At 67.6% G+C, this 384488-nt stretch carries 345 protein-coding genes, 7 tRNA genes and 2 pseudogenes; 113 read left to right on the plus strand and 241 right to left on the minus strand.

Annotated elements, in window-relative coordinates:
- The 4 genes and pseudogenes from U9J39_RS07810 to U9J39_RS07825 all read left to right on the plus strand — a co-directional run.
- A pseudogene (locus U9J39_RS07810) lies at positions 1 to 120 on the plus strand (2-methylcitrate synthase); the annotation flags it as partial.
- A 131-nt stretch (positions 121 to 251) separates the two neighbouring features.
- Positions 252 to 2864, plus strand: a complete 2613-nt coding sequence (gene acnD, locus U9J39_RS07815; protein WP_326346865.1) for a Fe/S-dependent 2-methylisocitrate dehydratase AcnD — start codon at positions 252 to 254, stop codon at positions 2862 to 2864.
- A 112-nt stretch (positions 2865 to 2976) separates the two neighbouring features.
- Positions 2977 to 4167, plus strand: a complete 1191-nt coding sequence (prpF, locus tag U9J39_RS07820; RefSeq protein WP_326346965.1) for a 2-methylaconitate cis-trans isomerase PrpF — start codon at positions 2977 to 2979, stop codon at positions 4165 to 4167.
- 294 nt (positions 4168 to 4461) lie between these two features.
- Positions 4462 to 5586, plus strand: a complete 1125-nt coding sequence (locus U9J39_RS07825) for an asparaginase (RefSeq protein ID WP_116312593.1) — start codon at positions 4462 to 4464, stop codon at positions 5584 to 5586.
- Positions 5587 to 5687: 101 nt separating this feature from the next.
- Here the strand turns inward: U9J39_RS07825 and U9J39_RS07830 are convergent, their stop codons facing one another.
- The 3 genes from U9J39_RS07830 to U9J39_RS07840 form a co-directional block, all read right to left on the minus strand.
- Positions 5688 to 7502, minus strand: coding sequence for a galactose oxidase-like domain-containing protein (locus U9J39_RS07830; protein ID WP_326346866.1), 1815 nt, complete (start codon positions 7500 to 7502; stop codon positions 5688 to 5690).
- A gap of 6 nt (positions 7503 to 7508) precedes the next feature.
- Positions 7509 to 7715 carry a hypothetical protein gene (locus U9J39_RS07835; RefSeq protein ID WP_326346867.1) on the minus strand — a complete coding sequence of 69 codons (207 nt, stop codon included), beginning with the start codon at positions 7713 to 7715 and terminating at the stop codon, positions 7509 to 7511.
- 494 nt (positions 7716 to 8209) lie between these two features.
- The gene (locus tag U9J39_RS07840; RefSeq protein WP_326346868.1) at positions 8210 to 8683 is read right to left on the minus strand and encodes a PaaI family thioesterase; all 474 of its coding nucleotides are present in this window, start codon (positions 8681 to 8683) and stop codon (positions 8210 to 8212) included.
- Positions 8684 to 8851: 168 nt separating this feature from the next.
- Here U9J39_RS07840 and U9J39_RS07845 point away from each other — a divergent pair, with 168 nt between their 5' ends.
- A complete protein-coding gene (locus tag U9J39_RS07845) occupies positions 8852 to 9103 on the plus strand; it encodes a DUF1289 domain-containing protein (protein WP_326346869.1) in 252 nt (83 codons plus the stop codon).
- Between the two features lie 21 nt (positions 9104 to 9124).
- Here U9J39_RS07845 and U9J39_RS07850 read toward each other — a convergent pair whose 3' ends face one another.
- From U9J39_RS07850 to U9J39_RS07865, 4 genes are all read right to left on the minus strand, one after another.
- Positions 9125 to 9844, minus strand: a complete 720-nt coding sequence (locus U9J39_RS07850) for an MOSC domain-containing protein (protein ID WP_326346870.1) — start codon at positions 9842 to 9844, stop codon at positions 9125 to 9127.
- Positions 9841 to 10548 (minus strand): glutamine amidotransferase, encoded by a 708-nt coding sequence (locus U9J39_RS07855; protein WP_326346871.1) that lies wholly within the window; start codon positions 10546 to 10548, stop codon positions 9841 to 9843. The genes U9J39_RS07850 and U9J39_RS07855 overlap by 4 nt, the downstream gene beginning before the upstream one ends.
- 132 nt (positions 10549 to 10680) lie before the next feature.
- The gene (locus U9J39_RS07860; RefSeq protein WP_326346872.1) at positions 10681 to 13140 is read right to left on the minus strand and encodes a penicillin acylase family protein; all 2460 of its coding nucleotides are present in this window, start codon (positions 13138 to 13140) and stop codon (positions 10681 to 10683) included.
- Positions 13141 to 13284: 144 nt separating this feature from the next.
- Complete coding sequence (locus U9J39_RS07865) at positions 13285 to 14718, minus strand: aldehyde dehydrogenase family protein (RefSeq protein WP_326346873.1); 1434 nt, start codon at positions 14716 to 14718, stop codon at positions 13285 to 13287.
- A 222-nt stretch (positions 14719 to 14940) separates the two neighbouring features.
- Here U9J39_RS07865 and U9J39_RS07870 point away from each other — a divergent pair, with 222 nt between their 5' ends.
- A complete protein-coding gene (locus U9J39_RS07870; protein ID WP_115709553.1) occupies positions 14941 to 15543 on the plus strand; it encodes a hypothetical protein in 603 nt (200 codons plus the stop codon).
- Positions 15544 to 15607: 64 nt separating this feature from the next.
- On the opposite strand, the gene U9J39_RS07875 is transcribed toward U9J39_RS07870, so the two are convergent.
- The 6 genes from U9J39_RS07875 to U9J39_RS07900 all read right to left on the minus strand — a co-directional run bounded on the left by U9J39_RS07875 (position 15608) and on the right by U9J39_RS07900 (position 21123).
- On the minus strand, positions 15608 to 17230 hold the full coding sequence (locus U9J39_RS07875) for an ABC-F family ATPase (protein ID WP_115709555.1): 1623 nt from the start codon (positions 17228 to 17230) through the stop codon (positions 15608 to 15610).
- 191 nt (positions 17231 to 17421) lie between these two features.
- Positions 17422 to 18378, minus strand: coding sequence for a muramoyltetrapeptide carboxypeptidase (ldcA, locus tag U9J39_RS07880; RefSeq protein WP_326346874.1), 957 nt, complete (start codon positions 18376 to 18378; stop codon positions 17422 to 17424).
- Positions 18375 to 18896: a tRNA adenosine(34) deaminase TadA gene (gene tadA / locus U9J39_RS07885; RefSeq protein ID WP_240991289.1), complete on the minus strand. Its 522-nt coding sequence runs from the start codon at positions 18894 to 18896 to the stop codon at positions 18375 to 18377. The genes ldcA and tadA overlap by 4 nt, the downstream gene beginning before the upstream one ends.
- A gap of 110 nt (positions 18897 to 19006) precedes the next feature.
- Positions 19007 to 19483, minus strand: a complete 477-nt coding sequence (locus U9J39_RS07890) for a 6-pyruvoyl trahydropterin synthase family protein (protein WP_115709560.1) — start codon at positions 19481 to 19483, stop codon at positions 19007 to 19009.
- 147 nt (positions 19484 to 19630) lie between these two features.
- A complete protein-coding gene (gene queE, locus U9J39_RS07895; protein ID WP_115709561.1) occupies positions 19631 to 20266 on the minus strand; it encodes a 7-carboxy-7-deazaguanine synthase in 636 nt (211 codons plus the stop codon).
- A gap of 350 nt (positions 20267 to 20616) precedes the next feature.
- Positions 20617 to 21123, minus strand: a complete 507-nt coding sequence (locus tag U9J39_RS07900) for a DUF1993 domain-containing protein (RefSeq protein ID WP_326346875.1) — start codon at positions 21121 to 21123, stop codon at positions 20617 to 20619.
- Between the two features lie 193 nt (positions 21124 to 21316).
- Here U9J39_RS07900 and U9J39_RS07905 point away from each other — a divergent pair, with 193 nt between their 5' ends.
- Positions 21317 to 21718, plus strand: coding sequence for a hypothetical protein (locus U9J39_RS07905; RefSeq protein WP_326346876.1), 402 nt, complete (start codon positions 21317 to 21319; stop codon positions 21716 to 21718).
- Between the two features lie 9 nt (positions 21719 to 21727).
- On the opposite strand, the gene U9J39_RS07910 is transcribed toward U9J39_RS07905, so the two are convergent.
- Positions 21728 to 22348 carry a DUF2239 family protein gene (locus tag U9J39_RS07910; RefSeq protein WP_115709564.1) on the minus strand — a complete coding sequence of 207 codons (621 nt, stop codon included), beginning with the start codon at positions 22346 to 22348 and terminating at the stop codon, positions 21728 to 21730.
- 182 nt (positions 22349 to 22530) lie between these two features.
- On the opposite strand from U9J39_RS07910, the gene U9J39_RS07915 reads away from it, so the two are divergent.
- Positions 22531 to 24060 carry an FAD-dependent oxidoreductase gene (locus U9J39_RS07915; protein WP_326346877.1) on the plus strand — a complete coding sequence of 510 codons (1530 nt, stop codon included), beginning with the start codon at positions 22531 to 22533 and terminating at the stop codon, positions 24058 to 24060.
- 94 nt (positions 24061 to 24154) lie between these two features.
- Positions 24155 to 24595, plus strand: a complete 441-nt coding sequence (locus tag U9J39_RS07920; RefSeq protein WP_115709565.1) for a DUF2231 domain-containing protein — start codon at positions 24155 to 24157, stop codon at positions 24593 to 24595.
- 12 nt (positions 24596 to 24607) lie between these two features.
- Here the strand turns inward: U9J39_RS07920 and U9J39_RS07925 are convergent, their stop codons facing one another.
- Complete coding sequence (locus U9J39_RS07925; RefSeq protein ID WP_116312605.1) at positions 24608 to 25918, minus strand: NAD(P)/FAD-dependent oxidoreductase; 1311 nt, start codon at positions 25916 to 25918, stop codon at positions 24608 to 24610.
- Positions 25919 to 25950: 32 nt separating this feature from the next.
- Positions 25951 to 27378, minus strand: coding sequence for a homospermidine synthase (locus U9J39_RS07930; protein ID WP_326346878.1), 1428 nt, complete (start codon positions 27376 to 27378; stop codon positions 25951 to 25953).
- Between the two features lie 251 nt (positions 27379 to 27629).
- On the opposite strand from U9J39_RS07930, the gene U9J39_RS07935 reads away from it, so the two are divergent.
- Positions 27630 to 28097, plus strand: coding sequence for a hypothetical protein (locus U9J39_RS07935; protein WP_240987671.1), 468 nt, complete (start codon positions 27630 to 27632; stop codon positions 28095 to 28097).
- A gap of 47 nt (positions 28098 to 28144) precedes the next feature.
- Here U9J39_RS07935 and U9J39_RS07940 read toward each other — a convergent pair whose 3' ends face one another.
- Complete coding sequence (locus U9J39_RS07940) at positions 28145 to 32302, minus strand: putative Ig domain-containing protein (RefSeq protein ID WP_442784892.1); 4158 nt, start codon at positions 32300 to 32302, stop codon at positions 28145 to 28147.
- A 413-nt stretch (positions 32303 to 32715) separates the two neighbouring features.
- Between U9J39_RS07940 and U9J39_RS07945 the strand changes: the two genes are divergently transcribed.
- The 5 genes from U9J39_RS07945 (at position 32716) to U9J39_RS07965 (ending at position 36424) form a co-directional block, all read left to right on the plus strand.
- Positions 32716 to 33264 carry a phage tail protein gene (locus U9J39_RS07945; protein ID WP_115709570.1) on the plus strand — a complete coding sequence of 183 codons (549 nt, stop codon included), beginning with the start codon at positions 32716 to 32718 and terminating at the stop codon, positions 33262 to 33264.
- Positions 33265 to 33273: 9 nt separating this feature from the next.
- Positions 33274 to 33810 (plus strand): phage tail protein, encoded by a 537-nt coding sequence (locus U9J39_RS07950; protein WP_115709572.1) that lies wholly within the window; start codon positions 33274 to 33276, stop codon positions 33808 to 33810.
- A gap of 37 nt (positions 33811 to 33847) precedes the next feature.
- Positions 33848 to 34369 carry a phage tail protein gene (locus U9J39_RS07955; protein ID WP_326346879.1) on the plus strand — a complete coding sequence of 174 codons (522 nt, stop codon included), beginning with the start codon at positions 33848 to 33850 and terminating at the stop codon, positions 34367 to 34369.
- A gap of 7 nt (positions 34370 to 34376) precedes the next feature.
- Positions 34377 to 34889 carry a GNAT family N-acetyltransferase gene (locus U9J39_RS07960; protein WP_116312609.1) on the plus strand — a complete coding sequence of 171 codons (513 nt, stop codon included), beginning with the start codon at positions 34377 to 34379 and terminating at the stop codon, positions 34887 to 34889.
- 305 nt (positions 34890 to 35194) lie between these two features.
- Positions 35195 to 36424, plus strand: a complete 1230-nt coding sequence (locus tag U9J39_RS07965; protein WP_115709578.1) for a hypothetical protein — start codon at positions 35195 to 35197, stop codon at positions 36422 to 36424.
- Positions 36425 to 36448: 24 nt separating this feature from the next.
- Here U9J39_RS07965 and U9J39_RS07970 read toward each other — a convergent pair whose 3' ends face one another.
- The gene (locus tag U9J39_RS07970) at positions 36449 to 37300 is read right to left on the minus strand and encodes a helix-turn-helix transcriptional regulator (protein ID WP_115709585.1); all 852 of its coding nucleotides are present in this window, start codon (positions 37298 to 37300) and stop codon (positions 36449 to 36451) included.
- A gap of 218 nt (positions 37301 to 37518) precedes the next feature.
- On the opposite strand from U9J39_RS07970, the gene U9J39_RS07975 reads away from it, so the two are divergent.
- The 3 genes from U9J39_RS07975 to U9J39_RS07985 all read left to right on the plus strand — a co-directional run bounded on the left by U9J39_RS07975 (position 37519) and on the right by U9J39_RS07985 (position 40110).
- On the plus strand, positions 37519 to 38232 hold the full coding sequence (locus U9J39_RS07975; RefSeq protein ID WP_240987672.1) for a VTT domain-containing protein: 714 nt from the start codon (positions 37519 to 37521) through the stop codon (positions 38230 to 38232).
- Between the two features lie 193 nt (positions 38233 to 38425).
- The gene (locus U9J39_RS07980) at positions 38426 to 38761 is read left to right on the plus strand and encodes a helix-turn-helix transcriptional regulator (RefSeq protein ID WP_326346880.1); all 336 of its coding nucleotides are present in this window, start codon (positions 38426 to 38428) and stop codon (positions 38759 to 38761) included.
- A gap of 2 nt (positions 38762 to 38763) precedes the next feature.
- Positions 38764 to 40110: a type II toxin-antitoxin system HipA family toxin gene (locus U9J39_RS07985; protein WP_326346881.1), complete on the plus strand. Its 1347-nt coding sequence runs from the start codon at positions 38764 to 38766 to the stop codon at positions 40108 to 40110.
- A 48-nt stretch (positions 40111 to 40158) separates the two neighbouring features.
- Here the strand turns inward: U9J39_RS07985 and U9J39_RS07990 are convergent.
- From U9J39_RS07990 to U9J39_RS08025, 8 genes are all read right to left on the minus strand, one after another.
- Positions 40159 to 40233: transfer RNA gene (locus tag U9J39_RS07990), tRNA-Thr, on the minus strand.
- Positions 40234 to 40266: 33 nt separating this feature from the next.
- Positions 40267 to 40342, minus strand: a tRNA-Gly gene (locus U9J39_RS07995).
- Between the two features lie 6 nt (positions 40343 to 40348).
- Positions 40349 to 40424: transfer RNA gene (locus U9J39_RS08000), tRNA-Asn, on the minus strand.
- Positions 40425 to 40531: 107 nt separating this feature from the next.
- Positions 40532 to 41614: an alpha/beta fold hydrolase gene (locus U9J39_RS08005; protein ID WP_326346882.1), complete on the minus strand. Its 1083-nt coding sequence runs from the start codon at positions 41612 to 41614 to the stop codon at positions 40532 to 40534.
- Positions 41615 to 41810: 196 nt separating this feature from the next.
- Positions 41811 to 42728: a transcriptional regulator gene (locus tag U9J39_RS08010; protein WP_326346883.1), complete on the minus strand. Its 918-nt coding sequence runs from the start codon at positions 42726 to 42728 to the stop codon at positions 41811 to 41813.
- 664 nt (positions 42729 to 43392) lie between these two features.
- Positions 43393 to 44514 carry a hypothetical protein gene (locus U9J39_RS08015; RefSeq protein ID WP_116312624.1) on the minus strand — a complete coding sequence of 374 codons (1122 nt, stop codon included), beginning with the start codon at positions 44512 to 44514 and terminating at the stop codon, positions 43393 to 43395.
- A gap of 186 nt (positions 44515 to 44700) precedes the next feature.
- Positions 44701 to 46410: a hypothetical protein gene (locus U9J39_RS08020; RefSeq protein ID WP_181461169.1), complete on the minus strand. Its 1710-nt coding sequence runs from the start codon at positions 46408 to 46410 to the stop codon at positions 44701 to 44703.
- Between the two features lie 74 nt (positions 46411 to 46484).
- Positions 46485 to 47306, minus strand: coding sequence for a transcriptional regulator (locus tag U9J39_RS08025; RefSeq protein ID WP_115709606.1), 822 nt, complete (start codon positions 47304 to 47306; stop codon positions 46485 to 46487).
- 660 nt (positions 47307 to 47966) lie between these two features.
- Here U9J39_RS08025 and U9J39_RS08030 point away from each other — a divergent pair.
- A complete protein-coding gene (locus U9J39_RS08030) occupies positions 47967 to 49346 on the plus strand; it encodes an undecaprenyl-phosphate glucose phosphotransferase (RefSeq protein ID WP_115680317.1) in 1380 nt (459 codons plus the stop codon).
- A gap of 44 nt (positions 49347 to 49390) precedes the next feature.
- On the plus strand, positions 49391 to 50503 hold the full coding sequence (locus tag U9J39_RS08035) for a glycosyltransferase (protein ID WP_116312626.1): 1113 nt from the start codon (positions 49391 to 49393) through the stop codon (positions 50501 to 50503).
- A gap of 20 nt (positions 50504 to 50523) precedes the next feature.
- On the opposite strand, the gene U9J39_RS08040 is transcribed toward U9J39_RS08035, so the two are convergent.
- Genes U9J39_RS08040 through U9J39_RS08070 form a run of 7 tightly spaced genes read right to left on the minus strand, consistent with a single transcriptional unit; the run spans position 50524 to position 59121 of the window.
- The gene (locus U9J39_RS08040) at positions 50524 to 51831 is read right to left on the minus strand and encodes a hypothetical protein (protein ID WP_326346884.1); all 1308 of its coding nucleotides are present in this window, start codon (positions 51829 to 51831) and stop codon (positions 50524 to 50526) included.
- Positions 51818 to 53020, minus strand: coding sequence for a lipopolysaccharide biosynthesis protein (locus tag U9J39_RS08045; RefSeq protein WP_115680320.1), 1203 nt, complete (start codon positions 53018 to 53020; stop codon positions 51818 to 51820). Before U9J39_RS08045 ends, U9J39_RS08040 begins: the two co-directional genes overlap by 14 nt.
- The gene (locus U9J39_RS08050) at positions 53017 to 54246 is read right to left on the minus strand and encodes a polysaccharide pyruvyl transferase family protein (RefSeq protein WP_326346885.1); all 1230 of its coding nucleotides are present in this window, start codon (positions 54244 to 54246) and stop codon (positions 53017 to 53019) included. The genes U9J39_RS08045 and U9J39_RS08050 overlap by 4 nt, the downstream gene beginning before the upstream one ends.
- Positions 54209 to 55288: a hypothetical protein gene (locus tag U9J39_RS08055; protein WP_115680322.1), complete on the minus strand. Its 1080-nt coding sequence runs from the start codon at positions 55286 to 55288 to the stop codon at positions 54209 to 54211. Before U9J39_RS08055 ends, U9J39_RS08050 begins: the two co-directional genes overlap by 38 nt.
- Positions 55289 to 55291: 3 nt before the next feature.
- Positions 55292 to 57526 carry a polysaccharide biosynthesis tyrosine autokinase gene (locus U9J39_RS08060; RefSeq protein WP_115709613.1) on the minus strand — a complete coding sequence of 745 codons (2235 nt, stop codon included), beginning with the start codon at positions 57524 to 57526 and terminating at the stop codon, positions 55292 to 55294.
- 21 nt (positions 57527 to 57547) lie between these two features.
- Positions 57548 to 57985, minus strand: coding sequence for a low molecular weight protein-tyrosine-phosphatase (locus tag U9J39_RS08065; RefSeq protein ID WP_115709615.1), 438 nt, complete (start codon positions 57983 to 57985; stop codon positions 57548 to 57550).
- Positions 57982 to 59121 carry a polysaccharide biosynthesis/export family protein gene (locus tag U9J39_RS08070; RefSeq protein WP_018005665.1) on the minus strand — a complete coding sequence of 380 codons (1140 nt, stop codon included), beginning with the start codon at positions 59119 to 59121 and terminating at the stop codon, positions 57982 to 57984. The genes U9J39_RS08065 and U9J39_RS08070 overlap by 4 nt, the downstream gene beginning before the upstream one ends.
- A gap of 494 nt (positions 59122 to 59615) precedes the next feature.
- Here U9J39_RS08070 and galU point away from each other — a divergent pair, with 494 nt between their 5' ends.
- From galU to U9J39_RS08085, 3 genes are all read left to right on the plus strand, one after another.
- Positions 59616 to 60512 (plus strand): UTP--glucose-1-phosphate uridylyltransferase GalU, encoded by an 897-nt coding sequence (gene galU, locus U9J39_RS08075; protein ID WP_115703274.1) that lies wholly within the window; start codon positions 59616 to 59618, stop codon positions 60510 to 60512.
- Positions 60513 to 60569: 57 nt separating this feature from the next.
- Entirely contained in the window at positions 60570 to 61385 is an 816-nt protein-coding gene (locus U9J39_RS08080) for an undecaprenyl-diphosphate phosphatase (RefSeq protein WP_115709619.1), read from the plus strand.
- 195 nt (positions 61386 to 61580) lie between these two features.
- Complete coding sequence (locus U9J39_RS08085) at positions 61581 to 62507, plus strand: transcriptional regulator GcvA (RefSeq protein ID WP_115709621.1); 927 nt, start codon at positions 61581 to 61583, stop codon at positions 62505 to 62507.
- Between the two features lie 52 nt (positions 62508 to 62559).
- Here the strand turns inward: U9J39_RS08085 and U9J39_RS08090 are convergent, their stop codons facing one another.
- The 5 genes from U9J39_RS08090 to U9J39_RS08110 form a co-directional block, all read right to left on the minus strand.
- Positions 62560 to 62970 (minus strand): thioesterase family protein, encoded by a 411-nt coding sequence (locus U9J39_RS08090; protein WP_115680327.1) that lies wholly within the window; start codon positions 62968 to 62970, stop codon positions 62560 to 62562.
- Positions 62971 to 62986: 16 nt separating this feature from the next.
- A complete protein-coding gene (locus U9J39_RS08095; protein ID WP_326346886.1) occupies positions 62987 to 63913 on the minus strand; it encodes an amidohydrolase family protein in 927 nt (308 codons plus the stop codon).
- A 4-nt stretch (positions 63914 to 63917) separates the two neighbouring features.
- Positions 63918 to 64892: a Bug family tripartite tricarboxylate transporter substrate binding protein gene (locus tag U9J39_RS08100; RefSeq protein WP_115711662.1), complete on the minus strand. Its 975-nt coding sequence runs from the start codon at positions 64890 to 64892 to the stop codon at positions 63918 to 63920.
- A gap of 53 nt (positions 64893 to 64945) precedes the next feature.
- Entirely contained in the window at positions 64946 to 66178 is a 1233-nt protein-coding gene (locus U9J39_RS08105; protein WP_326346887.1) for a CaiB/BaiF CoA transferase family protein, read from the minus strand.
- Between the two features lie 69 nt (positions 66179 to 66247).
- Complete coding sequence (locus tag U9J39_RS08110) at positions 66248 to 67027, minus strand: enoyl-CoA hydratase-related protein (RefSeq protein ID WP_115680331.1); 780 nt, start codon at positions 67025 to 67027, stop codon at positions 66248 to 66250.
- A gap of 277 nt (positions 67028 to 67304) precedes the next feature.
- Between U9J39_RS08110 and U9J39_RS08115 the strand changes: the two genes are divergently transcribed.
- The 9 genes from U9J39_RS08115 (at position 67305) to U9J39_RS08155 (ending at position 76353) form a co-directional block, all read left to right on the plus strand.
- Positions 67305 to 68444, plus strand: coding sequence for an iron-containing alcohol dehydrogenase (locus U9J39_RS08115; RefSeq protein WP_326346888.1), 1140 nt, complete (start codon positions 67305 to 67307; stop codon positions 68442 to 68444).
- 46 nt (positions 68445 to 68490) lie between these two features.
- Positions 68491 to 69456: a Bug family tripartite tricarboxylate transporter substrate binding protein gene (locus U9J39_RS08120; RefSeq protein ID WP_326346889.1), complete on the plus strand. Its 966-nt coding sequence runs from the start codon at positions 68491 to 68493 to the stop codon at positions 69454 to 69456.
- 1 nt (position 69457) lies between these two features.
- Positions 69458 to 70648, plus strand: a complete 1191-nt coding sequence (locus U9J39_RS08125; RefSeq protein WP_326346890.1) for a fumarylacetoacetate hydrolase family protein — start codon at positions 69458 to 69460, stop codon at positions 70646 to 70648.
- Between the two features lie 73 nt (positions 70649 to 70721).
- The gene (locus tag U9J39_RS08130; RefSeq protein WP_326346891.1) at positions 70722 to 71714 is read left to right on the plus strand and encodes a DctP family TRAP transporter solute-binding subunit; all 993 of its coding nucleotides are present in this window, start codon (positions 70722 to 70724) and stop codon (positions 71712 to 71714) included.
- A gap of 10 nt (positions 71715 to 71724) precedes the next feature.
- The gene (locus tag U9J39_RS08135) at positions 71725 to 72666 is read left to right on the plus strand and encodes an amidohydrolase family protein (RefSeq protein WP_116312638.1); all 942 of its coding nucleotides are present in this window, start codon (positions 71725 to 71727) and stop codon (positions 72664 to 72666) included.
- A 27-nt stretch (positions 72667 to 72693) separates the two neighbouring features.
- The gene (locus U9J39_RS08140; RefSeq protein WP_116312639.1) at positions 72694 to 73194 is read left to right on the plus strand and encodes a TRAP transporter small permease; all 501 of its coding nucleotides are present in this window, start codon (positions 72694 to 72696) and stop codon (positions 73192 to 73194) included.
- 16 nt (positions 73195 to 73210) lie between these two features.
- Positions 73211 to 74488: a TRAP transporter large permease gene (locus U9J39_RS08145; RefSeq protein ID WP_116312640.1), complete on the plus strand. Its 1278-nt coding sequence runs from the start codon at positions 73211 to 73213 to the stop codon at positions 74486 to 74488.
- Between the two features lie 40 nt (positions 74489 to 74528).
- Positions 74529 to 75686: an alpha-hydroxy acid oxidase gene (locus U9J39_RS08150; protein WP_326346892.1), complete on the plus strand. Its 1158-nt coding sequence runs from the start codon at positions 74529 to 74531 to the stop codon at positions 75684 to 75686.
- A gap of 55 nt (positions 75687 to 75741) precedes the next feature.
- Complete coding sequence (locus U9J39_RS08155; RefSeq protein ID WP_326346893.1) at positions 75742 to 76353, plus strand: PPC domain-containing DNA-binding protein; 612 nt, start codon at positions 75742 to 75744, stop codon at positions 76351 to 76353.
- Between the two features lie 108 nt (positions 76354 to 76461).
- Here the strand turns inward: U9J39_RS08155 and U9J39_RS08160 are convergent, their stop codons facing one another.
- The 6 genes from U9J39_RS08160 to U9J39_RS08185 form a co-directional block, all read right to left on the minus strand.
- Positions 76462 to 77403 (minus strand): cyclase family protein, encoded by a 942-nt coding sequence (locus U9J39_RS08160; RefSeq protein WP_326346894.1) that lies wholly within the window; start codon positions 77401 to 77403, stop codon positions 76462 to 76464.
- Positions 77404 to 77423: 20 nt separating this feature from the next.
- Positions 77424 to 78539: an alkene reductase gene (locus U9J39_RS08165; protein WP_115709649.1), complete on the minus strand. Its 1116-nt coding sequence runs from the start codon at positions 78537 to 78539 to the stop codon at positions 77424 to 77426.
- Between the two features lie 96 nt (positions 78540 to 78635).
- Positions 78636 to 79442 carry a 2,5-didehydrogluconate reductase DkgB gene (dkgB, locus tag U9J39_RS08170; protein WP_115709651.1) on the minus strand — a complete coding sequence of 269 codons (807 nt, stop codon included), beginning with the start codon at positions 79440 to 79442 and terminating at the stop codon, positions 78636 to 78638.
- Between the two features lie 152 nt (positions 79443 to 79594).
- Positions 79595 to 79918, minus strand: coding sequence for a MoaF-related domain-containing protein (locus U9J39_RS08175; RefSeq protein WP_116312643.1), 324 nt, complete (start codon positions 79916 to 79918; stop codon positions 79595 to 79597).
- Between the two features lie 198 nt (positions 79919 to 80116).
- Positions 80117 to 80992, minus strand: coding sequence for a glycine betaine ABC transporter substrate-binding protein (locus U9J39_RS08180; protein WP_115709674.1), 876 nt, complete (start codon positions 80990 to 80992; stop codon positions 80117 to 80119).
- Between the two features lie 202 nt (positions 80993 to 81194).
- Positions 81195 to 82097: a LysR family transcriptional regulator gene (locus U9J39_RS08185; protein ID WP_326346895.1), complete on the minus strand. Its 903-nt coding sequence runs from the start codon at positions 82095 to 82097 to the stop codon at positions 81195 to 81197.
- Positions 82098 to 82368: 271 nt separating this feature from the next.
- Here U9J39_RS08185 and U9J39_RS08190 point away from each other — a divergent pair, with 271 nt between their 5' ends.
- The 10 genes from U9J39_RS08190 (at position 82369) to U9J39_RS08235 (ending at position 95021) form a co-directional block, all read left to right on the plus strand.
- Entirely contained in the window at positions 82369 to 85401 is a 3033-nt protein-coding gene (locus tag U9J39_RS08190) for a xanthine dehydrogenase family protein molybdopterin-binding subunit (RefSeq protein ID WP_326346896.1), read from the plus strand.
- Positions 85398 to 86213: an FAD binding domain-containing protein gene (locus U9J39_RS08195; protein WP_326346897.1), complete on the plus strand. Its 816-nt coding sequence runs from the start codon at positions 85398 to 85400 to the stop codon at positions 86211 to 86213. Before U9J39_RS08190 ends, U9J39_RS08195 begins: the two co-directional genes overlap by 4 nt.
- Complete coding sequence (locus tag U9J39_RS08200) at positions 86210 to 86782, plus strand: (2Fe-2S)-binding protein (protein ID WP_115703314.1); 573 nt, start codon at positions 86210 to 86212, stop codon at positions 86780 to 86782. Before U9J39_RS08195 ends, U9J39_RS08200 begins: the two co-directional genes overlap by 4 nt.
- Entirely contained in the window at positions 86775 to 88328 is a 1554-nt protein-coding gene (locus U9J39_RS08205; RefSeq protein WP_326346898.1) for an AMP-binding protein, read from the plus strand. The genes U9J39_RS08200 and U9J39_RS08205 overlap by 8 nt, the downstream gene beginning before the upstream one ends.
- A 4-nt stretch (positions 88329 to 88332) precedes the next feature.
- Positions 88333 to 89148 (plus strand): enoyl-CoA hydratase/isomerase family protein, encoded by an 816-nt coding sequence (locus U9J39_RS08210; RefSeq protein WP_326346899.1) that lies wholly within the window; start codon positions 88333 to 88335, stop codon positions 89146 to 89148.
- A gap of 124 nt (positions 89149 to 89272) precedes the next feature.
- A complete protein-coding gene (locus tag U9J39_RS08215; RefSeq protein ID WP_115709685.1) occupies positions 89273 to 90634 on the plus strand; it encodes an MFS transporter in 1362 nt (453 codons plus the stop codon).
- Positions 90635 to 90983: 349 nt separating this feature from the next.
- The gene (locus U9J39_RS08220) at positions 90984 to 91445 is read left to right on the plus strand and encodes a copper resistance protein CopQ (RefSeq protein ID WP_326346900.1); all 462 of its coding nucleotides are present in this window, start codon (positions 90984 to 90986) and stop codon (positions 91443 to 91445) included.
- Between the two features lie 229 nt (positions 91446 to 91674).
- A complete protein-coding gene (locus tag U9J39_RS08225; RefSeq protein ID WP_115709689.1) occupies positions 91675 to 92784 on the plus strand; it encodes an alkene reductase in 1110 nt (369 codons plus the stop codon).
- 23 nt (positions 92785 to 92807) lie between these two features.
- Positions 92808 to 93968, plus strand: a complete 1161-nt coding sequence (locus tag U9J39_RS08230) for an MFS transporter (RefSeq protein WP_115709691.1) — start codon at positions 92808 to 92810, stop codon at positions 93966 to 93968.
- Positions 93969 to 94082: 114 nt separating this feature from the next.
- A complete protein-coding gene (locus tag U9J39_RS08235; RefSeq protein WP_115703325.1) occupies positions 94083 to 95021 on the plus strand; it encodes a LysR family transcriptional regulator in 939 nt (312 codons plus the stop codon).
- On the opposite strand, the gene U9J39_RS08240 is transcribed toward U9J39_RS08235, so the two are convergent.
- Positions 95014 to 95328 carry an NIPSNAP family protein gene (locus U9J39_RS08240; RefSeq protein WP_115680348.1) on the minus strand — a complete coding sequence of 105 codons (315 nt, stop codon included), beginning with the start codon at positions 95326 to 95328 and terminating at the stop codon, positions 95014 to 95016. The genes U9J39_RS08235 and U9J39_RS08240 overlap by 8 nt on opposite strands.
- 55 nt (positions 95329 to 95383) lie before the next feature.
- The gene (locus U9J39_RS08245; protein ID WP_115709693.1) at positions 95384 to 96547 is read right to left on the minus strand and encodes an iron-containing alcohol dehydrogenase; all 1164 of its coding nucleotides are present in this window, start codon (positions 96545 to 96547) and stop codon (positions 95384 to 95386) included.
- 266 nt (positions 96548 to 96813) lie between these two features.
- Here U9J39_RS08245 and U9J39_RS08250 point away from each other — a divergent pair, with 266 nt between their 5' ends.
- Together U9J39_RS08250 and U9J39_RS08255 are read left to right on the plus strand one after the other, a co-directional pair.
- Positions 96814 to 98121, plus strand: coding sequence for an MFS transporter (locus tag U9J39_RS08250; RefSeq protein WP_115709695.1), 1308 nt, complete (start codon positions 96814 to 96816; stop codon positions 98119 to 98121).
- Positions 98122 to 98178: 57 nt separating this feature from the next.
- Complete coding sequence (locus U9J39_RS08255) at positions 98179 to 98967, plus strand: SDR family oxidoreductase (RefSeq protein ID WP_326346901.1); 789 nt, start codon at positions 98179 to 98181, stop codon at positions 98965 to 98967.
- Between the two features lie 179 nt (positions 98968 to 99146).
- On the opposite strand, the gene guaA is transcribed toward U9J39_RS08255, so the two are convergent.
- The 3 genes from guaA to guaB all read right to left on the minus strand — a co-directional run bounded on the left by guaA (position 99147) and on the right by guaB (position 102994).
- Positions 99147 to 100766 (minus strand): glutamine-hydrolyzing GMP synthase, encoded by a 1620-nt coding sequence (gene guaA, locus U9J39_RS08260; protein ID WP_326346902.1) that lies wholly within the window; start codon positions 100764 to 100766, stop codon positions 99147 to 99149.
- Positions 100741 to 101352: a hypothetical protein gene (locus tag U9J39_RS08265; protein WP_115662005.1), complete on the minus strand. Its 612-nt coding sequence runs from the start codon at positions 101350 to 101352 to the stop codon at positions 100741 to 100743. Before U9J39_RS08265 ends, guaA begins: the two co-directional genes overlap by 26 nt.
- Positions 101353 to 101530: 178 nt before the next feature.
- Positions 101531 to 102994, minus strand: coding sequence for an IMP dehydrogenase (guaB, locus tag U9J39_RS08270; protein ID WP_115680354.1), 1464 nt, complete (start codon positions 102992 to 102994; stop codon positions 101531 to 101533).
- Between the two features lie 123 nt (positions 102995 to 103117).
- On the opposite strand from guaB, the gene U9J39_RS08275 reads away from it, so the two are divergent.
- On the plus strand, positions 103118 to 104077 hold the full coding sequence (locus U9J39_RS08275) for a DMT family transporter (protein WP_116312654.1): 960 nt from the start codon (positions 103118 to 103120) through the stop codon (positions 104075 to 104077).
- A gap of 189 nt (positions 104078 to 104266) precedes the next feature.
- Positions 104267 to 104788, plus strand: coding sequence for a DUF4124 domain-containing protein (locus tag U9J39_RS08280; RefSeq protein ID WP_326346903.1), 522 nt, complete (start codon positions 104267 to 104269; stop codon positions 104786 to 104788).
- A gap of 54 nt (positions 104789 to 104842) precedes the next feature.
- Here the strand turns inward: U9J39_RS08280 and U9J39_RS08285 are convergent, their stop codons facing one another.
- Complete coding sequence (locus U9J39_RS08285; protein WP_116312655.1) at positions 104843 to 105190, minus strand: RnfH family protein; 348 nt, start codon at positions 105188 to 105190, stop codon at positions 104843 to 104845.
- Positions 105177 to 105614 (minus strand): type II toxin-antitoxin system RatA family toxin, encoded by a 438-nt coding sequence (locus U9J39_RS08290; RefSeq protein ID WP_062800100.1) that lies wholly within the window; start codon positions 105612 to 105614, stop codon positions 105177 to 105179. The genes U9J39_RS08285 and U9J39_RS08290 overlap by 14 nt, the downstream gene beginning before the upstream one ends.
- Positions 105615 to 105793: 179 nt before the next feature.
- Here U9J39_RS08290 and smpB point away from each other — a divergent pair, with 179 nt between their 5' ends.
- A complete protein-coding gene (smpB, locus tag U9J39_RS08295) occupies positions 105794 to 106246 on the plus strand; it encodes an SsrA-binding protein SmpB (RefSeq protein ID WP_062800102.1) in 453 nt (150 codons plus the stop codon).
- A gap of 50 nt (positions 106247 to 106296) precedes the next feature.
- On the opposite strand, the gene U9J39_RS08300 is transcribed toward smpB, so the two are convergent.
- From U9J39_RS08300 to ppsA, 3 genes are all read right to left on the minus strand, one after another.
- The gene (locus U9J39_RS08300) at positions 106297 to 107229 is read right to left on the minus strand and encodes an SPFH domain-containing protein (RefSeq protein WP_115680358.1); all 933 of its coding nucleotides are present in this window, start codon (positions 107227 to 107229) and stop codon (positions 106297 to 106299) included.
- 108 nt (positions 107230 to 107337) lie between these two features.
- On the minus strand, positions 107338 to 107772 hold the full coding sequence (locus tag U9J39_RS08305; RefSeq protein ID WP_115680359.1) for an NfeD family protein: 435 nt from the start codon (positions 107770 to 107772) through the stop codon (positions 107338 to 107340).
- Positions 107773 to 107924: 152 nt separating this feature from the next.
- Positions 107925 to 110309, minus strand: coding sequence for a phosphoenolpyruvate synthase (gene ppsA / locus U9J39_RS08310; protein WP_115709707.1), 2385 nt, complete (start codon positions 110307 to 110309; stop codon positions 107925 to 107927).
- A 406-nt stretch (positions 110310 to 110715) separates the two neighbouring features.
- Between ppsA and ppsR the strand changes: the two genes are divergently transcribed.
- Entirely contained in the window at positions 110716 to 111519 is an 804-nt protein-coding gene (ppsR, locus tag U9J39_RS08315; protein ID WP_172581740.1) for a posphoenolpyruvate synthetase regulatory kinase/phosphorylase PpsR, read from the plus strand.
- Between the two features lie 57 nt (positions 111520 to 111576).
- Here the strand turns inward: ppsR and U9J39_RS08320 are convergent, their stop codons facing one another.
- The 16 genes from U9J39_RS08320 to rpsB form a co-directional block, all read right to left on the minus strand.
- A complete protein-coding gene (locus U9J39_RS08320) occupies positions 111577 to 112359 on the minus strand; it encodes a TrmH family RNA methyltransferase (protein ID WP_115709712.1) in 783 nt (260 codons plus the stop codon).
- A complete protein-coding gene (gene rnhB / locus U9J39_RS08325; protein WP_115680362.1) occupies positions 112356 to 113129 on the minus strand; it encodes a ribonuclease HII in 774 nt (257 codons plus the stop codon). Before rnhB ends, U9J39_RS08320 begins: the two co-directional genes overlap by 4 nt.
- Positions 113129 to 114271, minus strand: a complete 1143-nt coding sequence (gene lpxB / locus U9J39_RS08330) for a lipid-A-disaccharide synthase (RefSeq protein ID WP_373429540.1) — start codon at positions 114269 to 114271, stop codon at positions 113129 to 113131. The genes rnhB and lpxB overlap by 1 nt, the downstream gene beginning before the upstream one ends.
- A gap of 87 nt (positions 114272 to 114358) precedes the next feature.
- Entirely contained in the window at positions 114359 to 115162 is an 804-nt protein-coding gene (gene lpxA, locus U9J39_RS08335) for an acyl-ACP--UDP-N-acetylglucosamine O-acyltransferase (RefSeq protein ID WP_111517880.1), read from the minus strand.
- 145 nt (positions 115163 to 115307) lie between these two features.
- Entirely contained in the window at positions 115308 to 115757 is a 450-nt protein-coding gene (gene fabZ, locus U9J39_RS08340; RefSeq protein WP_010809590.1) for a 3-hydroxyacyl-ACP dehydratase FabZ, read from the minus strand.
- Positions 115758 to 115769: 12 nt separating this feature from the next.
- The gene (lpxD, locus tag U9J39_RS08345; RefSeq protein WP_116312657.1) at positions 115770 to 116861 is read right to left on the minus strand and encodes a UDP-3-O-(3-hydroxymyristoyl)glucosamine N-acyltransferase; all 1092 of its coding nucleotides are present in this window, start codon (positions 116859 to 116861) and stop codon (positions 115770 to 115772) included.
- A gap of 53 nt (positions 116862 to 116914) precedes the next feature.
- Positions 116915 to 117442, minus strand: coding sequence for an OmpH family outer membrane protein (locus U9J39_RS08350; protein WP_115680365.1), 528 nt, complete (start codon positions 117440 to 117442; stop codon positions 116915 to 116917).
- Positions 117443 to 117464: 22 nt separating this feature from the next.
- A complete protein-coding gene (bamA, locus tag U9J39_RS08355) occupies positions 117465 to 119798 on the minus strand; it encodes an outer membrane protein assembly factor BamA (protein WP_172581741.1) in 2334 nt (777 codons plus the stop codon).
- A 99-nt stretch (positions 119799 to 119897) separates the two neighbouring features.
- Positions 119898 to 121301, minus strand: coding sequence for an RIP metalloprotease RseP (rseP, locus tag U9J39_RS08360; protein WP_326346904.1), 1404 nt, complete (start codon positions 121299 to 121301; stop codon positions 119898 to 119900).
- Between the two features lie 105 nt (positions 121302 to 121406).
- A complete protein-coding gene (gene ispC / locus U9J39_RS08365; protein WP_326346905.1) occupies positions 121407 to 122588 on the minus strand; it encodes a 1-deoxy-D-xylulose-5-phosphate reductoisomerase in 1182 nt (393 codons plus the stop codon).
- A gap of 11 nt (positions 122589 to 122599) precedes the next feature.
- A complete protein-coding gene (locus tag U9J39_RS08370) occupies positions 122600 to 123421 on the minus strand; it encodes a phosphatidate cytidylyltransferase (protein ID WP_115680369.1) in 822 nt (273 codons plus the stop codon).
- A 36-nt stretch (positions 123422 to 123457) separates the two neighbouring features.
- A complete protein-coding gene (locus U9J39_RS08375) occupies positions 123458 to 124228 on the minus strand; it encodes an isoprenyl transferase (RefSeq protein ID WP_012352950.1) in 771 nt (256 codons plus the stop codon).
- A gap of 46 nt (positions 124229 to 124274) precedes the next feature.
- Positions 124275 to 124835 carry a ribosome recycling factor gene (gene frr, locus U9J39_RS08380; protein ID WP_115709719.1) on the minus strand — a complete coding sequence of 187 codons (561 nt, stop codon included), beginning with the start codon at positions 124833 to 124835 and terminating at the stop codon, positions 124275 to 124277.
- Positions 124836 to 124976: 141 nt separating this feature from the next.
- Complete coding sequence (pyrH, locus tag U9J39_RS08385; protein WP_012352952.1) at positions 124977 to 125687, minus strand: UMP kinase; 711 nt, start codon at positions 125685 to 125687, stop codon at positions 124977 to 124979.
- Between the two features lie 298 nt (positions 125688 to 125985).
- Positions 125986 to 126864 (minus strand): translation elongation factor Ts, encoded by an 879-nt coding sequence (tsf, locus tag U9J39_RS08390; RefSeq protein WP_115709721.1) that lies wholly within the window; start codon positions 126862 to 126864, stop codon positions 125986 to 125988.
- Positions 126865 to 127147: 283 nt separating this feature from the next.
- Entirely contained in the window at positions 127148 to 127891 is a 744-nt protein-coding gene (gene rpsB / locus U9J39_RS08395) for a 30S ribosomal protein S2 (protein WP_012352954.1), read from the minus strand.
- Between the two features lie 338 nt (positions 127892 to 128229).
- On the opposite strand from rpsB, the gene map reads away from it, so the two are divergent.
- The 3 genes from map to U9J39_RS08410 all read left to right on the plus strand — a co-directional run bounded on the left by map (position 128230) and on the right by U9J39_RS08410 (position 133494).
- Positions 128230 to 129048, plus strand: coding sequence for a type I methionyl aminopeptidase (gene map / locus U9J39_RS08400; RefSeq protein WP_111517873.1), 819 nt, complete (start codon positions 128230 to 128232; stop codon positions 129046 to 129048).
- Between the two features lie 77 nt (positions 129049 to 129125).
- Entirely contained in the window at positions 129126 to 131708 is a 2583-nt protein-coding gene (locus U9J39_RS08405) for a [protein-PII] uridylyltransferase (RefSeq protein ID WP_115709723.1), read from the plus strand.
- 22 nt (positions 131709 to 131730) lie between these two features.
- On the plus strand, positions 131731 to 133494 hold the full coding sequence (locus U9J39_RS08410; protein ID WP_326346906.1) for a pseudouridine synthase: 1764 nt from the start codon (positions 131731 to 131733) through the stop codon (positions 133492 to 133494).
- Between the two features lie 145 nt (positions 133495 to 133639).
- Here the strand turns inward: U9J39_RS08410 and def are convergent, their stop codons facing one another.
- The 4 genes from def to smc are packed head-to-tail and all read right to left on the minus strand — an operon-like array spanning position 133640 to position 141183.
- Positions 133640 to 134173 carry a peptide deformylase gene (gene def / locus U9J39_RS08415; RefSeq protein WP_115680374.1) on the minus strand — a complete coding sequence of 178 codons (534 nt, stop codon included), beginning with the start codon at positions 134171 to 134173 and terminating at the stop codon, positions 133640 to 133642.
- 15 nt (positions 134174 to 134188) lie between these two features.
- A complete protein-coding gene (ligA, locus tag U9J39_RS08420; protein ID WP_326346907.1) occupies positions 134189 to 136318 on the minus strand; it encodes an NAD-dependent DNA ligase LigA in 2130 nt (709 codons plus the stop codon).
- A gap of 12 nt (positions 136319 to 136330) precedes the next feature.
- Positions 136331 to 137671: a cell division protein ZipA C-terminal FtsZ-binding domain-containing protein gene (locus tag U9J39_RS08425; RefSeq protein ID WP_116312661.1), complete on the minus strand. Its 1341-nt coding sequence runs from the start codon at positions 137669 to 137671 to the stop codon at positions 136331 to 136333.
- A complete protein-coding gene (smc, locus tag U9J39_RS08430) occupies positions 137668 to 141183 on the minus strand; it encodes a chromosome segregation protein SMC (protein ID WP_116312662.1) in 3516 nt (1171 codons plus the stop codon). The genes U9J39_RS08425 and smc overlap by 4 nt, the downstream gene beginning before the upstream one ends.
- Positions 141184 to 141622: 439 nt before the next feature.
- Here smc and U9J39_RS08435 point away from each other — a divergent pair, with 439 nt between their 5' ends.
- Positions 141623 to 142450 (plus strand): ferritin-like domain-containing protein, encoded by an 828-nt coding sequence (locus tag U9J39_RS08435; RefSeq protein WP_326346908.1) that lies wholly within the window; start codon positions 141623 to 141625, stop codon positions 142448 to 142450.
- 12 nt (positions 142451 to 142462) lie between these two features.
- Here U9J39_RS08435 and U9J39_RS08440 read toward each other — a convergent pair whose 3' ends face one another.
- Positions 142463 to 143431, minus strand: a complete 969-nt coding sequence (locus U9J39_RS08440; RefSeq protein WP_326346909.1) for a DMT family transporter — start codon at positions 143429 to 143431, stop codon at positions 142463 to 142465.
- Between the two features lie 207 nt (positions 143432 to 143638).
- Here U9J39_RS08440 and dapC point away from each other — a divergent pair, with 207 nt between their 5' ends.
- The 10 genes from dapC to U9J39_RS08490 all read left to right on the plus strand — a co-directional run bounded on the left by dapC (position 143639) and on the right by U9J39_RS08490 (position 153197).
- Entirely contained in the window at positions 143639 to 144853 is a 1215-nt protein-coding gene (dapC, locus tag U9J39_RS08445; protein ID WP_326346910.1) for a succinyldiaminopimelate transaminase, read from the plus strand.
- 202 nt (positions 144854 to 145055) lie between these two features.
- Positions 145056 to 145883 (plus strand): 2,3,4,5-tetrahydropyridine-2,6-dicarboxylate N-succinyltransferase, encoded by an 828-nt coding sequence (gene dapD / locus U9J39_RS08450; RefSeq protein WP_012352965.1) that lies wholly within the window; start codon positions 145056 to 145058, stop codon positions 145881 to 145883.
- A gap of 89 nt (positions 145884 to 145972) precedes the next feature.
- Complete coding sequence (locus U9J39_RS08455; RefSeq protein ID WP_115680381.1) at positions 145973 to 146356, plus strand: hypothetical protein; 384 nt, start codon at positions 145973 to 145975, stop codon at positions 146354 to 146356.
- Positions 146357 to 146395: 39 nt separating this feature from the next.
- Positions 146396 to 146743, plus strand: coding sequence for an ArsC family reductase (locus tag U9J39_RS08460; RefSeq protein WP_115709737.1), 348 nt, complete (start codon positions 146396 to 146398; stop codon positions 146741 to 146743).
- 19 nt (positions 146744 to 146762) lie between these two features.
- Positions 146763 to 147914, plus strand: coding sequence for a succinyl-diaminopimelate desuccinylase (gene dapE, locus U9J39_RS08465; protein WP_115709738.1), 1152 nt, complete (start codon positions 146763 to 146765; stop codon positions 147912 to 147914).
- 25 nt (positions 147915 to 147939) lie between these two features.
- Complete coding sequence (gene prmB / locus U9J39_RS08470; RefSeq protein ID WP_115680384.1) at positions 147940 to 148833, plus strand: 50S ribosomal protein L3 N(5)-glutamine methyltransferase; 894 nt, start codon at positions 147940 to 147942, stop codon at positions 148831 to 148833.
- A gap of 169 nt (positions 148834 to 149002) precedes the next feature.
- Complete coding sequence (locus U9J39_RS08475; RefSeq protein ID WP_115709740.1) at positions 149003 to 150274, plus strand: MFS transporter; 1272 nt, start codon at positions 149003 to 149005, stop codon at positions 150272 to 150274.
- Between the two features lie 182 nt (positions 150275 to 150456).
- Positions 150457 to 151455, plus strand: coding sequence for a tripartite tricarboxylate transporter substrate binding protein (locus U9J39_RS08480; protein ID WP_326346911.1), 999 nt, complete (start codon positions 150457 to 150459; stop codon positions 151453 to 151455).
- A 30-nt stretch (positions 151456 to 151485) separates the two neighbouring features.
- Positions 151486 to 153036: a class I adenylate-forming enzyme family protein gene (locus tag U9J39_RS08485; RefSeq protein ID WP_326346912.1), complete on the plus strand. Its 1551-nt coding sequence runs from the start codon at positions 151486 to 151488 to the stop codon at positions 153034 to 153036.
- An 84-nt stretch (positions 153037 to 153120) separates the two neighbouring features.
- Positions 153121 to 153197, plus strand: a tRNA-Val gene (locus U9J39_RS08490).
- A gap of 63 nt (positions 153198 to 153260) precedes the next feature.
- On the opposite strand, the gene U9J39_RS08495 is transcribed toward U9J39_RS08490, so the two are convergent.
- The 3 genes from U9J39_RS08495 to U9J39_RS08505 are packed head-to-tail and all read right to left on the minus strand — an operon-like array spanning position 153261 to position 156457.
- Positions 153261 to 154412 (minus strand): CaiB/BaiF CoA transferase family protein, encoded by a 1152-nt coding sequence (locus U9J39_RS08495; RefSeq protein ID WP_326346913.1) that lies wholly within the window; start codon positions 154410 to 154412, stop codon positions 153261 to 153263.
- A gap of 13 nt (positions 154413 to 154425) precedes the next feature.
- Positions 154426 to 155439: an NADPH:quinone oxidoreductase family protein gene (locus tag U9J39_RS08500; RefSeq protein WP_326346914.1), complete on the minus strand. Its 1014-nt coding sequence runs from the start codon at positions 155437 to 155439 to the stop codon at positions 154426 to 154428.
- 10 nt (positions 155440 to 155449) lie between these two features.
- Entirely contained in the window at positions 155450 to 156457 is a 1008-nt protein-coding gene (locus tag U9J39_RS08505) for a tripartite tricarboxylate transporter substrate binding protein (protein ID WP_326346915.1), read from the minus strand.
- A 183-nt stretch (positions 156458 to 156640) separates the two neighbouring features.
- Between U9J39_RS08505 and U9J39_RS08510 the strand changes: the two genes are divergently transcribed.
- Entirely contained in the window at positions 156641 to 157540 is a 900-nt protein-coding gene (locus tag U9J39_RS08510; protein WP_115711666.1) for a LysR family transcriptional regulator, read from the plus strand.
- 25 nt (positions 157541 to 157565) lie between these two features.
- Here U9J39_RS08510 and U9J39_RS08515 read toward each other — a convergent pair whose 3' ends face one another.
- The 16 genes from U9J39_RS08515 to U9J39_RS08590 all read right to left on the minus strand — a co-directional run bounded on the left by U9J39_RS08515 (position 157566) and on the right by U9J39_RS08590 (position 174881).
- On the minus strand, positions 157566 to 158528 hold the full coding sequence (locus U9J39_RS08515; protein WP_018005716.1) for a phosphatidate cytidylyltransferase: 963 nt from the start codon (positions 158526 to 158528) through the stop codon (positions 157566 to 157568).
- On the minus strand, positions 158525 to 159151 hold the full coding sequence (locus U9J39_RS08520) for a lysophospholipid acyltransferase family protein (protein WP_115680389.1): 627 nt from the start codon (positions 159149 to 159151) through the stop codon (positions 158525 to 158527). Before U9J39_RS08520 ends, U9J39_RS08515 begins: the two co-directional genes overlap by 4 nt.
- A 6-nt stretch (positions 159152 to 159157) precedes the next feature.
- On the minus strand, positions 159158 to 159601 hold the full coding sequence (locus U9J39_RS08525; protein WP_115709748.1) for a hypothetical protein: 444 nt from the start codon (positions 159599 to 159601) through the stop codon (positions 159158 to 159160).
- Positions 159591 to 160961, minus strand: coding sequence for a phosphatase PAP2/dual specificity phosphatase family protein (locus U9J39_RS08530; RefSeq protein WP_326346916.1), 1371 nt, complete (start codon positions 160959 to 160961; stop codon positions 159591 to 159593). Before U9J39_RS08530 ends, U9J39_RS08525 begins: the two co-directional genes overlap by 11 nt.
- Complete coding sequence (locus U9J39_RS08535) at positions 160958 to 162727, minus strand: bifunctional alpha/beta hydrolase/class I SAM-dependent methyltransferase (protein WP_326346917.1); 1770 nt, start codon at positions 162725 to 162727, stop codon at positions 160958 to 160960. The genes U9J39_RS08530 and U9J39_RS08535 overlap by 4 nt, the downstream gene beginning before the upstream one ends.
- Before the next feature lie 6 nt (positions 162728 to 162733).
- The gene (locus tag U9J39_RS08540; RefSeq protein ID WP_116312670.1) at positions 162734 to 163360 is read right to left on the minus strand and encodes a CDP-alcohol phosphatidyltransferase family protein; all 627 of its coding nucleotides are present in this window, start codon (positions 163358 to 163360) and stop codon (positions 162734 to 162736) included.
- A gap of 196 nt (positions 163361 to 163556) precedes the next feature.
- On the minus strand, positions 163557 to 164627 hold the full coding sequence (locus U9J39_RS08545) for a M14 family metallopeptidase (RefSeq protein WP_115709754.1): 1071 nt from the start codon (positions 164625 to 164627) through the stop codon (positions 163557 to 163559).
- Between the two features lie 63 nt (positions 164628 to 164690).
- On the minus strand, positions 164691 to 165455 hold the full coding sequence (locus U9J39_RS08550) for a hypothetical protein (RefSeq protein WP_115680395.1): 765 nt from the start codon (positions 165453 to 165455) through the stop codon (positions 164691 to 164693).
- A gap of 76 nt (positions 165456 to 165531) precedes the next feature.
- On the minus strand, positions 165532 to 166350 hold the full coding sequence (locus tag U9J39_RS08555) for a M55 family metallopeptidase (RefSeq protein ID WP_116312672.1): 819 nt from the start codon (positions 166348 to 166350) through the stop codon (positions 165532 to 165534).
- A gap of 1 nt (position 166351) precedes the next feature.
- A complete protein-coding gene (locus U9J39_RS08560; RefSeq protein ID WP_326346918.1) occupies positions 166352 to 167395 on the minus strand; it encodes a DmpA family aminopeptidase in 1044 nt (347 codons plus the stop codon).
- Between the two features lie 2 nt (positions 167396 to 167397).
- Positions 167398 to 168312 carry a glutathione ABC transporter permease GsiD gene (gene gsiD, locus U9J39_RS08565; RefSeq protein WP_116312674.1) on the minus strand — a complete coding sequence of 305 codons (915 nt, stop codon included), beginning with the start codon at positions 168310 to 168312 and terminating at the stop codon, positions 167398 to 167400.
- A 7-nt stretch (positions 168313 to 168319) separates the two neighbouring features.
- Positions 168320 to 169240 carry a glutathione ABC transporter permease GsiC gene (gsiC, locus tag U9J39_RS08570; protein WP_115709763.1) on the minus strand — a complete coding sequence of 307 codons (921 nt, stop codon included), beginning with the start codon at positions 169238 to 169240 and terminating at the stop codon, positions 168320 to 168322.
- 154 nt (positions 169241 to 169394) lie between these two features.
- Positions 169395 to 170951 carry a glutathione ABC transporter substrate-binding protein GsiB gene (gene gsiB, locus U9J39_RS08575; protein WP_116312675.1) on the minus strand — a complete coding sequence of 519 codons (1557 nt, stop codon included), beginning with the start codon at positions 170949 to 170951 and terminating at the stop codon, positions 169395 to 169397.
- Positions 170952 to 170979: 28 nt separating this feature from the next.
- On the minus strand, positions 170980 to 172884 hold the full coding sequence (locus U9J39_RS08580; RefSeq protein ID WP_326346919.1) for a dipeptide ABC transporter ATP-binding protein: 1905 nt from the start codon (positions 172882 to 172884) through the stop codon (positions 170980 to 170982).
- 48 nt (positions 172885 to 172932) lie between these two features.
- Positions 172933 to 173904 (minus strand): isoaspartyl peptidase/L-asparaginase family protein, encoded by a 972-nt coding sequence (locus U9J39_RS08585; RefSeq protein ID WP_115709768.1) that lies wholly within the window; start codon positions 173902 to 173904, stop codon positions 172933 to 172935.
- A gap of 14 nt (positions 173905 to 173918) precedes the next feature.
- Complete coding sequence (locus U9J39_RS08590; RefSeq protein ID WP_326346920.1) at positions 173919 to 174881, minus strand: MurR/RpiR family transcriptional regulator; 963 nt, start codon at positions 174879 to 174881, stop codon at positions 173919 to 173921.
- 302 nt (positions 174882 to 175183) lie between these two features.
- Between U9J39_RS08590 and U9J39_RS08595 the strand changes: the two genes are divergently transcribed.
- Entirely contained in the window at positions 175184 to 177118 is a 1935-nt protein-coding gene (locus tag U9J39_RS08595) for an ATP-binding cassette domain-containing protein (RefSeq protein WP_116312678.1), read from the plus strand.
- A gap of 96 nt (positions 177119 to 177214) precedes the next feature.
- On the opposite strand, the gene U9J39_RS08600 is transcribed toward U9J39_RS08595, so the two are convergent.
- The 4 genes from U9J39_RS08600 to alr form a co-directional block, all read right to left on the minus strand.
- On the minus strand, positions 177215 to 177700 hold the full coding sequence (locus U9J39_RS08600) for a disulfide bond formation protein B (protein WP_115681454.1): 486 nt from the start codon (positions 177698 to 177700) through the stop codon (positions 177215 to 177217).
- 170 nt (positions 177701 to 177870) lie between these two features.
- Entirely contained in the window at positions 177871 to 178434 is a 564-nt protein-coding gene (locus tag U9J39_RS08605; RefSeq protein ID WP_116312679.1) for a GNAT family N-acetyltransferase, read from the minus strand.
- A gap of 3 nt (positions 178435 to 178437) precedes the next feature.
- Positions 178438 to 179799 carry a DNA repair protein RadA gene (gene radA, locus U9J39_RS08610; protein WP_012352996.1) on the minus strand — a complete coding sequence of 454 codons (1362 nt, stop codon included), beginning with the start codon at positions 179797 to 179799 and terminating at the stop codon, positions 178438 to 178440.
- 153 nt (positions 179800 to 179952) lie between these two features.
- Complete coding sequence (gene alr, locus U9J39_RS08615; RefSeq protein WP_115709776.1) at positions 179953 to 181074, minus strand: alanine racemase; 1122 nt, start codon at positions 181072 to 181074, stop codon at positions 179953 to 179955.
- 602 nt (positions 181075 to 181676) lie between these two features.
- On the opposite strand from alr, the gene lplT reads away from it, so the two are divergent.
- Positions 181677 to 182996, plus strand: coding sequence for a lysophospholipid transporter LplT (gene lplT, locus U9J39_RS08620; RefSeq protein ID WP_115680407.1), 1320 nt, complete (start codon positions 181677 to 181679; stop codon positions 182994 to 182996).
- Between the two features lie 42 nt (positions 182997 to 183038).
- Here lplT and U9J39_RS08625 read toward each other — a convergent pair whose 3' ends face one another.
- From U9J39_RS08625 to tsaB, 4 genes are read right to left on the minus strand one after another with little or no spacing between them, the layout of a single operon-like run.
- Positions 183039 to 184181 carry a DUF1853 family protein gene (locus tag U9J39_RS08625; protein WP_116312682.1) on the minus strand — a complete coding sequence of 381 codons (1143 nt, stop codon included), beginning with the start codon at positions 184179 to 184181 and terminating at the stop codon, positions 183039 to 183041.
- On the minus strand, positions 184147 to 185013 hold the full coding sequence (locus tag U9J39_RS08630) for a uracil-DNA glycosylase (RefSeq protein WP_326346921.1): 867 nt from the start codon (positions 185011 to 185013) through the stop codon (positions 184147 to 184149). The genes U9J39_RS08625 and U9J39_RS08630 overlap by 35 nt, the downstream gene beginning before the upstream one ends.
- The gene (gene rimI / locus U9J39_RS08635; protein WP_115709782.1) at positions 185010 to 185570 is read right to left on the minus strand and encodes a ribosomal protein S18-alanine N-acetyltransferase; all 561 of its coding nucleotides are present in this window, start codon (positions 185568 to 185570) and stop codon (positions 185010 to 185012) included. Before rimI ends, U9J39_RS08630 begins: the two co-directional genes overlap by 4 nt.
- The gene (tsaB, locus tag U9J39_RS08640; protein WP_326346922.1) at positions 185567 to 186322 is read right to left on the minus strand and encodes a tRNA (adenosine(37)-N6)-threonylcarbamoyltransferase complex dimerization subunit type 1 TsaB; all 756 of its coding nucleotides are present in this window, start codon (positions 186320 to 186322) and stop codon (positions 185567 to 185569) included. Before tsaB ends, rimI begins: the two co-directional genes overlap by 4 nt.
- Before the next feature lie 131 nt (positions 186323 to 186453).
- On the opposite strand from tsaB, the gene U9J39_RS08645 reads away from it, so the two are divergent.
- On the plus strand, positions 186454 to 186723 hold the full coding sequence (locus tag U9J39_RS08645) for an acyl-CoA-binding protein (RefSeq protein ID WP_012353003.1): 270 nt from the start codon (positions 186454 to 186456) through the stop codon (positions 186721 to 186723).
- A 21-nt stretch (positions 186724 to 186744) separates the two neighbouring features.
- On the opposite strand, the gene U9J39_RS08650 is transcribed toward U9J39_RS08645, so the two are convergent.
- Positions 186745 to 188226 carry a DHA2 family efflux MFS transporter permease subunit gene (locus U9J39_RS08650; protein ID WP_326346923.1) on the minus strand — a complete coding sequence of 494 codons (1482 nt, stop codon included), beginning with the start codon at positions 188224 to 188226 and terminating at the stop codon, positions 186745 to 186747.
- Positions 188223 to 188693 (minus strand): SRPBCC family protein, encoded by a 471-nt coding sequence (locus U9J39_RS08655; RefSeq protein WP_115661942.1) that lies wholly within the window; start codon positions 188691 to 188693, stop codon positions 188223 to 188225. Before U9J39_RS08655 ends, U9J39_RS08650 begins: the two co-directional genes overlap by 4 nt.
- A gap of 242 nt (positions 188694 to 188935) precedes the next feature.
- Between U9J39_RS08655 and U9J39_RS08660 the strand changes: the two genes are divergently transcribed.
- From U9J39_RS08660 to U9J39_RS08690, 7 genes are all read left to right on the plus strand, one after another.
- Entirely contained in the window at positions 188936 to 189343 is a 408-nt protein-coding gene (locus U9J39_RS08660; protein ID WP_115709786.1) for a VOC family protein, read from the plus strand.
- A gap of 167 nt (positions 189344 to 189510) precedes the next feature.
- On the plus strand, positions 189511 to 189759 hold the full coding sequence (locus U9J39_RS08665; protein WP_025584520.1) for an AbrB/MazE/SpoVT family DNA-binding domain-containing protein: 249 nt from the start codon (positions 189511 to 189513) through the stop codon (positions 189757 to 189759).
- Positions 189753 to 190073 (plus strand): type II toxin-antitoxin system PemK/MazF family toxin, encoded by a 321-nt coding sequence (locus U9J39_RS08670; RefSeq protein ID WP_115680413.1) that lies wholly within the window; start codon positions 189753 to 189755, stop codon positions 190071 to 190073. The genes U9J39_RS08665 and U9J39_RS08670 overlap by 7 nt, the downstream gene beginning before the upstream one ends.
- Before the next feature lie 204 nt (positions 190074 to 190277).
- Entirely contained in the window at positions 190278 to 191087 is an 810-nt protein-coding gene (locus U9J39_RS08675; RefSeq protein ID WP_115709788.1) for a MetQ/NlpA family ABC transporter substrate-binding protein, read from the plus strand.
- Positions 191088 to 191203: 116 nt separating this feature from the next.
- Positions 191204 to 191290, plus strand: a tRNA-Leu gene (locus U9J39_RS08680).
- A 308-nt stretch (positions 191291 to 191598) separates the two neighbouring features.
- Positions 191599 to 193155, plus strand: a complete 1557-nt coding sequence (locus tag U9J39_RS08685; RefSeq protein WP_115709790.1) for a serine hydrolase — start codon at positions 191599 to 191601, stop codon at positions 193153 to 193155.
- A 62-nt stretch (positions 193156 to 193217) separates the two neighbouring features.
- On the plus strand, positions 193218 to 194096 hold the full coding sequence (locus U9J39_RS08690) for a metal-dependent hydrolase (protein WP_326346924.1): 879 nt from the start codon (positions 193218 to 193220) through the stop codon (positions 194094 to 194096).
- Positions 194097 to 194105: 9 nt separating this feature from the next.
- On the opposite strand, the gene U9J39_RS08695 is transcribed toward U9J39_RS08690, so the two are convergent.
- Entirely contained in the window at positions 194106 to 195209 is a 1104-nt protein-coding gene (locus U9J39_RS08695; RefSeq protein WP_326346967.1) for a mandelate racemase/muconate lactonizing enzyme family protein, read from the minus strand.
- Positions 195210 to 195513: 304 nt separating this feature from the next.
- Between U9J39_RS08695 and U9J39_RS08700 the strand changes: the two genes are divergently transcribed.
- A complete protein-coding gene (locus U9J39_RS08700) occupies positions 195514 to 196959 on the plus strand; it encodes a hypothetical protein (protein WP_326346925.1) in 1446 nt (481 codons plus the stop codon).
- A 98-nt stretch (positions 196960 to 197057) separates the two neighbouring features.
- On the opposite strand, the gene U9J39_RS08705 is transcribed toward U9J39_RS08700, so the two are convergent.
- A complete protein-coding gene (locus U9J39_RS08705) occupies positions 197058 to 197813 on the minus strand; it encodes a helix-turn-helix transcriptional regulator (protein WP_326346926.1) in 756 nt (251 codons plus the stop codon).
- Positions 197814 to 197981: 168 nt separating this feature from the next.
- Positions 197982 to 198464, minus strand: a complete 483-nt coding sequence (locus U9J39_RS08710) for a DUF1801 domain-containing protein (RefSeq protein ID WP_115709800.1) — start codon at positions 198462 to 198464, stop codon at positions 197982 to 197984.
- A 91-nt stretch (positions 198465 to 198555) separates the two neighbouring features.
- Between U9J39_RS08710 and U9J39_RS08715 the strand changes: the two genes are divergently transcribed.
- A complete protein-coding gene (locus U9J39_RS08715; RefSeq protein ID WP_116313274.1) occupies positions 198556 to 198975 on the plus strand; it encodes a DUF1801 domain-containing protein in 420 nt (139 codons plus the stop codon).
- Between the two features lie 12 nt (positions 198976 to 198987).
- Here the strand turns inward: U9J39_RS08715 and U9J39_RS08720 are convergent, their stop codons facing one another.
- Complete coding sequence (locus U9J39_RS08720; RefSeq protein WP_116312690.1) at positions 198988 to 199974, minus strand: Bug family tripartite tricarboxylate transporter substrate binding protein; 987 nt, start codon at positions 199972 to 199974, stop codon at positions 198988 to 198990.
- Between the two features lie 290 nt (positions 199975 to 200264).
- Between U9J39_RS08720 and U9J39_RS08725 the strand changes: the two genes are divergently transcribed.
- Together U9J39_RS08725 and U9J39_RS08730 are read left to right on the plus strand one after the other, a co-directional pair.
- Positions 200265 to 202028 (plus strand): ABC transporter ATP-binding protein/permease, encoded by a 1764-nt coding sequence (locus tag U9J39_RS08725; RefSeq protein WP_116312691.1) that lies wholly within the window; start codon positions 200265 to 200267, stop codon positions 202026 to 202028.
- Positions 202029 to 202119: 91 nt separating this feature from the next.
- Positions 202120 to 202638, plus strand: coding sequence for a hypothetical protein (locus U9J39_RS08730; RefSeq protein ID WP_115709807.1), 519 nt, complete (start codon positions 202120 to 202122; stop codon positions 202636 to 202638).
- A 35-nt stretch (positions 202639 to 202673) separates the two neighbouring features.
- Here U9J39_RS08730 and U9J39_RS08735 read toward each other — a convergent pair whose 3' ends face one another.
- The 6 genes from U9J39_RS08735 to U9J39_RS08760 form a co-directional block, all read right to left on the minus strand.
- Positions 202674 to 203150 carry a ferritin-like domain-containing protein gene (locus U9J39_RS08735; RefSeq protein WP_115680425.1) on the minus strand — a complete coding sequence of 159 codons (477 nt, stop codon included), beginning with the start codon at positions 203148 to 203150 and terminating at the stop codon, positions 202674 to 202676.
- 71 nt (positions 203151 to 203221) lie between these two features.
- Positions 203222 to 203653: a universal stress protein gene (locus U9J39_RS08740; protein ID WP_115709809.1), complete on the minus strand. Its 432-nt coding sequence runs from the start codon at positions 203651 to 203653 to the stop codon at positions 203222 to 203224.
- 194 nt (positions 203654 to 203847) lie between these two features.
- Positions 203848 to 204591, minus strand: coding sequence for an acetoacetyl-CoA reductase (gene phbB, locus U9J39_RS08745; RefSeq protein ID WP_115709811.1), 744 nt, complete (start codon positions 204589 to 204591; stop codon positions 203848 to 203850).
- Positions 204592 to 204867: 276 nt separating this feature from the next.
- Positions 204868 to 205425 carry a TIGR01841 family phasin PhaP3 gene (gene phaP3, locus U9J39_RS08750; RefSeq protein WP_115709813.1) on the minus strand — a complete coding sequence of 186 codons (558 nt, stop codon included), beginning with the start codon at positions 205423 to 205425 and terminating at the stop codon, positions 204868 to 204870.
- Positions 205426 to 205769: 344 nt separating this feature from the next.
- The gene (gene aceB / locus U9J39_RS08755) at positions 205770 to 207356 is read right to left on the minus strand and encodes a malate synthase A (RefSeq protein ID WP_115709815.1); all 1587 of its coding nucleotides are present in this window, start codon (positions 207354 to 207356) and stop codon (positions 205770 to 205772) included.
- A gap of 51 nt (positions 207357 to 207407) precedes the next feature.
- A complete protein-coding gene (locus U9J39_RS08760) occupies positions 207408 to 208109 on the minus strand; it encodes a haloacid dehalogenase type II (RefSeq protein ID WP_115709816.1) in 702 nt (233 codons plus the stop codon).
- Between the two features lie 292 nt (positions 208110 to 208401).
- Between U9J39_RS08760 and U9J39_RS08765 the strand changes: the two genes are divergently transcribed.
- Together U9J39_RS08765 and U9J39_RS08770 are read left to right on the plus strand one after the other, a co-directional pair.
- Complete coding sequence (locus U9J39_RS08765) at positions 208402 to 209352, plus strand: LysR family transcriptional regulator (protein WP_115709818.1); 951 nt, start codon at positions 208402 to 208404, stop codon at positions 209350 to 209352.
- A gap of 179 nt (positions 209353 to 209531) precedes the next feature.
- Positions 209532 to 209966 carry a universal stress protein gene (locus U9J39_RS08770; protein WP_012353026.1) on the plus strand — a complete coding sequence of 145 codons (435 nt, stop codon included), beginning with the start codon at positions 209532 to 209534 and terminating at the stop codon, positions 209964 to 209966.
- A gap of 79 nt (positions 209967 to 210045) precedes the next feature.
- Here U9J39_RS08770 and U9J39_RS08775 read toward each other — a convergent pair whose 3' ends face one another.
- Together U9J39_RS08775 and aceA are read right to left on the minus strand one after the other, a co-directional pair.
- Positions 210046 to 210807 (minus strand): M48 family metalloprotease, encoded by a 762-nt coding sequence (locus U9J39_RS08775; RefSeq protein ID WP_326346927.1) that lies wholly within the window; start codon positions 210805 to 210807, stop codon positions 210046 to 210048.
- A 621-nt stretch (positions 210808 to 211428) separates the two neighbouring features.
- Complete coding sequence (aceA, locus tag U9J39_RS08780; protein WP_115680433.1) at positions 211429 to 212724, minus strand: isocitrate lyase; 1296 nt, start codon at positions 212722 to 212724, stop codon at positions 211429 to 211431.
- Between the two features lie 574 nt (positions 212725 to 213298).
- Here aceA and U9J39_RS08785 point away from each other — a divergent pair.
- On the plus strand, positions 213299 to 214339 hold the full coding sequence (locus U9J39_RS08785) for an isocitrate/isopropylmalate dehydrogenase family protein (RefSeq protein ID WP_116312692.1): 1041 nt from the start codon (positions 213299 to 213301) through the stop codon (positions 214337 to 214339).
- 71 nt (positions 214340 to 214410) lie between these two features.
- Entirely contained in the window at positions 214411 to 215733 is a 1323-nt protein-coding gene (locus U9J39_RS08790) for a CitMHS family transporter (RefSeq protein ID WP_326346928.1), read from the plus strand.
- A 46-nt stretch (positions 215734 to 215779) separates the two neighbouring features.
- On the opposite strand, the gene U9J39_RS08795 is transcribed toward U9J39_RS08790, so the two are convergent.
- The 30 genes from U9J39_RS08795 to U9J39_RS08940 form a co-directional block, all read right to left on the minus strand.
- The gene (locus tag U9J39_RS08795; RefSeq protein WP_326346929.1) at positions 215780 to 216196 is read right to left on the minus strand and encodes a gamma-glutamylcyclotransferase family protein; all 417 of its coding nucleotides are present in this window, start codon (positions 216194 to 216196) and stop codon (positions 215780 to 215782) included.
- Positions 216197 to 216198: 2 nt separating this feature from the next.
- A complete protein-coding gene (gene rraA, locus U9J39_RS08800; RefSeq protein ID WP_115709826.1) occupies positions 216199 to 216696 on the minus strand; it encodes a ribonuclease E activity regulator RraA in 498 nt (165 codons plus the stop codon).
- 48 nt (positions 216697 to 216744) lie between these two features.
- Positions 216745 to 218484, minus strand: coding sequence for a thiamine pyrophosphate-binding protein (locus U9J39_RS08805; protein WP_442784893.1), 1740 nt, complete (start codon positions 218482 to 218484; stop codon positions 216745 to 216747).
- 57 nt (positions 218485 to 218541) lie between these two features.
- Complete coding sequence (locus U9J39_RS08810) at positions 218542 to 219804, minus strand: MFS transporter (protein WP_115681456.1); 1263 nt, start codon at positions 219802 to 219804, stop codon at positions 218542 to 218544.
- A gap of 153 nt (positions 219805 to 219957) precedes the next feature.
- The gene (locus U9J39_RS08815) at positions 219958 to 220782 is read right to left on the minus strand and encodes a LytR/AlgR family response regulator transcription factor (protein ID WP_012353034.1); all 825 of its coding nucleotides are present in this window, start codon (positions 220780 to 220782) and stop codon (positions 219958 to 219960) included.
- A 110-nt stretch (positions 220783 to 220892) separates the two neighbouring features.
- Positions 220893 to 222068 (minus strand): sensor histidine kinase, encoded by a 1176-nt coding sequence (locus U9J39_RS08820; protein WP_115709832.1) that lies wholly within the window; start codon positions 222066 to 222068, stop codon positions 220893 to 220895.
- Between the two features lie 60 nt (positions 222069 to 222128).
- Positions 222129 to 222548 carry a terminase gene (locus U9J39_RS08825; RefSeq protein ID WP_115709834.1) on the minus strand — a complete coding sequence of 140 codons (420 nt, stop codon included), beginning with the start codon at positions 222546 to 222548 and terminating at the stop codon, positions 222129 to 222131.
- A gap of 245 nt (positions 222549 to 222793) precedes the next feature.
- Positions 222794 to 223738, minus strand: a complete 945-nt coding sequence (locus U9J39_RS08830) for a CysB family HTH-type transcriptional regulator (protein ID WP_111517800.1) — start codon at positions 223736 to 223738, stop codon at positions 222794 to 222796.
- On the minus strand, positions 223735 to 224847 hold the full coding sequence (locus tag U9J39_RS08835) for a sulfate/molybdate ABC transporter ATP-binding protein (RefSeq protein WP_115709836.1): 1113 nt from the start codon (positions 224845 to 224847) through the stop codon (positions 223735 to 223737). Before U9J39_RS08835 ends, U9J39_RS08830 begins: the two co-directional genes overlap by 4 nt.
- Positions 224844 to 225785: a sulfate ABC transporter permease subunit CysW gene (cysW, locus tag U9J39_RS08840; RefSeq protein WP_115680441.1), complete on the minus strand. Its 942-nt coding sequence runs from the start codon at positions 225783 to 225785 to the stop codon at positions 224844 to 224846. The genes U9J39_RS08835 and cysW overlap by 4 nt, the downstream gene beginning before the upstream one ends.
- A gap of 1 nt (position 225786) precedes the next feature.
- On the minus strand, positions 225787 to 226758 hold the full coding sequence (gene cysT / locus U9J39_RS08845; RefSeq protein ID WP_116312696.1) for a sulfate ABC transporter permease subunit CysT: 972 nt from the start codon (positions 226756 to 226758) through the stop codon (positions 225787 to 225789).
- Positions 226759 to 226914: 156 nt separating this feature from the next.
- The gene (locus U9J39_RS08850; protein ID WP_326346930.1) at positions 226915 to 227586 is read right to left on the minus strand and encodes an RBBP9/YdeN family alpha/beta hydrolase; all 672 of its coding nucleotides are present in this window, start codon (positions 227584 to 227586) and stop codon (positions 226915 to 226917) included.
- Positions 227583 to 228455, minus strand: a complete 873-nt coding sequence (locus tag U9J39_RS08855) for an EAL domain-containing protein (RefSeq protein WP_326346931.1) — start codon at positions 228453 to 228455, stop codon at positions 227583 to 227585. The genes U9J39_RS08850 and U9J39_RS08855 overlap by 4 nt, the downstream gene beginning before the upstream one ends.
- Before the next feature lie 198 nt (positions 228456 to 228653).
- A complete protein-coding gene (locus U9J39_RS08860; RefSeq protein WP_116312699.1) occupies positions 228654 to 229571 on the minus strand; it encodes an ATP-binding cassette domain-containing protein in 918 nt (305 codons plus the stop codon).
- Between the two features lie 36 nt (positions 229572 to 229607).
- On the minus strand, positions 229608 to 230411 hold the full coding sequence (ssuC, locus tag U9J39_RS08865; RefSeq protein WP_326346932.1) for an aliphatic sulfonate ABC transporter permease SsuC: 804 nt from the start codon (positions 230409 to 230411) through the stop codon (positions 229608 to 229610).
- 14 nt (positions 230412 to 230425) lie between these two features.
- On the minus strand, positions 230426 to 231598 hold the full coding sequence (gene ssuD, locus U9J39_RS08870) for an FMNH2-dependent alkanesulfonate monooxygenase (RefSeq protein WP_326346933.1): 1173 nt from the start codon (positions 231596 to 231598) through the stop codon (positions 230426 to 230428).
- 30 nt (positions 231599 to 231628) lie between these two features.
- Positions 231629 to 232657, minus strand: coding sequence for a sulfonate ABC transporter substrate-binding protein (locus U9J39_RS08875; protein ID WP_326346934.1), 1029 nt, complete (start codon positions 232655 to 232657; stop codon positions 231629 to 231631).
- A 158-nt stretch (positions 232658 to 232815) separates the two neighbouring features.
- Positions 232816 to 233439 carry an NADPH-dependent FMN reductase gene (gene ssuE, locus U9J39_RS08880; RefSeq protein WP_326346935.1) on the minus strand — a complete coding sequence of 208 codons (624 nt, stop codon included), beginning with the start codon at positions 233437 to 233439 and terminating at the stop codon, positions 232816 to 232818.
- Between the two features lie 73 nt (positions 233440 to 233512).
- Positions 233513 to 234517, minus strand: coding sequence for a sulfate ABC transporter substrate-binding protein (locus U9J39_RS08885; protein ID WP_115709856.1), 1005 nt, complete (start codon positions 234515 to 234517; stop codon positions 233513 to 233515).
- Positions 234518 to 234918: 401 nt separating this feature from the next.
- Positions 234919 to 235458 (minus strand): ferritin-like domain-containing protein, encoded by a 540-nt coding sequence (locus U9J39_RS08890; protein WP_115709858.1) that lies wholly within the window; start codon positions 235456 to 235458, stop codon positions 234919 to 234921.
- A gap of 268 nt (positions 235459 to 235726) precedes the next feature.
- Positions 235727 to 238315: an ATP-dependent chaperone ClpB gene (gene clpB / locus U9J39_RS08895; RefSeq protein WP_115709859.1), complete on the minus strand. Its 2589-nt coding sequence runs from the start codon at positions 238313 to 238315 to the stop codon at positions 235727 to 235729.
- A gap of 224 nt (positions 238316 to 238539) precedes the next feature.
- Positions 238540 to 239421, minus strand: a complete 882-nt coding sequence (locus U9J39_RS08900; protein WP_326346936.1) for a MaoC/PaaZ C-terminal domain-containing protein — start codon at positions 239419 to 239421, stop codon at positions 238540 to 238542.
- The gene (locus U9J39_RS08905; RefSeq protein ID WP_326346937.1) at positions 239421 to 241565 is read right to left on the minus strand and encodes a D-(-)-3-hydroxybutyrate oligomer hydrolase; all 2145 of its coding nucleotides are present in this window, start codon (positions 241563 to 241565) and stop codon (positions 239421 to 239423) included. Before U9J39_RS08905 ends, U9J39_RS08900 begins: the two co-directional genes overlap by 1 nt.
- Positions 241566 to 241684: 119 nt before the next feature.
- Positions 241685 to 243238, minus strand: coding sequence for an acyl-CoA synthetase (locus U9J39_RS08910; protein ID WP_326346938.1), 1554 nt, complete (start codon positions 243236 to 243238; stop codon positions 241685 to 241687).
- A 14-nt stretch (positions 243239 to 243252) separates the two neighbouring features.
- Positions 243253 to 244329: a branched-chain amino acid ABC transporter permease gene (locus tag U9J39_RS08915; protein WP_326346939.1), complete on the minus strand. Its 1077-nt coding sequence runs from the start codon at positions 244327 to 244329 to the stop codon at positions 243253 to 243255.
- Between the two features lie 11 nt (positions 244330 to 244340).
- Positions 244341 to 245369 (minus strand): branched-chain amino acid ABC transporter permease, encoded by a 1029-nt coding sequence (locus U9J39_RS08920; protein ID WP_115709869.1) that lies wholly within the window; start codon positions 245367 to 245369, stop codon positions 244341 to 244343.
- Between the two features lie 49 nt (positions 245370 to 245418).
- Positions 245419 to 246159 (minus strand): ABC transporter ATP-binding protein, encoded by a 741-nt coding sequence (locus tag U9J39_RS08925; RefSeq protein WP_326346940.1) that lies wholly within the window; start codon positions 246157 to 246159, stop codon positions 245419 to 245421.
- Complete coding sequence (locus tag U9J39_RS08930) at positions 246152 to 246913, minus strand: ABC transporter ATP-binding protein (protein ID WP_116313275.1); 762 nt, start codon at positions 246911 to 246913, stop codon at positions 246152 to 246154. The genes U9J39_RS08925 and U9J39_RS08930 overlap by 8 nt, the downstream gene beginning before the upstream one ends.
- Positions 246914 to 247005: 92 nt before the next feature.
- Positions 247006 to 248196 (minus strand): substrate-binding domain-containing protein, encoded by a 1191-nt coding sequence (locus U9J39_RS08935; protein WP_115709872.1) that lies wholly within the window; start codon positions 248194 to 248196, stop codon positions 247006 to 247008.
- Positions 248197 to 248304: 108 nt separating this feature from the next.
- Entirely contained in the window at positions 248305 to 248964 is a 660-nt protein-coding gene (locus U9J39_RS08940) for a TetR/AcrR family transcriptional regulator (protein WP_115709874.1), read from the minus strand.
- Positions 248965 to 249226: 262 nt separating this feature from the next.
- On the opposite strand from U9J39_RS08940, the gene U9J39_RS08945 reads away from it, so the two are divergent.
- Positions 249227 to 250102, plus strand: coding sequence for an alpha/beta fold hydrolase (locus U9J39_RS08945; RefSeq protein WP_326346941.1), 876 nt, complete (start codon positions 249227 to 249229; stop codon positions 250100 to 250102).
- Here U9J39_RS08945 and crcB read toward each other — a convergent pair.
- The 7 genes from crcB to U9J39_RS08980 all read right to left on the minus strand — a co-directional run bounded on the left by crcB (position 250084) and on the right by U9J39_RS08980 (position 256729).
- Positions 250084 to 250464 carry a fluoride efflux transporter CrcB gene (crcB, locus tag U9J39_RS08950; RefSeq protein WP_012353067.1) on the minus strand — a complete coding sequence of 127 codons (381 nt, stop codon included), beginning with the start codon at positions 250462 to 250464 and terminating at the stop codon, positions 250084 to 250086. The genes U9J39_RS08945 and crcB overlap by 19 nt on opposite strands.
- Complete coding sequence (gene moaE, locus U9J39_RS08955; protein WP_116312708.1) at positions 250464 to 250949, minus strand: molybdopterin synthase catalytic subunit MoaE; 486 nt, start codon at positions 250947 to 250949, stop codon at positions 250464 to 250466. Before moaE ends, crcB begins: the two co-directional genes overlap by 1 nt.
- 1 nt (position 250950) lies before the next feature.
- Positions 250951 to 251208 carry a molybdopterin converting factor subunit 1 gene (gene moaD, locus U9J39_RS08960; protein ID WP_115711674.1) on the minus strand — a complete coding sequence of 86 codons (258 nt, stop codon included), beginning with the start codon at positions 251206 to 251208 and terminating at the stop codon, positions 250951 to 250953.
- 31 nt (positions 251209 to 251239) lie between these two features.
- Positions 251240 to 252478 carry a molybdopterin molybdotransferase MoeA gene (locus U9J39_RS08965; protein ID WP_115709878.1) on the minus strand — a complete coding sequence of 413 codons (1239 nt, stop codon included), beginning with the start codon at positions 252476 to 252478 and terminating at the stop codon, positions 251240 to 251242.
- A gap of 177 nt (positions 252479 to 252655) precedes the next feature.
- On the minus strand, positions 252656 to 254101 hold the full coding sequence (thrC, locus tag U9J39_RS08970; RefSeq protein ID WP_116312710.1) for a threonine synthase: 1446 nt from the start codon (positions 254099 to 254101) through the stop codon (positions 252656 to 252658).
- Between the two features lie 32 nt (positions 254102 to 254133).
- Complete coding sequence (locus U9J39_RS08975; RefSeq protein WP_115709881.1) at positions 254134 to 255444, minus strand: homoserine dehydrogenase; 1311 nt, start codon at positions 255442 to 255444, stop codon at positions 254134 to 254136.
- Positions 255445 to 255493: 49 nt separating this feature from the next.
- A complete protein-coding gene (locus U9J39_RS08980) occupies positions 255494 to 256729 on the minus strand; it encodes a pyridoxal phosphate-dependent aminotransferase (RefSeq protein WP_326346942.1) in 1236 nt (411 codons plus the stop codon).
- A 330-nt stretch (positions 256730 to 257059) separates the two neighbouring features.
- Between U9J39_RS08980 and U9J39_RS08985 the strand changes: the two genes are divergently transcribed.
- From U9J39_RS08985 to U9J39_RS09005, 5 genes are all read left to right on the plus strand, one after another.
- The gene (locus tag U9J39_RS08985) at positions 257060 to 257443 is read left to right on the plus strand and encodes an Mth938-like domain-containing protein (RefSeq protein ID WP_326346943.1); all 384 of its coding nucleotides are present in this window, start codon (positions 257060 to 257062) and stop codon (positions 257441 to 257443) included.
- Positions 257444 to 257586: 143 nt separating this feature from the next.
- Positions 257587 to 258051, plus strand: a complete 465-nt coding sequence (locus tag U9J39_RS08990) for a peroxiredoxin (protein WP_115680469.1) — start codon at positions 257587 to 257589, stop codon at positions 258049 to 258051.
- 431 nt (positions 258052 to 258482) lie between these two features.
- Positions 258483 to 260186: a PhoH family protein gene (locus tag U9J39_RS08995; protein WP_115680470.1), complete on the plus strand. Its 1704-nt coding sequence runs from the start codon at positions 258483 to 258485 to the stop codon at positions 260184 to 260186.
- A gap of 128 nt (positions 260187 to 260314) precedes the next feature.
- Entirely contained in the window at positions 260315 to 260722 is a 408-nt protein-coding gene (locus U9J39_RS09000; protein ID WP_115709885.1) for a hypothetical protein, read from the plus strand.
- Between the two features lie 47 nt (positions 260723 to 260769).
- Entirely contained in the window at positions 260770 to 261450 is a 681-nt protein-coding gene (locus tag U9J39_RS09005) for a C40 family peptidase (protein WP_115709887.1), read from the plus strand.
- Between the two features lie 69 nt (positions 261451 to 261519).
- On the opposite strand, the gene U9J39_RS09010 is transcribed toward U9J39_RS09005, so the two are convergent.
- The 8 genes from U9J39_RS09010 to U9J39_RS09045 all read right to left on the minus strand — a co-directional run bounded on the left by U9J39_RS09010 (position 261520) and on the right by U9J39_RS09045 (position 267564).
- Positions 261520 to 262527 (minus strand): inorganic phosphate transporter, encoded by a 1008-nt coding sequence (locus U9J39_RS09010; protein ID WP_012353079.1) that lies wholly within the window; start codon positions 262525 to 262527, stop codon positions 261520 to 261522.
- Between the two features lie 13 nt (positions 262528 to 262540).
- Entirely contained in the window at positions 262541 to 263167 is a 627-nt protein-coding gene (locus U9J39_RS09015; RefSeq protein WP_010809517.1) for a DUF47 domain-containing protein, read from the minus strand.
- Between the two features lie 190 nt (positions 263168 to 263357).
- Positions 263358 to 264749, minus strand: a complete 1392-nt coding sequence (locus tag U9J39_RS09020; protein ID WP_018007703.1) for a replicative DNA helicase — start codon at positions 264747 to 264749, stop codon at positions 263358 to 263360.
- A gap of 172 nt (positions 264750 to 264921) precedes the next feature.
- Positions 264922 to 265374: a 50S ribosomal protein L9 gene (gene rplI / locus U9J39_RS09025; protein ID WP_062800470.1), complete on the minus strand. Its 453-nt coding sequence runs from the start codon at positions 265372 to 265374 to the stop codon at positions 264922 to 264924.
- Between the two features lie 32 nt (positions 265375 to 265406).
- Positions 265407 to 265685, minus strand: a complete 279-nt coding sequence (gene rpsR, locus U9J39_RS09030; RefSeq protein ID WP_006163606.1) for a 30S ribosomal protein S18 — start codon at positions 265683 to 265685, stop codon at positions 265407 to 265409.
- Between the two features lie 3 nt (positions 265686 to 265688).
- Positions 265689 to 265988, minus strand: a complete 300-nt coding sequence (priB, locus tag U9J39_RS09035) for a primosomal replication protein N (RefSeq protein WP_012353082.1) — start codon at positions 265986 to 265988, stop codon at positions 265689 to 265691.
- Between the two features lie 89 nt (positions 265989 to 266077).
- Positions 266078 to 266452, minus strand: coding sequence for a 30S ribosomal protein S6 (gene rpsF, locus U9J39_RS09040; protein WP_010809513.1), 375 nt, complete (start codon positions 266450 to 266452; stop codon positions 266078 to 266080).
- Between the two features lie 119 nt (positions 266453 to 266571).
- Entirely contained in the window at positions 266572 to 267564 is a 993-nt protein-coding gene (locus U9J39_RS09045; protein WP_326346944.1) for an asparaginase, read from the minus strand.
- Between the two features lie 256 nt (positions 267565 to 267820).
- On the opposite strand from U9J39_RS09045, the gene lexA reads away from it, so the two are divergent.
- Positions 267821 to 268474 (plus strand): transcriptional repressor LexA, encoded by a 654-nt coding sequence (lexA, locus tag U9J39_RS09050; protein ID WP_012353084.1) that lies wholly within the window; start codon positions 267821 to 267823, stop codon positions 268472 to 268474.
- A gap of 114 nt (positions 268475 to 268588) precedes the next feature.
- Positions 268589 to 268759, plus strand: a complete 171-nt coding sequence (locus U9J39_RS09055; RefSeq protein ID WP_012353085.1) for a hypothetical protein — start codon at positions 268589 to 268591, stop codon at positions 268757 to 268759.
- 45 nt (positions 268760 to 268804) lie between these two features.
- On the opposite strand, the gene U9J39_RS09060 is transcribed toward U9J39_RS09055, so the two are convergent.
- The gene (locus tag U9J39_RS09060) at positions 268805 to 269149 is read right to left on the minus strand and encodes a hypothetical protein (protein ID WP_240987675.1); all 345 of its coding nucleotides are present in this window, start codon (positions 269147 to 269149) and stop codon (positions 268805 to 268807) included.
- A gap of 478 nt (positions 269150 to 269627) precedes the next feature.
- Here U9J39_RS09060 and U9J39_RS09065 point away from each other — a divergent pair, with 478 nt between their 5' ends.
- Together U9J39_RS09065 and U9J39_RS09070 are read left to right on the plus strand one after the other, a co-directional pair.
- Positions 269628 to 270737, plus strand: coding sequence for an acyltransferase family protein (locus U9J39_RS09065; protein ID WP_115709895.1), 1110 nt, complete (start codon positions 269628 to 269630; stop codon positions 270735 to 270737).
- Between the two features lie 355 nt (positions 270738 to 271092).
- Positions 271093 to 271248 carry a DUF2188 domain-containing protein gene (locus U9J39_RS09070; RefSeq protein WP_240991267.1) on the plus strand — a complete coding sequence of 52 codons (156 nt, stop codon included), beginning with the start codon at positions 271093 to 271095 and terminating at the stop codon, positions 271246 to 271248.
- A gap of 280 nt (positions 271249 to 271528) precedes the next feature.
- Here the strand turns inward: U9J39_RS09070 and U9J39_RS09075 are convergent.
- The 6 genes from U9J39_RS09075 to U9J39_RS09100 form a co-directional block, all read right to left on the minus strand.
- A tRNA-His gene (locus U9J39_RS09075) sits at positions 271529 to 271604 on the minus strand.
- 103 nt (positions 271605 to 271707) lie between these two features.
- Positions 271708 to 271986 (minus strand): hypothetical protein, encoded by a 279-nt coding sequence (locus U9J39_RS09080; protein ID WP_172581744.1) that lies wholly within the window; start codon positions 271984 to 271986, stop codon positions 271708 to 271710.
- A gap of 981 nt (positions 271987 to 272967) precedes the next feature.
- A complete protein-coding gene (gene dusA, locus U9J39_RS09085; RefSeq protein ID WP_116312714.1) occupies positions 272968 to 273981 on the minus strand; it encodes a tRNA dihydrouridine(20/20a) synthase DusA in 1014 nt (337 codons plus the stop codon).
- Between the two features lie 186 nt (positions 273982 to 274167).
- Positions 274168 to 274728, minus strand: coding sequence for an NADPH-dependent FMN reductase (locus U9J39_RS09090; RefSeq protein WP_115709902.1), 561 nt, complete (start codon positions 274726 to 274728; stop codon positions 274168 to 274170).
- 128 nt (positions 274729 to 274856) lie between these two features.
- A complete protein-coding gene (locus U9J39_RS09095) occupies positions 274857 to 275945 on the minus strand; it encodes an enoyl-CoA hydratase/isomerase family protein (RefSeq protein WP_115709904.1) in 1089 nt (362 codons plus the stop codon).
- 105 nt (positions 275946 to 276050) lie between these two features.
- Positions 276051 to 277628: a methyl-accepting chemotaxis protein gene (locus tag U9J39_RS09100; RefSeq protein ID WP_116312716.1), complete on the minus strand. Its 1578-nt coding sequence runs from the start codon at positions 277626 to 277628 to the stop codon at positions 276051 to 276053.
- A 242-nt stretch (positions 277629 to 277870) separates the two neighbouring features.
- Between U9J39_RS09100 and U9J39_RS09105 the strand changes: the two genes are divergently transcribed.
- Entirely contained in the window at positions 277871 to 278734 is an 864-nt protein-coding gene (locus U9J39_RS09105; RefSeq protein ID WP_116312717.1) for a sterol desaturase family protein, read from the plus strand.
- Between the two features lie 54 nt (positions 278735 to 278788).
- Here U9J39_RS09105 and typA read toward each other — a convergent pair whose 3' ends face one another.
- Positions 278789 to 280609 carry a translational GTPase TypA gene (gene typA, locus U9J39_RS09110; protein WP_092309077.1) on the minus strand — a complete coding sequence of 607 codons (1821 nt, stop codon included), beginning with the start codon at positions 280607 to 280609 and terminating at the stop codon, positions 278789 to 278791.
- Positions 280610 to 280822: 213 nt separating this feature from the next.
- Between typA and U9J39_RS09115 the strand changes: the two genes are divergently transcribed.
- The 9 genes from U9J39_RS09115 (at position 280823) to U9J39_RS09155 (ending at position 290360) form a co-directional block, all read left to right on the plus strand.
- Positions 280823 to 281305 (plus strand): MarR family winged helix-turn-helix transcriptional regulator, encoded by a 483-nt coding sequence (locus U9J39_RS09115; protein WP_115709910.1) that lies wholly within the window; start codon positions 280823 to 280825, stop codon positions 281303 to 281305.
- 109 nt (positions 281306 to 281414) lie between these two features.
- Positions 281415 to 282971, plus strand: coding sequence for an efflux transporter outer membrane subunit (locus U9J39_RS09120; RefSeq protein WP_116312718.1), 1557 nt, complete (start codon positions 281415 to 281417; stop codon positions 282969 to 282971).
- Positions 282972 to 283015: 44 nt separating this feature from the next.
- A complete protein-coding gene (locus U9J39_RS09125) occupies positions 283016 to 284275 on the plus strand; it encodes an HlyD family secretion protein (protein ID WP_115709914.1) in 1260 nt (419 codons plus the stop codon).
- Between the two features lie 2 nt (positions 284276 to 284277).
- Positions 284278 to 285900: a DHA2 family efflux MFS transporter permease subunit gene (locus U9J39_RS09130; RefSeq protein WP_116312719.1), complete on the plus strand. Its 1623-nt coding sequence runs from the start codon at positions 284278 to 284280 to the stop codon at positions 285898 to 285900.
- A 183-nt stretch (positions 285901 to 286083) separates the two neighbouring features.
- Positions 286084 to 286872 (plus strand): IclR family transcriptional regulator, encoded by a 789-nt coding sequence (locus U9J39_RS09135; protein WP_115709917.1) that lies wholly within the window; start codon positions 286084 to 286086, stop codon positions 286870 to 286872.
- Positions 286873 to 286893: 21 nt separating this feature from the next.
- A complete protein-coding gene (gene pepE / locus U9J39_RS09140) occupies positions 286894 to 287604 on the plus strand; it encodes a dipeptidase PepE (protein WP_116312720.1) in 711 nt (236 codons plus the stop codon).
- Positions 287605 to 287645: 41 nt separating this feature from the next.
- Entirely contained in the window at positions 287646 to 288569 is a 924-nt protein-coding gene (locus tag U9J39_RS09145; protein WP_115709921.1) for a DUF1177 domain-containing protein, read from the plus strand.
- A complete protein-coding gene (locus tag U9J39_RS09150) occupies positions 288566 to 289273 on the plus strand; it encodes an AroM family protein (protein WP_326346945.1) in 708 nt (235 codons plus the stop codon). The genes U9J39_RS09145 and U9J39_RS09150 overlap by 4 nt, the downstream gene beginning before the upstream one ends.
- A 94-nt stretch (positions 289274 to 289367) precedes the next feature.
- On the plus strand, positions 289368 to 290360 hold the full coding sequence (locus U9J39_RS09155; RefSeq protein WP_326346969.1) for a Bug family tripartite tricarboxylate transporter substrate binding protein: 993 nt from the start codon (positions 289368 to 289370) through the stop codon (positions 290358 to 290360).
- A 41-nt stretch (positions 290361 to 290401) separates the two neighbouring features.
- On the opposite strand, the gene truB is transcribed toward U9J39_RS09155, so the two are convergent.
- The 8 genes from truB to U9J39_RS09195 form a co-directional block, all read right to left on the minus strand.
- Positions 290402 to 291349 (minus strand): tRNA pseudouridine(55) synthase TruB, encoded by a 948-nt coding sequence (gene truB, locus U9J39_RS09160; RefSeq protein WP_116312722.1) that lies wholly within the window; start codon positions 291347 to 291349, stop codon positions 290402 to 290404.
- 82 nt (positions 291350 to 291431) lie between these two features.
- Positions 291432 to 291803 (minus strand): 30S ribosome-binding factor RbfA, encoded by a 372-nt coding sequence (rbfA, locus tag U9J39_RS09165; RefSeq protein WP_115709927.1) that lies wholly within the window; start codon positions 291801 to 291803, stop codon positions 291432 to 291434.
- Between the two features lie 60 nt (positions 291804 to 291863).
- Positions 291864 to 294755, minus strand: a complete 2892-nt coding sequence (gene infB, locus U9J39_RS09170; RefSeq protein ID WP_115709929.1) for a translation initiation factor IF-2 — start codon at positions 294753 to 294755, stop codon at positions 291864 to 291866.
- A gap of 89 nt (positions 294756 to 294844) precedes the next feature.
- Entirely contained in the window at positions 294845 to 296320 is a 1476-nt protein-coding gene (gene nusA / locus U9J39_RS09175) for a transcription termination factor NusA (protein ID WP_012353109.1), read from the minus strand.
- Complete coding sequence (rimP, locus tag U9J39_RS09180) at positions 296317 to 296805, minus strand: ribosome maturation factor RimP (protein ID WP_018007726.1); 489 nt, start codon at positions 296803 to 296805, stop codon at positions 296317 to 296319. Before rimP ends, nusA begins: the two co-directional genes overlap by 4 nt.
- 302 nt (positions 296806 to 297107) lie before the next feature.
- Entirely contained in the window at positions 297108 to 298988 is a 1881-nt protein-coding gene (gene rluB / locus U9J39_RS09185; RefSeq protein WP_326346946.1) for a 23S rRNA pseudouridine(2605) synthase RluB, read from the minus strand.
- A 5-nt stretch (positions 298989 to 298993) separates the two neighbouring features.
- Positions 298994 to 299830: an SMC-Scp complex subunit ScpB gene (scpB, locus tag U9J39_RS09190; RefSeq protein ID WP_326346947.1), complete on the minus strand. Its 837-nt coding sequence runs from the start codon at positions 299828 to 299830 to the stop codon at positions 298994 to 298996.
- A 586-nt stretch (positions 299831 to 300416) separates the two neighbouring features.
- Positions 300417 to 301175 (minus strand): sulfite exporter TauE/SafE family protein, encoded by a 759-nt coding sequence (locus U9J39_RS09195; RefSeq protein ID WP_115709935.1) that lies wholly within the window; start codon positions 301173 to 301175, stop codon positions 300417 to 300419.
- A 77-nt stretch (positions 301176 to 301252) separates the two neighbouring features.
- On the opposite strand from U9J39_RS09195, the gene fnr reads away from it, so the two are divergent.
- Positions 301253 to 301978 (plus strand): fumarate/nitrate reduction transcriptional regulator Fnr, encoded by a 726-nt coding sequence (fnr, locus tag U9J39_RS09200; protein WP_018007730.1) that lies wholly within the window; start codon positions 301253 to 301255, stop codon positions 301976 to 301978.
- Between the two features lie 54 nt (positions 301979 to 302032).
- Here the strand turns inward: fnr and U9J39_RS09205 are convergent, their stop codons facing one another.
- From U9J39_RS09205 to ugpB, 18 genes are all read right to left on the minus strand, one after another.
- Positions 302033 to 302278: a hypothetical protein gene (locus U9J39_RS09205; RefSeq protein ID WP_326346948.1), complete on the minus strand. Its 246-nt coding sequence runs from the start codon at positions 302276 to 302278 to the stop codon at positions 302033 to 302035.
- The gene (locus U9J39_RS09210) at positions 302275 to 302484 is read right to left on the minus strand and encodes a FixH family protein (protein WP_115709938.1); all 210 of its coding nucleotides are present in this window, start codon (positions 302482 to 302484) and stop codon (positions 302275 to 302277) included. Before U9J39_RS09210 ends, U9J39_RS09205 begins: the two co-directional genes overlap by 4 nt.
- Positions 302485 to 302527: 43 nt before the next feature.
- Positions 302528 to 304000 (minus strand): cytochrome c oxidase accessory protein CcoG, encoded by a 1473-nt coding sequence (gene ccoG, locus U9J39_RS09215; RefSeq protein WP_326346949.1) that lies wholly within the window; start codon positions 303998 to 304000, stop codon positions 302528 to 302530.
- 49 nt (positions 304001 to 304049) lie between these two features.
- Positions 304050 to 304967 (minus strand): cytochrome-c oxidase, cbb3-type subunit III, encoded by a 918-nt coding sequence (gene ccoP, locus U9J39_RS09220; RefSeq protein ID WP_111517746.1) that lies wholly within the window; start codon positions 304965 to 304967, stop codon positions 304050 to 304052.
- A 2-nt stretch (positions 304968 to 304969) separates the two neighbouring features.
- Positions 304970 to 305134, minus strand: coding sequence for a cbb3-type cytochrome oxidase subunit 3 (locus U9J39_RS09225; protein WP_010809472.1), 165 nt, complete (start codon positions 305132 to 305134; stop codon positions 304970 to 304972).
- Positions 305135 to 305137: 3 nt separating this feature from the next.
- A complete protein-coding gene (gene ccoO / locus U9J39_RS09230) occupies positions 305138 to 305797 on the minus strand; it encodes a cytochrome-c oxidase, cbb3-type subunit II (RefSeq protein ID WP_115709942.1) in 660 nt (219 codons plus the stop codon).
- 18 nt (positions 305798 to 305815) lie between these two features.
- The gene (ccoN, locus tag U9J39_RS09235) at positions 305816 to 307264 is read right to left on the minus strand and encodes a cytochrome-c oxidase, cbb3-type subunit I (RefSeq protein WP_326346950.1); all 1449 of its coding nucleotides are present in this window, start codon (positions 307262 to 307264) and stop codon (positions 305816 to 305818) included.
- Between the two features lie 151 nt (positions 307265 to 307415).
- On the minus strand, positions 307416 to 307562 hold the full coding sequence (ccoS, locus tag U9J39_RS09240; RefSeq protein ID WP_010809469.1) for a cbb3-type cytochrome oxidase assembly protein CcoS: 147 nt from the start codon (positions 307560 to 307562) through the stop codon (positions 307416 to 307418).
- A gap of 2 nt (positions 307563 to 307564) precedes the next feature.
- Positions 307565 to 310156 carry a heavy metal translocating P-type ATPase gene (locus U9J39_RS09245; RefSeq protein WP_326346951.1) on the minus strand — a complete coding sequence of 864 codons (2592 nt, stop codon included), beginning with the start codon at positions 310154 to 310156 and terminating at the stop codon, positions 307565 to 307567.
- Between the two features lie 102 nt (positions 310157 to 310258).
- The gene (zapE, locus tag U9J39_RS09250; protein WP_115680496.1) at positions 310259 to 311356 is read right to left on the minus strand and encodes a cell division protein ZapE; all 1098 of its coding nucleotides are present in this window, start codon (positions 311354 to 311356) and stop codon (positions 310259 to 310261) included.
- Positions 311357 to 311444: 88 nt separating this feature from the next.
- Positions 311445 to 312869, minus strand: a complete 1425-nt coding sequence (gene lpdA, locus U9J39_RS09255; RefSeq protein ID WP_115709947.1) for a dihydrolipoyl dehydrogenase — start codon at positions 312867 to 312869, stop codon at positions 311445 to 311447.
- A 102-nt stretch (positions 312870 to 312971) separates the two neighbouring features.
- Entirely contained in the window at positions 312972 to 314219 is a 1248-nt protein-coding gene (odhB, locus tag U9J39_RS09260; RefSeq protein WP_326346952.1) for a 2-oxoglutarate dehydrogenase complex dihydrolipoyllysine-residue succinyltransferase, read from the minus strand.
- Between the two features lie 87 nt (positions 314220 to 314306).
- Positions 314307 to 317159 carry a 2-oxoglutarate dehydrogenase E1 component gene (locus U9J39_RS09265; protein WP_115709951.1) on the minus strand — a complete coding sequence of 951 codons (2853 nt, stop codon included), beginning with the start codon at positions 317157 to 317159 and terminating at the stop codon, positions 314307 to 314309.
- A gap of 328 nt (positions 317160 to 317487) precedes the next feature.
- Complete coding sequence (gene ugpQ / locus U9J39_RS09270) at positions 317488 to 318234, minus strand: glycerophosphodiester phosphodiesterase (protein WP_326346953.1); 747 nt, start codon at positions 318232 to 318234, stop codon at positions 317488 to 317490.
- A 1-nt stretch (position 318235) separates the two neighbouring features.
- Complete coding sequence (locus tag U9J39_RS09275; protein WP_326346954.1) at positions 318236 to 319336, minus strand: sn-glycerol-3-phosphate import ATP-binding protein UgpC; 1101 nt, start codon at positions 319334 to 319336, stop codon at positions 318236 to 318238.
- A gap of 10 nt (positions 319337 to 319346) precedes the next feature.
- Positions 319347 to 320195, minus strand: a complete 849-nt coding sequence (gene ugpE / locus U9J39_RS09280; protein WP_092309164.1) for a sn-glycerol-3-phosphate ABC transporter permease UgpE — start codon at positions 320193 to 320195, stop codon at positions 319347 to 319349.
- Positions 320196 to 320207: 12 nt separating this feature from the next.
- Positions 320208 to 321089 (minus strand): sn-glycerol-3-phosphate ABC transporter permease UgpA, encoded by an 882-nt coding sequence (gene ugpA, locus U9J39_RS09285; RefSeq protein ID WP_062800547.1) that lies wholly within the window; start codon positions 321087 to 321089, stop codon positions 320208 to 320210.
- Between the two features lie 158 nt (positions 321090 to 321247).
- The gene (gene ugpB / locus U9J39_RS09290; protein WP_115703631.1) at positions 321248 to 322564 is read right to left on the minus strand and encodes a sn-glycerol-3-phosphate ABC transporter substrate-binding protein UgpB; all 1317 of its coding nucleotides are present in this window, start codon (positions 322562 to 322564) and stop codon (positions 321248 to 321250) included.
- 192 nt (positions 322565 to 322756) lie between these two features.
- On the opposite strand from ugpB, the gene U9J39_RS09295 reads away from it, so the two are divergent.
- Positions 322757 to 323548: an HAD-IIB family hydrolase gene (locus U9J39_RS09295; RefSeq protein WP_326346955.1), complete on the plus strand. Its 792-nt coding sequence runs from the start codon at positions 322757 to 322759 to the stop codon at positions 323546 to 323548.
- 78 nt (positions 323549 to 323626) lie between these two features.
- On the opposite strand, the gene ntrC is transcribed toward U9J39_RS09295, so the two are convergent.
- The 4 genes from ntrC to U9J39_RS09315 all read right to left on the minus strand — a co-directional run bounded on the left by ntrC (position 323627) and on the right by U9J39_RS09315 (position 328593).
- On the minus strand, positions 323627 to 325186 hold the full coding sequence (ntrC, locus tag U9J39_RS09300; protein WP_116312730.1) for a nitrogen regulation protein NR(I): 1560 nt from the start codon (positions 325184 to 325186) through the stop codon (positions 323627 to 323629).
- 85 nt (positions 325187 to 325271) lie between these two features.
- Positions 325272 to 326450, minus strand: a complete 1179-nt coding sequence (gene glnL / locus U9J39_RS09305) for a nitrogen regulation protein NR(II) (RefSeq protein ID WP_115709961.1) — start codon at positions 326448 to 326450, stop codon at positions 325272 to 325274.
- A 4-nt stretch (positions 326451 to 326454) separates the two neighbouring features.
- The gene (locus U9J39_RS09310) at positions 326455 to 327027 is read right to left on the minus strand and encodes a DUF4124 domain-containing protein (RefSeq protein ID WP_115680506.1); all 573 of its coding nucleotides are present in this window, start codon (positions 327025 to 327027) and stop codon (positions 326455 to 326457) included.
- A 150-nt stretch (positions 327028 to 327177) separates the two neighbouring features.
- Entirely contained in the window at positions 327178 to 328593 is a 1416-nt protein-coding gene (locus tag U9J39_RS09315; protein ID WP_115709963.1) for a 3-hydroxylaminophenol mutase, read from the minus strand.
- 482 nt (positions 328594 to 329075) lie between these two features.
- Here U9J39_RS09315 and U9J39_RS09320 point away from each other — a divergent pair, with 482 nt between their 5' ends.
- Complete coding sequence (locus tag U9J39_RS09320) at positions 329076 to 329540, plus strand: rhodanese-like domain-containing protein (RefSeq protein ID WP_115709965.1); 465 nt, start codon at positions 329076 to 329078, stop codon at positions 329538 to 329540.
- A 66-nt stretch (positions 329541 to 329606) separates the two neighbouring features.
- Here U9J39_RS09320 and U9J39_RS09325 read toward each other — a convergent pair whose 3' ends face one another.
- The 6 genes from U9J39_RS09325 to hrpA form a co-directional block, all read right to left on the minus strand.
- Positions 329607 to 330431: a competence/damage-inducible protein A gene (locus U9J39_RS09325; RefSeq protein ID WP_115680509.1), complete on the minus strand. Its 825-nt coding sequence runs from the start codon at positions 330429 to 330431 to the stop codon at positions 329607 to 329609.
- A gap of 12 nt (positions 330432 to 330443) precedes the next feature.
- Positions 330444 to 331331 carry an EI24 domain-containing protein gene (locus tag U9J39_RS09330; protein ID WP_115680510.1) on the minus strand — a complete coding sequence of 296 codons (888 nt, stop codon included), beginning with the start codon at positions 331329 to 331331 and terminating at the stop codon, positions 330444 to 330446.
- Between the two features lie 173 nt (positions 331332 to 331504).
- Positions 331505 to 332479, minus strand: coding sequence for a sterol desaturase family protein (locus tag U9J39_RS09335; protein WP_115709967.1), 975 nt, complete (start codon positions 332477 to 332479; stop codon positions 331505 to 331507).
- A complete protein-coding gene (locus U9J39_RS09340) occupies positions 332479 to 333327 on the minus strand; it encodes a polysaccharide deacetylase family protein (protein ID WP_115709969.1) in 849 nt (282 codons plus the stop codon). The genes U9J39_RS09335 and U9J39_RS09340 overlap by 1 nt, the downstream gene beginning before the upstream one ends.
- A gap of 24 nt (positions 333328 to 333351) precedes the next feature.
- Positions 333352 to 334338, minus strand: a complete 987-nt coding sequence (locus U9J39_RS09345; protein ID WP_115709970.1) for a YVTN family beta-propeller repeat protein — start codon at positions 334336 to 334338, stop codon at positions 333352 to 333354.
- A 142-nt stretch (positions 334339 to 334480) separates the two neighbouring features.
- Positions 334481 to 338530, minus strand: coding sequence for an ATP-dependent RNA helicase HrpA (gene hrpA, locus U9J39_RS09350; RefSeq protein WP_326346956.1), 4050 nt, complete (start codon positions 338528 to 338530; stop codon positions 334481 to 334483).
- A 23-nt stretch (positions 338531 to 338553) separates the two neighbouring features.
- Between hrpA and argA the strand changes: the two genes are divergently transcribed.
- Complete coding sequence (argA, locus tag U9J39_RS09355; protein WP_116312734.1) at positions 338554 to 340026, plus strand: amino-acid N-acetyltransferase; 1473 nt, start codon at positions 338554 to 338556, stop codon at positions 340024 to 340026.
- Between the two features lie 98 nt (positions 340027 to 340124).
- Positions 340125 to 340397, plus strand: a complete 273-nt coding sequence (locus tag U9J39_RS09360; RefSeq protein WP_018007757.1) for an oxidative damage protection protein — start codon at positions 340125 to 340127, stop codon at positions 340395 to 340397.
- An 82-nt stretch (positions 340398 to 340479) separates the two neighbouring features.
- Here the strand turns inward: U9J39_RS09360 and rpiA are convergent, their stop codons facing one another.
- Complete coding sequence (gene rpiA / locus U9J39_RS09365; protein ID WP_115680516.1) at positions 340480 to 341166, minus strand: ribose-5-phosphate isomerase RpiA; 687 nt, start codon at positions 341164 to 341166, stop codon at positions 340480 to 340482.
- A gap of 171 nt (positions 341167 to 341337) precedes the next feature.
- Here rpiA and tal point away from each other — a divergent pair, with 171 nt between their 5' ends.
- On the plus strand, positions 341338 to 342297 hold the full coding sequence (gene tal / locus U9J39_RS09370) for a transaldolase (protein ID WP_116378857.1): 960 nt from the start codon (positions 341338 to 341340) through the stop codon (positions 342295 to 342297).
- A gap of 33 nt (positions 342298 to 342330) precedes the next feature.
- On the opposite strand, the gene U9J39_RS09375 is transcribed toward tal, so the two are convergent.
- From U9J39_RS09375 to rnr, 3 genes are all read right to left on the minus strand, one after another.
- Positions 342331 to 343098 carry an SIR2 family NAD-dependent protein deacylase gene (locus tag U9J39_RS09375; protein WP_116312736.1) on the minus strand — a complete coding sequence of 256 codons (768 nt, stop codon included), beginning with the start codon at positions 343096 to 343098 and terminating at the stop codon, positions 342331 to 342333.
- 4 nt (positions 343099 to 343102) lie between these two features.
- Complete coding sequence (rlmB, locus tag U9J39_RS09380; protein ID WP_012353149.1) at positions 343103 to 343846, minus strand: 23S rRNA (guanosine(2251)-2'-O)-methyltransferase RlmB; 744 nt, start codon at positions 343844 to 343846, stop codon at positions 343103 to 343105.
- 78 nt (positions 343847 to 343924) lie between these two features.
- Positions 343925 to 346519 (minus strand): ribonuclease R, encoded by a 2595-nt coding sequence (rnr, locus tag U9J39_RS09385; protein ID WP_326346957.1) that lies wholly within the window; start codon positions 346517 to 346519, stop codon positions 343925 to 343927.
- 70 nt (positions 346520 to 346589) lie between these two features.
- Here rnr and U9J39_RS09390 point away from each other — a divergent pair.
- The 3 genes from U9J39_RS09390 to U9J39_RS09400 all read left to right on the plus strand — a co-directional run bounded on the left by U9J39_RS09390 (position 346590) and on the right by U9J39_RS09400 (position 348131).
- A tRNA-Leu gene (locus U9J39_RS09390) sits at positions 346590 to 346676 on the plus strand.
- A gap of 344 nt (positions 346677 to 347020) precedes the next feature.
- Positions 347021 to 347455, plus strand: a complete 435-nt coding sequence (locus tag U9J39_RS09395) for an Rrf2 family transcriptional regulator (protein ID WP_326346958.1) — start codon at positions 347021 to 347023, stop codon at positions 347453 to 347455.
- Positions 347456 to 347519: 64 nt separating this feature from the next.
- Complete coding sequence (locus U9J39_RS09400) at positions 347520 to 348131, plus strand: NAD(P)-dependent oxidoreductase (protein WP_326346959.1); 612 nt, start codon at positions 347520 to 347522, stop codon at positions 348129 to 348131.
- A gap of 12 nt (positions 348132 to 348143) precedes the next feature.
- On the opposite strand, the gene U9J39_RS09405 is transcribed toward U9J39_RS09400, so the two are convergent.
- The 16 genes from U9J39_RS09405 to ndk all read right to left on the minus strand — a co-directional run bounded on the left by U9J39_RS09405 (position 348144) and on the right by ndk (position 365622).
- Complete coding sequence (locus tag U9J39_RS09405) at positions 348144 to 348713, minus strand: phosphoribosyltransferase (RefSeq protein ID WP_115709988.1); 570 nt, start codon at positions 348711 to 348713, stop codon at positions 348144 to 348146.
- A 125-nt stretch (positions 348714 to 348838) separates the two neighbouring features.
- On the minus strand, positions 348839 to 350179 hold the full coding sequence (locus U9J39_RS09410; protein WP_115680523.1) for an adenylosuccinate synthase: 1341 nt from the start codon (positions 350177 to 350179) through the stop codon (positions 348839 to 348841).
- Positions 350180 to 350264: 85 nt separating this feature from the next.
- Positions 350265 to 351416 carry an ATP phosphoribosyltransferase regulatory subunit gene (locus tag U9J39_RS09415; protein WP_116309329.1) on the minus strand — a complete coding sequence of 384 codons (1152 nt, stop codon included), beginning with the start codon at positions 351414 to 351416 and terminating at the stop codon, positions 350265 to 350267.
- A gap of 188 nt (positions 351417 to 351604) precedes the next feature.
- On the minus strand, positions 351605 to 352513 hold the full coding sequence (hflC, locus tag U9J39_RS09420; protein ID WP_115709992.1) for a protease modulator HflC: 909 nt from the start codon (positions 352511 to 352513) through the stop codon (positions 351605 to 351607).
- A gap of 10 nt (positions 352514 to 352523) precedes the next feature.
- Entirely contained in the window at positions 352524 to 353882 is a 1359-nt protein-coding gene (hflK, locus tag U9J39_RS09425) for an FtsH protease activity modulator HflK (protein WP_326346960.1), read from the minus strand.
- A 165-nt stretch (positions 353883 to 354047) separates the two neighbouring features.
- Positions 354048 to 355313: a GTPase HflX gene (hflX, locus tag U9J39_RS09430; RefSeq protein ID WP_115709994.1), complete on the minus strand. Its 1266-nt coding sequence runs from the start codon at positions 355311 to 355313 to the stop codon at positions 354048 to 354050.
- Positions 355314 to 355541: 228 nt separating this feature from the next.
- Positions 355542 to 355781: an RNA chaperone Hfq gene (hfq, locus tag U9J39_RS09435; protein ID WP_012353158.1), complete on the minus strand. Its 240-nt coding sequence runs from the start codon at positions 355779 to 355781 to the stop codon at positions 355542 to 355544.
- Between the two features lie 209 nt (positions 355782 to 355990).
- Positions 355991 to 357334, minus strand: coding sequence for a ribosome biogenesis GTPase Der (der, locus tag U9J39_RS09440; RefSeq protein ID WP_116312741.1), 1344 nt, complete (start codon positions 357332 to 357334; stop codon positions 355991 to 355993).
- 218 nt (positions 357335 to 357552) lie between these two features.
- A complete protein-coding gene (gene bamB, locus U9J39_RS09445) occupies positions 357553 to 358728 on the minus strand; it encodes an outer membrane protein assembly factor BamB (protein WP_115709997.1) in 1176 nt (391 codons plus the stop codon).
- 76 nt (positions 358729 to 358804) lie between these two features.
- Complete coding sequence (locus tag U9J39_RS09450; protein ID WP_115680528.1) at positions 358805 to 359437, minus strand: YfgM family protein; 633 nt, start codon at positions 359435 to 359437, stop codon at positions 358805 to 358807.
- A gap of 57 nt (positions 359438 to 359494) precedes the next feature.
- Positions 359495 to 360865 (minus strand): histidine--tRNA ligase, encoded by a 1371-nt coding sequence (hisS, locus tag U9J39_RS09455; protein WP_115709999.1) that lies wholly within the window; start codon positions 360863 to 360865, stop codon positions 359495 to 359497.
- A 38-nt stretch (positions 360866 to 360903) separates the two neighbouring features.
- Positions 360904 to 362196, minus strand: a complete 1293-nt coding sequence (gene ispG / locus U9J39_RS09460) for a flavodoxin-dependent (E)-4-hydroxy-3-methylbut-2-enyl-diphosphate synthase (protein WP_018007774.1) — start codon at positions 362194 to 362196, stop codon at positions 360904 to 360906.
- Positions 362197 to 362244: 48 nt separating this feature from the next.
- The gene (locus tag U9J39_RS09465) at positions 362245 to 363237 is read right to left on the minus strand and encodes a RodZ domain-containing protein (RefSeq protein ID WP_115680530.1); all 993 of its coding nucleotides are present in this window, start codon (positions 363235 to 363237) and stop codon (positions 362245 to 362247) included.
- A complete protein-coding gene (pilW, locus tag U9J39_RS09470) occupies positions 363230 to 364009 on the minus strand; it encodes a type IV pilus biogenesis/stability protein PilW (protein ID WP_116312742.1) in 780 nt (259 codons plus the stop codon). The genes U9J39_RS09465 and pilW overlap by 8 nt, the downstream gene beginning before the upstream one ends.
- A complete protein-coding gene (gene rlmN / locus U9J39_RS09475) occupies positions 364006 to 365160 on the minus strand; it encodes a 23S rRNA (adenine(2503)-C(2))-methyltransferase RlmN (RefSeq protein WP_115710005.1) in 1155 nt (384 codons plus the stop codon). The genes pilW and rlmN overlap by 4 nt, the downstream gene beginning before the upstream one ends.
- A gap of 36 nt (positions 365161 to 365196) precedes the next feature.
- Complete coding sequence (gene ndk / locus U9J39_RS09480; RefSeq protein WP_012353167.1) at positions 365197 to 365622, minus strand: nucleoside-diphosphate kinase; 426 nt, start codon at positions 365620 to 365622, stop codon at positions 365197 to 365199.
- Between the two features lie 373 nt (positions 365623 to 365995).
- Between ndk and U9J39_RS09485 the strand changes: the two genes are divergently transcribed.
- Entirely contained in the window at positions 365996 to 366700 is a 705-nt protein-coding gene (locus tag U9J39_RS09485) for a Bax inhibitor-1/YccA family protein (RefSeq protein ID WP_326346961.1), read from the plus strand.
- Between the two features lie 63 nt (positions 366701 to 366763).
- Here U9J39_RS09485 and rlmD read toward each other — a convergent pair whose 3' ends face one another.
- A complete protein-coding gene (rlmD, locus tag U9J39_RS09490; RefSeq protein ID WP_115710007.1) occupies positions 366764 to 368092 on the minus strand; it encodes a 23S rRNA (uracil(1939)-C(5))-methyltransferase RlmD in 1329 nt (442 codons plus the stop codon).
- A 233-nt stretch (positions 368093 to 368325) separates the two neighbouring features.
- On the opposite strand from rlmD, the gene U9J39_RS09495 reads away from it, so the two are divergent.
- Positions 368326 to 369180: an endonuclease/exonuclease/phosphatase family protein gene (locus U9J39_RS09495; RefSeq protein ID WP_326346962.1), complete on the plus strand. Its 855-nt coding sequence runs from the start codon at positions 368326 to 368328 to the stop codon at positions 369178 to 369180.
- Between the two features lie 42 nt (positions 369181 to 369222).
- Here the strand turns inward: U9J39_RS09495 and U9J39_RS09500 are convergent, their stop codons facing one another.
- The 5 genes from U9J39_RS09500 to surE all read right to left on the minus strand — a co-directional run bounded on the left by U9J39_RS09500 (position 369223) and on the right by surE (position 373868).
- Complete coding sequence (locus U9J39_RS09500; protein WP_018007781.1) at positions 369223 to 370062, minus strand: 3'-5' exonuclease; 840 nt, start codon at positions 370060 to 370062, stop codon at positions 369223 to 369225.
- On the minus strand, positions 370059 to 371246 hold the full coding sequence (gene rpoS, locus U9J39_RS09505; protein WP_115680535.1) for an RNA polymerase sigma factor RpoS: 1188 nt from the start codon (positions 371244 to 371246) through the stop codon (positions 370059 to 370061). Before rpoS ends, U9J39_RS09500 begins: the two co-directional genes overlap by 4 nt.
- 6 nt (positions 371247 to 371252) lie before the next feature.
- A complete protein-coding gene (locus U9J39_RS09510) occupies positions 371253 to 372125 on the minus strand; it encodes a peptidoglycan DD-metalloendopeptidase family protein (protein ID WP_115680536.1) in 873 nt (290 codons plus the stop codon).
- 8 nt (positions 372126 to 372133) lie between these two features.
- The gene (locus tag U9J39_RS09515; protein ID WP_115680537.1) at positions 372134 to 373054 is read right to left on the minus strand and encodes a protein-L-isoaspartate(D-aspartate) O-methyltransferase; all 921 of its coding nucleotides are present in this window, start codon (positions 373052 to 373054) and stop codon (positions 372134 to 372136) included.
- 61 nt (positions 373055 to 373115) lie between these two features.
- Positions 373116 to 373868: a 5'/3'-nucleotidase SurE gene (gene surE / locus U9J39_RS09520; RefSeq protein WP_326346963.1), complete on the minus strand. Its 753-nt coding sequence runs from the start codon at positions 373866 to 373868 to the stop codon at positions 373116 to 373118.
- A gap of 219 nt (positions 373869 to 374087) precedes the next feature.
- Here surE and U9J39_RS09525 point away from each other — a divergent pair, with 219 nt between their 5' ends.
- Positions 374088 to 375062: an NADPH:quinone oxidoreductase family protein gene (locus tag U9J39_RS09525; RefSeq protein ID WP_111517704.1), complete on the plus strand. Its 975-nt coding sequence runs from the start codon at positions 374088 to 374090 to the stop codon at positions 375060 to 375062.
- Positions 375063 to 375178: 116 nt separating this feature from the next.
- Here the strand turns inward: U9J39_RS09525 and U9J39_RS09530 are convergent, their stop codons facing one another.
- From U9J39_RS09530 to U9J39_RS09575, 10 genes and pseudogenes are all read right to left on the minus strand, one after another.
- Positions 375179 to 375970 (minus strand): ABC transporter permease, encoded by a 792-nt coding sequence (locus U9J39_RS09530; RefSeq protein ID WP_115680539.1) that lies wholly within the window; start codon positions 375968 to 375970, stop codon positions 375179 to 375181.
- A gap of 40 nt (positions 375971 to 376010) precedes the next feature.
- Complete coding sequence (locus U9J39_RS09535) at positions 376011 to 376823, minus strand: ABC transporter ATP-binding protein (RefSeq protein WP_018007788.1); 813 nt, start codon at positions 376821 to 376823, stop codon at positions 376011 to 376013.
- 129 nt (positions 376824 to 376952) lie between these two features.
- The gene (locus tag U9J39_RS09540) at positions 376953 to 377996 is read right to left on the minus strand and encodes an ABC transporter substrate-binding protein (protein WP_115710014.1); all 1044 of its coding nucleotides are present in this window, start codon (positions 377994 to 377996) and stop codon (positions 376953 to 376955) included.
- A 179-nt stretch (positions 377997 to 378175) separates the two neighbouring features.
- Entirely contained in the window at positions 378176 to 379192 is a 1017-nt protein-coding gene (locus tag U9J39_RS09545) for a Bug family tripartite tricarboxylate transporter substrate binding protein (protein WP_115710016.1), read from the minus strand.
- Between the two features lie 51 nt (positions 379193 to 379243).
- Complete coding sequence (locus tag U9J39_RS09550) at positions 379244 to 380215, minus strand: hydroxymethylglutaryl-CoA lyase (protein WP_326346964.1); 972 nt, start codon at positions 380213 to 380215, stop codon at positions 379244 to 379246.
- Positions 380212 to 381408, minus strand: coding sequence for a CaiB/BaiF CoA transferase family protein (locus U9J39_RS09555; protein ID WP_115710020.1), 1197 nt, complete (start codon positions 381406 to 381408; stop codon positions 380212 to 380214). Before U9J39_RS09555 ends, U9J39_RS09550 begins: the two co-directional genes overlap by 4 nt.
- Before the next feature lie 177 nt (positions 381409 to 381585).
- The gene (locus U9J39_RS09560) at positions 381586 to 382491 is read right to left on the minus strand and encodes a LysR substrate-binding domain-containing protein (RefSeq protein ID WP_115680544.1); all 906 of its coding nucleotides are present in this window, start codon (positions 382489 to 382491) and stop codon (positions 381586 to 381588) included.
- A 76-nt stretch (positions 382492 to 382567) separates the two neighbouring features.
- On the minus strand, positions 382568 to 383182 hold the full coding sequence (recR, locus tag U9J39_RS09565) for a recombination mediator RecR (RefSeq protein ID WP_115680545.1): 615 nt from the start codon (positions 383180 to 383182) through the stop codon (positions 382568 to 382570).
- A gap of 7 nt (positions 383183 to 383189) precedes the next feature.
- Positions 383190 to 383522 carry a YbaB/EbfC family nucleoid-associated protein gene (locus U9J39_RS09570; protein ID WP_062800650.1) on the minus strand — a complete coding sequence of 111 codons (333 nt, stop codon included), beginning with the start codon at positions 383520 to 383522 and terminating at the stop codon, positions 383190 to 383192.
- A gap of 63 nt (positions 383523 to 383585) precedes the next feature.
- A pseudogene (locus U9J39_RS09575) lies at positions 383586 to 384488 on the minus strand (DNA polymerase III subunit gamma/tau); the annotation flags it as partial.

Raw genomic sequence — 384488 nt, forward strand, 5'->3', positions numbered from 1 at the left:
ACCTCGGGCTGGGCCGCGCACATCATCGAGCAGCGCATCGACAACAAGATCATCCGCCCCAGCGCCAACTACACCGGACCGGAGAACCTGAAGTTCGTGCCGATCAAGGATCGCAAGTAAGACCGGCTGCCGGATTGCCCGCGGGTTGCATTGATCCGAGCCTGCGGGCAAAGGGGGTAGTTGGTCGCTCATCATCGAACGATGGGGGGCCCACTACCCCTTTTTCATACTTATATAGATTTCCCTACACCATGAATTCTGCAAACCGCAAACCGCTACCGGGCACCAAGCTGGATTACTTCGACGCGCGCGCCGCGGTCGAGGCCATCCAGCCGGGTGCCTACGACAAGCTGCCGTACACGTCGCGCGTGCTGGCAGAAAACCTGGTGCGCCGCTGCGACCCCGCCACGCTGACGGATTCGCTGAAGCAACTGATCGAGCGCAAGCGCGACCTCGACTTCCCGTGGTTCCCCGCGCGCGTGGTGTGCCACGACATCCTGGGCCAGACTGCGCTGGTGGACCTGGCCGGCCTGCGCGACGCCATTGCCGACCAGGGCGGCGACCCCGCCAAGGTCAACCCGGTGGTGCCGGTGCAGCTGATCGTCGACCACTCGCTGGCGGTGGAGTGCGGCGGCTTCGATCCCGATGCCTTCGCCAAGAACCGCGCGATCGAGGACCGCCGCAACGAAGACCGTTTCCATTTCATCGACTGGACCAAGAAGGCGTTCAAGAACGTCGACGTGATCCCGCCGGGCAACGGCATCATGCACCAGATCAACCTGGAGAAGATGTCGCCGGTGATCCATGCTGACAACGGCGTGGCCTATCCCGACACCTGCGTCGGCACCGACAGCCACACGCCGCACGTCGATGCGCTGGGCGTGATCGCCATCGGCGTCGGCGGCCTGGAAGCCGAGAACGTGATGCTCGGCCGCGCCTCGTGGATGCGCCTGCCGGATATCGTCGGCGTCGAGCTGACCGGCAAGCGCCAGCCCGGCATCACCGCCACCGACATCGTGCTGGCCCTGACCGAATTCCTGCGCAAGGAAAAAGTGGTTGGCGCCTACCTGGAGTTCCGCGGCGAAGGCGCCTCGAGCCTGACGCTCGGCGACCGCGCCACCATCTCCAACATGGCCCCGGAATACGGCGCCACCGCGGCGATGTTCTTCATCGACGAGCAGACCATTGAGTACCTGCGCCTGACCGGCCGCACCGACGAACAACTCAAGCTGGTCGAGACGTACGCCAAGGCCGCGGGCCTGTGGGCGGATTCGCTGCAGAACGCCGAATACGAGCGCGTGCTGAAGTTCGACCTGTCGAGCGTGGTGCGTAACATGGCCGGCCCGTCCAACCCGCACAAGCGCCTGCCGACCTCGGCGCTGGCCGAGCGCGGCATCGCCGTGGACCTGGACCAGGCCCGCGCGCAGGAAGCCGAAGGCCTGATGCCCGATGGCGCGGTCATCATCGCCGCCATCACCAGCTGCACCAACACCAGCAACCCGCGCAACGTGATTGCCGCCGCGCTGCTGGCACGCAACGCCAATGCGCGCGGCCTGGCGCGCAAGCCGTGGGTCAAGTCGTCGCTGGCGCCTGGCTCGAAGGCGGTCGAGCTGTACCTGGAAGAAGCCAACCTGCTGCCCGACCTGGAAAAGCTCGGCTTCGGCATCGTCGCCTTTGCCTGCACCACCTGCAACGGCATGTCCGGCGCGCTCGATCCGAAGATCCAGCAGGAAATCTTCGACCGCGACCTGTACGCGACCGCCGTGCTGTCCGGCAACCGCAACTTCGACGGCCGCATCCACCCGTACGCCAAGCAGGCCTTCCTGGCCTCGCCGCCGCTGGTGGTTGCCTATGCCATCGCCGGCACCATCCGCTTCGATATCGAGAAGGATGTGCTGGGCACCGACCAGGACGGCAAGCCGGTGTACCTGAAGGACATCTGGCCGAGCGACGAAGAGATCGACGCGATCGTCAAACAGAGCGTGAAGCCCGAGCAGTTCCGCAAGGTCTACGAGCCGATGTTCGCGCTGACCGCGGACACCGGCGAGAGCGCCGCGCCGCTGTACGACTGGCGCCCCCAGAGCACCTATATCCGCCGCCCGCCGTACTGGGAAGGCGCGCTGGCCGGCGAGCGCACGCTGCAGGGCCTGCGCCCGCTGGCGGTGCTGGGCGACAACATCACCACCGACCACCTGTCGCCGTCCAACGCCATCCTGCTGAACAGCGCGGCGGGCGAGTACCTGGCCAGGATGGGCCTGCCGGAAGAGGACTTCAACTCGTACGCGACCCACCGCGGCGACCACCTGACCGCGCAACGCGCCACCTTCGCCAACCCCACGCTGATCAATGAAATGGCCGTGGTCGACGGCCAGGTCAAGAAGGGTTCGTTGGCGCGCATCGAGCCGGAAGGCAAGGTGGTGCGCATGTGGGAAGCGATCGAGACCTACATGGACCGCAAGCAGCCGCTGATCATCATCGCCGGCGCGGACTATGGCCAGGGCTCGTCGCGCGACTGGGCCGCCAAGGGCGTGCGCCTGGCCGGCGTGGAAGCCATCGTCGCCGAGGGCTTCGAGCGCATCCACCGCACCAACCTGATCGGCATGGGCGTGCTGCCGCTGGAGTTCAAGCCGGGTGTGAACCGCCTGACCCTGGGGCTGGATGGCACCGAGACCTATGACGTGATCGGCGCACGCCAGCCGCGCGCCACGCTGACGCTGGTGGTGCATCGCAAGAACGGCGAGCGCGTGGAAGTGCCGGTGACCTGCCGCCTCGACAGCGACGAGGAAGTGTCGATCTACGAGGCCGGCGGCGTGCTGCAGCGGTTTGCGCAGGACTTCCTGGAGTCGAACAAGGCGGCGGCTTAACTCGTTGCCGAGTGTTTGCGCCCCTCTCCCGCGTGCGGGAGAGGGGCGCGTCCGCAAGGGGTGCCGGTTGCGATCGGCTTCCTTCGCATACCTAACCATGACATTCATTCCCATGGCCCACGTACCCCAGATCAAGATCCCCGCCACCTACATCCGTGGCGGCACCAGCAAGGGCGTGTTCTTTCGCCTGCAGGACCTGCCCGAGACCGCGCAGGTTCCCGGTCCGGCCCGCGACGCGCTGCTGCTGCGCGTGATCGGCAGCCCCGACCCGTACGGCAAGCAGATCGACGGCATGGGCGCGGCCACCTCCAGCACCAGCAAGACCGTGATCCTGTCGAAGAGCACGCGTCCGGACCACGATGTCGACTACCTGTTCGGCCAGGTCTCGATCGACCAGCCCTTTGTCGACTGGAGCGGCAACTGCGGCAACCTGTCGGCCGCGGTCGGTCCGTTCGCGATCAGCGCCGGCCTGGTCGACCCGAGCCGCATTCCGCAAAACGGCGTGGCCGTGGTGCGCATCTGGCAGGCCAATATCGGCAAGACCATTATCGGCCACGTGCCCATCACCAATGGCGAAGTGCAGGAAACCGGTGACTTCGAACTCGATGGCGTGACCTTCCCCGCCGCCGAAGTCCAGCTCGAATTCATGGACCCCGCGGCCGAGGAAGAAGGCGCCGGCGGGGCGATGTTCCCGACCGGCAACGTGGTCGATGACCTGGAAGTGCCGGGCGTCGGCACGCTCAAGGCCACCATGATCAACGCCGGCATCCCGACCATCTTCGTCAATGCCGAGAGCATCGGCTACACCGGCACCGAGCTGCAGGACGCCATCAACAGCGACACCAAGGCGCTGGCGATGTTCGAGACCATCCGCGCCTACGGCGCGCTGCGCATGGGCCTGATCAAGAACGTCGACGAGGCGGCCAAGCGCCAGCACACGCCCAAGGTGGCGTTCGTGGCCCGGCCGGTGGACTACACCGCCTCCAGCGGCAAGAAGGTGGCCGCGGCCGATGTTGACCTGCTGGTGCGCGCGCTCTCCATGGGCAAGCTGCACCACGCCATGATGGGCACGGCCGCGGTGGCGATCGGCACTGCGGCGGCCATCCCCGGCACGCTGGTCAACCTTGCCGCGGGCGGCGGCGAGCGCAATGCGGTGCGTTTCGGGCATCCGTCCGGCACCCTGCGGGTCGGCGCCGAGGCGCAGCAGGTCGACGGCGAATGGGTGGTCAGGAAGGCCATCATGAGCCGCAGCGCGCGCGTGCTGATGGAAGGCTGGGTGCGCGTGCCGGGCGACGCGTTCTGAGCTGGTTGCAAGAGAAAACGCCGATGCCGGCAAGCCTCGGCCGGCCCGGCGATGTATGCGCCCGAAGTTATGGGAAAGGCGATTTTATGCCGAATCGGCATAACCCTTGCGCCGCCCTTCCACCGCGAATTTCTCCTCACGTATAGTCTCTGCCGCTGCCTGAACCGGACCCTGCACCACAGGCCCGGCCGCGGGCAGCCACCGACTGAACACGGACGGCACCATTCCACCCATAAGGTATGTCGTGCCGCTTCCAGTACGGGCCACACGTTCGTATAGATACCGAGGAGAACCATGAAACATTCCGCCCGCGTCACCACGCTGGCCGCTGCCCTGCTGTCGGCGAGCCTGATCACCGGCGCCGCCCACGCCCAGCTCGCGCCCGCGGCCCAGCCTGCCGCCGCCGCTGCCACGGCCCCGGCCGAAGCGCGCAAGGCCAACATCGTCATCATTGGCACCGGCGGCACCATTGCCGGCGCCGGCGCGGCGGCGACCAACACCGCCGCCTACCAGTCCGCCGTGGTCCCGGTCGACAAGATCATCGCCTCGGTGCCGGAAATCTCCAAGGTCGCCAACGTCAAGGGCGAGCAAATCTTCCAGATCGGCTCGGAGAGCTTCAACAATGAACGCCTGCTCAAGCTGGCCAAGCGCGTGTCGGAACTGCTCAAGCAGCCTGATGTCGACGGCATCGTGATCACGCACGGCACCGACACCATCGAGGAAACCGCGTATTTCCTCAACCTGACGCTGAAGAGCGACAAGCCGGTGGTGGTGGTCGGCTCGATGCGCCCGGGCACCGCACTGGGTGCCGACGGCGCGCTGAACCTCTATGACGCCGTGCTGGTCGCCTCCAACCCGGCGTCCAAGGGCAAGGGCACGCTGGCGGTGCTGAACGACGAGATCCACACCGGCCGCGACGTTTCCAAGACCAACACCTTCAAGACCGAGACCTTCCGCTCGCCGTTCGGCCCGCTCGGCTACGTGGTGGAAGGCCGCACGCTGTTCTACCGCCTGCCGGCACGGCCGCACACGGTGCAGACGCAGTGGGACATCGACAAGATCGACAAGCTGCCCGAGGTGGCGGTGGTCTATGCCTACGGCAACGCCAACCCGGCCGCGGTCGATGCCGCGGTGAAGAGCGGCGCCAAGGCCATCGTCTACGCCGCCACCGGCAACGGCAGCGTCGGCGACTACATGGTCGAGCCGCTCAAGGCCGCGCGCGCCAAGGGCGTGCACATCGTGCGCGCGTCGCGCACCGGCAGCGGCGTGGTGGTTCGCAACGCCGAGCAGCCGGACGACAAGTACGACTGGATCGTCACCGACGACCAGCTGCCGCAGAAGGCGCGCATCCTGATGGCGCTGGCGCTGACGCAGACCAACGACAGCAAGGCGCTGCAGCAGGTGTTCTGGAAGTACTGATCCAGGGCAGCACCGGGGTCGTCCAGCGGCCATCTCCTGGTCGATCCCGGAACTCAGGCGCTTCCCGACCCGCGGCCGGGCCGGAAAACCGAGGGGCGCCATCAATCCGGCTCAGGGTCGCTCGTGAGCTTGAGCACCAGATGCCGGCCGTCGCTGACCGCACCGTTGCTGCCGACGACGTACAGCAGGTAATCGCCGGCGATCGCCAGCCCCGGCAGCGGCGGCGCGGTGACTTCGAGCTTGCCGCCTTGCTGCGCGAACGGCAGCTTCACGTACCGGTTGCCCCAGGTCCAGTTGTGCGTGACCGGACCGGTGCGGATCATCGCTACCGATGCCACCTCCGTGCCGGAGACCTCCAGCTTGAACTTGTTGCCGTGGCGGATGCTGGGCGGCGCATTGTCGATGACCGGCTTCGCACCCTTGAAGAAGTAAGGCGGCTTGTACTGCTCGAGCACCGGGACGGCGGCATCCCGCTGTGCCTGCGTCTGCGGCGATCCCGGAATCAGGTTGACGCGGTTGCCGCCCATGACCCACACCACCCCATTGGGCATCAGCAGCGCGGTGGAGTGATCGTGCCTTGGTACGGGAGACGACACGAGATCGGTCCGGCTGCCATCCGCCGGATTGAACATCTGATAGCGCAGGCTGTTCGTGCTTCCGCTGGCGCCTCCAACCACCAGCAGTTTCCCGTCCGGCAGCGCCACCACATTGTTCTGCGTGGCCGGCTGGATGAGACTGGCGAGGGGCTTCCATTTCGGCGTCGCGCTGGAAAAATCGATCGTTTCCGCGACTGCCGAGTCGGGCGTGTTGCCCCCGCTCGATCCGCCAAACAGAAAGACCTCCTGCGACCAGCTGCCATCCGCGCGAATCGTCACCATCAGCACGCCGGCGCCGCTGTCGTGGCCATTCTGGGCGGTGTCGACGAAGGTCCAGTGATTCTGCGCGCGCGTGGCGATCAGCGGATCGGCAAGCGCGCCCTGGACGTCGAGCAGATAGGTATTGCCGCTGTAGAAGAACGGATCGTATCCACCGATATTGAGGCCGCCCGGCTGGCCCGGCAGCGGCGGCACCACCTCGGCCGTGACCGCGACCTTCCAGTCCTTCTCGTTCGGGCCGGTCTGGACAACAAAGGCGCGCGGATACATCGGCAACTGCTTCCACGCGTTTTCCAGCGCGACCGTCGTGTCGGTCTTGGGGTCGTAGACTTCCGGCACGCCCTGGCGCACCTTGGTGCTGCCGGCGTTGGCCGGCCCCACGCTGGTGTCCTGGTCGGAGCCGGACAGCACCAGGATCCTGCCGTCCGGCAAGGTCACCGCGGTCGGGTACCAGCGCTGGTATTTCAGGTCTGACGACGCCGGCGGATCGGTGTTGTTTTCGTTGAGCGGATCGCAGTGAGACAGCACGCCGGTCGGGTCCATTTCATAGCCGATTCTGACGCAGGGCATCGGCCTTGGTACCCAGGCCCCGGTTTTCGGGTCGAATATGTTGACCTTCCTGCCGCCGTTGTTGCCGCCCTTGTCATGCAGCCCCACCACGTAGATCCGGCCATCCGCGCCGGACACATGCCCATTGCAAAACAGGTTATAGCCCAGGCCCCTGGAAAATCCGGCATCCGTGAAGAACCGGTCGGTGCTGCTGATCTCCGCGCTGGTCAGGTCGGCGATGGCGTTCTTGGTGAACACGCCGGTATCGATCATCGACTGCAGTCCGCACACATCTAGCATCTGCGCGTTTTCGCGCTCCAGATCCGGGCCGTAGCGCGACCAGCCGCTCTCGTCGAGCTGGCCAAGGCCGAAGCCGCCCTGTACCAGCTCGATGTATTTCTGATTGAATCCCGGAAATACATTGCTGCCGGGAACCGGCGGATTGAGATAATGTTTTGGCTTATATTCCGACGGCCGCATCCAGACCAGCATGTTGGGTCAGGTCGAATATTTCTTGTTCCATATCAGCGTGGCATGGATAAAATCCTTGTGCGCCGGAACCAGGCCGCTCTTTTCTCCACATACCGCCGGACCGGCTTCGGGACAATCAACGGTCGCCCGCGCAGGGCCTGCCGGCACGACGAGCAGCCATAGCGAGCACGTGCCCGCCGCTGCCGCCGCGAGAGTTTTTTGCACGGTCTTCATGCCACACCTCCTTCGAGACTATTGCCCCAAAGACCCGGATTTTTTCAATTTTTTTAGCTTTTCTTTAAATGCATAAATGTTGTTGGCGCGCAGCATTGCACCGCCTTTTTTTGCGCATCCGGTGGTGAGCATAAAATCAGTTTAGGCAGCGTTGTGGCGCGCTGATACATGACCGATGCACACATGGGCGTGCGCGTATGTGGCCCGCCGCACAGACGCGACGCGGTATATCTGCCTTGCTTGGGTGCTGGTCAAGCCGGCCGGATCGACGCAGCTGACCGGCTCATGATGGCCCGTAGTGTTCTGTGGTTCAGGCGGGATATGTCTATAGGCCGAACGCTGGCCCGCGTTCCAACCGAACACAAGCGAAATCGAAGCCCCCCAACTGGGGGCAGATCGCGCCAGTGCAGCTGGCGCGGCCAGGCGTGGAGGGGGCACTCTTGGCGGTTAATTGCGTTAATAAGTTCTGGGCATACGGATCCCAGCCCCCCGGCTCAGAACATGGCACTGCTCATCAAGGCCCTGGCAACCAGCACGCCTTCGTCGGGCACTTCGGCGTACACCGAGACATCCGTCACAACCTGCCGGCGGCCGCGCCGGGCCACCGATGCCACCGCCCGCAGCGCGGCACCTTGCGCCGGCGCCAGGTACTGGATCGACAGCGAACCGGTCGCCCCGCCCTTCACCTCGTCGGCACTGGCACCGGACGCAGCCGCGGCCGCGCCGGCAATGTCGATCAATGTCGCGATGACGCCGCCGTGCACGATGCTGCCGTGGGTCACGTTGGTCGGCAGGAACGGCATCTCCAGCTCGACATGGTCCGGCGCCAGGCTGGCCAGCCGCACGCCGAGGGCACGCGCCACGGGAGATCCCAGCAGCACGTTGTCGACCATGGCGCGCATGCGCGGGTCGACGCCGGCCGGGCGGCGGTCTTGTGACAGGGACACGGCGGCGATGGTATGGGGCATGGCTGGACTCCTGAAAAGGCGCAATTCCTGTCGCAGCGTAATGGCGCCTGCCGTATGGCTCAATGACGTCCGAGGTAATCCCCGCCCCCACGGCACGGCCTTTGGCCGGGCTGCCGCTGCGGTCCCGATATAATGGGCGGCCGTTTTACCTTCCGCCCTGCCGCCACCATGCCGTCACCTTACGAATCCGCCCCGCTCCGCCCCGAACCGGACCACGGCAGCACGGATTCCACGCTGTCCGAGCGCCCGGACAGCCCCTGCATCGGCATCTGCTCGACCTTGTTCGACGAGGTGTGCCAGGGCTGCGGTCGCACCGCGGCCGAGGTCAGCAACTGGGTATTTTTCAGCGACGAGGAAAAGCAGCTGGTGTGGGAACGGATCACACGCGAAGGCACCGGCAAGCGTTTCCGCCAGGGCTGAGCCGCGCTCACCCGTAGCCCGTCATTCGCCGGACAGGCGCCGCTCCATCGCTTCGACTTCGCGCCGCTCCAGGCGCTGCCGTGCCAGCTTGCGCCAGCTTTCGGCCAGCGGTGCCAGCGCGGCCATTTCCTCCAGCGCGGCATAGTCTAGCCGCTCGACATACAGCACCTGCAGCAGACGGTGCAGCGGCCATCCGGGACAGGGCCGCGCCACCAGTTCCAGCATATCGCCCGCGGCCACGTCGCCGGTTTCCAGCACGCGGTAGTACCAGCCGGTGCGCAGGCTCTGCTGCACGGCGCGCGACATGCCCGCATAGCCGAAGCGGTGGTTGAGCTTCCAGCACGGCTGGCGCGCCTGCGACACCTCGACCCGCGCCGTGCCCAGGCGGAATTGGTCGCCGATGCAGACGTCCGCTTCGGTCAGGCCCGTGGTGCTCAGGTTCTCGCCGAAGGCGCCAGGCGTGTCGAGGACGCCGTCGGCTGACGCGCCCTGTTCCCGCAGCGTCAGGCGCCACGCGGGGTAGTGGTCGAAGGCATAGTGGTGCAGCGCCTTTTCCGGGCCGCCGTGGTGGCGCGGATCTCCCTGCCCGTCGCCCTCGAGCCCGGTCGCGGTCAGGCGCAGCCGCGCGCGCGTTGCGGCCTTGGCAATGCCGCTGGGTACGCCCTTGGGTCCGAACGGGCGCACGGCGCCGGTCAGCACCGCATCGACCGGCACGCGGATGGCGGATAGCGGCTGGCTCATAGTCCGGCTTGCTCCAGCCAGCGCGCGAACATGCGTTCCCCCGCCGCCGCCACGGTGGCGCCGACCTGCGCGGTGCGCGCGCGGATAGTGCGCGGGTCGATGCCGGCCTTGCCCAGTTCGACGGTATGGCCGATCAGCCAGGCCTCGATATCCCGCGGCATGACCTCGGGATGGAACTGCAGCGCCAGCACCTGGTTGCCGATGGCATAGGCCTGGTTCGGCACCGCCGCGGTCGAGGCCAGCAGCTGCGCGCCGGCGGGCAGGTCGAAGGTGTCGCCGTGCCAGTGCAGGACTTCCCATTGCGCCGCGGCCAGCTCGGCCAGCGCCGAATTCTGCCCGGCCGGCGTCGGCGAGATCGGCGCCCAGCCGATCTCGCGCGGGCCGGGGTAGACCCTGGCGCCGGCGGCGCGCGCGATCAGCTGCGCGCCCAGGCAGACGCCGATGAGCTTGCCGCCGGCACCCAGGCGCTGGCGGATCAGCGCGATTTCCGCTTCCAGCCACGGATAGGCATCGGTCTCGTAGACGCCGATGGGGCCGCCGAGCACCAGCAGCAGGTCGGCCGGCTCGCTGGCGATGGGGCCAAGTTCGTCGACGCCGGCCTGGAACACCCGCAGCGTGTGTCCGCGCGCGCGCAGGGCGTTGCCGATCACGCCCGCATGCTCGAAGGCGACGTGCTGGATCACATGGGTGGTACGCGTTGTCATCAGGGACTCCTTGCCGGGCGTGAGGGAGATAAAGGCCCTCATGTTAGCGTCTGTCGCCAACTGCCGGCGGACGACCCGGGCACGACCTCGCCAGTTTGAGAACCTTCCCGGCGAGGCATGCCGCGGTCCGCGCTATTTTGTCGCAGGCGCCAGCACCAGGGCGTCCGCCGCGCCCTGCCGACCGTGGGCTGCCGCCGGCGGCATGGTGATGTACTCCACCGCCGCCCACTTGCCGATCCAGTCGCGGTAGCGCGGCAGCAGCGCATTTCCGGACTGCCCGGTGGAGTCCATGAAGCGCGACGCCGCCAGGTCGGACAGGTCATAGAGCGCGCGCACGCTGGCCGCGTGGGTGTTTTCGAACGGCGCCTTGTCGTCGCGCAGGTTGTGCCGGCCGACGTTGACCGTGTAGGTGTCGCCGCCGGTCGGCACGCGCAGGTTGAACAGCGGCGCCAGGTAGCCGACCTTGCCGAACGGCCGGTGCTCCAGCCGCGCCGCATGGGCCTCGCCCCAGCGCCAGCGCGCGGGGTCGTCACCATAGCGGCGCGACAGGTCCGCCATGGCCTGGGCCCAGGCGTCGGCCACGGCATCGTCGCAGCTCTCGGCCGGGCCGGTATGGGGCCGGTCGCACCAGAACGCGCCCAGCTTGCGCGGATCGCGCAGGATGTTGAGCATGGGCTGCTGCACGTTGCGCTGGTCCCACAGGCGCACGAAGATCGCCTCGCCGGTCTTCTCCTCGAACAGCCTGCGCGACAGCTCGCGCAGCCATGCGGTGACCACCAGCGGCTCGGCGCGCGCGGGGTCCATGGTGCCGTCCCACTGGCGCAAGGCCTGCAGCAAGGCGCGTTCGCGCGCCGGGCGCGCGGCGTCGTTGCTGACCGGCGCGGCCAGCAGCAGCGGCAGGGCATCGCGCACCGCCAGCGAGACCACGTCCTTCTGGATCGCGGCAAAGCTGTCGAAGCTGTGCTTCGGCGTGGCCGCCAGCAGCGTGCGGATGCGGTCGAAGCGATACGGCACCGTCCATTCGCTGGTGATGAAGTACGGATAGTCGGGCGCGACGATGCGCTGGTTGGCCGTCACGATCACGCCCCCGGCGGGGTTGTACTGGTGCGGCAGCGCCTCGAACGGGATAAAGCCGGTCCAGTCGTAGCGCGCATCCCAGCCGGGTGCCGGCGCCAGGCCCTTGAGGTCGTTGTCGGCGCGGCGCAGCGGCACGCGGCCCGGCGCGTAGAAGCCGATATTGCCGTCGACGTCGGCATAGACGATGTTCTGCTGCGGCGAGTGGAAGTCGCGCAGCGCGTCGGTAAAGCTGTTCCAGTCGCGCGCCTGGTTCAGCCGCAGCCCGGCGAGGAAGGTACGGTCATCCGCGCGCAGCGCGGTCCACTGGAATGCCACCACGTATTGCGCGCCCAGCGGCGCGGCGGCGCTGGTAAGCGACTCGGCCACGTCGGAAATCACCGGCCCGTGGCGCGTGCTGCGGACCTTCAGCGTCACGTCGGCGGCGCCCTTGACGCGGATGGTTTCGGTGCGGGTCTCGAACGCGGCCCAGCCCTGCGGCGTCTGGTACTGGGTGTCGTTGCCCGGACGCACGCGCTCGATATACAGGTCCTGCACATCCGGCGCGGTATTGGTCAGCCCCCAGGCGATGCGGTCATTGTGGCCCAGCACCACCAGCGGCATGCCGGGCAGCGTGGCGCCGGCCACCTCGAGCCCGGGCGCGCTCAGGCGCGCGAAGTACCACAGCGCCGGCGCCTGCAGCCCCAGGTGCGGATCGTTGGCCAGCATCGGCTTGCCCGATTGCGTGTGCGCGCCCGACACCACCCAGTTGTTCGAGCCCATGCCCTCGACATAGCCCGGCGGGCCCTTGTCGCCGACGCTGGCCATCGCGCTCGCCAGCGGCGCCAGCTGCCGGTACAGATGGCCATAATCCATGGTGCGTACCGGCTGCTCGCCCGGATACGGCGCCAGCAGTTCGCTGATGCGGGCCACCGGCAGCACCTGCGCCAGCCGCATGCGCAGCGTCTCCTGGGTCCAGTTGCCGCCCAGGTCCCATGCCATCATGGTCTGCCAGCCCAGCGTGTCGGCCGGTTCCCAGCGCTCGGGCCGGGTGCGCAGCAGCAGGAACTCCGGCGGCAGCGGGCCCTGGCGCCGGTCGAGCCATGCATTGACGCCGTCGGCATAGGCCTGCAGCGCCGCGCGCGCCTCGGGCGACGCCTGCGCGAAGATGGCCTCGGCGTTGCGCCGCACGCCCAGCGTGCGCAGGAACTTGTCGTTATCGACGGCGGACGGGCCCAGGATCTCCGCGAGGCGGCCGGCGACGATGCGCTTGTTCATCTGCATCTGCCACAGGCGGTCTTGCGCGTGGACGTAGCCCAGCGCGAACCACGCATCGACCTTGCTGGCGGCGCGGATATGCGGCACGCCCTGGCTGTCGCGCACCACCGTGACCGGTTCGCGCAATCCGGCCAGCACCTCGTTGCCCGACACCGGCGGCTGCGCCGCGTGGCGATACCAGGCCAGCGCGCCCGCGGCGCCGGCCACCGCCAGCCCCAGCAGCACTGCCAGCCATCTGGTCAGCCGACCGAACCCGCGCATCGTTGCTCCCCCTTTTCTCGTTGTCATGGCTTTCCGCGCACTGTCGCGCATTATCCGCGCATTTTCCACGTACGCCGCGCACGAAAAAATGCCCGGACCGGCCGGGCATTTTCCACGCTGCTGTGCTGCTTGCCCGCGCGCCCGTCAGGCGGCGGACTTCTTCAGCTGCAGCGACTTGTACTCGAGGAATTCCTCCAGCCCATACTTGCCGGCTTCGCGCCCGTTGCCGGACTGCTTGTAGCCGCCGAACGGCGCCTGCATGTTGAACGGTCCGCCGTTGATATCGACCTGGCCGGTGCGGATGCGGCGCGCCACGCGGATCGCGCGCGCCTCGTCGCCGGACCAGACGCCGCCGCCAAGGCCATAGATGCTGTCGTTGGCGATGCGCACCGCATCTTCCTCGGTGTCATAGCAGATGATCGACAGCACCGGCCCGAAGATCTCTTCCTGCGCCACCGTCGCGCGCGGCTCGACGTTGCCGAGCACGGTCGGCTTGACGTAAAAGCCCTGGTCCAGCCCTTCCGGGGTCTCGGGGCCGCCGGCCACCAGTTCGGCGCCCTCTTCCAGGCCGCGGCGGATATAGCCGGTCACGCGGTCCTTCTGCACCGCGGAGATCAGCGGGCCCAGCTTGCTGGTTTCCTGCAGCGGATCGCCCACGGTAAAGCCGGCCACCACCTTCTGCGCGATCGCCTTGACTTCGTCGTAGCGTGCGCGCGGCACCAGCATGCGGGTGTGCGCCGAGCAGGTCTGGCCGGAGTTGAGGAAGCAGGCATTGATGGTGCCCTTGACCGCCGCCGGCAGGTCGGCATCGTCCAGGATCACCGAGGCCGACTTGCCGCCCAGCTCCAGCGCGACGCGCTTGACGGTCTGCGCCGCCAGCTCGGACACGCGCTTGCCGGCGCGGGTGGAGCCGGTGAACGACACCATGTCGACTTCCGGATGGCTGGCCAGCACCTCGCCCACCACCGGGCCGTAGCCGGTCACCAGGTTGAACACGCCCGGCGGCAGCCCCGCGGCCTCGATCACCTCGGCCAGCACGAAGGCATTGAGCGGCGCCACCTCGGACGGCTTGAGCACCACGGTGCAGCCCGCGGCCAGCGCCGGCGCCACCTTCAGCGTGATCTGGTTGAGCGGGTAGTTCCACGGCGTGATCGCGCCGACCACGCCCACCGGCTCGCGCACCACCAGCGAGTTGCCGACTTCTTCCTCGAAGTGGAAGCCTTCCAGCAGCCTGGCGGCCTGGCCCCAGTTGTAGACCGGGCCGCCCACCTGGATCGCGCGCGCCAGCTTGATCGGCATGCCGACTTCGCCGGCGATCAGCTGGGCCAGTTCTTCGCTGCGCGCCTTCAGTCCTTCGGCGATCCTGGCGATATAGCCGGCCCGCACTGCCGGCGGCGTTGCCGACCAGCCGTCGAAGGCCGCGCGCGCGGCCTGGATGGCGTCTTCGGCGTCGCGCGCCGAGCCTTCGGGAATCGTCCCCATCACCGCCTCGGTGGCGGAATGGATGACATCGATCTTGCCGGTGCCGTGGGGCGCAACCCACTTGCCGTTAATGAAGAGTTTGTCTCGTTGTTGCATGGCCACAGTTCTCGGTTTGGTGAATTGGCGATTGCAATTTTTTGTTACTTTTATGGTGCACGCACATTGTAGAGCGGATTCCGGCCCATGTTATGGCGCTGCGGAAAACGGCGCCGGCCGTGCCAGCCGCTGCGCACAAGAACATGGCGATAATCGGCCGCGGGTGACAGGCGGGAGACTCGCCACGGCGCGCGCACATAACAAGACTAAGGGGACAAAGGCATGGTCGATCCGATCTACCGAAAGACGGAGGCGGGGCAGGACGAAATCCGCAGCCGCGCGCGCAAGCTGGACCACAAGCTGCGCGCGCTGCTGCTGATGGTCAACGGCGAGCGCCGCGAGCAGGCATTGCTGGCGCAGGTGGCAGGCATGGGGATCGGCCCCGAGGCCATGGCATCGCTGCTGGCCCAGGGGCTGGTCGAAGCCGTCGCCGAGCCGGCACAGCCGCGCGCCGCCGCGCCGCAAGAACTCGCGCGTGTCGCGCCGCCGGCTGCCGACACCAACCTGTTCTCGGTCTACGCGATGCGCCATGCACCGCCGGCCGAGGTAGCGGCGCCGCCGCACACCAGTGAAGCCGCGGCCCACTCGCCCGCCGAGATCCAGGCATACCAGCGCCTTTACCATTTCTATACCGACGTGATCGGGCAGCATCTCGGGCTGCGCGGCTACATGCTGCAGGTGAAGGTGGAGAAGGCCGCCGACCTGCCCGCGCTGATGGCGCTGCGCGAACCGCTGCACGCGGCGCTGCTCAAGGCGCGGGGCGACATCACCGCCCGCGCCATCATGGCGCAGCTGGACCAGGTCCGCGACGGCAGCGCCGCCTGACCCGCCGGCCCGGACAACAAAAAGGCCGCCCGGAGGCGGCCTTCCACATGAAGCGGGATGACGCTCAGCCGTCGATGCCCTGCGACTGCAGGTACTCGTCGTACGTGCCCAGGTAGTCGGTCAGCGTGCCGTCGGTGCGCACTTCAATGATGCGCGTGGCCAGGCCGCTGACGAACTCGCGGTCGTGCGAGACGAAGATCAGCGTGCCCTGGAACTTGTCGAGCGCGATCTGCATCGACTCGATCGATTCCATGTCCATGTGGTTGGTCGGCTCGTCCAGTGCCAGCACGTTGTGGCGGCCCAGCATCAGCTTGCCCCAGATCATGCGGCCCTTCTCGCCGCCGGACAGCACCTTGACGTTCTTCTTGATGTCGTCGGCCGAGAACAGCAGGCGGCCCAGCGTGCCGCGCAGCGAGGTCTCGTCATCACCGGCCTGGGTCCACTGGCTCATCCAGTCCATCACGTCGCGGTCTACCGGGAACTCCTCGTAGGTGTCCTGCGGCATGTAGCCGACGTTGGCGTTCTCGGCCCACTTGACCGTGCCGCGGTCCACCTCGACGCCGCGCTGCACGCCGGTCTGCACCGCGCCGTTCAGCAGGCTGCGCAGCAGCGTGGTCTTGCCCGCGCCGTTCTCGCCGATGATCGCCACGCGCTCGCCGGCCTGGATCGCCAGCGACAGGTTATTGATGATCTTGCGGTCGTAGCTCTTGGTGATGCCTTCGACCTCGACCGCCAGGTTGTGCAGCTTCTTCTCGAACTCGAAGCGGATGAACGGGTTCTGGCGCGACGACGGCTTGATGTCCTCGACCTTGATCTTCTCGATCTGCTTGGCGCGCGAGGTCGCCTGGCGGGCCTTGGACTTGTTGGCCGAGAAGCGGCGCACGAAGTCCTGCAGCTCGCTGATGCGCTCCTTGGCGCGCGCGTTGGCGGCCATCTGGCGCTCGCGGGCCTGCATCGACGCTTCCATGTAGTCGTCGTAGTTGCCCGGATAGACCTTGAGCGTGCCGTAATCCATGTCGGCCATGTGGGTGCAGACCGAGTTCAGGAAGTGGCGATCGTGCGAGATGATGATCATGGTGGAGTTGCGCTCGTTGAGCACGGTCTCCAGCCAGCGGATGGTGTTGATATCCAGGTTGTTGGTCGGCTCGTCCAGCAGCAGCACGTCCGGGTTCGAGAACAGTGCCTGCGCCAGCAGCACGCGCAGCTTCCAGCCCGGCGCCACGTCGCTCATCGGGCCCTGGTGCTGCGCGGTGGGGATGCCCACGCCCAGCAGCAGTTCGCCGGCGCGCGCCTCGGCGGTGTAGCCGTCGTATTCGGCGTACTTGGCCTCCAGCTCGGCGGCCTTCATGTAGTCTTCGTCGGTCGCTTCCGGGTTGGCGTAGATGGCGTCGCGCTCCTGCGCGGCGGCCCACATCTCGGTGTGGCCCATCATCACCACGTCCAGCACGCGCATGTCTTCATAGGCGAACTGGTCCTGGCGCAGCTTGCCCAGGCGGATGCCCGGCTCCAGCATGACGTTGCCCGACGACGGCTCGAGGTCGCCGCCAAGGATCTTCATGAAGGTGGACTTGCCGCAGCCGTTCGCGCCGATCAGGCCGTAGCGGTTGCCCTCGCCGAACTTGACCGAGATATTCTCGAACAACGGCTTGGGGCCGAACTGCATGGTGATGTTTGCGGTAGAAAGCACGTCTGGAACCTTGTCTGGAGATTGTGGCGCCGCGGCGCGGGCCGGAAGGATTCCGGCAGCCATGGCCGGCGTTGCGGCACGGGCCACGCCGGGTTCATGCGAGAACCCGGCAGGAAATCAGGAAATAACCGCGCATTCTATCATCCGGACGCATTCCTTGCGACCGGCGCGCGCGGCGGCGAGCCGCGGGCTCAGGCCAGCGGCGGCAGCACCGGATAGCCCGAGAACGCCATGCTGAAGCCGTCGGCACGTGCGGACAGCCGCACCTGTGCGCCGACCGGCAGCGTCAGCTTGCGGGCGCAATGTCCGAACGGCAGGCCGGTCAGCACCGGCACCGGCAGCTGCTCGCGCAGGTAGGCCACCACGGCGTCCATGTCATAGCCGTTGTCGTAGTCGGTGACGCGGTAGTTGGAGAAATCGCCCAGCACGATGGCCCGCTGCGCGCCCAGCACGCCGGCCTGCTGCAGCTGGAGCAGCATGCGCTCGACCCGGTAAGGGGGCTCGTTGATGTCTTCCAGAAACAGCACCCCGCCCTGCACTTGCGGCATGAACGGCGTGCCCAGCAGGCTGCACAGCATCGCCAGGTTGCCGCCCCACAGCGTGCCCTCGACGCTGCCGGAGAACGGCTGGCCGCCCGACTGCGGCGCGGCGATGTCGACGCGGTAGGCCGGATTCCGCAGGATGCCCTCGAAGTGCTCCCACATATAGGCGTCGACGCCCTCGGCGCCAAAGTCCGCCAAGAGCATCGGCCCGGCAAAGGTGACGCCGCCGGTGGCCGCCAGGTAGGCCAGCTGGAACGCGGTGAAGTCGCTGTGGCCGACGATGGGCGTGCCGCTGGCGCGCGCCTGCGTGGCAATGCGGGCAAAGTCGACTTGTGCCAGCAGGCGCGCGATGCCGTAGCCCCCGCGCACCGCCAGCGTCAGTTCATGCGGCACGCCGGTGCCGATCGCGTGCAGGTCGGCCAGCCGCTCCGCGTCGGTGCCGCCGAAGCGCAGGTAGCGCCGCGCCAGCACGTCCGGGTTGGTCATGTGGTAGCCATGGTGCTTGAGCCAGGCGCAGCCCCGCGCGGCGATGGCGACATCGTGCGGATACCCGGACGAGGCGATCAGTCGGACTTCGGTATGCGGCCTGCTGTTCGGCATGCTCATGCTTCAGTGTCGTGGTTCTGGTCAGGTGCGGCGGCCGGCGCCGGCTGGCGTGCCGCCTTCTGTGCCGCCTTCTGTGCCGCCTTCTGCGCGCGGCGCCGGGCGCCGAAGAAATCCTTCAGCATCTGGCCGCATGGGTCGGCCAGCACGCCGCCGGCGATGGTGGTCTGGTGGTTGAGCTGCGCCTGTTCGAACAGGTTGACCACGCTGCCGGCGGCGCCGGTCTTGGGATCGCTGGCCCCGAACACCACATGGCGCAGCCGTGCGTGCAGGATCGCGCCGCTGCACATGGCGCACGGCTCCAGCGTCACGTACAGCTCGCACTCGGGCATGCGGTAGTTGCCGATGACCTGGGCGGCGGCGCGCAACGCCTGCATTTCGGCGTGCGCCGACGGATCGACCGAGCGGATCGGCAGGTTGTGGCCGCGCGCGATGATGGTGTCGTTCCAGACCACCACCGCACCCACCGGCACTTCGCCCGCGGCTTCGGCCAGGCGGGCCTCTTCGAGCGCGGCGCGCATGTAGCGCGCGTCGCGCTCGGCGGCTTGCGCCGGATCGTCCGGCAGCGCGGGCGGCGCGCGCAGCGGCAGGGGTGGTGGCAGCGGCGGCGGCTGGGTCATTCGTCGCCCGCTCAGTCCTGCGCGGGCAGCACCGCCGGCGCGCTGACCTCGGCCCAGCAGTTGGGCGTTTCGAACAGCACCAGCCTGGTCAGCTGCAGCTGGTGGCCGAAGCAGTCCTTGAACACCGGCGCCAGGATGTCGAAGGCCACCTGGGCCAGGTTCTCGACCGTCGGAATAGCGTCCAGCACCACGGTCTTGTGCCCTTCCATCGATTGCAGGAAGTTCAGCAGCGCGGTGTCGCCGCGGTAGATCAGGAAGGCGTGGTCCCACTTGCTGACCAGGTGCTCGTTGGCGAGCGCCTTGATGTCGCCGAAATCCAGGATCATGCCGTCATCCGAGGCGCCCTCGCGGTGCAGCACCTCGCCCGACAGCGTCAGGTCCAGCCGATAGCGGTGGCCGTGGATATTGCGGCACTGCCCGCAGTGGTTGGGGATGCGGTGGCCGGAGTCGAACTCCAGCCGGCGGGTGATGGAAACTTGTTTGCTCATGTGTACCGGCGCCGGTGCCGGCGGCCTGCGTTGAAGCGGACGCCGCGCGTGCGTCCGAAGCCTCTATTGTGGACTGAATTGCCTGCTTGATGCTGGCCTAATGGCTGGCCAAGCGGCTCGCGCGCAGCTGGCCAGCGGCACTGCCGCTCAGCGGATCCCCAGCAGCTTGTGGGTCTGCAGCGACAGCCGCCAGCGCGGGTGGCGCTGGCAGAAGGCCACCGCGGCGGCGGTATTTTCGCGCGCCAGCGGACCGTCCATGGCCTGCACCAGGAAATGGCGGAAATCAAGCTTCTCGTATGCGGCAAAGTCCTGCCCTTCCTGCGGGATCACCACCTTCAGCTCGTCGCCGCGCGTGACCACCAACTCCGAACCCATCTTGGGGCTGACGCAGACCCAGTCGATGCCCGGCGGCACGGCGATGGTGCCGTTGGTCTCGATCGCGATCTCGAAGCCCTGCGCGTGCAGCGCGTCGATCAGCGGCGCGTCGAGCTGCAACAGCGGCTCGCCCCCGGTGCAGACCACCAGCGGCTTGCCGCCGGCGCCCTGCGGCCACTCCGACGCGACCACCGCGGCCAGTTCCCCGGCGCTGCGGTACTTGCCGCCGCGCGTGCCATCGGTGCCGACGAAATCCGTATCGCAGAACTGGCACACCGCGCTGGCGCGGTCTTCCTCGCGGCCGCTCCACAGGTTGCAGCCGGCAAAACGGCAGAACACCGCGGCGCGACCGGCGTTGGCGCCTTCGCCCTGCAGCGTATAGAAGATTTCCTTGACGGCGTAAGTCATGCGTGGGGTCTCTCTTGGACCGTAAACAGCGGTTCGGCAGCGTCTTGCTGGCCGGGGTTCAGTAAAGGATGGGCAGGGCCGGAGCCGGACCTCGCGCCGCGTGGTCACATTGGCGCGTGGTCGCGCCCTCGATGTGGACCGGAACGTATCGATCGGGGCGGCTGTGCTGGCAGCGCGGGGCTGCCGGGTGGGGCTGTCCTGGCCTGTCGCAGGCTGCGCCCGGCATGGGGCCGGACGTGCTGAAAGTATACCAGAGGCCCCAGGGGTTCCGCTTGGCCGCCGCAACCCGGTCCGCCCCGGCAAAGGTGATGTACAGCGCTCGCGCCGGGCCCGCGCCGGCCCGTTGCGTGCTACTTCAGCCCGAGGTAGTCGCGCTTGCCGATCTGCACGCCCTGGTGGCGCAGGATGTCGTAGGCGGTGGTCACGTGGAAATAGAAATTGGGCAAGGCAAAGCCGAGCAGGTAGGACTTGCCGTCGAAGCGCAGCGGGCCCTGCGGCAGCTTCAGTTCGACCACGCGCTGTTCGCTGCCTTCCAGCTGCGCCGGCGTAATCTGCTCCAGGAACACGATGGTGCGGCCGATGCGGTCCTGCAGTTCCGCAAAGGTGGTTTCGGTATCGGCAAACGACGGCACCTCGATCCCGGCCAGCCGCGCGGCGCAGCCCTTGGCGGCATCGCTGGCACGCTGCACCTGCGCCGGCAGCGGGTCCATGTCGGCAATCAGGCGGGTCTGGATCAGGTCGGCCGGGTCCATCCCCTGCGCTTGCGCATGCGCCGCGCCCTTGGCGAGGATCGCGTCGAGGTTGCCGAGCGCGCGGATAAACGGAGGGATCGAAACGTCGTACATCGAAAGTGCCATGGAGGGTCTCCTGTGCAGGGGGCGGGTTTCTTGTCTTGCGGCCCCTTGGGCATGCGGACCGCAGCCGCGAGCATAGACCGGATCGGCCTTCGCTGCCGGACTGTGCGCCGCTGGCCGGCAACCTGCATTAACATAGCCAGCCACCGCCCCCGCAATCTTGCAATCCAGCCGCCCTGCCCAGCCCGCGCCCGACATGAACGCGCCGTTCCCTCTCCGCACGGAATGCCCGCCCGGTGCCTGCATCTGCGGGCGCGAAGCGCTGCTGAGCGACCCCGATGCCGACCTGCGCGTGCTGCGCCTGACGCGCGCCGAGGAAAAGCGGCTGGTCGAACGGCTCGAGAGCCTGACCAGCCTGGACGAGCTGCAACGGATGGAGGGCCTGATGCAGGCCCAGCTCGGCATCGTGCTGAGCATCACGCCCAGCGCGCGCGGCGTGCGCACCGTGCGCGGCATCAGCATCCAGGTGCTGGAGCAGCCCGGCCTGTGCCGCAAGATCCGCCAGTCGATCCCGTCGGCGATCCGGCGCAGCATGGAGGCGCACCCCGAGATCGCCTACGCGATCGTCGATGCGCACGACCTGCTGGGCGGGGCCTGAGCGCGCCGCTCAGCCGTTGCTGTCCGCCAGCCCCAGCGCGTGTTCGCGCACATCCGCCGGCCAGTCCGCGATCTGCCGGGCGAACCCTTCCAGGTCGTTGGCGAACAGCGCGCGGCTCGCCTCCTCGAAGCCGGCCAGGTCGCCGGCAATCGCCACCATGAAGTGATAGGCGCGCTCGCTGGCGGCGCGGCTGCGGTCCTTGCCGGCGTGATCGCGGCGCGCCTGCTCGACCAGCTTGCGCAGCGCCACCGACGCGCCGCCGGGCTGCGCGGCCAGCCATTCCCAGTGGCGCGGCAGCAGCGTCACCTCGCGCGACACCACCCCCAGCTTTGGCCGGCCCCGGCCGCGCGGTTCGGCCGCTTCCGGGGCATCGGCGCCCTCGCCGGCCGCCGGCTGCGGCGCGGCCAGCTGCGCCGCGCGCACTGCCGACCGTTCAACAATCTCGTCGTCGGTGCCGCTGGTATCCAGGTCGATCGAGCGGCCGGTGCTGTCGTCGAATACCAGCACCGGCCCGGCCGCGCCGTTGTCCAGGGCCCGTCTTAGCGCCAGCGCGTTGTCCGGCAGCGGACCCGAGGCGATGCGGCGGTGACCGTCGAAGGTGGTGAAGTGGTAAGGCGCGGGTGCGGTCATGGCAGGTCTGCGAAAGAGAAACAGGAACATCGCCAAATATTACCCGGATAAAATAAGAAGTCAATATTACCCGGGTAATTTTATGTCGCTCCGGGCCATCTGGCTGTAGGACCGCGCCGGATACCTGCGCCGGCATCGCTGACCTATCACTGAGACATAGGCAGAACAGGAGGCCGGGCGGCATGACGATTTCATACTGGGCAGCCGGGACAACCCTTTCCAGCCCGCCGCTGGACGGCGACGCGACCTGCGACGCCTGCGTGATCGGCGCGGGCATCGCCGGGCTGTCGGTCGCCTATGAACTTGCCGCCGCCGGACAGGCCGTGATCGTGATCGATGCGGACGGGCCTGGCGCGGGCGAAACCGGCCGCACCACCGCGCACCTGATGACGGCCTTCGACGATTACTTTTTCTACATCGAGCGCCATCTCGGCCATCAGGCGGCACGGCAGGTGGCGCAGAGCCACGCGGCGGCGGTGGCGCGGATAGAGTCGATCTGCGCAGCGGAGGCCATCGACTGCGACTTCCGCCGCGTCGATGGCTTCCTCTTTGCCGAATCGTCCGATGGCGAGGACCTGCTCTCCCGGGAACTGGATGCCGCGCACCGGGCCGGGCTCGACGAGGTCGAGCGGGTCAGCGACGTGCCGACCGGCAAGGTGGCGCTGCGCTCGGCGCTGCGGTTCCCGCGGCAAGGGCAGCTCCACCCGCTGCAGTACCTGGGCGGCCTGGTCGACGCAATCCAGCGCCGCGGCGGCAAGGTCTACGGCAAGACCCGCGCCGTGGAAGTCGACGACGGCCGGCCCGCTAACGTGCGCACCGACAGCGGCGCGCGCATCGAGGCCGGCAATGTCATCGTTGCCACCAATACGCCGTTCATCGACCGCTTTGCCATCCATACCAAGCAGGCCGCGTACCGGACCTTCGTGGTGGGCATGAAGGTGCCGCGCGGCAGCATGCCGCCGTGCCAGTTCTGGGACACGCTCGATCCCTACCATTACGTGCGCATCGCCGGCGACCTCGATGCCGGCTACCAGCTGCTGATCAGCGGCGGCGAGGATCACAAGGTCGGCCAGGCGGACGATGCCGGGCAGCGCTTCGGCAGGCTGGTCGACTGGACCCGCCAGCGCTTTCCGGTGGTCGACGAACCCGTGTTCGCGTGGTCGGGCCAGGTGATGGAGCCCGTCGACGGGGTCGCCTTTATCGGCCGCAACCCCGGCGATACCAATGTCTATGTCGTCACCGGCGATTCCGGTAATGGCATGACCCACGGCGCCATTGCCGGCATGCTGATCCGCGACCAGATCACCGACCGCACCAATGACTGGGCCGATCTTTACGATCCCTCGCGCAAGTCGGTGACGGCCGTGGTCGAGTATGCGCGCGAGAACGCCAACGTGGTGGCCCAGTACGCCGACTGGCTCGGCAAGGACGACGGCGTCGCGCTCGATGCCATCGCCCCGGGCGACGGGCATGTGGTCAAGGCCGGCGGCCGCCACGTGGCCGCATTCCGCGATGCGGATGGCGGCCTGCACACCTTCGACGCCGCCTGCCCGCACCTGAAATGCCTGGTCCAGTGGAACAGCCTGGAGCAGTCCTTCGATTGCCCCTGCCATGGCTCGCGCTTCGACGTCGATGGCACGGTGCTGCATGGTCCGGCGAAGGGTGGACTGGAACCCGTCGACGTGACACGGGACGACCAGCGCCATCATTGAACGGGGAGGCACGCCGCGCCGGCATTGCGCTGGCATTGCGATGGCGCGGCGAACGCACGGGCCCGTGCGCGCCCGCAACGTCAAAGGAGTCGCCATGCTCACTCCCGCCAGCATTGCCAAGCACCCGATCCATCCGATGCTGATCACCATTCCCATCGGCTTGTGGATCTTTTCCTTTGCCTGCGACCTGATCCGCTATTTCGGCGGCGACAGTCCCAACTGGCCGGTGGTGGCGCTCTATGCCATGGTCGGCGGCATCATTGGCGCGCTGATCGCGGCCGTGCCCGGCCTGATCGACCTGCTGTCGCTGCCCAGCGGCATCCGCCGCATTGCGCTGCTGCACATGGGTATCAACCTGACGGTGGTCGCGCTCTATGTGGTCAACGCCTGGTGGCGCATGCGCGGGGCCGGGGTTGGCGCCATCATGCTGTCGGCGATCGCCATCGGCCTGCTGGTGGTGTCCGGCTGGCTGGGCGGAAAGATGGTGCATGTCCATGGCGTGGGCGTGCAGACCCCGCCGGCACCGCTGCGGTGACAAGGCTGGCCCTTACAGCAGGTCGCGCAGCTTGTAGTACCACATGCCCAGCACCAGCGCGGGGGTCCTGAACAGCGCGCCGCCCGGGAAGCGGTGATGCCGGATGCGGGTAAACACATCGAATCTCGACGCATCGCCGCACATCGCCTCGGCGATCAGCTTGCCGGCCATGCCGGCAAACGACAGCCCGTGGCCGGAGAATCCCTGCGCATAGTAAAGGTTGGTGCCGATGCGGCCCAGGTCGGGCGCCCGGTTCATGGTGATATCGACGAAGCCGCCCCAGGAATAATCGATATTCAAATCCGCCGTTTGTGGAAAGACCTGCAGCATGCGCGCGCGGATGCGCTGCACCAGGTTGCCGGGCGGGCGCGCGCTGAAGGTCTCGCCGGCGCCGAACAGCAGGCGGTTGTCGGCACTGAGACGGAAATAGTCGACGATCAGGTTGTTGTCGGATACCGCAACCCGGCTCGGCATCAGCGCGGCGGCACGTTGCGCGTCCATCGGCTCGGTGGCGATCATGTACGTTCCCACCGGCATGATGCGCGCCGCGATTTCCGGCGCGAGATGGTCGCCGAATTCGCCCAGGTAGACGTTGCCGGCCAGCACCACGTGCCGGCAGCGCACTTCGCCCTCGGCGGTCTTCACCACCGGCGCCTGGTCGCGCTCGACGCGATACGCGGCCGAATTCTCGAAGACCTCGACACCCTGCCGGCGCGCCGCATCGCCCAGCCCCAGGCAGTACTTGAGCGGATGCAGGTGGCCCGAGTGCGGGTCATACGCCCCGGCGACAAAGCGGTCGCTGGCGACATGGCGGCCAAGGTGCGGACGTTCGACCCATTCGAGCGGATAGTCATAGCGCTCGCGCATATGGCGCACCCAGCGGCGCAGGCCGTCGACCTTGTGCGCCCTTGGCGCCAGCGTCATGTAGCCGCGCACGTGGTCGCAGTCGATGGCGTAGGTGGCGATGCGCTGCTCCAGCAGGCGCATGCCCTCGACCGATGCATTCCAGGCCGCCTGCGCGACCTCGGCCGGGCACTGGCGCTCGATCGCGCCCTCCCCCTCGGCGCCGAAGCCGACGATGGCCTGGCCGCCATTGCGCCCGGAAGCGCCCCAGCCGATCCGGTGCGCCTCGAGCAGCGCCACATGAAAGCCGCGCGCGGCCAGTTCCAGCGCGCAGGACAGGCCGGCGTAGCCGCCGCCCACCACGCACACCTCGGCCTCCGTGCGTCCCTGCAGCGGCGGGCTCGGCGCCGGCCGCGCGACGCTCGCCTCGTAGTACGAGTTTTCGATGACGCCCAGTTCTTTTTGCAGCAGCCCCGACATCGCCTTCGGCTCCGGTTGCGCCTGGCGTGCGCCTACGGCACGCGCACGTTGACGAACTGCCAGGGGTCTTCGTCGCCCGCTTCCGGATACAGCTGCGAGTGCTGCGCCAGCGGCGTCCAGTCGGCATAGACGCCGACCAGCTCGCCCAGGTAGGGACGCGCGATGCGCAGCACGGTTTCGTAATCCAGGTCATCGGGCTCGACCACGCCCGCGCGCGGATGCTCCAGCGCCCAGACCACGCCGCCCAGGATGCCGGCAACCACTTGCAGGCTGGTGGCGGTGTTGTGATCCACCAACTGCCGGGCCTGGTCCGTGGCCAGCCTGGAGCCGTACCAGTAGGCGCCGCGCGCATTGCCCATCAGCAAGACCCCGAGCTCATCCCTGCCGGCGACGATGTCGTCGCGCAGGATGCGCTGGTGGTCCTGCTTGCGCCCGCCGTTGCCCATCAGTTCGTCGATCGACAGCAGCGCGTCGTCGCAAGGATGGTAGGCGTAGTGCACCGTCGGCCGGTAGACGACTTCGCCGTTGTCGCGCAGGGTCAGGTGATCGGCAATCGAGATCGACTCGCCGTGCGTGATCAGAAAGCCGTGGTAAGGGCCACCGAGCGGCGTCCAGCTGCGCACGCGCGTGCCGAATCCCGGGCGCGTCAGGTACACCGCCGCATCCGAGCCGAACCCGTGCCGCCGCGCGTCCGCGGGCCAGTGCCGCTCGTGCGTGCCCCAGCCCAGTTCCGCCGGCTGCAGCCCTTCCTCGATGAAGGCGTCGACCGACCACGTATTGATGAACTCGTTGGCTACCTTGCGCCGGTCGCCCACCTGGGTGTCATGCTCGGCGATGTGGATGGCGCGGATATCGAGCTGGCGGGCCAGTGCCGCCCAGTCCTCGAAACTGGCCGGCCGCTCATGGTCGACGTCGTTGTCCGCAGCGATATTGACCAGCGCCTGCTTGACCAGCGCCGACACCAGGCCGGGGTTGGCGCCCTGCGTCAGGACCGCGGTGGGGCCGTCGCGCTTGTCGAGGCGGAACGCCAGCAGGCCTTCGCGCAGGGCATAGTTGCTGCGGCGTGACAGCGGCGCGTCCGGGTCCGTGGCCGCGCCTGCCCACGGCTCGATCGAGGTATCCAGGTACAGCGCGCCGTGCTCCCAGCAATAGCGCACCAGCGCCTCGCTCGAGACATTGACCGACAGGTTCAGCAGGAAGTCACCGTCGCCGACGAGGTCCTGCAGCACCTGCTTGTGGTTCTCCTCGGTCAGCGCCTTGGTCACCACGCGGATGCCATAACCCTGCGCAACCGAGAGATCGTTGCCAGCCGGACAGATCACGGTGATCTGCGCCGGCGTGATGTCGAGATGGCGCAGCAGCACCGGCAACACGGAACGCGCGATGCTGCCGAAACCAACGATCAGCATGCGGCCGTCCAGTCGGCCGAATTTCTTGAAAGTGGTTGCCGGCGCGTCCATCGCGTGCTCCCGAGATACCGCTGCCGCGGAGATGACTTTTATTTCTCATAAGCAATCCGCATGCCGGTCGCCGGGGTTGCGCCATGCGCAGCGATATGCCGCTGCCTGCTGCCGCGCACACCAACCGATGTGGCCTCAGGTAACTCTTGCCGCCTGACACCGGCAAACCTTGCAACGGTGTGCGCGGCAGCATGCGCGCCGGGCTGGAACGCCCCTTGCGGCTACCGTGCTTCCAACGCAAGGAGACGACGATGAAAGCTCGGACATGGATGATGGCATGGCTTGCCTGCACGGCGCTGGCAAGCGGTGCGGCACTGGCGCAGGGCGCCGGTGGCGCCGGTGGTGGCGGTGGCTCGGGCGGCAGCTCGGGCGGCGGCAGCGCCGGCACGGGCCCGTCAGGAACGACCGGCACGCCGGGCAGCCCGGGCACGCCCGGCACCGGCACCAGCATGACCGACGGCGGCGGCAAGGCCACCAGCGGCGACACGCACGGCAGCTCGCGCTCTTCGGCCGGCAAGCGGCATGGCACCGACGCCGGCGCGGGCCGCGCGGCGGGGGCATCGGGCGTGGCCGCGCCCTCCGGCTCGACCGGTTCGCCGTCCGTGACCGGCTCGGGAACCACGCGTAGCGGCGGACTGGACGCGCCCAGCACGGGCAGCGGCGGTACCGGCACCACCGGACCGTCGGGCGGCGCGCCTGGAACCGGCATGGGGCGCTGAGCGCGCTACCTGAGCGCGGACAGCAGCACGGGCGCGTGGCCTACCGTCTAGAACGGCGCCGCGAACGTCAGCCGCACGCCCTGCTGCAGCCCGCCCATGCCAACCATCACGTTGTAGTCGAGCCCAAACGTCATCGAGCGCCTGCGCAGCTTGCCGCCCAGTCCCAGTTGCAGGCGGTCGCGCCCGTATGGCGCGTTGCCCACCGTGTAGGCGGGGCCGGTGCCGGCAAGGTCAGCGTATGCCAGCCCGGCCGCGCTCTGGCCGCTGAAATCATGCTGGTACTCCAGCCGCGCGAACGGCAGGAACAGCCCCCATCGCGTCGACGTGGCGTATTCCGTGCGCAGCCCGAGCGTGCCGGACACCGTGGTCACGGTCTGGCCGAAATACTTCAGCGCGCTGAAGCCGGCGCCGGTCTCGGTGAACGGGTCGAGCGTGCTGTCGGAGACCGACAGCCGTCCGTACGGCGAGACCAGCCACGCCTCGCTCCGATACTCGTATCCCGCCGACAGCGAGGCAAAGATCTGGTGCCCGTCGCGCTTGCCGTAGGCGAACGCGCTTTCGTCACCGACCCAGCGGCGCGAGTCGAAGCTGAGCGAGCCATAGCCGGCGACGCCGTCGACAAACAGCGATGGCTGCGGCCGGTAGCTGCCATACAGCGCGGCACTGAAACTGTCCGCGGTACTGCGCGTGCCGGCCGAACCCACCTCGGTGCTGTCGCGGCCATAGCCGAAGCCGATGCCGAGCGTGAGCTGGTCGGAGAAGCGATAGTCGACCCCGGCGGTCACGCCACCCGTGGTGAAGCGAAAGCCCGAGCGCTGCGTCCCCGCGTTGGCGAAGCCGAAGTCGACGGTGCCCGCGGTCCAGAATGCCAGGCGCGCGTCGTCGGTGTCGTCCGCGCCAGCCGCGTCGGCGTCGCTGCCGGGATCAGCGCCGCCGGGAAGGTCCGGGGCGTTGCCGGCGCCAGCGCTGGCCTCGGCGGTCGCGCGCGCGGCACGGGAGTTGGTCGCGGGGTCGGGCCCGCGTCCGCGCTGGCCGGTCGAGGCCGTGCCGCGCAGGCAGGCATCGCGCGCGGCGAAGCCTTCGACCGCCTGGCAGCGTTCCGGATCGGCCTGGGCGCGCGGCATCACCACCGAGATCTGGTTGCCTGACGGCGCCCTGCCCTTGCCGTGCAGCGCCTCCAGGCGCTGGTTGTAGTTGGCGATCTGCGCGGTGGCGAAGCGCCGCGCCGCCTGGATCTGCGCGTTGACCAGCCCGACCACGTCGGGATCGGTGGACGGATCCCGGCGCGCCGCCACGGCCACCTGGATCAGCGCCGGCGACGACGTCGCCACGGCATTGCTGAGCGTATAGGTCACCACCGCGGTGCCGGCGAAAGCAGCCGCCGGCACGAAGTTGACGGTGTAAGCGGTGGCGGCGAGCTGCCTGCCGTCGGCGGCCGGCGTCTTCGGCGCGGCGCTGGCGACGGTGGCGGTGCCGGCCTCGGCAGGCACCACCGACACGATCGCGGCACCGGTAAACGGCCCGCCGCTGGCGCCCTCGGTCACGTCGATGTCGACGGGCCGGCCCGCCAGCGTCGACACCTGCTTCTGCGCCACCGGCACCGGCACCGCATTGACCGTGACGGTCACCGGCACCGGCGCCGAGGTCCCCGCGCTGTTGACCAGCGCATACGTGAACGTGATCGGGCCCGACGCGGTCGGCACCGGCGTATAGACGATGTCCAGTCCGTTCACCACGGCGCTGCCGCTGCTCGGTGGCGTGACGATGCTGACGCCGGAGAAAGGCCCGTTGGCGGCGTTGGCGGCTGCATGGATCGTCACCGACGCATTCGACAGCGTGGTCACCGCCACCGGCGGTGCCGAAGGCATGCCCTGCCCCGTCGCCAACGTATAGACGCGGCTGATGCTGTACGGGGCGCCGGTGCCGGTGCTGCTGTCGGTCACGCGCACCGTGAACGTATGGCTGCCGGCCGCCGACGGCGTACCGCTCAGCACACCGGTGGACGGGTTCAACGACAGCCCGGCGGGCAGCGATCCGGCCGCGACGGCAAAGGTGTACGGCGCGGTGCCGCCGCCGGCGGCAAACGCCTGGCTGTACGAAGCCCCTGCGACAGGCGCAGGCAGCGTCGCGGGCGACAGGCTCAGCGCCGGGGCGCTCACCGTCAGCGTATAGGCGCGGCTGCCGGTATAGGGGCCGGTGCCGGTGCTGCTGTCGGTGGCGCTCACGGTGACATTGTACGTGCCGCCTGCGCTCGGCGTGCCCGACAGCACGCCGCCGGCCGACAGCGACATGCCGGCGGGCAAGGTGCCCGCCGTGATCGCGAACGTGTACGGCGCCGTGCCGCCGCTGGCCGTGAAGACCTGGCTGTAGGCCGCGGCGACGGCGGCCTGCGGCAGCGTGGCCGGCTGGATGGCAATGGTCGGCGCGCCGATCGCGACGCTGTACGCGCGGCTTCCCGAAAAGCCCAGGCTGTCGGTCGCGCGGATCGCGAAGTTGTAGTTGCCCCCGGCCACCGTGGTGCCGGCAATGGCGCCGGTACTGCCATTGAGCGTCAGCCCGGGCGGCAAGGCGCCCGCGACCACGCTGTACGTGTAGGGCGCGGTGCCGCCGCTCGCGCTCACGCTCTGGCTATACACGATGCCCAGCGCGGGATTGGCCAGCGTGGCCGGCGTCAGCGTGACCGTCGGCGCCGCGATGGTCAGCGCATAGGCGCCGGCCACGCTGTAGGGCCCCGTCCCGCCGCTGCTGTCGTTTGCCTGGATCGTGAACGACACGGTCCCCGCCGTGGCCGGCGTACCCGACAACACGCCCGTCGCGGTGTTGAACGCGATCCCTGCCGGCATGGTGCCGCTATTGACCGTGATCGCGTAGGTATAGGGTGCGGTACCGCCGCTCGCGACGAAGGCCTGGCTGAACGGCGTGCCCGCCGCCGCGCCAAGCGGCCCCGGCGCCGGCGACAGGCTCATCGCCGCGCCGCCCACCACCATCGACAGCGTGCCGCTGGTGACGCTGAAAGGCCCCGTCCCCGTGCTGCTGTCCGTGGCCCGCACCGTGAAGTTGAAGGTGCCGCCCGCGATGGGCGTCCCCGCAAGCACACCCGCACTCGACAGCGCCATGCCGGGCGGCAACGCGCCCGAGGCCAATGCATAGGTGTACGGCCCGGTGCCACCGGTGGCCCCCGCCAGCGACTGGCTGTAGGCGCCTCCCACCGAGCCTGGAGGCGGCGATGACGGCGTGTAGATCAGCGTCGGGCTCGCCACGGTGATGGTCACGGTAGCGGGCGCCGAGGTCCCGGACGCATTGGTGGCCGTATAGATGAAACTGTCCGGTCCCGCGTAGGACGCGGTGGGCGTATAGGTGATCGAGGTACCGGTGGCGATCGCCGTGCCGTGGGCGGGCGGCGACACCACGCCGACGCTGGCGGCCGCGCCGCCGGTAAGGTTCAGCGTGATGGGGTTGCCGGCGCTGCCATACGCCACCGTGGCGCTGACGTTGTTGGCCACCGGGGGCGCCGAGACATAGGTGAACCGGTCGGCGGCGCTGATGGCGCTGGTGCCGGCGGCCGTGGTCACGGTCACGTCGACGGTGCCGGCCGTGCCAAGGGGCGCCGTGGCGCTCAGCGAGGTGGCGCTGTTGACCACGAACGATGCGGCCGCGGCGCCGAACCTGACCGCGGTCACGCCGACAAAGTTGGTGCCGGTAACGGTCACGGCGGTGCCGCCGCTGGCCGGGCCGGACGAAGGCGTAACCGCGGTCACGGTCGGCGGGCCGGCCACGACATTGAAGTGCACCGTGCCGGCGGGCGACCAGGTCGCGCCGTTGTCGCTGGTATAGAAGACTGCGGTGTCGGTGCCGACGAAACCGGCGGGCGGCGTGTAGACAAAGCCGTTTTCGTTCTGGCCGTTCGGCAGGTTGCCGTTGTAGACGTACAGCGTGCCGCCCTGCACAGTGGGCGTGGCCTGCGTCGATGCGCCGAAGTTGCCGTTGCCGAACGCGTCGTAGGCAATGCCGAACTGGTTCGGATCGCAGGCGGAGTAGTCCGCCACGGTGAAGGCATAGACCCTTTGCTGGTTGGACGTGGCGGCGATGTTCAGCGTGCACGAGACCGCAAAGGCCGGCGCGGGAGACCCCAGCAGCAAACCCAGCCACAGCGCCACCAGTAGCGACCACAGCCGGCAACGCCAGCCCTGCCAACTGCGATGCACACGTGCGACGGCCCCCGCCGTCCGCCCGGCACGCTCAGCGCCGGCGCAACCCCTGGCTTGTCTTGACACCCGATTTCTCCCGACACCCGCGGCTTGCGGCGGGTTGCCATTGCCGTCGTCGAGCGCGGCGCGCCGAGGCTTGGCCGGGCGCGGCTCGGGACGGCGTTGTTATTTTTGTTGACTTTCCGCTGGCATCGCCAACACTTCGGTCTGTCCGTGAATCGCGCGGGATGGGCTGCGGAACGGGCCGCAGTAGTGATGCGGCCCGGTGCAGAAAATACGTCAAATCGATCAATACGTAATTGATCAAATTTGATATCAGATATCAAATTTAATTAAATCGATGTTGGCGCGACGCCGTTGGCAGGCAGGCGCCGCGTCTTTTGGGTGTTGTTCAACCGGGGAGGCAGATCTTGGACCAGTATCTGGGGGAAATCCGGCTGTGCGCGTTCGCGTTTGCGCCGAAGGGCTGGGCGCTGTGCGACGGCGCCTTGTTGTCCATCGCGCAGAACCAGGCGCTGTTCAGCCTGCTCGGCACGCAATACGGCGGCAACGGCACCACCAATTTCGCCTTGCCCGACCTGCGCGGCCGCACGCCGCTGCACCGCGATCCCGACGGCATCGCACAGGGCCGGATGGCCGGGGTCGAGGCGGTCACGCTGACCACCGCGCAGGTGCCAGCCCATACCCATCCGTTCAACGTCTCTTCCAGCCCGGCGACGGCGCTGAACGTCGGCGTGTCGCAAGACCGCGTGCTGGCGGCCAGCAACCTGTACAACCCCAACGATCCGTCGATCTCCGGCCCCGGTGAGCTGCTGTACGGCACGCCCGACTCGCTCACGCCATGGCTGGACGAAGCCTGCGGCAGCACCGGCGGCGGGCAACCGCACGACAACATGCAGCCGTCGCTGGTGCTGAACTACATCATTTCGCTGGCCGGCATCTACCCGAGCCGGGGTTGAGGAGACATCATGGCGCAACCTTTCGTGGGTGAGATCCGCATGTTTGCCGGCAACTTTGCACCGGCGGGATGGCAATTCTGCGCTGGCCAGACGCTCAGCATTGCCCAGTACGAGATGCTGTTCTCGCTGCTGGGCACTATCTACGGCGGCGACGGCACCACCACCTTCAGGCTGCCGGATCTGCGCGGCAACCTGCCGCTGGGCCAGGGCGCGGGTCCGGGACTGAGCGAACGCACCATCGGCCAGGCCTTCGGCAGCCCGAACATAACGCTGCTGCCGGGCCAGATCCCCGGGCACACCCATCCGATCCAGGCGACCAACACCATGGCCTCGACGGTGACGCCGGGACCGGGCGTACTGCCCGGCACCACGCCGTCGCCCAACGCGTTCTACGACGCCGGCACCGCCAACCCGCCCGGCAAGAACGCCTTTGCAGCCGGCACGCTCGGCATGAGCGGCGGCACGCAGCCGCACAGCAACCAGATGCCGACGCTGTCGCTGAACTACATCATCGCCACGGATGGCATCTATCCGTCGCAAAGCTGAGCACCGGGCGCAAGCCAACCTGGACCACGGAGGCCATATGTCAGACCAGTACCTGGGAGAAATCCGCATCTTCGGCTGCGCCTACCCGCCGGCCGGCTGGGCCGCGTGCGACGGCCAGCTGCTGGCGATCCAGCAGAACACGGCGCTGTTCTCGCTGCTCGGCACCCAGTACGGCGGCAACGGCACCACCAACTTCGCCCTGCCCGACCTGCGCGGCCGCGCGGTGACCGGGCCGCTCGACAACCAGCCGGGCAATCCGCAGGGCGCGGCCACGGTCACGCTCACCGCGGCGGAAATGCCCGCGCACAACCACGCGGTTTACGGCGATACCGCGCGCGCGGTGTCCACCGAGGCCAGCGCCAGGCTGCCCGCCCGCTTCATGCTGCCCAACAACCAGGGCTGCATCCCCGTCAACGCCTCGCCGGCACCGGTCATGACCACGTTGTCGCCGCAGGCCGTGGGCACGGCCGGCGCCAGCCAGCCGCACGAAAACATGCAGCCCTGCACCGCGCTGATGTACTGCATCGCGCTGACCGGCGCCTATCCGCCGCGTCCGTAGGCCGCCGATGAACGCCATCGCCGTGCCCGGCATCGCGCTGCGGCCGGTCACCGCGACCGACGACGCCTTCCTGGCACGCCTGTACGCCAGCACCCGGGATGCGGAAATGCACCGCACCGGGTGGAGCGAGACGCAGCGCGCTGGCTTCCTTGCCATGCAGTTCAGCGCCCAGCAGCGCGCCTACCGGGCCTACCCGGATGCCGAGTTCCTGCTGATGCTGCGTCACGGCGAGACCATCGGGCGCCTCTATCTGCAGCACAACGCCCGCGCGTTGCGCGTGATCGACCTGTCCTTGCTGCCCGAACACCAGAACCAGGGCATCGGCGGCAGCGTGCTGGCGGCGGTGCAGGCGCTGGCCGGCAGCGTGGGCAAGACCGTCGACCTGCATGTGGAACGGCACAACCGCGCGCAGGCGCTGTACCGGCGGCTCGGTTTCCGGACGGTGCAGGACAACGGCATCTATCGACGGATGGTCTGGGACGGTCCACGCTCCGTTGCCGAAGGGCCCGCGCAGGCCTGAGTCAAACGCCGCTTACTGCCAGCGACCCTCATCCCGCCCTGCCTGCCCGCCCTGCCCGCTCGCCCTAATCCCGATGAGTAATGGCGAGCGGCATGGCGCGATCCTATATTGCCCCAGCAGCATCCATGTCCGGCGCAACGCGCAACGCACAGCGACATCGCTGCACGGAGCGCGGGCCACAGCAACTACTCAGCCGCCAGCCGCGCTTCCGTTCCGCATCCCGATCAATAAGGCGGCACATTGTTGCGGGGGTGAATGCCGTTCCCGTTGCTTGATGACCGATTCGAGATCCGAGGGGTAACACCATGAACGCTCCAACCGTCAGTGCATTCGATTTCTCATCGCCCGGCGCCGTGCAGTTCAATGCCGGCGCCCCAGCCATCATCCTGGAGGCAAGCACCGTGCACGTGCTGGCCTGGATCTACGTGGACAGCGCGGGACTGCCCGCCGACCAGAAAGTATTTTCGCTCAGCCAATCGCTGATCCTGGGCGTCGGCACCGGCGATGGCGACGTGCCGATGCTCTATCCGGAGGTATGGGACAACGCCGGCAACCGCTACACCTTCCAGGCCGGGCAGATCCCGACCGACCAGTGGAGCCTGGTGGAAATGATCTGGACCCAGGGCCAGAGCCTGGTGGGACTGGTCAACGGGGTGCAGGTGCAATCGGTGCCGGTGTCCGGCAATCCGCTGCAGCCACCGGTGGCCGACGGCACCAGCTATGTGGGCGCGTTCTGGGACAGCTACTCGTATCCGTTCTGCGGCATGGTGCAGTCGGTGCTGCTGACCAACGGCGCCGACCAGACCGCCACCCAGGGCTTTGCGCTGCAGCCGTCGGGCGCTATCAGCAACTGGGGACCGAGCGGCCCGGTGTTCATCGGCGGCGCCAGCACCGTGACGCTCGACACGCCGCCGGCGACGCCCTACGGCGCGCCGGACCAGCCGCCCGCGCCAACCTACGTCGGCGAGCAAATGCCGGGCACCGTCACTGCCAGCACGCCGTTCGCCATGCTGGTACCGGGCACCGACAGCAGCACCTACACCATCCTCGGCATCAGCCAGGTGTGGCAGCAGCTGGTGGAGCTGACCGGACAGCCCGGCCTGGACACCGGCTACGAGGTCGACGTGACCACCGGCGTCAGCATCACCGACAGCGAAACCCAAACCCTTGGCGTCAGCCTGGGGCTGGAGTCGGGTTTCGATATCGGCGTGTTCAGCGCCAAGATCAACCTGACGCTGTCCTATTCGGTGTCGTTCACCGAGGAATTGTCGATCACCGAAGCCACCACCATCGCCAAGCGGTTCGACATCGACAAGCCCGACGTGACCACGACCGGAGTCTGGTGGCAAGCCGTGCCGACCCTCACCACGTTCCAGGTGGTCAACAACATGAACACGGTCGGCGCCAGCGTGCAGGACCCGCTGCCTGAGATCACCGCCACGGTCTATCCGCCGCAAAGCCAGCGCACGCTGAAGACCGGGACCAGCCCGCTGGCCGGCAAGGCGAGCGCGGCGCGGCCGTCGCTCAGGTTGTAGCGTTCCGGCCAGCCAGCGCCACGCTCAGGCGGCCGTCCCTTGCGCGGGGGCGGCCGCCTGCAAGGTCCACAGCGGCGGCCATTGCGAAAACGGCGGGACGGTGTGGGCGATCGCCACTACGCCGTGCCGCCCGCCCGCGCCGACCTTGTCGTAGATCACGCGCGCATGCACCTTCACGGTGTCGACGCTGACGCCGAGGATGGTCGCGATGTCCTCGTTCGACTTGCCTTGCGCCAGCCATCCGCACACCTCGAGCTGGCGCGGCGTCAGGGTCGGAAATGCCAGCCGCAGGCGTTCGGCCGGCCCCAGCCTGGCGACGGTGCGCTGCTGCGCCTGGCGATAGCAGCGCAGCAAATGCGGGCGCAGCGCCTGCAGGCGGTCGCGGTCGCCGTCGCTGAACGGCGGGCTGCCGCTGACGCGAAGGCTCACCACGGTGACCACATAGCCCTCGTGCTCGAACACGATCGCCAGCAGCCGCCGCGCATTCGACGGCAGCAAGGCTTCCCGCGCCATCGGCAGCGCCATGAATTCGTCATCGCTGAAGAAATCCGATTCGCGCAAGGCGCGTTCGCCATAGAACGCGGGGTCGTACTGCCAGAACGGATGGGTGTGGCGGTGCCTGGCGAAGGCCTGCATGCCGCGCGCCCGCGCGCCGGGGTCGTCGTCCATCGAGACCAGCGCGCGGAACTCCTGGCTGCGATGGTGGAATTCGGCATAGGCGACGACGTCGCCGTCGGTAAGCCTGGCCACGCTGGGGAACAGCACTTCCGGCAGCGCGCGCAGGTCGGATTCGTGCTCGTACAGGGAGATCACTTCATCCCGGAATGCCTGCAGCTTCTTGTCCTCTGACGTCAGGGCGGTCGGTGAGGGGCGCATGCTTGCCTTTCGCCTGCGGCGGCACAAGGGTAACGACAAGAAGGGTAACGACAAGAATGATGAAAATGCCAGACCGTCGGATTGTAGCGTGCCGCACGCGGAGGCGACATGCGGCGGCGCCACGCGAGTGCGCCGCAACCCGCCCGGCCTGTCGCGGCCACCCGGCGACTGCTCCGGTGCCGAAACTTTGCCCCCGGCCCCGCGTTCTAAATTTTCATATGCTGAGCAAATTGTCTGCCACATTGTCTGGGAAGCGGCACACCCTCCGGCACGCGCTCTGGTTCTGGCTGGCAGTCGGCACCTTGGCCGTGCTGGTGGTCGCGGTCGCGATGTCGCCCGCGTTCAAGGAACTGGTCGAACAGGCGGTTGGCTGGGCGCGCGAGATCATGGCACAGCACCCCGTCGCGGGGGCGCTGGTGTTCTTCGTGTTCTCGGCCGTTTCGGCGATGCTGGCCTTTGCCTCGAGCGTAGTGCTGGTGCCGGTGGCGAGCGAAGTATGGGGCAAGCCGCTGACGGTGCTGCTGCTGTGGGGCGGCTGGCTGGTGGGCGCGTGCGCGGCCTTCGGCATCGGCCGCCTGGCCGGTCCGCTGCTCGCCCGTATCGGCTACGCGGACAAGCTGGAGAAATACCGGGGCTATGTGTCGAAGCGGATGAAGTTCTGGGCGGTGCTGCTGTTCTGCATCGCGGTGCCTTCTGAGATCCCCGGCTACCTGTTCGGCACCATGCGCTACCCCTTCCTGAATTTCCTCGCGGCCATGGCCCTCGCCGAAGCCGGCTATGCGTTCGGCATCGTGGTCGCGGGCGAAAGCCTTGCCATCGACCAGCCCCTGCACTTCCTTGTCGCCGTCGGTGTCCTCGCAGTGGTGGCGGTCGCGGCCGGCCTGGCGCTGCGAGCGCGCAGGCAACGCTCACGCCGCCTGCCCCAGCGCTGACATGACTGGTATGCGGGGCGTTTGCGCCACCGCGGCCGCTTGGCTGCGCCCGGACCTCTCACAGGTTTTGCCCGGTAATCCACTAATACAGGTAATAGCCTGTTTTCAAAAATAACAGGTCAAAGCTTGTAAATACAGGAAACAGGCAATATCCTGTATCTGTCCGGCCGCCGGCCGGCTCCGGGACCGCGCCATGCCCTACGCCATCAAGACCGTCCACCAGTTGCGTCCGATTCTTCAGGGCTTCCGCAAGTCGCGCGGCATGACCCAGGCCGTGATGGCAGAGCACCTCGGGGTCACGCAGCAGACCTATGCCGAACTGGAAGCCAACCCCGCCGCCGTCAGCGTCGAACGCCTGCTGCGGGTGCTGCGCGTGCTCGGCGTCGAACTCGTGCTGTCGCAGGCGGACGCCGGCGCCACCGCGCAGCCCGCACCAGTCCGAGCCCAGGCCAAGCCCAGGGCGCCGGCAAACAAGACCGAGCAGCCGCCCCGCCCCGCGACTGGCCGGCGCGCGCGCGAGGACTGGTGACCATGGCGCGCGCGCGGCAAGGCAACCGCCTCGACCTGTGGATGAACGGCATCCCGGTCGGCCATTGGGAAACCGGGACCGGTGGTGACCGGCTGGCCTATCGCGAAGACTGGATCGCCGACCCGCAAGGACGCCCGCTGTCGCTGTCGCTGCCGTTCACACCTGGCAACCAGCCGCACCGCGGCCCCGCGGTGGCCAACTATTTCGACAACCTGCTGCCCGACAGCGATGTCATCCGGCGCCGCATCGCGGCGCGCTACCGGGCCGGCGGCACCGACGCCTTCGCGCTGCTGGACAAGGTGGGGCGCGACTGCGTCGGCGCCATCCAGATGCTGCCGCCCGGCGAAGCGCCCGAGGCACTGCAGACGGTCAGCGGCCGCGCGCTCACGGAAGACGAGATCGCGACGCTACTGCACGAAACCACGTCGGCGCCCGTGCTCGGCCATCGCGAGCCCATCGACGACCTGCGGCTGTCGATCGCCGGCGCGCAGGAGAAGACCGCGCTGCTGCGCTGGCGCGGACAATGGCAGCTGCCCCAGGGCAGCACGCCGACCACGCACATCTTCAAGCTGCCGCTCGGACTGGTGGGCAATATGCGCGCCGACATGCGCACCTCGGTCGAAAACGAATGGCTGTGCGCGCAGATCGTGGCTGCTTATGGCCTGCCGGTGGCGCAGTGCGAGATCGCCCGCTTTGCCGGCACCAAGGCGCTGGTGGTCGAACGCTTCGACCGCAGGCCGTCGAGTCGCGGCACCTGGCTGCTGCGCCTGCCGCAGGAAGACATGTGCCAGGCCACCGGGACCTCGGCCTTGCAGAAATACGAGTCCGACGGCGGACCCGGCATCCGGCAGATTGCCGAGATCCTGTCCGGCTCGCGCGCTGCGGCCGCCGACCGCCGGCATTTCTTCATGGCGCAGGTGGTGTTCTGGCTGCTGGCCGCAACCGACGGCCATGCCAAGAACTTCAGCATCAGCCACCTGCCGGGCAGCCAGTATGAGGCGACGCCGCTGTACGACGTGCTGTCGGCGCACCCGGTGATCGGCCGCGGCCGCAACCAGCTGGCGCCGCAGAAGGCGCGGCTGGCGATGGCGCTGCATGGCCGGAATACCCACTACGCCATCCATGAGATCCGCGCGCGCCACTGGTTTGCACAGGGACAGCGCATCGGCTTTTCTCCGGCCGAGGTGGAGGCCATCCTGGACCACGTGACCGGGCAGACCGCGCAGGTCATCGACACAGTGGCCTCCGCATTGCCGGCGGACTTTCCGCTGGATGTGGCCGACGCGATCTTCGACGGCATGCGCCGGCACAACCGCAAGCTGTCGGCGCGGGCCGAGACGGACCTGTGAGCGCGGGCGGACGCCAGCGCAGGCATCGGGAACGAAACCGGAAGGAAGTGGTGCCCATGGGCAGGATCGAACTGCCGACCTCTCCCTTACCAAGGGAGTGCTCTACCACTGAGCCACATGGGCGGGTATTCCGGCGTGGGACCACGCGGAATCATCTGGAGCGGGAGACGAGTCTCGAACTCGCGACCTCAACCTTGGCAAGGTTGCGCTCTACCAACTGAGCTACTCCCGCGTACTTTGGCTCCCCGACCTGGGCTCGAACCAGGGACCTGCGGATTAACAGTCCGTCGCTCTACCGACTGAGCTATCGGGGAACATATCGCGTTTTCGGCGAAGCGCGAATTCTACAACATCATCGCGCCGAATTGAAAGCCCCGTTTTGAAAGCTTTTGCACCGTTGCGTTTGGACTCGCGCCAGCGGTCACGCCGCGCCGCGCAAGCCACGCCCTGGCGCCTGCCGGTCGACGTGGATCACCGCCTGCGCGAACGCCGTGGGCGCTTCCTGCGGCGGATTGTGGCCCACCCCGCCGTTCAGGGTCCGGTGCTCGTACCAGCCGGTGAACTTGCCGGCATAGGCGCTCGGCTTCGGATGCGGCGCGCCGTTGGCATCGCCCTCGATGGTGATGGTGGGTACGCCGATGGCAGGCGCCGTGGCCAGCCGCTGCTCGATCGCGTCGAACCGGGCCTCGCCGGCGGCCAGGCCCTGGCGCCAGCGGTAATTGTGGATGGTGATGGCGACGTGGTCGGGGTTGTCGAGCGCCGCGGCGCTGCGCGCGAAGGTGGCGTCATCGAAGTCCCACTTCGGCGACGCCAGTTTCCAGATCAGTTTGGCGAACTGGTGGGTGTATTGCCGGTAGCCAGCCTGTCCGCGATCGGTGGCGAAATAGAACTGGTACCACCACTGCAACTCGGCTTCCGGTGCCAGCGGCTGCCGGCCGGCGGCCTGGCTGCCGATCAGGTAGCCGCTGACCGACACCAGTGCCCGCACCCGCTGCGGCCACAGCGCGGCCATGATGTCGGCGGTACGCGCGCCCCAGTCGAAGCCCGCCACCACGGCGTTCTGGATCTTGAGCGCATCCATCAGCGCGATCATGTCGGTGGCGATCGCAGAAGGCTGGCCGTTGCGCAGGGTGTCGGCCGACAGGAAGGTGGTCGAGCCATAGCCGCGCAGGTAAGGCACGATCACCCGATAGCCGCGCGCCGCCAGCAGCGGTGCCACGTCCGCGAAACTGTGGATGTCATAGGGCCAGCCGTGCAGCAGCAGGGCCACCGGCCCGTCGGCCGGGCCGGCCTCGGCGTAGCCGACGTTGAGCACGCCGGCGTCGACCTGCCGGATCGAAGCAAAGCGCGTATGCGTGCCCGGCGTGATGGCGGGCAAGGCGCCGGCCCTCGACACGCCGGCCTGTGCGCGCGCCGCGCGCGGCAGGCCCAGCGAACCGGCCGCCAGCGTCACCGCGGCAGCACCCAGAAAGCCCCGACGGGGCAGGTTGATGGCGTTCGACATGTTGTTCTCCTGTATGCGTGGTGTGAGTCCGGACGCAAGTCTAGGAGGCCGACGCAAGCGGCATGTGTCTGAAACCGGGGCCTTGTGTATCGCCGTGTATCCGGACCGGGAAGGTCCTGTACGGCGATACAAAAAGGCGATGCCCAACGGGCGCTATCCAGCGGCGATACAAAGCGCCGGCCGCTGCCGGGCAGCGCTAGGCGTAGCTCTCGAACTTCCCCGTCGTGGCGGGTTCGCTCCAGCCAAGGCCCGGGCGGATGCGATGCCCCAGATCGTGACCGGCGACCTCGACAGGCAGCACGGCATACCGCTCCGGCTGGCGCTCCGGCCGGGCCGGTGCCTGCTGCGCCTCCAGTTCGAGACAGTGCTTGAAGTCGCTTGCTGCCAGGCGCGCGCCGATGAACTTGCCGAACGCATCGAGCTGGACCTGCGAGGTCATGCCGGCGCTGCCGCCGATGGCCGGACAGATGATCCACGTCGTTTCGCCGCGGGTGAACAGGTGCAGCCGCCTGGCCTGGTCCGCCGGCCGCAGCGCATGCTCTTCGCCCGCGATGCCCTCCAGCGAGAACGCTTCGAGGTATTCGTCGGTATGGCGGTGGCTCAGGCAGATGACCACCTTCGGCCGCCAGCGCTCGCAGGTCCTGGCGATGAAGCGGAAGCGTTCACCCTGCCGGCACAACGTGACATAGCGCTTCTGCGGAATCAGTTCCGGCTGGCCGCGGAACGCCTTGGACCACGTGGTTCTGCCGTCGACATGGGCAGGCAGCGGAAACAGGCTCAGCCTGAATTCTGCGCCGGCCGGCGAGTAGAGATGGCTCCAGTAGTAATGTTCCCAGTCGTTGTCGCCGAGCCGCACCCCAAGCGCCTCGGCCCGCGCGGCGGCCATGATGCGCGCCACGCACTGGTGGCCGAACCACCTGGCCATGTCTTGTCGATGTTGTTGGCGGTACACGGCGTCCCAGGCCGGTGGTGCCAGCTGCGGATTAAGCGGCGCGACGATAGGCTCCGACCACGCCGGGCTTCGGTCGCATATCCAGACCGCAGCCCTTGGATTGCCGCCCTCCATTCCGACGTAGGAGGCAAAATACCGGTCCAGTTCCTGACGCGTGAACATCCGTGAATGCTGCATGTTATCCCTTGCTGCTTAGTGGGACCCCCAATATTTAATGCCGCAACATGCCGCCGCCGCGACGGGCGTACGTACTGCCGTGGTCATAAGCAAATTCTTTTTAGGCTGGGAAATAGACGGACGCGCGATGCCCCTCCCCCGAGCGGCATGCATCCATCGGTTTTTATAATGTCCTGAACTGCCCGCTTGCGTGATGGGAACAGGCGTGTCCCGGCGCGCGGCCGCCGTGGCAGGCGGTCCGGTGGCGGGAATCTCGGGAGCCACTGCTGGCCCCCGACTAGACGCATTACGTCCGTGCGGATTTAAACAGGCCGAAGCATATTCATTATTTTACTTCCCCCAGAAAATACAAAAAATTACAAATGTTTCAAACCTGGCCGAGGTGTTGCGCACCGGATAAACCACCCGCCGCTCACCAAACGCACCATGCCGGTGCCGGCTCGACTGATATTGGACTCTATGGCCCTTTCTCGATTGAGATGATTTTATCCAATGACCCTGGATATAGGAATTTCAATCTTCTAAGGTCTGAAATAAGCGATCTGCTGCGGCGCAATATATTTTGGGTGCGATTTTCCATCCCCTCGACGGAGGGGATAAAAAACAGCTGACGGATTAACGGAACCGGGCGGTGCCGCCCGGGTGCGGGTCAGAACCCGGAAAACCGGATGCCGATCGAGCCGTAACCGTAGTAGCGGTCCAGCTTGCCGGCAGTGGTCGCGTTGTAGAGGAACGGGATGGTGCCGACGAAGTTGTACAGGGAGGCCTGCCCGCGCAGGAACACCTCCACGTTCTTGGCCACCCCGTACGACAGTTCAAGCCCCAGCGTATGGTTGGACTTGATCGGCGCGTTGCCATAGGTCTCGGCGCGGCTGTCGACATTGCTGCGCAGCAGGTACTGGAACTGGTAGCCCAGGCGCGCCGCGAAGCGGTCGTATTTCCAGCGCCAGGATGCGCCCAGGTTCAGGTAGCCGGCGGTGTAGTTGAAATCGTCGTTGAAATCCAGCCCGAACTGGCTGGCGTTGACGGAGAACGAGGCCGACTGCAGCGTGACGTTGCCCACGTTGCAGGGCGCCGCCAGCTGGCCGTTGGCGAGATTGTCCGAGCCGATGGCAACATTGAAATTGCAGTTGCCGCGCTGCAGCCGGGTATTGAGGCTGCCGACCGTGACGCGGCTGATGCCAAGCCCGACAAAGCCGGTGAGCTGGTTGCGCTCGCTCAGCTCGCCGGAGAAGATCACGTCGGCCTGGGCCTGGACATCATTGGCGTTGTTCACGGTGAGGCTGTTGAACGTGGTGTTGCGCACCATCACCGGCGACGAGCGGTTCAGGCTGCCGGCGTGGTCGCCCCACAGCGAGAAACGCAGCATGATGCGATCGCGCGCGCCGGCCTCGGCCAGCGGGTCATAGTGCATCGCCACCATCCAGGTATCGATGTGGTTGCGGTCCTGCCCGTACTCGATGCCGCGGCGCCAGTAGGTGGCCGATCCCGACCAGTGCGGCGAGAACTTGTAGCCCAGCATCAGCTTGCCGCCGCGGTAGTCGCCCGCGTTGTCCGACACCGGGCCCTGGCGCCCGCGCAGGTTGAACACATCGACGCTGCGGTTGACCATGTCGTAGCTGGCCTCCACCCGCACCGAGCTGAACTCGCCGGTGGCTGGCTCGGCTTGCATGAACACATCGTCCGGGGCGGCGCTGGCGGTACCGACGGCACCCAGCCCCAGCATCAGGGCGCAGGCCTGGTCCAGCCGGCGCTTTCGAAGCAGCTGCATAGGAAACTCCGAGGCCACTGGGCGAGCCTCATGCGCGGCGCGTTCCGCGGAAGCGGCCGGCGCAGACACAACATGACCCGGTCATCGTGGGCGCGACGCATGCCACACGCACCGCGCGTCCGGATGACCGGGAGCCTGGCCTTCCCCGTGCGGGCGGAAGGCCTTTGCTGCGGCGCTACGCGCCGGTCACGGGTTGAGCGTGACCGTGGTCTTGAGGCCGTCGCCGACCACCATCTCGGCGTCGGTCTTGACCAGCGCCGTCTTGGCGAAGGCGACGTCGTTGTTGACCAGCATGCCCACGCGCACGTCCCGGCCGGGGCGGCCGGTGGTGGTGGCGAAAGTCACCGGGAAGGTGCTGGTCGCCCTGGGGGTGAGCGCGTCGACCTGCGCCTGGCTGAGCGCGCCGGAAGAGCGCAGCTTGCCGAGGAAGGTGGTGAACGGCAGGTTGAGCGAGCCGCCGTTGGCGCTGGAGAACAGGCTGTCGGCAGCAGCGTTGGTCAGGCTTGCGGCGACCGACAGGTTGCCGCTGACACGGAACGAATACGCGGTGTTGGCCGGCACCACTGCGTCGACCAGTTGCGAGCCGTTGAAGGTCAGCGTCACGTTCTCGATGATGACATCGACCTGGTTGCCGTTGTAGGTGTAGCTCAGCCCGGCGCGCACCTGCGTCGGCCCGCCGTTGAAGGCGTCGCCATTCTGCGCCACGCCGACCTGGATCGCATTAAGCGAGCCGCCGGTGGCGGTGATGGTGTCGGTGATCGGCTGCGTCACACCGTTGATGGTCAGGTTCGACAGCACCAGCGAGTTCTTCAGCCGGACCGCATCGGCCACGCTGTTGATGGCGCCGGCGTCGACCACGCCGCCGAGATTCGCGGCGACCTGCTGGATCTGTGCGGCACTGCCGCTCGATACCGCGTCGCCGAGCTGTGCCAGCCCCGCCGCGTTTGCCGCGTTGGCCAGTGCGCCAGCCGGCACCGCCTGCACCAGCGCCGTGGTCGTGGCCGTCTGGGCGCTCTGCGTGACGATGTTGATCGAACCGCCCTCGATCAGGGCCGACAGCGTTTCGGTGGGGCTGCTGCTGACGTCGATCGCTTCCAGCGCGGTGCTGACGCTATCCACTTCGCTGGCGATCACCGGCGCGGCCAGTGCGGCCACATTGGTGGCCACGGCGCCGATGTTCGACTGCAGGCTGGTGGGCAGCCCCGCTTGCGCGTTCTGCACGGCGCTGGACACCACGCCCGCCACCAGCGCACCGCTGCTCAGGTCCGCCGTGCCCTGCGCGCTCGCCACCGCAGTGGCAACTGCCTTCGACGCCGCCGCGGCCGAATCCGCCGGCGTCAGCGTGCCGCCCGCGCCCAGGCCGGTCAGGGTCTTGGAGACGTGGTCGACCAGTTGCTGCACCACGACCGCCGCGCGCAGCGCCTGCGCATCCTGCATCGGGTCAAGCGTGGCCAGGTCCTTGCCTGCCAGGCCCAGTCCCGTCGCCAGCGGCGCGACCTGGCCTGCGCCCAGCTGCACCGCCAGCGTGGTCAGCGGCGAGACCACCTGGGTCACGCCCTCCCGGTAATCGATCGCCGGGGCCTGCAGCACGCCGGCGAACGGCAGGTTGGTGCCGACATCGGTGCCGCCGGTCAGCTTCAGCGCGCTCTTGGTGCAGCCTGCCGGGAAGGTGAAGTCGCCGGTGGCATTGGTGACCGCGGTCTTGTTCTCGCAATCGAGGAAGGTCACGGTCGAGCCCGACAGGTAGAAGTCCACCGCCTTGCCGCTTACCGTGGCAGAGGGCTGGGACGGCTGGGAAGGCGCTGGCGAATCGTCGCCGCCGCCGCAAGCCACGAGCGTTGCCGCCGCGCCTGCCATGATGCCAAGCATGAAGATGTTCCGGGTTTTAGTTTGCACGCTGCTCTCCTGAGATCAATACATCGCTACGACGAAACATGGTGAGGGCGTCCATGACGCTCGCTGGCGAGGGTTCATGGCTGGCTCACCGGCTCCTGCGCCATGCCGATGACGGGTCCGGAGAAATCGTCCGGGCGCAGCCAGCGCGACAGGTACTGCCCCATCGCGTCGAGCAGCACGTCGGACATCATTCCCCCGGCTCCGGCCAGCGGCGGACAGATCAGCCACGTGGTGCCGTCGCGTTCCAGCACGCGCAGCGTCTTGGGCTGGTCGGCGGGCTGCAGCACGTGGTCGGTGGCGTGCGCCTGCGCCAGGCCGAAGGCCTGCGCGAAGTCGTCGGCATGGCGCTCGCCCAGGCATATCACCACCTTCGGCTTCCACAACCGGCGAATTCCGTCGATAAAGGCAAAGCGCCGGCCTGCGCGGCACAGGTCGAGATAGCGCTGCCGCGGAAACAGTTCCGGCTGGCCGCGGAACGCCTTCGACCACGGGATCTCTTCGGTCACCCGCGCCGGCAGCGGAAACAGGCTGAGCTTGAACTCGGCGCCCTGCGGGCCGTACAGGTGATGGTCGAAGTAATGCTTCCAGTCCTGCTCGCCCATGGTGGTCTTGAACACCCTGGCGCGCGCGGCGGCCATGATGCGCGCGATCCTCTGGTGCGATTGCCAGCGCTCCATGTGGTGCCGGTACTTGTAGCGGTAGGCGGCATCCCAGGCGGTGGGCCGCGCATGCGGAACCAGCGGGCCCGCCAGCGGCGCCACGCCGGGCAGCGGAGAGCTGTCGCAGAACCAGACCGCAGCGCCTGGATTGCCGCCTTCCATCCCTACGTACGACGCGAAATACGAATCCAGCTGTTCGCGCGTGAAGACCGTCAGTGGCTCTGTGTTCTTTCTCATTCCTCTACCGCGGTGGAGTGAAGGATGCCCGGACGCTGCACCGCATCCGCCGTGCCGGTGCCTCGCACCAGGGCGGCGGTTCCGGACCCGCTCGTCATCGCTTTTTATTCTCACCCCCGCAGCGAGGGGTGCGCTGCCCTGTCGTTTCCCTCCTTGCGCGGGGTAACGCGCAAGCGCGAATGGCGGCATTTTCGCGCGCGAAAAAACGCGCGAAAGTCGATTACATCCGCCACGATTTGCGCTGCAGGCACCGGCGCGAGGCCGCTTCACACGCGTCCGGAGTTTCCCTTCCGATGAAGGGTACCGACGCTTTTGGCCGCATCGCACTATTCGCTCCTGAAAACACGGAGCACGCCGGGGCCTTCAGCGCACCGGCAGAACGAGAGCGTTGCAGTTGCATGGACGGCCCTCACCGATGCGGCCCGTGGCAGGTCATGCGCTGACCGCCGCCACACCATGGAACCGCTGCCGCAAGGCAGTCCCGCACGACTCTGCTTGATCACGCCATGAGCATGCACGGTCAGATGCATGCCATGCGACGAGCCTGGCCGCCACTTCGCGCGGACCGGGAGTTCGGAGGAGACAACAAGGGCGTGGGCACTCGCATGAGCGCCCATTACTCAACGCTTCTGGGAGAAGCAATTGGGTATCTATCGCGATATGTTTGCCAGGCACCACGATCAGCTCGCGCTGATGGCTCGCCTGCTCGACGCCGGCGCCATCTGGGTGGCGGCAATCCTGGCCAGTGAAGTGCGGTTCGACACCGCGCAGGCCCCAATCCACCAGTTCATCCAGTACTTTGCCTGTGCCATTGCCTTCATCGTGCTGCCAGGCTTCGACGTGTACACGTCGTGGCGCGGACGCAGCCTGTTCTCGCTCGCCGCGCGGCTGCTGTCGGCTTGGAGCCTGGTCTGGCTGGTGAGCCTGCTGCTGACCTACCTGCTGCACCAGACCGACTCGCTGTCGCGCCTGTGGATGGTGTACTGGTACCTGTTCGCGCTGGCGGCACTGGTGGCGCTGCGCGTGGTCAGCCGGGCCGTGCTCAACCTGCTGCGCGTTGCCGGCGCCAACAACAAGCGCGTCGTCATCGTCGGCTTCGGCCGCACCGGCCAGGAGATGTACCGCCGCGCCACCGCCAGCCACACCACCGGCTACAAGATCAGCGGCATCTATGCCGCCGAAGGCGAGCCCACGCCGGAAGGACGCCGCCGCATCAACGACAGCGCCGACATCGCCGCGTTCGCGCGCGAGCACGGCATTGCCGAGATCTGGCTGACGCTGCCGATGAGCGAGCACCGGCTGATGCAGGAGATCGCCTTCTCGCTGCGCAATGACTTCATCGACATCAAGTGGATGCCGAGCGTGCTCGACTTCGACCTGCTCAACCACAACGTCGGCAACTTCCTCGGCATGCCCGCCGTGGAGATGAACAAGCCGCCTTCGCTTGGCGTGCGCGGCACCATCAAGGCCCTCTTCGACCGCACCTTCGCCGCGCTGGTGCTGGTGGCGCTGTCGCCGCTGTTCCTGCTGATCGCGGTGCTGATCAAGCGCGACTCGCCCGGGCCGGTGTTCTTCAAGCAGGAACGGCTGGGCCTGGACGGGCGCGTCATCCACGTCTACAAGTTCCGCAGCATGAAGGTGCATGCCGAGCACGGTGTGGTCACGCAGGCCACCAAGGGCGACAGCCGCATCACGCCGATCGGCGCCTTCCTGCGCCGCACCAGCCTGGACGAGCTGCCGCAGTTCATCAACGTGCTGAAGGGCGAGATGAGCGTGGTAGGCCCGCGCCCGCATGCGATGGCGCACAACAACATGTACAAGGAGCAGCTCGACTTCTACATGCTGCGCCACCGCGTCAAGCCGGGCATCACCGGGTGGGCGCAGATCAACGGCTACCGCGGCGAGACCGACACCCTGGACAAGATGGCCAAGCGGGTCGAGCACGACATCTTCTATATCCGCAACTGGTCGTTCTGGCTCGACCTGCGCATCATTTTCTGGACCGCCTTCCGCGGCTGGATGGGCAGCAACGCCTACTGAGCCACAGCCATCCGCTTCCCGTGACGCCATCTAACCGCAAGCCAATGATCAAAGTCCTGCATGTCACAGAGTGCCTGGGAGGTGTCGAGACCTACCTGCACCTGCTGGCCTCCCATATCAACGACGAGCGCATCAGCTTCCACTTCGCGCTGCCGAAGCAATGCTCGGTGTCGGCGGTTGCCGATGCCCGCAATTTCGGCGTCAGCTACCTGCCGATTCCGCGCAAGCTCGATCCGCTCAACGACCTGAAGGCGGCACTGAACCTGCGCGCGCTGGTAAAGCGCGTGGCGCCGCAGATCGTCCACCTGCACAGCTCCAAGGCGGGGCTGGTGGGACGGCTGGCCTGCATCGGCCTGAACGTGCGCGTGGTCTACACCCCGCATGCCTACTATTACCTGGGGCTGCGCGGCATCAAGCGGCGCGTGTTCCTGATGGCTGAGCGCTTCCTGCACCGGCTGACCGACGCGGTGCTGGCAACCTCGCCGTCGGAACGCGACCGCGCCATCCATGAGGTGGGCCTGCCGCGCGAGCGCGCGCATTCCATCCTGAATGCCGTCGAGCCCCGCTCCGTACCGGTGGAACGGCAGCTGGGCGCCGGCGTCAAGCGCGTGATCATGGTGGCGCGGATCAGCCCGCAGAAGAACATCCCCATGTTCCTGGACGTGGCAAAGCTGTTCCAGGGCCGTCCCGACATCGAGTTCATGCTGGTTGGCTACGGCCATTATGAGAACGACCGCGCCACGCTCGATGCCATGCTGCAGGAACGCGGGCTGACCGAGGGCAAGGACATTACCGCGATCGCGTGGATGAGCCGCTCCGAGCTGCTGGAACTGCTGGCGCATGCCGCGGTGGTGGTGCTGACCTCGCACTACGAGAGCTTCGGCTACGTGCTGGCGGAAGCCAATGCGCTGGCGATCCCGGTGGTCGGCACCGACGTCGACGGAATCAAGGACATCATCGTCGACGGCAGCAACGGCTTTATCGTGCCGGTGGACGACGCCGCCTCGATGGCGAGTTCGATCGAAGCCATCGTCGGCGATGCCACGCTGTGGCAAACCATGTCCGAGCAAGCGGTGACGCGCGCCAAGTCCGAGTTCAATATCGTGACCCAGGCCAGGAAGTTCGAGTCCTTCTACTCACGCGCGCTGCTTGCCTAGCACCGCACCGACGGCGCTGGTCAGGGCGGCGCAGTGCCGCCGGGCCAGCTGGCCAGCAGCATCTCCGCGTCGGCAAGCACGGTGCCGTCCTGTAGCGCCGCGCACGGGCGCGCGCCTGCGGCGGTGCCCAGCGCCCTCACCTTGCAGCCGTCCGACCCCGCCTGCGCCAGCGCCTCGCGCAACAGCGCCCGGGCTTGCGGCCCCCAATAGATGCGATGCACCGCGCCGTCCTTGCGCAGCGACAGCACGAAGCTGTCCTGGCGCTGGCGCCATTGCGCGTCCTGCGCCCCGGACAACAGGCCCAGCAGGTCGCGCAGCATGGCGATGACCGGCTTCTCCGAGCCATCGTTTCTGAGCAGACCGAAGTTCGCCTCGCGGTCCCATCTCGCCTGGCCGCGGTCGCGCCACGCGTAGATGCCGAGCATGGGCGCTTGCGCCATGACGCCGGCCAGCACCTGCCTGGCGATCAGCGTCGCCTGCGTGGCTTCGCTGCGCACCGGCAGGTACGAGGCATAGCCCCATTCGCTGACGATCAGCTGCGCGCCCGGACGCGGCGAATTGCGGATGCGGCCGCCCAGCTGCCGATAGTCGCGCAGCAGCGTCTCGGGCGTGGCGCGGTACGGATGGACGCTCAGCCCCTTGATGCAGGCCAGGCGCGGATCGGTCAGCAGGCGCGACAAGGACTGTTCCGCCACCGGATTTGCCGGCCCGGGCATGCGCGCCAGGCCGAACAGGTAAACGGCGGGGGGCGGCGCCGTGCCGGCCTGCGCCAGCGCGTCGCAGATCTTGCCGGCGGTGGAGATCAGCCGGGAAATGGGTACCGACGGATGCAGGAAGGTCTTGTTGTCGGGCTCGTTCCAGATCTCGTACGACAGGTCCGGCCCCGCGTTGCGCTGCATGAACTGGCTGGCGAACGCGGCGAACCTGGCCTCGCTGGCATCGCTGCCACCCTCCTCGCCCTGGTCGCCCCAGATATACCGCCCGCCATACAGTGTAACCAGCATCTGCAGGCCGGCCTGGCGTGCCTGGGCGATGACCTGCGCGTAGCGCTGCGGCGCCAGGTGCCCGCGCACCACCTCGGGCCGCACGCCGAAGCGCACATGGGTAAAGCCCAGGCGCCGGATCTCGGCGAAGTCGCGCGCCGACACCGTGGCCGGATCGACCTGCACGGCAAAGGCCGGCATCGACGCAATCCGGCCCGAAGCCTGCCCGTTCTCGGCATGCGCAGGCCGGGCGGGCCACCAGCCCGAGACCGCGATCAGCGCCACCAGCGCCAGCGCGCGCGTCTGCGCCCCGCGGCGCGGCGATGCGGCGCTACGCGGCGGCATGCCTGCGCAGTACGCCCATGGCGAGCGCACCGGTCTGGAACAGCGCGATGACGAGGAACGACACCAGCATGATCTGCGCCGCTACGAGATAGTCGAGCTGCGGATAACGCCAGGCGCCCAGCGCGATGCCCGCCAGCAGGCCGATGCCCGCTGCCAGGAAGATCGCCCGCGCCATGCCGAACGACTTCAGCAAGGTACGCAGGCACATCACCACCGCAAACACGATCGGAAACAGCGAAAAGAAGCGCACGTCGAGATCCCCATAGGCCGCGCCGAACAGCATGACCACGAGCTGGTCGCCAAACAGCAGCAGCAGCACGCTCAGCGCGCCGGACAGCATCACCCCGCCCAGCACGAAGCCGGCCGCGTTCCTGGCCAGCGTCCGCGTGTCGTCCTGCCGGAACGACGCCGCGAATCTCGGCATCAGGTGGTAGCCCAGCGCCATCAGGACATACTGGGCCGGCAGCAGCACCGTCAGCAGGATGCGGAACTTGGCCGAGTCGGCAAAGTGTCCCAGCGAGCCTAGCAGCACCACCAGGCCCGGCCCGACCAGCCAGCTCATCAGCTGCGCGCTGGCCGAGCTGGCACCGAACCCCAGCCACTGGCGCGGCGACTCCGGCCGGCCCGGGATCAATTCGAGGCGGCCGCGGCGGCGCAGCGTGGCGGCCGCGACCACGGTCGGCAACAGGATCGCGGCCGCGAGCATCAGCATTGCCGCGGGCGCTGGCTGCGTGCCGGAGGCCAGGCCGATCATGGCCACGCCGCCGCCGATCAGCGTGTGGCAGATCAGCAGCCCGGCATAGCCGCGCGTCTTCGCGCCCACGGTCCTGAGCACCCAGTACGCGGTGTAGCTGGCGAACAGCACCGCCGCCGCCGCACAGGCCGAGGTGCTCAGGCCATGCCCGTACAGGTACAGGATGGACCCGGCCGCGACCGGAAACACCGTCAGCACCGCGACCTCGGCCGAGAAGCGCACGCGCAGCTTGATCCCCTCGATCAGCGCCGGCTCGTGCAGGAACGAAACATAGAAGATGTTGATGAACACCACCAGCGACAGCACCACCGCCACCAGCCCATAGCCCGCCACATCCATCGAGCGGGCCAGCGCCACGTTGATGCCGAACTGCACCGCCGTATACGCGGCCTGCTCGAACACCGCGCCCAGCGCCGGCAGCATGCGGCGCATCATGGCGCCCCCTCGAGCGAAGGCGCCGCCCGGAGCGGCGCCGGCGCGGCCGGCACGGCCAGCTTCTGGTCGAACAGCAGCGCCAGCCCCTGCCTGATGTCGCGGCCCAGCCGCGCCGAGCGCTTGAACTGCGCCGCCCCCAGCGAGCGCGCGTAGGCCAGCCGTTCGAGCACGTCGTCGGCGCCGGCGCTCTGCCGCACCGCGAAATCGCCGCGCCCGCTCAGCTTGAAGAACGACGCGACCTTGGTGTCCCAGACAATGCCGACGGACGGCACGCCGAAGCTGAAGGCAATGATGTTGGCGTGCATCCGGTGCCCGACCATGCTGTGGCAGCCCGCGATGATCGCTGCCAGCTCCGCTGGCGACTTCGGCAGCATGTAATCCATGCCGTCAGCGACCTCCGCACCCAGCCGGCTCCTGACCGTGGCCGCGGCGAGATTGTCTTCCTCCGCGCCATTGGTGAACAGCACCACGCGCTGCCCGCCCTGCCGCAACTTGTGCACCAGTTCCACGAACATGCCCAGCCCCGCGCCCTGCTCCGATACCGCGACCAGGTCCGCGTTGTAGTGCAGCGACTCGACGTCCGAGACGCAGATGCCCACGTCCCAGCGCTTCGCCAGCCCGTGCTCCGCATACAGCGACGCACTCAGGATGGCGGGATCGGGAATGATGGCGACGTCGCACGGCTCGCCCGCGCCAAGGCCGACGATATTGCGGCGCGAGCTTTCATCGCGCACCGAGACGAATTGCGGCGCCGCCAGCGCAAAGAAGCGCGACACCAGGTAGCGCCCCAGCCGCGACCAGCCGGCCGCCACGCCCACCGACACCAGCGCAACCTTGGCGTCCTTGCCGAGGCACCGGGCCAGCAGGTAGAGCTTGAGCGGAAAGTTCAGGTCCACGTCGCACAGCAGCTGGCCGCCGCCGACCACCACCATATCGGCATCGGCCAGCTGCTGCTGCCAGCGGGTGCGCCATTGCCGCCGGTATTTCAGCCAGATGGCGGCGGTTAGCACCGGCACCCGGGCCCAGCCCGGCAGCCGCGAGAAGATCCGCATCAGGCGGCCCTTCTTCAGCGAGTTTTCTCCCAGCCGGGTGCGCCCGGCGATGTCCAGGTAGCTGACCCGGCAATCCGGCACGGCCTGGCGGATCAGGTGGCCCAGCGTTTCGGCGATCACCGCATCGCCGAGGTTGTCACTGTATGGCACCGCGCATATGACGACGTGCTTCATCTTGTTTGGCCGGCAAGGCTGTTAGCAAAGGGATGAGGAACAGGCTGACCGAGGTTAGGTGACGAACATAGCTGCCCAGGTCAGGCTCGAAGATAAACTGCACCAGGATATGCGCAACGACCAGCGTGGCAAACCAGCGGCGCTTGCGCTCGGCGTCGGTCGCCGCCGGCGTGCCGGACAAGCCGCGCAGCGCCACGCGCAGGATTGCCGCATGCATCAGCATCATGGCCAGGTCGACCGGCGCGCGGAAGCTGATCACCGGCAACACGAACATGACCGCCGCGTACAGGTAGTTGACGATGAAATTGACACCGGATGTGGGCGGATACAGGTTCCAGATCATGGTGCGGTTGTCGCTGCCGATGCTCAGCGCATAGTTGTTCGAGATGTCCCGCGGCGACTGCAGGATATACAGGATCTCGGACGGCGCCACCAGGATCGCGCCCACCACGCAGGCCAGCACGATGGCCTTCCATGCCGGGCTCAGCCGCGCCGTTGCGCGGATGCCGAGCGCCAGCACCAGGATCATCGCGTAGTAATTGCGGATAAAGAGCGCGTAGCAACCGTACAGCACCATGGTCATGACCACCAGCGCGCGGAACGACACACCGCGCGACATTCCGCCCATGACCAGCACGATCGACATCGCGATCACCACGGTTTCCTTGCCCGGCGACAGCAGGTTCAGCAGCATGCAGGGCAGCACGAACAGCCAGCGCGTGGCCAGGTCACGCAGGCTCGCCACCCGGCTCGACGCCATCGCCAGATAGGCCACGCCGACGGTGGCGGTGACGACATTCACATATTCCGCGCCGAACACCGAGAACACCTTGGCGGTGGCGGCGAACGAATCGTCGAGGTCGGTCGAGCCGCTGACCAGGAATTCCAGCATCTTGTTGGAATCGGTGACCCATTTTTCCGGCAGCGCGTCGCGGCCGAAGAAATAGATCACCAGGTAGAGCAGGCTCAGCACCAGGCTCGCCACCGTGGCCAGCCCGCGCTCGGCCAGCACCCAGTCGCGGTCCAGTCGCGCGGCTTGCATGGCTTACGCCTTCTCGCTCTGCGAGTAGCCGTAGTAGGCATAGCGATAGCGCCCGTACTTGGAGCCATAGCCATAGCGGAAGGCGTTGGGGTCGAGGCCGTTGAAGATCACCCCCTTCACGCTTACGTTGACCTGCGCCAGCTGCTTGGCGCACTCCGAGATCTCGCCGATCGAGCTCTTGCCGAAGCGCGTGACCAGGAACACCGTGCCGCAACGCTCGGCCAGGATCGCGGCATCGGCGACGGCCAGCACCGGCGGGGTGTCGACCATCAGCATGTCGTAGCGCGCGCTGAGCTCCTCGAGCAGCCTGACCATGCGTTCGTTCAGCATCAGCTCGGCGGGATTCGGCGGAATCGTCCCCGTGCCGATGAAGTCCAGTCCCTGCACCACGTCGCGGTGGATCACGTCTTCCAGCGCCAGCTTGCCGGCCAGCACGTCGGACAAACCCGGCTCGCGATCCTTGCCGAAATACTGGTTCAGGTAGCCCTTGCGCATGTCGGCGTCGACCAGCAGCACGCGCTTGCCGCCCGAGGCCATCAACGCGGCCAGGTTGACCGAGACGAAGGACTTGCCCACGCCGGCGGTGGCACCGGTCAGCAGCACGCGGTTGTTGGGCGCATCCAGCATCGCGAACTGCAGCGACGTGCGCAGGCTGCGCAGGCTTTCCACCGAGGGCTCGTTGGGGAAGCGGTCGGCCAGCAGGTAGTGGCCGCGCTTGCGCGCCTGGATGTCCTTGCTGATGGTGAGCTGGTGTTCGGACTGGGGCACGGTCGCATAGACGCTGAGTCCGGTGTGTTCCTCGATGTCCTTGGGATCGGTGATGCCGCCATACAGGGCATTGCGGACAAAGGCCACCACCGCCCCGGCCAGCAGGCCAAGCACCGCCGCCAGCACGATCACCAGCGCCTTCTTCGGCTTGACCGGCTCCTCGGGCACCGGCGAGGTGTCGACCAGGCGCACGCTGCCGACCTTGCCGGCCTTCACCAGCTTGAGCTGCTGCATATTGTTCAGCATGCCGACATAGAGGTCATTGTTGACCTGCACGTCGCGCATCAGGCGCACGGTGTCCTGCTCCAGGTTCGGCAGGGTCTTGACCCGGCCGGCGACCGCCCCCGCCTTGGCGGCCAGCGCGGCAATCTGCTTGTCGACCGCCTGCATCGACGGATGGCCGGGGGCAAAGCGGGTCACCAGCTCGGCGCGCTTCTGCTTGAGTTCCAGCAGCGAGGTTTCGGCGGTCACGCTCTCCTGCAGGAAGGCCTTGCCCTCTTCGCTGAGGTTGAAGGTGCCGCGCTCGTTGCGCATGGCGTTGTACTTCACTTCGGCGCGCTCGAGCTCGCCCTTCAGCTGCGGCAGCAGGTTGTTGAGGAACAGCAGCGATTTTTCCGCCTCCGCGGCCTTGCGGTTGATGTTCTGCGCCACGTACTCGTCGCCGATCTCGTTGAGGATCGCCGCCGTCAGCCTGGCGTCATTGCCTTCCAGCGAGGCCCCGATCACGCCGCTCTGCTTGCCCTTCTCCGCGATGTTCAGCTGCTGCTGCAGCTGCTCCAGCGTCTTCAGCCGCGACTGGCGCACCAGGTTGAAGGCAATGCCCGGCTTGGCCTTCAGCGCCGTCACCAGCAGCCGGATCTCGCCGACCGCATGGCTGGCCTCGACCGCTTCGCCGACGCGGCCGACGATGGGCTGGTCCAGGCTGCTCTGCTCGAGCCGGTAGCGGCCATCGCCCAGGCTCACCAGCAGGAAGTTCTCGCCTTGCAGCGCCTCGGGCACGTCGAAGGTCGGCACCTCGATCGATTCCCCGCCCCAGGCATAGCCGCCCATGCCGAACAGGCCGGGTTCGGACAGCCCCTTCGACTGGCTGGCGATCCAGGGCCCGACCAGCGGAAAATACTTCGGCTTGGCATCGATATAGAGCCGCAGGTTGTCGACCGCCTTGCCGACCACCATGCGCGAGCGCAGGATCTCGATTTCCGCGGTCGCCTGCGTCTTGACGTCGAACAGCGACGAGACGTCGCCCAGCAGGCCGTTGGGACTGTTCTGGCTGTCCTCGACCTGCACCAGGATATTGGCCTCGTACACCGGGCGCGCCAGGAACGCGTAGGCAACCCCTAGCGTCAGGATGGCAAAGGCAATGGCCGCGATCAGCCAGCGGTTTGCCACCAGCACGTCCAGGTAGCGGACGACGGCAATCTCGTCCGACTGGGCCGGCGCCGCGACGGGAATATAAGTGGACTGGTTCATGGCAGGCAGGACGGTATCGGTTTAACCCAGGGCCCGGATGCGCGGCACCCAGGACTGCACGCCGCGCTGGATCAGCTGCAGCGCGCTCTCGAATGCCGCACGGGGCTGGCGGTAGGGATCGGGCACATCGAACTTCTCCAGCTCGCCCAGGCGGAACACGCGCCCGGTGGTGGCCGGGTGCAGGCGCTGGATCTCCTGCCGCTGCGCGCCGTCCATCACCAGGATCAGGTCCGCGCGCCGGATCAGCACGTGATTGAGTTGCTGCGCCCGGTGCCCGGAAATATCCACACCCTGGCGGCTCATCAGGTCCACCGCATGCGGATCCGCCGCATGCCCGGACAGCGCGCCCAGGCCGGCGGAGACCACCTCTCCGTCGGGCAGCGCCTGCCCGAGCAGGCCCTGTGCCATCGGGCTGCGGCAGATATTGCCGATGCAGACCACGAGTACGGTCTTGATCATTTGACTGCGTTCGCGGTGGAGGTGAAGAAGTTGCCGCTCGGCACCAGCTGGTTGATCACGCGGCTCCAGCGCACCACGCCCGCGGCATCGACATAGACCACGTCGCGCGGCTTCAGCTCGAAGGCCTCGGCCAGGGCGAAGGCGACCGGCGACTTGCCGTCGAGGTGGAACACCTCGGCCTCGCCGTCGGCGGCCTTGCGGATCACGTAGAGTTCCTTGGCGTTGGCCGAATTGGGATTCAGGCCGCCGGCCTCACCGATCGCTTCGCTGAGCGTGAGCCGGCCGTTGCGCGGCATCACCGGCGTCGGCTTGACGACTTCGCCGGTCACGAAGACCTTGCTGTCCTCGCGCTGCTCCACGCGCACGATGTCGCCGTTGCGCAGCAGGATGCGCGCCGGATCGATGCCCTGCTGCAGCAGCGCCGGCAGGCTGACGTAGTAGATCTTGCCCTCGCGCGAGATGCGGATGCGGCTGTTGTCGCCGGTCAGCACGTTGATGCCGCCGGCGCGGTTGAGCGCCTCGACCAGCGTCATCGGCACGTCGTCGATATTCTGCGGGCCCGGCGTCTTCACTTCGCCGTCGAGGTAGACACGCTTGCTGCGAAACGCCAGCACGCGCACCGTGACCTGCGGCATCGTCACCACCGGCTTGAGCTGGGTGCTCAGCTGCCCGCGGATCTGGTCCGGGGTCTGGCCGAGCACCTTGAGCACGCCGGCATAGGGAAACTGGATGGTGCCCGCCGGACTGACCACATAGCCGGGAATGTTGGCCGCGCCGCTGTAGCTGGGGATCTCGTAGGCGGCGCCGATCGAGTAGGTCTGCGTGGGGAACACCAGCTCCGGATGGTCCCACACCACGATCGAGAGAATGTCGCCGACGCCTACGGTATATGGTCCGGGCTCGCCGAACAAGGCCTCGACGCCGGCGTTCGCCGGCGGCGTGGCGGCCTTCAGCGTGCGCACCAGCGCCGGCGTGATCTGCGTGACCTTGGGCACCGACTGCGGGTCCTCCGGATCCAGCGGGCGCTGCGGATCGAAGCGCATGCCCGGCGCCAGCGCGCACGATGCCAGCAACGGAACGATCCCCAGGCACATGACGGCCCTGCCAAACCTCAAGCTGCTTGAAAGCTTTAGCACTCTCGATGATTCCCTTGTTTGCAAGAAGACCCGCATGGCCCGCCGCCACCCTGTCGTAACGCACAGCGGTGACCCCGCTGGTTCGGCATGGCACCGGGGGTGCCCGTCCGCTTGTTGGCACGGCTGCGGAACTGAACCTGGCGGTGTTGACTGGTTGTGCCCGGCGCGCTGGGCGCGCTCTTTTCTGCACTGCGTCATCCGTAAATGACCGGCGAAGTTTATGGCTCGCGGGACTACATCTTCAAGGCGCGGCCGGCGTTTTTACCAAGTTTCCGATCCCCCCATCGGAGTGGAAACGAATTCCGTCCCAACGCCTGAGGGGTACCGCGGGTGGTGCGACGCAGCACAATCGCGGGTGGCACCCCGTGCCGACTTAAGGGTGTAGGCGATTGATTCCCTGTTGCGCCTACACCCTCTTTCTTTGCCGGCGGATGAAGGCAGGCCTCGCCGCCCTCGCACCGAGCATTGCCGAACCTTTGAAGGGAACCACTGAAATGACAAGTCGCGTTAGCAAGGCCGTCTTCCCGGTCGCAGGCCTGGGCACCCGCTTCCTGCCGGCCACCAAGGCCAGCCCCAAGGAAATGCTGCCGGTGGTGGACAAGCCGCTGATCCAGTACGCCGTGGAAGAAGCCATGGCCGCCGGCATCACCGAGATGATCTTCGTCACCGGCCGTTCCAAGCGCGCCATCGAAGACCACTTCGACAAGGCCTTCGAACTGGAGGTCGAGCTGGAGGCCAAGAACAAGCAGGCGCTGCTGGACGTGGTGCGCTCGATCAAGCCGGCCAACGTCGAATGCTTCTACGTGCGCCAGTCCGAAGCACTGGGCCTGGGCCACGCGGTGCTGTGCGCGGCCAAGCTGGTGGGCGACGCCCCGTTCGCCGTGATGCTGGCCGACGACCTGATCGACGGCCACCCGCCGGTGATGAAGCAGATGGTGGATGCGTACGACCACTACAACTGCTCGGTGCTGGGCGTCGAAGAGATCCTGCCGGAGCAGAGCCGCTCCTACGGCGTGGTCGAGGGCCGCGAGTGGGCCGAAGGCGTGATCAAGGTCTCGGGCATCGTCGAGAAGCCCGCGCCGGAAGAGGCGCCGTCCAACCTGGGCGTGGTCGGCCGCTACATCCTGACGCCGCGCATCTTCGACCACCTGCGCGCGCTCAAGCCCGGCGCCGGCGGCGAGTTCCAGCTGACCGACGCGATCCAGTCGCTGCTGAGCCAGGAACAGGTGCTGGCCTATCGCTATCACGGCACGCGCTATGACTGCGGCAGCAAGCTGGGCTACCTCAAGGCGACCGTCGAGTTTGCGCTGAAGCACCATGAAACCGGCGCGCAGTTCCGCCGCTACCTGGAGCAGCGCGAGCCCCAGCTGCTGCACAGCCTGGCGGCCTGACGGTCTCCTGCCCCACGCCCCTTCCGAACCGCACAGCAACCACGAGGCCGCCGCCAAATGATCGACTGGATCCACCTGGGCAAGGCATTCCTTCTCGGCCTGCTCGAGGGCCTGACGGAATTCCTGCCCATTTCGAGCACCGGGCACCTGATCCTGGTCGGCGACTGGATCGACTTCGCCTCGCACGAGGCGCGCGTGTTCGACGTGGTGATCCAATTGGGCGCGATCCTGGCCGTGTGCTGGCTGTACCGTGCCAAGATCACCGACCTGTGCGAAGGCGTGGTGCGGCGCGATCCCGACGCGCTGCGCTTCGCCACCGCGGTGCTGGTCGCCTTCCTGCCGGCCGCGGTCATCGGCGCGCTGCTCATCGGCCCGATCAAGCACCATCTGTTCGATCCGGCCGTGGTCGCCGCCGCACTGATCGCGGGCGGGCTGGTCATCCTGTGGGTAGAGCGGCGCAGCACCGTGCCGCGCATCCACGCCATCGAAGACTTCGGCTGGAAACAGGCCATCGGCATCGGCTTCGCGCAGTGCGTGGCGATGATTCCCGGCACGTCCCGCTCCGGCGCCACCATCATCGGCGGCATGCTGTCGGGCGTGTCGCGGCAGGCGGCGACCGAGTTTTCCTTCTTCCTGGCCATCCCCACCATGCTCGGCGCCGCCACTTACGACGCCATGCGGCACTACCACCTGCTCAGCCTGCAGGACATCTGGTCCATTGCCGCCGGCTTCACCGCCGCGTTCCTCTCCGCGCTCTTTGTGGTCAATGCCCTGGTGCGGCTGGTGGCGCGGCATTCGCTGCGGGTGTTTGCGTGGTATCGGATCGGGTTGGGGCTGGTAATCGGGGTGGTGAGCCTGGGCTGGTCGGTTTGACCCGAGTGCCGTCGCGACGCATGGCGGCACCCCTGTCTACCGGTGCTGCCCAGGGTTGGTGGTGCACCAAGTGAAGTCACTACATCGGGATAGGCCCTATTCCCCCGCCCCGGCGTGAATGCTATCGTGCAGCGGCTTGCCGGTCCCGCCGCACCTCACGTCGGCAAGGCGTCAATAGGATTGCGTACCACCGCTATGTCGAGACAGATTCCCCCACTGAACCCGCTCAGGGCGTTCGAAGTGGCTGCCCGGCATCTGAGCTTCACGCGGGCCGCGGAGGAACTGTTCGTCACACCGTCGGCGGTCAGCCACCAGATCAAGGCACTGGAAGAAAGCCTGGGCGTGCAGTTGTTTATCCGCGACGCCAAGGCGCTGGTCCTGACCCCGGCCGGCACCGCCTACCTGCCCAGCGTGCAGCTGGCCTTCAAGCAGCTCGCCGATGCCACGCACCGCCTGCACAGCAAGGACCGCCCCGCGCTGAAGGTCAACATGCCGCCCACGTTCGCGGTCAAATGGCTGATCCCGCGCATGGACCGCTTCATGAAGGCGCACCCGGACATCGACCTGAAGGTATCCACCTCGAACCATCGCATCGACTTCGAGCGCGACGATTTCGACATGGCGATCCGCTATGGCCGCGGCGACTACCCCGGCCTGCACTGCGAGCTGTGCATGGCGGTCGAAGTCATCCCCGTGTGCAGCCCGGCGCTGCTGCGAGGCCCGCAGCCGCTCGAAACACCGTCCGACCTGAAGCACCATACGCTGCTGCACGACGACAGCACCTATACGGACGTGAGCAACCCCGACTGGGCGATGTGGCTGGAGCATGCGGGCGTGACCGATGTCGACGCCAGCCGCGGGCCGTCGTTCTGGCCGAGCCACCTGGTCATCAACGCCGCGCTCAATGGCCTGGGCGTGGCGCTGGTGAAGAAGAACTGGATCGAGCAGGACCTGGCTGAAGGCCGCCTGGTGCGCCTGTTCGAATCGATCCGGCTGCCGGTCGAATTCTCTTACTTCGTGGTGTTCCCGAAGGAGCGGCTGGAGGATCGCCGCATCCGCAGCTTCACTGACTGGATCCGCGCTGAAGTGTCGGCGGAACAGCAGCAGCCGTCCCCCGTCTGAGCACAGCTTGCGGGGCGCGTCCCGCAAGCTGCACGCGCCTGGCCGCGCGAAGTCAGGCCGCGGCGGGCATCGATGCCGTCTTTTTCTGCACGCGTGCGCGCAAGCGCTCGACATCGACCACGAAGCGGCGATGCGTGCCGCTGCAAACCCGCTCCACCGCATCGTCGGCCGTCACGCTGAAGGTGACACTGCGGCCATCGATGGCCGTGACCTCGGCGTGGATGCGCACCTCGCCGCCCAGCGGCGTGGCACCGGTGTGTTGCACCGACACCTCAGCGCCCACCGAGCTTTCGCCATCCTCGAGAAAGCCCTGCAGGAAATCGAGGCAGGTCTGTTCGATATCGCGTACCAGCTCGGGCGTGGCGTAGATGCGCAGGCTCTCGCCAAGAAAATCGATGGTGCGCTGGCGGTCCACCGTCAGCGTGCGTGCGCAGGTTGCGCCAGGTTGCAATCCGTTATTCATCAGGGTTCCTTTCAGGCTACAGGCGATAAAAGCGAGCGGCGTTGTCGTGCCACAGCGCGCGCTGCTGTTCGGGCGGATAGATGGCAATGGCGGCGCGGAAGCCTGCCACGATGGTGCCGTAGCTCGCCACCAGGCTGTCCACCGGATAGTTGCTGGCGAACATGCAGCGTTCCGTGCCGAAAATGGCGATGGCGTCGCGGATCACGGGCACGTTGTCAGCCTGCGTCCACGGCTTGCCCGGCAATCCCAGGCCCGAGATCTTCACGGCGACATTGGGCTGCCCGGCCAGCTCGGCCATCGCGGCGCGCCAGCCCGCCAGGCCGGCTTCACTGCGATCGGCCGGCAGCCCGGTATGGTTCAGGATCAGCTGCGTGCCCGGGAAATCCCGTGCCAGCGCGGCCGCCTGATCCAGGTTCCACCACGGCGCCTGCAGGTCGAAGGACATGCCGTGCCGGGCCAGCAAGGCATAGCCACGCCGCCAGCGCGCATCGTCCATCGATCCCGGCACGCCGCGCCGCGCATCCTCGCGCCGCGCGGCGGTCACCGGCTTGTTGCGAATGCCGCGCATCATGGCGCAGGCGGCATGGCCCGCAAGCACTTCCTCGACATCGCCGCGGTCAAGCTGGGCATGGCCGACGATCACCGTTGGCCGTCCCGTCCGTGCGGCGAGCTGCGCCAGCCAGGCGGTCTCGTCGACGGGATTGGCGCGCGCCCATTCGGCCTCGACATGCACCGTCTTCACCGGCGCGCAGCCAGCCGTATCGCGGGCGAGATCCTCGGGCAGATAGCTCCTGCGCAGCGCCGAGTAATCGCCATAGCGGAAGTTCGGCACCGTCTCGTCCTGCAGCCACGGGTACGGGTTGCGCTGCAGGTCCCAGAAATGCTGGTGCGCGTCGATATAGGGCCCGACGGACGCCGCGCCCTCCGCGGGTGTGTCGCGCATGGGCCTACTCCTTGACGCTGATGCGGCTGGCAAGCTGCCTGAACTGCGCTGACTCCTTCACCATGGCGGCCTGCAGCGTCACGTCATCGGCATAGGTATCGGTGCTGAAATGCAGCTTCTCCAGCGTCTGGCGCATCACCGGCTCCTGCACGGATTTCGCGATCGCCGTCTTCAGCACCGCGATCACCTCCGGCGGCGTGCCCTTCGGTGCCGAAATACCGCGCCAGATGCCCATCGACAGGTCGATATTGCGCTCCTTCAGCGTGGGCACGTTGTCGAAGCCGCTGACCCGCTTGTCGGCCATCACCGCCAGCACCTTGAGCTTGCCCGCGGCCACGTGCGTAAAGACCTCCGCCGTGCTGACCGTGACCGCATCGATATGCCCGCCCAGCAGCGCGAGCGTGGCGGGAGCGCCGCCGGCATAGGGGATATGGTTGAACTTCGCGCCAGTCTTGTCGGCCAGCGCGGCGGCCGCCATATGCCACGCGGAGCCCTGCCCCGCGTTACCCACGCGAATATTGGCATCCGGCTTGCGCGCATCGGCGACAAACTGCTCGATCGTGGTCCACGGTGCATCGGCCCGCACCGCCACGGCGGCCGGGTCCGCGTTCAGGCGTGCGATGGGAACCAGGTCCTGGTAGGTGAACTTGGCCAGCCCGAGGTAATTCAGGAAGGTCAGCTCGCTGGACGACAGCACCAGCTTGTACCCGTCCGGCTTCGCGTTGACCACTTCGCCCAGGCCTACCGAGCCAGTGGCACCCGGCTTGTTTATCACGACGATCGGCTGTGGCAGGTGTTTCGCGGCCGCGGCAGCCAGCGCGCGCGCCACCACGTCCGCCCCGCCGCCTGCCTGCCACGGCACGATCAGTTCGATGCGCCGGCTGGGGTAGGTTTCCGCACTCGCCGTGGCCGTACCACCCAGCAGTCCCAGCACCACGGCCGCCGGCATCGCCCAGCGCCGCATCCGCGAACATGACATCGTCATGGTTGTCTCCTGTCTCTTATCGGTATAGATGATGACCGCGGCTGCGCTCAGGCGGCGCCGCTTTCCAGTTCCGGTGCGCGGGCCGGTGCGCCGAACGCCCCCTGCGCACGCAACCGCGTGACGGTGGCCGCGTCCAGGCCAAACTCGCCCAGCACCTCGTCGGTATGCTGGCCAAGCAGCGGCGCCGGATAGCGCACCTGCTGCGGCGTGCCGCTCAGCTTGACCGGGAACCCGAGCGCCTTGACCCGTCCTTCGACCGGGTGATCGATCTCCAGCACCATGTCCCGCGCCACCGCCTGCTCGCTGGCCAGCGCTTCGTCGTAGGTGAAGATCGGCGCCGCCGGCACACCGGCCGCCAGCAGCGCATCGACCCACTGCGCCGCCGGCTTGCGCGCGAATTCTGCCTCAATTTCAGGGATCAGCGCGGCGCGGTTGCGGATGCGGGCGGCGTTGTCGGTAAAGCGCGGGTCGGCCAGCAGGTCGGGCCGCCCGATCACCTCGCACAGCGCGGCCCACAGCTTGGGGTTGGCCGCGCCGATGACAAAGTGCCGGTCGGCGGCGCGCACCGCCTGGTACGGCGCGCTCATGCGGTTGGCGCTGCCGATCGGCACCGGCACGTCGCCGGTGCCCCAGAACTCGGCCGACTCCCACACCGACAGCCCCAGCGCCGTCTCGAACAGCGACGCATCCACGTATTGCCCCTGCCCCGTATGCTCGCGCCCCATCAGTGCGCTCAGGACGCCATAGGCGGTGAACAGCCCCGCCCCCAGGTCGGCGATCGGCACGCTGGCCTTGACCGGCGGCGCGTCCGGATGGCCCATCACGCTCATCACGCCCGACATGGCCTGCGCGATCAGGTCCAGCCCAGGGCGCCGCGACCACGGCCCGGTCTGGCCGAAGCCGGAGATGCTGGCATAGACCAGGCGCGGGTTGATCTCGCGCAGCACCGCATAGTCGATCTTCAGGCGGGCAGCCACGCCTGGACGGTTGTTTTCCACCAGCACGTCGGCACCGCGCACCAGTTCATAGAAGGCCTCGAGGCCCGCCGGGTTCTTCAGGTCGATCTCGACACTGCGCTTGTTGCGGTTCAGCGCCAGGAAGCCGCCGCTGTCTTCGCCCTTGAGCCGGAAGCCCATCGACTTGCGGGTCTGGTCGCCGGCACCCGGCGCCTCGACCTTGATGACGTCGGCGCCCATGTCGCCCAGCAGCATGCAGCAGAACGGACCCGCCATGATCTGGCTGACGTCCAGGACCTTGATTTTCGATAACGGCAAATTCATGGATACCACCTGAGGTTGAGGCGGCCGCATGGGAATGGCGGCGCCGCGGTGTCTGGAAAAAAGGTGCTGTCAACGGCCCACGAACTGCGGCCGGGTCTTGTCGATAAAGGCGCGGTGCCCGATGCGGAAATCCTCGGTATCGAAGCAGGCATAGGACTCGGCATGCTCTTCCGGACGCAGCGGCGCGGGATCGAGCAGCCGGCGCACGAACTGCTTGTGCCAGCGCGCCACCAGCGGCGCGCCGGCGGCAATGCGCCGTGCCGCCGCGTAGGCTTCGTCCGGCACGGCCTCGTCCGCCACCACGCGGTTGACCAGGCGCTTGTGCAAGGCCTCGTCGGCGTCGAACACGCGGCCTTCCAGCACAATCTCGAGCGCGGTCGCGGGTCCCGCCAGCGCCACCAGCCCGCCGAGTTCGCCATACGACATCACCAGCCCAAGCCGGTTGACCGGCACGCCGAAGCGGCTCGACCTGCCGCAGATGCGCAGGTCGCACATCGACGCGATCTCCAGCCCGCCGCCGACGCAGGCGCCCTGGATCAGCGCGACGGTCGGGTGCCGGCATTCGGCGATGGCGCGCATGGTGGCGTTGGTGATCTCGCCATATTGCTGCGCCTGCGCGGCGTTGGCGCGCATGGTGTCGAACTCGGCGATGTCGGCGCCGGCGGCGAAGGCCTTGTCGCCGGCGCCGCGCAGCACCACGCAGCGCAGCGTGTCGTCGGCCGACAGGCCCTGGATGGCTTCGGTCAGGCCCTGCCACATGGACAGGTCCATGGCATTGAGCTTGTCCGGGTTGTTCAGCGTGATGGTGGCGACCTGCGCGTCGCGTTCGATCAGAATCGGTTGTCTCATGGTTGTCGTTGGTGTGGAGGAGGCCCGGATGGTGCGGGCGATGGTCCGGAGTCCGGCTGGTCTGCGCCAGTCTAGGGCCCGCGCCGCGCGCCGCAAAACGAGAAAATCTCAGCGCCGTTTCAAGAAAAACTAGGCGTCCGCTGCTGTGAGTTTTTCTTGGGCTGCCTTCAAGTAAATCCACGTTGTGACCCGCGGGCCTTGTTCCTAGACTTCGTCACCAATGCAGCCGGCCCGCCCTCCGGGGCACACGGCGCACCCCACACAGCATGGAGACAAGATGGCCCTGATCAACTACATCACCCAGATCCAGATCGACTTCGGCGCGATCGGGCTGCTGGCCCAGGAATGCGAGCGCATCGGCATCACGCGCCCGCTGGTGGTCACCGACGCCGGCGTCAAGGCCGCCGGCATCGTGCAGCGCGTGCTGGAGCAGCTGCGCCCCGGCTGCGAGGCGGTGATCTACGACGGCACGCCGTCCAACCCGACCGAAGCCGCCATGCGCGAGGCCATGCGCCTCTATGGCGAGTACCGTTGCGACGGCATCATCGCGGTGGGCGGCGGCTCGCCGATCGACCTGGCCAAGGGGGTGGCGGTCTGCGCCACCCACGACGGCCCGCTGCGCCAGTTCGCCGCGATCGAGGGCGGCGTGGCACGCATCACGGCTGCCACCGCTCCGGTGATCGCGATCCCCACCACCGCCGGCACCGGCAGCGAAGTCGGCCGCGGCGCCGTGCTGATCCTCGACGACGGCCGCAAGGTCGGCGTGCTGTCGCCGTACCTGGTGCCGCGCGTGGCAATCTGCGATCCGGAGTTGACACTGGGCCTGCCGCCGATGCTGACGGCGGCCACCGGCATGGATGCCATCGCGCATTGCCTGGAAACCTTCATGGCCCCGGCCTTCAACCCGCCCGCCGACGGCATCGCGCTCGATGGCCTGCGCCGCGCCTGGCTGCATATCGAGCGCGCGCGCCGGGATCCGCAGGACCGTGCCGCACGCCTGGCCATGATGAGCGCATCGATGCAGGGCGCGCTCGCGTTCCAAAAGGGGCTGGGCTGCGTGCACAGCCTGAGCCACGCGCTCGGCGGACTGATGCCCACGCTGCACCACGGCACCCTGAACGCCGTGCTGCTGCCGGCGGTGATCCGCTTCAACGCCGACGCACCGTCGATGCGCGCCGACGACAAGCTGGCCCGCATCGCGCAGGCCATGGGACTGCCCGATGCCAGCGCCGTCGGCCCGGCCATCACCGATATGAACCGGCGCCTGGACCTGCCCTCGGGCCTGCGCGAAATGGGCGTCGATCCGGCGCTGTTCCCGCGCGTCATCGACTACGCGCTGGCCGACCACTGCCACAAGACCAACCCGCGCGAGGCCAGCGCCCAGGACTACCTGGCGCTGCTGCAGGCGTCCTTGTAAGGCGCCGCCGTTTCCCTACACCAACAACAACCTCAGGAGACTACGCATGCGACGTCGCACCTTCCTTTGCGCGGGCGCGGCCACATTGGCCACGCCGCTGGCAGCCCGGTCCCAGGCACTGCCGACCAGTCCGATCCGCATCATCGTCGGCTTCCCGCCCGGCGGCGGCACCGACGTGATGGCGCGCGTGCTCGCGCAGCAACTGTCGGCGCTGTGGCGCGTGTCGGTCATCGTCGAGAACCGGCCGGGCGCCGCCGGCGTGGTCGCCGCCGAGTACACCGCGCGCCAGGCGCCGGACGGCACCACGCTGCTGATGACCAATATCAGCAACCATGCCATCGCGCCCAGCCTGTACCCCAAGCTGGGCTACTCGGTGGAAAAGGACTTCACCCCGATCATGCTGGTCGGCGTCACGCCCAACCTGCTGATCTGCCCTACCGGCGGGCGCGCGCGCTCGGTGGCCGACGTGGTCGCGCTGTGCCGCGGCCAGCCGGGCAAGATCACCTTCGGCTCGTCCGGCGCCGGCGCGGCGCAGCACCTGGCGCTGGAAATGTTCAAGCTCCGTGCCGGCGTGGATGCGCTGCATGTGCCGTATCGCGGCTCGGCGCCGATGCTGACCGACCTGATCGGCGGCCAGATCGACTTCAGCTTCGAGACCATGACCTCCGCCACGCCGCAGATCCAGGGCGGCAAGGTGGTGGCGATCGCGCAGACCCGCTCGCGCCGCGCGGCCAGCTATCCCAACGTGCCCACGCTGGCCGAATCGGGTTTTCCCGGCTTCGATGCCGGCACCTGGTACGGGCTGGTCGGCCCCGCCGGGCTGCCCACGCCCATGGTCCAGCGCATGAACGCCGACCTGAACAAGGTGCTGGCGCTGCCCGACGTGGCGGGCAAGCTGGCCGGCTTCGGTGCCGAGGACGGCGGCGGCAGCGCGGCGCGCTTCGCGCAGTTCATCGCCACGGAGCGCGCCAAGTGGGCGCGCGTGGTCAAGGACGCCAACGTCAAGGTGTGACATGACACGACGCATCTCGGTTGAGGAAACCCTGCCGCGCGACGCGGACCGCGCCTTGCTGGTGGGACGCGCGTGGCTGCCCGGCCCGCACGGCGGCCCCGTGACGGTAGTCGTGCGCGGCGCGGAGCTGTTCGATATCACGGCCACCGCGCCCACGATTGCCGGCCTGCTCGCACTCCCTGAGTGCGCCGAACGCGTGCGGCAGGCCGTCGGGCCTTCGCTGGGCCCGCTGCAGGACTGGCTCGACGCGACCTGCGCGCACGGGCCGGACCCCGAGCATCGCCACCTGCTGGCGCCGAACGACCTGCAGGTGGTCAAGGCCGCCGGCGTGACCTTCGCCGCCAGCCTGGTCGAGCGCGTGATCGAGGAGCGCGCGCGCGGCGACGCGGCCAGCGCCGCCGCGGTGCGCGAGAGCGTCAGCGCCATCATCGGCACGGGCCTTGCCGCCATTCGCCCGGGTTCGCCCGAAGCCATGCGCATCAAGGATGTGCTGGTCGCGCAAGGGTTGTGGTCGCAGTACCTGGAAGTCGGCATCGGCCCGGACGCGGAGATCTTCACCAAGGCCGCGCCGCTGTCATCGGTGGGCACTGGCGTGGATGTCGGCCTGCATCCGGCATCGACCTGGAACAACCCCGAGCCGGAGGTGGTGCTGGCGGTCTCGCCGCGCGCCGAGATCGTCGGCGCGGCGCTGGGCAACGACGTCAACCTGCGCGACTTCGAGGGGCGCAGCGCGCTGCTGCTGGGCAAGGCCAAGGACAACAACGCGTCCTGCGGCATCGGCCCGTGGATCCGGCTGTGCGATGCGCATTTCGGCATCGACGAGATCGCGCGTACCGAGATCGACCTGACCATCGAGGGCGAGGATGGCTTCGTGCTGCATGGCGCCAGCGCGATGACGCAGATCAGCCGTTCGCCGCAGGAACTGGTGGCGCATGCAATGGGCGCGCACCACCAGTACCCCGACGGCATGATGCTGTTCTGCGGCACGCTGTTCGCGCCGGTGCAGGATCGCGACGCAGCTGGCGCCGGCTTTACCCATCACCTCGGCGACCGCGTCAGCGTCTCCGCGCCGCGCCTCGGCGGTCTGGTGAACTGGGTCGGCACCAGCGACGCGCTGCCGCCGTGGACCTTCGGCATCGGCGCACTGATGGACAGTCTGGCCCGGCGTGCCCTGCTGCATCCGCCGCCCTGATATCCGCCCCCGCACGGGGCACCGAGAGCCCGGCGCACATCGACCGGGCCGCATGACAAACCCAGGAGACACCATGAAACACGTTATCCCGCATATCGTGCTGGCAGCGCTATTGTCCGTTGCCGGCGTGGCACAGGCACACGCGCAGACACCGGCACCGGTAAAGCTGCGCTTTGCCCATACCGTTCCGGAAACCGATTCGCAGCACCTGGCCGCGCTCGCCTTCAGCAAGAAGGTCAGGGAGCGCACCCAGGGCGGCGTCGAGATCCAGGTCTTTGCCAACAGCCAGCTCGGCAACGACACCACGCTGGTGACCGGCGTGCGCAGCGGCACCATCGATATCGGCGCCACCGGCAATCCCTTTGTCACGGGCCTGGCGCCACGCCTGAACGTGCTCGACCTGCCCTACCAGTTCGAGGACGGCCCGTCGGCCTACAAGGTACTGGACGGCGCGATCGGCCGCTCGCTGCTGGACGAGCTGGGCGCCCACCGCATCAAGGGACTGGCCTTCTGGGAGATCGGCTTCCGCAGCCTTGGCAACAACAAGCGCCCGGTCAACAAGGCCGAGGACATCCGCGGCCTGAAGATCCGCACCACGCCCAACCCGTCGCATATCAAGGCCTTCCAGTTGCTGGGCGCGAGCCCGCAGCCGATGCCGTTCGCGGAAGTCTTCGGCGCGCTGGAATCCGGCGCCGTCGATGGCCAGGAGAATCCGCCCACGCTGATGGTCTCGGCCAAGATGTACGAGGTGCAGAAGTACGTGTCGATGACGCGCCATGCCTATACCGCGCTGGTGGTGCTGATGAACAAGGCGAAGTTCGACGCGCTCAGGCCCGAGTACCAGAAAGTGCTGCTGGAAGAGGCCGCTGCCGCCGCCACCTACCAGCGCAAGCTGAACGCTGACAACGAGGCCACGGCGATTGCCACGCTGCGCGCCAGGGGCGTGCAGGTCAACGAGCATCCCGACAACGCCGGCATCCGCAAGGTGGTGCGCGAGGAGACGCGCCAGCTGTTCGTGCAGAAGAACGGCGACGCCGTGCTGCGCGCCATGGACGCGCAGCGCTAGGAGGCCGGCCATGTCCGCATCGTCCACATTGCCAGCTGCCATCGTCGATGCCCACCACCACCTGTGGCGGCTTGGCCCGGCACGCTATCCCTGGCTGCAGGAGCGGTATGACGCCGCAGCGTTTTTTCTTGGCGACTACACCGCGCTGCGGCAGGACTTCGATCCGGCCGACTACCTGCGCCAGTGGGACGGCCTGCCGCTGGCCGCCAGCGTCCACGTGGAAGCCGAGCGGCATGCCGACGAATCGGTGGCCGAGACCGCGTGGCTGCATCAGGTCTACGCGCGCCACGGTTTTCCCAATGCGGTGGTCGCGCATGCCGACTTCAACAGCGAGACCCTGGCGGAACAGCTGCGCGCGCACCAGGCCTTCCCGCTGGTGCGGGGCGTGCGGTGCAAGCCGCGCACCAGCCAGGCGGCGGATGGCAGCGTGCGCGGCCAGCGCGGCACGCTGCAGGATCCGCGCTGGCTGTCCGGGTTGCAGCGGCTGGCGGAGCACGGCTTGGCGTGGGACCTGCGGGTGCCGTGGTGGCACCTGGAGGAAGCCGCCGAGGCGATCGCGGCGGTGCCGGGGCTTGCCGTGGTGGTGGAACACACCGGCCTGCCCTGGGACCGCACCGAAACGGGCCTGTCCGGCTGGCGCCGCGGGCTGGCGGCCCTGGCCAGCCTGCCCGGCGTGCACCTGAAGCTGTCCGAGTTCGGCTTGCCGGGCGCGGCATGGGATCGCGCCGGCAATGTCGCCGTCATCCGCCAGGCGCTGGAGATCTTCGGCTGGCAGCGCTGCATGTTCGCCAGCAACCTGCCCGTGTCGGGGCTGCGCGCATCGCTGCATGAAATCGTCAATACCGTCGCCGCCGCGCTGGAAGGCCTGCCCGACGCCGCCGCGCAGGCGGTGTGGCACGACAACGCCATGCGCTTTTACCGGATCGGGACGCCCGGGGCGAGCCTGCGCTGAACCCCGTCCACCCAGGAGTCCTCAATCATGAACCGAATTACGCTGCGCCTGATCCAGGGCGCGATGGTCGCCATGATGGCCGCCATGATCGTGCTGGTCTTTGGCAACGTGGTGCTGCGCTACGTCTTCAATTCCGGCATTGCCTTTTCCGAGGAAGCCTCGCGCTTCATCTTCATGTGGCTGACGCTGACCGGCGCCCTGCTGGTGATGCATGACAAGGCCCATCTTGGGATGTCCACCGTGGTATCGCGGCTGGGCGAGACCGGGCAGCGTGCCTGCCGCCTGCTCGCCGACGCGGGCGCGCTGGGCTGCTGCCTGCTGCTGGCCCACGGCGCCTGGCAGCTGGTGGCGATCGGCATGGACGACCGCGCTCCCGTCACCGGCGTGCCGCTGGGCGTGGTCTATGCCTGCCTGCTGGTGTGCAGCGTGGGCATGGCGGCGATGCTGCTGCACGGGCTGTGGCGCCTCGCCAGCGGACGCATGGCGCAGCATGAACTGGTGCCGCAGTCCGGCGCCTCCGGCGAATAAGCGCAAGGAGCCTGTCATGACCATCTTTGTCTTTGTCGGCTCGCTGCTGGGCGCGATGTCGCTCGGCATGCCCATCGCCTTTGCGCTGCTCGCATCCGGGGTTGCGCTGATGCTGCACCTGGGCAACTTCGATACGCAGATCCTCGCGCAGAACATGCTCGAGGGCGTCAACAACTATCCGCTGATGGCCGTGCCGTTCTTCATGCTGGCGGGCGAACTGATGAATGCCGGCGGCCTGTCACGGCGCATCGTGGGCGTCGCCGACGCGGCGGTCGGGCACGTCCGCGGCGGCCTGGGCTACGTGGCGATCATCGCGGCGACGGTGGTGGCCAGCATCTCCGGCTCGGCCGTGGCCGATACCGCCGCGGTCGCCGCGCTGCTGATCCCGATGATGCGCAACGCCGGCTACAACGTGCCGCGCGCGGCGGGACTGATCGCGGCGGGCGGCATCATCGCGCCGGTGATCCCGCCGTCGATCGCCATCGTGGTGTTTGGCGTGGTCGCGCAGGTGTCGATCACCAAGCTGTTCCTCGCGGGCATCGCACCCGGCGCGATGATGGCGCTGACGCTCGCCGTCACCTGGCACTTCTGTGCACGCAAGGAAAAGCTGGCGCCCACCGAACCCTTCGATGCCCGCCGCCTGGCCAGGGCCGCGCTCGACGGCATCTGGGCCCTGGTGCTGCCGGTGGTGATCATCGGCGGCATGAAGATCGGCGCGTTCACGCCGACCGAGGCGGCGGTGGTGGCCGTGGTCTACGCCATGGTGGTCGGCCGCTTCGTCTACGGCGAACTGAAGCTGCGCGCGCTGCCGCAGCTGATCGTCACCGCGGCCAAGACCTCCGCCACGGTGCTGTTCCTGGTGGCCTGCGCGCTGGTGTCGGCCTGGCTGATCACCATCGCCAATATCCCGGCGCAGGTGACCGACCTGCTCGAGCCGTTCATCGACAACAAGATCCTGCTGATGTTCGTCATCATGGTCCTGGTGATCGTGGTGGGCACCGCGCTCGACCTGATGCCGACGGTGCTGATCATGACCCCGATCCTGATGCCGGTGATCACCAAGGCAGGCATCGACCCGGTGTACTTCGGCGTGATGTTCGTGCTCAACAACGCCATCGGCCTGCTGACGCCGCCGGTGGGCACGGTGCTCAACGTGGTGGCGGGCACGTCGCGCTGCAGCCTGGACAGCGTGATCGGCGGCGTCTGGCCGTTCCTGCTGAGCCTGACCGCGCTGATGTTCCTGTTCGTGCTGTTCCCGCAGCTGATCCTGGTGCCGGCCGCATGGCTGCACTGAGGCCGGGCGCGCTCCATCTTCCTTCCTTGCAGGACACAAGATGCCATCCATCAACGAGATCGAGGACCTGCGCCGGCTCGCCCGGCAGCGGGTGCCGCGCATGTTCTATGAATACGCCGACTCCGGTTCGTGGACCGAGTCCACGTACCGCGCCAACCAGCGCGAGTTCGGCCGCATCCTGCTGCGCCAGCGCGTGGCCGTGGATATCGGCGAGCGCCGCGTCGCCACGCGCATGCTGGGCCAGGACGTCGCCATGCCGGTGGCGATCGCCCCGACCGGGCTGGCCGGCATGCAGCACGCCGACGGCGAGATCCTGGCCGCCCGCGCCGCGCGCGATTTCGGCGTGCCGTTCACGCTGTCCACGGTCAGCATCTGCTCGATCGAGGACGTGGCCGAGGCCACCGGCGGCCATCCGTTCTGGTTCCAGCTCTATGTGATGCGCGACCGCGCCTTCGTCGAACGCCTGATGGACCGCGCGCGCGCCGCGGGCTGCCCGGCGCTGGTGCTGACGCTGGACCTGCCGGTCAGCGCGCAGCGCCACAAGGACCTGCGCAACGGCCTGTCGGCGCCGCCGCGCCTGACGCCGTGGAACCTGCTCAACATGATGGGCAAGCCGCGCTGGTGCCTGGGCATGCTGGGCACGCGCCGCCGCACCTTCGGCAACATCATCGGCCATGTGCAGGGGGTCGACGACATGACCTCGCTGGCCGACTGGTCGAGCCGCCAGTACGACCCGACGCTGGACTGGAACGACGTGGCATGGATCCGCCGCCGCTGGCCCGGCAAGCTGGTGCTCAAGGGTATCCAGGATGTCGAGGATGCGCGGCTGGCATGCCGGTCGGGCGCGGATGCGCTGATCGTGTCAAACCACGGCGGCCGCCAGCTCGACGGCGCGCCGGCATCGATCCGCGCCCTGCCCGCCATCGCGCAAGCCGTGGGCGAGCGCATCGAAGTCCATATGGACGGTGGCATCCGCTCCGGGCAGGACGTGCTGAAGGCGGTCGCGCTCGGCGCCCGGGGCGTCTATATCGGCCGGCCAATGCTGTATGGGCTGGGCGCCATGGGACAGGCCGGCGTGACGCGGGCGCTGGAGATCATCCGCAAGGAACTCGACCTGACCATGGCCTTCTGCGGCCACACCGACATCCGCGCGGTCGGCACGGACATCCTGCTGCCGCCGCATCCGCCCGCCTCGTAGTTTTCTTGCCGTAGCCACCCACCCAACCGCAAACAAACCAGACCGGAGACAACAGATGACCATCGTTCGCCAAACCCTGCGCGCCAGCCGGGCGCTCGCCAGCCTCGCAGCGGCCACCGCCGTCGGCGCCATCGCCCTGATGCCCGCCCCAGCCGCGGCGCAGCCGGCGCCTTCCGCCGAATGCAAGGCGGCCCTGGACGCCCGTGCCCAGAACCCGAACTATCCGCGCGAGCGCGTGCCGCGCTACATCAAGACGCCCACCGGCTACCTGCTAGTGCTGCGCATGGGCGACAACGTGTTCGAGCAGATCGAAGCCTTTGCCATCTGCGAGAAGGTGCCCAGCGCGAGCCTGTCCGCGATCGGCTTCGCCAACGTCACGTTCGGCTTCTGGGATGCCGCGAAGAAGCAGTTCAACCCGCGCACCTTCCGCAACGTGGAGATGGCCAGCATCGTCGGCAGCCTGGCGTGGAAGGAAGGCAAGCCGTCGATCCATGCGCATGGCGTGGCCGGCGACAGCAGCTTCGACACGTACGGCGGCCATATCCTGTCGATGGAGGTCGGCACCGGATCACTGGAGGTGACGGTCATCACGCATCCACAGCTACTGGAACGTGCGACCGATCCGCGTATCGGTGCCAATGTGCTTGGATTGCACGATACGCACTAAGGACTCTCCTGTACGGCTTGGCAAATGCAAAGGGCAAGCCTGACTTCCACCGCAGTGCGGCGCGTCCTCAGGACTCGCCGCAGTGGCTTCTGGAAGCCGTATTCGTGGTCATCGGATGGCGACCGGATTGACGTTGACTTGCGTGGAACCCACGTACAGCGGCTGACCCAGCACAAAGAGGAACTCCCACGCCTTGTCACGCACGAGTGCGCGGCTGTCGATCAATTCCAGGTTGTAGATGCCGCGCTTGGCGAGCATGTACTGGTTTACCGGGAACTCCTCATTGCCGCGCGGGTTCGGATAGACTTCGGACGCCCATGTGTCGCCGCCGAACGCAACGATGCCCTGGTCGGCCAGCCACTGCGCGGCTTCCATGCCGATCCCGGGTTCCACTTCCAGGAACTGCTTGTTGTCCTTGCCGATCAGCTCCAGCCACCCCGTGTTGAACAGCACCACATCCCCTTTGCGCAGGGTCAGGCCCTCTTTCCTGAGAACCGCCTGGATGTCGGCGACGGTGAACTCGGTACCGCCGGGGACGATCGCCTTGCCATAGTGCGCGGTCATGTCGAGCACGACGCCGCGGGTGACGATCGGCGGCACCTTCTCGACACCGAGCTTCTTCACGCCATCGACGCCGACAAAGTCGGCCGCCTTGTTGCCGTTGTAATAGACGTTGTCGATGCCGATGTGGCCGATGCCGTTGAGCTGCGTGCCGACACCCGTCCACGCGTTCACGAGTTCGTCGTTGAAGGTGAACTTGTTGGGCCCCAGCGACTTGCCAGCCTGCTGGCCCACCTGCACGTTGTAGAGCCGGAAGCTGCGGTGGCGGAATGCGGGCAGGTCCTTGTCCACCGGTACGGCCAGCGGGTAGGTCTTGCCGGTCTTCACCAGCGTGACGGCCTGCCTGACCACATCCGGGGTCAGCAGGTTCGCCGCGCCGATTTCATCCTTCTGCCCGTAGGCGGACGGATGCCAGTCCGCCGCGGAGGCAGCGTGCATGGCAAGCGGCAGCATGGCAGCCAACGCGAGTTTCGCGAACGTCGTCTTCATCATCGATCTCCGGGTTCCGTTCAGGCTGCGGCTTCGGCCAGCGTAGGGTAGTCGGTCAGGCCTTGTGCACCGCCGCCGAAGAGCGTGCCGCGGTCATGCTGCGCGAGCGGCGCGCCAACGCGCAGGCGCTCGGGCAGATCCGGGTTCGCAACGAACGGACGGCCGAAGGCAATCAGGTCGGCCCAGCCCGCGGCGATCGCTTCGCGCGCGCGTTCCGCGGTGTACTTGCCCGCATAGATCAGCACGCCGGGGAACGCTTCACGCAGCTTGCGCTTGAATGCCGCCGGCATCAGCGGCGCATCGTCCCAGTCCGCTTCCGCGATATGGAGGTAGCCGACGCCGAGCTCACCGAGCAGCCTGGCCGCGGCAAGGTATGTCGTTTCGGGATCATCGTCGACGCAGCCGTTCAGCGTGGTCAGCGGCGCCAGGCGGATCCCTACGCGCGACGCGTCGCCCGTGCCTTCGACCAGCGCCTGCGCGACTTCGCCCAGGAAACGCAGGCGGTTCTCCAGCGACCCGCCGTAGGCGTCGGTGCGCGTGTTCGCGTTCGAGTCGATGAACTGGTTCACCAGGTAGCCGTTGGCGCCGTGCAGCTCGACGCCGTCAAAACCCGCCTCGATCGCGTTGCGCGCGGCGGCGCGGTACTGGTCCACGACTTCGCGGATCTCGTCGACGGTCAGCGCGCGCGGCGCGGAGGCCTGGACGAAGCCGGGCGTGCTGCCGTCCTCGCCGGCGATGAACACGTTTACGCCCTGCGCCTGGATCGGCGACGACGACACGGGTTGTTGCCCGCCGAGCAGGCTCTCGTGGCTCAGCCGGCCCACATGCCAGAGCTGCGCGAAGATGTGGCCGCCGGCGGCGTGCACGGCCTCGGTCACCTTGCGCCATCCGGCCACCTGCGCGGGCGTGTGGATGCCGGGCGTCCAGGCATAGCCCTTGCCGAGCGGCGCGATGTAGGTGCCTTCGCTGACGATCAGGCCTGCGCCCGCGCGCTGCGCGTAGTACGCGGCCATCAGTGCATTGGCCTCGTCGCCGGGCTGGCTGGCGCGCGAGCGCGTCATCGGCGGCATCACGATGCGGTTCGGCAGCATCAGCCCGCCGAGTTGAAGCGATTGGAACAGCGGATCCTGGGTCATGGTGCGTGTGCTATCGGAGCCGCGGCCTGCGGGCCGCGGAGGGATCGATGAAAGACGGGTCGAAGAAAGACGGAACGAAAAAGGGGCGCTGCGGGTTCAGTCCCATTGCGGCGCGAGGCCGTCGGGGCTGACTTCGCGGCCGTTGCGCTCGAGCGCGGCGATCTGCGCCATGTCCTCGTCGCTCAGGCGCAGCGTCTGCGCGAGCAGGTTGCTGGCCAGGTTCTCGCGCTTGGTGGACGACGGGATCACCGAGTAGCCGAGCTGCAGCGCCCAGGCCAGCACCACCTGGGCCGGCGTTGCCTGGTGTCGCTGCGCGATCGCGCCGATCACCGGGTCGCCCAGCACCTTGCCGTATGCCAGCGTCATGTACGACGTGACGTGGATCCCCTCTTTCTGCAGGAAATCCACCAGCTTGCGGCCCTGCAGATAGGGGCTCAGCTCGATCTGGTTGGTCGCGATCGCGTCCTTGCCGACCGCGGCGATCGCCTGCCTGGTCAGGTCGATGTTGAAGTTCGAGATGCCGATCTGCCGCGTCAGGCCTTTTTCCTTCGCCTCGGCGAGTGCGGTCATGTAGGCCTCGAGCGGCACGCCGTTGCCGGGCGCGGGCCAGTGGATCAGGGTCAGGTCGACGTAGTCCGTGCGCAGCTTCGCCAGGCTTTGCTCGAGACTGGGCACGAGCTTGTCGCGGGCGTAGTTGTCGACCCAGATCTTCGTGGTCAGGAACAGGTCGTCGCGGCGCACGCCGGAAGCGGCGATCGCCTCGCCCACGTCCGCTTCGTTGCCGTAGATCTGGGCGGTGTCGATCGCGCGGTAGCCGAGCTCGAGGCCGTTGCGGACCGAGTCGATGACAACCTGGCCTTGCAGGCGGAACGTGCCGAGGCCGAAGGCGGGGATATTGCGCATGGTGTGCTCCTTGATGGGGACCGGTTTGATCTGGAGGAGATTCTGCCGGCAGAAACTGATGAAATAAACGCCGTTACTGGACAAAAATATTTGATCCAAAATCAAGTATTGATGCCGACCGCAACGGGTTCGAACCCGTTCGATGGCGCCGTTCAGAGGGCGCGCAGGCTGCCTTCGAGCCGGTAGAAGTCCAGCGACGGCGCGGTGAAGAACGAACGCGAAGTGCCGCCGGCAAAGTCGTCGAGGTGGACGACCGTGGCACGATCGGCTTCCTGCCATGAGATCGCATAGATCTCGCCGGCTACGTGCCGCCACGTGTAGGCGACCTCGCCGGTGGCACCGGCGAAGTCGCCTTCGGTGATCTCGTAGCGCATGTGGATGCCGTCTTCGGCATAGGCGTTGATTGCGGTCAGCCCGGCGTAGCGGACTTCGAACGTCTTGCCGGCAAACGGCGGGCGACGGGTCGGTTCGTGCATGGATGGTTTCCTGCGAAGGCGTGAAACAACGAGCAATGGACCGCAGTGTGCCCGCTTAACTCTTGCTCAAAAAGTGGTCTATAAACCAAACTGTCTTGATTTCAGATCAACAATGAGCATCACGCTCGACGCCATCCAAGCGTGGCAACAGCCGGGCGCATCGTAGCCAGCCACGAAAGCCAGGCACGACCCGCACGTTCACGAGGCAAACCATGCGCGCACAATCTCCGGATTTGCCTTCATCCAGTCGCGCGCGACAGCCGCCGGCGGCTTCCGGTCGACGACGATCTGCCGTTCCAGCTCCGTCACGACCGGAATCCCCAGCTGGATCCTCGACACCACGGTACGCGTGCGCGCGGGCCATGATTCCCAGGCGGCCTTGCGGACCACGACCACCGCGCGGTCGGTACCGAAGATTCCCGCCGGCTCGTCGAGCACGCGCACCGGGTAGAGCGCGTTGAGGTACTGCGGCTGCCACAACGGCATCACCATCCATTTGCCGGACGCGGAAGCGTTTGCCAGCCGCTTGGCCCATTCGTCGGGCTTGCCCAGCTTCAGCTGGTAGCCGGCGGCTTCAAGGCCGTAGCGCTGCATGATTTCCGCGGATCCGACCATCAGGCCGGATCCCGGACCCACGCCGACGATTTCCTTGTCCATGCGGGCGATGACATCGGGCTTCTTCAGGTCGTCAACCGAACGCACCGCCGATGCCGGCACATGGGCCGGTACCGCCCAGTACAGACGGGCCCCCTCGTAGAGGGTGGCGGCCTCGACCAGTTGGCTGGCAAGCGGTGCCTGCAGCTTGCCATGCGCGTGCGGCAGCCAGGAGGCGACCAGCATGTCGACCTCGCCCTTGCCAAGGCGCTCGTAAATGGCCGGATGGTTGCCTTCCGTCACCTTGACGTCATGACCAAGGTCCTCGAGCACGGCCTGTATCACGGCGCCCGTGGCCGCATAGAAGGTCAGGTTGATCTGGCCCATCGTGATGGGCGCGGCGGGCTGCGCATGGACCGGGCCGAAGCCGCAACAGAGGGCCAGTGCGACACCAAGAGATTTCCAGAGGCGTTTGAGCATTCGATTCTTCCTTTCACAAGCCGTTGGAGGGCGGGCGGATTGGCCTCGTGCAACACGCGCGGCACTCGCGGCGTATCGCTGGACCCTAGCCTGAACAGTAAGTGAGCGAAGCCGATGCCGGTAATGAAAAGACTGGATAGACCGATAACGGCTGCGACAGCCGCACCGGGCGCTGCCGCAGTGCCCGCGATCACCCCCACCGTTAAGCCACCCCGCAAACCCGCCTGATTTCCTCCGCGACGATCGCGATCAACGCCTCGGCCGCCGTGCTCAGCGGCCGTTGCGGATGGCTCACGCAAACCAGATGCCGCACGATGCGCGGCGCAATGATGGTATGCATCCGCAGCCGCCCCTCTTCCACGGCGCGCAGCACCACGATGCGCGGCAGCACGGTGGCAAAGCGCGTCGCTTCCACGAACTGGACGATGGTGCCGAGGATGTCGATCTCGAACTTCGGCGCAAGGGTGACGTCCTGCGCCTGCGTCGCCGTGTCCAGCACCACGCGCAGGCCATGCCGCTTGGTCGGCAGCACCAGGTCCAGTCCTGGCAGCTTCGCCATTTCTACCGATTCGGGCAGTTCGGGGCCGTGCGCGACGCTGGTCACCAGCACCATTTCCTCGTCGTGCAGCGGCTGCACATGCAGGGCCGGCCGGCCGCGCTGGCGATGCACCACGGCCGCGTCAAGCTGGCCGGCGGAAACGAGATCGATCAGCGCGGCACTGAAGCCGTCCGCCACGGATACCTCTACGTTCGGATAGCGCGCATTGAAGCGCGCCAGCGATCCCACCAGCACGCTCTCCGTCTCGGAAGCCACCATGCCAAGCGTGATGCGGCCGGCCATCTGCTCCTCGCGCATCATCATCTGCTGCCGCGCGCCGGCGATGTCGCGCACGATGGGCAGAAACAGGCGGTACATCATGCGACCCGCAGCGGTCGGCACCATGCCGTGCGGGATGCGATCGAACAGCTTCTGCCCGAATTCCTCTTCCAGCCTGGCGATCTGCATGCTGAGCGCCGGCTGCACGATATTCAGGCGCTTGGCCGCGCGCGTGACGGAGCCGTCCTCGAACAGCGCGATGAAGTACTGGATTTGCTTGAGGTCCATGGGTGGATTGGTATCAATGCCACTGTGATTCCGGCATCAATTTTAGTGATGTATCCGAGGCGGCTTGCGATGCGAAGAACTACGGCATTTAAGCAGCTTCTGCGCATCCCCCGCATGTCTCCGGGAAGACCCTTACTCATCATTGCAAATGATGAACTGAATCAGAAATCAATATTAGAACTTATATCGAGATGTCACTAATCTCCGTTTGACGTTGCACGGTTCCGCCCCGTCTTCCGGGCCGGTTCCGCTGCAGGGAACGGAGTTGCAAATGAAAAGATTCGATGCTGGCGAAACGACCGGCACGTTGGAGACACAGCAGGCCCGGCCGGCGCCACATGTCGGCCGCCCGATGCCGCGCGTCGAGGATGCCGCCATCCTGACCGGCCGCGGCCGCTACGCCGACGACCTCGGCGTCAGGCCTGGCACCCTGCACGCCGCCATCCTGCGCTCGCCGCACGCGCATGCCGAACTCGGCGCCATCGACTGCGCCGCCGCGTTGCAGGCGCCGGGCGTGCGTGCCGTGCTGACGGGGGCCGACCTGCCTGCCTGGTCGAAGCCCTTCGTGGTAGGCGTGAAGGCGCCGATGGAGCAGTGGGCACTGGCCATGGAGCGCGTGCGCTACGTGGGCGAGCCGGTGGCCGTGGTGGTGGCCGAGAGCCGTGCCCTGGCGGAAGACGCGCTTGACCTCATGCGGGTGGAGTACCGCGTGTTGCCGCCGGTGGTTTCGATCGAGGGGGCCATAGCCGACGACGCGAGCGTGCTGCATCCCCGCCTCGGCAGCAACGTGGCCAGCGACCGCCATTTCCGCTATGGCGACCCCGAGGCCGCCTTTGCCGCCGCGCCGCACCGCGTGGCGCTGACCGCCCATTACCCGCGCAACACCTGCACGCCGATCGAGTGCGGCGTGGTGATTGCCGAGCACTTGCCGGGCAACGAGGGCTACCAGGTCACTTCCAACTTCATGGGGCCGTTCTCGCTGCACGCCGTGATGGCGATGGCGCTGCAGGTCCCGGCCAACCGCCTGCGCCATGTCGCGCCGCGCGACTCGGGCGGCAGTTTCGGCGTGAAGCAGGCGGTGTTCCCCTACGTGGTGCTGATGTGCCTTGCCTCGCGCAAGGCGGGCGCGCCGGTGAAGTGGGTGGAAGACCGGCTCGAGCACCTGAGCGCCGCCACGTCTGCTACCGCGCGGCTTTCCACGCTGGAAGCCGCGGTCGAGGCGGACGGCCGCATCGTCGCGCTCTCGTACGACCAGCTCGAGGACTGCGGCGGCTACCTGCGTGCGCCGGAGCCCGCCACCTTCTACCGTATGCATGGCCTGCTGACCGGTGCCTACGCGATCCCGAACCTGCTGGTGCGCAACCGCGTGGTGCTGACCAACAAGACGCCAACGGGGCTCGTACGGGGTTTCGGCGGGCCGCAGGTGTACTTCGCGCTGGAGCGGCTGGTGCAGCGGATCGCAGTGGAGCTCGGCCTGGATCCGCTCGACGTCTACCGCCGCAACTTCGTGCCTGCCGATGCCTTTCCCTATCGCGCGGCGGCGGGCGCGCTGCTCGACTCCGGCAACTACCAGCTGGCGCTGTCGCGTGCGCTGGAAGCCGGCGACTACGGTGAACTCAAGCGCCGCCGCGACGCCGCGCGCGCCGAGGGCAGGCTGTACGGCATCGGCTTCGCGGCCATCGTCGAGCCCTCGGTGTCGAACATGGGCTATATCACCACCGCGACGCCGGCAGAGGCACGCCGCAAGGCGGGTCCGAAGAACGGCGCCATCGCCAGCGCCACGGTCAGCGTGGACCTGCTCGGCGGCGTGGTGGTGACGATCGCGTCGACGCCGGCGGGACAGGGCCACATGACCGTGTCGGCGCAGGTCGTGGCCGACGTGCTCGGCATCGATCCGGCTGACGTCGTGGTCAACGTCGAATTCGACACGCACAAGGATGCGTGGTCCGTGGCCGCGGGCAACTACTCCAGCCGCTTCGCCGGTGCCGTGGCGGGCACCGTGCATCTGGCGGCCACGCGCGTGCGCGACAAGCTGGCGCGCATCGTAGCCTCGCACCTGCACTGCGACCCGGCCGAGCTGGTCTTCGCGGATGGCCGCATCGTGTGCCGGGGCGCGCCCGATACCGCCCTGCCCTTTGCGCGCGCGGCCAGCAATGCGCCGCACTGGTCGCCGCAGCTGCTGCCGGCCGGCGAGGAGCCCGGCCTGCGCGAAACCGTGTTCTGGTCGCCCCCCAACCTCGATGCCCCGGACGAGCAGGACCGTGTCAATACTTCCGCCTGCTACGGCTTTGCCTTCGACCTGTGCGGCGTCGAGATCGACCGCGCCACCGGCCGCGTGCGCATCGACCGCTACGTGACCGCGCACGATGCCGGCAATCTGCTCAACCCGGCGCTGGCCGACGGCCAGATCCGCGGCGCCTTCGCGCAGGGGCTGGGCGCGGCGCTGATGGAGGAGTTCCGCTACGGCCCGGACGGCAGCTTCCAGTCCGGCACGCTGGCGGACTACCTGATGCCGACCACGTGCGAGGTGCCCGACCCGCTCATCGTCCACCTGGAGACGCCGAGCCCGTTCACGCCGCTCGGTGCCAAGGGCCTCGGCGAGGGCAACAACATGAGCACGCCGCCATGCGTCGCCAACGCGGTGGCCGATGCGCTGGGCGTGCGCGAGATCCGCCTGCCGCTCACGCCCGCCAGGGTGATGGCGATGATCGGCTTCGACGACCCGCCGCCGTCGCGTCCGGAACTGGCCGAGGCGGCAAGAGAGGCCTCGGCGAACGGCAAAGGCGGCGGCAAGGGCGGCAAGGCGCTGAGCGCGCGCGGCACGGTCGACCTGGACGCCACGCCCGAGGCCGTCTTCGCCGTCCTGCTCGACCCGCAGGCGCTGGCCAGGGTCGTGCCGGGCTGCCACGCGCTCGTGCCCATCGGCGACAACCGCTACCGCGCCGACGTGACCGTGGGCGTGGGCATGATCAAGGCCCGCTACGAGGCCGAGATCGCGCTGTCCGACCTGGAGCCGCCGCACCGGCTGCGGCTGGCGGGCGCGGGCCTGTCGTCGCTCGGCAGCGCGCGCGGCGCGGGTCTGGTCGAGTTGGCCCCGCACGGCGCCGGCACGCGTCTCACCTACGACTACGAGGCCGAGGTGTCCGGCAAGGTCGCCGCGGTCGGCGGCCGCATGCTCGAGGGCGCGGCCAAGGTGGTATTGCGCCAGCTGTTCGAATCGCTCGGCCGGCAGGCCGGCGGCAAGCCAGTGCGCAAGCCGGGCTTTGTCGCGCGCCTGCTGGCGCTTCTGGGAGTCCGTCGATGAAACCCGCCGCATTCGACTACCTGCGCGCCGAATCCGCGCAGCATGCGCTGGAAGCGCTGGCCCGTGCCGGCGAGGGTGCCCGCGTGCTGGCCGGGGGCCAGTCGCTGATGGCCGTGCTGAACATGCGGCTCGCGCAACCGCAACTGCTGGTCGACATCTCGCGCACCCCTGACCTGGATACCGTGCGCGTGGAAGACGGCCATCTGGTGGTGGGCGCCGCCGCCACGCAGGGCAACGTGGAATGGCGCCCGTCATTGGCCGACGAGGTGCCGCTGCTCGCGCTCGCCTTCCCGCATATCTCGCATTTCCAGATCCGCAACCGCGGCACCGTGTGCGGCTCCATCGCCCACGCCGACCCGAGCGCCGAGCTGCCGCTGGTGCTCACCGCGCTCGGCGGCGAGGTGGTGCTGCGCTCGCTGCGCCGCCGCCGCGTGCTGCCGGTCGCCGAATTCTTCCGCGGCATGCTGATGACAGCGCGCGAGCCGGACGAGCTGGTGGAAGCGGTGCGCTTCCCCCTGAGGCGGCCCGGCGCGCGCTACGGCTTTACGGAATTCTCCGCCCGCCATGGCGACTTCGCGCTGGTGGCCTGCGCCGCCATCGTCACGGACCACGCCATTGCGCTGGCCGTGGGCGGCGTCGCCGACCGGCCGGTGCTGGAGACCTGGCCACGCCTGCAGGGCAAGGCGCTGGCCGAGGCAATCAACGATTTCAGCTGGAAGCTGGGCGCGCAGGACGACGCCCATGTCAGCGCGCAGTACCGCCGCCACCTGGTGCGGCAACTGGGCATGCGCGCAATCGAGGAGGCAAGATGAGCAAGACCCCCCACGGCGCAACTTTGGGTGCGCCTCCGGTGATGCGGCGCGACCAGCGCCACCGCGTCACCCTGACCCTGAACGGCACCGAACGCAGCGCCTCGTGCGCGCCACGCGAGCTGCTGTCCGACTTCCTGCGCCATGAACTCGGCGCCACCGGCACCCACGTCGGCTGCGAGCACGGCGTCTGCGGCGCGTGCACGGTGCGGGTGGACGGCGTGGCCGCGCGGTCCTGCCTGATGCTGGCGGTGCAGGCCGATGGCCGCGCCATCGATACCGTCGAAGGCCTGGCCCCGCGCGAAGGCCTGGGCGACCTGCAGGAAGCCTTCCGCCGCCACCATGCGCTGCAGTGCGGCTTCTGCACGGCCGGCATCCTGATGTCGTGCGCGGACTACCTGGAGCGGGTGCCCGAGCCAACCGAGGCGCAGGTGCGCGACATGCTGTCCGGCCACCTGTGCCGCTGCACGGGCTACACGCCGATCGTCGCCGCCGTCCTCGACGTGGCTGCCAGCCGCGCGCGCTCGCGCCGGATTGCGGCACCGGTTGCCAGGGAGCACTGCGATGCTTGATCTCGGCCGCACCTTCCTGCAAAGCGTGGAGCGCAGCCCCCACGCCCCCGCCATCGTCGACGGCGACCTGCTGCTGACCTACGAGCAATGGCTCGCGCGCATCCGCAGCGTGGCCGCCGGCTTGCTCGACCTGGGCCTGTGTCCCGGCGACCGCGTGCTCGCCATCCTGCAGAACCGCTGGGAGATGGCCACCCTGCACTGGGCCTGCCAGTTCGCCGGCCTGGTCATCGTCCCGCTGAACTGGCGCGCCAAGCCGGACGAGCTGGACTACTGCGTGCGCGACGCCGGCGTGAAGGCACTGGTGTTCGAGCCGGTCAGCGCCGACGCCGTGCTGGACAGCGCGGCGGCGCAGGAAGTCCCTTGCATCGCGCTGGACGGCGCTCCGGGCAGCTCGCTTTCGTTCGACACCCTGCTCCGTGCCACGCCCCGCCGGGACAGCACGCAGGCTGAAGCCGGCGACATCTCGCTCATGCTGTACACCTCCGGCACCACCGGCAAGCCGAAAGGTGTCCCACGCCGCCACCGGCAGGAACGCGCGGCCGCGCTGGCGCATGTTGCGCAGAACCTGTACCGGCGCGGCGAGCGGACGCTGGGCGTGATGCCGCTGTACCACACCATGGGCGTGCGGTCCCTGCTGGCCATGGCGCTGGTGGACGGCCTATTCGTCTGCGTGCGGCGCTGGAGCGCGTCGCAGGCGTTGCAGGCGATCGCCAGCCATCGCGTCAGCTGCCTCTATCTCGTGCCCACGCTCTACCATGACCTGCTGGCCGTGCCGGGTTTCGACAGCAACGATGTGCGCACCGTCACCAAGCTCGGCTTCGCCGGGGCCGCGATGAACGATGGCCTGCTGACCCGGGTCGAGCAGGCGTTCCGCCCCGAGCTGTTCGTCAACCACTACGGCTCGTCCGAGGTCTACACCTTCAGCGTCGACCAGCACGCGGCACACAAACCCGGCAGTGCGGGCCGCGCCGGCCTCAACACGCGACTGCGCGTGGCGCGGCTTGACGGGGCCTCGCCGGACGAACTGGCCGCGCCCGGCGAGGAAGGCCAGATCATCGCCGACCTGCGCGGCGACGAGGCCTTCGAGGGCTACTGGAACCGCGACGACGCCAATGCCAAATCCCTGCGCGACGGCTGGTACTTCACAGGCGACATCGGCTACCTCGACGCCGACGGCGACCTGTTCGTGACCGGACGGGTCGACGACATGATCATCAGCGGCGGCGAGAACATCTCGCCCGCCGACATCGAATCCGTGCTGTCCCTGCACCCCGCCGTCGACGAGGTGGCGGTGGCCGGCGTGCCCGACGCCCGCTGGGGCCAGAAGGTAGTGGCCTTCGTCAAGCCGCGCGGCTGCGTCGACGCCGGTGCGCTCGACGACTACTGCCGCGGCTCCGACCTCGTCAACTTCAAACGCCCGCGCGACTACGTGTTCGTCGCCGACATCCCGAAATCGCCGGTCGGCAAGATCCTGCGCCGCAAGCTGTCGGCGGGCGAATACAGCGCACTCTCTTCTCTTCCCCACAGCGACCCCATCAAGGAGTAACGACATGACCCAGGCCTTCGCACTGACCCATCCCGACCAGCAGCGCCTGCAGGACCTCGACGGCTTTTCCGTGGAGATCGACCCGGCCCGCGAGCGCGCGGACATCATCCTGCACCGCCCGCCTTACAACGTGATCTCGATGGCGGCCCGCGACCAGTTGCGTGCCGTGTTCGAGGCGCTGGACGCCGATGACCGCGTGCGCGTCATCGTGCTGCGCGCGCAGGGCAAGCATTTCTCCAGCGGCGGCGACATCCGCGGCTTCCTGGAAGCGTCGCCGGAGCATGTGTCGAAGCTCGCGTGGAACGTGGCGGCGCCGGCGCGCTGCAGCAAGCCGGTGATCGCGGCCAACCAGGGCTACTGCTTCGGCGTGGGCTTCGAACTGTCGCTGGCGTGCGACTTCCGCATCGCCACCGCCTCCACGGAATACGCGCTGCCCGAGCAGAAGCTCGGCCAGATTCCGGGCTCCGGCGGCTCGGCGCGGCTGCAGAAGATGGTGGGGGTGGGCCGCACCAAGGACATCGTCATGCGCTCGCGCCGCATCCCGGGGCGGCAGGCGTACGAGTGGGGCATCGCCGTGGACTGCGTCGCTGACGCCGAGCTGGAAGCCGCCACCGATGCCCTGGCCGACGAGCTGCGCGCCTTCTCCCCGCTGGCCCAGCGCACCGCCAAGAAGCTGCTCAACGACACCGAGGACGCACCGCTGTCGATCGCCATCGAACTCGAAGGGCATTGCTACAGCCGCCTGCGCAGCTCGGACGACTTCCGCGAGGGCGTGGAAGCGTTCCACGCGAAGCGCAATCCCGATTTCCGTGGCAGCTGAGCGCAGGCGCGGGCGGTTGCTGACCCGCCTGCCGAGCCCGAGAGACGGACGCATACGGTCGCAACGACGATGCCCCCGGCGGGCATCGCGGGGAGCCGTGCATTCAAAAGATGAGGAGACAACCATGGAAGTGCTGGCAAATGACAAGTTGCCGACCAGCGGCGCGCAGAGCGCGGTGCCTGTGGCCGCGAACAACCGGCAGGTGCTGGGCGCGGTGACGGCTTCATGCATGGGATGGGCGCTCGACCTGTTCGACCTGTTTATCCTGCTGTTCGTGGCGCCGGTGATCGGCAAGCTGTTCTTTCCGTCCGAGCATGCGATGCTGTCGCTGGCGGCGGTGTACGCGTCGTTCGCGGTGACCCTGCTGATGCGCCCGCTCGGCTCGGCGATCTTCGGGGCCTACGCGGACCGGCACGGGCGCAAGGGTGCCATGGTGGTGGCGGTGACCGGCGTCGGCTTGTCGACGGCGGCGTTCGGGCTGCTGCCGACCGTCGCCCAGATCGGCCTGTTCGCGCCGGCGCTGTTCATCCTGCTGCGGCTGGTGCAGGGCGTGTTCGTCGGCGGCGTGGTCGCTTCGACGCATACCATCGGCACGGAATCGGTGCCGCCGTCGTGGCGCGGCGCGGTGTCCGGCCTGGTGGGCGGCGGCGGCGCGGGCATCGGCGCGCTGCTGGCGTCGATCACGTACATGGCGATGACGGCGCTGTTTCCCGGCGACGCCTTCGAGGTCTGGGGATGGCGCTGCATGTTCTTCGCCGGCATCGTCAGCTCGGTGCTGGGGCTGGTCATCTTCAACTCGCTGGAAGAGTCGCCGCTGTGGAAGCAGCTGCAGGCGGCAAAGGCCGCCAGCGGCCACGCCAAGCCGCAAGCGCATCCGCTGCGCACGCTGTTCTCGCGCGAGTATCGTGGCATCCTGCTGGTCAACATCCTGCTGACCGTGGGCGCAGGCAGCGCCTACTACCTGACTTCCGGCTACCTCCCCACCTTTCTCAAGGTCGTGGTCAAGGCATCCCCCGGCGAGTCCTCGGCCATCCTGATGCTGAGCAGCCTCGGTGTGATCGTCGCATCGGTGGCAGCGGGGCATTTCAGCACGCTGGTCGGCCGCAAGCGCGCCTTCCTGCTGATCGGCGCGCTCAGCCTGGTGCTGATGCCGCTGCTCTACCAGTGGATGCCGGCAGCGCCAACCGCTACCCTGCGCGGCGTCTACGCGGTGGCGCTCAGCATGCTCGGGTGCGCCGGCTTCGCGCCGATCCTCATCTTCCTGAACGAGCGGTTCCCCACCAGCATCCGCGCCTCCGGCACGGGCTTGTCCTGGAACATCGGCTTCGCCATTGGCGGGATGATGCCGACGCTGGCCTCGCTTGCCGCCGGCACGCCCGCCGACCTGCCGGTGATCCTTGGTGTTTTCCTCGCCGCCGTCACGCTGGTCTATCTGGTGGGCGCTACGATCGTGCCGGAGACGCTGGGCCGTCTTGTCGAAAAGTAAGGGGCATTGCAGAGCTGCGGGGTGGCGGCCGGACTTCGTTGAGACGCCGGCCCGCACCCCGGCCCGTCTCCCGCGTGCGGGGGATGCGAGCAAACCGGCCCACAAGACCCATAAGGTCTTAAGTCCGACGTATTCCGTCTTGGACAGACATACCGCCCCTCCCTAGACTCCAGTCACCCCCCGGGCAATTCCCGGATTCTTGACAGTGAAACCCGGCAGTCTTTTTTTTGACCCGCTTATCTATCTACCCGTAGATAGCATCATTTAAAAGCTGCCATCCCGATGACAGACTGGCCCGGCGACCAAACCCAAAGGTTGCCCGGCCGATCGGACTAAACAGGAGAACATCATGCAAGCAAAGACCATCCTCACGGCTATCACTTTGGCCGCCGCCCTGACCGCCGGCGTGGCTCACGCAGCCGCTCAGCCGGAAACCGCCGGCAGCGCATTTCGCGTGAACACGCCTCGTGACGCCTACACCGACGGCGCCCGCATCAGCAACCGGGACGGCTACACCGATGGCGCCAGGATCACCAATCGGGATGGCTACATTGCCACCCGCAAGGTCGACCCCTACCTGGACGGTGCGCGCGGCAATGACCGTCGCAACCCGTTCTACGACGGCGCCAACGCAGCCGATTCGCATCCCGACCTGCAAGTGGTTGCCGGACTCGACCGTACCGGTGTCTCCGCAAGTCCTGCGCGCCAGGCAAACCCGTACCTGGATGGCGCGCGCGGCAACAGCCCGCGCGATCCGTATTCAGAAGGGGCTCGCGCCATCAATGGATCCGGTGAGCACTTTTCGGTTTAAGCGCCGGGCTATCGCGGCACCTGTGCCTAATCCGGGCGGCGGCCTCGGATGCCGCCCTGCCCCTGCCGGCACGACAGGTCCGGACATTTGATATGAAATCAAAAGTATTTGACCCATACACGGCTTAATCAACAAATATAAACCGCGCAAACTACGGTCCATCGACGAACTTCCCGAGCCCGCGGCCACTACCCCCGGTGGCCGCACCCTCCCTGATCAAGGTCCAAAAATGAGTCTACTGTTCAAGCCCTTCACCATGGGCGAGCGCCAGCTCGCTAACCGGATCGCCATGGCTCCGCTGACCCGTTCCCGGAATCCGGACGGGGTTCCCAACGACCTCAACGCGCTCTACTACGGCCAACGCGCTGACGCCGGCCTGATCGTGACCGAGGGCACGGTGATATCGCCCAGCGCCCAGGGCTTCCTGTTCAACCCTGGCCTGTACACACCACAACAGGTCGATGGCTGGCGCAAGGTCACTGACGCGGTCCACGCCAAGGGCGGCACGATCTTCACCCAGCTCTGGCATGTCGGCCGTGTGAGCCATGTTTCGATCCAGCCCGGTGGCATTCAACCGGTCAGTGCCACCGGCCAGACCGCGAAGAACACCAAGGCCTGGGGTTACACCGCCGACGGCACGCCGGGTGCGGTTGATGTGTCCGCGCCCCGTGCACTGACGACCGGCGAGGTCTATGGCGTGATCGCCGATTTTGCCGAGGCCGCCGCCAATGCCATGGAGGCCGGCTTTGACGGCATCGAGCTGCACGGCGCCAATGGTTACCTGATCGAACAGTTTTTGAACCCGACGGTGAACGATCGCACCGATGAATTCCGCGGCGACACCGTGGAGAGCCGCACCCGTTTCGCCCTGGCAGCCATCGACGCGGTCGCGGCGCGGATCGGTGCGCAACGCACGGCCATCCGTTTGTCGCCCTATGGCGGCCTCGGCGACATGGCCGCCTACCCTGAGCTCGAGGAAACGTACCTCCATCTCGCCGATGAACTCTCAAAGCGCAATATCGCTTACGTCCACCTGATGGATCAGAGCACGCGCGGCAGTTCGGCCACGCCAGGTGACTTCCTTGCAAAATTCCGCCGCCGGTTCACGGGCGTGCTGATCCTTGCCGGAGGCATGACGCGCGCACGCGCCGATGGCCTCATCGCCGATGGCCTGATCGATATTGCGGCATTCGGCGAGCCGTTCATTGCCAACCCCGACCTGGTCGCACGCCTGGCGAACGACTGGCCCCTGGCCATGTCCGATCGCGCGCTCCATTATGGCGGCGGCGCCGAAGGCTACACCGACTATCCCGCCTACGACGGCAAGGCCGCGGCATAAGGCACCTGCCAGGATCTGCCACGATGAAATCCAATACCGCACTGCTAGCGCTCGCCATCGGCGCCTTCGGCATCGGCACCACCGAATTCGCCCCGATGGGGTTGCTCCCCGTGATCGCCGAAGGCGTCGACGTCAACATCCCCACCGCGGGGATGCTGATTACGGCGTACGCGGTTGGGGTGATGGTCGGCGCGCCGGTGATGACCCTGCTGTTCAGCCGCTTCGGCAAGCGCACCGCACTGATGGCGCTGATGGCCATCTTCACCGTCGGCAACCTGCTGTCGGCGCTGGCGCCGGGATACGCCACGCTGCTGGCGTCGCGCCTGGTCACCAGCCTCAACCATGGCGCCTTCTTCGGCCTTGGGGCCGTGGTGGCCGCCAGCGTGGTGCCGAAGGAAAAGCAGGCCAGCGCCGTGGCAACGATGTTCATGGGACTGACCATCGCCAACATCGGCGGCGTGCCGGCGGCAACCTGGATCGGGCAGCAGGTCGGCTGGCGCCTGGCCTTCGCCGGCACCGCGGTGCTGGGGCTGGTCGCCATTGCCGCGCTTTGGCTGGCGTTGCCGCAGGGCGAGCGCGGCAGCCCGCCCAATGTGCGCCGGGAACTGGCGGTGCTCACCCGCCCGCCGGTGTTGCTGGCGATGGCGACAACGGTGCTGGGCGCGGGCGCCATGTTTACGCTCTACACCTATATCGCGCCGGTGCTTGCCGATCTCACCGGCGCATCCGACACCTTCGTCACGCTCTCGCTCGTGCTGATCGGCATTGGCTTCACGGTCGGCAATCACGTGGGGGGACGGCTCGCGGACTGGTCGCTCGATGGCGCGACGAAGATCGTGCTGTCGGCGCTCGCCGTCATCATGCTGGTGCTCCCCTTCGCCCTCTCCCACCACGTTACCGCGGCCCTTGGACTACTGGCATGGGGCGCTGCGACCTTCGCCGTCGTCCCGCCGGTGCAGATGCGGGTGATGGAAGCCGCGGCGGAAGCACCGGGACTCGCCTCGTCGATCAACGTCGGCGCGTTCAATCTCGGCAATGCCCTGGGTGCCGCGCTGGGTGGCGGGGTCATCAGCCTGGACCTCGGCTACAGCGCAGTGCCAGTCGCCGGCGGCGTGCTGGCCGCGGCGGGATTCCTGGTGGTGTGGCTCAGCCGGGCAGACAGGCGCGCCCTGGTCACGTCGTGAGTGCTGTGTCGGCGCCCAGGCGGCGGCAGGAGAAGTGAGAAGTGAGATGTCGCAGACGAGCGCCGTCCAACGCCGCAAAAAGCTATAGTGTCGGCTTTCGGTCCTGTCGTTGCCATGAAGCCGCTGGCTGTCCCTTCCCTCGCCAACATTGCATCGCGCCTTCGCCTCAAGCAGTTGAGGCTGTTGATCGCGCTGGAGAACCATGGCTCGCTGCACAAGGCGGCCGAGGAAATCGCCATCTCGCAACCCGGCGCGACCAAGGTGCTGCGCGAGATCGAGGACATCCTTGGCATGCCGCTGTTCGAGCGGCAGCCGAAAGGACTGGTCGCCAATGATCTCGGGCGCTGCGTCACGCGCTATGCGCGCCTGATCTACAGCGACCTGGAACACCTGCACGCCGAGGTCACTGCCCTGACGCAGGGACACGGCGGCCACCTTGCGGTCGGCGTCATCATGGGCGCGGTGCCGCTGCTGACACGGGCGCTGACCGACCTGCGCCATCGTCAGCCGCATCTTTCGATCGAGATCGTGGAGGGGACCAGCACCAGCCTGCTGGCACTGATCGACGAGGGGCGCGTCGATCTTGCCATCTGCCGCAGCGGCGGCAGCCGGCGTCCGGAGGCTTACGACTGCGTGCCGCTCGAATCCGAGCCGCTGGCGGTGGTGGCCGCGCGCGCGCATCCCCTCGCCCGCAGGAAGACGCTGAGCTTGCGCGACCTCGCGGAGGCGTCATGGGTCGCCTACCCGGTCAACACGCCGATGCGGTTCGCGCTCGAGCGCGCGCTCGCCGATGCCGGCATCGACGTGCCACGCTATCCGATCGAGACCGCATCGACGTTTGCAGCCCTCACCCTGTTGCAGGCGAACGCCGAGCTGGTCGCCGTGATCCCGCGCGAAGTGGCGGCGTTTGGCGAGCAGTTCGGACTGGTGGCGCGCCTGCCGGTCGCGATCCCGGTCATCGAGGAGCCCTACGGCGTGGTGACCCGCGCCGGCGCGCACCTGTCACCAGGTGCAAGGCTGCTTGCCGAGGCGCTGCAGCAACATCTCATCTGATCGGCGAGAACGCCGCCGGCATCAGCAGCTTCGACTCCATCTTCTCGAGCATCGGGAAGGCCTTGGGAATGAATTTCTCGAGCCAGTCGCGATCTTCATAGAGTGCCGCACGCCGCTTGATGCGGTCGTCCAGGCTTTCGTAGGCCCAGATATGGACCACCTGGTTGAGTTCGCCGATCTCCGTGTACCACCAGCCGACGAGCGTGGCATAGCGGGAAATCACCGGCAGGCCTTCTTGTTCGAAGTGCTGCAGGTATTCCTTCATCTTGCCGATCTGGACCGTATAGGTCCGCATTTCATAGAACATGGAGACTCCTGTTTGCTGGGATGATGGATGAAATGACCCGGCCGCTGCGGGCCGCTCAAAGGTTGCCGGCATGCGCGGCGAGGATGATCCGCTCGATATCGCCCGCCGTGGTCAGGCGCGGGTTGACCAGGACGTTGCCGCTGCGCATCGAATCGGCGACCATCTGCGGCAGATGCTCGAGGTCGACACCGAGCTCGCGGATGTTCGAAGGAATGCCGAGCGCGCGGTTGAGCTCGACGATCTGCGCCACCAGGCGGCGCGCCGCGGTTTCGGCATCGACGCCCGCCACCTCGGCACCGAGCGCGTCGGCAATGTCGCGATAGCGCTCCGGGCAGGCGGGCCCGTTGAACGCGATCACGTAGGGGAGCAGCGCCGCATTGGCGATGCCATGGGCGATGTTGAATACGCCGCCCATCGTGTGCGAGATCGCATGGACGTTGCCCAGCTTCGACTGCGAGAAGGCGACGCCGGCCAGGAACGACCCCAGCAGCATGTCCTCCCTGGCCGCGAGGTCTGAACCGACGTAGTAGGCCTTGCGCAGGCTGCGCCCGATCAGGCGCACCGCGCCCAGCGCCAGCGCCTGGCTGACCGGATTCGCCTGCTTCGATACATAGGATTCGATCGCATGGGTGAGCGCGTCCATGCCGGTCGCGGCGGTGATGGCCGGCGGCAGCTTCAGCGTCAGCTCGGCGTCCAGGATCGCCAGTTGCGGAAACAGCCGCGGACTGATGATCACGGTCTTGAACAGCGTCTCCTTGTTCGTGAAGACCGTCGACGCGGTGCATTCGCTGCCCGTGCCTGACGTCGTCGGAATCGCGAAGATCGGCAGCGGCGCGTTGGGAATCCGGTCGTAGCCTTCGTAATCCAGGATGGTGCCCGCGTTGGTCGCCATCGCGGCGACACCCTTGGCGGTATCGATGCTGCTGCCGCCGCCGACGCCGATCACCGCGGTGCAAGCGTGGTCCTTCAGAAAGGCCACGGCGCGCTCCAGCACGGTGGTGCTGGGATTCGCCTCGACGCCCGAGAAGACGTCATAGGCCACGTCAGCAGTGCTGAGGGAGGCAAAGAATCCTTCCAGCACACCACTCTTGATCAGGCCTTCGTCGGTCACCACCAGCAGCTTGCCGCGGAACAAGGGCTTGAGCAGCTCGCCGGCCCGGTTGGCCAGGCCGTTGCCGAACTTCAGCGTGGTCGGGAAAAAATATTGAAATGGAACCATGGGGCTTTCTCCGTTCGATGTCTCCAAGCCCCGAACAGTACAAAGCCCCCCGCCAATCCCGGTAATGAAAAGAATGGATTGGCCGATAACGGTCCCTTATGCGGTTACCGTGCTGCTACCCGTGCTGCCAGCCAGCGCTGGCGAGCGCCATCCTGCTGGTTATCACGCAATCACGAAGAGTCATTAGGCAAGGCCTGGCGGCGGCCCTACAGTGCCCGGCGGCAATGAAGCAACACGCCGCACCATCACAACGAAGCGAGACAACCATGCCGTCCTTACCCTCCCCTGCCCTGTCGTCGCCATCGGCCAGCGAAGCCGTGCGCCCCACCAGCGTGCGCTGGCGCATCTTCCTGATCATGCTGCTGCTGACAGCGATCAACTACATCGACCGGGCCTCGCTGTCGGTCGCGCTGCCGTTGATCGCGCCGGAATTCAATTTGTCTCCGGCGCTCGAAGGCCTGATGCTGAGCGCGTTCTTCTGGTCGTACGCACTGATGCAGATCCCCGCCGGCGTGCTGCTGGACCGGTATCACACGCGCGGCATCATCGCCGGGGCGACGGTTGCCTGGGGTGCCTTCCAGGCGCTCGGTGCCGCCTCCCACAACTGGATCGTGCTGCTGCTCACGCGCATGGGCCTCGGCGTGTCCGAGTCGCCGATCATGCCGGCCGGCGCCAAGCTGATCGGTAGCTGGCTGACCCCGCACGAGCGCGGCCGCGGCGCCGTGCTCGTCGACGGCGGCGCCCCGCTTGGCAGCGCCCTGGGCGCGATCCTGATCTCCGGGTTGATCGCCTGGTTCGGCTCGTGGCGCATCGCGTTCGTGATCGCCGGCGTCGGTACGATGCTGGCGGGCGTGCTGGCGTGGCGCTACATCCGCAATCATCCGTCGGACCACCCCGGCGTCAACGCTGCCGAGCTGGAGCACATCACGCGCGGCAACGCGCGCGCCAGCGCCGCCGCCGCGCGCGTGCCGCTGCGCGAACTGGTGCGGGACCGCTCGGTGCTGGCCATGTTCGCCGGCTACAGCTGCATCCTCGCGGTCTTCTATGGCTTGCTGACGTGGATGCCGAGCTATCTGCACAAGGCGCACGGCTTCAACATCGCCGCCATGGGCGGGGCCACCTTCATCATCTTCATGTCGGGCTTCGTCGGCGAGCTCATCGGCGGCTACATCGGCGACCGGTGGAAGGCGTCGGGCGCATCGCCCAATGTCGTCATGCGCACGATGTTCAGCGGCTCGTCACTGGTGGCAGCGGCCTGCATCCTCGCGGCGGCCTACATCCCCGACTCCGGCACGGTCGTCGTGCTGCTGTGCGTGGCGATGTTCTTCATCCGCTTCTGCGGCATGTACTGGAGCCTGCCGGCCATCGTCGGCGGCCCGGAACGCAGCGGCGTGCTGGGCGGCACCATGAACTTCTGCGGCAACATGGCCGGCGTGGTGGTGCCGATCCTGATCGGCGTGATCGTCCAGTGGTCGGGCTCCTACTTCCTGGCGCTGCTGTTCTTCGTCGTCATGGCGGTGCTGATCGCCGTGTTCTCGAGCCTGATCGACTACCGCCCGCGTGCGCACGGCTAGCCGGCACCGCCGCCTGGCAACGGATATCCGCCACCCCTGCAAAAGGAGAGCAACGAAATGGATCTGGGACTGCATGGCAAGCGCGCGCTGGTCTGCGGCGCAAGCAAGGGCCTCGGCTTTGCCTGTGCCGACGCACTGGCCGCCGAGGGTGTGGATGTGGTGATCGTGGCGCGCAATGCCGATGCACTGGAGCAAGCCGCCAGCGACATCCGTGCGCGCCACGGCCACCGCGTGGTCGCGGTGGCCGCCGACATCACCAGGCCCGAGGGCCGCGCCGCCGCGCTGGACGCGGTGGCTGGCCTGGGCGATCTCGACATCCTGGTCACCAATGCCGGCGGCCCGCCGCCGGGCAACTTCCGCGACTGGGACCGCGACACGTGGATGGACGCGCTCAACGCCAATATGCTGACGCAGATCGACCTGATCAAGGCCACCGTCGACGGCATGATCGCGCGCAAGTGGGGCCGCATCATCAACATCACCAGCGGCGCGGTCAAGGCACCGATCGACGTGCTGGGCCTCTCCAACGGCGCGCGCTCCGGCTTGACGGGCTTTGTGGCGGGACTGGCGCGCGAGGTCGCCCGGCACGGGGTCACGGTGAACAACATGCTGCCGGGGCCGTTCCGTACCGACCGCCTCGGCAAGACCATCGAAGGCGCGGCGCGGCAGGCCGGGCTGACCGCGCAGGCCATGGCAGAGCGCCGCGCCGCCGAGAACCCCACCCGCCGTTTCGGCGATCCCGCCGAGTTCGGCGCCACCTGCGCTTTCCTGTGCAGCCGCCAGGCCGCCTACATCACCGCGCAGAATATCCTGCTCGACGGCGGCGCCTACCCTGGCACGTTCTGAAGCCCCGCGCGGGAATCGGCAGACGGCTGGCGGCCCGGCCTCCAGGTTCTACCGCCACTCACCGCCAACCTGTTCCGCTGGCCGGTGATGATCATCGATAGGTGCCGCAACGCGTCTTTGAAAATCAACACGTTACGGCAACCTTTCGATAGCTGGCGATAGCCCCGAAAGACGTCTTTTCACTCCCACTCGATCGTCGCCGGCGGCTTCCCCGACACGTCATACACGACCCGGTTCAAACCCCGGACTTCGTTGATGATGCGGTTGGAGCAGCGGCCCAGCAGCGCATACGGCAGGTGCGCCCAGTGCGCGGTCATGAAGTCGGTGGTCTGGACCGCGCGCAGCGCGACCACGTAGTCGTAGGTGCGGCCGTCGCCCATCACGCCGACGGACTTGACCGGCAGGAACACGGCGAAGGCCTGGCTGGTGAGGTCGTACCAGCTCTTGCCGACCTGGTCGGGTTCGCACAGGCCGGCGGCGGCGTCGTGTTCGGTGGCGATGGTCTTGCGCAGTTCTTCGATGAAGATGGCATCGGCGCGGCGCAGCAGGTCGGCGTAGTCGCGCTTGACTTCGCCGAGGATGCGCACGCCCAGGCCCGGGCCCGGGAACGGGTGGCGGTAGACCATTTCGGGCGGCAGGCCCAGCGCCACGCCCAGTTCGCGCACTTCGTCCTTGAACAGGTCGCGCAGCGGCTCCAGCAGCTTCAGGCCCAGCGTCTCCGGCAGGCCGCCGACGTTGTGGTGGCTCTTGATGGTGGTGGCCTTCTTGGTCTTGGTGCCGCCCGACTCCACCACGTCCGGGTAGATGGTGCCCTGCGCCAGCCACTTGGCGTTGGTCAGCTTGCGCGCCTCGGCCTGGAACACCTCGACGAACTCGCGGCCGATGATCTTGCGCTTCTGCTCGGGGTCGGTGACGCCGGCGAGGTGGCCGAGGAACTGGTCGGAGGCGTCGACATGGACCACCTTGGCGTGCAGCCGGCCGACGAACATTTCCATCACCAGCTTGCCTTCGTCCTGGCGCAGCAGGCCGTGGTCGACGAACACGCAGGTCAGCTGGTCGCCGATGGCGCGATGGATCAGCGCCGCGGCCACCGACGAATCGACGCCGCCGGACAGGCCCAGGATGACCTCTTCATCGCCGACCTGCTCGCGGATCCTGGCGACCGCTTCCTCGATATGGTCGCGCATGACCCAGTCAGGCTTGCAGCCGGCGATCTGCAGCACGAAGCGCTCCAGCATCTGGCGGCCCTTGACCGTGTGCGTGACCTCGGGGTGGAACTGCACGGCGTAGTAGTGGCGCGTCTCGTCGGCCATGCCGGCGATCGGGCAGCTCGGCGTGGAAGCCATCAGCTTGAAGCCGGGCGGCAGGCCGGTGACCTTGTCGCCATGGCTCATCCACACCTTGAGCATGCCGTGGCCTTCCGGCGTGCGGAAGTCCTCGATGTCCTTGAGCAGCCCGGTATGGCCATGGGCGCGCATTTCGGCGTAGCCGAACTCGCGATGATCGCTCCACTCGACCTTGCCGCCCAGCTGCACCGCCATGGTCTGCATGCCGTAGCAGATGCCCAGCACCGGCACGCCCAGGTCCCACACCGCCTGCGGCGCGCGCAGCTGGTGGTCTTCATAGGTGCTGGCGTGGCTGCCGGACAGGATGATCGCCTTGGGGGCGAAATCGCGCACGAACGCGTCGCTGACGTCGTTCGGGTGGATTTCGCAATAGACGTGCGCCTCGCGGACGCGGCGGGCGATCAGCTGCGTGACCTGCGAGCCGAAATCAAGAATGAGGATTTTGTCGTGCATGATGGGCCGATGGCGTGTCTTCCGGGATGGGCTCGGTCACGACTTCCGTGCCGGGGCCATAGCCCGGCGGCGGCGTGATGACCGGCTCGCGCCGGTATTCTGGGGTATTCGTGGGGCGCGCCGCGGGGGCAACGCCGGGTTCCTTCCTGCTTTCCTGTTCCTGCAGCGCGCGTTCCATCTTCCGTTGCTGTTCGCGCACGCGCACGCGCTTGGCCGCCGGGATCTGCACCACGGCAAAGAACAGCAGCACCACCGCCATGGTCGGCAGCCAGAGCTTGCCGGCGCCTTCCAGCGGCAGCTCCAGGAACACCATCCAGGCGATGATGAGCACCGCGCTGGCCAGGTTCACGTAGCCTGCGGTGCGCGCCACCGGCACCGTCAGCTGGCCATTGAAGGCGGCCTGCCACAGCAGTACCGACAGCCCCACCAGCGCCACGCCCAGCAGCTGCCCGAACAGCGCCGGCTGCGGCTGCGGCAGCTGCAGCGCCGCGTACAGCGTGGTGAACGGGGACATCAGCAGCAGGATGCCCAGCAGCAGGTCCACCAGGGCATCGAAAAACAGCACGGCTCGCAGCAACACCTTCATTGGCGCTCCTCGTCTTGGCCCCGGCCGGTGGTGCGGCGGGCATCAGGACAACGCCTGCGTGGCGCGCGGCCAGGTTCGGATGGGATGGCGGGTCGGGCGCGGGCACGCGCCGGCGCGCCCTCGCCCCGATGCCGGCGGCCGCGCACCGCCTGCAGGGACGGTGCGCGGCCGCGGGGCATCAGTCGATATGGTAGTTCGGCGCTTCCTTGGTGATCTGCACGTCGTGCACGTGCGATTCACGCATGCCGGCTGCCGTGATCTGGACGAACTGCGCGCTCTCGTGCCAGTCGGCAATCGACTTGCTGCCGCAATAGCCCATCGAGGCGCGCACGCCGCCGGTCAGCTGGTGGATGATGGCCATCACCGAGCCCTTGTACGGCACGCGCCCTTCGATACCTTCGGGCACCAGCTTGTCGACGTTGGCGGTGTTGTCTTCCTGGAAGTAGCGGTCGGCCGCGCCGTCCTTCATCGCGCCCACCGAACCCATGCCGCGGTAGCTCTTGAACGAGCGGCCCTGGAACAGGAAGGTCTCGCCCGGCGCTTCCTCGGTGCCGGAGAACATGCCGCCCATCATCACGGTGTGCGCGCCGGCCGCGAGGGCCTTGGCCACATCGCCGGAATAGCGCACGCCGCCGTCGGCGATCAGCGGCACGCCGGTGCCCTTGAGCGCTTCGGCCACGTTGGAGACGGCGGTGATCTGGGGCACGCCGACGCCGGCAACGATACGCGTGGTGCAGATCGAACCGGGGCCGATGCCGACCTTGACGCCGTCGGCGCCATGCTCGACCAGCGCGCGCGCGGCGTCGCCGGTGGCGATGTTGCCGCCAACCACCTGCACCTGCGGGAAGTTCTGCTTGACCCAGCGCACGCGGTCCAGCACGCCCTGGCTATGGCCGTGCGCCGTATCGACCACAATCACGTCGACGCCGGCCTTGACCAGCAGTTCGACGCGCTCGTCGTTGTCCGGGCCCACGCCGACCGCGGCGCCGACGCGCAGCTGGCCATGGTCGTCCTTGCTGGCGAGCGGGTTGTCCACCGCCTTCTGGATGTCCTTCACGGTGATCAGGCCACGCAGCTCGAAGGCCTGGTTCACCACCACCACGCGCTCGAGGCGGTGCCGGTTCATCAGCCGCTTGGCTTCTTCCAGCGGCGCGCCCTCGGCCACGGTCACCAGCTTGTCGCGCGGCGTCATCTTGGCGCGCACCGGCGCGTCGAGCTCTTCCTCGAAACGCAGGTCGCGGTTGGTGATGATGCCGACCACGGCCTTGCCCTCGACCACCGGGAACCCGGAAATGCCATGCTGCTGCGACAGCGCGATCACATCGCGGATCTTCATGTCCGGCGAAATGGTGATCGGGTCACGCAGCACGCCCGATTCGTAGCGCTTGACGCGCGCGACTTCGCGGGCCTGGTCGGCGGGCTTCAGGTTCTTGTGGATGATGCCGATGCCGCCGGCCTGCGCCATGGAAATCGCCAGGCGCGCTTCCGTCACGGTGTCCATCGCCGCGGAGACCAGCGGGATGTTCAGTTCGATGGAGCGGGTCAGGCGGGTGCGGAGGGAAACATCCCGGGGAAGGACGGCCGAATAGGCCGGGACGAGCAGCACGTCATCGAATGTGAGTGCTTTCTGGACAAGACGCATAGCAAATCCTCTAGGCGCAAAACCGAATTATACAGGAATGCGCGATTTGCTGATGCCCGCCAGCGGCCTTTCCGAGGTGCCGTCTGCTATGCTCGTTGTCTTTTTATCCGGGCACGGCGAAGTATGGGAATCGGCGTATTGTGCGGGCTGCTGGCTGGCGCGTTCTGGGGCATGGTGTTCATCGCCCCCAAGCTGCTGCCCGCGTTTTCGCCGTGGGAACTGGCCATCGGCCGCTACCTGGCCTACGGGCTGGTGGCCTGCGTGGCGGCGCTGCCGCTGCTGCGGCGCATCGCGCGCAAGCTGACCCGCGCCGACTGCGTGGCGCTGCTGCGCCAGGCCTTTACCGGCAACCTGCTCTACTACGTGCTGCTGGCCTTCGGCGTGCAGCTGGCCGGGGTCGGCCCGACCTCGCTGATCATCGGCATCCTGCCGATCTCGGTCACCATCATGGGCCGGCGCGACCACGGCGCGGTGCCGCTGGCGCGGCTGCTGTGGCCGCTGCTGGTGGTGGCCGCGGGCATTGCCTGCATCAATATCGACCTGTTCGGCGGCGGCCCGGGCGCCCACGCGGCGGCGGCCGGCGCGGTGGCGCGGCCGGTGTGGCAGAAGCTGGCCGGAGTCGGTTGCGCTGCCGGTGCGCTGGTCTGCTGGACCCTCTATGCGGTGGACAACGCGCGCTATCTGCAGCGCAACCCGCATTACAGCGGCAACGAATGGTCGGCGCTGTACGGGCTGTCGACCGGCGCCGTGTCCGCGGTACTGGCGGCAGTCGGCTGGTTGATTGCCGGCGACACCCTGGGCGCCGCCGACAGCGGCCGCGACTGGCAGTGGTTCTGGATGGTCAACGCCGCGGTGGCGCTGGGCGCCTCGCTGATCGGCAACAACCTGTGGAATATCGCCAGCCGGCGCCTGCCGCTGACGCTGTCGGGCCAGATGATCGTGTTCGAAACGCTGTTCGCGCTGGCCTATGGCTTTGTCTTCGACCAGCGCTGGCCACGCCCGCTGGAAATCGCCGCGATCGTGTTGCTGATGGTCGGCGTGGCCTGGTCGGTGCGCTTGCACGCCACCGACAAGTCTGCGTAGACTAGCGAACCAGGCGCGGGAGTCACACGCGCCGCACAAAAATACCAGGCATTTACCAGGGTCAGACCGGCGCTACGCATTGCATTGCAAGCAAGCGCCCGAGCAATTGCCGCGGCTTCGTGCCGCGGCCATCGCTAACGCATGCAGCCGGCGGCCCGTGCTTCCAGAGCCACTTTGAGACGTCCCGCCATGCAACGATCGTCCGCGCCGTGCCTGCTTGCCGCTGCCCTTGCCGCCGTTCTGGCCACGCCTGCACCGGCCCTTGCCTACTGGCAGTGGCGCGATGCCAACGGCCACATGGTCTACAGCGACGTGCCGCCGTCCACGGCTGCGGCGAGGGTCTTGCGCGCACCGGGACGCCATGCCGGCGACCTCCAGCCGGTCCAGGCGGCCCAGGCAGCGGACGCCGCCATAGCCGCACCAGCTCCGGCCAAGGCATCGGCCAAGCCCACCGCACCGACGCCCGAGGAAGCCTTCCAGAAGCGCCGCGAAGCCAGCCTGAAAGCCGCCGCCGAAGAGGCCCGCAAGGAAGCCGAGACGGCCGAGCGCGCCGCCCGTTGCGCGCAGCTGCGCAACTATGCCACCGGCCTGCAGCAGGGCATGCGCGCCGCGGTCGCCGGCCCGGATGGCGCGCTGCAGCACCTGAACAGCGAGCAGCGCCAGGCGGAAATCCTCAGGACCAGCGCCAACCTGGAAAAGCACTGCAACTGAAGCCATGAAAAACGGGCCAGCCCGGGCCCGTTTGCGTTGGCGGCAATGCGCGGCTCAGCTGTTGCCGCGCAGCCATTTCTGGCCCTCGCGCGTGCCGCCGGCGCGCTGCTTCTGGACCCGCTTGCGGCGCGCCTGCTTCGGATCCGCCGTCAGCGGCCGGTACACCTCGACGCGGTCGCCGTCGCGCACCACCGTCTCCGGGGTCTTGAGCTTGCCGAAAATGCCCACGCGCATGGTGGCCGGATCGACTTCCGGGCAAGCCTGCTGCAATCCGGAGTTGACGATGGCCGCGGCGATCGTGGTGCCCGCGGGCACGTCGATGGCCTTCAGGAACACGGCTTCCGGACGCGCGTAGCAGACCGCGATATGCACCGTGGCGGCGCTGCGTTCAGCTGGTGCCATACACCACCTCGGCGCGCTTGACGAAGGCATCGACAAAGGTATTGGCGATCATGCTGAAGACCGGGCCGATCAGCTTCTCCAGCAGCAGGCTGGAAAACTCGTAGTGCAGGTGGAACTCGATCTTGCACGCGTCTTCGCGCAACGGCGTAAAGCGCCATGACCCGTTGAAGGTCTTGAACGGCCCGTCGGCAAAGGTCATGTCGATACGCGTCGGACGCTCCTGGGTATTGCGCGTATGGAAGAACTGCTGGATGCCCTTGAAGTGGATATGGATCTTGGCGTCGAGCGTGGTCTCGGTCTGCTCGAACACCTCCACGCCGCCGCACCATGGCAGGAACTTGGGATAGTCCTCCACGCGGGTGACCAGGTCATACATCTGCGCGGCGGAGTAACCGAGCAGGACGGATTTATGGACGTCTGCCATGTAAGGGGAAATCTGGCTTGCGGCCCTGCCGCGCGCGCTGCGCGGCAGGCATGCGCCTGTGCCGGGGGCTGGTTTGCTAGAATCCCGATTTTAGCCGACCCGCGCGCCCCGCGGCATCCCGCCATGTGGCGCTGCAGCGAACCGGCCAGCATCCACCCTACCGCACCCGACCCGCACGCATGACCATTGCAGACAACAAGAAGGCCTTCTTCGACTATTTCATCGAGGAACGATACGAGGCCGGAATCGTGCTGGAAGGCTGGGAGGTCAAGGCGATCCGCGCCGGGCGAGTGCAGATCAAGGAAGGCTACGTGGTCGTGCGCGACGCCGAGATGTTCCTGATCGGCGCCCATATCAGCCCGCTGCAAAGCGCCTCCACCCACGTCAAGCCCGATCCGGTGCGCACCCGCAAGCTGCTGCTCAAGGCCGACGAAATCAAGAAGCTGATCGGCAAGGTCGAGCAGCGCGGCTACACGCTGGTGCCGCTGAACCTGCATTACACGCGCGGCCGCGTGAAATGCGAGATCGGCCTGGCCAAGGGCAAGAAGCAGTTCGACAAGCGCGAGACCGAAAAGCAGCGCGACTGGCAGCGCGAGAAGGCCCGCATCATGAAGGGCGACAACAAGGACTGAACCGCCGCGCCGCGCGCCCTTCGTTCAGCCGCCCTTCGTTCAGCCCTGCTTCAAGCGGCCTTCTGCTGCCCCTTCACGATCTGCAGCGCCGTGGCGATCATGCTGCTCATGTCGCCCATATTGCCCGGCACGATCAGCGTATTGCCCTGCTTGGCCAGGTTGCCGAACGCGGCGACATATTCCTCGGCCACCTTCAGGTTGACCGCATCCATGCCGCCCTCGGTGCGGATCGCATTGCCGATCTTCTGGATTGCCTGCGCATTGGCCTCGGCCACCGCCAGGATCGCGCTGGCCTCGCCCTGGGCCTTGTTGATGGCCGCCTGGCGCTCACCCTCCGACTTCTGGATCGCCGCCTCGCGCGCGCCGGTGGCCAGGTTGATCTGTTCCTGGCGCTTGCCTTCGGAGGCCGCGATCAGCGCGCGCTTTTCACGCTCGGCGGTGATCTGCGCCTGCATCGCATGCAGGATCTCCTTGGGCGGGGTCAGGTCCTTGATCTCATAGCGCAGCACCTTTACGCCCCAGTTGGAGGCAGCTTCGTCCAGCGCATTGACCACGCTGTGGTTGATGAACTCGCGCTCCTCGAAAGTCTTGTCCAGCTCCAGCTTGCCGATCACCGAGCGCAGCGTGGTCTGCGACAGCTGCGTGATCGCGACCACGAAATTGCTCGAGCCATACGACGCCTTCATCGGGTCGGTGACCTGGAAGTACAGCACGCCGTCGACCTGCAGCTGCGTGTTGTCCTTGGTGATGCAGACCTGGCTGGGCACGTCCAGCGGGATTTCCTTGAGCACATGCTTGTAGGCGACGCGGTCGACGAACGGCACCACGATCGACAGCCCGGGAGTCAGGGTCGCGTGATAGCGGCCCAGGCGCTCCAGCACCCAGGCGTGCTGCTGCGGCACGATCTTGATGCCCTTGGCAATCAGCACGATAACGGCGACAAGGATGATCAGCGGCAGCAAACCAAGCTGAAAAGCGAGCATGTAACGACCCTCCAGGCAGAACACATCGGTACGGCGCCGCCGGTCGGCGGCAGGCGGAACACACCGCGGCCGCGGCCGCGATGCGCAAAGGATTCGGAAGACAGGGCTTCAGCGAGGCGACACCACCAGCGTGCTGCCGCGCACCGCGACGATGCGGTAGCGCCCCGGCGCGAGCGCGCGCTCGGGCGGACAATCGGGCGCCAGCTCGACGGTCCAGTCGGCGCCGCGATACGGCACGCGGGCGCGCCGGTTGGCGTCCCACGCCGGTACCTCGAGTTCCTGGCCGATATCGAGGTTGACGTTGGGATCGGCCGCGGCATTGCCGCGCCGCAGCTTGCCGAAGCGGGTGCGGCGCAGCCCGGCGATCAGCACCGCCGCCACCAGCGCCCCGGTCAGGGCCTGCGCCGCGGGCGAGGCGCCAAGCAAGGCCGCCACCCCGGCGGCGGCCAGGCCCACCGCCACCATCAGCAGATAGAAGGTGCCGGTGTTCAGTTCGACGATCACCAGCAGCACCGCCGCCACGAACCAGATGTAGTACGCCATCCAAGCTCCCGTTCGACCACGGATTTCCCGAAAAAGTAAAAACCCCGCAGCGCCATACAGCGTCTGCGGGGCTTTGCAACACCTGACGCAGGGCCGGTGCTTCCGCCGGCTACCCGAAGGGGCCGGCAGTCGTTATTGTGACGTCAAATGCCTCAGGAAGCCAGCTTTTGCCAGGTCTCGACCACCGAGTCCGGGTTCAGCGAGATCGACTTGATGCCTTCCTTGGCCAGCCATGCGGCAAAGTCCGGATGGTCCGAAGGACCCTGGCCGCAGATGCCGACGTACTTGTCCAGGCGGATGCAGGCCGAGATCGCGCGCGACAGCATGAAGCACACCGCCGGGTCGCGCTCGTCGAAGTCCTTGGCCAGCAGCTCCATGCCCGAGTCGCGGTCCAGGCCCAGCGTCAGCTGGGTCAGGTCGTTCGAGCCGATCGAGAAGCCGTCGAAGAATTGCAGGAACTCCTCAGCCAGGATCGCGTTGGACGGCACTTCGCACATCATGATGATGCGCAGGCCGTTCTCGCCGCGCTTCAGGCCATGCTTGGCCAGCAGTTCGATGACCTTCTCGGCCTGGCCCAGCGTGCGCACGAACGGCACCATGATCTCGACGTTGGTCAGGCCCATTTCGTCGCGCACGCGCTTCATGGCCTTGCACTCCATCTCGAAGGCTTCGGCGAAGTCTTCGGCGATGTAGCGCGAGGCGCCGCGGAAGCCCAGCATCGGGTTTTCTTCATCCGGCTCGTAGCGCGAGCCGCCGATCAGCTTCTTGTACTCGTTGGACTTGAAGTCCGACAGGCGCACGATCACGGGCTTCGGGTAGAAGGCCGCGCCGATGGTGGCGATGCCCTCGGCCAGCTTGTCGACGTAGAACGCGCGCGGGCTGGCGTGGCCGCGGGCCACGCTTTCCACGGCCTTCTTCAGGTCGGCGTCGACTTGCGGGTAGTCGAGGATGGCCTTCGGGTGGACGCCGATATTGTTGTTGATGATGAATTCCAGGCGCGCCAGGCCGACGCCGTTGTTCGGGATCTGCGCGAAGTCGAACGCCAGCTGCGGGTTGCCGACGTTCATCATCAGCTTGACGTCGATTTCCGGCATCTCGCCGCGCTGGACCTCGGTCACTTCGGTTTCGAGCAGGCCGTCGTAGATGCGGCCTTCGTCGCCCTCGGCGCACGACACCGTCACCAGCGTGCCGTCCTTGAGCACGTCGGTGGCATCGCCGCAGCCGACCACCGCCGGCACGCCCAGTTCACGCGCGATGATGGCGGCGTGGCAGGTACGGCCGCCACGGTTGGTGACGATCGCGGAGGCGCGCTTCATCACCGGCTCCCAGTTGGGGTCGGTCATGTCGGCCACCAGCACGTCGCCGGGCTGCACGCGTTCCATCTCGGACGGGTCGTTGATCACGCGCACCGGGCCGGTGCCGATCTTCTGGCCGATGGCGCGGCCGCTGGTCAGCACGGGCGCGGTGCCTTTGAGCTTGAAGCGCTGCTCGGCCTTGCCGGCCGACTGGCTCTTCACCGTTTCCGGGCGGGCCTGCAGGATGTAGATCTTGCCGTCCTTGCCGTCCTTGCCCCACTCGATGTCCATCGGGCGGCCATAGTGCTTCTCGATGATCATCGCGTAGCGCGCCAGCTCGGTCACGTCTTCGTCGGTGATCGAGTAGCGGTTGCGCAGTTCGGCGGGCACGTCGACGGTCTTCACGCGGCCGGCTTCGCCCGGCTTGGTGAATTCCATCTTGATCAGCTTGGAGCCGATCGAGCGGCGGATGATCGGGTACTTGCCGGCTTGCAGCGTCGGCTTGAACACGTAGAACTCGTCCGGGTTGACCGCGCCCTGCACCACCGTTTCGCCCAGGCCATAGCTGGAGGTGATGAAGACCACGTCGGGGAAGCCGGACTCGGTGTCGATGGTGAACATCACGCCGGAGGCGGCCAGGTCCGAGCGGACCATGCGCTGGATGCCGGCGGACAGCGCCACCACGTCGTGGGCAAAGCCCTTGTGCACGCGGTAGGAGATGGCGCGGTCGTTGTACAGCGAGGCGAACACGTGCTTGATCTTGTCGAGCACGTCGTCGATGCCGCTGACGTTCAGGTAGGACTCCTGCTGGCCGGCGAAGGAGGCGTCGGGCAGGTCTTCGGCCGTGGCCGACGAACGCACCGCGAACGAGGCCTCGGCGCCTTCGCGCTCGGCCACGCGGGCATAGAACTCGCGGATTTCCTGTTCCAGGCGCGGCTGGAACGGTGCGGAGGCGACCCAGTCGCGGATCTCGGCACCGGCTTCGGCCAGGGCCTTGACGTCGTCGACGTTCAGGGTCTTCAGGCGCTGCGAGATGCGCTCGGTCAGGTTGTTGTGGGCGAGGAAGTCGCGGAAGGCGAGCGCGGTGGTGGCAAAGCCGCCCGGAACGCGGACGCCGGCTTCGGCCAGCTGGGAGATCATCTCGCCCAGCGACGAATTCTTGCCGCCGACGATTTCCACGTCAGCCATGCGCAACTGCTCGAACGGCAGCACATAGGCGCCGTTATCTGCCTGGTTAGTCATGAGAGCCTCAAAACAAAGTAGAAAACTGGTTGCGCATGCCCGGTATGTTGTTGATGTTCTGTTCCCGGACGGATCGCTTGGCTAAGCAACCCCGAACTGGCGCTGCGGACCTGGCGCTACGGCTCTCATCGCGTAGCGCGCATTGTCGACAATTCCGGGCGCGGTTTGTGGCGTGGGCATGTTGCGCAGCCGGCCACCCTATGGAATTGCTTAGCGAAAAGATCGCCGCTATTCTACCGTGCTGCGCCGCACTTTTCTGCGGAAGATTCAATCTATTTATTCCACCCTCCCCATGTCCCAGCCAGAAGCGCCCGGAACGGCGACACCCGGGTCCACGCCTGGAACGCAAGCCGCAACCCCTGCGGCGCCCACGCCCCAGGCGGCCGAGCGCCCCGCGGTGCGCACCGTGTTTATCGTCTCGGATGGCACCGGCATCACCGCCGAGACCTTCAGCCATTCCATCCTGGCCCAGTTCGAAATGCGCTTCCGCAAGGTGCGCATGCCCTTCGTCGATACCCCGGAAAAGGCACATATCGCCGTCGGCAAGATCAACGAGGCGTTCCACAACGAGGGCGTGCCGCCGATCGTCTTCACCACGCTGGTCAACCAGGAAGCGAACAAGGCACTGCGCCGCGCCAAGGCGATGATCCTGGACATGTTCCAGACCTTTATCGAGCCGCTCGAAAAGGAACTTGGCCTGAAGTCCACCCACGCCATCGGCCGCTTCCACCAGAACGCGGACACCGAGGCCTACAAGAACCGGATCGAGGCGATCAACTTCTCGCTGGCGCATGATGACGGCCAGTCACACAAGAACCTGGAAGAAGCCGACGTGATCCTGGTGGGCGTGTCGCGCAGCGGCAAGACCCCGACCAGCCTCTACCTGGCGATGCAGTACGGGCTGAAGGCGGCAAACTATCCGCTGATTCCCGACGACTTCGAGCGCGGCAGGCTGCCGTCGGCGCTGTATGCGTTCAAGTCAAAGATCTTCGGCCTGTCGATCGACCCGCAGCGCCTGACCGAGATCCGCAACGAGCGCCGCCCGGGCAGCAAGTACGCCGCGCTGGAAAACTGCCGCTACGAGGTCAACGAGGCCGAGGCGATGATGCGCCGCGAAGGCATCAAGTGGCTGTCGTCGACGCACAAGTCGATCGAAGAGATCGCGACCACGATCCTGCAGGAGATCAAGGTCGACCGCGACAACTACTGAAGCAGGAAAAGAAAAGCGGCCGCCCGGGCCGCTTTTTTTGTGGCCGCGCCGGCGCGGTCAGCCGGCGCGCCGCTGGCGCACCGCCTCGAACAGGCAGATCGCCGTTGCCGCGGCCACGTTCAGCGACTCCATCCCGCCCGGTTGCGGAATGCCGACCTTGCGCGTGACATGCGCCATCCAGCCCTCGCTGACCCCTGCCCCTTCGTTGCCGACCACCCACGCCACCGGTGCGCGCAGGTCGGTATCGAACACCGCGGCCTCGGCGTGCGACGAGGTCGCCAGCAGCGGTATCGCCAGCCGCGGCGCCAGGGACTCGAGCGTGCAATGCTCGACGATATTCAGGTGGAAGTTCGCACCCATGCCGGCGCGCAGGGTCTTGACCGACCACGCGAAGGCGCAGCCGGTGGCGAGGAAGGCGTCGCGGATGCCCGCCGCCGCCGCGCTGCGCAGGATCGAGCCGACATTGCCCGCGTCCTGCACCCCGTCCAGGATGATGCAGTCCTGCTCGATGCGCGCCGGCAGGTGGCCCGCCGGGGTCTCGATCACCAGCATCAGGTCGATGCCGTTGACCACGCCGCTGATCTGCGTGAACAGCGCATCGGCCAGCACCACCACGCGCTCGCTGTCCATCTGGGCCAGCAGCGGCGCCACTTCGGCGTGGTCGTAGTGGCGCTCCGACACCAGGCAGGTCACGGGCTGGCCGCGCGCGGCCACGTAGGCCTGCGCCAGGTGCACGCCGTCGAGCAGCGACTGGCCGGCCTTGCGGCGCTGGTGCGTGGAACCGGCAAGCGCCTTCAGGTGCTTGAACAGCGCGTTGTCGCGCGAGGTGACGTGCTTCACGATGCTTCGGGTGGCAGGAAGGTGCCGAACTGGGTGGCGGCTTCGGTCGCGGCACCGGCGAGGATGCCGGCGTCCGCGACCGCAATGTCGTCGGTCACCGGCGCGGCGGCGACCATGGCGGTAAACAGCGGCCGCTGCGCCAGCGCCTCGCGCACCGGCGCGAACGAGCGGCGATGGTGCGGGGTCGCGCCGAATTCGGCCAGCGCCGCCATATGCTGCGGCGTGCCGTAGCCCACGTGCGAATCGAAGCCGTATTGCGGGTAGGCCGCGTGCAGTTCCATCAGGGCGCGGTCGCGCGCCACCTTGGCCAGGATCGAGGCGGCCGAGATCGCCTTGACCAGCGCATCGCCCTTGACGATGGCTTCGACCGGGTACGCGACCTGCGGGCAGCGGTTGCCGTCGACCTGCACCAGGTCCGGCACCACGCCGCTGGCGGCCAGGCCCTGCACGGCCCGCTGCATCGCCAGCATGCTGGCGTGCAGGATATTGATCGTATCGATTTCCTCGACCGTGGCGAAGGCGATATGCCAGCCCAGCGCGCGCTCGCAGATCTTCTCGTACAGCGCCTCGCGCTTGGCCGCGGTCAGGATCTTGGAGTCGGCCAGGCCACGGATCGGGCGTTTCGGGTCCAGTACCACCGCGGCGGCATAGACCGGCCCCGCGAGCGGGCCGCGGCCCGCCTCGTCGACGCCGCACAGGCGCTGGATGGCGCCGGCAGCCGGCGCCAGGTCCAGTCCCAGCTGCGGTGATGCGGCATTGCGCCGTGCCATCAGACGGTCCCCCGGCTGCGCATCAGGTCGACCACGACATCGGCCGCCAGTTGCGCGGTGTTGCACTTGAGCGTCTCGTGCATGCGCGTGAAATGCTCGTACAGGAAGGCGGTATTGCCCTCGTCGTTGAGCTGCAGCAGGGTCTCGCGCGCCAGCGCCTCGGGCGTGGCGTCGTCCTGCAGCAGCTCGGGCACGACAAAGCGCCCTGAAAGGATATTAGGCAATCCCACGTAGGGCAGATAACCCTGGCGCTTCATGATCTGCGCGGTCAGCCAGGGCACCTTGTACGAGATCACCATCGGCTTCTTGTACAGCGCCGCCTCGAGCGTGGCGGTGCCGCTCGCCAGCAGCACCACGTCGGCGGCTTCCATGGCCTGGTGCGACTTGCCGTCGACAATGGTGAGGCACAGTTCCGGATGCTGTTGGTGCAGGTCTTCGACGATGGCGCGCAGCGGCGCGCTCGCCGCCGGCAGCACGAACGCCAGCTTCGGGTCCATGCGCTGCATGCGAGCCATCGCGGCGAAAAAGGTGGCGCCGAGATTGCGCACCTCGGACTGGCGGCTGCCCGGCAGCACCGCCACCACGCGGTGCCCGGGCGGCAGCTTGAGCGCCGCGCGCGCGCCGGCGACGTCGGGCACCATCGGGATCACGTCGGCGAGCGGATGGCCCACGTAGGTGGCCGGAATGCCGGCCCTGGCGTAGATCTCGGGCTCGAACGGGAACAGGCACAGGATGTGGTCGACCGCGCGCGCGATGGTGCGGATGCGCCCGCCGCGCCAGGCCCAGATCGACGGGCTGACGAAATGCACCACCGGGATGCCGGCGCGGCGCAACGGCACTTCCAGGCCGAAATTGAAGTCCGGCGCATCGACCCCGATAAAGCACAGCGGCGGCTCCGCCAGCAGCCATTCGCGCACCGCGCGCCGCGTGGCAAGGATCTCGCGCAGCGAGCCCAGCACCTCGACATAGCCGTTGACCGACAGCGTTTCCATCGGCCAGCGCGAGACGAAGCCCTGCGCCATCATGCGCTTGCCGCCGATGCCGGCGTAGTCGACCGCCTCGCCGGTCTCGGCCAGGCGGGCCTGCAGCCCGCCCATCATCAGCGAAGCCAGCAGATCGCCCGAGGCCTCGCCGGCCACCATGGCGATGGTGCCGCGCTTGCCCGCGGCGCTGCCGTTGCCCGCGGGCAGGTCCTTCCGAATCGCGGCGTCAGCCATGTGAGACCGGTCTCAGCGCACGATGCCGCGCTGGGTGGCGGCAAGGAAGTCGACAAAGGCCTGCAGCGGCGCCGCGGTGCCGGCATCCACCTGCGCCAGCAATGCGGAAATCTCGTTGCGCGCCTCGTCGAAGCTGAGGTCGGACTTGTAAAGCAGCTTGTAGGCCTGGCGCAGCGCGGCGATCTGGCCGGCATCGAAGCCGCGGCGGCGCAGCCCTTCGACATTGATGCCGTGCGGCGTGGCCTTGTTGCCGCTCTTGTCGCTGGCCGCGATCACGAACGGGGGCACGTCCTGCACCAGCGCCGAGGCGCCGCCCAGCATCGCATGGGCGCCGATGCGCACGAACTGGTGCACGCCGCTCATGCCGCCCAGGATGGCCCAGTCGCCCACCTCGACGTGGCCGGCGATCTGCGCGTTGCTGGAGAACACGGTGTGGTTGCCGACCATGCAGTCATGGGCGATATGGACGTAGGCCATGATCCAGTTGTCGTTGCCGATGCTGGTCAGGCCGCGGTCCTGCACCGTGCCGGTGTGGATCGTGGTGAATTCGCGGATGGTGTTGCGGTCGCCGATCTCGAGCCGGGTCGGCTCGTTGCGGTACTTCATGTCCTGCGGCACGCCGCCGACCGAGGCATAGGGGCCGATGGTGTTGCCCGCGCCGATCGTGGTATGGCCCTCGACCGTCGTATGCGAGCCGATCCGGGTGCCGCTGCCGATCCGCACGTTGGGGCCGACGATCGAGAACGGGCCGACGCTGACGTCGGCGGCCAGTTCTGCCTTCGGGTCGACCAGTGCGGTGGGGTGGATTTGCGTCATGCGTACTGTCCTGTGATGGGTCTGGTGGAGGATGGGCCAATGCGCCGGGCAAAGGTTCCCGTCCGGGCCGTGCGCCCCCGCGGCGCGAGTGGGCGCGGAGGATGCGGCAGTCAGCCCGCGGCAGCGCCGCGGGCCGCGGGCGGCCTCACTCGGCCTGCTTCACGGTGCACATCAGCTCCGCCTCGCAGGCCACCTTGTCGTCGACCGTGGCGAACGCCTTGAACTTCCAGATGCCGCGGATATAGCGCTCGACCGTCACGTTCATGTGCAGCTGGTCGCCGGGGTACACCACCTGCTTGAAGCGGGCGCCGTCGATGCCGACAAAGTAGTACAGCGCCCCTTCCTTGCGCTCCATGTCGGCGCCGAAGGTCAGCAGGCCGGCCGACTGCGCCAGCGCTTCCAGGATCATCACGCCCGGCATCACCGGCTGCTCGGGGAAATGGCCCTGGAAGTACGGCTCGTTGATGGTGACGTTCTTCAGGGTCTTGATCCGCTTCTGCGCCTCGAACTCCAGCACGCGGTCGACCAGCAGGAACGGGTACCGGTGCGGCAGCAGCTTGAGGATCTTGCGGATATCGATTTCGGCCGCGCTCATGATGATTTCTCTTTAGTCTTGTGAGGGTTGGGACCCGGCGGCCTGGCCGCGCAGGCGGCGCTCCAGCGCCACCACCCGTTCGCGCAGCTTGCTCAGGCCGCGCACGATGGCTGCATTGCGCTCCCACTCGCCGTGCGGCAAGAACGGGAACACGCTGGTGAAATGGCCGCCGGGCTTGGTAATGGATTTGGTGATCGAGGTGCCGCCCGACACCGTGGTGCGGTCGGCAATGGTCAGGTGGCCGGCAAAGTTGGCGGCGCCGCCGATCACGCAGAAGCGCCCGATGCGGGTGCTGCCCGACACCGCGGCGCAGCCAGCGATGACCGTATGCGCTCCGACCCGCACGTTGTGCGCGATCTGGACCTGGTTGTCGATCTTGCAGCCGTCCTCGATCACGGTGTCGGCCATGGCGCCGCGGTCGATCGCGGTATTGGCGCCGACCTCGACGTCCTGGCCCAGCACCGCGCGTCCGGTCTGCGGGATCTTCACGTATTCGACGCCGGTCGCGCTGATGTCCGGCGCGAAGCCGAAGCCGTCGGCGCCGATCACCACACCGCTGTGCAGGATGGCGCGGGCGCCGACCACGCAGTGGTGGTAGACCGAGACATTGGCGTAGAGCAGTGAATCGTCGCCGATCTGCGCATGCGCGCCGACATAGCCGTTGGCCAGGATGCGCACGCGCTCGCCCAGGCGCGCGCCGGCTTCGATGACCACGTTGGGGCCGATGTAGCACGAGGCCGGCACCACCGCGTCGGGCGCCACGGTGGCGCGCGCGTCGATGCCGGTGCGCGCGTCGGTATTGGCGGCACGGTCGAAACGCTGCGCCACGCGGGCAAAGCATACGTAGGGATTGCGCGCCACCAGCCAGTTGCGGCCGTCGGCCTTGCCTTCGGCGCGCACGCGCTCGAGGTCGGCGGCCGAGACGATCACGGCGCCGGCCCTGGCATCCAGCGCCTGCTGCAGGTAGAGCGGATTGGACAGGAACGAGAGCTCGCCCGGTCCGGCCTGGTCCAGGGGGGCCAGGCCGGTGATCGCCAGGTCGGGGTCACCCACAACCTGCGCGCCGTTCTCGGTGGCGAGCTGACCCAGTGTGGGTGTCTGCATGGCGGTACTTCCTGATGAAAGAACGAAGGAACGAACGACGAAGCGGCGCAGGCTTACTTGCCGCCGGCGTTCAGCACCTTCATCACGTCGTCGGTGATATCGATGCGCGGATTCACGTACACGGCTTCCTGCACGATCAGGTCGTACTTGCGCTGTTCGGCAAGCTGACGGATCACGCGGTTGGCGCGTTCCAGCACCTGGGCCAGCTCCTCGTTGCGGCGCTGGTTCAGGTCCTCGCGGAATTCGCGCTGCTTGCGCTGGAACTCGCGGTCCAGGTCAGCCACTTCGCGCTGGCGGCGCTGGCGGTCGGAATCGGCCAGCACGGCCGTGTCCTTGTCCAGCTTGTCGGCCATGCCCTTGATCTTCTGGGCCATGTCCTGCAATTCGCGGTCGCGCTTGGAGAACTCCTGCTCCAGCTTGACCTGGGCCGCCTTGGCCGGCTGCGAATCACGCAGGATGCGCTCGGAATTGACCGCGGCGATGCGCGCTTCCTGGGCCGAGGCCGGCAGCGCGGCACAGAGCGCCGCGCCGGCGAGCGCGGCGGCGCCCAGGGACTTGACCAGTTTGGATGTTGTAGTCATGAAAACAGATCCTTTTTCAGAATCAGAATGCCGTGCCGATCTGGAACTGGAAGCGCTGGACCTTGTCGTTGGTGTCGCGCCTGAGCGGGAAGCCCATGCTGAGCTTCAGCGGCCCGATCGGCGACAGCCACGACATGCCGAAGCCGGTCGAGTACTTCAGCTCGCTGAAGCTCAGCGGCTCGCCTTCCTGATAGACGTTACCGAAGTCGAAGAAGGTGAACAGGCGCAGCGTGCGGTCCACGCCCGAGCCCGGCAGCGGGAAGATGAACTCGATGTTGCCGATCATCTTGGAGGCGCCGCCCACCGGGTTGCCGTTCTGGTCCTTCGGGCCCAGCGTGCTGGTCTGGTAGCCGCGCACCGAGCCGATACCGCCGGCGTAGAAGTACTTGAACACCGGGAACGGCGTGTTGCCATAGCCGTGGCCGTAGGCGACCTCGCCGTTCAGTGCCAGCGTGAAGGCCTTCGAGATCGGGTAGAAGTACTGCTGCTGCACGCTGGCGCGGTAGTACTGCGTATCGCCGCCCGGCAGGCCGACTTCGAGGTTGGCCTGGGTGTACGGCCCCTTGGTCGGGACCAGTGCGCTGTCGCGGCGGTCACGTGCCCAGCCGATCGTGAACGGGAAGTTGTTGATGCCGTCGCCGGAGCTCTTGCCGATCTGGTTCAGCCAGTTCGTGTACTGGGTCGGCGTGTTGACCGAGGTGTACACCTGGGTGCGTTCGTAGCCGATGCCGAAGAACACGGTATCGACTTCCGAGAACGGCACGCCGAACTTGAAGCCGCCGCCGGCCGAGACGATCTTGTAGTCCTGGTCGCCGGTGTAGTACAGCGGGCGCGAGGTACGGTAGTAGATATCGGTCGAGCGGCTGATGCCGTCCACCGTGAAGTACGGGTCGTACTGCGTCAGCGCGATGGTGCGGAACGACTTGGCGGTGTTCACGTCCAGGCCCAGGCTGGTACCCGAGCCGAACACGTTGTCCTGGCGCAGGCCGGCCTGCAGCACCAGCTTGTCGGTCGACGAGAAGCCCACGCCCAGGCTGATCTGGCCGGTCGGCTTTTCGGTCACGTTGACGTTCACATCGACCTGGTCGGGCGCGCCGGGCACGTCCTCGGTGGTGATGTTGGTGTCGGTGAAGTAGCCGGTTCGGTTGATGCGCGCCTGCGACTGCTGCAGCTTTTCGCTGTCGAACCAAGAGCTTTCCATCTGGCGCATCTCGCGCCGCACCACTTCGTCACGGGTCTTGCTGTTGCCGACCACGTTGACGCGGCGCACGTAGACGCGGCGGCCCGGATCGACCATCAGGGTCAGCGCGACTTCGCGCTTTTCCTTGTCGATCTGCGGCTGCGGGTTGATGGTGGTGAACGCGTAGCCATAGGTGCCGAGCAGGTCGGTAATGGCCTTGGTGCTCTGCGTCAGCTTCTCGGACGAGAAAATATCGCCCTTCTTCAGCTGCAGCAGCTTTTCCATTTCCTCCTGCTTGCCCAGCAGCTCGCCGGCCAGGCGCACGTCGGAAACCTTGTACTGCTCGCCTTCCTTGATGTTCAGCGTCAGGAAGATGTCTTTCTTGTCGGGCGTGATCGAGACCTGGGTCGATTCGATGGCGAATTCCAGGTAGCCGCGGTTCAGGTAGTACGAGCGCAGCGCCTCCAGGTCGGCGGTCAGCTTCTGCTTCGAGTACAGGTCGTTCTTGGTGTACCACGACAGCCAGTTCGGCGTGGACAGCTGCATCTCGTCGCGCAGCGTGCTTTCCTTGAAGGCCTTGTTGCCGACGATATTGATCTGGCGGATCTTGGCGACCGGGCCCTCGTCGACGTTGAACACCACCGAGACGCGGTTGCGGTCCACCGGCGTGATGGTGGTCTGTACATCGGCGGCATAGTAGCCGCGCGCAACGTACTGGCGCTTGAGTTCCTGCTCGGCCTTGTCGATCAGGGCCTTGTCGTAGTAGCGGGCCTCGGCCACGCCGACCGCGCGCAGCGAGCGGCGCAGCGTGTCCTTGTCGAATTCCTTGATGCCGACGAACTCGAGCTGCGAGATGGCCGGACGCTCTTCGACCTGCACCACCAGCACGCCTTCCTCGGCGCGGATCTGCACGTCCTTGAAGAAGCCGGTATTGTAGAGGGCACGGATGGCATCGGCACCCTTGTCATCGGTGAAGGTTTCACCGACGCGCACCGGCAGGTAGCCAAACACGGTACCCGGTTCGACGCGTTGCAGTCCCTCAACGCGGATGTCCCTGACGACGAACGGATCGGCAGCCCAGCCCGCCGGGCTCCAGGCTGCAATAACGGCACTCGCCAGCAAACCCAGCGAAATGCGCTTATGTCTGATCAATGTTGATCCCCTCTTTGATTCCATCCAGGATTGCGCTCCGATGCCTCATTGGACTGCGCCTGGCAAATGGCGTCCCCGGCGACGGTGTCCGACGACACCACCACCCCTTGCCGACACACGTTTCTAGCCGTTCGCCAGAAACATTCGGCTGACGTCATTGAACAAAGCGAGCGAAGTCAGGAGCAAGATGCAAGCGATGCCAACCTTCTGCAGCATTGCCTGCCAGTGGTCTGGGACGGGCCGGCCAGTCAAAAATTCCACGCAATAATACAGCAAATGCCCCCCATCCAGAACCGGAATGGGTAACAAATTGAGTACGCCAAGACTAACGCTGACCAGCGCCAGGAAGCTGACAAAGGCCTGTATGCCGAGGTTTGCGGCACGTCCGGCGTAGTCCGCCACGGTCAGCGGACCGCTCAGGTTCTGCAGCGAAGCCTGCCCCACCAGCATCTTGCCCAGCAGCTTGAGCGACAGCGCGCTGGTATCCCAGACCTGCCCCACCGCGCGTGCCAGCGCCTGGTCCGGCCGGTAGCGCACGGTCTCCATCTGCACCGCCTGGCTCAGCGCCGCGCCCAGCTTGCCCGCGGGCGCGGGCGCGGCGCCGCTGGCATCCGTGGCGCCATCGCGCGCCGCGGCGGTGTCGAGCGTGACCGGCACCTCCAGGCGCTGGCCGTCGCGCTCGATGCCCAGCGTCACGGCCTGGCCCGGCTGGCTGCGCACCGCCTTGATCAGCGCGCTGGCCTGCGTCAGCGGGCTGCCCTGCCAGGCCACGATGCGGTCGCCCTTGCGCAGGCCGGCGCGTTCGGCGGCCGAATCGGGCAGCACCTCGGTGATCGTCACCGGCCCGCCCTTCAGGTTCAGGCCGAGCGTGGCGAGCGGATCCTGCTCGGGATTGCCGCCGGTATTGGGCAGGCGCGGCAGCGTGACGTCGCGCTCGGCGCCGTCGGCGCCGCGCAGGCGCAGCACCGCGCGCGCATCGCCGAAGCCTTCGGCAAACACCGCCATGCGCAGGTCGTTCCAGGAGCGCACCGGCTCGGTGTGGCCGTTGGCGGTCAGCGACAGCACCCGGTCGCCCTCGCGCACGCCGGCCTGCGCCGCCATGGTGCCGGCCGCGGGCGCCGCCACCACCGGCACGGGCTCGCGCATGCCGCCGGCGAACAGCGCGAAATACAGCACGATCGCCAGCGCGAAGTTGGCCAGCGGGCCGGCCGCGACGATGGCGAAGCGCTTGCCCACCGGCTGGCGGTTGAAGGCACGCGGCAGGTCGGCGGGGTCGATGGGAGTGTCGCGCGCGGGATCGAGCTCGCGCTCGTCGAGCATCTTGACGTAGCCGCCCAGCGGGATCATCGCCACCGTCCACTCGGTGCGGTCGCGGCTCTTCGAGATCCAGCGCAGCAGCGGCCGCCCGAAGCCAATGGAAAAACGCAGCACCTTCACGCCGCAGGCGCGCGCGGCCAGGTAGTGGCCCATTTCGTGCACGTAGATCAGCACGCACAGGGCAACGATGAAAGCGAGTACGGTTTGCATGGTGCGGGGACGTCGGTAAGGTCGCTGGGGCCGGCCCGCGCGGTCCCCGGGGGACCGGCCGGCGCAGCCGCTATTGTCGCAGATGCGGCAGACCGGCCCGCCGGATCAGCGGGCCGCGGCGCGCGCGGTGACGCCGGCCCTGGCCGCCTCGCGCGCCAGCGCGTCGGCCGAGAGCACGGCCTCGAGCGTATCGGCGGGCCCGTTCGGTGCTTCCTCAAGCACCTCGCGCACGATGCCGGCGATATCGGTAAAGCGCACCTGGCCGGCGAGGAATGCCTCGACCGCCACTTCATTGGCCGCATTGAGCACCGCCGGCGCCACCCCCGCCGCGCGCAGCGCGTCGAAAGCCAGCCCCAGGCACGGGAACCGCGCCAGGTCCGGCTTCTCGAAATGCAGACCGCCGGCAAGGGTCAGGTCGAGCGGGGTCACGCCCGCGTCGATCCGTTCCGGATAGGCCAGGCCATAGGCGATCGGCGTGCGCATGTCCGGATTGCCCAGCTGCGCCAGCACCGAGCCATCGGCGTAGGCCACCATCGAATGCACGATGCTCTGCGGGTGGATCAGCACCTCGATGCGCTCGGCCGGGGCGCCGAACAGCCAGTGTGCCTCGATCACCTCGAGGCCCTTGTTCATCATGGTGGCGGAGTCGACCGAGATCTTGCGCCCCATGACCCAGTTGGGATGGGCGCAGGCCTGGTCGGGCGAGATATCGTGCAGCGTGGCCGGGTCGCGCGTGCGGAACGGCCCACCCGACGCGGTCAGCAGCACCTTGGCCACGCCGCGGCCGTAGCGCGGGTCGTCGGCGGGCAGGCACTGGAAGATGGCGTTGTGCTCGCTGTCGATCGGCAGCAGCGTGGCGCCGTGCTCGCGCACCGCGTCCATGAAGATGCGTCCGGACATGACCAGGGCTTCCTTGTTGGCCAGCAGCACGCGCTTGCCCGCGCGCGCCGCCGCCAGCGTCGGACGCAGGCCCGCCGCGCCGACGATGGCGGCCATCACCGCATCGGTCTGGGCATCGGCGGCGATGGATTCGAGCGCGGCTTCGCCGTAGCCGACCTCGGTGGCCACGCCGGCAGCGCGCAGCAGCGTTTCCAGCTCGCGCGCCGCCTCGGCCGTTCCCACCACGGCGCGTGCCGGGCGGAACTCGATGCACTGGTCGGCCAGCTTGCGCACCTGCCGATGGGCGCTGAGCGCATGCGCGGCGTAACGGCCGGGATGGCGCCGGATTACGTCGAGCGTGCTTTCTCCGATGGAGCCGGTGGCGCCCAGGATGGTGATGCGATGCATAGCAGACGGCTTCAGAGAAAAATCAGCATCAGGGCCGCCAGCGGGAACACCGGCAGCAAGGCGTCGATGCGGTCCAGCACGCCGCCATGGCCGGGCAGCAGCCGGCTGCTGTCCTTCTTGCCGACCTGGCGCTTGAGCAGGGATTCGAACAGGTCGCCCACCACGCTGGCCGCGACCAGCAGCGTGGTCAGCACGGCGACATAACCCAAACCGCCGCGATCGCCCATCGCCGAGAACCAGGTCGGGGCAAAGGCGTGGGTGGCCGCCAGCGCGAGGCCGATCACCAGCGCCAGCACCCAGCCGCCGATGGCGCCCTCCCACGACTTGCCCGGGCTGATGCCGGGCGCCAGCTTGCGCCGGCCGATCGCCTTGCCGGTGAAATACGCGCCGATATCGGCGGCCCATACCAGCACCGCGGCGGTCAGCAGCACGCCGATTCCGGCGCCGCGCAGGATCATGGTGGCATGGACGAACGCGGGCAGCATCACCAGCCCCAGCACCGCGCCCAGCGCGGTGAAGGCCGGGGTGGCGGTGCGCACGCCGCGCGCCAGCAGCAGCACGGCCACGCCCCAGCACACCACCGCGGCCTCGAGCAGCCAGGTGGTGGCGTGGCGCAGCGGCAGGTCATGCCAGGTAATGGTGGCGATCAGGCAGGCCAGCGCATAGACATAGGGCCACGGCCCGCGCAGTCCGATCAGGCGACCGAATTCCCAGCCGGCCAGCAGCACGATCACGCCGAGCAGTCCCGCCAGGCCCGCCGGCGGCGCCAGGAACAGGATTGGAAGGATCAGCAGCAACAGGCACAGGGCGGTGATGACGCGGGTGAGGAGCATGCGCTGCGGTCCCGTGAAGAGTTGGAGTGGCCGGGCTCAGGCCGTGCCGGAAAGTCCGGGCGCGACCAGCTGCGCGCTGGTGCGGCCGAAGCGGCGTTCGCGCTGGCGGTACGAGGCAAAGGCCTTGTCGAGTTCCGCGGCGTCGAAATCCGGCCAGTAGACGTCGGTGAAGTACAGCTCGGAATAGGCGAGCTGCCACAGCAGGAAATTGCTGATGCGCTGTTCGCCGCCGGTGCGGATGAACAGGTCCGGCTCCGGCGCATAGGCCATGGCCAGGTGCGGGGCCAGCAGCGATTCGTCGATGGTTTCGGGATCGAGCATGGGCGAGCGCGCCAGCATCTTGCGCATGGCCTGCAGCAGGTCCCAGCGCCCGCCGTAGTTGGCGGCGATGGTGACGGTCAGGCCGGTATTGCCGGCGGTGCGTGCCTCGGCATCCTTGATCAGCCGCTGGATGCGCGGGCTGAAGCGGCTCAGGTCGCCCACCACCCGCAGCCGGATGTTGTTGGCGTGCATCTTCACCACTTCGCGCCGCAGCGACATCATGAACAGCCGCATCAGGAACGAGACCTCGTCGGCCGGACGGCGCCAGTTCTCGGAGCTGAACGCGAACAGCGTCAGGTATTGCACGCCCCGTGCGGCGCAGGCTTCCACCACCGCGCGCACGGCGTCCAGCCCCCGGCTGTGTCCCGCCACGCGCGGCAGATGCCGCTGGGTCGCCCAGCGGCCGTTGCCGTCCATGATGATGGCAACGTGCCTGGGCACGTAGGAAGTATCGGGTACGGCAAGCGTCGAGCTGATGTGCTGCATGGGCGTGAGACGGTCGCTGACAGTCCCGGCAAGGCCGGGACGGGCGTCAGACCGTCATGATCTCCTTCTCTTTTTCCGCGACCATCTTGTCGATCTCGGCCACGTACTTGTCGGTCAGTTTCTGCACCTCGTCCTGGCCGCGGCGCTCGTCGTCCTCGGAAATGGTCTTGTCCTTGACCAGCTTCTTGAACTGCTCGTTGGCGTCGCGGCGCAGGTTGCGCACGGCCACCTTGGCACCCTCGGCCTCGCCCTTCACGACCTTGGTCAGCTCCTTGCGGCGCTCTTCGGTCAGTGCAGGCATCGGCACACGGATCACTTCGCCCATGGTGGCCGGATTCAGGCCCAGGTCGCAATCGCGGATGGCCTTCTCGACCGCGCCCACCATTTTCTTTTCCCACGGCTGCACCGTGATGGTACGGGCGTCGGCCAGGCCGATCGCCGCCACCTGGCTGATGGGCACCATCGAGCCGTAGTAATCCACCTGAACGTGGTCGAGCAGGCCGGTATGGGCACGGCCGGTGCGGATCTTGGCCAGATCGGCCTTGAAGGCTTCGATCGACTTCTGCATTTTCTGCTCGACGCTCTTCTTTGTGTCGGCGACGCTCATTTTTACCTCCGGAAATCAGCCAACCAAGATCCCCTCTGGTGGGGATCGAAAATGAATCATTCTACTCTTTGCCCGGCTGGATACCAGCGCCGCGGCGCGGCATCCGTTACCGGACTCACAGATGCGGCTCAGCGATGAAGATCACACATGCACCAGCGTACCCTCATCCTCGCCCAGGATGACGCGCTTGAGCGCGCCGGGCTTCACGATCGAGAACACCTTGATCGGCAGCTTCTGGTCGCGGCACAGCGCGAACGCGGTGGCGTCCATCACTTGCAGGTTGCGCGAGATGGCCTCGTCGAAGCTGATGGTGGTGTAGCGCGTGGCGCTCGGATCCTTCTTCGGGTCGGCGGTGTAGACGCCGTCGACCTTAGTCGCCTTCAGCACGATCTCGGCGCCGATCTCGGAGCCGCGCAGCGCGGCCGCGGTATCGGTGGTGAAGAACGGGTTGCCGGTGCCGGCGGCGAAGATCACCACCTTGCCCTCTTCCAGCTGGCGGATCGCGCGCGGGCGGATATAGGGCTCGACCACCTGGTCCATGCGCAGCGCGGACTGCACGCGGCCTTCGATATTGGCGTGGCGCATCGCGTCCTGCAGCGCCAGCGCGTTCATCATGGTGGCCAGCATGCCCATGTAGTCGGCGGTGGCGCGGTCCATGCCGGCAGCGCCGCCGGCCACGCCGCGGAAAATATTGCCGCCGCCGATCACCACCGCCACCTGCACACCGAGCTTCACGATCTCGGCAATGTCGTTCACCATCGCCTCGATGGTGGAGCGGTTGATGCCGAAGGCATCGTCGCCCATCAGGGCTTCACCGGACAGTTTCAGAAGGACGCGCTTGTAGGCTGGCATGTTCACCCTCGGAAGGAGCAGTTCGCTCGGTTGAGACGGCTCGGTCGAGACGACTCGGTTGAGACACTGGGACGTATGTTTTGGCACCGGCAGCACGGGTCATCGTGCCGCCGGCAGGAGAAAAGCCGGTTTTCGGCGTGCCCCGGCCGAAACCGGACCACCGCGGAAACAGACTGCTGCAATGCAACGCCGGCCGCGCCGTGCTGCACTACTTATGCAGAGGGGCACCTTGCGGCGCCCCTGCGGCATTATAGGCGCCCGCGCCGGCCCTGACGGCCGGCCCGGCGCGCCCCGGACATCAGCCCTTCTGGGCAGCGGCCACCTGGGCGGCCACTTCAGCGGCGAAGTCGTCCTGCTTCTTCTCGATGCCTTCGCCCACCACGTACAGGGTGAAGCCCTTCACGGTCGTGTTGGCGGCCTTCAGCATCTGCTCGACGGTCTGCTTGTCGTTCTTCACGAACGGCTGGTTGAACAGCGAGACTTCCTTCAGGTACTTCTGCACCGAACCTTCGACCATCTTGGCGGCGATCTCGGCCGGCTTGCCCGATTCGGCAGCCTTCTGCTCGGCGATGCTGCGCTCCTTGGCGATCAGGTCGGCCGGGACCTGCTCGGCCGACAGCGACACCGGCTTCATCGCGGCCACGTGCATGGCGACGTCCTTGGCGGCGGCTTCGTCGCCGTCGAACTCGACCATCACGCCGATGCGGGTGCCGTGCAGGTACGAGACCAGCTTGCCGCCGTTGGCGTAGCGGGTGAAGCGGCGGATCGTCATGTTCTCGCCGATCTTGCCGATCAGGGCAGCGCGGGTGGCTTCGACGCTGACGCCGTCGATTTCCAGCGCCGACAGCGCAGCCACGTCGGCGGGGTTCTGCTTGGCGACCAGCTCGGCCACCTTGGCCGAGAAGGCCAGGAAGTCGTCGTTCTTGGAGACGAAATCGGTCTCGCAGTTCAGCTCGACCAGCACGCCGGTGGTGCCGTCGATGAACGATGCCACCACGCCTTCGGCGGTCACGCGCGAGGCAGCCTTGCTGGCCTTGTTGCCCAGCTTGACGCGCAGCAGCTCTTCAGCCTTGTTCAGGTCGCCGTCGGCCTCGGTCAGGGCCTTCTTGCACTCCATCATCGGCGCGTCGGTCTTCGCGCGCAGTTCTGCAACCATGCTTGCGGTAATTGCCGCCATTTGTCACTCCTTGAATGGTTCGCGCCGGCTGCCGGCAGTCGCCCGCGGCACCCGGTCGGTGGGTCTTCAGCGCACCCGCGGCAGATCTTGCCTGGCGCGGATGACAACAATTCAAATTCGAAAAAAGGGGGCGCCAGATGTGCCCCCTTTTTGCCCTGCTGCCGAAGTACCCCGGCTTGCGCCCTGCGCGCTGCCCGGCGTGCCGGGCGGCAGGCGATGCCTGCCTTGTCGTGTGTTGACGTGCGCGCTATCGGATTCCTTTCAGCAGCGGGCCGGGAAGCTATCAGCCTTCCTGCACTTCGACGAATTCGTCGTCGCCGCGGGCGGCTTCAACGACTTCCTGCACGGCGTTGGCACGGCCTTCCAGGATGGCGTCGGCCACGCCGCGCACGTACAGGGCCACGGCCTTGCTCGAGTCGTCGTTGCCCGGGATCACGTAATCGATGCCTTCCGGCGAGTGGTTGGTATCGACCACGCCGATCACGGGGATGCCCAGCTTGTTGGCTTCGGTCACGGCGATCTTGTGGTAGCCGACGTCGACCACGAAGATCGCGTCAGGCACGCCGCCCATTTCCTTGATGCCGCCGATCGACTTTTCCAGCTTGATCATCTCGCGCTCGAACATCAGCGCTTCCTTCTTGCTCATGGTTTCCAGCGCGCCGGCTTCCTTGGCGGCTTCCATGTCCTTCAGGCGCTTGATCGAGGTCTTGACCGTCTTGAAGTTGGTCAGCATGCCGCCGAGCCAGCGGGCGTCGACGTAGGGCATGCCGGCGCGGCCAGCTTCTTCAGCCAGGATTTCGCGCGACTGGCGCTTGGTGCCCACGAAAAGGATGGTGCCGCGATTGGCCGCCAGCTGACGCACGTACTTCATGGCGTCCTGGAACATCGGCAGCGTCTTTTCGAGGTTGATGATGTGGATCTTGTTGCGATGACCGAAGATGAAGGGGGCCATCTTCGGGTTCCAGAAGCGGGTCTGGTGGCCGAAGTGGCAACCGGCTTCCAGCATTTCGCGCATGGTCACGGACATGTAAATCTCCAAAGGGTTAGGTCTGAAGCCCGCCCCGACATTCCTGAAAAGGAACACCCCGGATAGGCGGGCCAGCGATTTCCAGCGGCAGGAAAGGACCCTGCCAAGTTAACCGACCTGGCCGGCGCAATTGCTGCGACGCAACCAGATCAGCCCGCTATTCTAGCAACAAAAGTACCGCCCGCTCAAGCCGCCGCGCTCTGTTCCGCCTCTGGCGGCCGATTCCGGGCGGCCCGGAACAGGCTGCGATCCGGCCTCGATGGTGCGATAATCCCACTTTGACCCATCGATTCCGGCGTGGCCAGTGGCCCCGCCATCACTTTTTCTGGCGACGCAGCATGAGCATTTACCTGAACACCGCCGAAGACATCGCCCACATGCGCGTGGCTTGCCGCCTTGCCTCCGAAGTCCTCGACTACATCACGCCCTTCGTGCAGCCCGGCGTCACCACCGGCGAACTGGACCGCCTGTGCCACGCCTACATGCGCGACGTGCAGGGCACGGTGCCGGCGCCGCTGAATTATGCGCCCCCGGGCTACCCGCCCTTCCCCGGCGCGATCTGCACCTCGGTCAACGACGTGATCTGCCACGGCATTCCCGGCGAGCGCGTGCTCAAGAGCGGCGACGCCGTCAACCTCGACATCACCGTCATCACCAAGGACGGTTACTACGGCGACACCAGCCGCATGTTCATCGTCGGCGAGGGCTCGATCCTGGCCAAGCGCCTGGCGCAAGTGACCTACGAGTGCATGTGGAAAGGCATCGCGCAAGTGCGCCATGGCGCGCGCCTGGGCGATATCGGCCACGCCATCCAGGTGCATGCCGAAGCCGCCGGCTACAGCGTGGTGCGCGAGTACTGCGGCCACGGCATCGGCAAGAACTTCCACGAAGACCCGCAGATCCTGCACTACGGCCGCCCCGGCACCGGCGCCGAGATCAAGGCCGGCATGATCTTCACGGTGGAGCCGATGATCAACGCCGGCAAGCGCGATATCCGCACCATGCCCGACCAGTGGACCGTGAAGACCCGCGACCGCAGCCTGTCGGCGCAGTGGGAGCACACGGTGCTGGTCACCGAGACCGGCTACGAGGTGCTGACGGTGTCCGCCGGCACCCCGGCGCCGCCGGCCTTCATCACCGATTCCGTGGCGGCCTGACGCCGCGCAGAAGCCAGGGCGCCTGACCGGGCGCCCTTCTTTTTCCAGCCGTGCCGACGAACCCTTCCGCCCTCTCCATGGACACCACGCCGGAACTGCTGCTGGCCGCGCGCGTGCGCGACCAGCTCAAAATCGACAAGCAGGCGCTGTTTGCGGACTTCAACGCCAGCGCCAATGCCGGCACGCTGACCACGCGGCTGCGCCGCGCCGTCGATGCCGCGCTGGGCGAGGCCTGGCGCGGGCTGGCGATGCCGGCGGACGCGGCGCTGGTGGCGGTGGGCGGCTACGGTCGCGGCGAACTGTTCCCGTACTCGGACGTCGACGTGCTGTTGTTGCTGCCCGCCGAGCCCGACCGGGAGACTGCCGGCAAGCTGGAACGCTTTATCGGCCTGTGCTGGGACCTGGGGCTCGAGATCGGCTCGGCCGTGCGCACCGTCGATGACTGCATCCGCGAGTCGCGCCAGGACGTCACCATCCAGACCTCGCTGCTCGAGGCGCGCCTGCTGACCGGCAACCGCAAGCTGTTCGAGGCGCTGCGCAGCCGCTACCAGGCCGACCTGGACCCGGCCGCGTTCTTCCAGGCCAAGCTGCTGGAAATGCGCCAGCGCCACGCCAAGTACCAGGACACGCCCTACGCGCTCGAGCCCAACTGCAAGGAAAGCCCGGGCGGCCTGCGCGACCTGCAGGTGATCCTGTGGATGACCAAGGCCGCGGGCCTGGGCGACAGCTGGAAGGAGTTGTTCGAGAAGGGCCTGCTGACGCAACGCGAAGCCCAGGAACTGGCCCGCAACGAGCGCCTGCTGAAGACCATCCGCGCGCGCCTGCACCTGGTGGCCGGGCGCCGCCAGGACGTGCTGGTGTTCGACCTGCAGACGGCGCTGGCCGAGGCCTTCGGCTACCGCCAGAATGCCCACAAACGTGCCAGCGAGCAGCTGATGCGCCGCTACTACTGGGCCGCCAAGGCGGTGACCCAGCTCAACAGCGTGCTGCTGCTCAATATCGAGGCGATGCTGTTCCCGAGCGAATCGCAGGTGACGCGCGTGCTCAACGAGCGCTTCGTCGAGCGCCAGGGCATGCTGGAAATCACCAGCGACGACGTCTACGAGCGCGACCCCCACGCCATCCTGGAAACCTTCCTGCTGTACGAGCGCACGCCTGGCGTGAAGGGGCTGGCGCCGCGCACGCTGCGCGGCTTGTACAACGCGCGCACGGTGATGGACGCGCGCTGGCGCAACGATCCAGAGAACCGCCGGCTGTTCCTGGCCATCGTGCAGGAGCCGCAGGGCATCACCCATGCGCTGCGGCTGATGAACCAGACCAGCGTGCTGGGCCGCTACCTGATCAACTTCCGGCGCATCGTCGGGCAGATGCAGCACGACCTGTTCCACGTCTACACCGTGGACCAGCACATCCTGATGGTGGTGCGCAACATGCGCCGCTTCGCCATCGTCGAGCACACCCACGAGTTCCCGTTCTGCAGCCAGCTGATGGCCAGCTTCGACAAGCCCTGGGTGCTGTGGGTGGCGGCGCTGTTCCACGATATCGCCAAGGGTCGCGGCGGCGACCATTCGCGGCTCGGCACCGTCGATGCGCGCCGCTTCTGCCGGCAGCACGGCATTGCGCGCGAAGACGCCGACCTGATCTGCTGGCTGGTCGAGCACCACCTCACCATGAGCCACGTCGCGCAGAAGCAGGACCTGACCGATCCCGACGTGGTCCATGCCTTCGCCGAAGTGGTCGGCAGCGAACGCTACCTGACCGCGCTCTACCTGCTGACCGTGGCCGATATCCGCGGCACCAGCCCCAAGGTGTGGAATGCGTGGAAGGGCAAGCTGCTGGAAGACCTGTACCACATCACGCTGCGCGTGCTGGGCGGCGCGCGGGTCGACTCGCATTCGCTGTGGTCGCAGCGCAAGCAAGACACCATCTCGGAGCTGCGCCTGAAGGCCTTCGACCCGGCGCTGGGCAAGTCGCTGTGGGCGCAGCTGGACGTGGCCTTCTTCCTGCGCCACGATTCGCACGATATCGCCTGGCTGACGCGCCACCTGTACAACAAGGTCGACAGCCCGGTGCCGGTGGTCAAGGCGCGCGTGTCGCCGGCCGGCGAAGGCCTGCAGGTGGCGGTCTACATCAAGGACCAGCCTGACCTGTTCGCGCGCATCTGCGGCTATTTCGAGCGCAAGGCGTTCTCGATCCAGGACGCCAAGATCCACACCACGCGCCACGGCTACGCGCTCGATACGTTCCAGGTCACCGACCCCGGCATGGCCGGCGATGGCGGCAATTACCGCGACATCATCGCGCTGGTCGAGCACGAGCTGTGCGAGCGGCTGCGCCTGCAGGGCGCGCTGCCCGAGCCCACGCAGGGGCGGCTGTCGCGCCAGTCGCGCAGCTTCCCGATCAAGCCGCGCGTCGACCTGCGCCCGGACGAGCGCGGCCAGTATTACCTGCTGTCGCTGTCCGCCAACGACCGCACCGGCCTGCTGTACGCCATCGCCCGCGTACTGGCACGGCATCGCGTGTCCGTGCACACGGCACGCATCAACACTTTGGGCGAACGCGTCGAAGACGTGTTCCTGGTAGACGGCAGCCGCCTGGCCGCCGACAACCGATTGCAGATTCAGCTTGAACAGGACTTGCTCGCCGCCCTCGCCATCTGAGGCGGGCGGGCATCATCAACCTATGACCGACAGCAATTCGCCGAAGCGCAAGACGCTAGGCATCAAGGCCGCCAGCGATACCGGCACGGCCGCGCGCAAGGGCGGCACCCGCCCCGTGCGCGTGTCCGACCTCAACCGCAAGCGCGTGCAGGCCGTCTCCGAGGGCATCAAGCGCGCCCAGCAGCGTGCCGGCAAGACCGGTGCCAGCGGGGCCCAGGGCGAAGCGCCGGCGCAGCCGCGCCAGCCGCGCGCGCCCCGCCCTGCCGACGCCGAACGCCAGGCGCGTCCGCGCCGCTTCGAAGGCGGCGAGTCGCGCCCGCCGCGACGCTTTGGCGACGACGACAACCGTCCGCGCCGCACCGGCGACGAGCGCGGCGAAGCGCGCCCGCGCCGCTTCGAAAGCAACGAGTCGCGTCCGCCGCGACGCTTCGGCGATGACGACAAACGTCCGCGCCGTTTCGAAGGCAGCGAATCGCGCCCGCCGCGCCGCTTCAGCGATGACGACAAACGTCCGCGCCGTTTCGAGGGCAGCGAAGCGCGCCCGCCGCGCCGCTTCGGCGACGACGACAACCGCCCACGCCGCACCGGCGGCGACCGCGGCGAAGCGCGCCCGCGCGGCTTCGCCAGCAACGAGTCGCGTCAGCCGCGACGCTTTGGCGACGACGACAACCGTCCGCGCCGCACCGGCGGCGAGCGCGGCGAAGCGCGCCCGCGCCGCTTCGAAAGCAACGAGTCGCGTCCGCCGCGCCGCTTCGGCGACGACGACAATCGTCCGCGCCGCTTCGAAGGCGCCGACTCGCGCCCGCGCCGCCCTGGCGACGACGAACGGCGCCCGCGGCCCGCGCCGTCGGGCGAGCGCCGCCGCGAAGGCACGGCGCCGGCACGCCGCTTCAGCGACGCGGCCGACCGCATCCGCACCGCCGGCCCCGCACGCTCGGAACGCCCGGAACGCGCACCAGCGCCGGCTTCGCGCCGCGAAGCGCCCGCGGCGCCGCGCGACGAATCCAGCCACGACGACGGCCTGGTACGCCTGTCCAAGCGCATGTCCGAACTCGGCCTGTGCTCGCGCCGCGAGGCCGACGAATGGATCCCGCGCGGCTGGGTGCTGGTCGACGGCAAGCCCGTGACCGAACTCGGCAGCCGCATCCGCCCCGACGCCGAGATCGAGATCCTGCAGGAAGCGCGCTCCGAGCAAGGCGAGCGCGTCACCGTGCTGCTGAACAAGCCGGTCGGCTTCGTTTCGGGCCAGGCCGAGGACGGCTACGAGCCCGCCGCGGCGCTGTTTGCCCCCGAGAACCAGTGGGAAGGCGATCCCACGCGCAAGCGCTTTGCGCCGTGGCAGCGCAAGAACCTGGCCCCGGCCGGCCGCCTCGATATCGACTCCACCGGCCTGCTGGTGCTGACGCAGGACGGCCGCGTCGCGCGCGCGCTGATCGGCGAGGATTCGACCGTCGAGAAGGAATACCTGGTGCGCGTGGTCTGGCACTCGCCGCACGGGCCGGTCGAGCGCAACATCAGCGCGGAATTCCCGGCCGATGACCTGGAGCTGCTGCGCCACGGCCTGTCGCTGGACGGCGTGCCGCTCAAGCCGGCCAAGGTCAGCTGGCAGAACGAAGAGCAGTTGCGCTTCGTGTTGCGCGAGGGCCGCAAGCGCCAGATCCGCCGCATGTGCGAACAGGTGGGGCTGCAGGTGGTGGGCCTCAAGCGCGTGCGCATGGGGCGCGTGGTGCTGGGGGATCTGCCGCCGGGCAAGTGGCGCTTCCTGGGACAGTTCGAGAAGTTCTGATAAAAAAAAGCGGCCTTGATGGCCGCTCTTGTTTTGAGGGGTCTTGGCAAATCGCCACCACCTCATCCCTGTACCGATTGGGTACTCCCTCTCCCGCTTGCGGGAGAGGGGAGCAAACCAGCAGCGTGCCGATTGGCATCGCCCTTCAATCGTCGCTGTTCGCCGGCAAATCCGGAAACAGAACCTCGGTAAACCCGAAGTTCGAAAAATCCCTGATCCGCATCGGATAAAGAATCCCCTGCAGGTGGTCGCACTCATGCTGCACCACGCGCGCATGGAAGCCCTCGGCCACGCGTTCGATGCGGTTGCCCATCAGGTCGTAGCCGCTGTACTTCAGGCGCAGGTGGCGCGGCACCACACCGCGCAGGCCCGGCACCGACAGGCAGCCTTCCCAGCCGTCCTCCATCTCGTCGGACTGCATTTCCAGCACCGGGTTGATCAGCACCGTCTTGGGCACGGTGGGCGCGTCCGGGTAGCGCGGATTGCGGTCGAAGCCGAAGATCACCACCTGCAGGTCCACGCCGATCTGCGGCGCGGCCAGCCCCGCGCCGTTGGCGTGGTCCATGGTGTCGAACATGTCTTCGATCAGCGTGCGCAGCTCCGGCGTGTTGAAGCGCTCCACCGGCCGCGCCACCTGCAGCAGGCGCGGATCGCCCATCTTTAGAATCTCGCGGATCATGGTTCCGTTCCCCGGTTATTCCTCGGCCGGCGCGGCGCCGGCTTGCGCCAGCAGGGCCAGCATGCCGGCCTCGTCCAGCACCGGCACGCCCAGCGCCTCGGCCTTGTCCAGCTTGCTGCCGGCCTCGGCGCCGGCGACCACGTAGTCGGTCTTCTTCGACACCGACCCCGCCACCTTGGCGCCGGCGGCTTCCAGCAGTTCCTTGGCGTCTTCGCGCGACAGCGTCGGCAGCGTGCCGGTCAGCACAAAGGTCTTGCCTGACAGCGGCGCCGGCGCCTTTGCCACCGGCTCGCTTTCCGGCCAGTGTACGCCGGCGGCGCGCAGTTGCTCGATGACCTCGACGTTGTGCGGCTCGGCGAGGAAGTTGGCGATCGACTGCGCCACCACCGGGCCGACATCGTTGACCTCGAGCAGCGCCGCTTCGTCGGCCGCCAACAGTGCATCCAGCTTGCCGAAGTGCCGGGCCAGGTCCTTGGCAGTGGCTTCGCCGACGTGGCGGATGCCAAGCGCGAAGATAAAGCGGTTCATGGTGGTCGCGCGCGACTTGTCGATCGCCGTCACCAGGTTGGCGGCCGACTTGTCGGCCATGCGCTCCAGCGCAGCCAGCTTGGCAATGCCGAGCTTGTACAGGTCGGCCGGCGTGCGCACGATGCCCTGGTCGACCAGTTGCTCGACCAGCTTGTCGCCCAGGCCTTCGATATCCATGGCGCGCCGCTGCGCGAAATGCAGCAGCGACTGCTTGCGCTGCGCCGCGCAGATCAGGCCGCCGGTGCAGCGGGCGATGGCCTCGTCCTCGAGCTTCTCGATATGCGAGCCGCACACCGGGCAGGCGGTCGGCATCACGAACGCGCGGGCGTCGGCCGGGCGCCGCTCGGCCACCACGGCGACGACTTCCGGGATCACGTCGCCGGCGCGGCGCACGATCACGGTGTCGCCGACATGCACGTCCTTGCGGCGGATCTCGTCCTCGTTGTGCAGCGTGGCATTGGTCACGGTCACGCCGCCGACGAACACCGGCCTGAGCCGCGCCACCGGCGTGATCGCGCCGGTGCGGCCGACCTGCACCTCGATGTCCTCGACGATGGTGGTCATTTCCTGCGCCGGGAACTTGTGCGCCAGCGCAAAGCGCGGCGCGCGCGAGACAAAGCCCAGGCGCTCCTGCTCGGCCAGCGCGTTGACCTTGTAGACCACGCCGTCGATGTCGTAGGGCAGTTCGTCACGGCGCTTGCCGATGTCGCGATAGAAATCGAGCAGCCCCTGCGCGCCCTTCACCACCGCACGGTCCTTGCACACCGGCAAACCCAGCGCGGCAAAGCCGTCGAGCATGGCGCTGTGGGTCGGCGGCCGCTCCACGCCCTGCAGTTCGCCCAGCCCGTAGGCGAAGAACGACAGCGGGCGCCGCGCCGTGATGCGCGGATCGAGCTGGCGCAGGCTGCCGGCGGCAGCGTTGCGCGGATTGACGAAGGTCTTCTCGCCGGCCTCGGCCTGGCGCGCGTTGAGCTTGTCGAAGTCGCGGCGGAACATGAAGACCTCGCCGCGCACCTCCAGCACCGCGGGCGCCTGGCCCCGCAGCTTGAGCGGAATTGCCTTGATGGTGCGCACGTTGACGGTGACATCCTCGCCGGTCTCGCCATCGCCCCGGGTCGCGGCCTGCACCAGGCGGCCGTCTTCATAGCGCAGCGACATGGCCAGGCCGTCGAACTTCAGCTCGCACGCGTACTCGACCGCGTCGGCGGCGCTGAACAGGTCGGCCTCGCCCGCCGCGGGCGCGCTGCGGCCCAGCCCCTGCGCGCAGCGGCGGTCGAAGTTCAACACATCGTCGTCGGCGAAGGCGTTGTTGAGCGACAGCATCGGCACCCGGTGCCGCACCGAGTCGAACGCCGCCAGCGGCTCGCCGCCCACGCGCTGCGTGGGCGAGTCCGGCGTCTGCAGCTCGGGATGCTCGAGCTCCAGCGCCATCAGCTCGCTGAACAGCGCATCGTATTCCGCATCGGGAACGGTGGGCGCGTCCAGCACGTAATACTGGTAGTTGTGGCGGTCCAGCTCTTCGCGCAGCCAGGCCACGCGGCTGGCGGCGGCGTCGGCCGGCAAGGCGCCGGCGGGCGCGGAGGCATCTGCCTGCGCGCCGCGGTGTGTTGCGGTCATGGCAGGCTCCGGCTAGTTGCTGAACAGGCGCAGCGCCACCGGCGAACCGGCCGGCATGCCGCGCGCTTCCAGCTTCTGGTACAGCGCCTCGAGCTGGTTGAAGATGGCGACGAACGAGGCTTCGGTCAGCGGCCGCATATTGTCGTCGACCAGTTGCGCGCCCATGCGCTGGGCCAGCGTATGGCCGTACTCGCACACGGTCTTGAACGGCCTGGCGGCCTGGTCGGCCACCGGCACGTCGAGCAGCAGCGTGATCTGGCGGCCGGACTTGACGGTGAGGTCGTCGCGCAGGAAGTTGGTGTCGCCGAACTGCAGCGTGAACAGCGGGCGCTGCACGCCCTCGGCATTGGCCTGGTAGCGGATAAAGCGGGTGCCGTCGCGCGACAGCACCAATCCGTCCTGCGTCGCCACGTTCTGCACGTAGGCGGCCGACCATGGCGCGCCGTCGGAGATCACGTTGACGCCCAGCTGCACGTCGCAGGCGGCGGCAAAGGCGTCGAGCTCGCGCGCGTTGGCGACGGTCTCGCCCATGTCCGGCAGGTCGGCCGAGGCGTCGAGCGACTCGGCCAGCGACTCGACCGCGGTGACGAATTCGGAGAACTCCAACGCATTGAGCGGGCCGCCGCGGTTGGCCAGCTGCACGCCGACCTGCAGGTCTTCGTACTGATGGCCGGCGGTGACGGGCTCCCACGCGTTGGCTTCGGCACGCAGGCCTTCGATATGGACCGGCTTGGTGCCGGCGCGGCGCAGCCGGCCGGTCAGCGGCAGGATACGGTCGCCGGACGCCTTGCGTTCCAGGTGCAGCGGCACGATGCAGTCGATCAGCGGATCGACAATGGCTGGCGCGGGCTGGCCGTCCGGTACCGCAGCGACCGGAGCCGGTGCAGGCGCCGGCTCCGGCGCAGGCGCAGGCGTGGGAGCGGGAGCTGGCGCCGGGGCCACGGCGATAGCGGCATCCGCCTCGTCCTCCGATGCGCGCGACGCCGCGGCCCCGACCGCGACTTCCTCGGCGACGGCTTCGTCGGCATCGGCGCTGCTGGCCGCCGCGGCCGCGGCCGCGGCGACGTGGTTGTTGCCGGCCCCGGCGGCGCCGGTGCCGGCCGGTGCCTGCGCCAGCGTGGGCTCGCGCCGCGGCGGCTGCTCGGCGGCGGCTTCCTGCAGGCGCGCGGCGGTTTCCGGCGCGGTGCTCTGGCCGACCACCGGCTCGCGCATCGGCGGCAGGTCGTCTTCGGGCCGCAGCTCGCGCGGGCGGCGCGCCTTGCGGATCTGCCACTGGTTGTAGCCGAACACCAGCACCACGAAAACCAGGCCCGCGACGATCAGCGCGGTCTGCAGGTCCATATTGAGCTTCATGCTGCCTCCGCCATCGACACGGCTGCATCCATATCCACGGCCACGATCCGTGAAACGCCCTGCTCCTGCATGGTCACGCCAATCAGTTGATGAGCCATTTCCATGGCGATCTTGTTATGTGAGATGAAAACGAATTGGGTCTTGTCCGACATGCGCGCCACCATATTGGCGTAGCGCTCGGTATTGGCGTCGTCCAGCGGCGCATCCACCTCGTCCAGCAGGCAGAACGGCGCCGGGTTCAGCTGGAACATCGCGAACACCAGCGCGATCGCGGTCAGCGCCTTCTCGCCACCCGACAGCAAGTGGATGGTCGAGTTCTTCTTGCCCGGCGGCTGCGCCATCACCTGCACGCCGGCATCGAGGATTTCCTCGCCGGTCATGATCAGGCGCGCCTGGCCGCCGCCGAACAACGACGGGAACAGCTCGCCGAAATGGTGGTTGACCTGGTCGAAGGTGCCTTGCAGCAGCGCGCGGGTTTCCTGGTCGATCTTGGCGATCGCGTCCTCGAGCGTGCCGATGGCGTCGTTCAGGTCGGCCGACTGCGCGTCGAGGAAGGTCTTGCGCTCGCGCGCCGCGGCCAGTTCGTCGAGCGCGGCCATGTTGACCGGGCCGAGCGCGTTGATGGCGTTGTTGATGCGCGTGACTTCGCCCTGCAGGTAGGACGGCTTGAGCTCGCCGGTCAGCTTTTCAGCCAGCGCGGCCTCATCCACCGCGGCGGCGCTCAGCTGCTCGCTGAACTGCTCCTGGTTCAGGCGCGCCGCCTGTTCCTTGAGCTGCAGCTCGGTGATGCGGTCGCGCAGCGGCTGCAGGCTGCGCTCGGCGGCCAGGCGCTGCTCGTCGTGCTGGCGCAGCTGCGCCGACAGCGCATCGAGCTCGGTGCGCGCGATGGTCAGCTTCTCTTCCTTCTCCGCACGGCGCTCCAGCGCTTCCTGCAGGCCGGTATGCGCGGTCTGCTCGTTGATGGTCTCGAGTTCGGCGCGGGCGTTCTCCAGCGATTCGGCGATGCGCTCGGCCTGGTCCGCCGCCACCTGGATATTGCGGCGCAGCTCGTCGATGCGGCTGGCCAGGTTGCGCTCCGCGAACAGCGCCTCCTGCGCGGCGCGCTCGAGGTCGCGCAGCTGGTGGCGCGCGCCGGAGAGCTTGCTGTCCAGCGCCTCGAAGGCCATCTGCTGGTCTTCGTGGGTGGCCTGCATCTCGGCCAGCGCGGCGTCGTGCTGCTCGAAGCTGGCTTCGGATTCTGCGCGGATCGCGCGCTGCTCTTCGATCTGCGCGTGGATCTCTTCCAGTTCCTCGCGGATCTGGCCGCTGCGGGCGGCATAGCGCTCCATCGCCTGCGACAGCTTGAGCACGTCCATCTGCAGCGTGTGCACGCGGCGGGTGGCCTGCTCGGCGCGGGCACGGGCGTCGCCCAGCGCCTGGCTGGCCTGGGTGTAGGCCGCTTCGGCGCGCACCGCTTCGGTCTTGGCTTCGTCGGACAGCAGCAATTGCGCGCGCGCCTGCTTGTGCAGGTTTTCGATTTCCTGCTCGCGCGCGAGCATGCCGGCCTGCTCGGAATCGGCGGCGTAGATCTGGATCGCGTTGCGGCCCACCAGGTGGCCTTCGGCGACCACGAACGAGGCGCCTTCGGGCAGCGTGTTGCGCGCGGCCAGCGCCTGCGCCATGTCGGTGGCGACATAGACGTCGGCCAGCCAGTCCTGCATCACCGCGCGGATCCCCGGCTCGGTGATCTGCACCAGCGCCATCAGCGGGCGCAGGCCCGCAGGCGTTTCCAGCGGACGGGCCGCGGCCGGCGGCGAGTAGAACGCCAGCTTGGCCGGCGGCGCGTCGGACAGGAAGGCCTTGACCCAGTCCAGGTTCGACACTTCCAGCGCGGCCAGCTTCTCGCGCAGCACGGATTCGAGCGCGTTCTCCCAGCCTGGCTCGATATGCACCTTCTTCCACAGCCGCGGCAGCTCGGCGAGTTCATGTTTGGCGAGCCACGGCTGCACCTTGCCGTCGGTCTGCACGTTTTCCTGCAACTGGCGCAGCGCCGACAGGCGCGCCTCGAGCGTGGCGATGGCGGCGGCTTCGCTGTGCACGCGCGCCTGCGCGGCGCGGCGCGCCTCATCCAGGCGCGGCACGTTCTCTTCGGCGTCGGCGAGCACGGCCTGGGCTTCCTCGACCAGCGCTTCCTGCTCGGCCAGTTCGGCCCGGGCCTGCTCCAGCCGGGTTTCGTCGGGGCGGTCCAGGCCCTTGTCTTCGGCCGACAGCCGTTCGCGGCGCTGTTCCAGCTGCTGCAGCATCTGGTCGGCGCTGCGCTGCTGCGCGGCTTCCAGCTTCAGCGCCTGCTCGGCCTGCATGATGCCGGCGCGCTGCTCGTTGAGCAGCTGCTGGGCGTCGCGCCATTGCGCTTCCAGCGTCGGCAGCTCGTCGTTCTGCTGCGCCACGGCCTCCTGCGCCTCGACCGTGCGGCCTTCGGCCACGGCCAGGTTTTCCTCGGCCTGCGCGAGCTCGTCGGTGGCCTGCTCGGCCTTGCCCTGCCATTGCTCGCGCTGCGCGATCAGCGCGGCGATCTGGGCCTGCACGCGGTTGCGCGACTCGACCACGTAGCGGATCTCGGCCTCGAGCTTGCTGACCTCGGCATTGGCTTCGTACAGGGCGCCCTGGGCCGCGTGCATGCCATCCGAGGCGGCATAGTGCGCGGCGCGCATGGTTTCCAGCTCGGCCTCGACATGGCGCAACTGCGCGGTCTGCGCTTCCAGGTCGATCTGGGCCTGCTCGATGGCGCGCTGGTGGCGCTCCTGCTCCTGCTGCGCCTCGCGCTTGCGCAGCAGCCACAGCAGGTGCTGCTTTTCTTCGCCGTCGGCCTGCAGCGTCTTGAAGCGCTGCGCCACTTCGGCCTGGCCTTCGAGTTTTTCGAGATTGCTGCCGAGCTCGCGCAGGATGTCTTCGACCCGGGTCAGGTTTTCGCGGGTGTCGGACAGACGGTTCTCGGTCTCGCGGCGGCGCTCCTTGTACTTGGACACGCCCGCCGCCTCTTCCAGGAAGATGCGCATGTCATCGGGCTTGGCCTCGATGATGCGCGAGATCATGCCCTGGCCGATGATGGCGTAGGCGCGCGGGCCCAGGCCCGTGCCCAGGAAGATGTCCTGGATGTCGCGCCGGCGCACCGGCTGGTTGTTGATGTAGTAGGACGAGGTGCCGTCGCGGGTCAGCACGCGCTTGACCGCGACTTCGGCGTACTGGCTCCACTGGCCCGCGGCGCGGCCTTCGGCGTTGTCGAACACCAGCTCGACGCTGGCGCGGCCGGCCTGCTTGCGCGCGGTCGAGCCGTTGAAGATGACGTCCTGCATGGACTCGCCACGCAGCTCGGACGCGCGTGACTCGCCCAGCACCCAGCGCACCGCATCGATGATGTTGGATTTGCCGCAGCCGTTGGGACCGACGATGCCGACCAGTTGGCCCGGCACCTGGAAATTGGTGGGATCGACGAATGACTTGAAGCCCGCCAGTTTGATCGAGGATAGTCGCACGGTTTCTCGTGTGGTATCGGCCACTCCGGCGGTAAAGCGGGGGCGGCCTGGTATCGGGTTTCGGGGCTATTGCACGGTTCGGAAAAGCCGGGCTGCGCGGGGACCGGGGCGGCGTGACGCCAGCACCTCAAAACACCCCTCCAGCCCGAGAATTGGGGCTAATCATACCATCGCAGATGCCTTCGCCGGCCCGTTTGGGGTCGTCCCCGGGTGGTCGCCGGGCAGTGGAATTCCCTTGCCTTTCCGACCCTTACAAGCGGTTTCGCAAGCACTTTGGCAGACCACGCGTGGGCAGCCCGCCACGCTTGCCCTGGCCCTCGCCCTGAAACTAATTAGGGTAAATGCTAGTCTCTGCTCTGTCGGCGTGATGCCGGATGCGCTCCGGTCCCACGCGCCATGAACGCCCCTTGCAGCCTTTGGCCAACCAGGAGGACAGAGCATGAGTGAACCGTCAGCGGCCGACCGGCCGTGGTCTGTCGACGACATCCGATACGAGGCGATCGACGTCGCGCGCGTGCGCGGCGATCGGGACCTGTTCTACCTGCTGGTGTCGGCCTCGTTTATCGAGAGCGGCTCCGACACCTATGCCGGCAACCTGGCCACGTATTACGCCCGCGTGCCCGAAGCCGCCGGCTGGCTGTCCGAGCACTGGGAAGCCGAGGAGCTGCAGCATGGCCTGGCGCTGCGGCGCTATGTCGAGCATGTCTGGCCGGAATTCGACTGGGAGCGAGGCTATGCGCGCTTCTTCGCCGAATACAGCCAGACCTGCTCGATCGACCAGTTCGAGCCCACCGAGGCGCTGGAAATGGCGGCCCGCTGCGTGGTGGAAACCGGCACGGCCGCCTACTACCGGGCGCTGGAGCGGGCCAGCGACGAACCGGTGCTGCGCGACCTGACGCGGCGCATCTCAAACGACGAGGTGCGGCACTACAAGCACTTCCTCCACTTCTTCAACCGCTTCGCCGAGGCCGAGCGCCTGGGCCGGCTGCGCGTGCTGGGTGCGGTGGCGCGCCGGCTGCTGGAGATCAAGAACGAGGACGCGGCGATCGCGCTGCGCAACGTGCTGCGCATGGAACGCGGGGTCGAGTCGGTGCCGGAAGCGGAAGTGCGGGCGCTCAATACGCGCGTGTCAGGCGTGATCCGCCGCAACATCCCGATCGATATGACGGTCAAGATGCTGCTGCGGCCGCTGCAGCTGCACCGCGGCGTGGAGCGCGCGGTGCGCGCGCCGCTGGTGGCGATGGTGTCGCGGGTGATCCTGCACTGAGTTGCGCCGGAGCTAGTGGCAGGCCGCGGCCTCGGCGCCCGCGGCCGGCGCGGGCGCGGCGCGGCTGCGGTGCACCAGCCCGGACAAGGCGCCGGCGGCGATGATGCACAGGCCGCCCGCGGCCTCCTTCCAGCTCAGCACCTCGGTTGCCAGCCACCATGACGACACCGCGGCGATAACGATCTCGAACAGCATCAGCAGCGACACGCGGTTGGCCGGCAACCGCTGCAGCCCGTACTGCACCACCGAGTTGCTGACCACCAGCACCGCCGCCAGCCCCAGCACCAGCATCGCCGCGCTGACCTGCGCGCCCGGCACCACCGCCACCGCCGGACCGTCGAGCAGCAGCGCGGCCGGCACACCGACCACGGTGCAGCCGAGGTAGACCACCACCGTGCGTACGCGGGCGTCGGTGTCCGGAAAGCGCTGCCCGGCGCGGCGCGACAGCACATTGTTGACGGCAAAGCCCATGCCGCCGACCAGCCCCGACCATTCCGCGGCCGAGCCGGGCAGCGGCAAGCCGACCTCCGGCGTCCACAGCATCAGCCCGGCGCCGAACAGCGCCAGCCCCACCAGCGCCAGCCCGGCCGCCGACAGCCGCTCGCCCAGGAACAGCCGTGCGAACAGCGCGGTCCAGACCGGCGTCAGGTAGAACAGCAGCAGCACGCGCATCACATGCCCGTTGACGCTGCCCCAGACGAAGCCGGCGTTGGTCACGCCCGCCGCCAGGCCGATCGCCAGGAACAGCCAGTGCGGCCGCAGCCCGCCCAGGTGGCGGCGGAACGCCAGCAGCGACAGCACCGCCGCGACCGCGCTGACCAGCGCCGCGGCGTGCATGCCGCCCAGGCCCCAGCCGGCCAGCACGCGGTACGGGAACCAGGCGATGCCCCACACCGAGGCGCCGATCAGGATGGAAAGCGATGCCTTGACCGCATGGCGGTCGGCCGGCGCCAGCGGCGCCGCAACTGAATTTGTGCTCATAAAGGGAATCGGTGCGAGGCGAGCCGGCCCGCCCGCCATGCGCGGCAGGCAGCGTCCGGACGGCGCCGGCGGCATCACCGTGGCGTGATGCCCGCCATCCGTGGCGGCCCAACCCTCGCCAAAGACCGCCTGGCGGGCCGGGCCGGCGCACGGAAACCCGCGCCGTTCCTCTATAATGCGTCGTTTTAACCGGCCCCGACTGACACCGTGAATCCGCGCCTCGACCTGCTCCAGCCCTACCCGTTCGAGAAACTGCGGGTACTCTTTGCGCAAGTAAAGGCTGCCGACAAGCCGGCCATCAGCTTCGGCATCGGTGAACCCAAGCATCCGACGCCTGCGTTCATCAAGCAAGCGCTGGCAGAGTCGCTTGCGGGGCTGGCGAATTATCCCACAACGGCGGGTTCCGATGCACTACGGCAGTGCATCGCGGGCTGGCTGGAGCGCCGCTACGGGCTGCCCAAGGTCAATGCCGCCACCGAAGTGCTGCCCGTGACCGGCTCGCGCGAGGCGCTGTTCGCCTTCGCCCAGACCGTGGTCGACGGCACCCGGCCGGGCGCGCTGGTGCTGTGCCCGAACCCGTTCTACCAGATCTATGAAGGTGCGGCACTGCTGGCCGGCGCCACCCCGGTATTCGCCAACAGCGACCCGGCGCGCAACTTCGCCCCGGCCTTCGACCGCATTGCCGACGACGTCTGGCAGAAGGTGCAGCTGCTCTTTGTCTGCACCCCCGGCAACCCGACCGGCGCGGTGCTGTCGCTGGAAGACTGGCGGCAGCTGTTCGCGCTGTCCGACCGCTACGGCTTCGTGATCGCCTCCGACGAGTGCTATTCCGAGATCTATTTCGACGAGGGCCGCGCGCCGCTGGGCGCGCTCGAGGCCGCGCACAAGCTCGGCCGTGCGACCGGGGCCAACCCCTTCGAGCGCCTGGTGGTGTTCTCGAGCTTGTCCAAGCGCTCCAACGTGCCGGGCCTGCGCTCGGGCTTCGTCGCCGGCGACGCCGCGCTGCTGAAGCAGTTCCTGCTCTACCGCACCTACCACGGCGGCGCCATGAACCCGGCGGTGCAGAGCGCCAGCATCGCCGCGTGGAACGATGAAGCGCATGTGCGCGAGAACCGCGCCGCCTACGTGCGCAAGTTCAGCGAAGTCACGCCGATGCTGGCGCAAGTCCTCGACGTGGCGCTGCCCGATGCCGGCTTCTACCTGTGGGCCGACGTCTCGCGCACCGGCCTGTCCGATACGGAGTTCGCCGCGCGCCTGCTGACCGAGCAGAACGTGACCGTGCTGCCGGGCAGTTACCTGGCGCGCGAAGCCGACGGCATCAACCCCGGCGCCAACCGCGTGCGCATGGCGTTGGTGGCGACGCCGGAGGAATGCGTGGAGGGGGCGCGGCGGATCGTGGAATTCTGCAAAGGGCTCGGCTGAGGCCTGATTGTCCAATTGTGTTCTCCCTCTCCCCTCAAGGGGAGAGGGTCGGGGTGAGGGGTGGTTTAGCAAGGCACCACGCCCGTAGAACCGCCCACCCTCACCCCCTGCCCCTCTCCCGCAAGCGGGAGAGGGGAGCAAACAAGAGGTCGAGGCTGAGACTCGACGACCGAACATCAACATCAACCCTGAGAATCCAACCATGACGCAAGCTCTGCAAGCCCTGATCGACCAGGCCTGGGAAGACCGCACCAGCCTGTCGCCGAAGTCCGCCCCCAATGACATCCGCGAGGCCGTCGCCAACGTCATCGGCCAGCTCGATGCCGGCACGCTGCGCGTGGCCGAGAAGCAAGGCAAGGACTGGATCGTCAACCAGTGGGTCAAGAAGGCCGTGCTGCTGTCGTTCCGCCTGGAAGACAACGCGCCGATGAGCGCCGGCGGCTTCGCCCAGTTCTACGACAAGGTGCCGACCAAGTTTGCCAACTGGAGCGGCGACGACTTCGCCAAGGCGGGCTTCCGCGTGGTGCCGCCCGCGGTGGCGCGCCGCGGTTCGTTCATTGCAAAGAACGCGGTGCTGATGCCGTCGTACGTCAACATCGGCGCCTATGTCGATGAAGGCACCATGGTCGACACCTGGGCCACGGTCGGGTCGTGCGCGCAGATCGGCAAGAACGTGCACCTGTCAGGCGGCGTGGGCATCGGCGGCGTGCTGGAGCCGCTGCAGGCCAACCCCGTGATCATCGAAGACAACTGCTTTATCGGCGCGCGCTCGGAAGTGGTCGAAGGCGTGATCGTCGAGGAAAACTCGGTGATCTCGATGGGCGTGTACCTGGGCCAGTCGACCAAGATCTACGACCGCGAAACCGGCGAGATCCATTATGGCCGCGTGCCGGCCGGCTCGGTGGTGGTGGCGGGCAACCTGCCGTCCAAGGACGGCAAGTACAGCCTGTACTGCGCCGTGATCGTCAAGAAGGTCGACGCGCAGACCCGCGCCAAGACCAGCCTGAACGACCTGCTGCGCGGCGACTGAGCGCCGCTCGCGGCCCGCATGGGCCGCGACGCCCCGGGGCCTGGCTCCGGGGCTGATTTACCGTCGTCACCCGCCTGGCCAGGCTGAACATGCCCTCCCTCCGCAAGCGACTCATGGCCCTGGATCCCACCACCGTCAGCACCGTGCTTTCCCTGCTGCCCACCATTCTCGAGCAGGCCAACAAGACCCTCGAGAAACTGAAGAAGAACAAGCGCAAGGACGGCACGCCCGAAGGCGCGGTGGCCGACGCGCGCGATCCGGCGGCCCGCATCGCCGAACTGGAAGCCGCGCTGGTGCAGCAGGCCGAGGCCGTCAAGCTGCTGGCCGAGCAACATGCCATCACCATCGACGCGCTGCGCAAGGAAGCTGCCCGGCTGGACCGGCGCCTGCGCCTGATGACGGCGGTGGCGATGGGCGGCGTGGCGCTGGGCCTGGGCGGCCTGGTGATCGCGCTGAACCTGCTGTTGCGCTGAAGCCGCGGGCTTCCCCATCGAACTCCATCAAGACTTGCCATGACCGTCCTGCTCTACGGCATTCCCAACTGCGATACCGTCAAGAAGGCCCGCACCTGGCTGGATGCCAACGGCGTGGCCTACACCTTCCACGACTTCAAGAAGCAGGGCGTGGACGCGGCCATGCTGCGTGGCTGGCTGCGGCACGTGCCGCTGGCCACGCTGCTCAACCGCAAGGGCACCACCTGGCGCGCGCTGTCCGACGCCGACAAGGCTCGCGCCGACGAAGAAGCCGGCGCGATCGCGCTGATGCAGCAAAGCCCGTCGCTGATCAAGCGCCCGGTGCTGGCCCACGATGGCAAGGTGATGGTGGGCTTCTCCGCCGACCAGTACGCCAGCCAGTTCTGATTTTTTATTCCGCCGCCCGATGAACCCCACCCTCGCCCTTACCGAAGACCTGATTAGCCGCCGCTCCGTCACGCCCGCCGACGAAGGCTGCCAGGCCATCCTGGAAACCCGCCTCAAGGCGCTTGGCTTCGATTGCGAAGCGCTGGTCAGCGGGCCCGACGATTTCCGCGTGACCAACCTGTGGGCGGTCAGGCGCGGCACCCAGGGCAAGGACGGCAAGCTGCTGGTGTTCGCCGGCCATACCGACGTGGTGCCGACCGGCCCGCTGGAGCAATGGCATTCCGACCCGTTCGCGCCGACCCACCGCGACGGCAAGCTGTACGGCCGCGGCGCCGCCGACATGAAGACCTCGATCGCCGGCTTCGTGGTGGCGGTGGAAGAGTTCGTCAAGGCCCATCCCGCGCATGCCGGTTCGATCGGCTTCCTGATCACCAGCGACGAGGAAGGCCCCGCGCACGACGGCACCGTCAAGGTGGTCGAGGCGCTGTCCGCGCGCGGCGAACGCCTGGACTACTGCGTGATCGGCGAGCCGACCTCGGTCAACGCGCTCGGCGACATGGTCAAGAACGGCCGCCGCGGATCGCTGTCGGGCAAGCTCACGGTGAAGGGCATCCAGTGCCATATCGCCTACCCGCACCTGGGCCGCAACCCGATCCATGACGCCGCCCCGGCGCTGGCCGAACTGGCCGCCGAAGCATGGGATGCGGGCAACGAGTACTTCCCGCCCACCAGCTGGCAGATGTCGAACATCCACGGCGGCACCGGCGCCACCAACGTGATCCCGGGCCACGTCACCATCGACTTCAATTTCCGCTTCTCGACGGCGAGCACGCCCGACGGCCTGAAGGCGCGCGTGCACGCCATCCTGGACCGCCACAGCCTCGACTACACGCTCGACTGGACCCTGGGCGGCGAGCCTTTCCTGACCCCGCGCGGCGAGCTGTCCGAGGCGCTGTCGTCGGCGATCAAGGCCGAGACCGGCTTCGACACCGAGCTGTCGACCACCGGCGGCACCTCGGACGGACGCTTTATCGCCAAGATCTGCCCGCAGGTGATCGAGTTCGGCCCGCCCAACGCCAGCATCCACAAGATCGACGAGCACGTCGAAGTGCGCTTCATCGAGCCGCTGAAGAACGTGTACCGTGGCGTGCTGGAACGCCTGATCGCCTGATTTTTTTCGCAAAGACAACCATTCCATGGCAACGCCCTCTCCCCTGCGCACCGTGCGCGACCTGCTGCGCCTGGCCGTGTCGCGCTTTACCGCCGCGCGCCTGTCCTTTGGCCACGGCAGCGCCAACGCCTATGACGAGGCCGCCTACCTGGTGCTGCATACGCTCAACCTTCCGCTCGATACGCTCGACCCGTTCCTCGATGCGCGGCTGCTGCCCGAGGAAGTCGAGGCCGTGCTGAAGGTGATCGACCGCCGCGTCAACGAGCGCGTGCCGGCCGCCTACATCACCCACGAGGCCTATATGCACGGCCTGCGTTTCTACGTCGATTCGCGCGTGATCGTGCCGCGCAGCTTTATCGGCGAACTGCTGCAGGAAGGGCTGGAGCCCTGGGTCGGCGAAAGCAGCAGCATCGGCCCGGTGCTGGAGCTGTGCACCGGCTCTGGCTGCCTGCCGATCGTGGCCGCGCATGTGTGGCCGAACGCGAAGATCGACGCGGTCGACATCTCGCCCGACGCGCTTGCCGTGGCGCGCCGCAACGTCGCCGACTACAAGATGGACGACCGCATCCGTCTCTACCAGGGCGACCTGTATGCGCCGCTGCCGCATGGCGCGACCTACGATGTGATCCTGACCAACCCGCCGTACGTCAATGAGGCGTCGATGCAGGCGCTGCCGGCGGAATACCAGGCCGAGCCGCGCATCGCGCTGGCCGGCGGCGACGACGGCATGGACGTGGTGCGGCGGATCATCGCCGGCGCCAGGGCGCGCCTGAATCCGGGCGGCGTGCTGGTGGTGGAGATCGGCAACGAGCATGCCAATGTGGAGGCCGCCTTCCCGGAGCTGGAGATCGTCTGGTTGCCGGTCAGCGCGGGGGATGAGCAGGTGTTCCTGCTGACGTACGACGCCCTGCCGGGCTGATGCGGTAAATCCCGCGCCGGTTTGCTCCCCTCGCCCGCTTGCGGGAGAGGGAGCACCCAATCGGTATCGCAGCGCGTCGCCCGCGCAATCTGGGCGAACACCGGCCAACCGTTGATCCGGCAACGCGCGCAGGCCCTACACTCGCTGCAGAGACAGCGCCACTGACGCCGTGACCCCCAGCAATATCCCCCCTTCCGGAGCGCCTCCAGGCGCCGCCGCCCTGCCCGCGCGCAGCCCGGCCGCGTATGCCGTGCGCGGCATCGCCATCCTGACCTTTGCGTTCGCGCTCAGCCAGTTCTTCCGCTCGTGCCTGGCGGTGATGGCGCCGGAGCTGCAGCACGATTTCGGCTTGTCGCCGGCAGGCTTCGGCGCGCTGTCGTCGTCGTTCTTCCTGGCCTTCGCCGTGGCGCAGATTCCGGTCGGCATCGCCTTCGACCGCTATGGCGTGGGCCGTCCGACCGCACTGCTGCTGGCGGTGGGCGCGCTGTCGTCGATCCTGTTCGTGCTGGCGCCCAACGGCGGCGCGGCCACGCTGGCGCAGATGGGCCTGGGGCTGGCGTGCGCGCCGGTGTTCATGGGGCTGCTGCATTTCGCCTCGGAGCAGTTGTCCGAGCGCGACTACACCCGCGTGGTCAGCCGCTCCAACGCCACCGGCATGATCGGCTCGCTGTGCGCGACCGCGCCGCTGGGCTGGGCCATCTCGGTGGCGGGCTGGCGGCCGTCGATGGCGGTCTCGGCGCTGGGCATGGTGGCGGCCTGCTATGGCGTGTGGCGCTGCGTGCGCGACCAGGGCCATGCCGAGGCCCGCAGCGCGTCGTGGCCGGCGATGCTGTCGGAAAGCCTGCAGCTGCTGAAGCTGGCGCCGTTGTGGACGCTGATTCCGCTGTGCGTGGCGATGGCCGCCGGCACCGCCTTCCGCAACGCCTGGAGCGGGCCCTACCTGGCCGACGTGTTCAGCCTGGGCTCGGCGCCGCGCGGCGTGGCGCTGACGCTGCTGAGCCTGGCCGGCTTCCTGACCGCCTTCGTGCTGCCGGTGCTGGTGCGGCGCAGCACGCTCAAGGCGACCATCGCCGGCTGGTCGTGCCTTGCCATGGCCGGGGGCGTGGTGCTGTCGCTGTGGCCGGATCGCGGCGTCGGCCATGGCGTGGCGATGATGGCGCTGCTGTCGACCATCGGCATGCTGCATCCGCTGGTGATGGCGCAGGGCCGCGGGCTGATCCCGCCTTCGCAGCGCGGGCGCGGGCTGGGGCTGCTCAATACCTTCGTGTTCCTGGGCTCGGCACTGACCTCATGGGCCTTCGGTCTGATTGCCAATGCCGGCCATGTGCGCGGCTGGCCGCTGCCGTCCACCTATGCGGCCATCTTCCTGTCGGCGGCGGTGCTGATCGCCGCCGCGCTGGTGCCCTACTGGTTCAGCCCGCCGCATCCGACCAGCCATTAGTCGAAACCGGTTGCCGGCCCGCGGATTCCCGGTACCGCTTCGCCCGCAAAAAGCCAGACTTATCGATTTAAGAATTCCGCTGGCAGCCTGACGCCATTACCGTTGGTGACATCCACTTCCCCGCCGGCTCCGGCGCAGGGATCCCGGCTGCGTGCGCGGCCGGCACAACGAGGAGACAACCGATGGCATCCACTCCGCGCCCCGCCCTGGGCCGCCGCGCATGGCTGGCCGCCATGCTGGCCACCGCAGCCGCAGCCGCCCTGCCCGCCAGCGCAGCCGCCGAGACCTGGCCGGCACGTCCGATCCAGCTGCTGATCCCCTACCCGCCCGGCGGCAGCGCCGACCTGCTGGCGCGCCCCGTCGCCGCGAAGCTGCAGGAGCGCCTGGGCCAGCCGGTGGTGCTGGAGTACCGGCCGGGCGCCGGCGGCACCATCGCCAGCCAGGCGCTGGCGCGCGCCAAACCCGACGGCTACACGCTGATCATGGTGCTGGCCGCGCATGCCATCAATGCCAGCCTGTATCCCAAGCTGCCGTACGACACCCGCAAGGATTTCGCGCCGGTGTCGCTGGTGGCCAACCTGCCGATGATCCTGGCCGGCAGCCCGTCGCTGCAGGCCACCAATGTGAAGGAGCTGATCGCCGAGGCCAAGGCCGCGCCCGGCAGGCTGACCTTTGCCTCGGCGGGCAACGGCAATACCGGCCACCTGGCCGGCGAGTTGTTCGATTCGGTGGCGGGCATCAAGATGACTCACGTGCCGTACAAGGGCAGCGCGCAGGTGGTCACGGCGATGCTGTCGGGTGAAGTCCAGCTCACCTTCGACAGTATCTCGACCACGCTGCCGCACGTGAAGAGCGGCAAGCTGCGCGCGCTCGCCGTCACCGGCAGCCAGCGCGCCGCGGTCGCGCCCGAGGTGCCGACGCTGGCCGAGGCCGGCGTGCCCGGCATCAGCATCACCGGCTGGTACGCGATGCTGGCACCGGCCGGCACGCCGCAGCCCGTGATCGACCGGCTCAGCACCGAGATTGCCACCGTGCTGCGCCAGCCGGAGCTCAAGGCCACGCTGGCAGCCAACGGCTATGAACCGGTGGGCTCGACACCCGCCGCGCTGCGCACCCATATCGACGCCGAGATCAACCGCTGGAGCAAGGTGGTGAAGGACTCCGGCGCGCAGATCCAGTAAGGCTTGCCGCATCCACCCACACTGCCCCACATGACCCAACCGACTCCGCTCCAACGTCCTTTCACCACCATGTCCGTGCTCGTGCGCGAGCATGCCGCGCAGCGCCCGGCCCAACCCGCGCTGATGCATGGCGAACGCGTGCTCGACTACGCCGGGCTCGACGCGGCCATGGACCGCATTGCCGCGGCGCTGGCGCGCGATGGCGTGCGGCCCGGCGAAGCCATCGCCATCTGCGCCGCGTCGTCGATCGAATACGCCGCGGTATACCTGGGCGCGGTGCGCGCCGGCGTGGTGGTCGCGCCGCTGGCGCCGTCGTCCACGCCCGACAGCCTGGCGGGCATGATTGCCGACGCTGGCGCGCGCATTGTGTTCACCGACGCCAGCGTCACCGACGTGCTGGCGCCGGTGCGCGCCAGTCTGGCCGGCACGCCGGTGGTCGCGCTCGACGGCAGCGACGCGGGCGTGCCGTACGCGGACTGGCTGGCGCCCGCCGGCACGCCCGTGGCGGAACCCGAGATCCGCCCGGAGCTGCCGCTCAACATCATCTATTCATCCGGCACCACCGGCGCGCCCAAGGGCATCGTGCAGTCGCACGGCATGCGCTGGGCCCACGTGTCGCGCGGCGCCGCCACCGGCTATGGCACGCACGCGATCACGCTGCTGTCGACGCCGCTGTATTCCAACACCACGCTGGCCAGCTTCTTCCCCACCATCGGCCTGGGCGGCACGGCCATCCTGATGGCCAAGTTCGATGCGGGCCAGTACCTGGCGCTGGCGCAGCGGCATCGCGTCACCCACACCATGCTGGTGCCGGTGCAGTACCAGCGCCTGCTGGCGCATCCGGCGTTCGACCAGCACGATCTGTCCGCCTTCCAGCACAAGTTCTGCACCAGCGCGCCGTGCAGCCCGGCGCTGAAGGCCGAGATCCTGCGGCGCTGGCCCGGCGCGCTGACCGAGCTCTACGGCATGACCGAAGGCGGCGGCGGCTGCCTGCTGTTCGCCGACCAGTTCCCGCACAAGCTGCACACCGTCGGCCGCCCCGCCACCGGCGCCGACGTGCGCATCATCGACGAGGACGGCCGCGAGCTGCCGCCCGGCAGCACCGGCGAAGTGGTGGGCCGCTCGGCGGCGATGATGAACGGCTACCACAACCAGCCCGAAAAGACCGCCGAGACCGAATGGCATGATGCGCAGGGCCAGCGCTTTATCCGCACCGGCGATATCGGCCGCTTCGACGAAGACGGCTTCCTGGTGCTGCTGGACCGCAAGAAGGACATGATCATCTCGGGCGGCTTCAACATCTACCCGAGCGATCTGGAGGCGGTGGTGCGCGAGCACCCGGCGGTGTCCGACGTGTCGGTGGTCGGCGTGCCGTCGGAGCGCTGGGGCGAGACCCCGGTGGCCTTTGTCGCGCTGCGCGCCGGCGGCGGCGCCAGCGCGCAGGAGGTGCTGGCGTGGGCCAATGAACGCCTTGGCAAGACCCAGCGGCTGGCGGCGATCCACGAGGTGGAGAGTCTGCCGCGCAGCGCCATCGGCAAGGTGCTCAAGCGCGAACTGCGCGACCGCGTCGCCGCGACCTGACGCGCCGCGCCAGGCACCCACGCAAAAAGTCGCGCGGGGTGCTTGCGCAATCGTAAAGGGCTCTCTATAATTCGCGCCTTCGCTAGGCTCGTAGCTCAGCTGGTTAGAGCACCACCTTGACATGGTGGGGGTCGTTGGTTCGAGTCCAATCGAGCCTACCAACGCACAAGGGAACACGGACGGTACGCATCGCGCACCGTCCGTTTTTCTTTTGCGGATCCGCTTCAGGCGCCGATGCCGAACTCGGCCAGCACCGCCCCGGTATGCTGGCCAAGCACCGGCGCATTCCCTGCCGGCCCCTCTCGTCCAGCCATGCCCGGCAGGTTGGCCCACGGCACCTCGCCTATCCCTGCCAGCGGCAGCCGGCCGAACACGCCCGCCTGCGCGCACTGCGCGCTCTGCAGCAGGTCGCGCGCATGGCCGACGCGCGCGAACAGCACATCGTGCTCGGTCAGCAGCGCCTCCCAGTGCGCCAGCGGCTGCGCGGCCAGCGCCTGCGCCACGCGCCGGCCGAGCTCCGCCGCCCGCGGCAGCCGGCCCGCGCTGCTGTGCAGCGTGGTATCGGCAAGCCAGTCATCGCATCCGAGCAGCGCGGCCAGCCGCAGGAACATCGCGTCGTTGAGCATGCTCAGGTACAGCGCGCCATCGGCCGCCTCGAACAGCCCGGTGGGCGCGTTGGCCGCCGCCAGCTCGGCGTCGGGAAACATGGCGTCGTCCACCATCAGGTAGGACTGCAGCGCGGCGCTGGTCTCCAGCAGCGACAGCCGCACATGCCGGCCGTGGCCACTGCGCGCGGCCTTGTACAACGCCGCCGACGCCTGCTGCGATGCGTACAGCCCGGTGGCCAGGTCGACCATGAAGAAGGCGATGCGGCGCGGCTGGCCGGCGCCATCGCGGTTCAGGTGCATCAGGCCGCTGTAGGCCTGCATGGTGGTATCCACCGCGGGCCGGTTTGCCAGCGGCCCGGCATGGCCGTAGCCCGAGATCGAGACATAGACCAGCGCCGGATTGTGCGCGGCCAGCGCCTCGTAGCCGACGCCCATGCGCTCGGCCACACCCGGGCGGAAGTTCTGGATCACCACGTCGGCGCGCTGCGCCAGCCGGCCGATGGCGGCGCGGCCGTCGGCGCTGCGCGCGTCCAGCACCACGCTTTCCTTGCCCGCGTTGCAGGCGACCGCGATCGCGGTCTGGCCGGCGCGGATGCGCCCCATCTGCCGCGACCAGTCGCCGCCCGGCGGCTCGACCTTGATCACGCGCGCGCCCTGCTGGCGCAGGATCAGCCCGCAGTACGGGCCGGCAATGCCCTGGCTCAGGTCGAGCACGGTCAGGCCGTCGAACATGGCGTGGTCCTCGCTCGCCACGGTTGCATCGTGCATAAGTTGGCTCCGTTCAGATATCCAGCATGACCTTGCCGATGGCACGGCGCGACATGACGGTGTCGACCGCGTCGAGCCAGTCGCCCAGCGCAAAGTGCTGCAGTACCGGCGGCGCCAGCCGGCCGCTGGCGGCCGCCTGCATGATCTCGCCGACCATGGCCTGCACCCGCGGCGCAAAGCGCCGGCGCTCGTCGGTCAGGCCCCAGCCGATGTAGTAGCCGTAGTTGAAGCCGACCAGCGTCAGGTTCTTCACCAGCAGCAGGTTGGCTGGCACCGAGGGGATACGGCCGCTGGCATAGCCGATCGACAGCAGCCGCGCGCCCGGTGCCGCGCAGCGCAGCGAGGCATCGAACAGGTCGCCGCCGACCGGGTCGAACACCACGTCGGCGCCGCCAGCCGGGCACAGCGCCTTGACCGATGCCGCCAGCGTCTCGGCATCGGCAGGCAGTGCATGCGCAGCGCCGTTGGCGAGTGCGGCTTCGCGCTTGGCCGCGGTGCTGGCGGTGGCGATCACGCGCGCGCCCATCAGCTTGCCCACCTGCACCGCCGCCGTGCCCAGCGCGCCGCTGGCGCCGTGGACCAGCATGGTGTCGCCCGGCTGCAGCGCCGCGCGCCAGGCCAGCGCGGCCCACACCGTGCCGTAGGTGATCGGCAGCGCGGCGGCGTGCGCGAGGGCGAGCCCATCCGGCACCGGATAAACCGTGTCCGCGGTCGTCACGACTTCTTCGGCAAGGCCGCCCCAGTCCATCGCCGCCGCCACGCGCTGCCCCACGTGCAGCCGCGTCACGTCCGGCGCGACCTCCAGGATCTCGCCAGCCGCTTCGGTGCCGGGCGTGAACGGCAACGGCGGCTTGCGCTGGTACTTGCCCGACACGAACAGGCTGAGCGCAAAGCCGACGCCCGCATGCCGCACGCGGATGCGCACCTGCCCCGGCCCGAGCGGCTGGCGCGGCAGGCGCTGCAGTTCCAGTTCGCTCCAGTGGCACCAGCGCGAGCAGACCAGTCCCAGGTAGTCGTTGCCTTGCATGGTCAATCCCTTACTCCAGCGTGATGCCGACATCGCGGATGATGCGGCTCCATTTGTCGCGGTCGTTCTTCAGCACCGTGGCGAAGGCCTCCGGCGTGCCGCCCACCGGCACCAGGTTCAGGTCCTGCATCTTCCTGGCGACCTCCGGCAGGCGCACGATGCGCGCGACCTCGCGCGACAGCGCGTCGACCCTCGCCCTGGGCACGCCGGCCGGGAACAGCAGGCCCATCCACGCATCCGGCTCGAAGCCCTGGTAGCCGGCCTCGCGGAAGGTCGGCACCCTGGGCAGCAAGGCCGAGCGCTCGGCACCGGCAAGCGCCACCGGCACCAGCTTGCCGCCCTGCAGCAGCGGCATCGCCGTGCCCACGGCAATAAAGCCGAGCTTCACATGCCCCGCGGCCAGGTCGGTGGCAAGCGGCGCGCCGCCCTTGTAGGCCACGTGCTCCATCTGCAGGCCGGCCTCGCGCTTGAACAGCTCGCCCAGGATATGCCCGGTGGTGCCGGCGCCGTAGGAACCATACGGGTACTTGCCGGGATTGGCCTTGAGCAGCGCCACCACCTCCGGCAGCGTGCGCGCAGGAAAGTCCGGCGACACCGCCAGCATGGTGGACGAGATCGCCACCTCGCTGACCGGCGTGAAATCCGCGATCGGGTCATAGCCGATGCCGCGGTACAGCGACGGGTTCTGCACGTGCGCGGTGAAAGTCAGCAGCGCGGTGTAGCCGTCCCTGGGCGCCCTGGCGACATACTTGGTGCCGGTGGTGGTGCCCGCGCCAGGCTTGTTGTCGACGATCACGGGCTGCCCCCAGCTTTTGGTCAGTTCCTGGCCGATCAGCCGCGCCACGGCATCGTTGACGTTGCCCGCCACCGACGGCACCACGATGGTCAGCGGCCGCGACGGATACGGTTCGGCAGGGGCGGGATCGGCGGCCGCGGCTGCGGCCGGCATCAAGGTGGGAACGGTGGCCAGCAATATGGCGGCCATGGCTGCGCGCAGCCATGCGAAACGGTATGGCATCGATGGGTCTCCTGTCTGGCTCCCTTCTGTAGTGCCCGCCGCAGTGTCCACTGCAGTGCGGTGCGCGAGGGATGCCACGCAGTCTAGGCCAGCGTCCGGGCCGGCGCGATTCCCGGGCGGCGCGAGCCAAGTCCTGGCAGGCATGGCGCTACAATGGCCCGCACCCCCAGCGCCATTCCGCCCATGCGATTCGAGGATCTAGAAGCCTTCCTGGTGGTGATCGACCAGGGTAACCTGCACCGCGCCGCCGACACCCTGGGCATGACCCAGTCCGGCCTGTCCAAGACCCTGGCGCGGCTGGAAGGCGAAGCCGGCATGCCCCTGTTCGAGCGCACCCCGCGCGGGCTGGTGCCGACCGGCGCGGGCCGCACCCTGGCCGCGCATGCGCGCCGGATCTCGCTGGCCGCCGGCGACATGCGCAGCGAACTGGCCGAGCAGCGCGCCGCGCGCGCGGGCACGGTGCGCCTGGGCGCCATCCCCTACCTGCTGCCGTCGCTGCTGTCGCCGCTGCTGGCGCAGTTCTTCCTGAGCCGGCCGCTGGCCACGTTCTCGATCGAGACCCACCTGAGCGCGCGCCTGCTGGCGATGCTGCAGAACGGCGAAGCCGACCTGATCCTGGCGGCGCGCCCCGCCAGCGTGCCGGCAGACGTGGCCTGGCTGCCGCTCGGGCCGCTCAGCATGCAGATCGTGTGCCGCAGCGCCCACCCGCGCCGCGACGGCTTCCGCACGCTGGCCGACCTCGCCGGCGAACGCTGGGTGGTGCCGGCCAGCTCGCTGTACCTGCGCCAGTGGCTGGAACAACGGTTTACCGCGGTCGGGCTGCCGCCGCCGCGCGTGGCGGTGGAAAGCACGGCGTCGCCGGTCGCCTTCGGCGAACTGCTGCGGCACTCCGACCTGCTCGGCATCATGCCGCCGCGCATGCTGCGCCAGGCCGAGGGCCAGGGACTGGCCGCGATCGACGCTCCGGGCACGTCCTGGCAGCACGAGCTGGCCGTGCTGTGGCGCGCGGACGGCTACCTGTCGCCGATCTGCCAGGACTTCCGCGATGCCGTGGTGGCGTGGTGCGCGGAAACCGCGCTGTGACGTCGCCGCGGCGCAGCGCTTGCGCTCAGGGCACCCACCAATAGCGCGTGATGTGGAAGAACACCGGCGCGGCGAACACCACCGAGTCGAGCCGGTCGAGCATGCCGCCGTGGCCCTGGATCATGTGGCCCCAGTCCTTGATGCCGCGATCGCGCTTGATCGCCGACATCACCAGGCCGCCGAGGAAGCCCATCAGCGCGATCACCAGCGCAATCGCGCCGGCCTGCCACGGCGAGAACGGCGTGATCCACCACAGCGCGGCGCCCAGCGCGGTGGCGCTGGCAACCCCGCCGACAAAGCCCTCGACGGTCTTGGACGGCGACAGCAGCGGCGCGATCTTGCGCTTGCCGCACAGCTTGCCCCACACGTACTGCAGCACGTCGCTGCCTTGCACCACGATCACCAGGAAGGCGATCAGCAGCAGGTTGCGGCCATCGAAGCCCGGGATCGGCAGCGTCAGCAGCGCCGGCACGTGCGAAATGCAGAACACGCACACCATCACTGCCCACTGCACCCCCGCGCAGCGCTCCAGGAAGCGCGTGGTCTCGGACGACAGCGCGGCCAGGATCGGCAGCACCAGGAAGGCATAGACCGGGATCAGGATCGAGAACATGCCGTACCAGCCGATATAGACCAGCACGTACTGCAGCGGCAGGAACACGAAGAACGCGGCGACGATGGCGCGATGGTCGCCGCGCCGCGTGGTGATGATGGTGACGAACTCGCGCAACGCAAAGAACGACAGCAGGTAGAACAGCACGATCACCGCGGTGCGCCCCAGCGCAAAGGCAACGCCCATGATGCCGATCATCCACCACCAGGCCGACACGCGCTGTCCCAGGTTGTCGATCACCGCGTGCTGGCCGCCGCCCGCCACGCGCCAGCGCAGCAGCGCGGTCACGGTGGAAGCCAGCAGCAGCACACCGAACAGGCCGCCGAACAGCAGCCAGGTTTCGCGGCTCCAGTGCAGGGTGGGCATGGCATTCATTCCAGTTCGGGGGCCAGCGCGAGCAGGCCGTCGCGGCAGCGCGCAAGGAACGCTTCCTTGCTGTCGTCGGCGGCCAGCCGCAGCGGCTGGCCGAAAGTCACGGTGCACAGCAGCGGCACCGGCACCACTTCGCCCTTGGGCATCACGCGGTTCAGGTTGTCGATCCACACCGGCACGAACTCGACCTCCGGGCAGGCCCGCGCCAGGTGGTAGATGCCGCTCTTGAACGGCAGCAGGCGCGCGTCGGTGGTGTTGCGCGTGCCTTCGGGAAACAGGATCAGCGAATCGCCCGCCGCCAGGCCCGCCTGCATCAGTGCCACCGGGTCGCTGCCAGGATCGCTGCGGGTGCGGTCGATCAGCAGCGCGCGGAACACGTCCCGGCCGATAAAGCGGCGCAGTGGCGATGTCTGCCAGTAATCCGCGCCCGCCACCGGCCGCGTGGCCGTGCGCAGGTCGGGCGGCAGGCAGCCCCAGATCAGCACGAAATCGCCGTGGCTGCTGTGATTGGCAAAGTAGACGCGCTGCACCGCGGCCGGGATGCAGCCCTGCCAGTTGGCGCGCATGCCCGTCAGCAGCCGGGCGAAGACGATGATGGCGCGCGCGGTCGCGCGGGCAAGCCACATGGTTGGTTACCTCAGGATCAGCGATAGCAAGGCCAGCAGCAGCTGGCACACGGTCAGCGCGGCGCTGGCGCGCACCAGGCGCAGTGCGCCGCGGGCGCGCTCGGGCAACGGGCGTGCGGCGCGCGCGGCGGGCATCCAGCCCAGTTCGAGCAGCGCGGCATCGAGCCGGGTCAGCTCGGGCTGGTCCGGGGCGCCGGCCGCGAGCGCGCCGAACAGGCGATGGTCGATGGCAACGCGCAGCAGCAGCCACAGCTGCGGCAGCGCCAGCAGCAGCGCCAGCGCCGCCGGCCAGCGCGCGCTTGCGGCGCCCGCACCCAGCACGGCCGCCAGCATGGCCAATGCCAGTCCGGCCGCGCCGAGCCACGCGGCCCCCGCCAGCGCGCCCGTCACGGCGTGCGCAATCCAGGCATCGGTGCGGCGCGCCAGGTCAGCGTCCCGGTCAGCCGCCATCGGCAGGCTCCTGCGTGTCAGCACGGTCGAGGCAATGCTGCAGCGCCGCCGCATGTTCCGGACCGAGCACCACGGCGGGCCGATGCTGGCGCAGCGATGCCAGCGCGGCGCCGGCGTCGCGCTGCCCCTGCCGCCGCGCCAGCCAGGCTGCCGCGACCAGCGCGCTGCGCGAATAGCCCAGCGCGCAGCTCACCAGCACGCGGCGTCCCTGCCGCTGCCAGGCATCGAGCTGCGCCACCGCCTGCGCGAGCTGCTGCGGCGTGGGCACGGTCAGGTCCAGCACCGGTACGCAGCGATACGCCAGGCCGGGCAAAGTGGCCGCGCGCGGCAGCTCGGCGCTGAGGTCGAGCACCGCATCCGCGCCGAGCGCGCGCAGCTCGGACGGCGTCGGGTAGCGTCCCACCCAGACCCCCGGCGCGATCGCGCTGGCCTGCGGCGCGCGCCGCGTCCACCAGCGGGAATTGAGAAAGGCGCCCAGCAGGTAAGGCGCCAGCACCCAGCGCGCGCCCGGCGCCATGATGCCGTCGCCGTCCTTCTGGAACCACGCCGGCGCCGCCAGCGCGTAGATGCGCGCCACGCACGCCAGCGCCAGCGCGGCCCACAGCAGCAGGAACGCCAGCGTCACCGATGCCCCCACCGCGAGCACCGCGCACAACAGGGCCACCAGCGCCCCCACGCCGTAGCGGCGCGACAGCTGCCGCGTGCGTGCATCGGGCGCGCCGGCCGCGGCTGCGGGCAGCCGCATCGGCAACAGGTAGACGCACAGCCAGCCCACCAGCGCGCCGGTGGGCACGTCGATCAGGTGATGCTGCCAGGTGGTCAGCACCGACACCCCGATCAGCGCAAACCAGCCATGCAGCAGCCAGCGCCAGCCGCCGCGCAGATGCGCCGCGAAGGCGACCCACAGGATCACCAGCAGGCTGATATGCAGCGACGGCGCCTGGTTGAACGGCAGGTCGAAGCCGCCCAGCAGCGTGAACAGCTGGCCCGGCAGGCCGTCGGCAGCGGGCCGGGCAAAGCTGAAGCGCAGCGGGAAGGCGATAAAGCACGCCACCGACACCAGCTGCGCCAGCACCAGCCGCTTCACGTGCGTCAGCAGCGCCGCGCGGCTGCGCCACAGGAAGAACGAGATGCCGTACAGCAGGTCGATCGACCAGTACGGCACGATGGTCCAGGGCAGGAATGGAATGCCGCGCTCCCATTCGTAGTAGAACGACGGCACGTCGGCGCGCTGGCTCGCCAGCCAGTTGGCGAAACCATAGCTGGAGAAGAAGAACGCGCCGGCCAGCGCGAGCAGCAGGCAGGCCAGGCCCCACGGCCACCGGGGGTGCGCGGCGGCGCCGGCAGGCACCGTGCTCATGCGCCGCGCCTGCGCGCCAGGCTGACGGTGAAGATGCCCCACGGGTCGATGCGCTGCGTGACCTTGTCGAAGCCCGCGGTCCGCACCAGTTCATCCATCTCGGCCTGCGAGCGGCGCCGCATCACCCAGGCGGCGCCGGCGCGATGGCTGGTCAGCGCGCGCGCGATGAACTCCAGCTGCGGATGCCAGGGCTGGCCGGTATAGACCAGGTAGCCTCCCGGCGGCACCGCGCGCGCCAGGCCATCGAGCGAGCGCCGCACCATGGCGTTGTCGGGAAACAGCTCGTACAGGCCGGACACCACCGCCAGGGTCGGTGGCGGCGCCAGCGCGGCCAGGCTGTCGCCGTCAAAGGCATCACCCTGCTCGAAGCGGGCCACGTGCTGCAGGCCCTTGGCAGCGATCAGCGCACGGCCCTGCTCCACGTTCAGCGCGCTGTAGTCGCGCAGCACGATCGACTCGACCGCGGTCGCGCCGCCCTCCAGCGCGCCCAGTGCTTCGAGCACGTAGCGCCCGTGCCCGGCGGCGATATCGAGCATGCGCACCGGCATGCCGGCCGCGCGCAGGCGCCGCACGGCCTCGGCGATCAGCGCCTCGGCGTGGACCTTGCGCTGGCGGATGCCGCGCCAGCCGATCGCGTCGAGGTATTGCCGGTCGGCCAGCCGGCCCAGCGCGCCGCGGCCGGACGGCGTGTTGCGGTAAACGTAGTCGAGCGTGGAGCCCGAGTCGAAGCCGGTCTCATGGCCCAGCCGCACCCCGTCCGACAGCATCCCGCCCAGCTTCAGGTTGGCCCGCGCCGCGCGCCAGTACCATGCGGCCAGTGCGCCCGGCGCCGACGCGAGCCGGTCCGCCTCCTCGCGGAACGGGCCGATCTGGTCGGCATCCAGCAGCGAGCGCGGCACCGACGGCGTGTCGAATTCGCGCAGGATAAAGCCGCGCGCGGCATCGACTGCCCGCTTGCGGTCGCGCTCGCCCAAGGTGTCGTGGTAGAAACCGTCCAGCACGATGCGTTCCTTGGTGCGCGAACCCAGGCGCTCGAAGAAGCGGTCCTGCGGCCCGCGGTGCACGACCCAGTCGGCGCCGGAGATCAGCAGCTGCGTCGGCACCGTGATGGCGGCCGCATCGGCGACGATGCGCTCGGCGGTTTGGTACAGGTCCAGCAGGATATTGACCGCGATCGGGCGCGTGATCAGCGGATCGCTGTCATAGCTGGCAATGCGCCCGGGATCGTGCGTCAGGAATTTTGCCTTGACGTAGCTGTTGACGAAGAACTTTCCGCGCAGGCGCTGCATCAGCTTCAGCCCCGGCCGCGCGAACGGCACGTAGAGCTTGACCTTGAACGCCGGCGACGCCAGCACCAGCGCGCGGATCGGCGGCGCGTAGTCGTGCACCCAGGTCGCGGCCAGCACCGCGCCGACGCTCTGCGCGATCACCGCGGTGCGTTCCAGCGGGATGCCGTGGACTTCGGCGATATGCGCGGTGAAGGTCTGGATGTCGCGCACCGAATCCGCCAGGCTGGGGCTGTAGCCGCGCTCGCCGGGCGATTGGCCATGGCCGCGCGCGTCCCAGGCGAAGATGTCGTAGCCGGGCAGGTTGAGCTCGTCGGCGAGGTGGGCGACCCGGCCGGAATGCTCGTGGCCGCGGTGGAACAGCACCACGGCGCCGCGCGCGGGGCCCTCCACCGCCGGCCAGTGGCGATAGAACAGCGCCTGGCCGTCATGGGTCTCGAATTGCCGCTGCAGCGGCTGGCGGGTCGACAGTCGGTCCATCTCTCGCTACTCCGCAAGGCGGGACTGCGCCTCGGCAATGCCGCGGCGCACCCGGTTGGCCATGGTCAGCAGCGACAGCAGCGACAGCAGCAGCCACAGCCAGCTGGCGGCCGCGCCGAAGCCCAGCCCCAGGCCGGCCCACAGCGCGATCGCGCCCACCGCGAAGGCGCGGTCACTCTTGCCCAGCGGGCCGTCGTAGCGCCGGCTGGCGCCGGCCAGCGGGCCGATCAGTCCGGCCGCTTCGACCATCAGCGCCAGCAGCGCGAAGGTGCCCACCTGCCCGAGGCTGAAACCGGGCAGCGCGGCCAGCGGCAGGATCAGCGCCAGGTCCGAGACCATGTCGCCAAGCTCGTTCAGGTAGGCGCCCAGCACGCTTTGCTGGCCATGCTCGCGCGCCAGCATGCCGTCGATGGCATTGAGCGCCATGCGCGCGAACAACCACAGGGGAAACAGCAGGAACAGCGCCGGCGTTTCGGCCACCAGCATGGCCAACGCGGCCAGCACGCCGACCGCGAGCGAGCCCGCGGCGGCGGCCAGCGTGACCTGGTTGGCGGTCACGCCGCGCTGGGCCAGGTCTTGCACCATGGGACGCAGCCAGGCCTGGAACCTGGGCTTCAGTTCGTAGAGCGTCATCGCACCGGCCTCCCTGCCGAGCTGATGCCGGAAGCGCTCCGCGCGGCGGTCGCGTCCGTCTTGTTCTTGGTGTTGGTATGGCTCCTGGCCCGGCCGCGGCACGCCCCGGCCAGGGCATGGCGGCAGTGCCTGGCTCGGCACTCTATCGCCAAGCCCGGACAATACCAGATGACGCCTGCTGCCTGAACCCCACTCGCTAGGCCGACGCGATCGTGTTGCGCACGGCGTCGGTCACCTGCGCCACCACGCCGTCGCGCCAGTCGTCGGCATCGCCATAGAAGGCGCGCCACATCGCCTGGCGCACCAGCGCGCGCTGGTTCTCGTCGGCCTCGGGGTGCCGGTGCAGCCAGTGGTCGCCGCGCAGGGCATCCAGCACCTCGCCCACCGGCAGCGTGCCGAACTCCAGCGCGATGCCGGCATAGTCCACCGCCGGCAGGGTCTGCGGCACGGCGTGCCAGGCCAGGCCGGTCAGGTTGGCCGAGGTGGACGAGCCATCGTAGATCGAGGTCACGCGCTCGCCCCAGATGGCGCGCGTGCGCGTGATCGATTCGGGCGTGTCCGGGCCCATGTGGATGGGCTCGCCGTAGCCCCACGGGCCCAGGCCGGTATGGACGTCGATCCAGCGCAGTGCCGCGCGGCCGGCGCCGAAGCGCGCCAGGATGCGGCACAGCGTGTAGTTGCTCCAGGTGGCCTTGTCGCCGCCGTAGAACATGCCGCCCGGATCCTGGTACTGGCCGCTGCTGACCGCGGCCTGGTACCACGCCATGCCGCGCTCGGCCACCGCCTTCATCAGCCGTGCCTGGTCGGCCTCGGACGGCGGCCATTGCGCCGGCAGCAGCAGCGGCGCGATCTCGGCATAGGCGGCGTTATGCGGCAGCGGCTGCGTGAAATCCATGAAATTGCGGTTCAGGTCGACGTTGTCCTCGTTGACCCGGCGCAGATGGGAGAAGCCATAGGGATTGACCGCATGCACCAGCAGCAGGCAGGCATCGGCGGCGGCGCAATCGGCAAGCAGCGCCGCGTCGTGCATCAGCGCCGCCTGCGCCCCGGAGCCGGCAAAGCCCTCGGCACCGTGCGTGCCCGAGGTCACCATGATGCAGCGCCCGGCCTCGGGCGCGCCGGCCAGCGCGACGTCGATCGCCAGGTCTTCGCCGGCACTGCCGCGCCGGGTGGGATGCGGAAATTGCGCCAGCGCGGCGCCGGCGCCGCGGGCGGCGTCCAGGAAGGTCTTGCGCGCTTCGGCGTAGCTGCGAGAAAAATGGCTCATGGCGTCACCCGCGGATGCGATGCAGGCATTAGACGCCAATTCGGCGGGTCTCGCCAGTCGCGGCTAGAACAGCGTCCCGGACTGGAATCTGCCCGCCGCGGCCGGCGGTTCGGCTTCCGGCCCCCAGATGCCGGCCGACGTAAACGCCTGCGGATGCATCGCGATCCCGGCCGCGGCCAGTTGCCCCGCGGTCAGCACCAGGTGCCGCGCCAGCCAGTCATGCAGGCTGCGCAGGAAGCGGATGTTGTCGACGCTGGTGGATGCCGCGATCAGCCGTTCCAGCTTCACATGCGCGGTATAGACGTCGAGCAGGTTGATCGCGCGCAGGCGCGGCGGCGTCGACGGGCTGCGCTCGATCGCCAGGATGCGGCGCACCTGCGCCGGCGCGATGTCACCGCTGCGCTGGTATTGCGCGTAGACGTCCTCGAGCGCCGGGAAGCGCACGGTGGGCTGCACGCGCGGCACCGCGGCCACCTTCTCCATGCGCAGCACCAGGTAGCGGATCGCCGCGGCGTGCTCGGCCGCCCGGGCCTGCGCGGGGTCGCGCCGGCGCGGGCCCGGCGCCGGCTCCGGCCAGGCCGTGCGCGGCACCATGTCGCGTTCGGTATAGTCCGGCACCAGCCCCAGCAAGCCCGGCTGCGCCAGCGCGGCGCGCGCGCAGTCCTCGCCGAACGGGTATTCGTGCCCGGCGGCGTCGCGCAGGATGTAGGCGCGGCCATCCGGAAAGCCGTGATGGCGGCGGCTGGCGCCGCGCGCGTGGCAGCGCGTGGCGGGATCGACGAAGTCCTTGCGTACGGGGATCCAGCCCCCGCCGTGTGCCTGGGTCATGCGTTGCGTATTGCCTGCCTGTTGCTCGACCCGCCATTGTCGCCGATCCGCGCGGCGCGCCCCAGGCGGGGCCGGCCTACTTCAGCATGAACGACATCGCCGACAGGCAGTTCAGCATGCGCACCGCGGCCTGCACCGAATCGGCCTGGAACGACAGCGTCACGCCGTCGCGCCGCTCCAGCGTCGGCCACTGGCAGAACAGGTCGGCGTGCGCCGGCGTCTGCGTCTGCAGCGTGCAGGACACCGGCGCGGCGATGCGCAGGCATTGCGCCTGCGCGCGCCCGCGCACCGCGCTCGCTGCCGCCGCGGCAATGGCTTCGCGCGCGGCCGCCGGCGACAGCGAGGCGCCACTGCCGAAGCCGCCCGCGGTCTTGGTCTCGACATAGCGCACCCACGGCATCAGCGCATGGGTTTCCTGGACGAACACGTCGTCGCCGCTGGCCATCAGCACCGGCACGCCGAACTCGCCGGCCAGCGCCGCGTACAGCCCGGCCTCGCCGAGCTCCTTGCCGTTGAGCCAGACCCGCGCAAAGGCGCTGCTGTTGATGGTGTGCGCCAGCACGCCGCGGCTCTGCGCGCGGCCGTGGTAGCCGATCATCAGCACGCCGTCGACGCCGGCCTCGACCCCCGCCATCATGCCCAGGTAGCGCGGCTTGCCCAGCACCACGCGCGCGCGCGGGTCGAGCTGGTCCGGCAGCAGGTTGCGGAAGCCGCCGTGCGAATCGTTGACCAGCACTTCGGCCGCGCCGCCGGCAAAGGCGCCGTCGATGGCCGCGTTGGCCTCGCCGGTCATCCAGGCGCGGGCGCGTTCGTATTCGCCGTTGCCGGCGCGGGTCTGCTCGGCGTGGAACACGCCGGCGACGCCTTCGATATCGGTGGAAACAAGGATCTTCATCTCAGCTCTGGCGCAGTTCAGGCATCAGGTCGAGCAGCGCGGCGCGGTCGTGGCCGTCGCGGCCCTGCACCGGCGCGGCATGCCACAGGGCATGCAGGATGGCTTGCTCGACGCTGTCCGCGGCGGCACGGAACAGCGGGTCGAGCAGGGTTTCATGCAGCAGCGCCAGTGCCGGCATCGGCCGCGCGGCGTCGTCGGGCACGGTGTACGCCGTCGAGAACGCCAGCGCGATATCGCCCGAGCCATGCCCGAACACCGAACCGGTGCGCGCCAGCCCCGCGCCGGCGCGCAGCGACAGCCGGCGCAGCTGGCGCGCGTCCAGCGGCGCATCGGTGGCCACGATCATGATGATCGAGCCCTTCTCCGGTTGCGCCGCGCTGCCGGGCAGCGCCAGTCGCCGCGCCAGCTCCGGGCCGACCAGCCGGCCGGCCACGGTCAGCGATTCCGGCGTGCCGAAATTGGCCAGCACCAGCGCGCCGACGCAATGGCCGCCCGCCAGGCGCGAAGCCGAGCCGATGCCGCCCTTGACGCCGAACGCCGACATGCCGCGGCCCGCGCCCACTGCACCCTGCGCGACCTCGGGTCCCGCGCCGGCGAGCGCTGCGTCGTAGTGTTGGCCGGCTACGGCCATGCGCTGGATATCGTTCAGGTAGCCGTCATTGCACTCGAACACCAGCGGATTGACCGTGGGCAGCGCACGGCCGATGTCCGGATTGGCCGCCACCGCCGCGCGGATCTGCGCCTGCGCCACCGCGCCGACCGCAAAGGTGTTGGTCAGCGCCACCGGTGTCTCCAGCACGCCCAGCTCGTCCACCTGCACCAGCCCCACGCTCTTGCCAAAGCCATTGAGCACGGTGGCCGCGGCGGGCACCTTGTCGCGGTACGGATCGCCGCCATGCGGGCGGATCACGGTCACGCCGGTCTGCACGCCGCCCGCGGCCAGCGTGCAGTGGCCGACGGTGACGCCGGCGACGTCGGCAAGGCTGTCCAGCGGCCCGGCGGGAAGGCTGCCGACGCGCGGCACGCCCAGGGTGGAAGCAGTCATCTTCAGCGGCGGTCGATCTTGGGGTCGAGCGCGTCGCGCAGGCCGTCGCCCAGCAGGTTGAAGGCCAGCACGGTCAGGAAGATCGCCAGGCTGGGGAAGATCGCCACGTGTGGCGCGGTGACCATGTCGGCGCGCGCCTCGTTGAGCATCGCGCCCCATTCCGGCGTGGGCGGCTGCGCGCCCAGGCCCAGGAACGACAGGCTGGCGGCGGTGATGATCGAGGTACCGATCCGCATCGAGAAATACACCACGATCGACGACACCGTGCCGGGCAGGATATGGCGCATCAGGATGGTCCAGTCCGAAGCGCCGATGCTGCGCGCGGCCTCGACATAGGTCAGCCGCTTGAGCATCAGGGTATTGCCGCGCACCAGCCGCGCGAACGCCGGGATGCTGAAGATGGCCACGGCGAAGATCACGTTGGTCATGCCGTTGCCGAGGATGGCGACGATGCCGATCGCCAGCAGGATGCCCGGGAAGGCGAACAGCACGTCGGAGATGCGCATCACGATGCGGTCCCACCAGCCTTCGTAGTAGCCGGCCAGCAGGCCCAGCACGGTGCCGATCACCGCGCCGATGATCACCGACAGGAAACCCGCCGCCAGCGAGATGCGGGTGCCGGCCAGGATGCGGCTGAAGATGTCGCGGCCGAGCGAATCGACGCCCATCCAGTGCGCGGCCGACGGGCCGGCGTTGAGCGCATCGTAGTCGAAGAAGTTCTCGGGGTCGTACGGCACGATGTGCGGCGCCACGATGGCGATCGCCACCAGCACCAGCACGAACGCGCCGGCGCCCAGCGCCAGGTGCTGCTTGCGGAATTTGCGCCAGAACTCGGTCCAGGGTGTGCGCACGGCTTCCGGCGCGGAGGCGGTAGCGGATGCCGCTGGCGCTGCGGCGGGCGTGGAAAGCTCAGTCATGCCGGCCTCACTTGTAGCGGATGGTGGGATTGATCACGGTGTAGAGCATGTCCACCACCAGGTTGATCAGGATGAATTCGAGCGAGAACAGCAGCACCTCGGCCTGGATCACGGGGTAGTCGCGCATCTCGACGGCATCGACCAGCAGGCGTCCCAGGCCGGGCCAGTTGAAGACTTTCTCGACCACGATCGAGCCGCCCAGCAGGAAGCCGAACTGCAGGCCCATCATGGTCACCACCGGGATCATGGCGTTGCGCAGTCCGTGCTTGGCCACCACCAGGGTCTCGCGCACGCCCTTGGCGCGGGCGGTGCGGATAAAGTCTTCCTGCAGCACCTCGACGAACGAGGCGCGGGTAAAGCGCGCCATCACCGCCGCCACCGCGGCGCCCAGCGTGACCGAGGGCAACACGTAGTGCTGCCAGCTGTCCGCGCCGATCGACGGCAGCCAGCCCAGCTGCACCGAGAACACCTCCATCAGCAGCATGCCCAGCGCGAAGGCCGGGAAGGAAATCCCGGAAACCGCCAGCGTCATGCCGAAGCGGTCCGGCCAGCGGTTGCGCCACACTGCCGAGCCGATGCCGATGGCCATGCCGAACACCACCGCCCACGCCATCGACGCCACCGTCAGCAGCAGCGTCGGCATGAAGCGGTCGCCGATCTCCTCGCTGACCGGGCGCTTGGTGCGCAGCGAATGGCCGAACTCGCCGCGCAGCGCGTTCGAGAAGAAGTTGACGAACTGCTCGTGCAGGGGCCGGTCCAGGCCCAGGTCCTTGCGCACCAGTTCGACCGTGGCCGAGTCAGCCTCCGGACCCGCCGCCAGGCGCGCCGGATCGCCCGGCAGCAGGTGGACGAACAGGAACACCAGCACGGCCACGATCAGCAGCGTGGGGATCACGCCCAGCACGCGTTTGAGGAAGTAATTCAGCATCACACACCATGAAGAAAGGCCGCGGGCCGCCCGCCTGCGAACCCCGCGTCGCGAGGCAGGCGGCCGCTCTCGGCTTACTGCTCTACTGCTCTGTTGGATGGCTGGCCGCGGCGCGCGCGAGCCTGGTGCTGCGCGCCGCCGCGCCTCTCACCCTTCACTGCTTGATATCGATCTCATCGAAATTGAACGACCCGTCCGGCATCACATAGGCGCCGCTCATGCGCTTGCTGCGTGCGAACAGCACCTTCTCGGTCACCAGGAAGGCCCACGGCGCATCCTTCCAGATGCGTTCCTGCGCGTCCTTGTACAGGCGCGCCTTCTCGCCGCGGTCGGTGGTGCGCAGTGCGCCGGCGATGTCCGCGTCGACCTGGTCGTTCTTGTAATAGGCGGTGTTCAGCAGCTTGGGCGGCATCGACTCCGAGGCCAGCAGCGGACGCAGTGCCCAGTCGGATTCACCGGTCGACGACGACCAGCCCACGTAGTAGATGCGCACGCCGGCGTCCTCTGGCTTCGGCACGCTCTCGACCTTCTCCACGCGCTGGCCGGCTTCCAGCGCCTGCACCTGCGCCTTGATGCCGACCTGCTGCAGCTGCTGCTGCACGAACTGGATCACCTTCTGCGCGGTGGTGTGGTTGTAGGCCGACCACAGCGTGGTCTCGAAGCCGTTGGGGTAGCCGGCTTCCTTCAGCAGCGCGCGCGCCTTGGCCGGGTCGTACGGCCATGGGCCCAGCTTCTCGGCATAGTCCACGCCGTGCGGCACCACGCCCTCGGCCGGCACCGCGTAGCCGGCAAAGGCGACCTTGGCCAGTGCCTCCTTGTTGATGGCGTAGTTGATGGCCTGGCGCACCTTGGGGTCGTTGAACGGCTTGACCATGGTGTTCATGGTCAGGTAGCGCTGGATGATCGATGGCGCCGCGATCAGATCCACCTTGGCGCTGCTCTTCAGCACCGCGGCCTGCTCGAACGGGATGCTGAAGGCGAAGTCGGCCTCGCCGGTCTGCATGATGGCGGCGCGCGTGTTGTTGTCGACCACCGGCTTCCAGGTGATGGTGTCGATCTTCGGGTAGCCGGTCTTCCAGTAGCCGGCAAATTTCTTGCCCTTCAGGTGGTCGGGCTGCTTCCACTCGACGAACTCGAACGGGCCGGTGCCGACCGGATGGAAGGCAATGTCCTTGCCATACTTCTGCAGCGCGGCCGGCGAGATCATCACCGCCGACGGATGCGCCAGCACGTTGATGAACGGCGAGAACGGCTCCTTCAGCGTGACCTTGACGGTGTTGGCATCGACCACGTCGGTCCTGGCCACGCGGTTGAACAGCGTGTAGCGCTTGAGCTTGTTGGCCGGGTTGGTGACGCGGTCCAGGTTGGCCTTGACGGCGGCGGCATCAAACGTAGTGCCGTCGTGGAACTTGATGCCCTTCTTCAGCTTGATGGTGTAGACCAGGCCATCCTTGCTGACGTCATGGCTGTCGGCCAGCACGTTGACCAGCTTCATGTCCTTGTCCAGCCCGAACAGGCCCTGGTAGAAGGTCTTGCCGACCGCCTGCGACAGCGTGTCGTTGGAATCGTACGGGTCCAGCGTGGTGAACGTGGAAGCGACCGCCATCACCGCGTCCTTGGCGGCAAAGGCGGACACCGGCGCCAGCGCGCCCACCGCGCCAGCCATAAGCAGCCCGGCCAGCAGCCTGGGCGAAACCATCCGTGCAGACATCTCGATTCTCCTTGGATTGACTTCCGTTTCAGTAGGCGCCGCCAACGGCGTGCCGCGCAACAAAATGGCCGAGCGCACCGCTGCCCGCGACCTGCACCAGCGGCTGCACCACCGGCTCGTCGCCGACCGCGCGGATCGGGCTGGGGATCTCGTCGTTGAGCGGCTCGCGCCGCAGGTGGCGCCGCGCCGGGTCGGCGATCGGCACCGCCGACATCAGCTTCTTCGTGTACGGATGCTGCGGGTTCTCGAAGATCGCGCGGCGCGGGCCGATTTCGACGATCTGGCCCAGGTACATCACCGCGACGCGGTGGCTGACGCGCTCCACCACCGCCATGTCGTGCGAGATAAACAGGAAGGCGATGCCGAGCTCGCGCTGCAGGTCCAGCATCAGGTTGACGATCTGCGCCTGGATCGACACGTCGAGCGCCGACACCGACTCGTCCGCCACCACCACCTTGGGGTTCAGCGCCAGCGCGCGCGCAATGCAGATGCGCTGGCGCTGGCCGCCGGAAAACTCGTGCGGATAGCGCGCCGCGTGCGACGGGTCCAGCCCCACCTTGTCGAGCAGCCACGCCACGCGCTGCTCGGCCTCCTTGCCGCTGGCGACCTTGTGCACCAGCAGCGGCTCCATGATCGAATAGCCGACCGGCACGCGCGGATCGAGCGAGGCGAACGGGTCCTGGAAGATGAACTGGATATTGCGGCGCAGGGTCTGCAGCGCCGGCCCTTCCATCTTGCTGATGTTCTGCCCGTTGAATTCGATGGTGCCGCTCTGGCTTTCCACCAGGCGCAGCAGCGAGCGGCCGGTGGTGGACTTGCCGCAACCGGATTCCCCCACCAGTGCCAGCGTCTCGCCGGGATAGAGGTCGAAGCTGACCTGCTCGACCGCATGCACGCGCCGCGTGACGCGGCCGAACAGGCCGCCGGGCACGTCGAAACGCGTGACCAGGTCCTGCACCCGCAGGATCGGCGCCACGCCGGGGGCCACCGTATCCTGCGGCGCGGCCGCCTCGGGGCTGGCGCTGTCCAGGCGCAGCAGCGGGAACTTGGCCGGCAGGTCGGTGCCGCGCATGGCGCCCAGGCGCGGCACCGCCGACAGCAGCGCGCGCGTGTACGGATGCGCCGGCGCGCGGAACACGTCGTCGGAGGTGCCCTCTTCCACCTTCTCGCCGCGGTACATCACCAGCACGCGGTCTGCCACTTCGGCGACAACGCCCATGTCGTGGGTGATGAACACCACGCCCATGTGCATCTCGGCCTGCAGGCTGCGCATCAGCTGCAGGATCTCGGCCTGGATGGTCACGTCCAGCGCCGTGGTGGGCTCGTCTGCGATCAGCAGCGCGGGCTTGCACGACAGCGCCATCGCGATCATCACGCGCTGGCGCATGCCGCCGGAAAGCTGGTGCGGATAGCGCTCGAGCACGCGGCGCGCTTCCGGGATGCGCACCAGCTCCAGCATGCGCAGCGCCTCGGCCCGTGCCGCCGCGCGGCTCTTGCCCTGGTGCAGGCGGATCGATTCCGCGATCTGCTCGCCCACCGGGAACACCGGGTTGAGCGAGGTCATCGGCTCCTGGAAGATCATCGCCACGTCGGCGCCGCGCACGCTGCGCAGGGTGGCGTTGTCGGTGCGCGCGAGGTCGATCACCTCGCCGCCGCGCCGGCGCAGCGCCATGCTGCCCGTCGCGATCTTGCCACCGCCATGCTCGACCAGCCGCATCAGCGCCAGCGAGGTCACCGACTTGCCCGAGCCCGACTCGCCCACCACCGCCAGCGTCTCGCCGCGATCGACATGGAAAGACAGGTTGCGCACGGCCTCGACAGTGCGCTCCGACGTGGCGAAGCGCACGCTGAGCCCGTCCACCTGGACGACGCGTTCGGGCGGCAGGACGATGCCGGAAGCGGGAACGCGCGCTGGCGCTGGGGTAGTGACCACGGGTACTCCTTGTATGGCGGGATGCGGGACGGCCTGGCAGGCGGCGCGTCAGCCGTAGATCGACACGTCGACGGCCTCGCCCACCCGGGCGACACCGCGGTACATGCCTTCGGTGTTGAAGGGCAGCGTGACGTTGCCGGCCCGGTCCACCGCGATCAGGCCACCGCGGCCCTGGATCGCGGGCAGCTTTTCCATCACGACGCGCCGCGCCGCCTCGTCGAGCGGCAGGCCGGCATAGCGCATCTGCGCCGCGACGTCGTGCGCGGCCACGGTGCGGATAAACATTTCGCCGGTGCCGGTGGCGGACACCGCCGCGACATCGTCGGCATAGCAGCCGGCGCCGATCAGCGGGGTATCGCCGACGCGGCCCACCTGCTTGTTGGTGACGCCGCCGGTGGACGTGGCCGCCGCGAGATTGCCACGGCTGTCGCAGGCGACCGCGCCCACGGTGCCGAACTTGCTGTCGGGATCGATCGGTTCCGTGCCGCGCGCCTGCTGCGCGGCCAGCGTCGCGGCGTCGTGGTCGAGCAGCGCCATGCCGGCGTTGCCGCGCGCACGCTGCCACTGGTCGTGGCGGGCGTGGGTGAAGTAGTACTCCGGCGCTACCAGCTCCAGCCCCTGCGCCTGCGCGAAGGCCTCGGCGCCGGCGCCGGCAAACAGCACATGCTCGCTGTGCTCCAGCACCGCGCGCGCGGCCAGCACCGGGTTGCGCAGGCGCGTGACGCAGGCCACCGCGCCGGCATTGAGGGTGGCACCATCCATTACCGCCGCATCCAGTTCATAGGTGCCGGCATGGGTCAGCACGGCGCCCTTGCCGGCGTTGAACAGCGGGCATTCTTCGAGCAGGCGCACCGCCTCGGTGACGGCGTCGAGCGCGCTGCCGCCATCGGCCAGGATGCGCTGGCCGGCTTGCAGCACGTGTTGCAGCGCTTCGATGTATTCGCGTTCGCGGGCCGCATCCATCGCCGCGCGGGTGATGGTGCCGGCGCCGCCGTGGATGGCAATGACAGCTGCTTGCATAAGGAGACTTGGACTCAGGACTTGCGGGTGTTGGACGACCGCGCGCGGCGCGCGCCGGTCTTGGCTTCGGTGGGTTGCACTGGCATCGGCGCGGACCGGCGCGCGGGCTCGGCCTCGGGCGTGCCATATAGCCACGGCAGCAGGAATTCGGTCATTTCGGCGGCGGCCTTGACCGGGCGTTCGGCCCGGTGCGCCACCGCGCCGCACAGCGCCTCGATCAGCGCCAGCACGGTGGCATCCGAGTTGGCCGAGAGCCGGTTGCCGGCCTGCGCATACAGCGCGATATCGGCCAGCGGCGCCAGCGGCGAGGTCGGGCCGTCGGTCAGCGCCAGCACCTGGCCGCCGTGCGCCTTGACGCGCTGGGCCAGTTCGATGGAATCGGTCACATAGCGCGGGAAGGCGATCACGATCAGCAGGTCGCTCGGCTGCAGCTTGAACAGCTGGCGCGCCGCGTGCGAGGCCCCGCCCGCACCGGCGACCGAGGTCACCATGCGGCAATGCATTTCCAGGCCGTGCTGCAGCAGTCCCGCCAGGAAGCCGCTGGCGCCGAAGCCCGCCACGTAGACGCGCTGCGCCCCAAGGATGGCCGAAACCGCGCGCTCGCACGCCTGCGCATCGATGCCGCGCCGCGTGGCTTCGGCATTGGCGGCCGCGTCCTCGAGCGAGGCGGCGAACACTTCAGCCACGGTGGCGGGTCGTTCCAGCTCGCTGCGCAGCCGCTCCACCGGCGCCAGCGTGGCTTCGAAACCGCGCACCAGCTCGGCCCGGAACTGCGGATAGCCATCGAAGCCGAGTGCGCGGGCAAAGCGGTTGGCCGTCGCCACCGACACCTCCACCGCCGCGGCGAATTCGTCGATGCGCATGGTCGCTGCGCGAAACAGGTTGGCCAGCACGTATTCCGCCATGCGGCGGTGCGCCGGCGTCAGCGACGGCAGGCTGCGTGCAATGCGGTCCGAGATCGAATGGCCAATGGGCATGGTGGAAGCGGTTGATCGACAGCGCATCAGGGTGCGCGTCGTTGTGAAAATGAATTTACACGCAACCGACTTCCAAGAAAATAGAGTTTTTCCAGACCAAGGGTAATCCCTAGATCCACCGTCTTTCGCGGCACTTTCACGGTGCATGTATCGACGCGCTTCGACCCGCCTTGGCGCACCCCTTGCACCGGCACGGCGTGCGCCGCACCGGAAACGCTACAATGCGGGCCAGCGCCACAGCGCCGGCCCCGGCCCGCGTTCACGGCGCTTTTTCTGTTTTTCACTCAGGCATTTCCCCTCTCGTGATCCGAATCGACCAGCTAGTCCTTCAGCGCGGCACCAAGGTGCTGTTCGACCACACCAGCGTGACGCTCAACCCGGGCGAGCGCGTGGGCCTCGTCGGCGCCAACGGCAGCGGCAAGTCGACGCTGTTCGCGCTGCTGCGCGGCGAACTGCATCCGGACGGGGGCGATGTCAGCGTGCCGGCGCAGTGGCGCGTCGCCCACGTGGCGCAGGAAACGCCGGCGGTCAGCCGCACCGCGGTGGACTACGTGATCGACGGCGACACCCGGCTGCGCGAGATCGAGGCCGCGATTGCCGCGGCCCAGGCCAGCGGCGACGGCAGCGCCGAAGGCGAAGCCCATGCCGCCTATGCCGACGCCGACGGCTATACCGCGCCGGCGCGCGCCGAGGCCCTGCTGCTGGGCCTGGGCTTCACGCTGGCGCAGGTGTCGCAGCCGGTGGCATCGTTTTCCGGCGGCTGGCGCATGCGCCTGAACCTGGCGCAGGCGCTGATGTGCCCGTCAGACCTGCTGCTGCTCGACGAACCGACCAACCACCTGGACCTGGACGCCATCGTCTGGCTGGAAGACTGGCTGGCGCGCTACCCGGGCACGCTGGTGATGATCTCGCACGACCGCGAATTCCTCGACGCGATCTGCAATGTCACGGTGCATATCGAGAACCAGCAGTTGCGCCGCTACGGCGGCAACTACACGCTGTTCGAGACCCTGCGCCTGCAGCAGATGGCGCAGCAGCAGGCCGCCTACGTGCGCCAGCAGAAGGAAATCGCGCACCTGGAATCGTTCATCACCCGCTTCAAGGCCAAGGCCACCAAGGCACGCCAGGCGCAGAGCCGGGTCAAGGCGCTGGAAAAGATGGAGCGCCTGGCGCCGGTGCACGTCGCCGCCGGCTTTGCCTTCGAGTTCCGCGAGCCCGATGCCGCGCCCAATCCGATGATGGTGCTCGACGGCGTCGATTGCGGCTACGCCGAAGCCGATCCGCCCGTCACCATCCTGCACAACCTGGCGCTGTCGATCCAGAACGGCCAGCGCATCGGCCTGCTGGGCGCGAACGGCCAGGGCAAGTCGACGCTGGTCAAGACCCTGGCCGGCACCCAGGATCCGCTCACGGGCAACCTGCGCCTGGGCAAGGGCCTGCAGATCGGCTACTTCGCCCAGCACCAGCTGGAAACGCTGCGCGACCACGACTCCGCGCTGCAGCACCTCGCGCGCCTGGCGCCCGACGTGCGCGAGCAGGAGCTGCGCGACTTCCTCGGCAGCTTCAACTTCCGCGGCGACATGGCGACCACGCCGATCGAGCCCTTTTCCGGCGGCGAAAAGGCCCGGCTGGCGCTGGCCCTGATCGTCTGGCAGAAGCCCAACCTGCTGCTGCTCGATGAACCGACCAACCACCTCGACCTCGACACGCGCGAGGCGCTGACCATGGCGCTGGCGCAGTTCGAAGGCACGCTGATCCTGGTCTCGCACGACCGGCACCTGCTGCGCGCCACCGCCGACCAGTTCATGCTGGTCGCCGACGGCACCATCCGGCCGTTCGACGGCGACCTCGACGACTACCGCGACTGGCTGCTGCAGCAGGCCGCGGCCAAGCGCAATGCCGCCACCGCCGCGCACCAGGCGGAAAACGCCGGCGAGGCCGCGGCTGCGGTCAACCGCAAGGACCAGCGCCGCGCCGAGGCCGACGAGCGCCAGCGCTTGTCGGCGCTGCGCAAGCCGCTGACCAAGGAGCTGGAAAAGGTCGAGAAGCGGATGGCGGTGCTGCAGACTGCCCGGGAGGAGATCGACCGGTTCATGGCCGACGAAGCCAGCTATGCCGAGGCCAACAAGATGAAGCTGATGGAAATGCTCAAGCGCCAGGGCGAGGTCAACGGCGAACTGGAGACGCTGGAAGAGAAGTGGCTGGAGCTGCAGGAGCAGATCGAGCAGATTGCGTGATCGGATTCGGCTTCGAGTCCCCTCCCTTGCATCACCGCAAAAGAGAAACGGCGCCGACGGCGCCGTTTCTCTTTATATCGTTCGCTTATCCCGGGCTCAGCGGAAATTCTTCTCCCTCCGGATCAGCCCCACCGCCAGCGTCAGCGTCAGCACAAACAGCCAGATCAGCGACCATGCCGGCACCGACAGCCCCAGCACCGGCGGCAGCGGCGCGGTGCACAGGCCGTCGGAGTAGAACAGCTGCGGCAGCACCTTGGCAGTGGGCAGCGCATTGACCCAGTTCTCGAGCGGATCGATGCCGCACGAGGCCTTGGGATTGAGCAGCAGCGACACGTGATAGACCGCGACCGCGATGCCGGCGATGCCGGACAGCATGCCCAGGCCCTGCCACAGCGAGCGCGTGTTCTGCGCCACCGCGGCCAGCAGCGAGAACAGGCCGATGCCGATAAAGGCGAAGCGCTGCATCACGCACAGCGGACAAGGCTGGTAGCCCTTTTCGATCTGCAGGTAGAGCGCGACGCCGACCAGGGCGAAGGAGACGATGGCAATCAACAGGAAATAGGCGCGGGAATTGGCTTGCATCATTGGAACTCAGGTGATCCGGTAAATCGTTGCCGTCAGTGCGAGGGCGCGGCTGTGCTGCGCATTATTACCGATTTTGCCGCGCCTGCCGTCGGCGCCACATCCGCCGTCACATGCGGCGCCACATGCGGCGCCGGCCTGCTGACCCGCGGCGGATCGACGCATCGGCATCACGTGCCCGCTGCCTGCCACGCCGCGCGCGGCAGGCGGTACAGGCAATGCGGCCGCAACGGGTGTGCCGGCGGCAATGCGGGATGGTCGAAGCCCTCGGCATCCTGGCGCATGCCGAGCCGTTCCATCACCGCCCGCGAGCGGGCATTGGCGAGCGTGGTGAAGGCGACGATCTCTTCCAGCGCCAGGCGGCCGAAGCCATAAGCGAGCGCGCCGCGCGCCGCCTCGGTGGCGTAGCCGTGGCCCCAGGCCGGCCGCGCCAGCCGCCAGGCGATCTCCACGCACGGCGCGAACGGCAGCGCGGCGGCCGGCTCGTGCAGTCCGACGAAGCCCAGGAAGGCATCGTCCGCGCTTCGTTCGACCACCCAGACGCCCCACCCCCTGTCCGCGATCAGGCCGCGGCAGCGCGCGGCCATCGCATCGCTTTCGGCGCGCGTCAGCGGTGCCGGGAAATAGCGCATCACCTGCGCATCGGCATTGAGCGCGGCAAACGGCGCATAGTCTTCATCGCGCCACTGGCGCAGCCGCAAGCGGCTGGTCTCGAAAGCGATGCCGGTGTCCATGGCTCAGTCCAGGTGGCGCACGCGGTCGATGGCCTGCTCGATGCGCTCCACCGCGATCACTTCGAGCCCGTCGATCTTCTGCTTGGGCGCGTTGGCCTTCGGGATCACGGCCAGCGTAAAGCCCAGCTTGGCGGCTTCCTTCAGGCGCTCCTGCCCGCGCGGGCTGGGGCGGATCTCGCCGGCCAGCCCCACTTCGCCGAACACCACCAGGCCGCGCGGCAGCGGCTTGTTGCGCATCGACGAGTGGATCGACAGCAGCACCGCCAGGTCCGCCGCGGGTTCGGTGATCTTGACCCCGCCCACCGCGTTCAGGAACACGTCCTGGTCGAAGCAGGCGATGCCCGCGTGCCGGTGCAGCACCGCCAGCAGCAGGGCCAGCCGGTTCTGCTCCAGCCCCACTGCCAGCCGGCGCGGGTTGGGCACGTGCGCGGTATCGACCAGCGCCTGGATTTCCACCAGCAGCGGCCGCGTGCCTTCCTGCGTCACCAGCACGCACGAGCCCGGCACGGTCTCTTCATGCTGCGACAGGAACAGCGCCGACGGATTGCTGATGCCGCGCAGGCCACGCTCGGTCATGGCGAACACGCCCAGCTCGTTGACCGCGCCGAAGCGGTTCTTGAAGGCGCGGATCAGCCGGTGCGAAGAATGGGTATCGCCTTCGAAATACAGCACCGTATCGACGATATGCTCGAGCACGCGCGGCCCCGCCAGGCTGCCCTCCTTGGTCACGTGACCGACCAGGATGATGGTGGTGCCGCTGCTCTTGGCGATGCGCGTGAGCTGCGCCGCGCATTCGCGCACCTGCGCCACCGACCCCGGCGCCGAGGTCAGGGCCTCGGAATACAGCGTCTGGATCGAATCGATCACCGCAACCTCGGGCTTTTCCACTTCCAGCGTGGCCTGGATCTTCTCCAGCTGGATTTCGGCGAGCAGCCCCAGCGACGGGCTTTCCACGCCCAGGCGCTGCGCCCGCAGCGCGATCTGCGCGCCGGATTCCTCGCCGCTGACGTAGAGCACGCGGCGTTGTCCGGCCAGGTTGGCCAGCGCCTGCAGCAGCAGCGTGGACTTGCCGATACCGGGATCGCCGCCGATCAGCACCACGCCGCCCGACACCAGGCCGCCGCCCAGCACCCGGTCGAACTCGTCGATGCCGCTGGAAAAGCGCGGCACGTCGGCGGCTTCGATCTCGGCCAGCTTGCGCACCGTGGCCGATGCCGCCAGCGGCTGGAAGCGCTTGTTCGCGGCGGATTCCGCCACGGTCTCCACCAGCGTGTTCCACTGCTGGCAATGCGGGCACTGGCCGGCCCAGCGCGGCGTGGTGCCGCCGCATTCGGTACAGGTATAGACAGTCTTGCTCTTGGCCAACGGAGGTCCTTGCAGAAAGAATCGGGCCGGGCCGGAAACGACCCGGCCCGCGGAGGTAGTGCAGTGGGCTTGGCGGCCTGGGGACGCGTGCAGAGCGTAACCGTGCGGCGCTGCGCCCGCACCGTGCTGCCTAGGTAAGCACGTCAGGCCACATCAGGCGATCGCAGGCGCGGCGCTGTCCGATGCGGTGATGGTCGCCACCGTGGTCGGCACGCGCGGCGCCAGCGCGCACATCAGCTCGTAGCCGACCGTGCCGCTGGCCTGCGCCACCTCGTCGATCGGCAGGCCCTGGCCCCACAGCGTGACCGGGCTGCCGACGCGCGCCTTCGGGCACGGCGTCAGGTCGACGCACAGCATGTCCATCGATACGCGCCCGACCAGTTCGGTGCGCACGCCGTCGACCAGCACCGGCGCACGCTGCTCGCCCCAGCCCGAGGCGTGGCGCGGGTAGCCGTCGGCATAGCCGCAGGCGACCACGCCGATGCGCATCGGCCGCTCCGCGGTGAAGAGCGAACCATAGCCGACGGTATCGCCCGGCTGCAGGTCCTGCACCGCGATCAGCTCGCTGTGCAGCGACATCGCCGGCTGCAACCCGGTGCCGGCGATATCGGCATCGCGGCCGGTGGGCGAGGCGCCGTACAGGATGATGCCGGGGCGCACCCAGGCGCGGTGTGCCTGCGGATGCCACAGCACCGCGGCGGAATTCGACAGGCTGGCCTCGCCCGGCAGGTTGGCGGTGGCGACGTCGAAGGCCTCGACCTGGTGGGCGATGCCGCGCGGGCCGTCGGCATCGGAGAAATGCGTCATATGGACGATGCTGCCCACGCACGGCATGGCGCGCGCGCGCTCCCAGGCGGCGCGGTATTCCGCCGGATGGAAGCCGAGCCGGTTCATGCCGGTGTTGAGCTTGAGCTGGATCGCCAGCGGGCCCTTGGGGCGCGCGCTTTCCAGCATGCGCAGCTGCTCGTCGCAGTGGATCGCGGTAGTCAGCCGGTATTGCTCGATCAGGGCGATGTCCTGCGGCTGGAAGAAGCCCTCCAGCAGCAGGATCGGGCCCTGCCAGCCGAGATCGCGCAGCAGCACGGCCTCATTCAGGTCCAGCAGCCCGAAGCCATCGGCACCACGCAGTGCAGCAAAGACGCGGCGGATGCCGTGGCCGTAGGCGTTGGCCTTGACCACCGCCCAGACGCGCGAGTCAGGCGCCTTGCGGCGGATCGCGTCGAGATTGTTGGCCAGGGCGGGTTGGTGGATGACGGCTTGGATCGGTCTTGGCATTGGAAGTCACATCAGGGTAGCGGACAAAGCCGGCAGCAGCGCGGGCGGCTTATGCGCTCGGCGGGCTGGAGGGACGGCTCTGTCTCAGTATCGATGGCGCAAACGTCACCTGTCGGTGTGCCGCAGCACGGACCGGCGACCCATGCGGGCGACGGCTGCGCGACGGTTGTGGTGACGGATATGCGGGATGCCCTCAATTGGCACGCCCAGGTATCCCAGTCACCATATCTCGCCGGGCGCACACCAGATCAGGGAAAGACCGGTCCGGCGGGCCGCGGTGGCAGCCGTTATTTGAACACATTCGGATGCTGTTGCCGGGGGTCATCGGGGAATCGGCAAGGCAATTTGCGGTCAAAAAGAGCCGTTGCCGGGGTTCGGGAATGTCATGTTTTCGTGATATAAAGCCGGACGCTCCGGCCATGTTCTAAAAGCGAAGCATTATGTCAATGACTGTCAGGCAGGCCTCACGGCGCCGCAGCGCAGCACCTACGACACAATTCGACACGGCCGCGGCACAAGGTTCCCTGCAAACCATGGCCTCTGCGGCCGGCACCAGCCTGCCTACCCTGAATGGAGCGCGCGATGGAGAGAAAGTCGACAGCATGAAGAAGGGTTTTTACACCATCATGGCCGCGCAGTTTTTTTCCTCGCTGGCCGACAATGCCTTACTGATCGCCGCCATCGCCCTTCTCACCGAATTGCATTCCCCGCAGTGGATGACCCCGCTGCTCAAGCTGTTCTTCGTTCTCTCCTACGTCATTCTTGCCGCCTTCGTCGGCGCCTTCGCCGACTCGATGCCCAAGGGTCGGGTGATGCTCATCACCAACGCCATCAAGGTGGTCGGCTGCGCCATCATGATGTTCGGGCTGCATCCGCTGCTGGCCTACGGCGTGGTCGGCTTCGGCGCCGCGGCGTATTCGCCCGCCAAGTACGGCATCCTGACCGAGCTGCTGCCGCCCGAAAAGCTGGTGATGGCCAATGGCTGGATCGAGGGCCTGACGGTCGGTTCGATCATCCTGGGCACGGTGGTGGGTGGCGCGCTGATCTCGGTGCATGTGTCCGGGCTGCTGCTGCGCCTGGACGTGCCTTTCATCAATACCGGCATCGACACGCCGGCCGAGGCCGCGATGGTGGTGATCATGCTGTTCTATGTGATCGCTTCGCTGTTCAACCTGTTTATCCCCGACACCGGCGCGCGCTATCCGGCGCAGGAAAAGAACCCGATCAAGCTGATCGCCGAGTTCGGCGACTGCTTCCTGGCGCTGTGGCGCGACAAGCTGGGCCAGATCTCGCTGGCGGTGACCACGCTGTTCTGGGGCGTGGGCGCGACGCTGCAGTTCATCGTGCTGAAATGGGCCGAGAAATCGCTGGGCCTGAACCTGTCCCAGGGCGCGCTGCTGCAGGCTGTGGTGGCGGTGGGCGTGGCCGTGGGCGCAATCCTGGCGGCGGCGCGCATCCCGCTGCGCAAATCGCTGTCGGTGCTGCCGTTCGGCGTGGCGATGGGCGCCACGGTGATGCTGATGGCGTTCTACACCAAGGACGCGATGCCGCAGGTCACGCTCGACGTGCTCGGCCTGCACATGCCGCTGTACATGGCCATCGCCTACGTTTTCCTGATGCTGGTGGGCGCGATGTCGGGATATTTCGTGGTGCCGATGAACGCGCTGCTGCAGCACCGCGGCCATGTGCTGCTGTCGGCCGGGCACTCGATCGCGGTGCAGAACTTCAATGAAAACGTCTCGGTGCTGCTGATGCTGTGCCTGTACGCGCTGCTGATCAAGCTCAACGTGCCGATCGGCGTGGTCATCATCGCGCTGGGGCTGTTTATCTGCGTGACCATGGCGCTGGTGCTCAAGCTGCACAAGTACAACGTGCGCACCTTCAACTCGCTGGCGATGATCGGCGAGGACAAGCACCATTAGCACCCTCACGGCGCGGCCGCGGCGGCGGCCGGCCAGCCTGCGTCAGGCGGCGACCTGACCGGCTTGCGGGCCCGCCCGCGGCGGCTCTTCAGTGCGCGCCAGCGCCCGCTCCTGCCATCCCGGCGGCACCACGAACCCGCGCGAGCATTCGCGCCACCAGCCCGGCGCCTGCGGCCCGGCCGGCTCCAGCTCGCATAGCATCACCGGCGACTCGCGGCGCCAGCCGTGATCATGGCGCGGATCGGCAAAGCGCTGCGCCAGGAGCGCGTGCAGCGTGCCGGCGTCAGCCGTGCCGGCTTCCGGCACCAGCGCGCCCGACAGCCACCCCGTACGTGGCAGGCGGCACCAGCGCAAGCCCGGGCGCGCAGCCGCGCGCCCGGCCCAGGCATCGAGCGTGGACCACCAGCCGTGCAAGTGGTCCGGCGCGATCCCCAGCGTTTCCAGTCCGGCCGGCACCTGGCCGTCGCGATAGAACAGCCAGCCCAGCAGGTAGACCTCGCTGCGGTCGACGGTATGGCCCAGCGCGGCGCGCGCTTCGGCGGTATGCCCGAGCGGCAGCTGGCGGTGCACGATATGGCCGAGCTTGTCGCCGAGGCGGTCGACCAGGTTCGGGCCGACGAAATCCTGCGCCCGCGGCGGCTGGCCGCCGGCGGCCGCCATCAGGTAGAACTTGGCCGCCATCTCCCAGTGCACCACCGCGCCCGAGTCCAGCTCGCGCCAGACGAAATCCAGCTCGCCCAGCGTGCGCACCCCGTGGCGGCCGGCGCGCCGCACCGGCACGTTGGCGGCCAGCAGCGACAGCCCCTGCATATGGCGCAAGGCGAAATGCAGCAGCCGTTCGGCATGCCGCCCCAGGCGCAGGCTGCGGTTGGCAGGGTCGTGGTCGGCATCGGCAGCAAGCGCGGCGTGGCCGTCGGCCAGTTCGTCGATGGTGGCGGGCAGCGCGGCGGGATCGGCGCCTTCGAGCCAGCGCTGCCAGGCCTCGAGGGTGCCGGCCGGCCAGCGCGCCAGCGCGGCCCCCGGCACGGCATCCAGCAGCGGCGGCGACAGCGTGGTCCAGGCCAGGTCGCGCGCGCGTGCCGACGCGGCACGGCGCCACAGCGGCGCGTGCGACGGCCCGGGGCCGTCGCCGCCGCGGGTCAGGGAAAGGTCAGGCCCCAGCTCCCGCACGGTCGTGGACCTCACGGGCCAGGCACAGGTCTTCCCAGGCGCGCGCCTTGTCGGTCAGCGTGCGCAGCAGGTAGGCCGGATGGTAGGTCACCACCACGGGGATGCCTTCGTACGCATGCACGGTGCCGCGCAGCTTGCCGATCGGCGTGGTGGTGCGCAGCAGCGATTGCGCGGCGAAGCGGCCCAGCACCACGATCACGCGGGGCCTGACCAGCGCGATCTGCCGGCGCAGGAAGGGCTCGCACTGCGCCACCTCTTCCGCTTCGGGATTGCGGTTGCCGGGCGGGCGGCACTTGAGCACGTTGGCGATGAACACGTTGCGCCCGCGCGCCAGCCCGAGCGCGCCGAGCATATTGTCGAGCAGCTTGCCGGCCTGGCCGACGAAGGGCTCGCCTTGCAGGTCTTCGTTCTCGCCGGGGGCCTCGCCCACCAGCATCCATTCGGCCTGGCGCGCGCCCACGCCGAACACGGTGTTGGTACGGGTCTGGCACAGGCCGCAGGCCGTGCAGCCCGCTACCGCGGCCTCAAGCGCCGGCCAGTCCATCGCGGCGATGGCCGCTTCACGCTCCGCTTGCGCAGCGTCGGGCGCCAGCCCGGCGGGAACCAGCGCCGGCGCGGCTCGATCCGGGGCTGGCGGTGCCAACGGGACAGCCGGCGGCGCCTCGGGATGCGTAACCGCAGCAGCCACCGGAGCAGCCGTCATTGCCGCGGGCGGCTCGGCTGCCGGCATCGCGGCCGGCTGCGCCGCCAGGTCGGGCTGCGCCTCTGCCTGCGCCGCCCGGGACGCGCGCGGCAGCCATTCGGTCGGAATGCCCAGCACCTCGAGGAACTGCGCACGGCGGCTCATGCCCGTCCCTCCGTGCCGTCGTTGGCGGCGGCCTGCGCCGGCCAGGCGCGGCGCAGCACCAGCGCGTCTTCGCGCTTGCCGCCGGGCGCCGGGTAATAGCCCTTGCGGCGTCCGATCTCGGCAAACCCCGCCGCCTGGTACAGCGCGATCGCGCCGGTATTGGAGGGCCGCACCTCCAGCAGCATGGTGTGGATGCGGTGCGCGTGCGAGGTCGCCAGCACCACCGCGAGCATCAGGCGCCCGAGCCCCTGGCGCTGGCGCTGCGGCTCGACCGTGATGTTGAGCAGGTGCATTTCATCGACCACCGGCATCAGCACGGCGTAGGCCACCAGCGTGCCCGCCGGGTCGCGCAGCGTCAGCCCGAGATGCCCGGACTTGACCGAGTTCTCGAAATTGCCGCGCGTCCACGGATGGCTGTAGGCGCGCGCCTCGATGCCCGCCACCGCCTGCAGGTCCAGCGCGCTCATGCGGCCCAGCGACCAGCCCTCGGGCAGCGCCGGCATGGCCGGCACCTCGGGCCAGTCGTGGCGGTCTGCGAGGGGATACGCGGCGCTCACGATGCGCTCCCCGGCCGGGCCGCCGCGCGCGCCGCCGCAACGGCCTCGCGCTCGGCGATGGTCTGGGCGACCTTGTCGCGCAGGTAGACCGGCATGGCCTGGTCGGCGTCGATGGTCTCGCCGCGCGCCAGCGCGCGCAGCGCCAGGGCAACCATCGGCTGCGCATGCGGCATCGCCTCGGACAGCACGCGCGCGGCGCGGCCGAGGCCCGCCAGGCGTTCGCCAAACACCGTGGACGCGTTGCCGGCCAGCCAGAATTCGCCGTCGGGCAAGGCCACGGTTTCGGGCGCGCCGACCTGCATCGGCGTGAGTTCCTCCCACTCCCGCGCGCCCGCGTTCCAGCCGAAGGCCGCCGCATAGGCCTCGTCCATGCGCGCATCCAGCGCCACCAGCACCGCGGTGCCCTCCGGCAGCGCCGGCGTGGCGGCGCGGGCGCGCTCGGCGCAGGCCATCAGGGTGTTGACCGGCACCACCGGCAGGCCGGCGCCGAACGCCAGCCCCTGTGCCACGCCGCAGGCGGTGCGCAGGCCGGTGAACGAGCCCGGGCCGGCGCCAAAGGCGATGGCCGCGCAATCGGCCAGCGCAATGCCGGCTTCGGCGAGCAATTCGCCGGCGGCCGGCAGCACGCGCGCCGACGAGCGTGCGCCGGTGTGCTCATGACGCACCAGGCACTCGAGGCCGGCGTCTGCCGCGCGTCCGAGCGCGACCGAGCACCACTCCGTAGAGGTTTCAACAGCAAGAATCCAGGACATGGCGCGATTGTAGCCGTTGGGCCCGGAATCGAGGGCTTCTTCGGTTTTATACGGACGGCGCGCCCGCGCGGGGCGGCTATCATCGGACTGCATTTTCGCAATCCAAGACAGTCCACACGGAGGAACCCCCAATGAGCGACCTGCAGGCACGCTTCGAACAGGCCCAGATCGACGTCAAGCAACTGAGCGAGCGCCCCAGCAATATGTCCCTGCTGCGCCTGTACGCGCTGTTCAAGCAAGGCAGCGAGGGCGATGCGCACGGCGACAAGCCCGGCATGACCGATTTCGTCGGCCGCTACAAGTTCGAGGCGTGGGAAGCGCTGCGCGGCACCGCGCGCGAACAGGCGATGGAGCAGTACATCGCGCTGGTGGAAGAACTGCGCAGCGGCGCCGCCAGCTGAACCATTCCGGCGCGGCCGGCTTCAGGCCGCCGGCGCCGGACGCGGCCGGATGCGCCAGGCCGCCAGGATCGCGCTGGCGATCACCACGCCCACCGCGAGGAAGGTCTCGTCGAAGGCGCGGATGCGCGCCGCCTGGAGCGCGCTGTCGCCGAGCTGGCCCAGCAGTGCGCCATGCTCGGCCAGGCGCCACTGCAGCCCCACCCCCGCCAGGCTCACGCCGATGGCGCCGCCCAGTTGCCGCAGGAAGTTGATGCAGCTGGAACCCTGCGCGATCAGCGTGAAGTCCACGCCGCGCATCGCGCCCAGCGTCAGCGATGGCAGGATGCAGCCCAGGCCGATCCGCCCCAGCACCGCCAGCGCCACCAGCACCAGGTAGGGCGTCGCGCGCGAGCCCAGCGCCATCAGCAGGAACGACAACGACAGCAGCGCCAGCCCGAACGACACCTGCACATGCGGCGGGATCCGGTGCGTGAAGCGCCCCGCCGCCGCAATCGTCAGCGCCAGCATCACGCCCGCCGGGAACAGCACCAGGCCGGCGCGCGACGGGGTGTATTCCAGCGCCATCTGCATATAGACCGGCAACAGGTAGGTCGAGCCGAACAGGCCCGCGCCATAGATGAAGGCCACCACCGCCCCGGCCGCGAACTGCCGGTAGCTGTACAGCCGCATATTCATCAGCGGGTACGCCGCGCGCAGCTGCCACATCACGAAGGCCGCCAGCATCAGCACGCCGAAGCCCGTCAGCGCCAGGCCCGCGGCGACGCTCTCGCGCATCTCGACCACGCCGTTGAGCAGGCTGACAGTGGCGATGCCGGCCAGGCCCAGCCCGCGCCAGTCCAGCGGCTGGCGCTCGCCCATCATGATCGAGTCCACCGCCATGAAGCGGCGCGCCATCAGCACGGCCAGCAGCGTCAGCGGCACCACCACGAAGAAGATCGAGCGCCAGCCGAAGGCCTCGACCAGGAAGCCGCCCAGGCTGGGCCCCAGCGCCGGCGCCAGCACCACGCCGAAGCCGAACAGGCTGATCGCCTTGCCCTGCTCGCGCTCTTCAAACACGCGCAGGATCAGGATATTGGGCAGCGGCTGCATGATGCCCGCGGCGATGCCCTCGGCCACGCGCATGGCGATCATCACGCCGTAGGTGGGCGAGAAACCGCCCACCAGCCCGCCCGCGCCCAGCAGCAGCGACGCGCCCAGGAAGGTGCGCCGCAGCCCGTAGCGATTCAGCAGCCAGGGGGTCAGCAGCATCGACATGGTCATCGCGATCATGAAGCTGGCCGCGACCCATTGCGCGCGCTCCTGCCCCAGCACGAAATGCCGGCTCAGGTCGGGAATCGCCACATTGACGATGGTGGACGAGACGATCGACGAGATCGTGCCCAGCATCAGCGTCGCCAGCACCAGCCAGCGCAGCCGTTCGCCATAGCGCTCGCGCAGCGACTGCCGGGTCGGCAGATCCGACCGCTGGCCGGAACCTTCCGGCGTGGCGGGGCCCTCGCTCACCCCAGCCGCCCGGTGTCGGCGATCTCGCGGATCTTGCGGACGGTGTCGATGTCGGCCGCGTGGTACGCGGACTTGACGATTTCGGCGTAGCGGTCGTCGCCGCTGGCGTCGACGGCCGGCATGGTGGTGTCGTAAATAAAGCGCAGCAGCAGCGCGCCCGGACCCGGGGTCTCGATCGCCATGGTCAGCGTGCCGCCGGCATGCTCGGCGGTGGCCGCGGTCTCATAGCGCACCAGACGGCGCGGCTCGTAGACCACGTGATCCTCGATCGAAGCCTCGCCGAAATGCAGCACCCGGTCGATCCAGTTGTCGCCACGGCCCACCACTTCGGCGCGGTCCAGGCCCAGCACGAAAAGCTCGGGAGATTCGGCGCGCAGCACCAGGCCCTGCCACACCTGCTCGGCCGTCAGCGGTTCCAGCTGCGGGTTGCCCGGATCATTGATCTCCACCAAGTGCTCAAAACGCAACTTCACTCTCCCATTTGCGATAAGTCGATATTATGAAGTCTCCGCGTATTCGCGAGACCTTTTTGTCTGCGCACTGCAACATTGTGCCGACCCTGGGCCTCTCGGATATCGGCCAGACTCGCGTCGGCTGGAGCCCCCGCGTGAACGCCGCGCCCGGCTGAAACATCACTCCTGACAGCAGCTGTCAGGAGACCCGGCGCACAATGCGGCCGCTTTCACACGGAACGCTGCAGGAGGCTGTGATGGAGTTGCTGATCAATATCGATGTCGACGACCTGGCGCGTGGCATCGACTTCTACGCGCAAGGGCTGGGATTGCGCCTGAACCGCAAGCTGTTCGACGGTTCCGTCGCCGAAATGCTGGGCGGCAATGCCCCGATCTACCTGCTCGCCAAGCCCGCGGGCACGCGCCCGACCACGCGCGCCGCGACCCGGCGCGACTATCGCCGCCACTGGACCCCGGTTCACCTCGATTTCGTCGTCGCCGACCTCGAGCAGGCCATCGAACGCGCGCTCGAGGCCGGCGCCGAGATCGAGGACTGGCCCCAGGAATTCGCCTGGGGCCGGCAGGCCACGCTGTCGGACCCGTTCGGGCACGGGCTGTGTTTTATCGAATGGAAGGGCCAGGGCTACGGAGCGGTCGCCAACTGATTCGGGCGTACCGCGTGGCGCGGGCGTTTTCGGACCATTCGCCTGTTGCCGGCTGCGCCGGGATGTCACATTTCCATGCAGCGTCGTGCCTGCCTGTTTCCTTGATGCCCGCGGTGTAATAACATTGTGCTGACGCCGGTAACTGGCTACACCATGAGCAACAAGACATGAAGGCAACGATCCGCAAGATGGGCAACTCGCAAGGAGTCCTGATTCCCAAGGCAATCCTGGCACAGCTGGGTCTGGAGAATGAAGTGGAAATGGAAATCGTGAATGACACGCTGGTGCTGCGCCGGCCGCGGCAGGCACCGCGGCAAGGCTGGGCCGAAGCCAGCCGGCAGATCGCCGCGGACGGCGACGACACCCTGGTGCTGGGCGAGCTGCCCAACGCCGACGACGCGGAGCTGAAATGGTAGCGCGTGGCGATGTCTGGCTGGTCGCGCTCGATCCCACCGTCGGCAGCGAGATCGAGAAGACACGCCCCTGCGTCATCCTGTCGCCGCCCGAGATGCACGACTACCTGCGCACGGTGACGGTCGCGCCGATGACCACCGGCAGCCGGCCGGCACCGTTTCGCATACCGGTGACGTTCCAGCGCAAGACCGGCCTGATCCTGCTGGACCAGCTGCGCACCGTCGACAAGTCGCGGCTGGTGAAGCGCGCGGGCGGCCTGAGCGACCGGACCGTGGCAGACACCTTGCGTACCTTGCGCGAATTGTTTGCGGACTGAGCCGCGGCGCCGGGGCATTAAATGCCGGCCCGCGGCCGCTGGCTGGCTTCATAAGCTTATGAAAAAGAAATAGACGCCAGAATCGTCCGCGCCGCGCCATCCGGACGCAATTGCGTTAATCTGTGCCCTCGCTCCGGACAGGCGATCCCTGCCCCTGCGATTGCCTCTCACTCGCCACATCACAACAAGATCTTCACCATTCCTATGCGCACGTCTTTCATCAAGCGTCTGGCGGCAGCTGTGTCCGCCGTGGGTTTTATCGCCGCCGGCAGTGCCGGGGCCCAGGAACAGACCATCCGTGTCGGCACGGTCAGCGGGCCGGACGCCGAAGTCTGGCAAGTGGTCCAGAAGGTGGCCAAGCGCAATGGCCTGAACGTGAAGGTGGTCGAGTTCAACGACTACGTGCAGCCCAACGCCGCGCTCGACGCCGGCGACCTGGACGCCAACAGCTTCCAGCACCAGCCGTACCTGGACAGCCAGGTGAAGCAGCGCGGCTACAAGATGCAGAGCGTGGGCTACACCTATATCTCGCCGCTGGGCATCTACTCGAAGAACCTGAAGTCACCCAAGGACCTGCCGCAGGGCGCCAAGGTGGCGGTGCCCAACGACCCCTCCAACGAAAACCGCGCGCTGCTGCTGCTGCAGGCGCAAGGCGTGATCAAGCTGAAGGCCGGCGCCGGCACCAACGGTTCCAATGCCACGCCGCTGGACGTGGCCGAGAACCCCAAGAAGCTGAAGCTCGTCGAACTGGACGCGGCCCAGCTGGCGCGCGCGCTGCCCGATGTCGGCGCCGCCGTGATCAACACCAACTACGCGCTTGCCGCCGGCCTGCAGCCGACCAGGGATGCGATCGCGCTGGAAGACATCCACAGCCCGTACGCCAACATCATCGTGGTGCGCACCCAGGACAAGGACAAGCCGTGGGTCAAGAAGCTGGTGGCCGCGTACCAGTCGGAAGACGTGCGCCAGTTCATGAAGGCGCAGTACAAGGGCGCGATGGTGCCGTCGTTCTGATTGCCGACGCGCGCCGCGATCGCTGCTGAGCACGGTCGTTAAAGTTTTTTTACACGGCGCCCGCGCAAGGGCTTGCAAATTCCGCCGCCTTCGGTAGAATTCGCGGCTCACCACCTGCCCAGGTGGCGGAATTGGTAGACGCACTAGGTTCAGGTCCTAGCGGTGGCAACACTGTGGAGGTTCGAGTCCTCTCCTGGGCACCACAATTTAAAAAAGGTCTGCGCATGCAGACCTTTTTTCTTTTCCGCCCAGAAGAAAAGCGCTTGAGCGCTTTTCGCGAGGACGCGAAGGGCTGCGCTTGCAAGCGCAGCCGGGGTCGCGCATGCGTGACCGAGTCCTCTCCTGGGCACCAGAGTTTCAGGCAAAGGCCCGCACGACAGTGCGGGCCTTTTGCTTTTGCAGCGTCGAAACCTCTCTCTCCTTCGCCTCCGGGCTACCGATCGCATACAGTAGTTCCATCCACAGGCCACGGCCCGGCCACGCCTGTTCCGCGTCATAACGGAGAACTACCGTGGGCAAACTGCAAGAGCGTCGCCGTTTCCTGGGAGCCGCGCTGGGCGGCCTGCTGGTCCCCGCGCTGCCGGCGTGCGGCGGCGACGACGACGAACCGCCCAAGCCCACGCCACCCGAGCCGGTTCCTCCGGCGCAGATCACCCAGGCCATCGCGCAACTGGACCAGCTGGTTGCGGACCTGATGGCGAGTTCACGCGTACCCGGCATGGCCGTCGCGGTGGTGCGCGGCAACCAGACTGTTTACGCCAAGGGCTTTGGGCGCCGGCTGGTGACCGATCCCGCGCCGGTCGATGCCGACACCGTGTTCCAGCTGGCCTCGGTGTCGAAATCCATCGGCGCCACGGTAGTCGCGCGCCAGGTCGGGCGCGGCGGCATCAGCTGGGATACGCCGGTGCGCACGCACCTGCCCTGGTTCACGCTGGCCGATGCCGAGGTGTCGGCGGCCGTCACCATCGGCGATCTCTACGCCCACCGCTCCGGCCTGCCGGACCACGCCGGCGACCGTCTCGAGGACATGGGCTACGACCGCCAGCAAGTGCTGACGCGCCTGCGCTTCATGCCGCTGCATCCGTTCCGCGCGGTCTACGCGTACACCAACTTCGGCATGACCGCCGCCGCCGAAGCGGTTGCCGTCGCCGCGGGCACCGACTGGGCCACGCTGTCGGAACAGGCGCTGTACCAGCCGCTGGGCATGACGCGCACCAGTTCGCGCTTTGCCGACTATGCCGCGCGCGACAACCGCGCGCTCGGTCACGTGCGGGTCAACGGCAACTGGGTGCAGGGATCGACGCGGATGCCCGATGCGCAATCGGCGGCGGGCGGCGTCAGTGCGTCGGTCAACGACATGGCGAAATGGCTGACGATGCTGCTCGCCAAGGGCGAGTTCGGCGGGCAGCGGGTGGTCGATGCCGCCGCGCTGGCGCCCGCGATAAGTCCGCAAATGCAGAGCAACCCGCCCGCAGGCGAGCGCCCTGCCGGCTACTATGGCTATGGCTTCAATGTCGGCACCACCGAACTGGGCCTGACCTCGCTCAACCACTCCGGCGCCTTCGCCCTTGGCGTCGCCACCAGCTTCATGGCGGTACCGGAACTCAACCTGGCCATCGTGACGCTGACCAACGCGCAGCCCATCGGCGTGCCGGAAACCCTGAGCGCCCAGTTCTTCGACCTGGCGCAATTCGGCGCCATCCGCCGCGACTGGGGCAAGCTCTACGGCGATGCGCTGGCACCGCTGCTGGAGCCGGAAGGCCGGCTGGTGGGACAGCCGCGCCCGGCCAATCCGCTGCCGGCGCGCGCGCTGTCGGCCTACACCGGCACCTACCGCAATGACTACTATGGTCCGCTGCAGGTCGCCGACCAGGGCGGCACGCTGGTGATGACGCTGGGCGCGACGCCGCTGGTGCTGCCGCTGAGCCACTGGGACGGCGATATCTTCACCTTCACGCTCGCCAATGAAAACGCCATGCCGGGCACGATCTCGCAGGCCGCGTTTTCCAGCGACCGCGTCTGGCTGGAGTTCTACGACCATGAGGGCCTCGGCATGTTTGTGCGCTAGCCCGCTGCGTTGCATATGGATCCGGCATCGATCCGGCATCGATCCACTCACGGAGGAAGGACATGCTCAGACACCTTGCGAGGATGCTCGCCGCCGTCATCACGCTCACCGCCCTGCTCGGCGCCTGTGCCGCGCCCACGCCGCCGGCGGACGCCCCGCGCCCGGTAGCGCCCGGCCAGCCCACCGCGGGCAAGGCCGAAGTACTGTGGCTGGGCCAGGCCGCCACGCGCATCACCACGCCGGGCGGCAAGGTCATCGTGATCGACCCGTGGCTGACCAACAATCCGAAGACCCCGCCCGGCTTCAAACAGCTGCCCGCGCTCGGCAAGGTCGACCTGATCCTGGTCACGCATGCCCACAACGACCACCTCGGCGACACCCCCGCGCTGGCCCGGCTGACCAACGCGCCGGTGTACAACGGCGGCGGCCTGGGCCGGGCGCTGGTCAGTCTCGGCCTGGTCCCGGAGGCGCAGGTGCAGCGCTTCGGCAAGAGCGGCACGGTGATGCCGTTTGGCCCGGCGGGCCCGAAGATCACGGCGGTGCATGCGGAACACTCGTCGGAACTGGCGCTGAAGAACCCGGCCACCGGCAAGGACGAGACCCACTACGGCGGCGAGCCGGTGGGCTACATCATCGAACTGGAGAACGGCTTCCGCATCTGGCACATGGGCGATACCGGGCTGTTCGGCGACATGCGCCTGATCGGCGAGATCTACAAGCCGGATCTGGTGCTGATCCCGATCGGCGGGCATTCCACCATGGGACCGCAGGATGCCGCGATCGCCGTGCGCGACCTGATCCGGCCGCGCTTCGCCATCCCGATCCACTACCAGACCTCGCCGCAAGCGAGCGGCACGCCAGAGCAATTCAAGGCGGCGCTCGGTACTGGTGCCGCGGCAAGCGTGATCGTGCCGCAGCCTGGAGAGAAGGTCGACTTCTGAGCGCCGGCGTCAGCCGACGCGGTAGCGCCGGATCACTTCCGGATCCGGGTCGAGGCCCAGGCCCGGGCCGGCGGGCAGCGCGATCATGCCGTCGCGCGGCACCACGGCATCGCCCAGCACTTGCGCGGCCATGTCGAAGTAGCGCCATTCGATCATGGCGTCGGCATCGCCCAGCGCCGCGGTGGCATGCATGGCCGCCAGCAGTCCGGGGCCGTCGTAGAAGGTATGGACCATCACCTGCGCGTTGTGCGCCCTGGCCAGGGCAAAGACATCGCGCAGGGCGCTGATGCCGCCCATCTTGGCCGGGCTCGGCTGCACCACATCGACGGCACCGATGCCAAGCAGGTGCTCGAATTCCATCAGCGTGGTCGCATTCTCGCCGGCGGCGAGCGGAATCGCGCATTGCCGGCGCAGCGCCGCGAGTCCGGCGTAGTTCTCGGGCGGCCACAGCGGCTCTTCCAGCCACCTTAGCGACAAGGGCTGCAGGGCGCGGGCCATATCGATGGCCTCGTGCAGCGTCCACGGGCAATTCGTATCGAGCGTGATCTCGATATCCGGGCCCGCGGCCGCGCGCGCAGCGCGGATCACGGCCAGGTCGACTTCATGCAGCTTCAGGCTGCGGTAGCCATCGGCGATGGCGCGCCTGACGTTGACCGCGATCGCTTCGGCATCGGCATAGCGGATCAGGCTGGCGTAGGCCGGCAGCTGCTCGCGCCGCGCCCCGCCCAGCAGCCGGCAGACGGGTAGTCCCGCCGCCTTGCCGCACAGGTCCCACAGCGCGATATCGAGCGCCGACAGCCCGTAGAACAAGGGCCCGCTGCGCCCGAACACATGGAAGCTGCGCTGCAGGTCGAGGCCGATCGCATCGATCTGGCTCGCGTCACGGCCGATGCAGGCCGGCGCCAGCATCTGCTCGATCGCCGCCCGGGCCGCGGGAACGCCGACAAAGCCGAAAGTTTCGCCCCAGCCGACCAGGCCGTCATCGGTGCTCACCTTGAGCAGCAGCGAATCGGCGGCCTGCATGCCGGCCCCGCCCCAGACGCCCGCGGCCGACACGCCGCCGACCGTGAACGGAATGCGCAGGGCGATGGCTTCGATGCCGGCGATCTTCATGGCGCGCTCCTTGGTCCCGCGGTCGCTCGGGCTACGACAGGCAATGCCGATGCCCATGCCGCGCAGGACTTCAATATAGGCCACAAGGCGGCCCCGCATGACCGTGGACCACCGGCGCGTATTGCAGCCACCCTGTGGAATCCCACAGGGTCGGCGCGCCACCCTGCCCGCCTTTCCCTATTCTCGCCCGTGGCAATTCGCGCCAGCCCCAGGCGTCGCGCCCGCTGCGGCCTCCACAGCGCCGCCATGCCGGCGCCGGCCGCGAATTGATCGTTGAAGAACAAGATCCGAAAGGGAAGACTCAATGCGTAAGACGATTTTGCTGATGGCGATTTGCGCGGCGCTGTCCGCGTGCGGCGGGGACGATAACAGCACGACACCGCAACCCAACCCCGGCAACCCAGGCACCCCGGGTACCCCCGGAACGCCGGGCAACCCCGGCAACCCTGGTCCGGGCAACCCCGGCACGCCCACGCCGGCGGGCTGGACCGATCCGGCGCCCTTTACCGAGGCCGGCGCGGGCACTGTCAACGTCGCCATCGATGCCGCGGGCAATGCCGTCGCGGTCTGGATGCAGCTCGATGCGGGTACCGCCAACGAAAGCGTGCTGGCGAGCCGCTATGTGCCGGGTTCCGGCTGGAGCGCGCCGGTGGCGCTGGAAAACGACGCCGCGGGAGCCACCGACGGCCCGCAGATCGCGATGGACCGCGCCAGCGGCCGCGCCATGGTGGTGTGGGCGCAGCTGACCACCACGGGCGCCTACGACATCTGGGCCAGGCCCTTCGATCCGGCCGCCGGCTGGGGCACGCTGGCGCGCATCGAGACCGGCGCCGGGCTGGCCGGGCAGCCGCAGGTCGGCATGGACACCAGCGGCAACGCGGTCGCGGTGTGGAGCCAGCGCGACGGCCAGTTCGGCCCGTTCAAGATCGTCGCGAACCGCTACATCCCCGCCAGCGGCTGGGGCACGGAATCGATGTTCGCGACACCCAATGACGCCGGCATCCAGAACCTGCGCCCGCAGGTTGCCGTGGCCCCTTCGGGCGAGGCGATTGCCGTGTGGGAACTGACCGACCTGGCCAGCAACGGCATCTGGACCAGCCGCTTCAGCGGCGGCAGCTGGGACGCGCCCAGCGAGCTGGTGCGCGACGACAGCATCGACCGCTCGCTCGGCTATCCCGCCATCGCCATGGACGGCAGCGGCAATGCCACGCTGGTATGGGGACAATCCGATGTCGCCAACGGCACCGTGGCAAGCACGCTGTACGCGCGGCGGTTTACCTCGGCCTGGCAGAACCCCGTCGCGGTGGCGCCGCCGGTGGCCGAAGCCTTCATCAGCAAGGCGCGGCTGTCGGTCAATGCGCGCGGCGACGCCATGGTGGCCTGGGGCCGCAACGACAACACGCTGGTGGCCAGCGTGGCCCCGGCCAACGGCGCCTGGGGCAGCGAGACCGTGCTGCTGAGTGCCAGCACGCGCACGCCGAGCCTGCCGACGGTTGGCCTGGACGGCGCCGGCAATGGCTTTGTCGCCTGGACCCAGGCGCCCGACGGCAGCAGCGTGGCCGACCTGTGGACCAACCGCTATGTCGCCGGCACCGGCTGGGGCACCGCCGCGCTGGGCGAGAGCTACGGCGACACCGCCGCGATTCCCGCGCTGGCGGTGAACGAGAAAGGCAATGCGGCGCTGGTCTGGAACCAGTGGAGCGATGCCGGCACCCGTATCGCCGGCCGCTATTACACGCCGGCCAACTGACGCGCGGTCGTCGCGCCGACTGCAAGCCCCGGGGGAAGGTGTTGCCCCGGGGCTGCTCCGCGTTAACCGCCGGCCGCCCGGTCAACGCCGCATTGGTGTCAGATCGACAGCAGCCCCAGCGCCACCGCGCGCGCGCAGGTGGCCTGGCGCCCGCGCGTATTGAGCTTGCCGGCGGCAACGTTGAGGTGGAAGTAGACGGTGCTCTCGCTGATGCCGAGGATGCTGGAGATCTCCCATGTGGTCTTGCCGATCGCCGCCCAGTGCAGGATCTCGCGCTGGCGCCGGCTCAGCGCCGGGCGCGCGGCCTCGCCTTGCAGCCGCCGCAGCGCCGAATGCAGGCAGTGCGCAAAGTAGCTCATCGGTGCCAGCGTGGTGCGCAGCGCGCGCAGGTCGGAGGTGGCATCGGTGGTCAGCGTCATGAAGGCCCAGTCGATGCCGGGCGTCCATAGCGGAATGGTCAGGCCGGCGTTGAGCCCGTGCTCGCCCGCGCTGCGCAGCAGCTTGCGCGCGCTCTGTCCGATATCGCGACGCGTGTGGTCGACCTCGCCCAGCGCATTCCACGACGTCGCCGGCATGCCCGCGCGCACGTGCGCCACGCGGGCGTCGCCATCCTCGTGCCGCTTCGCGCGCAGCGGCTCGTAGCGCGCCCGCGCCCAGTCCGCCGAAAAATCGTGGAAGCAGACGAAGTCGTTGTCGTCGTGCGGGCCGAGCGCGGGCTGCTTCATGACGTAGGCATGGTGGTTGAAGCCCATGGCCCGGGCCGCGCGCAGCGCCACCTGTGCCACTTCCTGCGGCGTGCGCGCGTTCAGCACGGTCTCGGCATATTGCCAGTCACGAAGCGGATCTACCTTCATGCAATCTCCGGCAGGATGCGCGCCCGTCGCGGGTGCGATCGTGAAGACGCGGCCGTGCGGCAACTGGCCGCCGGCCAATGAAGCTTGCGAGGGTATGCGAATTCCGCTGCCATGGAACGCCCCGTTCGGGGGAAGCGCTTCGGCATGCGCGGGGCGCGCGGCACCTGGCTAAGGCTTCCACCCCGGCAGCGCCGCGGCCTGCCGGATCCAGTGCGCCAGCAGCGCCTCGTCGAAGGCCTCGCCTTCGTGGATATGGAAATAGCGCGTGTCCTTGTCCCGGGATTCGACCGGCGGCACCGGATCCAGCGACATGCCGCGGAAAAACGCCACCTTGATGTAGCGGGTCATGCAATGGAAGCTGAGAAACCAGCCCTGCCCCTGCCTGCCATAGAACGGCGAATTCCAGCGCACCGCCTTGTTCACATCGGGCACGCTGCGCTCGACCAGAGCGTCCAGGCGCCGGCCCGCGTCCTGCTTCCAGCCCGGCATCGCCGCCAGATAGGCTTGCACCGGCGCATCGCCGTCGCCTTTCGGAATCTGCGGATTGCCGCCTGCCAGCAGCACCGGCTTGCCAGTGGCGGGCCCGGCGACGGCTTTCTGCGCGGGCTTGCGCGCGCTCCTTGCAGGGATCCGGGACGTGCTGTTGGCCATGGCTGAACTCCCCTGGTTGACGCTGGTCGGCGAGACCGCACTGAGCGGCTATGATAAGCCGGTCAGCCAGAACCTTGAGGAACGAGCATCGATGCAGCCATCTGAACAGATCGACCAGTTGATCGCGGGCCTGGCCGACTGGCGCGGCCAGACCCTGGCCAGCCTGCGCAAGGCCATCCTCGCCGCCGACAGCGGCATCGTCGAGGAATGGAAATGGATGGGCAGCCCGGTATGGTCGCGCGACGGCATGATCGCCGTCGCCAACGCCCACAAGGCCAAGGTAAAGGTTACCTTTACCAACGGCGCCAGCCTGCCCGACCCGGACCACCTTTTCAACGCCGGCCTGGGCGGCAGCAAATGGCGCGCGATCGACCTCGCCGAGGGCGACAAGATCGATGCGCGCGCGCTCAAGGCCCTGGTCCGCGCCGCGATCGCATTCAACCAGGGCAAGGCGAAGAAAAAAGCGCCGGCGCGCACCCGGGCACAGGCCAGCCAGCAAGACGACGCTTGAAGCGCAGGGAGTTCAGCTTCCCTCGATCTTGAAGCCGATGTCCTTGATGAACTGCCCCCAGCGCGCGTGGTCGGCGCGGATCTGCGCGGCAAACGCATCGGGCGTGACCGCCTGCGGCGGCAGCACGCCCACGCCCGCCAGCCGCTTCTGGTAGGCGGGATCGGCCAGCACCTTGCGCACCGCGGCGGAGACCGCCTCCACCGTCTCGCGGGGCATGGCCTTGGGGCCAAACAGCGCGAAATAGCCGCTGAGCTGCTCCATCTCGGGGTAGCCCAGTTCGCGGAACGTGGGCGCGCCGGGCGCGAGCTCGGAGCGTTCCGGGATGGTGGTGGCCAGCACCTTGGTCTTGCCGGCCTGGTACAGCGGCACGCCGGTGGTCAGGCCGTCGATCATCAGCGGCACCACGCCGCCCACCAGATCCTGCGTGGCGGGCGCGGAACCCTTGTACAGCACCGGTTCGAGATTGGTGCCGGCGAGCCGGTTGAACAGCAGCGGGCCGAAGTGCGACGACGTGCCCGGACCGTACGAGGCCGAGTGGATCGGCTTGCCCGGATTCGCCTTGGCGTAGGCGACCAGTTCCTTCAGCGTGTTGTACGGCGCGTCCTTGTTGGCGGCCAGCAGCACCGGCGCGCGGCCGAGTTCGGCGAGCGCGGTCAGGTCGGTCAAGGGATCGTAGGGAACGCGGTTGATATGCGCGCCCGAGGTGGCCGAAGAGCCCAGCGTCACCAGCAGGGTCTGGCCGTCGTTCTTCGCGCGGATCACGTCCTGCGTGGCGGGAATGGTGGCACCGCCGGGCTTGTTCTCCACCACTACCGACTGTCCGACCACGCGCGCGAGGTAGTCGGCGAACAGTCGCGCCACCACGTCGGTGCCGCCGCCCGGCGGATAGGCCACCACCAGCCGGATGGCGCGCGCGGGCCACTGCTGGGCCAGCGCGTGCGGCGCCACGCCGGCGGCCACCGCAAGTGCGGCGGCGCCCAGGAACTGTCGACGATCCATAGATGAAGTCTCCGCGTTATCGTTGTGCGCCGCACCGGCGGCGGGTCTTTCATCTTAGTGAGTGTTCAGGCCGGGGACACGCCCGGGTTTCCACCATGCGCGGCCGCGGCAGCCGGCGGCGGGCCGAACCCTTGCGCATAGGCTCGCCGTGCCCGGAGGCGCGCAAAAGCGCCGGGCATCGATTTTGCTGGCCTATATTTCAATAGTCATTTTCCGCCGCGCCGCGGTCCACGCCCGAAGCCGTGCCGCGATGTGACGATAATGAAATCCGCTCACCCCGGAGGTGGATTATGAGCGCCGTGCCCGAGCCTCAGGTGGCCGACAGCACTACGCCCCCCGGCAAACGCCCCGCCACGTCGACGCGGCACGTCTGGACCCGCTATTGGGTGATTGCCAAACCCTACTGGGTCTCGCAGGAGCGATGGAAGGCCGGCGGCCTGCTGCTGGTGCTGATCCTGCTGCTGCTGGGCCAGACCCAGGCCGAGGTGCTGATCAACGAGCAGACCGGCGAATTCACCTCGGCGCTGGCGGCGCGCGACGCCGAGCGCTTCTGGGCCTCGATCCGCACCTGCCTGTACATCCTGATCGTCGCCATTCCCGTCTACGCGGTCTATTACTACATTCGCAACACGCTGGGCCTGCACTGGCGGCGCTGGATGACCCACCATTACCTGGACGGATATTTCAAGAACCGCATTTTCTACAAGCTCAATGCGGATGCCGGCATCGACAATCCCGACCAGCGCATTTCCGAGGACATCAACACCTTTACGCGGCAGTCGCTGTTCTTCCTGTCGATCGGCATCGGCGCGCTGCTGCAGCTGATTGCGTTCAGCGCGGTGCTGTGGATGATCTCCAGGGAGCTGGTCTATTTCCTGGTGGTGTACGCGGTTGCCGGCACCTTTGTCTCGATCGCCTGTTTCGGGCGGGTGCTGATCGGCCTGAATTTTTACCAGCTCAAGCGCGAGGCCGACTTCCGCTTCAGCCTGATCCGCGTGCGCGAGAACGCCGAATCGATTGCCTTCTATCGCGGCGAGCCGCAGGAGTCATCCCATGTGCGCGGGCGCTTCGGCAAGGCGTTCCAGAATTTCGAGCGGCTGATCCGGTGGCAGCTGGGGCTGAACATGTTCCAGTATGGCTATGGCTTCCTGACCATCCTGCTGCCCAGCGCGATCGTGGCCTCGCGCGTGCTGGACGGCGAGCTCGAGGTCGGCAGCGCGATCCGCGCCGCGGGCGCCTTCGCCGCCGTGCTGAACGCGCTGACGGTGATCGTCGACAACTTTGAAGACCTGAGCCGGTTCGTGGCCGGGCTCGACCGCCTGGACACGTTCTCCAGCACCCTGACCGGGAAAAAGACTACCGCGCCGCGGGCTGCCTCCACCATCGAGTCCCGCCAGGACTCGCGGCTCGCGCTGGAACATGTCACGCTGCAGACGCCCAACCAGGAGCGCACACTGGTCACCGACCTGAGCGTGTCGATCAATCCCGGCGAGGGACTGCTGATCGTCGGCGCCAGCGGCGGCGGCAAGAGTTCGCTGATGCGCGCGATCGCGGGGCTGTGGAACAGCGGCACCGGCCGCATCGTGCGGCCAGCGCCGCAGGACATGCTGTTCCTGCCACAGCATCCGTACATGGTGGTCGGCAGCCTGCGCAGCCAGCTGCTCTATCCCAACCATGTCGGCCGGCAGGTCGCAGACGACGAGCTGCTGCAATTGCTGGATACCGTCAACCTGCGCGACATTGCCGGCCGCTTCGGCGGGCTCGACACGGAAGTGGACTGGAGCAAGGTGCTGTCGCTGGGCGAGCAGCAGCGCCTGACCATCGCGCGCGTGCTGCTGGCGAGGCCGCGCTATGTGATGCTGGACGAGGCCACCAGCGCCCTCGACATCAGCAACGAAGAGGCCTTGTACCAGTTGCTGGGCGGCTTGCAGGCGACGCTGGTCAGCGTCAGCCACCGGCCCACGCTGCTGAAGTACCACCACCAGGTGCTGGAGCTGCCGGGCGACGGCAGCTGGCGCCTGCATCCGGCAAAGGAGTACCGATTCGGCTGGTAACGGACACCGCGGCGGCAGCGGCTGCACGCGCCCGGATGCGTTGCGCTATGCTGAACAGGTCCCCATCCGCAGTGCTTACCGGAGACCCACCATGCGCCATCGCCTGTCCGTCTGGCTGGCCGCCACCGCGGCGACCCTGCTGTGTGCCTGCGCAACGCTGCAGCCCGTGCAGACCGCGCAGAAAATGATCGGCAGCCCGCAGAGCGCCGTGCGCGATACCTTCGGCGCGCCTTCCGAAACCTACCCGCTCGCCAACGGCACCAGCCGCTGGATCTATTCCAAGCAGCCGCTGGGCTTCGAAGTGTATGCCGCCGACTTCGACGCCGGCGGCAAGCTGACCAGCTTCCGCCAGATGCTGACCGAGAAGGAAATCTACGCCGCCCGCCCGGGCGTGTGGACCAAGCAGGACGTGGCCGAGCACTTCGGCCTGCCGCGCGAGCCGGTCGAGTACTACCCGATGATGAAACGCGAGGCGTGGTCGTACCGGCTCTACGCCGGCGCGTTCCAGCCGGCGCACTTCAGCGCGTACTTCGACGAGCGCGGGGTGCTGGACCGCACCATGATCATCGTCGATGCGATCGGCGGGGATGCGCGCGATGGCAGCAAGTGAGCGGGCCGGCAACAGGCCGCCATGCCATGCCGGCCCTATCCCGGGTCGGCGCGCCTGGCCGGATCCGGCATCATTGGCGCGCCCGGCTTGCGCAGCATCTTCTCGACCTCGCCTGCATGCAGCTCCTCGAGCTGGATCAACTGCCGCGCATACTCCTCCAGCGCAACGGAGCGGCCCTCGACCAGGCCGAGCAGTTCTCGGTACAACGCCAGCGCCTCCTGCTCCGTGGCGAGCGACTCGCGCAGGATCGCGCCGATATCCTGGGTGTGGGCGTCCAGCAGCTCGCCGATGCCGAGCGAGGGATAAGCGCCAAGAGTGGTGATCCATTCGCCGGCCTGCTGCGCATGCAGCAGCGACTCGTTGGCCTGCTCGCGCAGCCACGACACGATCGGGATGCGCCCGAAGCCGAAGATCAGGAACGAATAGTGCGTGTAGCGCACCACACCGGCGAGCTCGGCCTCGAGGATCCGGTTGAGGACGCCGACAACCTTGTCCTGTTCGATGTCCGCCATGGCAGCACCTCCCTGTGGGTGAAGTCCAGCCGCAGGCCCGCAGCGCGCGCCTGCGCCCTGCTCCCGCGCCTTCAGCGGTAGACCAGCACGGGGACCCGGCAGTGGGTCAGCACCTTCTGCGTTTCACTGCCGACCAGCAAGGCATCCAGGCCTCTGCGGCCGTGCGACGCCATGAAGATCACATCACACTCGTGCCTTGCCGCGGCGTCGATGATGCCCTTGTAGGGAACGGTTGCCGTCATGTCGGTGGCGCAGGGTACGCCCGCCGCCCTGGCGGCGGCAACCACCTCTTCCAGCCGCGCCCTGGCCCGTTCGGCTTCCTGCTCTTCGAAGGCCTTGCGCCTGGGATGGCCGGCGTCGCCCGATGCCAGGTAGGGATACTCCTCCATGCAGGTATAGGCAGTCAGCCTGGCGCCATCGGCCTTGACAAAGCCGATCGCCGCTTCCATCGCCATCCTTGAAAGTTCCGAGCCATCGGTGGCCAGCAAGATGTGCTTGAACACGATTCCCTCCCAATGCGTTGGTTCGCGGCGGAGGTGAGGCGCTCCGCCGGCCAAGCTTCAGTATGGACAAGAATCCGGCCTGCGGCGGAACGCAGCGATAGCCGGCGGCCGACGCCGGGCCGGCGCGCTTGCGACATGGGAAGCATGGACGGAAGCGGGCCAGGACCCTTGCCGGGATCCTGGCACCGTCTTCCTTACTGCATGTGCTGCCCGCCGTTGATGGCGATATTGGAGCCGGTCACATAGGCCGCGTCCTCGGAGCACAGGTAGGCGATCAGTGCGGCCACTTCCTCCGGCTTGCCGACGCGGCCCACCGGGATCTGCGGCAGGATCTTGGTCTCCATGATCTCCCTGGGCACGGCGTTGACCATCCTGGTGGCCAGGTAGCCCGGCGAGACCGTGTTGACGGTCACGCCCTTGCGCGCCACTTCCAGCGCCAGCGACTTGGTGAAGCCGTGCATGCCGGCCTTGGCCGCGGCATAGTTGGTCTGGCCGAACGCGCCCTTGGAGCCGTTCACCGACGAGATATTGATGATGCGGCCCCAGCCGCGCTCGACCATGCCCTCGCACAGCGGCTTGGTGAGATTGAACACCGAATCGAGATTGGTCCGCATCACCGCATCCCAGTTCGGCTTGTCCATCTTCTTGAACGCCATGTCGCGCGTAATGCCGGCATTGTTCACCAGGATGTCGACCTGGCCGACGTCGGCCAGGATGCGCGCGGCGCAGGCCTGGCAGGCGTCATAGTCGGATACGTCGACCTCATAGGCGCGCATCTCGCGGCCGCTGGCCGCCATCGAGGCCAGCCACTCCCCGGCGTTGGCATTGCCGGGCGAGTGCGTCACCACCACGGCATGGCCGGCGTCGTGCAGCCGGATGCTGATGGCTTCGCCGAGTCCACCCATGCCACCTGTTACCAATGCGATTCTCTTCGTCATGCTGATTGCGTCGTTCGTGAGTTGAAAGACCCCTGCCTTGCAGGAGGGGACATTCCCCCGGTAGTCCCCGAGCAAGTTCCCGCTACCGTCGCGCAGGCAAAGCGCGGCCATGCCGGGCCGGACCGTGCCGGTCCCGGTGCGCATGGATGAGGCGGGAAGATATGGTGTCGCAGTGCCACGGGCCCGGGAACGCGGGGTTCCCGGGCCTGCATGCCTGCGATCTGTGTGCAGCGCGCGCTCCGGCCTGGCCGTGCCAGCGCTGTGTTCGCGGTGCTGTTACGCCTTGGCGGCGCGCGGCGTAGCGTTCGCGGCCGTGGCCGACGCGGCCGCGGCGGTCTTGGCAAAGTTGGCCTTGGCGACTTCGGCGGTCTGCTTGGCGGCGTCCTGGAACGACTGGTAGGTATTGCTGGCCGCGGCGACGCCCGACTGCAGCAGCGCGGTCAGCGCCTCCGAACCGGCCGGCGCATTCTTGACGAAGGTGTCGACGAAAGCCTGGACGTTGCGGTTGTGCTGTTCGTACTGGGCTTCGACCGCCTTGCTCAGCTGCGCCTGGGTATTCGAGGCGATTTCATACACGTGGCGCGCATACGCCACCGCCTTCTCGGCAGCCGGCTGGGCCTGGTTGCCCTGGGCCGCGAACACTTCGCGCAAGTCCTTGCCGGCCAGCACCGCTTCGACGTTTTCCTGGCCTTCGGCGAGCGTGGTCCTGAGGGTCTGCAGGTTCAGCTCGGTCAGCTTCTGGAAACCTTCAAATGCCGTGTTCGTCAGCGCGAACAAATGGCTCACGTTGGACTTCTGCGCCGCAGCAAATTGTTCGGGCGTAAAAGGTGACATGCAGATCTCCTGTGGGTGGATCGGGACGGAATGGCGCGCCGGCGCTGGCACTTGGTCGTCGACAAGTCGTCCCGACCGTGCCGCGCCACCAATCTTGCAGCGCACCATGAAACCCGCATCCTAGAGTGTTTACTTCAATTCAGGCCCTAGGGATAAACCCAAAAAGTATTGAAGTCAGGACAAGAAAGGTGCAGCCTCCGGCGCTTAAGTTACAAGTACTTACGCTGTATTGCTGCACTGCATGACAGATGTAAGGCGGGCTTAATGCGACGGCCGAGCGCGGCGAAGCAAAAAAAAACCGCAGCCTGAAGCTGCGGTTTTCCTGACTGCAAGTGCCGGCTTGCTCAGACTTCTTCGTACAGCGGCAGCGTCAGGAACTCGGCAAAGTCCTCCGACGTCGACATCTGCTCGAAAATCTCGGCGGCGCGGTCATAGGTGCTGGTGTCGCCACCAACCAGTTCCTTGACCTTGGCCAGCTCTTCCGGGATCAGCTTGCGCACCAACTCGGCCGTGACCTTGGTGCCGTCTTCCAGCTTGCCCTTGGGCGAGCGGATCCACTGCCACACCTGCGAGCGCGAGATCTCGGCGGTGGCGGCGTCTTCCATCAGGTTGTGGATCGGCACGCAGCCGTTGCCGGCCAGCCAGGCGCCCAGGTAGTGGATGCCGACGTTGATGTTCATGCGCAGGCCGTGCTCGGTGATCGGCGTTTCCGGCTGGAAGTTCAGCAGGTCGGCACCCTTCACCTGCACGTCCGGACGCTGCTTCTCGAACTGGTTCGGCTTGTCGCCCAGCACCGCCACGAATTCCTTCATGGCCGGCTCGACCAGGCCCGGGTGCGCCACCCAGCCGCCGTCGTAGCCGTCGGTGGCATCGCGGCGCTTGTCGCTGATGATGCCTTCCATGGCGATGGCGTTCTTCTCCGGATCGTTCTTGATCGGGATCAGCGCGCTCATGCCGCCGATGGCGGGGGCGCCGCGCGAGTGGCAGGTCTTGAGCAGCAGCAGCGCATACGAGCGCATGAACGGCGCGGTCATGGTGACCTTGGCGCGGTCGGCCAGGCAGAAGTCCTTGTCGTTCTTGAACTTCTTGATGCACGAGAAGATGTAGTCCCAGCGGCCGGCGTTCAGGCCCGCGCTGTGCTCGCGCAGCTCATACAGGATCTCTTCCATCTCGAACGCGGCGAGGATGGTCTCGATCAGCACGGTGGCCTTGATGGTGCCCTGCGGCAGGCCGATTTCGTTCTGCGCCATCACGAAGATGTCGTTCCACAGGCGCGCTTCCAGATGGCTTTCCATCTTCGGCAGGTAGAAGAACGGGCCGGCGCCGCGGGCGATCTGTTCCTTGGCGTTGTGGAACAGGAACAGCGCGAAGTCGAAGATGCCGCCCGAGACGCGCTTGCCGTCGATGGTGACGTGCTTCTCGTCCAGGTGCCAGCCGCGCGGACGTACCTGCAGCGTGGCGATCTTGTCGTTCAGCTTGTACTGCTTGCCCTTGGATTCCAGGGTCAGCGTGCGGCGCACGGCGGCCTTCAGGTTGACCTGGCCCTGCAGCTGGTTGTGCCAGTTCGGGGTGTTGGAATCCTCGAAGTCGGTCATGTAGCTGTCAGCGCCCGAGTTGAAGGCGTTGATCACCATCTTGGCTTCGACCGGGCCGGTGATTTCCACGCGGCGGCATTCCAGCGCCTGGGGCACCGGGGCAACCTTCCAGTCGCCTTCGCGGATGCTCTTGGTTTCCGGCAGGAAGTCGGGCACCTCGCCGGCGTCCAGGCGCTTGGCGCGCGCGACGCGCGCGGCCAGCAGTTCCTGACGGCGCGGCTCGAAGGCGCGGTGCAGCTTGTCTACCAGGGCCAGGGCTTCCGGCGTGAGGATATCTTCGTAGGCCGGCAGGATTTCGCCGGTAATCTTCATGCCCGCGGGCAGCGTGATAGCCATCTGTGTTCTCCTGTTAAACGATAGCGATAGCTTTGGTTGTTGGGCGCCCTGCTATGCCGCCACGCCACGGGCGCGGACGAATTCGAGCAGGTCGTTCATGTCGTGCCCGGTGCCGGCGGGGGCGACATCGAGCCGCTCCGCCGGATGGCCGGCACGGTTGATCCAGAAAGTGGTGTAGCCGTACCAGGTGGCGCCGCAGGCGTCCCAGCCGTTGGAAGAGACGAACAGCATCTCCTGCGCCTCCAGGCCGAAGGCCAGCGGCCCCAGCGCATAGGCGGCCGGCGCGGTCTTGTACTGGCGCACCGCATCGACCGACAGCACGTGGTCGAACAGTCCGTGCATGCCGGCGCTCTTGACCGAGATGTCGAGCATCTCCGCGTTGCCGTTGGACAGGATGCCCAGCGGCAGCCCCGCCTTGCGCAGGCGCTTCAGTGCACCCAGGTTTTCCGGGAACGCCGACAGGCACGCGTATTCCTTCAGCAGTTGCGCCTCGGCGGCTTCGTCCAGCGGCAGACCCAGGCGCTCGGCGGCGTAGCGCAGCGCGTCCACGGTGATGGCCCAGAACGGCTTGTAGTGCGCGCCGTCGGCAGCGGCCATGGTGCGGATGCGGGTGTAGTCGATCTGGCGGTCGCGCCACAGCAGCGCCAGCGCTTCGCCGCGGCCCGGGAACAGCTGCTCCGCGCGCGCGGTGACGGAATACACGTCGAACAGCGTGCCATAAGCATCGAAGACGACGGCGCGGATCTTGTTCATGGGAGCCTGGACAACTGCAACGGTACGGGGCAACTGCGTAGAGCGGCGGCCAGACCACAGCTGCGTGGCTCTGTACACCATTGAATGCATCGAATTGTAGGGAGACGCTGCAGTGCGGCAAAGTGGCCGCCGGTCACTTGATCTTTTACTTTTACACAACTAATCTTGGCTGACTAAAACAAAACTCCGCACCAAATCCTCTTCACTGGTGACCAAAGGCCCGCCTTGGCACCCTATGCGTGGCCAGCGCGGCACCCCGCGGGACCTTCCGTGCAACTCAGGCGAAACATTCGTGGACCATTTCAAACAACTGGAGACCTTTGTATCCGTCGCCTCGCGCGGCAGCCTGTCCGCCGCCGCCGCGGCCGAGGGCGTGGCGCCCGCGATCATCGGCCGGCGCATCGATGCCCTGGAAGAGCGGCTGGGCGTCAAGCTGCTGGTGCGGACCACGCGCAAGATCAGCCTGACCTTCGAGGGCTCGGCCTTCCTGGAGGATTGCCAGCGCATCCTGAACGACCTGCACAACGCCGAAGCCAGCGTCTCGGCCGGCGGCGTCAAGGCCAGCGGCCACCTGCGCGTGACCGCACCTGCAGGTTATGGGCGCAAGCACGTGGCGCCGCTGGTGCCGCTGTTTATCGAGTCGCACCCGGACGTGTCGATCACGCTGGACCTGTCCGACCGCGTGGTCGACCTGGTCAACGAAGGCTTCGACTGCGCCATCCGCCTGGGCGACCTGCCCGATTCCAGCCTGGTGTCGATCCGGCTGGCCGAAACCCGCCGCGTGGTGGTGGCCGCGCCGGAATACCTGGCGCGCGCCGGGCGCCCGAACGCGCCGGAGGACCTGCAGCGCCATAACTGCCTGGCCTTCGGCACCAGCGCCAACATGCAGCGCGGCTGGGTGTTCCAGGAAGAAGGCCGCGCCGTGACCGTGAAGGTGGGCGGCACCATGGAATGCAGCGATGGCGCGGTGCTGCACGAGTGGTGCCTGCAAGGCAACGGGCTGGCCTGGCGCTCGTGGTGGGAAGTCGGCAGCGAGATTGCCAGCGGACGGCTGGTGACGGTGCTGGACGAGTTCCAGGCGCCGCCGATCGGCATCCATGCGGTGTTTCCGCAGCGCAAGCACCTGCCGCTGCGGGTGCGGCTGTTTATCGACCACCTTAAGAACACCTACGGCAATCCGTCCTACTGGCGGCGGGCCGAGCAGGCCGCGGCGCTCCCCGTGGCGGAAGTGCTGGCGGACTGACCCCGCGGCAGGCCGCGGGCGTGCCGAGGATCCATCCGGACGCCATTGACATTACGCAATGACCTTCTCGGCACACTGACTACAATGGATTCAAGACGGGCGTTGCCCGGCGCCGCGGCCCTGCCGCGAACCGGCGGGCCGCCGCCCTGCCCCGACCCTAGTCAGCAAAGGAGCCCCGCATGTTCCAACATATCCTGCTTCCCACCGACGGCTCGGAACTCTCCAAGAAAGCCATCAACGGCGGACTGGAGCTCGCCAAGGCCATCGGCGCGCGCGTCACGGCCTATGTCTGCCTGGAGGAATACCCGTACACGCCGTTCAGCGAAATCGTGGTCGAGGCCCCGCAGGCGTTCAAGGACCGCATCGAGAACCAGGCCAAGCTGTATCTGAAAGAGGTCGAGAACCTGGCCACTGCGGCCGGCGTGACCTTCGACGCGGACATGTCGACCTTTGCCGTGCCCTACCTCGGCATCATCGACGCTGCGGAGCGCCACGGCTGCGACGTCATCTTCATGGCCTCGCATGGCCGGCGCGGGCTGTCGGGCCTGCTGCTCGGCAGCGAGACGCAGAAGGTCCTGACGCATACCGACATTCCGGTGATCGTCTACCGCTGAACCAAGGCGCAGCGCGCCAAAGCAAAACCGCCCGCACCGGCATGACCGGTGCGGGCGGTTTTTTGCTTGCGCGGGCGACTTACGAAGCCTTGCTGATGCGCTGCTCGATATGCTTGGCGCGGTCTTCCGAGCCCGGGTGCGACGAGAACATGCTGGACTTGCCGCCGTCGAGCTTGGCCAGTTTCTGGAACGCCGTGACCAGGCCCTTGGTGCTGGCCTTGTTCTTGGTCAGCAGGTCGAAGGAATAGTCGTCGGCCGCGGTTTCCTGCGACTGCGAGAACTGTGCGTTGATCAGCTTCTCGCCCAGTTCGCCCAGCTGCGATTGCGACAGCGCCGCCACCGCGCCATTGCCGGCCGACGCCGCCGCGCCGCGCGCCGCGGTGGCGGTATAGGCCACCTGCATGGCCTTCTTGGTGTGGCCCAGCGCCACGTGGCCCAGTTCGTGGCCCAGCACGCCGCGCACCTCGTCGTCGGTCATCATGTCCATCAGGCCGCTGTAGACGCGCACGCAGCCATTGGCCATGGCCCAGGCGTTGACGTCCTTGGTCAGGTAGACCTTGGCATTGACGTTGGGCACGTCGCTGTTCTTCAGCCCGCTCATGATCTTGACCAGGCGCTTGTTGTAGGTGCTGTTGGCAGCGGCGATCTTGTTGGTCTTGTCCGATTCGGCGCAGGCCTGGTCCGACAGGCTCTTGACGTCGGCGTCCGACAGCGTGGCCGCCTTGGCCAGCGAGGTGCCGGCGCTCAGCATGCCGTCGACATTGGTGGGCATGCCACCGGAACAGCCGGCCAGCAGTGCCGCCGCGACGGCGCAGGCAGCGAGCGAGAGAGTTGCTTTCATGATGTTGTTCTGGGTGAAGTGGCTCGGAGAGTGCCGATAAAGGCTCCGGCACTTTAAGCCATCTGTCCGCGCCAGGGAATCACCCAAATGCTGCAAGCCGCCAGAAATGACAATTTGTTGCATTTGGACAATCTCTCAGATCGAAGTCCGTAAACAATGCGACGGCCCAGGCGCGTTTTGGGGCAGCCGGTCGCTCAATGCTGAGTGGCGCAATCGCACCGCAACAAACCTTTACAAATCCGTCCGTGAAATCCCGGACCGGTGCCCTAGCCTGTTCCCATGCTTTCGAGGGAGATGGCCATGCCTTCGTCAAGAGACACATTCAAATTGCGTCGACCTGGGCGTCGCACGATGAACTGGCACGACGTCGCCCTGATCGCGATTGGATGGGTTGGCCTGTGTCTCGGCGTGGGGTGGACCCTCTCCAAGGCCGCTGGCACCTTCGAGTGAATCGCCGGTACGCGCTCGCGCGCCCAGGCTATGTACGGCGGTCGCATTGGGAATAAAAAAATCGCGCCGTCCCTGAGAGAGAACGGCGCGTCGCCTAAAAGAGAGAGCGTGATGGTCGCACGCCCCCCCGATCCCGCCGGACCCACGAGCCGGCGGGAGTGACCAGGAGAGTCAGGCCACTTTCTTGTCTTCGAAGAACTGCTCGTCTTCGGTCGAACCCTTCAGCGCGGTCGTCGACGACTGGCCGCCTTCGATGGTCTGGGTCACGGCGTCGAAGTACCCGGTGCCGACTTCGCGCTGGTGCTTGACCGCGGTGAAGCCCTTCTCGGCGGCCTTGAACTCGGCTTCCTGCAGTTCGACAAACGCGCTCATCTGGTTGCGGGCATAGCCGTAGGCCAGGTTGAACATCGAATAGTTGAGCGAGTGGAAGCCGGCCAGCGTGATGAACTGGAACTTGTAGCCCATCGCGCCCAGTTCGCGCTGGAACCTGGCGATGGTGGCGTCGTCCAGGTTCTTCTTCCAGTTGAACGACGGCGAGCAGTTGTAGGCCAGCATCTTGCCCGGGAAGCGGGCGTGCACGGCCTCGGCAAACTTCTTGGCGAATTCGAGGTCCGGCTTGCCGGTTTCGCACCACACCAGGTCGGCCACCTCGGCGTAGGCCAGCGCGCGCGAGATCGACTGTTCCAGGCCGTTGCGGACGCGGTAGAAGCCTTCGACGGTGCGCTCGCCGGTGCAGAACGGCTTGTCGTTGTCGTCGATGTCCGAGGTCAGCAGGTCGGCGGCCTCGGCGTCGGTGCGGGCGATCACCAGCGTCGGCACGCCGGACACGTCGGCGGCCAGGCGGGCGGCGGTCAGCTTGGCGACGGCTTCGCGGGTCGGCACCAGCACCTTGCCGCCCATATGGCCGCACTTCTTCACCGAGGCAAGCTGGTCCTCGAAGTGCACGCCGGCGGCGCCGGCCTCGATCATGGACTTCATCAGTTCAAAGGCGTTCAGCACGCCGCCGAAGCCCGCTTCCGCGTCGGCAACGATGGGGGCGAAGAAGTCGGTGTCGCCCGTACCTTCGCTCCACTGGATCTGGTCGGCACGCTGGAAGGTGTTGTTGATGCGCTTGACCACCTGCGGCACCGAGTTGGCCGGGTACAGCGACTGGTCGGGGTACATCTCGCCAGCCAGGTTGGCGTCGCCGGCGACCTGCCAGCCCGACAGGTAGATCGCCTTCAGGCCCGCCTTGACCTGCTGCATGGCCTGGTTGCCGGTCAGGGCGCCGAGCGAGTTGACGAACGGCTCGGTATGCAGCAGGTGCCACAGCTTTTCGGCACCACGACGCGCCAGGGTGTGCTCGACCTGAACCGAACCACGCAGGCGCACCACGTCTTCGGCGGTGAAATTACGCTTGATGCCCTTCCAGCGCGGATTGGTGTCCCAGTCTTTTTGCAGGGCCTGGATCTGCTCTTGGCGGTTCATGGTCGCTCTCCTGAACGTGATTGGGAATGGCTGAGGATCTCGTGCTCGCCTGACTCGGGCTGCGTCGCGTCGCCGCTGCGTTGACCGCTGTTTTAGCGCCCGATGTCCTGTGTCTTATATAAGAGTGTAGAGAACGCTACCGCGTTGCAACAACCCCCATCCCAGCGCGCTACCAAGATTTATTTTTCTTTGAAATCATTGGCTTGCAGAAAATATTTCACGATGCGGGACAGAATCTTCCATCATGAGAAATGGCGTTGTGCCACGCAAACGGGGATTTTTGCGGTCCAAAACCTTTTTCCACATCGTGAAAAATCGGCGGATGTGGCGCAAGCTGCTAGTGGACGCGGCTCGTCTGCAGCGCCCTGGGCGCCGGCGCGCCGTCGATATGTTCGCCCGGGCCGCCGGTTTGCCGGGCGCATCGGCGCCCCCGCGTAAACCCCGATGAAACAGTCGGCACTTTGACAGTTTGCTGACAGCCTTCCCCACCTAGAATCCGCCCCTTGTTGATTGGGGCTGCCGCGATGTCGAAATCATCCGGCAGCGAAACGCTCACTTCACGAAAGGACAGCCAATGCAAGACCGTGCACGCGAACAGATTTCCGCCACGCTGATTCCCGGCGATGGGATCGGCCCCGAAGTGGTGGACGCAACCGTCAGGGTGCTGGATGCACTTGGCGCTCCCTTTGCCTGGGATGTCCGGCACGCGGGCATGGCTGGCATCGACTACTGCGGCGATCCCATGCCGGAAGAGACGCTGGACAGCATCCGCCGCACCGGCCTCGCCCTGAAGGGCCCGCTGACCACGCCGGTGGGAGGCGGCTTCCGCTCGGTCAATGTGCGCCTGCGCGAGACTTTCAATCTCTATGCCAATGTGCGCCCGGTGCGCACGCTGGTGCCGGGCCGCTTCGAGGATATCGACCTGGTGCTGGTGCGCGAGAACGTAGGCGGCTTCTATGTGGCGCACGACTATTACATCCCGGTCGGCGACGACCCGCATGCGGTGGCGGTGTCCACCGGCACCAACACGCGCGAGGCCTGCCGGCGCATTGCCCGCTTCGCCTTCGAGTACGCCGTCAGGAACGGCCGCAAGAAGATCACGGTGGTCCACAAGGCCAACATTCTGAAAGCGCTCACCGGCATCTTCCTTGACGCGGCACGTGAGGTGGCGAAGGACTACGCCGGCCGCGTGGATCTCGACGACATCATTGTCGACGCCTGCGCCATGCAACTGGTGCTCAACCCGTGGCGCTTCGACATGCTGCTCTGTACCAACCTGTTCGGCGACATCCTGTCGGACCAGATCGCCGGGCTCGTGGGCGGGCTTGGCATGGCACCGGGCGCCAACATCGGCGACCAGGCCGCCATCTTCGAGGCGGTGCACGGGTCGGCGCCCGACATCGCCGGCAAGGGCATTGCCAATCCGATCTCGCTGATGCTCGCCGCCGGCCTGATGCTCGACCATGTGGGCCGCCAGGACCTCGCCACGCGGCTGCGCGCGGCGATCGCGCAGACCCTCAACCAGGACCAGGTGAAGACCCGCGACCTGCAGGGCACGGCCTCCACGCTGCAGTTTGCCGACGCGGTAACGCAACGCCTCGTTTGCGCCAGCTGAATCGCGCCACGCCAGACAACCGCCACGCAGCGCCCCGCAAAGCCTGCCCGGCAATGAGATATTGAAGAAAGATGTTGACCCTGCTCGCCTACTCCATGGTGATCGTGTTCATGGCACTGATCATGACCAAGCGGCTCTCGGCGATGGTGGCGCTGATCCTTGTTCCCATTGCGTTCGGCGCGATCGGCGGCTTCGGCCCGGATCTGGGACCGATGATGCTGGATGGCGTCAAGAAGCTGGCGCCGACCGGCGTGATGCTGATGTTCGCGATCCTGTATTTCGGCCTGATGATCGATGCCGGCCTGTTCGACCCGGTAGTGCGCGTCATCCTCAAGCTGGTGGGCGGCGACCCGGTCAAGATCGTCGCCGGCACCTTCGTGCTGGCCGCGCTGGTATCGCTGGACGGCGACGGCTCGACCACCTATATGATCACCTGCGCCGCCATGCTTCCGCTCTACAAGCGGCTGGGCATCAGCAGGCTGGTGCTGGCCTGCGTGATCATGATGGCGGGCGGGCTGATGAACATCCTGCCCTGGGGCGGCCCGACCGCGCGCGCCGCAAGCGCGCTGGGCGTGGATGTGGGGTCGCTCTTCGTGCCGATGATCCTGCCGATGGTCGTCACCGGCATGTGGGGCCTGTTCGTGGCTTTCCTGCTTGGCCGGCGCGAACGCAACCGGCTCGGCCACATCGCGCTGATGACCGCCGGGGTGGGCGAATCCGGCCATGGCGCCGCGGAGGTTGCCACCGGCGATCCGCAGATCGCCAGGCCCCGGCTGCTGTGGTTCAACCTGGCGCTGACGCTCGGCCTGATGGCAATGCTGATCCTCGGCATATTTCCGCTGCCTGCGCTGTTCATCGTGGCGTGCGCCATCGCTCTGATGGTCAACTACCCGAGCCTGCATGAACAGAAGGAGCGGATCGGCGCGCATGCGGCCAATGTCGTACCGGTCGTATCGCTGATTTTTGCCGCCGGCATCTTCGTCGGCATCCTGTCGGGCACCAAAATGGTCGACGCGATCGCCAACAGCGTCATCAGCGCCGTGCCCGACTGGATGGGCCCCTACATGGCGCTCGTCACGGGCGTGCTGAGCGTACCGTTCACGTTCTTTATTTCCAACGACGCGTTCTACTTCGGCATTCTGCCGATCCTGGCCAAGGCCGCCGCCGTCTACGGCATCAGCGCCGCCGAGATCGGACGCGCCTCGCTCATTGGCCAGCAGGTTCACCTGCTGAGCCCGCTGGTCGCGTCGACGTACCTGCTGGTCGGCCTGGCTGAAGTCGAGTTCGGCGACCACCAGCGCTATACCCTGCTATGGGCGCTGTCAGCGGCGCTGGTCATGATGCTGGCCACCGTTTTCCTTGGCGTGATCCCCATCGTTGGCCAGTCTGCGTGACAGAGATCCCGGCCATTCCCTGCACTCCGGCAAGGAATGGCTCGGATCACGCAGCGGCGTGATCGCGGGCGCGGCGATAGGCCACCCAGTCGCCGCTGTCGATGCGCGGCAGCGTGGCCGCCGCGGCTTCAGCCACCGGATACAGCAGGCAGGCGACAGGCTGGCCGTTGTGCTGCACCGCCTGTTCCTCGCGCACGAACAGCGTGGCCTGGCCCGGATAGACCTCCTCGATCTCGTCCAGCACCGGCAACAGGGCGTCGGCAATCTCGTAGATATCGCCGACCACCGGCCCGCCGCCGGGGTCCAGCACCAGGCCGGGATAAGTGCCGAAGTCATAAAGCCTGCCGGCCACCGTACCCGTGCCCAGCAGCGTGGGCGCGGCAATGCCGTGGCGCAGGGCTGCGGCGTTCAGGTCGTTGACCTCGCCGGCGCGCAGCGTGCCATAGACGAAGACGCGCGGCATGCTCAGCGCTCCAGCGCTTCGTCGGCGACCAGGATCCCGTCGACATCGACATAGATCCAGTTGCCCGGGCGCACCACCGCGCCCGGCATCTGCACCGTGACCTCGCTCTCGCCCACGTTGCGCTTCTGGCTCTTCTGCGGATGCGCGGCCAGCGCGCGGATGCCGATGTCGCACACGTCGAGCTCGGCGGTATCGCGGATGCAGCCGTTGACGACGATGCCGACCCAGCCGTTCTTCTCGGCCAGCAAGCCCAGGTTGCCACCCACCAGCGCGCAGCGCAACGAGCCACCGCCGTCGACCACCAGCACGCGCCCGCGGCCCGGCGACTCCAGCGTGGCGCGCACCAGCGAGTTGTCTTCGAACACCTTGAGCGTCGCGGCCGGACCGGCAAACGCCGGCTGCTTGCCGAAGGCACGGAACACCGGCGCCATCACGCGCAGCGTGCCGTCGGCAAGGCGGTCTTCATGCGCGTCGCACAGGTCGGTGGTGACGGGCTTCATCTCGGGTCTCCTGGTCGGTAAGAAAAAATACTGTCTGGCCGCGCAGCGTCATGGCTTCTGGCTGGCCAGCGCCTGCGCCCGGATCGCGCTCAGCGTGGTGCGCGGCGTGATCACGTCCGGGTCCACCTGGATTTCGATCAGCGTCGACACCGGCGCGGCCAGCGCCTCGCGCAATGCCGGCGCAAACGCCCCGGTGGTGGTCACGGTAACGCCGCGTGCCCCATAGGCGCGCGCCAGCGCGGCAAAATCGGGATTGAGCAGCTCGGTGCCGGACACATGGGTGGGGTATTCGCGTTCCTGGTGCATGCGGATGGTGCCGTACATGCCGTTGTTGACGACGATGATGATGACCGGGGCGCCGTATTGCATCGACGTAGCAAGTTCCTGGCCATTCATCAGGAAGCAGCCGTCGCCCGCCAGTGCCACCACCGTGCGCTGCGGGAAAGCGATCTTGGCGCCAACCGCGGCCGGCACGCCATAGCCCATCGCGCCGCTGGTCGGCGCCAGCTGGCCGCGTCCGCCGCTGGTAAACGGGCGATAGTGGAAATAGCGGTGCAGCCAGCCGGCATAGTTGCCGGCGCCGTTGGTCACCACCGCGTCGGCCGGCAGCAACTGGTCCAGCGTGCGGATGACCTCGGCCATGTCGACGCCCTGCGCCGTGAACGGCGGCGGCTGCAGGTAGCGTTCGTAATCGGCGTGCGCGGCTTCGGTCCAGTCTTGCCAGCGCGGCGCGGCCAGCGGCTGCAGGCCTGCCAGGTGCGCGGCGATGGCCGGCATCGAGGCCTGGATCATCAAATCGGCCTGGTAGACGCTGCCCAGCTCTTCCGCGCCGGCATGGACATGGACCAGCGTCTGCGCCGGCCGCGGCGCCTCGATCAGCGCGTAGCCGCCGGTGGTCATCTCGCCCAGCCGCGGGCCGATCGCGAGCACCAGGTCAGCGTTGCGGATACGCTCGGCCAGCGCGGGATTGATGCCGATGCCGACATCGCCGGCGTAGTTGGGATGGCGATTGTCGAACAGGTCCTGGCCGCGGAAGGCGCAACCCACCGGCAGCGCGAAGCGCTCGGCAAAGGCCTGCAGGTCGGCGCACGCCTGCGGCGTCCAGCCGCTGCCGCCGGCCAGCACGAACGGGCGCTCGGCGGCGTGAAGCATTTCCGTCAATCGCGCCAGCTCGGCCTCGCCGGGCCAGGCCATGACGCGCTGGTAGGCCTGCAGCTGCGGCACCGCGGCGGTTTGCGCCAGCATGTCTTCGGGCAGCGCCAGCACCACCGGGCCGGGACGGCCCGAAGTCGCGGTCTGGTAGGCGCGCGCGATGTATTCGGGAATGCGCTCGACCCGGTCGATCTGCGCCACCCACTTGGCCATCTGGCCGAACATGCGGCGGTAGTCGATTTCCTGGAAGGCCTCGCGGTCCATGAAGTCTGTACCGACCTGGCCGATGAACAGGATCATCGGGGTCGAGTCCTGGAACGCCGTATGCACGCCGATGCTGGCATTGGTGGCACCCGGCCCGCGCGTGCAGAAGGCAAGCCCGGGGCGGCCGGTCAGCTTGCCGTAGGCCTCGGCCATCACCGCGGCCCCGCCCTCCTGCCGGCAGACGATGAAGCGCAGCTGGTCACGGCGGCGGTGGAAGCCGTCGAGCACCGCAAGGTAGCTCTCGCCCGGCACGCCGAAGGCCAGTTCGGCCCCGTGCGCCAGCAGCGCATCGACGAGGATATGGCCGCCCGGCAGCGGCGCGCCGCGATCGGTGTCTTCAGGCTGGGTGGCGTTGGCCGGCGTCATTGGCATGGAAACGTTCCTCAGGCAAGCGGATTCGGAAAGCGGCGGGCGGACTGGCGGGCTCGTCTAGGCGGCCTCCGCCCGTGCCGTGGCCTGGCTGCGCGAGCGGTTGCCGTTGCCCACGGTCACCGCGGTGAAGATCGACAGCAGCTGGAAGCCGCCGATCATGAAGAAGACCCAGGCCGGCAGCCTGGCGTCCATCAGCGCGCCGAAGAACAGCGGGCCGCAGGCCAGGCCGATATCCAGCCCCGAGTAGACCACGCCGTAGACGCGCCCGGTGGCGCCGGCCGGGGCTGCCGCGCGCACCAGCAGGTCGCGCGAGGGCCCGGCGGTACCGGCGCCAAAGCCGATCACGCCCATCAGCACCGGCACCAGCAGCGCCGGCACCAGGTTCAGCCCCACCAGCACCGCCATCAGCCCCGACACAGTGAAGCTGACCGCGATCAGCCGGTCATGGTTGCTGGTGCGGCTGGCGGCAAAGCCGCCGACAATCATGCCGCCGGCACTGCACAGCATGTAGACCGTGTACGACGCGGTCGCCAGCGTGAACGGCATGCCATAGAGGTAGGTCAGCGCGGTGGGCGCGAAGCTCTGGATGCCGGCGGCCGAGAACGTCGTCAGCAGGAAGAAGCCCCAGCACACCCACACCTGCGGCAGGCGCAGGAAGCCCAGCACGCTGCCGCCCGCCCCCGCGGCCCTGGCGGCGGGCCGGCCCACGGCGCCCTGCACTTCGCGCGGGTCCAGCACATGGCGCAGCGCCACCAGCACGGCCAGCACGATAAAGGCCACCGCCGAGGCCGCCGCCAGCGCCACGCGCCAGCTGGCCAGGTTGGCAATCGCCACCAGGAACAGGGGCGCCGCCGCCCAGCCCAGGTTGCCGGAAATGCCGTGCACCGAGAACGCGTGCCCCAGCCGCGGCTGCGACACATGCTTGTTCAGCAGCGTGAAGTCGGCCGGGTGGAACACGCCATTGCCCAGGCCCGCCACCGCCGCGCCCAACAGCAGTCCGGCATAGCCGCCGCTGGCCGACAGCAGCAAGGCGGCGGCGCCCAGGCAGGCCAGCCCGCCGAACAGCACCGGCCGCGCGCCGAAGCGATCCACCACGAAGCCCGACGCGGTCTGCACCACCGCCGAGACCGCGAAAAACACCGTCATCAGCAGGCCCAGCTCGGCATAGCTGAGCCCGAACTCGGCCTTGATCCACGGGAACAGCGGCGCCAGCAGCAGGTGGTAGAAGTGCGAGACCCCATGCGCCAGCCCCACCAGCCCGATCACCTGGGCGTCGTGGCGAAGGGAATTGGGCGTGGGTTCGAGGGTGGCGGTGGGCATGGCGCTGGCGTTCGGAAGGACGATGCGGTGGGCTGGGCGGCGGGCAAAAAAATACCGGCCGAAGCCCGCATCATAGAGGAAACCCCTGCCTGCCGCTGGCAGGGTGGCGGCCACGCCGCCCCGCGCCGGCCGATCCGTGCGCCGCGCGGGCCTTCACATCTGCTTGAACAGGTGCGCGTACTGGCGCGCCACCGGCAGCAGTTCCGGGCGGTCGCGCAGCCGCAGCGAGAGCCGGCCCAGCGACTGGTTGACCGCGCTGGCGACGCAACTGATGTTGACCACGGTGCCGCGATGCACCTGCCAGAAGCGCTCGGGATCGAGCTGCTGGGTCAGCTCGCGCAGGCTGGTGCGGATCAGCGCCTCGCCGGCGCCCGAGACCACGTTGACGTACTTGTCGGTGGCCTCCAGGTAGATCACTTCGTCGACCGGGATGATGCGCACTTCCTGCCCCACCAGCGCCTTGATAAAGCGCAGGTACTGGCGCTGCGGCGCGCCGGCCGCGCCCGGCGCGGCATGCTCGAGCGATTCGAGGCGCGCCAGCAACTGGCCGAGCCGGTCGGTGTCGGCCACCGCAGCCTCGTCATCGTCGTCTTCCGCTTCCGTCGAATCGGACAGCCGGGCCTTCAGGCGCTGCACGGTCGCCTCCAGCCGTTCGCGCTGCACCGGCTTGAGCACGTAGTCGACCGCGGCGCGCTCGAAGGCCTCCAGCGCAAACTGGTCGTAGGCGGTGACGAACACCACCAGCGGCGGCGCATCGAATTCGATCAGTTCGCGCGCCACGTCCATGCCGCTCATGCCAGGCATGCGGATATCGAGGAAGGCCACGCGCGGCTGGTGCTCGCGCGCCGCCGCCAGCGCGGCCACGCCGTCGTGGACCACGGACACGACCCGCGCCTCGGGCCACAGGGCCGCCAGTTCGGATTCCAGCACGCGGGCGAGCAGCGCTTCGTCGTCGGCTATCAGCAGGGTCGGGGTCATGGGGGCGTGGGGGGCGTTGGCGTTGGCAGCTTGATGGCGCTGCAGGCGCGCCGACACGGGCGAAACCTGCTGCGCTTGTTGTTTTCAGGTGAAACGACAGCGAGTGCGCGTCAGAGCCGTGGCATGGCCGGGGCAGAGACCGGCATGCCCTCCGGCACGGCGGTGACGGTCTGGGTCAAGGTGGGCGCTTCGGCCGGGCGCTCCAGCGGCAAGGTCAGCCGCACCACCACGCCGCGCGGCGTGTTCTCTTCCATCTGCATGGTTGCCGCCGCGCCGAAGATACGCGCCAGGCGCTCGCGCACATGGGTGATGCCCAGCCCCGAGCCCTTGCCTGAGGCATGACCGAACCCGACCCCGGTATCGGCGATCACCACCTGCACCGCGTTGTCGCCGGCCGCACGCGCCGACAGCCGGATATGGCCGCCGATCATGCAGGGCTCGATCCCATGCGTGACCGCGTTTTCCACCAGCGGCTGGATCAGCATCGGCGGGATTTCCACCTTCGCCAGATCGCGCGGCAGGTCGATGTCATACGAGAGCCGCTGGCCGAAGCGCATGGCCTGGATCTCGAGATAGCTGCGCAGCAGTTCGAACTCTTGCCGCAGCGTGCATTGCTCGGCGCGGGTATGCGCCAGCGACATGCGCAGGAAGCCGATCAGCCGCTGCAGCAGCTGCCGCGCCGCCGGCGGATCGGTGGCAATCAGGCCGTCGAGGTTGGCCAGCGAGTTGAACAGGAAGTGCGGCTCGATCTGCGCCTGCAGCGCCATCAGCTGCGCGCGCACCAGCTGCTTTTCGGCTTCCTCGCGCTGCAGCGCGTCCAGCGCCGCCTGCCGCTCCAGCGAAGCCAGCTTCTCGCGCGACCAGTAGAAATAGATCATCGACGCCGCCGCCAGCATGCCCACCACCAGGCACATGCGCAGCATGCCGCCGGCCTCGTCGGCCGACTTGGGCGGCAGGTCCAGCACCACGCGCGTGGCCCAGCTGCCGAACACCACGCCGGCCGGCACCGCCGCGGCGGCCAGCAGCAGGAAGGGCCAGCGGCGCGGCCGGTCGTTCCACCAGATCACCACGCGCGGGATGTCGATCAGCACCCAGATCGACAGCCCGATCAGCTGGCTGTAGACGAAGTTGTGCCACAGCGTGCCGCCGGTCTGGAAGCCGTAGTTCAGGCTGATGGCGATCACCGAGTTCATGCACAGCACGAACAGCAGGTCGCGCCCGAGGATATTCAGGCGGGACGGAATGGCGGTGCAGGCGTGTGAGAAGCAGCGGTCCATGGCGTTCATGTTAGCGCGGCTTTCGCCATGCGCAATACAGCGGGTGATGTGACGGCGACATGGGATGCGTCAGCCGCCCTGCCCGCTCACATCGCCAGACCGCGCGGGAGCCGGCGCGGACGCAGGCGCAGGCGCCGCGCTGCGGCCCGACAGCGCGTGCCACCATTGCCCGGACAGCACATAGCGTGGAAAGGTAATCCACTGCTCGGCCAGGATGCGTCCGGCGATGTCGGCCGGTCCGGCAAACGGCTCCGGCGCATGGGCCTCGAGCCGGTGGCCGCGGCCTTGCAGCGCCATCGACATGCCCATGCACACCAGCCCCAGCGCGATCGCCGGCAGGTTCAGGCGCAGCAGGCCATAGAGGCCCAGCACGGTGCCGGCCATGAACATCGGCACGGCCACGATATGCAGCAGCAGGTTGCGGGGATGCTGGTGGTTGCGGGCATAGCCGCGCCACTGCCAGCGCAGCAGCGGTTCGTCGTCGCGCATGATCGTCTCTCTCTCCCTTGCCCGGTCCTTGCCGACCGGCGGCCGTGCGCAAACTTTGCTGCGCTGCGGTACACGTGCGGCGCCGGCCGGGATGCCAGTGCGGGCACGTGCAGGGAATGTACCCCGCGGCGCGGGGAGAAGAAAGTCTGTTGCGACGAACGGCCGGCACGGGGTGCGAACGGCACCGGGCGGGTGCGGACGGCGTGTCCGCCGGCCCGCGGGGTGGCGCCGGCGCCGCGCGCCGCTCAGGCGGCCAGGGCCTGGCGGTCCTGTTCGGACAGCGCGCTGCTTACGGTATCGCGCGACAGGTGCGGCGCGAACATGTTGATGAAGGCGTGCGCATAGCCGCGCAGGTAGGCGCCGCGGCGCACTGCCACGCTGGTGGTGTTGGGCGCGAACAGGTGGTCGGCAGAGATCCGCACCAGGCCCGAGTCCTTGCGTTCGTCATAGGCCATCGAGGCGATGATGCCGACGCCCAGGTCCAGTTCGGCATAGGTCTTGATCACGTCGGCATCGAGCGCCGTCAGCACGATCTCGGGCTGCAGGCCCGCCTCGGCAAAGGCGCTGTCGATCTTGCGGCGGCCGGTAAAGCCGGCGTCGTAGGTGATCAGCTGGAAGTTCGCGACGTCTTCGAGCGTCGGTTCCGGCAGGCGCGTCAGCGGATGGTCCGGCGACACCACCAGCACGTGCTGCCAGCTATAGGCCTCGAACGAGGTCAGCCCGGCCTCGGTCGCGAGCGCCTCGGTGGCAATGCCGATATCGGCCTGCCCGGTCAGCAGCAGCTCGACGATATGCGTGGGCGACGCTTCCTGCAGCGCCAGCGTCACATGCGGGTACTCGCGGCGGAACGCCTGGACCACGCGCGGCAAGGCATAGCGCGCCTGCGTGTGGGTGGTGGCGACGGTAAGCCGGCCGGTGTGGCGGCCGGCGTATTCGTCGCCCGCCTGGCGCAGGTTCTCGGCCTCGAGCAGCAGGCGCTCGACGATGCGCACGATCTCGCGGCCGGGCTCGGTCAGCCCGGTCAGGCGCTTGCCGTAGCGCTCGAAGATCTCCACGCCCAGTTCCTCTTCCAGCTCGCGGATCTGGCGCGACACGCCGGGCTGCGAGGTATAGAGCGCGTTGGCGACCTCGGTCAGGTTGAACTGGCGGCGCACCGCCTCGCGGATCGAACGAAGTTGCTGGAAGTTCATCGTGCGGCCTCTTGTTTTTGGGTGGGGGCGGTGCCGTTGGCTTGCGTAAAGACGCGCAGCTGGCGCGGGCGCACGGCGAGCAGCTCGCCCTCGCGGAAGCCCGCGTGGCGGAAGCGCTCCAGCGGCAGCGCCACCTCGATCACGTCCTGGTTGTCTTCACGCTCGAGTTCGAGCTGCGCCACCGGGCCCAGCGTCAGCGCGCGGCGCAGCGTCACGGCGATGCCGTCGGCGCCAGGCGAATAGCGCTCCAGGTCCAGGTCGTGCGGGCGGACATAGGCGACCGCATCGCCGGCGGTCTCGTGGCCGCTGCCGATCACCGGCAGCACCGCCTCGCCGGTATGCAGCAGGCCGCCGCTCTCGCCGACTTCCAGGCGCCCGTGGAACAGGTTCACATTGCCGAGGAAGCCGAACACGAACGGCGTGGCGGGATGGTTGTAGACCGCCTCGGGCGAGCCGTGCTGCTCGACGCGGCCGCGGTTCATCAGCACTACCTGGTCAGCCACTTCCAGCGCTTCTTCCTGGTCGTGCGTGACGAACACGCTGGTCACGTGCAGTTCGTCGTGCAGGCGCCGCAGCCAGCGGCGCAGTTCCTTGCGCACCTTGGCGTCGAGCGCGCCGAAGGGCTCGTCGAGCAGCAGCACGCGCGGCTCCACCGCCAGCGCGCGCGCCAGGGCGATGCGCTGGCGCTGGCCGCCCGACAGCTGCGCCGGGTAGCGGTCGGCGAGCCAGTCGAGCTGGACCAGGTCGAGCAGCGCATGCACCTTCTCGCGGATCTGTGCTTCGCTGGGGCGCTCGGCGCGCGGCTTCACGCGCAGGCCGAAGGCGACGTTCTCGAACACGCTCATGTGCTTGAACAGCGCGTAATGCTGGAACACGAAGCCCACCTGGCGCTGGCGCACATGCTGGTCCGACGCATCGCGCCCGGCCAGCACGATCTGGCCGGCGTCGGCGCGCTCCAGGCCGGCGATGATGCGCAGCAGCGTGGTCTTGCCGCAGCCCGAAGGCCCCAGCAGCGCGGTCAGCTCGCCCTCGTCGAAATCGAGCGAGACATTGTCCAGCGCGACGAAATCGCCAAAGCGCTTCTCTACGTTCTTGACCTGGATGCTCATGATGCTTGTCCTTGCACTGAAGCCGGCAGGCTTGCCAGCGGCCGCTCGGGCGCGGCCTCTTCGGTTTCCTTGCGGGCGCGGAATTCCACCAGCGTCTTGATGCCGAGGGTCACCAGCGCCAGCAATGTCAGCAGCGACGCCACCGCGAACGCGGCCGCGAAGTTGTACTCGTTGTAGAGGATCTCCACGTGCAGCGGCATGGTGTTGGTCAGCCCGCGGATATGGCCCGACACCACCGACACCGCACCGAACTCGCCCATCGCCCGCGCATTGCACAGGATCACGCCGTACAGCAGGCCCCAGCGGATATTGGGCAGCGTGATATGGCGGAAGGTCTGCCAGCCGGAGGCGCCCAGCACGATCGCGGCCTCCTCCTCTTCGCTGCCCTGCGCCTGCATCAGCGGGATCAGTTCGCGCGCAACAAAGGGGAAAGTCACGAAGATGGTGGCCAGCACGATGCCCGGCACCGCGAACATGATCTTGATGTCGTGCGCTTGCAGCCACGGGCCCAGCCAGCCCTGCGCGCCGAACAGCAGCACGTAGACCAGGCCCGAGATCACCGGCGACACCGAGAACGGCAGGTCGATCAGCGTGATCAGCAGGTTCTTGCCGCGGAAATCGAACTTGGCGATGGCCCACGCCGCGGCCACGCCAAACACCACGTTCAGCGGCACCGCGATCGCCGCCACCGTCAGCGTGAGCTGGATCGCGGCCAGCGCGTCGGGCTCGACCAGCGCTTCCCAGTAGGTCTGCACGCCCTTGCGCAAGGCTTCATAGAACACCGACGCCAGCGGCACGAACAGGAACAGCGTCAGGAACAGCACCGCCACCGCGATCAGCGTGTAGCGCACCCATGGCGCCTCGCCGGTGGCGTCGAAGCGGTGATGGCCCCTGGCGCTGCCCTGCCCGCCGAGGCGTCCCGAGATTGATCCGGCCATCTCAGAACTCCTTGCCCGTGGCGGGCGCTTCTGCAGCCAGCGCGGCGCGCGCGCCGGACTGGTGGCGGCGCGTCCACGCCTGCAGCAGGTTGATCAGCAGCAGCAGCGCGAACGAGATCACCAGCATCACCACCGCCACCGCGGTGGCACCGGCGTAATCGTATTGCTCCAGCTTGGAATAGATCATCAGCGGCGCGATCTCGGACACCATCGGCATGTTGCCCGAGATAAACACCACCGAGCCGTACTCGCCGGTGGCGCGCGCGAAGGACAGTGCAAACCCGGTCAGCAGCGCCGGCAGGATCGCCGGCAGGATCACGCGGCGGAACGTTTGCAGCCGGTTGGCGCCCAGGCTGGCCGCGGCTTCTTCCAGTTCCTGCTCGACGTCTTCGAGCACCGGCTGCACCGTGCGCACCACGAACGGCAGGCCGATAAAGGTCAGCGCCACCACCACGCCCAGCGGCGTAAATGCGACCTTGATGCCTAGCGGCTCCAGGTAGCGGCCGATCCAGCCGTTGCCGGCGAACAGCGCGGTCAGCGCGATGCCGGCCACCGCGGTCGGCAACGCGAACGGCAGGTCGACCAGCGCATCGATCAGGCGCTTGCCGACAAAGCGGTAGCGCACCAGCACCCACGCCACGATCAGCCCGAACACGGTATTGACGATGGCGGCGATCAGCGACGCGCCGAAGCTCAGCTGCAGCGATGCCACCACGCGCGGCGCCGTGATCGACGTCCAGAACGCGTCCCACGTCATCGTGAAGGTCTTCAGGAACGTGGCCGACAGCGGCACCAGCACGATCAGCGTCAGGTAGAACAGCGTGAACCCGAGCGACAGGCCGAAGCCCGGCAGCACGGTGAAGCGCTGCCTGGACGGGTTGCGTGGCGCGCGCGCCGAACCGGACCCGGACGCGGACTCGGGCGGGCGGGGCGCCGCCGGCGGCGTGTCCGCCAGGGAAATGGATGGAGGCATGTCGTCTCGTTTGTGAGCGGTGCGCTGCCAGGCCGATGGCCAGGTCCGGCACGCCGTTCTTTATGACACCGGCGCATATTGCGCCGGCCTACGAGACAGATTCTGCAGATCCGTCTTTATAAAAAGAACGAATCTTTATGAATTTTCTTAGAAGGTTTAGATATAAGGGACAATCGAGGCAACTTCGACCCCGGCCTCCCAGGGGGTGATTGAAGCACTTGGAGCGCCGGCGTCGCCGGCTTGTGCAATACGCTGCACCAGGGTATCGAGCAGCGCGAGGCCCTCTGGCCACTCGCCAAGGCCCGAGTCGGCATTGATATGGCCGAGATGGCCCACGTCGACCAGCTCGCTGCCCCACAGCGTACCCCAGGAGAATGCGGTGCGCTGCGGCATCCAGGGGTCGTTGCGGCTGGCCGCGAGTATGGTCGGGAACGGCAGCCGGTAGGCGGGCAGCAAGGCCGCCACGCCGAACTTGTCCGGGTCGGCCGGCGCCACCAGCAAGGCGCCGGCGATGCCGACCGGGCCCAGCGCCGCCTGGCGCAGCGTGGCCAGGCAGCCGAAGCTGTGCGCCACCAGCACGGCTCCGCGCGCGGCCACGCGCCGGGCCCGCATCACGCCTTCGGAAACGCGCTCGGCCCATAGCGGCAGGCTCGGCCGCGACCAGTCATGCTGCTCCACCCGCTGCCAGTCCGGAAACTGCTGTTCCCAGCGGCTTTGCCAGTGCCCCGGGCCGCTCCCGTGCAAGCCGGGCACCGTCAGCACCTGCAGGTGACGGGGAATGTCCAGCCGCGTGGCACGGCCGGGTGCGGTCCTGTCCGATGGCGTCATACCGGCTCCTCGTTCAGTGCATGCAACGTCGCGGCATGGAATGCAGCGGCTGACCGATCCGCCGCGCGCAGCGCGGCCGCATTCACCAGCCCGCCGGCAAAGGCGCCCTGCCCCAGGCCGATGCCGGCTGCCTGCAGGCGCTCGATGCTTTCGGCGTCCTGCAGGCGCCGCCCGATCAGCGTCACGCCCGCGCTGGCAGCGCTGGCGCGCAGGCCGGACAGCTGGCGGTCGGTCCAGGTGCGGCGCATGTCCAGCTTGAGCCAGTCCGGCAGCGCATGGGCCATCAGCGCACCCGCCTCGGCCGGATCCGAGGCCTGCAGGCTCACCGCGAAGCCATTGCGGCGGTAGTTGCCCACCACATGCAGCAACAGCCCGAGATCGTCATTGGCGCTGGCCGGCACCTGGATCACAAAGCGCTCCAGCGGCAACCCCAGCGACTGCAGCGCGCGCCGGAAGGCCGCGCCGTGGTCATCGGCCACCGCGGCCAGCAGCCGGTTGTGCACGTTCAGCACCAGCTTGTGCCCGCCGTCGGCGGCAAAGTAGTTGATGGCATGCAGCAGGCGCGAGAGCCGGTCCAGTGACACCAGCGTGTGATCGTCCGCCGCCATCGCGAACAGCTTCCACGCCGCCAGGCCGACCCCGTCCTCGGCGTAGGTATGGATCGCGCCTTCGTGCGCCACCACCTGCCGGTCCGCCAGCGTGACCAGCGGCTCGAACGCGCTGGTCAGCGAGCAGTTGAAGAACTGGCCCTGCACCTGCCCGCGCGCATCGCGCCACAGTTGCCGGTCCGCCAGCGGCTGGCGCGGCAGCGATTCGAGATAGCGTTGGAGCGCAGACGCTGCGCCCGTGGGTTCATGCTCGCCTGGCATGGTGGTCCTTGGCTTGACCGGGCCAATCGGGCCCGCGGTCTGATGGGTGGATGGGTGATGGCTGATGGGCAAGCGCGACGCCAGCGGCTGCCTGCCTGCTCATGATAGAAGCTCGGCGCGCGCGAGCGTATGAAGATTAAGGACTGTCGATATGCGCCGCCCGGCACTACGGCGCAAGCCTGGCCGGGCGCGCCGCCGTCAGGCCGCCCAGCTCACATTCAGTGGCGCCGGCGCCGCGGGCGCGGCTGCCTGCGCACCGGCTTGCCCGGCCGCCGGCGGCGACGGCCGCATCACCCGCTGCAGCACCTCGGCTTCCAGTTGCGCAAAGCCCGCGGCACCGCGTTCGCGCGGACGCGCCAGCGCTACGCGCGTGTCCATGGCGATGCGCCCGTCCTCGATCAGCACGATGCGGTCGGCCAGCGCCACCGCTTCGGAGACATCGTGCGTGACCAGCAACGCGGTGAAGCCCAGGCGGCGCCACAGCGCTTCGATCAGCGCCTGCATTTCGATGCGCGTCAGCGCATCCAGCGCGCCCAGCGGTTCATCGAGCAGCAACAGCTGCGGGTGGTGCACCAGCGCGCGCGCCAGCGCCACGCGCTGGCGCTGGCCGCCTGACAGCCGTGCCGGCCAGGCCTGCGCGCGGTCGGCCAGCCCGACCTGGGCCAGCACCTGAGCCGCTTCCGCGCGGCGTGCGCGCGGCAGGCCCAGCGCCACGTTGTCCAGCACGCGCTTCCAGGGCAGCAGCCGCGCGTCCTGGAACATCACGCGCACGTCCGCCGACGGCGCGCGGCCCGTGGCAGCGGCCTCGCCGTCGATGGCGATGCTGCCGCCGTCGACCGCCTCTAGCCCCGCCACCAGCCGCAGCAAGGTGCTCTTGCCGCAGCCGCTGCGCCCGACGATGGCCAGGAACTCGCCCGGCGCGACGTCCAGCGCCACGTCGTGCAGCACGGTGCGGCCGTCGTAGCGCTTGACCACCTGGCTCACGCGCAGCGCCACGCCGCCCGCAGCCTTGCCGGGCACCACGTTGGCCGCGTTGGCCCCAGCGGACGCCTCGCGCCGCGCCAGGCCCGCTTCCAGCTCGGCCAGGGCCGCCTGTTCCACCGGATACATCTGCATCTCGATCTCCTTGCCTTGATTGGTTGCCGGCGCCGCTCAGGCCGCGGCGTAGCCCGGGTGCCAGCGCAGCCAGTAGCGCTCCAGTCCGCGCGACAGCCAGTCGGCCAGCTTGCCCAGCAGCGCATAGAGCAGGATGCCGACCAGCACCACGTCGGTTTGCAGGAACTCGCGCGCATTCATCGTCATGTAGCCGATGCCCGACTGCGCGGAGATGGTTTCCGCCACGATCAGCACCACCCACATCAGCCCCAGCGCGAAACGCACGCCCACCAGGATGCCCGGCAGCGCGCCGGGCAGGATCACCTCGCGATACAGCCGCCAGCCGGACAGGCCGTAGCTGCGCGCCATCTCCACCAGCCCCGCGTCGACCGAGCGGATGCCGTGGTAGGTATTCAGGTACACCGGGAAAAACACGCCCAGCGACACCAGGAACAGCTTGGCGCTCTCGTCGATGCCGAACCACAGGATCACCAGCGGGATCAGCGCCAGCGCGGGGATGTTGCGCACCATCTGCAGCGTGCTGTCGAGCAGCGTGGCGGCGGTGCGGAAGGTGCCCGTCAGCAGCCCCAGCAGCAGGCCCAGCCCGCCGCCGATGGCAAACCCCAGCAGCGCGCGCCAGGTGCTGACGCCGACGTGCCGCCACAGCTCGCCCGAGCGCGCCAGCTCCCACGCGGCCTGCACCACGGCCAGCGGGGCCGGCAGCACGCGGCTGGACAGCCAGCCGTTCTGCGAGGCCAGTTGCCACGCGACGATCAGCAGCATCGGCACGATCCACGGCGCGGCCGCGCGCCACAATGCCTGCGGCGCCTGGCGCGGCGGTGGCAATGGCGGAGTCGTCATGGTTGCGCCTCCCCTCAGCTTTGCGCGGCGCGCGGCACGATGCCGGTCGCCATGACTTCACCGAACGGGCCGGACAGCACCTTGCCCGGCAGCGTGTCGAACGTCGCGCGCACCGTGCGCGGCAGCAGCGGGAACACCAGTTCGGCGAAACGGTAGGCTTCTTCGAGGTGCGGATAGCCGGACAGCACGAAGGTGTCGATGCCCAGCGCGGCGTACTCGCGCAGGCGCTCGGCCACGGTATGCGGGTCACCCACCAGCGCGGTGCCGGCGCCGCCACGCACCAGCCCGACGCCGGCCCACAGGTTGGGGCTGATCTCCAGCGCCTCGCGCGTGCGGCGGGTGCCGCCCGCGTGCAGTGCGGCCATGCGGCGCTGGCCTTCGGAATCCATGTTGGCGAACACGGCCTGCGCGCGCGCCACGGTGTCGTCGTCGAGCCGGCTGATCAGGTCCTCGGCCGCGGCCCATGCGGCGTCATCGGTTTCGCGCACGATCACATGCAGGCGGATGCCGAACTTCACCGTGCGGCCGTGGCGCGCGGCGTGGCTGCGCACGTCGTCCAGCTTCTGCGCCACCGCCGCGGGCGGCTCGCCCCAGGTCAGGTAGGTATCGACCTGCTCGCCGGCCAGCGCATGCGCCGGCGCCGACGAGCCGCCGAAATAAACCGGCGGATGCGGCTGCTGCAGCGGCGGGTAGAGCACGGTGGCGCCCTTCACGCTGAGGTGCCTGCCCTCGTAATCGACCTTGCCCCCGTCATGGCTGGCGGCCAGCACCTGACGCCAGATGCGCAGGAATTCGGCCGAGGCCTCGTAACGCGCGGTGTGGTCGAGGAACAGGCCGTCGCCCTCCAGTTCGGCGCGATCGCCACCGGTGACGAGGTTGACCAGCAAGCGGCCACTGGAGATGCGGTCGAAGGTCGCGGCCATGCGCGCGGCCAGGGTCGGCGCCATCAGGCCCGGGCGCACCGCGACCAGGAATTTCAGGCGCTGCGTCACCGCGGCCAGCGCCGATGCCACCACCCACGGGTCTTCGCATGAGCGGCCCGTCGGGATCAGCACGCCTTCATAGCCCAGCGTGTCGGCGGCCACGGCGACCTGCCTGAGGTAATCGAAACCGACCGCGCGCGCGCCTTCGGAAGTGCCCAGGTAACGGCTGTCGCCGTGGGTGGGGATGAACCAGAATACTTGCATGTCGTGCTCCTGTTCTTGTTGGCCGGCGTGTCAGCGCCTGGCCTGCTGCTGCGGCGGGGCCCAGCGCGCATCGGCGACCCTGACAGGTTTGGGAATCAGCTTCAGCGCGTGAAACGCATCGGCAATGCGTTGCTGCTCGGCCAGCACCTCGGCGCTGACCGGGCGCGCGCCGTACGAGAAGCGCGACACCGCAAGCGCGAGCACATCGGCCGGCAGCCCGGTTTCACCGGTGAGCACCGTGGTGGCCTCCTTCGGGTGCTGTTGCGCCCAGGTGCCCAACGTGGCCAGTTCATCCAGGATCAGGCTGACGATCTCCGGCCGGGCCTGGGCATAGGGGCGCGACGCCAGGTAGAACTGGTGGTTGCTGACCACGTTCTTGCCATCCGCACCGCGGCCATCGGCCAGCACGCGCGCGCCCAGCTGCTTCTCGGCGGCGGCCAGGAACGGGTCCCAGATCACCCACGCATCCACCGCGCCGCGCTCGAAGGCGGCGCGCGCATCAGCCGGCGGCAGGTAGACCGGCTGGATCTCGCTGTAGGGAATGCCGGCCTGCTCCAGCTGGCGCACCAGCAGGTAATGCACGTTGGAGCCCTTGTTCAGCGCCACGCGCTTGCCGCGCAGGCCGGCCACCGAGCGCAGCGCCGAGCCCTTGGGCACGACGATGGCCTCGGCCACCGGTGCCGGCGGCTCGTTGCCGACATAGGCCAGCTGCGCCCCCGCGGCCTGGGCAAAGATCGGCGGCGCCTCGCCCACGGTGCCGAAGTCGATGGCGCCGACATTAAGGCCTTCAAGCAGTTGGGGCCCCGCCGGAAACTCGGTCCACCGGACGCTGATGCCTTGCGGCGCGAGGCGCTTTTCCAGCGTGCCGCGCGCCTTCAGCAGCGTCAGCGTGCCGTACTTCTGGTAGCCGATGCGCAGCACCTTGGCATCGATCTGGTTAGACTGCGCCTCGGCGCGGCCGGGCAGCAGCCCGTAGGCCAGGCCAGTGGCAAGCACCAGCGCGGCGGTAATGAGTCGGCGGCGCTGGCTTGACGTGCGCAGCGGCTTGATCGTTGTCATGTGAAGTCCTCCTTGGCCCGCGCCGATGTGCCGCGGGCCGTGTTCGATGTCCGGGATGTTCTGGCAGCACGCCGCCCTGCCGGCCCCGCGTGACGGGTGGCATCGCGTCGCTGCCGTCGCGCCGGGCTGGCCGGCGCCACTACAGTCAAGCCATCAGTTCAGGCGGAACATCGCTCGGCCGCCGCGATCGCGGCGGCGTGCCGGACGTAGGCGCCGGGCACCACGTCGAGCGGCACCTCGATGCGGGCATGCGCCAGCGCATCGCGCACGCGCAGCACGCCTTCGTCCAGCCGCGCGCCCAGCGCGGCATCGAAGCGCGCCTGGCGCGCGCCGGCGGCATCGACTGCTTCGATCTGCTGGTCCACGGCGAAGATGCCGGGCAGGATCTGGCGTGAGCCGAGCGCGGCCAGCACCGGCCGCAGCGCGTAGTCGATCGCCAGCGCATGCGCCAGGCTGCCGCCGGTGGCGATCGGCAGCACGATCTTGTCGCGCAGGCCGGTCTGCGGCAGCAGGTCCAGGAAGGCCTTGAGCAGCCCGCTGTAGGCGGCCTTGTAGACCGGCGTGGCCAGTACCACCACCTGGGCCTGCACCACCGCACGCAGGGCGCTATCGATGGCCGGGTCGTCCGTGCGCGCCGCGAGCAGCGGCCCGGCCGGAAGGTCGCGCAGGTCGAGGTGGCGGGTGCGTTCGCCTGCAGCCTCGAGCGCCGTGCGCAGGTGCGCCAGTACCAGGCCGGAGCGGGACTGGGCCGACGGACTGCCGGAGAGCGTCAGGATGGACATCGGGCTTCCTTGTTCTGGGGCACCGGCGGGCGCCGCGGCCGCCCACGCGGCCGGGTGCGCCGGTCCCGGGTTTTTACTTCTTGCCGGGCTGGTAGATCTGGTCGAACGAACCGCCATCGGCGAAGTGGGTCTTCTGCGCCTTTTGCCACCCGCCGAACACCTCGTCGATGGTGAACAGCTTCACCTTGGGGAAATTGGCGGCGTACTTGGCCGCGACCTTCTGCGAGATCGGGCGGTAGTAGTTCTTCGCCGCGATCTCCTGCCCTTCGTCGGTGTACAGGAACTGCAGGTAGGCCTCGGCCGCCTTGCGCGTGCCCTTCTTGTCGACCACCTTGTCGACCACGGCCACCGGCGGCTCCGCCAGGATCGACACTGACGGCGCAACGATGTCGAACTTGTCCGGCCCCAGCTCCTTGATCGCCAGGATGGCTTCGTTCTCCCACGCGATCAGCACATCGCCCAGCCCGCGCTCGACAAAGGTGGTGGTGGCGCCGCGCGCGCCCGAATCCAGCACCGGCACGTGCTTGAGCAGTTCGCCGACGAACTCGCGCGCCTTGGCGTCGTTGCCGCCCGGCTGGCGCAACGCATAGCCCCACGCCGCCAGGTAGTTCCAGCGCGCGCCGCCCGAGGTCTTGGGGTTGGGCGTGATCACCTGCACGCCGGGCTTGACCAGGTCGCCCCAGTCCTTGATGCCCTTGGGATTGCCCTTGCGCACCAGGAACACGATGGTCGAGGTGTACGGCGAGGCGTTGTGCGGCAGGCGCTTCTGCCAGTCCGGCTTGATCAGGCCTTTTTCCGCGATGGCGTCGATGTCGTAGCCCAGCGCCAGCGTGACCACGTCGGCGTCGAGCCCGTCGATCACCGAGCGTGCCTGCTTGCCCGAGCCGCCGTGCGACTGGCGCACGCTCACGGCGTCGCCACCCTGGGCCTTCCAGGCCTTGGCGAAGGCAGCGTTGACATCGACATACAGTTCGCGCGTCGGATCATAGGAAACGTTCAGCAGGTTGGCAGCGCTCGCGGTCTGCGCCGCGCTGATGGCTGCCAGAACGGCCAGGCCGATGGCCAGTTTGCGGATCATCTTGTGTTGCTCCCGTCAGTGTCGTGAATGGCGCCGTGCGCCTGTTTGCGTCGCCCGCCCTGGCGGGCCGGCTGGGGTCAGGAGCAAGACTACCGACGGGGCATTCCGAACGGAACGAAGGGTTTCGCCGATCCTTCGCTGTTTTCTGCATAAGATCCGGCGGAAATATGGGCATACCCGAGATCGGGTGCATAGCGGTGCGCAAGAACGTGCGCGCAAGTGGCGCAGGCGGCACACCCAAAAGAAAACGCCCGCACCGGCAAACCGGTGCGGGCGAAGTTTCCATTCTGGAAACGGGTAGACAAGTCATGAAGAGCGCCCCCGCATCTCCATGACAGGGCAGATCTTATCGGGCCGGCCGCCGCCGCGGCTTGACCCATATCAAGTGCGCGGCAATCCCGTCAGCCGCCCTGCCGGCTCAGCAAGTCGGCCATCTCGTCGGCATGCTCCTCTTCCACCGCCAGGATCGATTCCATCAGCCGGCGCGAAGTCGGGTCGCGCTCGCCCAGGAACCGGATGATTTCCCGGTAGCTGTCGATGGCAATGCGCTCGGCCACCAGGTCTTCCTTGATCATGTCGGTCAGCGAGCTGCCGGCCACATACTCCGCATGCGAGCGGCTGGTCAGCCCGTCCGGGGCAAAGTCAGGCTCGCCGCCCAGTTGCACGATGCGCTCGGCGATCTGGTCGGCATGGCCCTGCTCTTCATTCGAATGCGCCAGGAATTCATCGGCCACGCTCTTCGAGTTCGGCCCCTTGGCCATGAAGTAGTGCCGGCGGTAACGCAACACGCAGACCAGCTCGGTCGCCAGCGCGTCGTTCAGCAGCTTCAGTACGGTGTCGCGGTCGGCCGCGTAGCCCGCGGTCACCGCGCCTTCGTCGATGTGCTGACGCGCACGCTCGCGCAGGGTCTTGACGTCTGTGAGGAAAGGCTTGTCGTTCATAAAGGGCTCCTGGGGTGGGGGGCTGCGTGGGCGCAGCGCCTTGTGCGGAAACTCAACCCTTTTGCAACGCGAAAAGCGTGCCACTTGGCATCACCCTGCAATCCCTTGACTGCCGTAGCGCCCCTTCCAATGCGCAGTGAAATATTTGCACGGGTGCCGACCGCATTACACGGCGACAAAAAGAAAAAAATCCCTGCGCTCGCGCGCAGGGATTGTGCATGGCAACGCTTGTCCAGGCGTCCCCGTGTTCGGGGAGGCGCAAGCCGCCTCAGTCCAGCTTCCGACCGAACGTGAACTCCCCATCGGCATAATCCACCGGCACCACGTCCTTGGCGGCGAACTTGCCTTCGAGGATGGCCCGTGCCACCGGGTTCTCGATCTGCTGCTGGATCGCCCGCTTGAGCGGGCGCGCCCCGAACACCGGGTCGTAGCCCGCGCTGGCGATCTTCTCCAGCGCATGATCGCTGACCTCCAGCGTCATATCCATGCGGGCCAGGCGGGCCTGCAGGCGCTGCAGCTGGATGCGCGCGATCGACTCGATGTTCTTCTGGTCGAGCGCGTGGAACACCACGACTTCATCGATCCGGTTGAGGAACTCGGGCCGGAAATGCGTGCGCACTTCCTGCCAGACCGCGCCCTTGATCGCTTCCTGCGGCTCGCCGGTCATCGACTGGATGATCTGCGAACCCAGGTTGGACGTCATCACGATCACCGTGTTCTTGAAGTCCACCGTGCGGCCCTGGCCGTCGGTCAGGCGGCCGTCGTCCAGCACCTGCAGCAGCACGTTGAAGACGTCCGGGTGGGCCTTTTCGACTTCGTCGAGCAGCACCACGCTGTACGGCTTGCGGCGCACGGCTTCGGTCAGGTAGCCGCCTTCTTCATAGCCCACGTATCCCGGCGGCGCGCCGATCAGGCGGCTGACGCTGTGCTTCTCCATGAACTCGCTCATGTCGATGCGGATCAGGTGTTCTTCCGAATCGAACATGAACTCGGCCAGCGCCTTGCACAGCTCGGTCTTGCCGACGCCGGTCGGGCCCAGGAACAGGAACGAGCCATAGGGCCGGTTCTCGTCCGCAAGCCCGGCACGCGAACGGCGGATGGCATCGGACACCAGCCGCACGGCTTCGTCCTGGCCGACCACGCGCCCATGCAGGCGGTCTTCCATCTTCAGCAGCTTCTCGCGCTCGCCCTGCATCATCTTCGATACCGGGATGCCGGTGGCGCGGCTCACCACTTCGGCGATTTCCTCGGCGCCCACCTGCGTGCGCAGCAGCTTGTTGGGCTGCTTCTGCTCGCTGGCCTCGGCATCGGTCGCGGCCTTGAGCTTGCCTTCCAGGCCCGGCAGCTTGCCGTATTGCAGCTCGGCGACCTTGTCGAGCTTGCCTTCGCGCTGCAGCCTGGAGATCTCCAGCTTGATCTTCTCGATCTCTTCCTTCAGCGCGGCCGTGCCCTGCGCGGCTCCCTTCTCGGCCTTCCAGATTTCGTCGAGGTCGGCGTACTCCTTCTCCAGGCGCGCGATCTCCTGCTCGATCAGCTCCAGGCGCTTCAGCGAAGCCTCGTCGGTCTCCTTCTTGACCGCCTCGCGCTCGATCTTCAGCTGGATGGTGCGGCGCTCGAGCTTGTCCATCGACTCCGGCTTGGAATCGATTTCCATCTTGATGCGCGCGGCAGCCTCGTCGATCAGGTCGATGGCCTTGTCAGGCAGGAAGCGGTCGGTGATATAGCGATGCGACAGCTCTGCCGCGGCGACGATGGCCGGGTCGGTGATCTCGACGCCGTGGTGCAGCTCATACTTCTCCTGCAGGCCGCGCAGGATGGCGATGGTGGCTTCCACGGTCGGTTCGTCGACCAGCACTTTCTGGAAGCGGCGCTCGAGCGCGGCGTCCTTCTCGATGTACTTGCGGTATTCGTCCAGCGTGGTGGCGCCGATGCAGTGCAGCTCGCCGCGCGCCAGCGCCGGCTTGAGCATGTTGCCAGCGTCGATCGCGCCCTCGGCCTTGCCCGCGCCCACCATGGTATGGATCTCGTCGATAAAGACGATGGTCTGGCCCTCGTCCTTGGCGACGTCGTTCAGCACGGCCTTGAGGCGTTCCTCGAACTCGCCGCGGTACTTGGCGCCGGCCAGCAGGCCAGCCATGTCCAGGACCAGCACCCGCTTGTTCTTCAGGCTCTCGGGCACTTCGCCGTTGACGATGCGCTGCGCCAGCCCTTCGACGATGGCGGTCTTGCCCACGCCCGGCTCGCCGATCAGCACCGGGTTGTTCTTGGTGCGACGCTGCAGGATCTGGATCGCGCGGCGGATCTCGTCGTCGCGGCCGATCACGGGATCGAGCTTGCCGATGCGGGCGCGCTCGGTCAGGTCGATGGTGTATTTCTTCAGGGCCTCGCGCTGGCCTTCGGCCTCGGCGCTGTTGACCGAATCGCCGCCGCGCACGGCCTGGATGGCCGACTCCAGCGACTTGCGGTTCAGGCCGTTTTCACGCGCGATGCGGCCGGCGTCGCCCTTGTCGTCGGCGACGGCCAGCAGGAACAGCTCGCTGGCGATGAACTGGTCGCCGCGCTTGATCGCTTCCTTTTCGGTGGCGTTGAGCAGGTTGACCAGGTCGCGGCCGATCTGGACCTCGCTGGTGCCCTGTACCTGCGGCAGGCGCTTGATGGCGGCGTCCAGCGCCGTCTGCAGGCCCTGCACGTTGACGCCAGAGCGCGCCAGCAAGGCCTTGGCGGCGCCGTCGTCCTGCGACAGCAGCGCGCGCAGCACGTGCTGCGGGTCGATGTATTGGTTGTCGTTGGCCAGGGCCAGGCTCTGCGCATCAGCCAGCGCTTCCTGGAACCGGGTGGTCAGCTTGTCAAGACGCATAAGGAATCCCTCTCTCGGATAGGTCGTGTCCTGATGCGGGGGGCGTCGGCGGCGAAGCTTGCCGCGGCGCCCGTATGCCCTGCCGGACACTCATGTCATACCGAAAGATAAGGCTTTGCCGTGACATTTCAAGGCCGCACGCCGTGCGGCGTTGCGCCCGGCCCCGCATGGCCCGCCGGCCGGCCACCATGTGATGCTCGCGATACGCGCGATACGCGCGCCCGCTACGCGGCGCGGTCGGCGCCCTTGTGCGCCAGGTTGCGCACCAGCACCAGCGACTCGCCCTGCACCACCACCCGGCCGTCCGCGCCGGTAACCAGGCTGGCCAGGTTGACGAGATCCTTGTCCGCGCGCAGCCGCACGATGCGCACGCGCGCCGTCAGCGGCTCGTCCAGCCGGGCCGGCGCGGCCAGCCGCAGCGACTGCTTCATCCAGCCGGTGCCGCGGCCGGGCAGCCGGGTGCCGAGCAGGTCCGAGAACATGCCGGCCAGCAACGGCAGCGGCACCAGCGGGCCGGCGAAACCGCGCGCGCGGGCAAAGCCCGCATCGGCGTGGAACGGGTTGGCATCGCCGGTGAGCGCGATGTACTCGTCCAGGTCCGCCGCGGTGAAGGCCCGCACCGCGCTCGCCTGCTGGCCCGGACGCAGGCCGTACAGGGCCGCATCGCCGTCCTGCGCAAACGGGTCCGCTCCGGCTGAGTGGTCGGCCAGTGCGGCAGGACTCGCGTCCGCCAGCCAGCGCGACTCGCCCACGGCCGTCACCCGCGGCGCCGGGCCTGGCCCGCCACCACAGCTGACCGTGGTGGCGTAGGCGGCAAGCCCGACGGGCGCTGGTTGCGCAGACAGCGCAAACTGCACCGCGTCGCCAACGAACGCCGGCGCCGGGAACATCAGCGTCTGTGCAACCGGCAAGGCCGGCCGTGGCAGTTGCCGCGCGCTATGCGCGCACAGCAGCGAGAACAGCAACATGCCGTGCGCCACCGTGGCACCGAAATGCGTGCCACGGGCAAAGGCCGGATCGCAGTGGATCGGGTTGTCGTCGCGCGACAGCGCGGCGAAGCGGTCGAAATCGCGCTGCGACAGCACGCGCGGCGGTTGGTCGTGCATCAGTCGGGCACCTGTACGGTATTGGCGTTGACGGTGATGGCGTTGCCCGGGGCAGGCGTGGCGGCGAACGGCGGCACGTTGGACGGCAACAGCGCCGGCGCCGGGGTGTTGAGAGTGCCGCCACGCGGGGTGGTCCGCAACACCTGCGACGGCGGCAGCGCCCTGCCCGTGGTCAGGTTGTCGTAGACCGCGTCGAGGGCCCGGTTCAGGTAGACGTGCAGCGGTACATAGCGGTTGCTGTAGCCCGGCACCACGCCGATGAAGGCATCGAAGTGCTGGGCATTCTCGACCTCCACGTAGGACAGCTTGCTGGTCACGCCCTCCTGCTGGCGATTCAGGCCCAGGTAGGGGCGCGAGGTATGGTTGACCGGCAGCAGCGCGTCGCTGCGCCCATGGACGATCAGCGCCGGCTTGCCGCGCAGGTTGCCATTGCGCAGCGTCAGCGCCTGGCCGGCCTGCAGCGCGAGTGCCGCCGCATCGGATCCGCTCAGCAGGCTGCGCAGGCAGCTGGCGCCGTCGTAGTTGAGGTCGGCGCGCTGGGTCGAGGCGGACACGGACGGCAGATTCAGGTACGGCCCATGTTGCGGATCGCGATCATTGATCAGCTGGACCGGTGCCTGCGGCGGAATGCCATTGCCGGTGGCGTACATCGACGCCAGCGCGGCGGGCGCGATCGCCGCCGGCTTCAGGTCCGTCAACGTGGCGGCAAAGCTGTAGCCGCACAGCCGGTCGGTCACGCTGGCCCGCGCATAAGCGTTGGCGTAGGTGACCGAGATCGCGGCCGCCACGTCGAACGCGGCCAGCGACGGGTGCAGGTCATCCGATTCCGCCTCCCAGCCCGCGGCGCGCAGCGCCTGCAGCGCGCTGGCGCTCTGCTGGTCGGTGTTGGCGCCGGTGACCAGCCCTTTCTCGGCCAGCGTCTGGCAGCGCGCCGCGAAGAACGGCGCCATGGTGGGGTTGGCGTAGAACGGCGCCTGCGTCAGCGCGGTGGCGCGCCCGGCGCAGTGCTGCAGCAGGTTGGCCGTGGTGGTGTAGTCGTACAGTGTCAGGCCTGAAGCCGCCACCTGTGCCGCGCCACGCCGCACCACGATGCCGGTGTTGGGCGGCATGTTCAGGTTGGGCTCAGCCACCGCCACGCCGTCGATCAGGCCGCCGGCATCCTGCTCGGCGGCGGCCACGGCGGCGCCACCGCCATTGGACACGCTCGACGCGATCACCAGCACCTTGTCCTGGTCCAGCGTACGCTGGCGCGTGCCGTCGGCCGACACGGCGCCGACGCGGTCATTGATGGCCCACAGCGCAAACTCGACCGCCTGCAGCGTGAACTTGCCCCAGTCCTTCTCGGGGTTGCGCTGCGAATGCGCGTGCTTGAACGCCAGCCGGTGCGGGTTGGCGGCGGTGAATTCCGCCAGCGAGGTGGCACCTGCCGGCGCGGCGAAGTGCGCGTTGGTGCCGGCGGCCGCGCGCGTGGTGCGGGTGCCGTCGATCAGCGCCACCGTGTCCGTATCGAGGTCATGCGGCGCGGCGCCGGTGCCCTTGTCGGTATAGGCCACCGCGCAGCCGCGCTTCAGGCCCCATTCGCCGGTGCCGATGGCGCCATACACCCCGCGCGAGCCCGACGAGGTCGCGGTGATCAGGCATGGCCGGGCGGTGTTGAACGAGGCCGGTATCTGTACCAGCATGGTCACGTTCTGCTGGCCCGAGCCGTCGTCGGAGTAGGCCATGTACTCGACGCCGGCGACCTTGCCTTCCGACGCGGTGACATTGCCCTGCGCGTCGACGTTGGGCCCATAGAGCGAGCCGTAGCCGCCGCCGGCACTGGTGTCGACAATGGCGCGATAGTTGGTATAGATCGCATAGCGCCGCAGCTCGGCCGCGGTTGGCGCGGCCGGGTTGAGCGGCAGCGGTGCGGTGCTGCTCGCCAGGCCGTCCTTGCCCAGCCCTGCGGTCAGCAGGTCGTCGGTGGCGCCGTCGTAGCTGTTGATGGTGACCGCGCCGATATAGGCCGGCTTGGTATTGGGGTTGCCGCCGTTGCCGTTGCCGTTGTCGTCGCTGGAGCCGCATGCGGCCAGCATCGATGCGGCCGCCGCCAGCGCCGTGAGCCTGAGGCCGCGGTACCGCGGCGAATGCTGCGTGGATTGCATGTCAACCTCCTTCTGTCGCCCCGTGCCGGGGCCGTCGAGACATACGTCGATGGAAGACTGCGAAAACTGCGACCGCGAACAACGGGAACGACATCAAACCACGGCAACTGGTGCGCGCTTCAGCCGCTGTTTCCGGCCAGGTCCGCACGCAGCTTGTGCTTTTCCACCTTGCCGGACGGCGTGCGCGGCAACGCGTCGAGGAAGCGTACCTCGCGCGGCACCTTGTAGCCGGCCAGGTGCGCCTTGCAATGAGCGATCACGGCATCCGCGTCAAGCGCGGCACCCGGGCGCAGCACCACCAGCGCCATGCCGACCTCGCCCCAGCGCGGGTCCGGCGTGCCGATCACCGCGGCCTCGGCCACGCCCGGCAGCTGGAACAGCACGTTCTCGACCTCGGCCGGATAGACGTTCTCGCCGCCCGAGATAAACATGTCCTTGGCGCGGTCGACGATGTAGTAGTCGCCGTCCTCATCGCAATAGGCGATGTCGCCGGAATGCAGCCAGCCGTCGCGCAGCGCCTGCGCGGTGGCCTCGGGCAGGTTCCAGTAGCCCGGCGTCACGCCCGGCCCCTTGATCAGCAGTTCGCCGCGCTCGCCAGGGCCCACGTCGACGCCGAGCGGATCGACGATGCGGGTCAGCATAGATCCCACCGGCTTGCCGATGCTGCCGAGCTTGCGGCGCGCGGTGTCCTCGTCGCAAACGAAGACCGTGGGGCCGGTCTCGGTCATGCCGAAGCCGAAGCGGATGGTCACGCCCTTGGCCAGGTAGGCTTTCAGCAAGGGTCGGGGCACCGGCGAGCCGCCCGCCGCCATATTGCGCACGCCGGACAGGTCCGCCTGCGCGAAGCGCGGGTGCTGGCTCAGGAACAGGTACACCGACGGCACCGCGAAGAACATGGTGATGCCCGCGCCGCTGCCGCGGTCGAGCCGGTCCAGCACGGCCTGCGGCTCGAACTGCCGCATGATGTGCACCGTGCCGCCGGCGTGCAGCACCGGGTTGGCGTACAGGTTCAGGCCGCCGGTATGGAAGAACGGCAGCACGTTGAGCAAGACGTCGTCGCGCGTGATCTGGTTGGCCAGCATCGCATTGACGGCGTTGAAGAAAACCATGCCGTAGGTCTGGACCACGCCCTTGGGCTTGCCGGTGGTGCCGGAGGTGTAGAGCAGGTGCCAGATATCGCTCTCGTCGCGGCACGGCATCTCGATGATGCGGCCGGACGCGGCATCGAGCACGGCCTCGTATTCGGTCCAGCCACCGGGCACGTCGGCGGCTTCGTCATCGGCCAGGTGCAGCACCGCGCGCAGCGGCACGGCGCGGGCCAACTCCGCGGCCACGCCCAGGAAACCGTCGCCCGCCACCAGCACTTGCGGCGTGCAGTCGTTCAGGATCGGCAGCAGCTCGGCCGCGGGCAGGCGCCAGTTCAGGCACACCATCACCATGCCGGCCTTGGCGCAGCCATACAGCATCTCGAGATAGTCCGAGCTGTTGTGCGCCAGCACCGCCACGCGCGTGCCCGGTGCCAGGCGCAGATGGTCGCGCAGGTATTCGGCGAAACGGCTGGCGCGCTCGTCGACATGGCGGTAGGTCACGTGGCGGCCGCTCTCCACGTCCACCAGCGCGACCTTGTCGGGGAAATGCTGCGCGTTCCGGTGCAGCCAGTCGATCACGTACATGGGCTAGCCTCCGCTCAGCTGGCGATGTCCCGGACCGGTCCGCTGCCGCGCAGCCGGCCCACCACGCCCTGCGGGAAATAGTAGACGCTCAGCACGAACAGCAGGCCCAGCCACAGCAGCCAGCGGTCCGGATGCAGCAGCGCCGACAACAGCGGCAGCGCGGCGGTGCCGTCGCTGGCCAGCTTCATCACGTCCTGCAGGTAGGTCTGCGCCAGCAGGAACAGCACGGTGCCGATCACCGCGCCGTAGAGCGTGCCCATGCCGCCGATCACAACGATCAGCAGGATGTCGACCATGATCTCGAACGACAGCGAGGTGTCAGGGCCGTTGTAGCGCAGCCAGATTGCCATCAGCACGCCCGCCAGCGTGGCGAACATCGCCGACAGCACCGTCGACACCGTGCGGTAGACCACGGTGCGGTAGCCGATCGCCTCGGCGCGGAAGTCGTTCTCGCGAATTGCCTGCAGCACCCGGCCGAACGGCGAGTTGACGATGCGCAGCAGCGCCAGGAACAGCACCAGCGCGCCGGCGAATACCAGGTAGTAGCTGAGCAGCTTGCCGCTCAGCGGCACGCCCAGCCATTCGGCGTCGCCCAGCGTGAAGCCGGGGCGCAGCGCCTCGGGCACCTTGAAGGTCAGCCCGTCCTCGCCGCCGGTCCACTCCGACAGCTGCGAGACCAGCGTGGCGAAGGCGGTCGCCACCGCCAGCGTGATCATGGCGAAGAAGATCGCCCGCACCCGCAGCGAGAACAGCCCGATCAGGAAGGCCAGCAGCGCCGATACCGCCAGCGCGCCGGCCGTGCCGGCCAGCAATGCGCCCCAGCCCGGCTCCATGCGCGACATGGCGATGGCCACGCCATAACCGCCGATGCCGAAGAACATGGTGTGGGCAAAGGAAACGATGCCGGTATAGCCCAGCAGCAGATCGTAGCTGGCCACCAGCACCACGAAGATGCAGATCTTGGCCGCCATGTTGAGCGCGCGCGCGCCCGGGAACGCGAACGGCGCGCACGCCAGCGCCACCAGGATCAGCAGCAGCAGCGCCGCCAGCACGCGGCTGCGCGGCAGGTCGCCGGAGAGAAGTCGGATCATGGTCGTTGCCCTCAGCGCCGCGCCACCGGGAACAGCCCTTGCGGGCGCCACAGCAGGATCAGCATCATCAGCAGGATGTTGGAGAACAGAGCAACCTTTGGGAACAGGAAACCGGTGTAGTTGGCCATCAGCCCCACCAGCAGTGCCCCGACAAAGCAGCCGGTGGTTGAGCCCAGTCCGCCGATGATGATCACGATGAAGATCAGCACATTGACCTGCGCCCCGATCGCCGCCGTGATGTTCTGCTGGTACAGCCCCCACAGCACGCCGCCCAGCCCCGCCAGCGCGGCGCCCGCGACGAACACGCCGACGAACAGGCGGCGCACCCGGTAGCCCAGCGCCTCGACCATCTCGCGGTTCTCCACCCCGGCGCGGATCAGCAGGCCGATGCGGGTGCGGTTGAGCAGCAACAGCATGGCGATGAAGATCACCAGCCCCAGCGCCATCGCGATCAGCCGGTACTTTTCGATTGCCGCGTCGCCCAGCAGCACCGCGCCGCGGAAGGTAGTGGGCACCTGCAGCGCAATGGTTTCCGGGCCCCAGATGGCCTTGATCAGCTGCTCGGCGACGATCATGCCGCCCATGGTGATCAGGATCTGCTTGAGGTGCTGGCCGTAGACCGGGCGCACTACCACGCGCTCGAAGAACAGGCCGACCGCGCCCGCGGCCACCATGGCAGCCGCGATTGCCAGTGCAAACACGGCGAGATTCTGCGCCAGGCTGTCGGCCTCGACCCAGCCCGCCAGCGGCAGCAGCACCGAGGCCGCGACATAGGCGCCCAGTGCGATGAACGCGCCATGGCCGAAGTTGAGCACGTCCATCAGGCCGAACACCAGCGTCAGGCCGGACGACACCACGAAGATGATCATCCCCATCGCCAGGCCGGCGATGGTCAGCGTAAGCCAGGTCGACGGGCTGCCGACCAGCGGAAAGGCCAGCAGCATCAGCAGCGGCGCCAGCGCGAGCGGGGTCCAGTCGAGGCGGACGCCGGGCGGCGCGGCCGGGGTTGCGGACGGCAAGGTGGTTGATGAAGTCGTCATGTGTCTGTTCGTGCTGATTGTGTGCTCCGGCCTGCGCAAGCGCAAAGGCCTACTGGTGCGCCGCCAGCGACAACCCCAGCAGCCGCTGCTGCAGCGCCTCGTCCTCCGCCAGCGCCGCCATCGTGCCGCTATGCACCGTGCGGCCATCGTCCATCACCACCACCGTATCGCCCACCGACTTCGCCATATGGAAGTTCTGCTCCACCAGCAGGATCGACACCTCGGTCTGCTTCAGCTCGCGGAATACATGGATCATGTTCTGGATGATCGCCGGCGCCAGTCCCTTGGTAGGCTCGTCGACAATCAGCAGCTGGCGCGGCTCGATGATGGCGCGCGCCACCGACAGCATCTGCTTCTGCCCGCCCGACAGCACGCCCGCACGCTGGTGCCAGAACGTCTTCAGCGCGGGGAACATGCGGAACACCCAGTCCAGCCGGCATTCGTCGATGGCGCCGGTGCGCGCGGCCAGGCGCATGTTCTCGGCCACGGTCAGGTCGGAGAACACACTCATGTTCTCGGGCACGTAGGCAATGCCGGCCTGCGCGATCGCCGGCGTGCTGTGGCGCGTGATGTCGGCGCCATTGAAGCTGACGGTGCCGGCGCTGGCCTGCCACAGGCCCATGATGGTGCGCAGCGTGGTGGTCTTGCCGGCGCCGTTGCGCCCCAGCAGCATGGTCACGCCGCCGCGCGGCACCGCGAAGCTGACGCCATGCAGGATGTGATACGGGCCGATATGGGTCTGCACGTCACGCAGTTGCAGGATCGGCTGCGCCGCGGTCGCCTCAGCCATGGCTGCCCTCCTCTTCCGGCAGGCCCAGGTAGGCCTGCTGCACCACCGGCGACGCGATCACCTCGGCCGGATCGCCATCGGCCACCAGCGTGCCGTTGTGCAGCACGATGATGCGGTCGGCCAGCGAGCGCACCACGTCCATCTTGTGCTCGACCAGCAGCACGGTCTTGCTGCGGTCCTGGCGGATCTCGCGGATCAGGTCCAGGATCACCGGCACTTCGTCGACGCTCATGCCCGCGGTGGGCTCGTCGAACATGAACACGCGCGGCTGCAGCGCGAGCAGGATGCCGACCTCCAGCTTGCGCTGGTCGCCGTGCGGCAGCGATGCCACCGTCAGCTGGCGCTTGCCGGCCAGCGCCACGCGTTCCAGGATGGCCATGGCCTGCGTCTGCAGGTTGCGGTGGCCCGACCACATCGAGAACAAATCGATGCCGCGCTGCTGCCGCGCCTGCACCGCCAGGCGCACGTTCTCCAGCACCGACAGCTGCGGGAACAGGCTGGTCAGCTGGAACGCGCGGCCGATGCCGCGCCGGGTCTTCTGCGACACAGGCAGGCGCGTCACGTCCTCGCCGTCGAGCAGGATCTGCCCGGCAGTGGGCGGCAGCTGTCCCGAGATCAGGTTGAAGTACGTGGTTTTGCCGGCGCCGTTGGGGCCCACGATGCAGGTCAGCTCGCCGGGCCGGAACGCGCACGACACCGCATTCACGGCCACATGCCCGCCAAAGCGGATGGTGAGCCCGCGCGTTTCCAGCAACGGCCGCAAGTCGGACGCCGCCGCGCCAGCGAGCTGGCCCGCCGGCTGCGAAGGCGCCGGCGCGGTCCTGGCGAAAGAGGCTGGCGCGTCCATCAGCGGTGGTTGCGCACGGGCACGTTCATTTCCTCGGGCCTGATCTCGCGCACCAGCTCCGGCACGCCCCAGGCAAAGGCCGGGTCCACCTTGATCTTGAAGTGGTACATCGACTGCATCGCCTGGTGGTCTTCCTTGCGGAAGGTCATCCTGCCCTTGGGCGTGTCGAACGACATGCCTTCCATCGCCGCAATCAGCTTCTCGGTGCCGGTTTCGCCATGCGTCTTCTTCAGGGCTTCGACCAGCGCGATGCCCGCGCTCATGCCGCCGGCGGTGAAGAAATCGGGCGGCGCCTTGAACTTGCTGTAGTGGTTGGACACCAGCCACTCGTTGGCCTTGTTTTTGGGGATGCCGAAGTAGTAATAGGTGGCACCTTCCATGCCGGGGAAGTTCTTGTAGCTGGCCATCGCGGGCAGGATGTTGCCGCCGGTGGCGATCTCGATGCCGTAGCGTTTCGGGTCCAGGTCGGCGATCTTGAACGGGTTGCCGGCGCCGGCCCAGATGATGAAGATGACCTTGCGGCCGGGCTTGTCCTTGAGCGAATCGAACAGCCGCTGCGCGCCGGCGGTGAAGTCCGTGGTGCTGGTCGGCAGGTATTCCTCATGGACGATCTTTGCGTTCTTCAACGCGCCCTTGAAGGCCTTCACGCCGTCGCGGCCGAAGGCATAGTCCTGCGCCAGCGTGGCGATCTGCACGCCCGGCTTGTCCAGCGCCACGGCATTGGAAATCGCGTCCTGCGACGAATTGCGGCCGGTGCGGAAGATGTAGCGGTTCCACTTGTCGCCGGTGATGGAATCAGCCACGGCGGGCTCGACCAGCAGCACCTTCTTGTATTCCTCGGCCACCGGCAGCATCGCCAGCGCCGTGCCGGAGGACGTCGGGCCCACCGCGATGTCGGCGCGGTCGTCGCTGTAGGCCGCGGCCAGCTGCGCCTTGGCCACGTCCGGCTTGCCCTGGGTGTCTTTCTCGATCACCACCAGCTTGTTGCCGTTGACGGTCATGGTGCCGTTGGTGGCGTATTCCAGGCCCATCATCAGGCCGGTCTGGGTCTGCTTGGCATAGGCCTCGAGCGCACCGGTCTTGTCGTAGACGTGGGCGATGCGGATGTCCTTGGCCAGCGCGGCGCCGGCGCCGAGCAGCGCGGCGGCCAGGGCCAGGGCGCGCAGGGCGTGGGGGTGGTTGCGATGCATTGCGGTCTCCTGGGTTCGGTCTCGTTTGTGTTTGTAGGGATGAAACCTGCTGCAACTGCGTGGCATGCCGGCTGGCGGCGCATGCGGGCCGGTACTGCGCAATCGCGCCTATCGCGTCTGGCGCGGCTGCAGGCCGTGTGCGATCAGGTCGAACGCGGTGTCGACCACCTTCTCCATCGATGGCGGACGCTTCCAGCGCGCATAGCGCATGCCGAGGAAATTGCTGATGCCGATCAGGCACCAGGCGCGCACCTCGGCATCGCCGGGCACGATCTCGCCCTGCTCTTCGGCGCGGGTCAGGCGCCGGCTGTAGAGCTCGGCGAACACCTGGAAATAGCTGCTGTAGATGGTCTCGTCGACCGAGTAAGAATCGAGCACGATCCGGTACAGGTTCTTGTGGCGCGAAACGAAGGACAGGAACGCTTTCAGCCCCAGTCGCTCGGCCTCCATCTGGGTTTCGGCCGCGGCCACGTGCTTGCGCAGGTGCGCGCGCACCAGTTCCAGCATGTGCGCGACCAGCGCGCGGAAGATGTCTTCCTTGTCCTTGAAGTACAGGTAGAAGGTTCCCATCGCCACCTTGGCTTCCTGCGTGATCTCGGAGATCGACGCGGCGTAGTAGCCCTTCTCGCCGAACACCTTCTCGGCGGCGCGCAGCAGCGCCTCGCGTGTCTTCTGCCCGCGCGCGGTCTTGGGCGGGCCCATGCCGCCGGCCGGGCCGGTGGCGTCGACGTCGGCTATGCCGGTGTCGCCAGTATGGGTGGTGGACATCTTGTCTCCGGTGGCGCTGCGCGCCTTGTCATGGAAATGCCGACCGCTGCCTGTATTGCCGGCGCCAACCGGTTGCCGGCAGGAGCCTCCCCGCCCCTGCCGCCCCCGTGCCGTCGCCCGGAACCGACATTCAGGCAAAACCTGATATCTGATTCATGTTTCATCGTATAAATTGCGCAGCGTGGATGTCAATAGAGGGGCACCCTCACCCTGGGCGGCAGCCCGGGCATCTTTTACCCCTCCAGCCAGCCGAGACACACCGTTGGACGCTTCCGATCCGGTACCCGCCAGCCCCGCCGCGCCGCCCTATGCGACTCATCCGCCGCGCGGCGCCCTGCCCGGCTGGCGCGAGGTTGGCCAGGGGCGGCCCCTGCTGCTGCTGCACGGCTGGTCGGTCAACGGCGCGGCCTTTGACGGACAGCGCGCGCTGGCGCTGGCCGGCTTCCGCGTGATCGCGCCCGACCATGCCGGGCATGGCCTGTCGCGGCAGCGCGCGGGCGCGACCGTCGCGGCGCTCGCCCGCGACGTGGCCGCGCTGGTCGCGCACCTGGGGCTGGCTGACGTGGTGGTGGCGGGCTGGTCGATGGGCGCGATGGTGGCCTGGGCGCTGCTGCGCGACCAGCCGCAACTGCCGCTCGCGGCGGTGGGCAGCATCGACATGACGCCCCGCATGGTCACCGACCAGGGCTGGCCGCATGGGCTGCACGGCCATTACGACCTGGCTCATGCCCGTCAGATGGCCGAGCGCGTCCGCGCCGACTGGCCCCGGCTGGCGCCGTCGGTGGCATCAGGCTTGTGGGCGGCAGGCCGGCGACCGCACGCGGCGGCAACGCAGCGGATCGCGCACATGGCGCAGCAGTGCGATGCCGAGACACTGGCCAGCTTGTGGGAAGACATGGCGCGGCAGGATTTCCGCGATACGCTGCGCGCGGCGCGACTGCCGCTGTTCCATCTGTATGGGGAGGCCAGCCGGCTGTACGCGCCGGCGGTAGGCACGGCCACGCGGGCCTTGCACCCGGCGGCGGGGTTCAGCATGGTGGCCGGTGCCGGCCACAGTCCGCATATGGAGCAGGCGCAGGCCTTCAATGCCGCGCTGCTGGCCCTGATCCGGGACGCGGATCAGGCCAGCATGCGATAGGTCCAGAGCCCGAGCGCGGTCAGCAGCAAGGAGCCGCCGAGATGCAGCAGCAGGTGCATCGCCGCCCAGCCGTAGTCGCCGGCGATCAGGTTGGCGACAACTTCGCTTGAGAACGTAGAGAACGTGGTCAGCCCGCCCAGGAAGCCGGTAATGGCCAGCAGGCGCCATTCCGGCGGCAGGCCGGCGTGGGTATCGAAGAAGCCGACCGCCAGCCCGATCAGGTAGCCGCCCAGCAGGTTGGCCGCGAGCGTGCCGTACGGCATCGCCGGATTAATGGCATTCCACAGCACCGAGAATCCCCAGCGCAGCCATGCCCCCGCCGCGGCGCCGACACCGACCGCGACAAACCCCAACGGCCCCATCAGGGCTCGTCCTCGCCGCTGGCGTTGATCGACTGGATGCCCCAGCGCTTCAGCGCGTCTTCATCGGTCACCCGTGCATCGACCCAGCGTGCGCCCTCCGGCGTTTCTTCCTTCTTCCAGAACGGCGCTTCGGACTTGAGGTAGTCCATGATGAATTCGCACGCCGCAAACGCATTGCCGCGGTGCTTCGATGCCACCGCCACCAGCACGATCTGGTCCAGCGGCAGCAGCGGGCCGACGCGATGGATGATGGTGACGCCGAGCAGTTCCCAGCGCGCGCACGCCGCCGCCTCGATCTGCGCCAGCGCCTTCTCGGTCATGCCCGGGTAATGCTCCAGCTCCATCGCGCTGACGGCGCTGCCCTCGCTGACGTCGCGCACCGTGCCGATAAAGCTGGCCACGGCGCCGACCTGCGGGTTATCGGCGCGCAACGCCGCGACTTCCGCGCCGAGATCGAAATCCTCACGCTGCACCCTGACGCTCATCTCAGCCTCCGGTCACGGGCGGGAAAAACGCGACTTCGCAGCCGTCGGCGAGCGCGGTATCGGCGCGGGCCACGGCGTGGTCGACCGCCATGCGCAGCGCGCGGCCCTCGGCCATGGTTTCGGCCCAGGCTCCGCCGCGCTGGCGCAGCCACTGGCGCAGCGCGCCGACGGTGCGCACCTCGGGCGGCACCTCGGCGCGCTCGGCGGACACGCCGAGCTGCTCGCGCACGCTGGCAAAGAATCGGAGTTCGATGATCATCGCTGCCTTCTGCATCGGGTCATGCCGGCCGCTACGCGAGCAGGCCGTCAAACGGAATGAACTGCACGGTGTCGCCGCGCGCGATTGCCTGGTTGGGCGGATTGTCGATCAGGCCATCGCCCCACACGGTGGAGGTCAGCACGCCCGAGCTCTGGTTGGGGAACAGGTCCAGCCCGCCCTCGGCGTTGAGGCGCGCGCGCAGGAATTCGTTGCGGCGGTCGCCCTTGTTCAGCTCGAAATCGGCGCGCAGCGGCAGGCGCCGCGGCGTCACGTCGGCCACGCCCTGCAGGCGCAGGATGAACGGGCGCACGAACAGCAGGAAGGTCACGAAGCTGGATACGGGGTTGCCAGGCAAACCCAGGAAGAACGCCGGCCCGGCGTCGTTGTTGACCTGCCCGAACGCCAGCGGCTTGCCCGGCTTGATCGCGATCTGCCACATATCGAGCCGCCCTTCGGCCTCGACCGCTGGCTTGATATGGTCTTCCTCGCCGACCGAGACGCCGCCCGAGGTAATGATCAGGTCATGGCCCTGGGCCGCGCGGCGCAGCGTCTCGCGCGTGGCGGCGAGCGTATCGGGCACGATGCCGAAGTCGCTGACCTCGCAGCCCAGGTTCTCCAGCAGGCCGCGCAGCGTGAAGCGGTTGGAGTTGTAGATCGCACCCGGCTTGAGCGCTTCGCCCGGCATCGCCAGTTCGTCGCCGGTAAAGAACACCGCCACGCGCACGCGGCGCACCACCTCCAGCTGCGCCTGGCCGACCGACGCGGCCAGCCCCAGCGCCTGCGGCGTCAGCCGCGTTCCGGCCGGCAGGATCACGCTGCCGGCTTCGATATCCTCGCCGGCACGCCGTACCCATTCGCCGGACTGCGGCACGTGGTTGACGATCACGTCGTCGCCCTCGGCCGTGCATTGCTCCTGCATCACCACGGCATCGGCGCCAGGCGGGATCAGCCCGCCGGTGAAGATGCGCGCCGCGGTACCGGGCTCCAGCGCGGTGCCGACATGGCCGGCGGGAATCCGTTGCGACACGCGCAGCCGGGTGCCCGCGACCGGGACCTCGGCGGCGCGCACAGCGTAGCCGTCCATCGAGGTATTGTCGGCCGGCGGCACGCGCAGCGTGCTCGCCACCGGCGCGGCCAGCACGCGGCCGTTGGCGGCGAGCGTATCGATCGACTCGGCCTGCGCCAGTGGCCGGGCGGCGGCAAGCAGCGCGTCGAGCGCCTGGGCCATGGTCAGCATCGGGGGACGGGAAGGTGCTGCGGCTTGAGTCATGGTGCGATGTGGGAAAGGGTTGGCCCACGAAAAACGGCCCGCGCATTGCCGGCACCCGCGCGCGGGGCTGGCAATCCGGGGACCGTGGATCGGGCCCGCAGCCTGATTGTAGCGAGTTGGACCGGACCCGGCACGCGGCGGCGCCGCAGCCACGTCCCGAGGTCCGCACCTGCGCGCTTACAGGCCGGTGTGGCGGGCGATATAGGCCTTCACCTGCGCGGCGTCGGCCGGCATCACCTCGAAGCGCTGCGGCAGGCTCTCGATGCCCTCGAACTTCGCCGGGCGCTCCGGCTCGTGGCCGAGCGCTTCGCGGATGGTGTCGGCAAACTTGGCCGGCAGCGCGGTTTCCAGCACCACCATCGGCACGCCGGCGCTGAGGTGCTCGCGCGCCACCTTGATGCCGTCGGCGGTATGGGTATCGATGGTGATGCCATAGCGCGACGACAGGTCGCGGATGGTTGCCAGCCGGTCCTGGTGCGTGCTGCGGCCCGAGACGAAGCCGAACTGGCGGATGCGGTCGAATTCCGGCGTGCCCGCCAGGTCGAAGCCACCCTGATCTTCCACGTCGCGGAACAGCGCCGCCAGCTTGCCGGCATCCTGGCCCACCAGGTCGAACACGAAGCGCTCGAAGTTCGAGGCCTTGGAGATATCCATGCTCGGGCTGGAGGTGTGGTACGTCTCCGCCGACTTGCGCACGCGGTAAGCGCCGGTGCGGAAGAACTCGTCGAGCACGTCGTTCTCGTTGGTGGCGACCACCAGCTTGTCGATCGGCAGGCCCATCATGCGCGCGATATGGCCGGCGCAGACGTTGCCGAAGTTGCCCGAGGGCACGCAGAACGAGACCTTCTGGCCGGGACCGTCGGTCGCCAGCAGCCAGCCCTTGAAGTAGTACACCACCTGCGCCACCACGCGCGCCCAGTTGATCGAGTTGACCGTGCCGATCTTCTGGCGCGCCTTGAAGGCGTGGTCGTTCGAGACCGCCTTGACGATGTCCTGGGCGTCGTCGAACACGCCTTCGATGGCGATGTTGAAGATGTTCGGGTCCTGCAGGCTGAACATCTGCGCGGTCTGGAACGCGCTCATCTTGCGGTGCGGGCTCAGCATGAACACGCGGATGCCGCGCTTGCCGCGCATCGCGTATTCGGCGGCGCTGCCGGTGTCGCCCGAGGTCGCGCCCAGGATGTTCAGCTCCTGCCCGGCGCGCGCCAGCGCGTACTCGAACAGGTTGCCGAGCAGCTGCATCGCCATGTCCTTGAAGGCCAGCGTCGGCCCGTTGGACAGGCCCAGCAATTGCAGCTTGGTACCGCCTTCCTCGCCCAGTGTACGCAGCGGCGTGATGTCGGCGGTGTTATCGCCCTCGCGCGCGTTGCAGTACACCTCGGCGGTATAGGTCTTGCGCGTCAGCGCGCGCAGGTCCTCGGCGGGAATGTCATCGCAGAACTTGCGCAGGACCTCGTAAGCCAGGTCGGCATACGGCAGCTTGCGCCAGGCCTCCAGCTCGTCGGCCGTAACTTGCGGATACTGCTTGGGAAGGTACAGGCCGCCATCCGGGGCCAGGCCGCCGAGCAGGATCTCGGAGAACGATTGCGGCATGTCATGGCCGCGGGTCGACTGGTATTTCATGTGGCTCTGCTGTGGCTATGCTGTGGCTGCGCTTAGTTCAGTTCTTCCATGCGCAGGCGCGTCACGTCGGACAGCACGGTCGACAGCGCCTCGATCTTGGCGATGGCGGCGTTGACGTGCTTCTCGCGCGTGATGTGCGTGAGGATGATGATGTCCGTCTGCGGCTCGCCTTCGCGCGATTCCTTCTGCAGCATGGCGTCGATCGAGATGCCGCCCTCGGCCAGGATGCGGGTGATCTCGGCCAGCACGCCGGTCTCGTCGGCCACGCGCATGCGCAGGTAGTACGAGCTGTTGATCTCTTCGATCGGCAGCACCGGCACGCTCGACAGCTCGTCCGGCTGGAACGCCAGGTGCGGCACGCGGTGCTCGGGGTCGGCGGTGTGCAGGCGGGTCACATCGACCAGGTCGGCGATCACGGCCGAGGCGGTCGGCTCGGCACCGGCGCCCTTGCCGTAGTACAGCGTGGCGCCCACGGCATCGCCCTGCACCAGCACCGCGTTCATCGCGCCTTCCACATTGGCGATCAGGCGCGTGGCCGGCACCAGCGTCGGATGCACGCGCAGTTCCACGCCATCGTCGCGGCGGCGCGTGATGCCCAGCAGCTTGATGCGGTAGCCCAGTTCCTCGGCGTACTTGATGTCGGTGGCGGACAGCTTCGTGATGCCTTCCACGTGCGCGCGGTCGAACTGCACCGGCATGCCGAAGGCGATCGCGCTCATCAGCGTGACCTTGTGCGCGGCGTCGACGCCCTCGATGTCGAAGGTCGGGTCGGCCTCGGCGTAGCCCAGCTGCTGCGCTTCCTTCAGGACCACGTCGAAATCCAGGCCCTTGTCGCGCATTTCGGACAGGATGAAGTTGGTGGTGCCGTTGATGATGCCGGCGATCCACTGGATGCGGTTGGCGGTCAGGCCTTCGCGCAGCGCCTTGATGATGGGGATGCCGCCGGCCACCGCGGCTTCGAAGGCCACGATCACGCCCTTCTTGCGCGCGGCTTCGAAGATCTCGTTGCCGTGCACGGCCAGCAGCGCCTTGTTGGCGGTGACCACGTGCTTGCCGTTCTCGATCGCCTTGAGCACCAGCTCGCGCGCAATGCCGTAGCCGCCGATCAGTTCGATGACGATGTCGATGTCGGGGCGGCTGACCACCGCGTTGGCGTCGCTGACGACTTCCACTTCCCCGTTGGTCAGTTCGCGCGCGCGTTCGGTGTTGAGATCGGCCACCACGGCAATCTCGATGCCGCGGCCGGCGCGGCGGCGAATTTCTTCCTGGTTGCGCTTGAGCACGTTGAACGTGCCGCTACCGACGGTACCGATGCCGAGCAGGCCAACTTTGATGGGGTTCATGGAAAATCTTCTGAGTTGCTAAGGATGGGTTGCGGCGCGGCCGGCCGGATCAGGCCGCTGCCTTGCCGTGGCGTTTTCGGTAAGCCTCGAGGAAGCGCGCGATGCGGCCGATGGCCTCGCGCAGGTCTTCCTCGTGCGGCAGGAACACGATGCGGAAATGGTCGGGCCTGGCCCAGTTGAAGCCAGAGCCCTGCACCAGCAGCACCTTGGACTCCTGCAGCAGTTCATAGATGAACTCCTGGTCGTCCTGCACCGGGTACATCGACAGGTCGAGCTTGGGGAACAGGTACAGCGCCGCCTTGGGCTTGACGCAGGTGACGCCCGGGATCGCGGTGATCAGCTCGTAGGCCAGGTCACGCTGGCGGCGCAGGCGCCCACCTTCGTTGACCAGGTCATTGATGCTCTGGTAGCCGCCCAGCGCGGTCTGGATCGCCCACTGGCCTGGCACGTTGGCGCACAGGCGCATCGACGACAGCATGTTCAGGCCCTCGATGTAGTCGATGGCCGGGCGCTTGTCGCCCGACACTACCATCCAGCCGGCGCGGTAGCCGCACGAGCGGTAGTTCTTCGACAGGCCGTTGAAGGTCACCGTCAGCACGTCGGTCGACAGCGAGGCGATCGAGGTATGGGTGTTGCCGTCGTACAGGACCTTGTCGTAGATCTCGTCGGCGAAGATGATCAGGCCGTACTCGCGCGCGATCGCGACGATCTCCAGCAGCAGCTCATCCGAGTACAGCGCCCCGGTGGGGTTGTTCGGGTTGATGATGACGATGGCCTTGGTATGCGGCGTGATGCGCGCGCGGATATCGGCCGGATCGGGCATCCAGTCGTTGGACTCGTCGCAGATGTAGTGCACCGGCGTGCCGCCCGACAGGCTGACCGCGGCGGTCCACAGCGGGTAATCCGGCGCCGGCACCAGCACTTCGTCGCCGGTATTGAGCAGCGCGTTGACCGCCATCACGATCAGCTCGGAGGCGCCGTTGCCCACATAGATATCGTCCAGGCCGACGCCCTCGATATTTTTTTGCTGGGTATAGTGCATGATCGCCTTGCGCGCGGCGAAAATACCCTTGGAATCGGAATAACCTGCCGAATTCGGCAGGTTTCGCATCATGTCCTGCTGAATCTCTTCCGGCGCGTCAAAACCGAACACGGCCAGGTTGCCGATATTCAGCTTGATGATCTTGTGCCCCTCTTCCTCCATCTGCTTGGCCTTTTCCAGCACCGGACCGCGGATGTCGTAGCAAACGTTATTGAGTTTGTTGGATTTCTGGATGGGTTTCACGGCGATGTCGGGCAAGCGTGGCGTGCCGCGTCGGCGGCACCGGACTGGGAATCGGGGCGATCTGACAGAATCTGAAAGAATGCGGAGGCGCTGTCCGCTGCGATGCAACGCAAACGTGGCAGACAGGGAGGCAAAAGCTATAATTTATCGGATTATGACAGACTTCGGCAGGGATTCTTGCATTGCAGCGTGCGCTGTCCGCGCGCACCGCGGCCGCCTGCACGCTGTCGTCCATCCGTTGCCCATCCGTTTATCGCCCGCCCGGCCCGCCGGCCCTCCGCTCCGCGGACCCGCCCGCCGGCCCGCGCCCGCCACCGCCGAGATCCCCAAGTGAAACTCCACGCCGACCAGCCCCAGTCGCTCAACACCGTCACGGCCTACGGGCCCGGGTATATCGAAATCAACCTCGTGCGCCACACCAACTCGGTGTTGGTCATGCCGGAGGGCGAAGTCCGGCCCTGGCCGGTCGACCGCTTCGAAGACCTGGAGCCTGCGCATTTCGAGCAGCTGTCCAAACTCGGACCCGAAGTGGTGCTGCTCGGCACGGGCTCGCGGCTGCGCTTTCCGCACCCGCGCCTGACCGAATCGCTGGCGCGCCGCCATGTCGGCGTCGACGCCATGGACATTCAGGCCGCTTGCCGCACCTACAACATCCTGATGGCCGAGGGACGCAAGGTGGCGGCGGTGCTGCTGCTCGAGCCCGGGGCCACCTGACGCGCCCCCCGGCGAAAGTTGAGCAGTCGCCACGCTTGAAGTCCGCGCGAGGCGCCCCAATCTGCTCGCGCTGAGGCGGCAGCCCCTCTCCCGATTCCAACGATCTCACCGATCCCCTGCCCCTCCCCCAAGGAGCCACAAGCATGACCGTCAGTCTCAACAAGGCCATCCCCGACTTCAGCGCGCCGATGACCGGCGACGCCACCTTCCGCCTGGCCGACTACCGCGGCAAGACGGTGGTGCTGTACTTCTACCCGAAGGACAACACGCCGGGCTGCACCACGGAGGCGATGAACTTCCGCGACCAGTACGAGGATTTCGAGAAGGCTGGCGTGCATGTGTTCGGCGTCTCGCGCGACAGCCTGCGCTCGCATGAAAACTTCAAGGCCAAGCTGGAACTGCCGTTCGAACTGATCTCCGATGCCGACGAAAATGTGTGCACATTGTTCGATGTCATCAAGATGAAAAAGCTGTATGGCAAGGAGCACCGCGGCATCGAGCGCAGTACCTTTGTCATCGACGGCAAGGGCATCCTGCGACACGAGCTGCGCGGCATCAAAGTGCCCAACCACGTCGACGAAGTGCTGGAGATCGTGCGCGGCCTCTGACGCATCGCCCGCGCGCCATTTACCCCGCCGTTGCCCGTAAAGGCTTCGATCCGGACGCGCCGTGGCAAACGTGGGAAAGCCAATTGCCAAACCCAAAGCCTTCGGATACATTGGCCCGTAATGAGTTCAGATTCCGGATGCCACGCTGTTTCGACTCCCCGGCCCAGGCGCTTCCCGCCACAGGCCGGTAGCGGACCTGCCATGTCGGCAGTCTGCCCAAGAGCCGCCAACCCTGTTCCGCAGGCATGGCGGCTTTTTTGTTTGCAGCCGCGTCTGTCCTCATGGTTGTCCGCGCCGGGCGCCTCGCGCATGCATGCCCCGGCCCGGGTCCGCCCCGCCGCCCCGAACCCGTCGCACGCTGCCGACGCCGTGCGGCGCCGCGGACCGGACCTTCCCGCCCCCTTCTTGTCCCCCTGAAAGGAAAGCCAAGCATGCCGCTGCCTACCATGCCCGCCAAGCCTGCCCAATTGCTGGACCCGAGCGAGTTTGCTCCGGTTTCCGCGGTGCCTAAGGCCAAAGCCGCCACACAGGGCAAGAAACCTGTGCCGGCGCTCGAGCGCGTGGCATTGCTGGAAACCGGCGACACGCAGGTGCCTGAAGTCAAGGCCCGCGCCGCCGGCGGCACCCGCGCCCGCAGCACCGAAACGCCCGCCGTATCGACGCCGGCCGTCAGCGCCGCGCCGGTGAGCCTGGTCAAGCCGTCGACCGGCACCACGCGCCGCGCGCGCAAGGCCGAAGGCCCGAGCAAGCTGTTCGTGCTCGACACCAACGTGCTGATGCACGACCCGGCCTCGCTGTTCCGCTTCGAAGAGCACGACATCTACCTGCCGATGATGACGCTCGAAGAGCTGGACAACCACAAGAAGGGCATGAGCGAAGTCGCGCGCAACGCGCGCATGGTCAGCCGCACGCTCGATTCCCTGGTGGGCGGCACCGACGGCGTGCTCGACGAAGGCCTGTCGCTGGCCAGCCTGGGCAACCGCGACGCGCAGGGCAAGCTGTTCTTCCAGACGCGCCTGAACGACATCAAGCTGCCCGAAGGCCTGCCGCAGGGCAAGGCCGATAACCAGATCCTGGGCGTGGTCAGCGCGCTGCAGCAGCAGTATCCCGAGCGCCAGGTGGTGCTGGTGTCGAAAGACATCAACATGCGCATCAAGGCGCGCGCCCTGGGCCTGCCGGCCGAGGACTACTTCAACGACCAGGTCCTCGAGGACAAGGACCTGCTCTACGCGGGCGTGATGCAGCTGCCCGGCGACTTCTGGGCCAAGCACGGCAAGGGCGTCGAAAGCTGGCAGGACCCCAAGTCCGGCGCCATGTTCTACCGGCTCACCGGCCCGCTGGTGCCGTCGTTCCTGGTCAACCAGTTCGTCTACCTCGAGCCCGTGGACGGCAGCCTGCCGCTCTATGCGCAGGTCAAGGAGATCAACGGCAAGACCGCGCTGCTGCAGACCCTGAAGGACTACACGCACCACAAGAACAACGTGTGGAGCGTGACCGCGCGCAACCGCGAGCAGAACTTCGCGCTCAACCTGCTGATGAACCCGGACATCGACTTCGTCACGCTGCTGGGCCAGGCCGGCACCGGCAAGACGCTGCTGGCGCTGGCGGCCGGGCTGGAGCAGGTGCTGGACCAGAAGCTCTACAACGAGATCATCGTCACCCGCGCCACCGTGCCGGTGGGCGAGGACATCGGCTTCCTGCCCGGCACCGAGGAAGAGAAGATGCAACCGTGGATGGGCGCGTTCGACGACAACCTCGAAGTGCTGCAGAAGAGCGACGACAGCGCCGGCGACTGGGGCCGCGCCGCAACGCAGGAGCTGATCCGCTCGCGCATCAAGGTCAAGAGCATGAACTTCATGCGCGGCCGCACCTTCGTCAACAAGTTCGTCATCATCGACGAGGCGCAGAACCTCACGCCCAAGCAGATGAAGACGCTGGTGACGCGCGCCGGCCCGGGCACCAAGATCATCTGCCTGGGCAATATCGCGCAGATCGACACGCCCTACCTGACCGAGGGCTCGTCGGGCCTGACCTACGTGGTCGACCGCTTCAAGGGCTGGAGCCACAGCGGCCATATCACGCTGGCACGCGGCGAACGCTCGCGCCTGGCCGACCACGCAGGCGACGTGCTCTGACGCGGACCGCGGGCCCGGGCACCCTTCCACACGGTGGGGGCCCGGGCCCGCTGTCGTGAGCGGCAAGCGCAATGCGGCTATGATGTCCGCACGTCCGCTTGTGTCCCGCATCCCCACTGGAGGCGTCGATGAACCCACAGCATCTCCGCCTGGCCGCGCTGATCGGCGCCGCCATGTTCCTGACCAGCCCGCCTCAGGCGCGCGCGGCGGCTGACGACCTGGTGATCCGCTCCATGGGTCCGGTCAGCTATGTCTGCGGCGGCGTCGCCGAAGACGAGCGCCAGGCGCTAAGCGCGCGCGAGAAGGATTTCAATATCGGCATCCTGTTCACGCAGGGCTCCGCGGGCGAGTTCCTGTCCGATGTCGCGGTCAAGCTGATACGCGACGAACAGGAGGTCGCGACCTTCCGCGCCGCCGGGCCTCGCTGCCTGATACGTGCGCCCGAAGGCAGCTACAATATCGAGGCCAGTTACAAGGGCCAGGCCAAGTCGGTCAAGGTCAGCACCGGTACGCGCAACGCCCAGCTACGCTGGTAGCGTCAAGGCTTCCGGTGCGCCGGCAGGCCGGCGACCGGAATCCAGCGATGCCATTGCGCCGTACCCGTAGTTCTTCCAGTCCTTCCACACTGCCCGGCCCGCTTGCCCGGGCCGGCCTGCCGCTGCTGTGCGCCGCCGCACTGCTGCTGGCAGCGTGCGCCAGCTCCCCACCCTCTCGCCATGGCAGCTTGCCGCGTACGCCCGGCAAGCCCATGACCGATCCCAGCGCCGGGCTGGAGGAAATCTCGATCCAGGCGATGTCGCTGGTCGGCACCCCGTACCGCTACGGTGGCAATACGCCGGATGCCGGCTTCGATTGCAGCGGCCTGGTGCGCTATGTGGTCGCGCGCGCGGCCAATGTCAGCTTGCCGCGCACCACCGAGGCCATGGGCACGCGCGGCAGCTCGCTCGACCGCAGCGAAGTCGCTTCCGGCGACCTGGTGTTCTTCAACACCACCGGACGCGCCAACTCGCACGTCGGCATCTACGTCGGCCAGAACCGCTTTGTCCATGCGCCATCGTCCGGCGGCACCGTGCGGCTGGAGGACATGGGCAAGCCCTACTGGGCCTCGCGCTACAACGGCGCGCGGCGCGTGGTGGCCGGTGCGGTCAACCTGCCGCCGGCACCGGCGACACCGGTGCCCGCGCCCGCCCCTGCGCCCCTGGTGCCGGAACCTGCCCCGCTGCCCGACGACGACGATCCCATCGCCGCCTTCGCCAACCGCTGAGAGGCTGGCGTCGACAAACAAAAAAGCCAGGCATGTGCCTGGCTTTTTGCATGAGCGTCCGATGCCGCGTTACAGGATATGGCGCCCGATCCACCATGCGATCGCCGCCATGAAGGCCGAGGCCGGAATCGTCAGCACCCAGGCCCAGACGATATTGCCGGCCACGCCCCAGCGCACCGCCGACATCTTCTGCGACGAGCCGACCCCGACGATGGCGCCGGTGATGGTATGCGTGGTCGACACCGGCACGCCCAGCGCCGAGGCAAAGAACAGCGTCAGCGCACCGCCGGTCTCGGCGCAGAAGCCGCCCACCGGCTTGAGCTTGGTGATCTTCTGGCCCATGGTGCGCACGATGCGCCAACCGCCGAACAGCGTGCCCATGCCGATGGCCACGTAGCAGCTGACGATCACCCAGGTCGGCGGCGGATCGCCGGCGAGCACGTGGCCGCTGGCGATCAGCAGCATCCAGATGATGCCGATGGTCTTCTGCGCATCATTGCCGCCATGGCCCAGGCTGTACAGCGAAGCCGAGACCAGCTGCAGCCGCCGGAACCAGCGGTCGACGCGCGATGGCGGCGTGCGGAAGAAGGTCCAGCCGACGATGACCATCATCAGCGACCCCAGCAGGAAGCCGAGGAACGGCGACACCAGGATGAACGCCACCGTCTTCAGCAGGCCGCTGGCCACCAGCGCGCCGGTGCCGGCCTTGGCCACCGCGGCACCGACCAGCCCGCCGATCAGCGCGTGCGACGACGACGACGGAATGCCGTAGTACCAGGTGATGACGTTCCACGCGATCGCCCCGACCAGCGCGCCGAAGATGACATAGTGGTCGACCACCCCGCCCTGGATGGTGCCGGTGCCGACCGTGGCCGCCACCTTCAGGTGGAACACGAAGATCGCGACGACGTTGCACATCGCCGCCATCGCCACCGCATGGTGCGGCTTGAGCACGCCCGTGGACACCACCGTCGCGATCGAGTTGGCCGCGTCGTGGAAGCCGTTCATGAAGTCGAACAGCAGTGCCAGCGCCACCAGCAAGGCGATCACCCACAGGCTCATTTGTATGGTCTGCATGCCGATTGCCGCCTCAGGCGTTTTCCAGGACGATGCCTTCGATGATGTTGGCGACGTCCTCGCACTTGTCGGTGATCGTCTCGAGCTGCTCGTAGATCGCCTTCAGCTTGATCAGGCGCTTGACGTCGGTCTCGTCGCGGAACAGCTTGGACATCGCCGAGCGCATCACGCGGTCGGCCTCGGATTCCAGCTGGTCGATCTGCTGCGCGGTCTTCAGGATGGTGCTGGCGTTGCCCATGTCCTCGAGCAGGCCCACCGCGATCTTGACCTGGTCGCAGCACTGCACGCAGATCGCGGCCAGGCGCAGCGCCTCGTCGGTCAGGTTGGTCACGTCATACAGCGAGATGGTCTCGGCCACGTCTTCCATCAGGTCCAGGATGTCGTCCATGGTCGTGATGAGCTTGTGGATCTCGTCGCGGTCCAGCGGCGTGATGAAGGTCTTGTGCAGCAGGTCGATGGTGTCGTGCGTGATCCGGTCGGCCTTCTTTTCGGTGGCCTGGACGCGCCGGGCATGGGCCTCGGCGTTGGGCAGGTCGTTGACCAGGGCCTGCAGTTCATGCGCGGCGGTCACCGCGCAGTCGGCGTGCTGGTTGAAATATTCGAAGAACTTGCCCTCGGTGGGCATGAATCGGCCGAACATGGAATGTTCCTTGTGGCAGCGTGGTATCGCTGCGGATGGTGTTGCGGGATTAAGCGGACGCGAGCATGACCGCCGCGGATGGCGGCTGTCATCAAAGCGCAATATTTTACAGGGTTAGCGGGACATTGCCCGCGTATTTGGCACAAACGAGACGGGCAGGCACGGCAAATGGCCGACCCGCTTGACTTCGTCAGGTGTCGTTGTCGAAGAAGGCCGGGCCGCCGCTGAAGTTGTCGAACTTCGTGAACTGGCCGAGGAAGGTCAGGCGCACGGTGCCGATCGGGCCGTTACGCTGCTTGCCGATGATGATTTCGGCGGTGCCCTTGTCCTGCGAGTCGGCGTTATAGACTTCGTCGCGGTAGATGAACAGGATCACGTCGGCATCCTGTTCGATAGCGCCCGATTCGCGCAGGTCCGACATCACCGGGCGCTTGTTGGGGCGCTGTTCCAGGCTGCGGTTCAGCTGCGACAGCGCGATCACCGGGCAATTCAGCTCCTTCGCGAGGCCTTTCAGGGAACGCGAAATTTCTGAAATCTCAGTGGCGCGGTTCTCGCCGCCGCCGGAGCCCGACATCAGCTGAAGGTAGTCGATGATGATCAGCCCCAGCTGCCCGCACTGGCGCGCCAGGCGCCGCGAACGGGCGCGCAGTTCCATCGGGTTCAGCGCCGGGGTTTCGTCGATGAACAGCTGGGTGTCGTTCATGCGCTGGATCGCGTGCGTCAGCCGCGGCCAGTCCTCGTCGAGCAGGCGCCCGGTGCGCAACCGGTGCTGGTCGAGCCGGCCGACCGAGCCCAGCATACGCATGGCCAGCTGCGTGCCCGCCATTTCCATCGAGAACACCGCCACCGGCAGGCCCTGCTCCACCGCCACGTGCTCGCCGATGTTCAGCGAGAACGCGGTCTTGCCCATCGACGGGCGGCCGGCAACGATGATCAGGTCGCCCGGCTGCATGCCGCTGGTCATCTTGTCCAGGTCGATAAAGCCGGTCGGCACGCCGGTGACGTCGGTGGTCGAATCGCGGTGATACAGCTCGTCGATGCGCTCCACCACCTGGGTCAGCAGCGGCTGGATTTCCTGGAAGCCTTTCTGCCCGCGCGAGCCCTCTTCGGCAATCGCGAAGACCTTGGATTCGGCCTCGTCGAGCAGTTCGCGCACCTCGCGCCCCTTGGGGGCGAATGCGGCCGAGGCGATATCGTCTGCCACCGTCACCAGCTTGCGCAGCACCGAGCGCTCGCGCACGATTTCCGCGTAGCGGCGGATATTGGCCGCGCTGGGGGTGTTCTGCGCCAGCGAGTTCAGGTACGCCAGCCCGCCCACCTCTTCGGCCTTGCCGGCCACCTGCAGCATCTCGTAGACCGTGATCACGTCGGCCGGCTTGGTCGCCGAGATCAACCGGGCGATGCTCTGAAAGATCATCCGGTGGTCGAACCGGTAGAAGTCCGCCTCGGAAAGGAAGTCCGCGATGCGGTCCCAGGCGGCATTGTCCAGCAGCAGGCCACCGAGCACCGATTGCTCGGCTTCGATGGAGTGCGGCGGAACCTTGAGGTTATCGAGTTGGGGGTCGGCGACGGGCGCGTTCATGGGGAGGGATTATAACGGCGGGTGGACACACTTCGCCGGACATTTGGCAATAGCGCCGTCCGGCGCCGCCTGGCAACCGGGCAACAAAAAAGGCAGGAGCCGGGGCTCCTGCCTTCTTGCAATGCTTGCGGGGCTTTGGCCGGCGCGGTGCGCCGGCCGGAGCGGCGCGTCCTTAGACGCTCTCGCCCACCACCGACACGGTCACGTCGACCACGACGTCCGTGTGCAGCGCAACGCTGACCGGATGGTCGCCAACCGTCTTCAGCGGACCGTTCGGCAGACGAACCTGCGCCTTTTCCAGCTTGTAGCCTTGGCCAGCCAGGGCTTCAGCGATGTCGGCGTTGGTCACCGAACCGAACAGGCGGCCGTCCACACCCGACTTCTGGGTGATCTGGACGTTCAGGCCGTTCAGCTTCTCGCCTTCGGCTTGCGCGGCGGCCAGCTTCTCGGCAGCGGCCTTTTCCAGCTCGGCGCGCTTGACTTCGAATTCGGCGATCGCGCTTTGCGTGGCGCGGCGGGCCTTCTTGCCCGGGATCAGGAAGTTACGGGCGTAACCGTCCTTCACCTTGACGATGTCACCCAGGTTGCCCAGGTTGACGACTTTTTCCAGCAGAATGATTTGCATCGTGTTCTCTCCTTGACGGACCTAGGGCCTGATCAGTTCTTGTGCAGGTCGGTGTACGGCATCAGCGCGAGGAAACGCGCGCGCTTGATGGCCGTATCCAGCTGACGCTGATAGTGAGCCTTGGTACCGGTCAGGCGGGCCGGCGTGATCTTGCCGTTGTCGCCGATGAAGTCCTTCAGGGTGTCCAGATCCTTGTAGTCGATCTGTTCGACGCCAGCCACGGTGAAGCGGCAGAAGCGCTTGCGCTTGAACAGCGGGTTCTGTTGCTGGAAGCGCTTCTTGTTCTTGTTGTCACGTTTGACGAATGCCATGATTCAATCCTTTTCGAATGCTTTACATCCAGTGATGTGAAAGACGAGAGCCTTGCTGTTGCGGTGCTTGCGCGCCAGGAAACCTTCGCAGTCGAGCAGCGTGCCGAGCGGAAGCCGCTCCAGACGCTGGCCAACCTGGCCGATCCCCATCGCAGCGATTGCAAACTCGACCTGCCGCGGCGTCTGTGCCTCGACGGCCTCGCCGCTGTACTGCAGGATGCAGTTCACGACGGGGACCCCGGCCGGGGTATAGCGCAGGGCATCGCGTTCCGCCAGGGTGGCGGCAAGCCGAAGCTGGTTCAACGCGGGGCCTCTTGCTGGTTGCAATCGTTGCGGTTTCCGCTCGTGCCCCGGCCGACGCTGTCAGCCACGGCGCGCACCGCAGTCCGCACTCAGGCGGCCTGGCCTTCGGTGGTCGTTTGCGCGGCCTTGCGGGCTTCTTCGCGCTGCACTTCCTTCATCATCGGCGAAGGTGCGGTCTCGGCCTTCTTGGTCTGCACGATCAGGTGGCGCAGGACGGCGTCGTTGAACTTGAACGCGTGTTCCAGTTCAGCCAGCGTTTCCTTGCCGCATTCGATGTTCAGGCAAACGTAGTGAGCCTTGGCCAGCTTCTGGATCATGTAAGCCATCTGGCGACGGCCCCAGTCTTCCACGCGGTGAACGTTGCCGTTCTGCGAGGTCACGAGCTGCTTGTAGCGCTCGATCATGGCCGGCACTTGTTCGCTCTGGTCCGGGTGGACGATGAAGACGATTTCGTAATGACGCATTGACGCTCCTTTTGGGATTAGCCACCCGGGCGTCACGAGTCCGGTGTGGCAAGGTTGAATAGCCTTAAATTATAGCCCGCCCTGCATCAACAACGCAAGCCGCTGATTTCACGGGCAAATCAGGCGCTGGCAAAGACCGACTGCAGCCGCTCCGGGTCGCGCGCCAGCCCGGCATCCGCCGCCAGGGCCAGCGCCAGCAACACGCGCGCCTTATAGGGATTGAGGTCGGCAGCTGACACGAACACACCGTCGGCAGGACTAGGCTGCGGCGGGATCGCCACATGCCCCGCACCGGTGCGCGAGCTGCGCACCACCGCCACTCCGGCCGCCGCGGCATCGGCAAGGGCAGCTGCCAGCATCTCATGGATCGAGCCATTGCCGGTCGCGGCCACAACCAGGCCGGCGACGCCGGCCCGCACCAGCGCATCCACCACCGCCCTGCCCGGCTGCGCGTAGCTTGCCAAGATCTCCACCACCGGCCACGCCGCCGGCATCGGCCCGATGGGCGCAGCCGCCCGGGGCGCCCGGGCAAAGCGCACGTAGTCGTCCTGCACGAACCCCAGCGGCCCGCACGGCGAGACAAAGGCATCGACCGCCGACGTATGCGCCTTGGCCACGTCCCGTGCCGCGTGGATCTGCTGGTTCAGCACCGCCAGCACACCCTTGCCGCGCGCATCCGGATGGGCGGCGACGCGCACCGCATCCAGCAGGTTCAGCGGCCCGTCGGCCGACAACGACGTCGACGGACGCATCGCGGCGGTCAGGACCACTGGCACCGGACACGATTGCGTCAGGTGCAGCGCCATCGCAGTTTCTTCCAGCGTGTCGGTGCCGTGCGTGATCACGATGCCCGCAACGTCAGGCTGCGCCGACCAGTGCCCGACCCGCGCCGCCAGTGTTTGCCACAGCGCGAAGGTCATGTCCTTGCTGTCGACCTGCGCCACCTGCTCGGCCTCGATGCGGGCCACCGACTGCAGGGGCGGCACCGCAGCCAGCAATGAGGACACCGGCACGGTCGCCGCCTGGTAGCGGGCGCTGCTGGCGGCGCTGCCGGCGGCGCCGGCGATGGTGCCGCCAGTGGCCAATACGACGATGCGAGGCAATTGGGTCATGGGAGCGCGCAACGATTTAGTTCTGGATAAAGGAAAGGCGATTGTAGCGGGCGGACACGCCCTGGCGGAGCCCGCATCAGGTGCCTTGACCAGCGTCCATGCGACACGCCTCAAAATTCTGCTTGCACTGACGCCGATACTGTATAAAATCACAGCATACTGTTTAAACATACAGTGCCCGGCCCGCCGGATGCTGGATGGACGGACCAGAGCCTCCGTCATCCACACCAGCGGCCCTGCACGGAACGGCGATCCCATGGCGACCCTGACACCCCGGCAGCAGCAGATTTTCGATCTGATCCGCAACACGATCCGCCGTACCGGCTTCCCCCCTACCCGCGCCGAGATCGCAGCAGAGTTCGGTTTCTCCTCGCCCAATGCCGCCGAAGAACATTTGCGGGCGCTGGCCCGCAAAGGCGTGATCGAACTGACGCCGGGCGCGTCGCGTGGCATCCGCCTGAAGGTCTCACGCAGCGATTCGGAGCTGCCGGACCAATTCTCGTTGCCAATGGCCGGCGTATTGCAGCTGACGCTGCCGCTGGTGGGCCGCGTCGCAGCCGGCAGCCCCATCCTGGCCGCCGAACATATCGACCGCCAGTACCAGGTGGATGCCTCGGTCTTCGATGAGCGACCGGATTACCTGCTGCGCGTGCGCGGGCTAAGCATGCGCGACGCCGGCATCCTCGACGGGGACCTGCTCGCCGTGCGCCGCGCCAGCGAGGCCGCCAACGGCAAGATCGTGGTGGCGCGACTGGGCGACGACGTCACCGTCAAGCGCCTGCAGCGGCGCGGTGGCCATATCGAACTGATCGCCGAGAACCCGGACTTCACCAACATCATCGTCGAGCCCGGTGAAGAGTTCTCGCTGGAAGGCATCGCCGTCGGGCTGATCCGCTCTTCCGGCTTCTAGCCGGGCACCATCGCGGGCGCTTTGCCTGCGCGGGCCCACCCGCTTCCATTGCTTTGCAGACGCCGCCCGGCTCGCCGGGTGTTGACCCCGCTTTGCCTAAAAAGAGGTGCCACCATGCCGCAAATCCACCACGTCGCCGCCCGTCGTCCGGTCAAGCCCGTGCCGTTTCGCCAGAGCAAGGGTGTACGTGTCTACCAGGGTACGCAGCGCCGTACCATGGTGGGCAGCATGGCGGCCATCTGCCGCATGCTGGAACTTGAAACCACCGAAAAGCTGGCCGCCTGACTGATATCGCCAGACGCTTGCCGCGTCGCCGGCGCTCTGTCCCGCTCAGCTACGCGCGCACGCCTTGGCTTCGGCCTCGAGTTCCGTCGGCGTCAGCTGGGGAAACCAGGTATCGGTCTTGCGTAGTTCCAGCGCCGTGCCATCGGCCTGTGCCGTCAGAGAGATCAGGTAGGCGTATTGATATTCACCGCTTGACGCGCTCTGGCCGATACGGATCTCGGTCTGGTTTTTTGCCGGCAACTGGACCAGCGTAGCTTCATCGCCCAGATTGTTGCGCAGGCATTTCGCGACTTCCGCCATCTTGACCGGCGTAAACAACCGCATCGGCGGGCGAGCGCGGACGTCCTTCTCCGAAGTGCCAGTGGCACACCCTGCCACCATGGTTGCCATCGCTGCGCCAATCAGTGCCGTTCGAACCAACATACCACCCCCGGGGAATGCAAAACGGCGCCCTTGGGAGGCACCGTTCTGGAGAATGCTTGGGTTGGCTGGATAGGACTCGAGTCCACGACGACGGGAACTTGCCATCCCGGCGTCTATCGCCATTGACCCAAAACCAACGCTTATGGCCTCGCCTTGTTCCGCACTGGCGCTGAAATCTCACAGCATTCGTGCGGGTTTTGCGGGAGCCGGGTGCGGATTCTAACCCGCGCGCGCGCCAGGCGCCATCTCGATCTTTGCGCCATGAGTCCGCAGCGGCTGTGGCGCTGCGAGGCTCACCAGCGCTGGCACTCGCGCCTGAATGATGGGACTCGAACCCATGGCCCTTTTTCATCCCCGGCGCCCATCTCATTCCTTCGATGGATAGCGTGCTCAGCCGGATATGGGACACAGTTTGCCATACCAGGCCAACTGAGAGCCTCCCATAATGAAATTCCAATCGCTACAGATGCTCCGGGGGATTGCGGCCATGTGGGTTGTCGCCTACCACATGCAGGATCACTTCGACCCACTTGCCGCGGCATTGCCGTTCAGCGCGTCTGACCTGTTGCGCAAGGGATATATTGGCGTCGACCTGTTCTTTGTGATCAGCGGCTTCGTGATCGCGTGGACCGCCTTATATAAGCCCGGCCCTCACGATGCACCCATACAATTCCTGCTTAAGCGATTGATCAGGGTAGCGCCGCCATATTGGGTTGCCACGCTCTATTTCGCGATGCTTAGAGATCTTCGCAGCATCGAATTAGAGCCACTCCTCCGCTCGCTCTTCTTCATTCCAATTGAGCCCAATGACGCACCCTTTTACGGATACCCCACCCTCCTGATTGGATGGTCTCTCAATTACGAAATCTATTTCTATCTTTCTTTTTCAATTCTCTTGTGCTTGAGCAGAAGGCTATCCCTTCAAATCGCATACTTCACCCTCACACCGATTATTCTGCCCACCGTATTTTCCGGAGGCGTTTCGCTCGACCCCGAGCATCTCTACAAAGAAATCTCAAACACGTATATCTTGCTGGCCACAAATCCTATCATCCTTGAATTCATGTTCGGCATGATCCTGGCAAGGCTCTATGGCATCCTTCCGGAGACCCTGAGCCGTTCCTACGCATGGCTCGTCCTGTTGGCATCGATAGTTCTTTTCACGGCAGCGTTCTTCCTGTACGAGCCTCGCATGAGTATTATTTTCAGGGGGCTACCATGCGCAGCCCTCGTGGCTGGCTTCATAGTAGCGGAACGATATAAGCTATTTTCGATACCGCGCCGCTTTTCTTACCTCGGCGAGATATCCTATAGCATTTACCTGACGCATCCGTTTGTACTGGTTTATTCAGGATCAATATATACGACAATTCCTGGCCAGAATTATGCACAAATGGCTCAATACTTACTATCACTAGCAGCAGTACTCTGCCTCGCCAGATTCTTCTACAAATACGTCGAACACCCCATACTCCAGCATGGAAAACGCATTCGCGTTGGTCATTGCCATACCACTCAACCAGCAGAGAATTCGACAGCATCGCGGGTTAAGTGATTGGCGGCTTCGCCCATTACCCCGAATCGTTTCGCTGGTCACCGCCATAAAGAGACCAGGGGGAACCCCTTGAGGTCAAAGGCACGGTGACGTGCATGGAGTCACGCATAGTCCAGTTGGGCGATCACGTCTCTTTAAGTGCGGTGTCTCCTCCCACCATGGTGGGCCCCGAAACCTCAGGTTTGTGCCGTCAAATGGCCTGCCGCATCTTCGTAAATGCTGGCTCGCGTGGACTGGAGATCTACTCCAGCAGGGGTTATGAAGAGACCCAGCAACTAGACTGGCCTATAAACCTCAGGAGCCAAATCATGCCGCGCAAGCACGTGCATATCGTATCCGCCGGAGACCGCTGCCGTTGTGGCCCGACGGCGGGCATGGCCGCGAGACGTTCCGGTCCCTTGAGTACGCTATCACTGCCGGAGCCAAGAAGGCACAGCAAAGGCACGTGGAACTACTGATTCACGGCCGCGACGGTCACGTCAAACAGCGAAGGAATTTCAGCGAAGCATAGTCACCTGGTAGGGAGGGCGCCATGGCACGCCCAGGGCCACCGGCGCCGACACTGGCCGAGCCCCGACCTATGCTCTTGTGCGAGCGTAAGACCATCCCGCGCGGGCCTGGCTGGCACTTCGAGTCAAGTACGGCGGCTATCGGCTGCTTGCCACCACCGGCGACGCGCCGCCTAGAACGTGAAAGTAAAAAAGCCCACCGCAAGGGTGGGCTTTCCGGGAAGGATCTTCCAAAAACGGCCACAAGTTGGGGATGCCTAACCTGCAAACCGTTGAAATTCTTGGGGTGGCTGATGGGACTCGAACCCACGACGACAGGAATCACAATCCTGGACTCTACCAACTGAGCTACAGCCACCGTAGAGGTCATCAGCGAAGCGCTGATCGACGAAAAACAAGATTATACAAACAGTTTTTCGAGATGGCTAGTATCCCGCACAAAAAATTTTGCGGGACATCGCTCAGGAGCGCGACGGGCTCCACTTCGCCTCGAGCAGCACCGCCTGCTTGATTGCCGCGATGGTCTCAGCTTCGGTATCGAACTGGCCCAGCAGTCGCCGCGACTTGCCGTTCAGCACGGCCTCCTGCAACGCTTTGCCCGCGGCTTCCGAGGTGCCCGGGTGCCAGCAGTAGCGCGCCGTCCATTTGCCATCCTGAAGCTGCTCGGCCACCCAGATCACCCTGAAGTCTTCATAGACGATGCCGAACGGCGCTTCTTTTTCCACGTTGTCTTTGTCCATGCTGCCTCCCTGCCCGCACGGTCCGCATCCATGCCTGGTCTCGCCCGGGGGGCGTGCGGAAATCGTATCACGGGTCGTGGATGACTTCCGGCCTCGCTTGCCAGCCAAATATGCTGCGCACAGCCCCTACCTCTGCAGGGTTCATGCAGCACGTGCCCAAAGCGATACTCGAGTCCGAGGGACATTGACCCCCCTCGACCTTCCCGTCAGGCGGCCCGCCCCATGGGCCGCCTGCCTCTTTTTCCTTCCACTTGGTAACCGTTGCTGAAGTCTCTTTGCCGGCCCTGCCGGCGATGGAACCTCCCGGCCACGCACGAGCCCAACCGAGGTGATCGAACGCAGGGGGCAAGCCATGCAGAACAAGTGTAGATGGAGGACGAGGATGCTTGCCGTGGCGGCACTGGCGGCCTTGCTGGGCGGATGCGCGGCGGGCGGCGGTGGCGACGGCAGGGAATCCAGCATCACGACTTATGGGACGCTGGACATCGGCATCAGCCATACGCGATAGCACCCGCGATGCGCTTCCAGCGAAAATTTTGCGTGACCGAAGGAACGCTTGAGCGGAAGACCGGTCAAACCCGTTCAACCTGGAGGTGCCGTGCGAGCGCGCAAAAAAAGAGTCCGCAACGCGGACTCTTAAATTTAGCGATCTCAAATGCCCTGAAGGCCGTTGCACTGTAACTGCCCTGCAGGGAACGCACCATTCGGGTAAACGAAGAGCGCAATGCCGCAGCAGCGGGCGCCCAAAAAAAAGCCCGCCGGAGCGGGCTAATAATCAGTTGAAGAAAGCCCTGTATTCGAGGGCAGGCACAGTGTAAGAAAGTGCCCTGCCTCAGCGAATTAGGGGAATCCCTTTCCGGACGCCGGTTTCCGGGCGATCCGGCACCTCATGTGCGGCGCGCGGGACCCGCGCGCCGCCATGCATATTTTCCCGATTCGAAATTAGAGCGCAGCCTCTGCACCGCACGAGGCCAGGCGCGTTTACGCCGCCAGCGGCTCTTGCGCGTGCGGGCGCAAATGCGTGCGCGCCTCTTCGAACAGCGCATCCACCTCGGCCCGCGTGCGGGCCGCATGCATGCGCTTCGCATCGGACAGCACGCGACGCCAGCCACGTCCGCCGGCGATGCCGCGATGCAGGCCGAGCATGTGCCGCGTCACGGCGCCCATGTATCCGCCCTGCTCAACGACGTCGCCGATATAGCGCTGCATCGCCAGTTCAACATCGAGCCGCGACGGCACCGGCGCATTGGCATCGCCATAGAAGCGCGCGTCCATTTCCGCGAGGATGTACGGCTGGTGATATGCCTCGCGTCCGATCATGACGCCATCGACGTGCTCGAGGTGGACTGCGATTTCGTCATGGCTGACGATGCCGCCGTTGATCAGGATCTCGAGCTCCGGAAATTCGCGCTTGAGCTGGTAGGCCACCTCATAGCGCAGCGGCGGAATCTCGCGGTTTTCCTTCGGACTGAGGCCTTTCAGGATCGCATTGCGCGCGTGCACGATAAACGTGCCGCAACCCGCCTGCGCCACCTTGCCGACAAAATCCCGGACGAAATCGTAGTGCTCGATCTTGTCGATGCCGATGCGATGCTTCACGGTCACCGGTATCGCCACCGCATCGCGCATCGCCTTCACGCAGTCCGCCACCAAATCCGGCTCCGCCATCAGGCAGGCCCCGAAGGCGCCGCGCTGCACACGCTCGGACGGGCAGCCGCAGTTCAGGTTGATTTCCGCATAGCCCCACTGCTGGCCCAGCTTCGCCGCCATGGCGAGGTCGGCCGGCTCGCTACCACCCAACTGCAGCGCTACCGGATGCTCGGCAGCATCGAAATCGAGATGGCGCGGCACGTCGCCATGCAGCAGCGCGCCGGTGGTCACCATCTCGGTATACAGCCAGGTGTGGCGACTGAGCTGGCGATGGAACATGCGGCAATGGCGGTCGGTCCAGTCCATCATCGGCGCAACCGAAATGCGGCGGGGATTTACGTTCATGGAAATACAGCAATTGGAGGGGTCCGGACGCGGCAGCGTCGCCAGCCCAGGCCGGCAGCGCCGTGACATATGAAGATCACGGCACCCCCGGGGCCGATGGGCCAGGCGCGCGACGCGTGGCGGCCCGCGCGAAGACGTGAGTATAGGCTACCGCGCCAAGCTCTGCTGCGTCCGGCGGCGTGCCGCTCAGCGCGGCGCGGTGCGCTCGATCCAGGCCGCAAACGACGTCATGAACTTGCCCAGGAAGCCCCTGGTCGACTCGTTGGCAATCCCGCCCTGCTCGTCGAACAGCTTGTCCACGCCGCTGATATACGCCTCCGGTTGCTGCAAGATGGGGATATTCAGAAACACCAGCGACTGGCGCAGATGGTGGTTGGCGCCGAAGCCGCCGATGGCGCCCGGCGATGCGCTGATGATGGCGCCGGGCTTGCCGTCCCAGACGCTGCTGCCATAGGGGCGCGAGCCCACGTCGATGGCGTTCTTCAGTGGCGCCGGCACCGAACGGTTGTATTCAGGGGTCACGAACAGCACGGCGTCGGCGCGACGGATGCGGTCGCGGAACGCGGTCCAGGCCTGGGTCGGCTTGTCGTCGAGGTCCTGGTTGTACAGCTCCAGGCCGCCGATCTCGACGATTTCCGGCCTGAGCTGCGCCGGCGCCAGCGCGATCAGCGCCTTGGCCAGCTTGCGGTTGTATGACTCCTTGCGCAGGCTTCCCACCAGTACAACGACATCACGAGGATCACTCATTACGGCTCCTTTGACGGTGTGGACGGATTGGCACAGGCGGCGCCCGCGCGCGGCATCGCCGTGCGCGGGCGCCAGACCCTGCCCGTCACTCTACCCGAGTCGGCGCCGGCGCGTTCCGTGCAGCGAGGTCAGGCAGGCTTGCCCAGTGCCGCCAGCGGGTGCTCCTCCTGGCGCCACGGGCTGTCGAAGAACGACAGCGCCTTCTCGCGGCTGACTTCGTCGAGCCGCGCGTATTGCCAGCGCGGCTTGTGGTCCTTGTCGACCGCCAGCGCGCGGATGCCTTCGACGCCGTCGCCCTTGCGGAACACGTAGTACATCATGTCCAGCTCCATGCGCAGCTCGTCTTCCAGCGACATGCTGCGCGCGCGGCGGATCTGCTCCAGCGTCACGCACAGCATCAGCGGCGAACGGCTGCGCAGCATGGCGGCGGTCTGCGCGGCCCAGTCTCCTGGCGTGTCGCTGACGGCGGCAACAATGTCCTGCGCGGTGTTGCCTGCGAACAGCGTGTCGATCTGCTCCGACAACCCGGCCAGCGTGCTCTGCGCGGGCACGCAATCGGCGCGGTGCGCGGTGGTGAAGGTTTCGATATGCGCCAGCACCGCATCGCCGCTGGCGAACTGCTGCGCGCGCAGCGAATCGACCAGTTCCGCCAGACGGTTTCCCGGCAGGTAGGCGTCGGCCAGGCCGGCATACAAGGCGTCGGCGGCGTGGATCAGGGTGCCGGTCAGGCCCAGGTATTCGCCGATGCGTCCGGGTGTGCGCGCGAGGAACCAGCCGCCGCCCACATCCGGGAACAGGCCGATATTGGTTTCGGGCATGGCCATCCTGGTGCGATCGGTGACCAGCCGCAGGCGCGCGCCCTGCGAGATGCCCATGCCGCCGCCCATCACCACGCCGTCCATCAGGGCGATATAGGGCTTGGCGTAACGGTGGATCAGGAAATTGAGCGCGTATTCCTCAACGAAAAACTGGTCGAGCAGCGGATCGCCCGCATGCGCCGCCTGATGGAAGTAGCGGATGTCGCCCCCGGCGCAGAACGCCTTGCCACCGGCACCGGCCACCACCACGGCAGCCACCTCGGGCGCTGCGGCCCAGTCCCGCAGCGCCTGCGTGATGGCGCGGATCATGTCCAGCGACAGCGCGTTGAGCGCCTGCGGGCGGTTCAGCGTCAGGTATCCGATGCCACCGCGGACCTCGGTCGTGACGAATTCAGTCATGTCGTACTCCTCCAATGCAACTGGCAATTTTACGCCAGTCACCTCGGCAAGCGCACGCGCGTGGGCAGCTTGCGGCGCATGCCGGCATGCATGCGCCCTGCCCGTTCAGGCCAGCCGGAACGTCGCCACCAGCGAGGTAAGCCGCTGCGCCTGCTCTTCCAGCGATGCCGCGGCCGCGGCGGCCTGCTCGACCAGCGCCGCATTCTGCTGCGTCATGCTGTCCATCTGCGACACCGCCACGTTGACCTGCTCGATGCCGTTTGACTGCTCGTCCGACGCCGCGCTGATATCGCCGATGATGGCGCTGACACGCTGCACCGCGTCGACGATGTCCTGCATCGCGCGCCCGGCCTCATCGACCAGCCCCGAGCCCTCGCGCACATTGGCCACCGAGGCGCCGATCAGCGCGCGGATCTCCTTGGATGCGCCGGCGCAGCGCTGCGCCAGGTCGCGCACGTCGCCCGCCACCACGGCAAAGCCGCGGCCATGCTCGCCGGCACGCGCGGCTTCCACCGCTGCGTTCAGCGCCAGGATATTGGTCTGGAACGCGATCTTCTCGATCACGTCGATGATGTCGACGATCTTGCCAGAGCTGGCGTCGATCGACTGCATGGTATTGACCACGCGCAGCACCGCATCGCTGCCGCGCCCGGCCAGGGTCGCGGCATCGCTGGCGAGCGCGCGCGCCTCGCGCGCGCTGTCCGCATTCTGGCGCACGGTGCTGGTCAGTTCTTCCATGCTCGAAGCGGTTTCCTCCAGCGACGCCGCCTGCTGCTCGGTGCGCTGCGACAGGTCCGCGTTGCCGCTGGCAATCTGCTTGCTGGCCGCGGCGATCGAATCGGCACCGCCGCGCACATCGCCCACCATGGCAACCAGGCTGGCCTGCATCCGGCCGAGCATGCCGAGCATGCGCGCGGTCTCGCTGCGCGCGGCTTCGTCGGCCAGCGCTGCGCCGGCCCGTTCGCCACCTGCAGCGGCAACGCTCAGGTCGCCACCGGCAATCCTTTCGAAGCGCGCAATCGCCGTATCCAGCGGCTGCACGATCGAGCGGCGCAGGCGCCATGCAACCACCGTGCTGAACACCAGCCCCGCTGCCAGCACGCACACGGACAGCGTGAACAGGTTGCGGTAGCGCTGCTGCGAGGCCTCGTAGACCTGTTTTGCGCTGGCCACCTGCAGCTTGTTCAGCTCGGTGTTGACGGCGGTGAAGGCGATATCGAGCTGCGGAATGGTTTCCAGCACTGCCTTCATTACGCCGTCGCGATCGCCGGCATGCAGCGCGGCGATCATCGGCGCCACGCCCTGCTTGAACAATGCATCGCGCTTGGCGGTAACGTCTTCAACCACCTTCGCTTCGTCGGCCGAACGCGGCAGCGCGAGATAGGCCTGCCAGGCCTTCTCCGAATCGCGCGCAAAGCCTTCGGCGGTCGCGGCGCGCGCCTTGGCGTCGGCGGGATCGGCGGCAAAGGTGGCCTGGTCCAGCAGCACGCGCACCAGCAACTGGTTCGAACGCGCTTCGGCCAGGTTGACCGCGGCCGACAGCTGCTGCCCATAGATCTGGTGCGTCGCCTCGTTGCTGCGCGACATGCCAAGCCAGCCAACGGCGCCGACAATCAGCAACAACAAATTTGTGACGATAGTAAGAAACCACAATCTGGCGCCGATAGTCGTGTTCCTGAACATGGATAAGGCTCCGGGGGAATAAGGAAACTGGAATGAAGGCGGCGCGCCGCGCCGCTGCCCTGTCCAACTACGGCGCCGGCGCCGCATCCTTTACCCGTATTGATGGCCTTCACACGCGTGACAGAATTGCGTGGCAGTACAGCATCGCCATCAAGTGGCGGAAGCGGCCCACCCGACACACAGCGCCACCGTTTGGAGGATGCCCTCGTGGCAATTTCCCGGCGAACGGGCACACTGCCGGGATGAACACCGCATCGCTCGATCCCGGACTCGTGCTGCTGGCCTTCGCGCCGGTCTTCGTGCTGACCATCGGCGCCGAAGCGTGGTACTGGGCGCGCCGCGACCCGGCCGTCTACAGCCTGCGCGACACGCTCTCCAACGCCGCGCTGGCGCTGATGCACCAGGCCTCGGACGCGTTCTTCCTCTGGCTGATGGTCCGCACCGTCTACACGTGGTGCTACGAGCAGGGCCTGCAGGCCGTGCCGCAGACGCTGTGGTCATTCGCGCTGCTGCTGTTGCTGCAGGACTTCCTCTACTACTGGTTCCATCGCGCCAGCCATCGCGTACGTTGGCTGTGGGCCTCGCACGTGACGCATCACTCGTCGGAGGGCATGAATTTCTCGACGGCGTTCCGGCAGAGCCTGACGTATCCGCTGTCCGGCATGTGGCTGTTCTGGATTCCGCTGGCGTATATCGGCTTCACGCCCGACTGGGTCATCCTTGCGGTGGGCCTGAACCTGGGCTTCCAGTTCTTTGTCCATACGCGACTCGGGCAACGCTGTCCCTGGGTCGAGCGGCTGCTGAACACGCCTTCGGTCCATCGCGTCCACCATGCAAAGAACCCGCAATACATCGACCGCAACTATGCCGGCGTGCTGACGATCTGGGACCGCCTGTTCGGTACCTTCGTCCCCGAACGCGAGGCGCCGGTCTACGGCATTACGCGCCAGGTGCGCAGCCATGATCCGCTGACGCTGACCTTCCACGAATGGCGCGACATGTTTGCCGATGCCTGGCGCGACCGCGACCCGCGCTACCTGTGGAAGCCGCCGGAATGGCGCAGCCCGCGCGCCGCCGCGCCGGCGACGCTGCCGGAAACGCAATAAAAAACCGCGCCTGGCAGGCGCGGTTTTTTTGGGCAGGTCCAGCTGCACAGGCGCTTATGCGCCTTCGCGGGCGGCACGCTTGCGCTCGTGCTCCTTCAGGTGGCGCTTGCGCAGGCGGATGCTCTTCGGCGTGAGCTCGACCAGTTCGTCGTCGGCGATGAATTCCACCGCGTATTCCAGCGACATCTGGATCGGCGGCACCAGGCGCACCGCTTCGTCGGTACCCGAGGCGCGCACGTTGGTCAGCTGCTTGCCCTTGATCGGGTTGACCACCAGGTCGTTGTCGCGGCTGTGGATGCCGATGATCATGCCTTCATACAGCGCATCGCCCGGCTTGACGAACATGCGGCCACGGTCCTGCAGCTTCCACAGCGCGTAGGCCACGGCGTCGCCGTCGTCCTGCGAGATCAGCACGCCGTTGTGGCGCTCGCCCAGGCCGCCTTCGCGCACCGGCGCGTAGTCGTCGAAGATATGGCTGATCAGGCCGGTGCCGCGCGTCAGCGTCAGGAACTCGCCCTGGAAGCCGATCAGGCCACGGGCCGGGATGCGGTATTCCAGGCGCGTACGGCCCTTGCCGTCCGACGCCATGTCGAGCAGTTCGCCCTTGCGGCGGCCCAGCTCTTCCATGATGCCGCCCTGGTGGCTGTCTTCGACGTCCACGGTCAGCAGTTCATACGGCTCGCACTTGACGCCGTCGATTTCCTTGAACACCACGCGCGGACGCGACACGGCCAGCTCGTAGCCTTCGCGGCGCATGTTTTCCAGCAGGATGGTCAGGTGCAGTTCGCCGCGGCCGGACACTTCGAAGATGGTGTCGTCGCCGGTATCGGCCACGCGCAGCGCCACGTTGGACTTCAGTTCGCGGTCCAGGCGCTCGCGCAGCTGGCGGCTGGTCACGAACTTGCCTTCACGGCCCGCCAGCGGCGAGGTGTTGACGCAGAAGTTCATGGTCAGCGTCGGCTCGTCCACCTTCAGCATCGGCAGCGCGTCCTGGGCCTCGGGCGCGCACACGGTGCAGCCGATGCCCAGTTCTTCGATGCCGTTGATCAGCACGATGTCGCCGGCTTCGGCTTCCTGCACGATTTCGCGCTCCAGGCCCTGGAACTTCAGCACCTGGTTGATGCGGCCCTTGATCGGGTTGCCTTCCGGGCCGAACTTGACCACCACGTCCTGCAGCGGACGGGCACGGCCACGCGAGATGCGGCCAACGCCGATCTTGCCGACGTAGCTTGAGTAGTCCAGCGAGATGATCTGCAGTTGCAGCGGACCGTCGCGGTCGTCGTCACGCACCGGCACCTTGTCGAGCACGGTCTCGAACAGCGGCTTCATGTCGCCGTCGCGCACGTCTTCGGTCAGGCCGGCAAAGCCGTTCAGGCCCGATGCGTAGATCACCGGGAAGTCCAGCTGCTCGTCGGTGGCACCGAGCTTGTCGAACAGGTCGAAGGTCTGGTTGATGACCCAGTCCGGACGCGCGCCCGGGCGGTCGATCTTGTTGACCACCACGATCGGCTTCAGGCCCAGCGCCAGCGCCTTGCGCGTGACGAAGCGGGTCTGGGGCATCGGGCCCTCGACCGCGTCGACCAGCAGCAGCACGCCGTCGACCATCGACAGCACGCGCTCCACTTCACCGCCGAAGTCGGCGTGGCCCGGGGTGTCGACGATATTGATATGGGTGCCGTTGTACTCGACGGCACAGTTCTTCGCGAGAATCGTGATCCCGCGTTCCTTTTCCAGGTCGTTCGAGTCCATCACCCGCTCGGCGACTTGCTGGTTGTCGCGGAAGGTGCCTGCCTGGCGCAGGAGCTGGTCGACCAGGGTGGTCTTGCCATGATCGACGTGGGCGATGATGGCGATATTTCGGATGGCGCGGGTCATTGCTGCGTCTCGCTAAGAACGGGGCCCTCGCATGGAGGGCCGGAGAATCTGAGGTAACCCAACATTCTAGCATGTTGCGGCGCAAGAAGCGTTGACGGGAACCGCCCCTGGCCAAGGGAAAATATTTGCTAATTCCGCAATGACCAATTTCCTTTCTTGCGGATCGTTAAACGTGAACATATATTTGCCACAGCAAAGATTGCAAAGGCAAAGATGTCACAAGCACCCGCTTCCGCTCCGCCAGCCTCCCCTGCCGGCTCGTTCGATCCCGCCCAGTACCAGATGTGCGACAGCGTCGGCTACCTGATGCAACGGGCCAAGAACATGCTGGCGCACGGCGTCGAGCAGGAGGTCAGCAGCCTGGACATCACCCACGCCCAGGCCAGCTGCCTGATGATGCTGGCCACCGGCCGTGCCTCGACCGTCACCGACCTGGGCCGCGAATTGAACACCGACATGGGCTCGGTCACGCGGCTGCTCAGCCGCATGGAAAAACGCGGCCTGATCGAGCGCCGCCGCCGCGACGCCGACCGCCGCGTGGTCGACCTGTCGGTGACGCCACAGGGCCAGGAACTGGTGCAGCAACTGCCGGCAATCTTCTGCAAGGTCCTTGCGCACCACTTTCGAGGTTTTTCCGAGGACGAGATCCAGTTGCTGCGCAGCATGCTGCGGCGGGTCATCGCCAACAGCGGGTAGCAGGCTGCGCGCCGGACTTCCGGCACGCCAGATCGTCCGCGTTGACCGGCCCGGCCGGACACCGCGAGCAGCCCGTAGAAACCGTATGGCTCCGCCACGGAGCAACGCCATGAAACCAGCTCTTTCCTTCCGATTTACCCAGCCTGCCAGTTCCCGCAAGCTGGCGCGCCGTGCCGGCACGCTCGCGCTGACCGCGATCGCGGCCGCGGCGCTGGCCGGCTGTGCGGCGCTTGGCAATTCGCACAGCACGCAGACCATGGCCGATCCGGCCGCGATGGCGACTTCGCAAACCCTGCCCGGCGAGCACGGCCAGTGGCCGTCGCAGGACTGGGTCGTCCAGTTCAAGGACCCGCAGCTGAGCGCGCTGGTCGACGAAGCGGTCAAGGACAATCCCAGCCTGCAGGCGGCCTTTGCCCGGGTGGAAGCGTCGCGCGCCATGGCCGAGGCCACGCGCAGCGCGCTCTACCCGCACCTGGAGTTCGAAGGCAGCCTGATCCGCCAGCGCTTCTCCGAGAAGGATCTGTTTGAAGGCACGCCGCTGGCGGGCTCGTGGCAGAACCAGTCGCGCCTGCAGGTGGGCCTGTCCTATGACTTCGACTTCTGGGGCAAGCACCGCGATGCGCTCGAAGCCGCGCTGTCGGATGACCGCGCCGCCGAGGCCGAAAGCCAGGCCGCGCGCCTGATCCTGGCAACGTCGATCTCGCGCAATTACGCGCGCCTGGCGGCGCTGTATGCGCAGCGCGACGTGGCCGAGCGCGCCATCGCCCAGCGCCGCGACCTCACCGAGCTGTCGCGCCAGCGCCTGGCCGCCGGACTGGACACGCAGGTGGAAACCACCCAGGCGCGCGGCACGGTGGCGGCCTCGCAGACCGACCTGCAGCGCGTCGACGAAGAGATCGCGCTGGCCCGCAACCAGCTCGCCGCGCTGCTGGGCAAGGGCCCGGACCGCGGCCTGCAGATCCAGCCGCCGGTATTGCTGGCCCAGGCCACGCCCACCCTGCCCGACGACCTGACCATCGGCCTGCTGGGCCGTCGCCCTGACCTGGTGGCGGCGCGCTGGCGCGTCGAGGCGGCATCCAAGGACATCAACGTCGCCAGGAAGGAATTCCTGCCCGACGTCAGCCTGACCGCCTTTGCCGGCCTGGCCGCGCTGGATCCTTCGAACCTGCTGATGGGCATCAGCCGCACCTTCGGCATCGGTCCGACCGTGCGCCTGCCGATCTTCGAGGGCGGCAGGCTGCGCGCCAACCTGAAGGGCAAGTACGCCGGCTACGACATTGCCGTGGCCAACTACAACCAGGCGCTGGTCGATGCCCTGCGCGAGACCGCCGATGTCATGACCAGCATCCGCAGCGTCGACAAGCAGATCCAGACCCAGCGCGAAGCGCTGGACCTGGCCGAGCACGCCTACGCGCTGGCCACCACGCGCTACAAGGCCGGGCTCGGAACGCAGCTGACCGTGCTCAACGCGGAAAGCAACGTGCTGCAGCAGCGCCGCCTGGCGACCGACCTGCAGGCGCGGCGGCTGGACCTGCAGATGGGCCTGATGAAGGCGCTCGGCGGCGGCTACCAGGAGCCGGCCGAAGGCCACGAGAGCGTCGCCCATGGGCCGGCGCAGCAGCCGGGCCACACCCAGGGCCACACCCAGGCGGGCGCCCGCGGCTGATCCGCGCACCCGGTGATCGCAGACAAGATTATCCAGAAGACATCATGAGCAACAACCAGCAAGCGGCCGGCACCAACACCCCCCAGCAAGCCACGGCCACCCCTCCCAACGGCAAGCGCAAGCGCATGCTGCTGTCGCTGACCGCGGCGATCGTCGTCGCCGGCATCGGCTACGGCGTGTACTGGGGACTGTATGCCCGCCATTTCGAAAGCACCGACGACGCCTATGTCGCCGGCAACGTGGTCCAGGTCACGCCGCTGGTGGCTGGCACCGTCGTGTCGATCGCGGCCGACGACACCCAGCTGGTCACCGCCGGCCAGCCGCTGATCCAGCTCGACCGCGCCGACACGCAGGTGGCGCTGGAACAGGCCGAGGCCCAGCTGGCACAGGCCGTGCGCGAAGTGCGCACGCTGTACGTCAATAACGGCTCGCTCGCCGCCAACGTGGCGCTGCGCGAAGCCGACGTGGCCAAGGCCCGCGACGACCTGCGCCGGCGCCAGGCCATCGCCGGCTCGGGCGCGGTGTCGAATGAAGAGATCTCGCACGCGCAAGCCGCGCTCAAGGGCGCCGAGTCGGCGCTGCTGGCCGCGCGCGAGCAGCTGGCATCGAACCAGGTGCTGACCGACCAGACCACGGTCGAGAACCACCCCAACGTGCAGCGCGCCGCCGCCAACCTGCGCTCGGCCTACCTGTCGTTCGCGCGCTCGGCGCTGCCCGCGCCGGTGACCGGCTACGTCGCCAAGCGCTCGGTGCAGGTCGGCCAGCGCGTGGCCGCCGGCGCGCCGCTAATGGCGGTGGTGCCGCTGGACCAGGTCTGGGTCGATGCCAACTTCAAGGAAGTGCAGATCACGCATATGCGCATCGGCCAGCCCGTGACGCTGGAAGCCGACGTCTATGGCTCCAGGGTCGAATACCGCGGCAAGGTCGCCGGCTTCTCGGCCGGCACCGGCTCGGCGTTTTCGCTGCTGCCGGCGCAGAACGCCACCGGCAACTGGATCAAGGTGGTGCAGCGCCTGCCGGTGCGCATCGCGCTGGATCCGCAGCAGCTCAAGGACCACCCGCTGCGCGTGGGCCTGTCGATGACGGTCAAGGTCGACGTGCGCCGCGAGCAAGGCGCCGCCATGGCCGCCGCCGCGCCGGCCCGGCCGATGCAGACCGACGTCTATGACAAGGTGGCGCAGGATGCCGACCAGCTGATCGCGCGCATCATCGCCGCCAACAACGGCGGCCGCGGCACCGGCCTGCCCTCGGCCAGCGCCGCTCACGCCAACGCCGCCAAGTCCGCCAAGCCCGCCAATACCTGATCATGGCCACCTCCCCATCCGCCGCACCGGCCGCGCCCGCGGCGCAGCCGGGCGCCGGCCAGGCGCCGGCGCGGGCCCTGCCGCAGCAGCCGCAGCCGCTGACCGGCGGCAGGCTGGTGCTCGGCACCATCGCGCTGTCGCTGGCGACGTTCATGAATGTGCTGGACTCGTCGATCGCCAACGTGTCGATCCCCGCGATCTCGGGCGACCTGGGCGTGGCGCCCAACCAGGGCACCTGGGTCATCACCTCGTTCGCGGTGGCCAATGCGATTTCGGTGCCGCTGACCGGCTGGCTGACCACGCGCTTCGGCGCGGTGCGGCTGTTCATCACCTCGATCCTGCTGTTCGTGCTGGCGTCGTGGCTGTGCGGCGTCGCGCCCAACCTGGAGACGCTGCTGGCCGCGCGCGTGCTGCAGGGGGCGGTGGCCGGGCCGATGATCCCGCTGTCGCAGTCGCTGCTGCTGTCGAGCTATCCGCCCGCGAAGAGCACCATGGCGCTGGCGCTATGGGGCATGACCACGCTGGTGGCACCGATCATGGGCCCGCTGCTGGGCGGCTGGATCTCCGACAACATGACCTGGCCGTGGATCTTCTACATCAACGTGCCGGTAGGCATCGTCACCGCCTACGCCACCTGGGCCATCTACAAGGACCGCGAGACCCCCACCAAGGTGCTGCCGATCGACCGCATCGGCCTGGCGCTGCTGGTGATCTGGGTGGGCTCGATGCAGCTGATGCTGGACAAGGGCAAGGAGCTGGACTGGTTCCACTCGACCGAGATCGTGGTGCTGACCCTGGTGGCGATCGTCGGCTTCCTGTTCTTCCTCGCCTGGGAAACCTATGAGAAGCATCCCATTGTCGACATCAGCCTGTTCAAGGGCCGCAACTTCAGTTCCGGCGTGGTGGCGATCTCGGTGGCGTACGGGCTGTTCTTCGGCAACCTGGTGATCCTGCCGCTATGGCTGCAGACCATCGTCGGCTATACCGCCACCGACGCGGGCATCGTGATGGCGCCGGTCGGCATCTTCGCAATCCTGCTGTCGCCGGTGATCGGGCGCAACCTGCCGAAGATGGATGCACGCTGGGTGGCGACCGCGGCCTTCATCACCTTCGGCATCGTCAGCCTGATGCGCTCGGGCTTCACCACGCAGGTCGATACCTGGACGCTGATGGTGCCCACCTTGATCCAGGGCGCGGCCATGGCGATGTTCTTCATCCCGCTGACTTCGATCATCCTGTCAGGGCAGCCGCCGGAAAAGATCCCCGCCGCCTCGGGCCTGTCGAACTTCGTGCGGATCACCTTCGGCGGCATCGGCGCGTCGGTCTCGACCACCGTCTGGGAGAACCGCTCGGCGCTGCACCACGCGCAACTGGTCGAGCACGTCAACCCGTACAACCCGGCCTACCACGCCCAGCTCAACCACCTGATGCAGATGGGCATGAGCCAGGCACAGGCGGTCGGCGTGATCGAGCGCAATATCACCCAGCAGGCCGCCATGCTCGGCGCCAACGACATCTTCTGGATCTCGGGCGTGCTGTTCTTCGCGCTGATCGGCTTTGTCTGGCTGACGCGGCCGGCCAGGGGCGGCGGTGGCGGCTCGGCAGACGCGATGGCGGCGCATTGAGCGCCCGGTGCAGCGGTACATAGGAATGGCCCCGGTTCGGGGCCATTTTTTTTTGCCCGCATCCGGCAAGGGAAATTTCCTCTTGTATTCCGGTATCCGCCGCCCTATGATTTGCAAACCAAATTATGGAACCTTGGTTCCTAAAAACGGAACCGAAGCAATGAGCGCAGGGGGAGAGACGAAGTGAGCATTCTTGAAGGCGTGGAGAGCGTGCTGGACCTGTTCGGGCACGGCCGCCACGAGATCACGTTCAACGATGTGCTGGATGAACTGGGCCTGGCCAAGAGCTCGGCATCGCGCCTGCTGGCCCAGATGGTCCGCTACCGGCTGCTTGAACTCCAGCCGGCCACGCGACGCTATCGCCCGGGCGCACTGGTGATCCGCGCGGCACAGGCCGCCACGCAGGCGCATCCCTTCGACGACCAATGCCGCGAGATCCTCGCCGCGTTGTCGGATTCGACCGGCTTCACGGCCTACCTGTCGATGCTCGACGGCACCGACACCGTGGTGCTGCAGCGCCTGAACGGCAGCAACCCGGTGCAGGTGCTGTCGCCGCCGGGCGCGCGACGCCCGGCCTTCACCACGGCCATGGGCCGCGTGCTGCTCTCGCGCCTGCCCGAGACCGAATTCAGCGCGCGCTATGGCGCCAGCGGCACCCGCAAGCTGCCCGACGCACCGGCCGGATGTCCGGCCACCGTGTCCGAGCTGCGCGAGCGCGTGGCCACGGCCCGCGCCGAGCGCAGTGCCATCGCCGTCAACGAAGGCATGCCGGGCATCGGCGCCGTTGCCACCACGCTGGCGGACCCGCTCTCGGGAGACGTGCGCGGGCTGTGCCTGTCCTTCACCGCGATGCAGGTCAGCCAGGCCCAGGCACGCGGGTTGCGCGAAACGCTGGTGCAGGCGGTGGCGCCGGTCGGGCAGCGCCTGGGCGATCCGCTCTGGCTCCATCCCGTCGACACCGCCACCAAATAGTCATCCCGGCAGCTCAATCCCATGGAACTCCTGTTACTCAGCAACTCCTCCAGCGACGCGGGCTACCTCGCCCACGCCCACGACGCGATCCGAGAACTGGCCGGCGGCCGCACCCGTGCCTGCTTCCTGCCTTTCGCCGGCGTCACGCGCGACTGGGACAGCTACGAAGCGCTGGTGCGCGACGCGCTGGCTCCGGCCGGCATTGCAGCGCATTCGCCGCACCGGCTCTCCGATGCCGACTGCGTGCGGGCGGTGGAAGCGGCCGAACTGATCGTCATCGGTGGCGGCAACACCTTCCGGTTGCTGCAATGCCTGCGCGAGCGCGGCCTGCTGCCCGTGATTGCACGCCAGGTGGCTGCGGGCGCGGCACGCTATATCGGCTGGAGCGCCGGCACCAATGTCGCCTGCCCCACCATCCGCACCACCAACGACATGCCGGTCGCCGACCCCGGCGGCCTCGATGCGCTCGGGCTGGTGCCGTTCCAGATCAATCCGCACTACTTCAACCTGGTGGTGCCCGGCTTCCGCGGCGAAACGCGCGACCAGCGGCTGGCCGAGTTCACGGTGCTGCAGCCGCAGACGCCGGTGCTGGGCCTGCCCGAAGGCGACTGGGTGCGCGTCTCGGGCAATCGCATGGAAATGGGCGGCGCGCATGGCGCACGCTGGTTCCTTGGCCAGCAGATCGTGGACGTCGCGCCCGGCGCATTGTCCGTGCCGGCCGCTGCCCTCTGAGCCTCGCCATCCAGCCAAACAAGCAAGGAACCCCAAGCAAGATGTCCATCAAGCAGGTAATTGAATCGATCGAGCTGCTGTCCGCAGCCAACGTCGACGGCGAGAGCGTTGCCGCGTTGTTGCGCGCACGCGGCATCCGCGACGTCACGGTGACACGCGTGGAAGAGAACGGCCTTTACACCGACTTCCTCGCCTGCACCCTGCCCGGCCGCAATCCCGACGCGCCCGCGCTGGGCGTGGTCGGCCGCCTCGGCGGCGTCGGCGCGCGCCCTGCGGTGACGGGCCTGGTGTCCGATGCCGACGGCGCCATCGTCGCCGTCGCCACCGCGCTCAAGCTGGCCGACATGGCCGCCAGCGGCGATGTGCTGGCCGGCCCGGTGCGGATCCATACCCACATCTGCCCGCACGCCGCCACGCGGCCGCACCAGCCGGTGCCGATGATGAAATCGCCCTTCGCGATGCGCACGATGATGTCGCACGAGGTGCATCCCGACATGGTGGCGATCCTGTCGGTCGACACCACGCGCGGCAACCGCTTCGTCAACCGCCGCGGCGTGGCGCTGACGCCGGTGGCCAAGGAAGGCTGGCTGCTGCGCCTGCCGGAGCGGATGCTGGACCTGATGGGCTGGGTCAGCGGCGAACTGCCGTCGGTGCTGCCGCTGACCACGCAGGACATCACGCCGTATGAGAATGGCCTGTGGCATGTCAATTCGATCATGCAGCCGGCCATCGTCACCGCCGCCCCGGTCGTCGGTGTAGCGCTGACCGCGCAGACCACCGTGCCCGGATGCGCCACCGGCGTCACCAACGCCTTCGACATCGATGTGGCGACGCGCTTCTGCATCGAGGTCGCCAAGCAGTTCGGCCAGGGCCAGTGCGCCTTCTACGATGCCGAGGAATGGGCCGAGCTGCAGCGGCGCTACGGCTCGCTCGCGCACCTGCAGACCGTCGGGGCCGAGGCATGACCACGGCCGCCCCGCGCCCGCCGCGCGTGGCCTTCGTCACCATCGGGCAGTCGCCGCGGACCGACGTGGTGCCGCAAATGATGACCGACCTGGGACTGCCGGCCGAGGTCGAAGAATTCGGCATCCTCGACGCGCTGGGCCCGGACGAGATCGCAGCGCTGGCGCCCGCCGCCGGCGAGTACCGCTTCGCCAGCCGCCTGCGCGACGGCACCCAGGCGGTGATGGGCAAGCCGGTGGCCGAGGCCATGCTGGCGCGGCTGATGACTTCGCTCGACGACGGCCGCTTCGACGCGCTGGTCCCGCTGTGTACCGGCACCGCGCTGCCGCCGATGCAGACGCTGGTGCTGGAACCGCAGCAGGTGGTGGACCACCTGACGGTAGCGCTGGCGCAGGGCTGCAAGCGGCTCGGCATCGTGCTGCCGCTGGAGACGCAGGTGAGCGGCTTTCATCTGATCCAGCCGGTGCCCTGCGAACTGCGCGTCACGCATGCATCGCCCTATACCGATAGCGCCGACAGCGATACCGGCCGCTTCGCGCAGGCGGGCGCGGCGCTGCGCGGCTGCGACCTGGTGGTGATGCACTGCATGGGCTACACCGAAGCCATGCGGGCCACGGTGGCGCGCCATGCGGGGGCTCCGGTGCTGCTGTCGAACCGCATGGTGGCACGGCTGCTGGGACAGGTACTGGCTGGTGCGGCGGCCTGATGGCGCGCACAAGACTAGCTCAGGCTACGAACGCATTCCGGGTAAGGGCAAGCCCGATGACAGATTGCCCATGACACTGCTGGAGCTGGAAGGCATGGAAAAGGTAGGAAAGTGGAGGAAGCCGCTGACACGCGGCATGATGTGGATCGGCCTGGCCGCCGCGATGGCCCCGGCCGCGCAGGCGCAGGAATGGAAGCCGGCAAAGCCGGTGCGCCTGCTGGTGGGCTTTGCCCCCGGCGGCTCGGCCGACCTGCTGGCGCGGCTGGTGCAGGCACCGTTGTCGGAAAGCCTGGGCGTGCCGGTGGTGGTGGAAAACGTGCCAGGCGCGGGCGGCAATATCGCCGCGGACAAGCTGGCCAAGGCAGCGGCCGACGGCTACACCATCGGCATGGGTGCCGCCGGCGCGATGGCGGTGACCCACGTGCTCAACCCCAAGGGCACGCCGTACAAGGCCGATGACTTTACCCCCATCGTCATGCTGGCCACGCAGCCCAATGTGGTGATCGTCAACCCGGCCCTGCCGGTCAAGACCATGGCCGACTTTGCCGCGTATGTCAAAAAGACGCCGCAGGTCACCTATGGCACCGCGGGCGTCGGCACCTCGAACCATCTGATCGCCGAGACCATGCTGCACCGCCTCGGCATCGACATGGTCCATGCGCCGTACAAGGGCGCAACGCCGGTGATCACCGATCTGATGGGCGGCCATATCGCCATGACGGTTGATAACATCACCACCGCCGCGGCGCTAGCCAAGAGCGGCAAGGTCAAGGCGCTGGCAGTCACGGGCAGCAAGCGCTCGCCGTTGCTGCCGGAGGTGCCGACGCTGGCCGAGAGCGGCCTGAAGGACTTCAACATGCCAACCTGGCAAGGCATCTTCGGGCCGAAGGACCTGCCGAAGGCGATCGTGGCCCGCTACAACCAGGCCCTGGTCAAGGCGCTGGCGAATCCGGAAGTCAGGAAGAAGATGGCTGAGTTCGGCTCGGAGCCCGTGGGCGATACGCCCGAGCACTTTGCCGGGTTCCTCGCGCAGGATCGCAAGATGTGGGCCGACGTGATCAAGACGGCCAGGGTCACATTGGAGTAAGGGCTGTTGGTTAGTGGGCGGCTACGGCGCCGTCCGCGGGCTCACAGCTTGACCAGCCGCTCCGGCCGCAACGCGCCTTCGCGCATGCGTGCCACCCCCAGCAGCCGCGCCGGCTCGCCGGCATAGACCCGTGCCAGGCCTTGCTCGGCCAGCACGGTGCCGGCCGGCAGGTCCCGCTGGGCAATGCGCTGGCCCTGCAGGAACCGCCCCGCCGCCGCCGCATCCAGCTGCACCGGCACGCATTTCTGCAGCAGGGCATCAACCGGCGCCAGCATGGCCGGGCGCTGCGCATCATCCTGTGCTTCGATCTGGGCCAGCGTCACCGCGCCGTCGAGCGTCAGGTCGCCCACGGCAATGCGGCGCAGCCCGGTCAGATGCGCGCCGCAACCCAGCGCTTCGCCGATATCCTCGGCCAGCGTGCGGATGTAGGTGCCCTTGCTGCACGTCACCCGCATCGTGAACGACGGGGCCTCGGGCAAGGCGCAATCCAGCAATGCAATCGAACGGATCGTGACGCGGCGCGCCGCGCGCTCCACGGTCTGGCCGGCGCGCGCGTATTCGTACAGGGGGCGGCCGTCCTTCTTCAGCGCCGAATGCATCGGCGGCACCTGCTCGATCTCGCCGACAAAACTTGCCAGCACACGCTCTACCGCGGCCCGGTCGCAGGTGACCGCACGCACGTCGAGCAGCTCGCCTTCGGCGTCGCCGGTGCTGGAGCGTGCGCCCAGCCGCACTTCGGCGTCATAGGTCTTGTCCGCTTCCAGCAGGTCCTGCGAAAACTTGGTGGCTTCGCCGAAGCACAGCGGCAGCAGCCCGGTGGCGAGCGGATCGAGGGTGCCGGTATGGCCGGCCTTGGCCGCGCGCAACAGGCGCTTGGCGCGCACCAGCGCGTCGTTGGACGACAGCCCCAGCGGCTTGTCGAGCAGCAGCACACCATGGACCTCGCGGCGCGGCAGGCGCGGCGGACGGTTGGCGTTGGAATCGGTCATCGGGGAACAAGCAGGAGGCGGGTGCGCAACGCGCGGCGACCGCGCCAGGAAAGCCCATGCCTGCCGGCACGGGCGCCCGGCATCAGTCTTCGTCTTTCGAACGCGTGGCGTTCGCTTCGTTGATCAGCCTGGACATCTCGATCGCGTGTTCGACCGAGGTGTCGTGATGGAAATGCAGCGTCGGCACGGTATGGATGTGCAGGCGCTTGAACAGCAGCGAGTGCAGGTAGCCGGCCTTATCGTTCAGGATGGCGGCGGCTTCGGCCGCGTCGGCGCCCAGCACGGTGAAGTAGACCTTGGCGTGCGCGTAGTCGGGCGTCAGCGTGACCGACTGCAGCGTGACCAGGCCGAGGCGCGGGTCGCGCAGCTCGCGCTGGATCATCTCGGCCAGGTCCTTCTGGATCTGGTCGGAGATGCGGAGATTGCGGGAGGAGATATTGCCTTTCTTGGCCATTCAATACAGTCTGGTCGAGATGACAACGGCAGGCCGAAGCCTGCCGTTGCTTGCGACGCCTTACAGCGTGCGCGCCACCTCTGTGATTTCGTACACCTCGAGCTGGTCGCCTTCCTGAACATCGTTGAAGTTCTTGATCGACAGACCGCACTCGAAGCCTTGCTTGACTTCCTTGACGTCGTCCTTGAAGCGCTTGAGCGAATCCAGCTCGCCGTCGTGGATGACCAGGTTGTTGCGCAGCACGCGCACCAGCGAGTTGCGCTTGACCAGGCCGTCGGTAACCATACAGCCGGCCACCGCACCGATCTTCGGCACGCGGAACACCTGGCGCACCTCGACCTGGCCGATGGTGGTTTCGCGCTTCTCCGGCGCCAGCATGCCCGACATCGCCGCCTTGATCTCGTCCACCGCATCGTAAATGATGCTGTAGTAGCGGATATCGATGCCGTTGTGCTCGGCCAGCTTGCGCGCACCAGCATCGGCACGCACGTTGAAGCCGATGATGACCGCCTTCGAAGCCGTCGCCAGGTTGACGTCGGACTCGGAGATGCCACCCACGCCGCCGTGCACGATCTGCACCCGCACTTCGGCGGTCGACAGCTTCTGCAGCGACTGCACCAGCGCTTCCTGCGAACCCTGCACGTCGGCCTTGACGATCAACGGCAGCGTCTGCACTTCGCCTTCGGCCATCTGCTCGAGCATGTTCTCGAGCTTGGCGGCCTGTTGCTTGGCCAGCTTCACGTCGCGGAACTTGCCCTGGCGGAACAGCGCGATTTCACGTGCCTTGCGCTCGTCCGGCAGCACCAGCACTTCTTCACCGGCGGCAGGCACTTCGGACAGGCCCTGGATTTCCACCGGGATCGACGGACCGGCTTCCTTGGTCGTCTTGCCGTTCTCGTCCAGCATGGCACGCACACGGCCGTAGGCGCTGCCAGCCAGCACCACATCGCCACGCTTGAGCGTGCCGCTGCTGACCAGGATGGTTGCGATCGGGCCCTTGCCCTTGTCCAGCTGGGCTTCCACCACCAGGCCCTTGGCCGGGGCATCCACCGGTGCCTTCAATTCCAGCACTTCGGCTTGCAGAAGCACTTGCTCGAGCAGGTCTTCCACACCGGTACCCATCTTGGCGGAAACCGGCACGAACGGCGAATCGCCGCCGTATTCTTCCGGCACCACCTGCTCCGCCACCAGTTCCTGCTTGACGCGGTCCGGGTTGGCATCGGGCTTGTCGATCTTGTTGATCGCCACCACGATCGGCACACCGGCAGCCTTGGCATGCGCAATGGCTTCCTTGGTCTGCGGCATCACGCCGTCGTCGGCCGCGACCACCAGGATCACGATGTCGGTGGCCTTGGCACCGCGGGCACGCATGGCCGTGAAGGCCTCGTGACCCGGGGTGTCCAGGAAGGTGATCACGCCGCGGTCGGTTTCCACATGGTAGGCACCGATATGCTGCGTAATCCCGCCGGCTTCGCCCGCGGCCACCTTGGTGCGGCGGATGTAGTCCAGCAGCGAGGTCTTGCCGTGGTCGACGTGACCCATCACGGTCACCACCGGCGGACGCGGCAGCAGTTCGGCGTCTTCGTGCTCTTCGCCGTCGACCACCAGCAGCGCTTCCGGATCGTCCAGCTTGGCGGCGTACGCCTTGTGGCCCATTTCTTCCACCACGATCATGGCGGTTTCCTGGTCCAGCACCTGGTTGATCGTCACCATCTGGCCGAGCTTCATCATCTGCTTGATGACCTCGGATGCCTTCACTGCCATCTTGTGGGCCAGGTCGGCCACCGAGATGGTTTCGGGCACGTGCACTTCGCGCACCACCGGTTCGGTCGGCGCCTGGAAGTTGCTGCGGCTGTCGTCATGCTGCTGCTGACGGCCGCCACGGCCGCGCGGGCCACCGCGCCAGCCGCCCACGCCGCCCGACGAATCGCCGCGCGTCTTCAGGCCGCTGCCCTTCTTGCGGCTGCCTTCGTCCTGCCACGTCGACGAGGTGCCGGCCTTGACGACCTTGCCCTTCTTGTCGGTGGTGGTGGTGGCGGTGGCGGTCACCGGCTTCTTCTCGCCCGGCTTGGCTTCGGTGCCGGCCGGCTTGACCGGCTTGTGCAGCGTACCGGTCTGCTCGGCCTTCTTTTCCTCGGCCTTGCGCTCGGACGGCGCCTTCAGCACGCGGGCCGGCGCGTTCAGCATCTGCTGGATCGCACGGGCTTCGGCTTCGGCAGCCTCGCGGCGCTTGCGCGCGGCGATTTCCTGCTCGGCGCGGGCCTTGTCGGCGGCAACCTTGGCCTCGTCGGCAGCCTTCTGCGCCTCGGCGCGTTCAGCGGCGACGCGGGCCTTCTCGTCCTCGGCCTTCTTGCGCGAGGCGTCCTCGTTGGCTTCGGTCACGGCGCGCGACGCGGCAGCCTCTTCCTCGGCCTTGCGGGCAGCGAGTTCGGCCTGGCGGCGCTGTTCGGCCTCGAGTGCCTCCTGGCGCGCGCGGCGCTCGGCTTCCTCGCGCTCGGCGGCCTCGCGGGCGGCCTTGGCCTCGGCTTCCTGACGCGCCAGTTGTTCGGCCTGGCGGCGTTCTTCCGCTTCGCGGCGCGCCTCCTCGGCGGCGTCGACGACCTGGGCCTGGGCCTCGGCGCCATCGGCCTGCGATTCCGGCGCAGCGTCGTCGCGCTTGATCAGCACGCGCTTCTTGCGCACTTCCACCTGGACCGTGCGGGTCTTGCCGGTGGCGTCCGACTGGCGGATCTCCGAGGTTTCGCGCTTGGTCAGTGTGATCTTCTTGCGGGCGCTGTCGTCGGCCTGGCCGTGCGAGCGCTTCAGATAGTCCAGCAGCCTGGTCTTATCCGATTCCGTGATGATGTCTTCTGGCGTCGCTTTGCCCACCCCAGCCGCCTGCAATTGTTCCAGCAGGGCAGCTGCGCTGCGACTCAGTTCTGCGGCCAGTTGGGCAACTGTTGTGCTTGCCATTCAAACCCTTTCAATGCTTGGTTTCTACGTCGGGACAAATTGTTGCGGAAAGCGCGCCCTTCCCGGTTTCAGCGGCCAGGGCGTGTCCCTCAGTTGAACCAATGTTCCCGTGCTTTCATGATCAGCGACTTGGCTTCTTCCTCGCTGACACCGGTCATCTCGACCAGCTCGTCCACGGCCAGTTCGGCCAGGTCGTCACGCGTATGGATATCGCCTTCGGCCAGCTTGCCGATCAGTTCCGGGTTGAGGCCGTCGAGCGAGCGCAGGTCCTGCGACACCTCTTCCACCTTTTCTTCCCGGGCCAGTTCCATCGTCAGGAGCGCATCACGCGCGCGATTGCGCAGCTCGTTGACGGTGTCTTCGTCAAAGGCCTCGATCTCCATCATTTCACTGATGGGGACATAAGCCACTTCTTCCAGCGTGGAGAAGCCTTCCTCGATCAGGATGTCCGCGACTTCCTCATCCACGTCCAGCTTGGACATGAACAGCTTGCGCACGACATCGCTCTCTTCGGCCTGCTTCTGCGCCGATTCTTCCTGCGTCATGATGTTGATCTGCCAGCCGGTCAGCTCGGACGCCAGGCGCACGTTCTGACCGCTGCGGCCGATGGCGACGGCGAGGTTTTCCTCGTCGACCACCACGTCCATGCTGTGCTTCTCTTCATCGACCACGATCGACTGCACCTGCGCAGGTGCCAGCGCGCCGATCACAAACTGCGCCGGGTCTTCGGACCACAGCACGATATCCACCGCCTCGCCGCCGATCTCGTTGCGCACCGCGGTGACGCGCGTGCCGCGCACGCCCACGCAGGTGCCGATCGGGTCGATGCGCTTGTCATGCGCCACCACCGCGATCTTGGCGCGCACGCCCGGGTCGCGGGCAGCCGCCTTGATCTCAAGCAGGCCCTGTTCCATTTCAGGCACTTCGTTCTCGAAGAGCTTGATCAGGAAATCGGGCGCGGTACGCGACAGTTCGATCTGCGGGCCGCGCGCGGCGCGGTCGACATTCAGGATATAGGCGCGCACGCGGTCGCCGGTGCGCAGGTTTTCCTTGGGGATGATCTGGTCGCGGGCCAGCAGCGCCTCGACGCGGCCAGACTCGACGATCAGGCCCTTCTTGTCGGCGCGCTTGACCGTGCCGGTCATGATCTTTTCGCCGCGATCGAGGTAGTCGTTCAGGATCTGCTCGCGCTCGGCATCGCGGATGCGCTGCAGGATCACCTGCTTGGCGGCCTGCGCGCCGATGCGGCCGAACTCGACCGACTCGATCTGCTGCTCGATATAGTCACCCAGCTCGATGCTCGGGTTTTCCTCGCGGGCCTCGAACAGCAGGATCTGCTTGTCCGGCTCCTGCAGGCCCAGCTCGTCGGGAACGACCAGCCAGCGGCGGAAGGTTTCATGCTCGCCCGACTCGCGATCGATCGCGACACGGATATCCACGTCTTCCTCGAAACGCTTCTTGGTGGCCGAGGCGAGCGCCGCCTCCAGGGCACCGAATACCACATCCTTGTCGACGTTCTTCTCACGCGCAAGCGCATCGACGAGCAACAGAACTTCGCGGCTCATTGCTTGTTCCCTTTTCTTTGATTTCCTTTGAAGTCGATCACCGGCACCAGGCGTGCCTTGTCGACATCGGATACGGCAAATTCCAGCAGCGCCGGGCCATCCTTGCCCTCGAACTCCAGGCCGATCTTCTCTTCGCCCGCGGCGCCGGTGGGCTCGCGCAGGATGCCTGTGAAGTTCTTCTGTCCGTTGACGGGCAGGCGCAGCGTCACGCGCGCCTCCGCGCCGGCAAAGCGGATGAAGTCGGCCAGCTTCTTCAGCGGCCGGTCCAGTCCGGGCGACGAGACCTCGAGGCGTTCATAGTCGACGTTCTCGACCGTAAACACGTGGGTGAGCTGGCGGCTCACCTTTTCGCAATCCTCGATGGCAATGCCGGTTTCAGGCTGATCGATATAGACACGCAGCAATCCGGCCGGGGCACGCTCGAGCTCGACCAGCTCATATCCCATGCCGCTTAGGGTGGTTTCGATCAAATCTGCCAGATGCACTGTTATCCCGAGTAATGGCCATCAACACCGTGGCAGGCAAACCCGCCGGTGCCGTCCGGGACGACCCTGCTGCAGCGCTGCCTGTCCGCCACCCCTTCCGCCCCAGGCGGAAGCACCGAAAACGGGCGAACCAAAAAAAAATGGGCGCAATGCCCATCATTCGCCCATCCTCGGACGAGGATGGCTTTTTGAATAGACTTGAATTATACGCGGATTATGTCGAAAAGGCAAAAGCCAGACATTACCGCGGACCGCATGCGGCGCCGGCAGGCGTTATGCCCGCCATGCGCCGCGTACGGCGCTTACCGATTGCCGCCGCGGTTGCCACCACGATTGCCGCTGCCACCACGCTGCGAACGGTTGCCACCCGCCTTGGCTGCCTTCGGCATCACGTTGCCATTGGCCTCGCCACCGCCGCGTCGGGCCTTGCCCTGCCCCTGGCCGGCCTGCCCCCTGGCACCGCCCATGCCGCCCATGCCAGTACCGCCGCCGCGTCCCTGGCGCGCACCGGCGCCGCGGCCCCCGCCGAGGTTCGCGGCGTGCGAGGTCAGCAACGTCGGCCCGTGGCTGATATAGCCCATCGACGTCTTCATCGGATCCGGCTGGCTGCTGCGGCTGCCGCCGCCGCCACGAGGACCGCCCTGCTCGAAGCGCGGCAGGCCGTCCATGCCGGTATGCATCGGCATGCCGGCAATCGCCGCCTCGGTGCGCTGCTTGCGCCCGCCCACCTTGGTGGCGCCCTTGGGCGCCTGCTCGCCCTTGCCCGGCACCTTCAGGCCGACGCTGGTCATCAGCGCCTTGACGTCATTCGGCTCGACTTCCTGCCAGCGGCCGCGCTTGAGCCCGCGCGGCAGCAGGAACTGGCCGTAGCGGGTGCGGATCAGGCGCGACACGGTCAGGCCGACCGCCTCGAACATGCGGCGCACTTCGCGATTGCGGCCTTCGGTCAGGGCCACGTGGTACCAATGGTTGACGCCTTCGCCGCCACCGTCGGCAATACGCAGGAAGTTGGCCTCGCCGTCATCCAGCTTGATGCCGTGCAGCAGGCGCTGGCGGTCGGCTTCGGCCAGCTCGCCCAGCGTGCGCACCGCGTATTCGCGCTCGACGCCGTAGCGCGGATGCATGAACCGGTTGGCAATATCGCCCGAGGTGGTGAAGATCAGCAGGCCTTCGGTGTTAAAGTCCAGGCGGCCCACCGCGACCCACTTGCCGGTCTTGATGCGCGGCAGGTTGTCGAACACGGTCGGGCGGCCTTCCGGATCCGACTGGCTGACGATTTCGCCGGCAGGCTTGTGATACAGCAGCACGCGCGGCGGCTTGGTCGACACCTTGCGGTGGATCAGCTTGCCGTTCACGCGGACCTGGTCGGCCGGCAGGATGCGCTGGCCGATATGGGCCGGCAGCCCGTTGACCGAGACCCGGCCCTGCAGGATCAGCTCTTCCATCTCGCGGCGCGAGCCCAGGCCGCCTTCGGCCAGAACCTTGTGCAGCTTGGGCGCGTCGTCATCGGCAGACAGCTCGCGCACGGGCTTGGCCTTGGTGCGCGGGATGACGGTGTCTTCGCTGTCGTACTGCTCGGAGATGACGAAGCGGAACAGGTCTTCGCTGCCCGCCGCGGACTTGTCGGCGCCGGCCTGGCCCTTGCGCGGTGCCTGCGGCTTGCCGCCATCCTTGCGCCGGCCCTGCTGGCGCGCGCCGGCGCCCTGGGTGTCGCCGGTGGGCGCGGGCTTGCCGCTGCGCGGGGCCTGCTTGCGCTTGCGGCCAGGCTGCTCCGGCTTGTCGGCGCCTTCGGCGCGGGCCGCGCGGTCGATCTTGTCTGCCTTGCTGCCGCCCTGGCTGCCCTGGCTGCCCTGCCCGCCTTCGCCCTGGCCCGTCTTGCGCTTGCCGCGGCCGCGCTGGCCGCCACGCCCGGCACCGGCGGCGCCCGCGCTGGCGGCGGCACCTGCCTCGCCGGCATCGCCCTGGCCGGCCGCGCCGGCGCCTTCGGCGCCCTCGGCGCGGTCCTGCGCGGCCTGGCGGCGCGATGCCACCAGGTTCCTCAGACCGCGGCGCAGCCCCTTGCGGCGGGGCGCGGCGTCGCTGCCCGTTCCGGGTTCTGCGGCGCCGGTGTCGGCGGATGCGCCCGCGTGGCGGGCGTCTTGCTCAACGGAATCAGACAAGATATTCACTATCGGATGTTGCATGTTGTTCAGTTCGGCACGCGCTCGTCGTGCTCGCTCGGGTGCGGCGGGGTGCCGTCTTCAGGCAGTTGGTCCCGCGCCCCGTCCGGAGGGGTTGCAGCCGATTCGGTGGCATCGCCCGCACCGGCCTCAACCACCGTCTCGGCAGCCGGCTGCGCGTCAAAGCCATCGGCACCGTCTTCGCGCGCGGGCGCGCTCTCGGCCGCTGACGATGTATCGGCCGGCGTGACCGGCTCGGCAAAGGCTTCCTCGTCGGCGCTGGCCGGCTTGTTCGCCGCCAGGTCTTCGAAGTTGATCGCCTGCTGCTCCAGCAAGGCGGCCTGTGCCTGCGCCTGAGCGTCTTCCAGCGGCGGCAGCTCGTCCAGCGTGCGCAGCCCGAGGTCGTCCAGGAAGGCCTTGGTGGTGGCATACAGCGCCGGGCGACCCGGCACGTCGCGATGGCCGATGACCTCGATCCAGCTGCGGTCCTCGAGCTTCTTGATCACTTCCGTGCTGACCGTCACACCGCGGATTTCCTCGATATCGCCACGGGTCACCGGCTGGCGGTAGGCGATGATCGCCAGGGTCTCCATCACCGCACGCGAGTATTTTGGCGGTTTTTCCGGATTCAGGCGGTCGAGGTATTCCCGCATTTCGGGCCGGCTCTGGAACCGCCAGCCGCTTGCCAGCGCCACCAGCTCCACGCCGCGCGGACGCCAATCCTGGCGCAGTTCGTCCAGCAGCACGCGGATAGTGTCTGCGCCGACGTCATCGTCGAACAGGCGGCGCAGATCGTTGACGCGCAACGGTTCCTGCGCGCAGATCAGCGCCGTCTCGAGGACGATCTTCGCCTCTTGGGTATTCATGTTGATGGTGTGCAGCCTGTCTTTGCACCTGCTCCCGGACGGATCCGGGGCACCGGAGATTTTGGATACAGCGGTGCCAAAGCCACCGCCATCTCATTGCGCAGCGAGCCGGATACTTGCCGTACCCAGGCCGTGCACTTCCCATTCTTTGCATCGAGTTGCCGGGGCTTCCGGCAGGAGATCGTCCGCATGCCGTCATGGATCGGCCAGCGAACCTCTTGCGTCGCTCGTCCGCACAAACGGACATCGCGGTCGGCGAACTGAACGCCTCGGACGCAAGAAAATACGGGTATCGGGAGCAAGGCCGGCATCTACCACGCCGCAGCGCCAACCGGACTTTTGAACCAGATCTTTTGAACCGGATGGACCGCGGGGACTGGCGCTCATCGAAAGCCTTCCGCTTCCCGCGTCCCGAGCGCACCTTCGGATAGGAAGACCGCCAGGCGCTGATCGCCGCTGCTTACCGCAGCCTGTCTGACTCCGCGCGATACCGCAATGCTGGCGATTGTATGGCATTCCCGGCTCCGCCTGCAACCATCATCCTGCTTGCGCGGGGTGCCGGCGCCGCAGGATGCCGCATGGGGCATCAAAACACCAGGCAAAAGCCCTGTTCCGCCAGCGAATGTGGCAGCAGCACCGCTCGCGCAATGCCAAGCCCGCCGAACGCCATCACGGCAAGGCCCGCGCCCAGGCGCACGCCCGGTCGCCGCGACCACAGTCTCAGATAGCCGGACAGCCCGGACAGCACCAGCAGGTTCGGCAGCGTGCCAAGCCCGAACACGCCCATCACCAGCGCGCCCGAGCCGGCATTGCCCGCCAGCAGCGCCAGCGTCAGCGCACCGTAGACCATGCCGCACGGCACCAGCCCCCAGGCCAGGCCCACGCCATAACGCCGGGCCAGCCCGCCGCGCGCCCGCACGAAGGCCGGCAACGCGCCGGCGACGCCGCCGAGCCGCCCGGCCACCGCAGCGCCGGCACGCGCCGCCAGCCGCTCCAGCCAGTTCACGGTAAAGGTACTGCCGCGCAGCAGGCGCCAGCCCGACCACAGCAGCATCAGGCTGCCGGCGCCGAACAGCCAGCGCTGCACTGGCAGGTAGTCCTGCTTCCAGGCGGTGGCGCCCGCGGCGCCCAGCGCCGCCCCGAGCAGCATATAGGTGGTAATCCTGCCAAAGTGCATCAACAGTAACTCGCCGAGCCATGCAGTGCGGCTGCGCACCAGGCTGACCGGCGCTGCCTTGCCGCGCCGCTGCTCCACGGCCAGCGCCACGCCGCCGCACATGGCGGCGCAGTGCACGCCGCCCAGCAGAGCGAGCAGGAAAACGCTGATCAATACTCCAAATGTCAATTCTGTCTCCCTGCCGGATCACATCGCACGGTAAAATGCCCATATCGTGCCCCGCTGCCATTTCTAGCAGGTTCCAATTGCTCACTTCCATCCCCATTACCGAGATGTCGCCCCGCTGCTCCACCTGTGCGATGGGACAGCTGTGCCTCCCGGTTGGCATGTCGCAGCAAGACCTTGCCAAGATCGACACGCTGGTGCAGGAACGCATCCGCGTGCACAAGGGGGAAACCCTTTACCGCATGGGTGACCCGCTCACCGCGGTCTACGCCATCCGCTTCGGTACGCTCAAGACGCATGTCACCACCGAAGACGGACGCTCGCAGATTACCGGGTTCCACCTGCCCGGTGAAATCGTCGGCCTCGACGGCCTGGGCGAGATGCAGCATGCATCCGATGCGACCGCACTCGAAGATACCGAGGTATGCGTGGTCCGCATGAACGATCTGCAGACGCTGTCCGCCGACCTGCCTTCGCTGCAACAGCAGTTCCTGCGCCTGATGGGCAAGGAAATCACGCACGACCAGCTGATGCTGGTCACGCTCGGCTCGATGCGCGCCGAGGAACGCCTCGCCGCCTTCCTGATCAACCTGTCGGAACGGCTGTCGGCGCGCGGTTATTCGGCGTCCGAGTTCGTGATGCGCATGAGCCGCGAAGAGATCGGCAGCTACCTCGGGCTGAAACTCGAGACCGTGAGTCGCCTGTTCTCGCGCTTTGCCGAGGCCGGGCTGATCCAGATCCGCCAACGGCATGTCAAGCTGATCGACATCGACGGCATCAAGCAACTCTACAGCCGTAGCTGCTGAGCCACCGCGGCGTTGCCGCGCCGCCTGCGGCGCCGGCAACGCGATAGTCCTTCCCTATTCCAGTTCGTCCGTATCCGCCAGCCGCGTCGGCATGGTGCACAGCGTCAGCCCGCTGGACAACGCGCAGAACACCCACGCCAGCAGGAAGCCGACGGTATAGACCGACTCGCGCGACGATTCGATCGGATGGCCGAAGAATTTGAGGTCGCCCGGATCGACGACGGAAAAAACCGTCGCCGTCGCCAGACCCGCCATCAGGAAGCCCGGCCACAGCACCCACATCAGCCAGCGCAACCTCATGGCTGCCTCGCTGCCGCGGACTTGGGCGCCACCGCTTCCACCTTCTCGACCACCAGGCCATGCCGCGCCGCGCCCTGCACCGGCAGGTCGGGGTGTGCCGACGCCAGCCAGATCGTCACGCCGCACGCCACCATGGCCACCAGCGGACCGGCCATCAGCAGCCATGGCCACGGTTCCTTCCACCACGGATTGCCTTGCTGACTCATCTTGCCCCCTTCGTCCTGGCGACTACGTGTGAGTCGCCTAGCTTCACAAATCGCGCGGCACGATAAAACTGGTGGATTGCCGAATTTCAGCATGCCCCTGCTCCGTGCCTTCGCTCGTTACTGTTACGTTGATCTTGTGCGTGCCTTGCCTGGCGGCCTCTATCGGCACGCGGATGCGGATCGGCAGCAGCCGGTTGGAGGTTGGCGCCAGCGATTCGGCCTGCTTGTCGTATTCGACCGTCAGGTCCTTCAGTTCATCGCTGTCGGCACGCACGCGGATCTGCATCGGCGCCTCGGTGGTGTTGATCAGTTGCAGCCGATAGACGTTCTCGATCCAGCGCCCTTCCACCTCCCGGCCCAGCGCACCGCGATCGCGGATGATGTCGACCTTCAGCGGCGTGCGCAGCATGATCGACGCCATGAACCCCGCCAGCAGCGCCACCCAGATCACCGAGTAGATGATGACGCGCGGACGCAGCAGGCGCTTGCGCGATGCCGCAGCGGACAGGCCCTTGCGCATTGCGTTTTCCGAGGTGTACCGGATCAGCCCGCGCGGGTAGTCCATCTTGTCCATGACCTGGTTGCAGGCGTCGATGCAGGCGCCGCAGCCGATGCACTCGTACTGCAGGCCATCGCGGATGTCGATGCCGGTCGGGCACACCTGCACGCAGATGCTGCAGTTGACGCAATCGCCAAGCCCGGCCTGGTGATGGTCGGTCTTGCGCGAGCGGCTGCCGCGCGGCTCGCCGCGGCCGACGTCATAGGTCACGACAAAGGTGTCGCGGTCCACCATCACGCTCTGGAAACGCGCGTAGGGGCACATGTACTTGCATACTTGCTCGCGCATGAAGCCTGCGTTGCCCCACGTGGCGAACGCGTAGAACAGCATCCAGAATGCCTGCCAGGGGCCCAGCGTCAGCGCCAGTACCTCGCCGCCCAGTTCGCGGATCGGCGCAAAGTAGCCGATGAACGTGAAACCGGTCCACAGTGCGATCAGCACCCACAGGAAATGCTTGGTTGCCTTGATGCGGAATTTGCGCAGGCTCCACGGATCCCCGTCGAGGCGGATGCGGGCGATGCGGTCGCCTTCGACCCGCCGCTCGATCCACATGAAGATCTCGGTGTAGACCGTTTGCGGACACGCGTAGCCGCAGAACAGCCGTCCCGAGATCGCCGTGAACAGGAACAGCGCCAGCGCGGAGATGACCAGCAGCACCGCCAGGTAGATCACGTCCTGCGGCCACAGCACCAGCCCGAAGATATAGAACTTGCGCTCGCCAAGGTCAAACAGCACGGCCTGGCGTCCGTTCCACTGGAGCCAGGGCGTGCCGTAGTAGATCAGCTGGGTCAGGATCACCAGCCAGACCCGCCAGCTGGAGAACGCGCCCTTCACCGAACGCGGATAGATTTTGCGGCGGACCTCGTAAAGGGTTTCTTCCGAGGTCTCGCCCGGCGCAGCGGCCGACCGTTGCAGGTCGGCCGCCCGGGCCACTTCTTCGGTCCCGGGCGCATTCATGGGCGAGTTCTCCCGCGAGCCTCGAGCGCTCGCTCACATGAGTCGTCGATCATTGCCCGGCTCCGCCTCCCGTATTGGACAACCCCCACACATAGGCCGTCAGCATGCGGATGCGTTCGGGCGTCAGGATTTCCTCGTGTGCCGGCATATGGTTGTTGTGGCCCTTCAGGATGGCCTCGACGATGCTGGCTTCCGAGCTGCCATAGAGCCAGACATTGTCCGACAGGTTCGGCGCACCGAGGGCCTGGTTGCCCTTGCCGCCGGCGCCGTGGCAGGCCACGCAGGTGGTCTTGAACGCGCCCTCGCCGCGCGACACGCGGATCGGATCCGACGACAGCCCGGACAGCGAACGCACATACTGCGCCACGTCGCCCGCCTGCTTGGCATCGATGACAGCGCCAAACGGCGGCATCACGCCATTGCGGCCCTTGGCGATGGTCTGGCTGATGGTCTCGGGCTCGCCGCCGTACAGCCAGTCGTTGTCGGTCAGGTTGGGGAAGCCCCGGCTGCCGCGCGCATCGGAGCCATGGCACTGCGCGCAGTAGTTCAGGAACAGGCGCTGGCCGATCTCGCGTGCCTGCGGGTCCGCCGCCACCTGCTTGACGTCCATCTTCAGGTACTTGCCGTAGATCTCGTTCTGCATGCGTTCCTGCGCCGCGCGGTGCGCGGCCAGTTCGCCCTGCGTGGAGAACTTCAGCACGCCGGCGTACGAGCCCAGGCCCGGATACAGCACAAGGTAGGCCAGGCCGAAAATGCAGGCCAGCAGGAACATCCACATCCACCAGCGCGGCAGCGGGTTGTTCAGTTCACGCAGGTCGCCATCCCAGACATGGCCGGTATCTTCCGTGCCGCCTGGGGTCTTGGTGATCTTGCGTTGGGAGAACAGCAGCCATACGCACCAGACGATGCCGATGAGCGCGATGGCGGCAATGTAGTAACTCCAGAAATCGGAAATGAAATCGCTCATGGCTAGGTGTTCCGGCTCGATGTTGTCGTAGTTTCGTCAGGCAGCGCGAACGGCAGCATGGCGGATTCGCGGTTGGCGGCCTGGCGGCCGGCGGACCAGGCCCACCAGCAGATGCCGAGGAAAACGACCATGGACACGACGGTCGCGATGGCGGTGATCATGGCCATGGCTTACTCCTTCGGTGCCGCGGCGGCGGCATCGACGCGCACGTTGCGACGGTTGGTGCCGAGGCCCTGCAGGTAGGCAACCAGCGCGTCTTCCTCGGTCTTGCCTTTCAGCTCTCCCGGCGCCTTTGCGATGTCGGCGTCGGTGTACGGCACGCCCAGCTTGACCAGCGCGCGCATGCGCGCCTGGATATCGTTGGTGGGCAGCTCGGCCTTCTCCAGCCACGGGTACGACGGCATCACGGATTCCGGCACCACGTCGCGCGGGTTGCGCAAGTGGATGCGCTGCCAGTCGTCGGAGTAGCGTCCGCCCACGCGCGCCAGATCGGGGCCGGTACGCTTGGAGCCCCACAGGAACGGATGGTCGTAGACCGATTCACCGGCGGTGGAGTAATGGCCGTAGCGCTCGGTCTCGGCCTGCAGCGTGCGCACCTGCTGCGAGTGGCAGCCGACGCAGCCTTCGCGGATATAGATATCGCGTCCCATCAGCCGCAGCGGCGAATACGGCGTGATGCCCGGATCCGGCTCGGTGGTGGAGTGCTGGAAGAACAGCGGCACGATCTGGACCAGACCCGCGATGCTGACCACGAGGATCGTGCAGATGATCAGCCAGCCGATGTTCTTCTCCAGCGTTTCGTGGGAAAAGAAGCGTTGTTTGTCGGACATCTTTCTATCCTGGATTGATCAGTGGGCGGAGGCGGCGATGCTGGCCGGAATCGGCGCATCCACGGCGGGCTTGCCGACGATGGTCTTGGCGATGTTGTAGGCCATCAGCAGCATGCCGGACAGGAAGCACATGCCACCCAGCAGGCGAATCAGATAGAACGGATATTTGGCCTTGACCGCTTCGACGAAGGCGTAGGTCAGCGTGCCGTCCGGCTGCGTGGCGCGCCACATCAGGCCTTCCATCACACCCGCGATCCACATCGAGGCGATATACAGCACCACGCCGATGGTCGCGATCCAGAAGTGCCATTCGATCAGGCGCACGCTGTACATCTGCTTCTCGCCGAACAGCCGCGGGATCAGGTAGTAGAGCGAACCGATGGAGATCATCGCGACCCAGCCCAGCGCGCCGGAGTGGACATGGCCGATGGTCCAGTCGGTGTAGTGCGACAGCGCGTTGACGGTCTTGATCGACATCATCGAGCCTTCGAAGGTCGACATGCCGTAGAACGACAGCGCCACCACCAGGAACTTCAGGATCGGGTCGGTGCGCAGCTTGTGCCAGGCGCCCGACAGCGTCATGATGCCGTTGATCATGCCGCCCCACGACGGCGCCAGCAGGATCAGCGAGAACACCATGCCGAGAGACTGTGCCCAGTCCGGCAGCGCGGTGTACTGCAGGTGGTGCGGGCCGGCCCACATGTAGGTGAAGTTCAGCGCCCAGAAGTGGACGATGGACAGGCGGTAGGAAAAGATCGGGCGCTCGGCCTGCTTGGGAATGAAGTAGTACATCATCCCCAGGAAGCTGGTGGTCAGGAAGAAGCCGACCGCGTTATGGCCGTACCACCACTGGATCATCGCGTCCTGCACGCCGGCATAGGCCGAGTAGGACTTCCACAGCGACACCGGCATCTCGATGTTGTTGACGATGTGCAGCAGCGCGATGGTCAGGATATAGGCGCCGAAGAACCAGTTGGCGACGTAGATATGCCGGGTCTTGCGCTTGACGATGGTGCCGAAGAACACGATCGCGTAGGCCACCCAGACCGCGGTGATCAGCAGGTCGATGGGCCATTCGAGTTCGGCGTATTCCTTGGAGCTGGTGATGCCCAACGGCAGCGTGATGGCGGCCGCGACGACGACCAGTTGCCAGCCCCAGAACGTGAATGCGGCCAGCGGGCCGCAGAACAGGCGCGCCTGGCAGGTGCGCTGGACCACGTAGTAGGAGGTGGCAAACAGCGCGCTGCCGCCGAAGGCGAAGATCACCGCATTGGTATGCAGCGGACGCAGCCGGCCGAACGACAGCCACGGTGTATTGAAATTGAGTTCGGGCCAGATCAGCTGTGCTGCCAGCAGCACGCCGACGGCCATGCCGACGATCCCCCAGACTACCGTCATGACAGCGAACTGTCTTACGACGCCGTAATTGAAGGTGTCGACGCGTGAAGACGCGGCAGTGACATCCATTCAGACCCCCAAAGCTTAGAGAAAATAAAAAACCTACTGATAGTGTGACTTTAGAAAAACCATGCCACGGGTGCGTTGATCTTTATCAAGCCGCTCCGGGCACGTCTTGAACCTGCGCGCGCGGCTCCGGTCCGAGGCACGCGCCGCGGGCTCACGGCTTGTCGTTGTCCAGCAGGATCGATTCGGCAGGCCGGTCCAGGTCGTCGTACTGCCCGGCATGAAGCGCCCACCACAGCGCGCCCGCGATGACCACCACGAGCACCAGGCTCATCGGCACCAGCAGGTAAAGCGTTTCCATCGTCAGGCTCCGTTATGCCGCGAGGTAGGCCGCGGCGTGCGCCGCGGCTTGCCGGCGCGCAGCAGGCGCCAGGCATTGGCGACCACCAGCAGCGAGGACAGCGACATGCCGATGCCCGCCATCCACGCCGTCACCAGCCCGGTCGCCGCCAGCGGAATGGCGACCACGTTGTAGAAAAAGGCCCAACCCAGGTTCTGGCGCACCACCCGGCGCGTCTGGCGCGACACGGCCAGCGCCGTCGCGATCTCGGCCACGCCGCCGTGCGTCAGCACCGCGTCCGCGCCGGCCTGGGCCAGCGGCGCGCCGCTGCCGATCGCAATCGATACCTGCGCCTGCGCCAGCACCGGCGCGTCGTTGATGCCGTCGCCGACGGCCAGCACCACGGCCCCGTCCTGCTGCAGCCGCGCCACGTAGTCGCGCTTGCCTTCGGGCGTGACCTCGCCGGCCATGCGCTCGATGCCGAAGTGCGCGGCCCACCAGTGCACCGCCGCCATGTTGTCGCCCGATACCAGGTGGCAGCGCACGCCCAGTTCGCGCAAGCGTGCCAGCAGCATCGGCGTTTCCTGGCGTTCGACGTCGGCCAGCACGAAGCGCGCCAGCGCGCCGGTCTCGGCGCCCAGCCAGACTACCGTGGCGCCGGGATGCTTAAGGTTGTCGGCAGCGGCCGGCGCAGGCTGGCCAGCACCGCCCAGCGCCAAGACAAAATCGGCGCGGCCGAGGCGCAGGCGGCGGCCCGCGACCACCGCCTCGAGACCGGCACCGGGAACGTTGCGCATGTCGCTGACGTGCAGCGGCAGGCCGGTCAGATCGGGCGCCGCCGCCACCAGCGCGCGCGCGATCGGATGCTCGCCGCCACGCTCCATCGCTGCGGCCAGCGTCAGGCATCGAGCGGAATCGGCGTCTCCCAGCGGCTCGACCGCCGCCACGGCAAAGCGGCCCTCGGTCAGCGTGCCGGTCTTGTCGAGCACCACGTCGGTGACGCGGGCGAGCGTTTCCAGCGCGTGGCCGCGCGCCAGCAGCACGCCGCGCCGCGACAGCGCCGCGCCGGCCGCGGCCAGTGCCGCCGGCGTAGCCAGCGACAACGCGCACGGGCAGCTGACCACCAGCACCGCGATGGTCACCAGCAAGGCCCGCGAGGGATCGATCCAGAGGCCCCAGACCATACCGGTCAGTGCCGCCAGCACCAGCAGCGTCGCCACGAACCAGCCCGCCACGCGGTCGGCCAGTGTCGCCAGGCGCGGCTTCTCGGCCAGCGCGCGGTCCAGCACCGCGACGATCTCGGCCAGGCGGGTGCCGGCGCCGACGCGGGTCACGCGCAGTTCCAGCGGGCTGGCGGTATTGAAGCTGCCGGCCAGCACGGTGTCGCCGGCGCAGCGGCGCACCGGGCGGCTTTCGCCGGTCAGCATGGATTCATCGAGTGCGCTGGTACCCGAAGTGACCGCGCCGTCCGCCGGGACGATCTCTCCCGCCTTGACGCGGATCAGGTCGCCCGCGCGCAGTCGCGCGACCGGGATGCGCTCGCCCGCCGCACCGGCCGTGGCCAGGCGTTCGCACGTGGCGGGCAATTGGCGCGCCAGCATTTCGGCACCGCTGCGCGAGGCCTGGCGCACGCGCAGTTCCAGGTAGCGGGCCAGCAGCAGGAAGGCGACGAACATCGTCACCGAATCGAAATAGACCTCGCCCACGCCGCGCACCGTGGCCAGCGCACTGGCGGCAAAGCCCGCGGCGACGCCGATCGCCACCGGCACGTCCATGCCCATATGGCGCTGGCGCAGGCTGCGCCAGGCGCCGGCGAAGATCGGCGAGGCGGCATAGCACACCACCGGCAAGGTCAGCGCGAAGCTGGCCCAGCGCATCAGCTGCAGCTGGCCGGGATCGATGGTGGCTTCGTGGGTATAGATCGGCCACGCGTACATCATCACCTGCATCATGCCGAGCATGGCCACCGCCATGCGCATCAGCAGGCCGCGACGCGCGCGGCGGTCCTGCAGGTCGGTGCGCGAGACTTCGAAGGGCCAGGCCATGTAGCCGATGCCGGCCAGCGCCGCCAGCAGCCCCGACACCGTCTGGGCGTCGTCACGCCAGCGCACCACCACGCGCCGCGTGGCGACATTGGCGACCGCCGATTCCACGCCCGGCTGGCGCGACAGATGCTGCTCGATCAGCCACGCGCAGGCGGCGCAGCGGATATTCTCGGGAGCCAGCGTGATCTCGGCGCGGCCGCCGTCGAGCGGGCGGACAAATTGCGCGCGCAGTTCCGGGGCATCGTAGGCAGCCCAGACCGGCTCGGCCTGGCGCCGAGCATCGTCGTCGATGGGCCGGGCGAAGCGGGCTTCGTCGCCGTACAGGTGGGCAAAGCCGGCCGCATGGAGGGTCTGCGCCAGGGCCTGGCAACCGCCGCAGCAGAATACGCGGCGGCTGCCGTCCAGGTCGGCGGCGAGCGGTTCGGCATCGGTGACCGGCAACCCGCAGTGGAAGCAGGCCAGCGCCGCGCCGGCGCCGCGCGCAGCCATGTCCGCGCCATCGTGCCCGCCGGGCGGCGGAAATGGCGCCAGCATGCTGACGGAAGGACTGGTGGCTGGGGGCGGCGACATGGGGACCTTTTTCTACCCCGTCGAGGATATAGGCCGGCCCCCGATTTCAACTTGATATAGATCAAGGCGGCCCGGGTACGTCGCCCCGGGCCTGGAACACGGTCAGGTGAGCGTCGTATCCATGGTGCGGCGCTCGGATTCCAGGTACTCGCGCGACTGCATCTCGATGATGCGCGACACAGTGCGATGGAATTCGTTGGCCATCTGGCCTTCGGTATAGAGTTCGTCGGCCGGCACTTCCGCCGACATCAGCAGCTTGACCTTGTGGTCGTAGAAGACGTCGATCAGCCAGGTGAAGCGGCGTGCCTCGGACGACATCCGCGGCGTCATGCGCGGCACGTCGGACAGGATCACCGTATGGAACTGCGAGGCCAGTTCCAGGTAGTCGTTCTGCGAGCGCGGGCCGCCGCACAGCGTGGCAAAGTCGAACCACACCACCCCGTTGGCCTTGCGCAGCGAGCGCAGCTCGCGATGCTCGATATGCAGCAGCGGCGACTCGTCGGCGACGCCGGCAATCGAAGTGAAGGCATCCCGCAGCGCCGAGTTGGCCTTGGCGTCCAGCGGGGTGTGGTAGGCCTGCACCTGTTCCAGCGCGCGCTTGCGGTAGTCGATGCCGGCATCGACATTGAGCACGTCCAGCTTCTGCTGCAGCAGCGCGATGGCGGGCAGCACGCGGTCGCGGTGCAATCCATCGGTGTACAGCAGGTCGGGCCGGTAGTTGGAGGTCATCACGAACTGCACGCCGTTGTCGAACAGCTGCTGCAGCAGGCGATGCAGGATCATCGCGTCGGCGACGTCGCTGACATGGAATTCGTCGAAGCAGATCAGGCGGAAACGGCGCGCGATGCGCCTGGCCAGTTCGTCGAGCGGGTCGGGACGGCCGCGCAGCTCTTCCAGCTGGCGGTGCACCTCGCGCATGAATTCATGGAAATGCAGCCGCGTCTTGCGCACCACCGGCACGCAGGTATAAAAGCTGTCCATCAGGAACGACTTGCCGCGCCCCACCCCGCCCCACATATAGACGCCCTGCGGCACATCGGGGCGCACCAGCAGCTTTTTCAGCGCGTTGTTGCGGCGCCCCTTGTAGGCGACCCATTCGTCGTAGCACTGCTGCAGCCGGGCCACGGCGCGCAGCTGGGCCTCGTCGGACTGGTAGCCGCGCTCCTTCAGTTCCTTCTCGTAGTACTCGGTGACGTTCATGCTCGGGGCTCACGCGGCACGGGCCGCAAGTGAAAACGGCGCGCCGCAGGACGGCGCGCCGGTACTCAGGCAGCGGCGGACATGCGCCTTACATATTGAGTTGACGCTTGTCGACGGCCAGCGCGGCTTCGCGCATGACTTCCGACATCGACGGGTGCGGATGGCAGACGCGGCCGATATCCTCGCTGGCGGCCTTGAACTCCATCGCCACCACGGCTTCGGCGATCAGGTCCGAGGCGTTGGCGGCAACGATGTGCACGCCCAGGATCTCGTCGGTCTTGGCATCCGCCAGCATCTTGACGAAGCCGTCGGCGTGGCCCATGCCCAGCGCACGGCCGTTGGCCATGAACGGGAACTGGCCGGCCTTGTACTCGCGGCCTTCGGCCTTGAGCTGGGCTTCGGTCTTGCCTACCCATGCGATTTCCGGGAAGGTGTAGATCACCCACGGTACGCAGTTGTAGTCGATATGCGGCTTCTGGCCGGCGATGCGCTCGGCCACGGCCACGCCCTCGTCCTCGGCCTTGTGCGCCAGCATCGGGCCACGCACCACGTCGCCGATGGCCCACAGGCCCGGCACCTTGGTGGCGCAATGGTCGTCCACCTCGATAAAGCCGCGCTGGTCGACCGCCAGGCCGACTGCGTCCAGGCCCAGGTTGTCGGTATTCGGCACGCGCCCGACCGACACGATCAGGCGATCGACTTCCAGCGTCTGGGAGGCGCCATCCTTGTCGGTGTACTTGACCGTCACGCCCTTCTTGCCGGTGGTGACTTCGTCCACCTTCACGCCCAGGCTGAACTTCAGGCCCTGCTTGGTCAGCTGCTTCTGCGCTTCCTTGGCCACGCCTTCGTCGGCGGCGCCCAGGAAGGCGGGCAGCGCTTCCAGCACGGTCACGTCCGAACCCAGGCGGCGCCACACCGAACCCAGCTCCAGGCCGATCACGCCGGCGCCGATCACGCCCAGCTTCTTCGGCACTGCGGGGAACTTGAGCGCGCCTTCGTTATCGCTGACCAGGTCGTTGTCGACGGTGATGCCGGGCAGGTGGCGGGCCTTCGAACCGGTGGCGATGATGACCTGCTTGGCGGTCACCACTTCACCGGCGATCTCGACCTGGAAGCCTTCGGCACTCTTGCCGACGAACTTGCCGTAGCCCTTGAGCAGCGTCACCTTGTTCTTGCGGAACAGGAACTCGATGCCCTTGGTCATCTTGCCGACGATATCGTCCTTGCGCTTGAGCATCTTGGCCACGTCGACCTTGACGTCGCCCACGGTGATGCCGTGGTCGCCCAGGTGGTGCTGGACGTTCTCGAACTCTTCCGAGGAAGCCAGCAGCGCCTTGGAGGGGATGCAGCCCACGTTCAGGCAGGTGCCGCCCAGGCGGGCTTCGCCCTTGGGATCGTCATATGCATTGCCTTCGCAGCAGGCCACGTTCAGGCCCAGCTGGCCGGCACGGATGGCGGCGATATAGCCGCCGGGGCCGGCGCCGATCACCAGCACGTCGAATTGTTTGCTCATGGAAATTCCTTGTTGGGCGCCGGCTGCAACGCGTGCCGGCGCGCCGTGATCACGGGAGCGCGCTCCCCGCGCACGCACTGGCGTGCGCGGAGGGACCGGCTGTTACAGGTCCAGCAGCAGGCGCGCCGGATCTTCCAGTGCGTCCTTCATGGCGACCAGGCCCAGCACGGCTTCGCGGCCGTCGATGATGCGGTGGTCGTAGGACATGGCCAGGTAGTTCATCGGACGGATCACGATCTGGCCGTCTTCCACCACCGGGCGGTCCTTGGTGGCGTGCACGCCCAGGATGGCCGACTGCGGCGGGTTGATGATCGGGGTCGACAGCATCGAGCCGAACACGCCGCCGTTGGAGATCGAGAAGGTGCCGCCGCTCAGCTCTTCCAGCGACAGCTTGCCGTCACGGGCCTTGACGCCGAACTCGGCGATCTTCTTCTCGATGTCGGCCAGGCTCATCTGGTCGGCGTTGCGCAGGATCGGCACCACCAGGCCACGCGGCGAACCGACGGCGATACCGATGTCGAAGTAGCCGTGGTAGACGATGTCGTTGCCGTCGATCGAGGCGTTGATCAGCGGGAACTTCTTCAGCGCGTGCACCGCGGCCTTGACGAAGAACGACATGAAGCCCAGCTTCACGCCGTGCTCCTTCTCGAAGCGGTCCTTGTACTTGTTGCGCAGGTCCATCACCGGCTTCATGTTCACTTCATTGAAGGTGGTGAGGATGGCGTTGGTGGCTTGCGACTGCAGCAGGCGCTCGGCGATGCGGGCACGCAGGCGGCTCATCGGCACGCGCTCTTCCGGGCGGTCGCCCAGGGCGGCGAAGTCGACCGGGGCCGAAACCTGCTGCAGGGCCGGCTTGGCCGCGGCCGGAGCCGGCGCTGCCTTGGCGGCCGGAGCGGCGGCGGCGGCAATCGCGTCGCCCTTGGTGATGCGGCCGTCCTTGCCGGTGCCGGCAACCTGGCCAGCCGACAGGCCGGCTTCGGCCATCAGCTTGGCGGCCGACGGCATGGCCACGGCACCGGCGGCGGCCGGAGCGGCGGCAGCGGCCGGGGCCGGCGCGGCGGCGGCAGGAGCCGGAGCGGCGGCGGCCGGGGCGGCGGCGCCAGCGGTGGCTTCGGTGTCGATCTTGGCGATGATTTCATCGGCCACCACGGTGTCGCCGTCGTTCTTGACGATCTGCGACAGCACACCTGCCGACGGGGCCGGCACTTCCAGCACGACCTTGTCGGTTTCGATTTCGATCAGGATCTCGTCCTGGGCAACGGCTTCGCCTGGCTTCTTCTTCCAGTTGAGCATGGTCGCTTCGGCGACCGATTCGGAGAGTTGCGGAACCTTGACGTCAACGATAGCCATGGTGGTGAATTCCTCGTGTTATGCGTGTTGTCTTGATGCTGGCGAGGCCACGGGGCGCCTGCGCGCGCCGCCGTGGCTGCCGACTGATTACTTGGTCAGAACAAAGCCCTTGAGCTTGCCGAAGGCCGCGTCCAGCAGCGCCTTCTGTTGCTCGTTGTGCTTTGCGTAGTAGCCCACCGCCGGCGAAGCCGAAGCGGGGCGACCGGCATAACCGAGCTTCTGGCCGTCCGTCATGTTTTCCATGATGTAGTGCTGCACGAAGAACCAGGCGCCCTGGTTCTGCGGCTCGTCCTGGCACCACAGGATCTCGTTGGCGTTCGGGTACTTCTTCAGTTCCGCGGCCAGCGCCTTGTGCGGGAACGGGTACAGCTGTTCCAGGCGGATGATCGCGGTGTCGTTGGCCTCGCGTTCCTTGCGGGTGTTGACCAGGTCGTAGTACACCTTGCCCGAGCACATGATGACGCGCTTGACCTTGCTGGCGTTCAGTTCTTCGTGGTCGCCGATGACGGTCTCGAAATGGCCCTTGGCCAGGTCGGACAGCGGCGACACCGCATCCTTGTTACGCAGCAGCGACTTCGGCGTCATGATCACCAGCGGCTTGCGGAACAGGCGGATCATCTGGCGGCGCAGCAGGTGGAAGATCTGGGCCGGCGTGGTCGGCTGGCAGACCTGCATGTTGTGATCCGCGCACAGCTGCAGGAAGCGCTCGATGCGCGCCGAGCTGTGTTCCGGACCCTGGCCTTCGTAGCCGTGCGGCAGCATCAGCGTCAGGCCCGAGGCACGGCCCCACTTCACTTCACCCGACGAGATGAACTGGTCGATCACCACCTGGGCGCCGTTGACGAAGTCGCCGAACTGGGCTTCCCAGATCACCAGCGCGTTCGGCTCGGCGGCAGAGTAGCCGTACTCGAAGCCCAGCACGGCTTCTTCGGACAGCACCGAGTCGATCACCGTGAACGGTGCCTGGTTTTCCGACACGTTCTGCAGCGGCACGTAGCTGCCGGCATCCCAGCGCTCGCGGTTCTGGTCGTGCAGCACGGCGTGGCGGTGGGTGAAGGTGCCGCGGCCGGCGTCCTGGCCGGTGATGCGCACCGGGTAGCCCGACGACACCAGCGAGGCGAAGGCCAGGTGCTCACCCATGCCCCAGTCAAGCGGCTGGTCGCCGCGGCCCATGTTGGCGCGGTCCTTGACGACCTTCTCCACCAGCGGGTGCAGCTTCAGCGTCTCGGGCGTAGTAGTGATGCGTTCGGCCAGGCGCTTCAGTTCCGTCACCGGCACGGCGGTGTCGGCGGCGTCGGTCCACTTGCGGTTCAGGAACGGCATCCAGTCGACGGCGAACTTGTTCTTGAAGTTCGACAGCACCGGATCGGCGGTGTGCTTGCCGGCGTCCATCGCGGCGCGGTATTCCTTGACCTTCTCGTCGCCGAAATCGGCCGGGACGAGGTTTTGCGCGGCCAGCTTGTCGGCGTACAGCTTGCGCGTGCCGGGGTGCTGGGCGATCTTCTTGTACATCAGCGGCTGCGTGACCGCGGGGGTGTCCTGCTCGTTGTGACCCAGCTTGCGGAAGCAGATGATGTCGACCACGACATCCTTCTTGAACTCCATGCGGAAGTCCACCGCCAGCTGCATGGCGTACACCACGGCTTCGGGGTCGTCGCCGTTCACGTGCAGCACCGGGGCCTCGATCATCTTGACCACGTCCGTGCAATACAGCGTCGAACGGGCGTCGCGCGGGTCGGAGGTGGTGAAGCCGATCTGGTTGTTGATGACGATGTGCATCGAGCCGCCCGTGCCGTAGCCGCGGGTCTGCGCGAGGTTCAGCGTCTCCATCACCACGCCCTGGCCGGCAAAGGCGGCGTCGCCGTGCACCTGCACCGGCAGCACTTCCTTGTGGCCGACTTCGCCGCGGCGTTCCTGGCGGGCCTTGGCCGAGCCTTCGACCACCGGGTTGACGATTTCCAGGTGCGACGGGTTGAACGCCAGCGACAGGTGGACGGGGCCGCCTTCGGTCGAGACATCGCTCGAGAAGCCCTTGTGGTACTTGACGTCACCGGCCGGCAGGTCGTCGACGTGCTTGCCTTCGAATTCGGCGAACAGGTCGGCGGGCATCTTGCCCAGGGTGTTCACCAGCACGTTCAGGCGGCCGCGGTGGGCCATGCCGATCACGATTTCCTGCACGCCCTTGCTGCCGGCGTGCTGGATCAGCTCGTCCATGGCGGCGATGAAGCTTTCGCCACCTTCGAGCGAGAAGCGCTTCTGGCCGACGTACTTGGTGTGCAGGAAGCGCTCCAGGCCCTCAGCCGCGGTCAGGCGGTCCAGGATGTGCTTCTTCTTTTCCAGCGTGAACACCGGCTTGGAACGCGTGGTTTCCAGGCGCTCCTGCCACCAGCGCTTCTGCGCCTGGTCGCTCACGTACATGAATTCGAAGCCGATGGTGCCGCAGTACGTTTCACGCAGGTTGTTGAGCAGCTCGCGCAGGCTCATCGACTCCTTGCCGAAGTAGGTATTGCTGGCGTTGAAGACGATATCGAGATCGGCTTCGGAAAAACCGTAGAAGGCGGGGTCCAGATCCGGCAGGGGCGGACGCTCCTGGCGCTTGAGCGGGTCCAGGTCGGCCCAGTGCGAACCGATGTTGCGGTAGGCGGCGATCAGCTGCGTGGCAGCGACGCGCTTGCGGCCCATGTCGGAATCGGCCGATGCAACGATGGTGCGGATGGGACCTTGCTTGGCGCGCTCGGCGAACGAGGCAACGATGGGAGCGTGGGCGATATCCCGGCCGTTCGAGCCGTCGACGGCGGGAACGTTCTGCATGGCGTCGAAGTACGCGCGCCAATTGTCGGGAACCGAGGCGGGGTTCTGGAGGTAGGCTTCGTACAGTTCTTCGACATAGGGGGCGTTACCGCCGAAGAGGTACGAATTGCTCTGATACTGCTGCATCATGGGACGCTCACTTTTCTCCGGGTCTGCCGGAGTTCAGCGGGTTATTCAACCTTCCGCGACACGGCTTGACCGGTTAGCGGATCGCAAACAACTCTTGGGAGCCTGTGGAGGCACTTACGCAAACGGCACCACCAGGGTGCCGCATGCGATGGCCGCCTCACAAGGCGCGAAAGGGCAAGTTGTGCGGGGAAGGACCTTAAGTCTTCACGCCGGTAAGGATAGCACGGATTGCGTTTGATCAATGTGGACTTTTCGCGATACGAAACACAGTCGCGCGACAATTCCAACCGCGTTCAGCGAATTCGCAACAGCCGCACAACAATTTGAATCAGGGGACGATCTGGTCGACTGCGTCGGTGATCACCCCATCGAGCCCCCATTCCAGCAACTGCGCCGCCCGCGCCGGATCGTTGACGGTGTAGGCGAGCACGCGCAGGCCGGCCGCATGTGCGGCGGCAATCACGGCGGCATCCAACTCGCGGTGGTTTGCATCGAGCGCGACGCAACCGAGCCGGCGCACCCGCTCCAGCCAGTCGCCGGGCAGCTGGTCCAGCAGCAGCGCGCGCGGCAGGTCGGGCGCGGCGCGCGCCGCGGCGGCAAGGGCTTCTTCCGAAAACGAGGACAGCAGCGGCGGCACTTCGGTGCCGGCCCACAGCGACTGGGCGTCGATGGCCACCGCGGCGCCGGTGCGTGCCTCGGTGCCGGGCACCGGCTTGATCTCGATATTGACCAGGAAGCCGTTGGCGCGGGTGTAGCGCGCGATCGCCGCCAGCGTCGGCACCGGCTCGCCGGCGAAGGCCGGGCCGTGCCAGCTGCCGGCGTCGAGCAACGCCAGTTCGCCCAGCGTCAGCGCATCGACCCTGCCCTGGCCGCTGGTGGTGCGGTCAAGGGTGGCGTCGTGCATCAGCACCGGCTTGCCGTCGGCCGACAGCTTCACGTCGAACTCGAACATGCGGTAGCCAAAGCCCGCGCCGTGTCGGAACGCGGCCAGCGTGTTCTCCGGCGCCAGCTTGCCTGCGCCGCGGTGCGCGATGTGGCTGGGATAGCGCCAGGCGTTGTCGGTTGCGGTGGTCATGTCAGGCCTCGATGCGCTTGCCGGTGTCCGGCGCAAAGAAATGCAGGTGCTCGGCCGACGAAGTCACCGGCAGGCGGTCACCGGCGCACACGCGCGCATGACAGTCCAACCGCACCACCACGGCCTGTCCGCCGAGCGAACCGTAGGCGAAGGAATCCGCGCCCAGCGCCTCGACCACGCGCACATCGACTTCGGCAATCGCCTCATGCGGGGCGCAGGGCTCGATATGCTCCGGCCGCAGACCCAGCAGCGCCTGCTCCGGCAGGTGCAGCCCCATCGGCAGGTGACCGAGCGTGGCATTGGCGGCTTCGCCCTCCTTCGCCACCACGCGCATCTGCGCGTTGGTGTTGCCGCCGGCGTTACGCGCCACCGGGATCAGGTTCATCGGCGGCGAGCCGATAAAGCCGGCCACGAAGGTGCTGGCCGGCCGCGCATAGACTTCCAGCGGCGTACCGATCTGCTCGACCCGGCCGGCATTGAGCACCATCATGCGGTCGGCCAGCGTCATCGCCTCGACCTGGTCGTGCGTCACATAGAGGCTGGTGGTGCCCAGGCGCCGGTGCAATTCCTTCAGTTCCAGCCGCATCTGCACGCGCAGCTTGGCGTCGAGGTTGGACAGCGGCTCGTCGAACAGGAATACCGCCGGCTCGCGCACGATGGCGCGCCCCATGGCGACGCGCTGGCGCTGCCCGCCGGACAGCTGGCGCGGCTTGCGCTCGAGCAGCGGCGCGAGCTCGAGAATGCCGGCGGCGTGGTTGACGCGCTGCGCGATCTCGGCCTTGCCCATGCCGCGGATCTTGAGGCCGTAGGCCATGTTGTCGTACACGCTCATATGCGGATAGAGCGCGTAGTTCTGGAACACCATGGCGATGTCGCGCTCGGCCGGCTCCAGCTGGTTGACCACCTTGTCGCCGATATCGATCTCGCCGCCGGTGATGGTTTCCAGCCCGGCCACCATGCGCAGCAGCGTGGACTTGCCGCAGCCCGAGGGCCCGACGATGACGATGAACTCGCCGTCGGCGATTTCCATGTCGATGCCATGCACGACCTGGGCGCCGCCGGCGTAAGTTTTCTGAACGTTGCGTAGTGACAGTTTTGCCATTGTGTTCCGCTTATTTCTCGGTTTCGACCAGGCCCTTGACGAACCACTTCTGCATCAGCACCACCACCACCGCGGGCGGGATCATGGCCAGCATCACCGTGGCCATCACCAGGTTCCAGTCGGTGGCGGCATCGCCCGAGCGCGAGATCATCTGCGTCACGCCCACCACCACCGGCGTCATCGACTTCTGCGTGGTGATCAGCAGCGGCCACAGGTACTGGTTCCAGCCGTAGATGAACTGGATCACGAACAGCGCGGCGATGCTGGTGCGCGACAGCGGCAGCACCACGTCCCAGAAAAAGCGCAGCGGCCCGGCGCCGTCGATGCGCGCGGCTTCGGCCAGCTCATCGGGAATGGTCAGGAAGAACTGGCGGAACAGGAAGGTCGCCGTCGCCGACGCGATGATCGGAATCGTCAGCCCGAAGTAGCTGTCGAGCAGCCCCAGATCCGATACCACCTTGTAGGTCGGCAGGATGCGCACCTCGACCGGCAGCATCAGCGTGATGAAGATCAGCCAGAAGAAGGTCTTGCGCAGCGGGAACTTGAAATAGACGATGGCAAAGGCCGAGATGATCGAGATCGCGATCTTTCCCAGCGCGATGCCGAGCGCCATGATCAGGCTGTTCTTCATCATGGTCGAGACCGGCGACGCGGCCTCGCCCACGCCCTGGAACAGCACGGTGCGATAGTTGTCGATCAGGTGGCTGCCGGGGATCAGCGTCATCGGCGCGTCGAGCACCTCTTCGGCGGTCAGCGTCGACGCGACGAAGGTGAGGTACACCGGGAACACCACGATGACGATGCCGAGGATCAGCACCGCGTGGGTCAGGAAATCTAGAAAGGGACGACGTTCTACCATGGGCTGTCTCCGTCAGTACTGGACCTTGCGTTCCACGTAGCGGAACTGCACCACGGTCAGCGCGATCACGATCACCATCAGCACCACCGACTGCGCGGCCGAGCCGCCGATGTCCATGCCGCGGAAGCCGTCATGGAAGACCTTGTACACCAGCGTGTTGGTCGAATTGAACGGCCCGCCGTGCGTGACCGCGTCGATGATGGCGAAGGTATCGAAGAACGCGTAGACCACGTTGATCACCATCAGGAAGAAGGTGGTCGGCGACAGCAGCGGGAACACGATCGACCAGAAGCGGCGCCAAGGGCCCGCGCCGTCGATGGCGGCGGCCTCGATCAGCGAGCGCGGGATGCTCTGCAGCCCGGCCAGGAAGAACAGGAAGTTGTAGCTGATCTGCTTCCAGGCCGCGGCCAGCACCACCAGCAGCAGGGCCTGGTTGCCATTGAGCAGGAAGTTCCATTCGACGCCGAGCTTGCGCAGCGCAAACGACACCACCCCCAGGGTCGGGTTGAACATGAACATCCACAGCACGCCCGCCACCGCCGGCGCCACCGCATATGGCCAGATCAGCAGAGTCTTGTAGCCCACCGCGCCGCGGATCACGCGGTCGGCAAAATAGGCCAGCGCCAGCGCGGTGGTCAGGCCGACCACGGTCACGCCCACGGCAAAGATGGCGGTGACCTGGAATGACTCGACATAGAGCGGGTCGTTCCACAGCATGCGGAAGTTGTCCAGGCCGACGAACTCCAGGTTGATGCCGAAGGCATCCTGCTGCAGCATCGACTGGTACAGGGCCTGCCCGGCGGGCAGGAAAAAGAAGATCAGCGTGATCGCGATCTGCGGCAACACCAGCAGATACGGCAGCCACGGCGAACGGAACACGACGCGTTTTTCCATGAACGGATTCCGGCGGATGCCGCGGATGGCGGCATCGGACTAGGTACGGAGTAGGTACAAAGCGGCGGGCGGCCCCGATCGGGGCCGGCCACAAAGCAAGCGGGCGGAGGTTTCGCCGCCGCCCGCCTGTCACGTCAGCCTGCTGGCAAGGCGGTGCCTTATTCGCGCGCGGTCTTCTGGAAGCGCTCCAGCAGGTCGTTGCCACGCGCCACGGCGGAGTCAAGCGCTGCCTTGGGCTCCTTCTTGCCGGCCCAGACGGCTTCCAGCTCCTCGTCGACCACGGTGCGGATCTGCACCATATTGCCCAGGCGCACGCCGCGCGACTTGTCGGTGGTCTTGACCACCATCTGCTGCACCGAGACGTCGGCGCCGGGGTTCTTGTCGTAGTAGCCCGACTTCTTGGTGGCCTCGTAGGCAGCCATCGTCACCGGCAGGTAGCCGGTGGCCTGGTGCCAGTCAGACTGGATCTCGGGGCGCGACAGGTAATTGAAGAACTTGGCGACGCCCTTGTACTCTTCAGGCTTCTTGCCGCCCATCACCCACAGCGACGCGCCGCCGATGATGGTGTTCTGCGGCGCGCCCTGCACGTCCGGATAGTACGGCAGCTGCGCCACCGCGAACGCGAACTTGGCGTTCTTGCGGATATTGGCCAGCGACGCCGACGAGCCGGTGAACATGGCGCATTCGCCGTTGTAGAACTTGGCCTGCGATTCGGCCTTGCGCCCGCCATAGCTGAAGTAGCCCTTCTTCACCATGTCCTGCAGGTTGGTGACGTGCTTGACGTGCAGCGGGCTGTTGAAGACCAGGCGCGTGTCGGTGCCGCCGAAGCCGTTGTTCTTGGTGGCGTACAGCGTGTTGTGCCAGGCCGAGAAGCTCTCCAGGTGGACCCAGCCCTGCCAGTCGGTGGTGTAGGCGCAGTTGGTGCCGGAGGCCTTGAGCTTGGCCGAATACTGCATCACCTCGGGCCAGGTCTTGGGCGGCTTTTCCGGATCCAGGCCGGCCTTCTTGAAGGCGTCCTTGTTGTAGTAGAACACCGTGGTCGAGCTGTTGAACGGGAACGACAGCATCTCGCCCTTGGACGAGGTGTAGTAGCCCGCCACGGCCGGGATGTAAGCCTTCTGGTCGAACTTCTCGCCGGCGTCCTTCATCACGGTCGACACCGGCTTGATCGCGCCCTTGGCGCTCATCATGGTGGCGGTGCCGACCTCGAACACCTGCAGGATCGCCGGCGCGCCGCCGGCGCGGAAGGCGGCGATGCCCGCCGCCATGGTCTCGTCGTAATTGCCCTTGTTGACCGGCACCACTTTGTATTCGGACTGGCTGGCGTTGAACTTGTTGGCGATTTCGTTCACCTTGTCGTTCAGCGCGCCCTGCATGGCGTGCCACCACTGGATTTCAACAGCGGCGTGCGCGCTGCCGGCCCCGGTCAGGGCGGCCAGCGCGGCGAGTTGGAGCACGGTACGGGATACGGACATCGAAAGCCCTCCTTGGTCTGTCTGTTGCAGTCAGTCAAATCCGACAGCATGTGATTTTTTTGTGACAGCGGCATGTTACGCCCGTCGCACCTGCGCAAGCAAATCAGCAGATTCACCAGTATGGCCGTCTGGCTGCTTTTTGCAGTGCAATAAACGAATTTGGCCGCAGATCCATTGTTACAATGGCCCGCCATGCAATCCCTGAACAAGCTCTCTAATACGGCGCTGCGCAACGTGCGCGGCGTACTGACCGACATCGACGGCACCCTGACCACCGACGGCCGGCTGCCGGCCTCGACCTACCTGGCCCTCGACGGCCTGCGCCGGGCCGGCCTGCATGTGATCCCGGTGACCGGGCGCTGCATCGCGTGGGCCGAGATCCTGACGCGGCTATGGCCGGTCGATGCGATCATCGGCGAGAACGGCGCGTTCTATTCGCACCTGCACAACGGCCGGCTGCAGACCCGCTTCCTCGACGACGCAGAGACGCGCGCGCGCAACCTCGAGCGCATCCACGCATTGGGTCAGCGCATCGTGCGCGAGGTGCCCGGCTGCGCGCTGGCTTCCGACCAGGCCTGGCACGCCGCCGACCTGGCCATAGACCATGCCGAGGACGTGGTGCCGCTGCCCGAGGACGCCGTCGCACGCATTGCTGCGCTGATGCGCGAGGCCGGCATGACCGCCACCGTCAGTTCCATCCATGTCAACGGCTGGTTCGGCCGGCATGACAAGCTGTCGATGAGCAAGCTGTGCGTGGCCGAGTTGCTGGGCGAGGACGTCGATGCACGGCGCGACCAGTGGCTGTTTATCGGCGACTCGGCCAACGATGCCTCGATGTTTGCGCATTTCCCGCTGTCGGTGGGGGTGGCCAACGTGCGCGATATCCTGCCGCAGCTGCCGGTGCCGCCGGCTTACATCACCACCGCCGCGGGTGGCGAGGGTTTTGCGGAGATGGCGCGGCGGCTGATCGAGGCGCGCGGCTGAACCCGGCCCCGCAAAAGAAAAAACGGCCGGGAATAATCCCGGCCGTTTTTTTCTTTGCCTTGTGCGCACCGTGGTGGCTCAGTCGAAGCCCAGCTCCTGCAGCTTGCGCGTGATGGTGTTGCGCCCGATCCCGAGCCGGGTCGCGGCTTCGACGCGGCGGCCGCGGGTAACGCCCAGCGCGGCTTCCAGCACCGCCTTTTCGAACCGGCGCGTCAGCAGGTCCATCACTTCGGGCTGGCCGGCTTCCAGCATGGCGCGCGCCTCGGCGGCGAGCAGGCTTTCCCATCCGGCGGCCGCCGGTGCCTGCACCGGCGCCTGGGCCACCGCTGCGGCCGGCGCGGGGCGGACCACCGTGGCCGTGTCGGCCTCGGCCACCGGCACCGCAAACCCGCCATAGTCGGCCAGTTCCTGGGCGCCTTCATACTCGGCCACGCGCAGGTCGGGCGCGCGCTCCGGCCGCGGCGCATTGACCGGCTCGCTGGTGCCCGCTTCCAGCATCTCGCGCGGCAGGTCCTTGACCTCGATGGTCTGCGCCGGCGCCATCACGGTAAGCCAGTTGCAGAGGTTTTCCAGCTGGCGCACGTTGCCGGGGAACGGCAGCGTGCTGACATAGGCCAGTGCCTCGTCCGACATGCGCTTGGGCTCGACGCCAAGCTCCTTGGCGCTCTTCTGCAGGAAATGGCGCGCCAGCAGCGTGATGTCCTCCGGCCGCTCGCGCAGCGGCGGCAGGCGCAGCCGGATCACGTTCAGGCGGTGGAACAAGTCCTCGCGGAACAGCCCTTCCTTGACGCGCAGCTCCAGGTTCTGGTGCGTGGCGGCAATCACGCGCACATTGGCACGCAAGGGGTTGTGGCCGCCGACGCGATAGAAATTGCCGTCGGACAGCACGCGCAGCAGGCGGGTCTGCAGGTCGAACGGCATGTCGCCGATTTCATCGAGGAACAGCGTGCCGCCCTCGGCCTGCTCGAAGCGGCCTCGGCGCATGGTCTGCGCGCCGGTGAAGGCGCCGCGCTCGTGGCCGAACAGTTCGGATTCGAGCAGGTCCTTCGGAATGGCCGCGGTATTGAGCGCGATGAACGGGCCGTTGGCGCGCGGGCTGTGCTTGTGCAGCGCGCGCGCCACCAGTTCCTTGCCGGTGCCGGACTCGCCGGTGATCATCACCGTCACGTTGGATTGCGACAGCCGGCCGATGGCGCGGAACACGTCCTGCATCGCCGGTGCCTGGCCGAGGATCTCGGGCGCGTCGAGCAGGCGGTCGTCCATTTCTTCTTCGCGCAGGCTTTCTTCCAGCGCGCGGCGGATCAGCTCGACCGCCTTGTCGACATCGAAGGGCTTGGCCAGGTATTCGAAGGCGCCGCCCTGGAACGCTGCCACCGCGCTGTCCAGGTCGGAGTACGCCGTCATCACGATGACCGGCAGGCCCGGGTGCCGCGCCTTGATCGCCTGCAGCAGGTCGAGGCCGGAACCGCCGGGCATGCGGATATCCGAGATCAGCACCTGCGGCTGGTCTTCCTCCAGCGCGGCCAGCGCGTCCCGCACATTGGTGAAGCTGCGCGAGAGCAGGCTTTCACGGGCGAGGGCCTTTTCCAGGACCCAGCGGATTGATTGATCGTCGTCGACTATCCAGATCGGCTTCATGTGCGTCGCTTGTCTGCTCGGTGTCAGTTGGTCTTCCGCATGCCCTGGCCACGTCGGTGCACGCGCTTGCGGACGCCGGCAAAGGCTAGTGCAGCGGCAGCAGGATACGGAAGTCGGTACAGCCCGGCCTGCTCTCGCATTCGATCAAGCCCTCGTGCTGCTGCACGAAGGTTTGAGCGAGTGTGAGACCCAGTCCGCTGCCGCCATCCCTGCCCGATACCAGCGGATAGAAGATGCGCTCGCGGATGTCTTCGGGGATGCCCGGGCCGTTGTCGATCACATGCAAGTCCAATGCCAGCTTGAACAGGCGCTTGGCGATGGTGACCTGGCGCGCGATGCGCGTGCGCAGCACGATCTGCGCGTCGCCGCGCGCGATGCGGTCGGCCAGCGCCTGCGCGGCGTTGTGGACGATGTTGAGCACGGCCTGGATCAGCTGCTCCATGTCGCCCTGCAGCTCGGGCAGGCTGGCGTCGTAGTCGCGCACGATCTCCAGCCCGTTGGGAAACTCGGCCAGCACCACCGAGCGCACGCGCTCGAGCACCTCGTGGATATTCAGGCTCGATACGATATGCGGATGCCGGTGCGGCTCCAGCAGCCGGTCCACCAGCGTCTGCAGCCGGTCCGACTCCTTGATGATGACCTGCGTGTACTCGCGCAGCGAGCGCTCCGGCAGCTCGAACTCCAGCAACTGCGCCGCGCCGCGGATGCCGCCCAGCGGGTTCTTGATCTCGTGGGCGAGGTTGCGGATCAGCTCCTTGTTGGCCGAGGTCAGGTCGAGGATGCGTTCCTCGCGGTCGCTGCGCACCTTCTGCTCGTTGGGCAGGATCTCGACCACCACGGTGTCGCCGACCGCCTCGAGCGCGGCGATCACCACGTGCACATGGAGCGGGTCCTGTAGCGGCGGATGCAGGATCAGGTCCTGCCGGCGCACGTCGAACTGCCGCGTGACCACGGTGTCGAGCATGTTGTGCAACTCATCCGATTTGCCGAACAGGTCCGGCAGCGTCAGTTCGACCATGCCCTTGCGCGACACGCCGAAGGTGGCCTCGGCGGCCGGATTCGCGTAGACCACGCGCAGCCCCGGCTGGCGCACCAGCAGCACCGGGTTGGCGACCACATCCAGGCCGGCATGGAACGCCGCCGCGCCGATGCTGAGCACGCGCGCGCCGGTTTCGGACGATGCCGGGTTCGCCGCGGGCGGCTCGGCCCGCGCGCCATCGGCACTGCCGGCCTTGCGTGACACTCCGCGAATCAGGCGACGCATAAGACTAGTCCTTCAGGTTGCCGAGCTCGCGCCGCAGCGACGCCGCGTTGGCCTCGCTGCGGGCAATGTCGTCGCGCAGCGCGGCGGTGCGGTCGAGGTATTTCTGGTAGTTGCGCTCGTTGCCCTGGCGCTCCGGCTGGCCGTTGTTGTATTCGGCGCGCAGCCCCTGCAGCTTGGCCTCCTCGGCCTGCAGCTCCTGCGTCAGCACGGTGCGGCGCTCGCTGTCGCGGCTGCGCTGGGTGGCGCTGTCCACGCGCGGGAAACCGGTGCTGGCGGCGGTCGTGGCGCTGCTGCCGGCACTCTTGGCCGGTGCGGCAATGCGCCCGCCCGGCACGGTCACGACCTCGGGCAGGTTAAGCTTCTTGCAGCCCTTGCCGGCATTGCCGTTGCGGTACTCCGGCACGCCATTGGGCCCGGTGCAGACATAGACATCCGAGGACTGCGCCAGCGACGGCGCGGCCCACACGCCCAGCGCCAGCGCCGCGGCGCTCACCAGAACGGGGAATCGGCGTCGGCTTTGGTGCACGGAACGAGGCATGGCATGAGTCCGGCGGGCCGTGCGGGAAAAGGCATCCATGGGCATGGCGTCAGGTTAGAACGGGAATGGATCGGGACAGAATCGGATTCCCCATTCTAGCGAGCAAAGCAAAAAGGGACAGCCGAAGCCGCCCCCTTGTGGTGCAACTGTTGCCCGGCACAACCTGCGTCATGGCCGGGCACGGGCTGCTTACAGCGAGTAGTACATCTCGAACTCGACCGGGTGCGTGGTCATGCGGAAACGCGTGACTTCTTCCATCTTCAGTTCGATGTAGGCATCGATCATCGAGTTCGAGAACACGCCGCCGCGGGTCAGGAACTCGCGGTCGTTGTCCAGGTACTCGAGCGCCTGGTCCAGGCTCGAGCACACGGTCGGGATCTTTGCGTCCTCTTCCGGCGGCAGGTCGTACAGGTTCTTGTCGGCGGCTTCGCCCGGGTGGATCTTGTTCATCACGCCATCCAGGCCGGCCATCAGCAGCGCCGAGAAGCCCAGGTACGGGTTCATCAGCGGATCCGGGAAGCGGGTCTCGATGCGGCGGCCCTTCGGATTGGCCACATACGGGATGCGGATCGAAGCCGAACGGTTGCGGGCCGAGTAGGCCAGCTTGACCGGAGCCTCGAAGCCCGGCACCAGGCGCTTGTACGAGTTCGTGCCCGGGTTGGTGATGGCGTTCAGGGCGCGGGCGTGCTTGATGATGCCGCCGATGTAGTACAGCGCGAATTCCGACAGGCCGGCGTAGCCGTTGCCCGCGAACAGGTTCTGGCCGTCCTTCCACACCGACTGGTGCACGTGCATGCCCGAGCCGTTGTCGCCGACGATGGGCTTCGGCATGAAGGTGGCGGTCTTGCCGTAGGTGTGGGCCACGTTCTGGATCACGTACTTCTGCAGCTGGGTCCAGTCGGCGCGCTGCACCAGGGTGCTGAATCTGGTGCCGATTTCGTTCTGGCCCTGGCCGGCCACTTCGTGGTGGTGGACTTCAACCGGGATGCCCAGCGATTCCAGGATCAGGCACATTTCCGAACGCATGTCCTGGAAGGTGTCGATCGGGGCGACCGGGAAGTAGCCGCCCTTCTTGCCCGGACGGTGGCCGCTGTTGCCGTGCTCGAATTCCTTGGCCGACGACCACGGGGCTTCTTCGGAATGGATCTTGACGAAGCAGCCTTGCATGTCGACGTTCCAGGTCACGCCGTCGAAGATGAAGAACTCGGGCTCCGGACCGAAGAAGGCGGTGTCGCCCAGGCCGGTGCTCTTCAGGTAGGCTTCGGCGCGCTTGGCGATGGAACGCGGATCGCGGTCGTAGCCCTTGCCGTCCGACGGCTCGATCACGTCGCACGACAGCACCAGCGTCGGCTCTTCGTAGAACGGGTCGATGTGGGCGGTGTTCGAATCGGGCATCAGCAGCATGTCCGAAGCTTCGATACCCTTCCAGCCGGCGATCGACGAGCCGTCGAAAGCGTGGCCGCTCTCGAACTTGTCTTCATCGAAGTGCGACACGGGCACGGACACGTGTTGCTCCTTGCCTTTGGTATCGGTGAAGCGGAAATCGACGAACTTGACGTCGTTTTCCTTCACCAGCTTCATCACGTCTGCAACGCTGTGGGCCATGCCAATCTCCTGGGTATTCGGCAAATGTCTGTGAAAGCCAATTCTTGGGACTGTCGCCAGCGGCGCCGCTGCATGTTGCCGCGCCTGACTGGCCTCGCCGCGAAAGGACGACGGATGTTAGCAGAAAGCGTGCCAACCAAACGTCCCTCGCGGCGCCGGGCCCGAAAATTGTGCAACTCCGGCGAATCGCGCACCATGCTGGCCGGCGGCGAAAACGCCTTCCAGCCAGGCGGGGGCTGATGTGGCGCTGCCGCGACACGCGCAACCACGGTTGCCAGCGTCATGGAACACCATCATGGTGCAAACATCAAGCGCCAGCACCGTAATAGTGCGTACGCACCAAAATCGGTCGGCTCTCGCCCTCGGGCGGCGCTTTCCGGGCTCTCCCGGCCAGCACCGCCACCGCCTCGCCGCCGCGGCGCTATAGAATAACGGGTTGCGGCCCTTGCGCCACGATTCCACCCATTCAATTTGTCACGCCGATGACCACCCGAGACGATCTCCTCCAGGCCGCCCGCCAGCGCCAGGAACAAAACCAGTTGCCGTACTTCGGCGCGCTGTCGCCGCAGGAAGCCTATGCCCTGCTGCAGAACGACCCTGCCGCCGTGCTGGTGGACGTGCGCACGCAGGCCGAGCTGGACTGGGTCGGCGGCGTCGACGTGCCCGACGCGCAGTTCGCCCATGTCGAATGGATGTCCTACCCGGGCGGCGCGCAGAACGCGCGCTTTGTCGAGGAACTGCGCGCGCGCGTGCCGTCCGACGTGCCGGTGCTGTTCCTGTGCCGCAGCGCGGCGCGCTCCAAGCACGCGGCGCGGGTGGCCACCGAAGCCGGCTACCACTTCGCCATGGACGTGCTGGAAGGTTTCGAAGGCAACCGCGACGACCACCACCACCGCAAGACCGTCGAGGGCTGGTGCGTGCGCGGTCTACCGTGGCATGGCGCCTGATTGCGTCCGGACCTGAATGCAAAGGGGCAGCCAAGGCTGCCCCTTTTTCTTGCCCGGCCGGAACGTCTAGGCCTGCGTTGCCTGACGCGGCGGCTGCTCCACGGTCTCGTACCCCATCGCCTGCACGCCTTCGAGCAGCATCGCATAGGCCGGGGCCAGCAGCTCGGCCGGGCCCTTGACGCCCAGGTCGATATGGCGGCGCGCGAAGCGGTCGCCGCGCTGCACGTCGCCGACCGACGGCAGGCTGAACACGCGGATGCCCGGATGCGCCGACTCGACCTTCTCCATCAGCGGGGTCAGCGTCGACTCCGGCGCCTCGAACACGTAGAAGGCCCGCTCCTGCTGCGAGACCTGGTGGAACAGGTGCGCATAGTCGTGGTCCAGCACCCACTCCATCATCGGCCACGCCATCACCGGGAAGCCCGGCATGAAATGATGGTGGCCGACCGAGAAGCCGGGGATGCGGTTATAGCTGTTGGGAATGATGCGCGCGCCCTCTGGGAACTCGCCCATCTTGAAGCGGTGCTGGTTCTCCGGCAGCGTCAGGTCGCCCTTGACCGGGTCGCCCCCGGCGGTTTCGGCAATGCGCAGCGCGATCAGTTCGCGCGCCTCGGGATGCAGCACCAGCGACACGCCCAGCGCCGCAGCCGCGCACTGGCGCGTGTGGTCGTCGGGCGTGGCGCCGATGCCGCCGGTGCAGAACACCACGTCGGGGCCGGCCAGCGTGCGCCGCAGCGTGGCGGTGATACGGGCGCGGTCGTCGCCGACATACTCGGCCCAGTCCAGCGCCAGGCCGCGCGCGCCCAGCAGTTCGATGGTGCGGCGCAGGTGCTTGTCTTCGCGCCGCCCGGACAGAATCTCGTCGCCAATCACGATCAGGCCGAAACCCATATTGCCCTCGCTTCAGGAGTTTTCGATGCGGCGCACGTCGTGCGGCGCCAGGTCAATGACGTCCCCGCCCGACGGCGGGGCGGCAGGCGGCCGGGCCGGCACGGCCGCGCGTTCGGCGCGCAGCTGCGCCAGCGCGCGCAGGCAGAAATGGCCGAACCACAACGCCGAGAAAATAAAGATCAGCACATAGAGCCAGAGCGTGCCGGCCAGCACGAACGGGAACAGGAAGATCACCGCCGCCGAAGACACCCACAGTATCGTCGGCGCCGAGCCCAGCAGCCCCACCGCCACGCCGATCACCAGCAGCGGCGTGCGATGGCGCCGCACCAGCGTCTTGCGCTCTTCGGCGCTGGCGTGGTCGGCGAGCGCGTCATACGTCATCACGCGGTAGGTCAGCCAGCCCCACAGCACCGGCGGAATCAGCGCAAAGAACGGCGGGATCAGCCACAGCGGCAGCGTCACCAGCACCAGCGACAGGAACACCAGGGTGCTGCCGAGCGAGTGGAACACGCTGCCCAGCACGCTGCCGCCGTGGGCCTTGGCCAGCTCCGGGTAGCTGCGCTCGAGGTGGCGCACCACCGCCGGCACCGAGAACACGCCGATGAACATCAGCATCGACGCGATCACCAGCGGGATCGCCAGCGCCGCGACGAACAGCGGCGCCACGATGGAGCGCATCGATTGCAGCCCGAACCAGTCGAGCGCGCTGTAGATCCAGCTGGTCAGGATCGAGGTTTCCAGGAAGCTGCGCGTGGCGCCCATGATGGGGTCCCAGCCCCACCAGAGCAGGCCGCCCCACAGCAGCGTGGCCAGGACGAAAGGCAGCACGGTCAGCATCAGCATGCGCGGATGCAGCTGGCTGACCAGCGCGCGGCCAAACGAGCGGAAGATATCGTTCATGCAGTCGAAGGCAAGACAGGAAAGTCGCGGGGAGCCGGCCAGGTCAGCAGGGCGACGGGCCGGCGGCAACCCGGAACACTAGCATACGCCGCTTGCCGCCATGGTGCGGCGGCGGCCGAAGCCACTGGAGGATGGCCTCGCATGCACCGTCAGCCCAGCGGTCAACGCACCCGTCAGCGCAGCCGCAGCAGCCGCTTGATGCCGTACCACTGGTGGGCCAGGAAGCCCGTGCCGTAGTCGTGGCCCTTGCCCACCGGCGGCGGCAGCTGATCGCGGATGCCGGTGGGATGGTAGGTCTCGGTGAAGACCGCGGTGCCGAACAGCATGTCCCACCAGGGAAAGATCACGCCGTAGTTGCAGCCGCCCAGCTTTGCCGGCGCACCGTCGGCTTCATGGCCGATGCCGACCGCGTGGTGGGTGCGGTGGAAGCGCGGCGAAATCAGCAGCCGCTCGCCGAGGGTGCCGAAGTGCAGCCGCAGGTTGGCATGCTGCAGGCTCTGCAGCAGCTGCGACAGCGCCACCAGCAGCACATACTGCGACGGCTCCACGCCCACGCCCAGCGCCACCAGCGCAAACACCAGGTCGCGCAGCATGTCGTCGAGCAGATGATTGCGGTTGTCGCTCCACAGCGTCATCTGGCGCTGGCTGTGGTGCACCGCATGCAGGTGCCACCACCAGCGGAACGAGTGCGACAGCCGGTGATACCAGTAATCGAGCAGGTCGAACAGCAGCAGGTAGACAAAGAAGCTGACCAGCGGCACCGAGGTCACGCCCGGCCACCAGTCTTCCACATTGATGCGGTGCCAGCCCATCAGCCGCAGGTGGCCTTCGAGCGCGTCGGTCAGCGGCGCCAGCAGGAAGAACATCGCCAGCCGGAACAGGCCGAGGCGGTGGATCACGGTGTAGAGGATGTCGGTGCGGATCGCGGCCCGGTCGGCCACGGCCTCGACCGGGCGCCATTTCTCCAGCGGACCGAGGATCAGTGCCATCACCGCGATCTGCACCAGCCCCACCAGCAGCCATTCGGTGCCGGTGAAGGCTTCCTCGGCATAGCGGCCGAAGCCGAGGTCATAGACCACGGGCAGCACCAGATCCTGGAACAGCGTGCCTTCGATCTGGCCGATCCAGCCGTTCAGCGTCTCCCACATCAGCGTGCGCCCTCCTGGGTTCCAATGGGCCGCGCGATCCAGTCGCGATAGGCCGGGTGTTCGCGCAGCGTCGCGAAGCAGAAGCCCTTGCGCTCCAGGCCGGTCAGCAGCGGCTCGAGCACCGCCGGCGCCCACGGGTCCTGCCGCGACCAGATGCCGAGGTGCGCCATGGCGATATCGCCGTCGCGCAGGCTGGACAGCGCGCGCTGCAGCAGAACGGCGTTGGGATAGCGCTCCGAAGACAGCTCATCGCCCAGAAAGCCGGCCGGCGCCCAGCCGACATGGCGGAAGCCGCATTGTTCGGCCCATTGCAGCGTCTGCGGCGCGGTGCGGCCGCCCGGGGCGCGCCACAGCGGCACCATGTCCGCTCCGGTCATGGCGCGCAGCGCCTCGGCGCTGCGCCGCAATTCCTTGCAGAAGCCGGCCTGGTCCATGGCCACGTCCTGGCCCGCCCGCGCGCCGAACTGCGGCCGCATGGTCACCTGGCCGGCGCGCACGCTGCGCAGATAGACATGATCGAAGGTGTGCGTGCCGAAGGCGTGGCCGTCGGCCACCAGCGACTTCCAGTAAGGGGCCCATGACGGGTCGAGCGATCCGTCCTTGCGCACCGTCGGCTCGTTGGCCAGGAAGAAGGTGGCGCGGATCTGGTGGCGCCGCAGCGTGTCGGCGATCAGCTGCGCCTGGCTCATGCTGCCGGTGTCGAAGGTCAGGTAGAGCGTGCCGGCCGGGCATGCCCTGGTGGCCGGCGCGGCAGCGGCTTGCTGCGCCAGCGGCATGCCGCACGCCAGCACCACAGCGGCCAGCCACTTGTTGATCGTCGCGGAGCGCAATGCCCTGATCCGTGCCATGGTCCCTGCCCTGCCCGCTTTGCGTCAGTACAGCGGCGCGCGCGTGCGGAAATAGATCCCGTGCGGCGAGCGCCCGACCCGCACGGTCTTGACCAGCTTGCGGCTGGCCACGTCGACCAGCCCGACCGAGCGCGCCCAGCGGAAGGTCACCCACAGGGTCTTGCCGTCGGCGGTCAGCTCCATGTCGTCGGGCCCCGGTGGCAGGCCGGTGATGTCGCCGACCTTGCTCAGCGTCTGCTGGTCGATGATGCTGATGCTGCCGGTGACGCGGTTGCTGAGGAACAGGTGGCGCCGGTCGCCGACGGCGCGGAAATTATGCGCGCCCTTGCCGGTCTGGATCTGCTTGACCACGGTGCGGGTGCGCCAGTCGATCACGGCGACGTAGTCGGCCCCGGTCATCCCCACCAGCAGGTATTTCTGGTCCGGCGTGACCCAGATCCCCGCCGGCGCCGAACCGGTTTCCATGCGCCACATTACGTTCTGCGTGACCAGGTCGATGGCAGCTACTTCGTTGGAATCCTGCAGCGTGATGAAGGCGATGCGGCTGTCGGCGGTAAAGGCGATATGGCTGGGCGTCTTGGCCAGCGGATACTGCTTGGCCAGCTTCAGCGCCTTGCCATCCCAGCGGTACACGTCGACGCGGTCGAGCCGGTTGCCGGTGGCGACAAACCACTTCTGGTCCGGCGAGAAGCCGATCTGGTACGGGTCGTCGACATTGGGCACGCGCTGCTGGACCTTGCCGCTGACCGGATCCAGGAAGACCAGGTCGTTGCCGACCGCATTGGCGACGATCAGCGATTTGTCGTCGGGCGTGGCGATCAGGTGGTGAGGCTCCTTGCCGATCGGGAAGGTCTCGAGCACCTTCTGCGTGTCCTTGTCGATCAGCGTGACGGTGGCATCACCCGAGTTGAGGATCACCACCACTTCCGCCCGAGCCGGCACCGCCATCAGGCCCAGCGCGACCGCGCCCACCGTGATCCCACCAGCCACCCACCGCCGCAATGCGAACATAAGACCCGCTACCAGAAGAACTGAATCGGCGATTCTAACGTTTGGCCGGCTAATTCCGCTGACGTCTCGGCTGGCGGCAGACAAGTATTTGGCAGATTGTTGCGCCGGCACGACCATTTACCGCCATGCCGGCGCGCGGACCTCAGCGCTGCATCGATTCCCACACCTTCTGCAGCCGCTTGACCGACATCGGCACCGGCGTGCGCAGTTCCTGGGCGAACAGCGCGATGCGCAGCTCTTCCAGCATCCAGCGGAATTCCTCCAGCCGCGCATCCTCGCCGCCGCGGCCCTGGGTGCGTAGCTGCTTCTCGGCCCGCTGCCACTGCTGCACCAGCGGCGCCATCTCCTGCAGGCGCTGGCTGTCGCGGGCCGGATCGCCCTTGAGCTTGTCGACGCGCATGGCAATGCCCTTCAGGTAGCGCGGGAAATGGACCAGCTGCGTGTACGGGGTTTCGTCGATAAAGCGCTTGCCCATCAGCCGGCCCAGCTGGGCTTCCATGTCCGCATGGGCGCCGGGGAACGGCTTGGCCTGCAGCAGCTTGCGCGGCAGCCCGGCGTATTCGGCAAGGATGGCGCCCGCCAGCCGCGCGATTTCCTGCGCCAGCAGCGACAGCCGGGTACGGCCTTCGTCCTTGCGGGCATTGAACTCGGCGTCGTTGCGCGGCAGCGGCGCCTGCATGCAGGCGCGCTCCAGCGCCAGCATCACGATCTGCTCGCGCAGCATCTCCTGCGTGCCCAGCGTCATGTACTGCATCGCCATCTGCTGCAGCCCCGGGATGTTCTTCTCGATGAACTTGACCTGCTCGCGCAACTGCAGCGCGAACAGCCGGCGCAGCCCCAGGTGGTGGGTGCGGGCCGCTTCCTGCGGATCGTCGAAGACCTCGATGTCGCAGTGCGTGCCGCGGTCGACCAGCGCCGGATAGCCGAACAGGGTCTGGCTGCCCTTGCGGATCTCGAGCAGCTCCGGCAGCTCGCCGAAGCTCCAGCCGGTCAGGCCCTCGTACTTGCCGGGTTCCGCCGCGGCCAGCACTGGCGCCTGCTCCGGTGCCTGCCCCGGGGGCTGGGTGGCGGCGGCCTGGGCCGCGGCCTGCGCGGCTACGCGCTGAAACGACTGCTGCGCCTGCCCGCCCAGTTCGGCGCGCAGCTGGGCCAGGTTGCGGCCCATGTCGAGCTGGCGCCCGTGCTCGTCGATCACCTTGAAGTTCATCGCGTGGTGCGCGGGCAGCGTTTCCAGCTTGAAGTCCGCGCGCCGGACCATGGTGCCGGTCTGCTCGCGGATATCGGCGATCAGCACGTCCAGCAGCTCGCCTTCGCCAAACGGCTGGCGCGCGACAAAACCCGCGGCATAGTCCGGCAGCGGCACGCAGTGGCGGCGCAGCTTCTGCGGCAGCGACTTCAGCAGCAGGTGCACCTTCTCCTTGATCATGCCCGGCACCAGCCAGTCGGCGCGCTCTGGGCGCACCTGGTTGAGCGCGTACAGCGGCACGGTCAGGGTCACGCCGTCGCGGTGGCTGCCTGGCTCGAAATGGTAGGTCAGGCCCATGTCCACGCCGGCCACGGCCATGGTCTTGGGAAACAGGTCGGTGGTGATGCCGGCGGCCTCGTGCCGCATCAGTTCGTCGCGGTTCAGGTACAGCAGCTTGCGGTCTTGCGCGCTCTCGGCCTGATACCACTGCTCGAACGCGGCCTGCTGGCAGATGTCGGCCGGGATCGCGCGGTCGTAGAAGGCGTAGATCAGCTCATCGTCGACCAGCACGTCCTGGCGCCGCGACTTGTGCTCCAGGTTCTCGATCTCGCGCACCAGGCGCTGGTTGTGCGCGTAGAACGGCAGGCGCGTGTCGAACTCGCCCTCGACCAGCGCGCGGCGGATAAACAGCTCGCGCGCCTCGCGCGGGTTCATCGGGCCGTAGTGCACACGGCGGTGCTGGTAGACCACCAGCCCGTACAGCGTGGCGCGCTCCAGCGCCAGCACCTGGCCGGCCTTCTTCTCCCAGTGCGGATCGCTCCAGCTGACCTTGAGCAGGTGGCGGCCCACCTGTTCCAGCCATTCCGGCTCGATGCGCGCCAGCGTGCGCGCGAACAGCCGGCTGGTCTCGACCAGCTCGGCCGCGACCACCCAGCGCCCGACCTTGCGCGCGATCAGCGAGCCCGGCCACAGGTGGAACTTGATGCCGCGCGCGCCGAGGTATTCGCGGCCCTTGCCGTCACCATCCTCGATGCGGCAGCCGACGTTGCCCAGCAGGCCGGTCAGCAGGGCCTGGTGCACCTGCTCGTAGGTCGGCTCGCTGTCGTTCAGGCGCCAGCCCTGCTCGGTCACCGTGGTCAGCAGCTGGGAATGCACGTCGCGCCATTCGCGCAGCCGCAGGTGCGACAGGAAGTGCGCGCGGCACTGGTCCTGCAGCTGGCGGTTGGACTTCTTGTGCGCAACCGCGTCCTCGAACCACTTCCACAGCCTGACCCAGCCGAGGAACTCGGACTTCTCGTCCATGAACTTGCGGTGGGCCTGGTCGGCGGCTTCCTGCGCTTCCTGCGGGCGGTCGCGCGGATCCTGCACCGAGAGCGCGCTGGCGATGATCAGCACCTCGCGCAGGCACTGGTGCTCGCGCGCGGCCAGGATCATGCGCGCCACGCGCGGGTCGAGCGGCAGCTTGGCCAGCTGGCGGCCGATGCCGGTCAGCTGGTTGGCGTCGTCGACCGCGCCCAGTTCCTGCAGCAGCTGGTAGCCGTCGGCCACCGCGCGGCCCAGCGGCGGCTCGATGAACGGGAACGCCTCGATATCGGTCAGCCGCAGCGCCTTCATGCGCAGGATCACCGCGGCCAGCGACGAGCGCAGGATTTCGGGATCGGTAAAGCGCGGGCGTCCGGTGAAATCCGCTTCCTCGTACAGCCGGATGCAAACCCCATTGGCCACCCGGCCGCAACGGCCGGCGCGCTGGTTGGCGGCAGCCTGCGAGATCGCCTCGACCTGCAGCTGCTCGACCTTGTTGCGGTACGAATAGCGCTTGACGCGCGCCAGCCCGGTATCGACCACGTAGCGGATGCCCGGCACCGTCAGCGAGGTTTCGGCAACGTTGGTCGCCAGCACGATGCGGCGCGCATTCGACGGCTTGAACACCCGCTCCTGCTCCTGCACCGACAGCCGCGCGAACAGCGGCAGGATCTCGGTATGCGGCGGGTGGTGCTTGCGCAGCGCCTCGGCGGCCTCGCGGATCTCGCGCTCGCCGGGCAGGAACACCAGCACGTCGCCGGGGCCGGCGCGGCACAGCTCGTCGACGGCATCGACGATGCCGTCGTACAGGTCGCGCTCGCGCGCCTGCGGGCTGCGCGGCGCCCCGGCGGCGGGCGCGTCGTCGGCGATCGGGCGGTAGCGCACCTCCACCGGGTACAGCCGGCCGCTGACCTCGATCACCGGCGCCGGCTTGTCCCCGGTGGCGAAATGCTTGGCAAAGCGCTGCGCGTCGATGGTGGCCGAGGTGATGATCACCTTCAGGTCAGGCCGCTTCGGCAGGATCTGGCGCAGGTAGCCGATCAGGAAGTCGATATTGAGGCTGCGCTCGTGCGCCTCGTCGATGATCAGCGTGTCGTAGGCTCGCAGCAGCGGGTCGTTCTGGGTTTCGGCGAGCAGGATGCCGTCGGTCATCAGCTTGACCGACGCGCCCGACGACATGGTGTCGTTGAAGCGCACCTGGTAGCCCACATGCTCGCCCAGCGGCGTGCCCAACTCCTGCGCAATCCGCTTGGCGGTCGAGGTGGCCGCGATGCGGCGCGGCTGGGTGTGGCCGATCAGCCCCCCGCCCTCGCGGCCGGGACCGCGCCCGATCGACAGGCAGATCTTGGGCAACTGCGTGGTCTTGCCCGAACCGGTCTCGCCGGAAACGATCACCACCTGGTTGGCCAGCAGCGCCGCGGCGATCTCGTCGCGGCGCGCCGATACCGGCAGGACTTCGGGGAAGGTGATCGGCGGCAGCGGATTGGCCTGGCGCGGGGGCCGCGGCGGCCGCGCGCCACGAGGGGGGCGCGGGCCGCCCTCAGTGGCGGGCCGCGCACCGGCCGGCCTTGCCGGGCCGGCCTGCTGCGGCCTGGCCGGGCCGGGCGCCGGGCGGGACTGGGCGGGGGAGGCGGGCTGGCCGGCACCGGCGCGCGGGCGCGGCGACACCGGTGGTTTGGGCTTGACGGGGCGTTGTTCTGACATTGGCCGGGATTATAATCCGCGGCATGAACGCCAGAACCGACGCGCCGCAGACGGCGCCTGCCTCCGCTCCCGCTGCTCCGACCGACCCGGCCGCGCCGGCGCAGGCGGAGCCTCCTGCCGCGGCAGAGCTCCCCGCCCCCGCCCCGACCTCCCCCGAGCCGGTCACGGCCGATCCGGATCGCAGCGGCCCTGACCACCAGCAGTTCGTCGACTGGCTGCGCATGGTGGCGCCGTATATCCATGCCTTCCGCGGCAAGACCTTCGTGATCGCCTTCGCCGGCGAACTGGTCAAGTCGGGCGTGCTCAATGCGCTGGTCAACGACGTCGCGCTGCTGCATGCCATGGGCATGCAGATCGTGCTGGTGCACGGCTCGCGGCCGCAGGTGGAAGAGCAGCTGGCGCTGCGCCATGTCGAGTCGCAATTCGTCGACGGCGTGCGCGTCACCGACAACGCCGCGCTCGAATGCGCCAAGGAAGCCGCCGGCGAACTGCGCCTGGATATCGAGGCCGCGTTCAGCCAGGGCCTGCCCAACACGCCGATGGCCGGCGCCCAGCTGTCGGTGATCTCCGGCAACTTCGTCACCGCGCGCCCGGTCGGCATCGTCAACGGTACCGACTACCAGCACACCGGGCTGGTGCGCAAGATCGACGCCGAATCCGTGCGCATGTCGCTGTCGCACGGCAAGGTGGTGCTGCTGTCGCCGCTGGGCTTCTCGCCCACCGGCCAGGCCTTCAACCTGTCGATGGAAGACGTGGCCAGCGCCACCGCCACCGCGCTCAAGGCCGACAAGCTGATCTTCATTACCGAAGTGCCGGGCGTGCCCGACCCGGTCGGCAAGATGATGCAGGAAATGTCGCTGCGCACCGCGGTGGAACGGCTGCAGAACAACCACCTGCCGCCCGACGTGGCCAACTACCTGCAGCACCTGGTCAAGGCGCTCAAGGGCGGCGTGCCGCGCGCCCACCTGATCCCCTACTCGCTCGACGGCGCGGTGCTGCTGGAGCTGTTCCTGCACGACGGCGTCGGCACCATGCTGTCCGACACCGACCTGGAAAGCCTGCGCGAGGCCACGCTGGACGACGTCGGCGGCATCGTGCAGCTGATCGCGCCGCTGGAGCAGGACGGCACGCTGGTGCCGCGCGGGCGCCACCTGATCGAGCGCGATATCGCCAACTTCTCGGTGATCGAGCACGACGGCGTGCTGTTCGGCTGTGCCGCGCTGTACGACTATCCGCGCGAGAACATGGGCGAGATGGCGTGCCTGACGGTATCGCAGGAAGCCCAGGGCACCGGCGACGGCGAGCGCCTGCTCAAGCGCATCGAGCGCCGCGCCCGCGCGCTGGGGCTGGAGCGGCTGTTCGTGCTCACCACCCGCACCGAGCACTGGTTCCTCAAGCGCGGCTTCGTCCACGCCACGGTCGACGACCTGCCCGAGGACAAGCGCAAGCTCTACAACTGGCAGCGCAAGTCGATGGTGCTGATGAAAAAGCTGTGACGGCGTAGGGGCAATCGCCGCCGCGCCGCGGCCGGCCTCCCTGCTTGGCTACAATAGCGCCAGCGCTGAAGCTCTCACGAACATACCAAGGAGTCCCCATGGCCCGCACGGTCCATTGCATCAAGCTGAACAAGGAAGCCGAAGGTCTCGACTTCCCGCCGCTGCCCGGCGAACTGGGCAAGAAGATCTGGCAGAACGTGTCCAAGGAAGCCTGGGCCGGCTGGCTCAAGCACCAGACCATGCTGATCAACGAAAACCGCCTGAACATGGCCGATGCGCGTGCGCGCCAGTACCTGCTCAAGCAGACCGAGAAGTACTTCTTCGGCGAAGGCGCCGACCAGGCCCAGGGTTACGTGCCGCCGCAGTCCTGAGCCGGTCTTGCGATCATGAAAAATGGGGTGCCTCGGGCACCCCATTTTGCTTGGTGACTGACGCCCGCGCCGGGCCGTGCGTTCAGTAGTCCGTGCGCTGCACGCCGTCGCCGGTGCCGAGCAGCAGCACGTCGGCGCCGCGCAGCGCGAACAGCCCCACCGTGACCACGCCCGGCACCTGGTTGACGGTCTGCTCCAGGCCGCGCGGATCGTCGATCTTCAGGCCGGCCACGTCGAGGATCACATTGCCGTTGTCGGTCTTGTAGATCCCGCCTTCCTTGGTCATGCGCAGGCGCGGCTGGCCGCCCAGGGCCTGCAGCTTGCGCGCCACCGCGGCACGTGCCATCGGCACCACCTCGACCGGCAGCGGGAAGGTGCCCATGGTCTGGACCAGCTTGCTGCCGTCGGCGATGCAGACAAAGCGTTTGGCCACCGAGGCGACGATCTTCTCGCGCGTCAGCGCGCCACCGCCACCCTTGATCATGGCGCCGCTGGCATCGATCTCGTCGGCGCCGTCGACATACACCGGGATCTCGTCGACCTCGTTCAGGTCCAGCACCTTGAAGCCATGCTGCTGCAGGCGCCGCGTGGAAGCCTCGGAGCTCGATACCGCACCCGCGAAGCGCTCCTTGAACGCCGCCACGGCGTCGATGAATAGGTTGGCGGTGGAGCCGGTGCCCACGCCGAGCACGGCCCCTTCGGGCACTTCCTGCTTCACGTAGTCGGCGGCGGCTTGCGCGACCAGCGCCTTGAGTTCATCCTGAGTCATGACAACAGCCAGATTGCGTTGGGGGAAAAGGCGTAGTGTAGCGGATTGCGGTGGCGCGCCGCGCGGGTGGCGGCAACCGCGCAGGTACAATGGACCGCACCGGTGCCGCATGCGCCCCCTTACAGCCCGCGAACGCTTTTTGCAGACGCCCAAGCAGACGACCTAGCGACCATGAACCAGCTCGAACAACTCAGGCAGTTCACCACGGTGGTGGCCGATACCGGCGACTTCCAGCTGATGAAGCAGTACACCCCGCAGGACGCGACCACCAATCCGTCGCTGATCCTGAAGGCGGTACAGAAACCCGAATACCGCCACCTGCTGGAGCGCGCGGTGCAGGACCACCACGGCAACGGCGGCGTCGACGCGGTGATGGACGAAGTGCTGATCGCATTCGGCTGCGAGATCCTGGCGCTCGTCCCAGGCCGCGTCTCGACCGAGGTCGATGCGCGCCTGTCGTTCGACACCACCGCCACGGTGAACAAGGCGCGCCACCTGATCCAGCTGTACGAGCAGCGCGGCATCGCGCGCGAGCGCGTGCTGATCAAGATCGCCTCCACCTGGGAAGGCATCCGCGCCGCCGAGATCCTGCAGCGCGACGGCATCCGCTGCAACATGACGCTGCTGTTCTCGCTGGTGCAGGCAGTCGCCTGCGCGGAGGCCGGCGCCCAGCTGATCTCGCCGTTCGTCGGCCGCATCTTCGACTGGTACAAGAAGCAGGCGGGCGAGCAATGGGACGCAGCGGCCAACGGCGGCGACAACGATCCGGGCGTGCGCTCGGTGCGCCAGATCTACGACTACTACAAGAAGTTCGGCTATCCCACCGAGGTGATGGGCGCGAGCTTCCGCAGCACCGCGCAGATCCTGTCGCTGGCCGGCTGCGACCTGCTGACCATCAGCCCCGAACTGCTCGAGCAGCTCGCCGGCGGCGAGGGTCCGGTGGTGCACAAGCTGTCGGTGGACCAGGCCCAGGCGGCCAACATCGCCCGCATCACCGCGGACGAGCCGTCGTTCCGCTGGCAGCTCAACGAAGACGCCATGGCGACGGAGAAACTGGCCGAGGGCATCCGCCTGTTTGCCGCGGATGCGGTCAAGCTGGAGAAGCTGATCGCCGGGCTGGCGCAGCAATAAGCACCGCCGCGCGCCGGCGCGCGGCCCCGCGCTTCAGCCGGCCGATGGCGCCGGCTGCGACCACAGCCGGGGCAGGCAGGCGCCAGCCGCGGCCGACAGCACGATGTCGGCGGTCTGGTCCAGCGCCGACGGCTGCGGATTGACCACGATCACCGGCGCGCCATGCTCGCGCGCCACGCCCGGCAGCCCCGCCGCCGGGTACACCAGCCCCGAGGTGCCGACCACCAGGCACAGGTCGCAGGTCTGCGCCGCATGCTCGGCGCGGTAGCGCGCCACGCGCGGCAGGTCTTCGCCGAACCACACCACGCCCGGGCGCATCAGCGCGCCGCACAGGTTGCAGCGCGGCGGCATGCCGGGCAGCGCGGCCGCCTCGCTGCAGCGGCCGCAGCCATCCAGCCACTTGTTGGCGAACAGGTTGCCGTGCAGTTCGATCACGCCGGCGCTGCCCGCGCGCTGGTGCAGGCCATCAACGTTCTGTGTCACCAGCGTGAGCGGCTTCTGCGCGGCCAGCGCCACCAGCGCATGGTGCGCCGGATTAGGATGCACCGCCGCCACCAGTTCGCGCCGATGCTGGTACCACTGCCACACCAGCGCCGGCTGGCGGCGGTAGGCCGCCTCGCTGGCCAGCTCTTCCGGATCGAACTGTTCCCACAGCCCGGTCATGGCGTCGCGGAAGGTCGGCACGCCGGATTCGGCGGAAATACCGGCGCCGGTCAGCACGAAGATATTGCTGGCACGGTCGATCAGCCGACGCGCTTCCTCGAGCCCCGGGAGTGCCGGCAGACGCGACTCGTCGGCCATGGTCTCAGCGTGGCAGGCGCCGCTGGCGCACGGCCTCGTACAGGCACACGCCGCTGGCCACCGACACGTTCAGGCTTTCCACGCCGCCCGCCATCGGGATGCCGACCAGCTCGTCGCAGGTTTCGCGCGTCAGGCGGCGCATGCCCTCCCCCTCGGCGCCCATTACGATCGCGGTCGGTCCCTTGAAATCGATGTCGTACAGCGACTTCTCGGTGCCGTCGGCGGTGCCGATCACCCAGATGCCGCGCTCCTGCAGTTCGCGCAGGGTGCGGGCCAGGTTGGTCACGGTGATGTAGGGCACGGTTTCGGCCGCGCCGCTGGCGACCTTGGCCACGGTGGCGTTCAGGCCGACGCTGCGGTCCTTGGGCGCGATCACGGCGTGCGCGCCGGCACCGTCGGCCACGCGCAGGCAGGCGCCCAGGTTGTGCGGGTCGGTGACGCCGTCCAGCACCAGCAGCAGCGGCGTGCCTTCGATGCCGTCGAGCAACTCGTCCAGGTTCAGCGCCAGTGCCACGTCCTCGGCACGCGCCACCACGCCCTGGTGGCGGTCGGTGCCTGCCATGCCGCGCAGGCGCTCGGCATCGACCGGATGCAGGCGCACGCCCAGGCTTTCGGCCAGGCGCACGAAGTCCTGCATGCGCCGGTCGCGGCGGGCGGATTCAATGTAGATATCGGACACGCCCTTGGGGTCTTGCCGCAGGCGCGCGGTCACGGCGTGAAAGCCGATCAGGAGTTTTTGTTTAGCCATGGGCGCGATTGTACCCGCCCGGCCGCCGTCCCCGCGTGGGCGGGGGCGGCAACCCGACGGCAATCCAGCGCCGATCCGCTAGCGCTTGCGCGGCGTGCGCTTGGCGGCGGTCTTGCCTGCCGGCTTGGCCGGGTGCGCCTTGGAGGCCGGCTTGCGCGGCTTTTCCAGGTGCGCGGGCTTGGGCTTGGCGGCGCGCTTGCCCGGCTTGCCGGTCTTCAGATGCGGCTTGAGCGGCGTGATCACCGCCTCGAACACCGGTTGCTCTTCGATCACCCGGTCCAGGGTTTCGTCGAACGACTCTTCCGGTTTGGAGGAACCGCCCAGCAGCGCGGCCAGCTGGCGGCCCTTCTTGCGCGCCGGCACCGCATGCGCGGCCGGCACGCGCGGCTGGGTCTCGGCGCCCGTAACCCGCGCGCGCAGAGTCTTCGCCGACGGCTCCTGCACCAGGCGGAAATCGATCTTGCGCGCATCCAGGTCGACGCGCGACACCTGCACGCGCACGCGGTCAGTAAGCCGGTAGCGGATGCCGGTGCGCTCGCCGCGCAGCTCGTTGCGGGCCTCGTCGTACTGGAAGTAGTCGCTGCCCAGCTCGGTCACGTGGACCAGGCCCTCCACGTACAGCTCGTCGAGCTGCACGAAGATGCCGAACGAGGTCACGGCGCTGATGGTGCCGGCATAGTCGCTGCCCAGCTTGTCGCGCATGAAGTAGCACTTGAGCCAGGCCTCGACATCGCGCGAGGCCTCGTCGGCGCGGCGCTCGTTGGCGGAGCAGTGCAGGCCCAGCTCGTCCCAGATGGCCTCGTTGCGGCGGGCGCGCGCAGCGGTCAGCTCGGCCTTTTGCTCCGCGTCCTTCGCCTGCAGCCTGCGCGCCTTCGGCGAGATCGCGGTGTTCAGCTCGGTGCCGTGGGCAAATGCCGGCTGGTACTTGGTGTGCGCCAGCACCGCCTTGATCGCGCGGTGCACCAGCAGGTCGGGATAGCGGCGGATCGGGCTGGTGAAGTGCGCGTAGGCCTCGTACGCCAGGCCGAAGTGGCCGATATTGTCGGGGCTGTACACCGCCTGCTGCATCGAGCGCAGCAGCATGGTCTGCAGCATCGGCGCGTCCGGGCGGGACTTGATCTTGTCCATCACCTCGGCATAGTCCGACGCCTGCGGCTTGTCGCCGCCGCCCAGCGACAGGCCGGCGGTGCGCAGGAAGTCGCGCAGGTTCTTCAGCTTCTCGTCGCTGGGGCCGGCGTGGATGCGGTACAGCGCCGGGTGCTTGAAGCGTTCGAGGAAATCGGCCGCGCACACGTTGGCGGTCAGCATGCATTCCTCGATCAGCCGGTGCGCATCGTTGCGCGTGCGCGGCAGGATCTGCTCGATCTTGCCCTGCGCATTGCAGACGATATAGGTTTCGGTGGTGTCGAAGTCGATCGCGCCGCGCGCGCGCCGCGCCTTGAGCAGGACCTGGAACAGCTCGTACAGGTTCTGCAGGTGCGGCACCAGCTCGCTGCGCTTGTGCGCCTCGGGGCCCTTGGTGTTGGACAACACCGCCCAGACCTCGTTGTAGGTCAGCCGCGCCGTCGAGTGCATCACCGCCGGATAGAACTGGTAGCCCTTGAGCTCGCCCTTGGCGGTGATTACGGCATCGCACACCATGCACAGCCGGTCCACGTGCGGATTGAGCGAGCACAGTCCGTTGGACAGCTTCTCCGGCAGCATCGGGATCACGCGCCGCGGGAAATACACCGAGGTGGCGCGGTCGAGCGCATCGGCATCGAGCGGCGTGCCCGGACGCACGTAGTGCGACACGTCGGCGATCGCCACGATCAGGCGCCAGCCCTTGGCGCGGCCGATCTTGACCGGCTCGCAATAGACCGCGTCGTCGAAGTCGCGCGCGTCTTCGCCGTCGATGGTGACCAGCGGGATGTCGCGCAGGTCGATGCGGTGGTCCAGGTCGGCCTGGCGCACCTCGTCGGGCAGCCCGGCGGCTTCCTGGGCAGCGGCCGGAGAGAACTGGTGCGGCACGCCGTACTTGCGCACGGCGATCTCGATCTCCATGCCGGGGTCGTCGATTTCGCCCAGCACTTCCACCACGCGGCCAACCGGCTGCACGTAGCGGTCAGGGAATTCGGTCAGCTCGACGCTGACCACCTGCCCCACGCGCGCCTTGCCCTGCGCCTTGGGCGGGATCAGGATGTCCTGGCTGATGCGCTTGTCTTCGGGCGCGACCACCAGCACGCCGCCCTCGCTGAGCAGGCGGCCGATGACAAAGCGGTTGGCGCGCTCGATGATCTCGACGATCTGCCCTTCAGGGCGACCGCGCCGGTCATAGCCCACCACGCGCACTTGCGCGCGGTCGTTGTGCATGGCCTTCTGCAGCTCGCGCTCGGGCAGGAAGATATCGTCCTCGCCATCGTCGCGGATCAGGAAGCCGAAGCCGTCGCGGTGGCCCTGCACCCGGCCGGTGACGAAGTTGGGCTGGTGGGCCAGCTCGTAGCGGCCCTTGCGGTTGAGCTCGATCTGGCCGTCGCGCTCCATCGCGGCCAGGCGCTTCTGGAAGCCGTCATGCTCCTTGCGCGTGACCGCCAGCGCCTTGGCGATATCGCCTGCCGACTGGGGGGATCCCGACGTTCTCAGCACGCCCAGGATTTCTTCCCGGCTGGGGATCGGATAGTTATTCTGATTCAATTTTTTCTGGAAACTATTTGACAAAATTCTCGCGCTCTCTATAATGAGCGCTTCGGTTGTTTCGACACCTGCCCAGGTGGCGGAATTGGTAGACGCACTAGGTTCAGGTCCTAGCGGTGGCAACACTGTGGAGGTTCGAGTCCTCTCCTGGGCACCAAATTACCGGAAAACCCGCAGCGCTTTCGAGCCCTGCGGGTTTTTTGTTTTCTACGCCTGTTTCGCGCATCAGATCCGGCAACTTGCACTCCTTGCTTGGCGGCACCGCCGCGATGTCATACCTGCGAGCGTACGGGTTTTTTCCCGTCCGTGAAACCGCGCACCGTACCCCGCGCGGCAGCCGCACCACAAGGTTACGGCAATGTCGGGGAGTGTAACAGCTTCAGTGGCGATTCCGGCATTCCGGCGGCCCGTGCAAAACCATTTCACCGCAACCGCCTTCTCCCGATACTTGACGTTGCCCCCAATGTGTAACTATCATGGTTTCACATCGCACCCGACATCATGAGCACAAGCAGCCGGTTTGCCGTCGCCGTCCATATCCTCACCCTGCTGGCCAGTTCCGCCGAGCCGGTGCCGTCGTCGCTGATTGCCGGCAGCGTCGGCACCAACCCGGCGCTGATCCGGCGCCTGGTCGGCCAACTGGCGGAGGCGGGACTGGTGGCCACCACCATGGGCAGCACCGGCGGCGCCGCGCTGGCGCGGCCGGCCGCGTCGATCACGCTGCTGGAGGTGTTCCGCGTGGTCGAAACCACCGCGCTGATCACGCTACACCAGAGTGCGCCCAATCCGGCCTGCATGGTCGGGCGCGAAATCACGGGCGCGCTGCGCAAGGTTGCCGACCGCGCGCAGGCGGCCATGGACGAGACCCTGGCCGGCATCACCATCGCCAGCATGCTGGCCGATGTCGAGCGCGGCAGCCAGCGCCGCAAGCGCTGATTTTTTTACCCCGATGTGTAACCACATCAGTTTCATATACAACTGACTCAACCAAGGAGTGACCATGAAGATCGCCATCATTGGAGCCAGCGGCCGCGTTGGCACGCGCCTGACCGACGAAGCCGTGCGCCGCGGCCACCAGGTGACCGCCATCGCGCGCCAGGCCAGCCGTTTGCCCGCGCGCGCAGGGGTGACCAGCAAGGATGTGGATGCGACCGACAGCGCGGCACTGAGCGCCGCCCTCGCCGGCCATGATGCCGTCATCAGCACCGCGCGCTTCGCCCAGCTGAACGCGCAGCAGGTAACCACGGCGGTGCGCCAGGCGGGCGTGCCGCGGCTGCTGGTGGTGGGCGGTGCCGGCAGCCTCCATGTCGCGCCGGGCGTGCAGCTGGTCGACACCCCCAACTTTCCCGACGCCTACAAGGCCGAGGCGCTGGCCGGCCGCGACTTCCTGAACGCGCTGCGCGGCGAGCAGCAGATCGACTGGACCTTCCTGTCGCCGTCCGCGCTGTTCGAGCCGGGCGAGCGCACCGGCCATTTCCGCATCGGCAAGGAAGACCTGCTGAGCGACGCAGCAGGCAAGAGCTGGATCTCGATGGAAGACTATGCCATCGCGATGCTCGATGAAATCGAGACGCCGGCGCATTCGCGCCAGCGCTTCACGGTGGGCTACTGAGCCGGACCGCGCTCAGTCGCGCCCGCCGTCGTCCAGCAGGCTGGCGCGCCTGCCGCGCTTGAGCCAAGCCGCGAGGTTGTGCGGGCGCAGCGTGTCGTACTCTTCGAACGGCTGGTGGATCCAGGGATTCGACTCGAGGAAGGTGACGTGATAGTCCGGCTCCACCTTGGAGCACGCCTTGTACCACAGCACCGCCGAGCGCACTTCGGTCACCGCCGGATAGCGTTCCTTGAGGTGGCGGCCCACGCGCTCGAGCGTGATGCCCGAGTCCACCAGGTCGTCGACCAGCAGGATCTTGCCGCTCAACTCGCCACGGGTCATGGTGATGTACTGCGCGATGTCGAGATCGCCCTGCTGCGTGCCGGCGGCCTCGCGGTAGCTGCTGGTGGCCAGGATGGCCAGCGGCACGTCGAAGATGCGCGACATCTGGTCGCCCACGCGCAGCCCGCCGCGTGCGAGGCACAGGATCTTGTCGAACTTCCAGCCCGACTCATGCACGTTCAGCGACAGGCGTGCGATCAGGCGATGGTATTCGTCCCAGGAGACCCACAGGTTCTCGTCATCGTTGGTAGGCAGGTTCATCGTTTTGCTCGTGATATCGTGCGGTCGGTTGACCGATATGGCTCGGCCCGCTTGCGCGGGCCGATTTATTTTCTGGCGGGCCGCGGCGCTCGTGGCGCGCGGCCCTGCGGGTAGTGCGCAGGCGCTCAGGCCTTGTACGGATGGCGCAGCAGGATGGTCTCGTCGCGATCGGGGCCGGTCGAGATCATGTCGATCGGAATGCCGACCACTTCTTCCACGCGCTTCAGGTAGACACGGGCCTGCTCGGGCAGTGCGTCCCACGTCTTCACGCCGAAGGTGGACTCGTTCCAGCCCGGGAATTCTTCGTAGACCGGCTCGCAGCGCGCCACGGCATCCGAGCCGCGCGGCAGGATGTCGACGGTGCTGCCGTCGAGCGTATAGCCGACGCACAGCTTGATGCTTTCGAGGCCGTCGAGCACGTCCAGCTTGGTCATGCACAGGCCCGACACGCCGTTGATCTGCACCGAGCGCTTGAGGGCGGCCGCATCCAGCCAGCCGGTGCGGCGCGGACGGCCGGTGACCGAGCCGAACTCCTTGCCGACGTTGGCCAGGCGCACGCCCACCGGGTCCTGGCGCGAGGGGTTGTCGTTGTCGTACAGCTCGCTCGGGAACGGGCCGGCACCGACGCGGGTGCAATAGGCCTTAGTGATGCCGAGGATGTAGTTCAGGCGGCCCGGGCCCACGCCCGCGCCGGCCGCGGCGGCACCGGCCACGCAGTTGCTCGAGGTGACGAACGGATAGGTGCCGTGGTCGACGTCGAGCAGCGTGCCCTGCGCGCCTTCGAACATCAGGTTGCCGCCGGCGGCGTTGACCGCGTACAGCTCGGCCGAGACATCGGCGACCATCGGTGCCAGGCGCGGCGCGTAGGCCAGCGCCTCGTCCAGGGTCTGCTGGAAATCGACGGCTTCGGCGCCCAGGTACTGGGTCAGCATGAAGTTGTGGAAGTCCAGGTTTTCGCGCAGGCGTTCGGCGAACTGCTGCGGGTCGAACAGGTCCTGCACGCGCAGCGCGCGGCGTGCCACCTTGTCTTCATAGGCCGGACCGATGCCGCGGCCGGTGGTACCGATCTTGGCCGCGCCGCGGCGCGCTTCGCGCGCCTTGTCGATGGCGACGTGGTACGGCAGGATCAGCGTGGCCGCCTCGGAAATGCGCAGGCGGCTCTGCACCTGCAGCCCGGCACTTTCGAGTTCTTCGATTTCACGGAACAAAGCTTCGGGCGACAGCACCACACCGTTGCCGATGTAGCAGACCGTGCCGGCGCGCATGATGCCCGAGGGGATCAGCCGGAGAATGGTCTTCTTGCCGCCGATGATCAGCGTGTGGCCAGCGTTGTGGCCACCCTGGAACCGCACCACGCCCTTTGCATGGTCGGTAAGCCAATCGACGATTTTTCCTTTGCCTTCGTCACCCCACTGGGTGCCGATCACGACGACATTGCGTCCCTGGCCTACTGCGGATGCGGACATATTGCTTTGGTCAATAGGTTAAAAACGTATTCTACTCTTGTTGCCGGGCGATTCCGGGTTTTTGGACCGCCGCGGCGTCGATGCGTCAGCGCGGCACCACGGCCCAGCCGGCATCCTTGCGCACCAACTGCCGGTCGCAATTGAATTCATCGAGCTCATGCGTGTGGCCGGGCAGCGACTGGATCACGATCTCGCCCGCGGCGCGCAGCGCGGCGATCGCGGCACGAAGTGCCGGGTCCGCATCCCAGGGGGCGAAAATCGCCAGCGCACGCACCTCGACGGGTGACAGCGCCGCCACTTCACGCAGGTCCAGCGAGAAACCCGTGGCCGGACGCGCGCGGCCGAAGGCCTCGCCCACCTTGTCGTAGCGGCCGCCCCGAGCCACGTAGTTGGGCAGGCCCGCCACGTAGGCCGCGAACATCACGCCGCTGTGGTAGTGGTAGCCGCGCAGGTCCGACAGGTCGATATTGACGCTGGCGCCGCGCACCTGCACCGCCAGCGCCGCCAGTTCATCGAGCGCACGGCCGATGGCCGGGCTTGCCGGCAGCGTCGCGCGGGCGCGCTCGATCACCTCGACGCCGCCGTACAGCGTCGGCAGCGCCAGCAGCGCGTCGCGCTCGGTCTGCGGCATGCCCGCGGTCAGTTCGCGCAGGGCCGGCACGTCCTTGGTTTCCAGCGCGGCAAACAACGCGTCCTCGATCTTCCGGATCGACGGCAGGCCAGCCAGCAGCGCCTCCAGGATGCCGGCATGGCACAGGTCGATACGAATATCCGACAGGCCTGCCGCGGTCAGCGCGGCCAGCATCAGCTCCTGGATCTCGACGTCGGCTTCCAGGCCGGCATGGCCATAGATCTCGGCGCCGATCTGGATCGGCTCACGGGTGGCGTGGAACCCCGCCGGGCGCGCGTGCAGCACGTTGCCGGCGTAGCACAGCCGGGTCACGCCGGGACGGTTCAGCAAGTGGGCATCGATGCGCGCCACCTGCGGCGTGATATCGGCGCGCAGCCCCATGGTGCGGCCCGACAGCTGGTCGACCAGCTTGAGCGTGCGCAGGTCGAGGTCATGGCCGGTGCCGGTCAGCAGCGACTCGAGGTATTCCAGCATCGGCGGCATCACCAGCTCGTAGCCGTAGGTGCGGAACAGGTCCAGCATGCGGCGGCGCAGCTCTTCGATCTTGCGCGCTTCCGACGGCAGCACGTCGGCAATGTTTTCTGGCAGCAGCCAATGGTTGGACATGGTGAATCTCTTCTCAGTCATTCAGTTGCCTGCCGGCGCAGCGCCTGCAGGGACCGGGCCTGGCCCGGCAAAAAACCTGGGTGCGGGCACCGCGCGCCCGCGCCATCACTCCGCAGCGACGGCTCCAGCCGGACAAAACCCCGGCAAGCCGGGGTTTTGTCAGTTCGCCACACGGACAGGCGACGGTGCTAGCGCTTGCCTCCGCCATTGCCCGAAGCCGCGGCCGCGGCGCCGCCGCTGGAACGCATGTAGCGGAAGAACTCGGAATTGGGCTCGAGCACCAGCACGTCGCGCTTGTCGCGGAAGGTGTTGCGGTAGGCCTCCATGCTGCGCCAGAACTGCGCGAACTGGGGATCGCGGCCAAACGCCTCGCCATAGATCTGCGACGCCTTGGCATCGCCCTCGCCCTTGATCATCTGCGCATCGCGATAGGCCTGGGCCAGCACCACTTCGCGCTGGCGGTCGGCGTCGGCACGGATCTTCTCGCCCTCGGCGGCGCCGGTGGAGCGCAGCTCGTTGGCCACGCGCTTGCGCTCGGCCTCCATGCGGCGATACACCGATTCGCTGATGGCGGGCAGCAGGTCGACGCGCTTCAGGCGCACGTCGAGAATCTCGACGCCGACCGACTTGGCGTACTCGCTCATGCCGTTGCGGATGGACTGCATCACCTGCTCGCGCTCGCCCGCGACCACGTCGGCGACGGTGCGCTTGCCGAACTCCTCGCGCGCCACCGAGTCGATGCGCTGCGTCATGCGGTCCTGCGCGCCCCGCAGGTTGCCGCCGAAGGCGACGAAGAACTTGCGCGGATCGGTGATGCGCCATTTGACAAACCAGTCCACCACCATGCTCTTCTTCTCGGCGGTCAGGAAGCGCTCGTTGGCGGCCACGTCGATGGTCTGCAGGCGGCGGTCCATGAACACCACGTTCTGGAACGGCGGCGGCAGCTTGAAGTGCAGGCCCGGCTCGCGCACCACCTCCTTGATCTGGCCGAAGGCGAACACCACGGCGTACTGGCGCTGGTCGACCACGAACAGCATGGACGAGACCACGGCCAGCAGGATGAAAAAGCCGATCGCGAAGGAAATCAGTCGGTTCATGACGGTCTCCTCAGCGCGAGTCGCGGTCGCGGTTGCGCAGCGATTCGCGCGACCGGTTGTCCGTCGAGGCATCCGGCGCGGGCGCCGGCGTGCCCGCCGCGCCGGGCTGGCCCGGCTGCGGCGTGGCGCGGCCCTCGGCCTGCGCCATCAGCTTGTCCAGCGGCAGGTAGAGCAGGTTGTTGCCCTGGCGCGCGTCGACCAGCACCTTGGTCGAATTGGAGTAGATCTGCTGCATGGTTTCCAGATAGATACGGTCGCGCGTCACCTGCGGCGCCTTGGCATATTCCGACTGCACCGAACGGAAACGCGACGCATCGCCCTCGGCCTGCGCCACCACGCGAGCGCGATAGGCTTCGGATTCTTCCTTCAGGCGCGCCGCGGTGCCCTTGGCGCGCGGGATGATGTCGTTGGCGTAGGCCTGGCCTTCGCTGATGGCGCGCTCGCGGTCCTGGCTGGCCTTGTTGACGTCGTCGAAGGCGGCCTGCACCTGCTCGGGCGGCTGCACGCTCTGCACGTTCACGGACAGCACGCGGATGCCGGTCTTGTACGCCGACAGGATGGCCTGGATCGACTTGGCCAGCTGCTGCGCGATCTGTTCGCGGTTTTCGTACAGCACCGCGTCCATCTTGTTGCGGCCGACGATCTCGCGCACCGAGGTTTCGGCCGCCTGCGTCACCAGCTCTTCATCGCCACCCCGGTCGGTCTTGTTGAAGAACAGGAATTCGCTGGCGTCCTGGATCACGTACTGCACGGTGAAGCGCACGTCGATGATGTTCTCGTCCTGCGTCAGCATCGACGAGTCTTTCAGGTTGCTGTCCTTGATCGAGGTGGAGCGGCCGACCTCGACCGAGCGCACCGCCGACAGGTTGACCACCTCGGCCGACTGGATCGGCCAGGGCATGCGCCAGTTGATGCCGGGACCGGCGGAGTACTTGAATTTACCGAACTGCAGGATCACCGCGGTCTGGCCTTCCTGCACCATGAAGAAGCCGCTGGCCAGCCAGATGCCCACCACCGCGGCCACGATCACGCCGGCGCCGACGCTCGAGCCCTTGCCCGGGGTGCGCGGGCCGCCGAAGCCCTGGTTGCCGTTGCCGCCGTTGTCCTTGCGGCCGAGCAGGCCGTTCAGGCGGCGGTTGAAGTCGCGCCACAGTTCGTCAAGGTCCGGCGGGCCGCCATCCTGCTGCGGACGCTGGTTTTGCTGGCGGTTGTCGTCGCGGCCGTCCTTCTTGTCATCGTCCTGCCCGTCCCGACCCCAGCGCGGATCGTTCAGCGAGAAGATGGCGCGCAGGCGCTGCCAGCCCGCGCGCAGCGCGAGGCGGCCGCCTGGTGTCAGGCTCGAATCAGCATTCCGGGGAAACTGGGGCATGAAGTGCACGGGTCCGGGGAAGTTTGTAACAGGGGGATTCTAGCAGTCATCGGCGCCACTTTTGGCCAATTCGCGCAATCCCCGCGGCAACCGCACCGGAATTGGGCAGAACCGGCGCCGAACCGGCACCATAGCGGCCTGGTGCGGCGGCTGGCCACCAGGGCCCTACAGCCGGCGCGCGTCCGCCGCATCGGCATCGTCGCCCTCGTCCGCCACGCCGCCGTCAACGCCATCGTGGTCGCCATCGCCGGCGTCATCGGACTGCGCCACCTCGTCCAGGCGCGGATCATAAGGTTGCGGCTCGGGCGGGCGGCTGGCCAGCCATTGCGCCACCTCGACCACGGCCTCGCGCAGCGCGTCCAGGCCCAGGCCCTCGCGCGCGCTCAGGAACACGCGGGTGGGGATGCCGTCCGCGTCGCGCTCGATACGCGGGCCGTCGCCCAGCAGTTCGGGCGCGGCGTCGATCTTGTTCATCACCACGATCTGCGGGATGTCGAGCGCATTGATTTCGGCCAGCACCCGGTTGACCTGCTCGATCTGCTCGTGGCGCACCGGGCTCGAGGCGTCCACCACATGCAGCAGCAGGTCGGCATGCACGGTCTCGTCCAGCGTGGCACGGAACGCCGCCACCAGCTGCGTCGGCAGGTCGCGGATAAAGCCGACCGTGTCCGACAGCACCACGTTGCCCAGGCCATCCAGGAACAGCCGGCGCGAAGTGGTGTCGAGCGTGGCGAAGAGCTGGTTGGCCGCATACGCGCCGGCCTTGGTCAGCGCGTTGAACAGCGTCGACTTGCCGGCGTTGGTATAGCCGACCAGCGAGATGCTGAGGGTGTCGTTGCGCGCGCGCGCGCGCCGCTGCGTGCTGTGCTGGCGCTGCAGCCGCGACAGATCGGACTTGAGCCGCTTGGCGCGCTCGTCCAGCATGCGGCGGTCCAGTTCCAGCTGGCGCTCGCCGGGGCCGCCGCGCATGCCGATACCGCCCTTCTGCCGCTCCAGGTGGCTCCACGCGCGGACCAGCCGCGACGCGCGGTACTGCACCTGCGCCAGCTCCACCTGCACCTTGCCCACGTGGCTCTGCGCGCGCTGTCCGAAGATGTCGAGGATCAGGCCGGTGCGGTCGATCACGTGGCGTTGCAGGAAGCGCTCCAGGTTGCGCTGCTGCGCCGGGCTCAGCGCGTGGTTGAAGACCACCACGTCGGCGTCCAGCGCATCGGCGGCCTCCTTCAGCTCCTCGGCCTTGCCCGAGCCGATGAACAAGGCCGGGTCCGGCCGCGCGCGGCGGCCCGTCAGCGTATGCACCGGCAGCGAGCCGGCGGTGGTGGTCAGCAGCGCCAGTTCGCTGAGGCTTTCCTGGAAATCATGCTTGCCGAAATCGACGCCGACGAGGATGGCGCGCGAAGGGGCGGTATTGGAGGTGGCTCTGGGGTCCAAGGGCGGGCGCGAATGCGCAGGGAAATTCGGGTTCAGGGGAAGGGATGGCGGATCTCGGACACTGTCCTGGCCCCTGCCGGGACAGGCCGCCGCATGATGCGGAACGTGGCGGCGGGCGCATTGGCAACCGCCGGGCCACGCGGCACCGGGTGCGTCGGCACGCCGGCGCCGGGCATCGTGGCGGCGCCGCCTGGCGCCGGTACGATGCCCTGGGGCAGATCGGTCAGATCAGGCCTCGGCGGAATCATCCACGCGGAAATTGACCGCGCGTGCCGGCACGACGGTGGAAATCGCATGCTTGTAGACCATCTGGGTCACGGTGTTGCGCAGCAGGACGACATACTGGTCGAACGATTCGATATTGCCTTGCAGCTTGATGCCATTGACGAGATAGATGGAAACCGGCACGTGCTCTTTGCGCAGCGCGTTCAGGAACGGGTCTTGTAGCAGTTGCCCTTTGTTGCTCATGGCACACTCCAAATTTATAGGTTTAGTGGTGAATGATGGGGATGGAAATCCCCGGTTCAAGTCAGGCGGCGCAAAAACGCGCCAGAAAAAAGATCAAAACGGTACCAAGTTGGCGTCAATGCACAGGGAACCCCCTGCTACCGTGAATTTAGCCGCAGTTCCAAACGAACGCAAACGAAAACTGGCCCGCCACGGATCCGATTCCGGACTCACTCCTTCGAGTCCGCGTACGGATTTTTGTTCGTGCGAAATTCAATGCGCAGGGGCGTGCCCTTGAGCTTGAAGGCCGCACGGAAACGGTTTTCCAGGTAGCGCCGGTAGGTCTCGGCCACGCCCGACAGCGCATTGCCGTGAATCACGATGATGGGCGGATTCGAGCCGCCCTGGTGCGCATAGCGCAGCTTGGGCCGCGATGCACCGACGCGCTTGGGCTGCTGGAATTCCACCGCTTCCTGCAGTACGCGCGTGAGCTGCGGAGTCGGTAGCTTGACCATCGCCGCGGCATACGCATCGTCGACCGAGCGCATCAGCGCGCCGATGCCGGTGCGTTCGCGCGCCGACACAAAGTGGACATTGGCAAAGCTGAGGAATTGCAGCTTGCGCTCGAGGTCGTGCTTGATGCGGTCGCGCGTATGGCCGTCCAGGCCGTCCCACTTGTTGACGCCCACCACCAGCGCGCGACCGGACTCGACGATAAAGCCGGCAATATGCGCATCCTGATCGGAAATATCCTGCTGCGCGTCGAGCAGCAGGATCACCACGTTGGCGTCCGCGATCGACTGCAGCGTCTTGACCACCGAGAATTTCTCGATCGCCTCGAACACCTTGCCGCGCCGGCGCAGGCCGGCGGTATCGATCAGCGTATAGGGCTTGCCGCCACGCTCGAACTCCACGTAGATGGCGTCGCGGGTGGTGCCGGGCATGTCGAAGGCGATCACGCGCTCTTCGCCGATCAGCGTGTTGACCAGCGTGGATTTGCCCACATTGGGACGCCCGACGATGGCGATCTTGACACCCTTGCCCTCGTCCGAGGCTTCCTCGGCCAGCTCGGGGCGCTCCTGCACTGCCAGCTCGATGGCTTCATCGACCAGCTCGCGCACGCCGTCACCATGGGCGGCGGAGATCGCGTACGGATCGCCCATGCCCAGCTCATAGAAATCGGCCGCCACCGAGGTGTACTTCATGCCCTCGGCCTTGTTGACCGCCAGCATGATGCGCCGGCCGGTCTTGCGCAGGTAGTCGGCGATGGCGCGGTCCTGCGGCGCCAGGCCCAGGCGGCCGTCGACGATAAAGATCACCACGTCGGCCTCGACCACCGCCTGCTTGGTCTGCTTGGCCATCTCGGCGACGATGCCTTCCTTGACCACGGGTTCGAAGCCGCCGGTATCGATGGCGATGAACGGACGTTCGCCGATGCGCCCTTCGCCGTAATGGCGGTCGCGCGTCAGGCCCGGCAGGTCGGCGACGAGCGCGTCGCGCGAGCGGGTCATGCGGTTGAATAGCGTCGACTTGCCCACATTGGGGCGGCCGACAAGTGCGATAACTGGTTTCATGCCATAAACGGAAACGGGGGCCGGCAACTGCCGCCCCCCGGTAACTCCGGAGTCAAGGGTTCCAACGGCAGCCCGCGCCACCTGGGCGCGGGCTGCCGCTTGTCCTGTCGGGCGCGGCGCGGGTCACCGACCCGCTGCAACTGCCGCGCCAAGGATCATGCTACCGGATTCGGCGCCGGCCGTACCGACAGGTGTACGGCAGCGCGCATAGGGTCCTGTCAGCCCGGCTGGAAACCGTAGACGTCGCCGTCGCGCGTCTGGATCACCAGGGTCTGCCCCGCCACCACGGGCGCGGCGGTGATGGCGCTGCCATCGGTCTTCATGCGTGCCACCACCTGGCCGTCTTCGCGCGACAGGAAGTGGACATAGCCTTCGAAGTCGCCCATCACCACCGAGCGGCCCAGCGCCAGCGGCGCGCCCAGGCGGCGGTTACGCAGGTCGATGTTCTTCCAGCGCTCGCTGCCGTTCTGGCGGTCGAAGGCATGCACCACGGATTGCTCGTCGCTGGCGTAAAGCGCATTGTCATCCTGCGCGGGGCCTGCCGGCGAAGAGAAATCCTTGCCCCACTGCGGCTGGCCGCTGGCCAGCTCCAGGCAGGCGACGCGGCCCTGGAAGGTGGTGGCGCAGACCTGGCGACCGCTGACCATGGGCAGGCCGGTGACGTCGTTCAGGCGCTCGATCTCCGACACGCCCTTGGGGTACGAAATCGCGCTTTCCCAGCGCAGCACGCCGTTGCCCGGCGTCAGCACGCCGAGCTTGCCACCGGGGAAGCCCATCACGATGCCGTCGCCGGCGAACACCATGCCCATCGCCGCGCGCAGGTTCAGCGGGGTCTGCGAACGCTGGTAGATCCAGCGGCGCTCGCCGGTCTCGGCATCCAGGCCGAACACCCGGGTATCGGTGGTGCGCACCACCACCAGGCCGTTGCCGACCAGCGGCGCGGACAGGACCTCGCCATTGACCTGCTTCTTCCAGATCTGCTTGCCGCTGGCGTCGAAGGCATAGACCGCGCCCTTCTCGCCCGCGACCGCGGTGACCGAGCCGTCGCTGCCCGGCCCGGAGGTCAGGTCCACGTCAGTCTTGGCCTTCCACAGCACGCGGCCGCTGGCGCCTTCGAGCGCCATCACGTTGCCGTTGTTGGACGACACGTAGACATTGTTGCCCGCCGCGGCCGGCTGCATCGAATAGGCGCCGCTCTTGCCGACATCGGCCTTCCACGCCTGGCGCACCGCCAGCGTGGCCGAAACCGGCTTGAGTTCGGCGGGCGGGTGCTTGTTTTCCTTGCTGAACAGCGCGCAGCCGCCCAGCGTGGCCAGGCAGGCAGCCGCCACCAGCGCACGCGAAACGGTGCGGGCGGGCTGGCGATGTACGGCACGGGAAAGCACTGACGTCATAACTTTACGGTCCTGTTGTTCGATCCGCGGATCAACGTATGGCAACGGTATGGCAATGGTTCAAGCGGCAGCCGGATCAGGCCGCGCCCAGCGCATCGAGCTTGAACTGGATGATCTGGCGCATCGCCGGCTCGGCCTGGCCCAGCTTGTCCAGCGCCTTGCGATAGGCGGTGCGGGCATCGTCGCGCTTGTCCTGCGCGGCGAGCAGGTCGCCACGGCGGTCCGCGTACAGCGCGACGAACGCGGCCGGCGGCTCGTCCTTGAGCAGCGCCAGGCCCTGGTCATAGGCCTTCTCGTCGAGCAGCACCCCGGCCAGGCGCACGCGCGCCAGGTGGGAATACTCTTCGTCGCCGTGGTCGATGGCCCATTGCAGCTGGCTCTTGGCGGCAGTCAGGTCGCCCGCATCGTACAGCACGCGGCCGGCGACGAGTGCGCTCATCTGGCCGTAGGCGGTACGGCCGTACTTGCCTTCCAGGTCGGTCGCGGCGCGCTTGATGCGCTCGGCATCGCGGGCCTCGGCGGCCTTCAGCACCTGCTCGTACAGCACCGCGGCTTCGCCGGCCTGCTTGCGCTCCCAGTACTTCCAGCCGTTCCAGCCGGCAAAGGCCAGCAGCGCGATGATCAGCGCCCAGGTCAGCGCATTGCCATACTGGCGCCACCAGGCCTTCAGATTCTCAAGCTGTTCCTGTTCTTCTAGATCGTAAGCCATGTCGAGGCAATCACCTGCGTTGGTTGGATACTCGTGGTGTGAGGCTGCGGCGCGAGGTTATTCGCTGGCGCCGACCATGGCGTCGATCAGGTAATCGACCAGACCCTCGGCCGGCACGGTGGCCTGTTGCCCACCGCCTTCGGCCTGCTCGCGCTGGCGAAGTTCCTTGACCTGGACCACGCCGGCGGCCACTTCGTCGTCGCCAATGATAACGGCATAGGCCGCGCCGCTTGCGTCGGCGCGCTTCATCTGCGACTTGAAGCTGCCGCCCTTGCCGTCCGGGCTGGCGTGCAGCACCACGTCGAGGCCGGCGTCACGCAGGCGCTCGGCCGCGACCATCGCCTGCTGCGCGGCGGCTTCGCCCTGGTGCACGAAATAAACGTCGCAACCGACCGCATCGGGCACCACGCCCTCTTCGCGGATCAGCTCGATGATGCGCTCGATGCCCATGGCCCAGCCGCAAGCCGGCGCCGGCTTGCCGCCCATCTGCGCGATCAGCGGGTCATAGCGGCCGCCGCCGGCGATGGTGCCCTGCGCGCCCAGCTTGTCGGTGATCCACTCGAACACCGTCAGGTTGTAGTAATCGAGGCCGCGCACCAGGCGCGGGTTGATCTTGAACGGGATGTTGTTGGCCTTCAGCAGGCGCTGCACGCCCTCGAAGTGCGCCAGCGATGCTTCGCCCAGGAAGTCGATCAGCTTGGGCGCGTTGGCCGCCATCTCCTGCAGCGCCGGGTTCTTGGTGTCGAGCACGCGCAGCGGGTTGGTGTACAGGCGGCGCTTGCTGTCGTCGTCGAGGATGTCCTGGAAGCCTTCCAGGTACTTGATCAGCTGTTCGCGGTGCGCCGCGCGCTCGTCGGCCTGCCCCAGCGAATTGATTTCGAGGCGCACGCCGGTCAGGCCCAGGTCGTCCCACAGGCGCTGGCACATCAGGATGATCTCGGCATCCACGTCCGGGCCGGCAAAACCCAGCGCCTCGGCGCCGAGCTGGTGGAACTGGCGATAGCGGCCGCGCTGCGGACGCTCGTGGCGGAACATCGGGCCGGTGTACCACAGGCGCTTGGGGCCGTCGTACAGCAGGTTGTGCTCGATGGTGGCGCGCACGGCCGCCGCGGTGCCCTCGGGGCGCAGCGTCAGCTGCTCGCCGTTGAGGGAATCGGTGAAGGAGTACATCTCCTTCTCGACGATGTCGGTGACCTCGCCGATGCCGCGCACGAACAGCTGGGTGTGCTCGACGATGGGCGTGCGGATCTGCTGGTAGCCGTAGGCACGCAGCATCGCGCGCGCGGCATTCTCGAAATGCTCCCACAGCGGCGCGTCGGCCGGCAGCATGTCGTTCATGCCCTTCACGCCCTGCAGGGCCTTGGCGGGGCGTGCCTTCGGTTCGGTCTTGGCGGCGCCGTTGGCGGCCATGGTCTCGGTTTGCGTCATTCTGTTCTAGTCAGGCTGCTGGTCCCGGCCGGTCCGGCTCAGGCTGCCACTTCTTTGCCGGCCCGCGCAGCGCCCGGGCCGTAATGCGTGCGAACGTATTCATCTACGATCGCCTGGAATTCTTCCGCGATGCGCTCGCCGCGCAGCGTCTTCACCTTGACGCCGTCGACGAACACCGGCGCGGCCGGGGATTCGCCCGAGCCCGGCAGCGAAATGCCGATATTGGCGTGCTTGCTTTCGCCCGGGCCGTTGACGATGCAGCCCATCACGGCCACGTCCATTTCCTCGACGCCCGGGTAGGCGGTCTTCCATTGCGGCATCTGCTCGCGCAGGTAGGCCTGGATGCTGGCCGCCAGCTCCTGGAACACCGTGCTGGTGGTGCGGCCGCAGCCGGGGCATGCAATCACCATCGGGGTGAAATTGCGCAGGCCCATGGTCTGCAGGATTTCCTGACCGACGTACACCTCTTTCTCGCGCGGCGCGCCCGGTTCCGGCGTCAGCGAGATGCGGATGGTGTCGCCGATGCCTTCCTGCAGCAGCACCGACAGCGCCGCGGTGGAAGCCACGATGCCCTTGCTGCCCATGCCGGCCTCGGTCAGGCCGAGGTGCAGCGCGTAGTCGCAGCGGCGCGCCAGCTCGCGGTAGACCGCGACCAGCTCCTGCACCTGCGACACCTTGCACGACAGGATGATCTGGCTGCCCGGCAGGCCGATCTCCTCGGCCTTCCTGGCCGAATCGATCGCCGAGGTGATCAGCGCCTCGATCATCACGCTCTGCGCCGGCCACGGCTCGGCGCGCCCGGCGTTCTCGTCCATGATGCGTGCCAGCAGGTCCTGGTCCAGGCTGCCCCAGTTCACGCCGATGCGCACGGGCTTGTTGTAGCGGCACGCCATCTCGATCATCTGCGCGAACTGGGTATCGCGCTTGGCGCCCTGGCCGACGTTGCCCGGGTTGATGCGGTACTTGGACAGCGCCTCGGCGCAGGCCGGATAATCCTGCAGCAGCTTGTGGCCGTTGTAGTGGAAATCTCCCACCAGCGGCACGTCGACACCCATCCGGTCGAGCTGCTCGCGGATCGACGGCACGGCGGCCGCGGCCTCGGGCGTGTTCACCGTGATGCGCACGATCTCTGAACCCGCGCGCGCCAGCTCCTTGACCTGGATCGCGGTGCCAATGGCGTCGACCGTGTCGGTATTGGTCATCGACTGCACCCGCACCGGCGCATCGCCACCGATGGTCACCACATTGTCGCCCCACGCGACCCGCGCCTGGCGGGTCTGGCGGCGCGGCAGCGGGCCCGGCAGGACCGGGAGACAGAGCTGTTGGTTCATAGCGTTACCACCTTGCAAAGACGCACCTTGCCGCACCTCGCACCCGCGTCAGGGCAGCGTCAGGCGCGCCACGTTGTTGCGGTTGGCTGCCTTCAGGTCGACCGGCGTGCCGCCGCGCGTGAACGCTTCGACGCCCTTGACGTTGCCGATCACCACCTTGTACGGGGCCGTGCCGCCACCAGCCATGGTCTGGCCGGCCCTGGCGGTGCCGCCCATGACGACCTTGCCGCTATTGTCGCGGATTTCAAACCAGGTATCGGCGGCAAAGCGGATCTGCAGTTCACCCTCGCCGACCGCCGCGGCGGATGCCGCCGGGGCTGCCGGTGCCGATGCGGCCGGCGCCGCGGTGGCTGCCGCCGCTGCCGGGGCTGCCACCGTCGCCGAAGCGGCTGCGGCGCTGGCCGGAACGGTTTCGGCGGACGGTGCCGGCGAGTCGCTGGCTGCCATCACCGGCGGCAGCGCCGCGGTCACGATACCAGCTTCGGTGCTTGCGTTATCCGCGGCCGGCGCCTCGGTCGCCACGGTTTCGGGCGCACTGCTGCGCGCGTCGATCCACGCGCGGATATGGTCGAGCCCGAACCAGATGCCCGCGGCCACCACCACCGCCACCAGCGCCAGCCAGACCCAGCGGCCGCCATTGCCGCCGGAGCGGAAGCGGTTGCGGTCGTCGAAGGCGGCGTTGATGCCGCCTTCGCGCTGGCGGGCGATTTCCGCCACCTGCGCCACGGCGCGCGGCTGGAAACGCGCCAGCAGCGGGTCGATATCGACATGGAGCATGCGGGCATAGGCGCGCATCACGCCCTTGGCGAAGGTCACGTCGGGCAGCGCCTTCAGGTCGGCCGCCTCGATCGCGCGCAGCTTGCTGGCCGCCACCTTGAGCCGTGCGCTGACGTCCTCGACGGACATCCGCTGCGCCTCGCGCTCGCGCGCCAGCGCCGCGCCGATCTCGCGCGCCGCGGCTTCACGTTCTCCTTCATGCGCGCCTCCGCCGACTGCTTGCGTCGGTACGGCCTGGCCTGCGGCGCGGTCGTGCTCACTCATCCCATGCTCCTTGTTCGTAGGCGGCCACCTCGCGCGAGTCGGGGAAGCGGCTGCGCAGCTGCGCCCCCAGCGCATCCTGCGTGCGGCCGTCGCCCTGTCGGTGGGCAATGCGCGCTCCCAGCCAGAGGGATTGCGCAGTGACAAATTGGCTGTTGTTGACGCGCTGGACGTACTGGCGCGCCTGGACGTAATCGCCGCGCCGGTAGAACACCAGCGCCAGGTTGGTGTTCGCCACCGGGTTGTTGCGGTCGTAGCCCAGCGCGGCCTTCAGGTTCTTCTCCGCCTCGGCGCTGTGGCCCTGGCGCAGTTCGCACGCGCCCAGGCTGATCAGCGGCTTGACCGCGCCACCGGCCGACGGCGCGGACACGGCGCGCTGCAGCATGGGCACGGCCTCGCCGTAGCGCCCCTGCTGGCACAGGAACCAGCCGTAGTTGTTAAGCAGGTCGCCGTCATTGGCGCGCATCGACGCCGCGGTGCGGAAGCTGTCCTCGGCCAGCGTCGGTTCATTCATGCTCATGTAGATCAGCGCCCGCACATGGTAGGCGTCGGCCATCGACGGATCGATGGCGATGGCCTGCTTGATCTCGTCAAGCGCGACCGCGGTCTGGCCGGCCTCGAGGTAATTGGTGGCCAGTTGCAGCCGGATGCCGGCCCGGCGCCTGGCCTCGGTCTGGTCGGAAGCGGTCTGGAGATCCTGCGCCGGCGCATGCGGCAGCTGGCACCCGGACAACATCAGCAGCCCCAGCAGGGCCGCAGCGATCAGACGGATCATGCAGGGCGCGCCTCCCGCGGCTGGCCGCTGGCAGTGACCGGCACCAGCGGCGTGATCTTGCCGAACTTGCCGCGTTCGGCAAGGCGGGTGCGGTCCTTCACTTCCCCGGCCAGCTGGCCGCAGGCGGCGTCGATGTCGTCGCCACGGGTCTTGCGGATGGTGGTGACAATGCCCGCGTCCATCAGCACCTGGGCGAAACGGCGGATCTGCTCGTTGTTGGAGCGCTTCAGGCCCGATTCCGGGAAGGGGTTGAACGGGATCAGGTTGAACTTGCACGGCACGTCGGCGACAAGCTTCAGCAGCTCCCGCGCATGCTCGACGCCGTCGTTGACGCCATCCAGCATGCAGTATTCGAAAGTAATGAAATCGCGCGGCGCGAACTCCAGGTAGCGGCGGCATGCCGCCATCAGTTCGGCCAGCGGGTACTTCTTGTTCAGCGGCACCAGCACGTCGCGCAGGGCGTCGTTGGACGCATGCAGCGACACGGCCAGGGCGACCGGCAAATCTTTGGACAAGCGGTCCATCATAGGCACCACGCCCGAGGTGGACAGCGTCACGCGGCGGCGCGACAGGCCGTAGGCGTTGTCGTCGAGCATCAGCCGCATGGCCGGCACGACCGCGTCGTAGTTCAGCAGCGGCTCGCCCATGCCCATCATCACCACGTTGGAGATGACGCGGTCATCCTTGGGGCCGCGGCCCAGTTGCTCGCGCATGGCGAACTCGGCCATCCACAGCTGTCCGATGATCTCACCGGTGCTGAGGTTGCGCGAAAAGCCCTGCTTGCCGGTGGAACAGAACCGGCAGTTGACGGCGCATCCCGCCTGCGAGGAAACGCACAGCGTGCCACGCGTTTCCTCGGGGATGTACACCGTCTCCACCGCGTTGCCCTCGCCCACGTCGAGCAGCCACTTGCGCGTGCCGTCGGCCGACAGGTTGTCGGTGATGGCGGCCGGCGCGCGGATCTCGGCGCGGGTCGCGAGCTTTTCGCGCAGCGACTTGGCGAGATCCGACATGGCGTCGAAGCGGCTGGCACCGTAGTGGTGGATCCAGCGTTGCAGTTGCCGCGCACGGAACGGCTTCTCGCCGAGCTCGCCGCAATAGGCGGTGAGCGCGTCCGCGTCGAGGTCGAGCAGGTTGACGAGATCGTTCATGACGGCAAACTCGGCTTGGTGTCGGTCAGCAGCCGATCAGCGGCTGTAGACGTTCATGCCCGGGAAGAAGAATGCCACTTCCACGGCAGCGGTTTCAGCGGCGTCCGAGCCGTGCACGGCGTTGGCGTCGATGCTGTCGGCGAAGTCGGCGCGGATGGTGCCCTTCTCGGCCTTCTTCGGGTCGGTGGCGCCCATCAGGTCGCGGTTCTTGGCAATGGCGTTTTCGCCTTCCAGCGCCTGGATCATGACCGGGCCCGACACCATGAAGTCGACCAGGTCCTTGAAGAACGGACGCTCCTTGTGGACAGCGTAGAACTGCTCGGCTTCGCCGCGCGACAGGTGCACCATCTTGGCAGCAACGATCTTCAGGCCGGCGGCCTCGAAACGGGCGTAGATCTGGCCAATCACGTTCTTGGCCACGGCATCCGGCTTGATAATCGACAGGGTGCGTTCGATCGCCATGAAAAACTCCGAAAAATGAAGGGGTTACAAATGGATTAAACGTGCAATTCTAGCACGAAGACTATGACCGTTTCGAGGGTCTTGCAGACCTCCGGACGGGCCCGCCCGCCCCTCGCGCACATGCCTTCAGGGAGTTGCACAAACTGCACATTACAACCTTGTCATCCCTGGAACGCAGCGCCGCCGCTAACATCCAATGTGAGCGGCGTCGAACGGACGTGAGTCAGCGGCAGGTGACGATTGAATTACCGCGCCCTTGCAATCCGGCCTGCCCGATGCCACATTGACGATGGTTCCGTCCGGCTTCCATACGAGTCTTCGCATTTGAGGTCTCGCAACGCCGGCGCCTCACCGTTTTGAGACAGGAGTCACCATGGATAACAAGCTGAACACCTACGGTTTCGGCAACAGTGCGTCGACCGTCACTGACGTCGTCGTTCGCAACCGGGTCTTGCGCAACACTTACTGGCTGCTGGCGCTCTCGATGATCCCCACCGTGCTCGGTGCGTGGATGGGCGTGGCCACCGGCTTCAGCTTCATGGCGGGCAGCCCCGGCCTGTCGCTGATACTGTTCCTGGCGATCGCGTTCGGGTTCTTCTTTGCCATCGAGAAGACCAAGAACAGCAGCATGGGCGTGGTCCTGCTGCTGGCCTTTACCTTCTTCATGGGCCTGATGCTGTCGCGACTGATCAGCGTCACCTTGTCGTTCTCGAACGGCCCGGCATTGATCATGTACGCCTTTGGCGGCACCGCGGCCGTGTTCGGCGCGATGGCATCGATCGCCACCGTCAGCAAGCGTGATTTCTCCGGCCTGGGCAAGTTCCTGTTCGTCGGCGTGATCCTGCTGATCCTGGCCAGCGTGGCCAACATCTGGCTGCAGCTGCCGGCGCTGATGATCACGGTGTCGGTGATCGCGATCGGCATCTTCTCGGCCTACATCCTGTTCGACGTGCAGCGCGTGGTGAACGGCGGCGAGACCAACTACATTACCGCCACGCTGGCGATCTACCTGGACGTGTACAACGTGTTCGCCAACCTGCTGGCCCTGCTGGGCATCTTCGGCGGCAACCGCGAATGACGGCAGTCGCCGCGGCATGAAAAGAGCCGGCCAGTTGGCCGGCTTTTCTTTTGGTCGCTGCGATCAGTCGCGGTCGAACACCGCGATCGATTCCACGTGCGACGTATGCGGGAACATGTTGACCACGCCGGCGCCGCTCAGGCGGTAGCCCGCCTCGTGCACCAGCAGGCCGGCGTCGCGCGCCAGCGTGGCGGGGCTGCACGACACATAGACAATGCGCCGCGGCAGCAAGTCGCTGCCCTGCTGCGCCAGCTCGCCGAGCGCCTTGCATACCGCCAGCGCGCCTTCGCGCGGCGGATCGACCAGCCAGCGGTCGAAGCGGCCCAGCGCGGCAATGTCTTCCGCGGAGACCTCGAACAGGTTGCGGCACGCGAACTCGGTCTTGGCGGCGAGTCCGTTGTATTCCGCATTGGCGAGCGCGCGCGTGGTCAGCGCCTCGCTGCCTTCGATGCCCATCACCGACTTGCCCTGCGTCGCCAGCGGCAGCGTGAAGTTGCCGATGCCGCAGAACAGGTCGAGCAGGCGGTCCTGCGGCTGGGCATCGAGCAGGCGCAGCGCGCGGCCGATCAGCACGCGGTTGATCTGGTGGTTCACCTGGGTGAAGTCGGTCGGCTTGAACGGCATGCGGATGCCGAACTCGGGCAGCGTGTAGGCCAGCTCGGCGTCGGCCGGGTAGAACGGATAGACCGTATCGGGGCCCTTCGGCTGCAGCCAGAACTGCACTTTGTGCGCATCGGCGAAGGCGCGCAGCAGGTCCTTGTCGGCTTCCGTCAGGGGTTCCAGGATGCGCAACACCAGCGCGGTCACTTCCTGGCCCACGGCCAGCTCGATCTGCGGCATGCGCTCGCGGATCGACAGCCCCATCACCAGCTCGCGCAGCGGCACCAGCATCGCCGACACATGCGGCGGCAGGATCTCGCAGCGCGTCATGTCGGCGACGTAGCTGCTCTTGCGCTCATGGAAGCCGACCAGCACCCCGCCCTTCTTGGCCACATGGCGCACCGTCAGCCGCGCGCGGTAGCGATAGCCCCAGTCCGGCCCCGCGATCGGGCGGAACACCACGTCGGGCTTCACCTTGGACAAGTGCCACAGGTTGTCTTCCAGCACGCGCTGCTTGATGGCGAGCTGCGCGCGGGAATCCAGATGCTGCATCGAGCACCCGCCGCAGACGCCAAAGTGCTGGCAGCCCGGCTCGACGCGCATCACCGAGGCTTGTCGCACTTCGCCCAGGTGAGCCTGCTCGTAGCTGGGCTTGCGGCGATAGCTGCGGTAGCTGACGGTCTCGCCGGGCAGCGCGCCCTCGACGAAGATCACCTTGCCGGGCGTGCCATCCTCGTTGACCAGCCGGCCGACGCCGCGCGCTTCCATGTCGAGGCTGTCGATCGTCACCACGGGGTCGTCCGCGGGCGTACCGCCCTGGGCGGCACCACGGCCACGGGAGTTCTTTGCGACGGGGGCAGCACCTTCGACGGCCGCAGCAGCCGGCACGGCCGGCGTTTCTTGTGGGGAGGACACGGCTTGGGACACCAGATAAAACCTGACGTATTGTTTTACGAAAGCGCGATTGTATGCCAGACCGGGCCGGCTCCGTTGGCGTACGTCCGGGCCAACGACGGAGAGCAGGCATGGAACTGATTTCGTGGAACATCCAGTGGGGGCGCGGGGCCGACGGGCGCGTCGACCTGGCGCGGCAGGTACAGACGCTGCGCGCCATGGCCGATGCCGACGTGCTGTGCCTGCAGGAGGTGACGCGCGGCTTTGGCGAACTGCGCGGCGAGCCCGGCGCCGACCAGGTGTCCGAGCTGACCGCTCTGCTGCCCGGCTATCACCTGCTCTATGCGCCGGCGGTCGAGCGGCGTGGCCGCACCGGCGAGCTCAAGCAGTTCGGCAACCTGATCGCCACCCGGCTGCCGGTGCGCGAAGTGTTCCGCCACGCATTGCCCTGGCCGGCGGATCCGGAGGTGGCATCGATGCCGCGGGTGGCGCTGGAAGCCACGGTCGAGGCCGGCAGCGCGCGGCTGCGCGTGATCTGCACCCACCTGGAATATTATTCGGCGACCCAGCGCACGGCGCAGGCCGAAGCCCTGCGCGACTGGCATGCCGAGGCTTGCGCTCACGCCCGCCGCCCCGGCCGCAGCGAGCAGTGGCCGGGCCCGTTCACGCCGGAGCCGCGGCCCGCCGAAGCCATCCTGTGCGGCGACTTCAACAGCAAACCCGACGATATCGCCTATCGACGCATGCTGGAACCGTTCGACGACGGCACTCTGCCCTGGCGCGACGCCTGGCTGCATGCGCACCCCGGCCAGCCGCATGCCCCTACCTGCGCGCTGCACGACAAGGAACAATGGCCCGAGCCGCCCTTTGCCTGCGACTTCATGCTGGTGACCGAGCCGCTCGTTGCCCGCATCCGGCGCTGCGAGGTCAACGCCGACACCGATGCCTCGGACCACCAGCCGATCCTGCTGTCGCTGGACCTCTAGGCCGGTCTAGGCCGGTCCAGGCCGGGCTAGCGGCTGCCGTCGTCAGTCTTCGAGGTCTTCGGCTTCGGGCGTCAGGCGCTGCAGGCGGAAGGCCTGCAGGTATTCCATCCACTGTTCGCCCGGCAGCTCGGCCAGCGATTCCTGGACGAATTCCATCTCGAGGTCGAACTCGCGCGGCGACAGCCCGCCGCGCATCAGCTGGAAGCGGCAGTACATCAGGTAGGTGTTGACGACATCGGTCTCGCAGTAAGCGCGGATCTCGTCGAGCTGCCCGGCCTGGAAGGCCTGCCACACCTTGCTGCCGTCCATCCCCATCTTGCCGGGAAAGCCGCACAGCTTGGCGAGGTCATCGAGCGGGGCGCTGGCGCGCGGCTGGTACATCGCCAGCAGGTCCATCAGGTCCAGGTGCCGCATGTGGTAGCGGCTGATGTAGTTGTTCCACTTGAAGTCGCGGCTGTCCTCGTCGCGGCCCTCGCCCATCTCCCAGTAGCGCGGCGCGGTGATGCCGTTGACCAGGCCGCGGTAGTGCAGCACCGGCAGGTCGAAGCCGCCGCCATTCCACGACACCAGCTGCGGGCTGTAGCGCGCGATCAGTTCATAGAACTTCTGGATCAGCGTGGCCTCGCCGTCCTGCGGCGTGCCGAGCGAGCCGACATGGAACACGGCCGAGCCATCGCGGTGCGTGCGCCGCAGCACGCAGGAAATCGCGGCGACACGCTGCAGGTAGTGCGGGAGGAAATCGCTGCCGGTCTTTTCCCGGCGGGCGGAGAACGCATGCTCGGCGACTTCGGCGTCGCTCATCGCATCGGGATGGTCATGCAAACGGCGCAGGCCGGCGACATCGGGAATGGTCTCGATGTCGAATACCAGCACAGGGGTCATAGAACGGCGTCCTTCCTGACACCTTGCGAAGCGAAATGCCGCTTGAGCTTGACCAGCGCCTCCTGCTGGATCTGCCGCACGCGCTCGCGCGTCAGGCCCATCTCCTCGGCAAGCTCTTCCAGCGTGGCGGGCTCGATGTGGTTGAGGCCGAAGCGGCGCTCGACCACGTAGCGATGCTTTTCCGACAGGCGCGCCAGCCAGAGCTTCATCAGCCCTTCCAGCTCGCGGTGCGCCACCTCCTGGTCGGGGGCGGCGTTGTGCTCGTCGGAGAGGAAATCCAGGAGGCTCGAGCCGGGATCAAGGTCGAACGGCGTATCGAGCGAGGTGGTGTGTTCGTTGAGGGCCAGGACGTCCTGCACTTCGTCCGGCGTCTTGCCCAGGAGGTGGGCGATGTCTTCCAGGCTGGCGTCGCGCCCGTCGGTGCCGCCCTTCTCCAGATGGCGCTTGGCGCGCAGCACCTGGTTGAGTTCGCGGATCACGTGGACCGGCAGGCGGACCGTGCGGGCCTGGTTCATGATGGCGCGCTCGATGCTCTGGCGGATCCACCACGTTGCGTAGGTCGAAAAGCGGAAACCGCGCGACGGATCGAACTTCTCGATCGCGTGCATCAGGCCCAGGTTGCCCTCCTCGATCAGGTCGAGCAGCGGCACGCCGCGATTGAGATAGCCCTTGGCGATGCTGACCACCAGCCGCAGGTTGCGCTCGATCATGACCTGGCGCGCGGCAAAGTCGCCATCCTTGGCCAGCGTGGAGAAATGCAGTTCTTCCGGCGCCGACAGCAGCGGCTTGATGCTGATGCGGTTCAGGTAGTGCTGGACGGTGTCGGCGGCCAGCTCGGTATGCAGCACCGTGCGGAAATCGTCATGCTCGGCGGCGGCGCTTTCGGTGCCGTTTTCCGCGCCGTCTTCGTCCTCGTCTTCCGACTCGTCCTCGTCGTCGTCGCGCAGATGGCGCTCGTTGCGATCATTGTCGTCGCCGAGCAGGTCGGCCTCGCGCAGGCCCACCGAAGCGGAGGTGGCGATGGGCTCGTCGGTCACGGGAAGCATCTCGGCGGCGAGATCGGGCTCGAAGCCCTCTGCATCGGCGTGTTCGTCGGGATGCGCCACACCAGCCTTCACTTCCGGCTGCTTGGGACGGCGAGCCCTGCTGACGGTTCCGGAGGAGACGGTTTTCTGGCGTGGCATGAACCCTCACTGTGGCGGCAGGTACCGCATCGGATCAACCGGTTTTCCGTTCTTGCGAACTTCGAAGTGAAGCTTCACCCGGTCGGTATCACTGTTGCCCATCTCTGCAATCTTCTGGCCTTTTCGGACCGTGGATTGCTCAGCGACGAGCACCTTGTCGTTGTGCCCGTAAGCGGTAAGAAATGTCTCGTTGTGTTTGATGATGACAAGATTCCCGTAGCCGCGCAAGGGGCCTACGTGAATCACCCGACCGTCATCCGCGGCCAGCACCGAATCGCCCTTCTTGCCCGCAATATCGATGCCTTTATTGCCCTTGTCATCGAATTTACCAACCATCTGGCCGGTCGCCGGCCAGCTCAGCTTCATCGAGCCATCCGCCATCGGCGCCGATGCCGGCGCGGTCGCGGCGGGCGCTGCCGCCGGCGCCGAAGCCGCGGCCGCAGGCGTGGCCGGCGGCGGCACCGGCGTGCCGTTCGGACGGGCCTGGTCGATCGGCTGGGCCTGCACCGTGCCCGGCGCCACCGGCATGGTGGCCACGCCAGGCGCAGTGTTGACGTCGGCACCCGGCGGCACGATGCGCAGCAGCTGGCCGACCTCGATCTGGTTCACGTTGGTCAGGTTGTTCCACGCCGCCACATCGCGATACGACTGGCCGTTCTCCAGCGCGATACGGTAAAGGGTATCGCCTCGCTTGACCCGATAGTACCCGGGCGGCGCCGGTTCCAGCGTCGCCGCGGTGGTACCGGAGGTGGAGGTACGGTCCACGACCGGCGCCGGCATCGGCGAATTGGCGCAGGCGGCCAGCAGGGCCGCGAGCGAGGTCGCCGCAAAAAGTTGTCCGGCGCGTGCGAAATTTTGCGATTTCACGATGTTGTGCATAGTTCGACTCAGATGGTGCCCGATTTTAAGGGCACAAAGAAAACGGCTTCAAGCGCGGTTCGGTGAAAGCGATGGCGGTTGCGCCGCTCGATCAGCAGCAGCTGCTGCGTCACGGTCTGGCCGGGCACGCCTGCCGGCGGCATCACCGCGACCGGGGCAATCAGCCGCCCGCCGATGGCCAGTTGCTCCAGCAGCGCCTCGGGCACCTCCATGCCGGCCGCGGCAAGGATGATGGACGAGAACGGCGCGGCCTGCGGCAGGCCCAGCATGCCGTCGCCGTAATGCAGGCGCAGGTTGGGCACGCGCAAGGGCCGCAGGTTCGCCTTGGCCTGTTCGTGCAGCGGCCGGATGCGCTCGATCGAGAAGACTTCGCGCGCCACCTGGGCCAGCACCGCGGCCTGGTAGCCGCAGCCGGTGCCGATCTCGAGCACGCGCTCCAGCGGCGCCTCGGCGCCCAGGCCCTCGCGCAGCAGTTCGATCATGCGCGCCACCACCGATGGCTTGGAGATGGTCTGCTGATGGCCGATCGGCAGCGCCGCGTCTTCATACGCCTGCGACGCCAGTCCCGGCTCGACGAACAGGTGGCGCGGCACCGTGGCGATGGCCGACAGCACGCGCTCGTCGCGGATGCCCGCGGCGCGCAGCCGCGCCGCCAGTGCCACGCGCGCGCGCGCCGAGGCCATGCCGCCTCCGCCCGCGGTGGCCGCCGAGGCGCGCTGCTCGACCGCGCTGGCAGGCACCGGCGCGGGTGCCGGTGCCGCGGTGCGCGGCAGGCGCGGCTTGGCTGGCGTCGCGGGCGGCGGCACGGGCGCGGCCGGACGCGGCGCGCCCACGGCGGGAATGCCGGCGGTGCGCGCGGGCGCGGGCTTGCGCTCGACCACCGCATCCAGCGGCAGCGGGAACTTGTTGCGAGGGGGCGTGGAACTCATCGGGGGCGCGACGCGGCGATTCTGCGGCTCGGGCGGCTCGGGTGGCTTGGGACCGGCGGCCCTACTTCAGCCACTGGTCGAGCGCGTCGAGCTGCCCGCGATGGGTCAGGTCCAGCTGCAACGGCGTGAGCGAGACATAGCCCTGCGCGGTCGCGTGGAAGTCGGTGCCCTCGCTGGCATCGCGCGCGTCGCCGGCCGGGCCGATCCAGTAATTGGTATCGCCGCGCGGATTGACCTGCGTGATTACCGGCTGCGACGGATGGCGCTTGCCCAGACGCGTGGCGCGATAGCCCTGGATATGTTCGAACGGCAGGTTCGGGATATTGACGTTGAGCAGAAACGGCTCGGCCGGCGGCGTGTCGATGATGCGCTCGACCACGGTGCGCGCGACGCGCGCAGCGGCATCGAGGTGTTCCCAGCCCTTGTCGACCTGCGATAAGGCCACCGAGGGAATCCCCAGCAGGTAGCCCTCGATCGCGGCTGCGACGGTGCCGGAGTAGAGCACGTCCTCGCCCATGTTCTGGCCCTGGTTGATGCCGGACACCACCAGGTCGGGTCTTTCGTCGAGCAGCCCGGTCAGCGCGATATGCACGCAGTCCGTGGGCGTGCCGTTGACGAAGCGAAAACCTTTTTGCACGCCTTCGCGCGCCTCGTAGATCGACAGCGGACGCTGCAGGGTCAGGGAATTGGAAGCGCCGCTATGGTTCTGCTCCGGCGCGATGACCGTGATCCGGCCCAGCGGCGCGAGCGCAGCATGCAAAACGGCCAGTCCCGGCGCGAGATAACCGTCGTCGTTGGCGAGAAGGATATGCATGCCGCGATTGTACCTGAGCGCCGGCGCGCAAGCGGCCTGCGCGCCGCCCGATCTGGTCATCTGCGGCGGCCGCACCGGCACTGTATGCAGGCCGCAAATGACCGCCTCCACGGCTTCGGCATGAAACAGAACGACCGTGCTATTCCTGCGCTACACTTGCCCCGCCGGCCCGCGTAAGCTTGACTGGCGCGGCATGCCAACCACACCACCGGAGACAAGATGAAAGCCGTACTGTGCAAAGCCTGGGGTCCGCCCGATTCGCTGACCCTCGAAACCCTGCCCGACCTGGTGCCCGGCAAGGGCGAAGTGGTCATCGACGTCAAGGCGGCCGCGGTCAACTTCCCGGATGTGCTGATCATCCAGAACAAGTACCAGGCCAAGCCCGAGCTGCCGTTCACCCCGGGTTCGGAACTCGCCGGCGTGGTCAACGCGGTGGGCGAAGGCGTCACCCACGTCAAGCCCGGCGACAAGGTCATCGCCTACCTGGGCAATGGCGCTTTCGCCAGCCAGGCCAGGGCGCCGGCGGCGTCGGTGGTGCCGATGCCGCCCGGCATCGACTTCGAGACCGCGGCCGCCTTCACGCTGACCTACGGCACCTCGCACCACGCGGTAATCGACCGCGGCGAGCTCAAGGCCGGCCAGACCATGCTGGTGCTGGGCGCGGCCGGCGGCGTGGGCCTCGCGGCAATCGAGATCGGCAAGGCCATCGGTGCGCGCGTGATCGCGGCGGCGTCGACCGACGAAAAGCTGGAGGTGTGCAAGCAGCATGGCGCCGACGCCTTGATCAACTACAGCACCGAAGACCTGCGCGAGCGCATCAAGGCGCTGACCGACGGCAAGGGTCCGGACGTGATCTACGACCCGGTCGGCGGCATCTATGCCGAGCCGGCGTTCCGCTCGATCGGCTGGCGCGGCCGCTACCTGGTGGTGGGCTTCGCCAACGGCGAGATCCCGAGGCTGCCGCTGAACCTGGCGCTGCTCAAGGGCGCGTCGCTGGTAGGCGTGTTCTGGGGCGATTTCGTGCGGCGCGAGCCCAAGGCCAACCAGGCCAACATGGCGCAGATGCTGGGCTGGATGAAGGAAGGCAAGATTCGCCCGCATATCTCGGCGCGCTATCCGCTGGAGCAGGCTGCGCAGGCGCTCAAGGACATGGAAGCGCGCAAGGTCACGGGCAAGATCGTGATCGTGCCTTGACGGCCGGGCCTCGACGCGTCGGCTGACGCGACGGGACCAGGACATCCCATTGGCCACTTGGGTACTCCCTCTCCCGCGTGCGGGAGAGTGGAGCAAACCCCGCGGCAACGCCTACTTCACAGCTTCTCCGTCTCCCCGCTCTGCGGCTGCCACTTCATCAGCCGCTTCTCGCCGATGCCGACCATCCAGTCCAGCACCAGCGCAAACGCGGTCAGCACCACGATGCCGGCAAACACGGTATTGATATCGAAGGTGCCCTCGGCCTGCAGGATCAGATAACCCACGCCGCGCGCCGAGCCCAGGTATTCGCCCACCACCGCGCCGACGAAGGCCAGGCCCACCGAAGTATGCAGCGACGAGAACACCCAGCTGGTCGCGCTCGGCAGGTAGACATGGCGCAGCAGCTGCTTCTGGCTCGCGCCCAGCATGCGCGCATTGGCCAGCACCACCGGGCTCACTTCCTTGACGCCTTGGTAGACGTTGAAGAAGACGATGAAGAACACCAGCGTCACCGCCAGCGCCACCTTCGACCAGATGCCCAGGCCGAACCAGACCGCGAAGATCGGCGCCAGGATCACGCGCGGCATCGAGTTCATGGCCTTGACGTAGGGATCGAGGATGGCGGAGGTCAGCGGGCTCAGCGCCAGCCACAGGCCGACGCCCAGCCCCGCCACCGTGCCGATGCCGAAGGCCAGCACGGTCTCGATCAGGGTCACGCCCAGGTGCAGGTAGATATCGCGCTCGACGATAAACCAGTTCCAGATGCGTTGCGCCACCATCAGCGGCTCGCCAAAGAAAAACGCGACCTGCTGCGAGCGCGTGGCCACGTGCCACACGCCGAGGATCACCACCAGGACCAGCAGCTGCCAGACGCGCAGCATGCCCTTGGAATCAGTACGGAATGCCATCGGGATTCAGTTCTTGTTTTGAATGGGGACGCAGGGCCGGTCAGGCGACCTTGCGCTGCTGGGCGTAGCCCTTGAGCACTTCCTCGCGCAGCACGTCCCAGATCGCGGCGTGCAGCTCGACAAAGCGCGGGTGGTTGCGGATCTCGGCCACGTCGCGGGGGCGCGGCAGGTCGATCGCGAACTCGCCGATCGGATGCGTGCCGGGGCCGGCCGACAGCACCACCACGCGGTCGCTCATGGCAATGGCTTCGTCCAGGTCGTGGGTGATGAAGAGCACGGCCTTGCGCTTGGCGGCCCACAGCTCCAGCACTTCGTTCTCCATCAGCTGGCGGGTCTGGATGTCGAGCGCGGAGAACGGCTCGTCCATCAGGATGATGTCCGGGTCCAGCACCAGCGTCTGCGCCAGCGCCACGCGCTTGCGCATGCCGCCCGACAGCTGGTGCGGGTAGCGGTCGCCAAACCCGCCCAGGCCCACGCGGCGCAGCCATTCCTCGCCCTGCTGCACCGCCTCGGCGCGCGCCGTGCCGCGGAATTCCAGGCCGGCGACGACGTTGTCGAGCGCGCTGCGCCACGGCATCAGCGCCTCGGTCTGGAACATGTAGCCGGCGCGCCGGTTGATGCCGCGCAGCGGCTCGCCGAACACGCGCACCTCGCCGCTGGAAGGCTCCAGCAGGCCGGCGCCGACATTCAGCAGCGTCGACTTGCCGCAGCCGGTGGGACCCACCACCGATACGAATTCGCCGGGCTGGATCGACAGCGTGACGTCCTTGACCGCGGTATAGCGCTGGCTGCGGTCATCGCGCGAGACAAAGGTACAGGTGACCTGGTCGAGTGAAAGTGCGGGAATGCTCATGATGAACCGTCTCAGACCCGCCGTGGCGCGCACAGCGCGGCGCGGGCGAGTGATGATGGATAAGCCGTCGCTGCCGCAAAGCAAAGGCCCGCTGCGGGCAGCGGGCCGATGGCGTCGACGGCAGGGAAATTACTTGTACTTGGCGTTGGCCTTCTGCACGAAGGCGTTGGTGTAGGTCTCTTCCAGCTTGATCGACTTGCCCTTCAGTTCGGCGTCGAACTGGCCCAGCGCGTTGAGCGCGGTGCGCGGGCCGTCGGCCGGCATGGTGCCGTCCGGCGAGATCGCTTCCTTGACCTTTTCCCAAGCGGCCAGGTACAGCGCGCGGTCGCCCAGCAGGTAGCTTTCCGGCACGGTCTTGACGATGTCGGACGGGCCCGCCTTCTGCAGCCACTTGAGCGCGCGCACCATGGCGTTGGTGAGCGCCTGCGTGGTGTTCGGGTTTTGCTGGATAAACGCCTGCGACGCATACAGGCAGCCCGACGGCATGTTGCCGCCGAACACCGCCTGGGTGTCCTTGAGCGTGCGGGTGTCCGAGGCAATGCGGACCTCGTTCTTCTGCGTCAGCATCGACACCACCGGGTCCAGGTTGGCCATGGCATCGATCTGGCCCGAACGCATCGCCGCCACCGCGCCGGCGCTGGCGCCCACGCCGATGAACGACACGTCCGAGGGCTTCAGGCCGGCCTTGGCCAGCACGAAGTTGGCCATCATGTTGGTCGATGAGCCCGGCGCGGTCACGCCGATCTTCTTGCCCTTCAGGTCGGCGATCGACTTGAAGTTGGGCATGGTCTTGTTCGACACCACCAGCACGATCTGCGGGGCGCGGCCCTGCAAAACGAACTCCTGGTAGCGCTGGCCCTTGGCCTGCAGGTTGATGGTGTGCTCGTAGGCGCCCGAGACCACGTCGGCGCTGCCACCCACCACGGCCTGCAGCGCCTTGGCGCCGCCGGCGAAGTCGACGATCTCGACGTCCAGCCCTTCTTCCTTGAAGTAGCCGAGGCGTTCGGCAATGGTCAGCGGCAAGTAGTAGAACAGGTTCTTGCCGCCCACCGCGATGGTGACCTTGGTCTTCTCGGGCTTGCCCTGTGCCAGGGCATGGCCGAAGGTGAACCAGCCGGCCAGGAACAGCGCCAGCGCGATCAGGAATTGCTTCCAGAATTTCTTGTTATACATGCGAGATCTCCTACCCGTGTGGACTGGCGCCGCGGCAGATGCGCGTGAAGGGGGGCGCGCCGCGGTGCGGCAATTTGCGATGCTACCGGACGGTGCGACGCACCGCATCGGTATCAATACCTAGCAAACCCGCCAGCTTAGCCCCCTTACCTTTCGATCACCTTGCCGCAACGCTGGCGTCATTCGGCGTGGATATCGGCGGACTTGATCACCTTGGCCCAGCGCGCCAGCTCGGCCTTCTGGTATTGCGCCAGCTGCTGCGGGTTCATGTATTTCGCCTCGGCGCCCAGTTCCTCGGCCTTCTTGCGGAAGGCCTCGGTGCGCATGATCTTGTCGATCTCGCCAGTCAGCTTGTCGACCACCGGCTTGGGCGTGCCCGCCGGCGCGTACATCGCAAACCACGACGACACGTCCAGGTCGGGGTAGCCGGCCTCGGGCGCCGACGGCACGTCCTTCAGGCTGGGCAGGCGGGTCTTGCTGGTCACCACCAGCGGGCGCAGCTTGCCGGCGGCGATATGGGCCATCAGCGGCGGCGGCGTGGTGATGGTCAGGTCCACCGAGCCGCCCAGCAGGTCGGTCATGGCCGGGCCGGTGCCCTTGTAGGGCACGTGCGTGATTTTCGTGCCGGCCATCTGGTTCAGCAGCTCGGTCGAGACGTGCTGCAGCGAGCCGTTGCCCGACGAGGCGTAGTTGAGCTTGTCCGGGTTGGCCTTGGCGTAGGCCACCAGTTCCTTCAGCGACTTGACCGGCAGGCTCGGGCGCACCACCAGCACCTGCGGCGCCGACAGGATGTTGGCAACCGGCGCAAAGTCCTTGACCGGGTCCCACGACAGGTTCTTGACCAGCAGCGGCGTGATCACGTGGAAGCCCGAGTACTGCAGCATCAGCGTGTAGCCGTCCGGCTTGGCCCGCGCCACCAGTTGCGCGGCGATGCTGCCGTTGCCGCCGGGACGGTTGTCCACCACCACCGGCTGGCCGAGCGCCTTGGACAGCGGCTCGGCAATCATGCGTGCGGCGAGGTCGGTGGTGCCGCCGGCCGCGGCCGATACCACCAGCGTTACCGGGCGCGCGGGATAGCCGCCCTCCTGCGCCAGTGCCGCCGGGGCGAACCATGCGGTGCCGATGGCGGCCAGCGTCGCGGCCACGGCCTTGCGCCGTGCCGGCATGGCGGGCTGGTGTTGATGGGCTTGCTTCATGAGGGTCTCCGTTTGGTCTTGTGGATACGTTGTTGTGGCGCGCGTGCAGGGCTACGCCTGCCCGGCAAAATGCTCGGCCAGCCAGGCCGGCGCCTGGTGCGTGCGCAGGCGCGGTCCCGCGCTGAGCAGCTGGCTAGGCAGGTCGCGGCAGACCAGTTCCGGCATGCCGGCCACCACGTCGAGCAGCGCGCCGAGGTCGACACCGGTCTGCACGCCCATGCAGTCGAACATGTGGACCAGGTCTTCGGTGCTGACGTTGCCGCTGGCACCGGGCGCATAAGGGCATCCGCCCAGGCCGCCGGCGGCGGCGTCGAAGCGCGTCACGCCGGTCTGCCAGGCGGCCACGGCATTGGCCAGGCCCATGCCGCGGGTGTTGTGCAGGTGGATGGTCAGGCCGGTGGCGGGCAGCGCGGCCTGGAAGGCCTGGCACAGCGCTGCGACCTGGTTCGGATAGGCCATGCCGGTGGTGTCGCACAGCGTGATGCCGGCCGCGCCGGCGTCGGCGAAGGCACTGGCCAGCGCCATTACCTCGGCGACATCGACTTCGCCCTCGAACGGGCAGCCGAATACCGTCGACAGCGACACGTTGACCGGCACGCCGGCCGCACCCGCCTCGGCAATCATCGCCAGCAGCTGCTGCCGCGACTGCGCGCGCGTCATGCGCAGGTTGGCGCGGTTGTGGGTCTCGCTGGCCGACATCACCAGGTTGACCTCGTCGGGCCGGCACGACAGCGCGCGCTCGAGCCCGCGCAGGTTGGGCACCAGCGCGGTGTAGCGCACGCCCGGCTGGCGCCGCATGCGGTGCATCAGCGCCTCGGCGTCGGCCAGCGCGGGAATGGCGCGCGCCGAGGTGAACGAGGTGGCCTCGATGCGCGCGAAGCCGCAGGCCGAAAGCGCATCGACAAAGGCCACCTTGGCGTCGGTCGGCACCACCACCGGCTCGATCTGCAGGCCATCGCGCGGCGCGACTTCATTGATCTCGACGCGGGCCGGGCCGCGCAACGGGTTGGCGGCGGCGCTCATGCGATCACCTTGCGCGCGCGCAGGTCGGCAATGGCAGCGTCGTCGAAGCCGGCCTGCTTCAGCACCGCATCGGTATGCTCGCCCAGCGCCGGCGCGCGGTCATGGATGGCTCCTGGGCTGGCCGACAGCTTCGGCACCACCCCCGGCACTTCGACGGTCAGGCCGCCGGCCGAGGTCACCGACTCGATCACGCCGCGGGCGCGGTAGTGCGGGTCTTCGGCGATGTCCTTGACGGTATAGATGCGGCCCGACGGCACCTGCGCGTCGCGCAGCACCGCCAGCACCGACTCCACCGTCTGCGTGCGGGTCCAGTCGGCGATCGCGGCGTCGATCTCGTCGACGCGCGCGACGCGGCCGTCGTTGCGCTCCAGCGCGGGATCGTCGGCCAGGTCGGCGCGGCCGATGGCAAGCATCATGCGCTTGAAGATGGCGTCGCCGTTGGCCGCCACCAGCACGTATTCGCCGCTGGCGCAGGGATAGGCGTTGGACGGCGCGATCCCCGGCAGCGCGCCGCCGGCGGGCTGGCGCACCGCGCCGAAAGCCGAGTATTCCGGCAGCAGGCTCTCGCTCAGGTTGAACAGCGACTCGTACAGCGCCACGTCGATCACCTGCCCTTCGCCGCCGCGCGCATCGCGCTGGTACAGCGCCAGCAGCACGCCCATCGCGCCATGCAGCCCGGCGATGGTGTCGCCCAGCGACAGGCCGGCGCGCACCGGCGCGCGGCCGGGCTCGCCGGTCAGGTGGCGCAGGCCGGCCATGGCCTCGGCCACCGCGGCAAAGCCGGGCTCGTCCTTCTTCGGGCCGGTCTGGCCGTAGCCCGACACGCGCAGCATGATCAGGCGCGGGTTGTCGGCATGCAGCACGTCCCAGCCCAGGCCCCACTTCTCCATGGTGCCGGGGCGGAAATTCTCGATCAGCACATCGGCCTCGGCGGCCAGCTTGCGCACCAGCGCCTGCCCTTCCGGCTGGCGCAGGTCGATGCAGACCGATTCCTTGTTGCGCGACTGCGCCTCCCACCACACCGAGGTGCCTTCATGCAGCATGCGCCATTTGCGCAGCGGGTCGCCCTGCCCGGGCGGCTCCACCTTGATGATGTGGGCGCCAAAGTCAGCCAGGGTCTTGGCGGCAAAGGGGCCGGCGATGAGTTGTCCGAGTTCGAGGACGCGAATGCCCTCCAGGATCTGTTGCGCCATGGGTGTCTCCGTGCGTTGCGGCAGTCTTGTTGCAGTGCGGCAACACCATTGACTGGCATGCCATACATTGCGTTCGGACGGAGTTTGCCCCAGCGCGGGGCTGGCCAGGAATCGGCAATCGGAGAAGCGGGCTTTCTCGGAACGCGAAAGGCTGCGTCGAGCTACCGCACGGACGCCCTAGAACGGCGCCCGGTCCCCGCACAGGTGGGTGATCAGCAGCCGCGCCGAGACCGTCAGGCCGGCCGGGTCGCGCAGCCCGATCAGCAGCGAGCGGCGCGCCCAGGCATCCTGCAGGGTCACCAGCGACAGCCCCATCGACTTGACGTGCGGCTCGGCCGCGATGCGCGGCAGCACGCCCACGCCCAGCCCGGCCATCACCATGCGGCACATGGCGTCGAAGCTGCGCACCTGGATGCGCAGCCGGAACGGCCGGTCCAGCCGGCTGCTCTCTTCCAGCAGGCGCGCGGCCAGCGAGGTTTCCTGCGGCAGGCTGACGAAATCGAATTCCAGCGTATCGGCATAGCGCACCGGCCCGCGCGCGGCGAGCGGATGGTTGGGCGGGGTGATGATAACCAGCTCGTCCTGGCGGTATTCGACCGTCATCAGCCCCGCCGCCGGAGTACGGTCGGCAAAGATCCCGACGTCGGCGCGGTTCTCGACCAGCGCGGCAACGATGTCGCGCGAGTTCTGCTCTTCCAGCTCGATGCGGATGGTCGGGTGGCGCTGCATGAACGAGGCCAGGTCATCGGGCAGGAACTGCGTGATCGCCGAGGTGTTGGCGCACACGCGCACCTGCCCGCGCACGCCCGAAGCATAGTCCGACATCACGCCGGCCATGCGCTCGACATCCTGCAGGATGGTCAGCGCATGGTGGAAGCAGGCCTGGCCGGCCTCGGTCAGCTGCACGCCGGCGGCATGGCGAAAGAACAGCGGCGCGCCGACCGCGGTCTCCAGGTCAGAAATGCGCTTGCTCGCGGCCGCCACGGCCAGGTGCGACTGGCGCGCGCCGGCCGAGATGCTGCCCTGCCGGGCCACGGCAACGAACAAGCCAAGCGTGACGAGATCGAAGCGGGCCAGGTTCATGGGGCGGACAGGAAATGGAGGCGGAGCGCGCCGGTGGCGGTGGCCGCGGCAGCCACGCCAGGCGGCGCGACGGCGCTCAGAGGTTGCGGCGATCCATCACCGCGCGGGCGATGGTGCCGGCATCGACATACTCCAGCTCGCCCCCCACCGGTACGCCGCGCGCCAGGCGCGACACCCTGAGGCCGCGCGCCTTGAGCATCTCGCCGATGTAGTGCGCGGTGGCCTCGCCTTCGCTGGTGAAATTGGTGGCGACGATGACCTCGCCGACCGGGCCGCCCAGCTCGGGCTCGGTGGCGCGCGCCAGCAGCCGGTCCAGGTGGATCTCGCGCGGACCGATGCCGTCCAGCGGCGAGAGCCGGCCCATCAGCACGAAATACTTGCCGCGGTAGGTCAGGGTCTGCTCGATCATGACCTGGTCGGCCGGCGTTTCCACCACGCACAGCACCGAGGCGTCGCGGCGGTCGTCCAGGCAGGTCTCGCAGATCTCCTGCTCGGTGAAGGTATTGCAGCGCTGGCAGTGGCGGATATGGTCCGCCGCGCCGCGCAGCGCATCGCCAAGCTTGCGCGCGCCCTCGCGGTCGTGCTGCAGCAGGTGGTAGGCCATGCGCTGGGCGGACTTGGGCCCGACGCCGGGCAGCACCCGCAGCGCCTCGACCAGCGCCTGCAGCGAAGTCGGCGACGACGCTTTCACAATGGCCTTAGAACGGCAGCTTGAAGCCCGGGGGCAGCGGCAGGCCCGAGGTCATCGAGCCCATCTTTTCCTGCGTGGTGGCCTCGGCCTTGCGCACGGCATCGTTGAAGGCCGCGGCGACCAGGTCTTCCAGCAGGTCCTTGTCCTCGCCCTCGGCCAGCAGGCTGGGGTCGATGGTGACGCGCTTGACGTCGTTCTTGCAGGTCATCACCACCTTGACGAGACCGGCGCCGGACTGGCCCTCGACCTCGATCAGGGCCAGCTGCTCCTGCATCTTCTTCATGTTTTCCTGCATCTGCTGGGCCTGCTTCATCAGCCCGGCGAGTTGACCTTTCATCATGATGGAATGCTCCTGGATTCGGTAAGAGTTCGGTGACGGAAATTCAGTAACGCCAGCCGCCGCTCAGGCGGCGCGCGGCTGGATCGAGCCTGGCACGATCTGGCCGCCGAAGTCGCGCAGCAGCCCCTGCACGAAAGGATCGGCCTCGATCGCGGCCTCGGCCTGGCGCTGGCGTTCGGCACGGGCCTCGGCATCGGCGGCGGCGGCGGTGACCGTGACCCCGCCGACTTCGCAGAGCACGCGCACCGGCTCGCCGAAGTGGTCGGACAGCGCCTGTTGCAGCCGGTCGGCGACGCCGTTTTCGCCCAGCGCCGCGACCGGGATGCGCACATGGAAGGTTCGCCCGACCACCTGCGTCAGCTCGCTCTGGTAAGCCAGTTGCTGCGCCAGGCCCTTCAGCGGCAGGCCGGCCGCCAGCACCGGCCATGCGCCGGTGAACACCGGCGGGGTGCCGTCCTCGCCCGCGGCGGGCGGGCGCGGCGCGACGAATTTGGCGGACTCTGCCGGCGGCGACGGCACGGCAGCGGCCTCGCGCGCCGGCCCGGCCTCGCGAGCCGGGGCCGACGCCGGGCGGGCAGCACCGTGGCGCGGTGCCGCGGCGCGCGCTGCGGGTTCGCTGAAACCGTAGTCGTTGTAGCCCGGATCGCTATCATAGGGCCCGATCACCGGCAGGTCGGGCGGCAGCTCTTCCCACGGCGGCACATCGCTGCCGCCGGCAACTTCCCATGGCGGCACGGATTCTTGCTGCGGTTTGGCAGCCACGGGGCGTGCCGCGGACGCTGCCGCCGGTGCGGGCGGCTGCGGCGCCGCCGGCCGCGAAACAGGGGCCGCTGCCGGGGCCGGTGCCGGTGCCGCAGCGGGACGGCTCGCGGCTACGGCCGCGGGGGCGCGCAACGGTTGCGCCGGCGGCCGCTGCGCAGCGGCCGGCGCGGCGGGCATGGCCGGTGCCGGCGCCTTGCGGGCGCC

The sequence above is a fragment of the Cupriavidus sp. SS-3 genome (assembly GCF_035818815.1).
Lineage (GTDB): Bacteria > Pseudomonadota > Gammaproteobacteria > Burkholderiales > Burkholderiaceae > Cupriavidus > Cupriavidus taiwanensis_C.

What these genes read in the sequence shown, in the direction of transcription:
- U9J39_RS08110 (WP_115680331.1), bottom strand. Translation starts at nt 67,027, where the DNA reads ATGAGACAACCGATTCTGATCGAACGCGACGCGCAGGTCGCCACCATC.
- U9J39_RS09065 (WP_115709895.1), top strand. Translation starts at nt 269,628, where the DNA reads ATGAAATTCCAATCGCTACAGATGCTCCGGGGGATTGCGGCCATGTGG.
- U9J39_RS09535 (WP_018007788.1), bottom strand. Translation starts at nt 376,823, where the DNA reads ATGAGCATTCCCGCACTTTCACTCGACCAGGTCACCTGTACCTTTGTC.
- U9J39_RS09555 (WP_115710020.1), bottom strand. Translation starts at nt 381,408, where the DNA reads ATGGCGCAACAGATCCTGGAGGGCATTCGCGTCCTCGAACTCGGACAA.
- U9J39_RS08080 (WP_115709619.1), top strand. Translation starts at nt 60,570, where the DNA reads ATGATCGACTGGATCCACCTGGGCAAGGCATTCCTTCTCGGCCTGCTC.
- U9J39_RS07930 (WP_326346878.1), bottom strand. Translation starts at nt 27,378, where the DNA reads ATGGACGCGCCGGCAACCACTTTCAAGAAATTCGGCCGACTGGACGGC.
- U9J39_RS08130 (WP_326346891.1), top strand. Translation starts at nt 70,722, where the DNA reads ATGAAACACGTTATCCCGCATATCGTGCTGGCAGCGCTATTGTCCGTT.
- U9J39_RS07900 (WP_326346875.1), bottom strand. Translation starts at nt 21,123, where the DNA reads ATGGCACTTTCGATGTACGACGTTTCGATCCCTCCGTTTATCCGCGCG.
- U9J39_RS09375 (WP_116312736.1), bottom strand. Translation starts at nt 343,098, where the DNA reads ATGGCCGACGAGTCGCGTCTGCCGGCACTCCCGGGGCTCGAGGAAGCG.
- ugpA (WP_062800547.1), bottom strand. Translation starts at nt 321,089, where the DNA reads ATGGAAAAACGCGTCGTGTTCCGTTCGCCGTGGCTGCCGTATCTGCTG.
- rraA (WP_115709826.1), bottom strand. Translation starts at nt 216,696, where the DNA reads ATGAAGCCCGTCACCACCGACCTGTGCGACGCGCATGAAGACCGCCTT.
- U9J39_RS09095 (WP_115709904.1), bottom strand. Translation starts at nt 275,945, where the DNA reads ATGACTGAATTCGTCACGACCGAGGTCCGCGGTGGCATCGGATACCTG.
- zapE (WP_115680496.1), bottom strand. Translation starts at nt 311,356, where the DNA reads ATGAACGTCACCGAGTACTACGAGAAGGAACTGAAGGAGCGCGGCTAC.
- U9J39_RS09540 (WP_115710014.1), bottom strand. Translation starts at nt 377,996, where the DNA reads ATGTATAACAAGAAATTCTGGAAGCAATTCCTGATCGCGCTGGCGCTG.
- U9J39_RS08010 (WP_326346883.1), bottom strand. Translation starts at nt 42,728, where the DNA reads ATGTTCACGCGTCAGGAACTGGACCGGTATTTTGCCTCCTACGTCGGA.
- U9J39_RS07830 (WP_326346866.1), bottom strand. Translation starts at nt 7,502, where the DNA reads ATGCTGGTCTGGATGCGGCCGTCGGAATATAAGCCAAAACATTATCTC.
- U9J39_RS09155 (WP_326346969.1), top strand. Translation starts at nt 289,368, where the DNA reads ATGGAAAAGGTAGGAAAGTGGAGGAAGCCGCTGACACGCGGCATGATG.
- U9J39_RS08165 (WP_115709649.1), bottom strand. Translation starts at nt 78,539, where the DNA reads ATGACCCAGGATCCGCTGTTCCAATCGCTTCAACTCGGCGGGCTGATG.
- U9J39_RS09275 (WP_326346954.1), bottom strand. Translation starts at nt 319,336, where the DNA reads ATGGCAAAACTGTCACTACGCAACGTTCAGAAAACTTACGCCGGCGGC.
- U9J39_RS09330 (WP_115680510.1), bottom strand. Translation starts at nt 331,331, where the DNA reads ATGAACGATATCTTCCGCTCGTTTGGCCGCGCGCTGGTCAGCCAGCTG.
- phaP3 (WP_115709813.1), bottom strand. Translation starts at nt 205,425, where the DNA reads ATGTCACCTTTTACGCCCGAACAATTTGCTGCGGCGCAGAAGTCCAAC.
- U9J39_RS07910 (WP_115709564.1), bottom strand. Translation starts at nt 22,348, where the DNA reads ATGACCGCACCCGCGCCTTACCACTTCACCACCTTCGACGGTCACCGC.
- U9J39_RS09415 (WP_116309329.1), bottom strand. Translation starts at nt 351,416, where the DNA reads ATGTCCAACCATTGGCTGCTGCCAGAAAACATTGCCGACGTGCTGCCG.
- ugpB (WP_115703631.1), bottom strand. Translation starts at nt 322,564, where the DNA reads ATGTCCGTATCCCGTACCGTGCTCCAACTCGCCGCGCTGGCCGCCCTG.
- ssuE (WP_326346935.1), bottom strand. Translation starts at nt 233,439, where the DNA reads ATGTCCATCCTGACGCTCTCCGGCAGTCCGTCGGCCCAGTCCCGCTCC.
- typA (WP_092309077.1), bottom strand. Translation starts at nt 280,609, where the DNA reads ATGACCCGCGCCATCCGAAATATCGCCATCATCGCCCACGTCGATCAT.
- U9J39_RS08965 (WP_115709878.1), bottom strand. Translation starts at nt 252,478, where the DNA reads ATGACTCAAGCCGCAGCACCTTCCCGTCCCCCGATGCTGACCATGGCC.
- U9J39_RS08725 (WP_116312691.1), top strand. Translation starts at nt 200,265, where the DNA reads ATGAGCGCCGTGCCCGAGCCTCAGGTGGCCGACAGCACTACGCCCCCC.
- rplI (WP_062800470.1), bottom strand. Translation starts at nt 265,374, where the DNA reads ATGCAAATCATTCTGCTGGAAAAAGTCGTCAACCTGGGCAACCTGGGT.
- rseP (WP_326346904.1), bottom strand. Translation starts at nt 121,301, where the DNA reads ATGCAAACCGTACTCGCTTTCATCGTTGCCCTGTGCGTGCTGATCTAC.
- U9J39_RS09115 (WP_115709910.1), top strand. Translation starts at nt 280,823, where the DNA reads ATGTCACAAGCACCCGCTTCCGCTCCGCCAGCCTCCCCTGCCGGCTCG.
- U9J39_RS09545 (WP_115710016.1), bottom strand. Translation starts at nt 379,192, where the DNA reads ATGAAGCAAGCCCATCAACACCAGCCCGCCATGCCGGCACGGCGCAAG.
- U9J39_RS07870 (WP_115709553.1), top strand. Translation starts at nt 14,941, where the DNA reads ATGGTCGATCCGATCTACCGAAAGACGGAGGCGGGGCAGGACGAAATC.
- ccoN (WP_326346950.1), bottom strand. Translation starts at nt 307,264, where the DNA reads ATGGATGTCACTGCCGCGTCTTCACGCGTCGACACCTTCAATTACGGC.
- der (WP_116312741.1), bottom strand. Translation starts at nt 357,334, where the DNA reads ATGAAACCAGTTATCGCACTTGTCGGCCGCCCCAATGTGGGCAAGTCG.
- U9J39_RS09325 (WP_115680509.1), bottom strand. Translation starts at nt 330,431, where the DNA reads ATGGGTTTCGGCCTGATCGTGATTGGCGACGAGATTCTGTCCGGGCGG.
- ndk (WP_012353167.1), bottom strand. Translation starts at nt 365,622, where the DNA reads ATGGCGATCGAACGCACCCTGTCGATTATCAAGCCGGATGCCGTGGCC.
- U9J39_RS08350 (WP_115680365.1), bottom strand. Translation starts at nt 117,442, where the DNA reads ATGACTACAACATCCAAACTGGTCAAGTCCCTGGGCGCCGCCGCGCTC.
- tsaB (WP_326346922.1), bottom strand. Translation starts at nt 186,322, where the DNA reads ATGTCCTGGATTCTTGCTGTTGAAACCTCTACGGAGTGGTGCTCGGTC.
- U9J39_RS09465 (WP_115680530.1), bottom strand. Translation starts at nt 363,237, where the DNA reads ATGAGTGAGCACGACCGCGCCGCAGGCCAGGCCGTACCGACGCAAGCA.
- U9J39_RS08230 (WP_115709691.1), top strand. Translation starts at nt 92,808, where the DNA reads ATGAAATCCAATACCGCACTGCTAGCGCTCGCCATCGGCGCCTTCGGC.
- U9J39_RS08040 (WP_326346884.1), bottom strand. Translation starts at nt 51,831, where the DNA reads ATGCCGCCGCGTAGCGCCGCATCGCCGCGCCGCGGGGCGCAGACGCGC.
- tadA (WP_240991289.1), bottom strand. Translation starts at nt 18,896, where the DNA reads ATGCGCGCCGCGCTCGAAGAGGCCCGCCTGGCCGAAGCCGCGGGCGAA.
- U9J39_RS08265 (WP_115662005.1), bottom strand. Translation starts at nt 101,352, where the DNA reads ATGAAGGTGTTGCTGCGAGCCGTGCTGTTTTTCGATGCCCTGGTGGAC.
- U9J39_RS07825 (WP_116312593.1), top strand. Translation starts at nt 4,462, where the DNA reads ATGAAACATTCCGCCCGCGTCACCACGCTGGCCGCTGCCCTGCTGTCG.
- U9J39_RS08645 (WP_012353003.1), top strand. Translation starts at nt 186,454, where the DNA reads ATGAGCGACCTGCAGGCACGCTTCGAACAGGCCCAGATCGACGTCAAG.
- U9J39_RS08145 (WP_116312640.1), top strand. Translation starts at nt 73,211, where the DNA reads ATGACCATCTTTGTCTTTGTCGGCTCGCTGCTGGGCGCGATGTCGCTC.
- U9J39_RS08760 (WP_115709816.1), bottom strand. Translation starts at nt 208,109, where the DNA reads ATGAACAAGATCCGCGCCGTCGTCTTCGATGCTTATGGCACGCTGTTC.
- U9J39_RS08290 (WP_062800100.1), bottom strand. Translation starts at nt 105,614, where the DNA reads ATGGCAGACGTCCATAAATCCGTCCTGCTCGGTTACTCCGCCGCGCAG.
- U9J39_RS08215 (WP_115709685.1), top strand. Translation starts at nt 89,273, where the DNA reads ATGGAAGTGCTGGCAAATGACAAGTTGCCGACCAGCGGCGCGCAGAGC.
- U9J39_RS08550 (WP_115680395.1), bottom strand. Translation starts at nt 165,455, where the DNA reads ATGACCCAGGCACACGGCGGGGGCTGGATCCCCGTACGCAAGGACTTC.
- U9J39_RS08280 (WP_326346903.1), top strand. Translation starts at nt 104,267, where the DNA reads ATGCAACGATCGTCCGCGCCGTGCCTGCTTGCCGCTGCCCTTGCCGCC.
- U9J39_RS08890 (WP_115709858.1), bottom strand. Translation starts at nt 235,458, where the DNA reads ATGAACGACAAGCCTTTCCTCACAGACGTCAAGACCCTGCGCGAGCGT.
- U9J39_RS08705 (WP_326346926.1), bottom strand. Translation starts at nt 197,813, where the DNA reads ATGAAGGTAGATCCGCTTCGTGACTGGCAATATGCCGAGACCGTGCTG.
- U9J39_RS08405 (WP_115709723.1), top strand. Translation starts at nt 129,126, where the DNA reads ATGGACACCACGCCGGAACTGCTGCTGGCCGCGCGCGTGCGCGACCAG.
- U9J39_RS08935 (WP_115709872.1), bottom strand. Translation starts at nt 248,196, where the DNA reads ATGCATCGCAACCACCCCCACGCCCTGCGCGCCCTGGCCCTGGCCGCC.
- U9J39_RS07985 (WP_326346881.1), top strand. Translation starts at nt 38,764, where the DNA reads ATGGCGCGCGCGCGGCAAGGCAACCGCCTCGACCTGTGGATGAACGGC.
- tal (WP_116378857.1), top strand. Translation starts at nt 341,338, where the DNA reads ATGAACCAGCTCGAACAACTCAGGCAGTTCACCACGGTGGTGGCCGAT.
- U9J39_RS09400 (WP_326346959.1), top strand. Translation starts at nt 347,520, where the DNA reads ATGAAGATCGCCATCATTGGAGCCAGCGGCCGCGTTGGCACGCGCCTG.
- U9J39_RS08255 (WP_326346901.1), top strand. Translation starts at nt 98,179, where the DNA reads ATGGATCTGGGACTGCATGGCAAGCGCGCGCTGGTCTGCGGCGCAAGC.
- cysW (WP_115680441.1), bottom strand. Translation starts at nt 225,785, where the DNA reads ATGGCCGGATCAATCTCGGGACGCCTCGGCGGGCAGGGCAGCGCCAGG.
- glnL (WP_115709961.1), bottom strand. Translation starts at nt 326,450, where the DNA reads ATGCGTCGCCTGATTCGCGGAGTGTCACGCAAGGCCGGCAGTGCCGAT.
- U9J39_RS09015 (WP_010809517.1), bottom strand. Translation starts at nt 263,167, where the DNA reads ATGTTCGGCCGATTCATGCCCACCGAGGGCAAGTTCTTCGAATATTTC.
- U9J39_RS08540 (WP_116312670.1), bottom strand. Translation starts at nt 163,360, where the DNA reads ATGACGCTCTACGAACTGAAGCCCAGGTTCCAGGCCTGGCTGCGTCCC.
- U9J39_RS08825 (WP_115709834.1), bottom strand. Translation starts at nt 222,548, where the DNA reads ATGCGCGACGACGAACCGCTGCTGCGCTGGCAGTGGCGCGGCTATGCC.
- U9J39_RS08835 (WP_115709836.1), bottom strand. Translation starts at nt 224,847, where the DNA reads ATGAGCATCCAGGTCAAGAACGTAGAGAAGCGCTTTGGCGATTTCGTC.
- U9J39_RS07855 (WP_326346871.1), bottom strand. Translation starts at nt 10,548, where the DNA reads ATGACAACGCGTACCACCCATGTGATCCAGCACGTCGCCTTCGAGCAT.
- U9J39_RS08370 (WP_115680369.1), bottom strand. Translation starts at nt 123,421, where the DNA reads ATGCTCCTCACCCGCGTCATCACCGCCCTGTGCCTGTTGCTGCTGATC.
- U9J39_RS07980 (WP_326346880.1), top strand. Translation starts at nt 38,426, where the DNA reads ATGCCCTACGCCATCAAGACCGTCCACCAGTTGCGTCCGATTCTTCAG.
- U9J39_RS08455 (WP_115680381.1), top strand. Translation starts at nt 145,973, where the DNA reads ATGCCCTCCCTCCGCAAGCGACTCATGGCCCTGGATCCCACCACCGTC.
- ntrC (WP_116312730.1), bottom strand. Translation starts at nt 325,186, where the DNA reads ATGAAGCCGATCTGGATAGTCGACGACGATCAATCAATCCGCTGGGTC.
- U9J39_RS09245 (WP_326346951.1), bottom strand. Translation starts at nt 310,156, where the DNA reads ATGTCGCCGCCCCCAGCCACCAGTCCTTCCGTCAGCATGCTGGCGCCA.
- U9J39_RS08700 (WP_326346925.1), top strand. Translation starts at nt 195,514, where the DNA reads ATGCGTAAGACGATTTTGCTGATGGCGATTTGCGCGGCGCTGTCCGCG.
- U9J39_RS07955 (WP_326346879.1), top strand. Translation starts at nt 33,848, where the DNA reads ATGTCAGACCAGTACCTGGGAGAAATCCGCATCTTCGGCTGCGCCTAC.
- gsiC (WP_115709763.1), bottom strand. Translation starts at nt 169,240, where the DNA reads ATGCTGAATTACTTCCTCAAACGCGTGCTGGGCGTGATCCCCACGCTG.
- argA (WP_116312734.1), top strand. Translation starts at nt 338,554, where the DNA reads ATGAACGCCAGAACCGACGCGCCGCAGACGGCGCCTGCCTCCGCTCCC.
- U9J39_RS07920 (WP_115709565.1), top strand. Translation starts at nt 24,155, where the DNA reads ATGCTCACTCCCGCCAGCATTGCCAAGCACCCGATCCATCCGATGCTG.
- fabZ (WP_010809590.1), bottom strand. Translation starts at nt 115,757, where the DNA reads ATGAGCGCGGCCGAAATCGATATCCGCAAGATCCTCAAGCTGCTGCCG.
- U9J39_RS08300 (WP_115680358.1), bottom strand. Translation starts at nt 107,229, where the DNA reads ATGCTCGCTTTTCAGCTTGGTTTGCTGCCGCTGATCATCCTTGTCGCC.
- dusA (WP_116312714.1), bottom strand. Translation starts at nt 273,981, where the DNA reads ATGAACGTAAATCCCCGCCGCATTTCGGTTGCGCCGATGATGGACTGG.
- ugpQ (WP_326346953.1), bottom strand. Translation starts at nt 318,234, where the DNA reads ATGACCACCGCAACCGACAACGCCTGGCGCTATCCCAGCCACATCGCG.
- U9J39_RS09120 (WP_116312718.1), top strand. Translation starts at nt 281,415, where the DNA reads ATGAAACCAGCTCTTTCCTTCCGATTTACCCAGCCTGCCAGTTCCCGC.
- U9J39_RS08995 (WP_115680470.1), top strand. Translation starts at nt 258,483, where the DNA reads ATGCCGCTGCCTACCATGCCCGCCAAGCCTGCCCAATTGCTGGACCCG.
- pepE (WP_116312720.1), top strand. Translation starts at nt 286,894, where the DNA reads ATGGAACTCCTGTTACTCAGCAACTCCTCCAGCGACGCGGGCTACCTC.
- phbB (WP_115709811.1), bottom strand. Translation starts at nt 204,591, where the DNA reads ATGACGAAGAGAATCGCATTGGTAACAGGTGGCATGGGTGGACTCGGC.
- U9J39_RS08115 (WP_326346888.1), top strand. Translation starts at nt 67,305, where the DNA reads ATGGCCCTGATCAACTACATCACCCAGATCCAGATCGACTTCGGCGCG.
- U9J39_RS09225 (WP_010809472.1), bottom strand. Translation starts at nt 305,134, where the DNA reads ATGGCCATGATCACCGCCATCGCGACCGTCGTGTCCATGGTCGTTTTC.
- hfq (WP_012353158.1), bottom strand. Translation starts at nt 355,781, where the DNA reads ATGAGCAACAAAGGGCAACTGCTACAAGACCCGTTCCTGAACGCGCTG.
- U9J39_RS09310 (WP_115680506.1), bottom strand. Translation starts at nt 327,027, where the DNA reads ATGGATGCCTTTTCCCGCACGGCCCGCCGGACTCATGCCATGCCTCGT.
- U9J39_RS08065 (WP_115709615.1), bottom strand. Translation starts at nt 57,985, where the DNA reads ATGATCAAGACCGTACTCGTGGTCTGCATCGGCAATATCTGCCGCAGC.
- U9J39_RS08660 (WP_115709786.1), top strand. Translation starts at nt 188,936, where the DNA reads ATGGAGTTGCTGATCAATATCGATGTCGACGACCTGGCGCGTGGCATC.
- U9J39_RS08810 (WP_115681456.1), bottom strand. Translation starts at nt 219,804, where the DNA reads ATGCCCACCGCCACCCTCGAACCCACGCCCAATTCCCTTCGCCACGAC.
- U9J39_RS08425 (WP_116312661.1), bottom strand. Translation starts at nt 137,671, where the DNA reads ATGAAGCTCAATATGGACCTGCAGACCGCGCTGATCGTCGCGGGCCTG.
- U9J39_RS08105 (WP_326346887.1), bottom strand. Translation starts at nt 66,178, where the DNA reads ATGAATTTGCCGTTATCGAAAATCAAGGTCCTGGACGTCAGCCAGATC.
- U9J39_RS08100 (WP_115711662.1), bottom strand. Translation starts at nt 64,892, where the DNA reads ATGTCATGTTCGCGGATGCGGCGCTGGGCGATGCCGGCGGCCGTGGTG.
- U9J39_RS08905 (WP_326346937.1), bottom strand. Translation starts at nt 241,565, where the DNA reads ATGCAATCCACGCAGCATTCGCCGCGGTACCGCGGCCTCAGGCTCACG.
- smpB (WP_062800102.1), top strand. Translation starts at nt 105,794, where the DNA reads ATGACCATTGCAGACAACAAGAAGGCCTTCTTCGACTATTTCATCGAG.
- U9J39_RS08275 (WP_116312654.1), top strand. Translation starts at nt 103,118, where the DNA reads ATGGGAATCGGCGTATTGTGCGGGCTGCTGGCTGGCGCGTTCTGGGGC.
- U9J39_RS07960 (WP_116312609.1), top strand. Translation starts at nt 34,377, where the DNA reads ATGAACGCCATCGCCGTGCCCGGCATCGCGCTGCGGCCGGTCACCGCG.
- def (WP_115680374.1), bottom strand. Translation starts at nt 134,173, where the DNA reads ATGATCCGCGAGATTCTAAAGATGGGCGATCCGCGCCTGCTGCAGGTG.
- U9J39_RS08785 (WP_116312692.1), top strand. Translation starts at nt 213,299, where the DNA reads ATGCAAGACCGTGCACGCGAACAGATTTCCGCCACGCTGATTCCCGGC.
- ldcA (WP_326346874.1), bottom strand. Translation starts at nt 18,378, where the DNA reads ATGAGCATGCCGAACAGCAGGCCGCATACCGAAGTCCGACTGATCGCC.
- U9J39_RS08555 (WP_116312672.1), bottom strand. Translation starts at nt 166,350, where the DNA reads ATGAAGATCCTTGTTTCCACCGATATCGAAGGCGTCGCCGGCGTGTTC.
- U9J39_RS08990 (WP_115680469.1), top strand. Translation starts at nt 257,587, where the DNA reads ATGACCGTCAGTCTCAACAAGGCCATCCCCGACTTCAGCGCGCCGATG.
- U9J39_RS08535 (WP_326346917.1), bottom strand. Translation starts at nt 162,727, where the DNA reads ATGGACCGACTGTCGACCCGCCAGCCGCTGCAGCGGCAATTCGAGACC.
- U9J39_RS09345 (WP_115709970.1), bottom strand. Translation starts at nt 334,338, where the DNA reads ATGTTCGCATTGCGGCGGTGGGTGGCTGGTGGGATCACGGTGGGCGCG.
- lexA (WP_012353084.1), top strand. Translation starts at nt 267,821, where the DNA reads ATGGCGACCCTGACACCCCGGCAGCAGCAGATTTTCGATCTGATCCGC.
- U9J39_RS09515 (WP_115680537.1), bottom strand. Translation starts at nt 373,054, where the DNA reads ATGAGTTCCACGCCCCCTCGCAACAAGTTCCCGCTGCCGCTGGATGCG.
- ligA (WP_326346907.1), bottom strand. Translation starts at nt 136,318, where the DNA reads ATGACCGCAACACACCGCGGCGCGCAGGCAGATGCCTCCGCGCCCGCC.
- acnD (WP_326346865.1), top strand. Translation starts at nt 252, where the DNA reads ATGAATTCTGCAAACCGCAAACCGCTACCGGGCACCAAGCTGGATTAC.
- U9J39_RS08820 (WP_115709832.1), bottom strand. Translation starts at nt 222,068, where the DNA reads ATGAACGCCATGGACCGCTGCTTCTCACACGCCTGCACCGCCATTCCG.
- U9J39_RS08155 (WP_326346893.1), top strand. Translation starts at nt 75,742, where the DNA reads ATGACCATCGTTCGCCAAACCCTGCGCGCCAGCCGGGCGCTCGCCAGC.
- U9J39_RS08060 (WP_115709613.1), bottom strand. Translation starts at nt 57,526, where the DNA reads ATGAACCAGTCCACTTATATTCCCGTCGCGGCGCCGGCCCAGTCGGAC.
- ispC (WP_326346905.1), bottom strand. Translation starts at nt 122,588, where the DNA reads ATGCATCGCATCACCATCCTGGGCGCCACCGGCTCCATCGGAGAAAGC.
- U9J39_RS09045 (WP_326346944.1), bottom strand. Translation starts at nt 267,564, where the DNA reads ATGACCCAATTGCCTCGCATCGTCGTATTGGCCACTGGCGGCACCATC.
- lpxD (WP_116312657.1), bottom strand. Translation starts at nt 116,861, where the DNA reads ATGCAGACACCCACACTGGGTCAGCTCGCCACCGAGAACGGCGCGCAG.
- prmB (WP_115680384.1), top strand. Translation starts at nt 147,940, where the DNA reads ATGGCAACGCCCTCTCCCCTGCGCACCGTGCGCGACCTGCTGCGCCTG.
- U9J39_RS08940 (WP_115709874.1), bottom strand. Translation starts at nt 248,964, where the DNA reads ATGTCCACCACCCATACTGGCGACACCGGCATAGCCGACGTCGACGCC.
- U9J39_RS09450 (WP_115680528.1), bottom strand. Translation starts at nt 359,437, where the DNA reads ATGGCTTACGATCTAGAAGAACAGGAACAGCTTGAGAATCTGAAGGCC.
- U9J39_RS08590 (WP_326346920.1), bottom strand. Translation starts at nt 174,881, where the DNA reads ATGCCCATTGGCCATTCGATCTCGGACCGCATTGCACGCAGCCTGCCG.
- U9J39_RS07950 (WP_115709572.1), top strand. Translation starts at nt 33,274, where the DNA reads ATGGCGCAACCTTTCGTGGGTGAGATCCGCATGTTTGCCGGCAACTTT.
- guaA (WP_326346902.1), bottom strand. Translation starts at nt 100,766, where the DNA reads ATGCACGACAAAATCCTCATTCTTGATTTCGGCTCGCAGGTCACGCAG.
- rpsF (WP_010809513.1), bottom strand. Translation starts at nt 266,452, where the DNA reads ATGCGTCATTACGAAATCGTCTTCATCGTCCACCCGGACCAGAGCGAA.
- U9J39_RS09145 (WP_115709921.1), top strand. Translation starts at nt 287,646, where the DNA reads ATGTCCATCAAGCAGGTAATTGAATCGATCGAGCTGCTGTCCGCAGCC.
- ugpE (WP_092309164.1), bottom strand. Translation starts at nt 320,195, where the DNA reads ATGGTAGAACGTCGTCCCTTTCTAGATTTCCTGACCCACGCGGTGCTG.
- U9J39_RS08240 (WP_115680348.1), bottom strand. Translation starts at nt 95,328, where the DNA reads ATGTTCTATGAAATGCGGACCTATACGGTCCAGATCGGCAAGATGAAG.
- U9J39_RS08055 (WP_115680322.1), bottom strand. Translation starts at nt 55,288, where the DNA reads ATGCAAGCCGCGCGACTGGACCGCGACTGGGTGCTGGCCGAGCGCGGG.
- dapD (WP_012352965.1), top strand. Translation starts at nt 145,056, where the DNA reads ATGACGCAAGCTCTGCAAGCCCTGATCGACCAGGCCTGGGAAGACCGC.
- U9J39_RS08035 (WP_116312626.1), top strand. Translation starts at nt 49,391, where the DNA reads ATGATCAAAGTCCTGCATGTCACAGAGTGCCTGGGAGGTGTCGAGACC.
- U9J39_RS08245 (WP_115709693.1), bottom strand. Translation starts at nt 96,547, where the DNA reads ATGGTTCCATTTCAATATTTTTTCCCGACCACGCTGAAGTTCGGCAAC.
- U9J39_RS08195 (WP_326346897.1), top strand. Translation starts at nt 85,398, where the DNA reads ATGAAACCCGCCGCATTCGACTACCTGCGCGCCGAATCCGCGCAGCAT.
- U9J39_RS08975 (WP_115709881.1), bottom strand. Translation starts at nt 255,444, where the DNA reads ATGAACCCCATCAAAGTTGGCCTGCTCGGCATCGGTACCGTCGGTAGC.
- U9J39_RS09295 (WP_326346955.1), top strand. Translation starts at nt 322,757, where the DNA reads ATGCAATCCCTGAACAAGCTCTCTAATACGGCGCTGCGCAACGTGCGC.
- U9J39_RS09105 (WP_116312717.1), top strand. Translation starts at nt 277,871, where the DNA reads ATGAACACCGCATCGCTCGATCCCGGACTCGTGCTGCTGGCCTTCGCG.
- U9J39_RS09010 (WP_012353079.1), bottom strand. Translation starts at nt 262,527, where the DNA reads ATGCAGACCATACAAATGAGCCTGTGGGTGATCGCCTTGCTGGTGGCG.
- U9J39_RS08175 (WP_116312643.1), bottom strand. Translation starts at nt 79,918, where the DNA reads ATGCACGAACCGACCCGTCGCCCGCCGTTTGCCGGCAAGACGTTCGAA.
- prpF (WP_326346965.1), top strand. Translation starts at nt 2,977, where the DNA reads ATGGCCCACGTACCCCAGATCAAGATCCCCGCCACCTACATCCGTGGC.
- U9J39_RS07845 (WP_326346869.1), top strand. Translation starts at nt 8,852, where the DNA reads ATGCCGTCACCTTACGAATCCGCCCCGCTCCGCCCCGAACCGGACCAC.
- U9J39_RS07840 (WP_326346868.1), bottom strand. Translation starts at nt 8,683, where the DNA reads ATGCCCCATACCATCGCCGCCGTGTCCCTGTCACAAGACCGCCGCCCG.
- U9J39_RS08920 (WP_115709869.1), bottom strand. Translation starts at nt 245,369, where the DNA reads ATGACGACTTCATCAACCACCTTGCCGTCCGCAACCCCGGCCGCGCCG.
- U9J39_RS08120 (WP_326346889.1), top strand. Translation starts at nt 68,491, where the DNA reads ATGCGACGTCGCACCTTCCTTTGCGCGGGCGCGGCCACATTGGCCACG.
- galU (WP_115703274.1), top strand. Translation starts at nt 59,616, where the DNA reads ATGACAAGTCGCGTTAGCAAGGCCGTCTTCCCGGTCGCAGGCCTGGGC.
- U9J39_RS09125 (WP_115709914.1), top strand. Translation starts at nt 283,016, where the DNA reads ATGAGCAACAACCAGCAAGCGGCCGGCACCAACACCCCCCAGCAAGCC.
- U9J39_RS08005 (WP_326346882.1), bottom strand. Translation starts at nt 41,614, where the DNA reads ATGTCGAACGCCATCAACCTGCCCCGTCGGGGCTTTCTGGGTGCTGCC.
- U9J39_RS08505 (WP_326346915.1), bottom strand. Translation starts at nt 156,457, where the DNA reads ATGCCATACCGTTTCGCATGGCTGCGCGCAGCCATGGCCGCCATATTG.
- U9J39_RS09055 (WP_012353085.1), top strand. Translation starts at nt 268,589, where the DNA reads ATGCCGCAAATCCACCACGTCGCCGCCCGTCGTCCGGTCAAGCCCGTG.
- scpB (WP_326346947.1), bottom strand. Translation starts at nt 299,830, where the DNA reads ATGAATACCCAAGAGGCGAAGATCGTCCTCGAGACGGCGCTGATCTGC.
- U9J39_RS07975 (WP_240987672.1), top strand. Translation starts at nt 37,519, where the DNA reads ATGCTGAGCAAATTGTCTGCCACATTGTCTGGGAAGCGGCACACCCTC.
- aceB (WP_115709815.1), bottom strand. Translation starts at nt 207,356, where the DNA reads ATGGCTATCACGCTGCCCGCGGGCATGAAGATTACCGGCGAAATCCTG.
- cysT (WP_116312696.1), bottom strand. Translation starts at nt 226,758, where the DNA reads ATGCCTCCATCCATTTCCCTGGCGGACACGCCGCCGGCGGCGCCCCGC.
- U9J39_RS08250 (WP_115709695.1), top strand. Translation starts at nt 96,814, where the DNA reads ATGCCGTCCTTACCCTCCCCTGCCCTGTCGTCGCCATCGGCCAGCGAA.
- U9J39_RS08520 (WP_115680389.1), bottom strand. Translation starts at nt 159,151, where the DNA reads ATGTGGCTTGCCCGCGCGACCGCGCGCGCCATCATCGTCTTCGCCCGG.
- hisS (WP_115709999.1), bottom strand. Translation starts at nt 360,865, where the DNA reads ATGACGCAAACCGAGACCATGGCCGCCAACGGCGCCGCCAAGACCGAA.
- U9J39_RS08460 (WP_115709737.1), top strand. Translation starts at nt 146,396, where the DNA reads ATGACCGTCCTGCTCTACGGCATTCCCAACTGCGATACCGTCAAGAAG.
- U9J39_RS08485 (WP_326346912.1), top strand. Translation starts at nt 151,486, where the DNA reads ATGACCCAACCGACTCCGCTCCAACGTCCTTTCACCACCATGTCCGTG.
- U9J39_RS08140 (WP_116312639.1), top strand. Translation starts at nt 72,694, where the DNA reads ATGAACCGAATTACGCTGCGCCTGATCCAGGGCGCGATGGTCGCCATG.
- crcB (WP_012353067.1), bottom strand. Translation starts at nt 250,464, where the DNA reads ATGGGGCCGTTGGGGTTTGTCGCGGTCGGTGTCGGCGCCGCGGCGGGG.
- U9J39_RS08770 (WP_012353026.1), top strand. Translation starts at nt 209,532, where the DNA reads ATGTTCCAACATATCCTGCTTCCCACCGACGGCTCGGAACTCTCCAAG.
- U9J39_RS08125 (WP_326346890.1), top strand. Translation starts at nt 69,458, where the DNA reads ATGACACGACGCATCTCGGTTGAGGAAACCCTGCCGCGCGACGCGGAC.
- rnhB (WP_115680362.1), bottom strand. Translation starts at nt 113,129, where the DNA reads ATGGCACGGCGCAATGCCGCATCACCGCAGCTGGGACTGGACCTGGCG.
- U9J39_RS08435 (WP_326346908.1), top strand. Translation starts at nt 141,623, where the DNA reads ATGAGTGAACCGTCAGCGGCCGACCGGCCGTGGTCTGTCGACGACATC.
- map (WP_111517873.1), top strand. Translation starts at nt 128,230, where the DNA reads ATGAGCATTTACCTGAACACCGCCGAAGACATCGCCCACATGCGCGTG.
- pyrH (WP_012352952.1), bottom strand. Translation starts at nt 125,687, where the DNA reads ATGCCAGCCTACAAGCGCGTCCTTCTGAAACTGTCCGGTGAAGCCCTG.
- U9J39_RS08690 (WP_326346924.1), top strand. Translation starts at nt 193,218, where the DNA reads ATGCTCAGACACCTTGCGAGGATGCTCGCCGCCGTCATCACGCTCACC.
- U9J39_RS08190 (WP_326346896.1), top strand. Translation starts at nt 82,369, where the DNA reads ATGAAAAGATTCGATGCTGGCGAAACGACCGGCACGTTGGAGACACAG.
- rluB (WP_326346946.1), bottom strand. Translation starts at nt 298,988, where the DNA reads ATGCAACATCCGATAGTGAATATCTTGTCTGATTCCGTTGAGCAAGAC.
- U9J39_RS07935 (WP_240987671.1), top strand. Translation starts at nt 27,630, where the DNA reads ATGAAAGCTCGGACATGGATGATGGCATGGCTTGCCTGCACGGCGCTG.
- U9J39_RS09205 (WP_326346948.1), bottom strand. Translation starts at nt 302,278, where the DNA reads ATGAGGTTGCGCTGGCTGATGTGGGTGCTGTGGCCGGGCTTCCTGATG.
- U9J39_RS08915 (WP_326346939.1), bottom strand. Translation starts at nt 244,329, where the DNA reads ATGATCCGACTTCTCTCCGGCGACCTGCCGCGCAGCCGCGTGCTGGCG.
- U9J39_RS08480 (WP_326346911.1), top strand. Translation starts at nt 150,457, where the DNA reads ATGGCATCCACTCCGCGCCCCGCCCTGGGCCGCCGCGCATGGCTGGCC.
- ispG (WP_018007774.1), bottom strand. Translation starts at nt 362,196, where the DNA reads ATGAACCAACAGCTCTGTCTCCCGGTCCTGCCGGGCCCGCTGCCGCGC.
- U9J39_RS07850 (WP_326346870.1), bottom strand. Translation starts at nt 9,844, where the DNA reads ATGAGCCAGCCGCTATCCGCCATCCGCGTGCCGGTCGATGCGGTGCTG.
- U9J39_RS08910 (WP_326346938.1), bottom strand. Translation starts at nt 243,238, where the DNA reads ATGTACGTGATCGACTGGCTGCACCGGAACGCGCAGCATTTCCCCGAC.
- U9J39_RS08285 (WP_116312655.1), bottom strand. Translation starts at nt 105,190, where the DNA reads ATGGCACCAGCTGAACGCAGCGCCGCCACGGTGCATATCGCGGTCTGC.
- rpiA (WP_115680516.1), bottom strand. Translation starts at nt 341,166, where the DNA reads ATGACTCAGGATGAACTCAAGGCGCTGGTCGCGCAAGCCGCCGCCGAC.
- U9J39_RS09495 (WP_326346962.1), top strand. Translation starts at nt 368,326, where the DNA reads ATGGAACTGATTTCGTGGAACATCCAGTGGGGGCGCGGGGCCGACGGG.
- U9J39_RS09080 (WP_172581744.1), bottom strand. Translation starts at nt 271,986, where the DNA reads ATGGACAAAGACAACGTGGAAAAAGAAGCGCCGTTCGGCATCGTCTAT.
- U9J39_RS09210 (WP_115709938.1), bottom strand. Translation starts at nt 302,484, where the DNA reads ATGAGTCAGCAAGGCAATCCGTGGTGGAAGGAACCGTGGCCATGGCTG.
- U9J39_RS07905 (WP_326346876.1), top strand. Translation starts at nt 21,317, where the DNA reads ATGAACGCGCCGTTCCCTCTCCGCACGGAATGCCCGCCCGGTGCCTGC.
- lpdA (WP_115709947.1), bottom strand. Translation starts at nt 312,869, where the DNA reads ATGAGCAAACAATTCGACGTGCTGGTGATCGGCGCCGGCCCCGGCGGC.
- U9J39_RS08795 (WP_326346929.1), bottom strand. Translation starts at nt 216,196, where the DNA reads ATGCCGCGCGTCTTCGTCTATGGCACGCTGCGCGCCGGCGAGGTCAAC.
- U9J39_RS09320 (WP_115709965.1), top strand. Translation starts at nt 329,076, where the DNA reads ATGACCACCCGAGACGATCTCCTCCAGGCCGCCCGCCAGCGCCAGGAA.
- queE (WP_115709561.1), bottom strand. Translation starts at nt 20,266, where the DNA reads ATGACTTACGCCGTCAAGGAAATCTTCTATACGCTGCAGGGCGAAGGC.
- U9J39_RS08530 (WP_326346916.1), bottom strand. Translation starts at nt 160,961, where the DNA reads ATGAGCACGGTGCCTGCCGGCGCCGCCGCGCACCCCCGGTGGCCGTGG.
- ppsA (WP_115709707.1), bottom strand. Translation starts at nt 110,309, where the DNA reads ATGACTAACCAGGCAGATAACGGCGCCTATGTGCTGCCGTTCGAGCAG.
- U9J39_RS09340 (WP_115709969.1), bottom strand. Translation starts at nt 333,327, where the DNA reads ATGGCACGGATCAGGGCATTGCGCTCCGCGACGATCAACAAGTGGCTG.
- U9J39_RS08045 (WP_115680320.1), bottom strand. Translation starts at nt 53,020, where the DNA reads ATGATGCGCCGCATGCTGCCGGCGCTGGGCGCGGTGTTCGAGCAGGCC.
- ccoG (WP_326346949.1), bottom strand. Translation starts at nt 304,000, where the DNA reads ATGAATGCGCCCGGGACCGAAGAAGTGGCCCGGGCGGCCGACCTGCAA.
- U9J39_RS08495 (WP_326346913.1), bottom strand. Translation starts at nt 154,412, where the DNA reads ATGCACGATGCAACCGTGGCGAGCGAGGACCACGCCATGTTCGACGGC.
- U9J39_RS07835 (WP_326346867.1), bottom strand. Translation starts at nt 7,715, where the DNA reads ATGAAGACCGTGCAAAAAACTCTCGCGGCGGCAGCGGCGGGCACGTGC.
- U9J39_RS08180 (WP_115709674.1), bottom strand. Translation starts at nt 80,992, where the DNA reads ATGCTCAAACGCCTCTGGAAATCTCTTGGTGTCGCACTGGCCCTCTGT.
- U9J39_RS08220 (WP_326346900.1), top strand. Translation starts at nt 90,984, where the DNA reads ATGCAAGCAAAGACCATCCTCACGGCTATCACTTTGGCCGCCGCCCTG.
- U9J39_RS09020 (WP_018007703.1), bottom strand. Translation starts at nt 264,749, where the DNA reads ATGAACGCGCCCGTCGCCGACCCCCAACTCGATAACCTCAAGGTTCCG.
- ccoS (WP_010809469.1), bottom strand. Translation starts at nt 307,562, where the DNA reads ATGGAAACGCTTTACCTGCTGGTGCCGATGAGCCTGGTGCTCGTGGTG.
- ssuD (WP_326346933.1), bottom strand. Translation starts at nt 231,598, where the DNA reads ATGCAAGTATTCTGGTTCATCCCCACCCACGGCGACAGCCGTTACCTG.
- U9J39_RS09525 (WP_111517704.1), top strand. Translation starts at nt 374,088, where the DNA reads ATGAAAGCCGTACTGTGCAAAGCCTGGGGTCCGCCCGATTCGCTGACC.
- hflC (WP_115709992.1), bottom strand. Translation starts at nt 352,513, where the DNA reads ATGAACCGACTGATTTCCTTCGCGATCGGCTTTTTCATCCTGCTGGCC.
- U9J39_RS08015 (WP_116312624.1), bottom strand. Translation starts at nt 44,514, where the DNA reads ATGCAGCTGCTTCGAAAGCGCCGGCTGGACCAGGCCTGCGCCCTGATG.
- U9J39_RS07915 (WP_326346877.1), top strand. Translation starts at nt 22,531, where the DNA reads ATGACGATTTCATACTGGGCAGCCGGGACAACCCTTTCCAGCCCGCCG.
- U9J39_RS08730 (WP_115709807.1), top strand. Translation starts at nt 202,120, where the DNA reads ATGCGCCATCGCCTGTCCGTCTGGCTGGCCGCCACCGCGGCGACCCTG.
- U9J39_RS08545 (WP_115709754.1), bottom strand. Translation starts at nt 164,627, where the DNA reads ATGAGCCATTTTTCTCGCAGCTACGCCGAAGCGCGCAAGACCTTCCTG.
- U9J39_RS07890 (WP_115709560.1), bottom strand. Translation starts at nt 19,483, where the DNA reads ATGAGCAAACAAGTTTCCATCACCCGCCGGCTGGAGTTCGACTCCGGC.
- rbfA (WP_115709927.1), bottom strand. Translation starts at nt 291,803, where the DNA reads ATGGCCAAGAAAGGCAATATCTCCTCCCGCAATCTCCGCATCTCCGAC.
- U9J39_RS08875 (WP_326346934.1), bottom strand. Translation starts at nt 232,657, where the DNA reads ATGACAACGATCAAGCCGCTGCGCACGTCAAGCCAGCGCCGCCGACTC.
- tsf (WP_115709721.1), bottom strand. Translation starts at nt 126,864, where the DNA reads ATGGCGGCAATTACCGCAAGCATGGTTGCAGAACTGCGCGCGAAGACC.
- pilW (WP_116312742.1), bottom strand. Translation starts at nt 364,009, where the DNA reads ATGATCCGTCTGATCGCTGCGGCCCTGCTGGGGCTGCTGATGTTGTCC.
- U9J39_RS08790 (WP_326346928.1), top strand. Translation starts at nt 214,411, where the DNA reads ATGTTGACCCTGCTCGCCTACTCCATGGTGATCGTGTTCATGGCACTG.
- lpxB (WP_373429540.1), bottom strand. Translation starts at nt 114,271, where the DNA reads ATGGTGGCCGGCGAGGCCTCGGGCGATCTGCTGGCTTCGCTGATGATG.
- U9J39_RS09485 (WP_326346961.1), top strand. Translation starts at nt 365,996, where the DNA reads ATGGATAACAAGCTGAACACCTACGGTTTCGGCAACAGTGCGTCGACC.
- U9J39_RS08160 (WP_326346894.1), bottom strand. Translation starts at nt 77,403, where the DNA reads ATGAAGACGACGTTCGCGAAACTCGCGTTGGCTGCCATGCTGCCGCTT.
- truB (WP_116312722.1), bottom strand. Translation starts at nt 291,349, where the DNA reads ATGACCGATTCCAACGCCAACCGTCCGCCGCGCCTGCCGCGCCGCGAG.
- U9J39_RS09560 (WP_115680544.1), bottom strand. Translation starts at nt 382,491, where the DNA reads ATGAACCTGGCCCGCTTCGATCTCGTCACGCTTGGCTTGTTCGTTGCC.
- U9J39_RS08440 (WP_326346909.1), bottom strand. Translation starts at nt 143,431, where the DNA reads ATGAGCACAAATTCAGTTGCGGCGCCGCTGGCGCCGGCCGACCGCCAT.
- U9J39_RS08900 (WP_326346936.1), bottom strand. Translation starts at nt 239,421, where the DNA reads ATGCACGACCAACCGCCGCGCGTGCTGTCGCAGCGCGATTTCGACCGC.
- rpoS (WP_115680535.1), bottom strand. Translation starts at nt 371,246, where the DNA reads ATGCCACGCCAGAAAACCGTCTCCTCCGGAACCGTCAGCAGGGCTCGC.
- U9J39_RS09500 (WP_018007781.1), bottom strand. Translation starts at nt 370,062, where the DNA reads ATGACCCCTGTGCTGGTATTCGACATCGAGACCATTCCCGATGTCGCC.
- U9J39_RS09570 (WP_062800650.1), bottom strand. Translation starts at nt 383,522, where the DNA reads ATGATGAAAGGTCAACTCGCCGGGCTGATGAAGCAGGCCCAGCAGATG.
- surE (WP_326346963.1), bottom strand. Translation starts at nt 373,868, where the DNA reads ATGCATATCCTTCTCGCCAACGACGACGGTTATCTCGCGCCGGGACTG.
- U9J39_RS08630 (WP_326346921.1), bottom strand. Translation starts at nt 185,013, where the DNA reads ATGAGCCGCCGTGCGCAGTTCCTCGAGGTGCTGGGCATTCCGACCGAA.
- hflK (WP_326346960.1), bottom strand. Translation starts at nt 353,882, where the DNA reads ATGCCCCAGTTTCCCCGGAATGCTGATTCGAGCCTGACACCAGGCGGC.
- lpxA (WP_111517880.1), bottom strand. Translation starts at nt 115,162, where the DNA reads ATGACGCAAATCCACCCCACCGCACTGGTCGACCCGAAGGCAGAACTG.
- U9J39_RS08850 (WP_326346930.1), bottom strand. Translation starts at nt 227,586, where the DNA reads ATGACGCCATCGGACAGGACCGCACCCGGCCGTGCCACGCGGCTGGAC.
- bamB (WP_115709997.1), bottom strand. Translation starts at nt 358,728, where the DNA reads ATGACGTCAGTGCTTTCCCGTGCCGTACATCGCCAGCCCGCCCGCACC.
- U9J39_RS09360 (WP_018007757.1), top strand. Translation starts at nt 340,125, where the DNA reads ATGGCCCGCACGGTCCATTGCATCAAGCTGAACAAGGAAGCCGAAGGT.
- U9J39_RS08030 (WP_115680317.1), top strand. Translation starts at nt 47,967, where the DNA reads ATGTTTGCCAGGCACCACGATCAGCTCGCGCTGATGGCTCGCCTGCTC.
- U9J39_RS08720 (WP_116312690.1), bottom strand. Translation starts at nt 199,974, where the DNA reads ATGGATCGTCGACAGTTCCTGGGCGCCGCCGCACTTGCGGTGGCCGCC.
- U9J39_RS08600 (WP_115681454.1), bottom strand. Translation starts at nt 177,700, where the DNA reads ATGCAAGCCAATTCCCGCGCCTATTTCCTGTTGATTGCCATCGTCTCC.
- U9J39_RS08305 (WP_115680359.1), bottom strand. Translation starts at nt 107,772, where the DNA reads ATGGCGTACTACATCTGGTTCGTGGCGGCGGTGCTGCTGGTGATCGTC.
- infB (WP_115709929.1), bottom strand. Translation starts at nt 294,755, where the DNA reads ATGGCAAGCACAACAGTTGCCCAACTGGCCGCAGAACTGAGTCGCAGC.
- U9J39_RS09090 (WP_115709902.1), bottom strand. Translation starts at nt 274,728, where the DNA reads ATGAGTGATCCTCGTGATGTCGTTGTACTGGTGGGAAGCCTGCGCAAG.
- frr (WP_115709719.1), bottom strand. Translation starts at nt 124,835, where the DNA reads ATGAGCGTCGCCGACACAAAGAAGAGCGTCGAGCAGAAAATGCAGAAG.
- clpB (WP_115709859.1), bottom strand. Translation starts at nt 238,315, where the DNA reads ATGCGTCTTGACAAGCTGACCACCCGGTTCCAGGAAGCGCTGGCTGAT.
- U9J39_RS08090 (WP_115680327.1), bottom strand. Translation starts at nt 62,970, where the DNA reads ATGAATAACGGATTGCAACCTGGCGCAACCTGCGCACGCACGCTGACG.
- U9J39_RS08775 (WP_326346927.1), bottom strand. Translation starts at nt 210,807, where the DNA reads ATGAAAGCAACTCTCTCGCTCGCTGCCTGCGCCGTCGCGGCGGCACTG.
- U9J39_RS07965 (WP_115709578.1), top strand. Translation starts at nt 35,195, where the DNA reads ATGAACGCTCCAACCGTCAGTGCATTCGATTTCTCATCGCCCGGCGCC.
- bamA (WP_172581741.1), bottom strand. Translation starts at nt 119,798, where the DNA reads ATGGAATCAAAGAGGGGATCAACATTGATCAGACATAAGCGCATTTCG.
- U9J39_RS09335 (WP_115709967.1), bottom strand. Translation starts at nt 332,479, where the DNA reads ATGTGGGAGACGCTGAACGGCTGGATCGGCCAGATCGAAGGCACGCTG.
- aceA (WP_115680433.1), bottom strand. Translation starts at nt 212,724, where the DNA reads ATGAACCGCCAAGAGCAGATCCAGGCCCTGCAAAAAGACTGGGACACC.
- U9J39_RS09130 (WP_116312719.1), top strand. Translation starts at nt 284,278, where the DNA reads ATGGCCACCTCCCCATCCGCCGCACCGGCCGCGCCCGCGGCGCAGCCG.
- thrC (WP_116312710.1), bottom strand. Translation starts at nt 254,101, where the DNA reads ATGAAATACCAGTCGACCCGCGGCCATGACATGCCGCAATCGTTCTCC.
- U9J39_RS08605 (WP_116312679.1), bottom strand. Translation starts at nt 178,434, where the DNA reads ATGGACACCGGCATCGCTTTCGAGACCAGCCGCTTGCGGCTGCGCCAG.
- moaD (WP_115711674.1), bottom strand. Translation starts at nt 251,208, where the DNA reads ATGATCATCGAACTCCGATTCTTTGCCAGCGTGCGCGAGCAGCTCGGC.
- U9J39_RS08085 (WP_115709621.1), top strand. Translation starts at nt 61,581, where the DNA reads ATGTCGAGACAGATTCCCCCACTGAACCCGCTCAGGGCGTTCGAAGTG.
- U9J39_RS09530 (WP_115680539.1), bottom strand. Translation starts at nt 375,970, where the DNA reads ATGGCATTCCGTACTGATTCCAAGGGCATGCTGCGCGTCTGGCAGCTG.
- U9J39_RS08735 (WP_115680425.1), bottom strand. Translation starts at nt 203,150, where the DNA reads ATGGCGGACATCGAACAGGACAAGGTTGTCGGCGTCCTCAACCGGATC.
- U9J39_RS09395 (WP_326346958.1), top strand. Translation starts at nt 347,021, where the DNA reads ATGAGCACAAGCAGCCGGTTTGCCGTCGCCGTCCATATCCTCACCCTG.
- U9J39_RS09510 (WP_115680536.1), bottom strand. Translation starts at nt 372,125, where the DNA reads ATGCACAACATCGTGAAATCGCAAAATTTCGCACGCGCCGGACAACTT.
- hrpA (WP_326346956.1), bottom strand. Translation starts at nt 338,530, where the DNA reads ATGTCAGAACAACGCCCCGTCAAGCCCAAACCACCGGTGTCGCCGCGC.
- U9J39_RS08670 (WP_115680413.1), top strand. Translation starts at nt 189,753, where the DNA reads ATGGTAGCGCGTGGCGATGTCTGGCTGGTCGCGCTCGATCCCACCGTC.
- U9J39_RS08050 (WP_326346885.1), bottom strand. Translation starts at nt 54,246, where the DNA reads ATGAAGCACGTCGTCATATGCGCGGTGCCATACAGTGACAACCTCGGC.
- ccoP (WP_111517746.1), bottom strand. Translation starts at nt 304,967, where the DNA reads ATGAGCGATTTCATTTCCGATTTCTGGAGTTACTACATTGCCGCCATC.
- U9J39_RS08815 (WP_012353034.1), bottom strand. Translation starts at nt 220,782, where the DNA reads ATGACCCCGACCCTGCTGATAGCCGACGACGAAGCGCTGCTCGCCCGC.
- U9J39_RS07865 (WP_326346873.1), bottom strand. Translation starts at nt 14,718, where the DNA reads ATGCAACAACGAGACAAACTCTTCATTAACGGCAAGTGGGTTGCGCCC.
- U9J39_RS08210 (WP_326346899.1), top strand. Translation starts at nt 88,333, where the DNA reads ATGACCCAGGCCTTCGCACTGACCCATCCCGACCAGCAGCGCCTGCAG.
- U9J39_RS08585 (WP_115709768.1), bottom strand. Translation starts at nt 173,904, where the DNA reads ATGCAAGCAGCTGTCATTGCCATCCACGGCGGCGCCGGCACCATCACC.
- U9J39_RS09315 (WP_115709963.1), bottom strand. Translation starts at nt 328,593, where the DNA reads ATGGCCCACAGCGTTGCAGACGTGATGAAGCTGGTGAAGGAAAACGAC.
- U9J39_RS09060 (WP_240987675.1), bottom strand. Translation starts at nt 269,149, where the DNA reads ATGGCAACCATGGTGGCAGGGTGTGCCACTGGCACTTCGGAGAAGGAC.
- U9J39_RS08235 (WP_115703325.1), top strand. Translation starts at nt 94,083, where the DNA reads ATGAAGCCGCTGGCTGTCCCTTCCCTCGCCAACATTGCATCGCGCCTT.
- rpsB (WP_012352954.1), bottom strand. Translation starts at nt 127,891, where the DNA reads ATGTCCGTGACCATGCGCGAAATGCTGGAAGCCGGTTGCCACTTCGGC.
- U9J39_RS08675 (WP_115709788.1), top strand. Translation starts at nt 190,278, where the DNA reads ATGCGCACGTCTTTCATCAAGCGTCTGGCGGCAGCTGTGTCCGCCGTG.
- U9J39_RS07970 (WP_115709585.1), bottom strand. Translation starts at nt 37,300, where the DNA reads ATGCGCCCCTCACCGACCGCCCTGACGTCAGAGGACAAGAAGCTGCAG.
- U9J39_RS08205 (WP_326346898.1), top strand. Translation starts at nt 86,775, where the DNA reads ATGCTTGATCTCGGCCGCACCTTCCTGCAAAGCGTGGAGCGCAGCCCC.
- ssuC (WP_326346932.1), bottom strand. Translation starts at nt 230,411, where the DNA reads ATGACGACTCCGCCATTGCCACCGCCGCGCCAGGCGCCGCAGGCATTG.
- U9J39_RS08515 (WP_018005716.1), bottom strand. Translation starts at nt 158,528, where the DNA reads ATGAATGCCATGCCCACCCTGCACTGGAGCCGCGAAACCTGGCTGCTG.
- U9J39_RS08925 (WP_326346940.1), bottom strand. Translation starts at nt 246,159, where the DNA reads ATGGCTGAGGCGACCGCGGCGCAGCCGATCCTGCAACTGCGTGACGTG.
- U9J39_RS09410 (WP_115680523.1), bottom strand. Translation starts at nt 350,179, where the DNA reads ATGTCCGCATCCGCAGTAGGCCAGGGACGCAATGTCGTCGTGATCGGC.
- gsiB (WP_116312675.1), bottom strand. Translation starts at nt 170,951, where the DNA reads ATGTCTGCACGGATGGTTTCGCCCAGGCTGCTGGCCGGGCTGCTTATG.
- U9J39_RS08855 (WP_326346931.1), bottom strand. Translation starts at nt 228,455, where the DNA reads ATGCCAGGCGAGCATGAACCCACGGGCGCAGCGTCTGCGCTCCAACGC.
- U9J39_RS09000 (WP_115709885.1), top strand. Translation starts at nt 260,315, where the DNA reads ATGAACCCACAGCATCTCCGCCTGGCCGCGCTGATCGGCGCCGCCATG.
- dapE (WP_115709738.1), top strand. Translation starts at nt 146,763, where the DNA reads ATGAACCCCACCCTCGCCCTTACCGAAGACCTGATTAGCCGCCGCTCC.
- U9J39_RS08185 (WP_326346895.1), bottom strand. Translation starts at nt 82,097, where the DNA reads ATGGACCTCAAGCAAATCCAGTACTTCATCGCGCTGTTCGAGGACGGC.
- nusA (WP_012353109.1), bottom strand. Translation starts at nt 296,320, where the DNA reads ATGAGCCGCGAAGTTCTGTTGCTCGTCGATGCGCTTGCGCGTGAGAAG.
- U9J39_RS08695 (WP_326346967.1), bottom strand. Translation starts at nt 195,209, where the DNA reads ATGAAGATCGCCGGCATCGAAGCCATCGCCCTGCGCATTCCGTTCACG.
- dkgB (WP_115709651.1), bottom strand. Translation starts at nt 79,442, where the DNA reads ATGCGCAATATCCCCGCCTTCGGCCTCGGCACGTTCCGCCTGCAAGGC.
- U9J39_RS09100 (WP_116312716.1), bottom strand. Translation starts at nt 277,628, where the DNA reads ATGTTCAGGAACACGACTATCGGCGCCAGATTGTGGTTTCTTACTATC.
- U9J39_RS08665 (WP_025584520.1), top strand. Translation starts at nt 189,511, where the DNA reads ATGAAGGCAACGATCCGCAAGATGGGCAACTCGCAAGGAGTCCTGATT.
- U9J39_RS09550 (WP_326346964.1), bottom strand. Translation starts at nt 380,215, where the DNA reads ATGAGCGCCGCCGCCAACCCGTTGCGCGGCCCGGCCCGCGTCGAGATC.
- U9J39_RS08095 (WP_326346886.1), bottom strand. Translation starts at nt 63,913, where the DNA reads ATGCGCGACACACCCGCGGAGGGCGCGGCGTCCGTCGGGCCCTATATC.
- rpsR (WP_006163606.1), bottom strand. Translation starts at nt 265,685, where the DNA reads ATGGCATTCGTCAAACGTGACAACAAGAACAAGAAGCGCTTCCAGCAA.
- U9J39_RS08500 (WP_326346914.1), bottom strand. Translation starts at nt 155,439, where the DNA reads ATGCAAGGCAACGACTACCTGGGACTGGTCTGCTCGCGCTGGTGCCAC.
- odhB (WP_326346952.1), bottom strand. Translation starts at nt 314,219, where the DNA reads ATGGCTATCGTTGACGTCAAGGTTCCGCAACTCTCCGAATCGGTCGCC.
- U9J39_RS07925 (WP_116312605.1), bottom strand. Translation starts at nt 25,918, where the DNA reads ATGTCGGGGCTGCTGCAAAAAGAACTGGGCGTCATCGAAAACTCGTAC.
- U9J39_RS08715 (WP_116313274.1), top strand. Translation starts at nt 198,556, where the DNA reads ATGCAGCCATCTGAACAGATCGACCAGTTGATCGCGGGCCTGGCCGAC.
- U9J39_RS08025 (WP_115709606.1), bottom strand. Translation starts at nt 47,306, where the DNA reads ATGAGAAAGAACACAGAGCCACTGACGGTCTTCACGCGCGAACAGCTG.
- gsiD (WP_116312674.1), bottom strand. Translation starts at nt 168,312, where the DNA reads ATGACTGAGCTTTCCACGCCCGCCGCAGCGCCAGCGGCATCCGCTACC.
- U9J39_RS08375 (WP_012352950.1), bottom strand. Translation starts at nt 124,228, where the DNA reads ATGCAGCACATCAGCTCGACGCTTGCCGTACCCGATACTTCCTACGTG.
- lplT (WP_115680407.1), top strand. Translation starts at nt 181,677, where the DNA reads ATGAAGAAGGGTTTTTACACCATCATGGCCGCGCAGTTTTTTTCCTCG.
- U9J39_RS08200 (WP_115703314.1), top strand. Translation starts at nt 86,210, where the DNA reads ATGAGCAAGACCCCCCACGGCGCAACTTTGGGTGCGCCTCCGGTGATG.
- U9J39_RS08225 (WP_115709689.1), top strand. Translation starts at nt 91,675, where the DNA reads ATGAGTCTACTGTTCAAGCCCTTCACCATGGGCGAGCGCCAGCTCGCT.
- U9J39_RS08860 (WP_116312699.1), bottom strand. Translation starts at nt 229,571, where the DNA reads ATGCAGATGTATCCGGTGGAACAGGCGGCCCTGGCCGAGCTGGAAGCG.
- U9J39_RS07860 (WP_326346872.1), bottom strand. Translation starts at nt 13,140, where the DNA reads ATGCGCGGGTTCGGTCGGCTGACCAGATGGCTGGCAGTGCTGCTGGGG.
- U9J39_RS08560 (WP_326346918.1), bottom strand. Translation starts at nt 167,395, where the DNA reads ATGACTGCTTCCACCCTGGGCGTGCCGCGCGTCGGCAGCCTTCCCGCC.
- U9J39_RS08135 (WP_116312638.1), top strand. Translation starts at nt 71,725, where the DNA reads ATGTCCGCATCGTCCACATTGCCAGCTGCCATCGTCGATGCCCACCAC.
- U9J39_RS09265 (WP_115709951.1), bottom strand. Translation starts at nt 317,159, where the DNA reads ATGATGCAGCAGTATCAGAGCAATTCGTACCTCTTCGGCGGTAACGCC.
- U9J39_RS08150 (WP_326346892.1), top strand. Translation starts at nt 74,529, where the DNA reads ATGCCATCCATCAACGAGATCGAGGACCTGCGCCGGCTCGCCCGGCAG.
- U9J39_RS09150 (WP_326346945.1), top strand. Translation starts at nt 288,566, where the DNA reads ATGACCACGGCCGCCCCGCGCCCGCCGCGCGTGGCCTTCGTCACCATC.
- moaE (WP_116312708.1), bottom strand. Translation starts at nt 250,949, where the DNA reads ATGAGCGTCAGGGTGCAGCGTGAGGATTTCGATCTCGGCGCGGAAGTC.
- U9J39_RS08885 (WP_115709856.1), bottom strand. Translation starts at nt 234,517, where the DNA reads ATGATCCGCAAACTGGCCATCGGCCTGGCCGTTCTGGCAGCCATCAGC.
- ccoO (WP_115709942.1), bottom strand. Translation starts at nt 305,797, where the DNA reads ATGTCCGACAAACAACGCTTCTTTTCCCACGAAACGCTGGAGAAGAAC.
- U9J39_RS08410 (WP_326346906.1), top strand. Translation starts at nt 131,731, where the DNA reads ATGACCGACAGCAATTCGCCGAAGCGCAAGACGCTAGGCATCAAGGCC.
- U9J39_RS09005 (WP_115709887.1), top strand. Translation starts at nt 260,770, where the DNA reads ATGCCATTGCGCCGTACCCGTAGTTCTTCCAGTCCTTCCACACTGCCC.
- rlmB (WP_012353149.1), bottom strand. Translation starts at nt 343,846, where the DNA reads ATGGCTAAACAAAAACTCCTGATCGGCTTTCACGCCGTGACCGCGCGC.
- U9J39_RS08510 (WP_115711666.1), top strand. Translation starts at nt 156,641, where the DNA reads ATGCGATTCGAGGATCTAGAAGCCTTCCTGGTGGTGATCGACCAGGGT.
- U9J39_RS08830 (WP_111517800.1), bottom strand. Translation starts at nt 223,738, where the DNA reads ATGAACTTCCAGCAACTTCGTTCGATCCGCGAGGCGGTGCGCCGCCAG.
- U9J39_RS08710 (WP_115709800.1), bottom strand. Translation starts at nt 198,464, where the DNA reads ATGGCCAACAGCACGTCCCGGATCCCTGCAAGGAGCGCGCGCAAGCCC.
- U9J39_RS09405 (WP_115709988.1), bottom strand. Translation starts at nt 348,713, where the DNA reads ATGAACCTGCCTACCAACGATGACGAGAACCTGTGGGTCTCCTGGGAC.
- rlmN (WP_115710005.1), bottom strand. Translation starts at nt 365,160, where the DNA reads ATGAACGATCTCGTCAACCTGCTCGACCTCGACGCGGACGCGCTCACC.
- U9J39_RS08805 (WP_442784893.1), bottom strand. Translation starts at nt 218,484, where the DNA reads ATGCCAATGACGCCGGCCAACGCCACCCAGCCTGAAGACACCGATCGC.
- guaB (WP_115680354.1), bottom strand. Translation starts at nt 102,994, where the DNA reads ATGCGTCTTGTCCAGAAAGCACTCACATTCGATGACGTGCTGCTCGTC.
- alr (WP_115709776.1), bottom strand. Translation starts at nt 181,074, where the DNA reads ATGCCAAGACCGATCCAAGCCGTCATCCACCAACCCGCCCTGGCCAAC.
- U9J39_RS08525 (WP_115709748.1), bottom strand. Translation starts at nt 159,601, where the DNA reads ATGGCGGCTGACCGGGACGCTGACCTGGCGCGCCGCACCGATGCCTGG.